Raw genomic sequence first — 455,912 nt, forward strand, 5'->3', positions numbered from 1 at the left:
GCTACCTGTTCGCGCGGCCGCTCTCGCCGCAGGCTTTACTCGAGTGGCTGGGCGGGCAGCTCGATTAGCTTCAATCTTCCGCCGCCTCTTCCGCCGGCCAGTCCCGGATATACGCCTTGAGCATCCGGTTCTCGAAGCTCTGCGCCTCGAGCACGGCGCGGGCCACGTCGTAGAAGGAGATCACGCCCAGCAGGGTCTTGGCGTCCATCACCGGCAGGTAGCGCGCGTGCTTTTCCAGCATCATGCGGCGCACTTCGTTGACTTCGGTTTCGGGCGTGACCGTGATCGGGCTGTCGTCCATGTGCTTGCGCACGGTGCCGGCGCCGAGCGCGCCGCCGTTCGAGTGCAGCACCTTGATCACTTCGCGGAAGGTCAGCATCCCGACCAGGTCGCCGTACTCCATGACCACGAGCGAACCGATGTCCTTCTCGGACATCGTGTTCACCGCGTCGGCCAGCAGCGTTTCCGGGGTGACCGTATAAAGAATGTTGCCTTTCACCTGCAGGATTTCCGAAACTTTCATATTGGCCACCCCGGCGTCAGTTAATGATTTCACTAGTCTTTTCTTTGATTGAATTTTTGCGAATTTTTTTGCGAATTGTTTGCTGAAGGCATAACACGAATGTAGCTTAAGCCTAGCAGAAAAACCAGATTCACAGGGGCAGTTGCATGGTAATGAAACAATGTTACGATGCTGGCCATCGAATTTTCTCCATGAGTTCACCATGAGCGGTCCACGCACCCCCGGCTTCGATACGCTGTCGCTGCACGCAGGCGCCGCCCCCGACCCGGCCACCGGCGCACGCGCCACGCCGATCCATTTCACGTCCTCGTTCGCCTTCAAGGATTCCAGCCACGCCGCCTCGCTGTTCAACATGGAGCGCAGCGGCCACGTGTATTCGCGCATCTCGAACCCGACCAACGCCGTGCTGGAAGAGCGCATTGCCGCGCTCGAGGGCGGCGTGGCCGGCATCGCCACCGCCAGCGGCCAGGCCGCGATGCACCTGGGCTTGAGCACCATCGCCGGCGCCGGCTCGCACATCGTCGCCTCGCGCGCGCTCTACGGCGGCTCGCACAACCTGCTGGCCTATACCCTGAAGCGCTTCGGCATCGAGACGAGCTTCGTCGACCCGCGCGACATCGACGCCTGGCGCGCCGCGATCCGGCCGGAAACCAAGGTGCTGTTCGGCGAAACGCTGGGCAATCCTGGCCTGGACGTGCTCGACATCCCGCGCATCGCCGGACTCGCGCACGAGCACGATTTGCCGCTGATGGTCGACGCCACCTTCACCACGCCCTGGCTGCTGCGTCCCTTCGAGCACGGCGCGGATTTGATCTTCCACTCGGCCACCAAGTTCCTGTGCGGACATGGCACGGCGATTGGCGGCCTGCTGGTCGACGGCGGCAGCTTCGACTGGCAACGCGCGCATGACCGCACCGGCCGCTTCGCCGAACTGTGCACGCCCTACGAGGGCTTCCACGGCATGGTGTTTGCCGAGGAGTCCACCGTCGGCGCTTTTGCCCTGCGCGCGCGGCGCGAAGGCCTGCGCGATTTCGGCGCGGTGATGAGTCCGCACAACGCCTTTGCCGTGCTGCAGGGGATCGAGACGCTCGGCCTGCGCATGGAGCGCCACGTCGCCAACACCCGCCGCATCATCGATTTCCTGCTGTCCAATCCGGCGGTGGAATCGGTGTCCTATCCCGGCCTGGAGAGCCATCCCGATTACGCACTGGCCCAGGCCCTGCTGCCCAAGGGCTGCGGCGCCGTGTTCACCTTTGTCCTGAAGGGCGGGCGCGCGGCCGGCGTGCGCTTCGTCGACAACCTGAAGGTCTTTTCGCACCTGGCCAACGTGGGCGACGCCAAGTCGCTGGTCATCCATCCGGCCTCGACGACGCATTTCCGGGTGCCGCCCGAGCAGCTGGCGGCGTCCGGCATTACCGAGGGCACGATGCGGCTTTCCGTCGGCCTGGAAGACGCCGAAGACCTGATCGACGACCTGGCGCGCGCGCTCAAAATCTCGCAGAAAGGCAGCTAAGTGATCCTCGACATCGATGGCCGGGCGGCCTATTCTTACACCGGCGGCAAACCCTTCGACGCGGCGCTGCCGACCGTGGTGTTCCTGCACGGCGCGCAGAACGACCATTCGGTGTGGGCGCTGCAGTCGCGCTGGTTCGCGCACCACGGATTTGGCGTGCTGGCGGTCGACCTGCCGGGGCATGGGCGCAGCAGCGGGCCGGCCCTGGCCAGCGTGGAAGCGATGGCCAGCTGGCTGCTGGCGGTGCTGGACGCCGCTGGCATCGACCAGGCGATGCTCGTCGGGCACAGCATGGGTTCGCTGATCGCACTCGAAGCCTGTCACCGGGCGCCGCAGCGCGTGCGCGCGCTCGCCTTGCTCGGCACGACTTATCCGATGAAGGTCGCCGACGCCTTGCTCACCACCGCGCGCGACGATGAAGCGACGGCGATCGACATGGTGAACATCTGGTCGCACTCGAGCATCGCCCACAAGCCCTCGAGTCCGGCGCCGGGCTTTTCTGTCATGGGCGGTGCGAAGCAGCTGATGGCGCGCATGTCGGCGATCAATCCGGCGCAGCTGTTCCATACCGATTTCTCGGCCTGCAATGCCTACGCGAATGGCGAGGCGGCAGCAGCGAGCGTGCGCTGCCCGACCCTCTTCATCTTCGGCAAGCAGGACATGATGACGCCGCCGCGTTCCACCAAACTGCTGGTCGGCGCCATCGCCCATGGCAAGGTCGTGCAGGTGGACGCCGGTCACGCGCTGATGAGCGAACAGCCCGATGCGGTGCTCGATGCGCTGGCTGAATTTGCGGTAAGCCTCGATCGCGCTCCAGGCTGAGCGGGCAGCCGGCGCGGGGCTGTCGTTCGAATTCGCGACAGGGGCGTTGGCGCGCGCTTTGCGTTCTATAATACCAACGATGAACCCGACCCTGACCATCCTTGTTTTGTACTACTCGCGCCACGGCGCCACCCGCAAGCTGGCCGAACTGATCGCCCAGGGCGTGGAGAGCGTGCCCGGCATGGAAGCGCGCCTGCGCACTGTGCCGGCGGTCTCGACCGTGACCGAGGCGAGCGAGCCGGCCATTCCGTCCAGCGGCGCGCCCTATGTCGAGTTGTCGGACCTGGCCGAATGCGCGGGATTGGCGATGGGTTCGCCCACGCGTTTCGGCAACATGGCGGCGGCGATGAAATACTTCCTCGACGGCACCGCGGCCGAATGGCTGGCTGGCACCCTGTCCGGCAAGCCCGCGGCCGTGTTCGCCTCCACGGGCAGCCTGCACGGCGGCCAGGAAGCGACCCTGCTGTCGATGATGATTCCGCTGCTGCACCACGGCATGCTGGTGCTGGGCTTGCCCTACACGAATCCGGAACTGATGACCACCTCCAGCGGCGGCAGTCCCTATGGCGCCACGCACTGGTCCGGGATCGACGGCGACAAGGCCGTCACGGAAGACGAAAAGCGCCTGGCGATCGCCCTCGGGCGCCGCCTGGCCGAAGCTGCATCGAAGCTGCAAACACCTTTGCAAACAACATTGCACTCACCTCTGCAGGGACCACGCTGATGCAAACCCCTAAGCTCTTTCTCGGTGGCGCCATCGCCAGCCTGGCGCTGTTGATCTGCTGGCTGGTCGCCTGGGAAATGTGGGTCGCCCCGCTGCGCCCGGGCGGCTCGCTGCTGGCACTGAAAGCCTTGCCGCTGCTCTTGCCCTTGCGCGGCGTCATCAAACGCGACTTGTACACGCTGCAATGGTCGTCGATGGTCATCCTCCTGTATTTCACCGAAGGCGTGGTGCGTGCCTGGAGCGACCTGAACGAAGTGTCGCGCTTCATGGCCATGGGCGAAGCAATCCTGGTGTGTGTCTATTTCGCCTGCGCCCTGCTCTACCTGCATCCCTACAAAAAGGCCGCGAAAAAGCTCGCCAAGGAATTGCTCGACAAGGTAAAAGTGCCGCATGACTGAGGATGCCGCATTGAAAACGGATCACTGAAGCCGCATGACTGACGAATTCGTCGGGCGCTGCCGCGAGATCATCGGCGCGCCCTGGGTACTGGCGGACGAACCCGCGATGGCGCCCTATCTGACCGACTGGCGCGGCCGCTTCACGGGGCGCGCCCGCGCGGTGCTGCTGCCCGCCGACACGGCCCAGGTGGCGCAACTGGTGGCCGAATGCGCGGCGGCGCGCGTGCCGATCGTGCCGCAGGGGGGGCGCACGGGACTGGTGCTGGGCAGCGTGCCCGACGCCAGCGGCGCCGCGGTCGTGCTCTCGCTGCGGCGCATGAACCGCATCCTGGAAGTCGACACGACCAACCGCACCATTTTGGTGCAGGCGGGCGCTGTCCTGCAAGACATCCAGGAAGCGGCGCGCGAGGCCGGCCTGCTGTTTCCGCTGTCGCTGGCCGCCGAAGGCAGCTGCACCATCGGCGGCAACCTGTCGACCAATGCCGGGGGCACGGCGGTGCTTCGGTATGGGAATACCCGCGACCTCTGCCTGGGGCTCGAAGTCGTGACCGCGACGGGCGAGGTCTGGGACGGCCTGCGCGCGCTGCGCAAGGACAACACCGGCTACGCGCTGCGCGAGCTGTTCGTGGGCGCCGAAGGCACGCTGGGCGTGATCACGGCGGCCGTGCTGAAACTCTACCCGCAGCCCAAGGCATCCATGACGGCCCTGGTGGCGATGGATTCGCCCGGGCGCGCGCTGGCACTGCTGTCGCTGATGCAGGACCTGTGCGGCCCGAGCCTGACGGCCTACGAACTGATGTCGGACTTCTGCCTGCGCCTGGTGGCCGCTCACTTCCCGCACCTGCCACGGCCGTTTACCGGGACCCATGCGCAGTATGCCTTGCTGGAAGTGTCGAGCAGCGAATCGGAAGAACACGCGGTCCGGCTGCTCGAATCCGGCATCGAGGCCGCGCTCGAAGCCGGCCTGGCGATCGACGCCGTGGTGGCGATGTCGAGCGCGCAGTCCGGCGGCCTGTGGCAGCTGCGCGAGCACATTCCGCTGGCCCAGGCCAGCGCCGGCAAGAACATCAAGCACGACGTGTCGCTGCCGATCTCGCGCATCGCCGACTTCATCGCCGATACCGACGCCCAGCTCGCCGCCGCCTTTCCCGGCTGCCAGGTGGTGTGCTTCGGGCACCTCGGCGACGGCAACCTGCACTACAACGTGGCGCCGATGCAAGGCGTGACGCACGACGTTTTCCTCGGCAACCAGGCGGCGATCAACCGCATCGTGCATGACAGCGTGAGCGCCTTCGACGGCTCAATCTCGGCCGAGCACGGCATCGGCGCGCTCAAGGTCGACGACCTGAAACGCTACAAGGATCCCGTCGAACTGAACATGATGCGCGCCATCAAGGCCGCGCTCGACCCGCTCGGCATCATGAATCCCGGCAAAATCCTGTGAGCGGCGGCGGCCTGTCCCCCTTGTCCGTGCTGTCGCGCTGGATGCTGTTCGGCGAGTGGCGCGCCCACCCGCTGCGCGCCGTGCTGGCCGTGGTGGCGATTGCGGTCGGCGTGGCGATGGGCTTCGCCATCCACCTGATCAATGCCGCCGCCTTCAACGAATTCTCGGCCGCCATCAAGAGCCTGTCGGGCCAGGCCGACATCCAGGTGCTGGGGCGCGAGCCGACCTTCGACGAAACGGTCTACCCGGTGCTGGCGCAATACCAGGGCGTGGCGCTGGCCTCGCCGGTGCTCGAGCTGCAGGCGGCCGTGCCCGTGGCAAAAGGCTCGCTGCGCCTGGTCGGCATCGACCCGCTGCGGGCGGCCTACATCGCGCCCGACCTGCTCGGCGTGCCGGCCGAGGGGCGCGGGGCCGATGTGCTGGGCGACGCCACGATCTTCCTGTCGCCGGCGGCCCGGGCCTGGCTGACGCCCGGCAAGGATGTGCCAGCGGGTCACAAGCTCACTCTGCGTGCCGGCACCACGGACTTTTCGCTGCGCGTGGCCGGGCCGGTGGCGCGCGCGCGCGCCGGCCAGCGCTTCGGCGTGATGGACATCGGCGCGCTGCAGTGGCGCCTCAAGCAGCTCGGGCGCCTGTCGCGGGTCGACCTGAAACTGCAAGACGGTGTCGATCGGGCGCAGTTCGAGCAGCAGCTCACGCTCGATCTCGAACGCCGGTTTCCCGGGCGCTTCCGGATCCAGCAACCGAACGACAGCGACCAGGAAAGCCGCAACAATAACCTGAGCCGCGCCTACCGCGTCAACCTCACCGTGCTGGCCCTGGTGGCCCTGTTCACCGGCGCCTTCCTGGTCTTCTCGACCCAGGCCCTGTCGGTGATGCGCCGGCGCAGCCAGTTCGCCTTGCTGCGCGTGCTCGGCGTCGAGCGCCGCCAGCTGCTGCGCCAGGTGCTGGTCGAAGGCGCCAGCCTGGGCGTGCTCGGCGCCGCGCTGGGCGTGGCCGCCGGCTATGGCCTGGCCGCGCTGGCCTTGCGCCTGTTCGGCGGCGACCTTGGCGCCGGCTATTTCCCGGGCATCAAGCCGCAGGTCGTGTTCACGCCGGTGGCGGCCCTGGTGTTCTTCGCGCTGGGCCTGGGCGTGGCCCTGCTCGGCTGCCTGGCGCCGGCCTTCGAGGCGGCGCGCGCCAGGCCGGCCGTCGCCCTGAAGTCCGGCAACGACGAGGCGGCGCTGTCGCGCTTGTCGCGCGTCTGGCCGTCGCTGGCCTGCCTGGCGCTGGCCGGAATCTGCGCACTGGCGCCCCCGGTATTCGAGCTGCCGCTGTTCGGCTATTTCGCGATCGCGCTCCTGCTGATCGGCGGGATCGGCCTGATGCCGCGCCTGGCGTCGAGCACCTTCCGGATGCTGAACCGCCCGCTGCTGCGCCATCCGAGGGCGCCGCCGGTACTGGCGCTGACCATGGCGCGCCTGGCGAATGCCCCGGGCCAGGCCTCGATCGCGCTCGGCGGCGTGCTGGCCAGCTTCAGCCTGATGGTTGCGATGGGCATCATGGTGTCGAGTTTCCGGGGCTCGGTGGACGACTGGATGCGCCACATCCTGCCGGCCGACCTGTATGTGCGCAGCGCCGCCGGCGGCAGCTCAAGTTTCTTCGGAAAACCGGAACAGGCGGCGATCCTGGCTGCCGCCGCGGGCAAGCCGGTGCAGTTCCTGCGCACCCGGCCGATTTCGCTGGCATCGAACCGTCCGGACGTGATCCTGATCGCGCGCGACATCGACGCCGCCGATCCTGGCCGCCTGCTGTTCCTGGTCGAGGGGTCGAACCCGTCGCGTCCGGTCCCGCCCGGGGCACGCCCGGCCTGGGTGTCCGAAGCGATGCTCGACCTGTACGGCGCCCGGGTCGGCCAGGTGCTCATGCTGCCGCTGGGCGGCCGGCCGGCGCCCTTCTTTGTCGCCGGCGTCTGGCGCGACTACGCCAACCAGTCCGGCTCGGTCGTGGTGCGCCTGGGCGACTACCGCGCCCTCACCGGCGCCGACGAAGTCACCGACGCCGCCATCTATGCCGGGGACGAAGCGGCTACCGACGAAGTCGAGCGCGCATTGCGCAAGCTCCCCTTCGGCCCGGCCCTGCAACTGGCCCGCCCCGGCGAAATCCGCGCGATGAGCCTGCAGATTTTCGACCGCAGCTTCGCCGTCACCTATCTGCTCGAAGCGATTGCCATCGTCATCGGCCTGTCGGGCGTGGCGGCTACTTTTTCCGCGCAGACGCTGGCGCGCGCCAGGGAATTCGGCATGCTGCGCCATGTCGGCGTCACGCGCAGCCAGGTGCTGGGCATCCTGGCCTGCGAGGGCGGCCTCCTGACCCTGCTCGGCGTGGCCTGCGGCTTCGCGCTCGGGCTGGTGATCAGCCTGATCCTGGTGTTCGTCGTCAATCCGCAGTCCTTCCACTGGACCATGGGGCTGCACCTGCCCTGGGCCCTGCTTGGAACGGTGGCCGCGGTGCTGGTGGCGGCGTCGGTCGCCACCGCCCTGGTCTCGGGGCGCTTTGCATTGTCCGGCGGGCCGGTGCGCGCCGTCAGGGAGGATTGGTAATGCGTGCTCTTTTATTGCTGTTGCTGTTCGCGTGCCAGGCCTGCCTGGCCGCGCCGCCCGCGTTTGCCCCGGTCACACCGACCCGGGGCCTGAACTTCCCGGCGGATTTCGGCGCCCATCCGGAATTTCGAACCGAATGGTGGTATGTCACGGGCTGGCTGAAGACCGCCGGCGGCAAGCCGCTCGGCTTCCAGGTGACCTTCTTCCGCAGCCGTACCGAACACGACCCGGCCAACCCGAGCGCGTTTGCGCCGCACCAGCTGGTGATCGGCCACGCGGCGGTTTCCGACCCGTCCCACGGTCGCCTGGTGCATGCCGAGCGCAGTGCGCGCGAAGGGTTCGGCCTGGCCTGGGCCAAGGCCGGCGACACCGACCTGAAACTCGACGACTGGCGCATGACACGCGCGCCGGACGGCAGCTACCGGGTGCTGGTGCGCTCGAACGAATTGAGGCTGGAACTGGCGCTCACGCCCACCCAGCTGACCCTGGTGCAGGGCCAGAACGGCTACTCGCGCAAGGGCGCTTCACCGCAGCACGCGAGCTATTACTACAGCCAGCCGCACCTGAAAGTATCCGGCACGGCGAGACGCGCCGGCGCTGCCGGGCCTGTTACCGGCAGCGCCTGGCTGGACCACGAATGGTCGAGCGAAGCGCTGCAGCCGGAAGCGAGCGGCTGGGACTGGGTCGGCGCCAACCTCGACGACGGCTCGGCGCTGATGGCTTTCCAGATCCGCAAGAAGGGGAATGGACAGGAGGGTGATAAACTATGGGCGCACGCGACGGTGCGCGCGCCCGACGGCAAGATCACGCGCTACGCACCCGGCGAGGTCAGCTTCACACCGCAGGCGCGGTGGAAGTCGCCGCGCACGAATGCCGATTACCCGGTTGCCACCACGATCGCCACTGGCGGCACGCGCTGGCAGATCGCTCCCCTGCAGAACGACCAGGAGCTCGACTCGCGCCGCTCGACCGGCGCCGTCTACTGGGAAGGCGCGGTGACGGTGGCGCGCGACGGCGTGCCGGCCGGGCGCGGCTACCTCGAGATGACCGGCTATGTGCGGCCGATGAAACTTTGACCTCATTGACAACGATTCCATCCAGAACAACAACAAGCGACACGATGACCAAGCATTCCCCCGGCAGCACCCTGGACTCCACACCGGCAAAAGGCAGCCTCGCGGCCTTCAAGGGCCTGCTGCCCTTCCTCAGACCCTACCGCCGTCAATTCATCCTGGCCGGCATCGCCCTGCTGTTCGCGGCCGGCGCCACGCTGGCCATTCCCGCAGCCTTCAAGCAGATGATCGACCTGGGCTTCGGCAGTGCGGCCGATGGCGCCACCAGCGAGGGCATCCGCCACATCGACAGCGCCTTCCTGGCCCTGTTCGGCGTCGCCACCGTGCTGGGCCTGGCCACGGCCGCGCGCTTCTACATGGTGTCGTGGCTGGGCGAGCGCGTCACGGCCGACATCCGCAGCGCCGTGTACCGCCACGTGGTGCACCAGAGCCCGGAATTCTTCGAGACCACGCAGACCGGGGAGGTGCTCTCGCGCCTGACCACCGACACCACCCTGATCCAGACCGTGGTCGGCACCAGCATCTCGCTGGCGCTGCGCAATACCCTGCTCTTCCTCGGCGGCCTGGCCATGCTGTTCGTGACCAGCGCCAAGCTCACCGCCATCATCCTGGCCCTGCTGGTGGCCGTGATCGTGCCGATCGTGCTGTTCGGACGCCGCGTGCGCAAACTCTCGCGCGATTCGCAGGACCGCATCGCCGACGCCTCGGCCCTGGCCGGCGAAATCCTGAACGCCATGCCGACCGTGCAGGCTTATACCCACGAATCGATCGAGGCCGAGCGCTTCGGCGCCACCGTCGAAGGCGCCTTCGGCGCGGCCATGCGGCGCATCCGCGCCCGTTCCTTCCTGACCATGCTGGCCATCGTGCTGGTGTTCGGCACCATCGTCTTCGTGCTGTGGCTGGGCGCGCATGCGGTACTGCGCGGCGAAATGACCAGCGGCGACCTCGGCCAGTTCATCCTGTACGCCGCCATCGTCGCCGGTTCCATCGGCGCCCTGGCCGAAGTGATGGGCGAAGCCCAGCGCGCCGCCGGCGCCACCGAGCGCCTGCTGGAACTGCTGTCGGCGCGCGCCGACATCCGCAGCCCGGCGCATCCGCGGCCGCTCCCCGCACGCCAATCCACTGGCGCCGCCCTGGCCCTGCAGGACGTCAGCTTCGCCTACCCCTCGCGCCAGGACACGGCGGCGCTGTCGCACGTCACGCTGTCGATCCGCCCCGGCGAGACCGTGGCCGTGGTCGGCCCTTCGGGCGCCGGCAAGACCACCCTGTTCCAGCTGCTGCTGCGCTACTACGACCCGCAGTCCGGGGCGATTACGCTCGACGGCGTCGACATCCGCGACCTCGACCTGCACACCCTGCGCGGCGCGATCGGCATCGTGCCCCAGGACACCGTGATCTTTTCGAACGACGCGATGGAAAACATCCGCTACGGCCGCCCGGAAGCGAGCGACGAGGAAGTCATCCTTGCGGCGAAAATGGCGGCGGCCCACGAATTCATCGAACGCCTGCCGCAGGGCTACCGGTCCTTCCTGGGCGAGCGCGGCGTGCGCCTGTCGGGCGGCCAGCGCCAGCGCATCGCGATCGCGCGCGCCCTGCTGAAAAACCCGCCGCTGCTGCTGCTCGACGAAGCGACCAGCGCCCTCGACGCCGAATCCGAGCGCCTGGTCCAGGGCGCGCTGGAGGCGGCAATGGTCGGCCGCACCACCGTCATCATCGCCCACCGCCTGGCCACCGTGCAGCGCGCCGACCGCATCGTCGTGATGGAAGACGGGCGCGTGGTCGAAACCGGAACCCATGCCTCGCTGGTGGCGATGGGCGGGATTTATGCCAAACTGGCGGCTTTGCAGTTTCACCACATCCATGTCGAACATCCGACGTCGAATGTTGCGGGTTAACACCGTTTCGGGCCTGATTCGGCACAAACTGGCGGTTTCGTATTGATTTAGAGCAATAGGCGAATATGATGGGCAATGTCCTCATCTTATTTTGCCTCCCATGTCAAACAATAAATATCACCTCGCTAACTGGAGTGTCGGCACGAAAATCAGTGCCTTCACCTTCACCCTGGTCGGCGCCATCATCGTTGCGCTGATCCTGACGATCAGCTACACCACCGCCGCGATGCTGGAAGAGCGTGCGACGCAGAACATGCAGAACGAGCTCAATGGCGTCGTCAGCACCGTCGAGCTGTTCAACAAGACGGTGTCGAGCGAGGCGGTCAGCTTCGGGCGCGTCTTCAAGAGCGGCTTCAAGGGCGCTTTCGAGCTCGACGAGGCGACGACCGTCGACATCGGCGGCAAACAGGTTCCCACCCTGAAGCACGACGGCCAGGCGCTGAACCTCGACTTCAGTGCAGCCGACCGTTTCAGCCAGGAGACCGGCGGCAACGCCACCATCTTCGCGGTCACGGGCGACGATTTCGTGCGCGTGAGTACCTCGGTGAAGAAGGAAAACGGCGAACGCGCCGTCGGCACCCAGCTCGACCGCGCCAGCCCGGCCTATGCGGCCATGAAGGACGGCAAGGTCTACGTCGGACTGGTCAAGCTGTTCGGCAAGCAGTTCATCACCCAATACGAGCCGGTGCGCGACGCCGCCGGCAAGGTCGTCGGCGCCCTGTATGTCGGGATCGACATCAGCGCCGACCTGGCCATGTTGAAAGACCGCGTCCGCAAGATCAAGGTGGGCGACACCGGCTATTTCTACGTCCTCAATTCGGCGCCGGGCAAGAGCTACGGCGAGCTGCTGGTGCACCCGGCGCGCGAAGGCGAGAACATCCTCGACAGCCGCTCGGCCGACGGCCGCGCCTTCATCCAGGAGATCCTGGAAAAGAAAAGCGGCACCATCGCCTATGAGTGGCAAAACCCCGGCGAGGCTTCGTCGCGCGAAAAGATCGTCGCATTCGCCCCGTTCAAGGACTGGAACTGGGTCGTCGCCGGCGGCACCTACCGCGACGAAATCACGGCGCAGGCGCGCCAGCTGCGCAACCGCTACTTCCTCTTCGGCCTGGTCGCGCTGGCATGCTTTGCCGCCGCCCTGTATGCGTTCGTCCGCGTCTCGGTCACCCGGCCGCTGGGCGCGGCCCGCGACGCCGCCGTGCGCATCGCCGACGGCGACCTGACGGTGCAGATCGAACGCCGCAACAACGACGAAATCGGCCTGCTGGCCGACGCCATGAACGGCATCAGCAGCAAGCTCTCCACCGTGGTCGGCCAAGTGCGCCTCGGCGCCGAGCAGATCGCAACGGCCTCCAGCGAGATTTCGTCCGGCAACCTCGACCTGTGTTCGCGCACCGAGCAGCAGGCCGGCAACCTCGCCAGCACCGCCACCTCGATGGGCCAACTCACCGGCACCGTGCGCCAGAACGCCGACCACGCGCGCCAGGCCAACGAGCTCGCGGCCAGCGCCTCGGCCATCGCCCAGAAAGGCGGCAGCATGGTCGCCCAGGTGGTCGATACGATGGACTCGATCCAGCAGTCCTCGCGCAAGATTTCGGAGATCACCGGCGTCATCGACGGCATCGCCTTCCAGACCAACATCCTGGCCCTGAACGCGGCCGTGGAAGCGGCGCGCGCCGGCGAGCAGGGGCGCGGCTTCGCGGTCGTGGCCACGGAAGTGCGCAACCTGGCCCAGCGCAGCGCCGCCGCGGCCAAGGAAATCAAGACCCTGATCGCGGCCTCCAGCCTGGATGTCGCGGCCGGCAGCAAGCTGGTCTCCCAGACCGGCGCGACGATGACGGACCTGCTGGCCGGCGTCGGCCGGGTCACCAGCATCATGGCCGACATCACCGCCGCCAGCCTGGAACAAAGCAGCGGCATCGAGCAGGTCAATCGCGCGATCGGCGAGATGGACGAGTCGACCCAGCACAACGCCGCGCTGGTCGAAGAAGCCAGCGCCGCCGCCCAGGCGATGCAGGACCAGGCGGCCGAGCTGGCGCGCGCCGTGCGGCTGTTCAGGCTGGACGAGGCGGCGCCGATGCTGGCCGCGCCGGCGCGACGGGCTGCGCTGACGCACGGCTGATAGGGCGCATCGTTGCGCGTGGGATGGCTGACGATCTGCGTCGTTCCGCGTGGGCACGGGGTCCGAACGCGGTCCGGCCCACCCTGGTTCGGTGTAAAGTGGCAGCCCCACTCCAGGAGCCGACCTTGCTTGATGCCGAACTGATCCGCCGCTGCCACACTGTTTTTCCAGGCCACCGCGCCCGCACCCCGGCCGAGACCTTCGCCGCCATGGCGGCGTGGTGCGAACAGCAGGGCGTCGAGCACGACGTCTACGGCAGCGGCGAGCTGGTGGAAGCGTTCGAAAACAAGGTCGCAGCCCTCCTCGGCTGCGAAGCTGCCGTGTCCTGCATCAGCGGCACCATGGCGCAGGTCACGGCCCTGCGCCTGGCCTGCGCGGACCGCGGCGGCAAGCCGGCCGCCCTGCACCCCACTTCCCACATCTTTGTCCACGAGCGCTCGAACTACCAGCTGCTCGGGCATTTTGCCGCCCTGCGGGTGGGCGCCCCCCATCGCCCCTGGCTGGCAGCCGACCTCGAAGCCGTGCCGGACCGGCTGGGCGCGATCGGCATCGAAATCCCGATGCGCGAGATCGGCGGCCAGGTATCGCGCTGGGATGAACTGGAAGCGATCAAGCTGCACGCGCGTGAGCGCGGCGCGCACCTGCACATGGACGGTGCGCGCCTGTGGGAGGCGGCGGCCGGCTATGGCCGCAGCGTGGCCGAGATCGCCGCCGGTTTCGATTCGGTCTACGTGTCGCTGTACAAGGGCATCGGCGGCCTGGGCGGGGCCATGCTGGCGGGATCGCGCGAATTCGTCGAACGCGCCGCCGAATGGTTCCGGCGCCAGGGCGGCAACGTCGTGCACCGCTCGCCGTATGTGGTGGCCGCCGCCATGCAGTTCGATGCACGCCTCGCGGCCATGCCCGACTACTTCCGGCGCACGCAGTTCCTGTACGAGGCCCTGCGCGCGCACCCGCTCATTCGCGTCAATCCGGCCGCGCCCGCCGCCAACATGCTGCACCTGCACCTGCCGGTAGGCCGCGAGCGCCTGCTGGCGATCCGCGCCGAGCTGGCGGAGAAGCACGGCATCTGGCTGTGCAACCGGGTCTCGAACGGGGTTCTGCCGGACAGCTCTTACTTCGAACTGTACGTGGGCGACAACCTGCTCGCCATGCCGGACGCGCGCCTGCGCGAGGCGCTGGCCATTTTTGCGGAAGCGCTGGTGGCATAAGCTACAATCTTGCCTTTTCCCCGGAAGGTGAGCGATGCGCCAATATCTCGACTTCATGCGCCATGTGAAAGAGCATGGCACGCTCAAGACCGACCGCACCGGCACCGGCACGCGCTCGGTCTTCGGCCACCAGATGCGTTTCAACTTGCAGGACGGCTTTCCGCTGGTGACGACCAAGAAGGTGCACCTGAAATCGATCATCCATGAACTGATCTGGTTCCTGCAAGGCTCGACCAACATCGCCTACCTGAAGGAAAACGGCGTCTCGATCTGGGACGAATGGGCCGACGCGAATGGCGAACTGGGGCCGATCTATGGTTACCAGTGGCGGAACTGGCCGGCGCCGGGTGGCCAGCACATCGACCAGATCAGCCAGGTGCTCGACCAGATCAGGAATACGCCCGACTCGCGCCGCATGATTGTCTCGGCCTGGAATGTGGCCGATGTGCCGCAGATGAAGCTGCCGCCCTGCCACGCGCTGTTCCAGTTCTATGTCGCCGACGGCAAGCTGTCCTGCCAGCTCTACCAGCGCAGCGCCGATATCTTCCTGGGCGTGCCCTTCAATATCGCTTCGTATGCGCTGCTGACCCACATGATGGCGCAGCAGGCGGGCCTGGAGGTGGGCGACTTCGTGTGGACCGGCGGCGACTGCCATTTGTATGCGAACCACATGGAGCAGGTGGACCTGCAGCTCGGGCGCGAGCTGCGCCCGCTGCCGCAGCTGCTCATCAAGCGCACACCCGATTCCCTGTTCGACTACCGCTTCGAGGATTTCGAGGTGCAGGGCTACGATCCGCATCCGGGGATCAAGGCGCCGGTCGCGGTGTAGACGGCAAGCGCGCGTGAATAGCGGGAAAGTGCTGGCGCTGGCCGGCGCCGACAGCCTGCGCCTCGACGGCGCCGGCATCGTCGGCAATCGGCATGCGCATGCGTTCTCGCCGCGGCAGCTGCTGCTGGCAGGCTGGCCGGCTTACGACGCGCTTGCGCTGCCGCCGCAGGCGCTGCGCGAAAACATCCTGATCGATGTCGATACGGCCGGCCTGGTGTCCGGAACCGTCCTGCGTATCGGCAGAGAGTGCGCGATCCGGCTGATGTTCCAGTGCGAAGCCTGCGGCGCGCTCGACAGGCACCGGCCGGGATTGTCACGGGAAGTCGGCGCGCGGCGCGGGATGCTGGCGCGCGTCGTCGCCGGCGGCACGATCCACCGCGGGGACGCGATCCGGGCGCTGCCCGCTCCCCTGCCCGCCTGGCCCGAGGACTGGCGCGCGCGGGTGGCGCTGGTGCTCGATGCCGTGCCGCCCGGCGCGGTGGTCGAGTACAGGCAGCTGGCGCGCCTGGCCGGCATCCAATCGACCTATTGCCGCGCCTTCCCGCGCGTGATCGGCAAGCTGGGACCCGCGTACGCCGCCAGGGCGGTTACCGCGAATTCAAACAGCACCCTGCCCAGGTGGGAAGGCAGCGGCCTGTTCGAGCGCGAGGAGCGCAGCGCAACTTGACAGGAAGAGCAGCCGGCGACACCATCTGGCCCTGACATTCACGAGGACTACCATGAGCCTGACCATCGTCGTGGCGATCGACGCCCAGCGCGGCATCGGCATCGATAACAAGCTGCCCTGGCACCTGCCCGAAGACCTGGCGCATTTCAAGCGCGTCACGCTGGGCCGGCCGATGATCATGGGCCGCAAGACCTTCGACTCGATCGGCCGCCCTTTGCCGGGCCGGCGCAGCATCGTCGTGACCCGCAACCCGGCATGGCGCCACGAAGGTGTCGAAACAGCGGCTTCGCTGGAAGCGGCGATCGCCATGGTGGACGGGCTGGAGGCCAGCATCATCGGCGGCGCGCAGATCTTCGAAGCGGCGCTGCCGCTGGCCGGGCGCATGATCGTGACCGAGATCGCGCACAGCTTCGAGTGCGATACCTTCTTCCCGCCGATCGACCCGGCCGTGTGGGTCGAGACCGCGCGCGAAACGCATCGCTCGGAGGCCAACGGCTACGACTATGCCTACGTGACTTACGTGCGCCATGCCTGAGCGCAACCCGCTACCCTGTTAAAAAATCTACACCGGACAGCGGATTTTCTGCGAAAATCCGCTTCTTATTTTTCGGTGCCGTGCGTGGCGGGCCGCCCAACCCGGGCGCACCCGCTCCCACGGCGCTTCGCATTGGAGCTGTCAATGAAATTTCGTTTCCCCATCATTATTATCGACGAGGACTTCCGGTCCGAGAACACCTCGGGACTGGGCATCCGCGCTCTCGCCGCCGCGATGGAAAAGGAAGGCATGGAAGTGCTCGGCCATACCAGCTATGGCGACCTGTCGCAGTTCGCGCAGCAGCAGTCGCGCGCTTCGGCCTTCGTGCTGTCGATCGACGATGAGGAATTCGGCGGCGGCTCGGACGAAGAGACCGACCATGCACTGATGCGCCTGCGCGCCTTTGTCGAAGAGATCCGCCACAAGAATTCGAACATCCCGATCTATATCTACGGCGAGACGCGCACCTCGCGCCACATCCCGAACGACATCCTGAAGGAGCTGCACGGCTTCATCCACATGTTCGAGGACACGCCGGAATTCGTTGCGCGCCACATCATCCGCGAAGCCAAAGCCTACCTCGACGGCCTGGCGCCGCCCTTCTTCCGCGCGCTGGTGAACTATGCCTACGACGGCTCCTATTCCTGGCATTGCCCCGGCCACTCGGGCGGCGTGGCTTTCCTGAAGTCGCCGGTCGGCCAGATGTTCCACCAGTTTTTTGGCGAGAACATGCTGCGCGCCGACGTCTGCAACGCCGTCGAGGAACTCGGCCAGCTGCTCGACCATACCGGCCCGGTCGCGAAATCGGAGCGTAACGCCGCCCGCATCTACGGCGCCGACCACTGCTATTTCGTCACCAACGGCACCTCGACCTCGAACAAGATGGTCTGGCACAGCACCGTCGCGCCGGGCGACATCGTCGTCGTCGACCGCAACTGCCACAAGTCGATCCTGCACTCGATCATCATGTGCGGCGCGATTCCCGTATTCCTGATGCCGACACGGAACAACCTCGGCATCATCGGCCCGATTCCACTGGAAGAGTTCACGCCCGAATCGATCGCGCGCAAGATCGAAGCGAATCCGTTCGCGCGCGAGGCGAAGGACAAGAAGCCGCGCATCCTGACCATCACCCAGTCGACCTACGACGGCGTGGTGTACAACGTCGAGACCCTGCGCGAAATGCTGGACGGGAAAATCGACACCCTGCACTTCGACGAAGCCTGGCTGCCGCACGCGACCTTCCACGACTTCTACAAGAACATGCATGCGATCGGCCGCGACCGCCCGCGCGCCAAGCAGTCGATGATCTTCTCGACCCAGTCGACGCACAAACTGCTGGCCGGCCTGTCGCAGGCCTCGCAGGTGCTGGTGCGCGAATCGGAAACGGTCAAGCTCGACCAGGATGCCTTCAACGAAGCCTTCCTGATGCACACCTCGACTTCGCCCCAGTATTCGATCATCGCCTCCTGCGACGTCGCCGCGGCCATGATGGAAGCGCCGGGCGGCACCGCCCTGGTCGAGGAATCGATCCTGGAAGCGCTGAACTTCCGCCGCGCGATGAAGAAGGTCGATCGTGAGTTCGGCAACGACTGGTGGTTCAAAGTATGGGGACCGGACGTCGAGTCCGATGAAGGCATCGGCACCCAGGACGACTGGATGATCCGCGCCGAGGACGACTGGCATGGTTTCGGCAATCTGGCCCCGGGCTTCAACATGCTCGACCCGATCAAGTCGACCGTGGTCACGCCAGGCCTGTCGCTGGACGGCAAATTCGGCGATACCGGCATTCCGGCCTCGATCGTGACGAAATACCTGGCAGAGCATGGCGTGATCATCGAGAAGTGCGGCCTGTACTCCTTCTTCATCATGTTCACGATCGGTATCACCAAGGGCCGCTGGAACACGCTGGTCACGGCGCTGCAGCAGTTCAAGGACGATTACGACCGCAACAAGCAGATGTGGCAGGTCATGCCGAAGTTCGCCGCCGCCAACCCGCGTTACGAAAACAGCGGCCTGCGCGACCTGTGCACCTCGATCCACACCTTCTACAAGCAGTACGATGTGGCGCGCCTGACGACCGAAATGTATTTGTCGGACATGGTGCCGGCGATGAAGCCGTCCGATGCCTTTGCCAAGATGGCGAGGAAAGACATCGAGCGCGTGGCGATCGAGGACCTGGAAGGCCGCACCACCGCGATCCTGCTGACGCCTTATCCGCCGGGCATTCCGCTGCTGATTCCGGGCGAGCGCTTCAACAAGATCATCGTCGACTACCTGCGCTTCGCGCGCGACTTCAACGAGCGCTTCCCGGGCTTCGAGACGGATGTACACGGCCTGGTCAAGCGCGAAGTGAACGGCAAGCGCGATTACTTCGTGGACTGCGTGCGCCAGGATTGATGGCCGCACGTACGTAGGGTGGGCGGGTTCCCCGCTCACGCGTTCAACCACCCCGTGGATTGCCCCATCATTCTTTGTTCGGGCTCTGGTTGAACGCGTGCGCGGCATAGCCGCCCACCCTAGCGCCGCTTGAGCTCCACGACCGGCGCCGCCACCAAGGCTGCATTCATCTCCCCCCGCGCCTGCACGATCACGCTGCGCGCCGAGGTCAAGCCGAGCACGCCCATGATAGCGGCCACGAACAGGTCGGGCCAGCCGCTGCCGGTCTGATACACCCCGAGCGCCGCCAGCAGCACCGCCACGTTGCTGATCGCGTCGTTGCGCGTGCACAGCCACACCGAGCGCATGTTGGCGTCGCCCTTGCGGTAGGCGAACAGCAGCACTGCCACCAGCACGTTCGCGGCCAGCGCCGCAAAGCCGATGGCGCCCATGGTGGCCGCTTGCGGCACCGTGCCGGCCGCCAGGTGCCAGAGCGCGGTGCCGATCACGAACACGCCGTAGGCGCCCATCGACGCGCCCTTCACCAGCGCGGTACGCGAGCGCCAGATGGGCGCCAGGCCGAGCACGAACAGGGAAATGCCGTAGTTGGCGGCGTCGCCGAAAAAGTCGATGGCGTCGGCCAGCAGCGAGACCGAGCCAGAGGCCCAGCCGCCGACCAGCTCGACAACGAACATGAGCGCGTTGACGGCCAGCGCGATCCAGAGGACGCGCCTGTAGCCTGGGTCGACCGGCGGCTGCTTCGAAGAACAGCCGCCGCTGCAGCAATCGGCCATGACGGCCTCCCGCTAAAGTCAATGCAGATTCAGGTTTTCGGCAGGGTGACGCCGACCTGGCCCTGGTATTTGCCGTTCCGGTCCTTGTACGAGGTCTCGCACACTTCGTCGCTCTCGAAGAACAGCACCTGGGCGCAGCCTTCGCCGGCGTAGATCTTGGCCGGCAGCGGGGTCGTGTTCGAGAACTCGAGCGTCACATAGCCTTCCCATTCGGGCTCGAATGGCGTGACGTTGACGATGATGCCGCAGCGCGCATAGGTGGACTTGCCGAGGCAGATCGTCAGCACATTGCGCGGGATGCGGAAGTATTCCATCGTGCGCGCCAGGGCGAACGAATTCGGCGGAATGATGCAGACATCGCTTTTCACGTCGACAAAGGACTTCTCGTCGAAATTCTTCGGGTCGACGATGGTGCTGTTGATGTTCGTGAAGATCTTGAACTCGTCGGCGCAGCGGATGTCGTACCCGTACGACGAGGTGCCGTAAGAAATGATGCGCCGCCCCTCTTCTTCGCGCACCTGGCCAGGGGCGAACGGTTCGATCATGCCGGTTTCCTGCGCCATGCGGCGGATCCATTTATCGCTCTTGATGCTCATCGCTGGGTTCTCTCTGATGTAAAGCTGGCAATCCCATGATTTTACGCGATCTTCAAGCCGATGCGGCCTGGCGCTTGCGCGGCAGCGGGCGCTGCACCAGCAGCCGCTGGATCATGTAGTGCGTCAGCTGCGCGGCGCGCGCCGGGTGCTCCATCGGGTACAGGTGCGTGCCTTCGGTCATCACAAAATTGTCGCGCACCAGCTTGCGGGTAGCGCCCAGCCCGGCCTGGCGCAGTTCTTCCGAGCGCGTCGCGCCGATGAAACCGACCGGCACCGGGAAGTTGCGGCGCAGCACTTCGCCCAGGTGGTGCGGCAGCGAGTTGTAGATCAGGGTTTCGACGTCGCGGTCGAAGCGCAGTTGCACGCCGTCCGGATGCGGGCTCAGGCCGACCTCGAGGTAGTCGTCCAGCACGCCCGGCGCCCAGGCCGCGAAAATATCCTTGGACATGAAATGCTGGCGCGCCGTGGCGCGGTCGGCCCACACATTGCGGCGCCGTTCGGAAAAACGCGCGGGCGAAAAGCGCGAGGCCTTGCCCAGCAGCTTGACGAAACGCCAGGCCAGCGCGCGCCAGCCCGCCACCACCGGCGAATCGAGCATCACCACGCAGTGCGCCAGGTCCGGCCGGCGCGCGGCCGCCATGGTGCCAAGCATGCCGCCGAGCGAGTGGCCGACCAGGATCGACGGTTGGCCGTAGGCGTCAAGCTCCGCGATCAGTTCCTCCACCAGCCCATCCCAGCCGTCGCCGACGGGAAAACGCGGGTCGTGCCCGACCATGTCGGTGGCGCGCACCTCGTAGTGCGTGCGCAGGCCGTCGAGCAATTGGCGATAACTTCCGGAGGGGAAGCTGTTGCCGTGGCAAAAGTGAAGCAGGGGTTTGGACATGGTGCGGGGGACGCCGGGCAGAAGGGCTCGATTGTAACGGCGGATTGTCCCGCTTGTGTCCTGATTAGAGGGAAACGCCTACAGGGCGCTAGCGCCCATGCCAGTAGCGCGGGTGCTCGCGGCGGTATTCGCGCACGGCGATGCCGGCGCCGAAGTCGAGGCTGATGGCGCCTGATTCGTCGCTGCGCAGGCGCTGGATGCCGAGGGCGCCGTAGCGCTCGAAGACCTGGCGTTTCGGGTGGCGGAAACGATTCCGGTGGCCGACCTGGAACACGGCGATCGACGGCTTCACGGCGGCAAGAAAGGCCGGCGTCGACGAGGTGCCGCTGCCGTGGTGCGGCGCCAGCAGGACGTCGGCACCCAGGGCCTGCGGCGCGGCCCTCAGCAACTGCGCCTCCTGGGCCGCTTCGATATCGCCGGCCAGCAGGATGGATCGGGCGCCGGCAGATACCCGCAACACGCAGCTGCGCGCATTCGGTTTCAGGCCGGGCTGGAGGTAGCTTGCCGGGGCAGGATGCACCATCTCGAACACGACGCCATCCCACTCCCAGCGCTGGCCGGACTCGCAGCGCCGATGCAGCCTGGCGGCGCCCACCACAGGATGCTCCGGCCCGAGCGAACTGGCGACCCAGTCGACCGGCAGCGCCGCGGTCAGCGCCAGGGCGCCGCCGGCGTGGTCGACATCGCTGTGGCTGACGACCATGGCGTCGAGGCGCCTGATGCCGCGCGCCCGCAAATACGGCAGGATCACGCGCGTGCCGCCGTCCTGCCCGGGCGCGTACTGCGGGCCGGTATCGTAGAGCAGCCGGTGCCGCTCGGTTTCCACCAGCAGCGCCATGCCCTGGCCGACGTCGAAAGCGGTGACCGTGAAGCGGCCTGGCGCGGGATGCGTCGGCAGCAGCAGGAACAGCGGCAGCCAGGCCGCGGCCCCCGTCCAGCGATGCGGCCAGCCGCGCGGCGCCAGCATCCAGGCCGTGCCAATCAGCGCCAGCACGAACAGCCAGGGCGGCGGGGCCGGCGCGCTCCACACGGCAAGCGGCAGCGCAGCCAGCCAGGCAAGCACCGTGGCCAGCGACTCGACCCCGAGATGGGCCGTCCACAGCACCGGGGTCGAGAGCGGCGCCGGCAACAGGCTGCCGAGCAGCGCCAGCGGCGTCACGACGAAGCTCACCACCGGAATCGCGACCGCATTCGCCAGCGGCCCGACGATCGACACCTGCGAAAACAGCAGCAGCGTCAGGGGCACCAGCCCCAGCGTGACCGCGTACTGGGTGCGCGCGGCCAGCGCCAGCGTGCCGCGCAGGCCCTTGCCCTTCCCGCCCCGGCCCAGGCCAGCGTAGAGGATGGTCGCCACCGCACAGAAGGACAGCCAGAAGCCCGGCCAGAGCACGGCCCAGGGATCGATCAGCACCACCAGGCCCAGCGCCAGGCACAGGATGCGCGACACGCTGGCCAGGCGCCCGGTCCACAGCGCCAGCGCCACCACCGCCAGCATGTACAGGGTGCGCTGCGCCGGCACGCCGAAGCCGGCCAGCAGCACGTAGAGCAGCGCCACGCCGGCGCCGGCCAGCGCGGCCACCTTTTGCGCCGGCAGGATCAGCGGCAAGGCGGCGGCGGTGAAAAAGGAGCGGCGCCAGAGCGCGGACGCCACGAAGGCGGACAGTCCGGCGATCATCGTGATGTGCAGCCCGGAAATGGCGACCAGGTGACTGACGCCGGTACGGTTGAACACCTCCCAGTCCGACTGCCCGATGCCGCGCTGGTCGCCGACGACCAGCGCGACGATCACGCCGGCATAGGGTTTGGCATCGAGCGCGGTGGCGATGCGCTCGCGCAGCAGGTCACGTCCGCGCTGGACGACATTGCCGGCGGTCGGCACGAAATCGTCGAGCAGGCGATTCCGGGGTCCCGCGCGCACGTAGCCGGTGGCGCGCACGCCCTGCCCCAGCAGCCAGGCCTCGTAATCGAAACCATGCGGGTTGGCGTTCCCGTGCGGGCGCTGCAGGCGCACCCTCAGGCGCCAGCGCTGGCCGGGATGGATCGACGCGCCGCCGTTCGCGCCGCGGTACCAGGACAGCGCCAGCTTCGGCGGCACACCGGCGCCTGGCGTCAACACCGTCTCGACTGCGAACTGGAAGCGCAGGCCCTGGCCGAAATCGTGGGGCAGCTTGTCGACCGTGCCGACGATGTCGAGATCGCGCCCTTCATCGGCCTTGTCCAGCTGCTGGGCGAGCACGGCGTGGGCGAGGCAGGCCGCCCAGCAGTAGCCGAGCAGCGCCCCGGCGACGGCGGCGCAGAGGGGCTTGCGCGACAGCGTCAGCAACAGCAGCGCTGCGAGTGCACAGGCGACGATTGGCCAGGCGTCCGGCAAGGCGGCGCAGGTTTGCAGGACGGCAGCGCCGAGCACGAAGCCGAGGATGGCGGAGCGCATGGGCGCGTTGGGGCGATACGCGCCGTGTCGTCAGAGCGGGAGGCGGCGCTTCATGCGGGCTCCGCGTCGTCACTCGCGTCCTGCTGCTCCGCGTCTGCCAGCCGCACCAGCCGCCATGCCCCGCGGCGCTCGATCGACTTGGCCGAGTTCGCGGAACGGCTGAAGCCACCTGGCGCAAGAGCGAAGCTTGCCGGAGGCAGCAGGCTGCCCTGGGCAAACCACCGTGTTCCATCCAGCGCGCGCGGGTCGTCGCAGAGCCACCAGCCGCTCGCCGGGCAAGGATGTCCGGTAGAAGCAACGCTGCCGACCGCTACTCCCGCTTGCTCCATCACGCCCGGTCCGGTGCCGGCCGAGGTGATGCTGCCCGCAGCCACCGGCGTCGCCTGGGCGAGCGGCAGTAGCGACGGCACTCTTGCCCGGCCACGCTTGTCGACCAGTTTCCAGGAAGTCCGGGTCTTCGATTCGAAGCTCGGCTGCACGCCGCGCAGCTTTTCCCATACGGATTGCGGCGGCAGCAGCAGGGCTTGCGGCATGCGCGCGCCCTTTTTGATGTACTGGCGCTGCCCGCCCAGCACGCCGATGCCCTTGCCGCCGTCGCTGCATTGCCACCAGCCGCTTTGAGGGCAGCGCTCGCCGGCACTGATGTAGGTGCCGATTGGGATCGGTGGTGGTGCAATGGGGCCGCTTGTTTTCGGCTGCGCGGGCCGCACGCGAATGCTGGACGAAATCCTGTCCCACATGCCCATCGCGGCACCTTCCGACAACGAGGACGGAACCGGTCCGTGGTTGCCCTCGCCGGTATCCATCTGGAAAACGATATGGGGTAGGAAAATGTTGTCGGTCGTGCCAGGCACCTCCCACCAGAAGCTGTAGACGATCGCGTCGTTCAGTTCGTGAACGCGTTCAACCAGTTCCTCCCCAGGAATGCCCCAGATTGTGCGCGGCCCCCCGCGCAGCCTGGAAAAGCGCATCCGCTCCATCAAGGAAAATTGTGATTTTGTCGCAGCGTCCCGTTCAACAAGTCCATCCTTATCGGGCTTGAGGCCGGCGGCAAGAATCAGCAGGAAGCGGATATCGGGCTTGCTCGGCAGTCCCGCGAACATCGTGATCCGTTCGAGTTGATCGGCCCTGAGCGGGTCACGGAGGTAAGCGCCGTCCATACAAAAACCAGGCTCGGTGGGAACTTTATTTTCAGGGTTCGGCACTAGCTTGACCGCAAGTTTTAGAACATCCCCGACCTTGTCCGGAAAGTAGAAATCGGACGCCACGTCGACACTGACACCGTTGCCATGCATGAGGGCCTCGACGGCGACACCTTCGTGGCGGTAGCGCTCGATTTCCAAGCCATTCGATGCGGTGCCTTCCTTTACTTCCCGGCTATGTACCAAAAGCTTACCGGTCATCCCGCTATCGCCTCTGATCTCTTTCGCCACTTCCAAATTCCGGTTGCCGCCCAGCCTATCCGGCTTGGCCTTGAGCTGCGCTTCGCGCTCCGCGAGGCGCGCTTGGAACTCGTGCATCGTTTCGCGGAATGCCACGATGGAAAAGCCGTCAATGCTGGGGTTACTGAACTCAATTCGCGCCTCTTCCGGAAAATCAAGCAAAAATCTTCCGACGCACACCGTTTTCATTTTCTCGGTCATCCGCGCTACCTCGTGTTTATCCTGACGCGCCATTTCGTGTTGGTGCAGGACCGCACCTAAAGCCGAGGCCGCCGCCAGAGCCGCGATAACGATCCCGGCCGGCACTTTTGCCAGCATGTTATGGATCCAGTGTTTCACGACAGCTCCTGGGCGATCTTTACAATCAAGCGAAGCGTGAGCTTGAGCATGTCTTCATTGTTATAGGACCCCTGATGATCGTAGCCTTGAGTAGGGAACACCTGCTTCACATTGCCAGCCAGACCAGCCCCGGATTGACAAGGAACCGTTCCGTCGCCGCGGACATCTTGCGGCTCGGGCTCAAAATGCAGCTCCGCCTTACCCTCGACCAGAACGCGCCTTTGACCATTTGGCGTATGTCCGAGGAAGATCGCCTCCGACACGTTCGCCGTCGTTAAAGCACAAGCTGAACCGGCTCCTTGCCGCGCAACCCATCGAACGTGGCCATATGACAGTTCATGTTGATCGTCGCCGTAAAACGCGTAGGTATTGGGATGGTAATAATCCCCTAATGAGCGGTGAAACTGTTCGGCAGTTGCAATAGCTGACTTGATTTTCAATTCGACGCCTCCGGGTTTCTTTGTGTACTTCCTCGCTGGATCAGCGAGCGCCGGATTGATGAGGCGGTACCACGACGTCAGGTTTCGGTACAAATCATAGGGATTCGGCGCTCCTGCGTTAGGCAAGTGCAGATAATCGGCAGAGGTCTCGCTGTACCGCACAAGGTCATCCTTCGTGCCGTAGCCTGACTTGCGGGGGGCGCCAATCGACTTGACGACACGCACATGCAGCCACGGCTGTGGGTAAAGGTGATTCGGCAATAGTTCAAGCGCCCCGGGCGATGTCGCCAGGACCGGTGTTGTCTTGTCAGCTGTGCGTCCCAGAATCATCGCAGCTCCGGACGCTTTGACATTCTCCGCAGGTCCGTTACCTGGACTCGACGATTCTGTTCCGCAGGCGATCCGGCGGTAGGCAACCGGTGCTCCCAGTGCAGGCATCACGCCGTGAACTACCCCGGCGATTTTGTCGGGGATGCGCTTGGCGCATGCTCGCGCCACTAATCCACCCATGGAATGGGTCACGAGAATAACCTTGTCGCAACGCCGTTTAGCCTTTCGCCAGGATTGCATGATGTCGAGGATGCGCTTTTCCAGCACGATCGACGACGTTTGACAATCTTCGAGCCAGCAATAACCTAGCGAGTAAACCGGAAAATAGTGCTGGGCGTGTTTTTTGAGCTCCTCTTGCGTCAGCGGCGCGAAGTCACGCAGACCCCATTTCTTCGGATCGCAGGCCATTACATCCTGCCAGTGCTGTTTGATAAAGTGCTTCTTCTTTGGAGCGTCGTACCCGAATGTCTGGTTCAAGCGCATCTCCAGGGCGTAAAGCAGGGGACCGTACGATTCGGCATGCACCTCGCCCCAGCCGCGACGGCGCACATGCTCTTCTTTCAAAACATAGTCATCATCGGAGTCGGGGAGGACAACGGGGCCGCTGTCGTCGACCTCCAGGGTTGGAGTGTCCAACAGAAGTTGCCGGTCCTTTGGGAAAAAGCGGTCCCATCTGGCAGCTGCACGCAGACCTTCGGCCTTCCCGTTTGGCGGACGCCAGACCGGGTCGCCAGGCCGTACTTGCTGATTTCTTTCATCGCTTTTTCTTGCCGGCTGTCCTACGCGCCTGGCCCTGAGATTGGTCCCCATGATGCCGGGTACAACAATAACCGGCACGATACTATTCGACGGCATGAGGGCCAGGCCACGCAGGGTGTAATCCTCCGAGGACATAAAGGAATCGATCTCCCAACCCCCATTAGGCAAAGGCAGGGCGGGTGGCAAGGGCCTTGTTTTTTCGCTCATGGGGCTGACAGGTATCGAGCGGCGTTCAAGGCAGCAGCTCGAAACGCACCGGCCCCATCGCGGCGCCCTGGACCAGTGCCGTGCGCCCGTCTTCGTCGCTGACACCGTCGATCGCGCTGCCGTCAGCGAGGTGGGCGATGTAGCGCTGGTTGGGAATCGGTTCGCGGGTTTGCAGGTGGCGCAGCACCAGGCGCTCGTCGGTGCGGATCTTCGAGGAAGCGAAATCGAGCGTCGCCGGGGTGCCGCCGCCACCGCCCGAGCTCTTGACCGCGCTGGCCTTGACGATCTGCTGGCCGGCGCTTTGCTGGGTGATCGTGCCCTCCGCCCATTCGGTTTGCGCGCCTGTCGAGACGATGCGCACCAACGGCGCCTCGATGTAGATGGCTTCCGACGAGATCAGGCTGATCCTCCCCGAGGCCTTGATCTCGACAGTGCCCTGGTGGGCCTCGAGCGCCACGTTGCCGCGCCCGGCGACCAGCTTGATGCCCAGGGTGTGCGCGAAGGCGCTGATCGAACGTGCCGCGCGCACGAACAGGTTGCCACCGGCGGAAATCGCGGCGTCGCCGCCGCTGACGACGTCGACCTGTTTCTCGGAGCCGAGCGCCACGTTGTCCTGGCTGGCCAGCACGATCCCGGCCGGCGCCGTGACGGCGACCATCGGCGCGGCCGCGTTGGCGCCGGCCGCACCTTGCGCCACATTGGACCCGGCATCCCATGCCTTCAGTTTGTCGACCAGCTGCGCCATGCGCGCGCCGCCCTCCTCCTGGCCGGTGTGCTGCGCGGCCAGTGTCGCCATCTCGTCCGCAACGCTCTGCATCAGTTCGGCGAGGCCAACCAAGGCGCCCCTTGCCAGCTGCGCTCCCTCGCCGGCCTTCGATGCCTCGGCGCTCACCAACACGCCTTCGCGCCCGCGGATGGCGACGGCGCGCTCGCTGCGCAGCTCCGCGCCCTCGCCCCGGGGCTCGGCCGCGCCATTCGCGCGCGGGCGCGTCAGCCAGCCGAGGTTCAGCTGGGAGGCGCCATGGTCGCTCGCCAGCTGCGCGCTGATTTCGCCGTGGGTGTCGTCCAGGCGCAGCTGGTTGCCGCGCTGGCCGCCGACTTCGCGGCTGCGCAGGCCGGCCAGGTAGCGGTTGCCCGGCAGTTCGCCATCCGGGCTGAGCGCCGGCGGCGCGGCGCGGCTGTTGAACAGCTGCGACAGGATGATCGGGCGGTCCGGGTCACCACCGAGGAAGGCGACCAGCACCTCGCTGCCGACACGCGGCAGGCCGAGCGCGCCGCATTGCTGGTGGCTGCCCGGCCCATTGCCGGCCCAGTTCGACGCCACGCGTACCCAGGCCGAATCGGCGGGCGCGCCGGACGCTCCGGCGCCGTTCGCATGGCCATGGTCGGCCGGGCGCATGCCGGGAAAACGGATCTTCACGCGCCCCAGCGCGTCGCAATGCACTTCCTCGTTTTGCGGGCCGACGACGATCGCGCTTTGGAGCTGCGGGTGCGGCAGGTCGACCCGCGGATCGTAGGCCGGCACGAAATGCACGCCACGGCGCACCGCCGTGAAGCGCACGTGCACCCGCGCCGCCTTGCCCTCTTCCTGCATCGGGGCCGGCCAGTTCCAGCCGCTCCTGGCCAGCAGGCGCTCGACGCGCGCCGACAGCTCGCCCGGCAGGTTGTTGCAGACGCTGGTCTGCAGCTCGGTGATGACGAACTGGCGCTCGGCGACCGGATGGGTATCGATCTCGGGGTGGCCCGCCAGCGTGAAATACTGGCCGGCGCAGAAGTCGCGCACGCTGCCTTCGCCACGGAAGCATTTCGCTTCGAACTCGTGGCGCGCCATGCGCAGCTGGCCGAGGCGCCAGCCATCCTCGAAGTCGTTGCCGGCGTGCGGCGCTTCGACCAGGTAGTCGTCGAGGCTGGCGGCAAAACCGCTGCCCAGGGCGCCCTGGTCGCTGCCGGCGCGGGTGGTGGCGGCCATGAAATGGGCGCCGCCCGGATTCTTGTAGTCCCAGCTGTGGCGGGTGGTGCTGCCCGGCTGCAGTGAACGCGCGCCGGCCCAGGAGCTCACGGTGTCGCGCTGTTCGCTGGCGTCATCGCGGTGGTAGCGCACCGTGCCGGCGGCGTTTTGCGGCAGGTTGGCGCCATCGGCGAACAGCACCAGGGTGTGCGCCGGAATCCGGTCGCGGGCGGAGTCGATGCGGGCATCGACCGTGCTGCTGCGGCTGCGCCCGGCGCGTACCACCCAGGAGATGCCGCGCCGGCGCAACAGGCGGCGGACAAAGGCGGCGTCCGATTCGTTGTACTGCATGGTCTGCTCGCGCCGCGGGTAACGGTCGACCTCGAGCAGCGGATCGAGTTCGTATTCGAAGGCGCCGGCCAGGGTGGTGTTCGCATGGCGCCACTCGTCGAACAGGATCTGCACGATGTCGACTTCGCTCTGCTGGCGAAAAATGCGGCTGTTGACGCGCTTTTCCATGATCGACAGCGCGTCGCGCAGCACCAGCTGATAGGTGGCCAGGCCGCCATCGCTGTCGCCGGAACGCGCTTCGACGACGATGCCGCAAATGCTGCGCAGGCCGCCGCGATCGGTGACGACCTGCACTTCGGCCGGCAGCGCGATCAGTTCCTTCAGCGGCAGGGTCGGGTCGCTGGCGACGCAGGCGACGCGGTACTCGATGCCGCCGCACACCGCTTCGACGCCTTCGACCCGCTGCGGCAGCAGAATATCGTCGAGATGCCCATCGAGGAGGCCGTCGGCGTGGGCGAGTCGCAAGCGCAGGACACGGTGCGCGGTGCTCAGCGACCGCTCGTGCTGCAGCACGCGGAGGAACTCGCTCGCGCTATCCAATTGCGTCTCCCAGGCCCAAAAACCCATGGTGGCACGAACCCGACAATACCAAGTTGCGTACCATCATCGTGCACAGGGCCAAACGGACTGAACTTTAAGCTGCGCGGGCACATCGGCTGTACGGATACACAGTTGATCCCGTCACGGGCGAAAGGTTCCGCCGGGCGCGCCGGTCAGGCCAGCAAGGGGCCCAGGCGCGGCAGCGCCGCGATCGCGCTGCGCCGGGTGGCGGCGCGCACCTCGGCCGGGTCGATGCCGCGCAAGGCCGCGAGCGCAGCGCCGATTGCCGGCAGCTGTTCCGGGCTGTTGCGTGCCGGGTGGATCCAGGCCGGCGAGATGTCCGGCGCGTCGGTCTCGAGCACGATCCGGTCGAGCGGCAGCGTGCTGGCCAGGCGCCGGATCTGCAGCGCGCGGGTAAACGTCATGGCGCCGCCGAAGCCGAGGTGCATGCCGAGCTTGATGAAGGTAATGGCCTGCTGTTCGCTGCCGTTGAAGGCATGCGCAATGCCCCCTGGCGGGGTCACCTGGCGCAGGTGTTTCAGTACCTGGTCCTGGGAACGGCGCACGTGGGTCAGCACGGGGAGCGAAAAATCGCGCGCGATGCGCAGCTGTTCCTTGAAGAAGCGCTCCTGCTTGACGCGCATCGCCGGTTCGCACAGCTGCGGGATGAAGAAGTCGAGGCCGATCTCGCCGATGGCCACGAACCGCGGGTCGCCCATCGCGTTTTCCACCGCGAGGCGCAGCGCGGCCAGGTCGTCGTCGCTTGCCTGGGGTACGCAGATCGGATGGATGCCGAGCGCATAGCAGACATTGGGCGACCCGTGCGCCAGGCGCGAGACCGCCTCAAAATTGCCGCGCTCGACAGCCGGGATCACGATCATCGACACCCCGAGCCGACCGGCGCGCGCGGCCACCTCCGGCGCCTCGGCGCCGAATTCGGCCGCGTCCAGGTGGCAGTGGGTGTCGATCCACATGGGCTTTACGCCTCCAGCGGCTGCAGTCCGTGCTCGGTCAGGCGCAGCGCGCGGTCGCAGCGGCGCGCCAGTTCCATGTCGTGGGTGACGATGACGAAGGCGGTGCCGAGGGTGCGCGACAGCTCCAGCATCAGGTCGAAAATGACCAGCGCCGTGGTGTGGTCGAGGTTACCGGTCGGCTCGTCGGCCAGCACGCAGGCCGGCTGCGTGACCAGCGCCCGGGCCAGGGCCACGCGCTGGCGCTCGCCGCCGGACAGCTCGCCCGGGCGGTGGATGACGCGCTTGCCCAGGCCCACGCGCTCGAGGATGGCCTGCGCCTTGATGCTTGCCGCCGCGTGCTTTTCGCGCCGGATCATGAGCGGCATGGCGACGTTGTCGAGCGCCGAGAACTCGGGCAGCAGGTGGTGGAACTGGTAGACGAAGCCGAGCGACGCGTTGCGCAGGTCGCCGCGGCGGGTCTCGGACAGGGTCGCGAAGTCTTCACCAAGCAGGGTCACCGCGCCGGTCGTCGGCGTGTCCAGGCCGCCGAGCAGGTGCAGCAGGGTCGACTTGCCCGAACCGGAAGCGCCGACGATGGCGACCCGCTCGCCGCGCGCGATCGAAAAATCGACGCCGTCGAGGACGCGCACCTGGTAGTCGCCCTGGCTGAAGGTCTTGCCGAGGCCGCGGCAGGCCAGTACCGGGGAATTGGCCTGGCCGAGCGCATCGGCGTGCAATGCGTCAGGCTTGAGTTCGTTATTCATAGCGCAGCGCCTCCGCAGGTTTCACGCGCGAGGCCGACCAGCTCGGATAAAGCGTGGCGGCAAAGGCCAGCAGCACGGCCACGCCGCCGATTTTAAACACGTCCGGCCAGCGCAAATCCGAAGGCACGGCGCTGAATTGGTAGATATCCTTGGACAAGAACTGCACTCCCAACAGGTTTTCGATGAATGGAACGATGAGGTCGATGTTCAGGGCGACCAGCACCCCGCCGCCCACGCCAAGCGCGGTGCCGAGCAGGCCGGCCACGGCCCCCTGCACCATGAAGATTTTCATGATCGAACGCGGCGAGGCGCCCAGGGTGCGCAAAATTGCGATGTCGGCCTGCTTGTCGGTCACCGTCATCACCAGCGTCGAGACCAGGTTGAAGGCGGCGACCGTAACGATCAGCGTCAGGATGATGAACATCATCTTCTTTTCGGTCTGTACGGCGCCGAACCAGACGGCGTTGAGCTTGGACCAGTCGCGCATGGTCAAGTCTCCCGACATTGACTGTTCCAGCTCCGCGGCCACCTGGGGCGCGGCATGCATGTCGGCCACGCGCAGGCGCAGGCCGGCCGGCGCCCCCAGGCGCTCCATTTTCTGGGCATCCTCGAGGCCGATGAAGGCCATGCCGGCATCGAACTCCTGGTGGCCGGATTCGAAAATGCCCGACACCGTGAACGAGCGCATACGCGGCAGCATGCCGGCCGGCGTGGTCTGGGCCTGCGCCAGCAGCATCGTCAGCTTGTCGCCGGTCTGCACGCCCAGCGCAGCGGCCAGGCCATAGCCGAGCACGATGTTGAAGCTGCCTGGTGCGAGCGAGTCGAAGCTGCCCTGGCGCATGGTGGAGGCCACGCTCGACACCTTGCTCTCGGCGCTCGGCAGCACGCCGCGGATCGTCACCGGCCGCATGACGCTGTTCTTTTGCAGCAGCCCCTGCGACTCGACAAACGGCGCCACGCCCAGCACCGCCGGATTGCGCAGGGCTTCCTGTGCGGCGGCGCGCCACTGCGGCATGTCGCCGCGCTCGTCGAATACTTCGATATGCGCCAGCACCGACAGCATGCGGTCGGTGACCTGCTTCTGGAAGCCGTTCATCACCGACAGCACGATGATCAGGGCCGCCACCCCCAGGCCGATTCCGGCCACCGAAATAAGGGAGATGAAGGAGATGAAGCCGCTGCGGCCAGTGCCCTTGCCGGCGCGCGTGTAGCGCAGGCCGACCAGCCATTCGTAGGGCAGTGTGTGGACAATGCTCATAAAGGATTATTCGTAACGCAAAGCTTCGGCCGGCCTGGTGCGCGCGGCCGCCCAGCTCGGGTAAAGGGTGGAGAAAAAGGCCAGCAGCACCGCCACGCCGCCGATGGTCGCCACGTCGCGCCAGCGCAGGTCGGAGGGAATCTCGCTGATCAGGTAGATTTCCTTCGACAGGAACTGGGCCCCGGACAAGCGCTCGATGGCCGGCACGATGACGTCGACATTCAGCGCCACCGCCACCCCCAGCGCCACGCCAAGCGCCGCGCCCAGCACCCCGACCAGCGTGCCCTGCACCATGAAGATCTTCATGATCGAGCGCGGCGACGCGCCCAGCGTGCGCAGGATCGCGATGTCGGCCTGCTTGTCCTTCACCGTCATGACCAGGGTCGAGACCAGGTTGAAAGCGGCCACCGCGATAATCAGGGTCAGGATGATGAACATCATGCGTTTTTGCGAGCCGACGGCGGCGAACCAGATCGAGTTCACCTGCGACCAGTCGCGCAGCACGAGTTCGCCCGCGCGGCTGCCCGCCATGCTGGCGCGCAGTTCGGCAGCCACCCGCGGCGCCTGGTGCAGGTCGCGCAGGCGCAGGCGCAGGCCCAGCGGCCCGCCGGTCTGCGCGGCCGCGGCCGCGTCGTCCAGGTGCGCGAACACCAGCGCGGAATCGAATTCGTAATGGCCGGCCTCGAAAATGCCCGAGACGACGAAGGACTGGGTGCGCGGCATGACAGTTTCGCCGGGGCTGGCGGCGGCGCCGGGGTCGCCCCCGGCCATCAGCATGGCCAGGCGGTCGCCGACCTGGACGTCGAGCGCGGCGGCCAGGGCGCTCCCCAGCACGACATTCATCGATCCGGCCGTCAGCGAGTCGAAGCTGCCCTGCTTCATCTGGCCCGCCACGCTCGACACTTTCGCCTCGAGGCCGGGCAGCACGCCGCGCATCAACACCGGCTTCATCACGCCGTCGCGCAGCAGCATGCCCTGGGCTTCCACGAAGGGCGCGCTGGCGGCCACTTGCGGGTTCGTCGCGGCATCGCGTTCGACCGCCTTCCAGTCGGGCATCGTGCCGCGCACGTCGAAAATTTCGACGTGGGCCAGCACCGACAGCATGCGGTCGGTGACTTCTTTCTGGAAGCCGTTCATCACCGACAGCACGACGATCAGCGCCGCCACGCCAAGGGCGATGCCGGCCACGGAAATGAGCGAGATGAAGGAAATGAAACGGTTGCGTCCGCTGCGCTTGCCGGCGCGCGTATAGCGCAGGCCGACCAGCCATTCGAACGGCAAGGTGTGGACAATGCTCATGAAATTCCGGTTGCAAAACGATGAAGCCGTGGCGGCCTTGCGGCGGCCACGATGCGAATTTCCAAAATTCTAACACTTCAGGCGCGCGGGCAAGGGAACGGACGCCTGGCCAGCCCGGATGCCCTACAATCACGCCATGGCCCACATCACGCTCGTCCTGCCCTTCGCCCTGCCGATTCCCGAGTTTGCCCCCGACCTCGTGCGCGCCCTCGCACCGGATGCGCCGGCGCTCGCCGCACTGCTGTCGCGCACCAGCCGCCATGCGCGGGTCGCCGCCGACGATTCGGTGCGGGCGCTGCCGCACGAGCAATGGCTGGCTGCCGCCCTGGGCCTGTTCGATGCGCGCCGCCCGGCCCTTGCCGCGGCCGCCATGCGCGGACGCGGCATCGAGCCGGGCGCCGGCACCTGGTTCATCGTCAACCCGGCGCATATCGAGATTGCCCGCACCCACCTCCTGATGGCCGACCTGCGCGACCTGCGCCTGAAAGAGCATGAAAGCCGCGCCCTGTTCGAGTCGAGCAGGCCGTATTTCGAGGAGGCGGGCCACGACCTGGCCTATGGCGACGCCCAGACCTGGTTCATGCGCGCCGATGACTGGGCCAGCCTCGACACGGCCACGCCGGACGCCGCCGTCGGCATGGACCTGACCGACTGGATGCCGCTCGGCCCCCAGGCCGGCGCTTTCCGGCGCCTGCAGAACGAAGTGCAGATCCTGTGGCATGCGCATCCGGTCAATGCCGAGCGCGAGGCGCGCCGCCTGCCGCCGATCAATGCCTTCTGGGCCTGGGGCGCCGCCGAGGCGGCCCTGAAGCGAGGGCCGGAACCGCGGCTGGCCGCCTTCGACGCCGCGCCCTGGGTCGACGCGCTGGCCGACACCAGGGTCAGCGACCTGGCCGCCTTTGTCGCCGCCCTCGACGCCAAGGCGGGAACCGACACCATCCTGGTCTGCGGCAGCGTGGCCGCGCCCGCCATCGGCGCCGACTGGGGCGGCTGGATTGCGCAGATGGGACAGCTTGAAACGGCCCTGTTCGCCCCCATCCTGGAAGCCTTGAAGCGTGGTCGCCTGCGCTCGGTCAGCCTGGTGCTGAGCCACCGCGAAGCCCACGCCGTCTGCACCACCACCGCCCTGGCGCAACGCGCGTTCTGGCGCCGCCCCACCCTGGACCGACTGCTGTGATGACCCGTATTTCCACCCGCCCCTGCCCGTTCCGCCAATCCGAACTGCTGCGCCAGGGCGGCGTGCATCCCGTGCTGGCCCGCGTCTATGCCTCGCGCGGCCTGGTCGACGCGCGCGAGCTCTCCAGCGAGCTGTCCGCGCTGGTGCCGCCCGGCGGCCTGCGTCACATCGATGCCGCCGCCGTGTTCCTGGCCGATTCGATTGGCGCCGGCAAGAAGATGACCATCGTCGCCGACTATGACTGCGACGGCGCCACCGCCTGCGCAGTCGCCCTGCGCGGCCTGCGCGCGATGGGCGCGCAGGTCGACTACATCGTGCCGAACCGTTTCGAATACGGCTATGGCCTCACGCCCGAGATCGTCGAACTGACGGCGCGCGAAAAGTCCCCTGACATCATCATCACCGTCGACAACGGCATCGCCAGCATCGAGGGCGTGGTCGAGGCCAACCGGCGCGGCATCGAAGTCGTCGTCACCGACCACCACCTGCCCGGCGACGCGCTGCCGTCGGCGCGCGTGATCGTCAACCCGAACCAGCCCGAATGCGGCTTCCCGAGCAAGCACCTGGCCGGCGTCGGCGTGGTGTTCTACGTGCTGCTGGCGCTGCGCGCCGAACTGCGCCGGCGCGGTGTGTTCGATGCCGCCACCCAGCCGAAACTCGACAACCTGCTCGACCTGGTCGCGCTCGGCACCGTGGCCGACGTGGTCAAGCTCGACGCCAACAACCGCATCCTGGTCGCCCAGGGCATCAAGCGCATGCGCGCCGGACGGATGCATGCCGGCGTGGCGGCGCTGTTCCGCGTGGCCGGACGCGAAGCGCGCTGCGCCTCGCCCTTCGACCTCGGCTTTGCGCTCGGCCCGCGCCTGAACGCCGCCGGCCGCCTGCAAGACATGTCGCTCGGGATCGAATGCTTGATCACGGACGACGAAGGCCGCGCCTGGGCCATCGCCCAGCAGCTCAACGAGATCAACCTGAAACGGCGCGAGATCGAAGCCGAGATGCAGGACACGGCGCTCTTGCACCTGGACGCCTTCCAGCCTGCCGACTCGAGCACGATCGCCGTCTTCGACGACAGCTGGCACCAGGGCGTGATCGGCATCGTCGCCTCGCGCCTCAAGGAAAAATTCTTCCGCCCGACGATCACCTTCGCGCCGGGCGGCCCGGGCCTGATCAAGGGCTCGGGACGTTCGATCCCGGGCTTTCACTTGCGCGATGCGCTGGACCTGGTGTCGAAGCGGGTACCGGGACTGATCGACAAGTTCGGCGGCCATGCCATGGCGGCCGGATTGACGATGAAGGCGGACTCCTTCGACGCATTTTCGCAAGCCTTCGAGGCCGTGGGCCGGGCCTGGCTGACCCAGGCCCAGCTGGAACGCGTGATCGAAACTGACGGCCCGCTCGAGGACGAGTTCTACTGCACCACTTTTATTGCGCTGATGGACGGCCAGGTCTGGGGCCAGGGCTTTGCGCCGCCCGTCTTCTGCGACGAATTCCGGGTGCTGAGCCAGCGCATCCTGAAAGAGAAGCACCTGAAACTGCTGCTCGAGAAGAACGGCCGGCGCTATGACGCGATCTGGTTCGGCCACACCGACGCTCTCGGTGAACGGGCCCGGGTCGCCTTCAGGCTCGATGCAAACGAGTACAACGGGGTGACCAAGGTGCAGCTGCTGGTGGAGCACGCCGAGCCGGTGTGACGCATTAGCGTTTGCAATCGCAGCCGCGATCGAACACGACTTTCCAGTTCCCCGGCCCTTCCAGCTGCCACACCGAATTGAAGCGCCCGATCTGCCGGCCCGTCGCATCCTTCACCGGCCCGCTGCTGAAGGCGAGCGTCCCCGACCCCAGCACCTCGACTTCATCGGGCTCCCACGAAAACGGCGCCGCCGGCCCGACGAAATGGCCACGCCACGCCAGGGCCACCGCATCCCTGCCGCGCTGCGCTCCTTCCGGGCTCATGAAAACGGCTTCGCGCGAGAGGAAGTTCGCGAAGGCGTCGAAATCGCGGCGCGCCATGGTGGCGGCGAAACTGCGTTCGGCCTGCATCACCTGCCGCCGCAGTTCCGGCGGCGTCGCACGCGTACCGCGCGCCAGGGCGAAGGCCGCGACGCCAATGACGATTGCTGCTACCAGGACAAGACCCGCCGAGCGCCAACGCATGAACTAACCTTTTCTTTTTAGCAATTTTGTTCGATTCTGGCATGCGCCTGCGCGCTTGACAACCAGCGTGTGGATATCCCTTGCACTGACTCCAAAAACGGAGTATAAAAACTCCATAAACGGAGGAATCCATGCAACCCGCTACCAATCTCGCTTACGCCTACCCGACCAGCCGCTTCGAACCGGCGCGGCTGGTGGACCTGAATTCGCGCGCCGAACGCGAGCGCCTCTCGAAAGCGGCCCTGAGCGGCTTCTTCAAGCTGGCGCTGGCCTGGCAGCTGCGCGACGACGATGCGCGCGAGCTGCTCGGCGGCCTGTCGGCGTCCACTTACTACGACTGGAAAAAGAATCCCGACCGGGTGCTCGAAGTGGACCGCATCACCCGCATTTCCTACCTTCTCGGCATCTACAAGGCGCTGCACATCCTCTACGGCGACAAGCTCGCCGACGAATGGGTGACGCTCCCCAACAGCAACCTGATCTTCGGCGGCCGCACGCCGCTCGCCTGCATGCTGGGAGGGGGCCTGCTGGCCATGCAAACCGTGCGCAAACTGCTCGACGCACGGCGCGGAGGGCTTTGATCTTGGCCAGCGTTCCCGTGACCAGCCTGCGCCAGTTCGATACCTGCCGCCTGATCCCGTCGCGCTTCGCCGACCTCGAGGATTCGGTCCTGGCTCCATTGGCCGATAACGACGCCGTCCTGCGCGACCTGTTCGACCTCGACAACGCCACCAACGAGCGCCTGCGCGGCGAGGCCGGGCAGCTGGCAGGCATCGGCATCGACGAACTGGTCTTCGGCGTTCCGCAGTTTCGCATCATTAACGCCGCCTACACCTATGCCCGCCCCGAAGGCAGCCGCTTCAACGACGGCGAGCGCGGCGCCTGGTATTGCGCCTTCGAAGCCGAGACGGCGCTGGCCGAGGTGTGCTTCCACAAGGCGGTCGAGTACCAGGAAATCGGGCGCTTCGACGACAGCGTCAGCTACCAGGCAATGCTGGCCGACTTCAATGCGGGCTTCCACGACATCCGCGGCAGGCGCGGTTTTGCCAAATGCCTCGATCCGCGCAGCTATGTCGCCTCGCAGCAGCTGGCCGCCGAACTGCTGGAAGGCGGTTCGATGGGCATCATCTATCCCAGCGTGCGGCATGCCGGCGGCACCAACCTTGCCTGCTTCCGTCCCGCCCTGGTGGGTAATGTGCGCAAGGGCCCTGCCTATCGGTTAACATGGGCGGGTTCGCCCGTGCCGACGGTCGAGCTCCTATGAACTACCATGAACAGCATGAAAACCGATCCTGAACGCGATACCGAACTGCACGACAAGATCAACCGCGAAACCGGCCGCATCCGATGGGACGAGCTGGAGCGCCACTTCGCCCAGGACAACGTCATCTACGTCAGCGAAGGACTGGACCTGATCGAGGTCGCCCTGCGCGTGTCGCACGACGACAAGGACAGCATCGCGCGCTGGATGCGCGAGGGCAAGGTGGCCAAGGTGTCGGATTTGCAGGCCGAAACCTGGGCCATTGGCGATGTAGCGCTGTGGGCCTCGGTGGTGCACCCGTTCATCCTGGTCCAGCCGGAAAAGAAACAAGTCCACTGAATTTCGCCTATTTCAAATTGCACATGCTATTGCAAAATCCATAAGACATGGATGTTGCATATTTGCCGCATGGCATTTATTTCCGTGGCTCCACTGTTATACTCCGGGTAAGGCCGTCGGGCAACCAAGCCCGGCGCATCCCTTTGTCCAGCGCGGCAGCGCCGCCACCCGGAAGGAAATCCACGTGAAGAACCTCAAGATCGGTGCCCGACTCGGCATCGGATTCGCCATTGTCCTGTCCCTGCTGCTGGCCGTGACGGTCACCGCCATCGTGCGCATGCAGGCGGTCGGCGACGAAACCCACCGGCTGGTCGATACCAGCATCAAGAACCAGCGCAATGTCGCCGAGTGGGGCAAGCTGATCGAAGTGAACAACGCCATGATCCAGACGGTGTATGTCACGTCCGACAGCGCGGTGATCAGCACCGTCGAAGCGCGCATGAAACAGGTCTCGGCCCGCTCGACCGAACTCCAGAACACGATCGAAGCTTCGCTGCGCAACCCCGCCGTGATCGAGCAGTTCAAGGTCGTCAAGGGCAGGCGCGAGCCTTACCTGAATGCGCGCGCCGCCCTGTTCCAGGCCAAGGATACCGGCGATGTCGAAGGCGCCGACCGGATCTACAAGGAGCAGGTACTGCCGGCGGGCAGCGTCTTCCTGGCCGAGATGAACAAGCTGGCCGCGATGCAGATCCAGGCCGCCGACACCGTCGCCGCCGGCATCATCGCGTCCAACGACAACACGCGCCTGCTCTTGATCGGCCTGGGCGTGGCCGCCCTGTTGCTCGGCGTGGGCTGCGGCTGGTTCATCACGCGCTCGATCACGGTGCCGCTCGGCCACGCCGTCGGCTTTGCCCAGCGCGTCGCGCGCGGCGACCTGACCAGCCGCGCCGCCGCCGAGGCGCGCGACGAGACCGGCGACCTGCTGCGCGCGCTGGCCAGCATGACGGGCGCCCTGGCCGGCATCGTCGGCCACGTACGGGGCGGCACCGGCGCCATCGGCGTGGCGGCGAACGAAATCGCCAGCGGCAACCTGGACTTGTCGAGCCGTACCGAACAGCAGGCCTCCTCGCTCGAGGAGACCGCCTCCTCGATGGAGGAACTGACCTCGACCGTGCGCCAGAACGCCGACAATGCGCGCGAAGCGAACCGCCTCGCCAAGAGCGCCGCCTCGATCGCCGGCCAGGGCGGCGCGGTGGTCGCCGAAGTGGTCACCACGATGGGCTCGATCAACGACTCTTCGCGCAAGATCGTCGACATCATCAGCGTCATCGACGGCATCGCCTTTCAGACGAATATCCTGGCGCTGAACGCGGCAGTGGAAGCGGCGCGCGCGGGCGAACAGGGCCGCGGCTTCGCGGTCGTCGCCGGTGAAGTGCGCAACCTGGCGCAGCGCTCGGCAGCCGCCGCCAAGGAAATCAAGACCCTGATCGACGACTCCGTCAACAATGTCGCCGCCGGAGCCAGGCAGGTCGACCGCGCCGGCGCCACCATGAACGAAATTGTGCGCAGCATCGAGCACGTCACCACGATCATGGCCGACATCGCCCATGCCAGCGAAGAACAGAGCGCCGGCATCGAGCAGGTCAACGCCGCCATCGTCGACATGGACCGGGTGACCCAGCAGAACGCCGCGCTGGTCGAGCAAGCGGCGGCCGCCGCCGAATCGATGCAGGAGCAGGCCGCGCAACTGGCAGAGGTGGTCAGCACCTTCAAGCTCGACGAAGCCGGTGCACCGGCGCGCCGCGCGCCGGCTCCAGCCAGCGACGCCGCAGCCACGCGCCTGGCCCTGGCAGCTGCGTGATCGCATTTCGCATGACACCCTTCTCACGGCCTGTCATGCAACTGTCATGAAACTGTCGTGCATGCGAGTTGCATATAAGCAGCATTTGACGAAAGCAATTGCTAGCACCTCGCAACTCTGCTCTTAATTACAAGTAAAATTGATTGATTTACCGGTAACTGCCTGGAATTCGCTAGGAGAACACAGAATTACGGGTACATTCATCAAATCGGCTATACTCCGAGAAAACGTAGGAATATTGATGAATAGCAATTTAATTGACGAGGACGCGATCCTCACTACCAGCGAAGCCGCGCGCATGCTGGGCGTGGCGACCAGTACCGTCCAGCTGTGGATGGAAAGCGGCGCCATTGAGTCGTGGAAAACGCCGGGCGGCCACCGCCGCACGCGCCAGAGCCATATTCATGCCCTGATGAACAAGGTGAGCGGACAGGCGGCCACCGAAGAGCCGCGCGTGCTGCCGACGCCGACGGATCCCGAATTCCTGCCGTCGGCGGACGCCACGTATCCGATCTCGGCCGACGAGGCGCTGCGCCTGGCCGCGCTGTCGGCCGCGAATCTCGTGGATACGCCCGGCGAAGAGCGTTTCGACCGCATCGTGCGCCTGGCCTCGAAGGTGACCGATTCGCCGATCGCGCTGATATCGCTGCTGACCTCGAAGCGCCAGTGGTTCAAGGCGCGTGTCGGCCTGGGCGCGCAGCAGACGCCGCGCGAGTGGGCCTTCTGCTCCCACGCGATCCTCAACGACGCCCCTTTCGTCGTCGAGGACGCCAGCGCCGACGAACGCTTTTCCGGCAACCCGCTGGTGCTGGCCGACCCGCACATCCGTTTCTATGCCGGCGTGCCGCTGCGCGACCGCTCGGGCCAGGCGATGGGCACCCTGTGTGTGATCGACCGCGAACCGCGCAAACTGCGCGCGGCCGAGCTGCAGGCGCTGATCGACCTGGCGGCGATCGCGGCCGACGAGATGGCGACGACGGCGGCACGCGCCTAAATAATAAGCTTAAGGAGCGCTGTGCTGCAGGGCGTGCGCCGCCTGCCGCATCAGCAGCTCCGCCTTGCGCGGATCGGGTTCCGTCAAGGCCAGCTGCTGCAGCGCGGCCGGATAGCCCAGCGCGGCGGCTTCTTCCAGCCAGCGCCGCGCCGCAGGCTCGTCCTTCGCCACACCCTCCCCCGCAGCGAGCATGTTCGACAGCGTAAACATCGCTGCCGGCAGCTGTCCGCGCGCGGCGATCCCGACCAGGTGGGCGGCGCGCGCGGCATCCTGCGGCACGCCGCTGCCGTGCCGGTGCATCAGCCCGAGCCGGTAGGCCGCCTGCGGGTCAGCTTGCAAAGCGGGCTGCGGAGCGGGCTGCACTGCGGCCATCGGCGACCCGCTCGCCAGGCAGGCCGCCAGCACCAGTGCTGCCCGCCTCATTTCGACAAGTCGACTGCGTACAGGGCAAAGCCCTTGCCCAGGCCATCGTCGGCGCGCACCAGGCTTACATTGTCCAGCCCCGCCTCCTTTGCCAGTCCCAGCATGCCGGGCGCCGAATGGAAGACCACCGGCCCGGCCGTCGCCACTTTCGTGAACCGCCAGCTGCGCGCCGCGCCGTGCTGGGCGCGCTTCAATTGCTGGACCTCGCGGATATACGCGATCAGCACGTCGCGGCTGGTGTCGGGCGACGCCAGCACGGTCTTGCTGCCGTCCAGGCCCGGGAAGTTGCCGCCGCCGCTGGCGCGGTAGTTATTCGTCGCGACGATGAATTCCTGCTCGGGCGTGACCGGCACCCCACGCAGGGCGAGCTGGCGGATGCGCTGGCCAGGCGGCCGGGTCAGGTCGATTTCGTAGCTGATCTCGCCGGAGGTCGGCGTATCGAAGTTATAGCTCGGCACCGTCGCGTTGACCAGCTCCTGCGGCGCCGGATTGGCCGGGTCGATCGTGTTGAAGCGCCGGGCCGAGGTCTCCAGCCAGGCACGCAGGGTGGCGCCGTCCACCTTCACCGCGTACAGCGCGTTCGGATACAGATACAGGTCGGCCGCGTTGTTCAGCGCCAGCTGGCCGGCCGGGACGTCGGTGAAATCGAAAGCGCCGGCCGAACCGCTCTTGAACGGCGCCGACATCGACAGTACAGGGAGCTTGGCGTACTGCGGCAGATTCGCCTCGACGTACTTCTTCACGTAAGCAGTCTGGGCGGCGTTCACCACGGCAATGGCAGAGGTATCGCCCACATCGGCAAAATAGGTCGTCATGCGGAAGTCGCTGGCGCCGACCGGGGTTTTTACGTACCGGATCGTCGCCTCGTGCTCTTCGCGGATCAGCGCCGCTACCCGCGGGTCGGCGGCGACGAAGCTCTTGTCAGGCTGCTGGGCGCTGCGCGCCTCGACGCTCGTCTTGTCCTTGTCGATGCGCCAGCGGCGCCCGTCGGCGCGCAGGTGCAGCGCGATCAGGCCCAGGTGCTTGCCCCACAGGTTGGCCATCACCGTCGGCACCCCATGCACCAGGCCTTTGGTCTTGTCCACGCCGGGCAGTGCGAACTGCGGCGCCGTGCTGGCGGCGTTCGGGAACAGCTGGTGCGAATGCCCGAGCAGCATGGCGTCCACGCCCGGCACTTGCGCCAGGTGCCAGTTGGCGTTTTCCATCTGCGCCGTATAGGGGCTGGCGTCGAGGCCGCCGTGCGAAATGGCCACCACGATGTCGGCCCCTTTCCTGCGCATCTCGGGCAAGTACTTGCGCGCGGCCTCCACCACGCCGGTGGTGTAGACCTTGCCTTCGAGGTGGCGCTTGTCCCAGGACATGATGGCGGGCGGCGTGAAGCCGATGATGCCGACCTTCACCGTCGCCGTGATTGCCCGTCCTGTCGCGTCGCGCGCCTGCACCCGTTTTTCGATGATGCGGTAAGGCTCGAAGAGCGGCTTGCCGGTCTTGACGCTGTAGACGTTGGCCAGTACCTGCGGAAAGGCAGGGCCGGCGCAGCGTTTCGGCTGCTTCACACCCGCCACCCGGAAGCGGCTGCCCGTCACCTGGTTCAGGAAAGCCAGGCCGTAGTTGAATTCGTGGTTGCCGATCGCCGAGCCATCGTAGTTCAGCGCGTTCATCACCTTGTAGATGGCGAGCGTCTGGTCGCAGGGCAGCGGTTTCACCAGCGCCTGGTAGTCGGCCAGCGCATTGCCCTGGATGGTGTCGCCGTTATCGAAGAGCACCGTGTTGGCATATTCGGCACGGGCCTGGGCGATCAGGCTGGCCGTGCGGTCCAGGCCGATGGAGGGCTCGGCGGCGAGCTTGTAGTAGTCGTAACCGACGACGTTCGCGTGCAGGTCGGTCGTTTCCAGCACGGCCAGCACGGCGCTCGCACCTTTCGGCGCATGCGGCGCGCCGAGCGCCGGTGCGGCCAGGACGGAGAGCAGGATGCCAGTCTGGCAAGTAAGTACGGTGCGTGAAATGCGCATGGAAACCCTTCGGATGTCGACCGCGCGATCATACGGCAGCGGCCCGGACGACGACAAGGGCGACTGGGGTATAATCGAAGGTTCGATTCCACCACTCACATTGCCAAAATCATGGAAGCTGAACGCATCAACGCCATCTCCGCCCTGCTGAACGACCTGACCGGTCGTGAGGCCGAACTTCGGAGGTATCTTTGACTTCGATCGGAAGTCAGAGAAACTAGAACAGGTCAACGAAGAACTCGAAGACCCGACCGTCTGGAACGACCAGAAACGCGCCCTCGATCTCGGTAAGGAGAAAAAGGCGCTGGAAGGCGTCGTGCTGACGCTGGAAAAGGCGAAAGCCGACCTGGCTGACGCCGCCGACCTGTTCGAGATGGGCCGCGAAGAAGGCGACGAGGACACCATGGAGGCGGTTGCGAGCGACCTCGATGGCATCCGCGCCATCATCGAGGGCATGGAATTTCGCCGCATGTTCAGCAACCCGATGGACCCTGCGAGCTGCTTCATCGACATCCAGGCCGGCGCCGGCGGTACCGAAGCCCAGGACTGGGCCTCGATGCTGCTGCGCCAGTACCTGCGCTATTGCGAGCGCAAGGGCTTCAAGGCCGAGATCATGGAGCAGTCCGACGGCGAGATCGCAGGCATCAAGACCGCGACCATCAAGGTCGAGGGCGAGTATGCCTATGGCCACCTGCGCACCGAAACCGGCGTTCACCGCCTGGTGCGCAAGTCGCCCTTCGACTCGGCCAACGGCCGCCATACCTCGTTCACCTCGCTGTTCGTGTATCCGGAAGTGGACGAGTCCTTCGAGGTCGAGATCAACCCGGCCGACGTGCGCATCGATACCTACCGCGCGTCCGGCGCTGGCGGCCAGCACATCAACAAGACCGACTCCGCGGTGCGCCTGACGCACGCGCCTTCGGGCATCGTCGTGCAGTGCCAGAACGACCGTTCGCAGCACCGCAACAAGGCCGAGGCCTTCGACATGCTGCGCGCCAAGCTGTTCGAACTGGAAATGCGCAACCGCATGACCGAGCAGCAGAAACTGGAAGACTCGAAGACCGACGTCGGCTGGGGCCACCAGATCCGCTCCTACGTGCTCGACCAGTCGCGCATCAAGGACTTGCGTACCGGTTTCGAGACCGGCAACACGAAAAACGTGCTGGACGGCGACCTCGACGACTTCATTTCGGCCTCGCTCAAGCAGGGCGTGGCGTAATGCAGCGGGCGCTCATCTTCGACATGGACGGCACCATCGTCGACAACATGGCCTTCCACACGCAGTCGTGGGTGACCTTTTTCGAGCGCCGCGGCCAGGACATCGATGCGGAAGAATTTTTCCGCACCACGGCCGGCCGCCAGGGCAAGGAAATCATCCGCTCGCACCTCGGCGAAGATCTCGATGACGACGAAGTCGCGATCCTCAACCATGAGAAGGAATCGGTCTACCGCGAGCTGTACGCACCGCACCTGAAAGCCGTTCCCGGTTTCGGGGAGCTGGTCCGGCAGGCACGGTCCCGGGGATTCGCGCTCGCCGTCGGCACCGCCGCGCCGCCCGCGAACGTCGACTTCACGCTCGACGGCCTCGACCTGCGGCGCCACTTCGATACCGTGGTCGGCGCCACGGACGTTGCGCGCGGCAAGCCGCATCCCGACGTGTTCCTGGAAGCGGCGCGCCGTTGCGGCGCCGCACCGGAAAACTGCATCGTGTTCGAGGACGCGCCGCTGGGCGTGGAAGCGGCGCGCCGTGCCGGCATGCGCACCGTGGTCATCACGACCACCCTGCCGGCCGCCAGCTTCGCCGAATTCGACAACGTGATCGCCATCGTTTCCGACTTCTCGGCATTGTCGCTCGACGCCCTGTTCGCCTGACCAAATCAATAACACTGGATTCACCATGACTACGGAAAACCAAGAGAACCCGGCCGCGCCTGCTGCGGCGGCCGACGAGAACAAGATCATGACCGAGCGCCGCGCCAAGCTGGCGGCGATCCGTGAAAAAGGCGTCGCCTTCCCGAACGATTTCCAGCCGCAGCACAAGGCGGCTGAACTGATCGAGGGCTTCGGCGCACTCACGCGTGAAGCGCTGGAAGAAAAGGCGGTTCCGGTGGTGCTGGCCGGGCGCATGATGCTCAAACGCGAAGCCGGCAAGAAGGCCGCTTTCGCCACGCTGCAGGATGCCTCGGGTCCACGCGCCGATGGCCGCATCCAGATCTACGTCACGCTCGACGCCACCGGCGAAGCGGCGATGGACGCTTTCCGCAGCTACGACCTGGGCGACATCCTGGGCGTGGAAGGCACCCTGTTCAAGACCAAGGTCGACGAACTGACGATCAAGGTGACGAAGCTGCGCCTGATCACCAAGGCGCTGCGCCCGCTGCCGGACAAGTTCCACGGCCTGGCCGACCAGGAAACGAAGTATCGCCAGCGCTACGTCGACCTGATCATGAACGAAGACACGCGCCGCACTTTCAAGGCGCGCACCGCCGCCCTGTCGTCGATGCGCCGCTTCATGGAAAAGAACGAGTTCATGGAAGTCGAAACGCCGATGCTGCACCCGATCCCGGGCGGCGCCGCTGCGAAACCGTTCACGACTCACCATAATGCGCTCGACATGCAGATGTTCCTGCGTATCGCGCCCGAGCTGTATCTGAAGCGTCTGGTGGTCGGCGGCTTCGACCGCGTGTTCGAGGTGAACCGCAACTTCCGCAACGAGGGCGTGTCGATCCGTCACAACCCCGAATTCACGATGATGGAGTTCTACGCGGCCTACACGAATTACACCTGGCTGATGGACTTCACCGAGGCGATCATCCGCCAGGCCGCGGTCGACGCCCAGGGTACGGCGGTGCTTTCCTACGGCGGGCGCGAACTGGACCTGTCCAAGCCCTTCCAGCGCCTGAGCATCGTCGAGGCCATCAACAAGTATGCGCCGGGATATACGCCGGAGCAGCTGGTCGATGCCGAGTTCGTCAAGGCGGAACTCAAGAAGTTCGGCGTGAAGCCCTTCGCCAACGCCGGCCTGGGCGCCCTGCAACTGGCGCTGTTCGAGGAAACCGCGGAAGCGCAGCTGTGGGAGCCGACCTATATCATCGACTACCCGGTCGAGGTGTCGCCGCTGGCGCGGGCGTCGGACACCCGGGCCGGCATCACCGAGCGCTTCGAGCTGTTCATGGTAGGCCGCGAGATCGCCAACGGTTTTTCGGAGCTGAACGATCCGGAAGACCAGGCTGCGCGCTTCCTGTCGCAGGTCGAGGCCAAGGAGGCCGGCGACGATGAGGCGATGTATTACGACGCCGACTATATCCGCGCACTCGAATACGGCATGCCGCCGGCCGGCGGCTGCGGCATCGGAATCGACCGTTTGATCATGATCCTGACCGACTCGCCGAACATTCGCGACGTGCTGCTGTTCCCGCACTTGCGCAAGGAAGACTGACCGGTTTGATTGGATAAAAAAAAGGGGCGCATTCGATGCGCCCCTTATTTTTTCGCGAACGTTTATTGCACGATCGTATAACAAGGCACATACGCCTTGCCCGGCAGCTTCATCCGGCTCTGCTCGACAAACGAGGCCAGCAGCGCATCCATCGGGCCCATGATCTCGCTTTCGCCCTGGATTTCGTACTTGCCGAATTCTTCGATGGCGCGGATGCCCTCTTCCTTCACGTTGCCCGCCACCACGCCCGAAAACGCGCGCCGCAGGTTCGCGGCCAGCAGGTGCGTGTCCTGGTTCTTGTGCAGCTTCAGGTTGCGCATGTTTTCGTGGGTCGGCTTGAACGGCTTCTGGAATTCCGGGTCGATCTTGAGCAGCCAGTTGAAGTAGTAGGCGTCGCTGCGCGCCTTGCGAAATTCGCGTACACCCTTGATCCCGGCCTGCATTTCCTTGGCCACCGCATCCGGATCGTCGATGATGATCTTGTAGCGTGCCTGCGCGCGCGGGCCCAGGGTCTGGGCGATGAAGCCGTCGATCTGCTCGAAGTAGTCGCGCGCCGTGGCGGGACCGGTGAAAATCAGTGGGAAGGGCATGTCGGCATTGTCCGGATGGAGCAGGATGCCGAGGATGTACAGGATCTCTTCGGCGGTGCCGGCGCCGCCCGGGAACACGCAGATGCCGTGGCCGGTGCGCACGAAGGCCTCGAGGCGCTTTTCGATGTCCGGCATGATGACCAGGTCGTTGACGATCGGGTTCGGCGATTCGGCGGCGATGATGCCCGGCTCGGAAATGCCGAGGTAGCGCCCGCGGCCGAGACGCTGCTTCGAGTGACCGATGGCGGCGCCCTTCATCGGTCCCTTCATCGCGCCCGGGCCGCAGCCGGTGCAGATATCGAGCTCGCGCAGGCCGAGCGCATAGCCGACTTCCTTCGAATAGTTGTACTCGACGCGGTTGATCGAGTGTCCGCCCCAGCAGACCACCATGTTCGGACTGATCTGCGGCTGCAGCACGTTGGCATTGCGCAGGATATGGAACACCGCGTCGGTGATGTCATCCGGACTGGCGAGGTTGAACTTCGGGTTCTCGGTCACTTCGAAATGGACATACACGATGTCGCGCAGCACGGCGAACAGGTGCTCGTGGATGCCCTTGATCATCTTGCCGTCGACGAAAGCCATCGCCGGCGCGCCGCGGATGTCGAGCTTGATGCCGCGCTCGCGCTGGATCACCTTGATGTCGAAGCTGCTGTAGCGCTCGAGCAGTTCCTTGCCATCGTCAATCGAGCTGCCGCAGTTGAGCACGGCGAGCGCGCATTTGCGGAAAATGTTGTACAGGCCACCCTGGCTGGTATCGAGCAATTTGGCCACTTCGGCCTTCGACAATATTTCCAGCCGGCCTTCGGGGGAAATGAGGGTATCGACGACTTCGTAATTCATGCAGGTCTTCCTTATTAAATACGCAGGAACTCCGGAAATAGAGTCCTCCGGCAATATCGCTGGCTGTTTCACCAATATACGACAAGTGGCGGCGCCATGCCTGCGCGTCTGCGTGGCTGTGCCCGATAAATAGTGCAATTGAGCAACGCATTGCGACACCTGCGCGCGTGTTTACCACAAGGGCAAATATTTTTCTTGTGGTAAGCAATTTCTACTAAAATGCATCCCGACTGGAAATTCCGGCAAGTCTGGCATTCCAACAAAACAGTTATTCTCAAAACACCATTTCGGGAGGACCCGCATGAGCGGTGCAGCTGCTATACCAGGCAAGGAAGTTGCCATTCCAGAGTTCAAACAGATCATGGGCCATCCGGCTCCCCTGTGGATGCTGTTCATGACCGAATTCTGGGAGCGCTTCGCGTTCTACGGCATTCGTTGGGCCCTCGTGCTCTATATCGTCGCCCAGTTCTACGGTGGCGCCGCCGTCGGCCAGGCCGACGCCAACCTGACCTACGGTTCCTACCTCGCGCTGGTGTATGCCGGCGCCGTCTTCGGCGGCCTGATCGCCGACCGCGTCATCGGCTACCAGCGCTCGATCCTGATCGGCGCCGTCTTCATGGCCGCCGGCCTGTTCATGATCACCCTGCCCGACCCGGACATCTTCAAGATGGGCCTGGCCACCATCATCGTCGGTAACGGCATGTTCAAGCCGAACATTTCGACCATGGTCGGCAAGCTCTACTCGCTGGGCGACACCCGCCGCGATTCGGGCTTCACCATCTTCTACATGGGCATCAACGCCGGCGCCTTCATCGCCCCGATCCTGACCCAGATCCTGGCCCAGGAAATGGGCGACGGCACGACCCCGGCCTACAAGGTCGTGTTCTTCGTGTCCGGCATCGGCATGCTGATCAGCCTGGTGTGGTTCTACATCGGCCGCAAGACCCTGGCCGGCATCGGCGCTCCCGAGCCACAGGCCCAGGGCCGCGGCCGCTCGATCGCCGTCATCATCGGCAGCATTGTCGTCATCCCTGGCGTCTACCTGCTGCTGAAACTCGGCGCCGGCACCCTGCAAATCATCCTGACCGTGCTGTTCCTGGCGCTGGCGGCGATGCTGATGATCGAAGGTATCCGCAACGGCAAGGTCGCGCGCGACAAGACCATCGCCATGATGATCATCTTCGCCTTCAACATCCTGTTCTGGATGTTCTTCGAGCAGGCAGGCAGCTCGTTCACCTTCCTGGCCGACCAGATCGTCGACCGTGACCTGAACGGCTGGGTCTTCCCGGTCGCCTGGTTCCAGAGCGTGAACTCGATCGCGATCATCATCTTCGCCCCGATCATCGCCGCCATCTGGGTCATGCTGGGCCGCCGCAACGCGAACCCGTCGATCCCGCGCAAGTTCGGCCTGGGCCTGATCTTCAACGCCCTCGCCTTCGGCCTCCTGATGTTCGCCCTGGGCAGCCTGGTCGACATGGACAACAAGATCCCGTTCTGGACCCTGTTCACGGTCTACTTCATCCAGTCGGTGGGTGAACTCTGCCTGTCGCCGATCGGCCTGTCGATGGTCACCAAGCTCGCCCCGGTGCGCCTGGTCGGCCTGGGCATGGGCGGCTGGTTCCTGTCGACCGGTATCGGCAACAACCTGTCAGGCATCTTCGCTTCGCACGTCTCGGGCGAGTCGGGCATGTCGATCGCTTCGGCGCTGGACGGCTACACCTTCGGCTTCTGGTCGCTGATGGCCGGCGGCGTGCTGCTGTTCCTGCTGGCTCCGCTGATCCAGAAGCTGATGCACGGCGTGAAGTAATACCTTTCCAGAGTCAAAAGATGAACGGCAGCCTGCGGGCTGCCGTTTTTTTTGGGACGGCGTGGGCGGAGCCCACCCTACGCACGGCGGGTCTTCGTAGGGTGGGCTCCGCCCACGCAATGCATCACCAACAAGCACACAAGCTTACTTCTCAGCCCTCTCGCGCGCCACCCAGTACAGCAGCACGACGATCGCCGCATACGGGATCAGCGACAGCAGGTCCGCGTTCGAGCCCGACACGAAGGGGTTCGAGCCCTCCGCCCATGTTGCCATCATGCTGTCGAAATTCGTCAGCACGCCGGCCGTGATCGCGATCACGATGCCGGCCAGCGCGCCGCCGGCGATATAGCCCGAGGCCAGCAGCGTGCCCGAGCTGCGGTCTCCCGCGGCGACCCGTTCCTCGTGGTTCAGTTTGGCGTACTGCGGCAGCTTGCCGTTGCGGCGGTCGGCCAGCCAGCGCACGGCGCCGCCGACCGCGATCGGCAGCGTCGACACCAGCGGCAGGTAGACCCCCACCGAAAAAGCCAGGGCCGCGATGCCCGCCATTTCCAGCACCACCGAAATCATCACGCCGAACAGCACCAGGGTCCAGGGCAGCTGCTGGTCGAGGATGCCCTTGATGATGTAGGACATCAGCACCGCCTTGGGAGCATCGTACTTCTTGACTTCGGTGCCGTCCGGGCGCTTGTCGTACTTGCCGTTGATGCCGGGGTCGACCAGGTAGGCCAGGCGGCCGTCGTCGGCCACCAGGTATTTGCCGGCCGGCCCGCCGACGCTGTCCGCTTTGCGCCATACCTTGTAGCTGGCCGAGTCGGTCGCGGCCTGCGGTCCTTGCAGGCGCTCGGTCTCGACCAGCTTCGCGGCGTCGACGACCAGGCCTGGCGCCACTTGCGCGGCCGGAACGTACACGGTGCCGGCATCGTTCAGTTTCAGCAGGATCGGCCCGAGGATCAGCGCCGAGGCAAAGGCGCCGCACAGGATTGCGTACTGCTGCAGGCGCGGCGTCGAGCCGACCAGGAAGCCCGTTTTCAGGTCTTGCGAGGTGGTGCCGGCATTGCTGGCGGCGATGCAGACGATGGCGCCGACCGACAAGGCGGTGACGTAATACTGGCCGCCGGTCCAGCCCAGGGCCAGGAAAATCAGGCAGGTGAACAGCAGCGTGGCGACCGCCATGCCGGAAATCGGGTTCGAGGACGAGCCGACTTCGCCGGTCAGGCGCGAGGACACGGTGGCGAACAGGAAGCCGAAGACCAGGATCAAGAGCGCGCCGAGCAGGTTCATGTGCAGGGGCGTGGCGAAAGTGATGATGGCGATGATCGCCAGGCAGCCGATGGCGACCCATTTGAAGGGGATGTCCTGGTCGGTGCGCAAGGGAGCGGCCGTATTTGTGCCCCGGTCCTTGCCCATGCCCGCCAGCCCGCCCTTCAGCCCGCGCCAGATCGAGGGCAGCGAGCGCACCAGCGAAATCAGGCCGCCGGCCGCCACCGCGCCGGCGCCGATGTAGAGCACATAGGCGTCGCGGATGTCGTCCGGCGACATGTCGCGGATCAGCATTGTTCCCGGCGAGACGGGCACCGTCAGCAGCTCGCCGAAAAACTTGATCATCGGGATCAGGAGCAGATAGGACAGCACGCCGCCGGCCGCCATCGTGAAGGCGATGCGCGGGCCGATGATGTAGCCGACGCCGACCAGCTCGGGCGACACTTCAGCGCCGGCCGAACCGGCTTTCAGGGGCGCGCCGAATTCGAAGTTGACGACATCCTTCCAGCCCTTGAGCGAGACATTGGCCACCTTGTACAAGAGGCCGACGCCGAAGCCGGCGAAGATGATGGCGGCGCGCCGCTTGGCATCGCGCGCGGCGTTCGAACCGGCTTCGCGCACCTCGCCCGCGGCGGCGCGCGAGGTATCGGTGGCCGCCGCTTTCAGCACTTCGGCGCAGGCCGTGCCTTCCGGGTATTTCAGCTCGCGGTGCTGCTCGACGATCATCGTGCGCCGCATCGGGATCATCATCAGGATGCCGAGCAGGCCGCCCAGCACGCCGACCAGCATCACGCGCGAGATTTCCAGGTCGAAGCCGAGGATCATAATCGCCGGCATGGTCACGCCCAGGCCGAAGGCGAGCGATTCGCCGGCCGAACCCGCGGTCTGGGTGATGCTGTTTTCCAGGATGGTCGATTCGCGCCCGCCCATCTTCTTGAACACCCCGAACAGGGTGATCGCGATGACCGCCACCGGAATCGAGGCGCTGACCGTCAGCCCGACCTTCAACACCAGGTACAGAGAGGAGGCGCCGAAGACCATGCCCAGCACGACGCCCATCACCATGGCGCGAATGGTCATTTCGGGGAGCTGGGCGTCGGCGGGAATATACGGTTTGACGGCGGCGGGAGGAAGAGCGTCGGGGTCGTAGGGCATCGGGGGTCCTGTGAGAGCGGCTTACGGGGAGCTTAAGGGGGCGCTGCGCCTGACTATGGCATACGCTTGACTGGAAGAAAAGCGGATTATAATGCCCCGCAGGCCTGCCTTTTTGGGTGGACCACAGCAGGAGAATCGCCTTGACCCAGTCCCCCCGAGCCTTGCGGCGGCAGCGCCGCGAAGGCGGCTTCATTTTCTTCATCCTCGCCGCGATCGTCCTTGCCATTGCGGCCGCCGGTGTCTGGTTCCTGTTCGCCGTCCTGCCGAACGTTCCCTCGATCGACGCCGTCACCGACTACAAGCCGAAGATCCCGCTGCGCGTGTACACCAGCGACAATGTCCTGATCGGCGAATTCGGCGAAGAGCACCGCGACTTCGTGCCGATCGCGCAGATTCCGCCCATGATGAAAAACGCCGTGCTGGCCATCGAGGACTCGCGCTTCTACCAGCACAAGGGCGTCGACTGGGCGGGCGCGGCGCGTGCGGTGGTGTCGAACCTGCGCGGCGGTTTCGGCTCGGGCGGCGCTTCGACCATCACGATGCAGGTGGCGCGGAACTTCTTCCTGTCGCGCGAAAAAACGGTGTCCAGGAAATTCAACGAAGTCCTGCTGGCCAAGAAGATCGAGGATGCGCTCACCAAGGACCAGATCCTCGAGCTGTACATGAACCAGATCTACCTCGGCCAGCGTTCCTACGGTTTCGCCAGCGCCGCGCGCAGCTATTTCGGCAAGAAGCTCGACAAGCTGACCCTCGGCGAAAGCGCGATGCTGGCCGGCCTGCCGCAGAACCCTTCGCGCAACAACCCGGCAGTCAACATGAAGCGCGCCAAGGCACGCCAGGAGCTGGTGCTGCGCCGCCTGCGCGACCTCGGCCAGATCGACGAAGCGCAGTACACCCGGGCCGTCGGCGAGACCATGCGCGTGCATGCGCGCCCGAAGGAATTCGGCACCCACGCCCAGTACGTGGCCGAGCTGGCGCGCCAGGCGGTGTTCGCCCAGTACGCCGAAGAGTCGTACACGCGCGGCATCAAGGTCACCACCACCATCGTGGCGCGCGACCAGGAAGCGGCCTACGATTCGGTGCGCCGCAACGTCCTGGCCTACGATGCGCGCCATGGCTACCGCGGCCCGGAAGCCCGCATCGAGCTGCCGGAAGACGCGACCGAGCGCGAGGAAGCCGTCATCGAAGCGCTGCAGAAGCGCCCCTCGAGCGATGGCCTGGTACCGGCCATGGTGCTGGCAAGTTCCAGCAAGTCGGTCAAGGTGTTCACCCTCGACGACGACGAGATCACGATCAGCGGCGCCGGGCTGAAGTTCGCGGCAGCCGGCCTGTCCGGCAAGGGCAAGGAAAGCCAGCGCATCGCGCCGGGCGCCATCGTGCGTATTACCAAACAGGGTAAAGACAGCTGGAGCATCGTCCAGGTGCCGCAGGTGGCCGCCGCTTTCGTGGCGCTCGACGCCGATACCGGCGCCTACCAGGCCCTGGTCGGCGGCTTCGACTACAACCTGCAGAAGTTCAACCACGTCACCCAAGCCTGGCGCCAGCCCGGTTCCGCGATCAAGCCCTTCGTGTATTCGGCGGCGGTGTCGAAAGGCTATTCGCCGGGCGCCCTGATCCTCGATGCGCCGCTCGACATGGAAGGCGAAAACGCGGGCGCGACCTGGTCGCCGCAGAACGACGACAACGTCTTCAGCGGCCCGATCACGATGCGCTACTCGCTGGCGCATTCGAAGAACGTGCCGACCGTGCGCCTGCTGCGCGCGATCGAAGTCCCGTACGCCCACGACTACCTGGCCAAGTTCGGCTTCGACCTGGCGCGCCACCCGCAGAACTACACGATGGCGCTCGGCACCGGCGCCGTCACGCCGGAGCAGATGGCGAGCGCCTATGCCGTGTTCGCAAACGGCGGCTATGCGGTCAAGCCCTATCTGATTGCAAAGATCGAGGACGGCGACGGCACGGTGCTGTTCCGCGCCGAGCCGCCGGCGCCGCGCCAGGAAGGCGCCCGCGTGCTGGACGCGCGCAATGCCTGGATTACGGATTCCATGCTGCGCGACGTGACCCGCTACGGCACCGGCGCCGCCGCCACCAAACGATTGAAACGCGGCGACATCGGCGGCAAGACCGGTACCACCAACGACGCGGTCGACGGCTGGTTCGCCGGCTATGGCGCGAACGTGGTCGGGGTGGCATGGATGGGCTATGACGAACCGCGCTCGCTCGGCGGCAAGGAGTTCGGCGCTACCCTGGCCCTGCCGATCTGGCTCGACTACATGCAGGTGGCCCTGGCCAAGCGCCCGGAAACCGCGCGCGCCGAGCCGGAAGGCATGCTGCGCGAGAACGACGACTGGATCTACGCCGAATTTGCCGAAATGCCGCAGCTGCGCGCGATCGACATCGAGCTGGCGGCGCGGCCGGCGCCCATCGAGCCCGATGACGAAGAGCAATTCGAGCCGGAGGAAGACAGCCACCCGCGCGCCGACAGCCTGCCGCCGCAGCCCCAGCCATCGCTCCCGCCCGGCAATCCGGTCTACGTCCCGACGCAGTAGAAGGCGGCTAGCGCCCTGCGATGACCTCGCCCAGCGACCTGGCCTCGGGCTCCCAGGCCTGCATCCCCCAGCCTGCGCCGGCGACCGCCAGGGTGGTCAGGATGAAGGGGACGATGGTGCGCCGCACGGCACTGCCCATCCAGTAGCGCGGATCGATCAGGCGCAGGCGCCGGTACAGGCCGGCCGCCAGCAAGGCGTCGACCATGATCTCGGCAAAGAGGATGGGCGCCGACCAGATCACGAACAGGGACGACAGCGCAATCGACACGGCCAGCAGGATCACGGCCACGGGAATTGCGCCCTCTTCCGCATGCGCCGCGACCTGCAGCGGCTTGTCGATGATTGCGTCGATGCCGCTCTGCGCCGTGCCGAAATCGGCATTGGCGCTGGCGCCGCCGCCATCGAAAGTCCCGCCGCCGCTGAAGTCCGTGGCGCCACCCCCGCCACCGTCACCGCTTCCGCCACCACCGCTATTCTGCAGCGCCATGTCGGCATAGTCGGCCGCGCTGGTGTGCAGCCACACGAACAGCAGGAGCAGGAAAACGATATACGCCACGCCCATGGCAAGCAGGTAGCGCAGCGCCATCGTCTCGAGCCCGGCGCCGAGCATCGCCACCGAGGCGCCGAATCCGGCCAGCCCGGTGAGCGACACCAGGATGAACATCTGAATCCGCGGAAAGCCTTCGACCAATAGACGCGCGCGCAGTCTTTCCACCGCCATGGCCCGCGTCAGCACGCGGGGGCGGCCAGCCGTATTTCGCATCGTTCGCTTCTCAGTTGTGGATATATTTGGTGAACACGTCGCTGAAATCGCGCTTGGTGTGGGTATCGAACATGGCCGTGTTCAAGGCTGCCAGCAGCTGGGTGTATTGGCTGACCAGCCCGCCGTCGCCCGGTGCCAGATTGAGCTTGTGCACGGAGGCGGTGGCGTCGAGCGTACGCAGCGCATTGTCGCGGCAGACGGCATCGCGCTGCTGCTGCTTGCCGATCGAGATCAAGGCCTTGTAGATGTCCTTGACCTGCTCGATGAAGGTCTTCTTGACGTCGATCGAGAACTGCAGGCTGTCGAGCTTGAACTTGAGTTCGACGTCCATGTCCAGGGTGCCGGCGGTCTCGATGCTGACACTGCTGATCTGGTGCGACGCGTAGTCGTAGCGCTTGATCGAGCGCTTCGACGACATGGCCGAGTCGCCATCGACGTGGATCAGGGCCAGGTTGGTGAAGCAGTACTCGTCCTTCTTGCTCTTGATGAGGAAGAAAATCTGTTCGCCGTCTTCGCTGAACAGGTAATCGTCGGCATCGACCTTGCTGTAATCGGCCGGCCCGACGATGACGCCGATGTCGCTGATGCCGAGTGCTTCCGCCGCCATTCGCTTGAACATGATCGCCTCCGTGTGATGAAGCGGTGACCTTATCACTAATTGGCAGGGATAAATATTCGGCCGGGGTAACCGCCTGGTTTTTTAATCCCAGGCGTCGATGATCCAGTCCGCCGGCTTGCCGTTCGGCTGGCGCGGCAGGGCCGGGCCGAACGAATACGCCGCGGGGCGCTCGGCCGCGGCGAGCCGTTCGCCGATCCAGCCGGCGAGCGCTTCGCGCAGCGGCGCCGGCCCCGGCGCTCCCACTTCCGGTACCACGAAGGCCTTCAGCCGCGCGCCCTCGTCCGCGCGCATCGGGCGCACCACGCATTCCCGCACCGCCGGATGCATGGCCAGCACCTCGGCCACGTAAGCCGGGAAGACGTTGGTGCCGCCCACCTGCACCGCGCTGTCGATGCGCCCGTTTGGCAGGAAGAGCTCGGGTCCGCTCCACAGCAGCCGGTCCTGCAGCGCATGGCGTTCGACTGCGCCGCCCGGGGCATCGCGCTCGAGGACCTCGCCGGCATCGGTGCGGCGCCAGTAAGGCAGGAGCCGGTACGGCGCGCCGGCGGCATCGCGCCAGCCGACGCCGCCGGTCTCGGAACTGCCGTAGACCTGCAGCAGGCGCAGTCCGCCCGCCGCCAGGCTGGCTGCGACGCTGTCCGGGCAGGGCGCGGTCGAGGTGACGCCAATCACGTCGGCCGGAAAGCGCGGATCGAGCGCCGCCACCTGCGACCAGTAGTCGGGGTGGGCCACGACCAGGTCGCCCGGCGCCAGCTGCGCCGCCAGCGCAGCCGGGGAAGCGGCGCGCAGGTCCAGCACCGGGAGCGCCGGACACCCGGCGGCGGCCTGGGGCAATAAGACCGTGAACAGGAATCCATATATATGATGCGCCGGCACTGCGGACAGGATCCGGCGCCGCTGCGGCACCAGCCTGGCAAGCTGGTCGACTTCGCGCCACAGGCTCTCCAGGGAATGGGTGCAGCGCTTGGGCGCGCCCGAACTGCCCGATGTGCGAAAGACCAGTTCGGCGTCATGGCCTGCGAGGCTTGCACGCGCCGCCTCCACCCAGCCGGCCAGCAAGGTGCGCGCCAGCAGCGGGTCGTCCATGCCGGAACGGCCAAAGCCGAGCAGGTCGCCGAGGGCCGTGGCAGCGCCCATCAAGTCAAGCGAGTCGGCGCCAAGGTCGGCAACCAGGTCCAGGCCGGACGGCCACGGCTGCGGCGCCAGCATGCGTCCAGGGCGCGCCTGCGCCAATTCGAAGGCGACAAGGTCGCGCACGACGCGCTCGAGGGCACAAGGGTTGCGCCACCACTGCACACGCGCGAAAGAAGTCATCGGTCCCATTTCATTCAATACTGTGGCCGGATCGTGACAGCGGAGACACAATCCTGTCAACCACGCGATAAAATCGTCAATTCCGGCATTGGCGGAGATTGACACACGCGTTCAGCCATGCCAACATTTAGTTTCCGCAAATCAATTAAAAGTCGATCTGCATAGCCCAAGGCCCACATGACCCACACATCCCCTACCTTCGACGCCCGCGACCTGATCGAGCTGCTCGACACTTTCGACCAGGAACAGATCGACGCACTCGGCTTTGGCGTGATCGGATTCGGCGCAGACACCATCGTGCAGCGCTATAACGCCTTCGAATCGCAGGCGGCCGGCCTGTCGCCGCAGCGGGTGATCGGGGAGCCGATGTTCATCAACGTTGCGCCCTGCCTGAATAACTTCCTGGTGGCGCAGCGCTTCGAAGACGCGACCGAGGCAGGAAGCGAGCTCGACGACACGCTCGACTATGTGCTGACCCTGCGCATGCGCCCGGTCAAGGTCAAGCTGCGCCTGCTGGCCAGCGCGGCCAGCGCCACCCGGTACGTCCTCGTCCAGCGCCGCTGATGGGCACCGACGAGAACCTCGAAGCGCTGCGGGCCGAGCACGAAGCGCTGATGCAGTTCCTTTACCTGGCCCCGGTGGGCCTGGTACAGGCGGGCATGGACGGCGAAATCGTGATGATCAACCCGATATCGGCCCAGCTTCTGATGCCCTTGTCTCCCGACGGCAACCTCGCCAACCTGTTCGACGCCCTGGCCGACGTGGCGCCCGACCTGCGCCTCCATTGCCGGCAGTTTCCCCATCCGCACGGGATGGTCCTGGAAGGCGTGCATATTCATCTGAGCCACCTGGGCGCGGACAATCCTGATTTGAAGAAGCCGCATATCCTGTCGCTGAGCCTCATGAAACTCGACCAGATGCGGCTGATGGCGGTGATCCACGACGTGAGCGCCGAAGTGCGGCGCGAGCGCCAGCTGCGCCAGAGCGACGCGTGGCTCAATGCCATCCTGACCCGCATCAGCGACTATGGCCTGGCCGCCCTCGACCGCCAGGGACGCCTGTGCGACTGGAACGACAGCATCGCGCGCGTCACCGGCTTCGGCGAACACGTGGTTGGCTCGCCCTATTCCGTGTTTTACCCGCCCGACGCCATGACGCCCGAGCACCTGCTCGACCGCCTGCGCGAAGCGGACCACAATGGGTGGAGCATGGACGAGGGTCTGCGCCTGCGCGCCGACGGCAGCCAGTTCTGGGGCAGTGCGCTGATCGCGCCCCTGCCCGAGCGCGACACCTTCGATCTCGACGATCCGCACGCGCCTGCCTATTGCCTGATCCTGCGCGACATCAGCGACAAGCGGGCGGCCAGCGAGACCCGGCGCCAGGCGGCGTTCAGCGACCACCTGACCGGCCTCGCCAACCGCCGCGCCTTCTTCGAAGCGGCCGAGCTGGAACTGGACCGCGCCGTCCATACGCCGCGCCAGCTTGCCATGATCGTATTCGACGCCGACCATTTCAAGCACATCAACGATCGCTACGGCCACCCGGCCGGCGACCGCGTCCTGTGCGACCTGGCCGACGCTCTGCGCGAGACCTTCCGTCCGGTCGACACCGTGGCGCGCATCGGGGGCGAAGAGTTCGCGGTGCTGCTGCCGTCGACTGGCATGGCCCAGGCAGTGGCGCTTGCCGAACGACTGTGCACGCGGGTGGCGGGCCGGCTGGTGGGCGCCGATGGCGGCGAAATCGCGTATACCGTCAGCGCCGGCGTGGCCGCCCTGGAACTTGGGGCCGGAACCCTGCCTGAAACCGTTCCGCGAAGCATCGACGTCCTCATGAAACGCGCCGACCAGGCGCTCTACGTTGCGAAAACCGGGGGCCGCAACCGCGTCTCCGCCTGGACACCGGACCTGCCCCTCGATGAAAACATTCCACAGCGAAGCCGCAATGCAGATTGAACAGATCGATGCCTACGAGGCGTTGGTGCAGTTCCTGTACCGTGCCCCGATCGGGCTGGTGCAGACCGATCTCGCCGGCGTCGTCGACATGCTCAATCCGATGGCATCGAATCTGTTGATGCCACTCGTCAGCGACGGCGGGCTCGACAACCTGTTTGCCGTGCTCGAGGACGTCGCTCCGCGAGTACGGCAGATGGCCGATGCGTTCGACCAGCCATCGGGCGTGATCTGCGACGCCCTGCGTGTACCGATCGAGGGCGTGACCGCACCCGGTGCGCCGCAAGTGCTGTCGATCAGCCTGATGAAACTCGACACCTCGAGGCTGATGGTCGCCATCAGCGACGCCACCTTCGACGCCCAGCGCGAACAGGAGACACTGCGCCGGCGCTTGCGCAGCGCAGCACGTATCGATGCGCTGACACGCCTGCCAAACCGGGAGGCTGCGCGCGACCAGTTGCAGAATCTGCTCAATCGCAGTGGCGCAAAGAACGCCGCAGGGGAATCATTCGCCCTGCTGTTCCTGAACTGCGACCGCTTCCGCCAGATTAACGACACCCTCGGCCAGTCAGCCGGCGACCGCCTGCTCGGTTCGATCAGCGAACGGCTGCTCACTGCGCTGGCCGACCGCATGCGCGCCGGGGGCCTGGCGCCGGGCGCCATCGTCGATCCATCCGCTGGCGGCGCCGGACTCGTGGCACGGGTCGGCGGCGACGAATTCGTTGTCCTGCTCGATGGCCTGCAACATCCGGACGAAGCCGAGCGGCTGGCGGTTCGCTTGCTCGATGCGCTGGCGCGACCGCACGAGCTGGACGGCGCCCAAGTAGCCTGCCGCGCCAGCGTTGGCGTGCTCTGGGGCAGCACCTGGGATGCTGCGGCCGATGAAGGGCCCGACGCCGACGATGCGATCCGCGACGCCAGCATCGCCATGATCGAAGCCAAGCGCGCCGGCGGCGCGCGCCATGTGGTGTTCGAGCGCGCCATGCGCGAGCGCGCCGAGCGCCGCGCCGACATCGAGTCGCAGCTGCGCCTGGCCCTGGCCGAGGAACAGCTGTTCGTGGTCTACCAGCCGGTGGTCGGCCTGCGCCCGGATGGCGGCATCGACCACTCGGCCGGCGTCGAGGCGCTGGTGCGCTGGCAGCATCCGACGCGCGGCCTGGTGCCGCCCTTCGATTTCATCGGCGTGGCCGAGGAATGCGGACTGATCGACCAGATCGGCGACTTCGTGCTCGAACGCGCCTGCCTCGATTTCATGCGCTGGCGGGTGCTGCTGGGCGACGACGCTCCGCGCCTGATGGCGGTCAACCTGTCGCGTGCCCAGCTGGCCCAGCCCGACTGGGCCGGCAAGGTGGCCGCCACCCTGGCGCGTACCGGCATGCCGGCAGCCTGCCTGCAGCTCGAGGTGACCGAAAGCCTGGCCGCCCAGGACGAGCAGATCCAGCTGCGCCTGCACGAGCTGAAGGCGCTCGGCATCAAGCTTGCGCTCGACGATTTCGGGACCGGCTACTCTTCGCTGTCGAGCCTGCACTTGCTGCCGGTCGACACAGTCAAGATCGACCGCTCTTTCGTGTGCAAAGCCGACACCAGCCACCATCACCGGGTGCTGATCGAAGCAACCGTCAAGGTGGCGAGCAGCCTGGGCATGAATACGGTGGCCGAAGGCATCGAAACGGTGGCCCAGCTCGAAACCGTGCGCGCCCAGCAGTGCGCCAAGGGCCAGGGTTACCTGTTCAGCCGGCCGGTGGTATCGGAGGCACTGGTCGACTGGATCCGGGAACGGGGAGCAGGCTTGCAGCAGGCGCGAACCGGCTGAGCTTGCCGTCTGCCCAGTCCTACAAGGCGTCCGGTGGTGTTCCTATAGCGCCGCCGCCAAGGCCGCCGCATCATGGAAACCTGTCATCACCTTGATCGGATAACCATGAAGCTAATCACGACAGCATGCACGCTGGCCGCCTGCGCCGTCCTGGCCGCCTGCGGCACCACTACCAGCAACACGGACTCGATGGCGACCAGCGTGTCGGGCAGCTCCAGCGGCTCGATGACCAGTGGCAGCACTGGTGCACCGGGCGCCAATCCCACCTCGGGCACTACCGGCGGCACCGACCCGAAGGCCGGCAGCGTCGAGGGCGCCAGCGCGGCCACGACGGGCGAAAAACGCTGATTTTCACAAGTGTTGCATGGAAACCGTCCGCGATCTCCTACACCGACTCTCGCCTGCTTCCTATAGTGAACGCAACAGGACGCTTGCATGATGAACACCTCACACAACCAAAGAGGGAGAACAATATGAAACGCACCACTCTGAACGTGATCATGGCCGGCTTGATGGGCCTGGGCCTGGCGGCCTGCAGCTCCACCGGCACCTCGACCGACGGCACCATGGGCAGCGGCGCCTCGGGAACGATGGGCACCAGCAGCGGCAGCAGCATGGGCACGACCGGGACCACCGGCACCACCGGCACCAGCAGCAGCAGCAGTATGGACTCCGGCTCGGGCACCTCGGGCACGAAACCCGCCGGCACCACGGGCACGACCGGTACCTCGGGCACCACCGGAACCACCGGCACGACCACCAACACCGGCACCGGCCGCTAATTTTGCGGCGTTCGTCCGGCGCGCTTCCGGCGTGCTGAAGGGCCGGGTTTCCCGGCCCTTCTCGTTTCCGTCCCCAGTTCGTTGTCGGGTAGAATCGGAGCTCACACCGGCCGAGACTCTCCCACAATGAAAAACTGGTTTGCGCGATGGATCGGCGGCGCCCCGCAGCAGGGCGCGAGCCTGCCGTCCCCACCGTCCCCGCCTTGCGCGCCCGTCGACTCCGCCTCCTCCACGCCTGACACGGCGCCCGCCGGCGGCGACGTCGACCTCGCCTTCTACCGCTGGCTCGCCGGCAGCGCCGCTGCCGACGCGGCCCCGGCCACCGAACGCCGCATCCTCGATGAGCTGGCACGGCTGGCGCTAAGCCCCGGCAAGGCAGCCGAACTGGTGCCCCGGGTACCGGCCGTGATTCCCGAACTCTTGCGTGGCCTGCGCGACGAAAGCGTCGCCGGCGCCGAACTGTCGCGCATGCTGGCCCAGGACGTGGTGCTGGTGGCTGAAGTCATCCGCGAGGCGAACAGTCCCTATTACCGACCGCCCTCGCCCGTGCGCAGCATCGAGGGCGCGGTCATGCTGCTCGGCCAGAACGGGCTGCGCATGCTGCTGGCGCGGGTGGCTTTTCGACCGGTGATCAGCATGCAGTCCGGGCGTTTCGCAAAACTGGTCGCGCCGCAGGTCTGGAGCCAGTCCGAAAAATGCGCCCAGGCCGCCAGTTCGCTGGCCCCGTATTTCGGCGCCAGGCCCTTCGACGCCTACCTGGCCGGGCTGGTGCAGAACGTCGGGCTGATCGTCGCCTTTCGGCTGATCGACCAGCTTCTCGACAAGGCCGGCAGCGAAGACCTGCTGCCGGGCTCGGACGCCTTCGGCCTGGCCCTGCTCGGCCACGCGCGCCGGATCTCGCACCGCATCGCCCTCGAGTGGGGTTTCCCGGACAGCGTGGCCGACGCCATCGACAGCGCCGGGTTGCCCGGCTTGAATCCCGCCGCCCGCGTGCTCGCCGTCTCCGACCGGCTCGCCAAGCTGCGGCTGCTGGTCGACGCCGGCGCACTGGCGCCCGACGACGACCTGATGACTGCGCATATCGGGCCGCGCCTGCGCCCCGTCTTCGACCAATTGCGCCCACAGGAGGATTGAATGCCGTTTCCGATTGAAGAAAAACTGGTCATCGGCGTCGCTTCCAGCGCCCTGTTCGACCTGGCCGAATCGCACCAGGTCTACCTCGACAAGGGACCGGACGAATACCGCGCCTACCAGGAACGGCATCTCGACGCGGTGCTGGGCAAGGGCGTGGCCTTTCCCTTCATCCGGCGCTTTTTGAACATCAACAAATGCTTTCCGGGCGAGTCGCCGGTCGAAGTCGTCCTGTTTTCGCGCAATTCCCCGGAAACCGGCCTGCGCGTGATGCGTTCGATCGCCCACTACGGCCTGGACATCTCGCGCGCCGCCTTCATGGCAGGAAAATCGCCCTATTCCTACCTGCCGGCCTTCAATGCCTCGCTCTTTCTCAGCGCCCACGAGGCCGACGTCAAAAACGCCATCGATGCGAACTATCCGGCCGGTCTGGTGCTGCCCTCGCTGATCGACGACGAGGACGAGGACCTGGAACTGCGCGTCGCCTTCGACTTCGACGGCGTGCTGGCCGACGACGAATCGGAAACGGTGTTCAAGCGCAATAACGACCTGGACGAATTCCACGCCCACGAAACCCTGCATGTGGCGCGTCCGCACGCGCCGGGACCGCTGGCGAACATGTTCCAGAAGCTGTCGATGCTGCAGCGCCTCGAAGAAGAGGCCCAGCGCCGCGATGCCGGCTACCGCCGCATCGTGCGCATCGCCATCATTACCGCGCGCAACGCGCCCTCGCACGAACGCGTCGTGACCACCCTGAAAAGCTGGGGCGTCTCGGCCGACGAAACGTTTTTCCTCGGCGGCATGGACAAGTCGCGCGTGCTGTCGGTGTTCAAGCCGCATATCTTCTTCGACGACCAGATGACCCACCTGCGCGCCTCGCCCGGCGGGACCATCCCGATGGTGCATGTGCCCTTCGGAGTCGCCAACCGGCGCCAGCCGGCTTAAATTTCCAAAACTTTCAAGACCAGCTTCCCATGAAAAAATCCGATGCCAACCCACAGTCCCCCGGCGCCGGCGCCGTGACGGACCTGCCTCCTTCGCTCCTTGCCGAGCTCGACAAATGGGCGGCGCAGCTTGCGGAGAGCGCCAACGCTCCCACCCGCGAGGCCCTGGCCCAGGCCGGGCGTGAGCTCGAGGACCTGGCCGCGGCGCGTGCCCAGGCCGAGGCCCTGGCGGCCGAACACCAGGAGGAAATCGAGCGCCTGAACGCCGAGCTGCGCAACGCGCGCCAGATCGCGATGGACGCCCTGGTCGGCAAGGCCAAGGATCAGCTGGCGATCGAAGGCAAGGATGCCCAGCTGGCGGACCTGCGCTCTCAGCTCGAGCGCAACGTGACGGCGTCGGCCGCACAATCGGATGCCCGCCTCGCCGCCGAGATGGACCTGGTCGGCGCGGCCGTCGCGCGCGACAGCCTGGCAGGCGAACTCAAGGACATGCGCGCCCAGCTCGCCGCCTCGCTGTCGGAACGCACGGCCTTGCGCGCGGAGCTGGAAACCCTGCGCGCTAGGCTCGCGAAGGCATCCTGATTACAGGCTGACCGAGGGCGTGCGCTTCAGGCAGCGCAGCGTGAAGGTCGAGCGCGTGTGGCTGACGCCCGGCAGCTTGTACAGCTTCTGGCGCAGGAAACGCTCGTAGCCTTCGGTGCCGGATACCGCCACCTTGATCAGGTAGTCGAATTCGCCCGACAGCAGATAAGCCTCCATCACCTCGGGCAGCCCGGCCAGCGCATCGGAAAAGCGCTGGAAGATGTCGTCGTCGTGGCGGTCGACCCGCACCTCGATGATCACCGTGTCCGGCAAGCCCAGGGTGCGCTGGTCGAGCACGGCGACATAGCCGCTGATGTGCCCCGACTCCTCGAGTGCGCGCACCCGGTGCCAGCAGGGCGTCGGCGACAGGTTGACCGTCTCGGCCAGCTTCTGGTTGCTGATGCGGCCGTCCTGGCTGAGCGTGCGCAAAATCTTGCGGTCGATCTCGTCGAGCACACCGTCCTTCATATCTGATATTCCTCTTGGTAATAACACGTATCGTAGACAATCCTTCCGCATTTTAGTCTATTCATGGAAGAACCTTCTTCCAAACAAAGGATATGGCCGGGTGAACAAAAGAACATTCCAGTTGCTGCACATTAAAATAATGTTTTGCGCTTGCAGCATTTTGTTCTGGAGTCTTCGTGTCGGAAGCAGTTTCACACGCGGGGCTCGGGCTGAGGACGGGTTCCCCGTCGCCCGAGTTGCCGCTCATGCTGGTCACCCCCCTGTTTTTCGCCGCCAACCTGCTGGTTGCACGCTGGGCCGACAGCGCCGGCATCCCGCCGCTCTTTCTCGCCTTTGGCCGCTGGGCGCTGGCGTTCGCGATCCTGCTCCCGAGCGTCGGGCCGCGCCTGTGGGCGCTGCGCGGCAGCCTGCGCGCCAACTGGCAGCGCATCCTGTTGCTGGGCGCCCTGGGCATGGGCCTCGCGGTCGGGCCGCAATATGTCGGCGCCCGCGCTACCAGCGCGGCCAACATCGCCATCATCTTCGCCGCCTGCCCGGCCCTCGTGAGCCTGCTGGAAACCCTGGTCTGGAAGACGCCGCTGTCGCCGCGCCAGGCCGGCGGCATGCTGCTGGCGATCCTCGGCATCCTGATCGTGCTGGCGCGGGGCGAAGGTGCGCTGGGCGCCCTCGCCTTTGGCGCCGGCGACCTGTGGGTGATGCTGGCCGCCTGCGGCTGGGTGCTGTACACGGTGCTGGGCCGGCGCCTGCCGCTGCCGCCCATGCCGGCCACGGTCAAGCTGGCGGCGCTGATCGGCGGCGGCGCGCTGGTACTGCTTCCGTTCGCGCTGGTCGAAGGCATGCGCGGCGCCGTCCCCGATTTCACGGACCCGCGCCTCTACCTGGCGCTGGCATTCCTGGCGCTGGTGCCCAGCCTCGGCGCCTATTTCTGTTATGACCGGCTGGTGGCCGTGGCGGGCCCGGCGCGCGCCAGCATGTCGGTCTACCTGATTCCACTGTTCGCCACGCTGGCGGCCTGGCCGCTGCTGGGCGAGGCGCCGCAGGCCTACCATGCGCTCGGTTTCGGCCTGATTCTGGCCGGGGTGCTGCTCCCGAACCTGCGGCGGGCTTGAACAGCAGGCGTGCGGGGGGCTCCAGGGTGGCTTCGTCTATAATGGACGACCCTTCGGAACGACTGAACACTGCCTGCCTGCATGCCTTTCGACCTCACCAAGCACCTCCCCAAGCCCGGTAGCCGTTTCGTCCTGCCTGCCCTGTTCGGCTCGTCCGACGCCTATGCCCTGGCAAGCGCCGCCCTCGCCTTCAAGGCCAACAAGCAGATGCTCACCGTGGTCGTGGCCAACGCCAGCGACGGCCAGCGCCTGCTCGACGAGATTCCCTGGTTCGCCGACGGTGAAAACGGCAAGCTGTCCTGCCACCTGCTGCCGGACTGGGAAACCCTGCCCTACGACGCCTTTTCGCCGCACCAGGACCTGGTGTCCGAACGCCTGGCGACCCTGCACGAAATCCGCAACGGCCAGTGCGACGTGCTGGTCGTGCCGGCCACCACCGCCCTGGTGCGCCTGGCGCCGCCTTCCTTCCTGGCAGCCTATACCTTCTTTTTCCGCCAGGGCGAGAAGCTCGACGAGGCCCGGCTCAAGGCGCAGCTGACGCTGGCCGGCTACAGCAATGTGTCGCAGGTGATGTCGCCCGGCGAATATTCGGTGCGCGGCGGCCTGATCGACCTGTTCCCGATGGGCTCAGCGCTGCCCTACCGCCTCGACCTGTTCGGCGAAGAGATCGAAACCATCCGCACCTTCGATGCCGACACCCAGCGCTCGCTGTACCCGGTGCGCGAGGTGCGTTTGCTGCCGGGCCGCGAATTCCCGATGGACGAAGCGGCGCGCACGCGTTTTCGCAGCCGCTGGCGCGAGCGTTTCGAGGGCGACCCGTCCAAGTCCACGGTCTACAAGGACATCGGCAGCGGCATCGCCTCGGCCGGCATCGAATACTACCTGCCCTTGTTTTTCGAAGAGACCGCGACGCTCTTCGATTACCTGCCGGACGACAGTCCGCTGGCCTTTGTCGGCGACATCGATGGCGCCGTCGGGCGCTTCTGGATCGATACCGAATCGCGCTACCGCTTCCTGAAAAGCGACCGCGATCGGCCCTTGCTCGAACCGCGCGAACTGTTCCTCTCGAACGAGCAGTTCTTCACCTGCGCCAAATCGCGCGGGCGCTGGAACATCGCGCGCGGCATGGAAATACGGGACGTGGGGGCCTCCGAACTGTCGGCGCCGATCCCCGACATCGCGGTGAACCGCCGCCTGGAAGACCCGCTGGCGAATTTGCGCTCTTTCCTGTCCCGTACCGGCTGCCGCGTGATGATCTGCGCCGAATCGAACGGCCGCCGCGAAACCCTGCAGCAGTACTTCAACGAGTATCGCCTCGAGGTCGTCCCGGTGGAGGGCTTCGCGGGCATGCTCGCCAGCGACGCGAAGGTGGCGCTCGGCGTGGCGCCGCTGCAGGCCGGCTTCGAGCTGCTGGAAGCATCGAGCGGCTGCATCGCCTTCGTTACCGAGACCGAGCTGTACGCCGGTTCCGGACGGCGTGCCGGCAAGAAGAAGCAGGAAGCGACCAGCCAGGTCGAATCGATGGTGCGCGACCTGTCGGAGCTGAAAATCGGCGACCCGGTGGTGCACATCAACCACGGCATCGGCCGCTACATGGGCCTGACCAGCATGGACCTGGGCGAAGGCGAAACCGAGTTCCTGCACCTGGAATACGCCAAGGACACCAAGCTGTATGTGCCGGTGTCGCAGCTGCACGTCATCTCACGGTATTCCGGCACCTCGCCCGAGGACGCGCCGCTGCATTCGCTCGGTTCAGGCCAGTGGGACAAGGCCAAGCGCAAGGCCGCCGAGCAGGTGCGCGATACCGCCGCCGAGCTCTTGAATCTGTATGCGCGGCGCGCGGCGCGGGTCGGCCATGCCTTCGAATACTCCAGCATCGATTACGAGAACTTCGCCCAGAGTTTCGGCTTCGACGAGACGCCCGACCAGGCCGAGGCGATCACCAACGTCATCAAGGACATGACGTCCGGCCGGCCGATGGACCGCCTGGTCTGCGGCGACGTCGGCTTCGGCAAGACCGAAGTCGCCCTGCGCGCCGCCTTTATCGCCGTCATGGGCGGCAAGCAGGTGGCGATCCTGGCGCCGACCACCCTGCTGGCCGAGCAGCACGCGCAGACCTTCGCCGACCGCTTTGCCGACTGGCCCGTGAAAATCGCCGAGCTGTCGCGCTTCAGGACCGGCAAGGAGATCAACAACGCGATCAAGGGCATGGCCGACGGCACGCTCGACATCGTGATCGGTACCCACAAGCTGCTCTCGCCCGACGTGAAATTCACGCGCCTGGGGCTGGTGATCATCGACGAGGAGCACCGCTTCGGCGTGCGCCAGAAGGAAGCCCTGAAAGCCCTGCGCGCGGAAGTCGACGTGCTGACCCTGACCGCGACCCCGATCCCGCGCACCCTGGGCATGGCGCTGGAGGGCCTGCGCGACTTTTCGATCATCGCCACCGCGCCGCAAAAGCGCCTGGCGATCAAGACGTTTGTGCGCAGCGAAGACGGTTCCATCATTCGCGAAGCCTGCCTGCGCGAACTGAAACGCGGCGGCCAGATCTACTTCCTGCACAACGAAGTCGATACCATCGAAAACCGCCACACGATGCTGCGCGAGCTGCTGCCGGAGGCGCGCATCGGCGTGGCCCACGGCCAGATGCACGAACGGGACCTGGAAAAGGTCATGCGCGACTTCGTGGCCCAGCGCTTCAATATCCTGCTGTGCACGACCATCATCGAGACCGGCATCGACGTGCCGACCGCGAACACGATCATCATGCACCGGGCCGACAAATTCGGCCTGGCCCAGCTGCACCAGCTGCGCGGGCGGGTCGGCCGCTCGCACCACCAGGCCTATGCCTACCTGCTGGTCTCGGACGTGCAGACCCTGACCAAGCAGGCGCAGCGCCGCCTGGATGCGATCCAGGCGATGGAAGAACTGGGCAGCGGCTTCTACCTGGCGATGCACGACCTGGAAATCCGCGGCGCCGGCGAAGTGCTCGGCGAAAACCAGTCCGGCGAAATGCTGGAGATCGGCTTCCAGCTGTATTCGGACATGCTCAACGAGGCGGTGCGCGCGCTGAAAGCCGGCAAGGAACCGGACCTGGCGGCGCCCTTGTCGAGCACCACCGAAATCAACCTGCACGTGCCGGCCCTGCTGCCGGCCGACTTCTGCGGCGACGTCCACGAGCGCCTGTCGATCTACAAGCGCCTGGCCAACTGCGAGAGCCAGGGCAAGGTCGACGACATGCAGGAAGAGTTGATCGACCGATTCGGCAAGCTGCCGGAACAGGTCAAGGCCCTGATCGAGACCCACCGCCTGCGCATCGCGGCAAAAACGGTCGGCATCGTCAAGATCGACGCCCACAGCGAAGCGGCCAGCCTGCAATTCATGGAAAAGCCGCCGATCGACCCGATCCGGATCATCACGCTGATCCAGAAGAACCGCCACATCAAGCTGGCCGGCCAGGACAAGCTGCGCATCACGGCCAGCATGCCGGATCTGGCGGCGCGCGTGCTGCAGGTGAAGCAAACCATCAAGCAACTGCTGGCCTAGGCGAGGACGGAGCGATGACGATGAATCTGGTGGTGCAAGGGCCGCAGGCCACGCAGGCGACCCTGGAAGCGGTGGCCGCCCTGGCGCGGCCGGCGCGCATGCGGGCCCTGGGCGAACATGCGCTGCGCGCCGAGGGCGTCGTTGCCTCAAACGACATCGTCCTTGCGGTGCAGGCGGCGGCGCTAACCGCGCGGGTGGATGCCACCTTCGTGGAGGCCGGGCGCAGCTTGTCGGATTTTGCGCTGGTCGCGATGGACATGGACTCGACCCTGATCACCATCGAATGCATCGACGAGATCGCGGACATGCAGGGCTTGAAGGCCGAGGTGTCCGCGATCACCGAGGCGGCGATGCGCGGCGCACTCGATTTCGCGGCCAGCCTCGCGCGCCGCGTCGCCCTGCTGGCCGGGCTGGAGGCGACCGCGCTGGAGCGCGTCTACGACGAGCGCCTGCGCCTGTCGCCGGGCGCCGAGACGATGCTGGCGGCGGTCAGGGCGGCCGGCCTGAAGACGCTGCTGGTGTCGGGCGGCTTCACCTTCTTCACCGCCCGCCTGCAACAGCGCCTCGGCCTGGATTACGCGCATGCCAACGTGCTCGAGGTCGAAGATGGCCGGCTGACCGGGCGCGTGCTGGGCGGCATTGTCGACGCCGAGGAAAAGCGGCGCACCGTGCAGCGCGTGTGCGCGCAACTGGCGATCGACCCGCGGCAGGCGATCGTCATGGGCGACGGCGCCAACGACCTGAAGATGATGGGCATCGCGGGCCTGTCGGTGGCCTTCCGCGCCAAGCCGGTGGTGCGGGCACAGGCCGACGTGGCGCTGAATTTCAGCGGGCTGGATGGGGTGCTGGCGGTGCTGGCGTAACTTTTGTACATTGTATTAAGCAAACAATTGCTTGGACACAAATAAGCACAAGCAGAATCTCAGCCATTCCTGCGCTGACGCAAAACTCCTGTCGCGCGTCGCTTGAGTCGGCGAAGTCCTCGATTTAGATTGGGTAAAGCGCCCAACCGTTCGAGGAGTCCACCATGAAAGCCGTTCCGTCTGACCAGGCCGAGAACTCTGCCGAACCCGCCCTGCGTGCCGATCAGGCGCGCCTCGGTCCCAGCCGGCGCCGCTTCCTGATCGCCGGCCCTGCTCTCGGCGCGGCGCTCGCCACGCCCTTTCTGCCCGCGCAAGCCCAGACCGGGCCGTCCGCGCGCTGGTGCGCCACCTGGGGCGCCGCGCCGGCCGGGCCGCCGCCGTCAAGCAGTGTGCAAAGCTATACCGGCCAGACGCTGCGCCTGATCGCGCGCGCCAGCATCGGCGGCGCCCGGATACGGATCCGCGTCTCGAATGAAATGGGCAGCACGCCGCTGCACATCGGGCGCGCCACGATCGGCCTGCGTACCGGCGGCGCGTCCGTCGCCAGCCTGCGCCCGCTGAGCTTTGGCGGCGTCGCCTCGATCACGATTCCCGCCGGGGCGCCCGCGCTGTCCGACCCGGTCGAGCTGGCCGTGCCGGCCCAGGCCGACCTTGCCGTCAGCCTCTACCTGCCTGGCACGGTGCAGGCCACCACCATCCACGACGCCGCCCTCCAGACCAATTACGTGTCGAGCGCCGGCGACTACACTTCGACCATCGCCCTGCCCGTGGCGCGCGCGATCTCCTCCTGGCCCTTCCTGACCGAGATCGACGTCGACGCCGCGGCGCCCGCCATCGTCGTGCTGGGCGACTCGATCACCGACGGCGCGCGCAGCACGGCCAATGCCAACCGCCGCTGGCCCGACTACCTGGCGCGCCGCCTGCAGGCAGCGCTCGGCGCGGGCGGGCGCATCGGCGTGGTCAATCGCGGCATCAGCGCCAACCTGCTGCTGGGCGATTATTCGACCGCCCTGCTGGCCGGGCGCGACACGCTCGAGCGCTTCGACCGCGACGTGCTGGCCACCAGCGGCGTGCGCTACCTGATCGCCCTGATCGGCATCAACGACATTTCCTACAGCCCGGGCTCGAACCCGATTCCCGTTGCGGAAATGGTTGCCGGCTGGCGCCAGCTGATCGCGCGGGCCCACGCGCGCGAAATCAAGGTCATTGGCGCCACCCTGCCCCCGTTCGAAGGCTTCGTGTATTACACGGCCGCGCGCGAGGCGGTACGGCGCGCCGCCAACAACTGGATCCGCGCCAGCGGCGAATTCGACGCCCTGTTCGATGTCGAGGCGGCCCTGCGCGACCCGGCCAATCCGGCGCGCATCCTGCCGGCCTATGACAGCGGCGACCACCTGCACCCGAACGACGCCGGCTACCAGGCGATGGCGAATGCCGTCCCCCTGGCGCCCTTTGTTTCGAGCAATGCAACGAGCGAGCAAGGCTAGCGCTTGTAACAAGCTGTAATTCGCGCGGCGCAATGGATATGAGAACACTATGATGGGCATATCAGGAGAACCGTCATGAAAAAACTCATTGTTCTTATCGCCAGCGCCGCCACCCTGGCGGGCTGCGCCGCTCCCGGCCCGGGACCGGGCAATGTCGGCAGCCGTGGCTATGCCCAGGCCGGTGACCCGAACGGCTGGCAAACCGTTTCTGTGACACCGGTGCCGCTCGGTACCGGCGCGCGGGCCGGAGACGCCGGCGTTGTCACCAGCTCGAACGTCGTCGTCAATCCGGGGGCATACCAGGGCGGCTACCGGAGCGCCCCCGTGTATGGGCAGCAGCCGGTGTACGGCTACCCGCCGGTTTATGTCCAGGATCCGTACTGGACGCCGCCAGTGTCGATCGGCCTGGGCTTGAGCTTCGGCCGCAGCTGGAGTAGCGGCCACCATCACCGCCGTCACTACCGCCGCCGCTGATCCAGCGCGAACGGCATGACTGAAAGGCCGCCTTCCCGGGCGGCCTTTTTTCGATGGGTAGCGATTGCGCCATCGCTATAATGGGCGCTTTCATCCCCCACAGGCCCCCATGGACACCTCAAAATTTTCACGCTACCCCGCTTCGCGCGCCTTCTGGTTCCTGTTCGGCATGAGCCTGGGCAGCATGGGTTTGTGGAACGGCATGCAGCGCGACCTGATCGGCGAGACCCTGTGCGGCGCCGGCCTGGTGCTGCTCGGCATCCAGGGCCTGCTGCGCCCGGTCGTGCTCAGCCGCGTCGCCAGGATCAGCAAGGAAGAGATGACGCGCGAGGTATCGATCGGTTCGGACGTGCTGCACGGCGCCCTGTCGCTGGCGATGGCCGCGACCCTGCTGGTCGGTATCGTCCTGAAGTACGTGGTGAAAATTTAACCGAAGAGACCCCTGGCGTTCAGGATGGCCCAGGCGATCTCGGGCCGCTCCTGCAGGCGCTTGCGCAGCGCCGCCGGCACCGATTGCCTCAGCTTTTTGCACAAACCCGGTTTTTCCTCCAGCACGATGAGGATGCCGCGCACCGTGCGCACCTCGTTCGGGCCGGGCTCGATGCGCAATTCGGCGCCGATGTTCCGGCGGATCAGGGCCTGCAGGTGTTGCAGGTCTTCGTAGCTGTCGACGCGCTCGATACGCTCGATCAGCTTCTGTTCCTGGCGGCGGTCGATCGCGAGCGGGCGCAGGTCGGCGCCGGGCTCGGCCAACAGGCGCTCGCGCTCGCAGACACAGGCGCCGGGCGGGCACTCGACGCGGACGGGGAAAGGCAGATTCGGCAGGGATGCGCTCATGCTAGCCCTCCTGCGCCAAGGGCGCAGCCACCGCATCGAGCAGCGCCGCCATGCGCTTGTAGTGCGAGCCCTTCCAGAACACGCGGCCGCAACTGTCGCAGCGCGTGAATTCCCGATGCTCGATGCGCACCGATTCCGGCAGCTGCGCCAGCACCTCCTCCCTGGGCACGGGGCGCAGCGGCCGGTTGCAAGCCAGGCACAGGGTGAAGGGCCGCACCAGCGGCGCCAGGTCCAACCTGTCGCAAAGCTCGCGGAACTGGGACGCCGGCGCGATGGCATGCAGGTAGCAGCCGCGCGTGACGCAGCGGCGCTTGAGCAGGTCGCGGTCGCGCGTCAGCAGCACCCTTTCCTCCTCCAGGGCGATGGCGGCGATCTGCCGGTCCTGGAATGCGTTGTCGTAGAGGGTATCGAAACCGGCCATGCGCAGCAGCCGGGCCAGGCCGCCCAGGTGGGCGTCGGCCACGAAGCGCGGGCGACAGGCTGGCGTCTGCCGGGCCACGCGCGAGGACTGCGGATGGACGTCGACCCGGTCGCCCTCGGCCAGCAGCCGGTCCAGGCCGCACGACTCGCCATTCACCAGGATCAGTTCGACCTCGGTATGCGGCACGCCGAGCGCCTCGATCATGTGCTTGGTGGTCGCGGCGCGCGCGCAGGGCACCGTGAACGCATTCCCGCGCCGCCCGCGCGGCAGGAAATCATTCAGTTCTTCGTGGAAGCGAAACGTCGCCGTGGCCATGCCGCCAGTATCACCCTGAAATGGATGCGCGGGCTAGGGCGGGTTCGCTTTGCCGGCATGCGCGCAAGACCTCGAGGGCATTCGGCACGGCCTCCCCGGCCGCCGTGTTGTCGAAGATGACCCAGGCGGTGCGCCCGGCTTCCTGGCAGGCGTCCAGTTCGCGGCCCAGGGCGGCCAGGTACTCGTCGGTATAGGACGAGTAATAGATGCGCGGCGAGCCGTGCAGGCGCATGTAGACAGCGTCGGTGGTCGGCACGTGCGCACCGGGCTGGCCGGCGGCGGGGTCGGCGATCACACGGGTGACGCCGCGCTCGCGCAGCAGTTCGGTGGCGGTCTCGCTGAACCAGCTGGGGTGGCGCCCCTCGCAGGCGATCATGCAGGCGAAGTGTTCTTGCAGGCGCAGGAAGAAGTCGCGCACGGTTTCGTCGTGGAAGGCGAATTTCGGCGGGAACTGCACCAGCAGGCAGCCGAGTTTGTCTTTCAGTTCGCCGACCTCGCTTGCGAACCGCGCCAGCAGCTCGTCGATATCGCGCAATTGCGCGTCGTGGGTGATCGAGCGCGGCACCTTGACGGCGAAGCGGAAGTCCTGCGGCACGCTCTCGGCCCAGCGCGCATAGGTTTGCGGCCGGTGCGGCTTGTAGAAGGACGAATTAATTTCCACCATTGAAAAGACGGCGGCATAGCGTTCGAGATGACTGCCGGCCTCGGGGAAGGCAGCTGCTGCTTCCTTGGGAATGTTCCAGCCGGCGCAACCGATGAAGTGCGGGCAGCTGTCGGTCGTTTTTTTCATTGGTTCTTTTGCAAGTATGCTCGGACCGATTGTACGCCCGCGCAAGAGGCCACGTCGCATGCTTGAGCCGGGCGTGGCGGCAGCCTGCGCGCGCGCGGCTAAAATAGGTCCTTGTCAAAACCAGCGAGGAGTTACAGTGAGCGACCCGATCCATATCGTCTGCCCCGAATGCGATGCCGTCAACCGCCTGGCGCCGGCGCGCCTGGCCGACCAGCCGGTGTGCGGCAAGTGCGCACAGCCGCTCTTTCCCGGGCGCCCGCTCGATGTGTCCTCCGAGCGCTTCGCGCGCCACATCGGACGCAACGATATTCCGGTGCTGGTCGATTTCTGGGCCGAGTGGTGCGGCCCGTGCAAGGCGATGGCGCCCGCCTACGCCCAGGCAGCAGGCAGGCTGGAACCGCGGGTGCGCCTGCTGAAGGTGAACACGGAACTGGCGCAGGACCTGGCGGCGCGCTTCGCGATCCGCAGCATCCCGACGCTGGCCCTGTTCAAGGGTGGGCGCGAGCTTGCGCGCCAGCCGGGTGCAATGGACGCAGGCAGTATCGTCGCCTGGACAGAGTCCAGGCTGTAGAGTCCAGCTGACGATGCGGGCATGGGGGCGACAAATCGCGTTAGCGAAATCGCCACAAATCGCTGCTACAATCGGGCCAGGCGGGGTCGTCCCGTGCAGAACCACCCGGAGGAATCATTCATGTCGCAGCAACTCGTTCTGGACCGTGGCACGGAAGACGCCAAGCAACTGGCGCGCATCCTCTACCTGGTCCATGCCTGTACCTTCTTCTTTTCGCTGGGCATGCTCTCCTTTTTGCCGCTGATCGTCAACTACGTCAAGCGCCCGGACAGCAACGGCACCCTGGTCTACAGCCACCACACCTGGATGATTCGCTCGTTCTGGTTTTACTTCCTCTGGATGGTGGTCGGCGGCATCCTGTTCGCGACAATCATCGGCATTCCGGTTGCCTGGCTGGTCTGGACTGTGGCCTGGGTGTGGAAGGCATATCGTCTAATCCGTGGTTTTTTGGACCTGAACAGCAACAAACCCATGCCAGTTTGATGGACGCTTGACGTATTTCGCCCTTTTCGCAGCTAGAATACTTTCCTGACGGCACCACTCGCATCACATAACTCAGTTCAGGGCGAAATATGAAATCGGTTCAACAGGAAGTCGACGAGCGCAGCACGCTCGCGGGCACCAACAAATTCGAGTTGCTGTTGTTCCGCCTCGGCGGCGACGACGACGGCAACCATAACGAGCTGTTCGGCATCAATGTCTTCAAGATCCGCGAGATCGTGGCCATGCCCTCGATCACGGCGGTCGCCGGTTCGCCGGCGCACGTGCTCGGCGTCGTGAACCTGCGTGGCCAGATCATCCAGGTGCTCGACCTGCCCGCGATTGCCGGCGTCAAGCCGAAAACCGGGCTCAACATCATGCTGGTCACGGAATTCGCGCGCACCACCCAGGCCTTCGCCGTGGAAAGCGTCGAGGAAATCGTGCGGCTCGACTGGAGCCAGGTGATGTCCGCCGAGAGCAGCGCCGGCAGCGGCATGGTCACCAGCATCGCCCGCCTCGAAGGCGAGAACGGCGAGCCGGGACGCCTGGCCCAGGTGCTCGACGTCGAAACCATCCTTCGCAACATGAACCCGGATGCCGGTCCCCCGATCAACGCGCAGACGGTCGGCGCCAAAATCCAGATCAAGCCCGGCTCGATCATCCTGGCGGCGGACGACTCGGTGGTGGCGCGCGCGCTGATCGAACAGGGCCTGGACGCGATGGGCCTGCCCTTCGTGATGACCAAGAGCGGCAAGGAAGCCTGGGAACAGCTGGCCAGCATCGCCAATGCGGCCGAGGCCGAAGGCAAGACCGTCTATGACAAGGTGGCCCTGGTGCTGACCGACCTCGAAATGCCGGAGATGGACGGCTTCACCCTGACCCGCAACATCAAGAAGAGCGCGCGCCTGGCGAACCTGCCGGTCGTGATCCACTCGTCGCTGTCGGGCACGACGAACGAGGAACATGTCAAGAACATCGGCGCCGACGCCTATGTGGCGAAATTCTCGGCCGAGGACCTCTCAAGCACGCTGCGCCGGGTGCTCAAGCAATAGATCGAAACAAGCAGCGAAGAAAAAGGGGAGCGTCGCAGGTCATGCCTGCCACGCTCCCCTTTCTACGTCCATCGTGCTTCAGCGCTCGCGGGCCGCCTCGTGCCAAGCCTTCTGCATGGGCGAAAGCAGGTATTCGAGCACGGTACGGGTGCCCAGCAGGATCTCGGCATTCGCCTGCATGCCTGCGCTCAGGGGAAAGCGCGTGCCGTTCGCTTCGAGCGAGGCGCTCTTCAAGCTCACCAGCGCCTTGAAGGTCGACGGCTGCGCAGCGCCCGACTTGCCCGGCGCGCCGGCATTCTCGCCGCTCTCGACCGAGTCGGCGCCGATGTGCTCGACCGTTCCCTGCACCATGCCGTATTTCTGGAACGGAAAGGCCGCGAACTTCAGGCGCACGGTCTGGCCCTGCTTCACAAAACCGATGTCGTCGTTCGTGAGCCAGACTTCAGCGCGCAGGGTTTCGTCGTTCGGCACCAGCGTCAGCAACACGGTTCCCGGCTGGACCACGGTGCCGCTGGAGTGGGTGGCAAGTTCCTTGACGACGCTGTCCTGGGTGGCTTTCAGTTCGAGCAGCTGCTTGCGGTGGGTCTGCTTCGCCAGTTCCTGCGACAGCTGATCCACGGCGCGCTGCGCTTCGCCGCGCTCGACGTGCAGCTGGCGGCGGTAGTCCGAATCGATCTGCACCAGCTTCATCTCGGACTGCTGGACGCCGGCCCTGGCCGACTCGATCATGTGGTCCTGGGTCGCCAGCTCCTGCTCCTTCTCGATGCGCTCGCGCCGCTTGTCGCTGACCAGCACGCCGCCGGCGAAACCGTCCTTGCCGAGCTTTTCGAAGGCCTTTTCCTGCTCGCGGTAGTGCGGCAGGATGGCGCTGAACTTGCGCTGGATTTCGAGCGCGGCCGCCAGGTCCTGGCGCGTTTTGGCCAGCCGGCTCTGTTCCTCGGCCAGCGCGGCCTGGAAGGCGGCGCGGTTGGCGCGGTACTGGGACTGGGCGGCGGCCAGAAGATGCGGCGAATCGCCGGCCTGGGCCGGGAACGGCGCATTCGCCAGTTCCGCGTCGACCCGGCGCAGGGCCAGGCGCTTGCCCTGCAAATCGGCCTGGATCGAGTTTGCGTCGGCATCGGTGTTCAGGGTATCCATGCGCATCAGCACCTGCCCGGCGCGCACCAGATCGCCCTCCTTCACCAGGATGTCCTTGACGATGCCCGATTCCGAAGGCTGGACGATCTTCACATAACTCTGCGGGACCAGCTTGCCCTCGGCCACCGCGACGATGTCGAGCCGCCCGAGCACCATCCACACCGCCAGCAGGACCAGCAGGACGAACAGGGCCCAGAGCACTTTTCGCCCGAGCGGATTCGGGCTGGCCGCCTGCAGGCGCAGCAAGGGTGGCGAGAAATCGAGTGCGCTGGACGCTTTGGCCGTGGATTTTTTCACGTTCGGGAATTCTTATGGGTTGTAAAGGGAATGCCCCCGACCAGAGAATTCACTGGCCAGGGGCATCCCGCCTCTATCGATTACGGCGTTTTAGTGACTTACTTGAGCTTCTTGACGCCCTTGCCGAGGCCGTCGAAGCCTTTCAGCTCGGCCCCTTCGCTTCCCGACAGCGACAAGCCAGCGCCGCCGAATCCGCCGGTCGACCCGAGGAAGCCCAGGGTGGCCTTGGCCAGGACGCCGGTATCGGCGCCATTGCGCTCGTCGAGCCAGGTCAGCGACTGCTTTGCCGCCAGCGCTTCCGACACCGCCAGGTCCACTTTCAGCCAGGCACCGAAGCTCTGCGCCGAGGTGGTATTGCCGATGCTGCTGGCTGGCTGGCTGAACTCGACGATCTTGCTGGCGCTGAGCAGGGCCGGCACGCCGAGGGCGTTCGTCTTGGCGGCAGCCGCCGGCTCCGCTTCGCTCGCCTCGGCGCTCGACGCGGCCAGGCCAGCGGCGATGCCGGTCTTCTTGCCCCCCTTGGCGCCTGCATTGCCCGGATTGCCCGGACCGGTGCCGGCGCCGTCATTCTGGTTGACGTCGTGGCCAGGGGGCGGCGCATCCTCGCCGTTGCCGAGGCCTTCGTTGCCGTGGCTGACCGACAGCGTGAACACGTCGGACACCGACAGGCTGCCGGCGGTGCTGCCGCTGGCGGCCACCGCGTCGGTCGCGGTCACGCGCACCTCGATCGCACCGACCTGCTTGGGCGCGGTGCCGGCAAAGCTGCCCGTCGCGGCGTCGAACTTCAGCCAGTCCGGCAGTGCGGAACCGTCGGCCAGGGAAGCGGCGTAGCTCAGCTTGTCGCCCTGGTCGAGGTCCTTGAAGCTGTCGCCCGGCAGCTGGAACGAGAAGGCCTTGTTGAAGTTGAGCTGCTTGTCGGCGAGCGCCTTGACGACGATCGGGGCGTCGTTGGCGCCGCCGACGGTGATGTCGAGCGTCGCGCTGCCCGCCGCAAACCCGTCGGTCGCGCCGTAGCTGAAGCGATCGAAGGCGGAAGCATCGCGGCCGAGCGACTGCACGGCGGCGGCATCGACCTGGTAGACATAGCTGCCGTCGGCATTCAGGGCCAGCGTGCCATGGCTTCCGGCGAGCGTGGCGGCGTCCGCCACCAGCACTGCGCCGGCATCGACGTCGCTGTCGTTGGCCAGGACGTTGCCGCTGACGCTGGCGGCATCTTCCGATACCCGGGCGCTGTCGGCCGCCAGGACCGGCGCGTCGTTGGTGCCGGTGATGCTGATGTCCAGGGTCGACATGCTCAGTGCCTGGCCGTCGGTTGCGGCGTAGCTGAAGCTGTCCACGGCCGACTGGCCTGCGCCAAGCGACTGCACCCGGGCGGCGCCATTATCGAGGCTATAGGTGTAGCTGCCGTCGGCAGCCAGCCGCAGGGTGCCGTAGACCCCGGTGTAGAGGCCTGGCGCTGCCACGGCAAGAGTGGCGCCGCTGTCGGCGTCGCGGTCGTTGGCGAGCACATTGCCGCTGGCGGCCAGCACGTCTTCTTCGGTGACGCCTGCCGCGTCGGCGGTGACGACCGGGGCATCGTTGGTGCCGGCAATCGAGATGTCCAGGGTCGACGCGACGCCTTCGATGCCGTCGGTTGCGATATAGACAAACGAGTCGGTCACGACTTCGCCGGCATTCAGGGCCTGCACCTTGGCAGCGCCGTCGTTCAGGCTATACGTGTAGCTGCCGTCGCGGGCGATCGTCAGGCTGCCGTAGATGCCGGCGATGATGCCTGGCGCGGCGACCTGCAGCACCGTGCCGTTGTCGACATCGCTGTCGTTGGCGAGCACATTGCCGCTGATCGTGGCCCCGCTGTCTTCGGTGACGGCGTTGGCATCGGCTTCGGTCACGGCCGCATCGTTGGTGCCGATGACCTGGACATTGACGGTCGCGGTCGAGGTTTCGCCCATGTCGTCGGTAATCGTATAGCTGAAGCTGTCGTTGACGACTTCGCCCTGCGCCAGTTCCTGGAAGCGCGCGCCGATGTCGTAGCCGACCACGCCATCAGCCAGGCTGAGAGCCGCGCCGATGCTCGACGCACCAAGCGCGATCACGGTCACGACGTCGCCCGCATCCGGATCGGTGTCGTTCGCCAGCAGCTGGGTGACCGGCACGGTGACCAGCCCCCCATCCTCGAATACCACGACGCTGTCGTCGAAGGCCGTGGGCGCCGCGTTGAGCAGCGCCGCCATGCCGCCCCGATCGATGGTGGTGCCGTCGTCGAAGACGATTTCGGTCACGCCTTCGGTCTGCGCGAGCCAGTCGACCAGCACCACCCTGTCGCCGCTGGAGACGATCGTGAGCACCAGGTCATTGCCCGCCTGCTCGGCGTGCAGGTCGGCCGCCGTCAGGCCGCTGCCGATGCTCAGCGTGCCGCCACCCTGCGCATCGACGATGCGGTCGATGCCGTCTCCGATGCCGAAGCGGTAGGTGTCGCTGCCCGCGCCGCCCAGCAGCAGGTCGTTGCCGGCGCCGCCTGCGAGCAGGTCGTCGCCGTCCATGCCGGACAGCAGGTTGTCGCCGCCGTTGCCGCTCATGTCGTTGCCGAGCGCGTTGCCCGCGCCGGTAATGTTGTCGCTGCCGGTCAGGATCAGCTGTTCGACGTTCGCACCCAGTACATGGCTGGCGCTCGCCAGCACGGTGTCGACGCCGTTGCCGGCTGCCTCGACGATCGTATCGCCGGCGTTGTCGACAATATAGGTGTCGTCGCCGAGTCCGCCCTGCATCAGGTCGGCATCGAGGCCGCCGTCCAGCAGGTCCCTGCCCTCGCCGCCGGCCAGGGTGTCGGCGCCGGCGCCGCCCACCAGCGTATCGTCGCCGGCGCCGCCGTCGAGTGTATTGGCGCCGCTGTTGCCGGTGATCGTGTTGTCGCCCGCGTTGCCGGCGCCGCTCAGGCTGGCGTTGCCGGTCAGGACCAGGTTCTCGACATGGGCCGAGAGCGCATGGCTGGCGCTTGCCTGCACGGTGTCGACACCGCTGTCCGCGGCCTCGACCACCACATCGCCGGCATTGTCGACGATATAGGTGTCGTCGCCGGCGCCGCCGGCCAGCGTGTCGGCACCGAGGCCGCCATCGAGCAGGTTGGCGCCGCTCGAGCCGAGGATGCCGTTGGCCAGCGCATTGCCGGTGCCGGCCAGGTTGCCGGCGCCGAGCAGCACCAGGTTTTCCAGTTCCGCGCCCAGGGTATAGCTGAAGTCCGCGCGCACGGTGTCGATGCCGCCGCCCGCATTTTCAGTGACCGTGTCGGCGCCGTCGACGATGTAGGTGTCGTCGCCGGTGCCGCCGCTCAGCTGATCGGCGCCGAGGCCGCCGATCAGGGTATCGTTGCCGGCACCTGCGCCGACGATGTCGTCACCGTCGCCGCCGTCCAGCACGTTGTTGCCGTTGTTGCCGGCAACAACGTTACGGGCCGCGTTGCCGGTACCGCTGAGGTTCGCGTCGCCGGTCAGGTACAGGTATTCCATGTTGGCGCCGAGCGTGTAATCGATGCTCGAATAAACATAATCATTGCCCTCGCCGGCCTGCTCGATCACCTGGTCGGCGGCGCTGTCCACGGTGTACAGGTCGTCGCCCGTGCCGCCGGTCATGGTGTCGGCCCCAAGGCCGCCGTCGAGCTGGTCCCTGCCCGCGCCGCCGACCAGCACGTCGTTGCCTGCCATGCCGTACAGGCTGTTGTTGGCGTCGTTGCCGGTCATGGTGTTGTCGAGCGCATTGCCCCAGCCCAGGATTGCCGCCGAGCCGGTCAGCACCAGGTTCTCGACGTTCGCAGCCAGCGTGTGGGTCGCGCTGGAATACACGATGTCGGTGCCGCCGCTGGCATTCTCCACGACCTTGTCGAAACCGGAATCGACAATATAGGTGTCGTTGCCGGCGCCGCCAGCCATCGTATCGCCGTTGGCGCCACCGTCGATCAGGTTGTCGCCCGCATTGCCCGTGATCGCGTTGTCCAGCGCATTGCCGGTGCCGGCCAGGTCGTCGGCGCCAGTCAGGACGAGGTTCTCGAGGTTCGCGCCCAGCGTGTAGTCGATCGACGAGCGCACGGTATCGAGGCCGTTGCCGGCCGTCTCGGTGACCAGGTCCTGCGCCTCGTCGACCACATAGACATCGTTGCCGACGCCGCCCTGCATGTTGTCGGCGCCGCTGCCGCCGTCGAGCGTGTCGTCGCCGAAACCGCCGATCAGCGTGTCGGCGCCGGCTTCGCCGTTCAGTGCGTTGCTGCCGTTGTTGCCGGTAATAAGGTTATCCAATGCATTGCCGGTGCCGCTGGTGTTGGCGCTGCCGGCCAGCATCAGGTTCTCGACGTTCGCGGCCAGCGTGGTGCTGATCGAGGACTGGACCGTATCGAGACCCTCGTCGCCGTTCTCGATGACCAGGTCGCCCGCGTTGTCGACGACATAGGTGTCGTTGCCAGTGCCGCCAGCCATGTTGTCGCTGCCGGCGCCGCCGTCGAGCATGTCGTTGCCGGCATCGCCCTGCAGGCGGTCATTGCCTGCTTCGCCGTACAAGGCGTCGTTGCCCTCGCCGCCCACCAGCAGGTCGGCACCGATGCCCGCGAAGATGCTGTCGTTGCCGGCAAGGCCGTCGAGTACATTGGCGCCGTTGTTGCCGCGGATCGTATTGTCCAGCGCATTGCCGCTGCCGTCGATGTCGGCCAGGCCGGTCAGCGTCAAGTTGTCGACGTTGTCGGTCAGCGTATAGGTGATGTTCGATTGCACCAGGTCGCTGCCCTCGCCTGCCGCTTCGACCACCAGGTCGCCGTCGTTGTCGACAGTGAAGATGTCGTCGCCCAGGCCGCCGGCCATCCGGTCGGCGCCGGCGCCGCCGTCGATGCTGTCGTTGCCGGCGTCGCCGGCCAGGGTGTCGTCGCCCGCTTCGCCGTTGATCGTGTCGTTGCCGTTGCCGCCGTTGACGGTATCGTTGCCGGCGCCGGCATGGACGATGTCGGCGCCATCGCCGGCGTTCGTCGTGTTGTTGCCGCTGTTGCCGACGATGGTGTTGTTCAGCGCGTTGCCGTCGCCGTTCAGGTCGGCAGTGCCGGTCAGGCTCAGGTTCTCGACGTTCGCGGTCAAGGTGTAGTCGATGTTCGAACGGACGGTATCGAGGCCCTGGTTCACGCTTTCCTCGACGAGGTCGCCTGCGTTGTCGACGACATAAGCATCGTCGCCCGTGCCGCCCTGCATCAGGTCAGCGCCGAGGCCGCCGTCGAGGCTGTCGTGGCCGCCCTGGCCCGCCAGCTTGTCGGCGCCGTCCAGGCCGAACAGGGCATTGCCGGCTTCGTTGCCGGTCACCACGTTGTCGAGTTCGTTGCCGGTACCGCGGCTCGAGGCAAAACCGGTCAGGGTCAGCTTCTCGACCTCAGCAGCCAGGCTGTGGTCGATGCTCGACTGGACCAGGTCGACGCCTTCGGCGCCGTTTTCCGTCACCACGTCGCCGGCGTTGTCGACCACATAGGTGTCGTCGCCCAGGCCGCCGGCCATGGTGTCGAGGCCGGCGCCGCCGTCGAGGATGTCGTTGCCGGTATCTCCCTGCAGGCGGTCATTGCCGGCGTCGCCGTTGAGGCGGTCGTTACCCTCGCCGCCGACCAGCTGGTCGGCGCCGCTGTTGCCGTTGATCGTGTCGTTGCCGGCGCGGCCATCGAGGACGTTGGCGCCGGTGTTGCCGTTGATGACGTTGTCCAGTTCGTTGCCGGTGCCGTCGATGTCGGCGGTGCCGGTCAGCGTCAGGTGATCGACGTTGTCGACCAGCGTGTAGCTGATGCTCGATTTGACCAGGTCGCTGCCGCCGTTGGCCGCTTCGACCACCAGGTCGCCATCGTTGTCGAGGATATAGGTGTCGTCGCCGCTGCCGCCTGCCATGCGGTCGGCGCCCAGGCCGCCGTCGAGCGTGTCGTTGCCGGCGTCGCCGAACAGGCTGTCCTCGCCCGCTTCACCGTTGAGAAGGTCGATGCCGTCGCCGCCATGGACGAGGTCATTGCCCGCGCCCGCATCCACCTGGTCATTGCCGGCAGCGGCAGCGAAGGTATTGTCGCCGGCGTTGCCGGTCATGGTGTTGTTCAAGCCATTGCCGGTGCCGTTGAGGTTGTCGGCGCCGGTGAGGACCAGTTTCTCGACGTTGTCGAGCAGGGTGTAGTCGATGCCTGAACGGACCGTATCGATGCCGGCGCTGATGGCCTCAAACACCTTGTCGCCGGCCTGGTCGACGACATAGGTATCGTCACCGGCGCCGCCGCGCATGTCGTCGGCGCCGCTGCCGCCGTCGAGCGTGTCGTTGCCGAAATTGTCGATCAGGGTGTCGTTTCCGTCCAGGCCGCTCAAGACGTTGTTGCCGCCGTTGCCCGTCACGACGTTGTCGAGTTCGTTGCCCGAACCGCTGACGGCGCCGCCGCTCAGCGTCAGGTTCTCGACGTTGGCGGCCAGCGCGTGGTTGACGCCTGCCACGACCCGGTCGACGCCGTTGCCGTCCAGCTCGACCACCCTGTCCAGCGTGTTGTCGACGATATAGGTATCGTCGCCGCCGTCGCCTTGCAGATAGTCGGCGCCGAGACCGCCATCGAGGGTGTCGTTGCCTTCCAGGCCGAACAGCGCGTTGGCGCCGCTGTTGCCGCTGATGCTGTTGTCGAGTGCATTACCGCGGCCGTCGATGGCAGCGCCTCCTGTCAGCGACAGGTTCTCGACGTTGTCTGTCAAGGTCGTGGAGATGCTGGACTGCACGATGTCGGTGCCGGCGCCGCCTGCTTCGATCACGCTGTCGCCCGCATTGTCGAGCACATAGGTATCGTCGCCGCTGCCGCCGTCCATCTGGTCGGCGCCGAGCCCGCCATTGACCGTATCGTTGCCGGCGTCGCCGAACAGCGCATCGTCGCCGGCATCGCCGTTCAGGATGTCATTGCCGTCGCCGCCATGGACGGTGTCGTCGCCGAGACCCGCGTGTACGGTGTCGACACCTGCGCCGGCCGTGATCGTATTCGCTCCGGCATTGCCGGTGATGATGTTGTTCAACTGATTGCCACTGCCGGCCAGGTCGGCCGCGCCGGTCAGGACGAGGTTTTCGAGGTTCTCGCCGAGCGCATAGTCGATCTCCGAGCGCACCGTGTCCAGGCCGCTGCCTGCCGCCTCGAGCACGACGTCGCCACTGGAGTCGACGACATAGCTGTCGTCGCCGCTGCCGCCCTGCATGTTGTCGTCGCCCGCGCCGCCGTCGAGGGTATCGGCGCCGGACCTGCCGGCCAGCGTGTCGTTGCCGCCCAGGCCGCTCAGGACGTTGCTGGCGTCATTACCCGTGATGACGTTATCGAGCGCATTGCCGATGCCGTTGATGTTGAAAAAGCCCGTCAGCGTCAGGTTCTCGACATTCTCCGCGAGCGTATGCGTATCGCTGGACTGGACGGTGTCGATGCCCTCCCCCGCGTTTTCCAGCACCCGGTCGCCCGCAACGTCGACGACATAGGTATCGTTGCCCTCGCCGCCGACCAGCGTGTCCACGCCGCCGCGCCCGTCCAGTACGTTCGCACCGGTGTTGCCGGTGATCGTATTGTTGAGCGAATTGCCAGTGCCGTTGATGTCGCCGGTGCCGGTCAGGACCAGGTCATTGACGAGTGGAGCGAGCGTGGTGGTGACGGGCGAAGTGGTTGTGGTCATTGCATTTCCTCTTGTGTACGGCGGACGGCGTTGGGGATTGAATCGGGGTTTGACTTAAGGATGGAGCCGTGCGGCCTGGGCCGGTGTCGACGGCGGCACGACCTGCATCTTGGGCGCCGCTTGCGCGGTCTTGTCGAAGCTGAAGACTTCGTCCACCTGGAGGCCGCGCGGGATCTGATGGGTAATGAAGACCATCGTGACCTTGCCCTTGAGCGAGTTCACGGTGCGGGCGAATTGCTCGGCGGTCGCCTGGTCGAGGTTGGAGACGGCTTCGTCGAAAATCAGGATGGCCGGCTTGCGCAGCAGGGCGCGGGCGATCGCCAGGCGCTGGCGCTGGCCGCCGGACAGGCCGGTGCCGCGCTCGCCGATTTCGGTCTGGTAGCCCTGCGGCAGCTTGTCGATGGTCTCGTGGATTTCGGCGGCCTTGCAGGCGGCGATCACGTCCTCGAAACTGGCGTGTGGGTAAGCCATCACCAGATTGTCGTAGATCGTGCCCGAAAACAGCACGGTTTCCTGCGGCACCACGCCGAACACGCCGCGCAGTTCGTTGGCGGCGAGGAAGCGGATGTCGCGCCCGTCGAGCTGGACCTGGCCGTCGCCCGGCTGGTAAAAGCCCAGCATCAGCTTGGCGAGCGTGCTCTTGCCGCAGCCCGACGGACCCATCAGGACGCTGAGGCGGCCCGGCTTGAAAGCGATGTTCAGGTTGCGGTACAGCCAGGGGTGGTGCTCGGAATAGCGGAAGGAGACATTCACCAGGTCCAGGGCGCCCAGGCTCTTGGCTTCGCGGCTGGGGATCAGGGCATACGGCTCGGCCGGCATGTCCATCATGTCGCCCAGGCGCTTCACCGCGATGTTCGCCTGCTGGAATTCCTGCCACAGGCCGGACAAGCGCAGCATCGGCTGGCTCATGCGGCCGGCAAACATCTGGAAGGCCACCAGCATGCCGACCGTGAAGCCGTCGTTGCCCATCACCAGCACGGCGCCGACCAGCAGGATCGACAGCGTCATCACCTGCTCCACCGCATTGGCGGCAACGTTATACGTATTGCCGATTTGCTTGGTGGAGAAACCGGCCGCCAGGTACTGGGCCAGCAGGTCGCTGTACTTGCGGTCGACGTCCGGCTCCATCTGCAGCGACTTGACGGTGCCCATGCCGGCCAGGTATTCGGTCAGGAAAGCCTGGTTGCGCGCGCCCAGCATGAACTGCTGGTTCAGGCGCTCTCGAAACAGCGGCGTCACCAGCACGCTCATCAGCGCGATCACGCCCAGCAGCCCGACCGCGATCAGCGACAGCTGCCAACTGTAGCTGAACATGACGGCCAAGAAGATCAGCAGGAAAGGCAGGTCGAGAATCAGGGTCACGGCGGCGCCGGAAATGAAGTCGCGGATCGTCTCGACGCCCTGCAGGCGCGCGACCAGGGTGCCGGTCGGGCGCTGCTCGAAATACGGCAGCGGCAGGCGCAGCATGTGGCGGAACACTTCGCTCCCCAGCACGGCATCGATGCGGTTACCTGTGTGCAGCACCAGGTATTGGCGCAGCCAGGTCATGACGGAGGTGAAGACCATGAACATCAGCAGGCCGACGCCGAGCACCAGCAGCGTGTTTTTGGTCTGGTGCACCACCACCTTATCGATGATGGCCTGGGTGAACAGCGGCGTAGCCAGGCCGACCAGCTGGATCGCCAGCGAAGCGAGCAGCACATCGCGCCAGATCCCCTTGTGTTTCAGCAGTTCGGGGACGAACCAGCCAAAGCCGAAGGGCTTTTTTTCCTGTGTGAAGCCGGCGATGTCCTCGTCATCCTTGCCGCCGACCTCCGGCTCCTTGCCGAACAGCAGGATGGTCGGGGCGAAGCGCAGGGCGGCGTCCTCGACCATGATCGATTCGGGGGTATCGCTGCCGGCACGGAAGACGCTCAGCACCTTGCCGTCGGTTTTCAGGACCAGGACCGGGGACGGGGTCGCTACTTCTCCTTCGGACCGGAGGAAAGCGATGGCGGGCAGCGGCAAACCCTGCCAGTCGATGCCGGCCAGTTCGCAGCTGCCGCTACGCATGCCGAGGCTGCGCGCCATCTCGTGGACGCTGCCGACACTGTAAGGTGGAGGGAACTGCTGGGCCACCAGGGCGCTGTCGAACGGAATGCGATACAGGCCGCACAGGCTCCCCAGAGCCCACAAGACTTCCTCACGTTGAAGCGTGTCGGTAAGCGACATAAACCGTTTTTTCCAGGTGTGTTTGAAGGGGCGCCGGGATGATCGATTCATCACCAGTATTTCCACATGGAAAAATTTTAGCATGCTTGTTGCCGCAAGGAAATGGAAAAGCGCAAAACTCGACCCGCTTTCAGGCAATCTGCGAGGGAACCGTGTTGTTCTTAATTAATTGTTGGAAGAAATGGACGAAAAAAAACCACCGCAGGGCGGTGGCATGGGTGCCGGTGTCGCGGTGGCGCCGCGCTAAGGCAGCTGGCCCAGGGCTTGCTCGATGTCGGCGATCAGATCATCCGGATCTTCCAGCCCGATATTGAAGCGCACCAGCACGCCCTTGCCCTGCCAGTCGCGGCGGATCGCCGACATCCGGTAAGGCATCACCAGGCTGTTCGCGCCGCCCCAGCTGTAGCCGAGGCCGAACAGCGCCAGGGCATCGACGAAGCGGTCGAGCTGCTCCTCGAGGTAGCGCTGGTCGAAAATCACCGAGAACAGGCCGCCGGCGCCCGAAAAATCGCGGCGCCAGGTGGCGTGGCCAGGGCAATCCTCGAAGGCGGGATGCAGCACCTTGGCGATTTCCGGGCGGCTCTTGAGCCAGGCGGCGACCTTGCGCGCGCCCCGGTCGTGCGCCTCGAAACGCAGTTTCATGGTCGGCAGGCCGCGCATCACCAGATAGGCGTCGTCGGCGCCAACGCCCATGCCGAGGCGCATGTGCGCCATGGCGAGCCGGTCGTGCACCGCACGCTCGCGCGTGATCAGCGCGCCCATCAGTACGTCCGAGCCGCCCGATTGGTATTTGGTCAGCGCATGCATGACGATGTCGACGCCGAGGTCGAAGCCGCGCAAGGCCAGCCCGGCCGACCAGGTATTGTCGAGCGCTACCAGCACCCCGCGCGCATGGGCGGCGGCGCAAATGGCCGGCAGATCCGGCACTTCCATCGAGACCGAACCAGGCGCCTCGGTCCAGATGAGTTTCGTATTCGGCTGGATCAGGTCGGCGATACCGGCCCCGACCAGCGGATCGTAGTAACGCGCGGTGATGCCGAAATCGTTCGTCAGCCAGCGCCCCAGCTCGCGGTTCGGGTTGTAGACATTGTCCGGCAGCAGGACGTCGTCGCCGGTCTTCAGCAGGGCGAAGTCGACCATCGCAATCGCCGCCAGGCCCGAGGGCGCCAGCAGGCAGTGCACGCCCCCTTCGATTTCGGCCAGGCGCGCTTCCAGCGTGAAAGTGGTCGGCGTGCCATGCAGGCCATAGGTATAGGCGGTCTTTTCCTTCCACTGCCCGGAGCGCATCGCCGCCACGTTCTCGAACAGCACGGTCGAGGCGTGGTGGATCGCCGGCGGATAGGCGGCAAAGCCGCCAGGGGCGGTGTAATCGGTGTGGACGATCGTCGTCTGGAGCGACTTCTTTGCCATGACTGTTACGCCAGGGTGGCCCACAGGTCGTGGGCGTCGGCCTTCGTCACGACCACGTCGGCGAACTGGCCCACGGCCAGCTTGCCCTTGCCCTGCACCAGCGAGCGCTTGATGTGGACCACGCCGTCGATTTCGGGCGCATCGGCGCTCGACCTGCCGATGGCTTCGCGCGGGCCGACTTCGTCGACCAGCACGCGGATCGTCTTGCCGACTTTCGCCTGCAGGCGTTTGAGCGAAATTTCTTCCTGGAGCAGCATGACGCGCGCGCGACGCTCTTCGCGCACTGCTTCCGGCACCGGATTGTCGAGCAGGTTGGCGGTCGCGCCCTCCACTGGCGAATAGGCAAAGCAGCCCAGGCGGTCGATCTGCGCTTCGCGCAGGAAGTCGAGCAGGTATTCGAACTCGGCTTCGGTCTCGCCCGGGAAGCCGGCGATGAAGGTGGAGCGGATCGTCAGGTCCGGGTTCATCGCGCGCCAGGCCAGGATGCGGTCGAGGTTCTTTTCGCCGCTGGCCGGGCGCTTCATGCGCTTGAGCACGTCCGGGTGGGCATGCTGCATCGGGATGTCCAGGTAAGGCAGGACGTGGCCGTCGCCCATCAGGGGAATGACCTGGTCGACGTGCGGGTAGGGATAGACATAGTGCAGGCGCACCCAGGCGTCGTACTGGCGCGCCAGCTGGCCCAGCGCTTCGGTCAGCTGGGTCATGTGGGTCTTGATCGGACGGCCGTTCCAGAATCCGACCCGGAATTTGACATCCACGCCGTAGGCGCTGGTGTCCTGCGAAATCACCAGCAATTCCTTGACGCCGGCCTTGAACAGGTTTTCCGCTTCCTTCAGCACGTCGTGGATCGGGCGCGAGACCAAATCGCCGCGCATCGACGGGATGATGCAGAAGCTGCAGCGGTGGTTGCAGCCTTCGGAAATCTTCAGGTAGGCGTAATGCTTGGGCGTGAGCTTCACGCCGTGGTCCGGCATCAGGTCGATGAAGGGGTTGTGCGTCATCGGCAGGTGCAGGTGTACCGACTCCATGACCTCGGCCATCGCATGCGGGCCGGTCACGGCCAGCACCTTCGGATGGACCTTGGTGATGATGTCTTCGCCGTCCGCATTCTTTTTCGCGCCCAGGCAACCGGTGACGATCACCTTGCCGTTCTCGGCCAGCGCCTCGCCGATGGCGTCGAGCGACTCTTGCACCGCAGCATCGATGAAGCCGCAGGTGTTGACGATGACGAGGTCGGCGCCGGCATAGGACTTGGCAGTCTGGTAGCCTTCCGCGCGCAGCTGGGTCAGGATCTGTTCCGAGTCGACCAGCGCCTTCGGACAGCCGAGCGAGACGAATCCGACCTTGGGGGCGGCGGCGATGGCAGCGGCGACTTCAGCAGGGTTGGCGGTAGTGACAGGTGCGGTATTGCGGCGGAGTTCGAGCATGGGCGGCGGGAGGCAAACATTCTGGGCAATCGGAGATTGTACCTGAAGCGGCGCTCGCGGGACACCCGAGGGGCGGTTTTGGCCGGGATGAGGGGCGGATGTACAACGCCCGGCGCGGGGCCGGGCGTGCAGATCGCCGATGGCGATTACTTCTTGTCGCCTGGCGTCGTCGTTCCCGGCGGCGGGAAGGGAAAGGCACTGAACAGCGCCTTGCTCTGGTTCTGCATCTGCTCCTGCATCTGCACGAACAGGTTCTTGCTCTGGTCGATGTAGTTGTTCATCATCCCCTGCATCATCGGTCCCTGCACATTCATGAACTGGGCCCACATTTCAGGGCTGAACGGCTTGCCTTCGACGGCGCCGGCAGCATTGCTGGTGAACTTGTTCTGGATGTCGGTAAACGCCTGCACGTTCTTTTCCAGGTAGGAACCCATCATGCCCTGCATCGCATGGCCGTAGTAACGAATGATCTGGGCCAGCACCACGCTGGTGAACATCGGTGCGCCGTTGGCTTCCTCTTCCAGGATGATCTGCAACAGGATGCTGCGCGTCAGGTCTTCGCTCGTCTTGGCATCGACCACGGTAAACGTGTCCGCTTCGAGGACCAGTTGCTTTACGTCCGTCAAGGTAATATAAGAACTTGTCTGGGTGTCGTAGAGGCGACGGTTCGGGTATTTCTTGATCAGGCGTTCGCTACTGTTTTTTCCACTACTCATCTCAAATTCCATAAAAAAGCCGGCGTTAGTCGCGTCAAGCCAGGCGCACCGCGCCCGACCGGACAAACCAACTAAAAATACCACGTTCGTTGCGCAGGTGCAGCAATTATTACGCTAGCCGGAGCGATCAGCTGCCGTCCGCGCGCACCTTCACATAGCGGCCCGGCGCCGGTTCTGTCGGCTGGTACTGTGCATTTCCGGGCTGGGCCGGGGCCGGCACTTCGGCGCCACCGTTTTCCTGCAGGAAGCGCGCCCATTCCGGCCACCAGCTGCCCTTGCGCTCTTCAGCGCCGGCAATCCAGTCCTCGGCCGACAAGGGCGCGGCCTTGGCAACCTTCTCGCCCTTGCCCTTCTTGCCGCCCTTTTCGTTCCTGTCGTTCTTTTCCACCCCGTCGTTGACCCAGTGGCTGCGCTTGTTTTTCGCGGCCGGATTGATCACCCCGGCAATGTGGCCGGAAGCGCCCAGCACGAACCGGTTCGCACCGGCCTTGCCGGGATTGAGCAGATTCATCGACGCGTAGGCGGCCTGCCAGGGCACGATATGGTCTTCCTTCGAGCCGTAGATGAAGACCGGGGCGTCGATACGGCCGAGGTCGACCGGCACGCCGCACACGGTCAGCGCGCCCGGTACTTTCAGCTTGTCCTCGAGATAGGTATTCCTCAGGTACCAGCAGAACATCGGGCCCGGCAGGTTGGTGCTGTCGGCATTCCAGTACAGCAGGTCGAAGGCTGGCGGCGCCTTGCCCTTCAGGTAATTTTGCTGGACATAGTTCCACACCAGGTCGTTCGGGCGCAGGGCCGAAAACGTCGTCGCCAGGTCGCCGCCCGGCAGGATGCCGCCCTTGGCCAGCTTTTGCTCGCGCTGCGCCACCTGGCTCTCGTCGATGAACACCTCGAGCACGCCGGTGTCGGAGAAATCGAGCAGGGCCGTAAGCAGGGTCAGGCTGGCAGCCGGCTGGCGCTCGCGCGCGGCCAGTACCGACAGCGCGGTGGCGGCGATGGTGCCGCCGACGCAAAAACCGAAGACATGCACTTTGTCCTGGCCGCTGATCGATTTGGCCAAGCCTTGGGCGACGTCGATCGCTTCGATCGCGCCGCGCTCGACGTAGTCATCCCAGGTCACCTGGCCCATCGATGCGTCGGGATTGCGCCACGACACCATGAATACCGTATTGCCCTGCCCGACAACGTAACGCACCAGCGAATTATCCGGCTGCAGGTCGAGGATGTAGAATTTGTTGATGCATGGCGGAATCATCAGCAGCGGCACGGCGCGCACATTCGGCGTTGCCGGGCTGTACTGGATCAGCTGGAACAGCTCGTTTTCGTAAACGACGTGGCCGGGCGCGGTGCCGACGTTCACGCCGACTTCGAAGGCCGATTCGTCGGACTGCGAAATGCGGCCTTTCTGCATGTCGGCCAGCATGTTCTGCAAGCCCTTGCTCAGGCTTTCGCCCTTGGTCTCGATCAGCTTGGCCTGGACTTCCGGGTTCGTTGCGAGGAAGTTGGCAGGCGACATCGCATCGACCATCTGCTGCACCGCGAAACGGATTTTCTGGCGTTCGCGCGGAGCGGCCTCGACCGCATCGGCCAGGGCCAGCATGAATTCGCCGTTCAGCAGGTAGGATGCGGCGGTGAAAGCGGAGAACGGGCTGGCCGTCCACTCGGAACTGGTGAAGCGCTTGTCGTGCAGTTCCGGGGACTTGCCGGACATGAAGTCCTGCCACAGGCGGCCGGCTTTTTGCAGGTAGTCCTGGCGCAATGCGTCGAGCCTGCCCTGGGACACGGTCACCCCAAGTTCCTTGAACACGCCGGCGAGCGGGTTGGCGGCGCCGACATGGACCGCGGCGTCCGAGCCGGGAGCGACGGAAGGCGTCGCCCAGGATTGCCAGGCGGTCGGGTTGGCGAGCTGGTTCATCCAGGTGGCGGCGAAAGCTTGGGGGTCGGGCATGTTCATGTCGGCGTGCCTTGTTAGAATCGGGTTGTCAACCGGAGAAAAGCATGTGGATTGTTGCAATTGGCTGGATTTATGTCGTCGTCCTGATGGCCGCAACGGAAACATCCGTCACGGCAGGTGTGATGACATTTTTAATTTACTGCATGATACCCCTGTCCATACTTTTTTACCTCACCGGTTCGAAGCGGCGCCGTGCAAGGCGCATGGCGGCGCAGCCGGCCGCCACGGCCGGCGAGCACACGCCAATGACGCCTGCCAGCGTGACGCCGTCGAAAAAAGCCTGCGATGGCCCCGGGGGCAATGACGCCGGCTGCGATGGCAGCGACGGTGGCGGCGATGGTGGCGGTGGCGGCGGGGACTAGAAAGTATTGATGACGCCGGGCGGCGTCATTTGAGCCAGATCAAACTTGCCTGGCGCCCCGTCACGCCATCGCGGCGGTACGAGTAAAAGCGGTCGCGCTCGACGGCCGTGCAGCGCAGGCCGCCGGCCACGCTGGCCACGCCATCCTGCGCCAGCATCAGGCGCGCCAGGGCGAACATGTCGGCCGTGTACTTGGCGCCGCGCTCGGGATGGCGGGTAAAAGCGAAACCGACGTCGTGGCCGGGTAGCGCCCGGGCGAAACTGTCGTAGACATCCTGCCCGACTTCGAAGGCGGTCGGCCCGATGGCCGGTCCCATCCAGGCAGTGATCTCGCTGGCGCCGGCGCTGCGCATCGCCGCCACGGTCTGGCCCAGCACGCCGCCGGCCAGGCCGCGCCAGCCGGCATGCGCAGCGCCGACGACCTTGCCGTCCAGGTCGGCAAACAGCACCGGCAAACAGTCGGCCGTCAGGATGGCGCAGACCACGCCGGGGGCGACCGCGATGCTGGCGTCTCCGGTGCGGGTCGGCTGGCCGGGGCCAACCGTGGACGCGTCGACCACGTCCGCGCCGTGTACCTGGGCGATCCAGGCGGGCCGGCCCGGCAAGTGCGCCTGCAGGCGCGCCCGGTTTTCCGCGACGGCGGCCGCGTCGTCGCCGACGTGCAGGCCGAGATTCAAGCCACCCCCGCCCTGCCCGTCGTCCCAGGGCGCGTTCGACACCCCGCCGCGGCGCGTGGTGGCGAGCGCGCCGATGTTGGATGGGGCGTCGGGCCAGTCGGGAAACACCAGCCAGGCGCGGTCCACGCCCTTGTCCATCAGACCGCTTCCGGTTCCGGAATGCCGGCGCGTGCGATCAGCTCGGCGAAATCGTCGGCCAACGGCACCACCCACTCGCAGGCTTCGCCCGTTTCCGGGTGCACCAGGCCAAGCCGGCGCGCCTGCAGCGCCTGGCGGTGGAAGATCGGATTCAGGTGGGTCTTGCCGTAAGTGGCGTCGCCCACCAGGCCGTAGCCGATCGACAGCATGTGCACGCGGATCTGGTGGGTACGGCCGGTCTCCAGGCGGCACTGCACCAGGCTCACCGGACGGCGGTCGATCGAGCCTTCCGCCAGGCGCGTGTAGTGGGTGATCGCCGGCTTGGCGCCCAGGCTGCTCGAGACCGCCATCTTGATGCGGTCCTTCGGGTGCCGTCCCATCGGCGCGTCGATGGTGCCCGACAGCTGGGGCGTGCCCCAGACCAGGCAGAAGTATTCGCGCTTGACCGTGCGCGCCTGCAGCTGGCGCACGAGGTCGGTCTGGGCGGCCAGCGTCTTGCCGACGACCATCAGGCCGCTGGTGTCCTTGTCGAGGCGGTGCACGATGCCCGCGCGCGGCACCGAGGCCAGTTGCGGGGCATGGTGCAGCAGGCCGTTGAGCAGCGTGCCGGTCCAGTTGCCGGCGCCGGGGTGCACCACCAGGCCGGCCGGCTTGTTGACGACCAGGATATGCTCGTCTTCAAAGATAATATTCAGAGCGATGGCTTCGGAAGCGAAGGCGGTATCCTCGGGCGCCGGCTGGGGCGAGACGACGATGGTTTCGTCGCCATAGGCCGTATCCTTGCCGCGCGCCGGCTTGCCGTCGACCAGCACATTGCCCTGGTCGAACCACATCTGCAGGCGGCTGCGCGAAAACTGCGGCACCAGGCCTGCCACGACCTTGTCGAGGCGCTGGCCGCAGGCTTCTTCGCCGAGGCGTAAAGTAATCGGGGAAAGGTCAATGCCCGTGGGCAGGAGGAGGTCCGGAAAATCGGAAGACTCGGCAACGATTTCATCGTCGAAATCGGCATCCAGGGGCAAATCCGCCGAATTCGGCGCGGTTGTTAATATCACGTCAGTCCCATCGGCTATAATCAGCCGTTCGTTGAATCTCGGTAAAACTTTTCTGCAAAAAGCTATGCAAAAAAAACTGTTGGTGGTGGTTGCTACAAGTGTCCTGCTCGGCCTGTCCGGCTGCGGCATCCTGCCGGACCGTGAAGACGAGACCAAGAAGTGGTCAGCGGAGAAATTATACGCTGAGGCACGTGGGGAGATGAGCTCCGGTCAATATGCGCAGGCCATCACGCTCTTCCAGCGCCTCGAATCGAATTATCCGTTCGGCACCTACGCCACCCAGGCGCAGATGGAGATCGCCTACGCCCATTATAAGGCGCAGGACCAGGCCGAGGCGATGGCCGCGGTGGAACGCTTCATCAAGCTGCACCCGAATCATCCCCAGGTGGACTATATGTACTACCTGCGCGGCCTGGTCAACTTCAACGACCAGATCGGTTTCCTGAGCGTGATCTACTCCCAGGACCCGACCGAACGCGACCCGAAAGCCACGCGCGAAGCCTTCGCCGCGTTCAAGGCCCTGGTCGACAAGTTCCCGAACAGCAAATACGCGCCTGACGCCATCGCGCGCATGAATTACCTGATCAATGCGATGGCCGCCTATGAAGTGCACGTGGCGAACTACTACTACCGCCGCGGCGCCTACCTGGCCGCCGTCAACCGTGCGCAGAACGCCGTGGGCGAATACCCGCAGTCGCCGTCGCGCGAAGAGGCGCTGTTCATCATGATCCGCTCCTATGACAAGCTCGGCAACCTCGCGCTGCGCGACGATGCCCAGCGTGTCTTCGCGATGAATTATCCGAACAGCCGCTTCACCAACCCGAATGCCGCCGGCAGCGCTTCGTGGTGGAAGTTCTGGGCGAAAAAATAAGGCTTTCGGGTGGGCGGCTTCGCCGTCTGCCCGGGCTCGTCCGTTCTACAGCGCGACTTTCCGCCTGAATACCCAGCGCCGCTCGCTCGACTCTCCCGCCACGTATCCATAGCCGTCCCCATCGAATTGCTTCAGGGCTTGCGGGTCCGTGATGCCGTTGCGGATGGCGTAGCGCGCCATCATTCCCCGTGCACGCTTGGCAAAGAACGAGATGATCTTGTACTTGCCGCTCTTCCAATCCTCGAACACCGGGGTGACGATTGGCGCCGCCAGCAGCTTGGGCTTGACCGATTTGAAGTATTCTTCCGAGGCCAGGTTGACCAGCGTCGACGCGCCGGCCGCTGCCAGGTCGGTGTTCAATGCCTGGGTAATCGTTTCGCCCCAGAAGCTGTACAAGTCCTTGCCGCCGGGGTTAGCCAGCCGCGTGCCCATCTCCAGGCGGTAAGGATGGATCAGCTCGAACGGGCGCAGCAGGCCGTACAGGCCCGACAGGATGCGCAGGCGGCCGGCCGCGAAATCGAGCGCGGCGGCATCCAGGCTGCGCGCATCGAGCCCGGCATACACGTCGCCATTGAAGGCCATCAGCGCCGGGTGGCCTTCGCCGTGTTCCAGCGTCCAGCTCGCGTAACGGCCGACGTTGAGCACCGCGAGCGGATCGGAAATGCGCATCAGTTCTGCCACCTGGCCGGGCGACAGGTCGCGCAGCACGCCAATCAGTTGCGCGGCGCGCCCGGCGAAGCGCGGCGGCGTATGCTCCATGGCGGGAAACGGGGTGTCGAGGTCGAGCGATTTGGCGGGCGATAAGACAATCAGCATAGATACTTGGAACAGTCAGCGGTATTTAATTCACTTAGCATATTAAAATTTCCCACATGATACTCGCTTCCCCTTCCGCTTGTGCCGGCCCGGTCGTCATCGACACCAATGTCTGCCTCGACCTGTTCGTCTTCCACGACCCGCGCTGGGACAGCCTGTTGCGAGCCCTCGAAAGCGCGCAATTGCGGGCTGTCACGCGAGCCGACTGCCGCGACGAATACCTGGCCGTGCTGCGCTACCCCCACCTGCCGCTCGACGACGAGCGGCGCGCACTGGCGGCGCAGCGTTTCGACGACCTGATCGCGGTCGTGGCGCCGGACAGCAAACCGATCCGGCTGCCCGTCTGCAGCGACCGCGACGACCAGAAATTCCTCGAACTGGCGCGCGACGCCGGCGCCGCAGTCCTGATCACCAAGGACAAGGCCCTGCTGAAACTCGGCCGCAAGACGCTCCAGGGCGGGCTGTTCCGGATCATGCTTCCCGAAGCCTGGGTGAAGGCGGTACCCGCACCATGAGCACTTTTACGTCCCCTGCCCTCCATTCGCGCCTGCCCGCGGTCGGCACCAACGTCTTTTCCGCCATGTCGGCCCTGGCCAGCCAGCACGGGGCCGTCAACCTCGGCCAGGGCTTCCCCGATTTCGGCTGCGAGCCGCGCCTGCTCGACTACGTGAACGAGGCCATGCGCGCCGGCCACAACCAGTATCCCCTGATGACGGGCGTGCCGGCGCTGCGCGCGGCGATCGGCGCCAAGATTGCCCGGCTCTACGGCCACAACTACGACCTCGATCGCGAGATCACCGTCACCGCCGGCGCCACCCAGGCGCTCACCACGGCCATCCTGTGCTGCATGCACCCGGGCGACGAGGCTATCGTCATCGAACCGGCCTACGACAGCTATGCGCCGGCGATCGCGGTGGCCGGCGGCACCATGGTGCCGGTGGCCATGAGCGTGGGCGAGCACGGCTACAGCCTGCCCTGGCAGCAGGTGGCCGCCGCGGTGACGGCGCGCACGCGGCTGATCGTCATCAACTCGCCGCACAACCCGACCGGCTCGATCCTGCGCCGCGCCGACCTCGACCAGCTCGCCGCCATCGTCGACGGTACCGGCATCCTGGTGCTGTCGGACGAGGTGTACGAGCACATGGTCTACGACGGGCAGCAGCACGTGTCAGTCGCCAGCCACCCGCAACTGGTGGAGCGGGCTTTCGTGGTCTCGAGTTTCGGCAAGACTTACCATGTGACGGGCTGGAAAGTCGGCTACGTGACGGCCCCGGCCGCGCTGAGCGCCGAGTTCCGCAAGGTGCACCAGTACAATGTTTTTACCGTCAACACGCCGATGCAACACGGTCTCGCGCGCTACATGGCCGATCCCGCGCCTTACCAGGAGCTGCCGGCCTTCTACCAGAGGAAGCGCGATCTGTTTCGCGCCGGGCTCGCCGTCACCCGCCTGCGCCCGCTGCCCGCGGACGGCACCTATTTCCAGTGCGTTGCATATGAGGGTCTCTCCAGCCTGCCGGAAGCGCAGTTCGCAGAATGGCTGACGACTGAATGCAAGGTTGCGGCGATTCCGGTGTCGGCCTTCTACCGCGACGCCAGGGAGTCGGGGATCGTGCGCTTTTGCTTCGCCAAGGAAGACGCCACCCTGGAGCTGGCGCTCGAGCGCTTGAAGAAACTGTAAAACGAAGTCGTCGTACGCGCCGCTGTCAGCGCGCCAGTTGCGCGATCTTGCGCTCGACAAAGCCTTGCAGCTCGCCCGACAGGGTGCCGAGCGTCCTGGCCTGGCGGAAGGCCTCGAGCGCCTCGGCGTTGCGCTTGTCCGCCTGCAGCGACATTCCCAGCCCCATCCACCACACGGCATTCCCGGGCACGCTGCGCAGCGCCGCCTGGTATTGCTCGACCGCTTCGCCATGGCGTGACTGGCGCGCCAGGGCGCCGGCCAGAAAGGCGTGGTAGTCGCCATTGCCCGTCGCATAAGGCAGGGTGCGCAGCAGCGTCTCGATCCCGCTTCTGCCGCGCTCGATCTGCAGGCGCGCCAGCAGCATCGCCAGCGCCGGCTGGCGCGGATCCAGGCCGAGGGCCTGCTGCAGCTGAAGCACGGCTTCATCGCCCCGGTTGTTTTCGATCAGCAGGCTGACCAGGGTCTGGCGCGCCGCCTCGTGCGCCGGCTGGGCGCGCAAGGTCGCCTGCAGGCCGGCAATCGCCTCGCCGACGCGGCCGTCCTGCAAGGCCGCCAGCGCCGCGCGGTAACTGTTTTCCGCGCCCTGCGCATTGGTTTCGACACGGCCCTGCGCCCTGGCGCCGGCCGGCCTGGCGCTTGCGGCGGAAGTGGAAGCGGGTGCGGCGGCGGCCAGCGGGGCGGCGGCAGCGCCGCCGGCTTCTTCCCTGCGTTTCAAGGCGGCGACGAAGGCCGCGTCGGCTTGCGTGCGCGCGGCTGCGCGTGCCTGCTGTGCGCGCAGGCGTTCGCCGGCGGCGGCGCGCTCGCCGGGCGGCAGCGCCGCGATGCGCGCTTCCTCGGCACGCCAGCGCGCCGCCAGCCGCAATTCCTCGGCACGGGCACGCTCGCTGGCGACGGCCCAGGTCGTCGTCGTCGCCGCCAGCTGCGCCTCGGTCGGTCCGGGCGCCGCTGCGATGGGCAGCGGCGCCCTCGGCGCGACGGCAGCTTGCCGGGCGGCGGGCGCTGGTTTTTCGGGCTGCGCTTCCTCGACAGGCTTGCTGTCGGCGCGCACCGGGGGTGTGGCGACCTCGGCGACGGTGACTGGCTCCGCATCTGGCTGCGGCGGCGTGGCCGGCAAGGCGACCGGCGCCGCTATTGGCGCCACCACAGGCGCCACCACTGGCGCCGCCACTGCCACCGGCGCCGGCACGGCCACTGGCTGCGCATCATAGGTTTTACCCTTGAGCGGCAGCAGCACCCAGGCGCTTGCGCCGAGCGCCAGCACCAGCAGCGCCGCCGTGATGGCCGCGATGCGCCGCACCGGCGGGCGCCGTGTATCGAGCACCACCGGCTTGACCTCGAGCGGCACGCCGCCGTCGCGCGGACCGCCGCGCGCGTCGAGATCCTGCAGCATTTTATTAATCAGGCTCATCGTGCAAATATCCACGCAAGTGCGGCGCTGACCCCCGTCAGGGCGCCCAGGCCGGCCAGCCACGGCCAGATACGCGGCTTGAGCGCCATGGTATCGCGGATGGCGGCGCCGACGTGGTCGGCGCGTACCAGCTGCTTGCCTTCGCCGTAGCACAGCATCAGGGCCTTGTTCGCCAGGATGTTGACCAGGCGCGGGATGCCGCCGCTGGCGCGGTACAGCTGCTTGATGGCGCCGTTCGAAAACAGGCGCGCCCCGCCATAGCCGGCCACCCGCAGCCGATGGGCCACGTAAAAGTCCAGGTCGTCGCGGCTGAGGGGGCCGAGGTGGTAGTGAAAGGTGATGCGCTGGGCGAGCTGGCGGATCGACTCGAGTTCGAGCTTGCGGTTCAGTTCGGGCTGGCCGAAGAGCACGATCTGCAGCAGCTTGCGCTTTTCGGTTTCCAGGTTGGTCAGCAGGCGCAGCGCTTCCAGGGTCTCGACCGGTATCGCCTGGGCCTCGTCCAGGCAGAGCACGACCTGCTTGCCAACGCCTGCCAGCTCGAGCAGGCGCTCGGTCAGCGCTTTGAGCATCTGGTGCTGGGCAACGTACTTGTCGAGCTCCAGTTCGAGTTCGTCGGCCAGCGCCAGCATCAGGGTGCGCGGCTCGAGGAAAGGGTTCGGGATATAGGCCGTGACGAAGCCCTCGCCCAGGGACGCCATGAACTTGCGGCACAACAGTGTTTTACCGGTGCCGACTTCGCCGGTGATCTTGATGAAGCCTTCGCCGCTCCTGGCCGCGATCAGCAGCGTATTGAGCGCTTCCTGCGAGCGCGGACTGCCGAAAAAGAAACTCGTGTCCGGCGTAATGCCGAACGGCAGTTCGCGCAGGCCGAAGTGCTCTGCGTACATTACTTGCGCTCCAGGGTGCGCGGATCGAGCCCCTCGATGCGGCGCGTTGCATCGAGCAGGTCCTGGCTCCAGTTGTTGCTGCTGTCGACAATCGTCGGCTTGATCAGCACCACCAGTTCGCGCTTCTGGTTGACCTTGTTCTTGTTGCGAAACAGCGCGCCCAGCACCGGCAGGCGGCCGGCGCCCGGCAGCCCGCTGGTGTCGTCGGTGGCCGCCTGGCGCATCAGGCCGCCGATCGCCACCACCTGGCCGTCGCGCCCGCGCACGATGCTGTCGAGTTCCGAGGTCGACGAGGCCGCCAGCGGCAGCGTCAGCGAACCGGCCGAACCGAGGTCGATGCCCTTGGTGATGGTTGTCACCTGGCTGACCGAGGGGTGCACGTGCAGCAGGATGTTGCCCTTTTCGTCGATCTGCGGGGTGACGTCGAGCACCACGCCCGAGAAGAAGGGTTGCAGCGTGACGCTGGGGGTCACCACATTGCCGGCGGCGCTGGAACTGGTGGTGGTGGTCACGCCGGTGACGAAGAACTCGTCGGTGCCGATCTTCAGCACGGCCTTCTGGTTGTTGACGGCCGCGATGCGCGGGCTCGACAGCACATGCACGCTGCCCTGCTGCTCGAGCAGGGTGATCAGCGCCGCGAAATTATTCGTCTGGAAGGCAAAGCCGAACAGGGCGCCGGCGGCATTCGCCGCATTCGACAGCGAGAAGCCGGTACTGGCGGCCAGGCCCTTGCCGTTCGCGATCGCGGGCGGCTGGCCGCCGTTGAAGGGCAGCGGCGCCAGGTTCGCGCCCGGTGCGATGAGGCCGGTCGAGACGCGGTTCGAGCTCGAACTGCCGAGCGCCGAGAAGCTGGCCCAGTTGATGCCGCTCTGGAACTGGTCGTTCAGCTCGACTTCGAGGATTTTCGCTTCCAGGATGACCTGGCGGTCGACCGAGAGCTGGGTCGCCTTCAGGTACATGTCGACATTGCGCAGCTCGTCGGGCATGGCGCGGATCACGAGTACGCCCGACTGCGGGCTGACCACGACATTGCGCCCGCCTTCTTTTGAGCCGACGATGGTCTCGATCGAGGCCTTCAGGTCGACCCAGAAATCGTTGCTCGACAAGGTGTTGACGTCGGTGCTGTCGCCCTGGCTGCCGTTGTTGCCGTTGTTGCCGCCGCCGTTGTTTCCATTGTTGCCGTTATTCGGCGAATTTTGATTCTGCTGGCCGGTCTGCTGGCCGCCGCCGCCGTTATTGTTGGCGCCGGCGTTCGCCACCGAGGTCGAGGTCACGCGCAGGTTGGAGGAACCGCGCCGGCTGCCGACCAGGTAATTCACATGGAACATGCGGGTCTGCATCGTCAGCGGCCGGATCGTGATCCGGGTGCCGTCGACCTTGTAATCGTAGCCGTAGAGCTCGCGCACCGCTTCCAGGGTCTCGAGCAGGGTCACGTCCTTCAGGTTGGCGCTGATGTTGCCGCTGACCTCAGGATGGACCAGCATGTTGTAGCGGGTGCCGGCAACGATCGAGCGGAAGAACTGCTGCGCCGGCACGTTGTTGAAGGAGACGTTGAAACGTTCCTCGAGCGCGGGCCGGGCTTTCGGCAATTCGCGCGCCAGGCTGCTCGCTTGCGGCAGCAGCGCATTCGCGACCGCCTCCTCGGCCGGCGCGCCGCGGCCGGCGGCGCTGGCCGTCGCCACCTCGCGCTTGATGGTGTCGTAGGTAGCGTGCGGCGGCGTGTTCTGGCAACCGGCCAGCAGCGCGCAGGCAAGGGCGATTGCAAGAAGAGGGAGTGGTCGCATGGCTGTAGTTTCCGTCAATTTGTATCCGTCAGTGGGATCTGTTGCGCGGACCGTGCGCGTGCGATGCCGCCCGCCTTGCCGGTTGCCGGTCCATCCAGGGTGAGCACCTGGCGCGCCCGTCCGCGCACCAGTTCCACCTCGTTTTGTGCAATGCGCGCGACGCGGGCGCCCTGGTACAGGTCGCCCAGGCGCAGGGTCTCGCCATCGATGACGGCAATATGGCGTCCCCCCGGCTGGCGCGCGATCAGCACCGACTGCAGCTGCGGCCCCCGTTTCTCCGGCGCCGCAGCTGCAGCAGAGCCGCCCTCCAGGCGCGGGCTCAGGCTGGCCGGCGGCCGGGTCGGATCCTGCAGCGGCTGGGCGCCGGCGCCGGCCCACGGCAGCAGGAGCGCCGACAGCAGCGCACACCGCGTGGCAAGGGTCCTCACAGTTTCATCCATTTCGCGTCCAGGCTCAGGGTATGCAGGGTCAGCGTCAGGCGCGAGCTGGGCCAGGTTTCCGCTTCCAGCTGGGCCCGGCCCCAGAAGAGTTGCGTCGGCATCGATTCGAGCCCCGCCATGTACCCGATCATGTCCAGGTAATTGCCGCGCACGGTCACCTCGATGCCGTGGCGATACAGCAGCGGCGCCGGCGCCGGCGCCGCAGCAACAGCCGCGCCCGGGACGGCGCCCGCAGGCGGCGTGGCCGGCGCTGTGCCTGCCGCGACGCCGACCGGCTCGACCGCCAGCGTGCGCATCGACACCAGCTGCAGCCGGCCGTGGGCGCGCAGGATGGTTTCGACAAGCGGCGCCATGCGTTCCGGCGCCACCAGGCCGTTCTGCATCGCGCGCAGGCTGAGGGCCAGCGCCTCGGTCTGGCCGCGCGCCGCGGCCAGCTGCGCGCGCGCCGGGGCGTCGGGGTCGACCTGGGCCGCCTCGACCCGGGCGCGCACTTCGTTGTCGATGCCTTCGATATTGTTTTGCTGCTGCACGATCTGGTTGCGCAAGGCTTGCTGTTTCGCGAACATCGGCTGGAAGCTGAAGAACCAGGCCAGGAACACGATGCCGGCCGCGCAGGCGGCAAACAGCATGACGCGTTCGCGCAAGCTGAGCGCGTCGATGCGGGCCGCCAGCCGGAGGAAGGTGTTTTTCATGGCTTGGGCGCCTCCGCGCCGGACGACAGGCTGAATTCCACCCAGGCGGGGGCCGCACCCGCCGCCGCACCCGCCGGCGCTGTGTTCGCCGCCGGCGCGCCAGTGATGTGCATGCTGCCGAAGCTCTTGCCCTGCATGACAGGCTCGCGCGTCAGGCGGTTCAGGTAGCCGGGCACGCGGCCCGGGTCGAGCGCGCGCCCGCGTACGCCGATCTCGCCGCCGCCGCTGCCGCCGCTATTAGCGATAGTCACGCCGGTCAGCCACAAGCCGTCGACGTGCTGGCGCGCCAGTGCGCGGAAGTATTCGGCATAGCCGCGGGTATTGCCCAGCTCTCCGCGTTCGAGCACGTTCGACACCTGGCGCAGCGCGGCCAGCTGGCGCTGCGCCTCGGCCAGTTCGGCGTCGATCGCCGGATCTTTCTGGCGCGGCGCGAAATCGGTCTTGACGCTGGCCAGGCGCGCCTCGGTTTTGGCCAGCTGGGCCGCGCCGGCCTCGGCCTGGGTTTGCATGGCCGCCACCCGCGTGCCGGCGTACAGCCCGAGCGCCAGCACGCCGAGGCCGATGGCGGCCAGCGAGACGGCCATCGTGCGCGCCGAAAAAATCTTCTTCTGCTGCAGGAAGACCGGGTTGAACAGGTTGATCTGCTGGCTCACAGCGCCGTCTCCTCATGGCGCAAGGCCGCGCCCAGGGGCACCAGGAAACGCTGCTGCTGCAGCGGCGCGAGCAGCTCGGGCGTGCGTTCGAAGTCGAACACGCTCGCCAGGTCGAGGGTATCGACCGGCGTGTACAGGTTGCTCGACAGGTAGGCGTCGAGTCCTTCGATGCTGGAAGGCGCCAGCACCAGCTTCGCGACGCTGATGAAGGAATACTGGCGCTCGAAGTTGTCGAGCGAGCGCTGCAGTTCGAGCGTGATGCGGTCGAAGCTGGCGTTGCGGCGCTCGACGTCCGGGTCCAGCAACTGGTCGAGCCCGAGGTCGATGCGGCGCGCCAGATACAGTTCGCCCTTGAACGACACGGTCAGCAGGCCGCCCTTGCCGCCGAAGGAGAGCATCGCCACGCCACGTCCCGGCGGCTCGACCAGGGCCGAAATATTGCGCTGGGCGATCTCGGGGATATCGATCACGGCCAGCTCGACCTTCGCCGCCGTGAACAGCTTCTGGCGTCCCTCGATGGTGCTGTTGCGTGCGGCGATGGCGAACATCGAATGCTGGGCGCGCACGGCCGCCTGCGGGTCGACCGGCAAGTCGAGCACGTCGATGGTGGCGTCGTCCACATGGAAGTCGAGCATGTCCTTCAGGCGCCAGCGCACTGCCGTCTTGAGTTCGTCGGCGGCGACGTTCGGCGCGTCGACCGACAGGATCTGGTATTCGCCATGCGAGAGCACGGTGATCGAACGGTAGGCATGGGCGTGCAGCTCGCGTCCCGCCTGCGCCAGCAGTTCGGCATGCTTGGTGCCGGGATAGAACACGGCCTGGCGCACCTGGGGACGCATGTCGGGCGCGGTCTGCATGCTGATGGCGGCAAGGCCGTCGCTTTGCAGCGCAATGGCGAGCCAGCCTTCCCTTTTCTTTGCTTTTTTAAAAAAACGCATGCGGACCGATATTCAGTGAAGCGCGAGTGAAGCGACGGGTCAATGTAATGACCATAAAAACTTGATTATATTCAAGATTGACGCAAACATTGAAAAAATCGGAGGCATTCCACGACCAATTTGCGACACCGGCCGCGGCGCGCCGGGAGCGTTCAAAAATACATTTCGCGCACGTAGATGACGGGGCTGCGGTGGCTACCGAAACTTACCCGGCCAAGCGTACTTGGCAGCCAGTCCCAGCCCCGGAACTGCAGGGTCATGAAGCCGCTGCGGCTGGCGCCGTTGGGCAGCTTGCCCGGCGCGCGCAGCCACAACACCCCGGCGCCGCGGTTGATGAGCACCTGCTGCGGCGTCGACGCGCCGACCACGGCCATGTCGCAGGGCGTGGCCTTGCCGGCGAACTTGGGCGAACAGGCCACGAAATGGGCCAGGCTGGCGGAGGCGCCCGCCGCGTCGGCGTATTCCGGCGTGGGCAGCCAGCCGCGCGCCGCGCCGGCCCAGTATTCGGCCCGTAATCCCAGCGGCGTGCGCAGCAGGTCGGTGCCGAGCGCGTTCGGCAGCTTCAGGCGGCCGTTCAAGACCAGCAGGCCGCCCTCCTCCGACGCTTCGCCAAGGCGCAGCGAGCTCACCACCGTGGCGCCCTCGCCCCTGGTTTCGCTCGCCGTGGCGCGCACGAATACCGCCGTCGGGTTGCTGGCATCGGTCGCGCGTGGCTTGTCGGCCGAATAGCCGACCGGGAGCCGGTAGCGCGCCGTGGTCCTCATCACGTCGGCTTGGCTGCCGGTCGCGGCGTCGGTCTCGTTCCGGGTAGCGTCGATGGACACGGCCGTCGCGCCGACGTTCGGCAGCAGGTTGACTGCGAGCGGCGCGCCACCCCGCGTCTGCACGGCCTGCAGGGTGACGGTCCTGAACCAGTCGCCGGTAAAGTTTTTCAGCCGCTCGTTGTTGGCGTTGTAGGCCTCGACCGTGATGTCGAAGGCTTGCAGCGAAAAGACGGCGCCGCGATCGTCGCGCGGGCAGGCGATATCGGCCGGCAGGCTCGCCGGGCAATGGAACGGACCGGTGACGATCGTGTTGAAATAGGCCGGGTAGAAGCGCCCGACCGGCGCCGCCTGGCCGTCGACGGCCACGCCGAGGTAGCGGTTGTTGCGGGCGGCGTCGGCGGGGGCGGCGGGATCGGCCAGGGCGGTCGTGAAGTCGATCGCGCCAACCTCGCTCCACGATGCCTCGGCGCGCATGATGCCGTCCTTCCAGCTGCGGGCAGCGCTGTCGTTTTCGATGAAGACGCCCTGGCTTTTCAGGCTCACCCCCGGGTGCGGGGCGATGCCCAGCACGATCAGCGGCGGCGCCTTCTCGTTGCCGAAGTTCGGCGCATAGCTGGTGTTGTCGGCCAGGAGCGCGCCGATCTCGAGCGTCAGGCGGGCGCCGGCCGGCGCGAAACCGGTGCTGCGCGGCGTCGTGTTGCCGGGATTCGGGACGACGCCGTGGCGGATGCTCTTGAACACGATCTGCTTCGGCGCACTGACGAATTCTTCGGTCAAACTGGTGTTGCCGCGTTCCAGCATCCTGAGCCGGATCTGGCCGATATCCCTGTACATGAACTCCTGCGGCACCGACGCCTTGTTTGGCGGGAACACCACGTTGACGGCGCCTGACCAGGCCGGCGCCTGGCCGGTCGCCGCGCAGGCGGGAATCGTGGCGCCGGCATACGTCGACCCGACCGTGCCGGCCGCCGGGTTGCCGCACTCGAGCGCGAATTGCATCGATGCGCTGGTCGCCGCACTCGTGCTGCGCACGGCCGGCACCCCGGCGGAAGTCGCCGTGATGTGGATGGTCGCGGCGGCGCCGCCGGTCGTCGATGCACTGTAGAGCTTGCACCCCTGCCCGGGTGCGCCGATGGCGATGCCTGGCGTGCACATGCTGTCGGTAAAGATAAACGGGTCGCTCGTCACCGGTGGCGGGTTGCTCGCGTCGTCGCGGCCGGTCGCCGTGGCAGTGTCGAAGGCCGAATTGTTGGCGGCATTGTCGTCGCCCGTGCCGGTCACCGTCGCCTTGCTGGTTTTTTCGCCCTGGCTTGTGACCAGGGCCTTGACCACCAGCGGCGCGGCATTCGTGCCCGGCGCGATCGCTCCCGTGTACGTGCAGGTCCCGTTGGCGCCGTTGGCGGTGCAAGTCCAGCCGCTACCGCTGCCGGACACGTAGCTCATGCCGGCCGGTAGCGTGCTGGTGACGGTGATCGGACCGGCCTCGGTGTAGGGTCCGTTATTCCTGACCGTCAGCGTGTACTCGGTTTGCCTGCCGACCTGGAGCGCGCCTGCGCGCGTCAGCGCGATCGACAGGTCGGACACCGCGATGGTCGGCACCAGCAGGATTTCGGCGTTCAACAGCACCAGATCCTGGCCCGTGCGGTACCTGGTCGTGACGACCGCATCGTCCAGGTAAGACAGCACGACGGTGGTGTCGTAGGCATCGAAGTCGATTCCGTAGGAGGCGCTGTCGTTGTTGATGTTGCTGCGCGAGTTGAACTGGTTGCCCGCGGGGTTCAGCGCATCGCTCAGCTCCTTGCCTTCAAACAGCAGACGCTCGCCGTTTGCCGCCAGCGTCGGGTCGCCTTCCCAGGTGATGAGGCCGATGCGTGCGCGTTCCTCGACCGCAAGCAGGGTCTGGTTCCAGCGGAAATTGTTGGCGTTGACGACCACTTCGCTGTTTTGCAGGAACTGGAAGCCCTCGTAGATGTTCAGCACGCGCTCCGGCTGCGAGGCATGCGAATAGACAACCAGCAGTGAAAAGCCGCCGAGCACACCCTGCGAGGTGCACCACGGGTCCCTGGTATCGACGGTCAGGCCTGAAAAATTGTAGGTGCCGCTGCCCTTGGCCTTCACCACGGCCGTCACGTCGGCGGCGCCGCCGAAATAGTTGTAGCCGCCGCCGACCGTCCCGGACGTATATTTGCGGCTCGCGGTCACGTTGACCTGCTCGAAGCTGACGGTGCTGTCGCTGGCGCCGGAACCGGCCCAGTACAACTGGGCCGAGAGGACGGTGGCGTTCGCCGGCAGCGTCAGCGTCGCGCTGCGGTTGGTGCTCGACGCCGTGACCGTGCAGGGATTGATCTTGTTCTTGTCGTTGCCCTTGCCGTTGTTGCCACGATCGTCGGTATTGCTTCCGGTGCGCAGCGTGACCTGGGTGCCGGTGAAGTTGACCCGGCCGTCGAACGACTTCCACAGCGCGATCGGCGTGTCGGCGCGCGCACCGCAAAGGAAGGCGCAGAACAGGACCAGCATCGACCAGGCCTGCAGCGCGAGGCGCGCCGGCCGGTTCAGGTTCACGGGCCTCAAATCTGCACCTCCATCACGCGCCGCACGTAGTCCGGGCTGGCCGAGCCTTCCGGGCAGGCGCCGGCAGCGGCGGGTGCGCAGGCGACCGAGCGGATGATCCAGCGGTCGAGGTCGACAGTGGGGTCGGTCGATTCCGGGCCGTTGACGCGGGTACAGGTGACGCCGACGGAAAAGCCGCCCAGCACTTCGCCGGACAGGACGACCGGGTGGATCGTCCCGGGCGCGCAGCCGCTCCCGCGCAGGCGCTGGAACAGCCCCCACTCGATGCCGGCCCGCGCCGCCTGGTAGGCGCGCGCGCCCTGCTCGTCGAGCAGCACGCCCTGGCGCTGGGCTGTGAATACGCTCACCAGCGCCGCCGCGAGGCCGGCCAGCACCACCAGCAGGAAGATCGCCGTTACCAGCCCGGCGCCGGCGCTGCGGCGGCCCGGAATAGACAGGCAGCGAGCCGGCCCGCAGCTGTGTGCGACAGGAGAATGCGTCATGGTGTGTTGTCCACGTGAACCTGGTGCACCAGGCGAATGGTGCGCTCGGCCGCATCGCCGCTGCTGCGCGTATGCAGGGCCAGCGCCAGGATGACGAGCGCACTGCGGCGCAATTCGTCTTCGCCGACGCCGTAGCGGAAAATGTCGGCGCAGGCGGCAACGCGGCGCGCCAGCACGGCGTTGGTGCCGCCCACGGGACGCTCCTGCATGTCGAGCGCGACCGGATAGCCGGCATGGCGGCGCAGTACGAAAGCGCCGCCCTCGGCCTCGCAGCGATAGCTGACCGGGCCGTCGACGACCTGGAAGCGGCGCCCCGGCGAGGGCATCGGCTCGTCGCGGTTGCCGAAGGGGTTATCGACCAGCACGATCTCGCCCGCCCCGCGCTCCGCACGCTCGCGCACCTGGGCGATATTGCGTTCCATGCCGGGTGCATTCAAGGCATAGGCGTCGGCCGGCGCCATGCCGGGGCCGAGGTTGTAGACGACGACGAACTGGCCGGGCAGCACGTCCGCCTGCAGGCCGCCCACCACGCTAAAGCTGGTGTTGTTGCCGACGAAGTCGAGCGGCGTGCCGGTCGTCGCCTCGTCTTCCACGGCGAGGTAGCGCCCGCCGGTGGTCGTGAGCAGGAATTCGATGGCGTCGCCGTTCGGGCTGACGCGCACGCTGTTGGGCAGGGCCAGGCGGATTTCGCGCGCCATGCGGCGCAGCGCCAGGTCGGCTTCATCGCTGGCCTCGGCGCGCGCGACGGTGTCGACATAGCCCAGCAGCGGCGCGCGCAGGAAGACGGCGACGATGGCGCCGATGATGCCGAGGATGACGATCGCAATGACCATCTCGACCAGGGTGAAGCCGCGCGCATGGCGCCGCCGCGCGGGCGCTCCGGGCATCGGGCGCGGCATCACTGCCCCCCTGGGACCGGCGCATAGCGCGCGCGGTAACCGTCCAGCACCACCGGATCGCCGCCGTCGAAGCTGACCGTGACGCGGATGCGCAGCGCGTCGGCGTCGGCGTCGGCGCCGGCGCCGGCCGCGGGCGCGATGTCGCCCAGCCGGTCGGGCGTGATCGAGACGGTCGCGCTGTAGCCGGCGACGCCGAGGGGGCGGCCGAGGGCGTCGAGCAAGGCGCCGTTGTTGTCGCTGAAGGGCGAGGCCGGGGTGTTGGCGGCGGCCACGTAATCGTTGACGTTGTCGAAGGGGCGCATCGCGGGCGCTTCGTTGCCGAAGGCTTCGCCGACGGTGCAGGCGGCGCTGCTTTGCGCGCTGTCGGCATTGTCCGAGCGCGGATCGCAGAAGGTGAAGCCGGCCAGCCGCACTTCTTCCAGCAAGCCTTCGGCGATCATCAGGGCCTGCTTGCGGCGCAGCGGGTCGCTGCTGTTGGCGGTGGTAAAACTCATCACCGCGAGAATGCCTCCGAGCGCAATCGCGACGATCACCATGAACAGGATCAGTTCGATCAGGGTCACGCCGGCCTGGCGAGCTCTGTCAATCGACATAACCGGTCTCCGTTTCGATGCCGATCGAGCTTGTCAGCGCGTCGCCCTTGACGCCGATGGTCAACCTGCCCGGCAGGCCAGCGCCGGCACTGGCGCGGCCCAGGCCGTCGAAACGGATGGCGGCGGGCGGAACGCTCATCACGATGCCCGCGGGCGCGCCTTCGCACAGCCAGCCGTCGGCGCCGCAGGCGCTGCGGGTGGCGCTCGACATGCTGTTGGCGCCGCCCGGCGCGGCCACGCGCTGCGCCGGCGGGCAGGCGTTCTGCGCGCTGAAGCACAGCGCAACGCGGTCGGGCGCGAGGAGGACGAAGACGGGACGGTTCTGGGCGACGGCGATTTTCTGCGCCTGGCGCAGCATCGACTTGACCTGGTCGGTCCAGGCGGCGGCATCGAAGCTGGAGCGCTCGAAAAAGCGCGAGACGGCGACCGTCGAGACGATGCCGACGAGGACCAGGACGACGATCAGTTCCACCATGGTGAAGCCGCGGTGGCGAAGGGGAACGGAGACGGGGGCGGACACGCCGCCGTGGCCGGGTGCGCGACAGCTTCGTCGTCGATGCAGGCCGGCCACGGGTATCAAGCTGAAGGGATTACTCGCAGTTGCGCACGCGTGCGGCGTTGTCGGCGCCGGTGCCGACGGTGTAGACCGGTGCGGAGTCACGCGTCATGGCGGCGGTGTACAGTGCGAAGCAGGTGGCGGCGGTCGGGGTTCCCACGATGCTGTTCGGGACAACTGCCATGGCGTCCGCGCCCACGGTCGGACGGTTGGTGCCCGAGCCCTGGGTGAAGACGGTGTAGTCGGCGGCGGTCAGGCCCGACGCTTCGGCCATGGCGGTCGCCTGGGCCTGGGTGGTGACGGCCGGGTAGCCCGAAGCCGCGGTCATGGTGACGTTGACGCCTTCGATTGCGATGCTGGTGCTTGCAGGCGCCATCAGGACTTTACCGTGGGTCATGGCCGAGGTCGCGGAGAGAGCACCTTTGGCAGCATTCAGGCTGGCCAGGCGCGCTTCGCCGCCCAGGGAGGCAAAGCGCGGCAGCGCGGTGGCGGCCAGGATGCCCAGGATGACGATGACGACGATCAGTTCGATCAGGGTGAAACCGCCTTGCTGCCCTTTGATGCTCTTGTTCATTTAATTTTTCTCCGAGAAGTGTAGACGCGGTTTCAAGACCGCAGTGTTGTTAAAGGCCAGGGCTTGACCGTCGATCTGATCGAGCACCAGGCCAATGCCTGCTGCCCTCGATCCGTTTGCTGCGCCCGGATCAAGCCCGCCCAACAATTCTACCTTGAAGATCAGAACTTTTTGTATCCCCGTGGAAAAACTTTTATGTGCCGACGGTAGATAAACAAGTGTCTCGGCGCTGCGGTCAAAATACCAATTTCCCGCCGGTAAACCCTCTCTCGGCGCGGAATAGTACTCACCCAGGTAGTTTTCCGGTGCCTTCTGTAGCCAGCGCATCGGGTTTTGATGTGCAAGTGTCATTAAAAGCTCCTTGCCGCCATGTGCCGCGGCCTCGGCCGAACGCATGGCGAGGGCTGTCCTCAAGGATCCAATCAGTTGTTTTGCAGCAACACGCTCGGTTTCGGCCTGGTAGGTGGTGAGGCGTTCCAACAACATTCCGGCCAGTAGCGCCGTCAGCACGGCGCCGACAGCCAGTTCCAGCCGCGTCGCCCCGCCCTGGCGGCGCCCACCCCGCGCTGCCATGCCAGTCGTGGTCATCGCTGCAGGGCCGCCTTGCCCAGGTCCCAGATCGGCAGGAAGATACCGAGCGCCATGACCAGCACCATCACGCCCAGGAAGACGATCAGGATCGGTTCGATCTGGGCTGATAAGGTCTTGAGTTCGTAGTCGACTTCGCGCTCGTACATCAGGGCGATTTCGTCCATCAGGTCGTCGAGCGAACCGGTTTCTTCGCCGACGGCGATCATCTGCAGCACGATCGGGGTGAAGACGTTGGCCGCGGTCGAGGTCCGCAGGATGCTTTCGCCACGCTCGACGCCGTCGCGCATCTGCTCGATACGTGCCGACAGGTAGGCGTTGTCGGCAGTCTGCGCCACCACCGTCAGCACCTGCACCACCGGCACGCCGCTGCGCATGGAGAGCGCGAAGCTGCGCGCAAAGCGCGCCATCGTCGCCTTCAGGATGATCTTGCCGGCGATCGGGAAGCCCAGCTTGCGCTTGTCCCAGCTGTAGCGGCCGGCCGCGGTGCCGGTCCAGGAGCGGAAGGCGAAAAAGCCGCCGACCGTGGCGCCGAGCAGCAGCGGCCAGTAGTCGACGGTGAAGCGCGAGGTCGCCAGCAGGATGCGCGTCATCAGGGGCAGCGTGGCGTGCATGCTGGCGAAGACCTTGGCAAAGGCCGGGATCACGAACAGGTTGACGACGACCATCGCCGCGACCATCGCGATCATCACGAAGCTCGGGTAGCGCAGCGCGCTTTTCACGCGTCCGCGCATGTCGCGGTCGAACTCCAGGTGGTCGAACAGGCGCAGGAAGACTTCTTCCAGGCGGCCCGTCATTTCGCCGACGCGCACCATCGACAGGTAGAAATTACTGAAGCATTCCGGGTGGCGCCGCATTGCGGCGGACAGTTCGCGGCCGGAATCGAGCGACTCGCGCAGGTCCTTGATCACGCGTCCGAAAGCCGGACTGGTGGCGGACTCCTGCAGGCCGGCCAGGCCGCGCATGATCGGCACGCCCGATTTCAGCAGCGTGTGCATCTGGCGGCTGAACAGCTGTACGTCCATCGACGTCACCTTCTTTTCGCGCAGGCGGCGCCAGAATTCGCCCATGCCGCCGCCGCTGCTGGTCTTGCGCGTGACGACGATCTCGACCGGCGTGACGCCGGTGCCGAACAGCTGGTCGGCGACGGCGCCGGCATCGAGCCCCTCCAGCACGCCCTGCATCAGTTCGCCGCGTGCGTTGCGGGCTTTATAGGCGAAAAATGGCATCGTTCGTGTACTCAGTCGTCAGTCTGGTTACTGATGCGCATCGCTTCGCCGATCGTCGTGCGTCCCTGCACGGCCAGCTGCACGGCGTGGCGGCGCAGCGTCTCGCCGTTCATTTCCGCGTGCGCCACCTTCAGGAAGTGGCTCGGGTCCGGATGGTTCGACGCCTCGGTCACCGCGCGCGTCATCTCCAGCAGTTCGTAGACGCCGGTGCGTCCGCGGTAGCCGGTGCCGTTGCAATGCGAGCAGCCTTTACCGTGGAAGAACTGGGCCTGTTCGACGAAATTGCCCAGTTCCGCGCGCAGCCAGGTCTGTTCGGGCGGGGTTGGCGGATAGGCGGTGCTGCAGCTTTCGCAGATCACCCGCACCAGGCGCTGCGCCAGCACGGCCTGCAGCGAGCCGCCGACCATGTAGCGCGGCACGCCCATGTCCATCAGGCGCAGCGGGGTCGAGGCGGCGTCGTTGGTATGCAAGGTGGATAACACGAGGTGGCCGGTCATGGCGGCGCGCAGGCCGATCTGGGCGGTTTCCTGGTCGCGCATCTCGCCGACGAGCACGATGTCCGGATCCTGGCGCAAGGCCGAGCGCAGCACGCGCGCGAACGACAGCTCGATCTTCTCGTTGACCTGCACCTGGTTGATACCCTGCAGGCGGTACTCGACCGGGTCTTCGACGGTGATCAGCTTCTTTTCCACCGAGTTCAGTTCGGCCAGCGCGCTGTACAGCGTGGTGGTCTTGCCGCTGCCCGTGGGGCCGGTCACCAGCACCAGCCCGTTCGGACGCCCGACGATGGCGCGGAAGCGTTCCAGCAGCTTGCGCGGCATGCCGATCGACTCCAGGCGCAGCGTGTTGCCGGCCTGGTTCAGCAGCCGCATGACGACCGATTCGCCGTACTGTGTCGGCATGGTCGAGATACGCACGTCGATGCGCTGGTTCTTGACCTTCATGGCGAAGCGCCCGTCCTGCGGCAGGCGCTTTTCCGAGATATCCAGGTCGGCCATCAGTTTCAGGCGCAAGGCCAGGGGCGTCGCGATCTTGATGTCGGCCTCGGTCTGCAGGTGCAGCACGCCGTCGATCCGGAAGCGGATCTGCAGGCGCCCTTCCTGCGGCTCGATATGGATGTCCGAGGCGCGCACCTGGGTCGCGTCGTCGAACACCGACTGCAGCAGTTTGACCACCGGCGCTTCTTCCAGGCCAGGGTTGGCCGTCATGGCGCCGAAGTCGACGAAGGCGTCGCCGACGTCGGCCTCGACCTCGCGTGCGAAGTCGGTGATCTCGCCGGTGCGGCGGTAGATGCGGTCGATCGTGTGCAGCACCTCGGTCTCGTTGACGACCGCCAGCTCGACGTTCTTCTTGAGCAGGCGCGCGATCTCGTCGTAGGCGAACAGGTCGGTCGGGTCCGATACGCCCACCAGCAGGCCGTCCCGCCGTTCTTCCAGCACCAGCGCGCGGAAACGGCGCGCGGCCGTTTCCGGCAGCAGGCGCACCAGGGTGTCGCTGATGTTGTAGAACTTCAGATTGATGTAGGGGATGTTCAGCTGGCGCGCCAGCGCACCCGAAATCTGCTCCTCGGTGACGAATCCATTCTCGACGAATACCCGCCCCAGCTTGCGTCCGGTGCGCTTCTGGTCGGCCAGCGCCTGGTTGAGCTGCTCTTCGGACAGCAGCTTCTGCTGGACGAGGATTTCGCCGAGTCGGACTTTTTCTGGCCTTGCCATGACAGCCTTTGCGGATAATCTTTCGAATGGAAAACTATTTTAAGGCAGAACTGCGGAATATTGACTGGTAGAACTGATTTTGTGGCTGAAAGGCCGCGTTAAAGAATGGGCGTGTAAGATAAACAAGGCCGACAAAACGTAGGAATTCCCGACCATGCCCTTGCCAGACCACCCCGCTCCCCGTCGCCGCCTTTACCTGATGCGCCACGGCAGCGTCACTTATTTCGACGCCGCCAGCAAGCCGGTACTGCCCGAGCAGGTGCCACTGAACGAGGCTGGCCGGGCCGAGGCCGACGCCGCCGGCGCCGCCTTTGCCGCTGCCGGCCTGCGCTTCGACCGCGTCATCACGTCGAGCCTGCCGCGCACAAGGGAAACCGCCGCGCGCGTGCTGGCGGTCACGGGGCAGCAGATCGAGCCTGAGCCCTGGCCCGAGCTGGCCGAGATCCGCGGCGGGCGCCTGGCCAGCATCCCGGCGGACGAACTGAAGCGCGCCTTCACCGGCGCCTTCGACGGACTGGTCGACTCTGGCCAGCGCTTCCTCGGCGGCGAGTCGGTCGGCGAACTGATGGACCGGGTACATCCGGCGCTGGCCCGCCTGCGCGCCGATGCCAGCTGGAACACGGCCTTGCTGGTGCTGCATGGCGGCGTCAACTGCGCCATCCTGTCGCTCGCCCTCACCGGCCAGCGCCTGTTCCTCGGTGGCCTGGCCCAGGCCGCCGGCTGCATCAACGCGCTCGATGTCGGCAGCGCGCCGAACGACTGGGTGGTGCGCTTCGTCAACTATGTTCCGCCCGCCCCGCTCCAGGCCGAGGCCCGTAGCACGACCATGGAACAATTGTTCGCGCAATACCGTGGAGTGCGGTAATCCTGGCGGCAAAAAATAAGTACGGTCGTTCGCTTTACCGCTGATTCCTCGGCTACAATCTGTCGACAACCAACACATGGGGAGACGCCAGTGTATGAAGAGATGATGGGAACCAAGCCGGTGTCCGAGCGCCAGCGCTTCGACGTCGAGGCCCTGGCGGCCTGGCTGCGCGCCAACGTAGCCGAGTATGGCGGCGGCCCGCTCGAGGTCGAACAGTTCAAGGGCGGGCAATCGAATCCGACCTTCAAGCTGCGCGCGGGTGAGCAGCAATATGTGCTGCGCACCAAGCCGGGCCCGGCCGCGAAGCTGCTGCCCTCGGCCCACGCCATCGACCGCGAGTTTCGCGTCATGCGCGCCCTGCATGGAGCCGGCTTTCCGGTGCCGCGCCAGGTCGCCCTGTGCCTGGACGAAGCGGTCATCGGCCGCGCGTTTTTCCTGATGGAATACGTCGAAGGCCGCGTGCTGTGGGAGCAATCGCTGCCTGGCATGACGCCAGCTGAGCGCGGCGCCATCTACGACGAGCTGAACCGGGTGATCGCGCAGCTGCATACGACCGATTACGCGGCCATCGGCCTGCAAGACTACGGCAAGCCCGGCAATTATTTCGCGCGCCAGATCGAGCGCTGGACCAAGCAGTACCAGGCCTCGCAAACCGAGCCGATCGAGGCCATGGACCGCCTGATCGAATGGCTGCCGAAAAACATCCCGCCGGGCGAAGATACGTCCATCGCGCACGGCGACTTCCGGCTGGACAACATCATCTTCCACCCGACGGAGCCGCGCATCCTCGCCGTGCTCGACTGGGAACTGTCGACCCTGGGCCATCCGCTGGCGGACTTTTCCTACCACTGCATGAGCTGGCACATCCCGCCGGGCAAGTTCCGCGGCATCGCCGGACTCGACTTGGCCGGCCTCGGCATCCCGGACCAGGAAAGCTATATCCGGCGCTATTCCGAACGCACGGGCAAGACCATCCGCCCGGAAGACTTCAACTTTTATCTTGCCTACAACATGTTCCGGCTGGCCGGCATCATGCAGGGCATCATGAAACGCTATGTCGACGGCACCGCAGCGAGCGCGCAAGCCCTGGAGAACGGCAAGGGGGCCCGTCCGATGGCCGAGATGGCCTGGCAATTCGCGAACCTTTGAGAAGAACGAGGACGACCATGGATTTCGACTATTCCGACCGCTGCAAGGACTTGCGCGGCCGCCTGCTCGCCTTCATGGACGAGCACATCTATCCGAACGAAAAAGCGTTCAAGGAAGAAGTCGACCGGAACGGTGCGCGCGGCAACCGCTGGCAGCCGCTGGAACTGGTCGAGCGCCTGAAACCGCTGGCACGCGATGCGGGCCTGTGGAATTTGTTCCTGCCGAAATCGCCGCGCGCCCCCGAGGGCCTGTCGAACCTCGACTATGCGCCGCTGTGCGAGCTCATGGGCCGTGTAGCCTGGGCGCCCGAAGTCTTCAACTGCTCGGCGCCGGACACCGGCAACATGGAAACCCTGGAACGCTACGGCCTGGAAGAGCACAAGCGGCAATGGCTGGAGCCGCTGCTGCGCGGCGAGATCCGCTCGGCCTTCGCCATGACCGAGCCGGACGTCGCCTCCTCGGACGCGACCAACATCGCCACCCGCATCGAGCGCGACGGGGATGACTATGTCATCAACGGCCACAAATGGTGGATTTCAGGCGCCGGCGACCCGCGCTGCAGCATCTTCATCGTCATGGGCAAGACCGACCCGTCCGCCGCGCGTCATCAGCAGCAATCGATGATCCTGGTCCCGGCCGATACGCCGGGCATCACCAACAAACGTGCGCTGCCCGTATTCGGCTACGACGACGCCCCGCACGGCCACTGCGAGCTCCTGTTCGACAACGTGCGCGTCCCGGCAGCCAACATGCTGCTGGGCGAAGGCCGCGGCTTCGAGATCGCCCAGGGCCGCCTGGGGCCGGGCCGCATCCATCACTGCATGCGCGCCATCGGCGTGGCCGAGCGCGCCCTGGAGCTGATGTGCAGGCGCCTCGACAGCCGGGTAGCGTTCGGACGCAAGATTTCCGAGCAAGGAGTCTGGCGCGAGCGCATCGCCGAAGCACGCATCCGGATCGATACGGCGCGCCTGCTGACACTGAAAGCTGCCTGGATGATGGATACGGTCGGCAACAAGGGCGCCCAGGCCGAGATCGCGATGATCAAGGTGCTGGCGCCGACCGTGGCCCAGGACGTGCTCGACTGGGCGATCCAGGCCCACGGCGCGGCCGGCGTGTCGGACGATTTTCCACTCGCTTACCAGTGGGCCGGGAACCGCACGCTGCGCCTGGCCGATGGCCCGGACGAGGTGCACCGCAATGCCGTGGCGAAGCTGGAATTGGCGAAGTACGCGTAATTCAATTGGTGGGCTTGCGCCGGAACATCGCCATGCCCGCGATCGTGCACACGGTCTCGCCACGCTGGTTGGTGGCGATCCAGGTCGACCAGACCACGCCGCGGTCCGGCTTCGAATGCGACGCCTTTACCTGGGTGGTCCGGTAGCGCAGCGCCAGCGTGTCGCCGCCGCGCACCGGCAGCAGCCAGCGCACGCCGTCCAGGCCGGGCGAACCCATGCTCGATTCGGCGAAGGGCATGCCGTCGACCACCATGCGCATCATCATCGCGCAGGTATGCCAACCGCTGGCGATCACCCCGCCATACATCGACGCCGCCGCGGCTGCCCGGTCGGTGTGGAAGGGCTGCGGATCGAACTGGGTGGCAAAGGCGATGATTTCGTCCTCGGTCACCAACCGCTGGCCGAGCTCGATTTCCTGGCCGGGCGCGAAGTCCTCGAAATACCATGCCTTCTTCACGCCGCCTCCGTCACCGCAAAACCCGGCTGGGCGATGAAGCGCGCCAGGTGGTGGTCGGCATCGCCGAGCGTCAGTTCGATCATGGCCAGGCGCTTGAAATAATGCGAGGCCGGCAGCTCGTCGGTCACGCCCATGCCGCCATGCAGCTGCACCGCCTGCTGGCCGATGAAGCGCGCCGCCATGTTGATGCGGTATTTGGCGGCGGAGACGGCGCGGCGGCGCTCGTGTGCATCGCCTGCGGCCAGCTTCACCGCCGCCAGCAGCGCCATCGAGCGCGCCTGCTCGAGGTGAATAACCATGTCCGCCATGCGATGCTGGAGCGCCTGGAATTTGCCGATCGGCGCGCCGAACTGCTGGCGCGTCTTCAGGTAGTCCAGCGTGGCCTCGAACAGCGCTTCCATGGCGCCCAGCGCCTCGAAGCACAGAAGGCCGGCGCCATAGTCGAGCGCGGCGTCGAGGATCTCGCCGCCCTCGCCCGCCGCGCCGAGCAGGCTGGCGGACGGCGTGCGCACATCGGTCAGGCGGACATCGGCCGCGCGCAGGCCGTCGAGGGTACGGTAGTCGGTGATGGCGATGCCGGGTGACTCCGCCGGCAGCACGAACAGCGACACGCCTGCCTGGTCGCGCGCATCGCCGCTGCTGCGCGCCGATACCACCAGCATGCCGGCCTGGGCGCCGTGGAGCACGACCTTCTTTTCGCCATTCAGGATCCAGCCGTCGCCCTCAGGCTCGGCACGGGTGGCGATGTCGAACATGTCGTGGCGCGACTGGCGCTCGCCCAGGGCGCAGGCCAGCAGCAGATCGCCGCCGGCGACGCGCTCGAGCAGCGCGCCATGGGCGCCGCCCAGGCGCAGGAACTCGGCGCCCAGCATGGTGGCGACATAGGGTTCGACCACCAGGGCCCGCCCCAGCTCCTGCATGACGGCGTACATGTCGACCGCGGTGCCGGCAAAGCCGCCATGGGCTTCCGGCAGCGGCAGCGCCGTCATGCCCAGCTCGGCCAGCGTGGCCCAGGCGGTGCTCGAGACGCCGCTCTCCGAATGAATGATCGCGCGGCGCGCCTCGAAACCGTAGTCGCGCGCGGTCCAGCGCTTCAAGGCGTCGGCAAACTGGCGCTGGTCCTGGTTGAAATTGAAGTCCATGCGCTCTCCTTACAGGCCCAGGATCATCTGGGTGATGATGTTACGTTGGATCTCGTTCGAGCCGCCGTAGATCGAGGTCTTGCGATAGTTGAAGTAATGCCCGGCCAGCGCGGCCGCATCGTTGTCGTCAAATGCACTGTGTTCAGTCTCGCCCTCCAGGTAGGCCGCATCGAAAGGCAGCGCCATCGGGCCGGCCGCTTCCACCATCAATTCGGTGAGCGCCTGCTGGATCTCGGTGCCGCGCACCTTCAGCACCGAGGCCTCCGGGCCGGGCGCCTTGTCGGCGCGCGCCAGCACGCGCAGCACCGTCATCTCGAGCGCCATCAGTTCGATCTCCAGGCTCGCGATCTTGGCGGCAAACGACGGGTCCTGGATCAGCGGCAGGCCGTTCTTGCGCTCGCGCGCGGCGAGGGTTTTCAGGAACACCAGCTCGCGTTTCGAGCGGCCTACCCCGGCGATGCCGGTGCGCTCGTGGCCGAGCAGGTATTTGGCATAGGTCCAGCCGCGGTTTTCCTGGCCGACCAGGTTCTCGACCGGTACCCGCACATTGTCGAAGAAGACTTCGTTCACTTCGTGGTCTTCGTCGAGCATGATGATCGGGCGCACCGTGACGCCGGGCGCATGCATGTCGATCAGGAGGAAGGAAATGCCTTCCTGCTTGCGTACGCCACTGTCGGTGCGCACCAGGCAAAAGATCATGTCGGCATGCTGGGCCAGCGTGGTCCAGGTCTTCTGGCCGTTGACGATGTAATGATCGCCATCCTTGACGGCGGTCGTCTTCAGCGAGGCCAGGTCGGAACCCGCGCCCGGCTCCGAATAGCCCTGGCACCACCAGTCCTCGCAGGACAGGATGCGCGGCAAGAAATAGTCTTTCTGGGCCTGGCTGCCGAAGGCCATGATGACCGGCGCCACCATGTCGACGCCGAAGGGCATGATGCGCGGCGTGCCGGCGCGGCCGCACTCGTCCTCGAAAATGTGACGCTGCACCGGAGTCCAGCCAGGGCCGCCGAATTCGACCGGCCAGCCCGGCGCCACCCAGCCCCGGGCTGCCAGGATCCGGTGCCAGCGGACGTTGTCGTCTTTCGACAGACGCAAATGCTTGCGGACCTTGTGCTGCAGGTCGGCCGGCAAGCTGGCTTCGAGAAAGGCCCGCACTTCGGCGCGAAACGCCAGGTCCTCGGCAGAATAATTCAGGTCCATCCGGTCTCCTTGTCTTGAATGCGCCGCCATAAAAAGCACGATCGTTCACAAGGATTGTACCCGAAAAAAAGCCGGGATTTACCAAATGAAAAAAGGTGGCAAGCCCTTGCGGGCCATGCCACCTTCCTGAACCAGCCGGGCGACTTGCGCCCGGAAATGACAACTGGCTTACGGCCGCGCCGCGCCCATATACGGCATCACGCGCGAGGCCATCCGGGTGTCGGTCTTGAGCATCGCCGCTTCGTCGGCCAGGATGTGTGCGGCTTCCTGCAGCAGCACGTCCTTGGCATCCTTGGCGGCTTTTTCCGCGGCGATTTCCGCCGACAGCGCACGTTCGTCGGCCTGCAGGCCGTCGTCGCGCATCGGGGTGTTGCGCGCGGCGACCACTGCCTTGCTTGGGCGGGTCGGCTCCGGCACCTTGCTGCGCGCTTCCTTGCCGCCTGGCGCTGCGGCCGGCTCGTCGGTGCTGCCGCCCTTGCCTGCGGCCAGGCGCGCTTCGCGCATCTTCGACTTCGCGTCCTGGGCGTCGCGTTCCTTGCGGCGCACCGTTTCGTTCAGCGAAATCGAATTTTCCTTGCGCAGCTTCATCACCTCGGCGATGTCTTCGCGCAGTTCCTGGAAGTCCTTGTCCTTGGCAATGCGCGCTTCGTGACGCTGCTGCAGCGGAGCGACGAGTTCCTTCAGGTCGCCCGAGGGCATGAAGGTGGCCGGCTTGATCGCCACCCATGGCAGGGCATTGTCGAACGAGGACTCGCCGAAGCTCTCGATGTCGGAGGTCACCGGCAGCTTGATGTCGGGCGTGACGCCGCGCAGCTGGGTGGTGCCGCCGTTGACGCGGAAGAACTGGGCGATCGTCATCTTCAGTTCCCCGTAACGCACTTTTTCGGACTGCGAGAAGCGGTCGAGGTCGATCAAGGTCTGGACCGTGCCCTTGCCGAAGCTCGGCTCGCCGATCACGAGGCCGCGGCCGTAATCCTGGATCGCGGCGGCGAAAATTTCCGAGGCCGAGGCCGAGCCGCGGTTGATCAGGACGCCCATCGGGCCATCCCAGGCCAGGCCGGCGGTGGTGTCGTTCTCGACTTCGACGCGGCCTTCGGCGGTGCGCTGCTGCACCACCGGGCCCTTGTCGATGAACAGGCCCGTCAGCTCGACCGCTTCGGTCAGCGAGCCGCCGCCGTTGTTGCGCAGGTCGATCAGGACGTTGTCGACCTTGTCCTTCTTCAGTTCGGCCAGGATGCGCTGGACGTCGCGCGTGGCGCTCTTGAAGTCCTTGTCGCCCTTGCGGCGCGCCTCGAAGTCCTGGTAGAAGGTCGGCAGCGAGATGACGCCGATGCGGCGCGTGACGCCGCCATCCTTGACCTGGATGATCGACTTCTTGGCGGCCTGCTCTTCCATGCTGATCTTCTTGCGCACCATCGAGACCGCGACGTGCTTGGCGTCGACGCCGGCGTCGCCCGGGATCACGTCGAGGCGCACGGTGGTGCCCTTCTCGCCGCGCACCAGCTGCACGACATCGTCGATGCGCCAGCCGAGCACATCGGTGAAGGGCGCCGTGCCCTGGGCCACGCCGACGATGCGGTCGCCGACCTTCAGCTTGCCGGACTTGTCGGCCGGGCTGCCCGGCACGATTTCGCGGATGACCGTGTATTCGTCGCGCGATTGCAGGACGGCGCCGATGCCTTCGAGCGACAGGCGCATGGCGATGTCGAAGTTGTCCGCCGAGCGCGGGCCGAGGTAGTTGGTGTGCGGCTCGATCGCGGTGGCATAGGCGTTCATGAACATCTGGAACACGTCTTCGTTGTTCAGCTTCTGCAGGCGCGTGACATAGCTGGCGTAGCGCTTGTCGAGCGTTTCGCGGATCGCTTTTTCTTCCTTGCCGGCCAGTTTCAGGCGCAGCCAGTCGTTCTTGACGCGCTTCCTCCACAGGTCGCGCACTTCGTCTTCGTTCTTCGCCCAGGGCGCTTTCTCGCGGTCGAGCTGCAGGGTTTCGTCAGCCGTGAAATCGAGTTTCGTCTTGAGCAGGCCGCGCGCGTAGTTCATGCGGTCGGCAAAGCGCTGGTGATACAGGTTGTAGACCGTGAACGGCATCGTCAGGTCTTCGTTGTTGATGGCGTCGTCGAGGCGCGTGCGCATCGGCGCGAAACGGTCGATGTCGGCCTGCGTGAAGTAGAGCTTCTCGCTGTCGAGCGTTTCGAAGTAATTGTCGAAGATTTTCTGCGACATCGCATCGTCGAGCGGAGTCGCCTTGTAGTGGTAGCGGCCGAGCACGCGCGAAGCCCACAGCGCGGCCTGGGTCTGCGCGGCAAGCGGTTTCATCTGCGTGGCCAGCTGGGGCGCGGCGACTTTTTCCGGCTGTGCGGTGACAGCCGGTGCGGATATGGCGCAAGCCAGGGCAACCATCAACATCTGCTTCTTCATTATTCGTTCTCCGAACGTGAACTTATTTGTCTGCCTGCAAGCCTTTTCGATACCGGGGGTATCGCTCACGGCGCTGTGCCAATCCATTCTACAGGATCGCGCGTCCGCGCAGAGGCGGCTTCTACGGGGCGTGCGCGCAAGATTAAGGCTGGCTTAAGGACAGGGCGTCAGCTTTTTACAAACTGAAACAGAAGATCATGCCATTCGACAATTATCACGACGCATGCCGCGATCGCCAGCCAGGGCCAGGAACGCATTGCCAGCCGCCAATCGACGGGCGAGGGCCAGAAGGAAAGGAACTGCGGCGCCAGCAGCGGCGCCAGCGCCAGGTCGATGGGACCGAAGCGCCAGCCGGGGCCGGTACGCCAGGCCGCCACCGCGAGCGGCACCAGCAGCACCAGCAGCGGCGCCAGCGCGGCCGGGGCCGCGTTATACCAGCGCAGGTTGGCGAAGGTGACCGACCCGAGTTCCCAGACCCGGCCGCGGCGGCGCGGGATCAGGTTGATGCCGACCGGCTCGGCGTTGCTGAGCAGGCCGACGCCGAAATGCGCCAGCTCGTGGCACAGGGTGCCGGCGGCAGTCAGCAGGAAAAACGCCGGATGCGCGCGCGACAGCATCCAGAACAGGAAAGCCAGGGCCAGCGAGGGCAGCAGGTAAAGGAGGATATCGGTATGCGCGGTCTGCGCGCACACGAAAGCCGGCGCGCCGGACAAGAGCGCGGCGCAGGCCGGCAGGTTCATCAGGCAGTCTTGGGGGCGTAGAAGCAGCGTCCGCAGGCCTGGCGATAGCTTTCGTTGCCGCCGATGCTGACCTGCTCGCCTTCATGGATGCGCCGTCCTTCGGCGTCGACGCGCACGTTCATCGTCGCCTTCTTGCCGCAGCTGCAGATGTTCTTGATTTCCTCGATGTCGTCGGCCAGCGCCAGCAAATACGCCGAACCGGGAAACGGATCGCCGCGGAAATCGCTGCGCAGGCCATAGCAAATGACCGGCACGCCGCGCACCTGGGCCAGCTGGTGCAGCTGCTGCACCTGGTCCTTGGTGAGGAACTGGGCTTCGTCGACCAGTACGCAGGACACGGCCGGCGCGGCTGCGAGGAAATTCGTGCCGCCGTCGAAGGTATCGACCTGGCGCTGGGGGCCGAGCCGCGAGGTAATGACGCCGACGCCGTAGCGGTTGTCGATCGCGGCGGTGTAGAGCTTGACCTGCTGGCCCTGCTCTTCGTAATTGTGGGCCACCTGCAGCAGCGCCGTGGACTTGCCGGCGTTCATCGCCGAATACCTGAAATAGAGTTTAGCCACTGCCTGCCTTGTGTGCCGGTCTTGCGCCGGTGAAGTGAATCGTGATCGTGATGCGCGAAATTATAGCAAGTGCAAGCGGTCAAGCGCCAGCGGCCGGCCCGCCTTGTTGAGCGACGATCCGGGCGGGGTTGCCAACGACGGTGGCGCCCGGCGCAACGTCGCGCGTGACGACACTGCCGGCGCCGACGATGGCGTCGTCGCCTATCGTCACCCCCGGCAGGATGATGGCGCCGCCGCCGATCCAGACATTGCTGCCGATCGTCACCGGCAGGCCCGACTCCAGGCCGCTGCGCCTGACGGCCGGGTCGCGCGGGTGGTCGGCCGTGTAGATCTGCACCGCCGGGCCGATGCGGGTGTCCTCGCCGATGCTGACCCGTCCGCCGTCGAGGATGACGCAGTTATAGTTGAGGAAGACATTGGCGCCAAGGTGGATGTTGTAGCCGTAGTCGCAATAGAAAGGCGGGCGTACCAGCGCGCCCTCGCCCACCGCGCCCAGCCGCTCCTGCAGCAGTGCATGCCAGGCGGCGGAGCCGTCGCCGAGCGCCGCGTTATAGCGCGCCAGCCAGGCGCCGCAGGCTTCCAGGTCGGCCTGCAGTTCCGGCGCGCTCGGGTGGAACAGCTCGCCCGCCAGCATTTTTTCCTTGTCGCTCATGGTCATGGCAAGCCCCCCGCCGCTTATTGGCCCGGATGGTATTTGCGCTCCAACGCCTTCTCGATGTCGGCCTTGTAGAACAGCACATCCTTGAATTCGCCGCGCGCATACATCGCGGCCTGGTCGGCGAAGTGTTTCGATGCAGGATTGCTGCTCTGGCCGCCCGCCAGGATGCTTTTGGCACGCAGTTTCGGACCGAACTCGACGGCGGCGACGAAACTGTTGCCGCGGTCGCCGTAGATGCGCTTGGTCTTTTGCTTGGCGACCATGCCGAACGAGGCGAGCGAGCCCCAGTTGGCCGAGGTGAAGGCGACCGGATAGCTTGGTTTGCTGTCGTCGTATTGCTGGTCGACGTCGCCGCTGATGCGCTGGAAGCGGTTGATCTCGCCCCAGGGCGTCTGCCAGGTGCCGAAGTCGGCGGTCAGCTTGGCGCTGGCGCGGCTCAAGGCGTCGAGGCGCTCGCTCGCGCCGATCCGGCTGCTGATGAAGTCGACCGTCGGGATGCCGGCAGCACGCGCCTTCGGCGCGGCGGCCGCCACCATTTCCTGGCCCCAGTAGACGGCCAGCGCGGTCGGCACCGAGTCGGCGGCAAAGCGCAGGTTCCAGCCGCGCAGCGCCGCCACTTGCGGGCCGAGGGTGCTGCGACGGGCGTCGCCTGGCGGCAGCGCGTCGAAATCCTTCGCCAGCTGCGGCACCAGCGGCTCGAAGGCGGTGAGATAGCTGTCGTAGGCAGCGGCGATCAGGCTGTCGACGGTGAGCCCTTTGGCGTTTTTCAGCACCCGCTCGGCGTGCAGGCCGCGCGCGTTCTCCGGCAGCGACCACATGTAGGCGGGATAGTCGGCCTGCTTTGGGCTGTTCGCCCCGGAAGCGCTGAACGGCCAGTTATTCGTGTTCGAGATATAGCCGCTCGCGGGATTGAACAGCGTGATCGTGTCCTTGACGGCGTGCAGGCCCTGCCATTCGGTGGCGGGGTTGCTGCCGTCGACCGGTTTGCTCCAGTCGAAACGCGGATCGCGCTTCGGGATGAAGTTGCCGTGGAAATAGGCGATGTTGCCGTCGGCGTCGGCATACACGGTGTTGTTCGACGAATTGGTGCGCAAGGCCATCGTTTTGCTGAAGTCGGCGTAATTGCGCGCCTTGGTGCGGCTGTAGGACTGGGTCAGGGCTTTGACGGGCTCGTCCATCATTTTGACGGCGACCCATTTGCCATCCTGGGCGCGCACGATCGGGCCGTGGTGGCTGAAATACGCCGTCACCGTGCGGCTGGCCATGGCGCCGCTCGCCGTCTTGTACGGCAAGCTCACCGGCACGGCGCGCAGGGCGCGTTCTTGATTGCCGTATTTGTAGAAGAACTTGCCGCCGCGCTCGACCACGGTTTCCAGGTACTCGTCGATGACGTCGCCGCCGCCCGAGGTGTGCATCCAGCCGGTCTTTTCGTTGAAGCCCTGGTAGATGAAGAACTGTCCCCAGGTCACGGCGCCATAAGCGTTCAGGCCCTGCTCGCTGACCATGTGGATTTCGGGGCGGAAGTAGAAGGAGGTGTGCGGGTTGATCAGCAGCAGCGGGCGGCCGGAGGCCGAGAGTTTCGGCGCGATCGCAAAACCGTTCGAGCCACGCGGTTCGGCGTCGAGCACATTCCGGTTGTCGGCGACCTTGTCTGCCTGAAGCGCCGGCGCCAGGGCGGCAGGCTTGCCATACAACGCTTCCAGCGCCTTCAAATCGATCGACTCGATGTCGCCGCCGATGCTGCCTTCGCTGAACGACAGCGCCATCCACGGCTCGAAATGCGTGATCAGCTTCGGTTTGACTTGCGGATGGGTGTGCAGGTAAAAGTTCAGGCCGTCGGCAAAGGCCTTCATCAATTCCTTCAGCCAGGCCGGGCTGGCTGCGTACTTGGCCTGCATGTCGGCCGGCTGGATGTACATCTTCATGCGCAGGTCGCGCCAGATTTCCTTCTCGCCCTCGACTTCGGCCAGGCGCCCCATCGCATTGATGTAGTTCAGCTCGACGCGGTTGAAATCGTCCTCGGCCTGGGCGTAGAGCATGCCGAAGACCGCGTCCGCATCGGTTTTCCCGAACACGTGCGGAATGCCCCATTTGTCGCGCATGATCGTCACCCGCGCCGCCGTTTTTTTCCAGTGCGCCAGCTCGGCGGCGGATGCCGTGCTTGCCGCTTCGATGCCCGGCGTTGCCGGAGCCGCCAGGGTCGGGACGGCGGTCATGGCGAGGAGCGTGCCGGCCAGGGTGCTTACGAAGCTGCGGTGCAGGAACATGCGGTGGTCTCCGGTGTCGTGATGGTGTGGGTGGGTCTGGGCCTCAGCCGCCGGCGTTGGCCAGCTTCTGCTTGAGGATCTCGTTTTCGGTCAGGAGCGTCGCCATGCGGTCCTTCAGGGCGGCGATCTCGGCGCGCAGTGCGGCCTTTTCGTCGATCGGCTCGCCGTCCGGCCCCAGCCTGGGCGGCTTGCCGGCCGCCTTTTTCTCGCGCACCTGGCGCGCAGCTTGCTGGAGTTCCTTGCGCCCGCCGGCGACGGCGGCGTTCTGCTCGGATTCGGTGAGCGAGGCCACGTTCGCCGCGGCATTAATTGAAATCGTGCCCGAGCGAACCGCTTTGACCAGCTGCGGCGTCGCCGCTTTCTGGATCCGTTCGATCTGGCTGATGGTGTTCGACGACACCCGCGCCGCCTTGGCCACGTCTTCGCGCGTGTTCCACGGCGGCGGCGGGCGCGCGTCCATGTCGTCGGGGTCGGGCTCGGGCGGCGCCTCGGCCATCTTCTGGGCCATGCGGGCGGTGACGATGTCTTTCTTACGCAGCGCCAGCAGGCCGCGCTGGAAGTCGGACACGCTGCGGCGCGCCAGGTGATTGTCGATCATCCACAGCATGACATCCTCGAGCGAGTCGAAGCTGTTGTTATGGACGGTGCGAAAGGGAATGCCGTGCTTGCGGCAGATGTCGTAACGGTTGTGGCCGTCGATCAGGGTCTCGCGCCACAGCACGAGGGCGTCGCGGCAGCCCTCGGCCAGCAGGCTGCGTTCCAGCGCGGCGTATTCGATGTCGGCAAGCGGGTCGACGAAGGCCCGCAACTGGTCGTTGATGATGATGTTCAATTCTTGTCCTCGTACTTCTTGCACGCCCTCATGGCGCCGGGGGCATGCTACACCATTCGCCGGCCGGGCTGAAGAGTACGAGGTGGCCGCAGGCCCTGCACAGGCGCCCGCGCGTGTTGAAATGTTGCAATCCTGACCCGAAGCTGCGCGCCTGTGCTACACTCCTGCGCGCTGCCCGGATGGTGAAACTGGTAGACACCCGGGACTTAAAATCCCGTGCTCGCAAGGGCGTGCCGGTTCGATTCCGGCTCCGGGCACCAACAAATTCTCGCGCAGCGTCGCAGCAAGTTCCCCTTCAGCCGTCCTCTCCGCGTGGACAGAATCGCTGAATGTCTCAGTTCCTCTCAATGTGCAAACACCTGCTGCCCAATCAGCTTCAGGGTGCGACGCCTGCCGCTCTCCCCAGTGTCTCGGCATTGCTGATCGTCGTCGACATCGGCAGTGTAAACGCAAGGGGGACCAGAGAGACAAGCGATTGGTATGGCACCGGTTCGCACTGGTTTCCGCCGGCACGGCAGATACGGACCCGTACCAGGCGGATGCAGCCGGCATCGTGGGGATCGCTCATGCACACTTCCTGGTTGCGTGCAGGGTTGGCAGGCAGGGTCGCGAGCGGGATCGGCGTCATTGCCAGAGTGGCCCCATCGCGCGTGATCGCCATATAGTCGATGTTGACCTGAGCATCAGTAATGGGCTCACCGAACATCAGGAATCCCGGGGAGTTCCGGAAGACGGCCCGTTCGCGGACGCGTTGCATGGCTGGCCCGTCGCTGAAGTCGGTATTGGTCGCCAGGGCCGCCGCCCGGCGCGTCACCTCCTGCAACGTATTGCAGATATACATGGCGCGCGCGAGCTCGATCACGCCGAAGATCAGCGTCAGAAAGAACATCAACACCAGGGCGAACTCGACCGCTGCCCCACCCTGCTGCGTTTTCAGTGCCGGGCTGGCGCCCCTGGCTCGTTCAGTTACCCGCATAGCGCATCGTGACGTCTGCCGTCAACAGCAGTCCGTCCTCCCCATAGTAAGCAGACGTAAGAGCGCCGAAAATGTCGTCGCGCATTCGCACCTGGATGACGGTACGGACTGTGGCCGGAACCGCGAATCCGCAGGTCGCAAAGTTGCATTGCACATCGATGGCGATTGCTTCCACGGCGGAATTGAGTACCGCCGTCTCTGCTTGCGCGATCGATCTTGCAACCACTGCCATTGGCGCTCCCGTTGTCCGCATTTCAATCTGGGTGGCCGTGGACAAGAACCGCGTCGTATCGTGTGCTGCCTTCTGGATGACGCTGTAATACCAGAACACCCTCGCGAAAAAGACCAGTCCAGTCACGAACAGGATGAGAATTGGAAGAACGAGCGCCATTTCGATGGCGGCGCCGCCCCGTTCGCGGCGGCGAAAGTAGCTACTCGAGCGTTTTTTCATGGATAGAGCTTCACGTTTGAACCAAGGGATTGTTCGGACGCGAGTCCTGCAAACTCGCCCACCAGCGATGTTGCGTCGGCCTGCACCGTCATGAAGAACTTGCCGATACCGAGCACTGTCGCGCTGTTGCCCGGGACTGGGCACGCAAGCAGCGGGACATTCAATACGCGGCGTCCACGGATGCTTCTGCGGCTTGGCGCGCGGAAGTACTGGCCGCCGGTTTGCGCGTACGGAGTAGACGATGGATACGTTCCCACCTGAGGCTTTCCGGGGTTGTACAGCGTGGCCCAGTCGCCGGTGCCGAAGGTGCTGTATCCGGCGGCAGGTTCGGGAAGGCCGCTGGTATAGGCACTGAATCGCGCCGCCTTGGCGTACGACCATAGCGGCCCGTACTGTGCTGCCGTCGTGCCCGCCGGCGTATCGTCGGGGCCGACTACAGTCCAGCGCTTGCCGTCTGCGAACGATTGCGCTGCTGCCTGGCTGGTCGGCACCGTGGCCATCCAGGGAACACTACCGTTATCGTGCCTGTACTCCCTGATATTCGCGTCCGGGGGTGCGGATTCCGGACTGCAGGGAGCCGCGTACGCATCGAACCGGGAGTTGAAGCTCCGGAATAGCTCGTTCTGCGGAAATGGCGACGATACGACAATGCTCCCACCTGAAACACGTGCCATTGCCATCGTACCCGTGCAGACGAAGGGAGCGACGGAGGTGGCGTTGAACGATGGCGTCGCGCCGACCGTCCCGGGCGGAACCAGTGGGTTGATCAGGAAGGTGCTGGCCGACGCGCTGGAATCCGGATTCAACTGCATCAGGTCATAGGCCGCACCGCGACGAAAGCCGTACTCTTCCAGCTCCCCCTTGTGGTTTCGTGCCTGCTCGGGGCGCATGGCGCAAATGCCGATAGGCGTCACGTTAATCGCAGAGCGTCCCGCTGTTGCAATGGCGGAGGTCGAAACTGTTTGTTGTTCCGGTGCCAGGACATGGATGAACAAGGTGCGGACGTCCCCATACGCCGGGTCAAGGCCAGCGGTATCAACCCGCGCGAACAGCAGCCCGGCGGGACTTGATGCAGCGGTGCCTGCATCTATCCAGGGTCCCGCAGGCGAGCGTGCAAACTGGATAGCCGCATCACGCCACTCCATCGTCTGCGTCGAGTATTGGTAGGAAACGCCACCAACGACCGTTCCCGGCAGGGTAATGAAGCGCTCGGATGCCCGCAACAAGGCCTTTGCCACGCCCGCCGAGGATCCGTTCAGTTCTGCAGCTGCCGCCAGCGCCACCGCGTCGGCCGCGTTCTGCATTTCGACCTTGCGGTTGTAGACCATCGACAGATCGAGCGCGAGGCCGAAGAAACCGAAAATCACCAGAACCGAGGAAATGAACATGATGGCCACGGCACCAGACTCCCGGCGCAATCCCGGTGCGCGGCGTGCGACCGCAGCGCGCGATGCATCATTCATAGCTCAACCCTTTCCCTTGCACTCAGGCGGTTGTCCAGGCGCGGACCCAAAATTAATTCTAACTTTCAATAACTAGAAACAATTGACGTGGCGCAAGCAGTTCAGATCGATCCATTCTGACCGGTCTACCTAGGGGAATTGATAAAGCTCAATAGATATGTTGCTTTGAGGAAGATACTGAGGAGATTCCCGGTGACACCCTACGGAGGCGGCATGGAAATCGATGAGATCAAGGCCATTGTTCAAAGACGCAACAGTGCCTTCGCAGGCCTGCTAAGTGCCACATTCGGTCTTGTTCTCATGGAAAGCGCGAACGTGGTCCTCCAAGCCAGCGCCAGGGCGCATGTCCTCAGCCTCGCCGTCGGCGCCGCGCTGTTGTTGCTCATGGTCCGCTCGCTCTTGAAGAATGGGGCGCAAGCCGCCAAAGCTTCCGCAGGCATCGGAAACGGGAGAGCGGACATTGGCTTGCGTACGGCTAACGCTGTTGCCTGCGTCGTCATGGCGTATGCCAGCTACGCTGCGTCGACGATGCTTTTTGATGCCTTCGTCACGCCCTTCTTTCTTTTTGCCGGGGTGCTTGTTCTCTTGCCCTGGCACAGAATCGCCCGCTCCGCAGCACAGTACCTGGCATGCTGGACGGCCGTTGTCACCGGCCTTGCATGCACCCTGTTGTCAGTTGAAACCGCGGCCCTGCCCTTGCTCCTTCTCGCTGCGGGCTGGCAGTTATGGCTGCTCACGGCCGCATGCTGGGTGCGGGCAAGCTTCCACAAGCCTGCCCGCCGTAGCGGCATGAGCAAGCCGCGCGCCTGACCGGCATCTTCAGCCTGCTGGGTTCGAGGCGTCACGCCAGCTGGGCAAGCTTGCTAGTGCCCCGGCTGCGACGCCAACTCCGCCACGTCGACCCGCCCCGCATGCGGCGCCGGCATTTCCCCACGCGCCGCGATTGCGCGGTCCGCCCTTTCGTAGACCCGCGTGCTGTGACGCCACCAGAGCACGCCCGCCACCACGCCGGCGGCGACGGCGACCGGCGTGGGCGCCGCCGCCAGCACCATCAGGTTGTTGACCGCGGCGCCGCCCCATACCGAGCTCGCGGATTTGATGACCAGGCGCTTCTGCGGCTCGGGCAGGCGCTCGGCGAATTTGACCAGGCCAATCTTGGCGCCGGTAAGTGCGATGAGGCCGATGGGCGACGTCGACACCAGCGGATTCATTTCGACCGCGCCGCTCGAGATCGCCAGGCCGGTGCTGATGCCGTCCGCCACGGCGGCATGCATGGCGTTCTTGTCGAGTCGTTCGATCTGCTTTTCCGGCGCCTGCAGTGGGGGACTGCCGGTGGCGCAGCCGGCGAGCGTGGGAACGACGAGCAGGATGAGGGCAAGTGTCCTGGCCAGGTGAAGTTCGAATGCGGTGCGCAATGCAAGCATGATCCAGCTCCTTCCAATGTCGACTCGGTCGAAATCCGCTGCCAATAGGCAATGTCAGATTGGCAAGCTCAAGGATCAGTAAATACCTTTGGAATAAGTGCGAAATGCGCGGTAACAGCGCGGGAACTGACCGAGATCAGGAAATGGAAGGCTGGGGGCGAGGCGGGCCGACAGGTGGCATTACTCGAGGCGAAACAGGCGTGCGGCACGCTGCAGAACGGTCCTGGTCACGGTGGACAGGCGCAGCAAACGTCACAGCGCCTCGCTCGGCGCTGCGAAGAACAGGTCTCAGCTTCCCTGGTAAATCAGCACCGCGCACACAGCCGCGGCCACGACCAGCAAGCCGTACAGAAAATAGCGCATCGCCGTCGCCAGGCCGGTGACGGCCTTGTTGGCGTCCTCGTTCAGCATGCCGCGCTTGCGGCTGTTATTCATCAGCATCGCGATGAAGACGAAGGTGCTGAACAGGACCAGGACAAATTTCATACCGGGTGCGTCCGGCGCTCAGGTGCGGGTCAGGACGATGGCCAGCGAAATCACCGACAGCAGCCCCGAGAAGGCGGCGACCACGCCGATCGTGCTCAGGCGCTCGCGCGCCGACTGCATGCGGGCCACCAGCTGTGCATTCTGGTCGGCCAGCTCGGTGATCACCTTGGTTGCCTCGCGCACCTGTCCGTGCAGCTGGGCGATGGTGGCCTCCTGCTGCTCGATGCGCGATGCCAGGATCGCAATGTCCTCGTCGATGGGTGCGTTCGCCATCGCTTCGCCCAGGTCGAACCCGGGTTCCGGCACGCCGCGGCGCGCCGCCGTTTCCCAGAGCCTGCGTGCGCTGCCCGCCAGCTGGGGCGCATGCGCGATCACTTCACTCCATGGAACTGCCTTCAACATCTTGAGCCAACTTGCTGCCGCCATTTCGAATCCTCCGTATTTTCCAGTGTGCAGGATAGCATTCTGCTACTCCCTCGCCCGCCGGTGCCGGCCAATCGTGCGCCCGGCGCTTTTGCAGTACCATGTTTTCCATGTGTGGACGATTTGATCAGAGCCAAACGGCACGGTATTACGCGAGCGTCTTCGGCTGGGCCGATGCGCACTTCGACAGCGCATCCGCGCCCGCCTTCAATGTGTCGCCGGGCAGTTACCGGCCCGTCATGCATGTGCAGGACGGCGAGCGGCGCATCGACGATGTGTTCTGGAGCTACCGCGCCAAATGGGCCGAAGGCAAGGTGCCGATCACGATCAACGCCCGCCTCGACAAACTGAGCAATCGCTACTGGAGCCGCTTGCTGAAGAACGGACGCGCCGTCGTCCCGGCCGAAGGCTGGTATGAATGGACCGGCGAAAAAGGCAAGAAGCAACCCTGGCACATCCACCGCAAGGACCGCGCGCCGCTGTTCATGCTGGCCCTGGCGAATTTTGGCAGCTTCACGGAAAACCGCGCCGAAGCCGGCTTCGTGATCGTCACCGACGACGCCGCCGAAGGCATGCTCGACATCCACGACCGGCGCCCGGTGGTGCTCGAAGCCGCCGACGCCGCGCTCTGGCTCGACCCCGACCTGCCGCCTGAGGGCGCGCTCGAACTGGCGCGCCGGGCGGCGCTGCCGCCCGAGGCCTTCGAGTGGTTCAAGGTGACGCCCGAGGTGAACCGGGCCGGCGCCAACAGCCCGCAGATGGCCTTGCCGATCCCGGATTAATTTTCGGCTTATTCCATTACCGTCACCAAGGCGACCACGCCCATCGACACGCCGATCAGCACGCCGATGCGATTGCGCAAGCGGCGGCCACGTTCGAGAATTTCCTTGGCAATGCGGCGGCGCGGCCGGCGCGCGCCGTCCGGGGCGGGTGCTTGCGCGGCTTGTTCCGATCTTGTCTTGACAGTGTCCATCTTTGGCTTTCTGTGAAACAGGCTTGCACCCCGAAAGAATCGATTCTACACGAAGCTCTTGACAGATCAACACGCATTGTGTGCGCCGTGTCAAGACGCCGAACTCGAATTCGCTCGCGATGGCGCGATCGTAAAAAACCCGCGCGCCTTGCGGGCGCGCGGGTCGGCTCACTGGGGAGCAAAGGATGAAGCGGGTGCTGGCCGCCTCTTAGTGCTGATAGGCGCCGATGTCGACACCGACCGTCGCATTGCGTGGAAGGCCGACGATATCGGTGGTCGGTGCGTAGGTTGCGATGCCACGGCGAATCACCGGCGAACTCAGGCTTGGCTTGAAGTTCGGCATCGCGGCGGTACGCGAGTAGCCGACCATCAGCGGATCCGAGGTGATCGTACCGCTGTGGGTCAGGCCGTTGCGCAGTTGCCAGTTGTAGGTCGTGTTCTTGAACACCAGGTTGTTCCTGTAGGTATTGCCGGTGCCGGTCTTGCCCTGCTCCGAGATGCCGTACTTGTTGTCGTACACGATGTTGTTATGCACATGCACGTTGTTGGCGCCAGCCGTGGTGAAGTAGTAATTACCGCCGCCGACGATGATGCCGAAGTTCGACGCGCTCACCGTGTTGTTGATGATCTTCAGGTTGGTCGCATCGTGCCACAGGTGGATCGCGGCCGAACCGACGCGGTAGACGACGTTGTTCTTGATCGTGCCCGAAGTGCTGTGATAAATGCCCTGCACATAGCTGCAGCCGGCCGGGCCGATGTCGTGCACGACGTTGCCGATCACATCGCCCATCACGCCCTTGTAATAGCTGTCGACGCCGATGGCGGAACCGCCGGCGCTGCTGCAGGCGATGGTGTTGGCAGTGTGGTGCACGTGGTTGCCTTCGATCACGTTATACGAACCACCGGTGTAGATGCCGAGCGTCCACTTGGTGCCGCCGGCCAGTTTGCTGCCGTCGACTTCGAAGCCGATGATGCTGACATAGTGGCCGCGGTTGTCCCAGGCGGTCTTGTTGATCGAATTGGTCGGCGGCACAATCTTGGCGCCCCATTTGGTGGTCGAGACCCAGTAGATGCGGCTGGCGGCAGCGCCGTTGGCAACCGTCTTGAAACCGCCGGCATAGGTGCCAGGCGACACGAACACGGTGGTGCCGGCGCGGGTAACGGCGCGGGCGGCGCGGGCCAGGGTCTTGAATGGCGCAGCCTTGGTGCCGGCAGCGGTGTCCGAGCCGGTTGGCGCGACATAGTAATTCACGGCGGTGGCCGGCAGGGTCGCGCTGGAAAGCACGCTCGGGGTGGCGCTCAGGTCGTCATAGCCGGAGAGCTTGACTGTGGTCTGGGCACTGGCGTTCCCACCAATAACAGCACAGGCTGCGAGCAATACGGTGACGGTGTGACGAACGATGACCTTGGTACGAACTGCGGACTGGGCTTGCTTTTTCATGGGGAAATTTCCTGAGGTAAAAAATGAATACGTAAACTTTGAGCGGTGGAAACTGCTTTAGTTCAACTTTTTCCAAAATAAATTTCCTTCGGGTACTATTCTTGCAAGCATTATTTTTACAAGGAAACAGTTATTAGCGAATTGCTTCCCTGATCCGGCCCCAAACCTGTCTGTGTCACCGGCTGTGGACGCAAAAAACCCGCGCGCCTTGCGGCTACGCGGGTTGCGGAAAGCAATGCCAGTCAGGGCTGGTAGAGCCCGGGCCGCTCAGTGCTGATAGGCGCCGATATCGACCCCGGTCGCGCCATTGCGCAGGCGGCCGTTAATATCGGTAGCAGGTGCATGGGTCGCGACGCCGCGCCCGATCGCAGGCGAGCTGGGGCTGGGCCGGAAATTCGCCAGCCAGTAGCTGCGCGAATAGCCGGCCAGCAGCGGATCGGAGGTGATGGTGCCGCTGTGCTCCAGGCCATTACGCAACTGCCAGTCATACGTCGCGTTCTTGAAGACCAGGTTGTTCCGGTAGGTATTGCTGGTGCCGGTCTTCCCCTGCTCCGAAATGCCGTGACGGTTGTCGTACACGATATTGTTGTGTACATGTACGTTACTGGCGACGCCATTCGTAAAGTAGAAGTCGCCGCCGCCGACGATGATGCCGAAGTTCGACGCGCTCACGGTATTGTTTGCGATAACCACGTCTTTCGCGTCATGCCATAGGTGGATGGCCGCGGAACTGACCTGGAAGACCACGTTGTTTTTGATCGTGCCCGAGGTGCTGAAATAGATGCCTTGCACATAAGGGCAGCCCTCCGGCCCGATGTCGTGCACGACATTGCCGACGACCTCGCCCATGACGCCCTTGTAATAACTGTCGACGCCAATGGCCGAGCCACCTGCGCCGCTGCAGGCGATCGTGCGCGCGATGTGATGCACGAGGTTGCCCTCGATGACGCTGTACGCGCCTCCGGTATAGATGCCTACAGTCCACCTTGTGCCGTTGCCGACATTCCTGCCGTCGACTTCGAAACCGATGATGCTGACGTAATTCCCGCGGTTGTCCCAGGCTTTCTTCCTGGTCGAATGGGCTGGCGGCACGATTTTCGCTCCCCACCTGGTGGTCGAGACCCAGCGGATGCGCGCCGACGGGGTACCGCTGGCCGTCGTCCTGAGGCCGCCGGCGTAGGTGCCCGGAGCAACGAAAACGGTCGTACCGGGACGGGTCGCGGCGCGCGCCGCGCGGGCCAGGGTCTTGAAAGGCGCTGCCTCGGTGCCGGCTGCGGTGTCCGAGCCATCCGGCGAGACGTAGTAATCATGGGTCGTGGCGGCGGTGGCGCCGGTACATGCCAGCAGGAAGGTGGCGGCAGCTGCGGTAAGTAAGCTTTTCATCGATAGTCTCCTGACGTAGGTGCGAGCCATGCGTAGAAAAACCCGCGCGCCTTGCGGCTGCGCGGGTTGGCTCGATGCGACCTCAAGCGCCAGTCAGTGTTACGTAGTTCCGACTGGCGCCGCTTGGTCCTGCTCAGTGTTGATAAGCGCCGATGTCGAAGCCGACCGTCGCGTTGCGTGGACGGCCATCGATATCGCTTGCCGGTGCGTAAGTCGCGATGCCGCGGCCGATCACAGGCGAGCTGGCGCTGGGCTTGAAGTTGGGGAAGGCAGCGGTACGCGAGTAGCCGGCCAGCAGCGGGTCCGAGGTGATCGTGCCGCTGTGGGTCAGTCCGTTGCGCAACTGCCAGTTGTAGGTCGTGTTCTTGAACACGAGGTTATTCCTGTAGGTGTTGCCGGTACCGGTCTTGCCCTGCTCCGAAATGCCGTACTTGTTGTCGTACACGATGTTGTTGTGCACGTGAACATTGTTGGCGCCGGCCGAGGTGAAGTAATAGTCGCCACCGCCAACGATGATGCCGAAGTTCGAGGCGCTCACCGTATTGTTGATGATCTTCAGGTTGCTTGCATCGTGCCACAGGTGGATCGCGGCTGAACCGACGCGGTAGACGACGTTGTTCTTGATCGTGCCCGACGTGCTGTGATAAATACCCTGCACATAGCTGCAGCCGGCCGGCCCGATGTCGTGCACGACATTGCCGATCACGTCACCCATGACTCCCTTGAAATAGCTGTCGACGCCGATGGCCGAGCCGCCCGCGCTGCTGCAGGCGATGGTGTTGGCCGTGTGGTGCACGCGGTTGCCTTCGATCACGTTATACGAGCCGCCGGTGTAGAGGCCCAGCGTCCACTTGGTGCCGCTGCGAATCGCGCTGCCGTCGACTTCGAAGCCGATGATGCTGACGTAATTACCGCGGTTATCCCAGGCGGTCTTGTTGGTCGAGTTTGCAGGAGGAACAATCTTTGCGCCCCACTGCACCGTCGAGACCCAGTAAATGCGGCCGCTTGCCGTACCGTTGGCGGTCGTCTTGAAGCCACCGTCATAGGTGCCCGGTGCCACAAACACAGTCGTGCCCGGCTTCACAGCGGCCTTTGCGGCGCGTGCCAGCGTCTTGAATGGAGCGGCCTTGGTACCGGCGGCGGTGTCCGAACCGGTCGGCGCCACATAGAAATTGTTCGGCGTGGCCGGCGTAGCGGTCGGTACCGTCGGCGGCACAGGTTGCGGGGCTGGGGCGGGTGCAGGAACCGGTGCGGGTGCTGGGGCCGGTGCTGGGGCTGGGGCCGGTGCCGGCGCCGGTGCCGGTGCCGGTGCCGGTGCTGGCGTTGGCGCCGGTGCTGGTGCTGGTGCCGGTACGGTGCGGTTGCGGTATTCCGTGGTCTGCTTCAACTCCGCTTCGATCTGTCCGATCGTCGTTCCTCGCGACATCCGCTGCACCCAGTAAGCGAGGCCGGCGGGGTCTGGCTCACGGTTGAGCAGGGTGCGGTACAGGACGGTCACCTGGCTGGCGTAGCGCGCAGAGGTTGAACCAGTACGCGCGGCGTCGTAGCCGGCGACCGTGTAGCGATCCGCGGCTTGCACGGTGGAAGCGGCGCAGAGGATAAACAGGGCGGACGCCGTGGCGCGGGTGATGACATTGAAACGATTGGCATTGAGACGATTCGAGCTTGCTGAGACGGATTGCTTATTCATGCAGAAATTCCCTAACGTTTTAAAGTGAATGCATAACTTTGAGCGTAGGAAACTGCTTAGGTTCAATGTTTCGGGCACATTATTTCCGCGGAGTAGCATTGTCACAAATATTGTTTTCTCCGAGAAACCTATTTTGGGCGTGATAAAGCCCGCGCGCCTTGCGGCTGCGCGGGCTGGCATGACCGGCCGTGGCCGGTGCGATCAGTCTGCCCGGTGCTGGTAAGCGCCGACGTCGATGCCGGTGCCCACGTCGCGTACGCGGCCGTCGATATCGCGCGCCGGTGCATGCGTGCCAATGCCGCGCCCGATCAGCGGTGAACCGGCGCCTGGCCTGAAGTCCGGCATTGCAGCGCCACGCGAATAGCCGGCCAGCAGCGGATCCGAGGTGATCGTGCCGCTGTGGGTCAGGCCCTTGCGCAACTGCCAGTCGTAGCTCGTGTTCTTGAACACGAGGTTGTTCCTGTACGTATTGCCGGTGCCGGTCTTGCCCTGCTCCGAAATGCCGTACCGGTTGTCGTACACGAGGTTGTTGTGGACGTGTACCTTGTCGGCGCCCGCGCTCGTGAAATAAAAGTCGCCGCCGCCGACGATGATGCCGAAGTTCGACGCGCTCACCGTGTTGTTGATGATCTTCACGTCCGCGGCGTCGTGCCACAGGTGAATCGCCGCCGAACCGACGCGGTAGACGACATTGTTCTGGATCGTGCCCGAGGTGCTGACATAGATGCCTTGCACATAGGAGCAGCCGGCCGGGCCGATGTCGTGCACGACGTTGCCGATCACATCCGTCATCACGCCCTTGAAATAGCTGTCGACGCCGATGGCGGAACCGCCGGCGCTGCTGCAGGCGATGGTGTTGGCCGTGTGGTGGACGCGGTTGCCTTCGATGAGGTTGTAGGAGCCGCCGGTATAGATGCCGAGCGTCCACTTGGTGCCGCTGCGAATCGCACTGCCGTCGACCTCGAAGCCGATGATGCTGACGTAATTGCCGCGGTTATCCCAGGCGGTCTTGTTGGTCGAATTTGCTGGCGGCACGATCTTCGCGCCCCACTTGGTGGTCGACACCCAATAGATACGGCTGGCGGCACTGCCGTTGCCAACCGTTTTGAAACCGCCTTCATACGTGCCCGGGGCAACGAAAACGGTGGTGCCTGGCATGGTCGCGGCCTTCGCGGCGCGGGCCAGGGTTTTGAACGGGGCGGCGCTGCTGCCGCCAGCGCTGTCGGAGCCGGTGGGCGACACGTAGTAATTGTTGGGGGTGGCTGGGAGGGCGCTGCTGACCTGGGCGCTGGCGCCATGCATGGCAGCGGCGGCGAGCAGAACGGTGGCGGCGCAACGCAGTTTGGTCGCTGCAGGGAGGGGGAAGTTGACGTGATTCTGCATCTGAAAGTTTCTCCGCAAAAAGTGAATAAGCTTTGAGGGCGGGAAACTTCCTTAGTTCAAACTTTTTGGATATAAATTTTCTCGCAATAACAAAGACGCAAAACCGTTTATTCGTTCGAAATCGAACAGCGTTCTGATCTATATCGTGTTTGGAGTGGCAACTAAGATGCCGAGGCCGGTGTCTTACCTGGTAACCAAATAACGCAAACGCTGCGCGGAGACCCCGATGGGCATTTATATGCAACTGAGAGAAACGCTGAAAGAAGGCGAGCACTACGCCGGCATCATCCTCGGCAAGGACGGCGCGCCCGACCACCATCTGATCCTGCTGCCCGGAGACGCCGCCGACACCAGTTGGCCGGGTGCGATCGACTGGGCCATCGGCCAGGGCGGCGAGTTGCCGAACCGGCGCGAGCTGTCGCTGCTGTTCGCAAACCTGCGCGAACAGTTCTCCCGCGAATGGTACTGGTCTTCCGAACCGCATGAAACGCGGGCCCAGCTGGTGTGGGGCGAGAACTTTGCCAGCGGCATCCAGACGGTCTACGGCCGCCCCTTCCGCGGCCATGCGCGTGCGGTGCGGCGGGTGCCGATCGAATAAGCCGGCGCGCGGCGGTGGCGCCTGCGCGAATGACGATGGTGTGTGCAGGTGCAGGCGCCGGCCCGCTATACCGACGCCGCGCGCGCTTCCGCCTCGGTCATGCCCGCGCCCTCGCGCTTGCGCTTGGCCGCAACCATGCCCACGCCCAGCAGCGCGAGGCCGAGCACGGTGCCGATCGATGAGCGCGGCAGCCCGCGCATGGCGGCGCTCGTGATCGCGGTCGGGCTGTCGCGTTGCGGGTCCGAGCGGCGCCGGCCCTGGGCGCTGCGGTTGCCCGCTTCGCCAGCATACAGTGCGATCATCTCGCGCACGAAGGGCATGATGTCCTGGGGACCGCGACCGGTCACCAGGTTACCGTCGCGCACCGTTTCCTGGTCGAGCCAGGTAGCGCCGGCGTGCACCATGTCGTCGCGCACGCCGGGCCAGGAGGTCAGGGTACGACCGTTCAGCAGGCCGCTCGAGGCCAGCAGCCAGGGGCCGTGGCAGAGGCTTGCGATCGGTTTGCCCAGCAGATCGAAAGCGCGCACGAAGTCGCGCGCTTCAGACGACTGGCGCAGGGTATCCGGGTTCATGAAACCGCCCGGTATCAGGAGCCCGTCGTAGTCGCGCGGGTTGACGTCGTCGACCTTGAAATCGACCGCGACCAATTCCGCCGGCATGTGCAGGTTCATCGCACGGATCTTGCCCGAGTGCAGGGAGACGATATCGATCCCGGCGCCCGCCGCGCGCAGGGCCGCCACCGGCGCCGTCAGTTCCACTTTCTCGAAGCCGTCCGCCACCAGCACGGCGATACGCTGTCCCGTCAGTTTCTTGCGTCCAGTCATGGTGTCCTCCCTGCAGGATGTATGCGGGCAGTCTACCGAAACGCCCCGGACAGGGAGCGTCCGCTTCGGGGCGACAATTATCTGGCCGACAGTTACCTAGCGGGCACGACAGCGCGGCCGATCGGCTCCTCGACATTCGCCAGGAACCAGGCCGTCGCCGTCATCACGGCCACATGGCGGCGCAGGTGGTCGGGATCGATCTTGTCGAGCGTGTCGGCGGCGGTATGGTGGTAGTCGAAATAGGTGGAGGTATCGAGCAGCGGTGCGAAGCTCGGCACGCCGGCGCGCTCAAGTCCCGACAGGTCGCCGGTCGCCAGGGCATCCTCGCGCCGGAACAGGCCGGCGCCGATCGGCTGCAGCGCCGCCTGCAGCGGCGCGAAGATGCGGCTGGAGGTGGCCGGAATGCTGGCGCGCAGGCCGAACGGGCGCCCTGCCCCATTGTCGCTCTCGATCGCGCCGATGTGGTTCGCCGCGTTCGCTTCGTTCGCCGCCAGGTAGGTGCGCGCGCCGCGGGTGCCGTTTTCCTCGTTCATCCAGGCGATCATGCGGATCGTGCGGCGCGGCCGGTAATCGAGTTTCTTCAGCGTCTCGAACACCGCCATGGCGCTGGCCACGCCCGAGGCGTCGTCGTGGGCGCCCGTGGCCAGGTCCCAGGAGTCGAGGTGACCGGACACGATCACGATTTCGCCCGCCTTGTCGCTGCCGGGCCAGTCGGCGATCACGTTGAAGCTGTCGGCGTCCGGCAGGTTTTGCGGCGTGAGCACCAGGCGCATGGTCAGCGGTCCACGCTTGGCCAGGCGGCGCATCAGGAGCGCGTCCTCGACGGTGACGGCGGCGGCGGGAATGCGCGCCCCGTCCTGCAGTCCGGTGTTACCGGTATGCGGCAGGCGGTAGTTGGCGCCGCCGACCGAACGCACCAGCGCGGCTGCCGCGCCCATTTCCGCCGCGATCCGCGGTCCGTTGCTGCGGTAGTTCGAGCCCTGGCCATAGGCCTGGCCGGCCAGGCCGCGATCGGCCATGCCCTGGTCGAAAGGCACGTCGAACAGCACGATGCGCCCTTTCACTTCACCCGCGCGCGCCTTCAGCTCCTCGAAGTTCGAGACCACGACCACCTGCGCGCTCAAGCCTTCGGGCGGGGTGGCGCCGGAGCCGCCGAGGGCGGTCAGCACGACACGCTGGCTGATGCCGGCCGGGCGGCCGCGGTACTCAGTCAGTTCGCCGGTTTCGATGCCGCGCACCCAGTGCGGCACCTTGACTGGCTGCAGCGTCACCTTCGCGCCGAGCTTGCGCATCGCTTCTGCCACCTGGGTCACCGCCGCCGCCGCCCCCGGCGAACCGGACAGGCGCGGGCCGATGAGGTCGGTCATGTCCGCCAGGCGCTCCCAGGCATAGTCGCTCGCCATGGCCGTGTCGCGGATCTTCGCCAGCGCGGCCGGGTCGTTGCCGGGGCTGGCTGCGCCGGCTGTGCCGATGAAGAGCGTGGCGGCAGCCAGGCCGAGGGCGTGCGCGTGGGCGAGTGAGCGGAGGCGATTCATGCGTTCTGACTTTCGATGGTTACGGGAAAGACAAGGTTAGCGCATCCTGCAGGTTTTGGCTGTCTTTACACGCGCCGGTCCCGAACGCCGGATTCAGGCCGGAACCAGCCGCAGTAAGGTGATTTCGGACGGGGCGCCGAAGCGTTTCGGCGGACCCCAGTAGCCGGTGCCGCGGCTGGTGTACACCCACAGCTGCCGTACCCGGTGCAGGCCAGCCACGAAAGGCTGCTGCAGGGGCACGAATAAATTCCAGGGGAAGAACTGGCCGCCGTGGGTGTGCCCCGACAGTTGCAGGTCGAACCCGGCCGCGGCGGCCGCCGGCGCGCTGCGCGGCTGGTGCGCCAGCAGGATTTTCACGGCGTCCGGCGGCGCGCCGGCAATCGCGGCCGCCGGGTCGCTGCGGTGGGCAGGGTTGAAATGCTGGGCCGAATAATCGGTGACACCGGCGATCGCCAGCGTTGCCGCGCCGCGCCGGCGCAGCACGTGGGTGTTGAGCAGCACGGTCAGCCCGAGGCGGCGCACTTCCGCGATCCACTCCTCGGCGCCCGAATAGTATTCGTGGTTGCCGGTCACGAAAAAGACCCCGTCCGGCGCCGCCAGCCGCCCCAGCGGCGCGGTATGCGTGGCCAGGCGCTGCACGCTGCCGTCGACCAGGTCGCCGGTGACGGCGATCGCATCGGCGCCCAGCGCATTGACGCGCTCGACGATGGCGGCCAGGTAGGCGCGCCGGATGGTGGGGCCGACGTGGATATCCGAGATCTGCGCAATCGCATAGCCGTGCAAGGCCGCGGGCAGGCCGGCGATCGGCACATCCACCCGCACCACGCGCGCGACGCGCCGGGCATTGACGAAGCCGATGAAGGTCACCGCCAGCGCCAGCAGCGGCGCCGCCACGGCCGACCAGGAAGCAAGGCCCGGATGGCCGAAGCCGCTCAGGCCTTGCAGCAGCCAGGCCAGCAGCAGCCCGATATCGCGCAGCAAGGTCAGTACGAACAGGGACGAAAACAGGCCCATCGCCAGCAGTCCGGCCCAGGCCAGCCCCTCGGACAGGCGGCCGCGGCGCAGCGACGAGGACATCAGCCCGACGGGCGCCAGCAGCAGCGTCGACAGCAGCATGAGCGTGGTCAGGACCAGCATTCCCGGACGCTCGCCGCCGATGTCGAGCAGCAGGCGCAGGCCGATGTACACGTGCAGCACGAAGTGCAGGGAAAAGACGACGGCGAGGTTGCGGCGCGCGGACATGGGAACTTTGCAGGAAAGGTGACCCGGAGCAGATGGGGCGGCCACGCCGGTCTGCAAGGCTTCCCGGAGAGATTGTTACAGCGCCTGAACCACTTGTAATAATCTGTATTAGATGGTGAACGCGACGGCGGCCTTCGCTATAGTTCACTCATGCCACGGCGTGACAGTGATCATCCCGATCCTCGTTGAGGCAAAAAGGAACAGCCATGTTGAACAAAAAATGCTTTGGTGCGGTGATCCTGGCCGCCGTCGCCGTCTCGCCCTCGGCATTCGCTCAAGACCGTGGCGTGAATACCGCGGTGGGCGCGGTGCTCGGCGCAGCAATCGGCCACAGTGCGGGCGGTAGCCGCGGCGCCATCGTCGGCGGCGTGCTCGGCGCGGCAGTCGGCAACTCGGTCGGCGGCAGTCATTACAATGACCGCGGTTATTACAACAACGGCGGGTATTACAGCAACAACTACAACAACGGCGGCTATTACGACAACCGCGGCTACGGCAACGGTTACGCGCAGACCCAGGTGTACGTCGAATCGCGTCCGGTGTATGTCCAGCCGCGTCCGGTCTACTACGAAGCGCCGCGTTATTATCGCCAGCCTGAAGTCGTGTACGTTGCACCGCGTCATCATCGCCGCCACCACGGCTACCGCGATCATGACCGTGGCTACCGCGACAATTACCGCGACGGCTATCGCCGTTAATTCCCTGCCTCGCGCAAGCGCATGACCCGAAGCCGCGTCCCCGACGCGGCTTTTCCATTTCCTGTCCCCCTTTTTCTCCCACCCTCCGCTAGACCCGGTCGGCGGCGCCTTGCCGCGGCGATCGGAGGAAGCATGGTTCAAAGCGGCGATATCGTGACTTTGTCGGGCGGCCACTACAGGCTGCGCGCGCAGCTCGCCGCTTCCGCCTATGGCGTGGTCTGGCGCGCCGAACCCGAGAATGCCGGGGACGGCAGCGCGGTCGCGCTCAAGCTGGTCAATCGCACGCAGATGGCGCGCGCCGAGCCCGCCCTGCGCGAACACTGGCGCGCCTGCGCCGAGCGTGAAATCGCCTTTCTCTCGCAGCTCGCGCCCTGGGACGCGCGCCATATCGTGCGCATGCTCGACCATGGCCTGCACGAGGGACTGCCGGCGATCGCGCTCGAGCTGCTCGACGGCGACCTCGCCTCCTACATGACGGCGCAGGCCGGACGTGGCGAGCGCATCGGACTGGCCCGGGCGCTGGCCTGGCTGGCGCAAGTCAACGGCGCGCTGGCCAGGGTGCACCAGCATGGCTGGCGCTATCTCGACCTGAAACCGGCAAACCTGCTGGTCGACGGCGCGGGCGGCATCCTAAAACTGGCCGATTTCGGCACCAGCCGCAGCCTGTCCGATACCGCCGCCCATTCCTACGCCGGCACCGCCAGCTGGCAAGCGCCCGAGCAGTTCTTTCCCTACGCCCAGGCGGCCTACCTCACCGACGCCCGTACCGATTATTTCGCCATGGGCGCCTTGTTCTTCTACATGGTGACGAACGGCGCGACGCTGAGCTATTCGGGCGCCTGCGCCGATGCCTGGCGGGTCCACGGCTTGGCTGGCGCCGCCCGCCTGAGGCAGGCCTGCGGTGGTGCATTGCCGCCGATCCTGCTGGAAGCGGAAGCCGCGCAATTCCTGCACTGCGCGGCCGATGGCAAGGGGGGTGGTGACGAGGCTGGCGACCCGTGCGCCGCCCTCGCACTGCTGCGCGCCCTCCTCGCTGCCCGAGCCGAGGACCGTCCGCGCCACGCGCTCGACATCAGCCGGATGATCGCGGCGGCGCAAAACGCTCCCGCGGCAAACCCGCAATGGCGGAGGGCCGCCTGATGCGCGCAGGAGCCGCGCGCCTGGCTGCCGGCGCCATCCTGTTCGGGCTGTGCGCCCTGCAAGGCCTGGCCGTGCTGCGCAGCCCGCCGGCCTGGCTGCCGGCGCACATCGCGATCCGGCTCGCGCCGGGCGCCGCCATCGAACCGGAACGCGCCGCCCTGGCGCTGCCGGGAGCGGGTGGCTCGCTGCGCCTGCGCCGCGATACGGCGGGCCGCTGGTGGGCCGGCAGCACTGGCGGCCCCCTGCGCTTCGAGCGCGCCGGCCGGCTCACGCGCAGCGCCTCGACGGCCCTGCGGCCGGGCGCGCGCTTCCAGCTCGGCGCCCTGCGCTACACGGTCGAGGCCGCCGACGGCAAGACGGTGCGCTTCGGCGACGGCCGCCAAACCTGGCGTTATGACGGCGCCAGCGTCTGGCGCGACGGCGAAGCGCTGGCCGCGTGTCCGGACGCCGGGCCCGGCGCGCGCCTGGCCGGCGTCTGGAACCGCTGGCTGCCGGGCTTGCTGTCGCCGCTCGCGCTTGCGCGCCCGCTTTCCTTCGGCGGCAACCTCAGTTGTGGAACCCGGGTCGGCAACCCGCATGCGGCGCCGGGCAGCGCCATCCTGCGCATGGTCGACGGCGCGCCGCTGCTCATTTCCGCAGCCGGCGACGGCGCCACTCCAAGCCCGCTCATCGTCGAGCAAGGCGGCCTGCCCCAGGAGCTCGCGCTAACGCAGCAGCTACTGGGCGGCGTCGATGCCATCCTGGTCGGCCGCACACGTTTCGACACGCGGATCGAGGACGGCGCGCTGCTGCTGCGGCCGGTCAGCCGGGTCGCCGTGTCGACGCTGCCGCGCGCTGCGCTGCCGGACGGCGTGGCCTGGCAATGGGAAAAGCGCGACCCCTGGGCCTGGCCGTCCTCGGCAACGCTGTGCACGTTCGGCGCGCTGGCCGCAGGCGCCCTGGCCTTCGTCGTGGCCGGGCGTATGCGCGGGCGCGCCGGCATGGCGGACGCCGCGCGCTTTGGCGCGGGCATTGCGCTGTGCCTGGCCGGCCTGGCGCTTCTGCTGGCCCAGCGCGCCGGCGCCGCGCTCGGTGTCGCCTGGTCGCTGCTGGCATGCTGGGCGGCGCTGTGGTACGCGCTGAGCTGGCGCGGCGCCGGCGCCGTGCTCCTGAGCGGCCTGCTGCTGCTGGCGGCCGGCCTGCTGCTCCAGCTCGAACTCGGCCTGGGCGCCCCGGATACGTCCTGGCTGCGCCACTTCCAGAAGACAGCGGCCGCCACGCTGCTCGGCCTCGGCGCCGCCGGCGCCGTCAATGCCCTGCGGCGCGCTCCGGGACGGCCGCCGATGTCCCAGGCCCGGGTCGAGCTGCTGCTGCTCGTACTGGCCGCCTGCGCGCTGGCGGGACTGCTGCTGCAGGTCGGCTGGGGCAACGAAACCGGCGTGTTCGACCTGCAGCCGGTGGAATTCGCGAAACTGGCGCTCACGGTGCTGGCCGCGCACTGCATCGCGCTCGGCCTCGGTCTCGGTTCCGGCACCGGCGCGGGAAGCGCCCTGCTGCGTACGCTGCGCCTGGCCGCGCCAGCCCTGCTGTTCGTCCTCCTGCTCGGCGTCGCGCTGGTCCAGGTCGACGATTATTCGCCCCTGATCCTGCTGCTGGTCTGGGGCGCGGCCATGCTGCTGGCCTGGTCCTTCGGCGCACGCCGTCCAGGCGCCGCGCTGGCGGTGGCGGCGCTCGCCTGCACCTGCCTGGCCGGCGTGTGGCTCGTGCGCACAGCTGGTCTCGATGCGGCCGGCGGCTGGCGCTTCTACGGCGAGCGTTTCGGCGTCTGGCTCGACCCTGCGGCCCACCCGCACACCGGCCAGCAACTGCTGCAGGGGGCCGCCGCGATCGCCGGCGGCGGCTGGCTTGGCGCGGACGGCGTTTTCGGGATCGCGGCGCTGGGCCAGGGCGCCGTCGAAGCGCTCGCAATTCCGGCAGTCCAGGACGATTTCGCGCCTTCCTTCCTGCTGCAGCGGCACGGCCTGGCGGCCGGCCTGGCGCTGTGGGCGCTGCAGGCCGCTTTCCTGTGCGCGCTGCTGCACGGCGCGCTGCGCGCCTGGCAGGGCGCGGTGCTGGCGCGCGATTTCCGCCACGCCTGGGCCGGGCGCTTCCGCTGCTTCGTGCTGTGCGGCGGCGCGGCCTTCCTGTTCGGCCACTTCCTGCTGTCCTGGGGCACCAACCTCGCGTTCTTCCCGATCATGGGGCAGCCGATGAGCTTCCTGTCCGCGGGCGGCTCGCACCTCCTGTTTTTCATCTTCCCCCTGCTAGCCTTTGCCACATCAGGCGCCACCATCATCGAGGAGAAATGAATCATGCCGGTCTACGTCCAACACCAAACCCTGAGCCGCGTCAGCGACGTGTTCAATGCCGAGGCGATCTGGCAGGCGCCGGGCCTGGCGCTGTTCAACCGCCGCCCGCTGCTGCGCGACCTGCTGGAAAGAGCGCCGCGCGAGCAGCGCGGCAGCGCCGTGACCCGCTGCTTCTCCCACGTGACCCTGGTGCTGCCGCAGGACGAGGTCGACGATGACCGCCACCTCACGCGCGGCGCGCGCGTGCGCGACCTGGCGCAGACGCTGCAGGCCCTGCACCAGAAGGATTTCGGCGACCTGCTCGGCAGCGACGACGTGCGCTACCACGTGCTCGGCTCCGAGCGCCTGGAACCCGGCCACGTCGAAGTCAAATTCGGCCACGCCGTCTACCTGCCGGCGCCGGGAGAACAGGTGCAGTACAGCGTCAGCGTCTCGCGCGACAGCGCCATCTGGCAGCCGGTGTGCGCGGTCTATCCGAACCAGCGCCTGACCGTGCTTGGCCGCGATCCGGTGAGCAGCACCCACGCCGTGCCGGCCTGGCCCTTCGGCGCCGATGGCGCCATCCTCCTGATCAACGACGGGATCGAGGCGCCGCTCGAGGTGCAGGTGCGCCCGAAAGACGCTTTCGAGTGCGGCTTCGACGCCGCCGCCGGCTATTACACGATCCGGGCGAAGCGGGACGAGGCCGGCGCGCCCGCGCCGCGACTGCTGCTGAAAGTCACCCAGCACGCCGCGGCGGGCGCACCGAAGGCGCAAAGCGCGCTCGCTCTCCCGGCCGCGCCGGTCGCGCGCACGCCGGCCGTCTGGAAGAGCCGTGAACGCAGCATCGACGACGCCGAACTCACCGCCATGCCGGTCCTGCAGCGTGCGCGCCAGGCAGCGGAGCCCGCGCCGGCGCAGGACGCGACCTACGCGCCGGTCGCGCGCCAATGCGTGGCGCTGGCCGCGATTGCCCTGCCGCGCCTGTCGCGCTACCGCGACACGGGCGCCGCCGCCGTCGAATTCGGGATCGACCGCCAGCTCGCCGCGGGCGCGCTCGATGCGGATTGCCTGATCGGCTTTGCCGTCGACGATGCCGATGAAGTCCACGCGATCGGCAAGGACGGCCGCCAGCGCATCGCGGTGCCGAACCGCTTCGCACCGCTCGACGGCGTCGACCTGCGGGTGCTGGCGCCTGCGCCGGCCATGCTCGACCGTTACTGCGCGATCGTCTGCCTGCCGCAGGTCCAGGGCACGCCGGTCCTGGCCGGCGCCCCGCTCGCCTTTGGCCGCGGCGCCCCCGCCCTGGCCGGCCTGCGCGTGCTCGATGCCGCCACCTGCCTGCGCGGCGCCGATGGCCTCGACCTCGGCGGCGCCGACCGCCTCGGGCTCTCGCGCAACGGGCTCAGTCTCGAGGCGACGGTGGAAGGCTGGCGCGTGAACCGCCTGTCGCCGACGCAGGCGCTCTACCACCTCGACGCGGAGCTCGGCTTCGTCGCCGCGATCGAGACCGCCACGCCGGACGCGCCCTACCTGGTGCCGAACGGCCACCATGTCGTCGCCGGGCACTACGTGCTGCGCGTCGAAGCGTGAACGCCATGCCGGCCTCGATCCTGCCCTTCGCCTGCCTCGCGGCGGCGCTGCTGGCGACGCTGGCGCTGGCGGCGCGCCTGACGCCCGGCGCCTGGTGGCGCCGCCCGAACGCACGGGCCCTGGCGGTGCTGGCAGCCGGTACCTGCGTCATCGGCGGCGCCTTGTGGTGGATCGCCGGTCCGCGGGACGATCCTCCACACAGCGTTGCGGCCGCCGTCCAGGCGCCGCCGCAGGGGCGCAGCTACCGGGTCGCCGAGGCGCTCAACATGCGCGCGGCGAACGGCGTCGGCGCCCGCCGCGTGACGGTGCTGCCGGCCGGCTCGACCGTGACCGCGACCGGCCGCATCGATGGCGACTGGTGGCAGGTGCGGGCCCAGGTCGACGGCCGTCCTATCGAGGGCTGGGCCAGCAGCCTGTGGCTGCGCCGTGGCGACGAAGCGCGCTGATTCAGTCCGGCGCCGCGACGGCAAAGCGCATCGGGTTGACCTTCAGCCCCTTCACGCATTGCAGCGGACCGGTGCGCTCGAAGCCGAAGGCCTCGTACACCGGCACCGCGAAGCTCGATGCGTTCACCGTAAAGGCGCCGCTGCCGCCGCGCGCGATCGCCGCGGCGCGCGCCACCTCCCACAGGCGGCGCGCCAGTCCCTGCCGGTGCCAACGGCGGTCGACGAACAGGTGGTACAGGTGGTCGTGGTTGCGGATGGCGATGAAGCCCGCCAGTTCGGCGCCATCGACGGCCACGTGATAGACATGGCCGCCCTGCACGAAGCCGCGCAGGCCTTGCTCGTCGTTCTCGCGCAGGAAATTGGCGGCGCCTTCGGGCGGCGCGTCGTGCACGATGTACTCGAGGGCGCTGGCGCGAAACAGGCGCGCCATGGCGGCCAGGTCGTGGTCTTCGCAGGGACGGATCAGCATGGAAGAGACAAGCTTTGCCAAAACTGCAAGCTAACATATGATGAATGTCCACATCAAGCGCGTTTCAACACATGTTCGAACACCTGAATTTCGGCGCACGGCTGGACGTGGCGGCGCACAGCGCCGTCGGCGCCGGCCCCGTCATGCGTCCTGAAAACCAGGACAACTGCCTGCTGATCGATGCCGCCGGAAACGCTTGTTTTCTTGCCGGCGGCCAGCCGCAGACAAGCACGGTGGCAGGCTGGCCGCCTGGCCACGTGCGCCTGGCAGTCCTCGACGGCATGGGCGGGCATAGCCACGGGCGCGAAGCGGCGCAGGCGGCGGCCGCCGGCCTGCTGGCGATTCCCGCCTGCCGCAAGGCCGGCGCCCTGTCAGGCCACCTGGAGCGCCTGCACGACACGCTGCAGCGGCGCTTCGACGCCCTCGACGACGGCATGCCCCGCCCCGGAACCACGCTGACGCTGCTGGAACTGCCGCCCGAGGGCCAGGGCGAGGCCCTGCTCTGGCATGTGGGCGACTCGCGCCTGTATGAAATCACGGCGGGCGGCGCCTTGCCATTGACCGTGGACCACGTTCCGGCCACGCTGGCGGCGATGGCCGGGCTGCTGGACGAAGACGCCTGGCGCCGCCAGGTGCACGGCCGCCATGGGCCGCAGATCGCCCAGGCCTTCATCCTCGGGAACACCCTGGCCGACCCGGCGCGCCTGGACGACGGCCTGTTCGCAATGACGCCCGACTCTCTTCCGCCCTGGCTGCGCGCGCTGCCGGACCGGCGCGCCATCACACTGCGTGGCGATGCGCTCTATTTGCTCGCCACCGACGGTTTCTGGTCCTGCTACGACCCCGCCGCCTTCGTCGCCCGCTGGCCGCGGCTGCTGGCGCAGGATGGCGCAGGCGGGGCGGCCGGCGCGATCGCCGCCCTGTTCGCGGAGATGGAAACGCGGCCGCCGGCCGGCCTGCAGCCGGACAACCTGACGGCGATCGCCCTGCGCATGCGCAATCCGGCGCGCGACGAGACGGCATTGCCGCAACACCCTTAGCGCAAGGATGGCGCGCGCCATGGCGGCATGAATACTGCTAAGCTCTGCCGATCCACGAGGTCAGCCATCCATGAACCGTTGCAGCCATCCCGAGCATCCGCACTGCACCGTCTGGGTGATGCCGGGGGAATCCGCCTGTGCACATGGCCACATACAAGCCGTGGCGGCGTCGCCGGCCGGGTTGAACCCGGTTCCCGAGCGGCCTCCCGTGCCCAAGCTGGCGACCGGCCCGATCACGCCGGGCGCCCCTACGCCGGGCGCCCCCGCCAGGCTGCGCCCGCACCTGCGCGTCAGCGGCTTCGACCCGCGCGCGGCCGGCGGACGCCAGGTACTCAAGCTCGAATTGCGCGGCATGCCGGCCGATGCCGCACCGAAGGTCGGCATGTCGGCCAGCTCGCGCCTGCGCCTGGACGGCGGCGCACGCCACAATTTCATGCGCACCGGGCGCGGCGAGTGGCTGCCGGTCTTTCTCGAATTTTCCTCGCGCGGGCTCGAACACGGCCAGTACCGGATCGAGCTCGAATTGCACAGCCGCCCGGTTGAGGCGGGGCCGGGACGCACCTGGGTCGCCACCCTGCTGATCCTGGCGCCGCGCCGCGATGCCAGCCTGCGCGACATCCACCAGACCTTCCTCGCAACGCACAAGAACGTGCGCGTCAGCGCCACCGACGCCTCGATCGCGCGCGTCAAGGCGGGCGTCGGCGGCGGCAGCGTCGATATCGACGTCGAGGCCAGCAATGCCGGCATCGCCCACCTCGACCTCGACACGGGCAGCGGCGGCGGCAAGATCGACCTCGGCTTCTCGAACATCGCCTGGGACGAAGATCTGATGGAGATCGACCAGCCGCCCAGCCAGCCTGCCGTCGGGGCCGCCGGCGAGCCGGCGCCGCGCCATCCCTGCCCGGCCAGCACCGGCTGCCTGGTGTCCGACGCCCAGGCGCCGCTGCGCTACCTGCGCCTGTTCGCGCTCGACGAATGCGTGCTCGGACGCCGCGATGACGGCGCGCCCGAGGCCGACCTGCTGCTGGCGCACCACGGCCCGGACGGGCCGGACCGTGAAGGCCTGACACGCCGCATCTCGGCGCGCCATGCCCTCATCCGGCGCGGGCGCGATGGCTTCGTGATCGAAGACGTGTCGCGCTTCGGGCTGCTGCTCGACGGCGCCTGGCCAGGCAAGCACACGCCGGTGCTGCTGCGCGCCGGCATGCGTATCGAACTGACGGCCAGCATACCCGGGGTGGCCGTGCTGGAAGTCGGCGCGATCCTGCCCAACGGCGTTGTGCTGCGCCGCGTCGACGCCGGTGCGGGCCACGAAGCGTTTGTCCTGCTGGAACCGGAGCGTGCACTGGACGACGTGGGCGGAGGTGTGCGTGGAAATGCACCCAGCCTGCCGCCCCTGTTCCATCAACATGGCGGCTTCTGGCAACAGGACCCGGCAGGCGGCGCTTCAAGGCCGCTCACAGCGGGAGGCGCGCCGCGGTTTGCCGCCCGCGCCTATCCGGAGCGGGACGACGGCGCACGGGCCGGCGCGCTGCCGGGCTCAGTGCCGCATCAGGAAGAAAATCAGCGAGACGCCCGCCAGCAGGGCTGCCTGCAGCGCAAAGACGACGGCGGGGATGCGCAGTTCCTCAGGGATTTTCATGGCGTGTCCTTCCAGGGCCCGTAAAAACACCGTTTGAAAGCCCCAGCCTACGCCGTCCGTACAGGGCGTGCGCACGCTAGCCAGTGAGTAATCGACCTCAGGAAATGTCCTGAACGCCTAGCGGCGCGTCCTCGCCCTCGCGCAATTCGCGCACCACCCGGAAGCCCACGATATCGTTCGACATCACCGCCGAAAAGGCGTTGCGCAGGGCCGAGCGCAGGTAGCGCGGGTTGTACAGCCAGCAGCCGCCGCGCAGGACCCGGCGCGGGCGGTCGCCGCCGCGCTCGCCGCCGCGCCCAGGGCGGGCCCCGCTCTCTTCCCAAGCGCTGCCGTCGAGCGGCGCGCCCTCGTAATTGTCGTGCATGACATCCTGCACCCATTCCCAGACGTTGCCATGCATGTCGTGCAGGCCCCACGGGTTGGCGGGAAACTGCGTGACCGGGGTGGTGCCGCGCCGGTAGTCGCCGTGGGCGCCGCCGTTCCAGCTGAAGTTGCCGTCGTAGTTGGCCCGGCTGGGGTCGATGTTGTCGCCGAAGCTGAACGCGGTCCTGGTGCCGGCGCGGCAGGCGTATTCCCACTCCGCCTCGCTCGGCAGGCGGTAGCGCGCGCCGGTGGCCTCGGACAGCCAGTCCAGGTAGCGCTGGGCATCGCCCCAGGAAACGCCCACCACCGGATGCGAGTCGAGCTGCACGAAGCCGGGCGCAAAAGGGTCGACCTCGCCGCCCGGCTGCCACCCGGTCGCCGCGGCAAAGGCGCGCCATTCGCCCACCGTCACCGGATAGCGGCCCAGCGCGAACGGCCGCTCGATGCCGACCCAGTGCTGCGGCGTTTCGCGCGCCAGCCAGCTTTCCTGGGCGCCGCAGGCCATCGCGATTTTCCGTTCGTGCTCGGGCGAGCCCATCTGGAAGCGGCCCGCCTTGACCACGACCAGCTCCGGCCCCAGGCCGGCGCCGTCCTGGAAGCTGTCGCGCAGCAGCAGCGGCGCGGGCGCCGGCGCCGCATCCGCCGGGGTGGAAGCGGCGGGCGTGGCGGACACGGCCGCGTCTTGGGGCGCCGCGCCCGGCATGGCCTGCACGCGGGCGCGCTCCTGCTCGGCGAGATAGGCCGCGGCGGCGCGCGCCTGCAGGGCCTTGCGCTGCGCCTCTTCCTGCGCCTCGCGGGTTTTCGCCACTTCCTCGGCGCGCCGCGCGATCAGCTGTTCGCGCAGTGCTTCGCGGCGCAGGCGGCGCGCGGCGTCGACCTGGACGCGCTCGCGCTTTTCCTGCTCGCGCACCAGGCGCACGGCGGCCGCCCGCACCGCGGCGCTGGCCTGGGCGCGCGCCGCTTCGCCCGGGTCGGCGGCGGGCGCACGCTCCGGGCCGGCGGAAGGCGGCGCAGCGGCCGGCGCAGCTTCGTCTAGCGGCGCCGGGGCACCGCGCGAGGCGGGTTGCCGCGCCAGTTGCGCCAGCAGTTGCGACACGCTGTGCTGGCGCTCCCCGGGCGCCTCGGCCAGGCCAGAGCGCAGCGCCTCCCACTGCGCATCGAGCAGCCCGTCCGGCCGCAGGAAGGCCGCGCCGGCAGCGGGCGCGGCGCCCGACAGCATCTGGTGGATCATCACCGCCACCGAATACACGTCCAGGCTGGGCGCCGGCAGGCTGCCGGGCGCGCCCGCTTCCGGCGCCCGGTAGCCCGGCGTGCCGGAGCGCGCCGGCGCCTCGATGGCTGCCTGCATGTGCACGCCCGGACCGGCGCGCGCTCTGGCGGCGATGCCGAAGTCGAGCAGCTTGACCTCGCCGTGCGCGGTGACGAACAGGTTGGCCGGCTTGATGTCGCGGTGGACCAGGCGATGCCTGGCCCAGGCATAGTCGAGCGCCTCGCCGATCGGCGCCAGCAGCGCCAGCACGCGCGCCAGCGGCAGCGGCCCTTCGCGCGCCAGCAAGCGGCCCGCGTCTTCGCCCTCCAGGCATTCCATGATCAGGAAGAAGCTGGAGGTGGCCGGGTCCTGCGCCCAGTCGTAGACGCGCACGATGTGTTCATGGGCCAGGCGCCGCGCGCGCGTGGCTTCCTGCACCAGCAGCCTGGCGTGGCTGCTGCTTTCGGTCAGTTCGGGCGACAGGATCTTCAGCGCCACCTGGGCGCTGTGGCCGAGCGAGGCGTGGGTGGCGAGGTCGGTGGCCTGCCAGACCTGGCCCATGCCGCCGGGCGCGATCAGGCGCTCGAGCCGGTAGCGGCGGTTGGCGGGGCCGACGTGCTGGCCCTGCATCAGGCCCAGTTCCGTGTGCGGCGCGCCCGGGGCGCTGCCCTCGCCCGGGGCGTGGGCGGCGTCCAGCAGCGCGTCCCTGCGCTGCTCGAACTCGGCCCCGCTCAGCAGGCCGTCGTCGTGCAGGGCGCGCAGCTCGCGGATCTTGTCGATAGCTGTCTGCATCGGGTCGGCGCTCGGCTGGGTCCGGACTAGGCGTGCAGCGCGGCGCCGCAGGCGCCGCAGAAACGCTCGCCTGGCGCCACCGGATGGCCATGGACGCAGGCACGGACAGCCTGCGCCTGGGCCGCCAGCGCCGCCTTGTTGACGTCGTTCTGCAGCGCCAGCAGGTCGAGCTGGTGGCGCCGGTCCTTGTCGGCCTCGAGTTCGCGGCGCAGGCGCTCGCGCTCGGCCGCTTCCAGCGCCCCCACCGCGCCGCCGGCCGCCACCACCCCGGCCAGCGCCCCCAGCTGGCCGGCATCCATCGTCGCGTGCACCCGGGTTTTCAGGTAGTCCGACAGGATCGCCGCGTTCGGCGCGGCGGCGACCGCCAGCTTGGTGGTGTCGTCCAGCGCATCGAGCGCGCCGGCGCGTTCGATCTCGAGGCGGGCGCGCTGCAGTTCGTGCTGCCAGGCCGCCTCCTGCTCGGCGCGGCGCTGGGCGTGGCGGCGCTCCTCGGCCATCAGCTCGACTTCTTTCGCCTGGCGTGCCTGGCGATGCTCAGCATCGAGGGTGAGCAGCAGTTTTTCGTGCTGGGCGATGGCGTCCTGCTGGGCGCCTGTGCGGCGCAGCGCGTCGACCTGCTGCTTCACCCCTTCGACCTCGAGGTCGGCCGCCTGCAGGGCGGCGCGCGCCCTGGCATCGGCCTGCTGCTCTTCCCATTCCGCTTCGCGTTCGACGGCGCGGCGGCGCGCGCTGTTGGCCAGCACGACCAGCGCGAACTGGGCCTGGTGTTCCTCCTGGTCGAGTTCGGCGGCGCGGCGCGCGGCCACCGTTTGCGCCGCGCGCAGGCGGGCCAGTTCCTCGCGCTGGCGCGAGGCGTCCTCGATCGTTGCCGCCTGCTCGACCTTGTTGCGGATCTGCTGGACCAGCAACTGCTGCGAGAAGCGCTGCTGCGCCAGGCGGCGCGCCTGCAGCGTTTCCTGCTGGGCCAGTTCGAGCGCGCCGCGCATGCGGATGCGCGCCATCGCCTGCAGCTGCGCCCACTCGGCCTGCTCGCCCGCGCGCTGGGCGCGCTTTTGCAGCAAGTCGTGTTCCAGCCCGGCCAGCACTTCGCCGGCCCCGCGCTCGATGGCCTCGCGCCGCGAGCGCGACTCGGTCACGCGCGCATACAGGTCGATCTCGCGCGCGCGCACCGCCTGGGCCCGTTCGCCATTGGCCAGCGACAGTTCGGCGCGTTCGAGCGTTTCAGTCTGGCGCAGCTCGAGCTGGCGCAGGCGCAGGCGCACCGCCTGCTCTTCGCGCCCGATGCGCTTCCATTCGGCTTCGTCGTACAGCTCATCGAGCTGACGCGCGTGCTCCATCTGCACCCGGCGCTCGTCGGCGGCCAGCCACAGCGTCCCGATACGGGCGCGGTTGGCGTCGAATTTATCGTGGCGCAAGGCCAGCGTATCGACCTGCGCCACGCCCAGGCCGAAGCCGGCCAGCAACAGGCGCAGCGCACCCTGCAGGCGTTCGTCGAATTGCAGGCGCAACTCGCGCTCGCCCGCCATCTCGCGCAGCGAGCGGGCGCCGACGAATTCCGCCGCCAGCTGGCGCACACTCGGCGCGAGCAGCTCGCGCAGCTGCTCGCTTGTGACGGTGCCGGGCATGGTCATGAAATGGCGCGCAAAGGCGGGCACGTTCTCGATGCGCAGGCTGACGCTGAAGCGGCTCGACACCACCAGGTGCTCGCTCGTTTCCAGGTCATCAAAAGCGAATTCGACCGGCAGCGCGCCGGTCCTGGTGACCAGGATTTCGGCGTGGCCGTCGCGCAGCAGGTGGTTCAGGCGCGTGAAGAAGCCTTCGATCTCGTACTCGCCCTGCGGCACTTCGGTCGCTTCCCCGCCCTGCAGGATGTAGGCGCGGGCGCCGGCCGGCACGCGCAGGGTCTTGACGAACAGGCCCGAAAGCGCACGCACGCCGAAAAACACGGCCAGTTCGTCGGGGCCGGCGACCCAGCGGTTCTCGACCAGTACCGGGCTCCTGCCTGGCGCGCCGGGCGTGAGGCCGCAGCCGGCGCAGTAAGCCGCGCCATCGACGTTCTTGCGCGCACAGCGCGGGCAAGGGGTACCGCCAAAACCGAACATCTGGAACATGATCCGACTCCATCCTCTGGTGATGCTAATAGCGACTGCTGACTGATTCTATCAGCCGGCAGCCGACAAGCGTCTGACAAAAGCCTCAGGGCAAGAGGCGTCGTCGAAGACAGTACGCGAGTACGGCGAGACGATGCAACGCTGCCATGGGGCTATTGTCAGGCGCGCTAAATGATTCCGATGCGGTCGATGCAAGCCAGGCTGGCGCCTTTGCGCCGCAAGGCTTCGTTGAAGCCCTCCGGCAAATTGGCTTCCCAGGCGCGCGGCAACAGCACCCGGTCGCCGGATTGCACTTCGCGCTCGATCAGCGCGCACTTCGGGTGCAGGCCCTCGACCGCATCGACCTGGCCCGCATGCCAGGCGCCCGAACATCCGCTGGCGATGATGCGGCCGAGCGGGACGAACTCGCGCCCGCGCGCGATGCGGTCGGCCAGCACCAGCGCCAGTTCCCAGGAACTGCCGTGCAAGCCATCCTGGCCGAAGCGCACCGTCGTGCGCCAGCGGGCGCCGGCCTGGCCGTCGAAGTGGCGTGCCCCCAGCAGCGCATGGCGCACCGCCGCCTGGCGCGCGCCGTCCAGGCCGGGCGCGGCGATCGCATCCTCGTCTGCCGGGTCCGATTCAGGCAGCGGATAGACGCTCACTTCGACCCAGCACAGCGCGTCGTTGACGCCGCCGCTGTGCAGCGGGAACCAGGCGCGCGCGCTCGACACCGAGGCTGCCACGTCGGGCTGGCCCGACAGGGCCCCGAGATGCTGCAGATGCCCGGCGCCGCCGAGCAGGGTTCCCGGCGCAGCGCCACGCAGGTCATGGCCCTCGACGCGGCCGCGCTCCCAGGCGTCCGACCAGCCGTTGGCCACCAGGCCCTCGCGCGCCGCCACCAGGCCGCGCACGGTGCGGTCGGCCAGGACGACGGCCAGTTCCCAGTCGCGTTCCCGCGGGCCCGGCGCGCGGTCGATGCTGATGACGACCTGGTCACGGCTGTCGTGGCGCGCCTCGGTCAGCCGCGCCAGGCGCGCCACCTGCGCCATGCGCAGCGCCAGGGCCGGCGCACCGGGTGCGCTGCACTTGAGCTCGGCCCGCCCGCCCCGTGGGCGACGCGTGGCCGTCACCCATGCCAGGCTGCCGTCGGCCAGCAGGCTGGCGACGCGGGCGCTGTCCGGCCATGCGCTCCGGGCCTTCATGCGTCTTCCTCGGCCGGCGCCACCCGCTTGCGCCCGTCCATGGCATGTTCGAGGTTGGCGACGATGCGGTCGGCATCGTCGAGCAAGGCGGCGATTCCCGCATCGTCGGCGGCGCGCTCGAACCTGGCCAATAGCGCCCAGGCTTCGTCGAGGGCGTTCGCGGCCCGCACGCTGTGGCGCGCGCGCCGCAGTTGCTGCGCCGGCGCCAGCGGCTGGCCGGGTGCAGCCAGGCTGAGCGCCGGCATCGTATTCGCCGCCAGGCTGAGCAGGTCGAGGCGGTTCAGCAATGCCTGCTGCTGGCGGAACAAGCCTTTTCCCTCTGGCAGCGCGGCCAGCCGCAGGCCGCACATCAGGCCGGGCAGTTCCAGGAAAAGGCGGCGCAGCGCGCGCGCGTCGTCCCGGGCCGGCTCGAGCTCGGCCGACATCGGGGCCGACATCGTGGCCCCGATGTCGGCGGCTGGCATGGCGTCGGCGCATTGCACCGCCACGCGCGCCTGCAATTCGCGCGCGTAGTCGCGGCTGCCGGCCAGGTCGACCGGCACGCAATCCTCGACGGTCACGCCGAAGCGCGTATACATCAGCTGGTTGAAGCCGCCCCGAAAAGCGTTCCACTCGTCGAGCGTGGCGCAGGGCGGCAAGTGCAGGTTGCCCTGGGCCAGCTCGCGCTGCAGCGCGGCCTCGGCCTGCGCCGCGAAACCGGCCAGGCTGGTTTGCGCCGCCGCTTCGCTCGCCAGGTAAAGATCGAAACGCTGCTGGGCGACGCGCGGATCCGGGCTGTCGACCACAAAACTGGTGGCGAGGCCAATTTCGGGCGCGGCGGCAAACGGCGCCAGCAGGCAGCGATACGGACCGGGATGGAAGCACCATGCGGCCTCGCCTTTGGCCAGCACCATGCGCCCGCCCGCGCTGACGCGGCGCGTGTGGCCGCCGGGGCCGGCGACGACGCCGATGGCGCCCGCCGGCAGAGAGCAGTTCGAGTCGATTGAACGCGCGATGAGCTCCGTCCCGAGCCCGGCGGCGTCCGCAGCCGGGCTGCCTGCGATCCGGCCGAACAGCTCGAACATCATGGCGCGGGCGTCTCTGCAGGCAGCACGCTGAAGCGCGCACCGGCGCCCTGGAAATGGACGGACGGCGCATCCGCGAAAGGCCATGGCGCTTCGCATTCGCCGTCCGGGTCGAGGCGGCCTGCCAGCACCTCGGCGCCGGCGCCGTCGAGCACGCGCACGGGCGCTGTCGCACGCAGCAGGCGCGCGGCGAACGGCGCATCGGGCAGCAGTTGCAGGATCACGCTGCGCGCGCCGGCGGCATCGACGAAATGCAGGCGCCAGTAGCCGTCGTCGGTGCCGAGCACGTCGAGCGCGGCGCCGCTGTCGGCGGCGCGCAGCATGCCGCCGCTGCCCGTCCAGGAAGCTTCGTTCGCAGGCGCAGCCGATGACGCCGCGGCGTGGCGCGCCAAAGCCAGCGTACGCAGGCGCCGCGTCGTCAAGGGCGATGCCTGCAGCGCGGCGCGCTCGCCGCCGGTCAAGGGACGGCTGGCGTCCAGGGCCGCCAACAGCACCGCGTCGGCCAGCACCAGGCGGTCGCCTTCGACCCGCGGGCGCAGCAGCAGGCGCCCGCGCAGCTTGCGCTCCAGGTCCGCCTCGGTAATCGTGTTCGTGCTTCGTGTATTCACTCTGTCCTCCCGTTTGTAGTGCTGCTCCATGCTTCCCCCTGCAGCCTGCCGATGGCCGCATCGCGCCGCTTGCGCAAAGTGGGCAGCGAGACATCCATCAAGGCCGCCAGCTGCGCCATTGTCGGCAGCGCGCCGGTGGCCGGGTCGCACCAGGCATCCGGATAGCTGTCGTCGACGCCGCCGAGCAGCTTCAGGTAGACCGCCAGGCGCACCGGCAGCGCTTCGCGCGCCAGCAGCCGCGCGCTCCAGCTGCCCGCATCCTCGGCCAGGCCCGCCGCACGAACAAAGCCGGGGGGCAGTGAAACCGACTGCGCGCGCGCGAGTTCAAGCGGATCATCCTCCGGCGGCGCCGCGCCGCTCGTGGCGCTTGGTTCCGGTGCCGGAAACGCGTCCAGCTCGTCCTGCGCCGCTTCCAGGATCAGGTCCGGACCGGGCGTGCACGCTTCCTCGGACTCGCTCAGCACGCGCTGAACATCTTCCAGCCAGGCGCCGGCGGCTTCGCGCTCGTGCAGCCAGTCGGCGTCGCGATTGCTCGACAGGGACTCGTATTCGCCGATCTCGGCCAGCATCTCGCGGATCTTGCCGGGATTGTTCTTCAGGCTGTCGAAGCGCTTAGATCGCGTGTGCAGCGGACCGGCGGCGCCACTGAAGCGTTCCAGGGTTTCGGACCAGCGCATGATCCACTCGGGACGGCAGGCGGCGATGGTCTGCAGCTGGCGCACCTCGATCGGCAGGCTGGACTCCAGGGTGCGCCCGAGGATGGCGCCGACTTGCGCGCGGTGCTCGCGCCAGCCGGCGAACAAGCGCGCGAGTTCGCCATAGGCGGTGTCGAGCATGCGGTAGGCATAAATGCGGTTCGGGCTGCAGGGACGGCCGCAGGCGGCCTGGTAGTTGTCGGCGTCGACCTTGTCGCGCAGGACGGCAAACATGTCGTTCACCTTCTTGCGCAGCGACGCTTCACCGCCCGGCTGGCGCCAGAACGCGGGAACGCGCGCGTGCTCCTTGCCCAGCGCGCTGCGAAAGGCTTCCCAGTCGGCTGGCCGCGCCGCCAGTTCGTAAGCGAGCAGCAGGGCCAGTTCTCCGCTCGAATCGCCGTAACTGTTGGCGCTCGCATGAAAGCGCGCGCCGCCGCGCTGGGCGTGCAGCGCCTCGGCCAGAGAATCGACGTACAGCGCCAGCGACGCCTCCAGCGGCGCCGGGGCCAGCAGCTCGAGCGGGTTGCAGCGCGCAAAGGCATCGAGCGAGCAGGCGCCGAGCAGTTTGCGCACGCCTTCCCAGCCAGGCTCCTGGTACCGGGTTCCCGGTAAACGCATACCGTCCTCTCCATCCAATGTTGTTTCGGGCAAACGACTTTTGTCAATCATGCCACAGGAGCTGGAGGGGAAGGCGCGCTGGAGCGCGTCAGTTCGCTTTCGTCCTGGACGCCTCCATCAGCATCGAGCGCAGCAGCGCGGCCACCACCGGCGCCGCATGCTCGCCGCCGGTGGCGCCGGAGCGGCTGACGAAGGCGGCAAACGCGAGCCGGCGGGTCTGGCCGGGGATGCTGCCGGGCTCGAGCCAGCCGGTGAACCAGACCGTCGCCTGGCCATCCTGGCCAATCGGCGCGGTGCCGGTCTTGCCGTACAGGCCGGCGCGCAGGCCATCGAATTCGCGCGCGCGGAAGGCGCTTGCGGCGGTCCCGCGCGTGACGACGCCCTGCAGCCCCGCCCGCACCCGGTCCAGGCGCACGCCGAGCGGCGCGCCAGGCGCGTTTTGCGCAGGCCGCCCGTCGAGGCTCAGGAGCAGGCGCGGCACGATGGCGCGGCCTTCGCCGACCGCCCCGGCGACCATCGCCATGTGCAGCGGGGTTGCCTGCATGCGCAGGCCGATCGCCATCTGGCGCACTTCGTGGCGCGAGCCGATCGGGTCGATCCCGGCGCGGCTGGCCTGCAGCGCATCCCAGTGGCGCCAGTCGTAGTCAGCCGGCAGCAGGCCGCCGTCGAGCGCCAGCGCCCCTCCGAAGCCGAGGCGGCGCGCCATGTCGGCGATCGGACGTATCCCCGCCAGCGGGTGCGGCCCGAGGCCCGGATCGGAATCGGCTTCGAGCGCGCGCAGGCTGGGCGCGCCGCCGCCGGCTTTTCCGAACAGGCTGGCGTCGCCCAGTTCGGCGGTCCAGGCGAACCAGGTATTCAGGCTGTAGGTCAGCGCCTGGGCCAGTCCCAGCTTGCCGTCCTGGACGCGGCGCTCGAGGGTGCCGTCGCGGAAGTTGGTGATGTGCGCCAGCTTGCCGCTGGCTGGATAGCTTGCGGCGCTGCTGCGGAAATCGAAGCCGGCGCCGCGCGCCAGCGCATCGATCGACGCCAGCGGCATGCCCTGCAACAGCGCATCGAGGCGCGGATCGCGCTGCGCCGCCAGCTCCAGGCCGAGCGCGCTGACGATCTTGAAGGTCGAGCCGGGGCTGCGTTCGGCGCCGCCGTCGTGCTGCAGCGCCGCCTGGCGCAGGGGACTGCGCGCCGGATCGACACGGTCGAAGTCGCGCACTTCGATCCAAGGGGTTGCCGGCGCCACGCCGGCGCCGGCGCTGGCGGCGGCCAGGATGTCGCCATTGCCCGTGTCGAGCAGCACCAGGCCGGCCTGGCGCCCCGGCGGTGGCGCGGCGCCACCCTGGCAGCGCACCCCGTCCCAGCGGCCGCCGCGCAGGCCGGCGCACTCCAGGGCATCCTGGCTGGCGCGCTGCAGGCCGAGGTCCAGGCTCAGGCTTGCGGCGTGGGCGCGGCCATTCGGGGACGGCAGCCGCGCCAGCATGCCGGCGATGCTGTTGGCATGCCCGGCGTGCAGGCCCAGCAGCGGCGCCAGGCCAGCCGACCGCGCCGCGGCGCTGGCGGCGCCGGCCTGCCAGAGCGGCGCGCCCGCGCGGTCGGCCAGCAGTACCGGCGCGCCACTCGCGGCGGGCGGCGCGCTGAGGGCCGGCATGGACGGCTGCGCCAGCGGCTTCCAGGCCAGGCGCTGGTGTTCCACCCGCAGGTGACGCCAGGCGGCGTCGCCGCTTCCCGCCATGCCGGCCAGGTCGAGCGGCGCGGCGTCGATCACGATGCGGCGGCTTCCTGCCAGCGGAGTCAGCACCAGCTCGGCCACATCGCCTGGCCCCAGGCAGGCGCGCCCGCCACAGACCGGGCGCAGCGCGGCCACCCGCGCTCCCTCGACGGCGCGCACGCGTCCGGCCAGCAGTACGGCAATGCGCTCGGCGCCGCTGGCTGCCCGGGGAAGCGTCAGGGCCAGCCGCGCGCTGGCGGCGCCGGCCGGCCAGTCGGCCACCCGCTGCCACGGCGCCCAGCCCTCGGGCAGGCGTTCGAACAGGCGCGAGGCCGCCAGCGGCATCGGCGCGCCGCCGGCGAGCGCGACGGCGCCGGCCTCGGCCTGCCAGGCACCCTGTGCATCCGGGCGCACGCGCCAGGCCAGCAGGCGCCGTTCGGCATTGAAGATCCGGATCTGCTCGCGCACATAGGCGCCATCGGCGCGCCCGTGCAGGCGTTCGAGCAGGCGGCGCGCGCTGTCGTCGAGCAGCACGCCATCCCAGGCGCCGAGGTCGGCCGAGCGCTGCGCGGCAGGGGCGGCGCGCCAGGCGGCCAGGTCGCGCGGCGCGGTTTCGATCATGCCGGAGTGCGCCAGGCGCACCAGGCCGCGCGCCTGCAGGCTGTCGAACAGGGCGCCGTCCTCGAGGCGCGCCGGGGCCACGTTCGGCACCCGGTAATCGCCCGGCGCCAGCATGGCGCTGCGCACGGCGCCGTGCCGTGGGAAGGCGGCTACGAGGGCCGTTGCCGCCAGTCCTGGCGCAGGACGGTAACGCGTCAGCACCAGTTCGCCTGCCAGGGGGCAGGCGCCGCTGGCACGGCGCGTTACCCGCAGCGCGTGCCGGCCGGCCCACAGCAGCCAGCCGTCGCGCCCGAGCACGGCCGCGCCGCGCGCGCCGCTCGACACGGCGCCGGCCGCCGCATCGCCGATCCAGCGCGCCTGGGCTCCGTGCCAGGCCAGCTGCAGCGTTTCGCTGGCGGCCGTGCCCGTGATATCGACGCGCGGCATGGCGTCGCCGGCCAGTACCACGTTCCTGAGCGTGACGGGCGCCGCGCCGGACTCGTTGCGCGCGACCCAGCGCGCCACATCGGCGAAGCGATAGCCGATCCGCAGCGGCGCCAGGCGCGCGCCGCTCCCCTCCAGCGTCTGGCTGCACAGGTCGATGACGACCGGCTGCGCCGCGCGCATGCCGGACAGGACCAGCAGCGCCCCGCCCGGCTGGGCTTCAAGCGTGACGCCGGGTTGCACCGGCACGCGAAAGGCCAGGCCGGGCAGCGCCGGCTGAAAGGTGGCGAGCGAACGCAAGCCGGCCTCCTGCGAGCGGCCCGACACCGCCGCGCCGAGGGAGCGCGCGTGGCCGGCGATGACGGCCGCACCGGCAATGGCCAGCACACAGCCGGCCATGCCCAGCCAGAAAACCGGGCCGGCAGGGATGCGAAGGCTGAGCGGCGCTGCCGGCGTCCGCGCCGGCTGCGCCCTGGCGCGCCCGGCACGCAGGTTGCGCGCGCGCCGCCATGCCAGGCGCCGTGCGCGCAAGCCTTCGAATAACGTGGCGATCATTCCTCCATCCCTTCCTCCTGGCGGCCGCGGCCGATGCGTTCCCGGGACTTCCTAGCGGGGGGAGAGGAAAAGCATGCAGATACGGCCGGGTTGACCGGAGTTGGCGGCACGTCGCACCGGGTTTTATGCAGGCCATCCCGCTTTTCATGCGGCTTGTCGCAATCCGGTGGCCCTCCCTCACCGGCGGGACTAGAGTGGACACATTCCCCACCACCCCTGCAAGGAGAAACACCGTGAACCTCGTCAAGCACATGGAAGCCGTTTTCGTCGTTGCCCTCGCAGCAGCCGGGTCGGCAAGCTATTTCACCGACGCCCTGCCGCAAGCCCACGCCAGCCGGGCCGTCATCCAGGATTCGAGCATCGCCACCGAAACCAGGATGGCGGTCGTCGTGGTCAAGGGCAAGCGCCTGAGCCCCGCGGAAAAACAGTTCCTCGTGCTGGCCGAGCGCCGTGCCGGCGGGAGCCGTATTTGATTGCCCGCCGCACCCGGGCCATGTCCTGCACGGACATGGCCTGACCCCCTGCCTGCCCCCGCTTTATCGCTCTCCCAGCCCCGTAGTTGCAACAACTTTCCCCGGTTCTGTATCAGATGTAAGCACTTGCGTCAAAGGCCCCATTGCGTCCTCGCGATTGATAATATGAATCATCCGCTTTGGATTATGGAGACCAAAATGAAACGCAGCCTTCCTCTCGTTACCCTGATCGCACTTGGCGCCGCAGCGTATGCACCGCTGCCATCGATGGCGCAAACCGATGTCCAACTGTATATCGGCACTGCACCGCCGGCGCCCCTGTACGAACGCATGCCAAGCGTGCGCCGGGGCCACGTGTGGGTGCCGGGCTACTGGGCATGGAACGGCCGCCGCCATCACTGGATCCCCGGCAGCTATATCGTCGAGCGTCCGGGCTATGTGTATGCCCCGCCGGCCTGGCAGCAGCGCGGTGGCCGCTGGTACATGCAGCAAGGCGGCTGGTCCTCGCACCGCGGTGACCGCAATTATGCCTACGGTAATGGTGGCTACGGACGCGACGCTTACCACGGCGGCCGCGACGGCTACTATGGCGGCCGCGACCGCGACCGCGACGGTATCCCGGACCGTTACGAGAATCGCCGCCGCGACACCGACCGCGATGGCGTGCCGAACCGGTATGACCGCGACCTCGACAACGATGGCGTGCCCAACCGCCATGACCGCGATCGCGACGGCGATGGCCGCCGCAACGACCGCGATTACAACCCGAACAATCCATACCGCCGTTAATGGATGAAGCGAAATGAAGAAGCGCCCCGAAAGGGGCGCTTTTTTGCTTTATGCTGGCGGGATGACCGATCTCTTCCGCCTGCAAACCGCCGCCAACCGGAGCGAACTTGCCGCCTGCCGCAAGCTCGTCCTGCGCGAGGGGCTGCCTTTCGAGAGCGCGCTGCGCCAGGTGCTGGAGGCAAGTGCCGGCGCGGCCGGCATCGACGCCCTGCTGGCCGAACGCGCCGCACTGCGCCGCGCCGAAGCGGCGCGCGTGCTGGAACGGGCGGCGGCGCGCCGGGCGGAGCGCGCCTTGCGCGAGGCGGGCAAGCTTGGCGCCCCCACCGCCTGGAGCGGCTGGTTCGACGGCTCGGCGCGGCCCAATCCCGGGCGCTGCGGCATTGGCGGCCTGCTGCGCGGGCCGGCGGGCGAACTGATCGAACTGTCGCGCGCGGCCGGCTACGGCAACAGCAGCGAAGCCGAATACCTGGCGCTGATCGCGGTGCTGGAAGCGGCCCTGGAGATCGGCGCCGGCGGCTGCGGCGAGCTGACCGTCTACGGCGACAGCCAGGTCGTGATCGACGACGTCAAGCGGCCGTTCGACAGCAGCGCGCCCGTGCTGCGCCCCTACCACGCCCGGGTCAATGCCCTGCTCGCGCAGCTGCCGGCGGCCAGGCTGCGCTGGGTGCCGCGTCACCGCAACCGGGACGCCGACCGCTTGTCCCAGCATGCCGGCAAGCTGCCGGCCATCGAGGCCGACATCCTCAGCCTGCTGTAACCCGGCTGCCGCCTAGAACTTCAGCTCCAGCGTCGCCCGCAGCGATGGTCCTGCCGGGAAGCTGAAGTTGCGCACCACGGTGCGATTGGCTTCGACGAAGGTCGAGCGGTTCGAGAAATCCTCGCCCAGGATGTTCGACAAGGCCACGCGCAGCTGCTGCTTCGGAGTGAACTTGTAGAGGGCATAGGCTTCCAGGTCGCGCCGTCCCTTGAGGAAGGCGGTCTGGCGCTCGGACACCTGGATCGTCGCGTCCTGGCGCCAGGCCAGGCTGGCGCCGGTGGTCAGGTCGCCCTTCTTGTAGTCGACGCCGAAGTTGCCCGACAGCGGAGCCTGGCCATCGAGGCGGTTGTCCGGGCCCGGCACGCCGTCCACCTTCGACCAGTTGGCGCTGACGCTGGCGCGCAGGTCGATCGCGGGCGCATCCTTCATCAGCGCTTTCAAGGGGAACTTGGTTTCCAGTTCCAGCCCGCGCGTGATGGCCTGGCCGGTATTCGTCGGCATCGCCACCCAGCGCGCACCGTCGAAACTGACCTGGCTGCGCGTATAGCCGTCGATGCGGCGCATCGAGCCGCTGATCGACAGCAGCGCGCCTTCGGCCCAGTAATGCTCGTAGGAGGCGTCGATGCCCAGCGCCAACTCGGGCTTCAGGGCCGGATTGCCGGCGAAATCGGGATCGGTCGAGCGGTTGTCGATCGAGGTCTGGCGGCGCGGCATCAGTTGCGGCAGGTTCGGCGCCTTGTAGGTGCGGGTCAGCGCAAGGCGGACCTGGTCGCCCTTGGTGTCCGGGAGCTTGTACAGGGTTTGCATCACCGGGCTCCAGACGTTCGAGCTCGATCGCGCGCTGGCGAAGGTGTTGCCGGTGGCGCGGGTGCGGATGCCTTCCCAGCGCGCGCCGAGGTACAGCGACCAGCGCGGGGTCAGGTTCCATTCGTCCTGCGCATAGGCCGCAAAGCGCGTCACCTCCGCCTTGAACTGTTCGCCCCCGCCCGGCAGGCCGGGCAGGACAAAGCGGCCCGCTTCGGTCTCGGTGCGGACGTCCTCGCGCACGCCCCAGCCGCCGTCCCAGCCCATGGCCAGCGCGTGGCCGTCGAAAATCGTCCGGCTGTACTTGCCGACCGTGGTCGCGCCCAGCTCGTCGGCTTCGTTGAGGATGGCGGTATCGAGCGGACGGCCGGCGCCGGCCGGGGTCCAGCGCCGCTGGGTGGTTGTGTTCTGGCCGCCGACCACGCCGGCCTTGACGTCGAGCTTGGCGCCGCCGGCCATTTTATGCACCCAGTTCAGCTCGGTACGCAGGACGTCGTTGTCCGAACGCGTGGTCGATTCGGTTTCCGGATACGGCGATGGCGTACCCAGCGTGGTGGTCGTGACTTCGTGGTTCTGGTTACGGAAACGCGCCACGTTCACGAAGGTCTGCGCGCTCAGGGTATCGCCGTTTTCCAGGGTCCAGTTCAGGCGCGGGGCCAGGTTGAACAGGTTCAGGCGCCCTTTTTCGTCGCCCAGCGTCGCCCGAGACAGGGTCTGGCGGCCGCTCGCGTCAAAGGCCTGCTCATCGCTCGGCGGCCTGCGCGCGAAGCCTTCGTACATGGCGCTGCCGGCGATCGCATACGACATCTTGCCTACTTTGTCCGACAGCTGGAAGTTGGCGGTCGGGCCATCGAAGCCGCCGCCGGTGCGCGTGCCGATCTTGAATTCGCGCTGGCCGGTGCGGATGGTTTTCTTCAGCACGATGTTGATGGTGCCGGCCACCGACTGGGTCGAGAACTCGGCGCTGGCCGCGCGCAGCACTTCGATACGCTCGATGACGTCGGGCGAGAGCGAGTCGATCGAAAAGCCGGCGGGCGCGCGTTCGCCATTGACCAGGATCTGGGTATAGCCGGCGCCCAGGCCGCGCATGCGGATCTCGCCGCCGCGCCCGTTCGGGCTGCTGACGGTGATGCCGGGCACGCGCTTGAGCACGTCGGCCACGCTGGTGTCGCCGTATTTCGCGATTTCTTCCTGGCCGACGACGATCTTGGTGGCGGTGTCGTCGCGGCGCGGATCGTAGCCCTCAGCCGTGCCGCGCACTTCGACCTTCTGGATCTTTTCTTCAGGATCGGCGCTCCTGGCCTGCACTGGCTTGGCGGCGGCCGGCGCCGGTGGCGTTTCCTGGGCATGCAGGGGGAAGGCGATGGCCAGCAAGGCGGCCATCACGGTCAGGCGAAGCGAAGAGGAGATATACATATCAGACCAGCAAGTTTATGAGATCGTATTGTCCGTGAGTTTTCTCCGTTTGGGTTACTCTGTAGCACATATTTTCGATATGCATGCCCCGCTGTGGTAGGGATCCTTGCTTTCGCAGCGAGACCATGCGCTACACTTGGCAGATGCGCCGTGCAAACAAAGATATGCACGAGAACGCTGCTTATTTATAATTCGCCATCATCACAAGTAATAAAGGGCTGCCATCGTGTCCGACCGTTTTAAAGTACTGCCGCAATATCTGATGCCGAAACAGGCGATGACGTCGTTCGCGGGCCGCGTCGCCGGCCACCGCGGCGGAGCGATGACGACCCGCCTGATCCGCTGGTTCGTCGGCAAGTACGGCGTCAACATGGACGAGGCGGCCAATTCGGACATCGCCAGCTACGCCAGCTTCAACGAATTCTTCACGCGTCCCTTGAAGGACGGCGTGCGCCCGCTGGCCCAGGCCGATTTCGTCTGCCCGGTCGACGGCGCGATCAGCCAGTTCGGCGCGATCGACGACCACCACATCCTGCAGGCCAAGGGCCACAAGTTCACAACGGCCGAACTGGTCGGCGGCGATGCCTCGCTGGCCGCCCACTTCCAGCACGGCAGCTTCGCCAATCTGTACCTGAGCCCGAAGGATTACCACCGCCTGCACATGCCCTGCGACGGCCGTTTGACGCGCATGATCTACGTGCCGGGCGCCCTGTTCTCGGTCAACCCGACCACGGCGCGCGGCGTGCCCGGCCTGTTCGCGCGCAACGAGCGCGTGGTGTGCGTGTTCGAGTCCGAGGAGTTCGGCACGTTCGTGATGGTGCTGGTCGGCGCCACCATCGTCGGCAGCATGGCCACGCCCTGGCATGGCGTGGTCAACCCGCAGCGCCTGGGGCGGGTCGCCGAATGGACTTACGAGTCACAGCCGGTGCTGCTGAAAAAGGGCGAGGAAATGGGACGCTTCCTGCTCGGGTCGACCGTCGTCATGCTGTTCAGGGAAAAGACGATCGAGTTCAATCCTGACTGGGCGCCGGAGCGCAAGGTGAGGCTGGGCGAGATGATGGGAAACCGGCCGGCTTGAAAATCAGTCGGTAATTTCCACCTCAACGTCAAACCACAGGCTTGGCCTGGCCCTTGATACCGATGCGGGATTCGCATTCAAGCTGAAATTCATCTTTTATGGGGCGCCACTGACCCGAATTTCAGCGCCGGCCGGCCAACTACTCGCCAGCAACGAGATCGCCAACAGGCAGTGTCGATCCAAGCCACTGCTTAGCGTTTTTAATATTCTCATTCCGCTTCTCCGCATGTGACTTCTTCCATCATGTCCAGAAACGCGCGCGTCTTGGCCGGCATCAGGCGCCGCCCCGGAAACACCGCCCAGCCGGTCGCCGCCGGCAAATCCCACTCCGGCAGCACCCGCACCAGTTCCCCTTTTTTCACCAGCGGCAGCGCGAACAGTTCCGAGGTGGCGGCGATGCCCGCGCCGCTGACGGCGATGCGCGCCAACAGATCCGGCGAGTTCGCGGTCAGGCGGGCCGGCAGCGCGCGCTCCCAGCGCACCTTGCCGCGCGTGAGTATCCAGGGCAAGGCGCCGCCGCTGCGGCTGAGCAGACAGAGCACGTCGTGCGCCAGCAGGTCGTCGGGATGCTCGGGCAGGCCGCGCAGCGCCGTGTAGCACGGGGAAGCGTAGAGGCCGAAGCGCTGCAGGGTGATGCGGCGCGCGTTGAGCGAGGCGTCGTCCGGCAGGTCGCCCATGCGGATCGCGATGTCGAAGCTTTCCGTCAGCAGGTCGACCCGGCGCGGCGACAGATCGAGTTCCACGCTCACCGCCGGATAGCGATCCAGGAAGCGCCCGATCATCGTGCTCATGCCGAGGTTGGCGAAGTCCGCCGGCAGGGAGATGCGCAGGCGGCCGCTGGGCGCGCCCTGGCGGTGCTGGGCCAGCGCGCCTGCCGCTTCCGATTCTTCCAGCACGCGGCGCGCGTGTTCGAGCAGGCTGGCGCCGAACTCGGTGACGACGAGTTTGCGCGTCGTGCGCTGCAGCAGGCGCTCGCCCAGGCGCGCCTCCAGCAAGGAGATGCGGCGCGAGACGGTCGATTTCGGTTGCTTGACGCGCTCGGCGGCGCGGCTGAAGCTGCCGGCCTCGACAATGCGGGCAAACAGCAGCAAGTCATTCGGTTCGACATCCATGATTGTTCCACTGGCTGAATAATGTTATCCATTCTAGCGCCTTCCGCATTGTTTTTGGAATGGATACACTGACTTCATTGCCTCACCAACCCCACATGAAGGAAGCCAGATGAACATCCTGCAAATTACCTCCAGCCTGCGCGGCGCCGAATCCGAGTCGAGCCGTGTCGCCGGCAGCATCGTCGCCCGCCTGCTCGCCGCCAACCCGGGCGCGCATGTCGTGACCCGCGACCTGGCGCGCGATCCGCATCCGGTGCTGGACGAAGCGACGCTTGGCGCCCTGTTCACCCCTGCCGAAAACCGCAGCCCCGAACAAGCCGCCCGCGTGGCGCTCGACGACGCCCTGATCGCCCAGGTGCAGGCTGCCGACGTGGTCGTGATCGGCGCACCGATGTACAACTTCGGCATCCCGGTCCAGCTGAAAAGCTGGTTCGACGCGATCGCCCGTGCCGGCGTGACCTTCCGCTATACCGAGAGCGGCCCGGAAGGCCTGCTGAAGAACAAGAAGGTGTTCGTGGCGACCGCCCGCGGCGGCGTCTATCCGGTCGACGCCGACCCGCAGGTGCCCTTCGTGCGCATGCTGCTGAACTTCCTCGGCATGACCGAGCACACTTTCGTGTATTCGGCCGCCCAGGCCATGGGTCCGGAAGCCTCGGCCCAGGGCCGCGCAGAAGCCGACGCCGCCGTCGCCGCACTGGCTTGATCATGGACACCGTGACCAGGGCGCGCGGGGTCGAGCGCGTGATCGCCGGCCAGGCCGTCATGGACGGCGCCGGCGTGAAGATCAACCGCGTGCTGACCGGCGCCTTGCAGCGCCGCCTCGACCCCTTCCTGATGCTCGATGCATTCGGCAGCGACAAGCCGGGCGACTACATCGCCGGCTTTCCCGAGCACCCGCACCGCGGCTTCGAGACCATCACCTACATGCTGGCCGGCAGCATGCGCCACCGCGACAGCGCCGGCAACGTGGGCCTGGTCACCAGCGGCGGCGTGCAGTGGATGACGGCAGGGCGCGGCGTGATCCACTCCGAGATGCCGGCCCAGGACGACGGGCTGATGGAAGGCTTCCAGTTGTGGCTCAACCTGCCGGCGAAAGACAAGATGACTGCGCCCTGGTACCGCGACATTCCGAACGCCGACATCCCGCGCCTTACTCTCGACAATGGCGTGACCGTGCAGGTGATTGCCGGGACCAGCCACGGCGTGGCCGGCGCCGTGCAGCGCCCGGGTACCGAGCCGCTCTACCTCGACGTCGAACTGCCGGCGGGGGCGTCGTTCGAGCAGCCGCTGCCTGAAACGCACAACGCCTTCCTTTACGTGTTCCGCGGCGAGGCGGTGGTGGCCGGACGCGGCGTGGCGCAGTCGCGCATGGCGATCTTCGACAACGCCCCAGGCGCCGACGCCATCGTGGTCAAGGCGGCGGTGCCAACCCGCCTGCTGCTGCTCGCGGGCCGGCCATTAAAAGAGCCGATCGCGCAGCACGGCCCCTTCGTGATGAACACCCAGGCCGAACTGCAGCAGGCGTTCGAGGATTTTCGCGCGGGGCGCTTCGGCGGATAGTCGGGCCTTGCGTTAAACTGCCTGCCATGCCCTTGACTCCGATCCTGCTCGATTGGCTCTCGCGCGCCAGCCACGCGCTGGGCTTCGAGACCATCTACCGCTTCCCCGCCGGCCACCCGTACGCGCGCACGCGCTGGGAGCGGGCCTATTTCGATGTCGCCTCCGACCTCAAGCCCGACGCCATCGAACGCAGCCTGTGCGAATCGATCGCGAACACCCCTTCGGTGCTCGCCTACATCCAGAACCCGACGCCGGCCATGCAACGCACCCTGCTCGGCGTGGTCGAGACCCGCCTGCGCCGCTCGGGCGCGGCGCCCCTCGAACTGGTGGCGCTGCTGGTGGAGGCCTACCGCAGCCCGCACACGCTCGAAGCAAGGCCCGGCCTGCGCGCGGCCATCGAAGCGACCGAGGGCCAGGACATGCGCGAGCGCGTGCATGCGACGCTCGCCTTCCTGGGTGCGATGCCGGCCGCCTTCGATGTCATCGAGGCGCAGGACTGAAAGCGGCGCTGCCCTGCAGATTGCTGGGGAAACGACGCTCGCGCAGCAGCATGAACGGGGTCTCGACCACCCGGTACAGCAGCCAGCCCGACAGCACGGACAGCGCCAGCAGGGCCAGGATCGCCGGCGGCGTCTGCGGCCCGTAGCCCCACTCGGCCAGCAGGGGCGCGGCGATCGCGCACACTCCCCGGTGCGCCAGGTAGATCGCATACGACCAGAGCGCGAGGCTGCCCGCGCCGGGCACGCGCAGCGCGCGCAGGAGCGAACGCTTCGACAGCGCGGCCAGGATCAACAGGCCGAAGCCGAGCGCCAGCAGCGGGTAGCCGAACACGGTCGCGGCGAAGCTGTAGCGATCTTCCAGCAGCAGCCAGAAGGTCATGGCGGTCACCGCGCTGCCGGCAAGCAGCCAGCGGTTGCCGTCCTGTGCGAGGCGTGACCAGATGCGCGCATGCCGGTTTTTCAGCAGCGCCAGCGCCACGCCTGCCACCAGTTCGTCGAGCCTGCACAGGCTCGAGTAATAAATGAGCTTGTAATAAAACCAGGTCCCGTATCGGGCGCCGTCGACATGCTCGCTCCAGAGGCTCCAACGCAACAGCATCCCGCCCGCCACCACCAGCGCGAGCACGGCCCAGGCTCCGGCAATGCGCCAGCGCAACGCGGCGCCGAACAGGGCCAGCGCCGGCAGCAGCAGGTAAAACTGCTCTTCGATGGCGAGCGACCAGCTGTGCGAGAAGGCGGTGCCTGGCGCCAGGGCGAGGTTCTGGGTAAAGCTCAGGTAGCGCCACAGTGGCGCCAGGGGAGCGCCCTCGCGCCAGGCCGGCCACAAAAAATAGATGGCGAGGATCACAACATAATTCGGCAGCGTGCGCAGCAGGCGGCGCGCATAGAAATTCTTCAGCGAGAGGCCGGCATCGGTGCGCATGGCGGCAAAGATCTGGTTGCCGATCAAATAGCCCGACAGGGCGAAGAACAGGTCGACGCCGGTCCAGCCGATCCGCCCGACCCAGCCGAAGGTGGCGTCGTCGTTCGACACGAACAGGGTGTAGTGGTGCAGCACGACCAGCGTGACGGCGAGCGCACGCAAGGTATCGAGGCCGTGCAGGCGCAGGCTGCCCGCTTTTCCCGATAAAATAGCGGCACCGTTATTTCCCTGGATTACCACGCATGCACTCCCTTCCGAACCTGCAATTCAAATTCGTCAACTATACCGGGATGCAGGAAGGCCCGAGCGTGATCATCATGGGCGCGACCCATGGCAACGAAATCTGCGGCACCGAAGCGATCCGGCGTGTCATGGCCGAGCTCGACAGCGGCGCGCTGCGCATCGAGGCCGGCAGCGTCACGTTTGTTCCGATCGTCAACCCGCTCGCCTATGCGAAAAACGAGCGCAACGGCGACCGCAACCTGAACCGCAACCTGTTTCCGAAAGAGGCGCCGCAAGACTTCGAAGACCGCATCGCCAACTGGCTCTGCCCGCTGCTGGCCCAGCACGACGTGCTGCTCGACCTGCACTCGTTCAACGCGGCGCACGGCGAGCCCTTCGTGATGGTCGGCCCGGCCAACAACGACGGCCCGCTCGAGCCCTTCGAGCACGCCGAAAAGGAACGCGCCCTCGCCCGCCGTTTGGGCGTGCGCCGCTTCGTCACCGGCTGGCTGGCGGCCTATGGCGGCGGGGTGCAGCGCCGCGCACGCAGCACCGGGGGCAATGCGGCCGAACTGGAAACCGTGCTGCGCTATGGCGTCGGCACCACCGAGTTCATGCGCACCACGGGCGGCTATGCCCTGACGCTCGAATGCGGCCAGCACACCGATCCACAAGCGCCGCAAGTGGCTTACCTCGCCATCATGAACACCCTGGCCCACCTCGGACTGATCGACGCTCCCCAGCCGGAACCAGTTCCCTTCGAAGAGATGGAGGCGCTGCAAATGGTGGTGGTGCACGACAAGCAGGACGCCCTGGACGCCTTCATCAAGCCCTGGGCCAGTTTCGACGCGGTGGCCGAAGGCGAGCAGATCGGCACCCGCGCCGACGGCACACCGGTGGTGGCGGAATTCAGCGGCCGGATCCTGTTCCCGGACGCGAAAGCCGGGGCCAATTCGGAATGGTATTACCTGACGCGGCCGAATCCGGGCTTCGGCCGCGACTGATGCGGCGGGTGAGGAACTGGATCAGGCGCGGGCGTTGTCTGCGCCGCGGTTCTGAGGGATAATTCGCAGCATGAACGATACCGCAACCCTCCCCCCGCTTCCAGACCGGCTCTCGATCGACCCGAGCAGCCCTTTTCATAACCGCGACGTCTTCCAGCACGACATCGGCATCCGTTTCAACGACAAGGACCGCCACGACGTCGAAGAGTACTGCCTGAGCGAAGGCTGGATCAAGGTCGCCGCCGGCAAGACCCTGGACCGCAAGGGCAAGCCGATGCTCATCAAGCTGAAAGGCAAGGTCGAGGCCTTCTACCGTTAATTGCATGCCGCGACGCGCGCGCCGCGGCTTTTCCGAACGATGCGAACGGCGCCCTGGTGGCGCCGTTTTCGCGTGGCAAGGACGCGTTAAGCCGGGGTCAGCAGTTTCAGCCCGGCGATCCCGAGTGCGATCAGGCCAATCGAGCCGATCCGCAAGGCGCCGGCCGGCTCGCCCAGCATCATCATGCCGAACGCGGCCGTGCCGATGGTGCCGATGCCGGTCCAGACCGCATACGCCGTGCCCAGCGGCAGGTTGCGCAAGGCCAGGCCCAGCATGCCGACGCTCAGCAGCATCGCCAGCAGCGTGAACGCCGTCGGGATCGGACGGGTGAAGCCGGCGGTGTATTTCAGCCCGACTGCCCATGCCACTTCAAGCAGTCCCGCGATTACCAGGTAAATCCAGCTCATCTCGACCTTTCGTGGGACGCGCCCGCTTGTAAAAATGGCGGCGAGTATATCACCGTGGAGCGCAACACTGTTTCGCTGACATGCAAGCGAAGCGCGCGAACCGCTTTACGGGGCATGCATACGTTTTCCAAGCGTTGCAATCATGATATTCTTGCGCGATTCGACATGGCCAACCCGCTTGCGGCCCCCGCCGGCGTCCCCTCCTGAGGAACTACCTTGAACATTTTTGCACCCCGCGTCACCGTCATCGCCCTGGCCATCGCGTCCGCCCTCGCCCTGAATGCGACGGCCAATGCCGCGCCGGCTGCCCGCGCCGAGAACGCCTACCTGTCGCAGCAGGACGCGGCGGCCCGTTCGGCGCGTGTCTCGAACGTCGATTACGCGCTCGAATTCACGCTGACCGGCGAACCGACCTTCAGCGGTGTCACCACCGCGACCTTCGACCTGGCTGACAACGCCGCTCCGCTGACGATCGACCTCGACAAGGCCACCGTGAAATCGGTGACGGTCAACGGCAAGAAGGTCGATGCAAAGTACAACAACTGGTTCATCACGATCGCCGCCGCCGACCTGGTCAAAGGCCGCAACACCGTCGTCATCGCCTACGAGCGCCTGCACAGCACGAATGGCGAAGGCCTGCACCGCATGGTCGACCCGGTCGACAAGCGGGTCTATACCTATTCGCATTTCGAGCCGGCCGCGGCCCACCAGATGTTCGCCGTCTTCGACCAGCCTGACCTGAAGGCCACCTACAAGGTCACCGCGATCGCCCCGGCAGACTGGCACGTGATCTCGACGATGCGCGAGAGCGCGATTGAAAATGCGGGCGCCAGTAACGCCGCGCCAATGCGCCGCTGGGTCTTCCCGGCAAGCAAAAAACTCAGCCCCTACAACTTCTCGCTGCATGCCGGCCCTTACAAGGTGTGGGAAGACAAGACCGGCAAATACCCGATGCGCCTGTTCGCGCGCCAGTCGGTGGCCGCCCAGGTCACGCCGGAAGACTGGTTCCGCTACACCAGGCAGGGATTGGGCTTCTTCGATAATTATTTCGGCATTCCTTACCCGTTCGAAAAATACGACCAGCTGCTGGTGCCGGACTTCCTGTATGGCGCCATGGAAAACGCCGCGGCGATCACCTTTGCCGAGGCGGGCTTCCTGCACAAGGCGAAGATGACCGACGCCCAGCGCCAGTCGCTGGCCTCGGTGATCATGCACGAGATGGCGCACCAGTGGTTCGGCGACCTGGTCACCATGCAATGGTGGAACGGCCTGTGGCTGAACGAGAGCTTCGCTTCCTTCATGGGCACGCTGGCCACCGCCGAGGCGACCGAATTCAAGGATGCCTGGCAGAGCTTCTACTCCGGCGGCAAGCAGGCCGCCTATGTGCAGGACCAGAAGCTGACGACGCACCCGATCGAAGTGCCGGTGCCCTCGACCCTGAACGCGTTCGACAACATCGACGCCATCACTTACTCGAAAGGCGCCTCGACCCTGGTCCAGTTGCGCCACCTGCTGGGCGCGGAAACCTTCCGCAAGGGCGTCCACAACTACCTGACCAAGTATTCGTACAAGAACGCGAAGCTGGACGACTTCATCGGCAGCCTGGGCGAGGCGGCGGGACGCGATTTGTCCGGCTGGACGCGCGAGTGGCTGTACCAGGCGGGCGTAAACACCATCGCCGCCAACTTCAGCTGTGCGAACGGCAAGATCAGCGCCTTCACGCTGCAGCAGAGCGCGCCGAGCAAGGCCTTGCCGACGCTGCGCGAGCAGCGCGTGCAAGTGGCGACGTTCAAGCTCGAGGGCGGCATGCGCTCCCTGCAGACCGTGCCGGTCACCTACAAGGGCGCGACCACCCGTGTGCCGAGCCTGGTCGGCACGGCTTGCCCGGACCTGGTCTACCCGAACTTCCAGGACTGGGGTTTTGTCAAAGTCCAGCTGGACAAGCGCTCCTTCGAGACCGCGCGCGGCAACCTGGCCAAGGTCGACGACGCCCTGTTGCGCACCATGCTGTGGCAGAGCCTGTGGGATGGCGTGCGCGACAGCAAGCTGCCGCTCAACGAATTCATCAAGACCGCGCTCGTCAATGCACCGCTGGAAAAGGATTACACCCTGCTCGGCGATGTGCTCGGCAAGGTGGCCGTCGCCCGCGAATACATGGACCTGATGGGCGCGAAGTCGGCCTGGGCGACGCAGACCGGCGCTGACCTCGAGACGATGGCATGGAATGGCGTGCTGGCGTACAAGGGCAACGACAACTTCCAGCGCCGCTGGTTCGGCAGCTATGTCTACCTGGCCCGCACGCCGGCCGCGCTCGACCGCCTGGCCGCCATCGTCGACGGCAATGCCTCGGTCGAAGGCCTGGCCATCAACCAGGACCTGCGCTGGTCCATCATCCGCCAACTGAACCGCTTCGACCATGCCGGCAGCGCCGCGCGCATCGACGCCGAACTGAAACGCGACAATTCCGACGCCGGCCAGGCCGCGGCGCTGGCCGCCACGGTCGCCCGTCCGGACCCGAAAATCAAGGCGCAGTGGCTGGGCACGGTGGAAGACCTGCAGACCAAACTGCCGTTCTCGAAAGTGCGCACCGCCATCAACAACCTGTATCCAGCCGAGCAGAACGTGCTGGGCGAACAGACCGCGGCCAAGCGCCTGGCGCAATTGCCGGCGCTGGACAAGGCGGCCGGCCCGGTCTACATGCGTGCCTATGCCAATTCGCTGATCCCGACGGGCTGCACCCCGGCCAGCGTCAAGCGCCTGGACACGGCCGTGGCGCAGATGAAGACCTTGTCTGCCGGTACCCGCCGCACCCTGCTCGACGCCCAGCAGGAAGACCAGCGCTGCGTCACCATCAAGGGGGCGATGACGGCGCCGAAGTAAGTTGCGCATGACGGGCACGGCGCCGCCTTTCCGCAGGCGGCCGCTGACGCCGCTCGCGCTCACCCTGGGCCTGCATCTGCTGCTGGTGCTGGCCTGGATGAGCGGCGCCTCGCACGAGGTTCCGCGCGCGGCGCCAGAGACCGCATCGACCTTCGTGTTCGTCAGGGCCGCGACCGAGCTCCGGTCGAGGCCGGCGGCCAGTGCCGCTCCTCCTCGTTCTCCTCCTCTCCGGACGCGTGCCCGTTTGCCCGTCAGGTCGCAGGCGCCATTGCCGACGCCTGCGGCGACGCCGGCTTCGGAACCCCTGCAAGCGGCGCCGCCCGCCGAGGCGCTGGCGCCAGCCCTGCCCGGCGAGCTGCTGGCCACATCGAAACGCATGGCCGGGGGCATTGACCGCGAACTGCGCAAAGGCAGCAGTCCCATTACTGCCGAGCCGGAGCGCAAATGGGAGCGCTTCGCCGCAGCCTTCGCGGCCGCGCGGACAGGTATCTCGCGAGACACGATACTCGAAAGCCATACCGCGGCGGACGGGGTCACCATCTACCGCAAGACCGTCGGCGACCGGGTGGCCTGCTATCGCAGCGGCAGCGTCGGCGGCCTGGGGCCGGCGGACGGCCACTCGGCCGGGAAGACGTCCTGCCCGAGTGGCGCGAGCTGGACACGTCATTAATTGACCGGCGGGCTTGCCGCCACCTGCCCGACCAGCCGTCTGCACCGCCTATGGTTTTTTCCTCCTCGATTGATCAGCTGCACCCGCAGGCACGCACAAGTCCGCCACCCTGCGCCACGCCCCTTCCGCTGCGCAGCCCTCCGGCGGTGACTGCCGTAACAACTGGCCCAAGCCGAGCGGCGCCACATCGTTCACGCGTACGTCGCGCCCGATCGGCAGGCAGACGGCGTCATGCCATGCCGCAGCGTAGCCGCGCGGGGTCGGCAGCGGCCCGCGCAGGCGCAGGGCGGCGTCCTCGCATTCGGCCCGGTTGCGGTAGACGCCGCGCAGGCTGCTGCCCTCGAGCGTGACCTCGAGATGCCACTGCAGGTACAGCAAGAGCACGATCGTGAACATGCTTGTTTGAGCGGCGCACGGCTGATCCGGTTCCGCGAGCGGCTAGAATGGGAGTTTTGCCGGCCGTGCCGCCTGGAAGGACTCGAATTGACCTGGGATTATCAGCATCCTTTCACGCTCGCCCTCGCACCGGGCGCCGACGACATCGACGGCCTCCAGCACACGAACAATGCCGTCTACGTGCGCTGGTGCGAGCAGGCCGGCTGGGCCCATTCCGAGGCGCTCGGGCTGGGCATCGACGACTACCATCGCCTCGACCGCGCGATGGCGATCCGGCGCGGCGAATACGACTATCTGTTGCCGACCTCGCTGGGCGAAGCGCTGATCCTCGGGACCTGGCTGGCCGGCGGCGACGGCAAGCTGTCGCTGGAGCGCCGCTTCCAGCTGCTGCGCGTGAGCGATGGCGCGACCGTCCTGCGCGGGCGCTGGGAGCTGGTCTGCATCGGCGTCACGAGCGGCCGGCCGCGCCGCATGCCGCCCGAATTCATCGCGGCATATTGCCCGCAAGGCCTGCCCGAGTGAGCCATGCATGGGCCGCTGCGAGCCGCCTTGCGTCCGCTCAAAGGCAAACTTGAGCGATTGGGGCCGGGCACCTGGCGCGCCGGGGGACACTTGAATGGTGTCCGCCGTCCACGAGGAGCGCCATGTCCCGCCCAGTCGTCCGAACTCCAGCCCCCTCTGCAGATTTCTTCGCCAGGCTGCTCTTTGCAAGCATGTTCTGCACCGCCCTGCTCGCGCTGTGCGGCTGCCGCATGCGCGATGGCTCGTCCGAACAACTGGTGATCCCGGAGGTCGTGCGCACCAACCTGTACGTCGCCCCCGGCGGTTCCGACGCCAACCCCGGCACGCAGGCCGAGCCCTTCCGCACCATCAAACGCGCGGCCCAAGTGGTCACGCCCGGCACCACGGTGTATGTCGCCGCCGGCCAGTACACGGGGGGGTTTCGCACCACCGTCAGCGGCACCGTGGAAGCGCGCATCATTTTCCAGTCGATGGAGCGCTGGGGCGCAAAAATCGTTCCGCCACTCGACTCGAATACCACCAGCGCCTGGGACAACCGCGGCAGCCATGTCGACATCGTCGGCTTCGAGGTCGACGGCACCCACTACCAGAGCGGCAACAAATGGCTCAGCGGCATCTATAACGGCGGCTCGCACAACAGCATCCGCCAGAACCACGTGCACCATGTCGGCCTGGACGTTCCCTGCGAAAGCGGCGGCGGCTCCGGGATCGGGGTCGACAGCTATTACAAGGGCAAGCATGCCGAGGTCATCGGCAACAATGTGCACGACATCGGCCCGGCCGACTGCCGCTACCACCACGGCATCTATGTCAGCACGCAGGCCAGGGTGCGCAACAATGTCGTGTACCGGGTGTCGGGCGCCGGCATCCACCTGTGGCACGACGCGCACCGGGTCGACATCACGGGCAACACCGTGTCCACCTCGGGCTCGGGCATCGTCGTCGGCGGCGGCGACTTCTATTATTCGAAAGGACCGAACGACTACACCGTTGTGGCAAACAACATCGTGTTCGACAACAAGTACGGCGTCCTCGAGCAAGGCGCGACCGGCGACAACAACCGTTACGAACACAACCTCGTCTTCCAGAACGCGACCGCCGACTGGCGCCTGGCGCCCGGGCGCCAGCACGTCGGCACGATTGCGCAAGCGCCCGCCTTTGTCGAGTACAGCCGTACCGGCACTCCGGATTTCCGCCTGAGCGCCAGGTCCCCCGCGATCGGCAAGGGCGCCGCTCTCGCTCCCGAGCAGGACTTCCAGGGCAAGCCGCGTACCAAAGCCACCGGCTACGACATCGGCGCCTTCCAGCACTGACCGACTGCCCCCTGCCGCGCCGTCCCAACAACCGGGCACGGCGCGGTTGCAGCGCCGGCCGCCGCGCCACGGCGCATCCGCGCTACAACAAATCCGGCTTTTCCTCTTGTCCATGTTGCCGTGCCGCTATAAAATTCTCGGCTTTGTTTTTATACGCCAAGTTTTATTCCCCCACACCGCAGCCGGCGGCAAGCCAGACGGAGAAAACATGAGTCACCACCTGCTGCGCGCCGCGGCCTTGCCCACCCGCAGCCAGCGCACTGCCCTGCGCCTGCTCAACCTGTTCGGCTGGCAGCTGCGCTACAAGCCGCTGCCCGGCCCGCACGGCATCGCCGTGGTCTACCCGCACACCTCGAACTGGGACTTCCCCATCGGCCTGCTCGGCAAATGGGCGCTCGGCCTGCCCTTCCGCTGGCTGGCCAAGGATTCGCTGTTTCGCGGCCCGATGGGGGCGGTCATGCGCTACTGGGGCGGCGTCGCCGTCGACCGCCGCGCGCCGATGGGGGCCACCCGCATGCTGGCCGAGCGCATGCTCGGCGAAAAATGGTTCTGGGTGGCGATTACGCCGGAAGGTACGCGCGGCTACCGGCCGCATTGGAAGAGCGGCTTCTACCACCTGGCGGCGGAGGCGAAGGTGCCGCTGCTGCTGATCGCGCTCGACTACGCGGCCAAGGAACTGAGCCTGGTCGACATCGTCCACCTGAGCGGCGACCAGGACGCCGACATGGCCGCGATCGCCGCCCTGTACCAGGGCAAGCAGGCGCTTTATCCCGAGCACGCGGCCCCGATCCGCCTGGCGCCGCCGCATTCCGGTCCTGACCGCCGCAAGCAGGCCTGAGCGGCTTAGAGCGCCTAACAAAACCTCCATAGCTGCGTTGCAGCTCCTCCCCGTACAGTCGTACTGTCTTCGTCGCCGCGCCGGGTGGCCGTATCCCTTGCTCTGACGGTTTTGTTAGACGCTCTTATTCGCCCGCTGCGCCCTGCCCTTCGCGCAGGAACAGGGTCTTGTACCAGATCGCGGTGGCGCGCCAGGCGCCGCCCGGCGTTGCGCAGTATTCCGGCAGTTCACCGACCCGGGTGTAGCCAAGCCGGGCGTACAGGGCCTCGGCGTTCGATCCGGCTTCGGTGTCGAGGAAGAGCAGGCCGCGCCGCAGCGCCAGCGCCTGCACTTCGGCAGCCGCCATCAGGGCCGTGCCCACCCCCAGGCGCCGCGCGCCGCTGTGCACCAGCAGCTTCTGCACCTCGGCCCGGTTGACGCCGTTCGGCTTGGTGCACAGGTCGAGCTGCACCGTGCCGACCATCACCTGCTCGTGCCAGCCGGCCAGCAGGATGCGGGTGCCGGCCGCGACCGCATCTGCCGCGTGGCGCCAGTAGGCGTCGACCGTCGCCTCGTCGAGCGGCATCAGGAAGCCGACCGATGCGCCGTGGGCGACGGCGTCCAGCAAGAGCGTGCGCAAGCGCGGCGCGTTGGCGGCAACGCCGGCGGCGTCGAGCATCCGAATCTGCATGTGGTTCTCCTGGTTGCAGGGACTTCAGGTTCGGGCCAGGCGGTCCCAGGCCATGGCCGTACTCAAAAATATGTCTCCGTCCAGCGCAGCGAGCAGCTCGCTGCGCTTGAGGCGGTCCATCACCGGCCCCTTGACCTCGGCCAGGTGCAGCGTCACCGCGCGCGCCGCCAGCATCGCGTTCAGTTCGGTCAGCGCGAACAGCGCCGAGGTGTCGATCGCGTTCACGGCCGACAGCACCAGCACCAGGTGGCGCGTGTCGGGGCGGGCGGCCAGTTCGTCCTCGATGCGCTCGTTGACCGCCTCGACGTTGCCGAAGAACAGGCCGGCATCGACCCTCAGCAGCAGCAGGCCCGGCGCGGTATCGGCCGAATAGCGCTCGACATTGCGGAAGTGTTCACTGCCGGGAATGCGGCCCAGCACCGCGATATGGGGCCGGCTGGCGCGCCAGATCAGGGCGCCCATCGAGAGCGCGACGCCGATCACGACGCCCGCCTCGACACCCAGCACCAGCACGCCGCCGGCGGTGGCACCCAGGGCGGCCGCGTCGGCGCGGTCATAGCGCCAGCTGGTGCGCAAGGTCACGGTTTCGAACATGCCGAGCACGGCGACGATGATGGTGGCCGCCAGCGCCGGCAGCGGCAGGAGGGCCAGCCAGCCGGTCGGCGCCCACAAGGCCAGCGCCAGCAGGCCGGCGGCGATCAGGCTGGCGAGCTGGGAGTTGGCGCCGGCCGCGAAATTGACCGCCGAGCGCGACATGCTGCCGGTGACGGGAAAGCCGCCGGTCAGTGCGCTGCCGATGTTGGCGGCGCCCAGGCCGATCAGTTCGTAATTGCTGCGCAGCTTTTCGGCCCGTTTCAGGGCCAGCGTCTGCGCGCCCGACATACTGATCAGGAATACCATGAAGCCGATCAGCAGCGCCGGCTGCAGCAGCGCCTGCCAGTGGCCGCCCGACACGGCCAGGTTCAGGCCCGGCAGCCCGGCCGGCACCGTGCCCACCGTCCGTACGCCCAGCGCCTCGAGGTCCAGCAGCGGCACCAGGGCGGTTGCGCCCAGCACCACGAACATCGGCGCCAGCTTGGCCCCGATCCCGGCGGCGCGCGGCGACAGGCCGGCGCCGCGCAGGCCGCGCGCCAGCCAGCGTTTCGCCAGCAGCAGGAAGGCCAGCGCGCCCAGGCCGAGGATGCTGCCCGCCGGGTGCGGGCCGAAAGGCAGCTGCGCCCAGGGCGTGCCCAGCAGAACCGGCACCTGGCCCAGGGCGATCACGATCGCCGAGCCCATCGTGAAGCCGCTCATCACCGGGCGCGAAAAGAAATTGGCGATGAAGCCGAGGCGCAGCAGGCCGCAGACCAGCAGCACGGCGCCCGACAGCAGGGCCAGCTGAGCCGCCAGCACCGTGTACAGCGCGCCGCCGGCCAGCGCCAGCGGCGCCAGGCTCGAAGCCGTCATCAGCGAGATGATCGCCATCGGCCCCACCGACTGGGTGCTGCTGGTACCGAAAAGCGCGTACAGCACCGGCGGCACGATGCTCGCGTACAGCCCGACCACCGGCGGCAGGCCCGCCACCAGGGCGTAAGCCATGCCTTGCGGGATCATCATCATCGCCACCACCAGCCCGGCGCTGATGTCGCCAGGCAGCATGGCGCGCCGGTACTGCTTTACCCAATGCAGCATTGATTACAGCATCGCCAATTCAACGCAATTGCGACCCGCGCGCTTGGCGCGTGCCAGTGCGGCGTTGGCGCGCACGGTCAGCGAGTCGGCGCTTTCCTGCTCGCCGAGCTGGGCCACGCCGAGGCTGATGGTGACCCGGTCGACGCCGGGCATCTCGGTCGCTTCGATTGCCGTGCGCAGCTTTTCGGCCATCTTCAGGCCGTCGATCGCGCTCGTGTGCGGGGCGATCACCTGGAATTCTTCGCCGCCCGTGCGCACCAGCACATCGCTGGCGCGCACCAGTTTTTGCGCGGCTTCGGCGACGGCGCGCAGCACCATGTCGCCGACCGGATGACCGTAACGGTCGTTGACCATCCGGAAGCGGTCGATGTCGAAGGCGATCAGCGCCAGCGGCACGCTGTAGCGGCGCGCGCGCTTGATCTCCGTGTCCAGCAGCTCTTCGCCGTGACGGCGGTTCGCGACCGCGGTGAGGGCGTCGACCGTCGACAAATGGGTCACGCGCGCCAGCATCGCTTCGCTTTCGCGGTTCATGTCGGCCAGGCGCAGGCCGCCCGCCGCCAGCTCGGCCACTTCGGCCAGGCCATCGAGCTCGATGCGCGAAAAGCTGCGCGCAGCACGGAAGGACAGGCACAGCGAACCGCGCGGCGCGCCCGGCCCGTCCGGCGGAATCGGCAAACCGAGCACCATCCCGATGCCATGCTCGCGCAGCGCCTCGGCCAGTAGCGGCTCGCCCGATTTTTCAGGATCGTCGAGCAAGGCGACCGCATTCGCGCTGGCCGCCAGCAGCCCCGGGAAGGCGTGGCGCAGCGGCGACTGCAGCAGGCGCTCGCCGCGGCCCAGCAAGCGCGCCAGGTTCAGGCCGCGCTCGCCGGCTTGCGCCTGCAGGCGCAGGTCGCCGCCCGGCTGCAGGTTGAACAGCGCGGCATGCACCACGCCCGGCCAGGCGCACAGGGCGCGGGACAGGCGCTCGGCCATGGGATCGAGTTCCTCGCCGCCGCCGATCGCTTCGCGCGCCTGGACACGCAGGGCATCCATACCAGCCTGCTCGCGTTCGCGCGGGGACAAGGGCGCCACCGGCGTAATGCCTGCCAGCAGGCGCGCCGCCACCGCTTCCTGCAAGGCGCCGTCGGGCAAGGGAGCGATTGCGTACTCGACCGGCCCGCAGGCCATCAGCGGCGCCAGCCAGCGGGCGTTCGAGAACGGGCACAGCACGAAGGTCGGCTGCCCTGCCCGCGCCGCCACCAGCGCCGCCAGGCCGGCATGGTCGAGCTCGGGGTCGAAGCGCTCGAGATCGATCACGAGCAGGTCGACCGGACCCTGCCCCAGCAGTTCGAGCGCGGCCTCGGCGCCATCGGCCAGCCGCAGGCTGCCGAACTGCGCGCCGCACAGGGCCTCGAACTCGGCGCGGCGACCGGCTGCCGGGTTGACGAACAACCCGGCGTGGGTGCCTGGCGGCGGGGCCTGCTGGGGCATGGTGCTCTCCTTGACGTGCAGTTGGGTGAAAGGGTTAAAAGCGCTGCCGATTTTGACACACTTACCCCGCCCCGAACAGGCGCAGCGCCCATCCAGTGCAGACGAATTGGTAACTGACTAGCAACTGAGTAGCGCGCTGTGTGTGTAAGCGCACCGTCGCCGGGCTTGCCGCGTCCGATACTGGTCCGATCTCGAACCCATGCAAAGTGAAGGAAGTGCGATGGCCAACCAGGACGATGTCGCCAACGACCAGAAGGCGATCCAGAACCGCCAGGACCAGATCGATGCCGGCAAGAAGGAGCAGCCGGAAGGAAAGCCGGTCCAGATCGGCGCCGGGCAGCCGGTGCCGCCGATGCCGGCGCAGCACCTCGCCAAGCCCGGCATCGAAGCGCAGATGGAGGTCAAGCCGCGCTTCATGGCCGAAAGCTACAAGGGCAGCGGCAAGCTCGAAGGCCAGGTCGCGATCGTCACCGGCGGCGACTCCGGCATCGGCCGCGCCGTCGCGGTGCTGTTCGCGCGCGAAGGCGCCGACGTCGCCGTGCTGTACCTGAACGAAGACGAAGACGCCGCGGAGACCCGGCGCGTGATCGAAGCCGAAGGCCGGCGCTGCATCACCATCGCCGGCGACGTCAAGGACATGGCCTTTTGCCAGCAGGCGGTCGACAAGGTCGTTGCCGAATGGGGCCGCCTGGACGTGCTGGTGAATAACGCCGCCTTCCAGATGCATGCCGAATCGCTGCTCGACATTACCGAAGAGCGCTTCGACGAAACCATGCGCACGAATATCTACGGTTACTTCTTCATGGCGAAAGCGGCCCTGCCCCACCTCAAGCGCGGCGCCGCCATCATCAATACCGGCTCGGTGACGGGCCTCAAGGGCTCGAAGATGCTGCTCGACTATTCGTCGACCAAGGGCGCGATCCACGCCTTTACCATGTCGCTGGCGGCGAACCTGCTCGACAAGGGCATTCGCGTCAATTGCGTGGCCCCGGGCCCGGTCTGGACGCCGCTCAATCCGGCCGACCAGTCGCCCGACAAGATCGTCCATTTCGGCGAGAGCACGACCTACGGCCGTGCGGCGCAGCCGGAAGAACTGTCGCCGGCCTATGTGTTCCTGGCCTCGAACGCGTGTTCGAGCTACATCACGGGCATTGTGCTGCCGGTCACCGGCAGCGTCGGCGAATAAGAATAGAACAAGGAGAATCGGCCATGGCACGCAGCATGTGGAAAGGTGCGATCAGCTTCGGGCTGGTGCACATCCCGGTCGAAATGTACGCCGCGGTCAGCAACAACGGGCTCGACCTGAACATGCTCGACCGCCGCGACTTTTCGCCGATCGGCTTCAAGCGCTACAACAAGAACACCCAGAAGGAAGTCGGCTGGGACGACATCATCAAGGGTTACGAGTATGCCGAGGGCGAATACGTCGTGCTCTCGGACGAAGACCTGCGCCGCGCCAACCCGGAATCGACCCAGACGATCGACATCCTCGCCTTTGTCGACGCCGCCGACGTGCCCCTGATTTACTACGACCAGCCCTATTACCTGGCTCCCGGCAAGGGCGGCGACAAGGTCTATGCGCTGCTGCGCGACGTATTGAAGCGGGTCGGCAAGATCGGCATCGCCCACGTTGTCATCCGCGTCAAGCAGCACCTGGCGGCCCTGGTCTGCGTCGGCGATGTGATCGTGATGAACACTCTGCGCTATGCCGACGAGATCCGCGACCCGGGCGACCTGAAGATCCCCGCCAAGGACGCGAAAAGCGCCGCCGTCACCGACAAGGAACTGAAAATGGCGATGGCCCTGGTCCAGGGCATGAGCGAGGACTGGGCGCCGGAGCAGTACCACGACACCTACCGCGAAGACGTGATGGCCCTGATCGAAAAGAAGATCAAGGCCAAGGAAACCAAGACCATCACCATGCCGGACCCGGACGAAAAACCGGCCAAGGCGACCAATGTGATCGACCTAGTGGCCCTGCTCCAGGCCAGCCTCGGCAAGAAGCCGGGCAAGGCCGCGCAGGCCGACGAGGACGAGGACGACGACGAACCGCCGCCGCCGAAGCGCGCGCCCAAGCCCGCCGCCGCAGCTGCGGACGACGACGCGCCGGCCCCGCGAGCACGCAAGGCAGCCGTGCGCGAGACCGAGGAAGTGGCGGCCAGCGCCAAGCCGAAACGCGTGGCGGCCAAATCGGCCAAAGCGGCGCCGGCAGCCAAGGCGGTCGCCAAGGCGCAGCCGGTGCGCCGCAAGAAGGCGGCCTGACGGATGGAAGGATTTCTCGACTTCCTGCAATGGCCCGCAATGGCCGTCAGCCTGTACGCCGCCTTCATGGTGGGCTCGAAAAAACCCGGCAAGCGCATCTTCGGCTTCTGGATGTTCATCGTCAGCAACATCATGTGGATCGTCTGGGGCTTCCATGACGAAGCCTGGGCCCTGATCTCGCTGCAGGTGGCGCTGATGGCGATGAACGTGCGTGGTATCTTCAAGAACGAATCTTGATTGCGAGGCCTGCGTCACGCCCGCCAGGACGGCGGACGCGGTGCAGGCCATTTAAAACAGCGGCATTGGCTGCTCAATAACGGAGGTAAGTATGCGTAAGATGATCATGATGGCGATTGCCGGCTTTATCTGGAAAAAAATCCAGGCACGGATGTTCACCAGCGGCCATGTGCAGAAGGCGCCGACCCGCCGCTTTTAACAGGGCGCCAACCGGTTCACGCAGTAGACGGGACGTGCTTCGGCGCGTCCCGTCGTGCTTTCAGGGTGCAGCGACATCGATCACGATGTCCCCGATCGGATACTCCCTGCGCACCCTTTTGCGCGCGCCGCCGGCCTCCTTCGTGCTGTACTCCTCCAGCACGAAAGGCAGGGACTCGCTGTCGAGGATATCGGGCGCAGTCGTCAGCTGAAAGTGCAGGTGGGGCCAGCGAGCGTCGCCGGAATTGCCGATCCGGCCCAGCACCTGGCCCTGGCGGACGCGCTGGCCGGTCTTTACCTTGACGCTACCCGGCTGCAGGTGGGAATACGATGCGAAGTGTCCCTTGCCCAAATCGATCACGATCGTGTTCCCGGCAACCGATGCCATCGTGACAGGTACTGCCGGCGCAAAGCCGGCGGCAGTGCGCGGAACATTGTCCGGAAGGCCGTCCCGCGCATCGACGACGACACCGTCTGCAACGGCGACCACGTTTTCGCCATACGCAAAATAGGAGCGCACATCGCGCGCGTCACCAGCGAATTGCTGGCCGTTTTTCCATTTCTTCCAGTCGATGGCGTAGCGCCGTGCAATTTGCGCTCTTCCTTCGGTAACGATCAGGCCCATGCGGTGATGCGACTCCAGGCTGGGTCCATTTCCCGCGGTCCATCCGGCCCCGGCAATCGGCGCTGCAAGCACGCGCGGCGCTGCCCGGCTCACCGATAATGCAGGACCGATCGCAAGCGCACCGTTGACCTGCATCCGGTGATGCAGGGTGTCGGGAAGCGCAAGGTCCTGGTCGAAAACGAGGCAAAGAAAGGCGACGGCGCTATTTCCGGCCGCGAGATGACCGTCGAGCTTGTCCTGGCCGACAGCCACCAGGCGCGCGGCAAGTTCCGGACCGGAAAAGCGGGCCAGCAGCCGGCCGGCCTGGGCGGGGCCGGCGAGCACGTCGAGGCTTTGCAAGACCATCGCTTCATGCGCGAAATTACGCAGGTGTAACTCGTAAAAGAGATACTGCAGGCCACCGGACGGCAGCGCGGTCGGCGCCACCGGTGTTCGCATTTCAAGCTGGACCGGCGGGAACATCGGCGCTGGCCGTGCAAGCAGCGCACCCTCGGCCGGCAACTGGCCAGCCATCGTACACCCGGCCGGCAGTGCCCCCTGGCCGGCTGGCGCCGTCCCCGCCATCCCCGCACCGAGCACAAGGAGAGCGACTCCTGCGTACCGCTTCGCCAAACCACCTGCCATTGATGACCACCTGCCTCGACAAAAGAAGCGGCAATTTTAACCCAGGCATTTGTCAAAAGGGCATCGTCGGCAGGAATGGCGCCGACTTAGAGCGTCTAACAAAACCTTCAGAGCAAGGCGCGGCGACGAAGACAGTACGACTGTACGGCGAGGAGCTGCAACGCAGCTATGGAGGTTTTGTTAGGCGCTCTTACTCTGGCCCTGCATACCCCAGCTGCTTCATCGCCGCCGTCAAGGTCTTGGCCGCCTTGGCAAATCCCTCCCACGGCGCGTTGCCGACGGCCAGCCGCTCGCCGATATTCTTCACATTCCACTGATCGCTCGAGCTCATGCCAGGCAGCTCGTCCCAGCCCACCGGCACCGACACACCCAGGCCTGGACGGGCCCGCACCGACCAGGCGCAGACGGTGGTGGCGCCGCGGCCGTTGCGCAGGTAGTCGACAAAAATCTTGCCGACGCGGTTCTTGGCGCCGCTTTTAAAGGCGATGCGCTCCGGCAGCGTCGTGGCCAGGTGTTTCACGATGGCCTGCGAGAAGCCCTTGACCGTGTCCCAGTCCTTGCCGCCCTTGATCGGCACCACCACGTGCAGGCCCTTGCCGCCGCTCGTCTTGAGGAAAGACGGCAGGCCGAGCTGCTCGAGGAAGGCGCGCATCAGCGTGGCCGCTTCCTGCATCGCCGGCCATTCGACGCCCTCGCCGGGGTCGAGGTCGAACACCATGCGGTCGGGCTTGTCGTAGGACTTGCCGAAAGCGTTCTGGGTGTGAAATTCGATCGCATTCCACTGCGCCGCCGACAGGATGCCGGCGACGTTGCCCACTTCGAGCATCGGCGGGTGCTCCGGGTCGAGGTCTTGCGCCATCTGCTTGATACCCGGCAGCTTCTTGATATCGGCATGCTTCTGGAAGACCAGCTCGCCCTTGATGCCGGCCGGGGCGCGCACCAGCGACACCGGGCGGCCCTTCAGGTGTTCCATCATCAGGTCGCCGACCTGGGCGTAGAAACGCACCAGGTCCATCTTGGTGGCGCCGCTTTTCGGGTCGACGACACGGTCGCCGTTGCTGATTTTTAAAGTGGCCGGCAACGCCACCTCGGGCGCGTCGCCGTCGTCGACCGCCGCGGCCTTGACGCTGGCTTTCTTCGGGGCCGCTTTCTTTGCCGGCTTGGCCGGTGCTTGCGTTTCTGCCTGCATCTCGATGTCCTCCATTGACCGTGCAACCTCGCGCGTGATTCCCTGCGCCGGTTTGTCCGTGCGCAGGCCCTGGAATACCGGGTGGCGCACCGCACCGGCACTCGTCCATTCAGAAAAACTGACCTCGGCGATCAGTTCGGGCTTGACCCAGTGGTGCTTGCGCCCCGGGACCGAACGCGGCGGGAAGGGGCTGGTGTCGGTATCGAGCGCCTTCAGTTTTGCCGTGACGTCGCGCAGGCTCTCGGCATTGAAACCGCTGCCGACGTTGCCGGCGTAACGCAGCACGCCCTCCTTGTCGTAGGTGCCGAGCAGGAGCGAGCCGACGCCGGTACGCGATCCCTTCGGGTCGGTATAGCCGGCGACGACGAATTCCTGGCGCTGGCCGCATTTCAGCTTGATCCAGTCGGGCGAGCGGCGCGATACATAGCGCGAATCGCGCCGCTTGCCGATCACGCCCTCGAGGCCAATCTTGCAGGCAGCCGCGATCAGCCCTTCCGGATCGGTGCCGAACTCGCTCGAGAAGCGCACTTTTTCCGACGCCCTGGCCTGGCCGAGCGCCGCTTCCAGCAGCGCGCGGCGCTCGACCAGCGCCACATTGCGCAAATCATGGCCGCCCAGGTAAGGCGCGTCGAACAGGAAATACAAGATGCTGGCGCCGCCCGTGCCGTCGAACGCCAGCTGCAGCAAGCCGAAGTTCGGCCGGCCGTTGGCGTCGTGGACGACGATCTCGCCGTCGTACCAGCCGTCCGGCAGGCCCATCTTTTCCAGCTCCTGCTGGAGCGGGCGCAGCTTCTCGGTCCAGTCGTTGTTGTTGCGGGTGATCAGGCGCACGGCGCCGTCTTCGATGCGGGTGAGCATGCGGTAGCCGTCGAACTTGACTTCGAATACCCATTCTTCGGGATGCGGTGGCGGAGCGTCGACCAGGGTTGCCAGCTCGGGCGCGAACTCGGCGGGCAAGGCCGCCTCGACCGCGCCTTCGGGCGAGCCTGCGGCCGCGGCCTTTGCTTTCGCCGGCCTGGCCCTGGCTTTGGCTGGCGCTTTGGCCGGCGCCGTCTTTCCTTTTGACGCCGCCTTTGCCGGCGTCACTTTGGCAGGCAGCTTCTCGCTCGTGCCCGGCATCGGCAAGGCCTTGACGCTGTCGGGCAGCGCGTCGACCACCGAGTATTCCTCGGCCGGGCGGACATACTCGTCCTTCTCCTTGATCAGGAGCCAGGCTTCCTGTTTCTCGCCGCGCCCCTTCATGCGCACCAGCACCCAGTTGCCGTGCATTTTGTGCCCGCGCAGCCGGAATTTCAGGTTGCCCTTGCGATAGCCCTCGTCCGGATCGCCGACCGGCTCCCAGGTGCCCTTGTCCCAGATAATGACCTTGCCAGCGCCATACTGCTTCTCGGGAATGGTGCCTTCAAAATCGGAATACGAGATCGGATGGTCTTCGACATGCACGGCCATGCGCTTGTCGTGGCTGTCGTAGCTGGGCCCTTTCGGCACGGCCCAGCTTTTCATGGTGCCGTCGAGTTCGAGCCGCAAATCGTAGTGCAGGCGGCTCGCCCAGTGTTTCTGGATCACGAAAGTCAACGCGTCCGCGCCGGGCTGGCCGCCCTCGGCGGGCTCCGAAGTGATCGAGAAATCGCGCTTGGCTTTGTAGCGTTCGAGTGCGTCGGGCATGGGGACTCCTGCAAATTTCCGATGCAGCCAGTCTAGGTTGTCGAAGCCGACGCGACTGTACGGCAGCTAACGAATCGCCCCGCGATCGCGCCGATTGTAACCGGATGTAAATACGGTCAACGCCCCCGAACGCGCTCGCGTTATCGGCGTGCACCATATAACAAGCACGACGCTCAAGCCCGCCGTATTTTTCGCCGTACTCGCAGAAAGACAGGGTTCGCCCTGTCTTTTTTTCGCCCGAAGGCACATGCCCTACAATGTGCCTTACTCTTTCCGGAGCGCGCCATGCACAACATCGTCTTCCTCGACCGCGACAGCCTGATCGCCAAGGTGCGCCGTCCCAACTTCGCCCACGAATGGACCGACCATCCCGCCACCAGGCCGGAGCAGGTCGTGGAGCGCCTGCGCGGCGCCACGATCGCGATCACCAACAAGGTGCCGCTGCGCGCGCAGGTGCTCGACGCGCTGCCCGACTTGCGCATGGTGGCCGTCGCCGCCACCGGTACCGACAACGTCGATCTCGCGGCCTGCCGCGAGCGCGGCATCGTGGTGGCGAACATCCGCAACTATTCGCTGGTCTCCGTGCCCGAGCACTGCTTCACGCTGATCCTGGCGCTGCGGCGCAACCTGCGCGCCTACGTGACCGACGTCGAAGCGGGCCGCTGGGAGCGTTCCAGCCGCTTCTGCCTGCTCGACCATCCGATCGGCGACCTGGCCGGCAGCCGGCTCGGGATCGTCGGCTTCGGCGCACTCGGGCGGCGCGTGGCGCAGATCGGCCAGGCCTTCGGCATGGAAGTGTGCACGACCTCGCGCTCGCCTGTGGCGGATCCGGGCGTGGCCGGGGTGAGGCCACTGGCGCTCGACGAACTGCTGGCCACCAGCGACGTCATCAGCCTGCACCTGCCCCTGACCGCTGAAACGCGCCACCTGATCGGCGCGCGCGAACTGGGCCTGATGAAGCCGACCGGCCTCCTGATCAATACCGCGCGCGGCGGCCTGGTCGATGAAGCGGCGCTGGCCGAGGCGCTGATGCGGCGCACGATCGGCGGCGCCGGCTTCGACGTGCTCGCAAAGGAGCCACCCGACCAGGACAATCCGCTGCTGGGCCTGCGCCTGCCCAACTTCATCCTGACGCCACACGTGGCCTGGGCCAGCGCCGGCGCCATGCAGACGCTGGCGGACATGCTGGTCGAGAATATCGAGGCCTGGGAAGCGGGACGCCCGACCAACGTGGTCGGCTAGCTCGCGGCTAGCTGCCCGCGGCCAGCGGCAGCTCGAGCACGAAGCGCGTGCCCCCGCCAGGAAGGCTGTCCGGCCCGCTCTCGACTTTGATCGCGCCGCCCAGCAGGGTGGTGACGATCGTATACGCGATGTTCAGCCCGAGGCCGGTGCCGCCCTGCCCCATGCGGGTCGTGAAGAAGGGGTCGAACACGCGTGCCAGGTGCTCCTCCGGAATGCCGCGGCCGTCGTCGACGAATTCGATCCGCACCCGGTCCAGGTCCAGCAGGCGGGCCGACAAACGCATGGCGCCGCCCGGCCCTTCGAAGGCGTGCAGCAAGGCGTTGTCGACTAAATTGATCAGCACCTGCCCGAGCGGGCCGGGATAGCTGTCCATCAGGATCCCGGCCGGCACGTCGACCTCGAGCGTGTGGCCGGCCAGGCGCACCTTGTTCATCATGGTCGCCAGGATTTCATGGCAGGCGCGCGCCAGGGCGAACCGGCGGCGCTGGGCGCTGGCCTGGTCGACCGACACCTGGCGAAAGCTGTTGACCAGCTCGGCCGCCCCATGCAGGCTGCGCATGATCAGTTCCGATGCCTCGCGCGCCGCGTCGACATACCCGGCCAGCTCGGAGCGGCGCAAGGCTCCGCCTTCCAGGCCGTTCGCCAGGTCCAGGGTCTTGTCGTGCAGGGTGCTGGCCATCAGCAGGCTGTTGCCGATCGGGGTGTTGAGTTCGTGGGCGACACCCGCCACCAGCGAGCCGAGCGAGGCCAGTTTTTCCCGCGCCGCCAACTGGGCCTGGGCTTCCTTCAACTGGCGGTAAGCCTCGTCGGCCGCTTCGCGCTGCCGTTCGGCCTCCTGCTTGCGCTCTTCGGCGGCATCCTTTTGCAGCACCAGTTCGGCCGTGCGCGCCCCGACCTCGCGCTCGAGCCGGTCCTTTTGCTGGACCAGCACGCGCACCCGCAGGCGGTAGGCCAGCGCCGCCGTCGACACCACCAGCACCACGGCGAGCAGCCGGAACCAGGGCGTTCTCCACCAGGGCGGCGTGATGGTGATGGCCAGCTGCGCGGGCGCGGCGCTCCAGACGCCGTCCTTGTTGCTGGCGCGCACACGGAACACGTAGTCGCCCGGGTCGAGGTTGGTATAGCTGGCAAAGCGCTTGCCGGCGTCGGTCTCGACCCAGTCCGCGTCAAAACCCTCGAGCCGGTAGGCATAGCGGTTGCTGGCCGGCGCGGCATAGTGCAGCGCGGCGAATTCGAAGCCGAGCACGGCTTCGCGGTGGTTCAGCGTGATGCGCCCGGCGCCCACGCCGCCGTCGGCGTACGGCAGGGCGCGCGACTTGTACGAGACCAGGAAGTCGGTGATGCGCACGCTTGGAGGATACGGGTTGTCGCGGATCGCGTCCGGCAGGAAGGAAGTGATGCCGTTCACGCCGCCGAAATGCATGCGTCCGTCCAGCCCATGCGCGCTCGAACCGACGAAATAGGTGCCGCTCTGCAGGCCGTCCTTGGCCGTGTAATGCTTGTAGCTGCCGCTGCCCGGATCGAGTACGCTGATCCCGTTCGTCATGCTGGCCCAGAGCTTGCCGTGCGCGTCTTCCAGCACGGCGCCGATTGGCAAGGCTTCGCGCGCGCTGGTGAGCGGGAAATGCCGGAATGCGATCTTGCCGGCGGCGTTCTTCTCGAGCCGGTGCAGGCCGCCCGCGGTGCCCACCCAGAGCCGCCCGTTCGCGGCGAGCGTGGTCGTGTAGACGCGCTGGTTGCGCAGGCTGGCGGGGTCGGACGGGTCGTGGCGGAAGTGGGTGAAGCGCCCCGTGCCGCGGTCAAAACGATCGAGCCCGTTGTCGGTACCGATCCAGAGCATGCCGTCGCGGTCTTCGGCCATCGAAAACAGGGTGTCGTTGCCCAGGCTGGCCGGGTTGCGCGGATCATGGCGCCAGGCTTTCTTGAGCGTCAGGTCGGCATTCAACTCGAACAGGCCGCCGCGCGTGACGACCCAGAGCCCGCCGTCGCGCGTGCGCACCACGTCCTGCACCGATGCGGTCCCGATACCGGGCAGCGCGACAGGGTGGAAAGGCCCGCCGTCCACGTCGCACCAGGCCAGCAGGCCGGCCCCGCCCACCCACATGCGCGCGCCGTCGACGCGCAGGCTGTGCACCACATCGAAGGGCAGCACAGCGGGCCGGCCGTCCTTCGTCCAGCCCTGTTCGGTGCGGCCGGTGGCCGGATCGAACAGCACCAGGCCCGCCCCGATGGTGCCCAGCCACAGCTTGCCGTCCGCGCGCACGGCAATGTCGCGCGTCTTTTCGAAGCCGACGCGGTAGCCGCTGTCGGGCCGGAAGCTGAACAGCGAAAAACCGCCGCTGGCCAGGTCAGTGCGGCTGACGCCGGCGAAGCGGCTGCCGACCCAGAGCGTGCCGGTCCGGTCGACCCGCACCGAGGCGACCTGGTTATCGGACAGGCTGTAGGGGTCGCCCGGCGCGCTGCGGTAGGTGACGAAGCGGCCGGTGGCCGGCACGCGCCATTTCAGCCCGTCAAGATCGGTGCCGGCCCAGAGCCTGCCGTCGCTGTCGTGATGCAGCGCCGGCACCCGCACGTCGCCCACGCCCTCGTCGGCGCCGATGCGGCGTCGTTCGGGCGTCGCCGCGGCGATGTTCCAGGCTTCGAGTCCGGCCTCGGTGCCGACCCAGAGCGTGCCGTCCGGGCCGATCGACAGCGCCAGGATGCGGTCGCTGCGCGGATCGCGCCCGGCCGGGGCGGCCTGTTCGAGCGCGCGCGCACCGGGCGCCAGGCGCGCCACGCCACGCGCGGTGCCCGCCCACAGCACGCCGCGGCCGTCGAAGGCCAGCGCGGTGACCGCCGCGCCCTGGGCGAGGCCGCCGATGCTGGCGGCGGCGCCGCTGGCGGGATCGAGGCGCGCCAGGCCCTCGCCGGTGCCGAGCCAGAGCACGCCATGGCGGTCGGCGGCGATCGCATTCACGCTGCGATGGGCGCCGAGCGCGTAGCGCACGAATTTGCCGCTGGCGGCATCGAAGCGGGCCAGGCCGCCCTTGGTGCCGAACCAGAGCCGCCCCTGCGCGTCCTCGAAGGAAACGTTGACGAAGCTGTCGGGCAGCGATCCGGGGTCGAGCGGGTCGGTGCGGTAGCTGGTGATCTTGTAGCCGTCGTAGCGGTTCAGGCCGGCCTGGGTGCCGAACCACATGAAGCCCTGGCGGTCCTGCAGAATGGTGAGGACCGACTCCTGGGACAGGCCCTGCTCGATCGAAACGCGTTCGAAACGCAGGTTGCTCGGTCCGGCAGCCGCGACGGCATCGCACAGCAGCATGGACGATAGCGCCGCGCGCAGCAGATGGCCGCTTGCGCGGCGGAGAGCGCGGCCAAGTGCGCGCCTGGTGGTGCCCAACATAGTTTTTTTCTGGTCCGAAACTGATCAGCTAATCTAACAGAGGAAGCGAAAGTGTTGAAATAAATTAAGACTTCCGCAAACAAGATGGCGCTGCTATAATTTGCCTCACGGGGCGGCTGTAGCTCAGCTGGATAGAGTACTTGGCTACGAACCAAGGGGTCGTGGGTTCGATTCCTGCCAGCCGCACCAACCAATACGAAGGGCCAGATCGGTGATCTGGCCCTTTTTCTTTGTGGCCTGCACTTGTCATTGCTCATGGGCGCTGCTATAATGCGTGCCTCGTGCGGCTGTAGCTCAGCTGGATAGAGTACTTGGCTACGAACCAAGGGGTCGTGGGTTCGATTCCTGCCAGCCGCACCACCGATACAAGAAAATGGCTCAGAAGCGATTCTGGGCCATTTTTCTTTGGGCAACGCCCAAAAGTGGGTCTTTGCCAATTAACAAACCGCTGCTATAATCATGTCTTACGCGGCTGTAGCTCAGCTGGATAGAGTACTTGGCTACGAACCAAGGGGTCGTGGGTTCGATTCCTGCCAGCCGCACCAGCATTAAAGAAATGGCCCAGAAGCGATTCTGGGCCATTTTTCTTTTCGCCTTCCGCAGCATTCCCACACCCGCCAGTCTTAAACGGGACTTATTTCCCCGGCGGCCTCCGCAGAGGATTCGGCCTTCTCTTTTTGTAGGCGAACGCCGACATCAACGAGGCAATACCCAGCAGTTTTCCGCTCAACAATTGCTTTGGTTTCGCGCTCCTATGAGGCGATGCACCGAGCTTTCCATTCAGCGCTTGTTTTCCGCATGAAAGCGGGTGTGGCCGTGGCGTCACACCTCTTGCATAAGGCGCACGTGCGCCCTCCCCTTTGCTAGCATGAAGTCCCCGATTGCCATAACCCGGCCGCAGGACGCGGCTGATTTCTTGCGAGAGGTAGCTATGAAAAAATCATTAATTGCTGCAATGGTGTTGGCAAGTGCAAGCTTCGGATCCTCGGCGCTGGCGCAAACCGACGTCAGCAGCCCACCACAGGCGCTCAACCTGGTCGACAACACGGCATTCTTCGGCGACAGCTTCACGGAAGGAAATAGCGGCAATACCTTTGCCGATCGCTTCACGTTCACGGTCGGCGGTACCGTTCCGCTGAACATGGATGCGATCGTGGCCTCGGTCAGCCGCAGCGCCGACGTCGGGCTCGACATCACCGGCCTGTCCGTGTTCAACGCTGCCGATACCCTGATCGCCACGGGCTCGTCGATCCGCACCGGCGCCACCGACGTCTGGAGCGTCAGGGGCGACGGTCTTGCAGCGGGTTCGTATTACATTCGCGTAAACGGCAACATCGTGTCCGACGACGGCGCCTCATTCGGGGGTGCGGTGATGCTCATGCCGGTGCCGGAACCGGAAGCCTACGGCATGATGCTGGGGGGCCTGGGCATCCTGGGCTTCCTGGCGCGCCGCCGCAAGGCCAAGCGCGACTGAGCTGGAAGCTGAAGGTGCACGACGGAGGCGCTTCGGCGCCTTCGTCGTGCTCTCGCGACCAGCAAGCGCGCCTGAGAACGCCCTCAGAGCAAGGCGCATCGTCGCAGACAGTACGCTAGTACGGCAAGACGAATGCAACGCCGCCATGAGGGCGTTGTCAGGCGCGCTAGGTGCGCAGCTTCTTGATGATGCTGCGATTGCCCAGGATTTCCTCGATCTGCTCGAAGCGTACCGGCTTGACCATGTGGTGGTCGAACCCTGCCTCGAAGGCAAGCTGGCGGTCCTTTTCCTGGCCCCAGCCGGTCACCGCGATCAGGGTCGTCATCGGCCCGCAGGACAGCGTGCGGATGCCGCGCGCCAGGTCGTAGCCCGACATCTGCGGCAGGCCGATGTCGAGGAAGGCGTAGTCCGGGCAGAAGCGCGCGGCGGCAGCCAGCGCGTCCTTGCCGTTGTGGGTGATGACCACGCTGTGGCCCATGGCGGTCAGCAAGGCGCCGATACTGTTGACGAAATCGACGTTGTCGTCGGCCAGCAGGATGCGGTAGGTTTCGGTGCTGATGAAGGCGGCCGGCGTCGGCTTGGCCGGCATTTCGGGCTCGACCACGATCGGCAGGCGCACGGTAAAGCGGCTGCCGCGCCCCAGTCCCTCGCTCTGGGCGGCGATCGTGCCGCCATGCAGCTCGACCAGCTTGCGCGCCAGCGACAGTCCCACGCCCAGGCCCGCATTTGTGCGCTCGAGCGTCGAATCGACTTGCACGAACATGTCGAACACCGAGTCGAGCATGTCGGGCACCAGGCCGATGCCGGTGTCCGAGACTTCCAGCACCAGGGTCTTGTCCTCGACCCGGCTCGACAGGCTCACGCGCCCGCCGCGGTTGGTGTACTTGGCGGCGTTGTTGAGCAGGTTCGACAGGATCTGCGCCAGGCGCGTCGCGTCGCCATGCAGGAACACGGGACGGTCGGGCAGGTCGATCGCCAGTTCGTGGCCGTGCAGTTCGATGTACGAGCGCACCACTTCGAGCGCATCGTTGACCACCGCCTTCAGTTCCACCCGGCCCATCTTGATGGCGAACTTGCCGGTATTGATGCGCGAGACGTCGAGCAGATCGTCCACCAGGCGCACCATCTGGCGCAACTGGCGTTCCATGATGTCGGTGGCGCGCTGGGTGGCCTGGGCGTCGCCGCTGCGGATGCGCAGGATGTCGAGGCCGGTGCGGATCGGCGCCAGCGGATTGCGCAGTTCGTGCGCCAGGGTCGCCAGGAATTCGTCTTTCCTGCGGTCGGCCATGATCAGGGCGTCCTCGGCCTTCTGGCGCACGTCCATTTCGTGTTCGAGCGTGCGGTTGGCCGCCTGCAGCGCCTCGGCGCGGCGCCCGATCTCGGCCAGCATGTCGTTGAAGGCTTCGACCAGCACGCCGATCTCGCCGCTGCCGTGGCCCGGAACGCGCAGCGTGAAGTCGCGCCGCTGCATCACCTGGCGCGCCACGCTGGTCACCGCTTCCAGCGGACGCGTGATCGCCGCCTGCAGGCGCGAGGCGACCAGGGCGGCGATCACCAGTGCGCCCAGCATCACGCCGCCCAGGATCAAACCATAGTTGAGCAGGCGCTCGAGCAGGCCGAAGCGCGAACGCAGGTAGACGGTGCCGATCTGCTCGCCGTTCTCGACGACCTTGTGCCAGACCTCGAGTTCGCCGCGGGCGATGTGGACACCGGGCGGCTGCGGCTTCGGCGGCAAGCGTCCGTCAGTGCCGGGCCGGGCATAGGTGGCGAAGGGCACGCCGGCGCCCGTGTACACGGCGCCGGCCAGGATCTGCGGGCGCGCGCGCAGCACGGCCAGCTGCTGCTGGGCGGTGCCGGCGTCGTTGAACGACAGCGCCGGCCCGGTCACGCTGGCCATGATGTCGGCCTGGGTGGTGAGGTCGTCGACCCAGTAGCGCTGGAAGGTGCGCAGGTCGAGCAGCAGCATCGCGATCGAGGCCGACAGCAGCGCCGCCAGCGTCGTGAACACCGCCATCTTGATCAGTTTGCTGCGGACGGAACCGGCGTCACGCACGCCCTCATGCACGCCCTCATGCGCGCCCTCATGCGTGCCATCACGCACGCCCTCACCCATACTCTCGCGCGCACTCATCAGCTGCTTCCTTTGACGACGCGGTTGGCCACCGTCAGCAGCCGCGAGCTGAGCTTGACGTGGTTCTTCTCGGCCGAATCAAGCGACACGTCGAAACGCACGCGGTCCTCGATGATCCTGAAATTGATGACGCTGCCGTACTGCAGGCCAAGCTCGCATTCGGTGACGGACATCAGGGCCGTCGGAGCGCCGCGCAGGATGCGGGCGGTGCGGGCGTTATCGTTGCCGGCCACGAACAGCAGGTGGACCGGCGCGGCCATCTCGCCTTCGCGCAGGCTGCGCACCTGGATCGGGCGCCCGAGTGCATGGCGGCCGGCCACCACCCGCGCCAGTTCCGCCGCCATCTCGTCGGAACCGATGACGCCGATCGTCACCGGGGCGGCGCTGTCGCCGAAGGCGCTGGCCGGAAACTCGGCATACGCAAGGAATTTGTAGAGGAAGGCGGCTTTGACCCGGCGCTCGAGCACCTGGGTGCTGCCATTCTGGGCGAGCGCCGGAATGGGAAGCAAGGCGGGCAGCAATGCGGGCACCAGGGCCGGCAGCAAGGCAGGCAGAACCCCGGCCGTTCCCGCCAGCGCAAGGCGGACGCCCACGCCGGCCAGCGACCAGCCGGCCGCGCAAGCCTTGAAGGGCCGGCGTACACACAGGTTCAGCATTCGGGAAAAACAGTGTCGAATCATTGGCCGGGTTAATGTGGAATGTCGCGGTTTGCCCGACTCGATCGGATCGTCGCCTGGCGCTCGTGTTGTCAGGCTGGCGCTCAAGACATGTTATGACGCATGTTATGTTTGCCATAGTAAAACATTTTAAAGCGCGCTCCAAGCGCCCGCATTCTCGCGTGCGACCCTGCAACAGCTATTCGCCAAACGCATGACCGTCATTGCCAAAGGAAATTGGCATCTTATATTTCCTTAGGGCATAATTCTTTTGTCTCCTCTATTGTCCTCCTCGGAACATAGATTCAGCCCGCTCTCGAGCGGGCTTTTTTTTGGCCGGCGCGCATGCACGGTCGACCCATTGCTTTTTTCATGCCAGCTGCATACAAAGTGAGGCGCCCGCCGTGGCGCCGTGCTCCAGCGCTGCGCTATTTAGTGTACGATTCGGCCACGTTTTTGAATATACAACAGGTTGTTCCCCATGCTTCCATCCAGTAAATCCGCCCTTGCCAGTTCCGCCTACGACTGGAGCGCCAGCGCTCTTGGCGATCCCGCCGGATGGCCGCAGCCATTGCGCCTGGCGGCCGACCTGATGTTCAACACGCCGCTGCCGATGCTCCTGCAGTGGAGCCCGGGGCAGCCGGACGGGCAGCCGGTCGTACTGTGCAACGAAGCGTACGGCCGGCTGGCCGGCCCCGCTTTTGGCCGCGTTCCCGGCGGCGGCGTGCCCGCGATGCTGCCGCCGCCGGTGGCGGCAGCCGGCGAATCGGCAACCCGCGCCTGGCAGGGCGAGGCAGTCTGCGTCGCCCACTGTGGCATCGACTTCGACGCCCGCGGCCAGGAGCGCTACGACCTGCACCTGACTCCGATTCCTTTCGAGGCCAGGGTTGGCGGCGTTCTGTATGCGCTGGCCCCGGCCAGCGCCAGCGTTCCCCAGGCCGCAGCCGAGCCGGGCACGCTCAGCATCCTCGTGGTCGAGGACAACCTCGACTCCCAGTACCTGGTCTGCGAAATGCTCAAGGCTTTCGGTTACGAAGCCGACGGCGTGGCCCACCCGGACGATGCGCTTGCGCACCTGGCCGCCAGCCCTTACCACGTCCTGTTCACCGACGTCAGCCTGCCGGGCATGTCGGGTGTCGACCTCGCGCGCAAGGCGGTCGCGGCCTATCCGCACCTGAAGGTGATCTTTGCCTCGGGTTATGGCGACACCCTGCTGCGCCACCTCGACTTCCCTTACCAGTCCCTGCAAAAGCCGTATGAACTCGACCAGCTGCAGCACGCGCTGGGCCAGGTCGCGGACCAGTTGCGGGCGCAAGCCTGAGTGCGGCCCGTGCCTATGCTGCGCGCCACGCGAACCATGTGCACCGCCACTAGCGCGTCGTCGGGCGCAATCCGGTCTGCGGGAGGTTTGCCGTGAGCCAGGAGCAGGACGACCTCGAAATGATGCGCGCCGCGGCGCTGCGCAACGCCGGCAACGGCCTGGCGGCGCGCCAGCGCGCTGAAGCCGAGCTGCTGGCGGCCAGGGAAGCCTTGCGCCAGGCCCATGAACGCATGGAGAACATGCTGGAGAGCCTGACCGAAGCGTTTTGCGCGGTTGACTTCGACTGGCGCATCACCTATGTCAACGCGCGCGCGCTCGAACTGCTCGCGCCGCTGGGCAAGACCCGCGAAGGCCTGCTCGGCCACAGCCTGTGGGACGAATTCGAGGAACTCGAGGGCAGTACCCTGGCCGGCGAAATGCGCCGCGCGATGGACTCGCGCCAGACCGGCAGCCGCGAATTCTTCTATCCGCGCCTGGCCAGCTGGATCGAAGCGCGCATGTATCCCTCGCCCGACGGGCTGACCCTGTATTTCCACGACGTGACGCAGCGCCGTATCGACCAGCAGGCCCTGGTCGACGGCAGCAACCGCCTGCAAGTGGCGCTGGCCGCCGGCCGCCTCGGCGACTGGTCCTGGGACGCCGCAAGCGACCGCGTCAACCTCGGCCAGCGCGCCGCCGACATCCTCGGGCTCGAACCGGAAACGCCGCATCCATGGTCGGCACTGCGCGCCCGGCTCGACCAACCGGACCGGGAAGCGGTGCGCCGCGCCGTCCTGCATGCATTCGCCACCCAGTCCGACCTGTCGATCGAATGCAAGCTGCTGCCTGAAGGCGGCCAGGCGCGCTGGATCGCCCTGGTCGGGCGCGCCGATTATGCCAGCCCGGGCGAGCGCGACAGCGTGGTCGGCATGACCGGCGTGGTCCAGGACGTGTCGAACCGCAAGACTGTCGAAGACTCCCTGCGCCAGAGCGAGGAAACCCTGCGCGCGCTGGCCAACACCATCCCGCAGCTGGCCTGGATGGCCCAGGCCGACGGCGCCATCGTCTGGTTCAACGAACGCTGGTACGACTATACCGGCACCACGCTCGAATCGGCTGTCGGCTGGGGCTGGCAAAGCACGGTTGAGCCCGACGCCCTGCCCGCCATGCTCGAACACTGGCGCGAATCGATCCGCACCGGCGAACCCTTCGAGATGGAATACCCGATTCTCGGCTCCGATGGCCAGTACCGCTGGTTCCTGACACGCGTGAACGCCGTGCGCGACCGCCATGGAGTCGTGGTGCGCTGGTTCGGCACGAATACCGACGTCGACCAGGTAAAACGCGCCGAACAGGCGCTGCGCGAAGAATCGAAGGTACTCGAACTGCTCAACAGCACCGGCAGCGCGCTGGCCTCGACGCGCGACCTGCGCTCGCTGCTGCAGGTCGCCGCCGACGCGGCCAGCGGCATCGCCGGCGCCCGCTTCGGCGCCTTCTTCTATCACGGCAAGGAGAGCGACGGACCGAGGTTCTCCTTGTATACGCTCTCGGGCGGCACCGCCAACGAATTCCAGAGTTTCGGCGAGCCGCATGCGACGGCCCTGTTCGGCGCCGGCTTTCGCGGCGCCGGCCTGGTACGTTCGAGCAATATCCGCGACGACCCGCGCTACGGCCAGTCGCCCACCGAGTTCAGCCTGCTGTCGGGCCAGCCGACCGTGCGCAGCTACCTGTCGGTGCCGGTCACGGCCGGCAGCGGCGAAGTGCTCGGCACCATGTTCTTCGGCCACCCGGAACCGGGGGTGTTTACCGAGCGTACCGAGCGCATCGTGCGCGGCATCGCCGCCCAGGCCGCGGTTGCGCTCGACAACACGCGCCTCTACGAAGCGGCCAAGCAGGCTGCCGAAGAGCGCAAGGTGCTGCTCGAGAGCGAGCGCGAAGCGCGCGCCGAAGCGGAGCGCTCGAGCCAGATGAAGGACGAATTCCTGGCCACCCTGTCGCACGAACTGCGCACGCCCCTGTCCGCCATCCTCGGCTGGGCCCAGGTATTGCGCCGCGGCGGCAAGGACGAGGCCGACCTGCAGCGCGGCCTGCAAACCATCGAGCGCAATGCGCGCGCCCAGGCCCAGCTGATCGAGGACTTGCTCGACATGAGCCGCATCACCTCGGGCAAGGTCTTGCTCGACATGCAGACCCTGAGCCCGCTCGGCTTCGTCGATGCCGCCATCGATACCGTGCGCCCGGCGGCCGACGCCAAGGACATCCGCATCGAGAAACACTACGCCGCGGCGCCCGGCATGATCGCCGGCGACCCGGCGCGCCTGCAGCAGGTGGTCTGGAACCTGCTCTCGAACGCGATCAAGTTTACGCCGCGCGGCGGCGTGGTGACGGTGGAAGTGGGCGCCGAACCAGCCACCGCCGCCGGGGCCAGCCCCGGCTCGGTCACGGTGACCGTGCGCGACACCGGCGCCGGCATCGGCCCCGAATTCATCACCCACGTCTTCGAACGCTTCCGCCAGGCCGACGCCTCGATGACCCGCCGCCACGGCGGCCTGGGCCTGGGACTGGCGATCGTCAAGCACCTGGTCGAGCAGCACGGCGGCCTGGTGCGCGCCGAGAGCCCGGGCGAAGGCCAGGGCTCGAGCTTCACGATCGAGCTGCCGCTGGCAAAGGAAACACCGAAAGCCTCGGCGCGCAGCCGCATGATCCGCAGCTCTCCGGCGCCCATGCCGGAAATCACGCTGCGCGACCTGACCGGTGTATCGGTGCTGGTGGTCGACGACGACCGCGATGCGCGCGAACTGATCCTGCGCATCCTGACCGACTGCCATGCGCGGGTACGCATCGCCGGCAGCGCGCGCGAAGCCTTCGAAGCGCTCCAGGCCGACTTGCCCGACTTGCTCATCAGCGACCTGGGCATGCCCGAGGTCGACGGCTTCGAGCTGCTGTCCTGGGTACGCGCCCTGCCGCGCGACCGCGGCGGCCTGCTGCCGGCGGTGGCGCTGACCGCGTTTGCCCGTTCCGAAGACAGGCTGCGCGCCCTGGAAGCCGGCTTCAGTTCCCACATTTCCAAGCCGGTCGAGCCGAGTGAACTGATCGCTGCAGTCGGTTCGCTGGTGCTTCCTGCTGCCACGCGCAAACGATTGTGATCTTCCTACCATCTGACGCGGCGCTGTCCTACAAGAAATTTTTGACCCTTTGCTAGACTACGTGAAGTGGGAAAGTTGGATTGCTTGAATGAAATTTGTTTCCATCCAGTACCTATTCGACGAGAAGAAGCATGCCGAGCAGACAAGAAATATTAAACGCTAAAATCCTGGTCGTAGACGACTCGCCTGACAATATCGAATTGATGGAAGAGATATTGCGCGAGGAAGGCTACGCCAACGTCAGTTCGACCATGGAGCCCGAGCAAGTCTGCCCGCTGCACCGCGAGCACAACTACGACCTGATCCTGCTCGACCTGCAAATGCCTGGGCTGAATGGCTTCCAGGTTATGAAGAGCTTGAAGGAAATTGAAAAAGGCGGTTACCTGCCCGTGCTGGCCCTGACCGCCCAGCCAAGTTTCAAGATCGCGGCGCTCGAAGCCGGCGCCCGCGACTTCATCAGCAAGCCTTTCGACCTGCTGGAAGTCCACAAACGCATCCACAACATGCTGGAAGTGCGCCTGCTCTATAAGGAACTGGCGCAATACAGCCGCGCCCAGCAGGAACTGGCCCTGCATGACGCCCTCACCGGCCTGCCGAACCGGCGCCTGCTGGAAGACCGCATCGAAACGGCCCTCCAGCACGCCAACCGCAGCCACGCCAAGGCGGCGATCATGTACCTCGACCTGGACGGCTTCAAGGCAATCAACGATACCTATGGCCATGCCTATGGCGACGAAATCCTGAAGATGGTGTCGCAGCGCCTGCTGGCATCGTCGCGCAAGGAAGATACGGTCGCGCGCCTCGGCGGCGACGAATTCATGGTCGTGCTGGGCGATATCCACAGCCTGGCCGACGCCCAGGGGCCGGCCGCCAAGCTGGTCGAAGCCCTGTCCGAGCCCTTCTTCATCAACGACCTGACCCTGCGCCTCTCGACCTCGATTGGCATCAGCATCTATCCGGACGACGCCGAATCGGTCGACGCCCTGATCAGCATCGCTGACTACGCTTTGTATGAAGCCAAACGCGCCGGCAAGAACCGCTTCTGCTCGACCGCGGGTTCGCGCGCCGTAGCGGTCAAGCCGGTGGCCAAGCCAGCGGAAGAGCTGGTGCCGCACCGCTGATCGGACGGGGGCCTGTCCATGGACGACGCCCCTGCGCGATTGTCTTGGGGTGGCCCGGCCCACACTACAAATGCAAGAGCCCTGTGACCCGCATTGAATGCAGGCACAGGGCCGTTTTCACGCCATTCCCGACTATTTACGCCGAACCAACATCCTTCGGCTCGCTATCCTTGGTGCCGACGTTGTTCTGTCCGCACGCCGCCTGGTTGTGCGCGGCGATGGCGCCGGCGTTCTGGTGGTCGCGTGCGGCCTCGACCTTGTCCGGCGCCACTTCAATGCGGGTGATGCCGGAATCGACCGAAATCGGGTCGCTCGCGGGGAAGGTCATTTCCACCGCTTCGTCGAGCAAGGTTTCCTTTGGACCGTGGCCCGATGGATGCTCGACACTCGCCATCATCTCGATCGCCACCGCATGGGTGATGAACTTGAGCTGGGAGAGCTGGCGGATCGTGGTAACGCCGAAACCTTCCTCCAGCGCGCGCGCCTCTTTTTCGCCAATGCCCCTCAGGGCCGTCAGTGGGCTATCCACCAACTCGCGCAGCGACTTCCCGTGGAACTGTTCGTTAACAATTTCGTTGATATTCATTTTTATCCTCTTAAGTGAGCGGCCTGTCCTCCATCATTGACACAATGGAACCGGACACAGTTCCACTATCGCATAGGGCATGAGGGGCGTATGTGCGGTGTCGAACACGCCAAACAACAGCTCGCCCGATTGCTCGAAGACATTAGAAATTGCCATGGTAGAATTTGCGGCACCAAAGTTCGTCTTTACTTTGGAAAACAAGGGCCTGTCTGCTATCCTTTTGATCCGGCAGAAACCAGCCATCCCGACGAACGCAGGAACGACGTGTCCACTACCGACAAACCCAAGATTCTAGTCGTCAACGACGATGCAGCCAGCCTGTTGGCCCTCTCGAGCCTGCTCGACCAATGGGCGAACGAGACCGGCTATGAGGTGATGACTGCACGCTCGGGCCAGGAAGCGCTGCGCCAGGTGCTGTTGCACGACTTCGCTGTGATCATCCTCGACGTCAACATGCCCGGCATGGACGGCTTCGAGACGGCCGAGGCGATCCACCAGCGCGCCCGCTCCGCCGACATCCCGATCATCTTCGTCACCGCCTTCCTGGCCGACGAGATCGACCGCCTGAAGGCTTACCAGCGCGGCGCGGCCGACTTCCTGTTCACCCCGGTGATTCCGCAAATCCTGCACGCCAAGGTATCGGTCTTCGTGGCCCTGGCCAACAAGAACGAGCAACTGCGCCGCCAGGCCGACAAGCTGTCGCAGCGCACGCTCGAACTGACGGCCACCAACGAGCGCCTGATGAGCGAGATCGAGGAGCGCCAGGCCGCCGAGCGCAAGAGCCACGCCAAGGACGAGTTCCTGGCCATGCTCGGCCACGAGCTGCGCAATCCGCTGTCGGCCATTTCCAGCGCCGCCGCGCTGATCGACATGCCGGGTGCGCCGGCCGAGATGGGTTCCAGGGCGCGCCAGATCATCCAGCGCCAGAGCCAGCACCTGTCGCGCATCGTCGACGACCTGCTCGACCTGTCGCGTGCGATGTCGGGCAAGATTCTGCTGTCCCGTAAACCGGTCGACCTGGCCAGCCTGGTCGGCGCCTGCCTCGATACCTTCCGCGCCACCGGCCGCACCGGCGGCTACCGCATCAATGTCGACCTCGAGCAGAACTGGGTGGACGGCGACCCGACGCGCCTGGAACAGATCGCGACCAACCTGATCGACAATGCGATCAAGTACACGCCGGCCGGCGGCACGATCGACATCACGATCGGGCTCGATGGCGACGAAGTCCTGCTCACCGTGCGCGACACCGGCGTCGGCATCTCGGCCGACCTCTTGCCGCACGTGTTCGACGTGTTCGTGCAGGGCGCCATCAGCCTCGACCGCGCCCAGGGCGGCCTCGGCATCGGCCTGTCGCTGGTGCGGCGCCTGGTGGAACTGCACGGCGGCACCGTCAACGTGACCAGCGGCGGCGCCAGCGAGGGCAGCGCCTTCAGCATCCGGCTGCCGCGCGCGCAGGCGCCGCAACTCGAAGCGCCAAGCGTCGAGCGGTTCGAGGAGTCGGGCGCAAGGCCGGCCGTGCTCCTGATCGAGGACAACGAGGACGGCCGCGAAATGATGGCGACCATGCTGGAAGTCTATGGCTACCCGGTGCTGCAGTCGGGCGATGGCCTCGACGGCGTGGCCCTGGCCACCAGCCACCTGCCGACGGTGGCCCTGGTCGACATCGGCCTGCCGGGCATCGACGGTTACGAAGTCGCGCGCCGCCTGCGCGCCAACGCCGCCACCGGCGCCATGCGCCTGATCGCGCTGACCGGTTACGGCCTGGCCGAAGACCAGCGCCGGGTGCTGGAAGCGGGTTTCGACATGCATTTGGTGAAACCGGTGGACATTACCCAGCTTCTCGGCGCGCTGGGCGAACCGGCGGCCGTGCCAAGCACCGCGGCCTGAATCTCGCTGCCACATGAAAAAGGCCGCACGGCGCATGATGCGCCGTGCGGCCTTTCTTTATTCAATGAAGCTTACTGCGACGCTTCGATTTCCTTCTGGCGCGCCTGCATTTCCGCGCCGAGGGCGGCCAGGTCGAGACCCAGCTCGCGCGTCTTCGGGAACATCTCTTCTTCTTCTTCCTCGACGTGGTGCTCGACCAGTTCCGACAGCACTTTCACCTTGGCGTCGTACAGGTCATCGCCCGGATCCATTTCCATGATCTGCGCGATCAGGTCCTTGGCCGAGGCGTGCTCGACGACGGCTTCGTCGACCATGTCTTCGTCTTCCTTGTCCGAGCTGGCCTCGCGGGTGGCCGGATAGAAGATTTCTTCCTCGATCGTGGTGTGCATGATCAGCGCGTTGCAGATTTCGTCGGCCAGCTTTTTCTTGCTGACGGTGGCGCGGTCGGTCATGTTTTCGAAACGCTCGAACATGGCTTCGACTTCGCGGTGCTGCTTTTCGAGCAATGCAATGGCGTCGATCTTGGCGGCGGTATTTGGCATGGGAACTCCCTCAAAGTTTACAATTTTAATAAGACATCCAGGGCTCCAGCATCGCCGCAAACCTGCCCGTCTACTGTTCGGGAACGCACGTTGGGACGCCTGTGTGCGCACTTCGGCGCCCAAGCTGTTGTATGATTTGGGAAACTTTCATCCGAGCCCACAATGAGCGCACCAGAACCGCAGCACCACCAACCGGAACTGGAACAGCTGGTTGCCGAACGCACCGCCGAGCTGACCGAGCTCGTCGCCCACCTGCAACGCTGCTGGGACGACGACCGGCGCCTGCTGGCGCGCCAGCTGCACGACACCCTGGGCTCGTCGATGACCGCCCTGACGATGCACCTGGGCCTGCTGTCGAAAGGGCTGAGCGACGCCAAGTCGCTCGACCGTGCAGCCCAGATGAAGAACCTGCTGAACGGCATCATCGAGACCAACCGCAAAGTGCAGTTGACGCTCTGGAACGACAAACTCGAATTCCTGGGCATCAAGGCGGCGCTGTCCGAACTGGTCACCGAATTCAGCCAGGAGCACGGGATCGAAGCGAGCGCCAGCCTGCCGGACGACGACGACGCCTATTCGCGGGTCCAGAACGTGGCCCTGCTGCGCTGCGCCGAGGAAGGCTTGCAGAATGCACTCAAGCATGCCGGCGCCAACAAGGTGGAAGTGATCCTCGACGACGATGGCGAGCAGCTGATGCTGACCGTGCGCGACAACGGCGCCGGCACCCCGCATCCCCATGCGCTGTCGCTGCGCTGCCACGGCCTGCGCCTGCTGCGCGAACGCGCGCGCGACCTCGGCGGCTCGCTCAACTTCGCGCCGGGCGCCAATGGCGGCATGGTGCTGACGATGACGCTGCCGCGCAACGCTGGCAGCGACGCGTAGGGTGGGCGGCTACGCCGCTCACGCGTTCAGCAGACGCCGGATCGCTCGTGAAGAAGTAGTAGTTATCTAATGCAGCTTGACCAGCGGCGTCGTCCGCCGGATCAGGAAGCGCGCCAGCGCCAGCACCCCGGTACGAACCGATCCGAGCACGGCCTGGTGATGCATCAGGTGCAGGCTGGTGTACATCAGGCGCCCGATCATGCCTTCGACAAACCAGCTGGCCCCCTTCAGTGAACCCATCAGGCTGCCGACGCTGGTGGTCTTGCCCAGCGAAACGAGCGAACCGTAATCCTTGTAGACATAGGGCTTGCCGGACGGCGCCTTGCCCGCGGTGCGGCGCAGGAAGCCTTTAAGCAGGAAATCGGCCTGCTGGTGCGCCGCCTGGGCGCGCGGCGGCACCGGCTGGCCCGAACCGTCGATGCAGGCCGCGCAGTCGCCCAGCGCATACACGTCCGCCACGCCGGGCACGCGCAGGTGGGCGTCGACGTCGATCTGGCCGCCCTTGTTGGTCGGCAGTCCCAGGGTGCCGAGGAATTCCGGCGCGCGGATGCCGGCCGCCCAGACGCACATGCTTGCCGGGTAGACGTTGCCCTTGTTATCCAGGACACGGTCCGCCTCGATTTGCGTGACGCGGCAGTCGGTGACGACCCGGATGCCGCGCTCGTCGAGGAGCTTGAGCGCGGCGCTGGACACCCGTTCGGGCAGCGGCGCCAGGATGCGCGGCGCGCCTTCGAGCAGCGTGATGCGCACGTCGCGCTTGACCTGCAGGCGCGAAAAACCGTAGGTGGCGTAGACACCCGAAGCTTCACGCAGCTCGGCCGCCAGTTCGACGCCGGTGGCGCCGCCGCCAATGATGACCACGTCCAGCGCGGCATTCGCGTCGGCGCCTTCGGCCCTGGCCTGCTCGGCGGTGGCCATCAGGCGCAGCAGGCGCAGGCGAAAGCGCTCGGCGTCTTCAGTGACGTTCAGGGAAATGGTGTTTTCGCGTGCGCCCGGCACGCCGAAATAGTTAGCGGTGCTGCCCACTGCAATGACGAGCGAGGTGTAAGCGATGCGCCGCTCGTGCAGCACGTCTTCGCCGTCGGAAGCGCGCACCGCGCCGACCGTCAGCTGGCGCGCGCCGGCGTCGAGCGCCGTCATCGGGCCGTAGACGAATGTAAAGCCGTTGTCGTGGGCCAGCATCTGGTAGGACAGGCCCTCCTGGTGGATGTCGAGGGTGCCGGCCGCGACTTCGTGCAGCGAGGGTTTCCAGATATGGTAAAGCCGGGAGTCGACCAGCATCACCTTCGAGGGCCCGAGCTTGCGCCCGAGTTTGCAGGCCAGCTCCAGGCCGCCTGCCCCGCCACCAACGATCACGAATTCGCTCTGCAAACCTGCCTCCCGGGTTGTCATTGGCTACCTGACAAGTGTACACCCGGAGCAAGTTCGGCGTTGGCAAACCGGCATTTACCGGTCAGTGACCCTTGTCGTGGCCCTTGCCGCCGCCATGCTTGTCGTGCTTGCGATCGTGCTTGGCTTCGTGCTTGTCGCGCTTATCGTGCTTATCGTGCTTGCCATGGCCGTCGTCGCGATAGACCTCGCGATACTCGACCTGCTGGCGCTCGGCGCGGTAGCCGTCGTGACGGTCGCGGTAACGCGGCGCATAGGTATTCGTATACCAGTCGTCGCGCACGAACATGACCGGACGCGAGCAGGCGTTGTAACGGCCGCAGTGTTTCGACCAGTTCTTGCGATGGCCGGGCGGTACGCGCAGGTAGACTGGCTCGGCCCGGTAGCGTGCTTCGCGCACGATGATCGGTTGGGCGTACAGCACCGGCGGCGGGCCGAAATCGCCAATGTCGATGCGGCCGTAGAAGCCGGGCTGGCCGATGTTGATGCTGACGTTCTGCGCCGCGGCCGGCACAAGCGCCGACAGCAGGGCGACGCCGGCTGCAAGGGATGCGATCAGGGATTTCATGGAAGGTCCTCTCATTGTGATGATGCAGGGACTTTAACAGTGACTGGGCGAAAACTTTGTTCGCTGCGACACACAGTTACAACTTATTCATGGGCGCTGGCGTGCGCCCTCGCTTTCCGCATTCGCTATCATGGACACAAAAGGAGGGATCGCCATGTCTACCCTGCGCTGGAGCATCGTCGCCCTTGCCTGCCTGCTGGCGAGCGGCTGCAAGGATCGCCAGGAACCGGTCAAGCCGATCGCCCCGACACCTGTCCTCATCTTCATCGATTACTGAGGACCGCATGGCCAGGCGGGCGGCCTGGAGCGCGGCACGTTAAACTGTCGCCTGTTTCCAACTGCCCCGAAGGTAAGCCATGTCGTTCCAATCGCTCGGTCTCATCGACCAGCTCGTCCGCACCCTCGAGACGCTCGCCTACACGCAACCGACCCCGGTCCAGTCGCAGGCGATTCCCGCAGTGCTGGCCGGGCGCGACGTCATGGCCGCGGCTCAGACCGGCACCGGCAAGACCGCCGGCTTCGCCCTGCCCCTGCTGCAGCGGCTCGCCATGGAAGGCGGCCAGGCGGCGCCGAATTCGGCGCGGGCGCTGGTGCTGGTGCCCACGCGCGAGCTGGCCGAACAGGTGCATGCCAGTTTCAAGGCCTATGGCCTCGGGCTGCCGCTGCGCACCATGGTGGCTTACGGCGGCGTCAGCATCAATCCGCAGATGATGCGCCTGCGCAAGGGCGTCGACCTGCTGGTGGCCACGCCGGGGCGCCTGCTCGACCTGCAGCGCCAGAACGCCTTGAAACTGAACGGCGTCCAGATGCTGGTGCTCGACGAAGCGGACCGCATGCTCGACCTCGGTTTTTCGCGCGAACTCGACCAGGTCTTCGCGGCGCTGCCGAAGCTGCGCCAGACGCTGTTGTTCTCGGCCACGTTTTCCGAACCGATCCGGACGCTGGCCGCCAAGCTGCTGCGCGACCCGGTCAGCATCGAAACCGCGCCACGCAACACGACGGTAAAAGCGATCCGCCAGTGGGCGGTTCCGGTCGACAAAAAGCGCAAACCCGAACTCTTCATGCACCTGCTCAAAAAACATGGCTGGGGCCAGGTGCTGGCGTTTGTGAAGACGCGCCGCGGCGTGGACGAACTGGTCGAACTGCTGCTGGCGAAGGGCATCGACGCCGATTCGATCCATGGCGACAAGCCGCAGCCGGCGCGCCTGCGCGCACTCGACCGCTTCAAGGCGGGCGAGGTGAAAGTGCTGGTGGCAACCGACGTCGCCGCGCGCGGCCTCGATATCGACGATTTGCCGGTGGTGGTGAACGTCGACCTGCCGATCGTGGCCGAAGATTACGTGCACCGCACCGGCCGCACCGGCCGCGCCGGCGCCTCCGGGGACGCGGTCTCGCTGCTCTGCGCCGACGAAGTGCAGCAACTGGCCGCGATCGAACTGCTGACCGGGCAGGTGCTGGAGCGCATCGTCGAGGCCGGCTTCGATCCCGACCACCGCGTGCCGGAAACGGGGATGGGCGGCCAGGTCGTCAAGAAGCCCAAGAAGCCGAAAAAGCCGAAGGGCGAGGCCAAGGTGGTGACGGAGGATGTGCGTTTCCGGCGCTGAAATATTATTTCACCTGCAGCCTTCCATGAAATTTTATTTCAGTCCAGCGTCAAGCGGAATGTGCGCACGCCCTCTTCCCCCGCCGGGAATACCTCGAAGCCCAGCTTCTTCACCAGTCCGATGATGCGGTTGTTTTGCGGCAGCGCCTCGCCGACGATTTCGCGCGTGCCGCGCGAACGGCAATAAGCGATCAGTTTCTCTATCATCAGCCTGCCCAGGCCAAGACCCTTGAGGTCGGAGCGCACCGTGACCGCGAACTCGGCGCTGATGTTGTCCGGGTCGGCGACCACGCGCCCGACGGCCAGCGTTTCCGGCGCACCGTCCGGTCCCGGCCGGGTGGCGATGAAGGCCATTTCGCGGTCGTAGTCGATCTGGGTGAAACGGGCCAGTTGCGAGGGCTGCAGTTCGCGCACGCGCACGAACATGCGGTAGCGCACGTCGTCCGGCGTCAGCGCGTCGAAAAATTTCAGATGCGCCGGGCCGTCTTCCGGCCGCACCGGGCGCAGCAGCAAGGGAGCGCCCTGCCAGGCGATGGTTTCTTCCAGCTCGCGCGGATAGGGACGGATCGCCAAGCGGTCGAGCGTGCTGCCGGAACGGTCGGCCAGGGCCAGGCGCATGCGCGCGTCCAGCACCAGCGCGCCGCTGGCGTCGGCCAGTAGCGGGTTGATGTCGAGCTCGACGATTTCCGGAATGTCGCACACCAGGCGCGAGACCTGCACCAGGGTCGCCAGGATCGCGTCCATGTCGGCCGGCGGATGGTTGCGGTAGCCGGCCAGCAGGCGCGCGACGCGGGTGCGCCCGACCATGTCGCGCGCCAGCACGAGGTTCAGCGGCGGCAAGGCCAGCGCATGGTCGTTCGCCACCGCCACCGCCATGCCGCCCTGGCCGAACACGATCACCGGGCCGAACACCGGGTCGGTCGCCGCGCCCAGGATCAGTTCGTGGGCATCGAGCCGGCGCGCCATCGCCTGGACCGAAAAGCCCTCGAAGCGGGCGTCTGGACGTAATTCGCTGAAGCGCTTGCGTACGCGCTCGGCCGCCGAGCGCACGGCGCGCTCCGAGTCCAGATCGAGCGCCACGCCGCCGACATCGGACTTGTGCATCACATCGGGCGAGACGATCTTTACCGCCACCGGAAAGCCGATGTTGCGGGCCGCGACGACGGCCTCCTCGACCGTGGCGGCGCCGCGCGTCTCGACGATCGCCATGCCGTAGGCGCGCAGGATCGCTTTCGCCTCGGGATCGGTGAGCAGGTAGCGCCCGGTCGCGAAGGCTTCGCGCACCAGCGCGCGCGCCGTGCCGCGCCCGCCCGCGCCGATGCTCGAGACCGAAGGCGGCACCTGCATGAGGAGGTGCTGGTTCTGGCGGTAGTGGACGATTTGCAGGAAGCCGGCGACCGCGTCTTCGGGGGTATCGAAAGTCGGCATGCCGGCGTTCGAGGCGGTCTCGCGCGCCGCTGCCAGCGAATCCCCGCCCAGCCAGCACGAGAGCACGTTGCGCGACGCGCCGCGCGCAAGCGGCGCGATGGCGGCGGCGACGGCGGCGCTGTCGACGCCGGCGACAGGGGCGTGGATGAGGAGGATCGCATCGAGGCCGGGATCCTGCAGCAGGAGCTCGAGCGTTTCCCGGTAGCGTTCCGGCGCTGCGTCGGCGGCCAGCGTCAGCGGGTTGGCAAGCGCCATGCGTGCCAGCGTGCCGCCGCCCAGCAGCAGCGCGTCGCAGGCCAGCATGGCGGGGCCGGCGCCGTTGGCGAGGATGGCCAGGCGCTCGCCGTGCAGCGCCCTGGCATGCGCCAGCGTTTCGACCGCCGCGAACAGTTGCTCGGTGGTGTCCACGCGCAGCATGCCGGCGCGCCTGATCGCGGCATCGAAGACCGTGTCCATGCTCGCCAGGGCGCCGCTTTCGCTGGCCGCAGCGGGCGCGGCCTCCCTGGTGCGCCCGGCTTTCAGCACCAGGGTCGGTTTGCTGCGCGCCGCCGCCCGCGCCGCCGACATGAACTTGCGCGCGTAGCGCAGCTCCTCGACATACAGCAGGATCGAGCCGGTGGCGCCATCGTTGGCCAGGTAGTCGAGCACGTCGCCGAGGTCGACGTCGGCCGAGTCGCCCAGGGCCACCACATGCGAAAAGCCGATACCGCGCGAACGCGCCCGGTCGAGCACGCCCGTCATCAGGGCGCCGGACTGCGACACGAAGGCGATCCTGCCGGGCAGTGCGCCCCCCTGCGCCAGGCTCGCGTCCAGGCCGATGCCCGGCACCAGCAGGCCGGCGCTGTCCGGACCGAGGATGCGCAGCAGGTAGGGGTGGGCCGCGTCCAGCATCGCCTGCTTGAGTGCGCGTGCGCGCTCCTGCGTCACGCCCGCCGGGTCGCTCCCGAACACGAGCGCCGCGCGCGTACCCTTCTCGCCGAGCTGGCGGATGATCGCCGGCACCGTCTCGAGCGGCGTGCAGATCACGGCCAGGTCCGGCGCAATGGCCAGTTCGGCGACGCTGGCGACGACGTCCAGGCCGTTCAGGACGGTGTACTTCGGGTTCACCGGATGGACCGTGCCGCGAAAGCCGCCGGCTGTGAGCTGGTGCAGCAGCCTCGCCCCGAGGCTGCCGGGGCGCTCCGAGGCGCCGACCAGCGCCACCGAGCGCGGCGCGAACAGGCGGCCGAGGTTGCGGATGCTCATGCAGTCCTCTGTGCAGCAGCGGAACCGGGTTTCAATGGACCTCCATGAGCACACACCTTCCACGCGGCCGCCTCGCGGGCCTTGTCGAAGGATACCCCTACAGCGCATCCCGGCGCGCACCCGACAGGGGCCGCGCCAGCGGGGCCAAGGGCGCCATCGGCATGAGCAGGTAGCGCATGTCGGTGCGGTCGGCGCGCCGGGCAGCCGCTCCCGGCGCCGCACCGGGGTCGATCAGAAAGCCGTCGCGCCCGAGCCTGGCCCCGGGCGCTTGCCTGCCTGCCAGCCGCCCGGCAGCCACATCGCGGCCGCGCAACACCAGCTGCACCTCGAAGCCGACGCCGGGTTCGGCGACCGCCCGCAGGATCGCGTGCAATGTGCGGGCGGCTGGTCCGCCGGGCAGGAAGCGCGCGAAGGCATCGGCGCCGAGCGGACCGATGCGCAACCCGGCGCGCAGGTCGGGCCGCCAGCTGCGCTCGCCCAGCAAGGTGTTTTCGCCGAGCCGGGCGTTCAGGCCCAGCGCCGGCTGTTCGCCAGGCGCGAGCAGGTTCCAGTGGCCGACGGCTTCCTCGATTCGCATGGGCTCGCCGAAATAGCTGGCCAGCAGGCGCTCGAGCACGGCGGCCGACTTCGGGCGCTGCTGCAGCATGCCGGCGAAGTGGGCAAACAGGGCGTCGGGCGGGCCCTGTGTGCCCTGTTTTCCGACTTCGCCGCCGTCCACGCCGGCCAGCGCCGTCAGCCGCGCCAGGCCGGCGCCGGCCGGCCCGGTGCCGGCCTGGGCAAGCCCGGCCAGTTCGATGCGGTTCTTGTGCCAGGCCTCGACATACAGCGCCAGCATGCGCCCGGACAGCAGGTCGAGAAAGGCGCGCGGCGCCTGGTCGTCGCGTTCGAGCTGCCAGGCGGCGATCCGCTCGGTGAAATGCAGAGGCAGCGCGCCGTGCACGCCGAGCAGGCCCATGAAGCCGGGGGTCAGCGCGAAGCCGCCGATACCGGAATCGTCCGCGGGCGTCGGCGCCAGGCCTTCGATCTCCCCCGCCGGAAAGCCCAGGCGCAGGCTGTTCTCGAAACGCAGATGGCTGCGCAGGGCGTGCGCGGGCGCGACTCCCTGCCCTGCCAGCCAGGCCAGCAGGATGCGCACGGCCTGTACGAATTCGAAGTCCTGCGGCGCCGCCAGCAGCCGGTCGATCAGGCGCGCAGTTTCTCGGCCGTGCGGGGCGCGCATGCGAGGATCTCCTCTCCGGACTGCTGCGATACGAGCTCGAGCCGGGTAAAGCAGTTGAGCTGGCTGTTGAGGGCAAAGTAACGGTCCATCACCTGCGCAAAAGCGTACAGGCTGCTGCCCTCGAAAGCTTCCTCGTCGACCGTCATGCGGATGCCCACGCCCGGCATCAGCGACGAGACCGGCCGGGTCTTGAGCCAGGCGCGCACGGTGCCGTGCTCGAGGCCGACGATGCCGGCGATCTGGCGCCGCGAAACGGGTGAGGCCGGCAGGTCGTAGAGCGCGAGCATTTTCTGCAGGTCGCCCAGGGCGGCGGTGGTCAGCCCGGCATAATTCAGGGCCAGGTGCGACACCAGGCGCCAGTGGGCGCCGTGGCCGCCCTGGATGCGCTGCGCCGCGCTCGGGCGGCGCAACAGGCGAAACGACGCCGTCCCCGCCTGCGACTCGGCCACCAGGTCGCCGTCCGGATCGCCGTAGCGCAGCCTGGCCGGGAGGTCGCGGTTGGTGCAGGTCAGTTCGGTCGAGATGGTGGCGCCGGGGGCGTCCAGCGGGCTGAATCCGGGGTCGAGCAGCAGCAGCTTCACTTCGTGCCCGGGGCTGGCCTGGGCCAGGGCCTCGTCGCGCCGCGCGGCCCAGTAATGCTGCGGCAGTGTCGAATGACCGGCATCCTGGCCGGCGCCCCGGCCGACGGCGAACAAGGGCGCGAACTCGGTCACGCTGCGCGCGCCATGCGCTTCGCGTACGACGCATACCCGGTCGACGCTGTGGATCTCGTAGGCGGCCGCATGCGCCGCATCGGCGGCCAGCGGGTACTCGGCGCGGGTGTGCGACAGCGCGATCGGGTCGCCGCCCTTGCGAAACAGGTTGACCACCGGCGTGCAGCCGAGCAGCAGGTTGCGCGCGGACAGAGGCGCCAGCAGGCGCGCCGCGCTCGAATCCGGCGCCACCCGGACCAGGCCCAGGTGCAGCGTGAAGCGCGCGCAGCCCGCCGGCAAGCACTGCGCCGCCGCTTCCAGGTCGAGGTCGATGAAACCGAATTTGTCGGGGTAGGTGAAATATTCGGTCAGCAGGCGAAACGCGGGGTGCGAACGCGCCGGCGCCGGCAGCACCGCTTCCTCGTCGCCGAAGCCGGCCAGGCTCAGGGGTGAAGCCGCCAGCGCGGCCCACTCGCCGCTGCCCTCGGCCTGCACGCAGGCCAGCGCCGGACGCAGCAACAGCGCGTCGATGAGCGCGGCGCGCAGCGATGCCTCGCCATCGACGAAGATGCGCACGCGCGCCAGGCCGCGCCGGCACAGTTCGGAGACCGGGGCAGCTGCCTCGAACCGGATGGCGATGCCGGCCGTGGTGCGCAGCGCGTGCAGCACGCGCGGCACGGCGCTGGCCTGGGAGAAGCCGGCATGCGTGATGCGCAGCTGCCCGGACGCCACAGGGTAGACGGTCCGGAACTGGCACACGGTGCCCTCGACCTGGGCGCTGCGCAGCACCGTGCCGCGCGGGATCATGGCATGTTCCGCGGCGGATGCGCCCTGCCCCGGCGCCACCACCTGGGCGATGGAATACGACGGCATTGGCCGCAGGTAATGGGGATACAGGCTCTCGAGCAGCGACTCGGTGAACTTCGGGTAGTCGTCGTCGAGCCGCTTGTGGATGCGCGCGCTGAGCAGGGCGACCGACTGGATCAGCCGCGCCACGCTCGGGTCGTCGTAGCTGTCGCCGGCGATATGCAGGTCGCTTGCCGGCTTGGGAAAGCGCTCGCGAAACGCCCGTGCGTACTGCCCGAACACGGCCAGCTCTTCTTCGAAATAGCGCAGCATCTCATCCATACGTTCTCCGAAACCGCTCCAAAAATTGCTGAAGACCAAGATGCATGCTGGCATGTCGATTGCGCAGGATATTGATGGGGGCTAAACTATTTTCCGTAAGGAAAAACTTGTGCGCGAGTAGATGTGCTACTGTGCGTTGCCGGGATGCGCAATGCCCCGGAAAATGTTCTACGCGGCTTCGCCGTCCCTTCTTTGAGCCGAGGCTGGCGCTCAGTTTCATCCGCCTCAGGTTCTCCAAATGCCAAAACGCAACACCAAGTCCCTCGACCGCCTGTCTCTGGCCGGCTTGACGGTATCGAGCGCCGCCGCGCTTGTTTTCATCGCGATCGCCGCCCTCGGCGGGTCGACCGGGCTGGTACTCCCCGGCAGCGCCATGCTGTTCATGGCGCTGGCAGTCCTGTTCGGGTTCAGCTTGCGGAGGCACGGCGCCGCCACCCCTGCCCTCGACAGTGCCTTGCCCTTGCTGAAAGCGGGCGCGCTCCAGGACGCGATCTTCAACAGCGCGAATTTCTCCAGCATTGCGACCGATGCCCAGGGCGTCATCCAGATTTTCAACGTCGGCGCCGAGCGCATGCTGGGCTATACGGCGGCGGACGTGGTGGACAGGATCACGCCGGCGGACATCTCGGACCCCCAGGAAGTGATCGCGCGCGCCAGGACCCTGACGGCGGAACTCGACACGCCGATCTCGCCCGGCTTCGAGGCGCTCGTCTTCAAGGCTTCGCGCGGGATCGAGGACATCTATGAACTGACGTATATCCGCAAGGATGGCAGCCGCTTCCCCGCGGTGGTATCGGTCACGGCGCTGCGCGATGCGACGGGAACGATCATCGGCTACCTCCTGATCGGCACCGACAACACCGCGCGCAAGCAAGCCGAGGCGGCGCTGATCCGGGCCGGCGCCCTGCAGCTGGCGATCTTCAACAGCGCGAACTTCTCGAGCATCGCCACCGACGCCCAGGGCGTCATCCAGATTTTCAATGTGGGCGCCGAACGCATGCTCGGCTACGCGGCAACCGACGTCGTCAACAAGATCACCCCGGCCGATATCTCGGACCCCGACGAAGTCATCGAACGCGCCGATTCGCTCAGCATGGAATTCAATGCCTCGATTTCGCCGGGCTTCGAGGCCCTGGTGTTCAAGGCCTCGCGCGAGATCGAGGATATCTACGAACTGACCTATATCCGCCAGGATGGCAGCCGTTTCCCGGCGATCGTGTCGGTGACGGCGCTGCGCGACGCCCAGGACGCCATCATCGGCTACCTGCTGATCGGCACCGACAATACCGCCCGCAAGCAGGTCGAGGAAGAGCAGGAGCTGCTCGACCAGAGCCTGCGCGACCAGCAGTTCTATACGCGCTCGCTGATCGAATCGAACATCGACGCCCTGATGACGACCGATCCACGCGGGATCATCAGCGACGTCAACCACCAGATGGAGTCGCTGACCGGCTGCACCCGCGATGAACTGATCGGCGCACCCTTCAAGGACTATTTCACCGATCCCAAGCGCGCCGAGGCAGGCATCAAGCGCGTCCTGCGCGAAGGCAAAGTCACGAATTACGAACTGACCGTGCTGGCGCGCGACGGCAAGGAAACCGTCGTCTCGTACAACGCCACGACCTTCTATGACCGTGGCCGCAACCTGAAAGGCGTGTTCGCCTCCGCGCGCGACGTCACCGACCGCAAGCAGTTCGAGGACAAACTCCAGGAAAACAACATCGAGCTGGAACTGGCGAAAGGCGCGGCGGAAAAAGCCAACCTGGCCAAATCCGATTTCCTGTCGAGCATGAGCCACGAACTGCGCACGCCGCTGAACGGCGTGCTGGGCTTCGCCCAGCTGATGGAATCGGCGACCCCGCCGCCCTCGCCTTCGCAGCAACGCTCGATCCAGCACATCCTCAAGGGCGGCTGGTACCTGCTACGGCTGATCAACGAGATTCTCGACCTGGCGATGATCGAGTCGGGCAAGGTCACGGTCTCGGCCGAGCCGATGTGCATGGCCGAGGTGCTGCGCGACTGCGGCGTGCTGGTCGGCCCGCAAGCCATCCGCCGTTCGGTCGAGGTCAGGCTGCCCGACTTCGAGGAGGCCTGCTATATCCATGCCGATCTCACGCGCGTCAAGCAGGTCATCATCAACCTGCTGTCGAATGCGATCAAGTACAACCGCCCCGGCGGCACGGTCACTGCGCGTTGCGAGACCCTCGCGGGAGAGCGCGTGCGCCTGTATATCAAGGACACCGGTATCGGCTTGTCGAAAGAGCAGATCGCCCAGCTGTTCCAGCCATTTAACCGGCTCGGCCAGGAGCGCAGCACCGAGGAAGGCACGGGTATCGGGCTGGTCGTGACCAAGCAGCTGGTCGAACTGATGGGCGGCCAGATTGGCGTGGACAGCGCACTTGGCGTCGGTACCGAATTCTGGGTCGAGTTCCCTGCCTCGCAGCGGCCGGAACTGGCCGACATCAGCGACTTGCTTCCCCTCAGGCGTTCTGGAGAGCGCAACGGCTCGGCGCCGGCACAGCGCACTGTCCTGTATGTCGAAGACAATCCGGCGAATCTCGCCCTCGTTGACGAGCTGATTGCGCGGCGCGGCGACCTCCAGCTGCTCAGCGCGGTCGACGCCCACCTCGGCATCAACCTGGCGCGCACCTGCCAGCCCGACCTGATCCTGATGGACATCAATCTGCCCGGCTTGAGCGGCTACGGCGCCTTGAAGATCTTGCGGAGCGATCCCGTCACCGCACGCATCCCGGTCATCGCGCTCTCCGCCAACGCGGTGCCGCGCGACGTGGAACGCGGCATCGAGGCAGGCTTTCTGCGCTACCTGACCAAACCGATCCAGATTGTCGAATTCATGGACGCGCTCGACGTGGCGCTGCATTTCGCCGAAGAGCACGGACTTGGCGAGGACCTCGAGCCGGCCTTGTAGCGGCAAGCCGGCGCGTGAAAAGAATCTGTTTCCGCCCCGGCAGGTGCTAAGATGAATTTCCCCGCAGTCGACTCCCGACGAAGTACGAAAGTCACATTGAAAAACGTTTTCTCCGGATGAACGCTGAACCTACGCTCGACCAACATCCCGTCAATCTTGCCAATTGCGCGGACGAGCCGATTCATGTGCCCGGCACCATCCAGGCGCATGGCGCGATGATGGTGCTGGACGGCGCGGGCATGCTCGAAGCATGGAGCGCCAACGTCCCGGCCCTCCTCGGCATCGAGGTGCGCGCCGGCATGGCGCTGGAGGCGCTCGGGCTGCCTGAAGAGGTCGCATCCATGGTCGCGCAGTGCCTGGCCCTCTCAGGCGGAGAAACATTCCCGCTGGTGATGCCCGTGCATATCGGCGACCGCGATTTCGATTGCGTGAGCCATGCGTATCTCGACCGGGTCATGGTCGAGTTCGAGCTGCGCGATGTGTCCCTCGACACGGTCGGCATGTTCGCCCTGCGGGCCCATGGCGCGCTCGACCGTCTGAAGCGCCAGACCAGCATGTCTTCCCTGTTGCAGATGGCAACCGACCAGGTCAGGGACATCACCGGCTTCGACCGCGTGATGGGCTACCGTTTCGGCCAGGACGGCAGCGGCGACGTCATCGCCGAGTCGCGCATCGCGACGCTCGCGCCCCTGCTGGGAATGCGTTATCCGGCCTCCGACATTCCGGCGCAGGCAAGGCGGCTGTACGTCATGAATACCTTGCGCCTGATTCCCGACCTGAACAGCCAGGCGGTCCCGATCCTGGGCCGCGCGGGCGCCGCCCCGGTCGACATGAGCCACTGCGTGCTGCGCAGCGTGTCGCCCGTGCATATCGAGTACCTGCGCAACATGGGTGTCGGCGCCTCGATGAGCGTCTCGATCATCGTCGACGGCCGCCTGTGGGGCATGATCGCCTGCCATCACCTGCTCCCGCGGCGCGTGCCGTATGCGATCCGCATGACGGCCGACGTGATCGCCCAGGTGCTGGCGGCCACCGTGCAGACGCTGGAAGCACAGCAGCGTGCGGCGGCGATCGAGCGGGCCGCGCGCGTGCGAACCGACCTGATGCAGGTCCTGTTGCGCGACGAGGACGCCTTGCGCGAAGTCGGCCTCCAGGCCGAGGCCATCTGCGCAGCGCTCGATTGCCCGGCGCTGATCGTGACCCAGTCGGGCCGCCACATCGTGCACGGCGATATCGAGGCCGGTACGGCGGCGGCCGTGGTCAGGGCGCATCCCGCGGCCGGCGCAGGCCTGATCGAGCGCCTCGGCATCGAAGACTGGCCCGCGAGCGCGCGCGGGGAGATCGGCCAGTGGCCGGGGATGCTGGCGATCTGTTTTGATCCCGCCACGGATGGCTGGGTCATTGCGATGCGGCCAGAGCAGGTCGTCTCGATCCGCTGGGCCGGAAAACCCGAGAAAATCATCGAGGTAGGTCCACTGGGCGCACGCCTGACGCCACGCGGCTCCTTCGAGGAATGGCTGGAGACCGTGCGCGGCCGGGCCGAGGCATGGTCGCCGACCGTCCTCATGATTGCGCGCGACATGCAGGAGGAACTTCACCGGGCCAGCATTTCGCGCCAGGCCGAAATCGACCTGGCGCGTGCGCGCCTGATGGCGATGCTGGGCCACGACCTGCGTGAACCCCTGAACGCCATCCAGATGGCGGCCTCGCTGCTGCAAAAAGGCGGTCCGGCGGCGCCGATGGGTGTGCGCATCCAGGCCTCCGGCAACCGTATGAGCCGCCTGATCAGCCAGGTGCTGGATGTGAGCAAGATTGAAACGGGGATCGGCTTCGGGCTGCGGATGGGGGCCATCGATCTGGGCCCCGTGCTGCGCGACCTGGTCGACGAGGCGGCGGTCGGCTACCCTGATGTGAACTACCGCTTGAGCGGTATCGGCAGCGCAATCGTCATGGCCGACGCCGATCGGCTGGCCCAGGTGGCGTCGAATTTGCTGAGCAATGCGCGCAGCCACGGACGACGTGCCGAAGCGATCGACATCGTGGTGTCGATCAAGCCGGGATATGCGTCTTTTTCGGTGAGTAACGTCGCCGATCCGCTTGCCGGCTCCGTCGTCCAGACCCTCTTCGCGCCGTTCAAGGCGGCGTCCTTGCACAACCCGCAAAACCGCGGCGGCATGGGGCTGGGACTCTACATCACCGAGCGCATCGTGACGGCCCACAACGGCACCATCGCTTACGCCCACGTCAACGGGCGCGTCGTGTTCACCGTGGCGATCCCGCTGGCTTAGTTGCCTGCTTGCTGGGCGTGCCCGGCAATTGCCGCGAGCACCGAGGACACGTTCACCGGCTTGACCAGGTAGTGATCGAATCCTGCGGCCCTGGCCAGGTCGCGCTTCGCATCTTCGCTGTAGCCGGTCGTGGCGATCATCAGCGGAGCGTTCTGCCCGTGCTGCGCCTTGATGGCGGCGACCACCTCGAGCCCGGTCAGGCCGGGAAGGCCGAGATCGCACAGGACGATATCGAAGCGCTTGCCGAGCGCCAGGCCCAGTCCCTCGGCGCCGTCGAAACTGTTGGTGACCCGGTGGCCCTCGATTTCGAGCAACATGCCCATGATCTCGTTGGCATCCACATTGTCTTCGATGATGAGGATATCGAAGGCGCCGTCCAGAGGCGCGGCCGGTGCCGGCGGGGGAGGCGCCAGGACGGTCCCGAGCGGCAAGCTGATTGTGAAACTGCTGCCCGCGCCGGCCCCGGCACTGAACAGTGCCGTCCTGCCCCCGTGCATGCTGACAATCGTCTTCACCAGCGCCAATCCGATCCCGAGTCCGCCTGACGCGCGTTCGAGGGTGCGCTTGCCTTGCGTGAACAAATCGAAGACATGCGGCTGGAGCTCGTGCGCAATGCCCGCGCCATTGTCGCTGACGCTCACCTCGACCATCGCATCGCGGCGCACCGCGCTGATGGCGATCGCGCCATCCATGTCGGTGAACTGGCTGGCGTTGTTGAGCAAGTTGGTGAATACCTGCACCAGCCTGACCAGGTCGCCGTCGACGACTATCCCGTCGTCCAGCAGGTCGACCGTCAGTCGCTGACGGCGCCGCAGGATGCCTGGATGACTGGCTTCGACCGCCGCGTGGATGATCTCGCCCAGGGATACCGGAGCTAGCTGCAAGACAATTTTCCCGCTCACCGCCCGCGAGGCATCGAGCAGCTCGTCGAGCAGGCGCGACATGTGCGTGATCTGCCGCTCCAGCACCCGATGGGCCTGCGCCACTACTAGATCGGTTTGCGCGGCGTTGGCCAGCAACTGGCTGGCCATCGTCATCGACTGGAGGGGATTGCGCAGCTCGTGGGACAGCATGGCGACGAATTCGGTTTGCGGCGCGTCGTCGGTGCGCGCGGGCGCTATCCCGGGAAGCTCGGCATGCGCCGCCTCGCGCGGGTTTTGGCGGATTTCTTCGAGCAGACCGGCCACTGTGGCACGCAAGCCGATCAATTCGATTTCATCGCGGACATGGCGTTCGTCGGAGGACAGGGGCGGAGGTAATTCCGCTTCCGGGAAAGCGGCAAAATCAGGAGGCATGGCGTAGTCCATTGAATAGTACTTTACGCCCTGCCATCACCTCCAGGTGCGACACGTACGCCAGCTAGCTTGCTGCTTACAGAAGCCCGTACCATACTCCCTATCGAGGGTGAGCGGGGTAAAACAATCGGGACAGGACTCCCCTTGGTCCAGGCTGTGGCCAGAATCGCGCCCTCGACTTCCAGAAACGAAAAAAAGCAGGCTTGCTGTGACTTCCAGGCGTCCAATCCGGCACGGATTGTGTCAAAATAAACTGTCCACGTGACAATTGGCCTGACGGGCAGGCAGGTAAATCAACGAAAGCAGGGCAAGCATGGAATCGTTCGGCAAAAACATTCTTGTAATTGACGATAATTGCGACGCCGCCGACATGACGGCCCAGATGTTGCAGCTCTACGGTTTGAAGACCGAAGTTGCCTATGGGGGAATGGAAGGTCTGGCGCTGGCCCGGTCCAGGCATCCCTATCTGATTTTCCTCGACATCGGCATGCCTGTGATGGACGGCTACCAGGTGGCCGAGGCGATTCGCGCCGATAGCAATCTCGATGGCGTCAGGCTGGTCGCCCTGACGGCATGGGGCGACGAAGCATCCCGGGTAAAAGCGCGCGCTGCCGGCTTCGACGCGCATCTGACCAAGCCTGCGAACATCGGTCAGCTGGTTGAACTGGCAGGCGGTAAATTTTCGGGCTGACTCGTCATGCCCCTGAATGGGGCGCGCGCTTTTATTGGCGCGATGGTTCGTCAGCGAACATCGACCCTTGGGTGAGTTCCGCATAATCGGCTCTTCTTCATGGAGACCTTATGACAGAAGTACGCACAGGGCAGGCGCCGCAAAGGCTGGAGCGCGAGGAATTCCGGACCCGGTTCATGGATGGGTTTTTCGATCCGGCCTACCGCGAAGTAGCAAGCGAGCTGGCCGCGGTCGAGGAAATCGCCTGGCTGGCCTACCGCGACAAGAGAAAAGCGCCGATCACGGTCAAAGCCGGCGCCGGCTTCGCCGATCCCGCGTACGACTTGTCGATCGAATGGAAAACCACGCGCGACCGGCTGCTGGCGGCGGAGGTCCACCAGAAAAAGCCGGACACGCAGAGTCGCATCCTGTTGATCAACGCGTCGGCGCGCAACGACGGCAGCTGCCCGGGCGAGATCTCGAAGTCCTGGCGCTTGTCGAAGATCGCACGCGATGCGCTCGCCGAATTCGGCGTCGAGACCGACCTGCTCGACCTGTCGCGCCTGACATCCGACTACGACCGCCACATCCATCCCTGCAAAGCCTGCGTGTCGACCGCCATGCCGCTGTGCCACTGGCCGTGCAGCTGCTATCCGAACCACGCCGAGCGCCAGACCGGCGACTGGATGAACGAGATCTACGAACGCTGGGTCGCCGCGCACGGGGTCGTCATCCTGACGCCGGTCTACTGGTACCAGACGCCCTCCCCCCTGAAACTGATGATCGACCGCCTGGTATGCGCCGATGGCGGCAATCCCGACCCGAGTTCGACGCAAGGCAAGGATGCGCACCGGGCCAAGGAGATCGAGCTTGCCGGATGGGACTATCCGAAGCACCTGGCGGGACGCGCATTCGGACTGGTCGTGCATGGCGACGTCGCCGGCATCGAAGGCACGCGCCGCTCGCTGTCGGACTGGATGGGCTGGATGGGACTGGTCGACTCGGGCCGGCTTGGCGAGCTTGATCGCTTCATCGGCTACTACGAATCGTATGCCGAGAGTCACCAGACGCTCGACCGCGATACCGATGTGCAGGAGGAAGTGCGCAACGTGGCGCGCGCCGTGGCGCTGACCGTGCAGGGGCTGCGTTCTGGGCAATTGGTGCCGCCGGAAGCGAAGTTGAAGGCGCCGCGGGTGAAGTAACTGCGTTCGCCATCGCTCCTACAAAGAATGGCGATTTTTCTTATATCCCCCCCGGCCACCCACACCGCGTTAGCGAAACACTGCCTGGGCGACAGAGAGGGAGGTCACCAACCAGGGGCCGACGTCGTAGGTATATAGCGATCATTCGACCATCACCAGCGAACAGAACACCCGGAGCACGCACGGTTAAGTCAAAACAAGCATGCTGCCTCCGGATCGATCGCATCCGGAATGCACGCTGGCCGGTGTTTTGCAAAGCGCTCGATTCAAAAGTAAACGGTAGCTGTAATAGTCGATTTATAGCTGTCGGGCGCCGGCGTGCTTTGCGGCGGAATTTCGCCATGAACCGTGTGAGTGACCTGGGCGCCGCTGCCGACATTGGCGACGGTATCCGTACCCTGGGTGTTGCCCCACAGCATAGCGCCGGCGGTTTGATACAGATTCACGCGCACGGTACCCGCATTCCCGCCTGTACCGCTCAGATAGCGGGTCGTGCCGCTTGATCCCGTCCCGCTGCCGGCGTTGAGCCCGAGGTTGTACGGCGTCGTATCGGTACAGGTGACGTTAATATTCGACGTCGCATTTACCGAAGCGGAAATCATGCCTTGGTTCTGTCCAAAATCCATATTCCCGGCGGTGGACACCGTGCAATCAGCGACAATCCTAAGCGTGACATCGAAGTTCGCAGCATTACTGCCATTGCTGTAGACCGCGGCGTTGGTTGCGACGGGTAGTGCAGTTGTAATGGCAGCGCCGAAGAGGGCGATACGAAAAATTTTGCGTGGGGTCATGGCGTTTCCTAAGTGGCAGTGGTCGGAGTGTTCGTGCGTTGCAACAGTTAACTTCGTCTATTTGAATAAGATGGCATTTTTGGTGATACTTCTTGGCTTGGTTGCCTGGTCCTTTTCGATGTCTAGAAATAGATTGTTGCAGTAACCGTATCGCTGTAATCCCCTGGCGATGGCGTCATTTGAGCTGGCACTTTGCCGTAGACGGTGAGAGATTGAACGCTGCCATTTCCAACTCCCCCAAGCAGCGCGGATCCACCGCTGCCATCTCCCCAGCTTGCACCGTCGTAAGTTGCGGACAACTCATACGATATGGTTTCGGGTGCCGCAGCCTTTCGCATGCGGCGTGCTCCGACGTTGCCACTTACCGTCCCCCCATTCAAAGCAATCTGGTAAGCGGTCCCATTCGTACATTCCACTAACATTGTCGCGGTACCCCGGACCAGTCCGCGCAACATGCCGTTGCTGCCAAATTTCAGCGCGCCTACGTTGATGAGGCAATTATTGCTGACTGTCGCTTGCGCTTCGAAGGCAAATGAAGAACTGCCGCCAGTCATGCATGAAGCAGGACTGGATCCGGAATAAAAGGAATAGTTAAGCGTGCCGTATCCAGAAAAGTTGTTTGTGTAGACGGTGTCTGCGTTGCCCACCGTGGACGCGCCCTTCAGGGCAGCGGCGGGCAGCTTGCCGTAAATAGTGAAGGCACGTTTGATCTGTCCTAAACTCAATAGCCCACCCAGGTTGCTATTTATTGGCTGCGTTCCCCCTGAGCTGACGTTATCGCCCCATATGGTCGCCTCTCCGTAGCTTCCATCTCGGTAAAGATTAAAAGCAATTGTTGCACCATCCCTGTTCATCGTGCGTGACCCAGGACTGCTGCCACTGCTGCCAGCCCCCAGACCGACGCAGACTGCGACATTCGGAAAAAGCGGCAAGGCAGGAATACCGGCCATCAAGCTCCAGTTGCATGTGATCGTTAACGTACCGTTCGCGTAATAGTCAGTGCCTGCAAGCGGCGCAACGACGCCGAAGGCGACATCTGTCATTGACGCCGTGCAGTTATCGGCGCAAGCGTTACCGGAGACGGAAAGCAACAACACCAAAAGAAACGCTCTCATATGCTTCATTGGACGCCACCGACTGAGCGGCACGCAAAGGGTCCGAGCACGGGCAACTGTCCAGTTACCGGTGTAAATTGGAGCGTCACTTCGCAGCGGTCATCGCCCTCACCGACTACCAAGCGGTTTTCTTTTCCCATACCATCAAGAAAGACAATGCCGTCGTACCCGACGACGGACTTGTACGCGCTTCCGACCAACGTAACCGAAGCGCCGGCCCTCAAGGGCTTGCCGCTGCTGTCGTGCAAAATCAAGCTCGCCGCCGAGTAGCGGCCGATAGGGAAGCGTGCCACGACGCCTGCACCACGCCGTGGCGTCACGGCTAACTGATTCACGTCAATGCGCGCATCAGCGGGCAATTCGGAAGCATCGATCGACACCGCATTAGCAGCATAAGGAACCAAATCAGGTATCAGGAGATGGCCACGCACGTCGGTTCGCCCCATCGCGCGGTTCTCCAGCGTTACCGGAATATCGGCCATCCCAGTGGATACCAGAACGAACCCTTCTCCAAGATGGCGGGCGGTATGGAGCGCGCCGTCCAGCCAAACCAGCGCGCCGCTCAACGTCGCTGAGCTATTGCTGCCAGTTTTGTTACGCTGGGCGAGGATATCTAGCTGACTCACCTTGCCGGCATATTGAAGCTGTGCTTTGGCATAGCCGCTTCCATCGATATGGCCTGCCTGCGCCGCCCAGCCGAGGCCATTACCGGCATCCGGTGCGCGTTGCAGGCTGACATGACGGCTTCGAGCTCCGGCGTTGGTGCCCGAGCTGACACTGCCGCCGATACGCCCGCCAAAGTTCATGCTCAAAGTCGCGTGCAAGCCACGAGCGTCCCTTTCATCAATGTGTCTATAACCGCTGAGGGTGAAATAGACCGTGCGGCGCATCGTCACCGAATACGTCAGCGCAGCGATGCGGGCGCGCGGCTGTAATGGCACCGCATAGTGGACAAAACTGATGCTCGCGCTCTGGCGCTGTGGTAAGGACAAGCTAAAATTAAAACGGTCGTTACGCAGTGGCGTGGGCGAGCCCTCGTCATTCGCCAAATCTGCATAGCCGCGGCTTGCGCGCAACGACTGCAGGTCGATGCTGAAGTCCGGAGAGACGTACCGATAGCCGACGCTTCCCTGGCCGCCCCGTCGCTGGCCGACGCTGGCCGCAACCGAGGTATTGATGACCCCTGCTTGCCCAAGCCGCGCTACCACTCCCGCGCCAAGATTGAGCAGGTGGTGCCCTGCTTCGATGTGACTCTCCAGGGTCAAGGCACTGTTCGCGCCATGTCGAAGCGAAGCACTGATGGCAGGACTGGAGGCATAAGAAAAAGAGCGCACACCATAGTTACGGCGCAATGTGCCAAGTTCCATGGCATAGTCATTGAGCCCTTCCGCCATTAACCGCGTATCGACGTACAGAGGCAAGGATGTTTCGACGGTGCGTCCGAGGACGTCGCGGGTCACGATAGTTGCATTGCCGGCGCCGTTGAAACCAGTAATGCGGCGGACAATGAAAGGACCGACCGGAACCTGCGTATTCAATTGCTGACTGCCGTTGACATAAAGTGACACCGCACTTGGCACGACAGCCGAGCCAAGTGCCACCTCCAGCGGGTACGGCAGCAAGTCAGGACGTAAGTCGAAATTCTTGCGTAACTGTATGCCACCCATGCGAAGCGAGCGGCTCCATGGCAGCGAGGTGGTGATGACATCTCCCACCTGGACAGTTCGCAGTGTTACGGGATCGGACAGACTCCAGAATGTATCGTAACGGACATAGCGATTATCTCCGCTCAGATAGGCGTGTCCGTTGGTGCTGAAGACTCCTGCTGGTCCGAAATAACGCAACTCATGTAGAGCAGCAGCGTGCGCCCCTCTGTTAAGCTGGCGAAAGAGATCATAGTTAAGCAACAATCCAGGCGACACCACCCCAGTTGAGAATGCGCGTTCACTGCGCGCGTTGAGAATGGTAGGCTCCCGTATCGCGTCAGCCACGCTTATCGCAATCGTCTGGCTGGATGGATCATATCGGTAACTGAGGCCGGCTACGCTGTCCAGATCAACATCCTCAGCGCGTACAATTCCCAGTAGGCCAGGTCGCAAGCCCAGCTCGCGAAAATTGTCGACACTGCTGTGCAAGCGCTTGTCCTTTGTTGTGAAACGCAAAATCATGCCGGTTGCTTGTCCATTCAGGCTTACTTCAAGAAAAAGTTCACTACGGCTGTCCTGTGCATAAGCGCGACCACCGACAAGCAGAAACAAGATGCACATGCACACCCGTACCGTAAGCATGGTTTGCTAACGCAGCGGAACGACGGTAATTGCTGCCGCATTCACAATCGCGCGGATTGTGACCGCATTATCGAACTGAATGGATGCGTCAATCGGTAGCGACCACTCCCTCTCCTCCCCACTCAGCACATAGCCAAGCAAACCTTTACTGATAAAAATGTCATCGCCCTTATTGGAAGCCAATATGGTTGGGCCGAGCTGAGCGTGGAGGCCGCCTGTATTCAGGACACGCAACATCCACTTTTCTCGCTTGCGCAAGAGTGTCCATTGCAGTTTAGGAGCAGCTGCGATCGCCACTGGCGTGACGAAGACAGGCACTGAATATCGGAGGCGAATCTCCACACCTCTGGTGCTCGCGTGATCACCAGGAATTTCGTCAATTAACATCCGAAAGCTTTGCTCGGCAGGAATGTTTGAGGGGGAACGACGAATCAGCCTGACTTTCTGACTACTGTGCGGCGCTATTGCAACAAGCGGCGGGCTAGCGACCAGCTCATCCGTGCGAGTCAATACATCTTCGCCTCCTTTTTGCGACCATTGGAAGACACGTACCTGACCATGAACAGCGTTATCGCCAAGGTTTTGCAGGGTAATGCTTGCTGCAACCTGTCCGCGTTCGAACCGAACGCTGACAGGCGAAATCTGCAAATTGGCGGAGCTGGCTGGCAGTCCAATGATCAGGCCGAAAGAAACAGCCAAGCCCAAGATTGCGGTTGCAATGACGCGCGTCATCGCGATCCTCCATTGCGCTGCGGTTCGGCTCGCAACTTTCCCAACTTCGCTATTGGCAAGGAACGCATGCCGGAATTGTGCGTGCCTGTGACGGTCCTCGTGCACGGTTCGCGAGATTTCACTACAAAGTTTGTATGTTCTGCGCTTTTCATGCTCGTTAGTGAAACGAGGAGAAGTACGGTAAGCCCGGCGAAACTACCCAACACAATACCTACGCTAAGGTTCAGGTCTGAACTATTCATTGATGTTGCATTGCCCTGTTAAAAAGACTAGTTCAGCCTGGCCACGGGGCCCAAGCTGAAATCTCGACGCATGTCGTAGTCATTCTTGAAGGATACTGGCCTGTCCTAATCACTCATCCGAGTGTTTCGCCTAGTTGCCACGGGAAAATTCCGTGCTCTTAGAAAACAATTATTGTATTAGGAACAAGGCAAATCATCGACTGGCTAGCCCTGAAAGTGATGCACAATAAGTGATGCAAAAAATTTATGACGGGATCGGTCTGGCGCCGCTAGTGCATGCTCGCGGCCTCCACGTTGGCCGCACAGTCGCAGTCTTGACAATTGGCGACGGGACAGCGGATCTTGACGATCTTTTGTGCAGGGAAGGCTACGTGGTCACAAATCGCGCTGATCTCATTGCGGCATCGGTGGCAATTTCAACTTGCCTACCGAGTTTGGTGATCTTGGCGTTTCAGACATCATCCGACGATCGCAAGGCCAATGCATGGTTGCGATCGCTTAAGGCAGATTTAACAACTGCCCAGCTACCAGTGCTGGTAGTCGGCTCAGACGCTCGACCGTGTGCGCGGATGGCGTCACTCGAAACAGGCGCCGACGGTTGGTTGCTACAAGCGCAAGTTGAAAGTGAATTATGTCTTCAGATTCGCAATCTATTGCTGTTATTGAATGCAGCGGATCACCGTGCTAGCGGATATGGAGAATGCCAGTTGCAGTCAGCCGCCCTGGACGCGTTACCCGCTACTATTGCGGTGCTTGACCGCAACGCAACGCTGGTGGCCGTAAACAAAGCCTGGCGCGACTTTTCGGAGCAAAATGGGCTTGATCCAGCATACAACTATGGAATCGGCAGCAACTATCTTGAAGTATGTGAACGCGCTTCCCTATGCCCGGAGGACGATAGCTACACCGTACCTGACGGTATACGAGCGGTACTCAGCGGCGCTTTACGTCATTTTTCGATCGAATACCCTTGCCATGCGGGCCACCAACTGCGGTGGTTTTTAATGACAGTAACGCCGCTAGGCAATGAGCTCGCAAGCGCAGTTGTCATGCACATGGACGTGACGGAGAAATACATCGCCGCCGAATCGCTGCGCGACAGTGAGACACAGTTTCGGCAGATGGCAGACAATATCCGAGAGGTCTTTTTCCTCGTCGACGGCCCAGGCGGGCGCCTGTTGTACGTCAGCCCCGCTTATGAAGAAATTATCGGCAGGAGCTGTGCAAGCTTGTACGTTGATCCTGATTCATGGATGCTTGCTATGCCTCCCGCAGAACGGGCCCGCTTTGTCGCTGCGTACGCTAGGCATCGCGCGACTGCGAACGAGCACTTTAACTACGTCTTCCAGATCGTGCGCCCAGACCAGCAAGTACGCTGGATATCCATGAAAGTTTTCAGGATTAGTGGCGCCGATGGATTGCCGACGCGATTCGCGGGCGTGGCTCAGGATATTACGGAAGAAAAAAATGCAATTCGCGACTTGCGCGAAAGTCAGCGCCGCTTTTCGGAATTGCTAAACAACACCAGCTTGCTGTCAGTAATGCTCGACCTTCAAGGGAACGTAACGTTCTGCAATGACGCCTTGTTACGCCTTGCTGGCTTGTCCCTTACTGAGCTCATTGGCGGCAATTGGTTTTCAACCTGCATGGCAACCGAACACGGTGAGGCAATGGGGCATTTTCGCGATCTGCTTTCGGATCCGAAACAGCTACGCTACGAAGATGAAATCCTTACCGCGAATGGCGAACGCCGGCTCGTCTGTTGGAATAGCTCGGTTTTGCACGACCGCAGCGGTAAAGTGATTGGTGTCGCCAGTATCGGCGAAGACATCACTGAACAAAAAAAATCAGCACTTAAAATTCTCAAGCTCAACGCCAACCTGGAAAAAATTTCGACACAACTCTTGCATGCTCAAGAACAGGAGCGCATCAATCTGGCGCGTGAATTGCACGACGACCTAGGCCAGCAATTAGCACTGCTTAAGATAGACCTGCATCATTTGCAGCGCTTTCTTACCGAGTTAGCTGCGCACGAGGCATGGGCCAACATCGACTCCGCAGTGTCGGGTCTAATCGCGCAGATTCGAGTCATCTCAGTGTCGCTGCGTCCACTCTCACTGGACTACCTTGGCCTCGAATCGGCGCTGCGTCAGTTACTGGAGCGCCAATTTGCTACCGGAACATGCCGCTGCATCTTCGAATACGCGGGCTTGCCGGAGAGGCTAGCCGCGCCAATTGAAATCGCCGTGTATCGCATCGTGCAAGAAAGCATTACCAACATAGTTCGCCATGCAGATGCGACCAGCGTCGTCGTGGAGGTCAATGGAGGCGAATCTGGTCATGAACTTGAGTTGATCATCCGTGACGACGGCATTGGCTTCGTCGATCTGGTCAGCACCATGCGCACTGACGGCAGCGGAGGCGGGCTGCTCGGAATGAAAGAGCGAACCGAGCTGCTTGGTGGCACATTTAATGTTAAATCGTCCGCAACCGCAGGCACCCGCATTGAGGTTGCCTTCAACTTAGAATCGACATGACGCCCAAAAAAACAATTCTTCTGGTGGACGACCATGTGTTGGTGCGGGCAGGCATCCGTAGTTTGATTGAGCGGCTTGGCGAATTTACTGTAATTGCCGAAGCGTCTGATCCGGACGCAGCAATGCGTGAGGTAGCCCGGCACGCTCCGGACATTGTCATAACCGACATCACGATGGGCAAAGAAAACGGTCTTGACTTAGTGCGGCTGCTAAAAGACAAGTTTCCACAGACTGCGACAGTAATTTTAAGCATGCATGCTTCTGAAGAAATGGTTACCGAGGCGCTCCAGCAAGGCGCGTCTGGTTACTTGTTGAAGGAGTCGGCACCTGCCGAGTTGGAGATCGCACTGAACGCTATAGCACGTCGGGAAATCTACCTCAGTCCCGCAGTCTCTACCAAAATGATCCACCGTTTCGTACGCGCGCCGTCACCCGAGCAAAAACAGTTTCAATCGCTAACTGCCCGACAATTGCAGATCCTGACCATGATCGTCAACCGCAAAGGCACGAAGGAGATCGCGTTTGAACTCGACCTGAGCGAAAAAACAGTCGCAGCACACAGGTCACAACTGATGGAGCGGCTTGGCGTGCGCGACGTCGTTAGCCTAGTGTTGCTAGCGGTTAAGCGCGGGCTGGTCCCCGCAGAAAATTAGTCCCATCGCCGGCTGAGGCTGCACCGAACAAACACGCGTACACCAAGCAAGAAATCCGCTCGTTACATCCAAGTTTATTTCCCGGACCATCAGGCCACCCCCAACCCATACTGAAAACATCGCCTGATGGTGCGTGAGCAGCGCGCCTTGCTCTCACATTCACGAAAGACATTCTTGGATACATTCTGCAGATTTAGCTATGACGATTGTCTCCGACTTTGCCGCGATCGAGATTCAAGCATGGGAACGACTGACCACGAGCTGCGGCCTTCCGGAAGAGCGAGAGAGGTGCAACGGCAAATCAGGTTGCTGCAGGTAGGGGACTCGGATCAAGATGCGGTGTTAGTCAAACTGGCGCTGAACAAGAGCGGCTTTCACGTAACGTCAGCCCGCGTTCGAGACGGTCTTACGCTTACCGAAGCATTGAAGCAGCATTGGGATGCGGTGCTCTCTGATTTTTCCATGGCTGACTTTAGCGGAATGGACGCGCTGACGCTGTGCCGATCACTGGCAGGTGACATACCGTTCATCCTGATCGCTGAAAGCAATGAAGAAGATGCCGTAGTTGCCGTAATGACAGCAGGAGCCAACGACTACGTGATGAAGCACAATTTAACACGGCTCGCTCCTGCTCTAACGAGAGAACTACGTGGAACTGTTAGCCGCTCCAGTGTGTATCGCGCTGAATTAACGCTGCACGACACCCTTAGCCCTGACAGTGTGTTGCTTCCTGCCGGGCCGGCTTCAGCCTTGATCACTGATTTTCACCGCCAAAATCTTTCGTTGAACGAGGAATTTAATGCTGAATCAGGATGGGTCGATGTGTCACGGATAGAACTGGAAGGTGATCTACAGGCGACATTAGCTTCAACCGATCCCAAGCAGATCGATTCCATCATCGATGGGCTTATCGCCAAGGACTGCCGGACTGGCGCGACCGGTACGGAGCTGAAAAAAACACGTTTGAGCCTGGTGTATAGCGCCTGCGCTCCTTCACCGCGCAATCTTTTCACGGCCGGTTGCGCTACGAAGAGGCCGGATCAATCGCTCGGAAAACCCGCTCAGTTCAATCCCCTGAAGGAACTGGCAAATCGGCGCTTAATGCATGACCGGGTCAAGCAAGCGCTCGCACTAGCAGAGCGCAGCGAGCAGCATGGCGCTCTTCTATACGTCAACTTGGATAATTTCAAGTGGATCAACCATACCTACGGTAAAGAAGCCGGAGACCACATGCTGAAGCAGGCCGACGCACGCCTGTCCGCTGCCATACGTCCGCAAGATACCGTTGCACGCACAGGGGGCGATGAGTTCACCATCATTCTTGAGCAACTCGACGGCCTTTCAGACGTGGTGGCCAGCAGAGTCGACGCCATGGCGCGCAAAATCATCAGCGAATTGAACGCGCCGTACACGCTAAACGGTGCCGCTTACCGGATAGCGGCGAGTATCGGCATTGCGATTTTTCATGGAAGCGAGCACAAACCGGATCAATTGATGAAACAAGCCGAAACTGCACTGTACGCGGCCAAAACAAACGGCCGTAACAGGCAAATGACATTCAACCCCATCATGCAGGCACGTATTGACGAGCGCAACGCAATGGAGGGCTATGTGCGACTGGGGCTGGAAGATAACCACTTCGAACTCCATTATCAACCGCAAGTCGATAACGCCGGCCGGCTTGTCGAAGTCGAAGCATTGATACGCTTACGGCATCCTGAAAGGGGGTTGATCATGCCAGCTGACTTTATCGGCGTGGCAGAAGACACGGGTTTGATCTTGGAGATGGGCTACTGGACGCTCCAGGTGGCCTGCAACCAATTGCGCAGTTGGTCATTTAATCTGGCATCGGCTCATCTCACCGTTGCAGTAAACATAAGCACGCGGCAATTCAACGATGTCGATTTCGTCGCTCACGTGCTCGACATCGTTAAACGTAGCGGTGCAAACCCGGATCGATTAATTTTCGAAATCACTGAGAGCTTGCTGCTAGACGATATCGACCTTACTGTTAGTAAGATGAACGCCCTGCGTTTGTGCGGCATTAAGTTTTCACTTGACGATTTCGGCACAGGCTTTTCTTCATTGTTGTATTTAAAACATCTACCTCTGCACGAAATTAAGATTGACCGCTTATTTGTGAAGGATGTCGTTAAAGAGAGTAGCGACGCTGTCATCGTGCGAGCAGTGATAGCGCTGGCGCATAATTTCGGTTTATCGGTCGTCGCAGAAGGCGTGGAAACGTGGGAGCAACGTGAATTCCTTGCTAACAGCGGTTGTTCCCTCTTCCAGGGCTACCTGTTCGGCCGACCTGACCGTATTGAAAAACTTGATAGATACGTCACCTACCGTGCCTACTGGCCTCAATAGGGAAAACGTTATGAAATTAAAAGAACAGCCGATGGGCGGCTTGATTAAACAGGCATATCTCCAATTGATAGACGCCGTTTATAACGAAACTGCTCGCCGATCTCGTTCACCTCATAGCTGATGAATTGACTACCTTGATGAGAACGCAATCTAAGACAGGTACCTTGATCAGGTCGCATAGATCGGTCACTCGTGACTGGATTGACACGATCAGATCGTTTTACCAGCCGGCTCAAGTTGCCCACGATTCTGACATCGGGTCCGCCAGCATTGCAACGAACGCGTCGTACGTAAGCGGCCGGGAAATCAAATACCCCTGAAGATAATCGCAACCAAAACCCGTCAGTATGTCACGTTGCGCCTGGGTTTCGACGCCTTCCGCGATCGTCTCGATCCCCAGTTGATGGGCCATATTGATGATTGCCTGCGTTAATGCCATGTCCCGGGCATCGTGCTCCAGATTCTTTACGAACGACTTATCGATTTTCAAGTAATCAAAAGCGAAACTTTTTAGATATGCGAGCGCCGAATAGCCCGTCCCAAAGTCATCCAGCGACACTTTCGAGCCGCTTTGCTGCAATCGCTTCAGACATTCTCTGACATGTTCGAAATCGCTGATCAGCATGCCTTCCGTAACTTCGATCGTAATGCTCCCCGGCGCCAGGCCCGAGCCAGCCAGCCGGTCGATCCAACTATTCGCCACGTCCTGCTCGAACTGGACAGGTGAGCTATTCACGCTCAATTCAATGACCGTGCCATACTCCTCCTGCCAGCGCCCCACGCTGGCGATCGCCTGATCGATGACCCAGTTCCCGATCTCGACGATCAGGCCGGACTGTTCGGCCAGGGGAATGAACTGGGCAGGTCCGACAGCGCCGAACACAGGGTGCGACCAGCGCAGCAAGGCTTCGGCCTTTGCGATCCGCCCGCTCGCCACGTGAATGATCGGCTGGAAAAAAATGTGCAGTTGATTACGTTCCAGCGCGTGGCGCAATTCATTCACCATCCTCATTTTTTCCAGTGCCGCTTCCTGCTGTGAGGGAGCGAAATACTGGAGGCGCTTGCCACCGCTGCGTTTTGCCTGCACCATCGCCAGCTCCGCTGCCTTTACCAGCGCTTCCGCGTGAGAAGCATCGTCCGGAAAGACGGCAATGCCGATACTTGCAGAAAGATACATGCCCCCGTTCCCGTCCATCCCTGATGCGTGCTGCGCATCCTTGGCAAGCGGTACAGCAATGGCGTTCATGACTGCCTGGGCTGTCATTTCAAGCTGAGCGCGCGGGCAGTCCGCCAGAATCACGCCGAAGCGATCGCCGCCCAGACGGGCCAGTGTCGACGTCCCCGACAGGCAGGCTTTTATCCGGTCCGACATTTCTACGAGAACGCGGTCGCCTCCGGCGTTTCCAGCCATCTCGTTAATTTCGTTGAACCGGTCCAGGTCCAGGCATAGCAGGCCGACACAATCCGGATCGGCGCCGATCTTCTTCAGCTCCTGTTCGAGGCGATCCAGGAAGAGGCCCCTGTTTGGGAGGCCCGTCAGCTGATCGAAATTTTCCCGAACCCAAAGTTGCCGATCCTTGCGCTTGTGCTCGGTCACGTCCGTGAAGTGAATAGCACGTCTGAACGCGTTTTCGTCGCCTGCCCGCAATATATTGATGTCAACAGAGACGTCGATCATCGTGCCGTCGCTTCGACTGCACCGTAGCTCGCCTTCCCACTGGCAGGGTTCGTCGAACGCGGCATGCAGCGTCGCGGGCAGTTGCGCAGGGGATACAGCAAGCAAGCTGCTTGCCGTCCTCCCGATCACTTCGCCGGATGTGTATTTGAACAGAAGCAGGAATGCGGGATTGGCGTCAACTACGACATTGAGACGGTCGGTGATCAGGATTGCGTCGGATGTGGTGCGGTAAATCAGGTCCGCCATCTGCATCGACTCGCTCAGCTTGCGCCGTGCCGTCGTGTCCTGGACCATTCCCCATATCCGCGTCACTTCATCGCCCGTTTTCGTCGCCCGCCAATGCGCCCGCATCCATTTGCGCGAACCGCTGGGCAGGACCATCTCCGCATCCATGTCCTCAGGCGCCCCGGTGTCGAGCGTATGCCCGAGTGCCTGCTTGATCCGGCGTCGCTGACCGTCGTCGTAGTGCGACAGGAACATCGCCAGGCTGAGTTGACGATCCGGTTCGAATTCGTGCAGCCGCGCAAGCTCGGCCGTAAAGGAAAATCGATTTTCCACCACGTCGATTTCCCAGCCGCCGATATGGGCCAGGGAACTCATTTCGTGCAACAGATTCTCCTGTTCCCTAAGCTTTTGCTCTTCGCGGCGCTTTGCAGAGACGTCGCGCCCGACGCCCAGCACACCCATTATCGTGCCGTCGCCACGCTCGACGGGTGTCTTGAGCAGATCGAACGTTCTAGTCTCGCCTGAACTACTTCCGAGCACGAGCTGTTCGTAAACAAGGCTCTGACATGTCTTAATGACTTCTTCATCACGGATTTGGTGCTGCCGCGCTACTTCCAGCGGGAACAAATCGTAATCTGACTTTCCTAGGATTTCATGCTGGGCACGACCAAGCAAGGTTGCAGCCGCTCGGTTGCAGGCAAGGTAGATGCCATGGGTATCCTTGAGGAAGATGGCGTCCGGGCAGCTTCGTACGATTGCATCCAGCAATGCCTTGTCGTCCCCACAATTCGATTTTTGCCTACTACTCACGCGCCGCGATCCCTCCCATAAAGCAAGGGTTACAAGTACGGACGTCAGCAGCGTCGGGCCAATCCGTTCAGCGTGCGCGGCCCGATGTAGTGGCCTGCTGGCCATGTTCGGGGCTGTCGTGGCAATTGCCCGAGCGTTCGATCTCAGGAAAGCGGCAGAAAGGGCAAGTGCTCCGAAAAGAATTCCACGCATTGATCACCCATGAAGCAATTGGTTGTCTACTAACGCCGTCTGTGTCCAGCCACGATAATAAACAGTTTTTATCGAATCCTGACGAACCGTGGAGCATCCACCAGGGGCGAACAGCACGAATGTCGTATTCCAGGCGGGTGTTTTTCCGTTGCCTGTGCCCGCGCCTCCTCCTACCAGCACGAAAGCTGCTGGACGTGTCCAACGTTATCAAAGTTGTCAAGCTCGGCACTGGCGTATCGGCAGGCTAAGGTACTGGTTGCGGGCCGGTTGAATACATTCGTCGATCACGCATTACGCGTGCATGCGCCTGGCACGGTCCCAGCTAAACTTGTCGTGCCCGGCGAGGAACTGCCCCGCGCCCTCATCGCGGCTGCGCCTTCGTGGCCCGTTTCTTGCATGGTTCGATGCATGAAACGAATCGATCGACCCCTCAGCCTGCGCATTGTCGTCGTCACCAGTGGCGACGCGCTGGCTGGCGATGCCGCCCTCGCTGCCCAGGCCTGCCGTAGCGCGGCGCTGCGCATCGGCTTGCTCGAGTCCGGTTATGACATTGTCGCCTCGCTCCCGCCAGACATCTTCCTGCCCGAGCGGATCGCCCAGTTGCAGCCTGACCTGATCATTGTCGACAGCGAGTCCGATGCGCGCGATGTGCTCGAGCACATCGTCATCGCCACGCGCGAGGAACGGCGGCCGATCGTGCTGTTCACGGAAAATGACAGCACGGCGACGATGGAAGCGGCGGTGGCCGCGGGAGTCTCGGCCTATATCGTGGCCGGCCTGCGCGCCGAAAGGGTGCGTCCGGTACTCGACGTGGCGCTGGCGCGCTTCAGGCGCGAACAGAAGCTGCTGGGCGAACTGGCGGACACGCGCCAGAAGCTCGCCGAACGCAAGGTCATCGAACGCGCCAAGGGCACGCTGATGGCGCGCCACCGCTTGACCGAACAGGAAGCCTATGGCCGCTTGCGCAGCGTGGCGATGAACAAGAACATGAGACTGGCCGAGATCGCGCAGCGCATCCTCGACGTCGAGGACTTGCTGGGTTAGACCCGGCGAAAGGAACCGCATGACAGGCTTGGCAAGCAAGGGCGCCACCGTTGGCGCTAAATTCGGCGACCAGGGCGCGGGATCGGACCGGCCGGAAAAGGAAGTGCTCAGGATAGGCTTCATGCCGCTGGCCGACTGCGCGCCGCTGGTGATGGCGTCCATCCTCGGCTTCGACGAAAAATACGGCGTTCGGCTGGTGCTGGAAAAGCAGCACTCGTGGTCCGGCATGCGCGACCGCCTGACGAACGGCGAGCTCGATGCGGCGCAGGCTCTGTACGGCTTGCTGTATGGCCTGCAGATGGGCATCGGCAGCGCGGCGCGCGACATGGCGGTGCTGATGAACCTGAACCAGAACGGCCAGGCTATCGTGCTCTCCCGCGCCATCGCGGCAGCCGGCGTCAGGGATGGCGACGGGCTGGCACAGCTGATGCGCGGACAGCCGCGCCGCTACACCTTCGCCCATACCTTCCCCACCGGGAACCACGCGATGTTCCTGTGCTACTGGCTGGCCGCCTCCGGGATCGATCCACTGACGCAGACCCGGCTCGTCACCCTGCCCCCAAGCCAGATGGCGCCCAACCTGGAAGCCGGCCACATGGATGGCTTCTGCGCGGGCGAGCCCTGGAGCAGGCGCGCAGTGATCGAGGCGAGCGGCGTACTGGCCGCGCCCAGCAGCCAGGTCTGGCCCGACCATCCCGGCAAGGCGCTCGGGGCCCGCGCCGATTTCGTCGCCCGCCATCCGAACACCTGCCGCGCCCTGGTCGCCGCCATGCTCGACACGGCGCGCTGGCTCGACGCCTCGCCGACGAACCGCGAAGCGGCCGCCGAAGTGCTGGCCAGCCCCGCCTATGTCCATGCCGATATCGATCTGCTGCGCGCAAGCCTGGTTCCGCGACCGAGCGATTTCCCGGGCCTGCGCTTCTTCGGCGACGGCGAGGCCACTTACCCGTGGCTGTCGGACGGGATGTGGTTCCTGACCCAGCAGCGGCGCTGGGGACTGCTGCGCGAGGACCCGGATTTCGCCGCTGTGGCGCGTGCGGTCAATCATCTGGATATCTACCGCGAGGCGGCGTTGCAGGCGGGCGTGGACCTGCCGGCTGGCGACATGCGCAGCAGCAGGCTGATCGATGGCAGGGTCTGGGATGGGAGCGATCCAGCCGGCTATGCCGCGTGGCCGGGAATTCCCGGTGCGGCGCAGCCTGTCATCGCTTGAATTGAATTCCAGACCAGCGCGGTGCGGCGTCCCGCATCATTTCAGCGCATGGTGCACTGCAATGTAGCGCCTCCACGAATCTGCAAGGCTGTGCGCCCCGCCCGGGGCCTGGCACGGCTCTTGCACTTACCCTGACAGGATCAACGACGATCCTTCGGCACCACAACAGTTGGTCCAATGCTGGACCGGCCTTTCGGACAACGGCGTCCGCCTCCCTGGAAACTACCACGGGATGCGGACGCCTTTTTGTTTCATGAACGAGGGATACCATGACCAGCAAAGCAAACAGCATCACGCTCACCGACTTCCATACGCCCCAGATGCGGGCCTTCCACCTGACCTGGGTCGCATTTTTCATCTGCTTTTTTGCCTGGTTCGCCTGCGCGCCGCTGATGCCGGTCATTAAAGGCGAGTTCGGCCTGTCGGTGGCGCAGATCGCCAACATCAACATCGCCGCCGTCGCCATTACCATCCTGGTGCGCCTTATCGTCGGCCCGATGTGCGACCGCTACGGTCCGCGCAAGACCTATACCGCCCTGCTGGCCCTGGGCGCGATTCCCGTGCTCGGCGTTGCCTTCGCGCAGAGCTACGAAAGCTTTCTCCTGTTCCGCCTCGGTATCGGGGCGGTCGGCGCCAGCTTCGTCATTACCCAGTACCACACCTCGGTGATGTTCTCGTCCAGGGTCGTCGGCACTGCCAACGCGGCCGCTGCCGGCTGGGGAAATGCCGGCGGCGGCGCGGCGCAGGCCGCCATGCCGCTGCTGCTGGGCGCACTCGTCATGGCGGGCGTCAGCGAAACGCTGGGCTGGCGCCTGGCGCTGGTGGTGCCGGGCGTGGCGATGCTGCTCATGTCCGTCGTCTACTGGCGCTATACGCAGGATTGCCCGGCGGGCAACTTCAGCGAGCTGCGCGCGGCCGGTATCCCGTTCGAGGGCGGCGGCAAGGGCGGCCTGGCGAGTTTCAAGGCAGCCTGCCGCAATCACCGCGCCTGGCTCCTGTTCGTCACCTACGGCGCCTGCTTCGGCATCGAGATCTTCATCCACAACATCGCCGCCATCTATTACGTCGACCACTACGGTCTCTCGCTGGGCGCGGCCGGCATGGCGGCCGGGAGCTTCGGCCTGCTGGCGCTGTTTGCCCGTGCCCTGGGCGGCTGGCTGTCGGACCGCAGCGCAGGAAGAGCGGGCGGTGACCTCAACAGCCGTGTCACGGTCCTGTTCGTACTGATGATCGGCGAAGGCCTGGGCCTGCTCTGGTTCGCGAACGCCGAAGGCGTCGCCTTTGCCCTGCTGGCGATGCTGATCTTCGGCCTGTTCACCCACATGGCTTGCGGGGCGACCTACGCGCTGGTGCCCTTCGTCGCACCCAAGGCGCTCGGCGGCGTGGCAGGCATCGTCGGCGCCGGCGGCAATGTCGGCGCGGTGCTGGCGGGCTTTCTCATGAAAGGTACCGGCGACGTGCGCCAGACCCTGACGATCCTCGGCGGCCTCGTGGTCGTCGCCAGCCTGTGCGCACTCGGCGCCCGTTTCAGCAGTACCGCCGTCAATGCTGGCGCCGCCGATCCCGCAGCGGCCAGCGCGTAAGGAGAACAGCATGGACATCATCGTCATCGGCCACGGCATGGTTGGCCACAAATTTGTCGAGTCGCTCGCCGCGGTGGCGCCGCACGTGCACATCACGGTGCTCGGCGAAGAGCCGCGTCCGGCTTACGACCGCGTGCACCTGTCCGACTTCTTCGCCGGGAAGACGGCCGACGACCTGTCGCTGGTCGCACCCGGCTTCTTCGACCGCGCCAACCTGGCGCTGAAACTGAACGCGAAAGTGGTCGCCATCGACCGCGCCGCCCGTGCCGTCACCCTGGCCGGCGGTGAAGTACTGTTCTACGACAAGCTGGTCCTGGCCACCGGTTCCGCGCCCTTCGTGCCGCCAGTTCCGGGCCGCGAGCGCGCCGACTGCTTCGTGTACCGCACCATCGAAGACCTGGAAGCGATGCGCGAATGCGGCGCCCGTTCGCGCACCGGTGTCGTCATCGGCGGCGGCCTGCTTGGCCTGGAATGCGCCAAAGCGCTGCGCGACCTGGGCCTGGAAGCCCACGTCGTCGAGTTCGCGCCGCGCCTGATGGCGGTCCAGGTCGACGATCCGGGCGCCGGCGTGCTGCGCCGCCGTATCGAGGAGCTTGGCGTCACGGTCCACACCGGCAAGAACACGCTGGCGATCGTCGACGGGCAAAACGCCAGGCACCGGATGGAATTTGCCGACGGCACCCATCTCGATACCGACATGATCGTTTTTTCGGCCGGCATCCGCCCACGCGACGAGCTGGCCCGCGCCAGCGCACTGGCGCTCGGCCCGCGCGGGGGCGTCGCCATCGACGACGATTGCCTCACCTCCGACCCCCACATCTATGCTGTCGGCGAGTGTGCCGCATGGAAGGGCCAGCTGTTCGGCCTGGTGGCGCCGGGCTACGACATGGCGCGCACCGCTGCGCGCCACCTGCTGGGCGCACCGGGCGGCTTTGCCGGCGCGGACCTGAGCACCAAGCTCAAACTGATGGGCGTGGACGTGGCCAGCATCGGCGACGCCCATGGGGCGACGTCCGGCAGCCGCAGCGTCCAGTACCTGGACGAGCGTCGCCAGACCTATAAAAAGCTGGTCGTCAGCGATTGTGGCAAGCGGCTGCTGGGCGCGGTGCTGGTCGGTGACGCCGCCGAGTACGGAACCCTGCTGCAGATGGCCCTGAACGGCATCGAACTGCCGGAATTCCCGGAAAGCCTGATCCTGCCGCAAGCAGGCGCCCTGCCCAGGCGCGGCCTGGGCGTCGACGCGCTGCCCGATTCGGCCCAGATCTGCTCCTGCAACGACATCTCGAAAGCCACCCTGTGCGCGGCCGTGCAGGATGGGGCGACCAGCATCGGCGCCCTGAAAAAATGCACCAGCGCTGGCACCGCCTGTGGCGGCTGCGTCCCGTTGGTCACGCAAGTGCTCACGGCCGAACTGGCCAGGCAGGGTATCGCCGTCAGCCGCGCACTGTGCGAACACTTCAATCATACGCGCCAGGAGCTGCATCACCTCGTGCGCATCGGCCGCATCAAGAGTTTCGGCGAACTGCTTTCGCGCCACGGCACGGGCCTGGGCTGCGACATCTGCAAGCCGGTCGCCGCGAATATCCTGGCCTCGACCTGGAATGATTTCGTGCTCAAGCCGGAACACGCGAGCCTGCAGGATTCGAACGACTACTTCCTCGGCAATATCCAGAAGGACGGCACCTACTCGGTGGTGCCGCGCATGCCGGGCGGTGAAGTCACGGCCGACGGTTTGATCGCGGTCGGCACGATCGCCAAGAAGTACGGCCTGTACACCAAGATCACCGGTGGCCAGCGCGTCGACCTGTTCGGCGCCCGCGTCGACCAGCTGCCGCCGATCTGGGAAGAGCTGATCGCGGCCGGCTTCGAGTCCGGCCACGCTTACGGCAAGTCGCTGCGGACAGTGAAATCCTGCGTCGGCTCGACCTGGTGCCGCTACGGTGTCGGCGACAGCGCTGCCTTTGCGATTGCACTGGAACACCGCTACAAGGGCCTGCGCACGCCGCACAAGGTGAAATTCGGCGTGTCCGGCTGCACGCGCGAATGCGCCGAGGCCCAGGGCAAGGACGTCGGCCTGATCGCCACCGACAAGGGCTGGAACCTGTACGTGTGCGGCAACGGCGGCATGAAGCCGCGCCACGCGGAACTGCTGGCCTCGAACCTGGACGAAGCGACGGTGGTGACACTAGTCGACCGCTTCCTGATGTTCTATGTCCGCACCGGCGACCGCCTGCAGCGCACCAGCACCTGGCGCGAGCACCTCGAGGGCGGCCTGGACTACCTGAAGCAGGTCGTGGTCGAGGACAAACTCGGCATCGGCGCCGAACTCGAAGCCGACATGCAGGCCGTGGTCGACACCTATGCCTGCGAGTGGAAGAACGCGGTGGAGGATCCGGAGGTGCGCAAGCGTTTCCGCCATTTCATCAATAGCGAAGCGAAGGACGACAACGTCGTCTTCATGCCGGAACGCGGCCAGGTCCGTCCCGCCACCATCGAAGAACGCCGCCGCACGATTCCCATCGTCGTGGCGCATTGAGGAGCCGACCATGCACCGGGATTCGCAAGCAAGCCAATTGCACCACTGGAGCGCAGTCTGCGCGTTCGACGAGATCGTTCCCGACACCGGCGTGTGCGCCCTGCTCAACGGGCGCCAGGTAGCCGTGTTCCGCGTCGGCCTTGAAACGCTCTTCGCCATCGATAACTACGATCCGAATTCGAACGCGGCCGTGCTCTCGCGTGGGCTGGTCGGCAGCCTGGGCGAACGGATTGTGGTTGCCTCGCCCATCTACAAGCACCACTTCGATCTTGCAACCGGCGAATGCCTGGAAGCGCCGGCGCACTCGGTGAACAGTTACCCGGTGCGGGTCGACCAGGGCACTGTCTGGGTTGCAGCATGAAGCCGCGCCTGGTCGTCATCGGCAACGGCATGGCAGGCATGCGCACGGTCGAAGAGCTGTTGAAACTCGACGCCGGCCTCTACGACATCACCGTCTTCGGCGCCGAGCCGCACGGGAACTACAACCGTGTGCTGCTCTCCCCGCTGCTGGCGGGCGACAAGAACGTCGACGAGATCATGCTCCATCCGCGTCCCTGGTATGTCGAAAACGGCATTACCCTGCACGCGGGCGACCCGGTGCTGCGCATCGACCGCAAGCGCCGCGTCGTCATTGCCCGTTCTGGCATGCAAGCGCCGTATGACCGCCTGCTGCTGGCAACCGGTTCGACACCCTTCGTACTGCCGATTCCCGGCAACACCTTGCCGGGCGTGGTCGGCTTTCGCGACCTGCACGATGTCGACATCATGCTCGCCGCTGCCCGCCAGGGTGGACGCGCGATCGTCATCGGCGGCGGCTTGCTCGGCCTCGAAGGGGCGCACGCCCTGATGCGGCGCGGGATGGACGTCACCGTCGTGCATCTGGCCGCGAGCCTGATGAACCAGCAGCTCGACGGCGAAGCCGGTCGCCTGCTGAAGGACTCGCTCGAGCGCGCAGGCCTGCGCATCCTGTTGGGCGCCCAGACCAGTGCAATCGCGGGCGAGGGCAAGGTCGAGAGCGTGCGTTTCGCCGACGGCAGCGAATTGAAGGCCGACCTGGTCGTGATGGCCGCCGGCGTACGTCCGAACGTGGCCCTGGGCCGCGAAGCCGGCCTGCATTGCGAGCGCGCCATCGTGGTCGACGATACGCTGCAAACCTATGACCCGCGCATCTACGCGGTCGGCGAGTGCGTCCAGCACCGGCGCGCCACCTTCGGCCTGGTCGCACCGGTATGGGAACAGGCCCGCGTCTGCGCCGCCCACCTGGCCGGCGCCGGCCACCGCCGCTATGTGCAGGCAGCCACCGCGACCAAACTGAAAGTGACCGGTATCGACCTGTACTCGGCCGGGGACATCGCCGGCGGCGCCGGCAGCGAAGAGCTGGTGCTGCGCGACCGTCACAGCGGTGTCTACAAACGCCTGGTGCTCGAGGGACCACGCGTCACCGGCGCGGTGCTGGTGGGCGACGTCGGCGACGGCCCCTGGTATTTCGATCTGATCCAGCGCGCCGCCGACGTAACGGCTTTTCGTGACCGCCTGCTGTTTGGCGAAGCACTCTGCGGGCCCGCCACATGAAAGAAGGAAGACCATGGACATGACCCTGCCCGTGCCAACCGTGCGCACCACCTGTCCCTATTGCGGCGTCGGCTGCGGCGTGACCGCCACCGTGCGCCCCGGTACGATCCCGATCATCGCCGGCGACGCCGCGCACTCGGCGAACCAGGGCCGCCTGTGCGTCAAGGGCGCAGCGCTCGGCGAGACGCTGGACCTCGACGGCCGCCTGCTGCATCCGCTCGTGCGCGAGAACGGCGCCATGCGCCCGGCCGGCTGGGACGAAGCCCTGACCCGCGTTGCCCGCGGCTTTGCTTCGATCATCGCCGAGCACGGACCGGATGCGGTGGCCCTGTACGTCTCCGGCCAGCTGCTGACCGAAGATTACTACGTCGCGAACAAGTTCATGAAGGGCTATGTTGGCAGCGCGAACATCGACACCAATTCGCGCCTGTGCATGTCGTCCAGCGTGGCCGGCCACAAGCGCGCCTTCGGTGAAGACCTGGTGCCCGGCTGCTACGAGGACTTCGGGCTGGCCGACATGATCGTGCTGGTGGGCTCGAACACGGCCTGGTGCCATCCGATCCTGTTCCAGCGCATCCTGCAGGCGAAAGACGCGCGGCCGGCGCTCCAGGTCGTGGTGGTCGACCCTCGCCGCACCGCAAGCGCCGAGTCGGCCGACCTGCACTTGCCGATCAAGCCGGGCACCGACGTCTGGCTGTTCAATGGCCTGCTCAGCTACCTGGCCAGGCACGGCCACGGAAATGCCGCCTACGTCGCGGCGCATACCGAAGGCTTCGATGCCGCGCTGGCCACCGCCGACGTCGATTGCAGCGATCCGGCCCAGGTCGCCCGCGCCTGCCGCATCGACCTGCCCACGCTGCTCGCTTTCTACCAGGGCTTTGCCGCTACAAATAAGGTGGTCACCGCGTTCTCGCAAGGCGTGAACCAGTCCTCCAGCGGCACCGACAAGGTCAACGCGATCATCAACTGCCACCTGCTCACGGGCCGCATCGGGCACCCCGGGATGGGCCCGTTCTCGCTGACCGGCCAACCCAACGCGATGGGCGGCCGCGAAGTTGGCGGCCTCGCCAACATGCTGGCCGCCCACATGGACCTCGACAAGCCGCTGCAGCGCGAGGCCGTGCGCAGCTTCTGGGAGTCGCCGCGCATTGCATCCAGACCCGGCCTGAAAGCGGTCGACCTGTTCCGCGCACTGGAAGCGGGCACCGTGAAGGCTGTGTGGATCATCGCGACCAATCCGCTGGTCAGCCTGCCCGACGCCGACCAGGTGCGGCGCGCGCTCGACAGATGCGAACTGGTCGTGGTCAGCGACATCGTCGGCGCCACCGACACCACCGCCTACGCCGATGTGCTGCTGCCGGCGCTGGGCTGGGGCGAAAAGGATGGCACGGTGACCAACTCCGAGCGCTGCATCTCGCGCCAGCGCGCCTTCCTGCCGGCGCCGGGCGAAGCGCGTGCCGACTGGTGGGCATTGTGCGAAGTCGCGCGGCGCATGGGTTTTGCCGGTTTCGACTACGACGGCGCCCACGCGATTTTCGACGAGCACGCGCGGCTTTCCAGCTGGCGCAAGCTGGAGGACGAGGCCGGACGCCGCGTGTTCGACCTCTCGGGCATGGCCGGCATGAGCCGCCAGGCCTATGACGCGCTCGAGCCGATCCAGTGGCCGGTGCTGCGCGACGCGGAAGGCGCGATGACAGGGACGAAGCGCCTGTTCGCCGACGACCGCTTCGCGCACGAGAGCGGCCGCGCACGCTTCATTGCGACCGCCCCGCGGGTCCCGGTGCATGCGGTCGACGAGGAATTTCCGCTGGCGCTCAACACCGGCCGCCTGCGCGACCAGTGGCACACGATGACGCGCACCGGCAAGTCGCCGCGTCTGGCCGGCCACACGCCGGAACCCTTCATCGACTTGCACCCGAACGATGCCCTGCTGTGCGGCGTGCGCGAAGGGGAACTGGCGCGCGTCACCAGCCGCTGGGGCGCGATGGTCGCGCGCGTCACGCACAGCGGCGGTATCGCACGCGGCAGCGTGTTTGCGCCGATCCACTGGAGCGGCCAGACTGCGTCGGACGCGCGCGTCGGCGCCGTGGTCAACCCGGTCGTCGATCCGGTCTCGGGCGAGCCGGAATTCAAGCACACGCCGGTGCGGGTCGAACCCTTCGTGGTGGAGTGGCAGGCATTCGTGCTGAGCCGCACCGCGCTGGCGGTGGACGGCGTCGCCAACTGGACGCGCGTTCAAGGCGATGGCTTCGTGCGCTATGAGCTCGGCGGCCGGGGCCCGGCGCATGCCGGCTGGGCGCGAGAGCTGATGGGCGTGCGCGAGGACGCCGACTGGATCGAGTACGACGACGCCGGCGCCGGCGCCTACCGCGCTGCGCATGTTGTCGACGGCAGACTGGAAGCCTGCGTGTTCGTCGCGCGCCGCGGAGCCAGACTGCCGCCGCGCCAGTGGCTGGCCGGCCTGTTCACACAGGGGACGCTGGCGCCGGCCGAGCGCGCCACGCTGCTGGCCGGCCGCGGGCCGCAAGGCGGACCGGATCCGGGGCCGACGGTCTGCTCTTGCTTCGGTGTCGGACGCAACACAATCTGCACCGCGATCCGCGAACGCAAGCTCGAGACGACCGCGCAGGTAACGGCTTGCCTCAAGGCAGGCGGCAACTGCGGGTCATGCCTGCCGGAGATCGCCAAGCTGCTTGGTGTAAAAGATCCCACGCCTGAGCTGGATTGAACCGGCTTTTCGCAGAGCTCACCGGAGGACGTTTCAGCCGCTTTCTGCTATGAAGACGGACGAAAAAAAGCCACCTTGCGGTGGCTTTTTCTCTCAAACTTGGCGGAGACGGTGTCTGCCATTTACTCATCCAGCAACGCACCGCTCTGCCTCGTTTCAGGTGCGCACATGTGGAATGATCGACCTGTTCCAAATTTACTTGCAACAAACCGTCTCAAACGTTAGCATTCAATCACAAACCCTTTGGGGGGTTGAATGGGGGGCTTTCGTGCCGCGTCTTGCCAAGGAACTCGGACCGCTCGACATCAAGCGCTTGACGAAGCCCGGATACCACTCTGTCGGCGGGGTGCCTGGCCTATTGCTGCAAATTTCCAAAACGGGCGCGCGCTCGTGGTTATTGCGCGTGATGGTCGGAACCAAACGCCGCGAGATTGGACTGGGACCATATCCTGCAATTGGCCTCGCTCTTGCCCGACAGAAGGCTCAGGAACACCGAGACAATATCGTGAGTGGCATCGACCCGGTTGCCGCTCGTGCCGCTGCGCGTGCGTTGTTGATTCAACAGCAGCGCGAGGAGTTGGCGCTGTCGTGGACCTTCCGGTGTTGTGCGGAAGAATACATCCGCTCAATGGCACCAGGTTGGCGCAGTGCCAAGCACGCCCAACAGTGGCCAAGTACACTCGAAAAGTACGTGTACCCGCTTATAGGCGAGCTTCCTGTCAGCGCCATCGGAATTGACCATGTCCTCAGTGTTATCAAGCCGTATTGGCTGACGAAGAACGAAACTATCAACCGTGTACGTAGCCGCATCGAACTGGTTCTCGACTGGGCAACTGCAATGAAATACCGCCAAAGCGAAAACCCTGCACGATGGAAGGGCAACCTCGACAAGCTACTAGCCAAGCGCTCGACGGTAGCGCCGGTAAAGAACCACCGCGCACTCGACGAGGCAGCTCTTCCAGCTTTCATGACAGAGTTGCGTCAGATCGAAGGGATCAGTGCGCGTTGCTTGGAGTTTGTGATACTGACGGCCACAAGATCTGGTGAGGCCCGGCTGGCTAAGTGGACCGAAATCGACAGAATCACAAACACCTGGCACATCCCTGGGCCGCGCATGAAGTCCGGTCGGCCGCACCGAGTACCCTTGTCGATGCCCACGCTCGAGCTATTGGACATGCTGCCCCGCATCAACGAGGAAGCATTCATCTTCCCTGGTCGTATCGCTGGCAAGCCCCTGTCTGACATGTCGCTATCTGCTGTAGTTCGACGAATAGGGGTGGATGCAGTTCCGCATGGCTTTCGCGCATCGTTCTCTTCGTGGTGCGCAGCGTCGACAAGCTATCCGGCTGATGTGCGGGAAATGGCCTTGGCACATGCCATCGGCAATGAAACCGAAGCAGCCTACCAGCGTTCGGATCTGTTCGACAAACGCCGGCGCCTGATGGCTGATTGGGCGTCATTTTTGAGTGCCGTACCTAAAAACTAAGACCTGAACTGGAACGATGAACAACGAGACGGATAACGATAAGAACAAAATCGACGAGTGGGCTGAATGGCGTGTCGACGAACTGGATCCTGACAACTACTTGCTTATTCCAGAGTTTGGTGTCAAACCGGAGTCGGTGCAATTCAAGGGCTTCCGCTGTCCATTGGTCTATCCCGGCGTACCTCACCGCGAGGTAAAGAAAGCGGTCCGCGAAATGCTAGCAGCCGCAAGATTGAGGCTCAGGACACATTTTAATTCGCTGGCGGAGGTTTATCGTCTCTTCGATGAAGTTCTCGACATCGACGATCCGGCAGAAATGAACGAGCGACAGCGTGAAGCGAACTTCTACATGCTGATCGTTATTCGTCTCAATCACGCTGTAGCACCTCAGTCGCCCGACGAAGAGCGAATGGGATACCTCGCTGATGCGTCGTCGCTTCTCGCCGGCTGGCAGATGATCGGCCTCCACGAGCTGCCGCAAATGCTGACGAAGCGCCGCGGCAGCAATGGCGGGAAAAAGAGCGGCGAAACGCGGGCAGAGACGGCGATTGACAAAAAGGCTGTCGTAGCCGCTGCGAAAGAACTCGGCTGGCCAAACAAGATCTGGGGAGTGCAAAAGAAGCTCTCAGCAAAATTCGATTGCGACCCCAGCTACATTCGCAAGATCTTAGCCGCCGCAAAAAAAATTCGGGACTGAACTGGCTTCAGTCCTGTTTTTTTGATCAAAGTCAGGACTGAAGCCAGTTCAGTCCCGAATTTTAGATGCAGGAAAAAGTCGATTGCTGCAGGAAAATTCTCTCAGCGCGTCACGTCACGACGCAGAGAGGGTCAAACGATGGCAAAGGTCTATTCCCGCATCACTCAAGTTGCATCCACCCGCGGCCGCCCGGGCCGTTATCCAGTATCTCGGGCCACGATCTGGCGCTGGGTCGCTGCCGGTCATTTTCCCAAGCCCATCAAACTGAGCGCTGGCGTTACTGCTTGGGATAACGCCGACCTCGACGCCTTCGACGCAAAGCGCGCCATGGAGGGCTCGCTCTAATGTACGCGGCCTATCCTGACCTTTACCCAGCCCAGCTCCGCGTGGCGATCCTGCAAACCGTCGGCGCGGCACCCGAGCATATTGATCCTGATGGCTTCACCCGCTTCTCCACAAACAGCAGGCCATCCGACACGAGCGGCTGGGTGTATGCCGCAGGCAACGGGGTTTACTATTTCGGCTGCTGGCGCCAGGGCGTCCAGGGCTGCTGGCCGGAGCGACACACCATCTTGGGAACGCGGTACATCACGCCGCGTACCTCGCGCAGCAATGGTGTTGCCGTCGAAGAAGAATTGCAGGAGCGTGCGCATATCAATGCTCGCACCTGGGACCGTGCGGCTTCCATCAAAGCACAGTCGCCCGTCGGAACCTACCTGCAGAACCGCGGACTGGGTCTGACCGACTACCCGTGCTCGCTGCGCATGTCCGTCCTGCCCTACTACGACGGAGATGTCGAGCGCGGGCGCTTCCCGGTCATGCTGGGTGCAGTGACCGACAAGGACGGCCAGCTGCTCGCCCTGCACCGGACATTCATTACGGGGGACGGCCACAAGGCAGCGGTCGAGACCCCGAAAAAGCTGACTCGCGCGAGCGCGACCATCGCTGGCGCGTCCATCAAGCTGCGCCCGCCGGAAGTCATCGCGGGCAAGCTGACTGTGGGTGTCGCCGAAGGCATTGAAACGGCCCTGGCCTGTTGGCTCGGGGCGCAGGTGCCGACCTGGAGCTGCGTGAGCGCCAACGGCATCAAGACGTTCAACTGGCCGCCCAAGCTCGAGCACTTGGTGATCTTCGCAGACAACGATCTGTCTGGTGTCGGCCAGGCTGCCGCCAACGCGCTGGCAGCACGGGCCGCAGCGGCCGGGCTGGAAGTCCGCATTCTCGTCCCCACTAACGCCGGCGCAGACTGGCTCAATGTCTATCAAGGAGAAGCTGAATGACCCTATCACTGATGAATGTCCTCGGGACGCCGCCCACCGATGGCTGGCCGGACGAACCGTTGCCGCTGGTCGTCGAACTGCCGCCCGCAGCACCCTTCCCTATGGATGCGCTGCCGGCCGTGATGGCAGACTACGGTCACGTGATCCAGCGCTGCACCCAGGCACCCGATGCCCTCGTCGGTAACTCTCTGCTGGCTGCCGCCAGCCTCGCCGTGCAGCCGTATGCGAACGTCCAGCTGCCGCACGGTGCGATCGTGCCCACCAGCCTGTACGTGATCAGCGTCGCGGAATCGGGCGAGCGCAAGTCGGCAGTCGACCGCCTCGCGTTGCACCCGCACGCACTCTTCGAGAAGGCCAGAAGCGACGAACAGCGCGAAGCTGTCGAAGAGCGTAAACGCCTGCCAAAAGCCGAGATGGAAAAGACCGAGGTTCCACGCGAAGCCGTTTTCTTGGCTTCGGATCCGACCGTTGAAGGATTGTGCAAGCTGTTGTACAACGGCCTGCCCAGCATCGGCGTCTTCAGCGCCGAGGGTGGGCGCTTTTTGGGCGGTTACGGCATGAGCGACGACGCTTCGCTGCGCACTGCTGCAGGCTTGTCGCTGTTCTGGGACGGCGCGCCGGTTGATCGGGTGCGCGCTGGCGACGGTGCCTCGAAGCTGTACGGTCGCCGTGTCGCACTGCATCTGATGGCGCAGCCGCGCGCGGCCTTCCAGTGGCTTCAGAACCCGATCCTGAAGGACCAAGGGCTGTTCTCGCGCTGCCTGATCTCGTACCCGCAGAGTACGGCTGGCACTCGCCTATTCCGCGAAGAGCGTGCTGATGAGACGCCGGCTGCGGCAAACTATGTGGCGCGCATGACGCAGCTGCTGGGCGGCACTTGGCCGATCAACGAATTTCACGAACTGCAGCCTCAGACGATGCGCATCGTTGGTGCGGCACGCGGCCTGTGGATCGACCAGCACAACCAGATCGAGCAGGCAATCACTGGTGAACTGCGCGAGATCCGAGGACTGGCGAGCAAAGCGGCCGAGCACCTCGCCCGCATCGCCACTGTCCTCACGGTGATGAACGATCCCGCAGCAACCACCGTGACCGAAGACGCGATGCAGCGCGCCGCAATCCTGATGGAGTTCTACTTGGGTGAAGCCCTGCGCCTGTCCAACGTGCAGCCCCAGCATGAACAGGCCGAACTGGCGAAGGTCCTGTGGACCTGGCTGATCCAACGCGGCAAGCGCTACATCACCCTGCCGGAAATGGCGCAGTACGGCCCCAGCAAGCTGCGCAAGGCTAAAACGCTGCGCATGCTGATGAACGTGCTCGGTGAGCATTACCTGGTGCGCCCCGCACTGGAAGGCACCGTGGAATACAACGGCAAAAAGCGCCATGAGGCTTGGGAGGTCCGGCTGTGACCTTCCGCCTGCACATCCCGGGACGAGACAATGCAGGCACCACGGGCGGTGCTAATCCTGCGAATCCGCTAACCGGCGACGCTCCGGTTAGCAGATCAGCAGAATTAGCAACGCAGGCAATCACCACGCCGCCGAACCAACTGGTTGTGATTAGCGAAATAGCACGATTAGCGGACGTCGATGGTTCTGTCATCACAGCCGGCGCTGACCCGATGCACCTGCCGCCTTCGCTGCGCAGGTACACGCAGACCACGATCATGCTGCCGCCCGATGTAGCAGCAGCTGTCGAGAGCCACCGCTTTATTAAGCGCCGGGCTCGCATCATCTGGCTGGGCTATGAAGCGGTTGCCGATGAGTTGACCGAAATAATGGTCCAGCGCGACCGTCGACTGGACGATCGTCGACTCTGCGTCGAGTGCGCACATGCGGGTCCCGGCTGGCGCTGCAACGAGAAGCAGGCCTTCCTGACCAACGTTCTGCAGCGCTGCAGATACTTCGACGCGGCTGGTTGACCGGACTGATCGGGCCATAGCTGACTTTGGTCGTCGCGGCGCCGGAGGCGAACATCGACTGCATCATGCCTACCAACCTGGCCGAACTGCTGTTCTTAATGTATTGAAGTTTTTTGGAGGGAGCATGAAAAATGAATTGATGCGCGTGGTCTTGCTGCAGCAGGAAGCACAGGGCGCACAGAAAGCGGCTGTCGCCGCCGAAGCCGCTGGCAACCTGGAACAAGCATCAATATTTCAGGTGGAAGCTACTTATCATGAGGCCGCAGCCTTGGCACAGCTGCAACCGACAGTGCTGCCGCCGATCGTCACGGGCGAGGTAGTGCCGAATGAAGCGGACCTGCCTCACGACCGCGGTGGCTGGGTGGTGCGCGATACGCTCGCGACACCGGACACGCCCGCCTTGGCTGCCTCGCTGGCACGCACCGAGATGCTGGCGCAAAGCCGCCTCGATGTCCTGGCTCTTGGTATCGACGCTGCTGCCGCAACAGCTTCCAGCGATCCGCTGACAAAGATGCTGGCCCACCAAGCTGGCCTCGCGCATGCTGCTGCCTTCAAGCTGATGGACCGTGCAATGGAGCAGGACAATCCGGTCGAGACGGCGCGACTGGTGAACTCCGCTGCTCGCATGATGAGTGTTTTTCAGCAGGCACTGCTAACCCTGCACAGGTTGCAGAACGGCGGCCAGCAAACGGTGACGGTGCAGCACATTAACGTGAACGCCGACCAGGCCGTCGTGGCCGGCTCGGTACAAGCCGGGGGCCAACCTGCATCGACAGGGAGCAAAAGTGAAAAGTGAAATCAACCCCATGCAACCGGATCAAGCACCTCGCTGCGACGCGAAAACGCGATCCGGTGCACCATGCCAGTCACCGCCCATCCAAGGAAAGAAGCGCTGCCGCATGCATGGCGGAAGAAGTCCAGGTGCGCCTCGTGGCAATCAGAATGCTCTAAAAACCGGCGCATACACCCGCGATGCCTTAGCGCTACGACGGAAAGCAAAGGCAACCTTGAAAACGTTAAAAGAGTTGATCAGGCAGTTAGAATCTAGCTAAGGACAGGGGTTGAAAAACTTTCACTCTCACTACTCTGCCGGTGCAGAACGGACAAAGCAACGAGGCTGCCTAGCGATATGCCTTCATACAGCCGCGATAACCAAGGCACATTAAATCTCCCGTAGGCACCTCGAACCGTTCGCTGAGAAAGGTGTTGGATGGTGTCGTACTGATTTGGGAAGCTGACACAGCGGGCTCTCGAAAAGTAGGCCATGAGAATACGTCAAGATGACGAGGAAAATCACAAATTTCCATTAGGAATTATTTTTGGCAGTATGATAAAGCTACGACCCTAGCTACGCACTCCCGGCAAGCAACCCATCATACAGTCTGCGTAGTGTGGGCTTGCTCTGAATGATATGATCAAAGCATTGTCGCTAATGTCCCGTGCGTGGTGTGCGGGTGCATGTAGAGGCAAAGTACAGGCAACCGGATGGACAAGAACGAATGGATCAATCAATTTCAGGACGGATTGCGGCGGAAGGGGCCGGACAATCCATTGAAGAATTACGTCCATACTCGTGAGGGTCCATTCAACGCCAAACTGAGTGCTTCCGTGTCACCATGCGTGTGGCTGTACAACTCGCCGTTCCAGATTTCCGTGAATCTTGTCGGTGGTGGTCTCACGATCGTGATCGACAACGAACTACAGTTCAACCAAGCCAGCGAAGCCGATGTCCGCCGCCTTCTCGACAGCGTCCGGATAGTCAAATGCCAAACACGCGGATGCAATAACCCAGCGTTCGATCCTGACACATCATTGAAACATCGCGATGGAAAATGCGAACAGTGCGCCCTGAAAGCGTTCGACAAGGAATGGCAGAAAGCGCAACTGGCCGAGCAGAAAAAGCTAGCGGCACTCGACAGGAAACATAGAGCGCGCGGTTTCACGCACAGGGTCGATGCATGGGTGCATGCAGATGACGGGGATCAGCAGATCAGCATGTGGATGTGCGATCCGACGGAAGCTACTATACGGAGCGGGCTGCTTCGCGAAGGCGTGTCGGACTTGCAGAACTACACCCTGCATCAGCTGTAATTTCCGCCTGATCCGCAGTACCCTTGTGCCGACCCCTGAGGCATGGCGTGTGCACGACGCATTGCCATGAATGCCCGGCTATGATCAAGTCCGGCCCGAGGAGGCCTGACCACCAGAATCAGGCGTTAAAACGAGTCTGGGGTTCATGAAAACCCTCCTTGATCAGTTTCGACCTGATCGTCCAGATGCGCTCGCATTCCTTCACTGATGGAACGAACTTCGGAATGCGGGTGGCAGACCTGAGCAGTTCTGCCTCGCGCGCGTCGAGCATGGCGTTCGTGGTGCCCCACTGCCGCAGCTCCTCCCACTGCGCAGGCCGGATGCCCAACACGGCTGTTCGCGCGAAGACTCCGTAACCAACCTGTTGCACCCCGCTCCCCTCGGCGTACTTGCGCGCGATCGGATCAACCAGGTCGTCAAAGACCTGCTGACTCAGCGGCACCGCGGCAGCCCGGGCACGCTCCCAGCAGGCTTCCTGCTTCGCCCATTCGGTCACGTTCGCGCGCGGACGTGTCGAGTCGGTCAGGACGCCGAGCATGGCCTTGGCAATGGCTGCGATCTGGTTACTGAGCGCTTCGGGAACACGCTGCGTGCACCAGATTTCGTCCAGATCGAGCTGACGCCCCTTGCCGCTCTTCAGTACCGTGAACTGGAGCACGGCCAAGGCGTAGGTGACGAGGTTGGCGCGGTATGCGCCCGCATACCAGGGCTGCTCGCTGACCAGGCGTTCGGTATGGCGGAACAGAATCGCCATCGCAACCAAGTTCCTGAAATAGAGCTCGTCGAATGCGCTGTCGTTCTCGGTCCACCGCTTCGCTAGCCAGCCGGCGAAAGAGATGAAATTCTTCTGCGCGCCGTAGCTGACCTTGTGAGGCAGTCCCTTCCAAGTATTCTCGTATCTTGCGACATCGATCTTTGTCAGCAGCTGCAGTTTCGGGTTCAGTGCGAGGAAGCGTTTCTTGCCATTGCTGTCGAGATTCTTTTGTTCGTTCACATACTGGCCACGTGACCGCTCATAGTACCAGCGGGTCGGCTCGCCTCCGTCCACCGCAGGGGCCATGACGCGTTGCGAAAGCTGCTCGATCCGGTGGTGATATGGGTGGTTCGAGAAAAAGTCCGACTCGTTGACCTTGTTCTGGCTGTTGGCGAACCGCGCGATCAGCGGTATGAGTTCGCCCGCACGCGTCGGCGACAGCACCGACAGCTTCATCTGCACGTAGACCTTGGACAGATCCTGTCCGTCACGCCATGCGGCCGCTAGCGATGCGGTGGTCTGACCGCCATTGACGATCTGAAGGTTGACCGCCCTGATGATCCGAGAAGTGCCCGGATCGAATTCGACGGCCTCGGCAGTTGCTGCAATGCCGTTGTTAAACGCGAAGAACATTATTGGTTTCTCGGCAATGGTTACTTGGATGGCCGAGTTGATCTTGCCCTTGGTGCTGAGGAAGGACCGGACGTTCCCTTCGAGAAGACGGCTTCCATGGCGCTCGTAAATCGCGGCCAAGACCGGACCGGCGATTGTACAGAGGTAGCCCTCGTAGTCGTCGCCGGCTGACCCGGCATGCAATGCCGCAATGCCAGTGTCACCGTCGACGCGGAAGTCCACTTCCAAGTCGTCGCGTCCGCTGACGGATTCCGAAGCGCGGTGAAAGCGCGCAGCATCCCATACGTGCCGTTCTAGCGCAATGCCCGACAGCGTGTCGCTGCCGGGCAGTTCGCTGCCGAAGTCCGAGAGCCGGTCCGTCACCAGGTACATCCGAATACGCAGGATTACAGGTCGCATGCGAACAAGGTCTGACGCTAGGCCGGCGACCGGGGTCCCTGCCAGGCTGTCGTCAATCGATAGTTCTCCGCAGAGCGAAGCCGCGGCGAAACGTTCCAGCATGTCGAATCGGACGCGGGCCTCATCGGCCGCGAGATGCTCGACATCGGCAGCCCCCGAGAAATCGGCGATCATAAGCGCCAAGGTGCCATCCGCATCGTCGAATGCATGGCCGTCCACACGCACGGGACCATGCCCCACAAGAGTTCCGTCAAACGCACAACGCTGAAAGTCCGCGAACTCCTCGGCATCCGTCAGGCGGGCGGCGGCATCGTCGGCGAACATGGCGCTCGCGCTTTCTCCGCTGGCCTGCACATCGGCCTGTATCGATGTCATCCATTCTTCGCGAAACGCAGACAGCGCCCGAAAGCAGGCCTGCAGTTCGACGCCCTGCTGCTGATCGAAGACGCGTTCGATGTCCACGACCTCGACGGCCACGGTCCTTCCTGCGATGTCGATCGATGGAAGGATCATCGCACCGGCACACATGTCGGTCAGCACGTGGATGCGCACTTGCGACATCCCGGACCATGCGCCCGCGATGGTCGAGATCAGCGGAAATGCGTCGTGCGACGCGTCGACGTGTGCCGCCAGCGTGCCGTCGGCGGACCCTTCGAGAAAACGGCCGCACTGCGCGGCAGCATCGAGCGCATCCTGCTCGCTGATCGAGCATGGCTCACCATCGCCGTTGTACAGGCTGACGAAGGCATCGAGTCTGTGGAGATCATCGGACAGGGCATATCCGCTGAGCCGAAGCTCCCGGTTGTCGACAGAAGCGAAATAGCGGCATGGCTGCGGATCGTAGGTGATGCCCCGCTCGGCCATATGTCGAGCGAACACCGCGGTGAACGCGAGTTCGGCGAACTGGGGCATGCCCCCCGTCGATGCGGCATCGGCCGCCATCCGGTCTCGCACTTCGTCGTGCACGGCCGAGAGAAAATCCTTCAATACCATTGTTGCTCCTGGAACTGCGTTGTGAGGCAATTAGAGAACGGGACGCGCGCCTGCGGCCACCACTTCGGGAATGCTCTCGTCCGGCGCGGACCACTCATGCGCCGACAGAATGTCCCAGCATTCCTTCTTCTTGGCCCATTCGGACAGCATCCGGCCGTTCGCCGTGCGGTGCAGTCTGTCGTTCACCTCGTCCGACCATGCGACGATCTGGTTGGACAGTTCGGTCGAGATGCTCTGCTTCTGCCAGATGGCGTCGAGACTGATCCGGCCGCCCAGCACCAGCGAGACGACCGCGACGGTATAGGCAGTCACGTTTGCCTTGAATGCCGGGAAGCGATTCCTCAGCAGGCGTGTCGCTGCCTTGAAGATGATCACTTTCGCGATCATCTGTTTGTACTCTGCAACGTCGGGAAGAATCGGCGTCTCGTCATCGGCCTGCGTCATCTGCCGCATGAAGATCGGGAAGGCCTTCTGGCTACCAAGACTGACCAGGTCGGGCCGTTGCATCCAAGCGCAAAGATACTTGGCGAAATCGGTCTTCGTTAGCTTGCGGCTCGGTGGCATCGAGTCCTGCAGACGCCGCAGATCGGCAGCCGATTTTGCTTCGCGATCGAGCATGACCTTGTAGCTGCCGGCCGCGCGCTCGTAGTACCAGCGTCCGGTGCCGTCCGGGCAATAGGTTGTCATGGCCAGCTTTTCCATCTGAACGTGAAAGGGCTTGTTCGCGAAAAGATCCGACCCCTTGACGGCGCTCTGCGAGTTCGCGAAACGGGAAATGTCCGCGATCAGCGCATCCTCCGAGAGTTCGTCCGAACGGCGCAGCACAATGACCTTCGCGGGCACACGTACCTTCCGCAGGTCGATCCCGGGCGACTTCTTCTTGGTGAAGAAGATCGACGCCATGGTCTGCCCGCCGTTGACTACCTGCATCCCCTTGAGCCACGCTATGCCGGGACTGCCGTCTGCTGCACGCTCGAGATGTGCCTCGTCCGCGACAATGACCACGCCATTGTTGTAGGCCATGAACCGCTCGGGCTGATCGCGCAGCGTGTCCCGAATTCCCTTGTTAACGGTGTTCGTCTGGCTGAGGAAGGAACGCACGTTTGCCTCTAAGATGCGCGGGCCATATTTCTCGTACAGGAAGCGCAGCGCCTCGCCCGGGAACACGGTCATCGCGTAGTCGTACTCCGCTTCGCTGTCCGACACCCACACGCAGGGCAGCGAACCGCCACAGACTTCGCCGAAATTCACGACGAGTTCGTCACGCGGCTTGCCGCTCTGCCAGTGATTGAACAATCGTTCGATGTCCATCACTTCCAGCTTGATGGTCTTGCCTTGGATCTGGCGCGTCTGGAAGTTGCGGGTCTTTGCCTTGCGGTCCGTGATGACGTAGATGCGGATCTGCTCGAGGTCCGTGTATGCCTTCTCGATGGTCCGGACGAGCGCGAACGCGTCGTGCGATTCGTCCATTCTGGCGGAGAGCGCGCCCTCCACGCACTGTTTTAGAAAGCGGGAACACTGTTCCGCTGCGCGGGTGGTCTCGGAATCGGGAATGCCGACCAGTTCGTCGCAACCATCGTAGAGGCTGACGTAGAGGTCGAGCTGATCGACGTCCTCGGACAACGCATAGCCGCTCAGCCGCAGCATGCCCTCTCCAACGCGGGCCGAGTAGTGACAGATTTCGGGCTCGAACGTCATGCCGATGTCGGCCATGTGGCGGGTGACCACCTCGGTGAATACAAGCTCGGCGAACGGCGTTTCACCTCCGGGTTCGGCAGCGCGCGCGGACATTTCCTCCCTCACGTCGTGCTGCGTCTTGTGCAAAAAATCGATGAGTTCCATTCTCAGATGGCTCCGGTGAGATTGAGGACATGCTCGATCGTGGCCTCAGCCACATCGGCCTGGTCCAGATCGATTTCATAGCAAACGTGGCGGATGGCGACGGGCACGTTCGCCGCGACAAGGCGCGGGAAGCGCTCGTCGACATAGAGGAATCGTCCCTCGGCCACCGCCAAGTAGCGAGTGTAGTGTTCGGCGTGCGCGTCGACGAAACCGGCATGAAGCAGCGCGCTCTCGAACAGCGCCGCCGCTGCGGGGTCGCCAGTAAGCGCACTACGCATCGTTTCGATCCTGGCGGGAAGCGTCAGACCGTCCGGTGCGAGAGCGAAACGGCAACCGTACAGGAACAGCGGCTGACGAATCGCATCGTCGAGCTGCTCGAGCGACATGATGGTGACCGGGAAGCCGTTATGAGCCAGGGTGCTCTTCACCTCGATCGCCCCGGTGCCGATCTCGAAATCCTGAAGGCCATCGAGCGGGCCGCGCCAGCCTTCGACTGCGGCATACGAGTCCAGGCCTGCGGCCATCATGCGTTCGAGGCAGACCAGCTCGCCACTCAGCCCCAGCTCGGCTTCGGCGCTCAGCGCTCCCGAACTTCTGCTCATGAACTGCTGCCATGCGCGGATGCGGCCCAAGAAGACCTGCACCTGGCGCTGGTGCGCTAGCATGTCGCTCGCCGCCATCGCAGCCACGACGTCGGTCACCATTCTCGCAAATAGTTCGTGACCTCCTTCTTCCTGACGGACCAGCCCGAGCCATTCGCCCGGAAGTCCCGGCGTAACGCGCTCGACGCGAAAGCCCGCTCCTGCCGGAAGCAGCGACGGCGCCGGTAGCGCGACCGAGCTGAAGCCGACGAGGAGCGCTTCGCAGTTTTCCGGGAATCTGCGCGCTGCCTGAAGGCGTGCTCCGGAGAGTCCCGAAACGGCGATGCTGCGCCAGCCCTCGCCGGCTCTGGCTTCGCTTGCAAGCGCGCGCCAGGCAGTTGCGATCTCTTCGTTAATCAGCGGCGCCATATTCCTGTTCCCACAGCACGTTGTTGACCTTGTACTCGACCCTAGCGCCGGAACTGCTTCCTGGGAAGCTGATACCGAACGCGACGACCGGCGCCGCACGCGCGGCCGGTTCGCCTTCGATTCCTTCGACGTCAAGCAGATAGACGAGCAGCACGCCGCGCTCGGGGTGGGCCGGCACGCCAAGAGCGCCTTGGCCGCGCACTCGCCGCAGGAGAGGACCGCTCGGCACTTCGGGTTCCGTCTGGTTCTTGAGCCGGGCCGGATCCTCCTTCCATATCCTGCGCGTCTCGGCCAAGGCGGCTTCCCAGTCCTCGATGCCGAGATCGATGCCCTCGTCCTTCGGCGACAGCAGCCGTCCGATCGACTGACGGTCCACGGTATGCGACTTCGCTGAGCGCTTCGCCCTCTGAACAGGGACACCGGCGACGCTGACAGGGTTTTCCGTCTTCCCGCCGCCAATTACCGCCACGGTCCATTCGGTCAGCTCGTTCTCTCTAACCATCCGGACGATGAAATCGCGCAGCAGGAGGCTGTTGGCCTTCATGGCCTCCGGATGCGTGGCATAGGCGCCGAGGAAGTCGGTGACGTATTCATGCCGCACCTTCTCCCAAATGACGCCGTTCCAGCGGTCGGGAGTGCCTGGGCGTGGCTGTACGGGATCCTGCCTGCCCTCACCCATTGCGGCGACCAATTCGTTGAACGCCTCGAAATTCGCTTCGAGCTGTCGCTGCTGCCGATGCAGCGCCACAGTTTCGATGACGTGGCCGCTGAAGGACAGGAACAGGCTTTTGGCCGAGCGCATCTTCAGGCGCGAGGTAACCATCAGCACCGGGTGCGACACCACCTTCAGGCCGTAGTCGCGCGGCGTGCCGCCACTCTCCACCATCATGTCGAACTCGTCGCGCAATTCCTCGGATGCGTCGGCAATGTGCTCGAACCATTCAATCAGGTCGGGCGTCGTGTAGAGCCGGCACAGATCGAGGTAGCCCGGTCGGTAGCCGAACCAGCGCCCCATCTGCATGAGGGTGTCGTACATCCGCGAGGCACGCAGGAAGTAGCTCGTGCACAGCCCTTCCAGTGTCAAACCCCGTGCGAGCTTGTCGCCGCCGATCGCAATAACCTTGAGGCCATCCGCAGTATCAGCGTAGTCCAGCACGTCGCCGGCCGTGCCGTTGATGACCCGGACACTGATCTCGCTGACCACGAACGGCAATACCTCCGCGATTTCCCCCCAGGAGGCCGATGAGAACGGCCCCAGGTCGGGCACTTTTTCCGCCAACTCTGCCGTGGTTGGCTCGAAGTCGGCTGTCCACAGTTCGGCAAGCCGGTCGAGAATCTGCTGATGGCCGATTCGTCGTGACAGGCGCTGGTCGATCGAGCGCACATAATGTTCGACGCGCGCGTGCACTTCGAGCTGTACTGCATTGAAGCGCGTGACGTGAATCAGCATCGAGCTGTGCTGTGCCTTCTGTCCGCGCACGTGACGCGCGGCGCACGACAGTACGAACGCGTCGATGGCCTCGCGCAGGGAGGCTGGCAGCGCGCTGTCGTCCGCATGGTGCGGCACATGGGTACTCTTGTGCCCTGCCGGCATCCAGCCCGACCGTCCGTCTCCGCTGCAATGGTCGCTGACCTCGCGCACCAGCGGCAGGCTGCCATGGCGCTTCTCTCCGTTGTGGAGGCCGAACACACGCGCCGGGCCGACGTAGTTGGAAGGCGAGCCGAGGTTGTGAATGAAGGCGGCCGGGAACAGGTCGGGACCCGCCTCCGCAGTTTCTGCGCGTTCGTGAATGAAAATGTTGGCAAACGGCGTCGCGGTGTAACCGACATAGGCCTTGCGTTGGAAGGCGTGCAGTATCCGCCGGATGAGTCCATTGATGGCGGTCGGCTGGTGGTCCTCGTCGGCCTTGCCGTCGGCATCGAAAAATTGTTCGCCCGTATCGACCGAGGCATGATCTGCCTCGTCGTCGATGATCAGGAGCGGAAGATGCGTGACGACCTTCCGTCCGGTTTCCGGCTCGACCGCGTCGGCAACATGCGTCTGGATCCAGCGCAGGAGCCTCGCCAGCACTGTCTTGTTCTTCTTGACGACGAACAGCCATGGAAGCGCCTCGGGCGTGACGCCGAGGTTCTTTATGTTGCTGGCAATGAAGTCGCCGCGTTCAGTCCGGTTGGTGGCGTAGTTCGGCCGGATCGAAGGATCTTGGTCGATGATGCCCACACCGATCTGCCGCATGCCTTCCGCCGACGGGTTGGTCTCGAATCCGAGAAAGCCCTCGTCGAGCCGCATCTGCGTCTGCGTGCGCAGATTGTTGTGCATGCCAGCGAGGACGATGACGATCTTGTAGCCGGCATCCGCTGCCTTGCAGATGAGACCCGTGTAATTCCCTGTCTTCCCCGACTGGACGTGACCGACGACGAGGCCACGGCGGTCCCAAGGCCCCTTGCGTTTCGGGTCTTCCAGCATCGCCAAGATGCGATCCGATGACTTGTCTAGACCGTCAATGGCCGTCCATGGCATGCGGGGTTCCTGCAACTCGCGATAACGCTGCCAATAGCGCCAGTCCTTCTTGCGCTCGGGCGTCAGCCAGGCCACGTGCCCTACCGTGTTCTCGAGCGAGCTGTCCTGGCTGCGCCACACGCTGAACCGGCGGATCAGCTCGTCGGACACTGCGTCGCGATCGAGGTCCTGGCTCCAGGCCGGTTTCAGCATGAGCGCCAGCGCGATTTTCTCGGCAATGAGCGCGGGCGTGATTGCCCCCTTGTCGGGTTCGTCGAACAGCAACTCCTGCACGATCTTGATAACGCTTGCCTTGTTGGCTTCGCCTTGTGACGTCATTGTTTCTTTTCCGGTTCGGGAGGCTGGTCGGGCAACGAGGCCACCAGTTCGGGATAATTATGAAATGGCTCGGACAACAGAAGACGGCTGCGGGCCAAGGCCGGCGACATCCCCTTGAGCACTACCATGTTGCGGTACATGACCATCAGCACGTCGGTGACAGCTGCCGGTGGCTCACCGGAGAAGCTCGTGCGCGGTGTCTCGCGGTTTTCGGCCGTATCGAGCCAGATGCGCTGAACCGGAACGGTTTCCTCAATCACGCGCAACATCGCCCTCACCTGAGGCGCCCAGGCACGTGCATCGTCGAGCACAGCGCGCACGGCCGGGTGCTCGATGTCGATTCGGTAGCGCATGCCGCCGGTGAAGTGCTGCGATCGCCACACCTGGCTGACCTCCTCGCCGTTTCGCGCGCGTGGCGCCTGGCCGCGCAGGGCAAAGGCCTTGCGCGCGCGGCTGCGCGTTTCGTCCGCCAGTCTGGCCAGCCAGGCGCGCACCTCCACCGGCGGCCTTGCGGTCGACTTGCGAATGTCAATCTTCCACGCCGCATCGGCCGAGTTGGGGATGTCGAGACGGATACGGGCGAGTCGGTGCGCTTCGTCCTTGGTCCAGCCGCGACCCTGTCCCAGTCCGAGCCAGCTTCCGGCGACGAGCAGACGCTCATTGCGGTAGACATAGAATCCCTGCTGCGCCGTCCAGCCGTCCGGCCCTTGGGCGGATTCGTATTCTTTCGGCGTAAGCCGGTCCTTGTGGGGCAGGACGTGACACTCCACTTCCACTCCCTGCATGCCAGGGCAGGATGCTGGCGGCGAATGCCAAGGCTTGGCCGGATGCCCCGCTAGGAAGGGGTCCCATGGCGCAATGCCCTTGCCGGCGATGCGCAATCGCAGACGTAGGCGCGTGCCCTCGAGGTAACGGTGAAACACCATCGCCAGGTGCCGCTCGACGCGATCGATCAGGTCGAGGAAGTCTTGCTCTCCAAAGCTGTCGGTTACGATGCGGTCCAGAATTTCCCACAGCACCAGAGTTCCATGCGCACGGCTGCCGAACTCGTCCACAAGCTTGACTGCGCTGTCATCGGGTCCTTCCAGCAGATGCCAGCCGTCGCCCTCGCTGGCTGCCAGCACGTCGAGATCCCAGCGCAGGCACTGTAGTCCGTCCGAGCCGACCGATGCGACGGTGAGGCGGCGGCACTGGGAAAAGGAAGCCGTCTTCAGCCCCAATCCGAACCTGCCCAGATCGTTCTCGTCTCGGCGATCAAGCGGATTCTTTTCGCCAAGCCGCATGGCGCGATCCAGTTCCGCAGCACTCATGCCGCGGCCGTCGTCCTCGATGCGGATCGTGCTCGCCCGTCCGTTCCAGTCGAAGCTCAGATCGACGTTGCGGGCTCCCGCAGCGATGCTGTTGTCAATGATGTCGGCCAGCGCAGTAGCGGTGCTGTAGCCGAGTCCGCGCAGCGCTTCGATCATGGCGACCGCGCGCGGCGGCGCATGCCGGAATCCAGTGTTCTTCATTCTTTTTCCTGTGACTTCGCCATCCGGATATGGATGGGCGCGTAGGGGGCGAGCACTTGGGTGCGTGACGTGTGCCGGAACTTGGTCATGATTTTTGCCTCGATCTGCCGGATCCGCTCACGCGTGACATCGAACTGCTGCCCGACCTCCTCGAGGGTCTTTCCGTCGCCGCCATCGAAGCCGAAGCGCGCCATGATCACGTCACGCCCTCGCTCGTCGAGTTCGGCGAGCATGCGATCGATGGCACTTCTCAGACTGCGGTCACAGGATGTGCGCACCGGATCGGCAACCGGATCGATAATGTTCAAGGCATCCGTGCCTGGTTGCAGACCTTGTCCGCACTCTTCCAGCGAAATCACTTCGGTGTCGAAACGCATGACCTGCACTACCTGTCGCAGCGACATGGAAAGGTGGCTGGCAATCTCTTCAGGGCGAACTTCATCCGTGCGGCCGTATTCGAGTTCGCGGCGGGCACGATTGATCTGATTGAGCTTCTCGCCGTGGTGAACCGGCACGCGAATCGTGCGCGAGGTGTCCTGTACACTCCGGCTGATCCCTTGGCGTATCCACCAAGTCGCGTAAGTGGAAAACTTGAAGCCGCGCCGAAAATCGTAGCGCTCGGCCGCACGCATGAGACCAATGTTCGCTTCCTGTATCAGGTCCGCCAATGGCAGACCGCTGTAGCGATACTTGTGTGCCAGCGACATCGCAAGGCGCAGATTGGCGGTCACCAAGCGATCGCGTGCTGCCTCGTAATCGGCAATCGATGATGCCACGAGTCGGACTAGCGCCTCGTCGAGCTGCGTAGCGGTATCGAGAACGCTCGTCAGATCCGCAGAGGCCGGCCGTGGCACGGCAGCATCACGGCCATTTTCCGGTGCCCCTTCACGAAGGAGCTGCACGTAAGAGAAGAAGTCGCCCAGCACTGCGTCGGCGTCCACGATTTGTACGTCATCTTCCGCCGACTCCTCGCTTTCGGCGGGCTCATCGCCCTTCTCCGGTCCCTTGACTGCGCCATCTTCCTCGGCTGCAGCCTGAGAAGAAAATCGGAGCCAGTCGCCTTCCGGAAGCGAAGCAAGAGCGCGGGCCAGCGTACCCAGGGCACTGTCCATCTGCCGACCCAAGCGCTCCTCGTCCTCGCGCTTGATGAGATCGTAGGTGCGCGCGTCGGCGATGTATGCATGAAGCGGCTCTAACGGTTCGGCCAGAGATGCATGCAGAACATCGAGTGCTTCGGCAAGCTCGTCGCCGTCATGGTCCGGACGTGCCGGAGCGAGCACTATGCTTTCGGTTTCAATCAGGATGCCCAGATCGTCGAGTATTCGCTCGACGATCTCACGTGCGCGCTCGATTTCGGGGCCGAAGTCGGTTTCGATCGCTCGCCATATATTGCCGTCCGCGACATAGCCGTCCCGCAGCCCCGAGGCGATGATGCTTCCAACGACAGCCAGATCATCGCGCTCGGGCGGGGGCTGGGCGGCGCGGACTTCGGGCAAGTCGAATTCGATGGCCGACCAGTCAGTCTCGCTGCTGATCCTGCGATGTTCGGAAATCCGCCGCTGCACTTCCCTAGCCGCGGACACGCAGCTTGCGTCGTGAGCAGGCGGGCTGAGGGATTCTTCAGCAGCCCATCCGTGCAGATCTTCGGCGGATTCGAGCTGGTCGATGCCCACTTCGGCCGGGGCAGCCGGCGCGAGGAACGCAGCAAGCGTGAGGTGACCATGATCTCGCGCCAGTTCGATCACAGTTCTGCCGCCTGCACTGAGCAGCGACGGGTTCGCACCTAGAGCGAGGAGCCTGGCGCATGATTCATGGTGATCGTGAATCGCCGAGATCATGAGCGGCGTGAGTCCGGAGGCGTCGCGACCATCGAGCGACTCGCCTCGCTGGACGTGAAGTGAAATCGCTTCTATCGCTCCCGACTTGAGTGCAAGCCGGAAAAGCGGACTGAGCTTTTTTTCGGCCGGCATCACTGCAGCAGGGCTTTCAACGGCAGGAACAGGGGACAGAGACGAATCCCTCGGTGGTGATGGCAGGCCATGATTCGTTTCAAGTGAACAGTAATCTATTTCCTTTTATTATCACTTATTTTTAGCCATCAAAACTCACCAATGGTCACGGAAGTATCTTTGCAGCAAAAAATTTCTACCTGCCCCGTCTGCTTTTCTATTCAGGTGCCTGGGCCCAGAAATCCTGCTGCGCCGGCGCACTGATCCCTGCATCCGCACCTCGCAACAGGGCAATTACGATATCTCCGATTTTTTTCGCGAGTAGCGGAGGCACAGCATTTCCAACTTGATGAAACTGCTCGGTTCTGTTCCCTTGGAAAAAGTAATTGTCCGGGAAGGTCTGCAACCTGGCTGCCTCTCGCACGGTGAGGCTTCGGCATTGTTTCGGGTCGTAATGGATGAAGTAGTGGCCGTCCTTGGATATGTGACTAGTCACTGTCGTCGCGGGCCGGCCTCGCAGCTGCACCCGGAAACGGTCAGAGAACTTCCCTGTCTCCCAGTTTTCATGGTTGGGCCTCAAGCCCTGCAGGGAAAACTCCCCATGCCCCTTGGGCGACCAGCCGAAGGCGTCGGCAAATGCCGCCGCGTATGCATAACGACGCAGGTCAGCCCGCATATGACCCCGCGTATCATGGTTCAGCCAGACCGCAAGGCGCGGATCGTGGTACCAGCCATCGAGCAACGCCGGATCGTCCTCGTCAGGCCCCAGCTTGCGAAGCTGATTGCTGCCTGTGCCGAGCCCCCGCGGAACGCTGGCGGATACCTCTTGGAGCACCTCCCGCAACCGGACCTGAGACTGATTCGCCCTCACCTCGTGCGCCATCTCGCCAAAATGATTCGCCACGAGATCGCCCCACGCTTCGCTCGAGTCGGGTTCCTTGCTGAGCCGGCTGCGCAGTTTCGGCAATGAACCGATGACCCGCTCGACAGTGATCTCGCTCTGCTTCTTGATCTGCCCGGGACTCCCGAGACCGATGTCGTCGCGAACACCAATGAGAATCACACGATGACGCGCCTGCGGAATCCCGTGCTGCTCGGCCTTGATGACGAAATCGTGTACGTCGATCTTGCGCGGCCCGTCCTTGGCAGAAAAACTGGTGGCGCACGTGAGCGAATGAATGCGGTACCCGCTTCCCGACGCCGCCATGTGCATTGCCTTGTCCGGGTCCGAGAGATCTTCAAGGATTGTCTGGAAAATTTTTTTCCCGCCAACTGTGGCCGTCAGAATCCCTTTCACATTCTCCATCACGAATACTGCGGGACGATATTTCTGAATGATCCGCAGGTATTCCTTGTAGAGAAAATGACGGTGATCGTCCTCAGCCCGATACTCGATCTTCCCCTTGTTGCGTGCGCGCCCAACGAGTGAATACGCTTGGCAAGGTGGCCCTCCGATCAGTACCCAGTGAGTATCGGGGCCCAGCCCGTGCGCGGAAATCCGCTTGTCCAGCTCTTCGTTGTCGGCTGCCTTTCCGAGTTCGAGCTGGCGCGCTTCGTCCCCTGACTCCTCCCATGCGTCCCGGTTCGTGTCATCGTAGGGCACGCTGGAGTCGCCGTTACAGAAACGATAGTAGGAATCGAGCGCATTTCCACCCCGTCGCTTGAGCAGGCGATAGAAAGCTCTCAGGCGCAGCGTATTGCGCGCAGAGGAAGTCATTTCTGCCGATACAATTATCCTGAAGGGATCATCCTCTACCGACGAAAACCCCTCGCCGAGACCGCCTGGCCCGGCGAACAGGTCAACGATGGGAATATGATCCGTGAAAATAGACTGCGGTTCGATGAGCAACTTGACCTAACGTAAAAACTTGCGTGGGGGCATAGGATACCAGGAAAAATGGATGTAGTCGATTCCGCCACCCGGTCGAGAATGATGTCAGGGATCCGATCCAAGAATACGAAACCCGAAATGACGGTTAGAAAATACCTTCATGCGGAGGGTTTTCGCTATCGACTGCATACTCGTGCTCTGCCCGGATCCCCTGATATTGTCCTGCCGAAGTATCGAACCGCGATTTTCGTCCATGGTTGTTTCTGGCATCGGCACCCGGGTTGCCGATATGCCACAACGCCAGCATCGAACGTCCAACGCTGGGACCAGAAATTTAGAGCCAACATGGAAAGAGACGCCCGCAAGCAGGCAGAACTGGAAACGGCAGGCTGGCGCGTGATCGTGGTTTGGGAGTGCGAACTGCGCGGAGCTGCACAGGAAAGGTTGGAGCGGTTGCACGACGAGATTGTCTTGTCGAAGATGCGGAACGGCGTGCCAGCACCGACGTTGACCGGATGAGAACATAGCGCCAACGGACACGAAAAGGCCAACTTATCGAAGCTGCCATCGTCCTGTTGCTTGAGCAGTTGAAGCAGATCGGTCCAGCTGCGCTCAGGCTGCTCACTGTACTCATGGATTTCGTGCTGAGGAACATGGCGACGGCATTACTAGCTCCGCCTTCCATCGCTTTGCGCATCCGCACATGGGTACTGCGGAATACCCCGCCTTGCCGAAGCGATGTCGTGCGTCCCAGAGGAACAGCTGAAGGCGCATGGGAGGCTCGGCACACGCTTCCTTCACGCTTCCTGATTGGGATATTGCAGGATCCGAACAACGTCCACCAGCCCAACAGGCCAACAGGCCAACAGGCCAACAGGCCATCAGAATTGAAGCTGTTCGTATGCTGGGTGCCGACCAGGTGGACACTTTGTCGAAGCTATGCCCCGCCTTCGGTTGCGCCTAAACGAAGGACCAGCACCTACCGTAATGCACAGTCTTCACGGCAAATCCTTCTTTGAAGGGTGTTTTGGGGGGTATACCTTCTAAGGACAAAAAAAAGCCCCAATTACGGGGCTTTTTCTCTAAAACTTGGCGGAGACGGTGGGATTCGAACCCACGATACAGGTATAAGCCGTATGCATCCTTAGCAGGGATGTGCCTTCGGCCACTCGGCCACGTCTCCAGTCAACTCCAGCAAGTCTCGCTAGCGATGAGTGCAAGCATCTTAATGGCCGGTGCCGGATTGGTCAAGGCGGGACGGCCAAAAAGTTCGAAAAAGTTATGCCTTTTCCAAGTCAAAAGCTTTATGGAGGGCACGAACAGCCAGCTCCATGTATTTCTCGTCGATCAAGACGGAAATCTTGATTTCGGAAGTCGAGATCATCATGATGTTGATGCCTTCTTCGGCCAGGGTGCGGAACATCTGCGAGGCGACGCCGACGTGGCTGCGCATGCCGACGCCCACGGCGGAGACCTTCGAGACCTTGGCGTCGCCCAGCAGGCGGGTATAGCCGAGCTCGTCGCGCCGGCCTTCGAGCACGGAGAAGGCGCGCTGGTAATCGTTGCGCGACACGGTGAAGGTGAAGTCGGTGCGGCCATCGACCGACTGGTTCTGGATGATCATGTCGACTTCGATGTTGGCATCCGACACCGGTCCCAGGATGTGGAAAGCGACGCCCGGCTTGTCCGGCACGCCGATGACGGTAATCTTGGCTTCATCACGGGTGAATGCGATACCGGAGATGACGGCTTGTTCCATGTTGGTTTCTTCCTCAAACGAAATCAGGGTGCCGGAGTTGGCTTCTTCTTCAAGGGGCATGCGCGGGTCGGTCAGCGACGACAGCACGCGCGTCGGCACCTGGTAATTGCCGGCAAACTCGACCGAGCGGGTCTGCAGCACCTTCGAGCCGAGCGATGCCAGCTCCAGCATTTCTTCAAAAGTAATCTTTTCCAGGCGGCGTGCTTCGTCGACCACCCGCGGGTCGGTCGTGTAGACGCCGTCGACGTCGGTGTAGATCAGGCATTCGTCGGCCTTGAGCGCGGCGGCAATCGCCACGGCCGAGGTATCCGAGCCGCCACGGCCCAGGGTCGAGATGTTGCCCTGCTCGTCGACGCCCTGGAAGCCCGTGATGATGACGATCTTACCCGCGTCGAGGTCGGCGCGCACGCGCGAGTCGTCGATCGACTGGATGCGCGCCTTGGTGAACGAGGAATCGGTGCGGATGCCGACTTGCCAGCCGGTGTAGGAGACGGCGTCCTTGCCGATGGCCAGCAGCGCCATGGCCAGCAGGCCGACCGAGACCTGCTCGCCGGTCGAGGCGATCATGTCCAGTTCGCGCGGGTCGGGCTGGGCCATGATCTCCTTGGCCAGGCCGATCAGGCGGTTGGTCTCGCCCGACATGGCCGAGGGCACCACCACGATCTTGTAGCCTGCATCGTGCCACTTGGCGACGCGGGCCGCGACATTCTTGATACGGTCCGTCGAGCCCATCGACGTACCACCGTATTTGTGGACAATTAAAGCCATAACAGGAAGGATTCCAGCTCGTAGAGGATCAGAAGGGAATACCTACTCTAGCATGTTGCAGTGCAAAATCACAAGGGAGGCAGTCCAAAAAGCTATACGGAATACAAATAAAGTAATACGTTTTATTGGTGGAAACTTGCCGGATTCAGACTGCCTGCGACTCCCAGCGCAGGGCAACCAGCGCTGCCGGGGCGGCGCCGAGATGCTGGCAATCCATGCCGAGGCCGGCGGCGAACAGCAAGTCGCGCCCGGCGCTGACGGTCGGCAGGCGCCCGCGTTCCCAGGCCGGAACCCCGGCCGCCTGGTAATGCGCCTTCAGCCCGCGCGTGGGCCGGTTCGGCGCCAGCTTCAGGCGCTCGCCGCCCTTGCGAAAGTCGATTACCAGCGGCCGGCCCGCCAGCCAGGCGGCGTCGAAGCCGGTTTCGGCGGGCTCGAAGTGCAGGACGCCGCCATAGGCCGGGAAAGCCAGTTGCGCCTCGCCGCGCCAGACGAACGATTCGCCGGGCTTGTCGAATATGCCTTCGTCATCGGGGTCGCGCATGCCGGCGAGCTCCGCCAGCTTCGGCGTGAGGTGCAGGCGGTCGCGGTAGCGGCGCAGGTGGCAGGCCGGATGCGTCACCAGCAGCTGGGCGTCGTGCTTCGCTTCGACCAGCTGGGTATGCAATTCGGTCAGCCAGGCCGTCGACGGCATCGCCAGGCCCTGCACGGCGAACCAGTGGCGCAGCAGGTTGCAGGCGCGGTCATAGCCCAGCTGGCGCAGGCGCGCGCAATCGATGGCGCCGTCGGCCAGGCTGGCCGCGAGGTCGGTTTCCGCGAGTTCGGTCAACAGCCGCTGAGCCGACTGCGCATGCGCCGCGCTGCGCGCGAAGCGCTCCTGGAAACCGGGAAAGGCTTGCGCCAGCGCCGGCATCACGCTGTGGCGCAAGGCGTTGCGGGCAAAGCGCAGGTCGCTGTTCGATTCGTCTTCGACCCAGGCCAGGCCGGCGCCAAGCGCATGGGCTTCGAGCGCGGCGCGCCCCAGGCTGAGCAAGGGGCGCGCGACGACGAGGTCGGGATTGCCGAGCAGTTCGGGGGCGGCGTTCGCAGCGTCCATGCCGGACAGGCCGGCCGGCCCCGAGCCGCGCAGCAATTGCAGCAGCACGGTTTCGGCCTGGTCGTCGAGGTGATGGGCGGTCAGCAGGACGCTGGCGCCATGCACCGCGCATAGCTCGCCCAGCGCCCGGTAGCGCAGCTTGCGCGCGCTCGCCTCGATGCTTGAACCGGACTTGTCGAGCACGACCCGGCGCGCCGCGAAGGGCAGTCCGAGCGCCCCTGCCGCCGCCTGCACATGGCCGAGCCAGGCATCGGCGTTGGGACTCAGCCCGTGGTGGACATGCAGGACCTGCAGCGCCACGCCGTGGGTGCGGCACCAGTGTGAGGCGAGATCGAGCAGGACCATCGAATCGAGGCCGCCGCTGCAGGCAAGCGCGATCGTCGATGGGGAATAGCGCGCGTGCAGCGCATCGAGCGCGCGCGCAACAGTAGCCGGAACGGGTCCGGCATCAGGACGGCTCACGGACGGGACTCGCTTACTCTTCGCTTGGCGTCATTTCCTTGAACTTACCGTAGGACATCAGCTTCTGGTGACGCGCTTCGAGCAGGTCCTTGGTCTTCATGCCGTGGAACTGGCGCAGCGTGTCGGCCAATGCGCGCTTGAGCATTTGCGCCATGCCTTTCGGGTCGCGGTGGGCGCCGCCGAGCGGCTCGGTGATGATCTTGTCGATCACGCCCATGGCCTTCAGGCGGTGCGCTGTCAGACCAAGGGCGTCGGCGGCGTCGGCCGCGCGTTCCGAGGTCTTCCACAAGATCGAGGCGCAGCCTTCCGGCGAGATCACCGAATAGGTCGCGTACTGCAGCATCAGCACCGCATCGCCCACCGCAATGGCCAGTGCGCCGCCCGAACCGCCCTCGCCGATGATGGTGGCGATCAGCGGCACCTTCAGCTCGGCCATGACGTACAGGTTGTGGCCGATCGCTTCGGACTGGCCGCGCTCTTCGGCATCGATGCCGGGGAAGGCGCCCGGGGTGTCGACAAAGGTGAAGATCGGCAGGTTGAACTTCTCGGCCACCTTCATCAGGCGCATGGCCTTGCGGTAGCCTTCAGGCCGTGGCATGCCGAAGTTGCGCATCGCGCGCTCTTTCGTGTCGCGGCCCTTCTGGTGGCCGATGACCATGCAGGCCTGGCCATTGAAACGCGCCAGGCCGCCGACGATCGACTGGTCGTCGGCGAAGGAACGGTCGCCGCGCAGCTCATGAAAGTCGGTGAAGATCGCGTTCACGTAGTCCATGGTGTAGGGACGCTGGGGGTGGCGCGCGATCTGCGACACCTGCCAGGGCGTGAGCTTGGCGTAGATGTCCTTGGTCAGTTGCTGGCTCTTCTTGTCCAGGCGATCGATCTCTTCGGAAATGTCGACGGCGGAGTCGTCCTGGACGAAGCGCAGCTCTTCGATTTTCTGATCGAGTTCGGCAATGGATTGCTCGAAACTGAGGAAAGTTGTTTTAGTCATTGTACCTCCGGAGTTGTTCTGTAGCCTGGGCGCAAGGCGGCCACGCGGCGTGAAGTGGCTTATTCTACCGTAGCCGGCGTCGTGCCGGAGGGGGAAACGGGGTCGAGACTGCGCCACAAATACCATGTGGCGACGGTGCGCCAGGGTTCCCAGTTGGCCGCCACTTCGCGTGCGTCGCTGCGCGAAACAGGTTCACCAGAGAAATAATTCTGACTGATGCCCTGGATCAGGCCGGGATCGTCGAGCGGCAGGACGTTGGGCCTGAGCAGGTTGAAGATCAGGAACATCTCCGCCGTCCAGCGGCTGATGCCGCGGATCTGGACCAGCTCGGCAATGACGGCCTCGTCGTCCATTTCGGACCACAGGTTGGCATGCACGCGCTTGGCCTTGAAATGGTCGGCCAGGTCGAGGATGTATTCGGTCTTGCGCTTGGACAGGCCGCAGGCGCCGAGCTGCTCGGCGCCCAGCTTGATGACCTGGCTCGGGGTCATTTTCGGACAGGCCTGGCAAAGCTTGGTCCAGGCCGCGTCGGCCGCCTTGGCCGTGACTTGCTGGCCGACGATCGAGCGCGCCAGCGTCGTGAACGGGTCTGGATGGCCTTTCAGGAAAAGGTCGCCGAATTGCGGGATGAGGCGCTTCATGATGCGGTCGCGCCGCATCAGCTCTTCCTTCGCTTCGGCCCAGTAGGCGGGCACCTCGATATCGGGCGCCGCTGCGCCCATGCTGTCCTGTTCCGCTGCCATTATGCGCGACGCCAGTTCGTCGTTCCGTCCGGTTTGTCTTCCAGAACGATCCCCGCGGCGACGAGTTCGCCACGGATGCGGTCGGCCTCGGCGAAATTGCGGGCTTTCTTGGCAGCGACGCGTTCGGCGATCAGGCCGTCGATGGCAGCCTCGTCCATGCCGCCCTCGCCCGCGCCTGCCTGCAGGAAGTCCTGGGGCGCGCGCTGCAGCAGTCCCAGCACGCCGGCCAGGGCTTTGAGCTGACGCGCGCTCGCGACCGACTTCGTGCGGTTGACTTCGCTTGCCAGGTCGAACAGTTCGGCCACCGCCAGCGGGGTGTTGAAATCGTCGTCCATCGCTTCGCGCAAACGCAGGGCATGCGCTTCGTCCCAGTCGACGGCAAGCGGGTCGGCGCCGAGGTCGAGGCCGGCCAGCGCCGTGTACAGGCGCGTGAGCGCACCCTTGGCGTCGTCGATATGGACGTCGGAGTAATTCAGCGGGCTGCGGTAGTGGGCGCGCAGGATAAAGAAGCGCACCACTTCGGCATCGTATTTCTTGAGGACGTCGCGGATCGTGAAGAAATTGCCCAGGGACTTGGACATCTTTTCGTTATCGACGCGCACGAACCCGTTGTGGATCCAGTAGTTGACCATGGGCCCGCCGAACGCGCCTTCGCTCTGGGCGATCTCGTTTTCGTGGTGCGGGAATTGCAGGTCCTGGCCGCCGCCGTGGATGTCGAAGTGTTCGCCCAGCAGCGCGCACGACATGGCCGAGCATTCGATGTGCCAGCCGGGACGGCCGCGGCCCCAGCGTGAGTCCCATTTCGCCTCGTCGGGCTCGGATTCCTTGGCTGCTTTCCAGAGCACGAAGTCGAGCGGATCGCGCTTGCCGGTGTTGACATCGACGCGCTCGCCGGCGCGCAGGTCGTCGAGCGACTTGCCGGACAGCTTGCCGTAATTCGGGAAGTCGCGGACGGCGAAATTCACGTCGCCGTCATCGCTGCGGTAGGCCAGGCCCTTTTGCTCGAGCCGCTCGATGATCGACAGCATGCCCGGCACGTGTTCGGTCGCGCGCGGCACGAAACTGGCCGGCAGGATGCCGAGGGCCGCCGTGTCTTCGTCCATGAATGTCGTGAAACGCGTTACCAGCGAGGACAGCGTTTCGCCGTTTTCGACCGCGCGCTTGATGATCTTGTCGTCGATGTCCGTGATGTTGCGCACGTACTTGACCTCGTAACCGGATTCCAGGAGCCAACGGTAGATGAGGTCGAATGCCATCATCATGCGCGCGTGGCCGATGTGGCAGTAGTCGTACACGGTCATGCCGCAGACATACATGCCGACCTTGCCGGCCTCGATCGGGACGAAAACCTGCTTTTCGCGCGCCAGCGTGTTATAGATCTTTAATTGGCTCATTGGTGGTGATGAATCGAGAGGGAGGATCGATGCCCGGACAGGCCTTGCGTCGGGATCGCCTGCCGCTCTGTATTGTTCTTATTTGATAGAATGGGACGTTCTGCGCAAAGTATAGCATTGATAAAATCCGGGCTGGCCGCATATGGCTCAGGTTTATTTTTCTGCAAAAGCCTTGACACGGCATTGCGCCACGTCCACCAAGGAGACGCTCCATGCACACACAAAAACAATCCCGACGGTCCATGTTTGCCGCTCTCGGCGCAGCCTTGCTGGCGCTCGGTCTGTCGAATACCGCCCTCGCCTTCCAGAATCCGCAGGTGGCGATGAAGACGAGCATGGGCGAGATCGTCGTCGAACTCGACCAGGAAAAAGCGCCCAAGAGCACGGCCAATTTCCTCCAGTACGTCAAGTCCGGTTTCTACAAGGGCACCGTGTTCCACCGCGTGATCGACGGCTTCATGATCCAGGGCGGCGGCTATACCGAAAAACTGGTCGATAAACCCGGCGTGCGCAAGGCGATCCCGAGCGAATCGAAGAACGGCCTGTCGAACAAGCCGTACACGCTGGCGATGGCGCGCACCAGCGACCCGGATTCGGCCTCGTCGCAGTTCTTCATCAACGTCAACGACAATGTCGGCCTCGACTACCCCGGCCAGGACGGCCACGGCTATACCGTGTTCGGGCGCGTGGTCAAGGGCCAGGAGACGGTCGACAAGATCCGTGCGGTGGTGGTCGACGACATGCGCGGCATGCAGAATGTGCCGGTGACGCCGATCGTGATTCAGTCCGCGACGCTGCTCAAGGGCGAGAAGCTAGTAAAATAACGGTCTGACAATTCTTCAACTAACGAACAGGACACCTATGACCTCCGTACTGCTGACCACCAACAAGGGCAACATCACCATCGAACTCGACGCCGAAAAAGCGCCGAAGACCGTTGCCAACTTCCTGGACTACGTGAACAAGGGTCATTTCTCGAACACGATCTTCCATCGCGTGATCAAGGACTTCATGATCCAGGGCGGCGGTTTCGAGCAGGGCATGAAGCAGAAGGCCACTGAGACGACCGTCGAGAACGAAGGCAATAACGGCCTGAAGAACGACAAGTACACCGTCGCCATGGCCCGTACCTCGGCGCCGCACTCGGCATCGGCCCAGTTCTTCATCAACACCAAGAACAATGACTTCCTGAACTATCCTGGCCAGGACGGCTGGGGCTATGCCGTGTTCGGCAAGGTCACGCAAGGCACCGAGCTCGTCGACGAACTCAACAACGTGAAGACCGCGCGTTCCGGCATGCACTCCGATGTGCCGGCCGAGCCGATCATCATCGAAAAAGCCGAAGTCATTTAATTTACCGACAAAGCGCGCGGGACAGCAGACCACGACCAGCTCCATGTCCAGCCCCGCGCGCCCGCTCGCGCTCTTCATTTCCGACCTGCACCTGCAGGAGTCCCATCCGCGTACCGCCGAGGCTTTTTTCCGCTTCCTGGCCGAGCACGCGGCGCATGCCGAGCAGCTGTATCTGCTTGGCGATATCTTCGAATACTGGGCGGGCGACGACGACATCGATGCGCCCTTCCCCGCCCGCGTCATCACGGCGCTGCGCCGGCTGTCCGACAGCGGTGTCGCCGTATTCTGGATGGCGGGCAACCGCGACTTCCTCGCCGGCGCCGGTTTTGCCCACGCCGCCGGCTTGCGCCTGCTGGCCGAGCCGCACGTGCTCCGGATTGCCGGCCGCGGTATCGCCCTCGTGCATGGCGACGCCGAATGCACGCTCGACACCAACTACATGACATTTCGCACTATGGTGCGCGAGCCAGGCTGGCAGGCGCAGTTCTTGGCGCTGCCGCTGGTGCAGCGCAAGCAGATCATTGCCGGGCTGCGTGAAGGCAGCCGCGAAGCGCACACCGACAAGAGCTGCGAGATCATGGATGTCACCCCGAGCGCCATCGAGGCGGTATTTGCCGCCACCGGCGCCGAGCTGCTGATCCATGGCCACACCCATCGCCCCGCCCTGCACCGCCATGGCGACAAGACCCGCTACGTGCTGCCCGACTGGGAGCTCGATGCCGAACCGGCGCGCGGTGGCTGGATCGCCATCGACGAGCGCGGCGAGCCGACGCGCCACGCACTCGACGGCAGCCCGGTCCGGGACTGACCGCAGGCCAAAAAAAACGCCGGGTGGAGATGGCGCTTTCACGCGCCATCTCCACCCGGCGGAACGGCACCTGGATCACTCCAGGTGTGCCGCATGAAACTTACTTCGGATCGGTCTGCACGATGGCGTAGCGGGTCATGCCGTAGAGGCGGCCCTTGGCATACGCGACAGCACCGATCGATGGCGTGCCCCAGTCAAAGGCCGGCGACGACACCACACCTGCCGGACTGATCTTGCGCACGCCGCCCTGGCCGCTGAGGTAGAGGTTGCCGGCTTCATCGATGGTCATGTACTCGACTTCATAGAAGCCGAGCGTTGCCGTGCCTCGCGCACCGTCGACATCGCCGGTTTCTTTCAGCGGGGTGCCGGCGAAGACGCTCAGTTCGCCCGCCTTGGTCAGTTTGTAGACGGCCACGGTGCCCGTATCGGAGATGTACAGGTCACCGGCGGCATCGGCCACCACCGACTGCGGGGCGAAGCGGGCAACGCTCGCGCCGAGCAGGGCCTCGATCCTGGCCTTGTTCACCAGGTCGGTTTTGGCGCCAGCCGGGGTCACGCGCTGCACCAGGCCGTTGGAGGTGGTGACGATGGCATTGCCGTCGGCCTCCACGAACAGGTTGACTGCCGCCATCTGGGCATCGACGGTGCTGACGCTGCCGTTCAGGATGCGGCGCAGGCCGGCGGTCTGGGCTACCCAGATCGAGCCGTCGCGTCCCGCCGCCACCGAGCGTGGCTCGTTGAACAGCGCCACGCCCACGGCGCCGTCGGTCGTACCGGCCGTGCCTGCCTTGCCGGCAATGGTCGTCACGACGCCGTCCGCCGTCGTCTTGCGCACGATACTGGCAATGGAATCGACAACGTACAGCGAACCGTCGGCATCGGCAGCCAGCGAGCTGCTCCAGTTGAAGCGCGCCGCGGCGCCGCTGCCATCGACATTGCCGCGCAGGGCAGGCGTGGCCGACAGCGTGGTGACCGTGCCGTCCATGCTGACCCGGCGCAGCACGCCCTGGTCGTTATCGAGGACGATCACGTTGGTGCCGTCGAATCCGATCGAACGCACCGAACTGAACCTTGCCGCAGCACCCTGGCCATCGGCGAAGCCGCGCGTCAAACTGCCGGCGATCGTGGTAACGACGCCTGCAGTCGTGACCCGGCGCACCAGCGAAGCGTCGCCCACGAACAGGTCGCCATTGGTGCCCACGACCATGTCGGTCAGGGCGCCGAAGCGTGCCGCGGAGCCCGTGCCGTCGAGCGGAGAGCCGGACGGACCACCCGCGTGCAGCACCAGCGTACCGCCCGCGTCTTTCCAGATGCGGCTTTCGAAGTCGGAGAAGTACAGGGTGCCGTCGTTACCGCGGGCGATGCCGTAGAACGACGGGGACACAGTCAGGCCTGCCGGGGTGGCATAGGTGGTCGTCGTGACGACGCCGGTGGCGCTGACGCGGCGCACCGTGGCGCGCGCGGCGGCGTCGAGCACGATCACCCCGCCTGCGCCATCGAAGACCATGCGCTGCGGACGCTCGAAGCGGGCGGCGCTGCCGGTACCATCGGCGCCGACCGTCGGCGTCGCGGGTGCGACGTTGTTGCAGACCGTGGAACCATTGCCGGCCAGCGTCGTGACCAGTCCGCCTGGCGTCACCTTGCGAATCGCGCCATTGCAGTCGTCCGAGACGAACAGGTTACCTTGCGGGTCGACCAGGACATCGCTGGCGAAACCGAAGCGGAAGCGCGCAGCGGCGCCCTGTCCGTCGACCAGGCCTGGCCTGCCCGAACCGCCGGCCAGGGTGCTGATGGCGCCCGAAGGAGCAATCTTCAGGATGGCATGCGGGCCGCCATCGAGCACGTACAGGTTGCCGGCGGCGTCGGCCGCGACACCCTGCGGTTCCTGCAAGGCGGTGATCGAGCCCGCCAGCAGCACGGGTGCGCAGGCGACTGCCGTCTTGGTGCTGTCGGCGGTGCCGATCGCGCCGGTGCCTTCAGTGACCCGGCAGGTGTAGCCGCCCGATGGCGTTGCCTTGATATTGAAAGCGGTGCCTGCGTTGAGCTTGCTGCCAAAGGTAAACGTGCCGTTATTAGCGACCTGAACGGTTTCAGTGCCGTTCGCGAGCGTCACGGTCGTGCCCTGCGCGAGTCCGCTGACCGTGCCGCCCAGGCCGAACTGGATTGCCGGCGGCGGGGTGACCGGGCCCGGTGGCGGGGCAACTCCACCTGGCGGTGGGGTCGGCGCTGGCGAGCCACTGTCGCCGCCACCGCCACCGCCGCCGCAGCCTGCCAGGAGCACAGCCAGCGCTGCGGCAAGTGCATAGTCCATCGGCTTCATCATTCGCTTCGTATTCATTTTTTCTCCAGGGTCCACGGCGCGACAGCGCTGTTTTCTAACTACGTTCAGGTGCTAAGAATATAAAAATTACAATATATTCTCGACAACTATACATGAAGCAAGAAAGAACCGGCGCACTGCTGCCGCTGAGCCCGCGATGAAGATTGCCAGATGCAATCCTTGGTGAGTTTTCTGGCAAGAAAATCCTCTATGATTCGCCTCGGCATCGGATTTTTGCTGTTCATGGCCGATTTCTTGCAGTTCGTCGCCTTCTGGCTGCCTGTAAAAGTATCGCTGTTATAGTTCACTACAACACCACAGCAATACTTCACCACAAGGAGCCAGACATGCAACACCGTGCTGCAGCACCGCTACGACAGGAGGGCCACCCATGAATATCGGCTGGAACGACAACGCACCGATTTACCGCCAGCTCAAGGACAGGGTGATCGACATGATGCTCGACGGCGTCCTGAAAGCCGGCGACGCCCTGCCCTCGGTCCGCCAGATTGCGGCCGAATACCAGCTCAACCCGATCACCGTGTCCAAGGCTTACCAGGAACTGGTCGACGAAAACCTAGTAGAAAAACGAAGGGGGATTGGCATGTACGTCACTGAAGGAGCAAGCGAGAAACTGCTCGCAAGCGAGCGCGAACGTTTCCTGCGCGAGGAATGGCCGGCCATGGTGGAGCGTATCCGCCTGCTGGGCTTGAACATCGAACAATTGCTGCGCAGCCCGCAGCCAGGAGGTACAGCATGAGCGCCGTCATCTCGGCCCGCGGCCTGTCCAAGCATTACGGCAAGCGTACCGCCATCGATGGCATCGACTTCGAGATCCCGGCCGGACGCATCGTCGGCCTGATCGGGCCGAATGGCTCGGGCAAGACCACCACGCTGAAAGCGGCGCTGGGCCTGGTGCCTTTTGACGGCGACCTGCGCGTGATGGGCCTCGACCCGCGTACCCAGCGCGATGCCCTGATGCAGGACGTGTGCTTCATCGCCGACGTGGCGATCCTGCCGCGCTGGCTGCGCGTGATGGACGCCATCGACTTCGTGGCTGGCGTGCATCCGCGCTTCGACCGCAAGCGCGCCGAGCGCTACATCGCCAATACCCGTTTGAGCCCGACCATGAAGGTCAAGGAAATGTCGAAAGGCATGGTCGTCCAGCTGCACCTGGCGCTGGTGATGGCGATCGACGCCAAGCTGCTGGTGCTCGACGAGCCGACCCTGGGTCTCGACATCATCTACCGCAAGCAGTTCTACCAGAACCTGCTGGAAGATTATTTTGACGAGAACAAGACGATCATCATCACGACCCACCAGGTCGAGGAAGTCGAGCACATCCTGACCGACCTGCTGTTCATCCGCGACGGGCGCATCGTGCTGGCCGCGACGATGGATGAGGTCGGCGAGCGCTATGTCGAAGTCATGGTCGCGGCCGATAAAGTGGTCGCCGCCAATGCCCTGCAGCCGCTCGACCAGCGCACCGTGTTCGGCAAGTCGGTGATGCTGTTCGACTCGGCACGCGCCGGCGGCGTCTCGCGCGCCCAATTGTCCGCACTCGGAGAAACGCGCAACCCGAGCGTTGCCGACCTGTTCGTGGCAACCATGAAAGGAACCTACGCATGAATACGATGAAATGGCTGCTCCGCCGTGAATTCTGGGAGCACAAGGGAGGCTTTGTGTGGGCGCCGCTGATCGCGGCCGCGATCATGGTCGTGTTGATCGGGGGCGTGCTCGGTTACGGGGTCGCCAGCGGCAAGATGGGCCCGAACGACAACATCAGCATCCGCGTCGATGGCAAGGAAGTGCACCACACCTCGATCGTCGATGTCGTTACACCTGAAAAACGCGTCGAGATCGCCGAAGCGGCGGCCAACAACTACATCCTGGCCGGCGCCCCGATCTTCGCGGTGCTGCCGATCGTGGCCTTCTTCTACTGCCTGGGAGCGCTGTACGACGACCGGCGCGACCGCAGCATCCTGTTCTGGAAGTCGCTGCCCATCTCGGACACTTCGACGGTGATGTCGAAGCTGGCGACGGTGCTGCTGGCGGCGCCCCTGATCAGCATCGCTATCGCCAGCGGCGTAGCGCTCATCATGCTGCTGCTGACCGGCATCGGCGCCAGCGCCAAGGGCGTCAACCTGTTCGGCGCCGTGCTGAGCAACGCCAATCTCTACCTGGCGCCGCTCTATCTGCTGGCGATGCTGCCGGTGTATGTGCTGTGGGCGCTGCCCACCGCCGGCTGGCTGTTGCTGGTGTCGAGCTGGGCCAAGTCGAAAGTGTTCCTGTGGGCCGTCGGCGTGCCGCTGATCGCCGCGGTGCTGCTGAAATGGCTCGACTTCCTGCTGGGCATGACGAGCGGCCTGACGATCAACGCCGACTGGGTCATCAACAACGTGCTCGAAGCCATCCTGCTCGGCCTGGTTCCCGGCACCTGGCTGATGGATGCTGGCGCCGACCTGCCGGCACGCGGCAAGTATGGCCTCGAGATGCTGCCGATGGTGAGCTACTCGTGGTCGACCCTGGCCAAGCCGGCACTCTGGGCGGGCGTGGCGGCCGGCGTGGCGATGATCGCCGGGGCCATCCGCATGCGCCGCTGGCGTGATGAGGGCTAATTAGCCAGGGTTCGGGGCTTACTGGAATTGCTGCCGGAAAGCCTCGAACTGCCCCTTGAGATCCTCCAGTTCGCCGCGCAATGCGGCGACTTCCGCTTCCAGCTGGCCGATGCGGCTGGCGGGAGCCGAGCTTGCGACGGCGCCGAAGGCCGAGTCGTCGCGTGCAACCGAGATTTCCCCGCCGAGCAGCTGGCCGTAGCGCGGCTCCTTGGTGCCGGGTGCACGCTCGAGGCGCGCCACCAGCGGCGGGTATTTATCGACCAGGAACTGCAGCGCCGCTTCGACATCGCCCACCGACTTAAATTCGTGCAGGCGGCCGCTGCGGGTGCGGATTTCGCCCGCCGTCTGCAGGCCGCGCAGCATCAGCACGGCGAGCACGGCGACCTTGTCCTGCTCGAGCGTCCACTTGATGCGCATGCGGTGTTCGTATTTGGTCACGCGCGCGCCGGCGGCGCTGACGCCGCTCACCAGGCGTTGTTCAGTCAGGCGCCCCAGCGTGTCCTGCACTGCCTCTTCCGACAACTGCATCACCGGATCGCGGCTGGAGAGCTGGTTGCAGCCGTTGACGATGGCGTTCAGCGACATCGGGTAATTGTCGGGCGTGAGCGCTTCTTTTTCGGCCAGCACGGCCAGCACGCGGATCTCGAAAGGGTCGAGCACGGCGGCGCCGCTTGATTCTTCAGTCATGGATTCCTCAGTCAACCAGCCGGTTCAGTTCGGCGGAGTCGAGTTTATCACCGGCGCGCAGGTTCGGGCAGGCGATGCCGGCGGCCTGGATGGTGGCGCTCAGGCGTTCGAGCTGCTCGTCCTGTCGCGCCACGTGGTCGATCAGGCCGCGCAGGGCTTTCGACAGCGGGTCGTCGCCGTTCGGCACCACGCCGTAGGCGGCGAACAGGCGCGCGCTCCTCGACTGGTCTTCCTTGAGGATGATGTGGGCCGGATTGCCGACCGCGGTCGCCCCGGCCGGCACCGGTTTCACGACGACGGCGTTGGAGCCGACCTTGGCGAATTCGCCCACCGTGAACGCGCCCAGCACCTGGGCGCCGGCGCCGACGATCACGCCGCGCTCGAGCGTGGGGTGGCGCTTGGTGCCGGCCACCAGGGTCGTGCCGCCGAGGGTGACGCCCTGATAGATGGTGCAGCCGTCGCCGACGACGGCGGTTTCGCCGATCACGACGCCGAAGCCGTGGTCGATGAAGACGCGCCGGCCGATGCTTGCGCCCGGGTGGATTTCAATGCCGGTGATGACGCGTGCAAGATAGGACAGGAAGCGCCCGAGCCACTTCAGATTGACGCGCCAGCAGGCGTGCGCCCAGCGGTGCATGACGATCGCATGCAGGCCCGGATAGCAGGTGAGCACCTCCCAGCCGTTACGGGCGGCCGGGTCGCGTTCGATGATGCTCTTGATATCTTCGCGCAACGAGGAAAACATAATGGACACAGGAGGAAAAACAGCCGCAATGGTAGCTTATCCGGGGGGCCGCTGCTTGGGACGGGGTCAATTCGGAAGGGGTATTGCGGGGACGGGCCTTGCAACCCCGGCGAAGGATGAGACGCCGGGGTTGTGTACTGTGCTTACGCCTGGATACCGCGCTGGCGGCGCGCTTCGTAGAGGCAGACGCCCGAAGCGACCGAGACGTTCAGGCTCTCGACCGAACCGAACATCGGGATGTTCACCAGTAGATCGCAGGTCTCGCGGGTCAGGCGGCGCATGCCCTCGCCTTCGGAACCCATCACCAGCGCGGTCGGGCCGGTGAAGTCAGCTTCGTAGAGGCCCTTTTCGGCGTCGTCGGAGGTGCCGATCAGCCAGATGCCGCGCTCTTTCAGTTCACGCATGGTGCGCGCCAGGTTCGTGACCGTGATGTAGGGCACGGTTTCGGCGGCGCCGCTGGCAACCTTGGCGGCGGTGGCGTTCAGGCCGACCGCGCGGTCCTTCGGTACGATGACCGCGTGCGCACCGACACCGTCGGCCACGCGCAGGCAGGCGCCCAGGTTGTGCGGGTCGGTGATGCCGTCGAGGATCAGGATCAGCGGTGGACCCTCGATGGCGTCGAGCAGCTCGTCGAGATTGCGGGCCAGCGCCAGCTGGCTGGCAAAGGCGATCACGCCCTGGTGGCGGCGGGTGCCGACGATCTTGTCGAGCCGCCCGGCTTCCACCGGCATGACGCGCACGCCGGCCGCCTTGGCATTCGCGATCAGGTCCTTCATGCGGCCATCGTTACGCTCGGCGTCGACGAAGATTTCCTCGACCGATTGCGCCTCGTGGCGCAGTCGCGAGGTCACCGCGTGGAAACCGAAAATCATTTTATTCTTCATGCGTTACTTTTCACTTGCTTTGCTTTTTTTGCTGCTGGTTTGGAGGTGGTGCTGGCGGCCTTGGCTGCGGGCTTCTTCGCTGCGGCGCTCTTGGCTGCGCTCTTGGCTGCGGTCTTGACCGCAGCTGCCTTTGCCGCAGGCTTTGCAGCGCTCTTTTTTGCCGCCGGTATCGGCTCGACGATGCTCTCGGCCGGCACGGCCTCGGCCTTGACAGCCCGGCTGCGGCGCGGTTTGGCCTCGGCCAGCGGCGCAGGCGCCGCTGTTTCGGCCACGACGGCGGCCACGACGGCAGCCGGTTCGGCCGCCTTCGGACGGCGTGCGCGCTTTGCTGCCGGCGGCGCTTCGGCCAGCGGCGCCTCGGCAATCGCTTGCGGCTCGGCCGCGGGCGCCGCGGCTTTTTTGGCGCGGCCCGGACGCTTGGCCTGCGGGGCATCGGCGTCGGCTGCTTGCACGGCCACGACGGCGGGCTGGGCTGACGGGACTGGCGCCGGCGCCGGCGCGGCGCTTACTGCCTCGGCTGCCTCGGCTGCCTGCTGGCGTGCTTGCGCATTGGCTGCCTTGGCGTTGGCCGATTGACGCGCGCGGCGTGCGCTTTCCGAGCTGTCCGGTTCGTTGCCGGCATCAAGCTGGGGAGCGGCAGCGGCAGCCGGAACCGGGGCCGGAACTGGCAGACTTGCCGGCAAATTCGCCGCTTCGTCGCGTGCCTGCGCAGCCGCGGCGCGGTCCTTGCGGGAACGGCGCGAGCGCTTGGAGCGGCCGCCCTTCTCTTCTTCGGCCGGCGCATTCGCTTCCTGGCGCGGCGCCGCTGCGGCCGGCTGGCCGCCCTTGCCGTCGCGCTGGCGTGCGGATTTGCCGCCTTCGCCGGCGCGGCCACCCTGCTGGGCGCCGCCAGAGGCCGGCTCGACGCTGGACTCGTCAGCCAGCACCAGGTCGATCTTGCGTGCTTCCAGGTCGACCTTGGCTACCTGCACGACCACGCGGTCGGTCAGGCCGAAGGTCTTGCCGGTACGCTCGCCGCGCAGCAGGTGGCGCCCTTCGTCGTACTGGAAATAGTCCTGGCCCAGGCCCGTCACGTGCACCAGGCCTTCGACATACAGCTCGTCGAGCTGCACGAAGATGCCGAAGGTCGTGACGCCGGCGACGGTGCCGGTGAACGACTCGCCCAGCTTGTCCTGCATGAAGAAGCACTTGAGCCAGTTCTCGACGTCGCGCGAGGCTTCGTCGGCACGGCGCTCGTTGGCCGAGCAGTGCACGCCGAGGGCGTCCCAGATGGTCAGGTCCTTTTCGTCCTTTTTCGCCTTGCCGTCCGCCTTGTCTTTGGCCGCCTGCTTGCGCGAGGCATTCGAGACGGTGGTATTGAGCTTGGCGAGGTCGATGCCTTTCGGCTCGTACTTCCGGCCCAGCAGGACCGCCTTGATCGCGCGGTGCGTGAGCAGGTCGGGATAGCGGCGGATCGGGCTGGTGAAGTGGGCATAGGCCTCGTAGGCCAGGCCGAAGTGGCCGACGTTGTCCGGGCTGTAGACCGCCTGCTGCATCGAGCGCAGCAGCATGGTTTGCAGCAGGGACGCGTCCGGGCGCTCCTTGATCTCGCGCATCAGCGCGGCGTAATCGCCGGCGGTCGGCTTGGTGCCGCCGCCGAGGTTCAGGCCCGTCATCTTGAGGAAGGTGCGCAGCTGGTTCAGCTTTTCCTCGGTCGGCGTGGCGTGGATGCGGAAGGTGCCCGGGTGCTTGTTGCGGATCAGGAGGTCGGCGGCGCAAACGTTCGCGGCCAGCATGCATTCCTCGATCAGGCGGTGGGCGTCGTTGCGGGTGCGCGGGATGATCTTTTCGATCTTGCCCATCGCATTGCAGACGATATAGGTTTCGGTGGTTTCGAAGTCGATTGCACCGCGCAGCTGGCGCGCCTTCAAGAGCGCCTGGAACACGCCGTTCAGGTTCTGCAGGTGCGGCACGATGGCCGGGCGGCGAGCGCCTTCCTCGCCTTGCGGATCGAGCAGGATCTCGGCGACCTGGTTATAGGTCAGGCGCGCGGCCGAGTGGATCACGGCCGGATAGAACTGGTAGGCCTGGACTTCGCCGTCGCTGGAGACGACCATATCGCACACCAGGCTCAGGCGATCGACGGCCGGGTTCAGCGAGCACAGGCCGTTCGACAGCTTCTCGGGCAGCATCGGGATCACGCGGCGCGGGAAATACACCGAGGTGCTGCGTTCGATCGCATCGACATCGAGACCGTCGTTGGGTTTCACGTAATGGCTGACGTCGGCAATCGCGACAAGCAGGCGGAAACCGTTCTCGCTACCGATTTTCACGGGCTCGCAGTACACGGCGTCGTCGAAGTCGCGCGCGTCTTCGCCGTCGATCGTCACCAAAGGCACGTCGCGCAGGTCGACACGATCGAGCAGGTCGGTGGCGACAACTTCATTCGGCAGCTTGTTGGCCTGCTTGAGCGCGTCTGCCGAAAACACGTGCGGCACGCCGAACTTGCGCACGGCGATTTCGATTTCCATGCCGGGATCGTCGAGTTCGCCCAGCACTTCGACGATACGGCCCGTCGGCTGCTGGAAGCGCGCCGGCTGCTCGATCAGTTCGACGCTGACCACCTGGCCGGACTTGGCCTTGCCAGGGGAACCGGCGATCAGGATGTCCTGGTTCATGCGCTGGTCTTCGGGCGAGACGATCCAGACGCCGCCTTCATTAAGCAGGCGCCCGATGACGTGCGTGTTGGCGCGTTCGACGACTTCGACGATCGTGCCCTCAGGACGGCCGCGGCGGTCGGTGCCGGTGACGCGCGCGCGAACGCGGTCGCCATGCAGCACTTTCTGCATTTCTTTATCATTCAGAAACAGGTCCGGGCCCGGCTCGTCGGGAACGACGAAACCGAAACCGTCGCGGTGGGCGGCGACCTTGCCGGAAACGAAATCGGAATTATTTGCGAGTGCGTAGACGCCTTCGCCATCGGCGCGGATCTGTCCGTCGCGCTCCATTGCATTCAGGCGGCGGCTGAGGACTTCCTCGGCGGCAGGCTTGACGCGCAAGGCGCGGGCGAGCATGGCTGCATCAAGTGGTGCGCCCGCATCGCGGAAAACGGCGAGGATTTCCTCGCGGCTAGGAATAGTATGAGTAGGTTGCTTCAAATCGTTTTCTTGATTCTTATCGAGGGGCGCCGACGCGGCCGGCACCGTGGTTAGATTGACACCTTTAACAGGCGTAGTGTAACGGAGGACAGCAAAATCCGCCTAACGAAGCGTGCACCGGGAGCGGTCTTTGACTTTTGTAATCGTTCCGCTATAATCTCGGCTCTTTCGCAAGGACAGCATGTCAGGGCGAAAGAAAATGCGGTCAGTATTCGGGAAGTCTGGCGCTGGAGCAGCTAAAGTTGATCTAGCGAAAAACAGCAAAGCCTGATATTGTATCAGCTTCGGTAAATTGCAGTAACCGAGCAGCAAGAATGCCCACGTGGCGGAATTGGTAGACGCGCACGGTTCAGGTCCGTGTGCCGCAAGGTGTGGGGGTTCGAGTCCCTCCGTGGGCACCACTACCGGATGATTATCCGCAGTCGTTCGTAACATCGTAGGGTGGACTCTTGAGTCCAGGCGTCAGGCAGCACAGCAATAGCAGCAAACATGCCCACGTGGCGGAATTGGTAGACGCGCACGGTTCAGGTCCGTGTGCCGCAAGGTGTGGGGGTTCGAGTCCCTCCGTGGGCACCACTACCGGATGTAAATCCGCAGCAGCACCGTAACATCGCAATATCGCAGCACCGTAATGCCCACGTGGCGGAATTGGTAGACGCGCACGGTTCAGGTCCGTGTGCCGCAAGGTGTGGGGGTTCGAGTCCCTCCGTGGGCACCAACAGCTTTTCCGGTCTGACCGGCGCAAAACGCCGCAATCTTTGCAAAAGGATTGCGGCGTTTTGCGTTTACCGACTTCCTCCAAGACAGGCGTTGCGAAAAGCTCATCGTTGCTAAATAATAGGATGGTTAGCCCGCAAGTCGTCCATCGCAGTTATTTGTACCAACTGAGCAGAATTCTGATCAGAAAACCGAGGAGACATTGATGTTCACGAGTCCGGAACAATTCGCATCCGCTACCAAAACCCTGTTCGACCTGCAAATGCAGACCTTCGACATGCTCGCCAACAAGACGGTCAAGGGCCTCGAACAGGTGATGGCGCTCAACATGGCCACCGCCCGCAGCACGATGGATAAAACGCTCGCCGCCAGCCGCGACGTGTCCCAGGCCCAGGACGCCCGCGCCGCCTTCGACGCGCTGTCGGCGCGCATGACGCCGGACATGTCCGGGGGCGTCGAGTACCGCGACCAGATGAAGGTGATTATCGAGGAGATGCAAAGCGAGTTTCGCCGCGCGGCCGACGTCCACGTGGCCGAGGCCAAGAGCACGCTGTCGGCCCTGATCTACGACGTGACGCAGAACGTCAAGCCGGGGTCGGAGAACGCAGTCGAAATCATCAAGTCGGCGATCGACAACGCCTTCAAGGGTTACGAGCAGGTGACGGCCGCCACCCGCCAGGCCGTGCAGAACGTCGAGGAGCAGATCGCCAAGGCGGCATCGACCATCGCGCCCGGCGCGGCCAAGCCCGAGGGCGGCGACAAGCCGGCCGCGTAAAACGCAGGCGGCAGCAAGGAACAAGGGCGGCCTCGGCCGCCCTTTGCACGTCGCCTCACCCCATCTTCACTCCGCGGCGCCCTCCCCGGCGATCCCCAGCAGTTCCTCGACATGGGCCAGCGCGCCCGCATCCTTGACCACCGTCCTCAGCCAGAGGTGCAGCGGCTGCTCGCCCCAGGCCGCCGCTTTGTCGGCCAGGTAGGCGACCGGGCTGTGCGGCTCGGTATGGCGAAAGAAATCGGCCACCGCGCGCAACTGGCCGAGGGCCTGGGCGCGCGTCTGGATGGCGCCGGCCAGGGCCGGCTGCAACTCGGCCGGCCCTGGCATGGCGACGAGCGCACCCGTGGCCGCGCCTGCCGTTGCCGCAGCGGGCGCCGGCGCGACGAAATGGGCCAGGTTCTGCAAGGCGCCGCGGGCGCCCGAGAAACTCGGTCCGTCCACGCCCAAGCGGGCGTCGACCGACTGTTCGAGTTCGCCGAGCGCCGCGAGGCAGGCATTGCAGTCGTCCAGCAAGGCCGCTTGCCAGGCTGCCGAGCTGCGGCTGCGCGCCGCTTCGACCTCGGCAATCCGGCCGGCGCCGGCGGCACGCGCCGCTTCGATGTCGCGCATCGACAAGGCGGCGCCTTCGGTGACCGGGCATTCCAGCACCAGTTGCGGCGCGCGCGCGGCAAGCCAGGCCAGGTTGCCGATGCGCTGCTCGAAGCCGCCCTCGTCGGGCAGCGGATACAGGCCGTTCCAGTAACGCTCGCAAAGACCGGCCAGCACCCGCAGCGCGTTGCCCAAACCGCGCAGGCCGGCCGTTTTTGCGCTCGCTTCGGCCAGCCACACGGCCAGCTGCAAGTCCTTGCTGCGCGTCTCGACCAGGATCGCGCAGCGTTTGCCCACAAAACGCCAGTCCGCTTCCTTGAGCGTGGTGACCCAGGCGCCCTGCTCGAGCGACGGGTCGTCCGCCTTGCGCGCCTGGGCGATCGCGTCGATCTCGGAAGAAAACGCGAGGTCCTCGCCGCAGGGCGCGGCTTGGCTGACGGGCCTGAGTAACTGTTCGACCGTGAACATGGTGTGTCCTTTCAGGATGCGGGGTCGATCGTGTACCTGAACTTGCCCGCTTTCGTCGCGCCGGCCTTGATCCGGGCGATGGCGCCGCCCTCGGCCATCCGCGCCAGCACCGCGTCGGCGATCTCCGGCAGCAGCCTGCCGTTCAGGATCGTGTCGACATTGCGTGCCCCCGAATCGACTTCGGTACAGCGCGCCAGCACCGCGTCGACCAGCGCGTCGTCGTATTCGAAGACGGCGCCGTGGTTGGCCAGCACACGCTGGCCGATGCGGTTCAGTTTCAGGCGGATGATGTTGGCCAGCACCTCGTCGCCGATCGGGTAGAAGGGCACGGTACACAAGCGCCCGAGGAAGGCCGGCTTGAATTGCTTCATCAGCTGCGGGCGGATCATGTCGAGCAGGGCGTCCGGTTTCGGCAGCTCGCTTGCGCTCTTGTTCAGGCAGGCGGCCATCATCGTGCTCGATGCCGTGTTCGAGGTCAGGATGATGATGGTATTGCGAAAATCGATCTGGCGCCCTTCGGCGTCGTCGAGCACGCCCTTGTCGAACACCTGGAAGATCAGCATGGCTTTTTCCAGATTGTTTCTAATCGAAGCAGAAACGTCCATCTTAGGAGGTATGCCGTGCGCCCTACAGACGAAAATCAAGCAGGCTCGACAAGACCAAACCTGATGTCGTCGCGCCGCGCTGTGGGAGAAGACAACATCCTCGCCATGCTCGAACGCGATTCAGCACGACGCACTGGCACGCGCACCTCGAACCTGCGCCTGGCCTGTTACGGCGCCGCCGCCGCCTTCGCCGGCATCCTGATCGGCGGCGTCGCCTGGCTGGCCTACGACAACCACAAGACTGCCGAGCGGCTCCAGGCCGGGCACGATGCAATTGTCGCCGTGCCGCAGGTGGTGGCCGGCGCCGAACCGCTGCCGCCGCCCATGCTGACCGCACCGGCGGCGGCGCCGAGTGCAGCGCCAGCCGACACCGCGCAGGCGGCCGTGATCGTCGACGAGCCCGCACCGCCCCTGCGCACCGCCAGCGACAGCTTGCCGCCACTGGTCATGCTGCCGCCGGAGGAAGCGCCGGCCCGCGCGGCATCGAAGCCGGCGCCGCGTCCGCCGAAGGAAACCACGAAACCGCCGGCGCAGGCCACGAAAGCGGCGCCAGCCAAACCGCGCGGCGCGTCCGGCACTGCCTCGGCCAGCAACGGGCGCAAGGCCGACAAGAAAGCAGACAAGAAAGTCGACAAAGCACAGCGTGCTGCCCTGCGCACCGCGAAACCCGCGCCGCAACGCGCTGCCGCCAAAGCCGCCGTGAGTCCCGCCCGCCAGCGCAAGAGCGCATCCGCACCGCCCCAGGTCGACACCGACGTCGCGCTGATTTCGGCCATCATTTCGCAATCCGAACGCCACCGCGGCGAACGCGAGGCGCAAACGGCCTGCCAGGGTGCGAAATGCCCGCCAAAGGCAGCCCAGCCTTGAATGTGGGAAAAAACCACGGCGCGCTTGCCTGAGCATTGAATCCGCTGGGAGTTCATCCTCCCAGGCGCTATACTGTACATAAGCACAGTAGCGCGTCAAGAGATGAACAGGGTTCTGGAAAACGAGTTTTATTATCTGGATAATTTCCAGGCCGTCCTGGACTGGATCGGTCAGCGTTACAACGATTTGCTGACCGACGAAGAACAGGCGTTCATCGGTGCGTTTTCCGCGCTGCCCCAGCCGGCGCGCGCCCTGTTCGTGCGCATGGTCATGCGCAAGGGCGACCTCTTCCGCGCCAGCAAACTGCGTTATGCCGAAATCGGCTGCCCGGTCGAAGCCGCGCAGCACCTGCTGCCCACCGGCTGGATCCAGGTCGACCCGCGGCTCTCCCTCGACGAGCTGTTCGACCTGCTGTCCAAGCCCGAGATCGCCATCGCTTTCGCATCGACCTTGCAGCACACGAATGCGCGCAAGGCCGAGCAGCTCGAAGCGCTGCGCGCCGCAGCCGGCGATGGCGAGGGGCGCGCCTTATCGGATTGGTACCGCGACTGCACCGACGTCGCCTTGCGCATCCTCGCCAAACCCCTGTGCGACCGCCTGCGCCTGATCTTCTTCGGCAACCTGCGTCAGGACTGGACCGAATTCGTGCTGGCCGACCTGGGCCTGTTCCGCTACGAGCAGGTGGAGTTTTCGGCAGCCTCGCGCGGATTTCGCAAGCGCAGCGACATCGACGATTACCTCGCCCTGCATGCCTGCCGCGAACGCTTTGCCGCCGGACTGGAGCCGGGCGACGATATCCTGCGCGACCTGCCCATGCACGCGTTCGAGAACGACTGGCTCGACAGCCGGCGCGAGAAGTTCCTGTTCCACGTCGGCCAGCATATCGAGAAGCAAAAGGACTGGATGGGCGCGCATGCGGTCTATGCGCGCTGCCGCTTTCCCGGAGCGCGCGGACGCGCGATCCGGGTGCTGGAAAAGGCCGAACGCTATGGCGAGGCCTGGCAAGCGCTGGAAGAAGCGCAGCGCGCACCCGAAAGCGACGCCGAACGCCAGCACTTCGCACGCATCGGCCCGCGCCTGGCGCGCAAACTCGGCCACCCGAAGCGCCCGAAAGGCAAGGCCGCGGCGATTGCGCAATTCGCGGTATCCCTGCCCCACCCCGGCCCCGACCCATGGGTCGAAGGCGCCGTGCGCGACCACCTGGCCGAAGAGTGCGCACCCGTGTTCTATGTCGAGAACATGCTCGCCAATGCCCTGTTCGGCCTGCTGTGCTGGCGCGCGATCTTCGCGGCCATTCCGGGCGCCTTTTTCCACCCCTTTCACCGCGCGCCGGCCGACCTGTACAGCCTCGATTTCCACCGGCGCCGCGCGCGCGAGTTCGACGACTGCCTGGCCCAGCTCGACGATGGCCGCTACAGGGCCACCATCCTGGCCAACTTCGACGAAAAGGCCGGCATCTCGGCGCCCTTCGTGTCCTGGGAATACCTGGAGCGGGGCCTGCTCGAACTCGCCCTCGACTGCATCCCGGCCGCCCACCTGAAGCGCTGGTGCGAGCGCATCCTGGCCGACATCAAGCTCAATCGCAACGGCTTTCCCGACCTGATCCAGTTCTGGCCGGCTGAACGCCGCTATCACATGATCGAAGTGAAGGGCCCGGGCGACCGCCTGCAGGACAACCAGCTGCGCTGGATCGACTACTGCGCCCAGCACGACATGCCGGTCTCGGTGTGCTACCTGGAATGGGAAGCACGCCCGTGAGCTATGTCGTCGCCGTGCGCGCCCTGTGCGAATTCACCGCCAAGGCGGGCGACCTCGACCTGCGCTTCACGCCCTCCCCGACCGCCCAGGAAGGCATCGCCGGCCACACGGTGGTCACCGGCAGGCGCGGGGACGGCTACCAGGCCGAGGTTTCGCTCTCCGGCGACCATGGGCCGCTCCATGTGCGCGGCCGCGCCGACGGCTACGACCCGGCGCTCAACCTGCTCGAGGAAATCAAGTCCTATCGCGGCCAGCTGTCCTCGATGCCGGACAACCATCGCCACCTGCACTGGGCCCAGGTGCGCGTCTACGGCCACCTCCTGTGCGCCCAGCGCGGACTCGATGAAGTCAACCTGGCCCTGGTGTATTACGAGATCGGCAGCGGCCTGGAAACCTCGCTGCACGAGACCCGCAGCGCGCTGGACCTGCGCGCCATGTTCGAGGATCAATGCCGGCGCTTCACGGCCTGGGCCGAGGCCGAATTGCGCCACCGCGAGGCGCGCGACGCCGGCCTGGCCGCGCTGCGTTTTCCCCACCCCTCGTTTCGCCCGGGCCAGCGCCAGCTCGCCGAAAACGTCTTCAAGGCCAACGCCTCCGGGCGCTGCCTGCTGGCCCAGGCGCCGACCGGCATCGGCAAGACCGTCGGCAGCCTGTTCCCGGTCCTGAAAGCGGCGCCCGCGCAGCGCATCGACAAGGTTTTTTTCCTGGCCGCCAAAACCCCGGGACGCCAGCTGGCGCTGGACGCCGTCGAAGCGATCCGCGCCGCCAGTCCGGCGCTGCCGCTGCGCGTGCTCGAACTGACCGCGCGCGACAAGGCCTGCGAGCACCCGGACAAGGCCTGCCACGGCGAATCCTGCCCGCTGGCGCAGGGCTTCTACGACCGCCTGCCCGCCGCACGCCAGGCGGCGGCAAACCTGGCGGTGCTGGACCGCCCCGCGCTGCGCGAAGTCGGCCTCGCACACGGCGTCTGCCCCTACTACCTGGGGGGCGAAATGGCGCGCTGGAGCGATGTCGTGGTCGGCGACTACAACTATTATTTCGACGGCAGCGCGATGCTGTTCGCGCTGGCCCAGGCCAATGGCTGGCGCGCCAGCGTGCTGGTCGACGAAGCCCACAACATGGTCTCGCGCACGCGTGCGATGTATTCGGCCCAGCTCGACCGCGGCGCCCTGCGCCTGGCGCGCGCCGGGGCGCCGGAACCCGTCAAGAAGGCGCTGACCAAAGTCGCGCGCGCCTGGGGCGACATCGAGGCAAGCGCACCCGCGCCTTACCAAGGCTTGAGCGCCCCGCCCGAAAAACTGCTCACCGCGCTGACCAACGCCGCCGGCGCCATCAGCGACTTCCTCCTCGAGGCCGCAGCGGGCGGCCCCTTCGATCCGGACCTGCAGCGTTTTTACTTCGACGCCCTGCAGTTTACGCGCCTGGCCGAATCCTTCGGCGAGCATTCGGTCTGCGACCTCGCGCGCGCCGGCAAGGACACCACGCTCTCGATCCGCAACGTGGTGCCGGCGCCTTTTCTGAAGGCCAGGTTCGCGGGGGCGCATTCGGTGACCCTGTTTTCCGCCACCCTCAGCCCCTGGCATTATTTCGCCGACCTGCTCGGCCTGCCGCAGAACGCCGGCTGGATCGATGTCGAATCGCCCTTCACCAGCGGCCAGCTGGCGGTGCACATCGCGCGCGACATCTCCACGCGCTACGCGCACCGCGGCGCCTCCTTGCTGCCGATCGCGCGCCTGATGGCCGCCCAGTATGCGCAAAAGCCCGGCAACTACCTCGCCTTTTTCAGCAGCTTCGACTACCTGGACCAGGTAGCCACCTTGTTCGCCGAACGCTATCCCGAGCTGCCGATCTGGCGCCAGGAGCGCAGGATGAGCGAGGGCGAACGCGGCGGTTTCCTGGAACGCTTCCACGCCGACGGGCGCGGCATCGGTTTCGCGGTGCTGGGCGGCTCCTTCGGCGAAGGCATCGACCTGCCCGGCGCGCGCCTGATCGGCGCTTTTGTGGCCACGCTCGGCCTGCCCCAGCTCAATCCCGTCAACGAAGCGCTGCGTACGCGCATGGCGGCGATGTTCGGCGCCGGCTACGACTACACCTATCTATATCCGGGCCTGCAGAAGGTGGTGCAGGCGGCGGGCCGCGTCATCCGCACGGAGCAGGACCAGGGCGTGGTCTACCTGATCGACGACCGCTTCGACGATCCGGCGGTACGCGCGCTGCTGCCGCGCTGGTGGCAGGTGGACGCCGTCAGCGCATCGCTTCCCTGAGCTTCGCGTAGCCGCTGCGGCTGACCGGCACCCGCTTGCCGTCCTTCAGCACCGCGCACCAGCTGTCCTTGGTCGGCGCCTCGATCCGCTCGATCGCGCCGACGTTGACGATGTAGGAGCGGTGCACGCGCAGGAACATACCGGGATCGAGCCCCTCCTCGAGTTCGGCCATGCGCCCGTTTTTCAAGTGCGCGCGGCCGGCGGCGCTGATCTGCACATAATCGTCCTGGGCCTCGATCCAGTCGATGCTGGCCGCCGGCACCACGTGGACGCGGGCGCCGTCGCGCACCAGGATGCGCTCGAGCGGACCATGGCGGCGCGCGGCCTTCGCCGCCAGCGCGCCCACGTCCTGGCTTGGCGCCGCAGGGACTGCAAACCGCGCCGCCACGTTCGCCAGCGCCTGCGCCAGCCGCTCGCGGCTGAAGGGTTTGAGCAGGTAATCGAGCGCGCGCACCTCGAAGGCCTTGAGCGCATACTGGTCGTAGGCCGTCACGAAGACATAGTGCGTCGTGGTCCCGGCCAGCTCGACGACCTCGAAGCCATCGAGTTTCGGCATCTGGATGTCGAGGAAGACCAGGTCGGGCTGCAGCTCTCCGATCGCTTTCACCGCCTCGAAACCGTTCGCGCATTCGGCGACGATCTCGATGCCGGCATGCGCGGCCAGGTATTCGCGCAGTACCGCGCGCGCCAAAAATTCATCGTCGACAATCACGACACGCATGCTCAAGCCTCCATCAATGCCGCGGTTTCAACCGGCAGCGCCAGTTCGACCCGGAAGCGCTCGCTGCTGTGGGTCCAGTGCACGCTGGCCTCGTGCGCATAGGTAGCGGCCAGGCGCTGGCGCACGTTGGCCAGGCCAATGCCGCAGCCGGCGGTGCGCACCGGCGCTGCTTCCTCGTCGGCGTCGTTCTCGACCCGGATGCGCAGCAGCGAGCCCGCCCGCTCGGCGGCAATGCGCACCGTGCCGCCATCGAGCCGGTTGCCGATGCCGTGCTTGACGGCGTTCTCCACCAGCGGCTGCAGCAGCATCGGCGGCAGCAGGCAGGCCGCCGCCTCCGGCGTTACCGCTTCTTCGAACGACAGGCGCGCGCCGAAGCGCACCTGTTCGATGGCGAGGAAAGCGCGCACCAGCGCCAGTTCCTCGGACAGGGAAACTTTTCGCTGCGCGTCCATGCCGAGGCTGCGGCGAAAGAAATCCGACAGCTGCAGGGTCATGGCGCGCGCCGCCGCCGGGTCGAACGAGGTCAGTGCGCTGATCGAATTGAGGCTGTTGAACAGGAAGTGGGGATCGATCTGGGTGCGCAGCATGCGCAGCTCGGCGTCCTGGGCGGCCAGCTGCATCTCCAGCTCGCGCCGCTCGAACAGGCGCGCCCGTTCGAATTCCAGTCCCAGGTAGTGCGCCACCGCGCTCAGGCCGTACAGGATCACGCCGAGGCCGAACATCAGGGCGGCGAAGGGCCGCGTCACGAAGGGAACATGCGACGCGGGCATGCCGGGCCAGGCTCCGCGCAGCAGTTCGCCCCAGCCGTTCCCTGCCACGGTCCACAGGCTGCTGGCGCACACCGCGCTGCAGGCGAACACACCGAGGACCGCGAACAGGGGCTTGCCGGCCAGTGGATAGGCGCGGCACAGGTAATACGAAGAAAAGCCGCTGGCGCAGCCATACAGCAGCGTGAGCGGCACGGCGAACAGCAGGCTGGCGCCCCAGGGCGCCTCCAGGGCGACGGTCATCAGTCCCGCCAGCAGCACCCCCAGCAACAGCCAGGCCGCCAGGTACAGGGCCGTGCCGCGCCGCGAGCCGAGTGCGCCGTGCAGTACGCCTTGCATCAATTACGGACTTCCACGCCGCCCATGATCGCGTAGCCGCGAATGACCAGGCGCTTGCTGTTGTCCGGCGGGGCCACCGTCTTTTCGTCGAAGCCGCCCATGATCGGCGTGCCCTGCAGGACAATCGTCCAGTCGGGCGGGCACTTGATCGTCACGCCGCCCCAGAAGGCGAACACGTTGATGGTGGCCTCGCCCTGGATCGAGGCGCCGCGCATGTCGAGGGTGCAGCCGCCCATCACCGCCGTGACTTCGCCGCCGCGAAAGTCCTGGGTATGCACGCGCCGCTCGAAGCCGCCCAGCACCGCCGTCACGTCGACGCTCTGCGCGGTCTCGCTCGGCGCGCCTGGTGCACCCGGCGTTCCATCCACCATGCCATGCACCGGGGTGCTGCCGGCGCGCATGGCGCGGTACACCACCATCGCACCGACCGCGATCAAGACCAGCGGCCAGGCCTGGCGAAAGGAAAAATAGATGATGCCGAGGCGGTTCAGGATCATCGCGCCGCCGATGGCGATGCCGGCGATGCCGATCAGGTAGCCGTTCGGCGAGGAGGTGTCGAGCAGCTTGGCGACGCCGGCGAAGATGAAGACCAGGGGCCAGAAGGCCAGCGCATTGTGCAGCTCGATGATGTCCAGGTTATCGAGTAGGAACAGCAGCCCGATGCCGATCACCAGCACGCCCATCAGCACCTGGCTGGTGACGCCGCGCTTGCGGTGGTCCAGGGCGCGGCCCTCGATCGTGTCCTTATGCATGGTCCTTCTCCTTCGAAAAGCGGCGCTCGATCACGGGGCTCAATACCATCTGCAGGCCCCACATCAGCAGGAACAGCGGCCAGCTGTTGCGGAAAGTCAGGCCAAGGAAACCTTCGAACACGGCAAACAGCCAGAGGCCGATGAAGACGGTCCAGAGGCCCTTGCTGAATTCGCGCGCGCTCGTGTAGCCGATGGTCTGGTTGATGCCGACCGCAACGATCGCGAGCGGCCAATAATGCCACAGCTCGCGCAGGTCCACGAGATCGACCAGGTCCATGCGGTCGAGCAGGAAAATGAAGCCGACTGCGATCAGGACCAGGCCCCACAAGACCTGTTTGCGCGCCGCGTAATTGTTTTCGAGATTCATTGCGCCCTCCGTGTTGTGATGTAAACACGATAGCGGGCCGGCTACCGGCTGGAAAGCGTCTTTCGGCGAACGGCGGCGCTGGATCGGCGAACGGCAAAGGATTCGGCGAGCAACGAAAACCCGGACGAAAAAAAGCCCGCTCGTGAGCGGGCTTTTTTTACCAATCCGGGATCAGGCAGCTGCGGACAGGTTCATCGCAGGCTGGTTCTTGACCTGGTTGCGGTATTTGGCGCGGGCCGTAGCCTGCTTGATCGCTTCGCGGGCGATGTTGGTGCGGCGGATGTCGAGACGTTCTTCGATGCCGCGGTGTTGGGCTTCGTGTTTGTTACCGATACGCTTGGTCATGTACTTCTCCTCTGTTGAAACGATTTGTCAGGATATCCCGAAACCACAGGTTGCGATGCGCGATTTTACGCTGCTTCGCTGGCCAGCTTCAGCTCGGCCGGCACGGTGATCCCCCAGCCAAGCTGGCGCCGGATTTCCTCGGGCGCAGGCGGTGGTTGCGGATCGCGCGCGCGCCGTGCGAGATATTCGCGAACCAGGTGTTTCGGTGGATTCGTGGTGGTGGTGGCAGCCATGTGGCCTCCGCTTGCGACTGAAATTGGTGCCGATCCTCGAGGCGACCGGCTAACCTGTTGAGATATTTGGCAGGCCAGCAGAACGAATTCGCCGGCTCCTCACTCACACGGCCTCATCATATCGAATGCATAACATTGCGACCGTTAGATGACGCACACTGGGGGCCTGGATGAGCTACCGAAGCGGCCCGTCGCACTGTAGGACTGGACATACGATGAAAAGGGGAGCCGAAGCTCCCCTTCTCCTTGTTGCCTGGCTACCCGATCAGAACTTGTACTTCAGGTTCAGGTAGAACTGGCGGCCGCTGACGTCGAGCTTCTGCTGCTCTTCTTCGCTGTAGCGATAGTAGGCACGCTTGACGTTGGTCAGGTTGGTCGCGTCGAACGAGACGATCAGGTTCGGCGTCAGGTTGTAGCTGGCGTTGAAGGCCAGCGTCGTCACCGATGCGGCCATGGTCGGCGCGGTCGGCATCGTCACGCCATTGATCACCGACAAACCCTGGCTGTTCGCGGTCGGCGACGGTGCGGTCGTCGAGTTCACGTATTCGCCGCGGTAGTTCGACACCAGGCGGGCCGAGGCCTTGTCGTTTTCGAAGTAGAGGCCCAGGTTGCCGGCCCATTCCGAAGCGCCGACCATCGGACGGCCGTCGTCGACCTTGGTCTTGGCGCGGCTGACGTTCGAGGTGAAGCCGAATGGCGACGAACCGAAAGGCTGCTCGTACGACACTTCGAGACCGGTGATCTTCGCGCCCTGCTGCGACGAAGTGTTGATGAAGAACGGCTTGACGACCAGGTCACGCGGGTCGGTCAGGTCGATGGTCGAGGTGCCGACGGTGCCGGTCTTGACGTAGCCGTCGATCTTCGAGTGGAAGGCGTTGACGACGACGGCCGAACGGCGGCCGAAATACCAGGCCCATGACAGGTCGGCGTTATCCGAAGTCAGCGGACGCAGGTCCGGATTCGGGCCCGTGACGCGGCAGCCGCCGGCGTCGCAGCCAGGCGTACCGAAGCCGCTGCCGATGACGTTGTAGTTCTGGCGGCCGATGGTGCGGCTGGCGCCGAAGCGCACGATCATGTCCTTCGTCAGCTCGTAACGCAGGTTCAGGCTCGGCAAGGCGTTCTTGAACACCTTGTGGGTCGGCGTCTTGTAATACATCGTGCCCGACAGCGGGTTGAACGCCGCGTTGTCATAGAAGGCAACGGCGTCGCCGGCATCGGTGATCGCGCCTGGATAGGCGGCGCAGACCGTGGCCGGCTGGTTCGGCGCGCTGCGCAGGCAGGTACGCGGATTCGGGATCGGGGTGGCGATCTGCGCATCGACGATAGTGCGCACGTAGCGTACGCCGACATTGCCGGACCAGCGTTCGCCTTCCATGTTCGCCATCAGGTAGGCCGAGGTCTGGCGCTCGCGCATGTCGATCTCGGAGCTGACCCGGCGTTCCCAGGCGGTGCTGGTTTCCTTGGTATTGGCCGCGATATACGCCTTCAGCGCTTCCGGCGAATACGTGAAGCCGGTGTTGTCCCAGTTGCCGCCACCCAGGCCATCGCCGAAGTTGGATGGATATGGCTGCCAACCTTCGGTCGGAGTCGGGGTCGGCTGGATGATGGCGCCGGTCGTCGGGTTGAAGCTGTAGCTCAGGGCGGTGCGGAAGGCCGGGCCGAAACGGCCGCTGAAGCGCTTGTGGTCGGCATGGCGCACGCCTGCCTCGAGCGACTGCACGAAGCCGGCATTGAGTTTGTATTCGGCGTCGAACTGTCCGCTCGCTTCCTTGTCGGTGGTCTTGATGCCGGACGCGGTGCGGCCGACGATCATGTAGCCGCTGCCGTCGGGATTGATGCCTGGACGGTTTTCACCGGCGCCGTAATATTGCACGAACGGTGCTTCGCGCAGGCCGCGCAAGGCATACGAGACGCCGGTGCCATAGCGGGCGAAGGTGGTGCCCTGGTCGAGGTCGGTCTTGCCGACGCCGCGCGTGGCCGAGAACAGGGTCTTGACGGTCAGGTCCTGGCTGACGCGGTACTTGCCGTCGAGGTCGATGAACGAGCTGGTTGCCTGCGCGCCGTCGCGGTAGAAGCCTTCCGAGTTGCCGACGTACTGGGGCACGGTGCCGGCCGGGTAGACGATGTCAGCCGACTTCAATACCTTCAGCTCGTGACCGTACATCGTGCGCTCGGTAACGATCACCGGGTTCTTGATCTGCGCATACACGCGCTGGCCGTTCGAGAAGGTGTTCACCGACGTCGCCGCGGTGCCGCCCAGCGGCTCGTTCTTGCCGAGCAGCATCGAGTACATCGCGCCCGAAGTCAGGCGGCCGTTGTTGTTCGCGTTCATCTGCGAATGGAAGCCCGTCAGGGTCACGTCGAGGTCCTGGTTCGGCTTGAACTGCATCGAAACCATGCCGCCCTTGCGGTCGCGCACGGATTCGACGAATTCCGAGCTCATCGAGCCCGGCAGGCGCACGCCGTTCAGGTCGGCGGCCTTGTAGCCGGTGCCGGCCAGCGAAGCATCGGTAATGCCCAGCATGGTGGAGGTGTTGATCACGTCCCAGCCGCTGCTGGTGCCGTAGGCAAAGCGCGACACCGAATCGCGGCGCACGAAGCGCTTTTCGGCGAAGCCCTGGGCGATGACGCCGAAGGTGCCCGCTTCGTTCTTCCAGTTGATCGAGGCGGACAGGTCGGGTGCAGCCTTGCCAGCCAGTTCGGCATAGCTGGCGCCGGCGCTGATGCGGCCCGACAGGCGTTCTTTCTGGGCCAGCGGCTTGCGGGTGGTGACGTTGATGGTGCCAGCCAGGCCGCCGTCGACGATGTTGGCCTGCGAGGTCTTGTATACCAGTGCCTGGTTCAGGACCGAGGACGGCATCAGCGACAGGCTGGTCGAGCGCGAGCTCGAACCCTGGTCGGCGACATACCAGTCGCCGCCGGACACCGTGTGGCCGTTGAACAGGATCAGGGCCATGTCCGGGTTGGTGCCGCGCATCGACACTTTTTCCGCTTCGTCGTAGTCGGTACGCACGGCCACGCCGGCCAGGCGCTGCAGCGAGTCGGCCAGGTTCTTGTCCGGCATCTTGCCCACGTCTTCGGCCGTGATGACCTCGACGTTGGCGGTCGCGTTCTTCTTGACGTCGAGCGACTTGGCCATCGACGCGCGGATACCGGTTACCTCGACGGTCTGCATCGGCGTCGCGCCGTCGCGGGTCTGGGCCATGGCCGGCAAGGCGGCCAGGCTCCACAACGCCATCGAAACGGCAGCGGCCAGTGGCTTTTGCTTGAACATTATTTCTCTCCTGGATATAGGTATGGGGTGATGCGGTCGGCAGGCGGTCCCTGCCATCCTCATAGTATTAGTGAAAAGCAAATATCTGGAAAATTACTTGTGATCCCTCGCCCATAACTTGAAGGAATGTTTTAGAGCTACAACAAGCTTCGTTGGTTATGGCCCGGCCACAAATATTCATTGTCAAAAGCGTGCTGCACGCGTTAGCGTCTCGCAACTGTATAAAGGAGACTCATCCATGCGCCACCTTCCCCTGGCATTCCTGCTGGCCGCCCTCGCCGGCTGCGCAAGCCAGCCTCCGGCCCCCGCCGTCCCCGCGCCTGCGCCCGTTGCGATCATGGCTGCGCCCGCCGCTCCCGCCACGGTCGCTCCAGCCTCCGCCCCGGCCAGCATCGAGGCCATCCTGCAAAAGCCGATCTACCAGATGACACCGGTCGAGGCGGGCCGCTACGTCGCCTGGGTGCATGGCGCCGAACCCGACCTGCGCAAGCGCATCGCCGCGATCGGCCGCAAGAACCTGGGCCAGCCCTACCTGCTGAACCTGCTGGGCGAGTTTCCCTTCGAGCTGCACGACAATTTGCCGATGTTCAGCCTGGAACGCAGCGACTGCGTCGTCTTCGCGGAACACACCTATGCGATGGCCTTGTCGCGCTCGTGGGAAGAGTTTTTCTGGATGCTGCAGCGCATCCGCTACCGCGACGGCGTGATCGGCGTGGCTACCCGCAATCACTACACCGAAATGGACTGGAACGTGGCCAACCGCTGGCTCGTCACCGACGTCAGCGCGGAACTGGCAGGCCCGGGCGGACCCGGCTACAACATGCGGGTCGACCGTGCGCGCTTCCTGAAGACGCGCCACAACACCGAGACCAGCATCCCGGTCGAAACCAGCCGCCAGGCCTTTGTGCCGAAAGAAGGCGTGGCGGCGATTGCCGCGCGCTTGCAGGAAGGCGACTTCGTCAACGTGATCTCGACCCGCGACGGCGAACACTGGGCCTCGCACGTCGGCCTGGTGGTGCTCGGCCCGAACGGCGAACGCCGTTTCCTGCATTCGCAGGAGCCGCAGGTGCGCGAAGAAAGCTTCGACTCGTTCATCGCGCGTGCCGTCGAACGCGAAGCGCGCAACGCCAGGGCAGGCAGGAAGGTCCAGCAGCTGGCCGGCTTCAAATTCCTGCGCCTGAACGAGAACATCGTGGTCCCGCCGATGGCCCCGCAGCCGCGTCCGGGAACGTAAACAGCTTGGCCGGCGCGCGCAGCCCTGCGCGCGCCGATTTTCTCTTCTAAAGAAGAGGCCGCCGCGGCCCTTCAGCCTCGCTTTCCCCTGGTCCTGTCCACCGCCCGCGGCGCCCCTTGGCGCGCCTGTACCGGCCTCGTGGGCGAACGCCTTCGTTCCTTTCCATTTCCTTCGGTCGCATTTGCCGGCCCGCTCTCCATTTCTGCGCCGGCACAACATTTTTTATATTCCAACCGGAAATATAATACCCTTCGCTCGCCGATTTATTTCCTATTACCATTTCCAAAAATAAATAAAATGGCAACTTTGTTTTAATTCGGAATTCGCGGTTGAGCAGGGTCAAACTCATCATTCAGTAGCCCAACGATAATAAACTTACTCAGCAACACCAAGTTGCATCGCTCAGCGGCTCTTATTAAATAAGTAAATATTTTTAACGGAATTTATTTACCGCATTTTTTTAATTCCGTGCTGTGCGCATCGTCGTTTCTGCTGTTCCTGCTACCTACTTGACGAGTCACGCGATCACCATGCCCACTTTATCCGCCCGAGTATTAAGCCAGTTTTGCGCAGGAATGGTATCGATGCACCGCACTGCCAAAATCGCGCTCATGGTTGCGATTGATCTCGTCGCCCTGCCTATGTGTTTTCTCATCGCCATGTTATTGCGTTTCGGCGATATGAAACTGATCGCCAATTATGGGCCTGCCTCTTATATCATCGTGACCCTGGTCACGATTGCCGCGCTGTCGATGTCCGATTTATACCGCGCCGTGATTCGCTTTATCGATGGACGCCTGCTAAGCGCCACCGGTTTTGCACTCGGCATCGCCGTATTATGTGCCTACGTCGTATTGTTCGCGATTAACGACGCAATGTTTCCGCGCAGTGCGCTGGCGATTTACTGGTTTATCGTTTTCTCGTATGTCGTTACTTCGCGTATCGGCATGCGTAATTTCCTGCGCAGCCACAGCGCGCGCCGCCCGACTTCCGATGCCGTCGCCATCTATGGCGCCGGCGAGGCCGGCGCCCGGCTGGCGCAAACGATGCGCAACAGCGATGAATACCGCCCGGTATGCTTTTTCGACGACAAGCGCGCACTGAACGACCGTACGATCGCCGGCCTGCGCGTATTCGATACCGGCCGCCTGGCCGACCTGGTGGCGGCGCACGGCATCCGCACCGTCATCATCGCCGTTCCCGGCATGCCTGCCGAACGCCTGCGCGACATCATGCAGCGCCTGGCCGGCGCCGGCGTGACGACCAAGATCCTGAGCCGGCTGGTCGACCTCGCCGACGACCGGGCCACGCCGCGCGACTCGATCCGAGAGCTGAAGTTCGAGGACCTGCTCGGCCGTCCCCCGGTGCCGCCCCGGCTCGACCTGTTCGCCCGTTGCGTCCGCGGCAAGACCGTGCTCGTGACCGGCGCCGGCGGCTCCATCGGCAGCGAACTGTGCCGCCAGATCGTCACCCTCGGACCAGGCAGGCTGCAGCTGCTGGACCACTCCGAATACGCGCTCTACACGATCCGCCAGGAACTCGTCACCCGTTTTCCCGACCTGCGCATCGACGCCCACCTTGGTTCGGTCTGCAATGCCGACCTGCTCGAGCGCATCCTGTCGGACGGCCATGTCGACACCGTCTACCACGCCGCCGCCTACAAGCATGTGCCGCTGGTCGAATCGAATATCGTCGAGGGCCTGCGCAACAACGTGCTCGGCGCCCAGGTCGTGGCAACGGCCTGCGCCGCCCACCAGGTTGAAACCTGCGTGCTCATTTCCAGCGACAAGGCCGTACGCCCGACCAACATCATGGGCGCCAGCAAGCGCATCGCCGAGCTGATCTTCCAGGCCGCGGCAAGCCGGCCAGGCCACAGGACCACCTTCTGCATGGTCCGCTTCGGCAATGTGCTGGGCTCTTCCGGCTCGGTGATCCCCCTGTTCCAGCGCCAGATCGCACGCGGCGGGCCACTCACCATCACCCATCCGGAAGTGACGCGCTATTTCATGCTCATTCCCGAGGCCGCCCAACTCGTGATCCAGGCCGGCGCCATGGCCAAGGGCGGCGACGTGTTCGTGCTCGACATGGGCGAGCCGGTACGCATCGTCGAACTGGCCCGCACGCTGCTGGCCATGTCGGGCCTGACCGAAAAAACGGCGCAGCACCCGGAGGGCGAGATCGAGGTTAAGTTCGTCGGCCTGTTCCCGGGCGAAAAACTGCACGAGGAATTGCTGACCGACGGCACGGTGTTCCCCAGCGAGCATCCCCGCATCATGCGCATGAAGGAAAACGCACTGCGCCCGAGCGTGCTGGAGACCTGCATCACCTGCCTGATGATGGCCTGTGAAACCCACGAGCGCGCCATGATCGAATCGATGGTCAAAGCCATCGTCAGCGAGTACACGCCCCAGCTCCCGGCCGCGGCGCCTCCACAGGTGCCCGAGCCCCTGCCCGAGCCCGCCCGAATCAGTCTCATCAATAAATTCGTGCCGTTCCGAATCTAAGCGGCCACCGTAGCACCTGCCCTTCAGCACCACTCCACCTACCCCACTGTTGGCGAGGATACACATGCGCGACGAACACCAATCGGCCCACCTGCAGCAGCTTGCTGCCAAATTTCGCGACCGCACGGCGGTCATCGGTATCATCGGACTCGGCTACAGGGTATTGAAATGCCCCTTCAGGTCGACCGTGGGCTCGTCGGAATTCGTGAACGACGGGCGCGGGTCGAACGGCACACTCAAGACCGGCGGGCTGTGCACCACATGGGTCAACTGATGGTGGTCGGCGGGTGTGGTCATGGTGGCTCCGGTGGTTCAGGGGCGCTCGGGGTCGCTCAGGGACGCTCAGGGACGCTCAAGGACGCTCAGGGTCGGTTGGTGACGCCGACCGCCGAAGTAAGCGCACCGGGGAACAGCAGGCTCAAATGCCGGTTCCAGTTCGCCAGCGGCGATGCGGCGACATAGACGACGTCCTTGGGCCGCAGCTCGAATGCCTCGGCCATTGCCAGCGAACCGGTCAGCCGCGCGTCGAGCTGGAACACGCGGGTACGCTCGGGTGTCTTGCGCACGACATAGATCTGGCGCGCGTCACCGCTCAGGGGGCTGATGCCGCCGGTTTCGCCAAGCGCTTCGTTGAGCGTGAGGCGGCCGTTATGCATGGTGAGTGCTTTGGGCGTCACGACTTCGCCGGAGACGAAGACCTTGCTTTCGTCGCGCGAGTGGATACGTACCACGTCGCCGGGGGCGAGCATGATATTGCCGGGATTGATGCCCTTCTGGACGAGGTCGCGCAGGTTGATGCGGTAGCGCATGTCGCCGCGTTCGAGGGCGATGCGGCTCTGGTCGGCCGTTGGCAGCAGGCCACCGGCGCGGTTGAGCGCCTCGACCAGGGTCATCGGGATGTCGTTGATCGCCTGCAGGCCGGGTTGCTTCACTTCGCCGTCGATGTAGACACGTTTGCTGCGGTAGGACTGCACGCGCAGGGTGATGTTCGGGTTCTGGATGTACCGCGCCAGCTTTTGCGTCAACAGCGTGCGCGCGCCTTCCTCGGTCAGCCCTTCGACCGACAGCAGCCCGGCGAACGGGAACTGGATGCGGCCCTGGTGGTCGACGGCAAAGCCTGGCGGCGGTGTATTCGCCGAGGCCGCCGCGCTGCTGCCGGCCGCATCGGCCGCGGCGGTGGCTGCCGTCATGCCGCCGCCGGCGAGCTCGGGGTGGTCCCAGACCACGATCGAGAGCACGTCGCCGCGGCCGATCGTGTACGGCGCCGGATCGGCCACGAACAGCTTGGACAAGTCCTGCTCTCCCTGCTGCGCCATTGCCTGCCGTTCGGCCGCGATGAGGCGCTCGGTAATGAGTTCGGTGGGCGGCGCCGGCTCGGCGATGCCGCTGCTGTCCTGCGAACGGAACTGCAGGCCGGTCGTGCAGCCGGCGACGAGGAGCACGCATGCTGCGGTTACCAGGCCGCGGCGCAAAATTTCTGTAGGAGAATTCATGATCTTGCCTGTGAAATGGGTTGCCGTTATACGGCTGACCAGATCAGCGTACGGTGTCCGTCGAGTGCGGCTTTGCTGAAGATCAAACGGCAGGCTCAGGCAAATTGCGCGCCCCCTATGGGCCGCCGTACTCCGCGTTATTCATTTCCCAAGGTAAAAGAAGCGCCCGACCTGGCCTGGACATCGCCAGCGCGGGCTGGCAATCCGGGCCTGCGTGGACAATACTGATGGTGCCATGACAGGCGATCGCGTCCGCTGGAGGTAGGCATGCAGCCAGGTTTTATTTTTGCAACCGGCATCGAGAACAGCAATCCGACCATCGAAGGTGGCCGGATTCGCATGGATGAGCTGGAAAAATGCGGTCATTACCGCCACTGGCAGCGCGATTTCGACCTGGTACAGGAAATCGGCCTGCGCGTGCTGCGCTACGGGCCGCCCTTGCACCGCACGCTGCTCGGGCCGGAACGCTACGATTGGGAGTTTGCCGACCTGGCATTCCACGACCTGCGCCGCCGCAATATTGCGCCGATCGTGGACCTGTGCCACTTCGGCGTACCGGACTGGATCGGCAATTTCCAGAACCCGGACTTCCCGAGCCTGTTCGCAGCGTATGCGGCCGCGTTTGCCCGGCGCTATCCCTGGGTGCAGATGTACACGCCGATCAACGAAATGTGGATCTGCGCCGTTTTTTCGACGCTCTACGGTTGGTGGAATGAACAGTTGCGTAGCGATGCCGCGTTCGTAACTGCCATTAATCACTTAGTAAAAGCAAATATCCTGGCGATGCATGCGATCCTCGCCGTGCGTCCCGACGCCCTGTTCATCCAGAGCGAATCGACCGAATATTTCCACGCGGAGTCACCCGACGCCATCGGCCCGGCGGAATTCAACAACGCGCGCCGCTTCCTCGCGCTCGATCTGAATTACGGGCGCCGCGTCGATTCCGACATGTACGAATACCTGCTCGACAACGGGATGTCGCGCGAGGACTACCATTTTTTCCTCCAGCACAACCTGAAGCACCACTGCATCATGGGCAATGACTACTATCAGACCAACGAGCATTACGTTGCGGCCGATGGCATGACGCGCGCCGCCGGCGAGATATTTGGCTATGCGGTCATTACCCACCAGTACTACAACCGCTACCGCCTGCCGGTGATGCACACGGAAACCAACCTGTGCCAGGGTGTGATGGGTGACGAGGCCGTTTACTGGTTGAAGAAGGAGTGGGCGAACGTGCTGCGGGTGCGCAACAACGGCGTGCCCCTGATCGGATTCACCTGGTATTCGCTGACCGACCAGGTCGACTGGGACAGCGCCCTGCGCGTGAATAAGGGCAACGTCAATGCGCTGGGCCTGTTCGACCTCGACCGCAAGATCCGCCCGGTTGGCCTTGCCTACAGGGAGCTTGTCAGGGATTGGGAAGCGGTACTGCCAACCAAGAGCATGTGCCTGCAGGTGCCGGTCGTGATGCCGCATGAATTCGGCGGCGAAGTGACGTCGATCGATCCGGAGTCCCCGGCCAGCGGCGCCATCCAAGGCTAGGGTTGCTGCGCCTTGCGCGGCATGAACTTGTAGGTATCGCCGTGCGCCAGGTAGACCACGCCGTCCTCGAGGCCGGCCGCCTTGACTTCGCGTGCGAAATCAGCCAGCGGCGACTTGAACACGTCGTAGTCGTTGTAGTGAATCGGGATGGTCTTCTTTGGCTTGATGATCTGCATCATCTGGACGCCATCCTTTCCATCCATCGTGACTTTGAACACGCCCAGAATACGGGTGCCGCCAAGGTGCAGCAGGGCCAGATCGATGCCGGGGAAGCGTTGCGGGATGCTGCGGATGTCATCGTAGACGAGGGTGTCGCCGCTGATATACATCCGGTAATCCGGCGTATCGGCATTCGCGCCGAAGTCGAGCACGCTGCCCATCACTTTCGGCAACAGTACCGATACGCCCGCCGCACCATGGCGCCCCGGCACGGAGGTCACGCGCAGCCGGGTGCTGCCCTTGGACACTTCCAGCCGGTCCCATTCGCTCAGGACAAAACGCTGCCGGAAGCCCAGGCGCTTGAGCGCCTCGCCAGCCTCGCGCGTCGAGACGATCGGTGTGTTGCGGTTCAGGCGCTCCTGCACCAGCTTGTCGAAATGGTCGTCATGCATGTGCGAGAGGATGACCAGGTCGATCGGTGGCAGCTTGTCGAATGGGATGGCGGGATCCGTCTGGCGTTGCGAAGTCAGGCCGTAACCGAGGTGGACGTGGTCCCCCTTGTGCAGAAAATTCGGGTCGGTGAGGATGGTCAGGCCCGCATAGCGGATCAGGACGGTGGCGGTGCCGATGAACTGCACCGTGCCGGAGTCGCCATTCACGGAGGGCCCCGCACCAGCCGTCTCACCGCCCGCCAGCTTGAGCGTGAAGGTGTCGCCCTGCCGGGCCGTCTGGGCCTGGGCATTTGCAAGCGCCGACAATCCGAGCGCCACAGACAGCACCGCGCCTCCCAGCCAACGATAAAATCGCATACACGCTCCCGAATGGTCGACCCCGCGCAAACGGGATCATGTTTGATATCAGAAGATTATCAGGCACATGCGGCGGCCGTCGCTCGTTTGCAGACAAACAACAGACAGGCGTTGCCGCGCTCGATCGGCCAGCCCCGCCGCTCCTGCAGCGATATACTTGCTGCGGTTTGCCAATTCATCAACTTCGGAACGCGAAAGCCCATGCCCCTGACTCGACGCCCCCTTCCCCGCGCCATCCACGCCCTGCTCGGCATTTCCCTGGCCCTGCCCCTCGCCTGCAGCGCCGCCCCGGTGCCGCCCGAGGTCGCCCCCGTGCTCGAGCGGATCTCGGCCGCCTCGATGCGCGGCAACCTCTCGTTTCTAGCCTCGGATGCGCTCGAAGGCCGCGGCACGCCTTCGCGCGGGCTCGACATCGCCGCCGAATTCATCGCATCGCAATTTCGCGGCGCCGGCCTGGAACCGCTCGGGGACGATGGCTATTTCCAGACGGCCGACTGGAACCTGATCGATCCCAAGCGCAACAAGAAAGACGCCAGGAACGCAGCGCCGGCGCCGGTTCCAGCGCAGGTTCCCGTCAAGGTACGCAACGTCGTGGGCATCCTGCGCGGCTCCGACCCGGTACTGAAGGACACGTATATCCTGGTCACGGCGCACTACGACCACGTCGGGCTGAAACCCGGCCAGGGCGACGGCATCTTCAACGGCGCGAACGACGACGGCAGCGGCACCGTGTCCGTGATCGAACTGGCGAAAGCCTTCGCCGCCCATAACGTTCGTCCGAAGCGCAGCATCGTCTTCATGACCGTCTTTGGCGAGGAACACGGCCTGGTCGGCTCGCGCTATTACGGCGCCAATCCCCTGGTCCCGATCGAGAAAACGATCGCCGGCATCAACCTCGAACAGGTCGGCCGCACCGACGACAACGAAGGACCGCAACAGCGCGCCTTCGGCGTCACCGGTTTCGATTTTTCGGATGTGGGCGCGATCCTGAAAGCGGCGGGCGAGGACACCGGGATCCGCGTCTGGAAGCACCCGGTCAATAGCGACAAGTATTTTGCCCAGAGCGACAACCAGGCGCTGGCCGACCAGGGCATCCCGTCGCACACCGTCAGCGTGGCCTATGCCTATCCGGACTACCATGGCGCCGGCGACCATTGGGACAAGATCGACTACGACAACATGGCGCTTGTCGACCGTACCGTCGCGCTGGCGATCTGGAAAATCGCCAACGATACGGCCACACCCAAATGGAATGCGAAAAACCCGAAGGCGGCGAAATACCTGGGCATCTGGCAGGGACGCGGCATGAAGTAAGCAATTGTTACGAATGCGTGCTGGCGAACGGAACAAATTGGCGCGGGCGTTGAAAATACAATAAATATTCAACGCGAGGCCCCGGATGACGACAGTACGACTTTCCTTTACGACCGAGGTACCGGCATCTGTCGAGGATGTCTGGACCTGGTCGACTTCGATCCGCGGCATCAAGCTGGAAATGTGGCCCATCCTGAAGATCACCTTTCCCAAGGGAATGACGGGAATCGACAAGGACACCACCCTGTCGAAACCGCTCTGCCGCTGCCAGTTCCTGCTGCTGGGCCTGGTGCCGATCGACATGTCGAAGCTGACCTTCGTGGAATTCGATCCCGGCCACCGCTTCGTCGAGCAGTCGCCGCTGCTGTCGATGCGCTCCTGGCGCCATGAACGTGTCGTGACGGCCTCGAACGATGGCACGCCTGGCACGGTCGTGACCGATAACCTGGAGTTCTCGCCCCGCTTCGGCGCGCCGATGGTGCGCTTCTTCGTGAAAAAGTTTTTCGAGCACAGGCACGCGGTGCTGGCACGCACCTTCGCCCGGCGGGCCCTGCGGTCCGGGCGCGCCGACAGATAACGTGTAGTTCGCTGACGCGCGTGAGATAGCTGCTGCTGGCCTCATGGCACTCTGAGCATCTGCATTCGTCGGGCTCGCACTGACTGTAAGCAAAAAAATTATCGACGCTCGCTGACGGTAAGCGGGACGATTTCCTCCAGTCGATTGAGTAAAACCTCCTTTTGCTGAACCGGTAGCTCGACCAGACTCGGATACAAATTGATCAACTCGAGCCGCTGCGAGGGCGTTTTGGAAGGCAACAACATAAATAAGCCTGCCTTTTCGCGATCGGACAGCGATGAGAGGTGAGGTAGTGCGCTCAATTGCGCGAAACTCGCCGACTCTTTGCCAGGTATGGCGGTTTCATCTTGCGCGGCCGGCGGTAATGCTTTCGTCCATTCCAATCTCTTCCTTGTTCCGGACGAAAGACTTGATTCCGCCGAAGCTTGTTGTGATACCTCAAGCAATGCCTGCGAAGAGCTGGCGTGGCTCGCCTCCTTTTCGCCTCCACTACATCCGATAAGCAAGATACCGGATAGGAGCTTCCAGTACGCATATCCGATGTGGCGCGGAGAACCATACCGAGAATCGAATGTGAATTCTATTCGCATGACTGAGCGCTCAACAATTTGAGAAAATGTCAGCGGGACACCAGTGATAACCTGGTGTCCGCAGCTGACAATGTAAAATGAACCGCGTCACACTGACCTACCATTGTTGTATACGCTTGTATTCGCCTGGTTCTCTGGAATTCGGCGAATAAGCGCAAGTCTGGCAGACTTCTCACGGCCCCACTTTACTAATGAATGGCTGATTGAAGCCGACGAAGGTCAGCGTATATATATAACGTATCATCGTTACGCCTCCCAGCAGCTCTTTGGTCCAGTTTCCGTTAGGGCAAACAGCTTTTGCCTCTAACTCATCCTCGCCTGGCGCAGTGGTGGTAAGCGGGGGCACCATTAACTGCCCGTTTCGGGATGGTCTCAAAGTCCCCGACGACGTGCCTTCCGTTGTTTGCGTCTTTACTTCCACGATCTGTCCGCCACGGTTTCGGCACTGCACAGTACCCGAATAGGTCGCTGAAAGAACGGCTACCGCATTGGTATTTCCTACTCCACCGATGGTAGTCCCGGTACAGGTGACGTCCTGTGTAGTCGTGCTTAAAGTGCAGTTTGGTTCGGCAGAGCCGTTTGCGTAATGCGCTCCTCTGGGACCATTTGCCGAGTCAGTTTCGGCCCAGGCGGCTGGAGCGGCTAATGCAACAGCGAGTGTGATCAGAGTCAGGTCTTTCATGTCTTCCCCCTTACATTTCTTATGGTTAAAACATTTTTTGCCGTTTATTTTTCCCGTTGCTTGCGCATAAGAATGCGGCACGATTTATTGGTCAGATAACACCTCCCTCCAAAGAAAAAACTCGAAGAGTGTTTTTCCCTTGTAATTTTTCATTTAATAAAGTTGACGGATAAAAAGCTGTCTTCCAGGCGGCCTCATGTAAAATCAGTATAATCAACGCGTGGCTGATTTCAACAAAACTTGAACGTGCCAAAAAGATGTCGCGTCGCTGGCGTTTGTATTGCAGTGAGTTTGCAGCAGCTCGGATAGCAAAGTTCGATATATATTCTCGAGAAATTCATCATGAGATATCTGGTTTATCGCTAATTCTTCTGTTGCCGTCTTTTTAAAAGATTGGATAGTACGGTCCAGTTCCGCGCACATCCCATCCGACCAAAGCGGGCTGAAACTCTTCCTAGGGTATCTACGCCTGCGGGCGTAAGATCGATTCGTCTGCCAGCTTGCTGCTGGAGTTCTCAAAAGGGAGAAAAATCATGACCCAGTATGTTTTGCATGTGTACCGTACGCCTTCGGGGAAGATGTCTGGCCGCCTGTTCGCTGGCGAGGAGGAGATCTACGCCGTGACGGGTTGCGCTACGGCGAATGAGGTCAGGGAAGCCATCGAAGACACTGGCCACCGGGTTGACTTTGTATTGGATGGTGTTACAGGTAAAGAAATTTAACGCACGAACTAGAGGGAATTTACTGGCCTGCCCAGCAGGAATCGAACCTGCGACCCTCAGCTTAGAAGGCTGATGCTCTATCCAACTGAGCTATGGGCAGTATTTGCCGGCAGAATTGCCGGCGGAAATGAAAACGGGCCGTCGAAGACGGCCCGTTTATAAAACTGGTCGGAGTACAAGGATTCGAACCTTGGACCCCCTGGTCCCAAACCAGGTGCGCTACCGGGCTGCGCTACACTCCGAATACCTTCATCATACTCTCCGGAGGTAGCCGCGTCAATGCGCGCGGCCCCGGGTTCAGGCCGCGAGCTTGTCGGCGATGCGGCGCGCCATGCTGTCGGCGAGCTCGGCGCTCTTGGCCTCGACCATCACCCGGATCAGCGGTTCGGTGCCCGAAGCACGGATCAGGACGCGGCCGGTGTCGCCGAGTTCGCGCTCGACCGCTTCTTTCTCGGCCACCATGCCCGCATCGCGGGTCCAGTCGAAGCCTGGCGCGACGCGCTTGTTGATCAGGGTTTGCGGATACAGGGTCAGCTCGCTGCAGCAGGCTTCCAGCGACTTGCCGCTGCGCTTGAGCGCGGACAGCACCTGCAGCGACGAGACGATGCCGTCGCCGGTGGTGTGCTTGTCGAGCGCCAGCAGGTGGCCGGAACCCTCGCCGCCGAACAGCCAGCCGCGTTCCTGCATCACTTCGAGCACATAGCGGTCGCCGACCTTGGCGCGCGCGAAGCCGATGCCGAGTTCCTTGAACTTCACCTCCAGCGCCATGTTCGTCATCAGGGTGCCGACGGCGCCGGCCACCGGGCCGGTCGACATGCGGTCGCGCACCATGATGTAGAGCAATTCGTCGCCGTTGTAGACGCGGCCGGTGGCGTCGACCATGATCAGGCGGTCGGCATCGCCGTCGAGCGCGATGCCGAGGTCGGCCTTGTGCTCGACCACCGCTGCCGACAGCGCTTTCGGCGCGGTGGCGCCGAAGCCGGCGTTGATGTTGAAACCGTCCGGCGAGGCGCCGATCGAGATCACTTCAGCGCCGAGTTCGTGGAACACGTGCGGTGCGATGTTGTAGGCGGCGCCGTGGGCGCTGTCGACGACAATTTTCAGGCCGCGCAGGTCGAGTTCGTTCGGGAAGGTGCTCTTGCAGAACTCGATGTAGCGGCCCTGGGCGTCGCGCAGGCGTGTTGCACGGCCGAGCTTGTCGGAAGAGACGCATTCCATCGGCTGGTCGATCGCCGCTTCGATCGACAGTTCCACGCTGTCCGGCAGCTTGGTGCCGAGCTCGGAGAAGAACTTGATGCCGTTATCCTGGAACGGATTGTGCGATGCCGAAATGACGACGCCGGCCTGCAGGCGCAGCGCGCGCGTCAGGTAGGCGATTGCCGGGGTCGGCATCGGGCCGGCCAGCATCACGTCGACGCCGGCTGCGGAAAAGCCCGCTTCCAGCGCCGCTTCCAGCATGTAGCCGGAAATACGCGTGTCCTTGCCAATCAGGACCGTCGGCCGGGTGCCGGTGACGTTGTCCTTGGCCAGCACCCTGCCGGCCGCGTAGCCCAGGCGCATCACGAAGTCCGGTGTAATCGGCGACATGCCAACCTGACCGCGAATGCCATCCGTACCGAAATATTTGCGTGCCATGCTTCTTCTCTTTTATTGGGGGGTTTAATCGATGGTGGCCGCGCGCCAGACCTTCAGCGCGTCGACCGTCTCTGCAATATCATGCACTCGTACAATTCTAGCGCCCTGCGCTACAGCAGCCAAGGCGCCCGCGATGCTTCCAATCAAGCGTTCTCCGACCGGACGCCCGGTGACCGCCCCGATCATGGATTTGCGCGACAAGCCGGTCAATACCGGCAAGCCGAGTTCATCGCGAATACGGCCCGTCGCACGCAACAGCGCGTAGTTCTGTTCGACGGTCTTGCCAAAGCCAAGCCCGGGATCGACGCAGATGCGCTCGCGCTCGATGCCGGCCGCCGTCAATGCCTCCACCCGCCCCAGCAGATACGCGATGACCTCGGCCACCACGTCCGTATAAGTCGCATCGGCCTGCATGTCCTGGGGCGTGCCCTGCATGTGCATCACGCACAGGCCGCAGTCGCTGCCCTGCACCGCGTCGACCGCCCCCGGTGCACGAAAGCCGTTGATGTCGTTGATCATGTCGGCGCCGGCAATGATTGCCTCGCGCATCACGGCCGGCTTGCAGGTATCGACCGACAGCGCGACGCCCAGGCCCTGCAGCGCATACAGCGCCGGCATCACGCGGCGCAGCTCTTCCTCCACTGCCACGCCGGGCGCACCCGGACGCGTCGATTCGCCGCCGATGTCGATCAGGTCGACGCCGGCGGCCACCATCTCCTCGGCGTGCGAGACGGCAAATTCAAGCGCGTTGTAGCGCCCGCCATCGGCAAACGAATCAGGCGTGACGTTCAGGATGCCCATCACGAGCGCGCGCTGCTCCAGCCTGAAGCTGAAGCGTCCGCATTGGAGGAGTTGACGCATAAGGAAAGAAAAGAAGTGTTAACAAGCAAAAGGCATCCACAGGGATGCCTTTTGACTTGATTTTACTGAAAGATCAAGCCGGTGCGGGCGCGTTGGTGGCGACACCGCCCGAGCCGCTGTCGCCGGGCGGCTGGCGCTTGGTCAGCATGCCCGCTTTTGGCGGACGCGGTTCCTTGCCGGCCATGATGTCGTTGATCTGCTCGGCATCGATGGTTTCCCAGTCGAGCAGCGCGCGCGTCATCATTTCGACCTTGTCGCGGTTTTCCTCCAGCAGGCGGCGCGCCAGGGCGTACTGCGTGTCGAGGATGGCGCGGATTTCGGCGTCGACCTTCTGCTGCGTCGCTTCCGAGATGGTCTTGGTGGCGCCGCCGAAGAAGCCTTCGTTCTCGCTGTCTTCGTAGACCATCACGCCCATGCTCTCGGACATGCCGAAACGGGTCACCATCGAGCGTGCCAGCTTGGTCGCACGCGAGAAGTCGTTCGAGGCGCCGGTCGACATCTGGCCGACGAAAATCTCTTCGGCGATACGGCCACCGAACAGGATCGAGATTTCTTCCAGCATCTTGTCCTTGTAACCGGACAGAGCGTCGTGCTCGGGCAGCTGCCAGGTCAGGCCCAGCGCATAGCCGCGCGGCATGATCGTGACCTTGTGCACCGGGTCGGCCTTTGGCAGGAGCTTGGCGATGACGGCGTGGCCGGACTCGTGATAAGCCGTATTGCGGCGCTCTTCCTCGCGCATGACCATCGACTTGCGCTCGGGACCCATGAAGATCTTGTCCTTGGCATCCTCGAAATCGTTCATCTCGACCAGGCGCTTGTTGCGACGCGCAGCGAACAGCGCCGCTTCATTCACCAGATTGGCCAGGTCGGCGCCCGAGAAGCCAGGCGTACCGCGGGCAATGATGTCGGCTTTCACGTCGGCGCCGATCGGCACCTTGCGCATGTGCACATTCAGGATCTGCTCGCGGCCACGGATGTCCGGCAGGCCCACCATCACCTGGCGGTCGAAACGGCCCGGACGCAACAGTGCTTTATCGAGCACGTCGGCGCGGTTGGTGGCGGCGATCACGATAACGCCCGACGTCGCTTCGAAACCGTCCATCTCGACCAGCAGCTGGTTCAGGGTCTGTTCGCGTTCGTCGTTACCGCCGCCCATGCCGGCGCCACGATGACGGCCGACCGCGTCGATCTCGTCGATGAAGATGATGCAAGGGGAATGCTTCTTCGCGTTCTCGAACATGTCGCGCACGCGGGATGCGCCGACGCCGACGAACATCTCGACGAAGTCGGAACCGGAGATCGAGAAGAACGGCACTTTCGCTTCGCCGGCAATGGCGCGCGCCAGCAGGGTCTTGCCGGTGCCTGGAGGACCGACCATCAGGACGCCGCGCGGGATGCGACCGCCGAGCTTCTGGAACTTGGTCGGATCCCTCAGGAAGTCGACGATTTCGCTGACTTCTTCTTTCGCTTCGTCGCAACCGGCGACGTCGGCGAAGGTGACGCTGTTGTTGGTTTCATCGAGCATGCGCGCTTTGGACTTGCCGAACGAGAAAGCCCCGCCCTTGCCGCCGCCTTGCATCTGGCGCATGAAGAAGACCCAGACGCCGATCAGGAGCAGCATCGGGAACCAGGAGATGAACACTTGCTGCAGGAATGATGGCTCTTCCGGCGGCTTGACGTCGAAGCGCACGCCGTTTTCGCGCAGGTCGCCGATCAGGCCGCGGTCGAGCCCGGTCGCGGTAGCACGTACCTTGGTGTCGTCCGAACGGGTGGCCGTGATGTTCTGGCCCTCGATCACGACATCCTTGATGCGGCGCGCCTTCACATCGTCGAGCAGCTCGGAATAAGCGATGGTCTTGCTGCCACCCACAGGGCTGGTGTTGTCGAACTGCTTGAACAGCATGAACAACAGCAGTGCGACGACCACCCAGATGGCAGATTTGGAAAACATATTATTCACGAAAACTCCTCCGATGCGCATCGCACCAATACTGATTTGAGACTGCCGATTTTACTCGCGATTCTACTCGCAACGAGCGGACCGTGCTACGCACAGGCCGACATGATGCCATATTGCCACTCGCTGCATCCGTTCTGGAGACCTGGACGGGCGCGCCGGCGACGACAGATATCGCCGGGCATCACGCGAGAGCATGTGCGGCTGCGATCTCAAATATCAAGTGCCGCATCGCGGCCGGCCCCGGATTTATACTCCACCGGATTCTTCAGACCACGCCCGAGCAGAAAAATTTCCGATGATTTGTCGCGGCTTGCTTTCGGCTTGATTTGCTTGACCGTCTTGAACTCGGTGCGGAAGCGCTCGACAACCTGCGTAAAGCCCATATCCTTGAAACACTTGACCAACAATGCCCCTGGCGCCTTGAGGTGCATTTGAGAAAACTCAATCGCGAGGTCGATCAAATGTTCCATGCGCGCAGCGTCGGCGGTCGGAATGCCCGACAGGTTGGGCGCCATGTCCGACAACACCAGGTCCAGCTTGCGGCCGTCGAGCACCGTCGCCAGTTGGTCTAATACAACATCTTCGCGGAAGTCGCCCTGGATGAACATGACGTCGGCAATCGGCTCCATCGGCAGCAAATCGAGGCCGATGATGGTGCCGTTGATGCCGCCGCCTTCCTTGCCCGACAGTTTGCGGCGCACGTACTGGGCCCAGCTGCCAGGCGTGCAGCCGAGGTCGACAATGACCTGGCCTGGCTTGATGAGTTTTTCCGCTTCGTCGATTTCTTTCAGCTTATAGGCGGCACGTGCGCGGAAGCCGTCTTTCTGCGCCAGCTTCACGTACGGGTCGTTAATATGGTCGTGTAACCAGTTTTGGTTGGATTTGTTCTTGGCCATTCGCGTAGAATACTGCTTTCTATAGGTACATCAAAAAAATTATTATGCTTACACTTACACCCGTCGAGCGCAGCGCACTGCGCGCGGAAGCCCATGGTTTGAAGCCGGTCGTCATGATCGGCGAATCGGGGCTGACTGAATCCGTGATGAAGGAAATCGCGGCCAGCCTCGACGCGCACGGCCTGCTCAAGGTCCGTGTCTTCGGCGACGATCGCGAAGCGCGCGTCGCCATGTACGCAAAAATCTGCGAAGAACTCGATGCCGCCCCGATCCAGCACATCGGCAAGCTGCTGGTCCTGTACCGCCCGAAGGTCGAGGTAGTCAAGGAACGCAGCAGCAAGGCCGGCAAGGGCATGCGCGAAGTCACCATCGTCAAGGCCAGCGCCAGCGGCACCAAGAAGCCGAGCGTCACCAAGGTCATGATCAAGGGAAACGAGCGGGTCACCGCCGGAGGCAACATCAAGCGCGCCAAGCCGCGCCAGGCCAGCACCAAGAAAAACTCGTTGAACAAGTAACTCAACAAGTCACTGAACAGGTCACTGAAACCGGAGCTTGCCTCCGGTTTTTTTTCGTCAGCGGCTTTTCACGATCAATACCAGCGCCAGCACGCTCTCGATCACGTGGAACAGCTGCGACACGCCATGCAGCACGGCAAATTGCGTCCATTGGGGCGAATGTCGCACCCCGCCCGGCCCCGCCGCTTCGCGCAGCGCCGCCATCGCCGGCTGCAGGCCGACGAACATCACCAGCGCGCAGGCCAGCATGGCCAGCACCAGCAAATTCAGGTAACGCCGGCGTCCGGGCGCCAGGTCCGGCGACAGCCGCACCAGCACCAGCATCAGCGCGGCGCAGGCAAAGCTGATCCACGCCAGGCGCCGCAGGAAAGTCCCCACGATCTCGCCGGCCAGCGGACCGCTCACCACACTGAACACGGCCGGTGCGGCGATATAGCCCAGCACCCAGAGAGCGCCGGCCCAGAATGCCGCCACCAGCAGCCTGGCAGCACTCAGGCGACCCTGCAAGCGCCCCCCGGGAGGCGCCATCAAATGTAGCGTACTTCCAGGATTTCGTATTCGCGCGGGCCGGATGGCGCCTGCACTTCGACCACGTCGCCGGCGTACTTGCCGATCAGGGCGCGCGCGATCGGCGAGGTCACCGACACCTTGTTCACCTTCAGGTCCGCTTCGTCGAGGCCGACGATCTGGTAGCTGACCTTCTGGCCCGAGTCGAGGTCCTCGAGGTCGACGGTCGAGGCGAAGACCACGCGGCCTTCGGCGTCGAGCGTGGCCGGATCGATGATCTGCGCCGTCGAGAGCTTGCTTTCGAGTTCGGCGATGCGGCCTTCGACGAAGGCCTGGCGTTCCTTGGCGGCGTCGTATTCGGCGTTCTCGGAGAGGTCGCCGTGCGAACGCGCTTCGGAGATGGCGTCGATGACGCTGCGGCGCTCCTTGGTCTTGAGCTGATGCAGTTCCGCCTTCAGGAGCTCGGAACCGTATTTGGTGAGTGGGACGGTATTGTTCATGTGTCTCTACTTCTGCTTTCCGATGTGTGTGGACGTACCAAGCGAAAACCACAGAGGCGCACGACGCAAGCCGCGCGAGCTCTGTGGTTTGACGGGTACTGCTTGGGTTCTAGTTTAAGGTTTTATGCAGGCCTTGTAAATCATAGACCCGAATCGCGTCGACATGGCGCATGCCCTGGATCGCCGCTTCGGCGCCGGCGATGGTCGTGTAGGTCACCACGCGCGAGGCCAGGGCCGAGGTGCGGATGGTACGCGAGTCGACGATCGCACTGCGCTTTTCCTCGACCGTATTGATGACCATCTCGATTTCGTGGTTCTTGATCATGTCGACCACGTGCGGACGGCCCTCGATCACCTTGTTCACGGCCAGCACCGGCAGGCCGGCGGCGGAGATGACGGCGGCGGTGCCCTTGGTAGCGGCCAGCGTGAAGCCCATCGCCACCAGGTCGCGCGCCACCTGCACCGCGCGCGGCTTGTCGGACGCCTTTACCGACAGGAAGACGCGGCCCGAGGTCGGCAGCTTGATGCCGGCGCCGATCTGCGATTTCACGAAGGCTTCGCCGAAGGTCTCGCCCACGCCCATCACTTCGCCGGTGGATTTCATTTCCGGTCCGAGGATGGTGTCGACGCCGGGGAATTTCACGAACGGGAACACGGCTTCCTTGACGCTGTAGAACGGCGGCGTCACTTCCTTCGTGATGCCCTGGCTGGCCAAGCTCTGGCCGACCATGCAGCGCGCCGCCACTTTGGCCAGCTGGATGCCCGTCGCCTTCGACACGAAGGGTACGGTGCGCGATGCACGCGGGTTCACTTCCAGCACGAACACGGTGTCGACGATCTTGCCGCCCTCTTCCTTCTGCTGGATCGCGAACTGCACGTTCATCAGGCCGACCACATTCAGGCCCTTGGCCATCAGCGCGGTCTGGCGCTTGAGTTCATCGATCGTCTCTTGCGTCAGCGAATAAGGCGGCAGCGAGCAGGCCGAATCGCCCGAGTGCACGCCGGCCTGTTCGATGTGCTCCATCACGCCGCCGATGAAGGTGGTCTCGCCGTCCGAAATGCAGTCGACGTCGACTTCGATGGCGTCGTTCAGGAAGCGGTCGAGCAGCACCGGCGAATCGTGCGATACCTTGACCGCTTCGCGCATGTAGCGCTCGAGGTCGCGCTGTTCATGCACGATTTCCATCGCGCGGCCACCCAGCACATAGGACGGGCGCACCACCAGCGGATAGCCGATTTCCTTTGCCAGTTCGAGCGCTTCGGGCTCGGTGCGGGCGGTACGGTTCGGCGGCTGGCGCAGGCCCAGCTGCTGCAGCAATTGCTGGAAGCGCTCGCGGTCTTCGGCGGCGTCGATCATGTCGGGCGAGGTGCCGACGATCGGCACGCCGTTCGCCTCCAGGTCGAGCGCCAGCTTCAGCGGCGTCTGGCCGCCGTACTGCACGATCACGCCCACCGGCTTTTCCAGGTCGACGATTTCCAGCACGTCTTCCAGCGTCAGCGACTCGAAATACAGGCGGTCCGAGGTGTCGTAGTCGGTCGACACGGTCTCCGGATTGCAGTTGACCATGATGGTCTCGTAGCCGTCTTCGCGCATGGCCAGGGCCGCGTGCACGCAGCAGTAGTCGAACTCGATGCCCTGGCCGATGCGGTTCGGACCACCGCCCAGCACCATGATCTTCTTGCGGTCGGTCGGCTTGGCCTCGCACTCCTCGTCGTAGGTCGAGTACATGTAGGCGGTATCGGTCGCGAACTCGGCGGCGCAGGTGTCGACCCGCTTGTAGACCGGGCGGATGCCCAGGGCGTGGCGGCGCTCGCGCACCGCGGCCTGGGTGGTGTGCATCAGGAAGGCCATGCGCGCGTCGGAGAAGCCCTTTTGCTTGAGCTTGTAGAGCGTCGGCTTGTCCAGGCTTTCAAGCTTCTGGTGATCCAGCCAGAGTTCGATGTCGACGATTTCCTTGATCTGGATGAGAAACCACGGATCGATTTTCGTCAGCTGGTGCACTTCTTCCAGCGTGAAGCCCTGGGCAAACGCATCGCCCACGTACCAGATGCGCTCCGGACCCGGCTCGCCGAGTTCTTCTTCGATGACTTCGCGGTCGCGCGTCATTTCATTGAGGCCGTCGACGCCCACTTCCAGCCCGCGCAAGGCCTTCTGGAACGATTCCTGGAAGGTGCGGCCCATCGCCATCACCTCGCCCACCGATTTCATCTGCGTGGTCAGGTGGTTGTCGGCGGCCGGGAATTTTTCGAAGGCGAAGCGCGGGATCTTGACGACCACGTAATCGATCGATGGCTCGAAGGAGGCCGGGGTCGCGCCGCCGGTGATTTCGTTGCGCAGTTCGTCCAGGGTGAACCCGACGGCCAGCTTGGCCGCGACTTTCGCGATCGGGAAGCCGGTCGCTTTCGAGGCCAGGGCCGAGGAGCGCGAGACGCGCGGGTTCATCTCGATGACGATCATGCGCCCATCCTGCGGGTTGATCGCGAACTGCACGTTCGAGCCGCCGGTGTCGACGCCGATTTCGCGCAGCACCGCGATCGACGCATTGCGCATGATCTGGTATTCCTTGTCGGTCAGCGTCTGCGCCGGCGCCACCGTGATCGAGTCGCCGGTGTGCACACCCATCGGGTCGAGGTTCTCGATCGAGCAGATGATGATGCAGTTGTCCGCCTTGTCGCGCACGACTTCCATCTCGTACTCTTTCCAGCCCAGCAGCGACTCTTCGATGAGCAGCTCCGAGGTCGGCGAGGCTTCCAGGCCGCGCTTGCAGATGCTGTCGAATTCTTCCGCGTTGTAGGCAATGCCGCCGCCGCTGCCGCCCATCGTGAACGAAGGACGGATGACGGTCGGGAAGCCCAGTTCGCGCTGCACGACGCGCGCTTCTTCCATGCTGTGCGCCACGCCGGAACGCGCCGAACCCAGGCCGATCTTCGTCATCGCGTCCTTGAACTTCAGGCGGTCCTCGGCCTTGTCGATCGCTTCCGGCGAAGCGCCGATCAGTTCGACATTGTATTTTTTCAGTACGCCATTGTGGTGCAGGTCGAGCGCGCAGTTGAGCGCGGTCTGGCCGCCCATGGTCGGCAGGATCGCGTCCGGGCGCTCTTTTTCGATGATGCTTTCGACGACCTTCCAGGTGATCGGCTCGATATAGGTCACGTCGGCCATTTCCGGGTCGGTCATGATCGTGGCCGGATTGCTGTTGACGAGGACGACCTTGTAGCCTTCGTCGCGCAGGGCCTTGCAGGCCTGGGCGCCGGAATAGTCGAACTCGGCGGCCTGGCCGATGATGATCGGACCCGCGCCGATGATCAGGATGGTCTTGATATCACTACGCTTAGGCATTTAGTTATTCTCCTGCACTTGCTTTTTTCCATCCGTTTGCATCAGGCTGATGAAGCGGTCAAACAGGTAGGCTACGTCGGTCGGGCCGGGCGAGGCTTCCGGGTGGCCCTGGAAGCAGAAGGCCGGTTTGTCGGTACGGGCGAAACCCTGCAGCGAACCGTCGAACAGCGACACGTGCGTCACGCGGCAGTTCGCGGGCAGCGTCTCCGGATCGACCGCAAAACCGTGGTTCTGCGAGGTGATCAACACCTTCTTCGTGTCCAGGTCCTGCACCGGGTGGTTCGCGCCGTGGTGGCCGAACTTCATCTTCATCGTCTTGGCGCCGGAGGCGAGCGCCATGATCTGGTGCCCGAGGCAGATGCCGAAGGTCGGGATGCCCTGCTCGATCAGTTCCGCGGTGGCCTTGATGGCGTAGTCGCAGGGTTCCGGGTCGCCCGGGCCGTTGGCCAGGAAGATCCCGTCCGGGTTCAGGGCCATGGCGTCGGCGGCGGTCGACTGCGCCGGCAGCACCGTGACCTTGCAGCCGCGCTCGGCCAGCATGCGCAGGATGTTGCGCTTGACGCCGTAGTCGAAAGCGACGACGTGGTAGCGCGGGTTGTCCTGCTTGCCGAAGCCCGTGCCCAGCTTCCATTCGGTCTCGGTGAACACATACGGTTCCTTGACCGACACCACCTTGGCCAGGTCCATGCCGGCCAGGCCCGGGAAGGAGCGCGCCAGTTCCAGCGCCTGCGCTTCCGAGGGCTGGTTGCCCTGGGTGCCGGTCAGGATGGCGCCGGCCTGGGCGCCCTTCTCGCGCAGCAAACGGGTCAGCTTGCGGGTGTCGATGTTCGAGATGGCGACGACGTTTTCCGCCTTCAGGTAGTCGCCGAGCGACTGGGTGGAGCGGAAGTTCGATGCCATGAGCGGCAGGTCGCGGATGATCAGGCCTGCGGCGTGGACCTTGCTCGCCTCGACGTCGGCGGCGTTGACGCCGTAGTTGCCGATGTGCGGGTAGGTCAGGGTGACGATCTGGCGCGAGTAGCTGGGGTCGGTCAGGATTTCCTGGTAACCAGTAATGGCCGTATTGAACACCACTTCACCGGTCGTGTGGCCGGCGGCACCGATGGAAACACCTCGAAAAATCGTTCCGTCCGCAAGAGCCAGGATGGCCGGGACGGCAGGGCCAGAAAAAAATGGCGGCAAGGGTAACTCCCAATAAAGTTACCGTAGCAGCGCCACGTCAGACCGGCATCCAGGAGCCTGCGGACGATGTGGCATGTCCGTGCTGTGGAAGGAGTGTGAATGAGGAATGAAGGGTAGGCGCTACGGCAAGTAAGTGAATGGCTAAACCCCCAAATTATAGCGCGAATCCAGGGTTCCAGCAATGCGGCCCAGGAAATGCGGCCCCGGAAATCACGATGTTTGCCTACAGATGAGCCGTGTTTTTTCGGGTTTCAATTCATTTGAGCGCAGCGATCCCCGCCCTGGCGATCTGCGCGTCCTCGTTCGACTTCACGCCCGAGACGCCGACCGCGCCGACCACCTGGCCGCCAACGATGATCGGAACGCCGCCCTCGAGCATGCCTTCCAGCCCCGGCGCGGACAGGAAAGACACGCGCCCGCCATTGATCACATCCTCGTAGGACTTCGACTCGCGCCGTCCCAGCGCGGCGGTGCGCGCCTTGCCAGGCGCGATCTGCGCCGAGATCGGCGGCGCTTCGTCCAGGCGCTGCAGCCACAGCAGGTGGCCGCCGTCGTCGACGATGGCAATCGTGACGGCCCAGCCGTTGGCGCGCGCTTCGGCTTCGGCGGCGGCCGCGATGGTCTTGACGTCGTCCAGGGTCAGCATCGGTTTGGTTTTCATGTTTTTCCTCGTGCGTTAAGTGGCTGTCGTTGAAGTCAGGGTTGCTGTCGGGCGCGGAGCTTGGCTTTAATCTGCGGCATGGCCTGGGCCGCCGCCTGTTCTCCGGCAAGAATTGCGAGGTTGCGGCCAGTGAAATCGGCGCTGCCCATCTTGCCCAGCGCCGGCGTGATGACGATGTCCGCGTCCTTCAGTTCGTAGTGGTTGATGCGCTGGCCCATGATACTGAAGGTCTGCATCAGCACGTCGAGCGAACTGGTTGTGGCCTGGGTATCGGCCTGGGTGGAGATATTAACCGCGATGATGAAATCGGCGCCCATGTCGCGCACGAACCTGACCGGCACCGGGGCCACCAGGCCGCCGTCGACAAAGGTCTTGGCGCCGATTTTCACGGGCTGGAACACGCTCGGCACGCTGGACGAGGCGCGCACCGCCAGGCCTGCGTTACCTTTGTTGAACAGTACCGCTTCACCGGTCTTGATGTCGGTGGCGACGGCGCCGAAGCGGATCTTGAAGCGCTCCATCGGCACGTTGTTCACCGCCTTGTTGACGTAGTTCTGCAGCGCCTCGCCCTTGAGCACGCCGGACGAGCGCGAAAACAGCGGCAGCGCCCAGTCGGAGATCGTCGCCTCGTCCATCTCCATCGCCGTGCGCTGCAGCCGGAAGCCGTTATAGCCCGACGCGTACAGCGCGCCCACCACCGAACCGGCGCTGGTGCCGACCACGATCTCGGGGAAGATGCCCTGGGCTTCCAGGGCCTTGATCACGCCGATGTGGGCAAAGCCGCGCGCCGCGCCGCCGCCGAGGGCGAGGCCGATCCTGATTTTCTTGGGTGGTGCCGAAGGGGGCTGAACTGCGGCCTGGACGGCGACCGGCACTGGCGCCGGCGGAGGCGTGCTGCCGCAGGCGGTCAGGAAAAGCGCGCCGAGCGCGATGATGGAAATACGTCGAGAGAACATGGCAGGGTCGAAGGGGGCAATCCCCGATTGTACCGCGCACACGAAGCGTTTGGATGAGGCGGCGTTCCATACCGCGTGGGCGGAGCCCACCCTACGAAAACCGGCCCGCCCTACCCCGGCAGCGACGTATTCGGCAAGGACGCCGTGAACGTACTCCCCTTCCCCGCCGTCGAACTGATCTTCAGGCGCCCGCCATGGCGCAGCAGCACGTGCTTGACGATCGCCAGTCCGAGCCCCGTGCCCTGGGTCTCGCGCGAGCGGCTTTTATCGACGCGGTAGAAGCGCTCGGTCAGGCGTGCGATGTGCTGGGGCTCGATGCCGATGCCGCAATCCTGCACCGAAAACTCCAGGTCGGCCCCGGAGCGGCGCCAGGCCAGCGCGATCGTGCCGCCATCCGGGGAATAACGCACCGCGTTCGACGCCAGGTTGGCAAAAGCGCTGCGCAGTTCCTCGCTGCTGCCCATCACATCCGGCCCGTCGACCGTCACCTCGATCTGGTGCCTGCCACTGGAGAGCGCACGCGCTTCCGAAGCGACCGAGTCGACCAGCGCCTTGATGTCGACGCGCTCGCGCCGCAGCGGCACTTCGTCGGACTCCAGGCGCGACAGCGTCAGCATGTCGCCGATCAGGCGCTGCATGCGCTGGCCCTGCTCCGTCATCAGCGTCAGGTGGGCTTCGCGGGTGGCGGCGTCCATGCCGGGATCGGACAGCGCGATCTCGAGGAAGCCGACGATGACGGTCAGCGGCGTGCGCAGTTCGTGCGAGGCGTTGGCGATGAAGTCGCGCCGCATCGCCTCGACCCGCTCGGTGTCGGTGGCGTCGTGCGTGACCAGGATCTGGCGCCGGTTTTCAAAGGGGATGATGCGGCATTCGATCTTGCGCCCGCGTAGCGACAGGCTCAGGGGCTGTTCGTAGCGCCCGAGGATGATGTAGTCGATGAAGTCCGGATGGCGCACCAGGTTGGTCACGCGCAGGCCCTTGTCGCGCTCGAGCGTCAGGCCCAGGTGGCGCTCGACGGCCGGGTTGCACCATTCGAGGAAGAGCACGTCGTCCATGATGGCCACGCCTTCCGGCAGCAGCGCCATCGCCTGGCGAAAACGCGCCAGCCATTCGGCCAGTTCCTTCTGGTTGCGCTCGTCCTCGCGGCGCAGGCGGTACAGGCGCGCGAAGACATCGGTCCAGGCGCCCCAGCCGTCGGGCAGGCGCCCGGACTGCGGGTCGTTCAGCCATTCCCCCAGCTGGTGCAGGTAGGACAGCTGCACGAACAGGGCAATGACGGCGCCAGCCAGCGCCAGCCCGAGGCCGGCGACCGGCCCGGCCAGCCACCAGACGATGGCGCCCACCACGAAGACGGTGGCCAGGCGCAGCAGCGCCGGCACCCAGAACAGCAGTTTTGGATTCATCGGACCTTCGGCTTGATCACTGAGTTATTTTTCGGACAGCATGTAGCCGACGCTGCGCACGGTGCGGATGAGTCCCTCGGCGCCTTTCAACGCTTTGCGCAGGCGCAGCACATGCACGTCCACGGTACGCTCTTCGATGACGGCGTGGTCGCCCCATACCTTGTCGAGCAGCTGGGCGCGCGAAAACACGCGTTCGCGGTGCGCCAGCAGGAATTTCAGCAGCTTGTATTCGGCATTGCCGATATCGACCGCCTTGTCGTCGATGGTCACCGTGCAGCTGGCCGGGTCGAGCGCCACGGCGCCGGCGCGCAGCACGCTTTCGGCCAGGTGCGGGCTTTTACGGCGCAGCAGCGCGCGGGATCTGGCCAGCAGTTCGCGCGGCGAAAACGGCTTGGTGACGTAGTCGTCGGCGCCGGTATTCAAGCCCGCCAGCTTGTCCTCTTCCATGCTCTTGGCGGTCAGCATGATGACCGGGATGTCCTGGAAATCGCGGTCGGCGCGCAGGCGCGACAGCAGGCGCAGGCCGCTCTGGTCGGGCAGCATCCAGTCGAGCAGCAGCAGGTCCGGCTTGCCGTGGCGGATGCTGTCCCAGGCGGCGGCGGTGGTGCCGACCGAGGTCACGCCCCAGCCGGCGTCGCGCAACGAATAGGTCACCAGTTCGACGATCGCCGGCTCGTCCTCGACCACCAGTACGCGCGTCGTGTGCATGGGGAATCAGCCTTCCTGCACCGCGGGTTTGCTGTGGCGGATGTCCCGCCCTTCGACCACGTAGATCACATATTCGGCGATGTTCTTCGCATGGTCGCCGATGCGCTCGATGGCTTTGGCCACCCACAGCGTGTCGAGCGCCGACGAAATCGTGCGCGGGTCTTCCATCATGAAGGTGATCAGGTTGCGCAGGATGGTGCGGAACTCGTGGTCGATGACTTCGTCGCCGGCGATGATCGACAGCGCCTGCTTGCCGTCGAGGCGGGCAAAGGCGTCGAGCGAGTCGTGCAGCAGGTCGGTGGTGCCCTTGCCGATCGAGCGGATCATGTCATAGTGGGCGAAGCTGGTGGCGCCGCGCTCATGCAGGCTCTTGGCGGTGCGCGCGATCTTGCTGGCCTCGTCGCCGATGCGCTCGAGGTCGGTGATGACCTTGATCGTGGCCATCACGGTGCGCAGGTCGTTCGCGGTCGGCTGGCGCTTGACGATCAGGTGGCTGCAGGCGTCGTCGAGCTGCACTTCGAGCTGGTTGACCGCATGGTCGTCGGCCATGACCTTGTCGGCCTTGACGGAATCGTCCACGCGAAAACAGTTCAGCGCCTCTTCGAACTGGGTTTCCACCATGCCGCCCATCAGCAGCACCTTCGAACGGATCGCTTCGAGTTCCTGGTCGTACTGTTTGCTTGAGTGTTCGCCAATCATTACCGCTCTCCCTAATTTTTTTTATCGATCAACCGAAACGGCCGGTGATGTAATCTTGCGTTTCTTTTTTCGCCGGATTCATGAACAGCGAATCGGTCTCGCCGAATTCCACCAGCTCGCCAAGGTACATGTAGGCAGTGTAATCCGAGCAGCGGGCTGCTTGCTGCATGTTGTGGGTCACGATGGTGATCGTGTAATCCTGCTTCAGTTCGCTGATCAGCTCTTCGATCTTGGCCGTCGAGATCGGGTCCAGCGCCGAGGTCGGCTCGTCGAGCAGCAGCACGTCCGGCTTGACCGCCACGCCGCGCGCGATGCACAGGCGCTGCTGCTGGCCGCCCGACAGCGACAGGCCGCTCTTGTTGAGCTTGTCCTTCGCTTCTTCCCACAGCGCCGCCTTTTTCAGGGCCCATTCGACGCGCTCGTCCATCTCGCCCTTCGACAGGTTTTCGTAGAGGCGCACGCCAAAAGCGATGTTGTCGTAGATCGACATCGGGAAGGGCGTCGGCTTCTGGAACACCATGCCGATTTTCGCGCGTAGCATGTTCACGTCCACGCCCGGCTCCAGGATGTTGCGGCCGCGGTAGATGATCGAGCCTTCCGCGCGCTGCCCCGGATACAGGTCGTACATGCGGTTCAGGGTGCGCAGCAGCGTCGACTTGCCGCAGCCCGAAGGACCGATAAAGGCCGTCACCTGCTTTTCGTGGATGTCGAGCGAGACGTTCTTCAGGCTCTGCGTCTTGCCGTAGTAAAAATCAAGGCCCGAAATCTCGATGGTCTTGTTTTTCTGCGCGCTGGCCGTCGGGCCCGGGGTTGGCGTCATTGGGGTCATGGTCATCATAGTAATTAACGGGGGGCCTTCTGGCTGAAGACGGTGCGCGACAGGATGTTCAGGAACAGCACGGTGAAGGTCACCAGCAGCGCACCGCCCCAGGCCAGCGAGCGCCAGTCGTCATACGGGCTCATCGCATATAGGTAGATCACGACCGGCAGGTTGGCGATCGGCTCGCTCATGTCGTGGCTGTAGAACTGGTTGTTCAGGGCGGTGAACAGCAGCGGCGCGGTTTCGCCGGAAATACGGGCCAGCGCCAGCAGCACGCCGGTGACCACGCCGGCTTTCACGGCGCGCAGGCGCACCATCAGCGCGACTTTCCAGCGCGGAGCACCGAGCGCGAACGCGGCTTCGAGCAGGCTGGTCGGAACCAGTCCCAGCATGTTGTCGGTCGAGCGCACCACCACCGGCACCGCGATCAGCGACAGCGCGATCGTCCCGGCCCAGCCGGCGAAGTTGCCGACGTTGGCGACATACAGGGCATACACGAACAGGCCGATGACGATCGACGGGGCCGACAGCATGATGTCGGTGACAAAACGCGTCACCTGGGCAAACTTGTTCACCTGGCCATACTCGGCCAGGTAGATGCCGGCCAGGATGCCGATCGGGGTACTGATCAGGGTCGACAGGCCGACGATCAGGACGCTGCCGACGATCGCATTGCGCAGGCCGCCGGGACTGCCCGGGGCCGGGGTGTCGAGCGTGAACATCGTGCCGGATAAGGCGCCGAAACCATTGATGAGCAAGGTGGACAGGATCCATGCCAGCATCGCCAGGCCGATCGCCATCGCGACGACGGACAGCGCGATGCCGATGCGGTGCGCCAGCAGGCGCCTGCGGTAGACGGGGTTTCTCACGACGTCTTTCATTTCGTACCTTCCGCGCGGGACATGCCCATCAACATCAACTTGGCGCCGGCCAGCACCACCAGCGTGATCGCGAACAGGATCAGGCCGAGGGCGAACAATGAGGACGAATGCAGGCCCGGGGTCGCTTCCGCGAATTCGTTGGCCAAAGTCGAGGAAATCGAATTGCCCGGCATGAATAGCGAGGAGGACAACTGGTGCGCATTACCGATGACGAAGGTGACGGCCATCGTTTCGCCCAGGGCCCGGCCCAGGCCCAGCATCACGCCGCCGACCACGCCGTTGCGGGTGTAGGGCAGCACGACCTTGCGCACGACTTCCCACTTGGTGCAGCCGAGGCCATACGCCGATTCCTTGAGCACGGCCGGCACGATCTCGAACACGTCGCGCATCACCGAGGAAATGAAGGGAATGATCATCACCGCCAGGATCAGGCCGGCGGTCAGGATGCCCATGCCCATCATCGGGCCCTGGAACAGCTGGCCGATGACCGGCACTTCGCCGAGCGTGCTTTGCAGGAAAGGCTGGACGTGGTCGGCGAACAGCGGCGCGAACACGAACAGGCCCCACATGCCGTAGATGATCGACGGCACGCCGGCCAGCAGCTCGACCGCGGTGCCCATCGGGCGGCGCAGCCAGGCCGGGCAGATTTCGGTGAGGAACAGGGCGATGCCGAAGCTGATCGGGAAAGCGACCAGCAGCGCGATGACCGAGGTGGCGACCGTGCCCCAGATGGCGATCAGGGCGCCGTAGCGGTCTTCGACCGGGTCCCATTCGGAGCTGGTGAGGAAGCCCGGGCCGAATTCCGCAAAGGCGGGCGCGGCGCCGATGGCGAGCGACACGATGATGCCGACCAGCGCCAGCAGCACGGTGATCGCGAACAGCATCGTAATCTTGTGGAAGAGGAAGTCCTGGATGCGCTGGTTGCGCATCGTCTTGCGCAGGGCGGCTTGGCTGTCGTCAGGCAGGGCCGCGCCGGACGGCTCCTTGATGACGACGGAAGGATGTGCGCTCATGGGGTGTTCTTATAGTTTATGCAGCATGGGTAGTTCAAGGCAGCCCCGGACCGGAGTCTCGGGGCTGCCCGCTTGCTGTCGGTGCTGATTTCCTGCTTACCAGAGGGCTTTGCCGGCGCCGTCCTTCAGGTTTGCGCGCCAGGCGTCCTGCACCAGCTTCACGACCGGGTCGGGCATCGGCACGTAGTCCAGCTCGGCCGCGGCGGCGTCGCCGTTCCTGTAGGCCCAGTCGAAGAACTTCAGCACTTCCTTGCCCTTGGCGGCGTCGGCCTGGCCCTTGTGCACGATGATGTAGGACGCGCCCGTGATCGGCCAGCTGGCCTTGCCCGGCTGGTCGGTCAGCACCACGGCGAAGCCCGGGGCCTTGGCCCAGTCGGCGCTGGCGGCGGCGGCCTTGAAGGCGGAATCGTCAGGCTGCAGGAAGACGCCTTCGCGGTTCTGCAGCTGGGTGTGCGCCATGCGGTTCTTCTTGGCATACGCCCACTCGACATAGCCGATCGAACCCTTGATGCGCTGCACGTTCGCCGCCACGCCTTCGTTGCCCTTGCCGCCGATGCCGACGGCCCACTTGACCGAGGTGCCGGCGCCGATCTTCAGCTTCCAGTCCGGGCTGGCCTTCGACAGGTAGTCGGTGAACAGGAAGCTGGTGCCCGAGCTGTCGGCGCGGCGCACGATGGTGATGTTGTCGGCCGGGAGTTTCACGCCCGGGTTCAGCGCGGCGATCGGCTGCGCATTCCACTTGGTGATCTTGCCCATGAAGATATCGGCCAGCACGGCGCCGGTCAGCTTGATCTGGCCCGGGGCGATGCCCGCCAGGTTCACCACCGGCACCACGCCGCCCATGATGGCCGGGAACTGGAACAGCCCGGCCTGGGCCAGCTCATTGGCAGGCAGCGGCATGTCGGAGGCGCCGAAATCGACGGTCTTGGCCTTGATCTGCTTGATGCCGGCGCCCGAGCCCACCGACTGGTAATTCATGCCATGGCCGCTGGCGGCCTTGTACATTTCCGCCCACTTGGCGTAGATCGGATACGGGAAGGTGGCGCCGGCGCCGGTGAGGTTCACGGCCTGGACGTTGGCGGCAAAGGCGGCAGATGCAACGGCTATCGAAACGAACAAGTGCTTTAAACGCATTTTGGATCCTTTCAAGGTGGTCGCAGCGGGTAAGCTCGCGGCGTTCCGGGCTTCCCGGTGAATGAGGCGCAGTCTAGCGGCCGAATATGACAAGTTGATGACATCGCAAATGCGCATGTCATCGAATCGATGACACCCCGTATCGAGCAGTGGCGCCATAGTGCCGTGATGCGTTGAAGTCCGGCACACGATTGCTGACAACATGTTTAGTTGCCGCTCGGCACTTCACTGCGCATGAGCACCCGTCCCTGGAAACCGCTTTCAACAACGTGTCAATTTGCTTGTAAATACGCTTGTAATGGCATGCGCCGCTGCTATGCTGAAAGCATGTCTACTAGATGGAGGGAATGCTGAAGAGCGTTTTAATATTATGTGGAATGTGTTTGTATTTGCCATCCTGAGCGGCATGGTTGGCCTGATTGCCTATGAAATCTTCCAGGAAGTCGGCGGCAGTTCAGAGCCCCTGCACGACCGCTATCACGAATAGCGACTAGCCCGCTTCCCGGGCCCATGTGAAAAGCGGCGAGGCCCACAAGGCACTCGCCGCTTCGTTTTTTGCGCGCCGCTTATTTCTATTAGAGCTAGCTTTTCTCGAATCGAGACGGTTTCGTACGGGCGCGATCTTCGCCTTGTAGTTGGCGGACCGGGCGCTAGACTGGACTCCATGCACTGCGCATTGCCTGCGGTGCGGAACCCCGACGGCCCTGACACCACGCCAACACTGCGCGACGCCTGCCCCGTAGGCCACTTCGCTTACTCAAGGAATCATCATGCGTGCCTTTTCCCTGCTCCTCCCCACATCCCTGCTTCTGGTCGCTTCAAGCGCCGGCGCCCAGACCACCCCCTATCCGCAGGCCGATCTGTCTGCGGCCTCCACCGTCGAAGTGGTCGCGCCCGCCAAGCGTGTCTGGATCCGGCCCGCACAGGCCCGGCTGATCGGCGGCGCCTACGACATGTCGAACGGCTGGTACCTGAGAGTGAATACGGCCGCCCACCATATCGACGCCACCATCGACAAGCAGGCACCGATGCGCCTGATTCCCGTATCGCGCTACAAATTCGTTACCGGGGATGGCAACGTGATCATGGAGTTTGCCAAAGGAAGCTCGGGCGACGACATGGTGATGAGCTACAGGCCATCACCGCGCATGGCCTGGATCGTGGTCGGGTCCGCCCCGCTGGCGCAGCGTTGAGACCGGCAGCAACATGCCCGCCTTGAGGGCGGGCATGTTGCCGCTCAATCGAGCTCGCGCAGCTTCGTAAACGCCTGGTCGATGCGCTCGACCGTGATGATGGTCATGCCTTCGATCTTTTGTTTCGGCGCATTGCCTTTCGGGATCAGGGCGATCGAGAAGCCGAGCTTGGCCGCTTCCTTGAGGCGCTCCTGGCCGCGCGGCGCCGGGCGGATTTCGCCGGCCAGGCCGACTTCCCCGAACACCACCAGTCCGCGCGGCAGCGGCTTGTTCTTCATCGACGAATTGATCGCCAGCAGCACCGCCAGGTCGGCGGCCGGCTCGGCGATCTTGACCCCGCCCACGGCGTTGATGAAAACGTCCTGGTCGAAAGCCGCGATCCCCGCATGACGGTGCAGCACGGCCAGCAGCATCGCCAGCCGGTTCTGCTCCAGGCCCACGGACAGGCGGCGCGCATTCGGCAGGTGGCTGGCATCGACCAGGGCCTGGATCTCGACCAGCAAGGGCCGCGTGCCTTCCTGCGTCACCATCACGCAGGAACCGGGTACCTGGTTGTCGTGCTGCGACAGGAACAGCGCCGACGGGTTCGAGACGCCCTTCAAGCCCTTTTCCGTCATCGCGAACACACCCAGTTCGTTGACGGCGCCGAAGCGGTTTTTAATGGCGCGCACCAGGCGGAAGCTCGACTGCGGGTCGCCCTCGAAGTACAGCACCGTGTCGACGATGTGTTCCAGCACGCGCGGGCCGGCCAGCGCGCCCTCTTTCGTGACGTGGCCGACCAGGATGATGGTGACGCCGGTCTGCTTGGCCACGCGGGTCAGTTGCGCCGCGCATTCGCGCACCTGGGACACCGAGCCGGGTGCGGCGGTAAGCGCGTCGGAGTACAGGGTCTGGATCGAATCGATCACCGCCACTTCCGGCTTCAGGTCGGCCAGGGTGCCGAGGATGCGCTCGAGCTGGATCTCGGCCTGCAGCTTCAGGTCCTTGGCTTCCACCTGGAGGCGGCGCGCGCGCAGCGCGATCTGGGCGCCGGATTCCTCGCCACTGACATATAGAGTACTGCGCGTGGCGGCCAGGTTGGCCAGGGCCTGCAGCAACAGGGTCGACTTGCCGATACCCGGGTCGCCGCCGATCAGCACCACGCCGCCCGCCACCAGGCCGCCGCCCAGCACGCGGTCGAATTCCTCGATGCCGGTGCCGAAACGCGGCACGTCGACCGCTTCGATGTCGCTCAGCGACAGCACCGGCGCCGTCTGCGCCAGCGCCTTGTAGTTCACCGTCTGCGACATCCGGTTCACGCCGGCCGTCTCGGGCACCGTCTCGACCATCGTGTTCCAGGCCTTGCAGTCGGCGCACTGGCCGGTCCAGCGGGTCGATACGCCGCCGCACTCGCTGCAGACGAAACTTGTTTTTGCTTTAGCCATGGGTTCCCAGACGTCCTTCCGTGGTTCGCACGCGGCTGGCGAGTGCGCACATCAATTCATAGCCGATGGTGCCCGAGGCGCTGGCCACCTCGTCGATCGGCAAGCCGTCGCCCCAGAGCGTGACCTTGCTGCCGACACGCGCATTGCGGATCGGCGTCAAGTCCACCGTCATCATGTCCATCGACACGCGCCCGACCACCGTGGTGCGCACGCCGTCGACGATGACCGGGGTGCCGTGCGGCGCGCTGCGCGGGTAGCCGTCGGCGTAACCGCAGGCGACCACGCCCACCGCCATCCGGCCACTGGCCTCGAACCGGCTGCCGTAGCCGACCGTGTCGCCGGCCACCAGGTCCTGGATGGCGATGATTTCCGAGGACAGGGTCATGGTCGGGCGCAGGCCGAAGTCGTGCGCCGTGCGCCCGCCGCCAGGGGTGCCGCCGTAGAGCATGATGCCGGGGCGCACCCAGTCGTTGTGGAGCTGGGCCTGGAGGACGGCCTGGTGCAGCACGCCGCCGGAATTCGACAGGCTGCGCTCGCCATCGAGTCCTTCGGCGCCCTCCCGGAAGCGCTCGACCTGGTCGGCCACGCCCAGGCGCGGGTGCTCGAGTTCGTCGGCGTTGGCGAAGTGGGTCATCAGGGTGATGTTGCGCACGCCCTTGATGGCCCGCAGGCGCTTGTAGGCCGCGGCATACTCGGCCGGCTTGAAGCCGAGCCGGTTCATGCCGGTGTTCATCTTCAGGTGGACGTCGATCGGGCGGTAGAGCTGGGTGTACTCCAGCATCTTGATCTGCTCGATGGAGTGCACGGTGCTGTTGATGTTGTGCTCGGCCAGCAGCGGCACGTCGCTGGCGTCGAAAATGCCCTCCAGCAGCAGGACCGGTTTCATCCAGCCGAGTTCGCGCAGACGCAGCGCATTCTCCGTTTCGATCAGGGCCAGGCCGTCGGCTCCCATGAAACCGCGCATGCCGCGCTCCAGGCCGTGGCCATAGGCATTGGCCTTGACGACGGCCCAGACCCGGGCCTCGGGCGCGCAGCTGCGGGCCCGTGCGAGGTTATGCTGCATCGAATCGAGGTGAATGGTGGCGCGAAGCGGGCGTGGCATGGGCAGGTGGAATACGGTTGGGGTGAAAGGCTTCATTTTACCGGACAGGCCCTCCGCGCGCGCGGCCGTTTGTTTGGGACTACCCTCCTTTCATGGTATAAAGCAACCCACACTAGTTTCCAGACTCTTCGAATGAACCGTGGTTTCTACACCATCATGGCGGCGCAGTTTTTCTCGTCGCTGGCAGACAATGCGCTGCTTTTTGTAGCCATTGACGTGTTGGTGAGGATGAACGCCCCTGCTTCGCTCACGCCCCTGCTGAAGCTGTCATTCGTCGTGTTCTACGTGCTGCTGGCCGCATTCGTCGGCGCCTTCGCCGATTCGCTGCCCAAGGGCCGCGTCATGTTCATCGCCAACCTGGTCAAGATCCTCGGTTGCGCCCTGATGTTCCTCACCGTGCACCCGCTGCTGGCCTATGCCGTGGTGGGTTTTGGCGCGGCCGTGTATTCGCCCGCCAAATACGGCATCCTGACCGAACTGCTGCCGCCGGAAAAACTCGTTCCCGCCAACGGCTGGATCGAAGGCCTGACCGTGATGTCGATCATTTTCGGCACCGTGCTCGGCGGCGCGCTGGTCAGCGTACCCGGTTCGGCCCTGCTGCTCGGCATCGATGTTCCGCTGCTCGAAACCGGCATCGACACCACCAGCGAAGCGGCAATGGCCGTGGTGGCATTCATCTACGTGCTGGCGACCCTGTTCAACCTGCGCATTCCCGATACCGGCGCCCGCTACGAACACCAGGAGCGCAACCCGTTCAAGCTGGTCGCGGACTTCGCCAATTGCTCGGCCACACTGTGGAAAGACAAGCTGGGCCAGATTTCGCTGGCCGTCACCACCCTGTTCTGGGGCGCCGGTGCGACCTTGCAACTGATCGTGCTGAAGTGGGCCGAACGCTCCCTGGGCATGACGCTCGACAAGGCGACCGGCCTGATCGGCGTCGTCGCCATCGGCGTGGCGATTGGCGCCGTGCTGGCGGCACGCATCATCCCGCTGCGCAAGTCGCTTAGCGTGATTCCGATGGGCATCTTCATGGGCCTGGTCGTCACCAGCATGGTGTTCGTGCACGACGTGATCGTCGCCTACCCGCTGCTGGCCCTGATCGGCTTCCTGTCGGGCTTTTTCGTGGTGCCGATGAACGCGCTGCTGCAGCACCGCGGCCACGTGCTCATGAGCGCCGGCCACTCGATCGCGGTGCAGAACTTCAACGAAAACCTGTCGATCCTGACCATGCTGGCGCTGTACGCGATCATGATCACGCTGAACCTCGACCTCAACATCATCATCGTCATGTTCGGCCTGACGATCGCCGGCATCACTTACCTCATCCTGCGCCTGCACCAGCGCAACCAGAAAGAGCATGATTCGCTGGCGCTGATTGGCGAGCACAAGCACTGATACCTTCCGTGCGAATCACCAGACGATAGCGCTGCCCATGTCGGCGCTGCGTTTCGCCTGCGCCCGCTCGCGCCAGTCGTTCGGCACGATGAAGCCGCGCTCCACTTCTTCGACCAAGCCCGGCGTCTCGCGCACCATGGCCACCAGCACCGGCGCCGGCGCCGTCTCGAATTGCGCCTCCAGCTCGGCATGCAACTGCGCGCAATTCATCAGGCGCGTGGCCTGGGCGGCCCGGAACGGCGCCAGCCACTGGAGTTTCGGAAGAATCAAAAAAGCGTCCGCCCCGAGCGTATCGAGTTCGCCCAGCGCGCACCAGAAGCCGCGGCAGTGGCCGGCCGTGATCCCGCTCATTGCCGGCCAGCTGCCGGCCGGGTAGAACAGCCAGCCCTTGACCAGGGCGCGCGCCGCCGCCACCGGGCGTGGCAGAAGCAGTTGCGCCGCCGGGTGGGCGCCCAGTTCCAGCTGGCGCTCGAAGATCTTGCGCATCTTGGCGCCCAGGCTGTCGGCCAGGTTCGGACCGACCAGGGTATCGAACTGCTGGCCGTCGGACTGCCCGGCGGCCCCATCCTGCAGCAGATAGAACTTGGTGGCGAATTCGATGTGTTCGACGAAATCCGGGCCGGCATCGAGCAGGAAGTCGAATTCGCCGACGGTGTCGTTGCGGCTGGCGCGGATCTGCAAGCCGTGCGCGACCAGGCGGCCCTGCTGCTGGTAATAGAAGGCCATCAGCTTTTCGGCGTACAGGCCGAGGCGCGTGTAGACGCGCGGGCCGAGGGCGGCGTCGAGCGCGGCCGGATCGCGGTCGAGGTCGGCCAGCCAGCGTGCGACGTCCAGCGTGACCGGCCCGACCGAGGCGACGCGGCCATGCCAGTGCGGCGCGGCGGCGTCCAGCAGATCGGGCGAGTCGAGCAGCCAGGCCAGTGCGCGCACCCGCGGGCGCCGCAGGTGGCCCCAGCGGCGGTGGAAGGCCAGCTGGTAGCTAGCGGTCCCGTCGCGCATCGCGCTCCGGCCCACCTTGCGCGCGCGCCCGGCACAGGTCAGCCCATGCCAGCGCCTTGTCGAGGCCGCGCCGCAGCAGTTCGCCCGGATGCAGGGTGGCCACCAATGAAGCCTCGCGATAGGCGTGCACGGCCCCGCGGCTGCCGGCCAGCGGCGCCGACAGCGGCTTGCCGAGCAGGCCGTTGGCGGCGATCTGGCCCAGGGTCAGCACGGTTGTCGCGCCCGTCAGGGCCAGCTCGCGCTCGAGGAAGGGACGGCAGGCGGCCGCTTCGTCGCTGGTGGGCGCGCGGTCGCCGCCATTGGCGCTGGCCGGGCGGCACTTGACCAGCTGCGTGACCCAGACATCCCGCTCGCGCGCCATGCCAACGGCAGCCAGCATGTTGTCGAACAGCTTGCCGGGGTCGCCGGCCAGCGGCTGGCCGGCCTGTTCGTCGGCGGCGCTCGCCGCGCCGGCGGCCACGAACCAGCGCGCCTGGCGGCTGCCGGCGCCATACACCGGTTTGCGGCCGGCGCAGGAGCCGCAGCGCTCGCAGCGCGCGATCGCCGCGTGCAGTTCGTCCCAGTCCATGGCGGCGATCGCCTCCAGGCTGTCGGCCGGTTCGGGCGCTTCGACCGGCGCCATGACGGGCGGCGCCCAGGGGGCGGGCGCTTCCGCCGTGGTGCGCGGGATCTCGCCCCAGGCCGGATCGCGCGGCGGCGGCGGGATGAGTCCCGGCGCAGCCGGAACCGAAGCCGCAGCATCCCCGGCACCGACCGCCTTGACGCTCCCCTCCACGCTCGCCTCGGGATCGGCGTCGATCGACGGCCGGCGCAGGCGCCAGAGCGGTGCAATGCCCATCTCGGCGAGGAACACCTCGTCGCGCTCGCTCCTGTTCATAATATGTGCCTCATCACGATGGCATCCTCGCGCTTGCCCTCATGGGCCGGATAATACCCCCTGCGGCGGCCGATCTCGTCGAAACCGAAACGCTGGTAGACGGCCACTGCCCGTTCGTTGGTCGGACGTACTTCGAGCAGCACCGATCCGGCGCCCATCCCGCGCGCCCGCGCGCACAGGGTCTCGAGCAGGTGGCGCCCCAGGCCCGTGCCCTGGCGCTCGGCGGCGACCGCGACGTCGAGCAGGTGCGCCTCGTCGAGCGCATACATCAGCAGGAAGTAAGCGGCGAGCTTGCCCTGCGGGTCGCGCAGCAGCCAGGCGTCGTAGCCGGCCGCCAGCGAGTCGGCAAAGTTGGCGCGGCTCCAGGGGTGCGGGAACACGCTGCATTCGAGGGCGAACACCTCGTCGACGTCGGCGGGCAGCATCGGCAGCAGCTGCAGGCCGGCGCTGGCGGACGCGTTCATCATGCCCTCGCCCCTGCCTCTGTTCCCGCCGCTTTCGCGATCGCCTTTTCAGCGTTGATCACCTGGCGCTCGGCGCTGGTGAAGGCAATCTTGTTGCGCAGGTAAAGCGGCTGGGCCTGAACCGCCGGCACGCCCTGCCCGGCTGCCAGCGCCGCCGCGCCCAGCGGCGCCATGTCGCTCGCATGCGGCACGATTGTGGTGTCGGCATCCTGCGCGAAGGCCTTGCCGGCAAAGGCGTCGGGATAGGCGGCAAAGCCGTTGCCGCAAGCGGCCAGGCCGTCGGCCAGACCCTCCGTGAAAATCGGCTGCACGGCGTCCGGGCTGGACAGGGTCGGCGCCACCACGACCTGCCAGGCGCCGCCCGCACGGCGGTACTGCGCCCAATACACCTCGCCCATGCGGGCATCGAGCACGGCCAGCACCTCAAGTGCGCCGCAACGCGCGTGGCAGGCCTCGGCCATCGCCTCGAGCGTGACGATCGGCACGACCGGCAGGCCGGCCCCGAAGGCCAGCCCCTGCACCACGCCGCAGGCGGTGCGCACGCCGGTAAACGAACCGGGGCCGGCGCCGAAGGCAATCGCATCGACCTGCGCCAGCGTGATCCCCGCCTCGCGCAGCAAGTCCTGCACCATCGGCAGCACGGACTGGGAATGGGTGCGTACGCCGCCCGCTTCGCGCGCGAGGACGGCGGCGCCCGACATCAGGGCGCAGGAGGCGAGTTCGGACGAGGTTTCGATGGCAAGGATGATAGGCATACCCGTATTTTAACCCGCCACGGCTACTCCTATCCATGGCGCCAAGAGTAGAATGCGCCCATGCATAGCCTAACGCTCGAGCCAACCAACCGTGACGAGGTCACCACCGCCGTGGACAGCGGCCGCTGGATCGTCGCCTGCCTGTGCGCCGCCTGGTGCGGCACCTGCACTTCCTACCGCGCCGCTTTCGAAAGCCTGGCGGCGCGCCATCCGGACAAGACTTTTGTCTGGATCGACGTCGAAGACCAGGCCGACGTGGTCGGCGACCTCGATGTCGACAACTTCCCCACCCTGCTGCTCCAGCGCGGCGATACCGTGGCTTTTTTTGGCCCCATGCTGCCCGACGCGCTCGTGGCCGACCGGCTGGTGCAGGCCCAGGCCGACATGGCGCCGGAAGAGCTGGCGCGCCTGGCTGATTCAAATGAGGAACGGCGCGACTGGCAGCGCGATTGCAACCTGCGCACGCTGTTGCGTGACGCTGCCTGATTATCTGCGCCCGCCGCCATATAGAATAGTTTCCATGTAAAGATAATGCCGGGTCGCCTGTATTATCAGGCGGCCCGGCATTATCTTTCGAACTGCGCAGCTTGTATCCAGACGCGTGCGAGCGCGGCTGGATACAGCATTATCTCTGCGGCACCTCTGCGATATTAACGCTGGGTGGTCGTGGTGGTGCGGTGGGTGTGATCTTCTTTCTTGCGGCGCAGGCCGAGCAGGCCGGCCAGACCCAGCAAGCCGATCCAGCCCATGTCCTTGTCGTCGTCGACTGGCACGGTCTGGGTGGTGGTGGTGGCGCCGGTCGAAGGATCGGTGGTGGTCTGTGCGGACGCAGGCAGTGCGACAGCTGCGGTCAGCGAAACGGCGAGAAGGGCACGTGCGGCGATAGCATTTACTTTTTTCATATTCCACTCCTGGGTTATGTGAACAATTATTTTATTAAGCGGCGAGCGAGAATATCTTGCGACTCATGTTCGCAGGATCTACTGCGTCACTTGCAGGGCTAGTATAGACAATATGCTAATGGGGTCGCGTTCGTTAGCCTTGCGGAAATATTAATAATATTTGGACATCCAGGGAATATGTGGCATCACATCAGTAATAATCAAATTCGGCAATTTGAATAGAAAATCAAGCCAGCCGTAGCGGCAAACTGCGTAATCTTTGCCCGGTCAAGGCAAACACGGCGGCGGCCACGGCCGGGGCCAGCGGCGGCACGCCCGGTTCGCCCACGCCCTCGGGCGGCTCGGCGCTGGCGAGGATGATGGTCTCGACCAGCGGCGCGCGGTCGATCCGCAGCAGCGGATAGTCGCCGAAGTTCGACTGCTGCACCCGGCCGTCCTTGACGGTGATCTCGCCGGCCAGCGCCGCCGACAGGGCGAACACCACCGACGACTCCATCTGCTGGGCGACGATGTTCGGGTTGACCACGATGCCGCAGTCGATCGCGCACCAGACCCGGTGCACGCGGATCTCCCCGCCCTCGACCGACACTTGCGCCACCTGGGCGACGATGCTGCCGAAGGACTGGTGCAGCGCCACGCCATGGGCGCGGCCCTCCGGCACGGCGCCTGCCGCTTGCGCCGCCTCGACGGCGGCATCGAGCACCGCCAGGTGGCGCGGATGGCGCGCCAGCAGCGCGCGCCGGTAAACCACCCCGCCCTGGCCGGCCGCGTGCGCGACTTCGTCGAGGAAGGCTTCCTTGAAAAAGGCATTGTGCGAATGGCCTACCGAGCGCCAGTAGCCGAGCGGCACCGCGCTGTCGACCGTCACGTGGGCGATGCGCTGGTTGGGGATCTCGTACTGCATGTCGTAGGCGCCTTCGGCCGTGGTCTTGTCGGGCCCCATGCCGGGCAGGCCCAGGTTGCGCGGGAAGTACTGGTGGCCGATGGCGCCGCTGGCCGACTTGTTGTCCCAGGCCAGGAGGCGCCCGCGGGCGTCCAGGCTGGCCCGCAGGCGCGCCAGCGCGGCCGGCCGGTAGACATCGTGCCGGGTATCGTCCTCGCGCGTCCAGATCAGCTGCACCGGTTTGCCGCCGGTGCGCAGGGCCACCGCCACCGCCTGCGCCACCATGTCGCTTTCCAGGCGGCGCCCGAAGCCGCCCCCGAGCAGCGTGACCTCGATAGCGACATCCTCGCGCGCCACGCCGGCCACCCTGGCCGCGACTTCGACGGCGATGCTCGGCACCTGGGTCGAGACCCACAGCCGCACTTTTCCGTCCGCGACCTGGGCCGTGCAATTGATCGGCTCGAGCGCCGCGTGCGCAAGGAAAGGCGCGCGGTACTCGGCGCTGATGGTTGTTGCGGCGCCGGGGGCGTCCTGGCTGCCGGATTCGAAATAGGTGCGGCCGTCCTCCTTGTCGAGCGCCGCGGCAAAGCCGGCGAAGATCGCCTCGCTCGACAGGCCGGCGCCCTCCTGCTCGTGCCAGCGCACCAGCAGCGCGGCGGCGGCGCTTTTGGCCTGCCACCAGCTGCGCGCCACCACCGCGAGACCGGCGCCGGCGCCGGAATACGGCCCCAGCGAGGACGAAAAGTCGACCACGCCGGTCACCCCGGGCATCGCTTTCGCCGCGGCGGCATCCACATACGCCACCGTGCCGCCGATCACGGGCGACATCCTGACGGCCGCGTACAGCAGGCCGGGCGGGCGGGCGTCAATGCCGAACAAGGCGCTGCCGTCGACCTTGGCGGGGGTGTCGCGGCGCGCCACGGGTTTGCCGATCAGGCGAAACTCGCGTGGTTCTTTCAGGCGCACCTCATTCACGTCAATTGCGACGCCGATCCCGGCGCCGACTGTCGCCGCGCGCGCGGCCAGGCTGCCGTAGGAAGCGCGCCGGCCGTCGCGGTGGATCACGAAACCGTCCTCGGTGCGGCAATCCGCCACGGGCGACTTCCACCCTTCTGCGGCCGCCTTCACCAGCATCGCGCGCGCCACGGCGCCGGCTTCGCGCATCGGTTCCCAGGCATCCTTCACGCTGGTCGAGCCGCCGGTGAACATGATGCCCAGTTCGCGCCCGATCTTCCCCATGACCCACTGGGTGCCGTCCTTCACGTTGCCGCGCTCGTCCGGGTGGAAGGGCAGGTTATCGCGCACCACGGCGAGGTTGCCGAAGATCTTGTCGATCGGCGCGCCCATGATGGCCACGCTGGCCAGCGGCGCGTCGAGTTCCTCGGCCACCAGCATCGGCAGCGCGGTGTGCACGCCCTGCCCCATTTCGCTGCGCGGCACCACCACCGATACCGTGCCGTCGGGCGCGATCGCCACCCAGCCGTTGAGGGCGATCACGCCCTCGCCCACCATCAGGGGCAGGCCCGTGTGCAGGCGCTGGCGCAAGGGTCGCATACCCCAGCCGACGATCAGCGCGCCGCCCGCGAGCAGGCCGCCGAGCAGGAAGCGGCGCCGCTTGCGCGAGCGCGGGAGGGCATCAAGCGGGGCTGTCGTGTCTCGCATCCTGTCCCCATGTGCGCAGCAGTTCCTCCGGCGCCACCGGCCGGCCGTACAGGTAACCCTGCGCGCGCGTGCAGCCGTGGCGCAGCAGGAAAGCCGCCTGTTCTTCGGTTTCGACCCCTTCGGCGATCACCGACAGGTTCATGCTCTTGCCCAGCTGGATGATGGCGATCGCAATCGCTTCGTCGTTCGAGTCGAGCGCGATGTCCTTGATGAAGCTGCGGTCGATCTTGAGCACGTCCACCGGCAGCTGCTTCAGGTAGGCCAGCGACGAGTAGCCGGTGCCGAAGTCGTCGATCGCCAGCCCCACGCCCATCGCGTGCAGCTCGTGGACAAAAGCGAGCGCGTCGCCCGTGTTCATGATGACCGACTCGGTTACCTCGAGCTGCAGGCGGCGCGGCGCCAGCCCGGTTTCGGCCAGCACCTGCGCCACCTGCGGCGCCATCGTCCCGCGCTCGACCTGGCGCACCGACAGGTTCACCGCCATCTTCGGCACGGCCAGGCCGGCCTCGTCCCAGCGTCCCATCTGGCGGCAGGCTTCCAGCAGCACCCATTCGCCGATCTGGTTGATGAAGCCGGTCTCCTCGGCCATCGGGATGAAGCGCACCGGGCTGACCGAGCCCAGTTCCGGGTTGGTCCAGCGCACCAGCGCCTCGACGCCGATCAGGCGCGCGCTTTCGATGTCGACCTGGGGCTGGTAGTGCAGGAAAATCTCCTGGCGCTCGATGGCGCGCCGCAGCAGCGCCTCCATGCGCAGGCGTTCGATGCCTTCGCCATCCATCTGGCGCGCGTAGAACTGGTAACCGTTGCGCCCGCGCGACTTGGCCTGGTACATCGCGACGTCGGCATTCCTCACCAGCAGGTTGGCGTCGACCCCGTCTTCCGGGAACATGCTGATGCCGAGGCTGCCGGTGACGTAGAGCTCGTGGCTGGCCACCACGAAGGGCTGCTCGAACATGCCCATCAGCTTGTCGGCCACCTGGCGCGCGCCGGAACTGCCGCCGACGTTCTCGAGCAGCACGACGAATTCGTCGCCGCCCAGGCGCGCCAGGGTGTCGCCCTCGCGCAGGCGGGCCCCCAGCAGCCCCGCGACCAGTTTCAGCAGCTCGTCGCCGACGTGGTGGCCGAGGGTGTCGTTGACGTTCTTGAAGCGGTCGAGGTCGATGAACACGACCGCCAGTTGCTGGTTTTCGCGGGTGGCGCGCCCGATCGCATGCAGCAGGCGGTCCTGGAACAGCAGGCGATTCGGCAGGCTGGTGAGCGGGTCGTGGTGGGCCAGGTAGTCGAGCTTTTCCTGCGATTGTTTCAGGCGCGTGATGTCGCTGAAGACGCCGACGTAATGGGCGACCTGGCCGGCGTCGTTGCGCACGGTGGAGACGGTCAGCCATTCGAGCCAGGTCTCGCCGTCCTTGCGCGTGCTGCGCAGTTCGCCGCGCCAGAAGCCGGTCTCGTTGAGCTGGCGCCACATGGTCCAGAACAGCTCCTGGTCGTGGCGGGTGCTGCGCGTGACGCTCCAGGGGCAGCCGATGACTTCGTCGGCGGCCCAGCCGGTGATATGGGTAAAGGCCGGATTGACCGTGACGATGATGCCATGGGCGTCGACCACCATCACGCCGTCGGCGATGTGCTCGAGCACGGTGCTCGACAGGCGCAGCTTTTCCTCGGTCGCCTTGCGTACGGCGATGTCGGCGCCCTGCTCGGCCAGCAGCGCGGCAATCCGCATTTCGTTGTGCTTGCGTTCGCTGATGTCGGAAATGATGCCATCGACCCAGAAGCCCTCCTCGCCAGGCACCCGCTGCGGCTGGCCGCTCTCCTGCACCCAGCGTTCGGCGCCGCCGGGGCCGACGATGCGGTATTCGACTTCGTAGCTGCTGCCGGACTGGATCGCCTCGCGCGTCACCTGGCGCTGCAGGCGGCGGTCCTCGGGCACGACCAGGTTCGACCAGTCCTCGGTCGTGCCGCGCATGAGCTGCGCGGCCGGCATGCCGGATATGCCCTCGATGGCCTCGCTGACGAAATCGATACCGCCGCCCGGGCGCGCCCGGAACACGGCGCCCGGCACCTGGGTGACGATGGTGCGGAACTGCTCCTCGCGCCGCGCGACGTCGACGAACAGGTCGCGGATCGCCACGCGCATGCGCTCCATCTGGGTCCCGAGCCGGCCCAGTTCGCCGGGGGCCTCGAGCACCAGCGGGGCGTCGAAATCGCCGCGCGAGAGGCGGTCGGAAAAGCCGGTGAGCGTGCGCAGGGGAACGCGCAGGCGGCGCCGCAGGAAGGCCAGGATCAGGGCCAGCGAGACCAGCACCTGCACCGCCAGCACCAGCGCGTAATTGCGCTGCTTGCGGTTCAGGGCCTGCACCCGCAGCAGGTCGTCCATCTCGATCCGTACCTGTCCGATGCGTTCGCCCTCGACCCTGACTTCGCGCGTGGCCTGCACCACCCTGCCGAGCGGTCGCGCGGCTGCGCGCTCGTCGATCAGGCCAGTCTCCTGTGCGCCAACGACCCGAACGCGCACGACCGACGGGTCGCGCATGACGGCCCCGACGAGCGAACGCGCGGCCTCGGTATTCATGTCCCACAGCGACTCGCGCATGCCGCGCGCGAGGATGTCGGCGTTGCGCTGCAGCGTTTCGTCGAGTTCGGCGACGGTGGCCTCGCGCTCCTGCACCACCAGCAGGACGTAGCCGGCCACCAGCACCGGGATCACCAGCCCGCCGACGACGACGAACAGCATGGCGCCATAAATGGACCGCGTCGACCGGCCGTAGAACCGGGTCAGTCGCGACGTCAAGCCGCGCAGGAAGCCGTGGACCTCAGGCCAGCCCATGGCCGCTCATGTATTCCTGCGGGGGTAGCCCTGCGCCAGGATGCGCCGCCAGACGATTTCCTTCTGCTCCGGCGCCATCGAAACCCAGTGCGCGACTTCGGCGACGGTGCGCCCGCAGCCACGGCAGACATCGTCGAAGGTGGTCGAGCAGACGGCGACACAGGGCGTGTCCGCTCGCGGCGGCAGCGCCGCGGAATTATCGGGCTGGTCCGACATCGAGCTTGTCCCAGCCTTCATGGCCCAGCTGTTCCATGGTTTCGATGTTCTTCTCGAAGATTTCCTCGGCTTCCGGGAAAGCCTCGACCGCGCGCTCGATGCTGTCTTCGCGCAGCAATTGCAGGATCGGATAGGGTGCGCGGTTGGTGAAGTTCGAGATATCGTTCTTGTCGGTGTCGGCGAACTGGTAGTCCGGATGAAAACTCGCCACCTGCAGCTCGCCGTCGAGATGCATGTCTTCCACCGCGGCGTCGGCCACGTCGAGAAATTCGTTATAGTCGAGGAAGTCGTCCAGCACGAAGGGGTGGATCAGGAGCGTCGTGTCGATCTTGTCGGCCGGCGTGTCGGACAGGCGTTGCAGCTCGTCCATCAGCTGCTCGAGCAGCGCCTCGGGCGTGCGCGCCGGCGACACCACATAGCGCACCTGCTCTTTTACATACACGGCCTTGGCGAACGGACACAGGTTCAGGCCGATCACGGCCTTTTCGAGCCAGCGGCGGGTGGCGGCGACAATCGCATCGTCGTCGGCATTGGGGTTGGAGTTCATGGGCTGCTTTCGATAGGGGACCGCTTATTACCAAGCCGGATTGTACGCAAGGTTTGCGTGGCCTCATAGGTCATCGATGCATCGCGGGTAAGTTAAAAGCGGGTCGGCATACATGGCACAGCCTGTTTTATTGATGACCTGACAAGTTTATCGACAGCTTAAAATATTGCCTCAAAGAAGGTGTATTTGGTGGAATGCGTCGCATACTCCGGGAGGGTATGCTCTTTTATAGGTACACTTCTCCCTATGGAACGACGGCGCTCCGCTCCCCATACCCCAACAGCGTGTTGGCAAAATAATTATTTATTAGCAAAAAGGATAGACAAGAAAATTTGTAACCGCTTGGGATTATTGCTTGACTGCCTCTACAGGGTCTCCTTACACTCGCCTTGCTCACCAGTCCCGTAGTTCCTGGACGCAACACTGGAAGGACAAGTACGACATGACCATCAGCCGTTCTACCTCTCGCTCTGCTCCGATCCTTGCCGCGCTGGCATTGCTGCTCTCGGCCCCGCTTGCCCACGCCATCGACACCGCGCCAGGCGGCGCGCTGCAAGGCGCCGCCGCTGCCCGTGCCGCCGTCAATGCCGGCACCGTGTCCTTGAAAGTCGACGACTACAAGGAAACCGACGTCTGGGGCCGTATCCGCAGCGGCTACGCCATTCCCGACATCAGCAACGTCCTGGTCGAACGTCATACCAAGTCCTACAGTCTCAAGCCCGACTACATGGCGCGCATTTCGGGCCGTGCCTCGCCCTACCTGTTCCACGTGGTGCAGGAACTCGAAAAGCGCGGCATGCCGACCGAACTGGCGCTGCTGCCGGTGATCGAATCGGCCTTCAACCCGCAGGCGCTCTCAACCGCCAGCGCAGCCGGCCTCTGGCAGTTCGTGCCTGGCACGGGCAAGGACTACAACCTGAAGCAGAACATGTTCAAGGACGAGCGCCGCGGCGTGCTGGCCTCGACCGACGCTGCTCTTACTTACCTGCAGCGCCTGTACACCATGTTCGGCGACTGGCAGCTGGCCCTGGCCGCCTATAACTGGGGCGAAGGCAATGTCCAGAAGGCGATCAAGAAAAACCAGGCGCTCGGCAAGCCGACTGATTTCGAAAGCCTGGCCGACCTGATGCCGGCCGAGACGCGCAACTACGTGCCGAAACTGCAGGCCGTGAAAAACATCGTCGGCAATCCAGGCCAGTACAACGTCGTGCTGCCGGTGATCGACAACCAGCCTTACTTCACGACGGTCGACAAGACCAGCGACATCGACCTGGCCATCGCCGCCCAGCTGGCCGAAATGTCGGTCGACGAGTTCAAGGCGCTGAACCCGCAGTTCAACCGCCCGGTCATCACCGGCGACGAAAAAACCAAGATCCTGCTGCCGCAAAAGAACGCCGAAAAATTCCACGTCAACCTGGCATCCTGGGGCAAGACACTGTCTACCTGGACTACCCACAAGATCACGGGCGCCAAGGAAAGCATCGCCTCGCTGGCCTCGAAGTTCGGCACCACGCCGGAAATCATCCGCCAGGCCAATAACATTCCGGCGCAGACCCGCCTGAAGGCCGGCTCGACCATCCTGGTGCCGCGCACCTCGGCGTCGATCCATTCCGACATCGCCGAGAACATCGTCGACAGCGCGGTGATGGCGCTCGAAGCGGACCGCGGCGAAAAACGTGGCGGCGCCCGCACCCAGCGCTTCAAGACCAAGGCCGTGGCTTCGTCTTCGAAGTCGCGTGTATCGCGCGCCACCAACAGCCGCCGCAAGCACCGTTGATTCCCCGGCCGCCGGTCCCCTTGCGGGGCCGGTGGTATCGTTTTTCCCCCAGCGCTATCCCCTGTGTACCCGGCCTCGCCGCAAATCGACGGCCGCGTGCAAGCATGTTCAAACTAGGGTATAGTGTCGTTTGTGCGCTGCAATAAACGGCTCCAGGTCGCTCCCGCAGCAAGCACACAGGTAGTAAAACAAGCAGCATCGCAGCCCAGGCCTGCCGTTTCCGGCAGCCCTCCATAAGCCCTCCCGCCCTGTGTGTCGACCTTTTGACACCGTCCCGGCGCAAAGCTTTTGTGCCGAAATTTCTTTCAGTTTTGAGTCATTTCGTTCTGTTGGTTCGCGTTGCTATTTCGCGCTCGTTGACGTTCATGCGTTCGAGCGCCGATCACCATCGAAAGAAAAGCACACAATGAGTTTTGAAGCACTAGGCCTCCACGCCACGATCGTCAAAGCAGTCAACGAAGCCGGTTACACCGTCCCGACCCCGGTCCAGGAACAAGCCGTTCCAGCCGCTATCGAAGGACGCGACCTGCTGGTCTCGTCGCAAACCGGTTCCGGCAAGACCGCGGCCTTCATGCTGCCTGCCCTCCACAAGCTGGTCAGCGCCGAGCCGGTTGCCGCCCCTGCGCAGTCCGCCGGTGCACGCGGCGAGCGCGTGCGCTTCAGCGCCGCCAAGCCGAAAATGCTGGTGTTGACCCCGACCCGCGAACTGGCCCTGCAAGTGACCAGCGCAACCGAAAAATACGGCAGCCACATGCGCCGCATCCGCGCCGTCTCGATCCTGGGCGGCATGCCTTATCCGAAGCAGATGCAACTGCTGTCGAAGAATCCTGAAATCCTGGTGGCGACGCCAGGCCGCCTGATCGACCATATGGACTCGGGCAAGATCGACTTCTCGGAACTGGAAATCCTGGTCCTGGACGAAGCCGACCGCATGCTGGACATGGGTTTCATCGAAGACATCGAGAAGATCGTCGCAGCAACGCCGGCCAGCCGCCAGACCATGCTGTTCTCGGCCACGCTCGACGGCGTCGTCGGCAACATGGCGCGCCGCATCACGAAGAACCCGATGACGATCCAGATCGCCAGCGGCACCCAGCGTCACGAGAACATCGTGCAGCGCGTGCACTTCGTGGACGACCTGTCGCACAAGAATCGCCTGCTCGACCACCTGCTGCGCGACGAAACGATGGACCAGGCAGTGGTGTTCACCGCCACCAAGCGTGACGCCGACACCATCGCCGACCGCCTGAACATCGCCGGCTTCGCAGCCGCCGCGCTGCACGGCGACATGCACCAGGGCGCGCGTAACCGCACGCTCGACAGCATGCGCCGTGGCCAGGTGCGCGTGCTGGTCGCCACCGACGTCGCCGCCCGCGGCATCGACGTGCCGACCATCACTCACGTGGTGAACTACGACCTGCCGAAGTTCCCTGAGGACTACGTGCACCGTATCGGCCGTACCGGCCGTGCCGGCCGCAATGGTCTCGCCATTTCGCTGGTGAACCATGCTGAAGGCATGAACGTCAAGCGCATCGAGCGTTTCACCAAGCAGTTGATCCCGGTCGATGTGGTGGTCGGTTTCGAGCCGAAGCGTTCGGCTTCGCCGGCACGCAGCGGCGCCCGTCCAGGCGGCTGGAAGCCGGGCGACGGCCGCAGCGCCGCCGCCAAGCCGGGCCAGCGCAGCTTCAGCAAACCTGCAGCGGCGCCGCGCGAAGGTGGCTACAGCCGCGACGCAGCGCCACGCGAAGGTTTCCGCACCGGTCCTGCAGCGCCACGCCGCGAAGCCGGCAGCGGCGGTTACCGCGGCAGCAACCCGCGCTCGGCCGACACCGCACGCCGCAGCTTCGGCGACAACTGATCGCTGACGTAAAAAGTACAAGGACGGCTGCCTCGGCAGCCGTTTTTTTTCGCCCGTATAATCGTCGTCAACCGACACATCCATCACCGCATGACACTCCCCCGCATCACCATCGTCAGCCCGGCCAGCGCGCGCGACAACAACGGCAACTGGCAAACCGCCAGCCGCTGGGCGCAGTTCCTGGGCAGCCGCCATGCGGTCGAGGTGTGCGGGCAGTGGCCGGCGGACGATGGCGCCACGGACGCGCCCGACCTGCTGATCGCCCTGCATGCGCGCAGGTCGAGCGCCTCGCTGGCCGCGTTCACGGACGCCTTTCCCGCGCGCCCGACGATCCTGGTCCTGACCGGCACCGACCTGTACCGCGACATCGACACCTCGAGCGAAGCGCGCGCCTCGCTCGAGCGCGCTCAAGCCCTGGTGGTGCTGCAGGAGGCGGGACTGGCGCGCCTGGGCGCGCCCCTGCGCGCCAAGGCGCGCGTCATCCACCAGTCGGCGCCGGTGCTGGACCTGGCCGCGGGCAGCCGCGATCCGCAGCACTTCGACATCTGCATGATCGGCCACCTGCGCCCCGAAAAAGACCCCTTGACCTTCATGCGCGCCGCTGCGCAGGTGCTTGCGCCGCGCGTGCGCCTGCTGCACGTCGGCGGCGCGCTCGATCCGGTGCTGGAGGAGGCGGCGCGCGCCACCGCCGCCGAGAACAGCCGCTACGAATGGCTGGGCGCCCTGCCGCACGCCGCAACCCGCGCCCTGCTGGCCGGCTGCCACGCGATGGTGATCGCCTCCACCATGGAAGGCGGCGCCAACGTCATCATCGAAGCCGTTACCTGCGGCGTGCCGGTGCTGGCCTCGAACATCGACGGCAACCGCGGCATGCTCGGGCAGGATTACGCCGGCTACTTCCCGCCTGGCGACGTGGCAGCCCTGGCGCGACTGATCGACCGCTGCGCCGGCGACGCCGCTTTCCATGGGCAGCTGGCGCGCCAGTGCGCGGCGCGCGCTCCCCTGTTCGCGCCGGCTGCCGAGCAAGCGGCACTCCTCGACTTGGTGGATAATCTGCTGCGCATGCCGCCCGGCACACCTACACTATGAATGTGAAACCAAACATGAACGCCCCTGATTCGTCGATCAAGCTCACTTCCTTCTCGCACGGCGGTGGCTGCGGCTGCAAGATCGCACCCGGCGTGCTGGCCGAAATCCTGAAGAACTCGACCGGCTTCCCCGTGCCGCCGCAACTGATGGTCGGCATCGAGACCGCCGACGATGCCGCCGTCTACAAGCTCAACGACGAGCAGGCGCTGATCGCCACCACCGACTTCTTCATGCCGATCGTCGACGATGCCTTCGACTTCGGCCGGATTGCCGCGACCAATGCCATTTCCGACGTCTACGCCATGGGTGGCACCCCGATCATGGCCCTGGCCCTGGTCGGCATGCCGATCAACAAGCTGCCGCTCGAGACCATCGGCGACATCATCCGCGGCGGCGAATCGATCTGCGCCGAAGCCGGCATCCCGATCGCCGGCGGCCACACGATCGATTCGGTCGAGCCGATCTACGGCCTGGTCGTGCTGGGCCTGGTCCATCCGAGCAAGGTCAAGCGCAACGCGGACGCCAAGGCCGGCGACGTCCTGATCCTCGGCAAACCGCTGGGCGTGGGCGTGCTGTCGGCCGCGCTGAAGAAGGATGTGCTCGGTCCGGACGGCTACGCCGCCATGATCGCCAACACCACCAAGCTCAACAAACCGGGCAAGGCATTGGCCGAAATGGATGCGGTGCATGCGCTGACCGACGTCACCGGCTTTGGCCTGCTCGGCCACCTGCTGGAACTGGCGCGCGGCGCCGGCCTCACCGCCGAACTCGACATGGCATCGATCCCCCTGCTGCCGGGCGTGCTGCAGCTGGCCCAGGACGGCTATGTCACCGGTGCCTCCGGGCGCAATTGGGATGCTTACGGCAGCGATGTGGTGCTGGCCGAGGGCGTGACGCCGGCCCAGCAAGCGCTGCTGACCGACCCGCAAACCTCGGGCGGCCTGCTGGTGTCGGTCGATGCCGCCAGCGCCGACGAAGTACTGGCATTGTTCAGCCGCGGCGGCTTCGGAGAGGCGGCCGTGATTGGTCGCATGGCGGCGGGTGCGGCGCGCGTCGTGGTTCAGGCCTGACCTGGGGCGACGCATAGAAACCACGGATCGATGCGATTTCATGCGCCCTGCATGGAATCGCTTTTTTATGAGTCCTTGTGGCAACAACTTGTTTTTTTGAGAATTGTCGGTTGTATAATGACCGGATGCTGGCGCAGACCGGCTTCCATACACAACAGATGATCCTGAGACAATGCATACGCTACAAGCCCCCCAGGCGGCTGCCCATGCCGTTCCACGTCCCGACCTGCCAACCCGGCTGAGCGAACTGCTCCTCGGCCGCGACAGCCACCAGCGACTGATCCTGACACTGCTGGGCCTGGCCGCGCTGGTCAGCGCCACCGTCGTGGTGCTGCTGATCTATGCCGCCGCCATCGGCGTGGCCGACGTGCGCCAGGTAAGCGTCCTGTCCTGCTCGTTTTTTGTGTTCATCGGCGGCTTCTATATCACGATTCGCAGCGGCCACAACCGCCGTTTTTCCGATCCGACGCTGGCCATGCCGCAGGCGATCATGGCGCAGACCCTGATTGCCTGCGCTTATGCCATGACCGGCCCCGTACATGGCGCCACCGTCATCATGCTGGCCCTGGTGATGGTATTCGGCATGTTCAGCCTGCGGGCGGCGGCCGTGCGCATCGTCAGCGCCTACACCGTCGTGATCGTCGGCGCGACCATGTACTGGTGCACGCTGTACCAGCCCGAGTACTACCAGCCGCAGCGCGAACTGTTCAACTTTGCCTTGACCGCAGTGGTGATGCTGGCCATCTCCCAGCTGTCGAGCCAGTTGATGTCGATGCGCACCCGCCTCAAGACCCAGAAGATCGCGCTCGAGCAGGCGCTGGGACACATCAAGGAAATGGCCGCGCGCGACGAGTTGACCGGGCTGCCGAACCGGCGCCGCATGATGACGCTGCTGCAGGAACACGCGACGCGCCATGCCCGGGGCGGACCGCGCTTCTACGTGTGCATCATCGACCTCGACCACTTCAAGCAGATCAACGACACCTACGGCCACGCCGCCGGCGACGCCGTGCTGCGCTCCTTCGCGGCCCAGGCCCAGGTGGTCTTGCGCACCACCGACGTCATCGGCCGCTGGGGCGGCGAGGAATTCCTGGTGCTCTTGCAGGAAACCCCGCCGGGCGAGCCGGCCATCGGGGTAGCGCGCTTGCGCGAGTCCCTGGCCGCCCTGCCTGCAAGCAAGGCCTTGCCGGACGTGCGCGTGCGCTTTTCAGCGGGACTGGCAAGGTATGAGGAAGGCGAGCCGATCGACCAGGCCATCGAACGCGCCGACCGCGCCCTGTATGCGGCGAAGTCGGCGGGACGCAATTGCAGCGTCGTGCTGTAAAACCTCAGTAAGGCCTTGGCTGGCGGCGCACGACGGCGGGCTTGCACAGCCGGTGCAGCTGGCGCGCCACCAGCGCCAGCCCGCACAGCAAGAAGATAAAAGCCACTATCACCGGCAAGGGCAACCCGAACACGCCTGTCTCCATGACACCTCCCGTTCTCACGTTAACTGCCCAGCGTTGTGCCGGCGCAAGAACTAACTGTGCCATCGGTTTTGGCGGCGAAGTTGCGTTAGCGCAAGAAGCGGGACGGGAGACTTAAACCGACGCAGTCGTCATCGGCAAATGCTTCTCCGGCTTGCCCTTCCCCACGCGCTCATACTCGGCAATGACCTGGGCGCCGAACAGCAGCAACGTGGCGCCAATCTCCAGGCTGAACATGACCACGATCGCGGTCGTCATCGAGCCATACACGATGTTCACCTGGGACAGGGTCGAGAAATACCAGACCAGGATGTGGCGCGCCGCTTCCCACAGCAGCGCGGCGGTGATGCCGCCGACCAGCGCATGCGAGGTCGACAGGCGGCCGACCGGCATCACCAGGTAGATCGAGGTCAGTACCAGGATCTCGCCGGCCAGCCCCAGCAGGTAGAGCAAGGCGCCCGACACGCCGCCGAGCGACCAGGTGGTGCCCAGCAATTCGACGCTTTCCGTGCCCATCACCTGCAAGGTGCCGGCCACGATCGTCACCAGCATCACGCCCACCCCCAGCGCCAGCATGTAGCAATATGGCAATAAGGCCGACACCAGGAAGTGGCGGCGCCGGATTGCGACCCGGTGCACGAAGATCACGCTCATCGCGTTTTCCAGGACCGTGAATGCGAAGGAGCTGAAGAACAGCATGGTCCCCCCCAGCACCCAGGTGATGAGCTCGCGGTTGTCGAGGAAGTTGGCCACTTCCGTCACGATCGAGGCCGACTGCCCCGGCATCAGCAATTCCAGGTAGCGGCGCAGCGTGACGAGCAACTCGGCCTCGTTCATGAAGTGCGACAGGGCGACGACCACCAGCATCAGGAAGGGCACGATCGACAGCAGTGCATAGTAGGCGACGGCGCCGGCCAGCAGCATGCCCTGGTTGGCCCGGAAGCCCTTGAGCACGCTGATCGTGAAGGCCAGCGGATGCTGCAGGATGTAGGCGTTGGCGCGCCGGTTCAGGATGCGCACGCGCAGGCGCCGTTTGCGCAGGCGGCGCAAGCGCAGGCGGGATAGCTTGAGCTGACCCATCATTGCGCCAACCTGATTCCGCTGAATTGCCAGCGCGCGCCGGCGGGGAAGAAATTGCGGTAACTGGCGCGTGCGTGGCCGGCAGGCGTGGCGCAGGAGGCCCCGCGCAGCACATACTGGTTGACCATGAATTTGCCGTTGTATTCGCCGATCGCACCCGGCGCCGGAGCGTAGCCGGGATAAGGCGAGTAGCTGCTGCTGGTCCATTGCCAGCAGGCGCCGAACATTTGCGACAAGGCTTCGCCATCGGCGCTGGCCGCGGCCGGATGCAGCTGCCCCGCTTCGATGCTGGCATGGCGCGCGGCGAATTCCCATTCGGCCTCGGTGGGAATCCGAGCCCCGCGCCAGCGTGCGTAGGCATCGGCCTCGTACAGCGACACGTGCGTCACGGGGCGGCCGGGGTCGAGCGGCAGCTCGCCGTGCAGCGTGAATTCATGCCATTGCCCGTCATCGCCCTGGCGCCAGTACAGCGGCGCGGCCAGTTCGCCCGCTGCGACCAGGTCCCAGCCCTCGGCCAGCCACAGCGCCGGATCGCGGTAGCCGCCGGCGTCGATGAAGTCGCGGTATTCTCCGTTCGTCACCAGGCGCGAGGCCAGCGCAAACGGCGCCACATAGGCGCGGTGGCGCGGCAACTCGTTGTCGAAGCAAAAGCCGCGGTCCATGTGGCCGATCTCGGCCAGGCCGCCCTCGAAAGGCAGGAAGCCGAGCGCGGGCGCGCTGGCCGGGGCCGTGAGCGGGTCGCTTGCATAGGCCGGCAGCAAGGGATTTTGCGCCAGCAAGTGTTTTACATCGGTGAGCATCAATTCCTGGTGTTGTTGTTCATGCTGCAGGCCCAGTTCAATCAGCGCTGCCAGCTCGGCATTGCCCGCCTGCCCCGCAAGCAAGGCCATGACGCGGCGGTCGACGTCGGACCGGTAAGCGCGCACCTCGTCGAGCGAGGGACGCGTCAGCAGTCCACGGCTGGCGCGCGGGTGTTTCGCGCCGACGCCGTTGTAATAGGAATTGAACAGGACCCGGAAGGCGTGATGAAACGGGGCGAATCCCGCCTCGCGCGGCTCCAGCACGAAGGTCTCGAAGAACCAGGTCGTGTGCGCCAGGTGCCACTTGACCGGGCTGGCGTCCGGCATCGACTGGGCGCCGCAGTCCTCGGGCGACAGCGGCGCGGCCAGCTGCAGCGAGCGTGCGCGGACCTCGGAAAACTGTTGCAGCCAGGTTTTTGCTTGAGCCTGTGCCTCCATGGTGCGCCCTGTCAGCTGATCGCCTGCGCGTGGATGACGGCGAAGGGACAGTGCGGATCGACCCAGATGGCGCTGGTCTGGAAGCCCGCTTCCTCGAGCAGGGCGATGGCGTCGGCCTGGCGATATTTATAGCTGTTTTCGGTGTGTATGCGCTCGCCGGCGGCGAAGTCGCGGCCGCCGCCCGGCCAGCGCACGGCTTGCGCGCTGCGCGCTTCCAGGTGCATTTCGATGCGGCCCATGGCCTCGTTGAAAAACGCGACGTGGCGCCAGGCGCGCACGTCGAAGTCGGCGCCGAGCAGGCTGTTCACATGCCGCAGGATGTTCAGGTTGAAGGCGGCGGTGACGCCGAGCGCGTCGTCGTAGGCGGCGTCGAGCGTGGCCTTGTCCTTGACCAGGTCGATACCGATGAGCAAGGCCCCGTCCGCGTTGCTTTGCTCGCGCAGGTTCGACAGAAAAGCGCGGGCCTCGGCCGGCGTGAAATTGCCGAGCGAAGAGCCGGGATAAAAGAACAGGCGGCCCTCATGCGGAACCGAGCCCGGCAGCGCCAGGCCGTTCGAGAAATCGAGACCGAGCGCCTCCATCGCGATGTCGGGAAAGCGCGCGCGCAAGCGCACCAGGGCGTCGGTGACGAAGTCGGCCGAGATGTCAACGGCGACATACCTGGCCGGACGCAAGCGTGGAAACAGGGATGCGGCTTTGGCGCAATTGCCGGCGCCCAGGTCGATCAGGGTCATGCCGACGCCGCAGGCATGCGCGATCTCGGCGCCGAAGCGCTCGAACAGCGCCGCTTCGGTGCGTGTCGGATAATATTCCGGCAGTGCGCAGATGGCCTCGAACAGCGTCGAACCAAGTGCGTCGTACAGGTATTTGGGCGAAATCCAGGCTTGCTGCGCGCAAAGTGAGTCGGCCAGCCCTGCGGGATTGGCGGTCGCGGCCTGGACCGGAGCGGGGTGCGCAGGCGCATCCGGAATGCCGGCTTCGGCACCCCATGCTGCAGAGCGCCTCTCGATTGTGCATGACGTCAGCATAAGGTTTATCATTCGTGCCGCCGGAGCGCAGATGCGCCCAGGACCGGGATGTTGCTGTTTTTGCTATGATAGCGGAAACCCCGATTTCCCCGCGCCTGCCAGCCGTCCAAGCGTGCCGCCGCCCTTTCCCCCTGTCATGAAGATGATCGCCAATATGTTGCCAATGTCCCGTAGAAAAATACTGCTCGGCGCCAGCGCCGCCCTTGCGCTGTCGCTTGCCATGTCGACGGCCGCCGCGCAGAACACGCCGGGCGTGCTGCGCGTGTCCGCCATTCCGGACGAGGCCCCGACCGAGCTGCAGCGCAAGTTCAAGCCGCTGGGCGACTACCTGGCCAAGGCCACGGGACTGAAGGTCGAGTTCACCCCGGTCACCGATTACGCGGCCTCGGTCGAGGGACTGGTCAACAACAAGCTCGACATGGTCTGGTTCGGCGGCTTTACCTTCGTGCAGGCCAAGGTACGCAGCAAGGGCCAGGTGATTCCACTGGTGCAGCGCGCCGAAGATGAAAAGTTCCGCTCGGTCTTCATCACCACCTCGCCAACGATCAACAGCCTGGCCGACCTGCGCGGCAAGACGCTCTCTTTCGGTTCGGAATCCTCGACCTCGGGCCACCTGATGCCGCGCTCCTACCTGCTGGCCGCGAAGATCAACCCTGACACCGACCTCAAGCGCATCGCCTTTTCCGGCGCACATGATGCGACCGTCGCGGCAGTGGCCGGCGGCAAGGTCGATGCCGGCGCGCTGAACATCTCGGTCTGGGAAAAACTGGTCGAAGCCGGCAAGGCCGACCCGAAAGTCACGCGCGTGTTCTACACCACGCCGGGCTATGCCGACTACAACTGGTCGGTGCACAGCAAGATGAGCCCGGCGCTGCAAAAGAAGATCCGCGACGCCTTCCTGGCGCTGGATGCATCGACCCCAGAGGGCAAGGAAATCCTCGACCTGCAACGCGCCACGAAGTTCATTCCGACCAGCGCCGCCAACTACAGCCAGATCGAGGCGGCCGCACGCGGCGCGGGTCTGCTGAAGTAAAAAAGGCATCGCCATGAGCTTCAGGCTGGATAACGTCAGCGTGCGCCATTTCACCGGTGGCGCCGCGCCTGTCCTCCACGAACTCGCGCTGCGCGTCGAACAGGGCGAGCAGCTTGCGCTGATCGGCCCTTCCGGCGCCGGCAAGACCACCCTGCTCGCCACCCTGGCCTGCGCGCACCGGCCTGCGGCGGGCGCCTTCACGGTCTTCGGCGAAGATCCATGGGCGCTGTCGCAAGCGGCGCGCCACCGCCTGCGCGCGCGCCTGTTCCTGGCGCCGCAGACGCCGCCGCTGCCGCCGCGCCAGCGCGTGGTGACCGCGGTGCTGGCCGCGCGCCTGCCGCACTGGACCCTGTGGCAGGCGCTGGTGTCGCTGTTTCGCCCGGCCGACCCGGAAGCCGCCCATGCCGCCCTGGCGCGCTTCGGCCTGGGCGACAAGCTGTACGCGCGCGTCGACCGCCTCTCGGGCGGCGAGCGCCAGCGCTGTTCGCTGGCGCGCCTGCTGCTCTCTTCAAGCGACGCCTTCCTGGTCGACGAGCCGATATCCGCGCTCGACCCGGCGCTGGCGCGCCTGACCCTGGCCACCCTGCAGGCCGAAGCGGCCGCGCGCAACGCCACCCTGGTCTGCAGCCTGCACCAGGTGGAAATGGCGCGCGCCCATTTCGACCGGCTGGTCGGCCTGCGCGACGGGCGCATCGTGTTCGACCTGCCGCGCGCGCGCGTGACCGACGCCATGATCGCCGCGCTCTACGAAAACGAAACGGCGCTGCCGCCGCTGCACCCGCCGCACGAGCCGCCCGAACGGCTCGCCGTCGGCGCCTGCTTCTAAGCCTGCTTTCAACGATGTCCGCGAAAAGCCTGCATCCCGACCCGGCCTGGCGCGGCCGCCTGCTCGCCTGCGCTGCCTGCCTGCTGCTGCTCTGGCCGATGCTGGTGTTCAGCGAATTCAAACCCTGGCTGCTGTTCGACCCGCAAAGCCTGAAGGCTGCGGGGGGCTTCCTGTCGGACTTCCTGCGCCCCGCGCATTCCGCCGAATTCCTGCTGATGGTCTTGCGCGACACCTGGGTCACGGTCGCGATCGCCACCGCCGGCCTGGCGCTAGCCCTGCTCGGCGCGATTCCCGCCACGCTCCTGGTGAGCGAACGCCTGTCGATCTCGCGCCTGGGCACCGGGCGCATGCGCGCACCGGCCGCGCTGCTGCGCCAGCTGGTGCGCTGGGTGCTGGTGCTGCTGAGAAGCGTGCCGGAACTGGTCTGGGCGCTGCTGTTTGTGCGCGTGGTGGGCCTCGGACCGACCGCCGGGGTGCTGGCGATCGCCCTCACCTATTCCGGCATGCTGGCCAAGGTGTATGCCGAAATCCTCGAATCGGGCGACGCCCACGCCACCGACGCCCTGCTTGCCGGCGGCAGCCCGCGCCTGGCCGCCCTGCTCTACGGCGCGCTGCCGGACGCCGCCGCCGAGCTGGTGTCGTACACGGTGTACCGCTGGGAATGCGCGATCCGCGGTTCGGCCGTGATGGGTTTCGTGGGCGCAGGCGGCCTGGGCCAGCGGATGGACGAATCGACCAAGATGATGGCCGGCGGCGAAGTGGCGACCATGCTGATCATGTTCGTGCTGCTGGTGGCGGGCGCCGACCTGGTATCGAAACTCTTGCGCCGCAGGCTCGCATGACGACGCGCCCGACACCTCCCGACCTCCCCGCCCTCCCCACGCCTCCCGCGCGCTCCTGGAGCACGCCGCTGCTGCTGGCCGGCCTGGCGGCGCTGGTGGCCGCCAGCTTCGCCACCCTGCGCCTGGACCTGAGCGGCTTTTTCACGCCCGAGGCGCTCGGCACGACGCTCGAATTCCTGTCCGGCTTCGCCCCGCCCGAGCTGGCCCCGGCTTTTCTCGACAAGACCCTGATGGCGGCGCTGGAAACGCTGTCGATGTCGGGGCTGGGCACCTTGCTGGCGGTGGCCGCCGGCCTGCTGCTGGCGCTGCCGGCGTCGGGGCGCTGGGGCGCGCCGGCGCGTGCAGCGGTGCGCCTGCTGCTCAACGTGCTGCGCTCGATCCCGGAACTGGTGTGGGCCGCGCTGCTCCTGGTCGCCGCCGGCCTCGGCCCCTTCGCCGGCACACTGGCGCTGGCGGCCCACACCTCCGGCGTGCTCGGCCGGCTGTTCGCCGACGCCCTGGAGAACGCCGAGCCGCAGCCCGAGGCCGCCCTGCGCAACAATGGCGCGCCGCCGCTGGCCGCCTTTTTCTATGCCACACTGCCGCAGACCCTGCCGCAGATGCTGTCCTACACGCTGTACCGCTGGGAGAACAACATCCGCGCCGCCGCCGTGCTGGGCGTGGTCGGCGCCGGCGGCCTCGGGCAGATGCTGAAATACCATTTGTCGCTGTTCCAGATGCAGAGCGCGGCCACCGTGGTGCTGGCGATGCTGCTGCTGGTCGCCCTGGTCGATGCGGCCAGTTTTGCGCTGCGGCGCGCCCTTACACGCTAACCCTTCAATAAACTACAGCGCCCACTATGCTCGAACTCTCCGGCCTGACCAAAACCTATGGCGGACGCGCCGTGCTGTCAAACCTGTCGCACCGCTTCGCGCCAGGGCGCTTCGTCGCCATCATGGGGGAATCGGGCGTGGGCAAATCGACCCTGCTGAACCTCATCGCGGGACTCGACACGGCCGACAGCGGCGAGGTGCTGGTCAACGGCAAAGCGATGTCGGCGCTCGACGACGATGCCGCCACCGGCTTGCGCCGCACGCGCATGGGCTTCATCTTCCAGGCCTTCCACGTACTGCCGCACCTGACCCTGCACCAGAACGTGGCGCTGCCGCTGCTGTTGAACCGCTCAGGCACGGAGCGGGCCGACGCGATGCTGGCGGCGGTCGGCCTGGGCGGGCGCGGCGCCGACTTCCCGCGCCAGCTGTCGGGCGGCGAACTGCAGCGCGTGGCGATCGCGCGCGCCCTCGTGCACCAGCCGGCCCTGCTGCTGGCGGACGAACCGACCGGCAACCTCGATCCGGAAACCGCCGGCGGCATCCTGCGCCTGCTGCGCGCGGAAATTCGCGCCACCGGGGCCGGCGCCATCATGGTCACCCACTCGCATGCGGCGGCGGCGATGGCCGACGACATCCTGTTATTGACGCGAGAGGGATTGCAGCCGGCGTGAAGATGCACGTATGTTCCGCGAAGAAACATGCATGTTACGTTCAGTTACAGTGAATAGTGCGGCGCGGCCAGCAGAGTCGTAGTAATATCACAACGACCCGCACAGTTAAGCTAACAAAATCCCGGGCGTATCCAGAACGGTCCTGTCCCTCAAACCAAAGTGTGTAATTTGGAGGAGTACATGAACGTACGCCAAAAAAAACAGGAAATGCTGGCCGCGATGCACCGTGCGCGCGCCCTCGAACCATCGAGCTTTGTGCCGAACAAACTGCTCGACACCTTGATTGAAAAACTCCACCTCAAGAACGACGCCGAGCTATGCCGCGTGCTCGAGGTGCAGCCGCCGATCATCAGCAAGATCCGCCACCGCAAGCTCAACGTCGGCGCCACGATCCTGCTGCGCATGCACGAGAAATCGAACATCCCGATACGCGAACTCAAGGAGCTCACGAGCGCGGCGCTGCACTAGGGCGCGACCGGTGTCAGTACAGGGAGTCGCGCTGGCGCTGCGGGAGCGCGCGATCGTAGGTCTCGCGGTCGATGCCGCCTTGCGTGAGTGCGGCCAGCATCGTTCCGGGCGTCGGTACGCCCGAGCTATCGTGCTCTTGCGGATGCCAGAGGCGGGAACGCAGGATCGACCGCGCACATTGAAAAAAGACCTTGTCGACCGCTATGCGCAGCACGCATACCGGCGTCTTCCCATCGACAGCGAACGATGCCAGCAATTCAGGGGCGACGCATATCTCCGCACGCCCCCGCACGCGCAGGGTTTCGCCCACGCCCGGGATCATGAACAGCAGGCTCATCTGCGGATTTGCGATCAGGTTGCGCAGGCTGTCTATCCGGTTATTCCCGCGCCGCTCGGGCAGCAGCAAGGTCTGCTCATCGAGGATACGCACCAGCGGTCCGGCATCTCCACGCGGCGATACATCGACCCCGTTCGGACCGCTGGTCGCCAGCAGGCCGAAGCGCGCATTCTCGATCCAGCGCGCATACAGAGGATGCAGGAAGCCGGTCTCCTTGGCGATGGACGGCGGCGCCACGGGACCGAACAGGGCCTCGAGCGAAGCGAGCGTGGTGATGAGATGGTCGGACATGGCGGCCTCGCTCTCAACCCGCGGGCGGACGACCTGTTTTCAGCTGCGGCAGGCTATCGAGCACCTGGCGCAGGGTCGTCATGTCGAGGCGGCCGACGAGCGCGACGCCAATGCGCAGCAATTCGCTTTTCTTGACCTCGACGCCGGCTTTCAGGCAGGCCTGTTTCACCGCCGCCAGCACCGCGTATTCCCCCTCGGGCATGGTGAAGCTGTCGCGCACCAGCGCCGGACGCGCCGCCGTGCCGGCTGGCGCCGCGGCCCTGGCCGACTTGACCATCGCCCTGGCGGCGTTCTTCAATGCGGTGGCGGGCTTGGTGGCGCCGGCGCGCGGCGTGCTGCTCGCGGCGCTCTTGGGCACGGCCTGCTTGACCGATGCAGCACGCTTTGCGGCATTCTTTGCAGGCGGTTTGACGGCCGGCTTGGCCGCCGACTTGGCCGCAGCTTTGCGCGCAGGTTGAACTGCCGCTTTGGCCGCCGGCTTCACGGGCGCCGCGGCGCGCTTGGCGACAGGCTTGGCGACGGGCTTTGCTGCGGACTTCGCCGGCACTTTCGCAGCGACCGCGCGCGCGGGTGCTACTGCCGGGGAAGATGCTGATTTCGGTGCGCGCTTTGCCGCTCCAGGCGCCGATTTTCTGGTCATTGACTATTCCGCTGCTTAACAAGATAAACAATATAGTCGATCACGCGCGTTCCGGATAGGGCGTCCCGTTAGGGCGTCCCGACAGGACGCGCGCCTGTTTATCCGGCTCAGTCGATCCCGGGCGCGACCGGGCGCGGGGCCAGCTGCACGGCATTGCGCCCGCCCTCTTTCGCGGCGCGCAGCGCGCCGGCGACGCGCTGGAACAGGGTCAGGTTGCTGTCGTCGGGGCGGATCGTCGTCACGCCGAAGCTGGCCGTCATCGAAATCAGCGCGCGCTCGGTCTTGACCGGCGTGCGTTCGATCGCGGAGCGCATGCGTTCGGCTACCAGCATCGCCTCTTCGCCGCCGGTACGCGGCAGCAGCAGCGCGAATTCGCCGCCGACCAGGCGCCCGAGCAGGTCGCTGTCGCGCAGCTGGCGGCGGCACAGGTCGGCGACGTGACGCAGCACCACGTCCCCGGCGGCGTGGCCGTAACCGTCGTTCACGCGCGTGAAGCTGTCCAGGTCGAGCACGATGATCGAGGTCGGCGAACCCGGCCGGCGCGCCAGCGACATCCATGGCGCCAGGGCGCTGTAGAAGCCGCGCCGGTTCGCGGTCTCGGTGACCAGGTCGATCACTTCCAGGCGCTTGACGTCGCGCTGCAGCCGTTCGCGCGCCAGCAGCAGCCAGCCGAAGCCGGATACCAGCATCAGCAGGTAATACGCGGCGGTCGAGAACTGGCGCAGCAGGTCGTGCGAGAGCCAGCGCCAGCCGCCGGGCATGACCAGCACCAGGATGGCGCGTGCGGCCACCACCAACGCCAGCAGGGCAATCGCCACGGCCAGGACACGCTGCAGCATGCTCGCCTCGCGCCAGCCGCGTGCCAGCGCCACGGCCCCGAACAGGTAGAAGGCGCCCAGCAGCAAGGCGGCGGCCAGCGTGCGCAGGCCGAGCGGGTCGATCCAGTACGAGACGAGGAAGGCAAACACGGCGACGAGCGCGAGCGGCACCATCGCCCGCCGCCAGCGCGCGCCGTTGCTGCTGCCGGAGGCTTCCCAGAAGGCGCCGGTCTCGAGGGCGACGCCGCCGATCAGGAGCGCCCAGCCGGCGGGCAGCGCCAGCGGCTCGGGCACCACTTGCGCGCCGCCCAGGCCCAGCAGGATCCAGGCCGCGGCCTGCACCTGTTTCGACAGGCCCCAGGTGGCGGCGGCGGGGTTGGCGTGGGCGAGCGGACTCGAAGACGCTTCGGAGAAAAACAACACGCTGCACAGGACCATGTTGCCCAGGGCGAGCACCAGTACCATCGTGGCCGGATCCATCGTCATCATCGCTTCAGACCTCGTGCTCGACGCAGGCGGTGCCGGCGCCGGCATGGCTGGCCCAGGCGCGCGCGAAAATGGCGCGTTCGGCTTCGTCCGGCGCCTCGTTCCAGAACACGATCAGGGTTCCCTTGTGATCGTGCAGCTGGCTGAGTTTGTCGATGAATTGCCCGCTGTCCGAATCGCCGCCGGCGCCATCGGCCAGGGCCAATGCGTAACCGTAGGCGCGGTTGAGCCGCTCGATGCGCTCGGGCTCGCTCTGGCTGTCGGTGGCGGTGATCGATGGGTGATCGGGGAACATGGAGAACTCCGTGAGGCGGCAAGGGCCAGCTTAGCAGAGTTTCATGCCTGTGGACAAGGTTGAAGGCGCTCCGCAAGAGCTCGGCCAGGGCTGATCACACGGCGCGCCGCTCATCGCTATACTGGCGCCATGCCACCCCGCTCCGAGCCGCCCGAACCCTCCCCTCCCGCGCTGCTGGTACGCACCAGCGGCGACCGGCGCACGCTGGAATTCCGGGATGGCGATATCCAGAGCGAAATGCTGTTATCCAGCCCCGACGCGCTGGTGCTCGAGTATGCACGTGCGATGATGTGCTTCGCCCTGTTCGTGCCGAACCCGCGCCATATCCTGATGGTCGGCCTGGGCGGCGGCTCGCTGGCCAAGTTCTGCTACCGCCACTTCCCCCGGGCGCGCATCACGGTGCTCGAGATCAGCGCCGAGGTGATCGCCCTGCGCCAACAGTTCTGCGTGCCGCCGGACGACGCGCGCCTGCGCATCGTCCACACCGACGCCGCCGACTACATCCGCGGCGCCCCGGGCAGCGTCGACGTGATCCTGGTCGACGGCTTCGACGCCGGCGGCATGCCCGAGGCACTCGGCAGCGCCGGCTTCTATGGCGACTGCCGGCGCGCCCTGCGCGCAAACGGCGTGCTGGTGGCGAACCTGCTGGCCTACGATCCGCTGCGCGACACGCTCGAAGCGCGGGTGCGCGCGGCCTTTGGCGGGCGCGTCTGCGACTTGCACGGAATCGCCGGCAACAACCACCTGCTGTTCGCTGTCAAGGCAGCGCCCCAGGGGCAGGCGGCTGCCGTCGGCGCCGCGGCGCGGCTGCGCGACGTCCTGATGCGCTACCGCGGCCTGCGTTTTGCCTTCCTCAACCGCCTGCTCGTGTACGCCCTGCTGGCCTGGTTGACAAGACGCCGTGTCTGATTGCAGCGACAGTCGTGTCCACACAACTGCGACGACACGACAATAGTTTGCGAAAAGGGTGGAAGATATGACAAACTCCCTCGTTTGATGCTTACAGGCAATCTGTCGGCGAATTTGTTGGCTATCAGCCAGGACGAATCATGTTGCGTCGCCTACCGTTTTCTCCCACCCGCGCAGCTGCCCTGACTTTCGGCGCCGGCCTGGCCGCGTCGGTCGCGCTGTTCCTGGGAGTGAGCCACCTTGAATACGATAACCTCGCCCTGTCCTTCGCCCAGCGCGCCGACCAGCGCGTGGCGTCGGTACGCCAGGGCCTGCACGACGCGGTCGAAGTGATCACGGTAACGAACCGCCTGTTCGCCCTCGGCACGCCGGTCACGCGCGCCCAGTTCCACGATTTCACGGCGCCGCTGCTGCAGCGCCATCCGTTCATCAAGGCCTTCAACTACCACCGGATCGTGGCCGAATCCGATCGCGCGGCGGTGGAGGCCGAGCTGCAGGCCGTGCTGCCCGGCACCGTCATCCGCGAGGACGGGAAGGGCAACGGAGGCAAGGTAGCGGCCGCGCGGCGCGCCACTTACACCATCGTGCACTACCTGGAACCGATGGCCGGCAACGAAGCCGCTTTCGGCTTCGACTCGGGCACGCGCAAGCAGGTGATGGACGCGCTGGCGCGGGCCCAGGTGGAAGGGCGCGCCGCGGCCACCCCGCTGTTCCCGCTGGTGCAGGATCCGCAGCCGCAGCCGAGCTTCCAGATCCTGCTGCCGGTGTACGACCGCGAAGGCAAGCTGGTCGGGGACACGGCGCTGGTCGTGCGCGCACGCGAGCTGGTGCAGAAATCCCTGGCCGGCGCCGGCCTGCTGGGCGACGAGCGGGTCGCGATGTCGGTGTATGCGGGCGCGCGCGCCCTGCCGGCCGACCTGGTCTTCACGACCAGGGGCAAGGGCGCCACGCCCGCGGACGACCCGCTCGCGCACTGGATCGCCCCGCAGCACGCCAGCCGCATGACGCGCACCCTGGACGTGGCCGGCCGCCCCTGGCTGGTGGAAGTGGCTGCCACCCCGCGCCCGTTCGCGGCCGACCACCTGGCCTCGCTGGCCATCCTTGCCGGCGGCATCCTGGTCAGCCTGCTGACGGCGGCCTGGGTGCAGACCTCGGGTGAACGCACGCGCCGTGTGCAGCAGCTGGTGCGCACCCGCACCGCAGACCTGAAGCGCACCAACCGGCGCCTGGTCGACGACATGGTGGCGCGCGAGCGCACCGAAAAAGCCTTGCAACAGAGCGAACAGCGCTTCCGCCAGCTGGTGTCGATGTCCTCGGACTGGTACTGGGAGCAGGACGCCCAGCTGCGCTTCACGATGGTCACCGGCGGCTTCTCCGAAAAGGCCGGCGTGCTGGTCGAGCACGTGCTTGGCAAGACACGCTGGGAATACGTCGAGTCGCTCGGGACCAGCGAGGAAGGACGCCAGCACATCGCCCGCGTCAAGGACTACCTGCCCTTCAACGACTTCGAATACCAGATCGTCGACGACCATGGCCAGACCCGCTGGTTCTGCGTCAACGGCCAGCCCGTGTTCGACGAGCGCGGCGACTTCACCGGCTACCGCGGTACCGGCAGCGACATCACCGAACGCAAACTGACCGAGCAGCGCGTGCACCACGTGGCCCAGCACGACGTGCTGACCGGCCTGCCGAACCGTTCGCTGCTGCAGGACCGCCTCGGCCAGGCCGTCGCCTATGCCAACCGCAGCGGCAATCCGGTATGGGTCATGCTGATCGACCTCGACCGCTTCAAGTTCGTCAACGACAGCATGGGCCACAAGGCCGGCGACGTGCTCCTGATGACGGTGGCGGCGCGCCTGCGCACTGCCCTGCGCGACCTCGACACGGTGGCGCGCCTGTCGGGCGACGAATTCGTCGTGATCGTGTCGGAGCACGGCGAGCAAAAACTCACGCCGGAAATCGTCGCGCGCGTGATGGCCGCCGTGGCCCAGCCGGTCATGCTCGGCACCAAGGAATTTTTCGTTACCTGCAGCATCGGCGTTGCGGTGTACCCAAGCGAAGCGACCGACGCCGACGTCCTGATCGAGCACGCCGACATCGCCATGTACCGCGCGAAAAAACTGGGCCGCAACAACTTCCAGTTCTACACGCCGGCGATGAACGAGGAATCGCTGGAGCGGGTGCGCATCGAAGGCGCCCTGAGGAATGCCCTCGAGCGCGACGAATTCGTGCTGTATTACCAGCCGCAACTCGACATCAAGACCGGCAAGATCGTCGGCATGGAGGCGCTGCTGCGCTGGCAGCATCCGGAACTGGGCATGGTGCCGCCTGGCCGCTTCATCAGCATCGCCGAAGAAACCGGCCTGATCGTGCCGATCGGCGCCTGGGTGATGCGCACGGCCTGCGCCCAGAACAAGGCCTGGCAGGACGCCGGTTTCGACAAGCTGCGGGTGGCGGTCAACCTGTCGGCGCGCCAGTTCGGCGCACCCGACCTGCTGGCCGGCCTGGAAGCGGTGCTGAAGGATACCGGGATGGAGCCGAAATACCTCGAGATCGAGCTTACCGAGAGCTTGTTCATGAGCGACATCACGCCCGCCGTCGACCTGCTGCACCGCATGAAGGCGCTGGGCGTGAACCTGTCGATCGACGACTTCGGCACCGGCTATTCAAGCCTGTCCTACCTGTCGCGCTTCCCGATCGACGTGCTGAAGATCGACCGCAGTTTTGTCGCCGACATCACGCGCGACGCCAACGACGAAGCCATCGTCACCTCGATCATCGCGCTGGCGCACAACCTGAAGCTGGCGGTGATTGCGGAAGGCGTGGAGACGGCGGAACAACTCGACTACCTGCGGCGCCATGGCTGCGACGAGATGCAGGGCTATTATTTCAGCCCGCCGGTGGCAGGCGACGCCTTCGAACAATTGCTGCGCGAAGGCCGCTGCTTGCACCTCGAAGAGAGCCCGGAGGCGCCGCTCGAACCCGAGGCGGCAGGCGCCTGAGGCAGCCTTCATTGACATATAGTAATTTCGACATCCTTGCTCTACAATAGTCGTGTCTCTATTGCAATTTCAGGAACCGATGATGGAAGAAGTTCAAGTACGCCCAATGCAGTCGGCTCAGGCACGTGTCATGCGGACCGACCTGCGTACCCGCGACCTGGTCAACCAGGCGGTGGCTTCGGTCCCGACGCTGGGCCTGCAGCGCGCCGCGGAGTTCCTGGCGGCGATGAATGTTCCGGCCGAAATCGCCGTGCGCACGCTGGTGTATCCGCAGCGCCGCCGGCGTTACTGATCTCTACTTCAGCTGCTCCTGGGCGCGGATGTCGGCCAGCGACTCCAGGCCCCTGGCAGTGACTTCGAAGCTGCCGTCCTCGCGCTGCGCGATATGCGACTTGCGGATCAGGAACTGGGCGACGTCGCCCGCCACGTTTGCCGCCGGGTCCGCCTCGAGCGCCGTGAGCGCTTCGATGCAGGCACGCAGGAACAGCACCTGCTGGCCTTTTTCCGTCAGGTCGACCCGCCCGTCACGGGCATAGGAAATCATTTTCAGGCCCGACAGGCGTTTTGCATTGCGTCCCACGCAGGCATTGACCCGGTCGGTACGCGCACCACGCCGGATGAATTCAAGCGCGTTATATTCGTCTGTCGTCAGTTTTTCGTTCTTCATTGCCGCTTTCTGGTTCGTTTGCGGCGGTCATGGTAACCGGCGCAAGGCCTAGCGGCAACCTAAACCGCTTAGCGCAGGGTGCGCAGGGCAATCCAGACCAGTCCGGCCACCACGATGCCGCTGACGGCAAGCACGCCCTGGAAGCGGCGCGAAGCAAAGCCGGTGCTCCGGCCCAGGTAAATTTTGTTATGCAGCGAAGTGCCCATCTGTTTCTCCGTCATCGTTTAACAAGACCATGAACAGATAGTATAAAAAAACCATAAGAAAAGAATGTTCGACACCGAACATTATTGTAACTTTGTGTGTAATACGGCAACAAAACAACACTGGCGTACTGCGCGCCGGCGGCAAAAGGCGGCTGTTAGGATTGTTCCAACATTGACCAGCCCCCGGAGTGCACCATGACCCCCTCGAAACACCCGCACGACCCTGCCGCATCAGGCCGCCCCATGATGGACGAAGGCGATATCGGCAGCGGCGAAAAGACGCCGGCCCAGCGCGAAACCGAAGAGATGATCAAGGAGATCCCGCCGCTCCAGCCTGGTAGCGAGCGCGACAACAGCAAGCGCGGCGACGAAGCCCAGCCGAAAGGGCAATAGTCAGCGCAAGCTTAGCTTGCCCGGATCGGCGGCACCGGCAGGGTCGGTTCTTCGACCGGCGCATGGGCGGGATCGGGCACGTCGTCGGGGACCGGAACGGTGGGCGGAGTAGGAATAGTGTCCGGCTCCGGCGTCGAATGGACGTGCAACACGCTCCTGCGCTCGCCCGCCTGCGGATCGATCATATCCATCATCAATCATTCTCCAAAGTCTGAAATGGAAAGGCGGCACAGCCGGGAGGACTGCACCGCCCAATGGAAGAACATCCGCACCCGCCGCCGCAAGGCCTCGGGCAGGGAGTACTCCTGGCGACTGCTTAGTGGTTCTGCTTCTGCTTGGCGCCGCCGCCGGCACCTTCGTGGTCCTTGGCGCGCTCGCGCGACATGTGCTCGTGGCTGCTCTTGTCCTGCACGCCGGCGCGCTGCTTGGCCAGTTCTTCTTCCGACAGATTCCCGCTTGGCTTGCCTTCTGCGTCTTTGGTGTTCGATTCGGTCATGGTGATTTCTCCCGTGGTTGTTAAAAATATTGACGTTTTGTGAAGCCTAGCATGGAAGAACGGGAAGGGTTTTCAATCGTGCGCATCGGCTAAACTTGCGTATAGTTCAATTTTCGTCTTCCTGGCCTCCCATGAAAATTCGTCGCGTCCTGCCACTGCTGTTCGCCGCCCTGGCCTCCAGCCTGTCGCCTGCCCTTGCCACTTCCGCACCCATGAAACTTGCCGATTACATGGCCCTGACCGGCCCCGCCCCCGCCGAGCGCATCGCCTACGGACCTGCCGCCTCGCAATACGCCGAGCTGTTCTTGCCCGAAGGCGCCGGCCCCTTCCCGGTCGCGGTGCTGGTGCACGGCGGCTGCTGGACGGCGAAGTTTGGCGGCATCAACCAGCTGCGCAACATGGCCGGGGCGCTGCGCGAGCGCGGCATCGCCGTCTGGAACGTCGAATACCGCCGTGTGGACGAAGCCGGTGGCGGTTATCCGGGCATGTACCAGGACATGCATGCCGCCCTCGAGGCCCTGGCCGCACGGGGCGGCAACGGCCGGCTCGACCTGGACCGCGTGGTTGCGGTCGGACACTCGGCCGGCGGCCAGCTGGTGCAGTGGATCGCAGGCCGCAGCCGCATTCCGGCCGGCAGCCCCCTGCACCGCGCGAGCATGCTGCCGGTGCGCGCGGTCGTGAGCCTCGGCGGCCTGGCCGACCTGCGCCGCGAACGCGAACTCATCAAGACAAGCTGCGGGCGCGATACGCCGGAGCTTGCCGGACAGCCGAGCGCCGCGCGGCCGGACGTGTATGTCGATACGAATGCCGCCGAGCTGCTGCCCAATGGCAGCCACACGATCCTGGTAACTGGCGAACTCGACACGATTTCACCGCCGCGCGTGGCGCACGACTACGCGGCGCGCGCCCGGGCTGCCGGCGACGGCGCGGAAGTGGTCATCCTGCCCGGCGCGAGCCATTACGACGAGGTGGCCGCCAGCTCGGCCTCCTGGCCGCTGGTGCTGGCGGCGATCGAACGCGCGCTGGCGAAGACGGCGCCGCAGCCGCAAGCCCCAAAGCGCGCTGCGCCGGCGACGCCCTGAGCGAAAGAGGGGCATGTGCCTCGGTTCGTTTGCGCACAGACCGATGAGGTCGGCGAGCCTAGGCTGGAGTTTCCCTAAGTCAGCATTGCAGGTGCCAAATGAATAAACTGATCACTCCCGCTCTCCTCGCCGCCCTTGCAGGCGCCCTCTCCTTTACGCCGGTGAGCGCCCAGCAGCGCCCGGCAGCTGCACCGATGGCGGCGCCGGCACCGATGGCAGCGCCGGCGGCCGCGCCCGGCATGCCGGCACAGCCCGGCCAGGCCATGGAGCCGGCCAATGCCAAGCGCACCCAGTTCGATCGGCTGCTGCGCGCCCAGGTCCTGCTCGACCGCATGCATTTCTCGCCTGGCGAAATCGATGGCGCCTATGGTTCGAATATGCGCCAGGCCCTGAGCGCTTTCCAGAAGTCGCGCAACCTGCCGGCCAGCGGCAAGCTCGACGAGGCCACCTGGAATGCATTGAACCAGGACACGACCGCCACCCTGGTCCAATACGTGCTCGCCGACGAAGACGTGGCAGGTCCCTTCGTCGAAGTTCCGGAAGACATGATGGAAAAGTCCAAGCTGGAAAAGCTTGGCTATGCCAACTCGCTGGAAGGCCTGGGCGAAAAATTCCACGCCAGCCCTGCCCTGCTGCAGCGCCTGAATCCGGGCAAGGATTTTTCACGCGCCGGCGAGCAGATCCTCGTGCCCAGCGTGCACGGCGGCGCGCCGCTGCCAGCGGCGGCCAAGGTCGTCGTCAGCGACAGCCGCAAGGTGCTGATGCTGTTCGATGCATCGGATCGCCTGATCGCGCAATACCCGGCCTCGACCGGCAGCTCGAACGATCCACTGCCGATCGGTACCTGGAAAATCAATGGCGTGAGCGCGAACCCGACCTACCATTACAACCCGAAGCTGTTCTGGGATGCAGAACCGGGCGACAAGAAGGCGAAGATTCCGCCTGGCCCGAACAATCCGGTGGGCGTGGCGTGGATCGATTTGTCCAAGCCGCACTACGGCATCCACGGCACCCCGGTGCCGAAGACGATCGGCAAGACCGAGTCGCACGGCTGCATCCGCCTGACCAACTGGAGCGCGGCTGAAGTGTCCGGTGTCGTCAAGACCGGCGTCCAGGTCGTACTGGAATCCTAAGAAATGCAATTTTTATCAGGAGATAAGCAATGAAATGGCTGGTTTCGTTCCTGCTCGGCGCCGTGGTCGGCGCCACGGTCCTGTTCCTCTACCTGCGCGAAATCAATGACGCGCCGGACCCGATCGTGACCGAGGCCACTGCCGCGGCGCCGCTTGCAGTACCGCCTCCGGCGCCGGCCGCCGCACCGGTGGCGCCCCCCGTCGGGGCAGCAACGGACAACAGCGGCATTCCTTCCGACCTGGCCGACGCCGCGCTGCCGATTCGCCCGGCCAACGCCAGCGGCGCAGTGCCGGAGCTGACGGCGGGCGGTGCGATCCCGTCCAAGCTGCTGGTACCGGTCGAAGGCATTGCCTACAGCAAGATGACCGATACCTTCGATCAGCCGCGCGGCCAGGAACGCCACCACGAAGCGCTCGACATCATGGCGCCGAAAGGCACGCCGGTACGCGCCGTCGCCGATGGCAAGGTCGCCAAGCTGTTCGACAGCAAGGCTGGCGGCACGACCCTGTATCAGTTCAACCCGAGCGAGAAGTACGCTTACTACTATGCCCACCTCGAACGCTACGCCGATGGCATCAAGGAAGGCAGCGTGCTGAAACGCGGCGACGTGCTCGGTTATGTCGGCGTGACCGGCAACTCCGACCCGAACGCGCCGCACCTGCATTTCGCGGTCGTGGCCTTGACGCCGGAGAAGCAATGGTGGAAAGGCACGCCGATCAATCCCTACCCGCTGCTGGGCGAATGATCGTCTACGGCGCGGTCGTCATCTCATCGACATCCGCGCCGACATTGATCGCGGCATAGGCGCGCTCAACGGCAATCGCCTCGCGGCTGGCGCCGCCGAAGAGTTCCTTCGCCGCTTCGATCATTCTGGCGCGCGCGTCGGCGTAATTCGTGCTGGACGTGAATTTGGTCGTGTTTGCCTTGAACCAGATCCGAAAGGCTTTATCCAGGCCGATTCCAGTCATGGCTTGCGGCGATTTGACCAGGTATTTGCTGTAATGGTCGCCTTCCTTGTCCGCCTTCGATCCCTGCGCTAGAAAGTAGAACATCCGGTTGTTCGGCCCGCTGCTGTAGTGCACGTCGAGGCGCTTCAGCGCCGTGCTCCAGGCGTCCGGGCTGTTGCCGTCCTTGCTTGGACGATACATCCAGCGCAGCGGCTCCCCGCGCGGGCTGATTTCGGTGCCGAGCATCCAGTCGTTGCCCCCCGCCGGAATCAGCTCGCCCTTGCCGCCGGCGCGGGCATAGGCCTCGACGACTTCGCCCTTGATGTCCGAACTCGACTCGTTGAGCCCGCCCGATTCCCCCGAATACACCAGGTTCGAGGTCGCCGCCGTCACCCCGTGGCCCATTTCATGCCCGATCACGTCGATCGATCCCAGGCTGGTGAAGCTGGAGCCGTCGCCGATGAACATGCAGCGGCAGGTATCGCTGTAATACGCATTGTCGTAGGCGGTGTTGACGTGCACGGCGATGTAAGTGGCCGTGTTCTGGCCGTCGAGCGACTGCCAGCCAAGCACGTTCTTCATCGTATCGTAGGTGTTCATCAGGCCCCACATCGCGTTCACGGCGGCAGTCTGGCCGTTGGCGCCGGTGGTGCTGCCGCCGGGGATGTATTGCTTGCCGTCGCCCCAGGTGTTGCTGGTGTTGGTATACATCTTGCCGGCTTTGCTGCCGCCGTCGGCATTCGTGATCGCCATCGCGCCGAAGGCGCCGCCGGTGCCGCGCTCCGGGTCGAGCATCTGGAAGCTGTTGCCCGCCTGGGTGGTGCTGATCGGCACCTCGCCGTTGTACTGGCTTTTTCCCACGCCGACCACAGTCTGCAGGGCGCTCCAGCGCTCGATCACGCGCCCGTCCATGGCGCTGACGACCGTGTCGTAATAGACCGGCATGCCGCCGCGGCGCATGCGCGTGCGCACCAGCCAGGCCAGCTCGTAATGGTCGACGACCTCTTCCACGTCGAGCGCGTTGAGTTCGGCGTCGAGCTTGTTGGCCGCGCCGGGCAGGCGCTCGGTCTTCATCACGGGAAAGATCAGGAGTTCGGCGCTGGGCGCGACGATATGGGTGGCGCCGCTTCCTGCGCCGGCCGCGGCCACGGCCTTCTCGATCGCCGCTTTGGCGGGCAATGCCGGCTTGACCTTGAAGTCGGCAGTGGCCGCGCCCAGCCGGTTCGAGGATCCCTGCCCGAGCGACAGGCGCCGGTTCGAGGCCGCCTCGGAAACGATGGCGCCGGCGCCGTCCAGCACCACTACCGACTCGGACCCGAACACGCGCAAACCCTTGTAGGTGTGGGCGGCGCGCACCACCTGGGTGCCCTGTACGCCGGGATGCTGGACGGCGACCCTGAAGCCGTGGTTGTTGTCGAGCCCCCAGTTGGCACGCGCCGCCGCCAATGTCGACACCAATGCCGCGCCGGTCTCGGGCGACGCCGCTTTCGGCGCGCTCATCATCGGCGCGGCGGCCGCGTCGATGCAGGAACTGGCGATCAGGACGCCGAGCGGCGCCGCCAGCAGGCAAGTGCGTAGTTTCATCTCGTCTCCATTCGAAAAGGTCCGGCCGCAAAAATGCGACGGACTTCATCGAGTGTGGACGAGCCTCAAAAACGGTACTTGCTTAAACGCAAGAAGCCCCGCCCGCTGCGTGGAAACGCGGCGGCGGGGCCACAGGGGCTGATGGATCAGTAGTTGCGGTCGTAGCGGTCGTCGTCATACCGATCATCGTCGTTGCCGCCGCGCTTGAGCAGGTAATAGGCGGCGCCGGCCAGCACACCGGCAATGGCAACCTTCTTCACCAGTCCGGACTTGTTGTGCTGCCACTCGGACTTGATACCCATCTCGGCCAGGATGTTCGGCACATGGCCCTGGGTCAGGTCTTCGACCACGCCCTCGACCACGTTGATTCGGTCGGCACCAAGCAGGATCAGCCAGTGACGGATATCGCTTTCGGAGTATTTGAAGGCGGCCCGGCGCAGCATGCCCGACAGGCCGGACGGCGGCTGCACCGTGCCGTGCAGCTGGGTGATGCCCGGACGTTCGTTGGAGACCAGCACCTCGACGTGCTGTTCCTGCGCCGGCGGCGTGTTCATGTTGGCCGGCGTGTAGCGCGGCGGCGTGCGCTCCATCGGCACGGCGGGACGGTTCTTGTGGTCGAGATCGGCGCCCCAGCCCTTGATGTGCGTCAGCTCTTCGCGCGTGCGGCGGGTCTGCTTCAGCTCCGGCTGCACCGGGTGGCGATAACCGTGCTCGTGGTCATGGGCATGGTCCTGCCCCAGGCGCTCGAGGCTCGCCTCTTGCTGCTTGTCCTTGGTCGTGGCAATTGTGCTTTCCATGCGCCCTCCTTATGGCTTGACACTGGCCGCGACGGCGCGCACTTCATGGGCGCGTGGCGGGATCAGGATCGGTTTGATGCAGTTGTCGAGTTTGCTCGAGAAGATGTGGTAGGCGTCCGCCACGTCTTCCAGCGGGATGCGGTGCGTGATGATCGCCTTTGGATCGATGTGCCCGGCGCGGATGTGTTCGATCAGGCGCGGAAGGTGGCGCCGTACGCTGGCCTGGTTCATGCGCATCGTCAGGCCCTTGTTCAGCGCATTGCCGATCGGGACGGCATTAAAGGTCGGGCCATACACGCCGACGATCGAGATATTGCCGCCCTTGCGCGCCGAGTTGATGCACCAGTGCAGCACAGTGGCCGCGCCCGCCTGCATTTTCATGAGGCGGCCGGTGACGGTCTGCGCCACACTGCCTGCCGCGTCGCCGCCGACGGCGTCGATGCAGACATCGGCCCCGAGCCCGTCGGTCATTTTCTTGATGTGGATCGCCATGTCGCTGACGTCCTTGAAGTTGACCACTTCGCACTGGGCATAGTGCTGGACGAATTCCAGGCGGTATTCGACTTCGTCGACCACGATCACGCGCCCTGCGCCGAACAGCCAGGCACACTTGGCGGCGAAGATGCCGACCGGGCCAGCGCCGAACACGACGACCGTATCGCCTTCCTTGATGTCGCCCATCTCGGCGGCCTGGTAGCCGGTCGGCAGCGCATCGGTCAGGAGCACGGCGTCGTCGTCGACGATGTCCTCGGGGATCTTGATCGGACCAACATCGGCCATCGGCACGCGCACATATTCCGCCTGGCCGCCGTCGAAGCCGCCGGCCGTGTGCGAATAACCGTAGATCGCACCGACCGCCGTCGACATCGCGTTCACGTTGTGGCAGTTACCGTAGAGTTCTTTCTGGCAGAAGAAGCAGGAGCCGCAGAAGATATTGAACGGCACCAGCACGCGGTCGCCCACTTCCAGCTTGGTCACCATCGATCCGACTTCCTCGACGATGCCGATGAATTCGTGCCCAAAGGTATGGCCGACACGGGTGTCGGGGACCATGCCGTGGTACAGGTGCAGGTCGGAACCGCAGATGCACGAGCGTGTCACGCGGATGATCGCGTCTCCCGGATGCTCGATCACGGGATCCGACTTGTGTTGGGCGCGAACACGGTAAGGGCCCCGGTAATTCATTGCCAGCATAAATTCCTCCTCGAAAGTTTTCGCAAGCCCGCTGATCGGTGCGGGCGCATAAGTATTAAACTTATGTCAAAACGCTATGAATTACGATAGGCGCACGGAAATAGATGCAAGTTTTTTAACCGATTTTTACGTATATTTAGCCACTGTTCGCCACAGGAAAGCGAAACTTCCCTGTGGCATCATGTTTCAGTCGGTCAGAGTTGCGCAGCTTCGAAGGTATTGCACTGCTCGACTTCGCCGGTTTCCATGCCGCGCTTGAACCAGCGCACGCGCTGGGCCGAGCTGCCGTGGGTGAACGAGTCCGGCACTACGCTGCCCTGCGATTTGCGCTGGATGGCATCGTCGCCAATGGCGGTTGCGGTGGCCAGCGCCTGTTCGATGTCGCCGGTTTCCAGGAAGGCTTCCTTCTTTTGCGTGTGGAAAGCCCAGACGCCGGCAAAGCAATCCGCCTGCAGCTCGAGCTTGACCGACAGCAGGTTGCCCTGCTTCTCGGACATCGAACGCTGGGCGGTCTGCACTTTTTCCGACACGCCAATCAGGTTCTGCACGTGGTGGCCGACTTCGTGGGCGATCACATAGGCCTGGGCAAACTCTCCGCCGACATTGAAACGCTGCTGCATCATGCGGAAGAAATTCAGGTCGATGTAGATATCGCTGTCGCCCGGGCAATAAAAGGGGCCGCTGGCGCTGCTGCCGGTACCGCAGGCGGTTGCGATCCGTCCCTCGAACAGCTTGAGCTTGGGCGGCTGGTAAGTCGCGCCCTGCGCTGCGAACAGCGGCGTCCAGGCGTCTTCCGTATAGGCCAGCACGGTGCGCACGAAGCGCGTTTCCGGGTCGTTGGCGGGAGCTGCCGCCGGCCCGCCCGGCGCCTGCTGTGTCTGCACCGGGCCGCCCTCGCCGCCCATCATGCCGATCACGGTACCGGGGTCGACGCCGAAGAACAGCGAGGCCACCAGGGCAATCGCGATCGTACCCAGGCCGACCGACTTGCCGCCGATGCCGAAGCCGCCCCTGCCGCCGCCCCCACCGCCGCCGCGGTGGTCTTCGACATTGCTGCTCTCGCGGTCACCTTCCCATTTCATCGCGACCTCCGCAGGTGGCTGGAATTGGTGCTTTCGCGCGCGTCCTTCATGCGGAACTCGTCGTCCGCGGCGAGGCCCGTCCTGGCGTCATCGTTGAGCGTGCGCTCGTGGTGTTCGCGTTCGACTTCACGGTCGACGCGGCGGTGTTCCTGATCCGGCAGCAATGGCTTCATGATTATCCTTGACTTGTTTTCGCGCCTGGCCGGCATCGGTGCCGGCCCTGGCTTTGTTGTCAGTATGGACTCCCCCTGCGCCGAGGTATGTTCGGGTATTCACATAACAACCCTGTCAGCTCTGCAACTCGGTACGCCAGCGAACAGAGAAGCCGGGGCGCCTTGCCGCATGCTCGCAGCATGACCTCCACCATCGACACCGACGCCCTGCTCGTGCTGGGCCAGGCCCTGCAGCGCGCAGGCTACCAGTTCACTACCGTGACTCCGGCCACGCACCGGCGCGTCAACGGCCGGCTTGAGAATGCCTGGGCGCGCGACCTGCGCGGGGTGTTCGGCTGGAGCCGGCCATTTCACGACGACGCCGTGCCGCCGGACATCCTGGCGCTGATGCGCGATGCCGGCGTGCTGGAGCAAAAGAATGGCGGCTGGTGCGCCAGCGTGCGCGCCTCCACCATCGGCGAGCGCCTGTATTTTCACTCGGCCTTCCCGACCAAGGACGACGACGCCGTCTTCTTCGGCCCGGACACCTACCGCTATATCGCCGCGGCCAAGCGGGCCATGGAGACCCTGGCGCCGCCGCGGCGGGCAGTCGACATCGGCGCCGGCGGCGGACCGGGCGCGATCGAAGTGGCGGCGCGCTTTCCCGAGGTCGTGTCGGTTGCGGCCGACATCAACGACCGCGCCCTGGCGCTGGCCGGGGTCAACGCGCGCCTGGCGGGATTGACGAACGTGGAACTGCGCCATAGCGACCTGCTGGACGGCCTGGAAGGCGGCTTCGACCTCGTGATGTCGAATCCGCCCTATATCCTCGACCCGGACCAATTGCGCTACCGCCACGGCGGCGACATGCGCGGGGCCGGTATCTCGCTGTCCATCGTCGAGGCGGCGCTGGCGCGCCTGAATCCGGGCGGGACCTTGTTGCTCTACACCGGGATTGCGATTGTCGACGGGCGCGACGAATTCCTCGACGCGATCCGCCCGAAACTGATGGCAGCCTGCGCCAGTTGGACCTATGAAGAACTGGACCCGGACATCTTCGGCGGCCAGCTCGATTGCCAGGGTTACGAGGAAACCGACCGGATCGCGGCCGTCTGGCTGCGCGCCCTGAAGAGCTAGGCGCCTGCAGGCCGTGCGGCCGGGGCAGCCCGCGCCGCGAGCGCCGCCAGTAGCGATGAAACCAGCAGCAGGCCGGCGCCCATGCCGAAGCTGGCCTGGTAGCCGCTTGCGTCGAAAACGATGCCGCCGACGCCCGCGCCTACCATGATCGCGAGCTGGACCACCGCTACCATCAAGCCGCCGCCGGCTTCCGCATCGCGCGGCAGGGTGCGCGCCAGCCAGGTCCACCAGCCGACCGGCGCGGCGGTGCCGACCAGGCCCCAGATGCCGAGCAGGACGGCGGTGATTGGCAGCGAATCGCCGAAAAAGATCAGCGCCACCGCAATCGCCGCCATCAGCGCCGGGATCACCACCAGGGTGCGATACAGGCCCGCCTTCAGGAAGCGGCCGATGGCGATCGTCCCGGCAAAGCCTGCCAGGCCGAGGACGAGCAACAGCAGCGACAGCGTCGTCACATCGACCCGTGTCACGCGCTCGAGGAAGGGGCGCAGATAGGTAAACAGCGCGAACTGGCCCATGAAGAAGAAGCTGGTCGCCGCCATCCCGTAAGCCACCCCCGGACGCTTCAGGAGCCGGAACACGTTTTTCGACGCGCCGGTAGCGGCGGCGGGCATGGCCGGCAGGCTGACGAACTTCCACGCCAGGGCGATCGCAGCGATCGGCACCAGGCAAAAGAAGGCGCCGCGCCAGCCGACGATGGCGCCCAGGAAGCTCCCCAGGGGCGCCGCCACCACCGTCGCCAGGGCATTGCCGCCGTTGACAATGGCCAGCGCGCGCGGCACTTTATGCAGCGGCACCAGGCGCATCGCCACCGCCGCCGACATCGACCAGAAGCCGCCGATCGCCACGCCGATCAGCGCGCGCCCGGCCATGAACAGGCTGTAGTTCGGTGCAAACGCCGCCAGCGTGCTCGACGCGATCATCAGCAGCGTCAGCCCGAGCAGCAGGGTCTTGCGGTCGAGCCGGCCGGCCAGCAGGGGAATGCACAGGCTGGTCAGCAAGGCAAAGGCGCCCGACACGCCGACCGATTGGCCGGCCTGCCCTTCGCTGATGGCCAGATCGGTGGCAATCGGCGTGAGCAGGCTGACCGGCATGAATTCGGAAGCGACCAGCACAAAGGCGCCAAGCGACAGGGCGAAGACGGCGCCCCAGGCTGCGGGCTTGCCGGTGATTTCCGCCGGTGCAGGAGGAATTTCGAGTTTCATTTCTTATTTCACTGCGCGCCACCAGGCGCTGCCGGCATGCGGCTGTTTCAGGTTCAGGGGTTCGCCGATGACCGGCGTCGTGATCGCCACCCCGCCCTCCCTGGCGAGCGTGGTGATGCGCTCGAACGGGTCTTGCCAGCGGTGCCGGGCCAGGTCGAAGGTGCCGTTATGGACCGGCAGCAGCCAGGCGCCCTGCAGGTCGCGGAAGGCCTGCAGCGTCTGTTCCGGCTGCATGTGGACGTCGGGCCACTGCCTGTCGTAGGCGCCGGTCTCGACCAGGGCGACATCGAAGGGCCCGTACTTGTCGCCGATGGCCTTGAAGCCGTCAAAATAGCCGGTGTCGCCGCTGTAGAACAGGCGCAGATCGCCCGTCATGATCACCCAGGATCCCCACAGGGTCGAATTGCGGTCGCCCAGGCCGCGTCCGGAGAAATGCTGGGCCGGCGTCAGCGCAATGCGCAGGCCGTCGAGTTCGATCTCCTGCCACCAGTCGAGCTGGCGCACCTTGGCCGCATCGACGCCCCAGGCGAGCAGCCGGTCGCCGACGCCGAGCGGGGCCAGGAAATGCGCCGTTTTGCCGGCCAGGGCCAGGATGGTTGCGTGGTCGAGATGGTCGTAATGGTCGTGCGACAGGATCACCGCTTTGAGCGGCGGCAGGTCCGCCAGGCTGATCGGCGGGGCATGGAAACGCTCCGGCCCGGCCCATTGCACTGGCGACGCGCGTTGCGAAAACACCGGATCGAGCAGGTAGAACTCGCCCTTCAATTTGAGCAGGCTCGACGAGTGGCCGAGGCGGTACATCGTATTGTCGGGCGCCGCTATCAGGGCGGCGCGGGTGATGGCCTGCAGGGGAATGGCCTGGGTCGGGAGGGTGCCGGCCGGCTTGTCGAACATGAACGTCCACCAGATCTTCGCCATCTCGCCGAAGCCGAGTTCATGCATCCGTACCGGGTTGGCGAACTTGCCATCCTTGAACTGGGGCGACTGGTGCGCCGGTGTCTTTGCCGACGCCAGCGCGGAATAGCCGACGAAGGCGATGAGCACGAGGGATAGCGTGCCGAGGAGGAAGCGGGTCATGGTGATGCGGGCTTTCAGGGATGGGCGCGAGAAGCTTACGCGGCAAAGGATGTAACTATGTCCTGCGGGAAACTTGTTGGCAAGGGGATGGTGGCAGGTGTTGCCATGGGGCCACTATTTGAAACTCAAATCAGAAAAGGGTGAGATTCGCCCACGTTCCGCGGGCCGCCCCCGCCCAAGTATGGGCGGGTCTTCGAATCCCACACGCAAGGCCCTCAGGGCCTTGCTCCTCTCCGCCAGCAAATAAAAAAAGCTCCTTAAGGGGAGCATTTTTTATTTACTGGCGGAGAGGGTGGGATTCGAACCCACGGTACGATTTAACGTACGCCTGATTTCGAGTCAGGTACATTCGACCACTCTGCCACCTCTCCTGATTCGGTGCCCGCGGTCGTTGCGAGAGGCCCGCATTATAGCGAGGGTTTTGAGTTTGTGGCAAGGAAAAACCATCCTTTGACGAGGCATGCCATGTATACGAGAACGCTGGTTGCCGGCTGGGCCGACATGGATTTCAATGCGCACATGCGCAACACGGCTTACCTGGACAAGTCCGCCGACGTGCGGATGATGTATTTCGCGGACAAGGGCTTTCCGATGTCCGAGTTCGTGCGGCTGCAACTGGGGCCAGTCGTCATGCGCGACGAGCTCGAGTATTTTCGGGAATGCCGTCTGCTCGATGCGATCACGGCCACCTTCGGCATTGCGGGACTGTCGGACGATGGGAGCAGGATGATGCTCAGGAACGAGTTCTTCAGAGAAGGCAGCTTGTGCGCAAGAGTGACATCGACCGCGGGTTGGTTCGACCTGGCGGCGCGCAAGTTGACCGTGCCGCCGGCGAACCTGGCGGAGCCTTTGCGGGCACTCGAGCGGACGGGGGACTTTCAGGTCTTGCCGGGGAGTGTGCGGTGACGAATAGAGGCGAAATAAAAAAAGCTCCCGAAGAAGCTTTTCTCATTTACTGGCGGAGAGGGTGGGATTCGAACCCACGGTACGATTTAACGTACGCCTGATTTCGAGTCAGGTACATTCGACCACTCTGCCACCTCTCCAAAATCGGTGTCACGGTCGCTGCAAGAGACCAGCATTATAGCCAGCCTCTACTGAAAACGGAAGAGCAAACGTAAAAAAACCGGAATTGCCCTTCCCTGCCTCAGGCAGCATTGGGTGTCAGTCGCTCGAGACCACCCATGTACGGCCGCAGCACCTCCGGAACGATGACGCTGCCGTCAGCCTGCTGGAAGTTTTCCAGCACCGCCACCAGGGTGCGGCCCACGGCCAGGCCCGAACCGTTCAGCGTGTGCAGCAGTTCCGGCTTGTTCTGGGCGTTGCGGAAGCGGGCGCCCATGCCGCGTGCCTGGAACGCTTCGCAATTCGACAGCGACGAGATCTCGCGGTAGGTATTCTGGGCCGGGAGCCAAACCTCGAGGTCATAGGTCTTTGAGGAGCCAAAGCCCATATCGCCGGTGCACAGCAGCATGACGCGATAAGGCAGGCCCAGGGTTTGCAGGATGGTCTCGGCGTGGCCGACCATCTCTTCCAGGGTCTCGTACGACTTTTCCGGATGCACGACCTGCACCATTTCGACCTTGTCGAACTGGTGTTGGCGGATCATGCCGCGCGTGTCGCGGCCATAGCTGCCGGCCTCCGAACGGAAGCATGGCGTGTGCGCCGTCATCTTGATCGGCAACGCGTCGAGCGCCACGATCTCGTCGCGCACGATGTTCGTCAAAGACACTTCCGAGGTCGGGATCAGGTAGAAGGTCTCGCCTTCCCCCTCGACGCCGCCCTTTTTCACCGAGAACAAGTCAGCCTCAAACTTCGGCAGGTGACCGGTCCCGCGCAGCGAATCGGCATTCACCATGTAGGGGGTATAGCACTCGGTATAGCCGTGCTTTTCCGTATGGGTGTCGAGCATGTACTGGGCCAGCGCGCGATGCAGACGGGCGATGCCGCCCTTCATGACCGAAAAGCGCGAGCCCGTCAGCTTGGTCGCGGTGTCGAAGTCCAGACCCAGCTTTTCGCCGATGTCGACGTGGTCTTTCACGGTGAAATCGAAGCTCGGGGGCGCACCAATCCTGCGCACTTCAACGTTCCCCGTTTCGTCGTTCCCCGCCGGCACCGATTCGTGCGGCAGGTTCGGCACCGTTTCAAGGAAACGCGCCATCTTTGCCTGCACGTCGCTCAGGGCCGCTTCGTTACTTTTCAGCTCATCGCCCAGGCCCGCCACTTCCGCCATCACGCCGGCAGTGTCCTCACCCTTGCTTTTCAACATGCCGATCTGCTTCGACAGGCTGTTGCGCTTGCCCTGAAGCTCTTCGGTGCGGGTCTGGATCGCCTTGCGCTCGGCTTCGAGGGCGTTGAAGCCGGCCACGTCGAGCTGGAACTTGCGCGCAGCCAGGCGCGTGGCGACGCTGTCGATGTCTTTGCGGAGAAGTTGGATGTCTATCATGTGGGTTCAGGGCAGCAGTATGTCAAAAACGCAATTGTACCAAGGGGACAGCGGTTTCTGGCAGGGATTCAGCCCTCCCCCGCGTCCTCGTCGAGTTGACGCAGGAAAGCCAGCTTCTCGCCGATCTTCGCCTCCACCCCGCGCGGGACCGGCTGGTACCAGCCCGGCTCGGGCATGCCGTCGGGCAGGTAGGTTTCGCCGGCCGCATAGGCGTGCGGCTCGTCATGCGCGTAGCGATAGGCGTGGCCATAGCCGAGTTCCTTCATGAGCTTGGTCGGCGCGTTGCGCAGGTGGACCGGCACCTCGCGCGACTTGTCCTTGCGCACGAACGCCATTGCCGCGTTGAAGGCGTTGTAGCCGGCGTTGCTCTTGGCGGCAATCGCCAGATAGACCACGGCCTGGCCCAGCGCCAGTTCGCCTTCCGGGGAACCAAGGCGCTCGTAGGTGGTGGCGGCGTCGTTGGCGACTTGCAGCGCGCGTGGGTCGGCCAGGCCGATGTCTTCCCAGGCCATGCGCACGATGCGGCGCGACAGGTACTTGGCGTCGGCGCCGCCATCGAGCATGCGGCACAGCCAGTACAGGGCAGCATCCGGGTGCGAGCCGCGCACCGACTTGTGCAGGGCCGAGATCTGGTCGTAGAAATTGTCGCCGCCTTTGTCGAAGCGGCGCGAATTAAGCGTCAGCGCGTTGTCGACGAACTCCGCGGTGATGGTGGTGATGCCGGAGGTCTCGGCCGAGGTCTTGGTCTGTTCCAGCAGGTTCAGAAAGCGGCGCGCGTCGCCGTCGGCGTAACCGATCAGGGTGCCGATCGCCACTTCGTCGAACTTCAGGTGCTGCAGCACCCGTTCCTGGGCGCGTTTCAGCATCAGGCGCAGCTCGTCGTCCGTCAGCGCTTTCAGCACATACACCTGCGAGCGCGACAGCAGTGCGGAATTGACTTCGAAGGAAGGATTTTCGGTGGTGGCGCCGATCAGCGTCACCAGGCCCGATTCGACGAAGGGCAACAAGGCGTCCTGCTGCGACTTGTTGAAGCGGTGGATCTCGTCGATGAACAGGATCGTGTGCCTGCCGCGCGCCAGATATTGCTCGGCCTGCTCGACGGAGGCGCGGATATCCTTCACGCCCGACAGCACGGCCGACAGGGCGATGAATTCGCATTCGAAGGCATGCGCCGTCAGGCGCGCCAGCGTGGTCTTGCCGACGCCGGGCGGGCCCCACAGGATCATCGAATGGGGTTTGCCGGATTTGAACACCAGGTTCAGCGGCTTGCCGGGGCCGAGCAGGTGGCTCTGGCCGATGACTTCGTCGATGGTGCGCGGGCGCAGCGCTTCGGCCAGCGGCGCGGCCGGCTCGTGCTTGAAGAGGTCATCCACGGCGGCCTCCGGTGGCGCTTGGAAATATCATGGGGCGTAAGCAGGTGTTGTGCATGTGGCTAGTGTAGCCGATGCACCCATTGAGGGCGCCGGGCACCGCTCGGAAGCTTGCGCCAGATGTCATCGTGTGGTGAACTGGCTGCCGCATACCAATTCAATATGGAAACGATCAGAATGCATCAAGGGCGACTTCTCCTTCTTCTCGTGTCATCAGTGCTGGCTGCGACTGCGTCTTGCCCGTCACGGGCGACACCGCCACCCCCGCCACCGCCTTGCGCGCCCGTCAGCGCCGCCGTGACGAACGACGCCCTTGGCCGCATCGTCGCGGGCAAGGGCACGCAACGCCAGGCCGATTGCGCGGCAAAGGAACTGGGGGCGCGCGGCGCCGCCGCGCTCCCGGTCGTGCTTGGCCTGCTGCGCGATCGGGATGACTACGTGGCCTGGACGGCGATGACGATCGTGGCTGAGATCGGTCCGCCCGCGCAAGCGGCCTTGCCGGTCCTGATGGAGCGCCTGAAGCGGCCACGTGCTTTGGGGGACCAGTATTTGTACGATGCGGTCGTCGCGCTCGGCCCGGCGGCCAAACCGGCGATTCCCCTGCTGATCGCGCGCTCGCGCGTGCCCGCCGATCCTTACTACCCGCTGCACGCGCTCGGGCCGCTGGAGGCGCTGGGGCGCCTGGCAAAACACGACCCGGGCCGCGTCATACCGCACCTGGTGTCGCTGCTGCCGGACCGGGAGAAAGAGCACATGGTGCTCGGCGCCCTGGCCGACATGGGCAGGGATGCGCGGGTGGTGCTGCCGGAAATCATGGCCGCGCTCGAACGGGCAAAGCTGGCTGGCGACAGCAGGAGTGGCAACGCAGCCTTGTCTGCGCTCGCCGCCATCGGCGAGACGGACGAGAGCATACCGGTCATCACCGGCCTCCTCGATCATCCGGTCATGGCGCCCCATGCGGTCCTGGCGCTGTTCCCGCTCGGCCCTGCGGCGGGCAGCGCGGTGCCCGCCCTGATCGCGCGGCTCGGCAGTAGCCGGCACGACGATGTCCTGTCGGGCAACATTGCCTCGGCACTCGCCACGATTGCGCCGGGCTCGCCTGAAGTCCAGCGCCAGTTACTGATCGAGGCAACCGAACACCGGAACGACATGGCGGCCCTCGCGCTCGGCGGGATTTCGCCTCTGCCGCCCGACTTCGCCCCGGCGCTGGTGGCCGCGCTGGCGCGCACGCCCGGCAACTACTTTCTGCTCAAGGCGCTCGACAACACACGTGGGATGAAATAGTCCACGCCGCCGAGCGACCCAGCGGTTTGCTTATTGACGGTTGACGTCCGCACCCTTCGGGATATTAAAGGTGAACTGCTGCGCGCCGAGCGTCGGGTTGCGCTGGAAGCTGGTGAACTTCAATACCGAGGTCTGGCCGAAGTTGTCCTTCAGCTCCATCGCTTCCGGCACGCCGTTGCGCATGCCGATGCTGATCTGTTCGAAACTTGTGTCGCGCGCCTTGGGCACGGCGTTCAGCCATTCCAGGCCGCCGCGGGTGCCGGCTTCGGACAGGGTGAAGTTCTTTTCCAGGTCGTTGCTGCCGAACAGGATGGCGGCCGGGGAGGAGCCGAGCGCGTTGCCGAGCTTCTTGATCGTGACCTGGTTCAGGTCCTTGTCGTAGACGTAGAGCTGGTCGCCGTCGGCCTGCAGCAGCTGGTCGTAGGGTTTCTGGTAGTTCCAGATGAACTTGCCGGGACGGGCGAACACGAAGGAGCCGCTCGAGATCGGGGCGACCTTGCTGGTGGCGGACTTGCGCTGTTGCTGCTGGGTAAACTCGCCTTTTGCGGCCTTGGTGTTGGCCACGAAGGATTTGAACTGGTCGAGGGCAGCGGCGTGGGCGCTGCCGGACAGGACCAAAGTGGCGATCAATACGGCGATGTTGGTTTTCATGGTCATCGGTTATCCTTTTAGTGTGCGGCGTGCATCGGTACGACCGCGTGGGCTCAAGAGCGGTTCGCCGCCCGGCCCTCCCTACGAATTACTCGGCTTGCGTGGCCGGCACGAGGATGTCGCGGTTGCCGTTGCTCTGCATCGGCGAGACGACGCCGCTTTGCTCCATCTGCTCGAGCAGGCGCGCGGCGCGGTTGTAGCCGATGCGCAGGTGGCGCTGGACCAGCGAGATCGAGGCGCGGCGGTTTTTCAGCACCACGGCCACGGCCTGGTCGTACAGGGCGTCGGACTCGCCGCCACCCTCGCCGGCCGGCATGCCGTCGCCGCCCGTTGCGCCCTCTTCCAGCGTGCCGCCTTCGAGAATGCCTTCAATGTAATTCGGTTCGCCCGTGGACTGCAGGTGTTTTACAACTCGATGCACTTCTTCGTCCGAGACAAAGGCGCCGTGCACCCGCACCGGCAGGCCGGTACCCGGCGGCATGTAGAGCATGTCGCCCATGCCGAGCAGCGCTTCGGCGCCCATCTGGTCGAGAATGGTGCGCGAGTCGATCTTCGACGATACCTGGAACGCGATGCGGGTCGGGATGTTCGCCTTGATCAGGCCCGTGATGACGTCCACCGACGGGCGCTGGGTCGCCAGGATCAGGTGAATGCCGGCGGCGCGCGCCTTCTGGGCGATACGGGCGATCAGCTCTTCCACCTTTTTACCCACGACCATCATCAGGTCGGCCAATTCGTCGATGATGATGACGATGGTCGGCAGCTTTTCGAGCGGCTCCGGATTGTCCGGCATGATCGAGAACGGGTTCGGAATGTGCTCTTCGCGCTTCTGGGCGTCGAGGATCTTGGCGTTGTAGCCGGCCAGGTTACGCACGCCGAGTTTCGACATCAGCTTGTAGCGGCGCTCCATCTCGTTCACGGCCCAGTTCAGGGCGTGGCCGGCCTGGCGCATGTCGGTCACGACCGGCGCCAGCAGGTGCGGAATGCCTTCGTAGACCGACATCTCCAGCATCTTCGGGTCGATCAGGATCAGGCGTACGTCGGCCGGATCGGATTTATACAGCAAGGACAGGATGGTGGCGTTGATGCCGACCGACTTGCCGGAACCGGTGGTGCCGGCCACCAGCAGGTGCGGCATCTTGGCCAGGTCGGCCACCACCGGCTTGCCGGCGATGTCCTTGCCGAGCGCCACGGTCAGGCTCGAGGGGCTGTCGTTATAGACCTTGGAACCGACGATTTCCGTCAGGCGCACGATCTGGCGCTTCGGGTTCGGCAGCTCCAGCGCCATGTAGTTCTTGCCGGGGATGGTTTCCACCACGCGGATCGAGGTCAGCGACAGCGAACGCGCCAGGTCGCGCGCCAGGTTGACGATCTGGCTGCCCTTGACGCCGGTGGCCGGCTCGATTTCATAGCGCGTGACGACCGGGCCCGGGAAGGCGGCGACGACCTTCGCTTCGACGCCGAAGTCGGACAGCTTCTTTTCGATCAGGCGGCTGGTGAATTCGAGCGTCTCGACGGCGACCGTTTCCTGCACCGGCGGTGGATCGTCGAGCAGGGACAGCGGCGGCAGCGGCGAGTCGCCGGGCAAGTCGCGGAAGAGCGGCGTCTGCTGCTCTTTCTGGGCGCGCTCGCCTTTTGGCACCGACATCATCTGCAGTTCGATCTTGATCGGGCTTGGGGCCAGGTCGACGTCGGCGCCGGACGGCATCGACGCCGGCAAAGCCGGGGCGGCCAGCGACGGCACGCTCTTCGGCGCCGAAGCGGGAGCGGCATCGAACTGCGCAAGCTGCGGCTCGGCACGGCCGGGCGCCGCCGGCTTGTCATGGCGAACGCGCTCGGACACCAGCGCTTCGTCGCGCCGCACGGCGGCCTCTTCACCCTGGCGCCGGTCTTCGCGGTCTTCATGACGCAGGCGGAACCAGTCCATCGCCGACTCGACCTTTTCGCCGATGCGCTCGGCCACGGCCAGCCAGGACACCTGGAAGAACAGCGAAAAACCGAGGCCGAACAGCAGCAGCAGCAACAAGGTGGCGCCGGTCGAACCAAATGCCGTCTGCGCCGCGTGGCCCAGCAGCTGGCCAAGCACGCCGCCCGGGGCCCGCGGCAGCTCCACCTGCCACGACCACATGCGCAGGTATTCGAGGCCGACGCTGCCGGCAAACATCAGGCCGAAGCCGATCCAGCGGATGATGAATTCGTCCTGGTGCTCGGCTTCGGCGGGAGGGTCGAGCTTGTCGGTCAGGCGCCGCCAGCCACGCCAGACGGCGCGCAGGAACAGCACGCCCCACCACCAGGCGGAGAAGCCGAAAATGAACAGCAGCAGGTCGGCCATCCAGGCGCCGGCGCGGCCGCCCAGGTTCGAGATCGACGCGACAGTATTCGCGTGCGACCAGCCGGGATCGGCCTTGTTATAGCTTAACAAGATCATCACGAAATACAGGAAGACGACGGCCAGGGCGATCCAGCGCGCCTCCATCAGGAGACGGGCAAGACGGCGCGGCATCGGCGACCTGGGGGCGGGATGACGGGGTGGTGTCGGGGACTGTGCGGGACTCTTCTTGCTCATGCTGCTAGCTGCTGATGTGATCGCCATATGGAATCCGCCCATTCTAAGGCATATGGCGGCGCGAAGCCCGTGATTCATGCTGTTGCGCATCATCGTCTATAATCGACATCGCACCCGGAGACCTTGATTCTCGTCGTCCCGTCCCCAGTTTCCCATCTCATATTGACTACATCGCCTCCCATGACCACTAAGAAACACGCCAAAGTCCTGATCCTCGGTTCCGGTCCCGCCGGCTACAGCGCCGCCGTGTACGCCGCGCGCGCCAACTTGAGCCCGATGCTGGTCACCGGCGTCGAACAGGGCGGGCAGCTGATGACCACGACCGATGTCGAAAACTGGCCGGGCGATCCGCTGGGCGTGCAGGGTCCGGAACTGATGGCGCGCCTGCTGCAACACGCCGAGCGCTTCAACACCGAGATCGTGTTCGACCATATCCACACGACCTATCTGAACGAGAAGCCGATCCGCCTGGTCGGCGATTCGCATGAATTCACCTGCGACGCCCTGATCATCGCCACCGGCGCCTCGGCCCAGTACCTCGGCCTGGAATCGGAACAGGCCTTCATGGGCCGCGGCGTGTCCGCCTGCGCCACCTGCGACGGCTTCTTCTACCGTAACCAGGAAGTGGCGGTCATCGGCGGCGGCAATACCGCGGTCGAGGAAGCCCTGTACCTGGCCGGCATCGCCTCGAAAGTCACCCTGATCCACCGCCGCGAGAAATTCCGCGCCGAGCCGATCCTGGTCGACCGCATGATGCACAAGGTCTCCGAAGGCAAGATTGTGCTGGAACTGAAACAGACGCTCGAGGAAGTCCTGGGCGACACCAGCGGCGTGACCGGCCTGCGCCTGAAGTCCACCGGCGACGGTTCGACCAAGGACCTGACCGTGCACGGCCTGTTCGTGGCGATCGGCCACAAGCCGAACACGATGATCTTCGACGGCCAACTGGAAATGAAGAACGGCTATATCCGGACCAAGAGCGGCCTGGACGGCATGGCGACCGCCACCACCGTGCCGGGCGTGTTCGCGGCCGGCGACGTCCAGGACCATATCTATCGCCAGGCGATCACGAGCTCGGGCACCGGCTGCATGGCCGCGCTCGACGCCCAGCGTTACCTCGAGGCCCTCGAAGATTCGTAACAGGAATGGCGGTGCATGAAAGACTTCGCTGATCTCAAATCCTTCCGCGACCGTCTGCAGGAAGAAGAGCGCCTGCGCGCCATCGAACAGGCCGCGCGCGAAAAGCGCGAACGCATCGCCCGCGAACGCGCCCTCGAGTTTCGCGGTGCGATGGAAGGCGTGCGCAAGATGCCCGAGTCGAACCGGTACGTGTACCGGCCGGTGCAGGAAGCCATGTTACGCGAGCAGCCCGGCAAACGGATCCTGAGCCAGGAGGAAGACGACGCCCTGGTGCTGCAGCAGTCGCTGTCCGACGGTTTCGATGTCGAAGGCCTGCTGGACGACGACCCGACGCTCTCGTATGCAAAAGAAGGCGTCGGCAACGACGTCGTGAAAAAACTGCGCAAGCGCCATTGGCCTGTGCAGGATGAACTCGACCTGCATGGCATGACAGTCGACGCCGCGCGCGGCCCGCTCGGCGATTTCGTGCGCCGCTCGGTACGGCGCGGCGTGCGCTGCGTGCGCATCATCCACGGCGTCGGCTACGGTTCGCCCGGCGGCCAGCCGGTGCTGCGCTCGGTCGTGCACAGCTGGCTGGTGCAGCTCGACGACGTCGTCGCGTTTTGCGCGGCCGGCCGTGCCGAAGGCGGCCAGGGTGCGCTGATTGTGCTGCTCAAACCTGTGCTCGATCTCTGACAAGGCATTGTAAAATCCTGCACTACCGTATCCCGCGTCCATTTTTCAAAAGGTACATCGTTGAATCCAGTTCTGGCCGAGCCAATGCCCGCCCCCTGCCAGGTCGATCTGGCATCCTGCGCCGATGAACCGATTCATACGCCCGGATCCATCCAGCCGCACGGCTTCGTCCTGTTCATGAAAGGCGACGGCATGCTTGCCGGCTGGAGCGCCAATATTCCACCGTTCCTGGCATCTTCGCTGACCCTCGGGCAACCCGTCGGCGACCTGCCCCTGCCCGCTGCCAGTCTTGAGCTGATCGCCGACTGCGCCGCGCTGCTGGAGAATGGAGAATTTCCGCCGGCGATGGCCGCGGTCACATTCGAAGGCCTCGATTACGACTGCATCGTGCATGCCATAAACGGGCGCATCGTCGCCGAATTCGAAACGCGCGCCGTGCCCGCCGACGAGGTCGCCCTGTTCGCGGTCAAGGCCCACAGCTCGATCGAACGCGTGCGCCGCCAGCGCAGCATCGAAGGCCTGCTGGAAACGGCGGTGCAGCAGGCGCGCGCCTTCACCGGCTTCGACCGTGTGATGGCCTACCGTTTTCGTCCCGACGACAGCGGCGACGTCGTGGCCGAGGCGCGCCGCGACGATCTGCTTCCCTTCCTCGGCCAGCGCTATCCAGCCGGCGACATTCCGGCGCAGGCGCGCCGCCTGTACGTGCTCAATACCCTGCGCAACATCGCCGACATCGGCTACACGCCGGTGCCGCTGCTTGGGGCACCGGGCGCAATGCCGCTCGACATGAGCTTCGCCGTGCTGCGCAGCGTCTCGCCGATCCATGTGGAGTACCTGCGCAACATGGGCGTGTGCGCTTCGATGAGCGTATCGATCGTCATCAACGGCCGCCTGTGGGGTCTGATCGCCTGTCACCATATGGCGCCCAAAACAGTGCCTTATGCCATCCGCATGGCCGCCGACGTGCTGGCCCAGGTCATGGCATCGACCATCCAGAGCATCGAAGCGCGGCTCGACGCTGAACTGGTGGAGCGCGCGGCGCACGTGCGAACCGACCTGGTCGAGTCGCTGCTGACCGATGAAGAGCCGCTCGACGCCCTGGCGCGCCATGGCGAAGCACTGTTGGAGGCCACCGGCTCGCAGGCGCTGGTGTGCATCCACAACGGTAAAGTCCTGCGCCAGGGCCCGATCGAGCGCCATGCCGCCGAGGCGATCGTCCGCGCACTGCCGGGCGACGCCAGCAATCTGCTGGTGCGCGAGCATATTGGCGAATGGCCGCAGGAAGTGCAGGCCCAACTCGGCAAATGGGCCGGCCTGCTGGCCTTGCCCTTCGACCCGCCCGGCGGCGGCTGGTGCCTGCTGCTGCGCACCGAACAGATCGAACACGTTTCCTGGGCCGGGCGCCCGGAAAAAACAGTCGAAGCAGGCCCCCTCGGGGCGCGCCTGACGCCGCGCGGCTCGTTTGATGCCTGGCAGGAGACTGTCGTCGGCCGGGCCTACCCCTGGGAACCGGCCGTGCTGGCCAACGCCCGGCTGATGCTGTCGGAACTGCTGCGCGCCTCGAACGCACGCCGCGCGCAAACCGAAACCACCCGCGCCCAGCTGCTGGCCATGCTGGGACATGACCTGCGTGATCCGCTCCACTCGATCAACATGGCCGGCTCCATGCTCGAGCGCGGCGCCACCCAGCCGACCCTCGGCAAACGCATCCAGTCGTCCACCAACCGCATGGAGCGCATGATCGGGCAGGTGCTCGACATGAGCCGGATCGACGGCGGCCTCGGGCTGGGCATGGCGCTCGAGCCGCTCGACCTGGCGGCGCTTGCCGACGACCTGGCCGAGGAGATGCGCCTGGCGTATCCGGCCGTTCGCTACGACTACGTCAATCCCGGGCCGGTCATGGTGCGCGCCGATGGCGGCAGGATCGCCCAGGTGTTGTCCAATTTGCTGAGCAATGCACGCCACCACGGCCACGTCGACACTCCGATCGTGGTCATGCTCGCCGCCGGGCACGGCTGGGCCATGCTCGACGTGACGAACGCAGGCGATCCGATCCCCGAAGACGTGGCGGCCTCGCTGTTCAATCCTTTCAAGCGCGGCTCGCTGCATAATCCGCGCAACCGCACCGGCATGGGACTAGGCCTGTACATCGTGGCGACCATCGTGCGTGAGCATGAGGGCGAAATCGCCTACCGGTATGAGGGTGGACAGGTCGTCTTCAGCGTACGCCTGCCGCTGTGCCTGACAACAAGCGGCTGAGGTGGCCGAAGTCCACCTGTCGCTGATGCAGCGCGCATGTTAATCTAGCAACATGCTAACAGCGCGGTTCCCTGCATGACCCTCATCAAGTTCATTGAAATCATGGCCATCCTGGTCGGGGCGTTTTCCGGCTTCATCGAAGCGCGCCGCAAGCGCATGGACCTGGTAGGGGTGTTTACCGTCGCCTTCATCGCCGCCTTTGGCGGCGGCACCCTGCGCGACATCCTGCTCGACCGCCGCCCTCTGTTCTGGGTCACGCATCAGGAATACGCGATCCTGATTTTTGTCCTGGCCCTGATTGCCTCGCCCGTGATCCGCACCCTGCGCCACATCGTCTCCGAGCGCCTGATCGTGATTGCCGACGCTGTCGGCCTGGGACTGTTTTCGATTGCCGGTGTCGCTGCGGCGCTGGACGCGGGCATGCCGCTGTTTATCGCCTCGATGATGGGCGTGATCACGGGAATCTTCGGTGGCGTGCTGCGCGACATCGTCTGCAACGAAGTGCCGATGGTGTTCAGGGACGGCAAACCCTACGCCCTGTGCGCCTTTCTCGGCAACTGGATGTTCCTGCTGATGGGTCTATATACCAACGCGTCGCACGATTTTGCGCTGTGGAGCAGTGCGCTGTTCATCAGCGTACTCCGCCTGGTGACCTGGAAATTCGATATCCAGATGGGGCGCTGAGCGCCCCATCCGCAATCACACCGCGTCCGGCCCGGTCTCCCCGGTACGGATCCGGATCACCTGCTGCACGTCCTGCACGAAAATCTTGCCGTCGCCGATCTTGCCGGTGCGTGCCGCCTTGATGATGGCGTCGACGACCTGGTCGACGATGGCGTCGTCCACCACCACCTCGATCTTCACTTTCGGCAGGAAGTCGACCACGTATTCGGCGCCGCGATAGAGTTCGGTGTGGCCCTTCTGGCGGCCGAAGCCCTTGACTTCGGTAACCGTCAGGCCGGTGACGTTGACGTCGGCCAGGGCCTCGCGCACTTCGTCGAGTTTGAACGGTTTGATCACGCAGGTAATCTGCTTCATGCTTGCTCCTAGTGTGGAATGTTCTTAGTCCGGGATGTTCTTCAGGTCGTCCAGCCAGACGATTGCTTCCGAATCGCTCGGCGCGCGCCAGTCGCCGCGCGGGGACAGCGAGCCGCCGTTGCCGACCTTCGGGCCGTTCGGCACGCAGCTGCGCTTGAACTGGCTGGTCTTGAAAAAGCGCCACAGGAAGATCTGCAGGTTGCGCTTGATCGCCGCCAGGTCGTACTCGTTCCGCGAGCCGTGCGCGTCGGGCCAGCGGCCCTCTTCCTTCGCATGCCAGGCCGAATACGACAGGAAAGCCACTTTCGCGGGCTTCATGCCAAAGCGCAGGATGTAGTAGAGATTAAAATCCTGCAGCTCGTAGGGTCCGATCACGTTTTCGGTGATTTGCGCCGGCTTATCGTCGCCTTCCTTGCCGGGCACTAGCTCGGGACTGATCTCGGTGCCGAGGATGTTCAGCAGCACTTCCGCACCACCCTTGACGACGCTGCCGGTGTCCGCCACCCAGCGCACCAGGTGCGTGATGAGCGTTTTCGGCACGCTGGCGTTGACGTTGTAGTGCGACATGTGGTCGCCCACGCCATAGGTGCACCAGCCCAGCGCCAGCTCGGACAGGTCGCCGGTGCCGATCACGATCGCGCCCAGGTGGTTGGCAAGCCTGAACAGGTGGTTCGTGCGCTCGCCGGCCTGCACGTTTTCGAAGGTGACGTCGTACTGCTCCTTGCCTTCGGCGAAGGGGTGGTCGAGGTCGCGCAGCATTTGCAGGCAGCTCGGGCGGATGTCGATTTCGCGCGCCGTGCAGCCGACCACTTCCATCAGGGCGTGCGCCTGCTGCAAGGTGCGTCCGCTGGTGGCGAAGCCCGGCATCGTGAAGGCGAGGATGTTGGTGCGCGGCAGGCCGAGGCGGTCCATGGCGGCGGCGCAGACCAGCAAGGCATGGGTCGAATCGAGCCCGCCCGAGACCCCGATCACCACTTTCTGGATGCTGCTGGCGGACAGGCGCTGGATCAGGGCCTGCACCTGGATGTTGTAGACCTCGGTGCAGCGCTCGTCGCGCAATGCGCGCTCGGCCGGCACATAGGGGAAGCGCTCGACTTCGCGCATCAAGGGCAGCCGGCCCTCGAGGGGCAGCGCCAGCATGCAGCGCTGGACCCGGAACTTCGCGACTTCCTCGGCATGGCGGCGCGCCGACTGGGCGAAGGTGGTGGCGCGCATGCGTTCCTGCGACATGCGCTCGAGGTCGACGTCGGCGAAGATGATGTGCGACTCGTCCAGGAAGCGCGCCGACTCGGCCAGCAGTTCGCCCTTTTCGTAGATCAGCGCCTGGCCGTCCCAGGCCATGTCGGTGCTCGACTCGCCGCGCCCGGCCGAGGTGTACAGGTAGGCGGCCATGCAGCGCGCCGACTGCTGGCTGACCAGCTGGTGGCGGTAGGTGCTTTTCCCGACCAGCACATTCGAGGCCGACAGGTTCACCAGCACCGTCGCCCCGGCCATCGCCGCGAACGAGGATGGCGGCACCGGCACCCAGACGTCTTCGCAGATCTCGACGTGGAAGCGCAGCAGCGGACAATTCTCGACCTCGAACAATTGGTGCGGGCCGAAGGGTACGTCTTCGCCGAACAGGCGTACGCTGTCGACGGCGGCGCATTCGGCCGCCGAGAACTGGCGCGACTCGTAGAATTCGCCGTAGTTGGGCAGATAACTTTTCGGCACCAGGCCGAGCACGCGCCCGCCCGCCACCACCGCCGCACAATTGAACAGCTGGTGATTGACCCGCAGGGGCAGGCCCACTACCATCGCCAGGGGCAGCTCGGTGGACGCCTCGACGATGGCCAGCAGCGCGGCTTCGCAGGCATCGAGCAAGGCGCGCTGGTGGAACAGGTCTTCGCAGCTGTAGGCGGACAGACCGAGTTCCGGGAACGCGACCAGTGCCGCGCCCTGCTCCGCAGCCTGGCGCGCGAGAGTCAAGGTCTGCTCAAGGTTATAGGTCGGATCGGCGATGCGGCAGCGCGGGATCGCCACGGCCACACGCGCGAAGCCATGCGAATACAGGTTGAAAAATCGGTCGTTCATCATGGCCTTTCGCACTTCTTTTCAAGGTAAGAAAGCAATTTTGAATTATCGCACGCATATCGTTTCCTCCCTGTCCGAGATCGGCCAGCCAGCCTGGGATGGCCTGCTTGCGCTGCAGGGAGAAGCCAACCCGTTTTTGTCGTATGCCTTCCTGCACGCGCTGCACGAATCGGGCAGCGCCGCGCCCGCGACCGGGTGGCAGCCGCAATACATCGCGATCTACGACGGCGACACATTGGCGGCCGCGCTGCCGCTCTACGTCAAGGAGCATTCCTACGGCGAATATGTGTTCGACTGGGCCTGGGCCGACGCCTACCAGCGCCATGGACTGGACTATTACCCGAAGCTGCTGGCGGCGATTCCGTTCACGCCGGTTGCGGGGCCGCGCCTGCTGGCGCGTGACGCCGCGGCGCGCGCGGCGCTGATCGAGGTGCTGGTGGCGACGCAAGCGGCGACCGAGGTCTCCTCGACCCACATCCTGTTCCCGCCCGAAGAGCATGCGCAGCAGCTGCGCGAGGCCGGCTTCATGCTCAGGTGCGGGGTGCAGTTCCACTGGCTGAACGCGGGCTATGCGAGTTTCGACGACTTCCTCGCCACGCTCGAGCAGAAAAAACGCAAGAACATCCGGGCCGAGCGGCGCAAGGTTCGTGAAGCCGGGGTCACCCTGCGCCGCGTGCGCGGGGCCGACGCGACGCAGGCCGACTGGGTCTTCTTCAACCGCTGCTACCGCCACACCTATGCGGACCACCACTCGACCCCCTACCTGAACCTGGACTTCTTCCGCCGCATCGGCGCGACCATGCCGGAAAATATCCTGCTCGTGATCGCCGAGCGCGCCGGCCGCCCGATCGCCGCCTCGCTCGTGATCCACAGCGCCGACACCCTGTACGGGCGCTACTGGGGCGAACTCGAACACGTGCCCTGCCTGCATTTCGAAGCGGCCTACTACCAGCCGCTCGAATTCTGCATCGAGCAGGGCATCGCCACCTTCGAGGGCGGCGCCCAGGGCGAACACAAGATGGCGCGCGGCTTCCTGCCGACCCGCACCTGGTCGGCCCACTGGCTGGCCCACCCTGCCTTCGCGGACGCGATCGAACGCTTCCTCGAGCGTGAAGCGGGCGGGATCGACGAGTACATGAGTGAGCTGAACGAGCGGAATCCGTTCAAGACGTAGGGTGGACTCCCGAGTCCACGCTGTCGCAACTTGGCGTTCCGCGAACACAGCGCTGAGCGCTCCACTGATCAGCCGCCGTAGCGCGTGGACTCAGGAGTCCACCCTACGCCCGCCTCGGCCACGCCCAGCCGTGCGATGGCCGCATCAACGTCCGCGGCCGGCAGCATATACCGCCCATAAGGGACGCCCCTTATAGGAGGCAAGTCGATGTCGTGCCGGAAGCCGATCGTCGTGTACAGCCGCAACGCCGACGCCATCAGGCGAGTCGTGTGCAGCCCGACCACGGGCGCGCGGTCGCGGCGGGCGCATGCCAGGCAGGCGCCAACCAGCCGCCTGCCGATGCCAAGTCCCCGCGCATCGGGCGCCACGACCAGCATCCGGATCACCGACCACGCGTCGGGAAAGATCGGGCTGCGCGGCCGGCCGGGACCGACGTGCACCACCGCGCCCAGCACCTCGCCGCCGCGTTCGGCCACCAGCAAGTCGCCCCCGGCGGCCAGCTCGGCCATCCGGCCGATGCCGTCAATGAACGAGGGCCAGTCGGCATAATGCCCCTCGTATTCGGCAAAGGCGGCGCGGGCCAGCGCGTTGACGGCGTCGGCGTCGGCGTCGTCAAGCCGGAAGCCACGCACGACGACGTTCCGATGTTCCAACGTCATTACACGAACAGCGACGGCTGGCTGTCCGCATAATCTCGCAGCAGATTCCACACCACCTTCACCCGCCGCAGCCGGTACAGATCGGTCGGCGCGGCCAGCCAGAACGAGCGCTCGGCGAAGAAGTCGGGCAGCACCTGCACCAGCTTGCCGTCGTCCGGCACCGCGTAGGGCGGCGCCATCACCAGTCCCATGCCCAAGGTCGCTGCTTCGATCTGGCCGGTCATGCCCGAGCAGCACAGGCGGCGCTTCGGGGTGAAGCCGAATTCGTTCAGGTAGGACAGCTCGCGGCTGGCCAGCCGGTCCTGGACATAGTCGACGAAATAGTGCTGCGACAGGTCGGACTGGTGGCGGATCGGCGGGTGTTTTTCCAGGTAGGCGGGCGAGGCGTACAGGTAGAAGCGGAACGAGGCCAGGCGCGTCACCATGTAGCGGCCCGTCGTGGGCGGGTCGAGCATCACGCCGAGGTCGGCCTCGCGGTTGGCGAGGTTGGCAAAGCGCGGCAGCGCCAGCAGGTCGATCGTCAGGTCGGGATTCGCTTCGAGCAGCCCGACCAGCAGCGGCGCCACCACTTTCACCCCGAAGACTTCCGGTACGCCCAGGCGCACGACGCCGTGCACCCCGGTACCGTCGCCGCTGAGCTGCTCGGATGCCGCCAGCGCCGCCCCTTCCATCGCTTCGGCATGCGGCAGCAGCGCCATGCCCATCTCGGTCAGCTCATAGCCTTCACGGGAACGGTCGAACAGGGTCGAGCCGAGTTCCTTCTCGAGGCGGTCGATGCGCCGCGCCACCGTCGTGTGCTCGACTTCGAGGCGGCGCGAGGCCCCCGACAAGGTGCCGGCGCGCGCCAGCTCGAGGAAGAAACGGAGGTCGGTCCACTCAGGCAAGGTATTCATCAGCGCACTTGTTTGATATCAAGACGTCATATTGTGCACTAGTGCACATTCCTCCCGCAATCAATTCCCATATGCATGAATAGCAGCACGTAAATTGTGCATATACATCATTCCCCCTGCATGGGTGCTTCACCACGGTGGTGCAACGGACTGTGCATTAATGCACAAGCGGTGGGCGCGCTGTTATCTTTTCAGCCAGACCGAACCGGAGCACACTGCTCGGCGTGCGAATCCAATGCATGAGCCATTCCAAAAATTAGGAGACAAAGATGCGCCTGACCAACAACAAAATGAAGCTGCTCAATCGTACTGCCATTGCTACCGCCGCCCTGCTCGCCCTGTCGAGCGGTGCGATGGGCGTGGCCCATGCACAGGACACGTCCGGCGCGCCGGCGGCGTCCGGCGACAGCGCTTCCGACATCCAGCGTGTGGTCGTCACCGCGCGCCGCCGCGAAGAGACCCTGCAGGACGTGCCGGTCTCCGTCACCGCCTTCAGCGCCGACCAGCTCTCGAAACAGGGCGTGCCCGATGTCACCGCGCTGGCCCTGGCCCTGCCGAACACCACCCTCAAGGCCTCGCGCGCCACCAACTCCACGCTGACCGCCTTCATCCGCGGCGTCGGCCAGGCCGACCCGCTGGCCGGTTTCGAATCCGGCGTCGGCATCTATATCGACGACATCTACCTGGCCCGCCCGCAGGCGGCCGTGGCCGACATCTACGACGTCGAGCGCATCGAAGTGCTGCGCGGCCCGCAGGGCACGCTGTACGGCCGCAACACCATCGGCGGCGCCGTCAAGTACGTGACCCGCAAGCTGGCTTCGACGCCGGATGTGCGCCTGCGCACGACCGTCGGCACCTATGGCCAGCTTGAAGGCGTGGCCACCGCCAGCACCCCGATTTCGGACACCCTGCGCGTCGGCGGCACTGTCGCCCGCTTCAAGCGCGACGGCTTCGGCAAGAACCTCACCACCGGCGCCGAGAACTACGACAAGGACGTCACGGCGCTGCGCCTGTCGGCCGAATTCACCCCGACCCCCGACCTCTTCATCCGCATTGCGGGCGACGCTACCCAGGACGATTCGAGCCCGAAGAACGGCCACCGCCTGATCGTCGGCCGCACCAGCGGTGCGCCGATCCTGTCGAACGAATTCGACACCCGCGCCAACCTGACGCAAGCGATGGGCAACGACCAGGAAGTCACCGCGCACGGCGTCTCGGCCCTGGTCGAGTACCGCCTGAGCAACGAGTTCACCGTCAAGTCGATCACCGCCAGCCGCAAGGACAAATCGTGGGCGCCGATCGACTTCGATTCGCTGGCGGCGACCGACTTCCACGTGCCGGCCCTGTACAAGAACCAGCAGTTTAGCCAGGAATTCAACCTGACCTACACCGGTGACCGCATCGCCGGCGTGGCCGGCGTGTACTACATCGATGCCGAAGCCTACAACAAGTTCGACACCATCCTGGCCGGCGCTGCCCCGACCTCGACCTTCACCAGCGGCGACATCGGCACCAAGGCCTGGGCCGCCTACATCGACGGCAGCTACAACTTCACCGACGCGCTGTCGCTGTCGCTGGGCGGCCGCTACACGGTCGACAAGCGCACCGGCTCGATCTATCGCCAGATCTACCTGGGCGCCAACGGCACCCCGGAAATGGGCAACCCGGGCGCGGTCCTGTTCCGCACCGACACCGACCTGCGCAGCGGCCTCGAGCGCGAAGACAAGAAGTTCACGCCGCGCGTCGCCGTCAACTACAAGTTCAATGCCGACCATAACCTGTACGCGTCGTACTCGGAAGGCTTCAAGGGCGGCGGTTTCGATCCGCGCCTGAACATCGTCGGCACCCGCATCCCGCTGGCCGAGGCGCGCCGCGGCTACAACCCGGAAACCATCGAGACGGTCGAACTGGGCCTGAAGTCGGCCTTCAACGGCGGGCGCATCACCACCAACACCGCCTTCTTCGCCAGCGATTACAACGACGTGCAGATCCCGGGCTCGATCGCGATCGACACCAACGGCGACGGCCGCGACGACAGCTTCGCCGGCGTGACGACGAATGCCGGCAAGGCCAAGATCCGCGGCTTCGAGTTCGAAACGGTGGCCAACCTGACGCGCGACTTCACCCTGTCCGGCATGTACAGCTACATCGACGCCGAGTACAAGGAATACATCGTCGCCGGCGCCAACGTCGCCGCCAACCGCGTGTTCCAGAACACGCCGCGCAACTCGGCCAACTTGCGCGCCAGCTACGACATCGCGCTGCCGGTCATGGGCTACAACGGCAAGATCTCGCTGCTTGCCAGTGCCTCCTACAAGGGCGACACCGCCCAGTTCGAAACCCGCTCGATCCTCGACCAGGAATCGTACAAGCTGTATGACGCGAGCATCATCTGGACCCGCGCCGACGGCAAGATCCGCGCCGGCATCCACGGCAAGAACCTGGGCGACGAGCGCTACAAGACCGCCGGCTACCTGTTCCCGACCCTGGGCAACGAAGGCACGCTGACGGCCTTCTACGGCAACCCGCGCACGGTATCGGCCACGCTCGAGTACCGCTTCTGATCCTTCGGAAGCGCTGAGAAATCAGCACGGTGTGACATGACGCTGCCCGGCGCAGCGTGATGTCACACGCCCTTCCCTTCTTCGCTTCCCTCCGAAATCGAGAACAACAGGATCTGCCAGCGTGTCCACCTTCACACCCATCCGCTTCCAGAGTACCGACGGCCTGGCGCTGTACGCACGCGATTACCCGGCGGCTCCGGGACCTGCGCGCCTGCCAGTCGTCTGCATCCACGGACTGACCCGCAACTCCGCCGATTTCGACGAGCTTGCGCCCGCGATCGCGGCCATGGGACGGCGCGTGCTGGCGCTCGATGTGCGCGGCCGCGGCCATTCGGCGCGCGACCCGAACCCGGACAACTACAACCCCGTCGTGTACGCCGGCGACGTCGCCAAGCTGATGCAGGACCTGGGCGTCAACCGCGCCGTGTTTGTCGGCACCTCGATGGGCGGCCTGATCACGATGACGCTGGCCGTGCTGGACCTCGACCTGATCGCCGGCGCCGTCCTGAACGACGTCGGCCCGATCCTGTCGACCAGGGGCCTGGCGCGCATCGCCGGCTACGCGGGCCGCTGCAATACCTTGTCCTCCTGGGATGAAGCGGCCAGCTACATCAAGGACATCAATGCCTGCGCCTTCCCCGACAACTCGGACCAGGAATGGGGCAAATGGGCCCAGCGCGCATTTGCACCCGACGCGGCAGGCAAGCTGGCACTGCGCTATGACCCGAATATTGCGCTAGGATTACAGACAGGTAAGCTCAAGCCGACCTCGATGGCGGCGCGCCTCGCCTTCAAGCGCCTGGCGAAGGAGCGCCCCGTGCTGCTGGTGCGCGGCGCCCTGTCGGACCTGGTGGAGACCAACCAGGTCGCGTGGATGCGGCGCGCCGCTCCCACGATGCAGTACACCGAAGTGCCGAACGTCGGCCATGCGCCGATGCTCACCGAACCGGAAGCCCTGGAGGCCATCGGCCAGTTCCTGGCGCGGCTTCCCTAGAACCAGAATCACAGGAGACAGCATGAACCATCTGATCAAACCCCTGAGCAGCGCCATCCTGGCCGCTTTCGCCCTTGGCGCCGCGCCGCTCGCGCTGGCCGCCGGTCCCGACCTGAAAATCGCCCTCATCGCCGGCAAGACCGGACCGCTCGAGACCTATGCCAAGGAAACCGAGACCGGCTTCATGATGGGGCTCGAATACCTCACCGGCGGCAAGATGGAGATCGGCGGGCGCAAGCTGAAGGTGATCGTCAAGGACGACCAGAACAAGCCCGACCTCGGCCGCACCCTGCTGGCCGAAGCCTATGGCGACGACAAGGTGGCGATTGCCGTCGGCACCACCTCGTCCGGCTCCGCGATCGCGATGCTGCCGGTGGCGAAGGAATACAAGAAGGTGCTGATCATCGAGCCGGCTGTGGCCGACGCGATCACCGGCGACAAGTGGAACAAGTACATCTTCCGCACCGCGCGCAGCTCGATGCAGGACGCGATGGCCGCCGCCACCACTCTGAAGGGGGGCAGCGTCGCCTTCCTGGCGCAGGATTACGCCTTCGGCCGCGACGCCATCAAGGCCGGCAAGGAAGCGCTGGCGGCCACCGGCAGCAAGACCCGCGTCGTGCACGAGGAATACGCGCCCGCCACCTCGACCGACTTCACCGCCCCGACCCAGCGCCTGTTCAACGCCCTGAAGGACAAGCCGCAGCCGCGCGTGCTCGGCATCGTCTGGGCCGGCCCGAACCCGATGAACAAGATCGCCGACATGAAGCCTGAGCGCTACGGCATTTCGCTGGCCCCGGGCGGCAACATCCTGCCGGTGATGAAGACCTGGAAGAATTACGGAGGCACCGAAGGCACGATCTATTATTACTATGCCTTCCCGAAGAACAAGATGAACGACTGGCTGGTGGCGGAACACACCAAGCGCTACAAGGCGCCGCCCGACATGTTCACCGCCGGCGGCTTTGCCGCGGCCAGCGCCGTGTTCAATGCGCTGTCGAAGGTCCCGAGCGGCAGCAATGGCCAGGTCAACAGCGAGCAGCTGGTGGCGGCCATGGAAGGCATGAGCTTCGAGACCCCGAAAGGCCCGATGAGCTTCCGCAAGGAGGACCACCAGGCGATCCAGTCGATGTACCACTTCCGCATCAAGAAAGCGCAGAAGAGCGAATGGGACCTGCTGGAACTGGTGCGCGAGATTCCGGCCGCCGAGATGCCGCTGCCGATCAGGAACAAGCGCTGACATGGTCGCAGCGAATACACAGCAGCCTTCGCCGCATCCCTCGTTATCGACGCGCGACCTGACGATCCGCTTCGGCGGCCACGTCGCGGTCAACGCGGTGACGGCGGATTTCTATCCGGGCACGCTGACCGTGATCGTCGGTCCCAACGGGGCCGGCAAGACCACCTATTTCAACCTGGTCTCGGGCCAGTTGCCGGCCACCTCGGGCAGCGTGTTCCTGAATGGCGCCGACATCACGCACCACGGCGCGGCGCGCCGCACCCGCCTGGGCATCGGGCGCGCGTTCCAGCTGACGAACCTGTTCCCGAACCTGACGGTAATGGAAAACGTGCGCCTGGCCGTGCAAAGCCGCGCCGGGGTCGGCATGAACATGTTCTCGGTCTGGTTCGGCCACAAGGAACTGATCGAGCGCGCCGGGCATTACCTGGAGCGGGTATCGATGATGGGCAAGCGCGAAGCGCTGGTCGGCTCGCTGTCGCACGGCGACCAGCGCAAGCTGGAAGTGGCGATCCTGCTGGCGCTGGAACCGGACATCCTGATGTTCGACGAGCCGACCGCCGGCATGAGCGTGGACGAGGTGCCGGTCGTGCTCGACCTGATCCACGCCGTCAAGAAGGAAGCCAACAAGACCGTCCTGCTGGTCGAGCACAAGATGGACGTGGTGCGCCAGCTGGCCGACCGCATCATCGTGCTGCACAACGGCACCCTGGTCGCGGACGGCATGCCGGCCGAAGTAATGCAATCGAAGATCGTACAGGAAGCCTATCTTGGAACACCGGAAACCGAACATGCATGAACCCTTGTTGACGCTCTCCGGCGTGCACACCCACATCGGCCAGTACCACATCCTGCACGGCGTCGACCTGGTCGTGCCGCGCGGCGGGCTGTCGGTGCTGCTGGGCCGTAACGGCGCCGGCAAGACCACCACGCTGCGCACCATCATGGGATTGTGGAAGGCCAGCGCCGGCAGCATCGTCTTCGACGGGCGCGACATCACGAAACTGGCCACACCCGACATCGCCCGCCTCGGGATCGCCTATGTCCCCGAGAGCATGGCCGTCTTTTCCAGCTTGACGGTGCGCGAGAACCTGCACCTGGCTGCCGTGCAAGGACCGATGGACGCGGCGCGCCTGGAGTGGATCTTCGGCTTCTTCCCGGCCCTCAAAAAATTCTGGAATTACCCGGCCGGAAACCTGTCCGGCGGCCAGAAGCAGATGGTGGCGATCGCCCGCGCCATCGTCGAGCCAAAGAAGCTGCTGCTGGTGGACGAGCCGACCAAGGGCCTGGCGCCCGCGATCATCCAGAGCCTGATCGCCGCTTTCCGCGAACTGAAAGAGACCGATACCACCATCGTGCTGGTCGAACAGAACTTCAATTTCGTGCGCTCGCTCGGCGACACCGTCAGCGTAATGGACGATGGCCGCGTGGCCCATGCCGGCAGCATGGCGGCGCTGGCCGGCGACGACGCGCTTCAGCAACGCCTGCTCGGCCTGTCGCTCGACTCCCACCAATAGGATCTACGATGAGTGCAAGCCTTCCCCCCGTTGTCGCCACTCCCCTGGCCACTTCCCTGGCCGCCCCGGCAGACGCGCCGCTGCCGAGCGCCCCGCGCGACCTGGCGCCGCTGCTGCTGGTGCCCGCGCTGATGCTGCTGATGCTGCCGCTGGTGGGCGACTTTCCCACCTGGGTCACCTTGAGCGTCGCCGGCCTGGCGATGGGCATGATGATTTTCATCATGGCCAGCGGCCTGACGCTGATCTTCGGCCTGATGGACGTGCTGAACTTCGGCCATGGCGCCTTTGTCTCGGTCGGCGCCTTCGCCGCCACCCTGGTCCTGCTGCCGATGCAGGGGGCGATGGAGGCCGATTCGCTGCTGCTCAACCTCGGCGTACTGGGCCTGGCGGTGCTGGTGGCGATGCTGGTGACCGGTTTGCTGGGCTGGGCCTTCGAGCGCGTCATCATCATGCCGGTGTACGGCCAGCACCTGAAGCAGATCCTGATCACGATGGGCGGCATGATCGTCGCCGAGCAGCTGATCCACGTGATCTGGGGCGCGGAAACGATTCCGCTGCCGCTGCCGACGTCCCTGCGCGGCGCGATCTTCCTGGGCGACGCCGCCATCGAAAAATACCGGCTGGTGGCGGTCCTGGTCGGCCTGGTGGTGTTCGCCGCCATGTTCCTGACCCTGAACCGCACCAAGATCGGTTTGCTCATCCGCGCCGGCGTCGAGAACGGCGAGATGGTGGAAAGCCTCGGCTACCGCATCCGCCGCCTGTTCGTGGCGGTGTTCGCGGCCGGCTCGGCGCTGGCCGGGCTGGGCGGCGTGATGTGGGGACTGTACCGGGAAACGCTGACGGCGGCGATGGGCGGCGAAGTCATGGTGATGATCTTCATCGTCATCATCATCGGCGGCCTGGGCTCCGTGGGCGGCTGCTTCATCGGCGCCCTGCTGATGGCGCTGATCGCCAACTACGCGGGTTTTCTGGCGCCGAAATTCGCATTGGTCTCGAACGTCGCGCTGATGATCGCGATCCTGATGTGGCGTCCGGCCGGGCTGTATTCGAAATCGCGGGGCTAATATGATGAGCACATTGTTATCCGGCGACCTGCCGCGCAGCCGCGCACTGGGCGCCCTGCTGTTACTGATTTTCCTGGGACTGGCCTTCGCTCCCTTCATCATTTCCGGCGAGCGGGCGCTCGGCACCGCGGCCACCATCTGCGTCTACATCGTGCTGGTTGCGTCCTATGACCTGCTGCTCGGGTATACCGGCATCGTGTCGTTCGCGCACACGATGTTCTACGGAATCGGCGCCTACGGCATCGGGCTCGGGCTGGCCAGGGTCGACGAGCCGACCTGGAGCGTCATGATCGTCGGCCTGGGCCTGGCGCTCCTGCTGGCGCTGGCCCTGGCGCTGGTGATCGGCCTGTTCGCACTGCGCGTGCGCGCCATCTTCTACTCCATGATCACGCTGGCGGTGGCCTCGTCGTTCGCGGTACTGGCTTCGCAGCTGTCGGAATTCACCGGCGGCGAGGACGGCAAGACCTTCAGCGTGCCCGAGGTGCTTACGCCCGGCTACACCTTCATGGACACCGAAGTGTTCGGGCGCACGATCGACGGCAAGCTGCTGACCTATTACGTCGTATTCCTGGGCTGCCTGGCGCTGTTCCTGTTCCTGCTGCGCCTCGTCAATTCGCCTTTCGGGCGGGTGCTGCAGGCCATCCGCGAGAACGAGTTCCGCGCCGAGGCGCTCGGCTACCGCACGGTCGTCTACCGGGTCTGGGCCAACGTCGTGGCCGCGCTGGTGGCGACGCTGGCCGGCGCACTGATGGCGCTCTGGGTACGCTACGTCGGGCCCGACAACACGCTCGGTTTCAAGGTCATGACGGACATTCTGCTGATCGTCGTGATCGGCGGCATGGGCACCATGTACGGCGCAGTGATCGGCGCCACCCTGTTCATCCTGGCCCAGAACTACCTGGTGGGGCTCATGGAGCGCGGCCAGGGCGCACTGGAAAGCGTGCCGATCCTGGCGGCCGCCCTGCATCCGGACCGCTGGATGCTGTGGCTGGGCGTGCTGTTCATCCTGTCGATCTATTTCTTCCCGATCGGGATTGTCGGCAAGCTGCGCCTGCGCGGCACGCTGGCCAAGCGCTGACCGGCGCGGCGCGCGGCGGCTTGCTCCCGCCCGCGCGCCTTGTAATCCTGCTTCACTCCTGCTTCACTCCTGCCTCTTTCCTGCTTGTTTCCCGCTCTTGCCGGGCCCGCCTCCAGCGCGCGGGCCCGCGCTCATCTTAGACACCTCTCCATACCGCCGAGTTGCCGCGCACATTGAATCGATATCAATGTTCGTTACCGTTCAGCTCATATGATGAACTCAACCATGGCCTCGTGAAAGCCAGCGCGAGTGGAATGCCATCCATCTGGCTCCGCATGAAAGCTCATCCATGAAAACTCTCACGTCGTTTGCATCGGCCGGCGCACTCGCGCTGGCCTTCCTTGCACCCGGTCCCGCCAACGCGGTCGCCAAGCCGGTCGGCAAGCCGGCAGTGGAAGTGCTGGACGAAGGCTTCGACAATCTCACCTCCCTGCCGGGCTGGACTTTCACGAACAACAGCGTCCCACCCGGAAACACCTGGTTCCAGGGCAATGCCGCCATCTTCGAATCGCAGTCGGGCCCAGCCAACTCCTACGCGGCCGCCAACTTCCTCGGCAGCGCCGGCGGCCTCGGCGTGGTCGACAACTGGCTGATCACGCCCGTGCTGGCCCTCACCGGCATCACCAACCTGTCCTTCTGGACCCGTCACGACGCCGCCGCCGGCTTCAACGATAGCCTCGAGGTGCGCTTCGCCTCCGGCAGCGCGGGCGGCACGGCCGGCTTCACGACCCTGCTCGGCACCATCGGCGGCGCCGCCGGCTACCCGGCCGACTGGACCCAATGGAGCGCCAACCTGAATGTCGAAGGCGAAGGCCGTTTCGCCTTCCGCTACGTCGGTTATGCCGACACCCTGAACTACATCGGCCTCGATACGGTCAGAGTCATCACCGCGGTACCCGAACCTTCGCTGTTCGCCATGCTGGCCCTCGGCCTGGGCGCGCTGGGCGTCATGCGCCGCAAGTCGTCGATCTGAAGCCTTACCGGAGAACCCACCATGTCATATAAAAAATTACTCACCGTCTTGCCCTGCGCCGCACTCTGGGCCGCCATGCCGCCGAAGGCGGGGGCCCAGACGCCCTTGCAAGCCGATCAGCAGGCGCAGCAGGGTCAGCCGGCGCAACCGGCTCAGCAGGGCATGGTCGTCGTGCGCGACGCCCAGACGGGTCAGCTGCGCGCCCCGACCGCGGCGGAAATGCGGGCGCTGGCGCCGGCGCCGGCGCCCGCATCGGCACGCCTGAGCGCGCCGCCGCAGCCGGCAATGGTCACCCATCCGGGCGGCAGCCGCCACGTACGGCTCGGCGAACGCGGCCTGGTGTATTCGGTCGTCAAGCGCGGCGCCGACGGCAAGCTCGACGAGCAATGCGTCCATGGCGCGGCAGCGGCCGAAAAGGCGCTCCACGCTTCCACCAGCGCCAACGCCGCCTCGCACAAGGAAGGACACCGCCATGACTAAAGCACCACTGCGCGCCCTCGCCTCCCTTCTCTCCCTCAGCTGCGCCCTCCTCTGCGCAGCCGCCTCGCATGCCGCGACCATCGTCATCGTCAACCAGAACGCGCCCGGCATCGGATTCAACGACCCGACCCCGGTCACCCCGGTCGGCGGCAACCCCGGCACTACCCTCGGCCAGCAGCGCCTGAACGCCTTCCAGCACGCGGCCGAGATCTGGGGCGCAACCCTCACCAGCAGCGTGCCGATCCGCATCGGCGCCTCCTTCGTGCCGCTGTCATGCACCGAAAGCAGCGCCGTGCTCGGTTCTGCCGGCGCCAACGAAATCTGGTCCGACTTCACCAACGCGCCGCGCCAGGCCACCTGGTATCCGTCGGCACTGGCGAGCAAACTGGCGGGCGTCGACGTGGCCTCGCCGGGCGAACCGCATATCATCTCGCGCTTCAATTCGCGCCTCGGCCTGTTCCCCGACTGCCTGCCCGGCCCCGGCTTCTACCTCGGGCTGGACAACAACGCCGGCGCCGGCATCGACCTGGTCACCGTGCTGCTGCACGAAATGGCGCATGGCCTGGGTTTCCAGACCTTCACCGACGACGAAACCGGCGCCGAGATCCAGGACCTTCCTTCGATCTGGGACCATTTCCTGGTCGACAACCGCACCGAACAGCTCTGGGTCAACATGACCAACGCCGAGCGCGTCGCCTCGGCGATCAGCATTGACCGCCTGTCGTGGAACGGCCCGGCCGTCACCGCCGCCGTGCCCCAGGTGCTCGACCCGCGCTCGCGCCTGTCCGTGAGCGGCAGCGCCGCCGGCAGCGCAGCGGGCAATTACGAGGTCGGCGACGCTTCCTTCGGACCGCCGCTCGGCCCCACGCCGGTCGTCGGCCAGCTGATGCCGGTCGTCGAGCAGCCCGACGGCACCGGCCTGGCCTGCACCCCGCTCAACACCACCAATGCACTCGCGGTGCGCGGCAACATCGCCCTGGTGGCGCGCGGTACCTGCGCCTTCGTCGACAAGGCGCGGAACGTCCAGGCGGCCGGCGCGATCGGCATGGTGGTGTCCGATAATGCCCCGGGAGAACCGACCGGCATGAGCGGCAGCGACCCGAGCATCACGATCCCCTCGGTACGCGTGACCCAGGCTGCGGGCCTGAGCCTGCGCGCCGCGCTGCAGGCGCGCTCGCGCACCAAATCCGGTGTCGTCGCCAGCCTCGGCATCGACCCGACGCGCCTGTCTGGCACTGACGCCCGCCGCCGCATCCTGATGTACACGCCCGATCCCAACCAGCCGGGCTCCTCGGTGTCGCACTTCACCACCGAAGCCAAACCGAACCAGTTGATGGAGCCGTCGATCAACTCCGACCTGTCGCATACGGTAACGCCGCCGCGCGACCTGACTTATCCGCTGCTGCAGGATATTGGCTGGTAAGAGCGTCTGACAACAGCTTCATAGCTGCGTTGCAGCTCCTCGCCGTACAGTCGTACTGTCCTCGCCCTTGGGCTTCGTCGCCGCGCCTTGCTCTGAAGCTGTTGTCAGACGCTCTGGGGCGATGAGTGACACAAAAAAGGCCCGGCCACCCCAAGGGTGCCGGGCCTTTCTCTTGCGAGCGAGAATTACTGCTTCTGGCTTGCGGCCTTGTAGGCTGCGACGCCGTTGACGATTTCCGCCTTGGCTTCGTCCGGACCGGCCCAGCCTTCGATCTTGACCCACTTGCCTTTTTCGAGGTCCTTGTAGTGCTCGAAGAAGTGCTGGATCTGCTGCAGGCGCAGGTCCTGCAGGTCTTCCGGCTTTTGCCAGTGGCTGTAGATCGGCAGGATCTTGTCGACAGGGACGGCCAGGATCTTGGCATCGCCGCCGGCTTCGTCGGTCATTTTCAGCACGCCGATGGCGCGGCAACGCACGACCACGCCCGGGAACAGCGGGAACGGGGTGATGACGAGGACGTCGCACGGGTCGCCGTCGTCCGACAGGGTCTGCGGCACATAACCATAGTTGCACGGGTAGTGCATCGCGGTGCCCATGAAGCGGTCGACGAAGATCGCACCGGTGTCCTTGTCCACTTCGTACTTGATCGGATCGGCGTTCATCGGGATTTCAATGATGACGTTGAAATCGTTCGGCACATCGCGGCCGGCTGGGACGTGGTTCAAGCTCATGGGTTAGTCCTTGGTTGCTGAAAAATCAATAAAGGCTAGCATTATATCGAATAGGCATAGGATTGTGCGGCGTGGCGGGGTGGCGTGCGCAGGGGCGTCAGCGGTGTTTTCAGGCGGCGAACGCCGCCTTGCGAAAAGGATTACAAGATGTTCGCGAGCGCACTCTGCCGATAATGCCCCGCCGCCTGCTCGTCCTGTCCCAGCGCCTCGTGCAACTGGGCCAGCTTCAGGTGGATGTCGCGCACCATGCGTGAGTCGAGGGCGTCGGACAGCGCCTGTTCCAGGTAACGCTGGGCCTTGCCCCACAGCTTCTGGCGCAGGCAGAGGGAACCGAGCGTGAGCGCCAGTTCCGGGTCGTTCGGCCGCTCGCGCAGCCAGGTTTCGCAATGTTCGATCTGCGCCAGCAGCGTCGGCGAGCCGGCAGGTCCGGCCGCATCGCGGTAGGCGCGCACCACGCGTTCGTCCCAGCTGCCGCGCAGCGCCGCTTCGGCAATCACGCGCGCCTCGTCCTGCAAGCCGCTGGCATTGAAGGCGGCCGCCGCGCGCGCCGCGATATACGGCTGGGTGCGGTCGGCTGGCGGCACCTCGGCCCAGACCCGCCGCAGCGCCTCGGCGTCGCGTCCCTCTTCCGACAGCAGCGCGTCGTAGGCCAGTTCGCGCAGGCGGCTCGCCAGCGCCGGGTGCAGCGCCTTGCGTTTGTCCAGGATGCGCACCAGGCGCAGCACTTCCGGCCAGTTGCGCGCCTGCTGGTGGGCCTTCATCGACCATTGCAGTGCGTGGATGTGGCGCTGGCCGCTGGCGTTCAGTTCGGCCACGGCCGCCAGCGCCTCTTCCGGCTGGTGGTCGTCGACGAGCAGTTCGATCACGGTCATCAGGCGTGCGACCTTCATGCCGTTGTCGTGGGAGACCCCGGCCAGCCAGGCGTCGCGCCGCGCCGGTTCGCGCATGCGGTGCGCGGCGCGTGCGCCGATCAGGGCGGCCAGGCCCGCGTTTTCCGGCAGTTCGGCGGCGCGCATCGCGGCCTTTTCCGCATGCCCGAAGCGGCCTTCGAACAGGGCTTTCAAGGCGTCGCGCAAACCCTTGTTGCCGTCGCGCTCGCGCTTGCGTCCGCGGTAGGCGGCTACCCGGTCCGGCATGCGCAGGGTCGCCCTGACCGCGCGCACCAGGCCGTAAAGCATCAGGAACAGCAGCGCCAGCAGCACCACGAACAGGTTCAGCGACATGTCGATCCGGTGCGGCGGATAGAACAGCACCACGTTGCCCGGATTGAAGCGCGCCGTCACGGCGATGCCGATGGCGGCGGCCATCAGGGCGACTAGCCAGAGAAGTAGACGCATGCTGTATTAAGCTTTACTCAAGGTTTCTTGTAGTTGCGGACAGCCGCCAGGCTGTCGGCCAGCGTCGGCATCTCGATCGCCAGGTTGTTGGCCCGGACCTGGCGCAGCACCGCCAGCGCCTGCTGGGTCGTGCGGGCACGGGTGTCGAAATACTTGTCCAGCGTTTCCTGGGCAGCGGCCAGGTCGCCGGCGAAGGTGGTCTCGTCGCGCGAGAGCAGCGCCAGGCGTGCGTTGAGCAGGCGAAGTTTCAGGTTTTCGCGCACGAAATAATTCTGGTCGGGCGAGAGCATCAGCGCTTCCGGCGTATTCACGCTGCGTACGCGGATCAGCTGGCGCACGTCGTCCCACATTTCGCCGCTCCAGTTGCGCCAGGTGGCCAGCATGCGCTCGCCAAGGCCGAGCGGCGCTGCGCTGGCCTGGGCCTGGCCGCGCCCGGCACGCACTGGCGCCGCCGGCAACAGGGGCTTTTCGTCCGACAGCAAGGGCAAGGTATCGACCTGGCCGATCACGCTGTCGAGGCGCAGGGCGACGCCGGCCAGGTCCAGCGCCGGCATGGCTTTCAGCTTTTCCATATCGGCCGCGATGGCCCGGCGCACCGAAATGAATTGCGGCGTGTCCGAGCGCGACAGCGAGCGGTCGGCGTTCGCAAGCGCGATCAGGGCGCCCTGCACATTGCCTGCCAACTGCAATTGCTGGCTGGCGGTCGAGAGCACCTGTTCGACTTCCGACAGCGCCCACTCGTCGCGGCTCTTCGACAAATCCTGGTAGAGCTGTTCCAGCGCCATTTGCTGGCTCTGGTTTTCGAGCTGGCGGCTTTCCAGCACGCCGACCTTCAGCTGCAGCACCTTCGACTGCTCGGCCACGTCGCGCGCCAGCGAAGCGGTTTCGGCATTGATCTGGTTACCTTTTTGCAGGCTGCGCGCCATTTCCTGGCGCAGCGTATTGATGCGGCTATGGCTCGACCAGGTTTGCATGGCCAGCAGCAGGGCCAGCGCCATCACGGCCAGCGGCAGCGGCCGCGTGAGCTGTTCGGACAGGGGCGGTCCCGCCCTGCGCTCGGGCGCGCGCGGACGATACTGTTCGAAATCCGGCGCAGCAGGTGCAGAATGCGCGGCAGGCGGCAGCGGCGGTGACGGCGGTGGCTGGTGTGGAGTCAGCTCTGGATTGTTCGGCAATTCGTTCATTCTTGTGATTGTAACGCGGCAAGCAAACGGTCGTCGCCCGAGCCGGTAAGGGTCACGCGCGCGATCCCGAGTTCCGCCGCAGTGGCGGCAATCCGGGCATGCGGCACGATCAGGTGCTGGGCCCGCATTTGGCTGACACAGCCCGGATCGAGCTGCGCCAACAAGGCGAACAGGCCGCGCAGCGCTTCCGAACTCGTGATTATCCAGTCGTTCGGCCGGTCGAGCAAGCTGCGCAGCAGCGCCGCCAGTGGCGCGCTTAACGCCGGCACGCTGCGGCGGTAGGCCGGCACCACGTCCACCTGCGCCCCGGCCGCGCGAAATGCGTCGGCCATCAGCTCGCGCCCCGATTCGCCGCGCACGATCAGCACCCGCTTGCCGGCCAGCGCCGCCAGGTCGAGCGCCGCCAGCAGGTGTTCCGAGTCGCTGTGGGCCGGGTCGAGCGGCCCGAGGATGGTGGCATTGCTGTCAACCAGGCCATACCGCGCCAGTGCGGCGCGGCTGCCCTCGCCGAGCACGGCCAGCGCAACCGCCCTGGGCCAGGTCCGCGTCGCGGCGGCCAGTTCGGCGAACGCCGCGTCGACCGCATTCGGCGACACAAAGGCGGCCAGCGCATAGCCGTCGAGGGCGGCCAGCGCCGCCCGCAGCGCCGCGGTGTCGGGGAGCGCCGAGATCTCCAGCAGCGGCAGCACCACCGGCGTGTGGCCGATGGCGGCGACGGCGCGCGCCAGGCTCTCGGCCTGGGCGCGCGGCCGCGTGATGACGACGCTCTCAGCCTTCAAGCGCCGCTTCCTGCTTGCATACGGCCAGGATTGCCTGCGCATCCTGCTGCTCCAGCAAGCGCGAGACCTGCTCGCCGAGAAGTTCAGGCTGGCCGGCCGGGCCGCTCAGTTCGGCGAACGCGCTACGCTTGCCGTCGGGGGTGGCGACCATCGCGCGCAGGTGCATGGCGGCGCCGTTCACGACCGCGTGCGCGGCCAGCGGAATCTGGCAACTGCCGCCGAACACCTTCGACACCTTGCGCTCGGCCAGCACGGCCTGTTCGGTCTCGATGTGGTTCAGGGGCGCCAGCAGGGCCAGCAGGTCGACGCCATCGCTGCGCGCGCCGCTGGCCACTTCGATGGCCATCGCGCCCTGCCCGGCTGCCGGCAGCGACACGTCCGGATCGAGCGCGCTGCGGATGCGCCCCGGCAGGCCGAGGCGGATCAAGCCGGCGGCGGCCAGGATGATGGCGGCGTACTCGCCGCGGTCGAGCTTACCGAGGCGGGTGTCGAGGTTGCCGCGCAGCGGCTTGACGACCAGCTGCGGGTAGCGCGCCGCCACCAGCGCCTGGCGGCGCAGGCTGCTGGTGCCGACCACGGCGCCCGGCGGCAAGTCGGCCAGCGAGGCGTAATCGTTCGAGACAAAGGCATCGCGCGGGTCTTCGCGCTCGAGCACGGCGGCCAGCATGAAGCCTTCCGGCAGGTCCATCGGCACGTCCTTCAGCGAATGCACGGCGAGGTCGGCGCGGCCTTCGGCCATGGCCACCTCGAGCTCCTTGACGAACAGGCCCTTGCCGCCGACTTTCGACAGCGTACGGTCGAGGATCTGGTCGCCGCGCGTGGTCATCCCGAGAATGCTGATTTGACACTGTGGATATAATGCGGCGAGACGATCGCGCACATGCTCGGCCTGCCACATGGCCAGGCGGCTCTCGCGCGATGCGATAATCAATGATGCTGGCACCCGAACTGGCGCCTCCGCCTGCTGCGTCATGTCTTTTGCTTTCAAAACGGTTTCATTTAAGATGCAAATTTTAGCATGCGGGCCTGTTGCAGAACGGTGCCGATGGCCACTTCCACCCTGGTGTACCCGACAAGCGAGAACCTATGGCCGACATGGACAAACCTGTTGAATCCGCTTCCCCCGCCGGCGTTCCCGCGCCCGACAAGGACGCGCCGCTGAAAGAAGACATTCGCCTGCTCGGCCGCCTGCTCGGCGACGTGCTGCGCGACCAGGAAGGCGACGCCGTGTTCGACGTCGTCGAGACGATCCGCCAGACGGCCGTGCGCTTTCGCCGCGACGCCGATCCGCAGGCCGGCGAAGAACTCACGGCGCTCCTGCACAAGCTCACGCGTAACCAGACCATTTCGGTGGTGCGCGCCTTTTCCTATTTTTCGCACCTGGCCAACATCGCCGAAGACCAGCACCACAACCGCCGCCGCCGCGCCCACCTGCTGGCAGGTTCCCGGCCGCGCGAAGGCAGCGTCGGGCATGCCCTGAGCAAGCTGCGCGCGGCCGGCGTCGACCGCAACACGGTCGAGACCTTCCTGCGCAACGCGCTGATCGCACCGGTGCTGACCGCACACCCGACCGAGGTGCAGCGTAAAAGCATCCTCGACGCCGAGCACGACATCGCGCGCCTGCTGGCCGAGCGCGATCTGCCGCTCACGCCCAAGGAACAGGTGCGCAACCTGCAGCTGCTGCATGCGCGCGTGGCGACGCTCTGGCAGACGCGCATGCTGCGCTATACCAAGCTGACGGTCGCCGACGAGATCGAAAACGCCCTGTCCTACTACCGCATCACTTTTCTGCGCGAGTTGCCGGCCCTGTACGACGACATCGAAGACGAGATCGGCTTTCATTACCACGGCGCGCCGCCGCTGCTGGGCGACAGCGCCTACGTGCAGATGGGCAGCTGGATCGGCGGCGACCGCGACGGCAACCCGAACGTCAACGGCGACACCATGCGCCACGCCGTGATGCGCCACGCGACCACCATCCTCGACTGGTATCTCGACGAAACCCATGCCCTCGGCGCCGAGCTGTCGACCTCGACCCTGATGGTCGACATCACGCCTGCCCTGCAGGCGCTGGCCGACCGCTCCACCGACGCGTCCGACCACCGCGCTGACGAGCCCTACCGGCGCGCCCTGATCGGCATGTATGCGCGCCTGGCGAGCACCGCCCGTGTGCTGGGCGCGACCAACATCCTCCGCAAGGAAGTCGGCCACGCCGCGCCCTACCTTGACGCCGCCGAATTCACGGCCGACCTCGACGTGCTGGCCGAGTCGCTGAGGCTGAACCACGGCGCCATGCTGGTCACGCCGCGCCTGGCCGGCCTGATGCGCGCCGCGCGCATCTTCGGCTTCCACCTGGCCTCGCTCGACATGCGCCAGACCTCGGACGTGCACGAGCGCGCGCTGGCCGAGCTGTTCGAAAAGGCCCGTGTCGAAGCCGACTACGCGGCGCTCTCCGAGGACGGCAAGGTGGCGCTCCTGCTCGCCGAACTGGCCCAGCCGCGCCTGCTGTTTTCGCCTTTCCAGTCGTATTCCGACGAAACGCAGTCGGAGCTGGGCGTGGTGCGCGCCGCGCGCGAGATCCGCGAGCGTTACGGCGTGCGCGCCATCCGCAACTACATCATCTCGCATACCGAGGCGGTGTCGGACCTGCTCGAAGTGCTGCTGCTGCAAAAGGAAGCGGGCCTGCTGCACCCGGCCAAGGGCGTCTCCGACGTGATGGTGGTTCCGCTGTTCGAGACCATCCCCGACCTGCAGCGCGCCAGCGCCATCATGGAAGCCTGGATGGCCCTGCCCCTGGTCAGCCGCGTGATCCACAACCAGGGCCGGCTGCAGGAAGTCATGCTCGGTTACTCGGACTCGAACAAGGACGGGGGTTTTCTCACGTCGAACTGGGAGCTGTACCAGGCCGAGCTGAAACTGGTCGACGTCTTCGAGCGCGCCGGCGTGCGCCTGCGCCTGTTCCATGGCCGCGGCGGTACGGTCGGCCGTGGCGGCGGTCCCAGCTACCAGGCGATCCTGGCGCAGCCGCCGGGCACCGTCAACGGCCAGATCCGCCTGACCGAACAGGGCGAAATCATCGCCTCGAAGTTCTCGAATCCGGAAATCGGCCGGCGCAACCTGGAGCTGCTGGTCGCGGCCACCCTGGAGGCGAGCCTGACCCCGCATGCGGCCGAAGGCGCCAGGGCCGACGAGCTGGCCCGCTTCGAGCAGGTCATGGCCGACCTGTCCAGGCGCGCCTATGGCGCCTACCGCGACCTGGTCTACGAGACGCCGGGCTTTACGGATTACTTCTTTGCCGCCACCCCGATTGCCGAGATCGCGGAACTGAACCTCGGCTCGCGCCCCGCCTCGCGCAAGAAGACCCGCCGCATCGAAGACCTGCGCGCGATTCCCTGGGGCTTTTCCTGGGGCCAGTGCCGCCTGCTGCTGCCGGGCTGGTATGGCTTCGGCTCGGCCGTCGCGGGCTGGCTGGAAGAGGATGCGGACGGCCAGAAACTGCAGACGCTGCAGCGCATGTTCCGCGAATGGCCCTTCTTCGCGACCCTGCTGTCGAACATGGACATGGTGCTGGCCAAGACCGATCTCGCCATCGCTTCGCGCTATGCCGGCCTGGTGCCGGATGTGGCGCTGCGCGAACGCATCTTCAAGCGCATCGCCGCCGAGCATGGCGAAACCCTGCGCCGGCTGGAAGCGATCACCGGCGCCAGCGAGCGCCTGGCGGGCAACCCGCTGCTGGCCAGGTCGATCCAGAACCGCTTCGCCTACCTCGACCCGCTGAACCACTTGCAGGTCGAGCTGATCCACCGCCACCGGGCCATGTCGCGCCAGGAAGGCGGCGAGATGGACCCGCGCGTGCACCGCGGGATCCACCTGTCGATCAACGGGGTGGCCGCGGGATTGCGCAATACGGGGTGAAACTACCTAGGGTGCGCAGCTGCCCAGCGTATCGCCCTTGCGCAGGAAAGCCGGCACCGCGTCCGGCGCCACGCACATGGCGCCGCCGTTGCCACTGCCCTTGCCCGGCTTGTGGCAGACCGTCACCTTGCCGTCGCCGCAGCGCGCGTCGATCACCGGCACCGTCACGCTGGCCACGGCCGGACAGCCGTTGATGCTCATCGCTTGCGCAGTGAGCGTGAAGGTTCCGGCGCCGCTCGGCGCGAAGTTTGCCAGCGCGCCGGTCGACGACAGGCCGGGCGCGGGGTTCCATGCGAAGCTGGTTGCGGAATCGGCATCCGACGCCGCCAGGTTCAGGCTCTGCGCGCCATAGCCCAGCACGATGGTATTGGCCGCGGCGCCGGTCGGCGTGGCGTCGCTTCGGCTGACCGCGATCGCCGGCTGCGGGATGCGGCCCAGCACCGTCACGGTGGCGGTGGCGGTGGCGCTGAGGCCCGCTTTGTCGAGCGCGCTCAAGGTCACTTGCCTGGCGCCGATGTCGGCGCAGCTGAAGCTCGCCGGCGAGGCCGTCAGCGATTCGATGCCCCAGTTGTCGCTGCTGCCGCCGTCGATGTCGGCAGCCTGGATGCTGGCCGTGCCGCCCGCCAGCGTCACCGAGACGTCGCGGGTGCGCACGGTAGGCGCCTCGAAATCGTTGCTGACCAGGTTCGACCTGGCGCTTTCGGTGCTTAGGCGGTTCAGGGCGGTGACGGCATAGTAGTAATACTTTCCGGCCGCCGCTTTGGCATCGGTGAACGCAGGGCTGGCCGCTTCGGTCACGCCGATCATGTTTTCGGCCGCTTCGAGATCGAACTCGCGCGCTTCCGACCGGTAGACGGCGAAGCGCCGTACCTTTTCCAACTCCTCGCGCGTCTCCGGCGCGCCGGCCCACGACAGCACGACAGCGTTGCTGCCCGCGGTGGCGGCCAAGGCAGTCGGCGCCGCCGGCGCCAGCATGTTCTTCCACGGCATCGTCGGCAGCAGCGCCGGACGGTTGTACACGTTCTGCATCAGGTCGGTGCGGTAGCCGAGTGGGTTCGTGTTCAGGAAGGCATGGCGAAAGTGGATCTGGCCGCCGATATTCCCATTGGCGCGGTTCAGCACAATCTGTCTCGCGATCTGCTTCGGATCGAGCCAGCCGGCCGTGTTCATCTTGTAGTCGGCGAGGCCGATGTACATGTGGCGCCCGTAAGCATTCTGGTTCCACCATGGCACCAGCAGTTTGTAGTCCGAGCCGCCCTGGTCGATATGCCAGTAGACCTGGGGCGCCAGGTAATCGACCCAGCCCTGCTGCAGCCACTTGCGGCTGTCCGCGAAGTTGCTGGCGTAATGCTGGTTGGCGCCGCTCGAGGTCGGCGAACCGACGCTTGGATCGGTACTGCTGCGGTAGATTCCGGATGGCGAGATGCCGAACTTGACCCAGGGTTTGACCGCGCCGATGCGCTCGTTGACGCCCGCGATCAGGAGGTTGATGTTGTCGCGCCGCCAGTCGGCGCGGCCCGCGGCCGTCGCCGGAAACCCGCGCGGGTCGGCTGCATAGGCGGCGTCGTCGTTGATGGTGCCCGGCGTCGGGTAGAAATAATCGTCGAAGTGGATGCCGTCGACATCGTAGCGATTGACGATGTCCATGATCACGCTGGTGACGTACTCGCGCACCGCAGGCAGGCCGGGATTCAGGATCATCACGGTGCCGACGGTGAGCATCCATTCCGGATGGGTGCGCGACACGTGGGTCGCCGCGTACTGGGCGGCATTGCCTGCGCTCGAAGCGGTCGCCACCGCGCGGTAAGGATTGATCCAGGCATGGAATTCCAGGCCACGCTTTCTCGACTCGTCGATCGCGAACTGCAGCGGGTCCCAGCTCGGCGCCGGCGCGCTGCCCTGGGTGCCGGTAAGGTAATACGACCACGGTTCGAGCGCGCTCGGATACATGGCGTCGGACTGGCTGCGCACCTGCAGGAAGGCGGCGTTCATGCCGGTCGCCTTGTTATGGTCGAGGATCTTGATCAGTTCGGTGCGCTGGACTGCCTGCGTTTGCAGGCGGTTCGGCCAGTCCAGGCTCAGGTGGGTACTGATCCAGACGCCGCGCATTTCGCGCTTGGGCGCCACTGTCGGCGCGGTTTGCGCCTGCGCCAGGGTGGAAACGGTGAAGATCGATGCGATTGCAGCCAGCAGGAGTGTGTTTTTCATTGTTGTGTGCGTGGAGGTCTGCATACCGACGGCCCGTATGCATCGTCTCGTGTTTCCCCTCGTCCCGTTTCTGCGAACGGTGCCGCGGCATTGTCGTCTTCGCACGAGATTACGCGGGGAAAATTCGCCACTCCAATGAATTTTAGGGAGAGCTGCATAACTGCCGGGAATGCCCGGCGCTCATGCGCTCATGCGCTCCCTCAGGCCAGGGCCAGGGTCGGCGCTGCCTTACGGCGGGCGGTGGCATGCACGGGCGCGCCGCCATCCCTGCTCTCGCCGCCAAGCTGGAAGGTGCCGACCAGCCGGATCAGGGTATCCGCCTGCTCCTGCATGGCGCCTGCCGCGGCCGCTGCCTGCTCCACCAGCGCAGCGTTCTGCTGGGTCGCGCCGTCGATCTCGACGATCGCGCGGTTGACCTGGTCGATGCCGGTTTCCTGTTCGCGCGTCGCCGCGCCGATCTCGGCCATGATGTCGGAGACGCGGCGTACCCCGCTGACGATGTCCGTCATCGTGGCGCCGGCCTGGCCGACGAGCTTCGAGCCCTGGTCGACTTCGAGCACCGAAGCGTCGATCAGGCCCTTGATTTCCTTGGCGGCGGTATTCGAGCGCTGCGCCAGGTTGCGCACTTCGGAGGCGACGACGGCAAAGCCGCGGCCCTGCTCGCCGGCGCGGGCCGCTTCCACCGCCGCGTTCAGGGCCAGGATGTTGGTCTGGAAGGCGATGCTCTCGATCACGTCGATGATGTCGACGATGCGGCGCGAAGCGCCTTCGATATTACGCATCGTCAGCACGACATCGGCCACCACGGCGCCGCCCTGCTGCGCGACTTCGGAGGCTGAGGCGGCGAACGCATTGGCCTGGTGGGCGTTCTGGGCGTTCTGCTTCACCGTCGAGTTCAGTTCTTCCATCGAGGCCGCGGTTTCCTCGAGTGCGCTGGCCTGGGTTTCGGTGCGCTGCGACAGGTCCATGTTGCCGGCGGCGATCTCGCGCGCCGCGGTATGGATCGACTCGGTACTGTCGCGCACCTCGCTGACGATGGCGTGCAGGCTCACGCGCATGGCTTCGAGCGAGCGTTTCAGCTGGCCGGTTTCGGTCTTGTCCTGCGGCGCGACGGCGATGCTGGTGTCGAGCCGGCCCTGGGCGATGCCGGCCGCAAACACGATGGCTTCGTCCAGCGGCTTGACAATCGAGCGCGACAGAAAGTGGGCGATCGTAAAAATGATCAGCAGGGTCGCCAGCACCACGCCGATGATATTGCGCCTGGCCGCAACGACGACGGCGTCGCCGCCATCGCGGGTGGCGTTCGAATGCGCTTCGATCTGTTCGCTCAGCACCCCCATGCTGGTCTCGAGCGCGCGAAAGCGTTCCATGAACTGCGGGTGCGCGGCCTGGGCGGCAGCGGCGTCAACGGCGGCCAGCGCCACGATGTCGGCCGCGCTTTTCAGGTAGGCGCTGGCGTCGGGACGCACCTGCGCCATCGCCGCCCGCAAGGCGGCGTCGCTCGTGTTGCGCTCCATGTCGGACAGCAATTTGTTGAACAGCGTGACACGCTCGGCGACTTCGGCCGCGGCCACCTTCACCTCGGCGGCATTGCCCTGGGCGGCGGCCATCATGGCCGAGATGACGTCGGCGCGCAGGGCGTCGTGCGCCATGTCCGCTTGCAGCTGGTCCTTGATGACGGCGCCATTGAGCGTGATGCTGTCCATCGCGGCGTCGAGCGATTGCACGGCGACATAGCCGATCCACCCGACCAGGGAGACGAACAGGAGCGTGGCCAGGCTCGACAGCAGGAGGCGCAGTTTAATGGTGGCTTGCATGAAGGTTCCGGACACGGTGGTCAGAGTTTGAACGACAGGCCGATCGTCAGGCTCAGGTCGGGCGTACGGCTGTTGAGGCCGCGTGCAAGCATGGCGTCGACCTGGAGCGTGTCGGTGATCAGGTAAGCGCCGCCGACATCGAAGCTTGCCTCGGTGCCGCCGTGATTGCTGCGCGCCACATGGGGGGCGGCGATCTCGACGAAGCCGCGCAGCTTCGCGGTCAGCTGCTTGCCGACGACGGCGCCGAAGATGCCGTGGGTGTAGCGCTGCCCCATGGCATCGGTATTGCTGCCGGCGCCAGGCATCAGGCCGAGCGACATATCGTTGGGCAATTCCCACTCCGCCACGACCCGCAGCGAAGGCCGGTATTTTTCGCCGCGCAGCGCGCGCGAGCCGCTCGGCGCGTCGACATGCAGCAGCACGCCCAGCGACGGGCTGGTTTCAAGCGCATCGGCAACATGCCATTTCAGGCCGAAGGAGGCATCGGCAGTGCCCGAATCGCTGCTGCTCTCGCCGGCCGCCGGGCCATGCGACCGCGCCCTGATGCGGCCGTCGGTTTCCAGGCGCAATTCAAGCGTGTCGCTGATGCCGTAGCGCAGCAGCGTGGGTGTGGAGACGATGTTTTCGCGATAGCCGGCGCTGCGGCTGCGGTCGATGGCGACGCTGGTTTCGACCTGGAAGCGTCCCAGGCCAACCACATTGCTCGACTCGACGAAGTCGGGACGGTCGGTGACGATGCCGTCGTCGGCCTGAGCGGACGTGGCGCAGGCGGCCAGCAGGAGCGCCAGGGCAGCGGCGTGGACGGGGTGATGTGGCATGTTTTTCCTTGGAGGCGAAGCGGCGCAGGCGCACCATCAACAAGATCAGAACACAGAACATTCTGTTCCACATCATTGCCCAGTGGAAATCATCGCGGCGCTGCGCATTATGTCGGCTGCATACGACACCTGTTAACAATCCCCTACCGACCAATATAAAAAAAGCCACGCGATCCCGAGGGACGGCGTGGCTTCCGGTGGCGCGGGCGCCAGCCTGGCTTACTTGTCGTGCAAGAAGGTCTTCAGCTTGTCCGAGCGCGACGGCTGGCGCAGCTTGCTCATCGCCTTCGCTTCGATCTGGCGGATACGCTCGCGTGTCACGTCGAACTGCTTGCCCACTTCTTCCAGCGTGTGGTCGTTCGACATTTCGACGCCGTAGCGCATGCGCAGCACTTTCGCTTCGCGCGGGGTCAGGGAATCGAGCACTTCCTTGATCACGTTGCGCATCGAGGCATGCAGCGCGGCGTCCAGAGGAGCCAGCGTGGTGTTGTCCTCGATGAAGTCGCCCAGCTGGGAATCACCGTCCTCGCCCATCGGGGTTTCCATCGAAATCGGTTCCTTGGCGATCTTCATGATCTCGCGAACCTTGTTCTCCGGCATTTCCATTTTGAGGGCCAGGGTCGCCAGGTCCGGCTCGCTGCCGGTTTCCTGCATGATCTGGCGCGAGATGCGGTTCATCTTGTTGATCGTCTCGATCATGTGCACCGGCACCCGGATGGTGCGCGCCATGTCGGCGATCGAACGCGTGATCGCCTGGCGGATCCACCAGGTCGCGTAGGTCGAGAATTTATAACCGCGGCGGTATTCGAACTTGTCGACCGCCTTCAGCAAGCCGATGTTGCCTTCCTGGATCAGGTCGAGGAATTGCAGGCCGCGGTTGATGTATTTCTTCGCGATCGAAATCACCAGGCGCAGGTTGGCCACGGTCATTTCGCGCTTCGCGGTGCGCGCACGCTTTTCGCCGGCAGCCATCTGCTTGTTGATCTTGCGCAAGTCGGCCAGCGGCAGCGCCACGCGCGCCTGCAGGTCGATCATGCGCTGCTGCAGTTCGCGGATCGCCGGCAGGTTACGGCCCAGCACGGCGCTGTAAGGATAGGCGCAGTCGACTTCGCGCTTGCCCCATTCCAGGTCCGTCTCGTTGCCCGGGAAGACCTTGATGAAGTGGGCGCGCGGCATGCCGCAGCGGTTCACGCAGATGTCGAGCACGGAACGCTCGATGGCGCGCACTTCGTCCATCTGGTGGCGCAGGGTGTCGCACAGCTTTTCCACCACTTTCGCGGTGAAACGGATGCCCAGCAGCTCGTTGGTGATGACTTCCTGCGCCCTGGTATAGGCGGCCGAACCGTAGCCGCTGGTCTTGAAGGCGTGGCCCATGCGGTCGAACTGGTCTTCGATCAGGGCAAATTTTTCCAGCGCGCCGCGGCGCAGCTGGGCCAGCTGTTCGGTCGAGTAACCGGCCGCGCCGCCGGCGGCGTCGCCGTCGATTTCCTCGACTTCTTCCTCTTCTTCCTCGTCGTCGCTGGCCGCGCGCGGGGCGGCCACGGGCGCGGCCGGGGCCGGCGTGCCGCTGTCGTTATGATCGACGAAGCCGTCCACCACTTCGTCGATCTTGGTTTCGTCGGCGGCGATCTTGTGCGACAGCGCGATGATTTCCGAAATCGTGGTTGGGCAGGCCGAGATCGCCTGGACCATGTCTTTCAGGCCCTGCTCGATGCGCTTGGCGATTTCGATTTCGCCTTCGCGGGTCAGCAGCGACACGGCGCCCATTTCGCGCATGTACATGCGGACCGGGTCGGTCGTGCGGCCGAAGTCCGAATCGACGGTCGACAAGGCGGTGGCGGCGGCCGCTTCCACTTCGTCTTCGCTGGTCGGCGTCACGGCGTTGTCCGACAACAGCATCATTTCCGCTTCCGGTGCGCGCTCGTAGACGGCGATGCCCATGTCGTTGAAGGTCGCGATGATGCCTTCGATCGCTTCCGGATCGATGATGTTTTCCGGCAGCTGGTCGTTGATCTCCGCGTGGGTCAGGTAGCCGCGCTCCTTGCCCATGTTGATCAGGTTCTTGAACTGGGTGCGGCGCTTTTCGATTTCGGTTTCCGAGAAGCCCTGCTCGGTGCCCAGCGTCGGCATGCCCTTGGCCTTGCGCTCGCGCGCTTTCGAGACGGCCTTCAGTTCGGCGCGCTCGACGGCGTTCAGCGCCGCCACTTCGTCGTTCTCGGGCGTGAACTCGCTTGGCTTACGGCCACGGCGGCCCGGCACCTTTACTTGCGGCAGCAGGTAACCGGTGGTGTCGACGGCGGCCAGGGTGGCGGCGTCGGTGGTCTGGCTGACCGAGCTGCCGCCGGTCTGGATCACGGTCGGGGCCGGCTCGACGCGGCGCACGGCGCGGGCACGGGCGGCTTTCGGCGCGTCTTCCGCCATCGATGCCGCGCCGGCAGGCAGCTCGGCGATCGCTTCGGCCGGCGCAGCAGACGGGGCCTCGGCCACTTCGGGCGCCGCGGCTTGTTCAGCCAGGTCCGGTGCGGCCGGCTTCAGGGCGGCCAGCTTCGAGCCGCGTTTCTTCACGACCACGGCCGCAGCCGCAGGCGCGGCGGCCGGCGCCAGGTAGTCGGTGAACTCGGCGTCGCTCGCCGCTGCGGCCTGGGCATGCGCCGCGATCGCTTCGGCCGGCACGGCCTCGACTGGAGAAGAAGCCTCGGCCACTGCCGCCTCGTCGGCTTGCGCCTTCATCGTTGCCAGGCGCGAACGGGTTTTCACCACCGTCACCTTGGCCGCCGCTTCCGTTTCGAGGAAATAGGAGGTCGCAGTTTTCGGCACCGCCAGCTGCGCCGCGGCGCTCTTGGCCGGGGCTTTCTTTGCTGTCAGTGTCAGTGTCTTGGCGGTGTTCGTCATGAAAAAACTCTCCTGTCGAGGCGGTACGCGCCTGCGAGGTCAAAATTACGCATGGCCCGCATGGGCCGGGGAAACGAAACGGGGATAGCCCTAGTTAAGGGCAGACAGGCCGGAAATCAAGCACGCCTTCCCCTGCGGCGGCGGCATCCGGCGCGGCCGGGTCGGTCCATGGCAAGGGTACGGAAAGGGATGGTCAAAATCGTGCTGTGCATGTCGGAATGAAAAAAAGCCCGTCGGCTGAAAACGGGCTTGCATCTGTCTCTCGAACCGCAGAAACGGGACAGCAGGCATTATGCATCAAAGCAAGAATTGGTGATAATTGATATATCAAATATGAGATATCACGAAACCGCATAGTGTTGCTTTCCACTGCGCCGACAACTAGCCCATCTCTCTGCGTGCACGCAAGCCGCACGCAGGACAAGAGGCGGATCATACACGATTTCGCGACTGGCGGCGCACGCGACCAAACTGCGCGGGCCGCCTCGCAGGCCGCCGCGCCGCTCACCAAGGACCCGCCCACCTTGGCAAAGGCACACGATTGCCAACGCCACTAGTGCGAGCCAGCATGCTATCCTTCGGATTCCTGTTATTACCATGAAGTCAATGAACTCCATCAGTCCTGCCGCCGAGCCTGTCGACGCAACCTCCCCTACCCCAGCCGAAAACCCGAATACCGAGATAGTGAAGCTTCCCGAAGCTGCTCCGGAATCGGCTTCCGAAGCGGCTCCCGAAGCGGTGTCCGACTCTGCTGCCGGGTCCGACCCTGTATCCGACACGCAACCGGTCGCAGCCGCCGATGCCCCAGTGGCGGGGCAGCAGCCGGCCAAGCCGAACCCGGGACCGTCCGCGCGCACGCTGCTCAAGCAGTTGCAGCAGCAGTTCCCGGCTTTCCGCGACTGCCTGCCGCTGGCCATCGGGATCGACAAGCAACTCCTTGCGCGCCTGCCTGGCCTGGACCGCAAGACCATGCGCGCCGCGCTGGGCATCCATACCGGCTCGATGCGTTACCTGCGTTCGATGGAAAAAGCCACGGTGCGCTACGACCTCGACGGCGTCGCCGGCGCCGAAGTGACGGACACCCACCGCAGCCATGCCAAGGAACAGCTGCAGGAGCGCTTCAAGAAGGAAGCCGAGCGCAAGAAGGCCGAAAGAGCGGCCGAAGTGGAAGCGGAAGCGGCTCGCCAGCGCCAGGAAAAGCTGCAGCAGCTGGCCTCGAAATTCTCGCGCAACTGAGCCACTGCGCGATGAGTGCATTGAGCCCGGTGCCCGAGGAAGACCTGCCGCCCTACCAGGGCATCGGGCTTGAAGATGTGCGCCTGGTAAAGACGGAACTCGATGCCGCCGAGGCGCTGGCCGCGCTCTCGAACGCCGACGTCATCGGCTTCGACACCGAATCGAAACCCACCTTCGCCAAGGGCGAGGAATCGACCGGGCCGCACCTGGTGCAGCTGGCAACCGACGATACCGCCTGGCTGTTCCAGATCGGATCAAGCCGCGACGGCAGCGCCATCGCGGTGCTGCGCACGATCCTCGAGGCGCCCCATATCGTGAAAGCCGGCTTCGGCCTGGGCGACGACCTGCGGCGCCTGCGCAGTAAACTCGGCATCGAAACGAATAACGTGATCGACCTGTCCACCGCCCTGCGCCGCGGCGAGCGCAATGCGCTGGGCGCGAAAACGGCGGTGGCGCGCTTTTTCGGCCAGCGCCTGCAAAAATCGAAACGCATCACCACCACCAACTGGGCGCAGCCGCGCCTGTCGGAAAAACAGATCCTCTACGCCGCCGACGACGCCCATGTCGCCCTGCGCATCTACCGCCACTGGCGGGCGAACAGCCCGGCACACAGCGCACCCTGACCGGGGCCCGTCATTCAGGCAGCGTCGAGGCTGGCTGCCACCACTTCTCCGGATTCATCACGACCTGCACATAATTGCCGGTGTCGAAGTAGCGCTGCGCGGCGGCCTTGATGTCCTCGACGGTCAGCGCGCCGATCCTGCTGTCCTCGGCCAGCCGCGCGGCGGGATCGGTTTCGGTGAGCAGCGCTCCCTCGAGCAGGGCGGCCCAGGCATTGTTGTCCTTGAGCGAGCGCTGGATCGACTGCATGGCGGTCTGCTGCACCGTCCGCAACTCCAACGCCTGCGGCCCCCTGGTCTTGAGCAGCTCGATTTCGGCGAACAGCACTGCCAGCAGTTGGTCCACCTTGTCCGGGGAGGTCGGCAGCGTTGCCGCCACCTGGTAGTGGCCATATGGAACATGCGTCAGGGTGCCGTTGAGGCCGACGCTGTAGACCAGCGACTTCGCGCGCAGCAGCGCGGTGAGCCGAAGCCTGGCGATCTCGACCAGGGCGCGAAACCGTGTCCGCTCCGCATCCGAATAGGTGGCCGGGCCGGTAAAGTTCAGCGAGATCACGCTCTGGTCCTGCTTTCCGCGCCGCACTTCCTTCTTGATCACTCCCGTAACAGGGCGAATGCCCAGGTCCTTGAAGCCGACTGGAATATCCGCGGCCGGCAGGCTTCCCAGGTAAGTGGCCAGCAGCGGCTTGAACGTGACGACATCGAAATTGCCGACAAAAATGAACGTCATGCCTCGGGCGCTGGAAAACCGTTCCTTGTAGAGCGCAATCGAGCGCTCCAAGGTGAGCTTCCCGAGTACTTCCTGGCTCGGCATTCCGGGTACGAGCGGGTGCCTGTCATACAGTGTCGTGCGAATCGCCTCGTCCAGCACGGCGGCCGGACGCGCCATGGCGTCGCGGGTGCCGTCGAGCTGCTTGTTGATGAAGGACTTGAACAGGTCCTCGTCACGCCGCACGCTGCCAAAGCGCAGGTAGATTGCTTGCAGTAGGGTTTCGAGGTCGGTCGGCGCGGCGCCGCCGGCCACGTGCTCACTGTGCTCACCCATGCGGATGCTCAAGCCCAGGGACTTGCCCGCCAAAATATGGTTCAGCGCCGCAGGTGAATGGGCGCCCCAGCCCATGGCCGATACGACCGCACCCGACAAACGCGCATCGATGGCGTCCTCCGGCTTGTAGAGCGAAGTGCCGCCGAAGCGGGCCGCGCGCATCACGACCTGTTCGTTGCGAAAGTCGGTCTTCTTCAGGATCACCTTGACGCCGTTGGATAAGCTCAGGCGCGTGATGCCCAGCGCCGTGTCCTGCGTTTCAGAAGTGATCGCGCCGCCGGCCGGCGGCGATTCGAGCAGCTTGTCGGCAAACCGTTTTTCCTCACGCGTTGTGACCGGCGCCAGGTCGGCCGCGGCCAGGGCGGCAAGCAGCTCGCGCTTGCCTGGCGCGGGCGCCTCCGGCTTGTCCTTGCCCGTGAAGGTCACAATCCGCGGGGCATTGGCCGGCAGCGCTGTGCGCGCATAGTGCTGGATGTCGGCCAGGGTAATTTCCGGCAGCAGCTGACGTGCGTAGCGGTAATGCTCTTCGGGGCCAGGCGCGGCCTCGTCATGGAGGAAGCTGCCGAGGTAGGTGGCGACAAAGCTGGCCGAATTGATCTTGTCGCGCTCGGCATATTGCAACTCCACGCTGCGCAAGATGTTTTTCCTGGCTGTGTCCAGTTCATCCTGGCTGAAGCCGAGTTCGCGTGCCCGCGCGCTTTCCTGGGTCAATGCAGCGATTGCCGGGACGGCGCCGCCCTTGGCCAGCATCGCCTCGAGCGAATAGGCCTGATAGCCTTTCCCCATGGGCGCGTAGGCGGTCTGCGCACGCAGGAAGGGAGGTTCGGGCAGCTGCGCCAGTTGCGTGAGGCGCTGGTTCAGCATGGCATTGAACAGGTTGCGCACCTGGAATGCGCGATAGTCGCCCACGGTGCGCCGCGCCGGCCGTTCCGCCAGCGGATAGCGCAGGCTCAGGCTGCTGGTGGTCGCTTCCGGGTCGGTGGCGACCATCGCGGCCGTGCTGCCGTGCGGGCGCATCCTTGAATATATACGCGGGCGCGGCGTGGCAGGCATGACCATCTTGCTGAAATGGGTGTCGATCATCTTCTCGGCAAGCGCCGGGTCGATGTCGCCCACCACGATCACCGCCATCAGATCGGGACGGTACCAATCCTTGTAGAAGCGGCGCAGCGCTTCGGGGGGCGCATTCCTGATGATGTCTTCCTGGCCGATCGGCGGCCGCTTGGTATACAGCGACTCGCCCAATCCAAGCCAGTTGGTCGACAGCGAGCGATGCATGCGGTAGGCAGGGCTGTTGCGCAGCCGTGCTTCCTCCAGGATGACGCCGCGCTCGGCGTCGATGGCGCCGGCCTCGAGCGTCATCCCCTGGGCCCAATCGGACAAAACCAGGAAGGCCTTGTCCACCTGCTCCTGCCTGCCTGTCGGGACCGATAACTTGTAGATCGTTTCGTCATGGCCGGTATAAGCGTTCAGGTCGGCTCCCAAGGCGACGCCAATCGACTGCAAGTAGGCGACGAGTTCGTTCTTCTTGAAGTTCGCCGATCCGCTGAAGCCCATGTGTTCGACGAAATGCGCCAGTCCCCGCTGGTCATCGTCTTCGACGATGGAGCCGGCCTTCACGACCAACTGCAATTCCAGCTGCTTTTCCGGCATGGCATTGCGTTTGACGTAATAGCGCAGGCCATTGGCCAGTTTGCCGACCTTCAGCCCGCCTTCGTCGCGAAGCGCTTCGTTCAGGTCGGTGGCCGCATTGGCGCCACCTACACACAACAACAGGACGGCGATCGAACAGCCCTTGCGCAGGACAGGAAATAGCATCGGAAACTTTGCAGAATTGAAGTCGACCGATTCTAAAGCTTTTTAGTTTCTTTTCGTCATTAATTTAATGCGGACGGGATGGGTTATCATCCTGAGCATTAATTATGTGGACTTTGCGTATGCTGTCGCCCGTACTATCCGGTCTGGCCTTAGCCCTGCTTGTGTCCCTGCTCGCCTGCGCGACAGGTTCGAGCGCGGCTCCCGCCCCGGCTCCCGCCTCTGCGCAGCGCGTACCTGATACCCTCGAGCAGCGCCTGGCACCCTGCATCGCCTGCCATGCACCGAAGGCGAGCGCCGGCACCAGCGTCGGCGGCGTGTATTTCCCGCGCATCGCCGGCAAACCGGCCGGCTACCTGTACAACCAGCTCGTCAACTTCCGCGAAGGCCGGCGCGGCTATCCCCTGATGACCTGGATGGTGAACCACCTGCCCGACCCCTACCTGCTCGAAATGGCGCAGTATTTCGCGGCCCAGCATCCGCCGCTGCCCTCCCCTGCGCCCTCGAAGCTGGCGCCGGCGGTGCTGGCGCGCGGCGAGCAACTGGTGCGGCGCGGCGACCCCACATTGAAAGTACCGGCCTGTATCGCCTGCCATGGCCAGCAACTGGCCGGCGTCGCACCCGCCATTCCGGGCCTGCTGAACCTGCCGCGCGATTATGTCAACGCCCAGTTCGGCGCCTGGCGCAACAAGGCAAGGCGCGCCCATGCGCCCGACTGCATGGCGAGCATCGCCGAGCGCCTGGGACCGGGCGACGTCGCGGCGATATCGGGCTGGCTCGCGGCCCAGCCGACGCCGCCCGGCGCGCGGCCCGCCGAGCGTTTGACCGAAGCCTTGCCGATGCCCTGCGGGAGCGCGCCATGAAGCGCCGCGCCCTCTACCTGCTGCTCGCCGTCCTGGCGGCCCTGGCGCTGGCCGCCGCGCTGGCCTGGCCGCGCGAAGACTTCATTCCCTCCCGTGCGCCAGGCGACCATGCACCGACTGCCGCCAACATCGCACGCGGCGCCTATCTGGCCCGCGCCGGCGACTGCATGGCCTGCCATACCGCGCGCGGCGGCGTGCCCTATGCCGGCGGACGCGTCCTCGATACGCCGTTCGGGCGCTTCCGTGCGCCGAACATCACGCCCGAAGCCACCACCGGCATCGGCGCCTGGTCGGCCGACGACTTCTGGCGCGCCCTGCACAATGGCAAATCGCGCGACGGGCGCCTGCTGTATCCGGCCTTCCCCTACACCAATTACACGAAAGTCACGCGCGCCGACTCGGACGCCCTGTTCTCCTACTTGCGCAGCCTGCCCCCGGTGCGCCAGGCGAATCTCCCGCACAGCCTGAACTTCCCCTACAACCAGCAAGCCCTGCTGGCCGGCTGGCGCCTGCTGTATTTCAAGCCGGGCGTGCAGGTGACCAGCACCGCGCGCGACGCCGCCTGGAACCGCGGCGCCTACCTGGTCGAAGGCCTGGGACATTGCAGCGCCTGCCACAGCACGCGCAACCGCTTCGGGGCCAGCGAGGGCACGCTCGGCGGCGGCCTGATCGCGAGCCTGGGCTGGTACGCGCCCGCGCTCACCTCGAACGATGAGGCCGGGCTGGGCACGTGGAGTGAGGATCAGGTTGTGCAGTTGCTGGGGACGGGCGTAGCGCCCGGCGCCAGCGTGACCGGGCCGATGGCCGAAGTGGTGGCGCAAAGCCTGCAGCACATGACGAAGGCCGACCTGGCGGCCATGGCGCGCTACCTGAAGTCGCTGCCCGGCACGCCGGCGCCGGCGCGCGAACCCGGTCCGCCACCGCCACGGGAAATCATGCAGGCCGGGGCCAGGCTCTATGGCCAGCACTGCGCCGCCTGCCATGGCGAACGGGGCGAAGGCAAAGGTCCCTACCCCCTGTTGGCGGGGAACCGCGCCCTGACCATGATGGAACCGGTGAACGCGACCCGGGTCGTGCTCAATGGCGGCTACCCGCCGGGAACGCAGGGCAATCCGCGCCCCTACGGCATGCCGCCCTTCAGCCACGTGCTGGACGACGCCCAGGTGGCGAACCTGGTCACTTACCTGCGCGCCAGCTGGGGCAATGCGGCCGCCCCGGTGTCGGCGGTGCAGGTCAACCGCCTTCGTAATGTACCCTTGGACTGAGGTACCCTTTGACTGACTAAACCAGTTCAGCGAAGCCGACGCGGTCGGTGGTGGCGGCGCGCGCGTCCTCGACGCTGATCTTGTGGCTGGACAGCAGGTGCTCGAGCGAGGTGTTCATCGTGTGGCAGCCGGGGTCGCGCCCGCTGTTCATGTGGGCGCGCAGCGAGCCCAGGTCGCCCGCTTCGATCAGGCGCGCCACGTCCGCGCTCGGGGTCAGGCATTCGGTGGCGAGGTAATAGCGGTTGCCTTCGGAAGAAGGCAGCAGCGCCTGGCACAGCACGCCGCGCAGCGCGTGCGCCAGCGCCTGCGCCTGGGCGTCGGAATTGCCGAGCAGGCGCAGCATCTTCTGCAAGCCCATCTCGGTCGAGCGCGCATGCAGCGTGGCCAGCACCAGCGGGCCCGATTCGGCCAGCGCCAGCGCTTCCTGCGCGGTCTGGGCGTCGCGGATTTCGCCGATCACGATCACGTCCGGGCGCTCGCGCAACGCGTCGAGGGCGCCCAGGTAATAACTTTCGACGTCGCCGTCGATGCCCACTTCGCGCTGGGTGATGATGCACTTGCGCTGCGGGATCAGGGTCTCGACCGGGTCTTCGATGGTGATGATGTGGCCCGAGCGGCGCTTGTTGATCTCATCGAGCATCGAGGCGATGGTGGTCGACTTGCCCTGGCAGGTGTCGCCGATGATCAGCACCAGCCCGCTGGTGAGGCGCGCGAACTCCTGCGCATCCTCGCCCAGGCCCAGGCTGGCCAGCGCCAGCGGCTCCTTCGGGAAACGCCGGATCACGCAGCCGAGGCGCTTCTTGCCCTGGAAGGTGAAGCAGTTGGCGCGGATGCGCGCCGTGTGCAGGTCGATCGAGCGGTCGAAGGCGCGGTCGGCGATGCGCTCGGCCCAGTTCGGCTCGATCACCTCGAAGAATTCTTCCAGCTCCTCGCGCGTGATCGGCGAGTCCGTCACCGCGACCAGGCCCTTGGGCTGGCGCAGCATCAGCGGGCTGTTCTGGTGAATGATGACGTCGGAAAACACCAGGCGCGAATTGAGCAGGTGCAGGATCTGCTCGACCAGGGTGCCGAAGACCGGATGGTCTTCGTTTTCGACATACGACAGCGTGGGGATTTGCGAAGACTGGTGGAATTCCATCGGGCGTGGCGGCTCTTAAAGGTGTCGTATAAACAGAGGGTGTCGTTCAGACAATACCGACCATTATAGAACCATGCTCGTCAGAAATTGCAGCTGCTGATAAGAAATTGTTTACCGTTCCAATGCCGCAACAATCCGGTCGCCGAACAGGGTCAGCGCGACACCTGCCACCACCACCAGCGCCCCAAGCATGCGCACCGTCGACACCTTGCGCGCCACCATGTTGACCAGGCCGAAATTGTCGATCGCCATCGACATGATCAACTGCCCGGCGATCACCAGCACCACCAGGTTCAGGAGGCCGATGCGTGGCGCCAGGAACACGGTGCCGAACACAAAGGCCGCGCCGAGCAGGCCGCCGCTCAGTTTCCAGAGCGGCTGGCCGGCCAGGGCGCCGAAAGCCTCGCCCACGCCGCCGCGCGCGAACGCAGCGATGCCGAGCACGACCGTGCCGACCGTGAACGAGATCAGCGCGGCGACCACGGAATTGGCATGCAGGGCGCCGGCCAGCTGGCTGTTGACGGCCGCCTGCACTGAAATGAAGACACCGACGCAAAAGGCCAGGAACAACAGGGCCACATTCATACAATTATCCTTACCGGAGCACCGGAATCAAAAAGGGCAAGATTGTACATCGCGCCGGGCTGCATCCTGGTCGCGTTTGCCTGCATCCTGTCGCAAAAGCGGCGCGTGCGCAGGCGCTTGTCCTTACAGTGATGACATCGATCACCGTGAGGACAACATCATGACCAAAACGCTTTCCACCCGCACTTCCACCTTCGTCCGCCGCACCCTGCTGGCGGCCTGCATCGCCGCCGGCCTGGGCGCCACCGCCGCGCATACCTTCGCCGCACCCTGGTCCTTCGGAGGCGAGCAGGTGCAGGGCAGCGGCCGCATCCTCAAGCAGGAGCGCCAGGTCGGCAATTTCAACGGTCTGTCGCTGGAAGTGCCGGCGCATGTCGAATTGCGCATCGGCCGCACCGAAGGCGTCACCATCGAAGCCGACGACAACCTGCTGCCGCTGCTGGAAACCGTGGTCGAAGACGGCACGCTGGAGATCCGCCCCTCGCGCCGCAACCTGAATTTCCGTTCGAAGTCGATCCGCGTCGTGGTCCATGCCCGCTCGATCGAGCGCCTGGCGCTGGGCGGCTCGGGCAGCATCGCTTCCGATGCGCTGCGCGCACCGCGCCTGCAGGTCGATATCGGCGGCTCCGGCTCGATCGACCTGAAAGGCGTCGACAGCGAGAGCCTGGCGGTGGCGATCGGCGGCAGCGGCGATCTGAAGGCCGGGGGCGGCACGGTGGGCAAGCTGTCGGTGTCGATCGGCGGCTCGGGCGACGTCGACCTCGGCCGCGTGCAGGCCGGCAGCGCCAAGGCTTCGGTGGCCGGTTCCGGCGAAGCGACGGTCTGGGTGCGCGATGCGCTGTCGGTCAGCATCGCCGGTTCGGGCGACGTGAATTATTATGGCGACCCGAAAATCAGCAAGTCGACCATAGGTTCGGGCGACGTGCGCCGCATCGGGGCCTCGCCGCAATAAGGGTGGGCGCGGCCGGCGTAGGCACTCCGTGCCCACGCGGACAGCGGCGCAGCGATAACCTCAATGCCCGTGATGACCCGCCGCTTTCGGCGCCACATACGTCAGCGGCCGCACCTGCGCCTCCACCGTCACGCTGCTGCGCTTTTTCGCGCCGTCCTGCACCACCAGGGTCAGCGGGACGGTCTCGCCGGCCTTCAACTGGCGCTTCAGGTCGAAGATCATGACGTGATAGCCGCCCGACGCCAGGTTGACGCTCTTCCCGGCCGGCAGGTCGATGGTGTCGACCTGGCGCATGCGCATCGTGTTGTTCTCCACCGCCATCTCATGCAGCTCGGCGCGGCCGGCCACCGGCGTGCTGACGCCGACCAGGCGCGCATCCGCCGCCGCCCGCACACTCAGGAACGCCCCGGTGCTCTTTTGCTGGCCCACGGTGGCGCGCACCCAGGGTTCGGTGACCGTCACTTGCGCCAGCGCGCCGGTGGAAAACAGGCCGGCGGCCAGCAGGACAAAGAGGTTGCGCATTATGGTGGACTCGGTGGACTCGATGGACTCGGTGAACTCGAAAGAAGAACGATTATAGCCCCAGGCGGGCGGATGCCATTCAAGCGCCGGCCTTGAAGGTCTCGCGCTCGACCAGCACGGTATCGACGCTGTCGGTCAGCCAGATCTGCGCATCCTGGATCGTGCATTGCAAGAGCATCGAGCGCTTGGCCAGCTTTTCCAGCGCGGCGCTGGCATCGCCCGGAATATTGATAACGGTAAGGTTGCGCGCCCGGTCGACCTTGTTGGCGATGCCCTTCCACCAGATGCTGCTGGTGGCGCTGTAGCTGTAGACGATCACGTGCTCGGCGCGGCCGCAGGCTTTCATGAGGCGCTTCTCGTCGGGCTGGCCGATCTCGATCCAGGTGTGGATGGCGCCGGTCAGGTCTTTCTGCCACAGGTCCGGCTCGTCGGTATCGAACAGGCCCTTGGTAAAGGCCAGCGATTCGCTCGCATGCAGCGCAAAGGCGAGCACGCGGATCATCAGGCGCTCGTCGGTTTCGGACGGATGGCGGGCCAGGGTCAAGCCATGCTCCGCATAATAATTGCGGTCCATGTCCGCGATCTGCAGGTCTGCCTTGTAGATGGTTGCTTTGAGTGCCATTGATGCTTCGATACCTTCGTTTTTATTTGAAAACGACCGTCCGGTCGCCGTTCTGCAAAATGCGGTGTTCCACGAACCACTTGACCGCGCGCGCCAGCACCACGCATTCGACGTCGCGGCCGATCGCCGTCAGCTCGTCGACCGTCATCGCATGGTCGACCCGCTCAACGTCCTGCTCGATGATCGGGCCTTCGTCGAGGTCGCCCGTCACGAAATGCGCCGTCGCGCCGATCAGCTTCACGCCGCGCAGGTGGGCCTGCGCATACGGGCGCGCGCCCTTGAAACTCGGCAGGAAGGAATGGTGGATGTTGATCGCCCTTCCCTCCAGGGCCGCGCACAGCCCTGGCGACAGGATCTGCATGTAGCGCGCCAGCACCACCAGGTCGATCCGGTGCAGGTCGAGCAGCTCGACGATCCGTGCTTCCTGCGCCAGCCTGGCCGCCTCGCTGCCGCCCGCGGCCAATGGCAAGTGGTGAAACGGGATATTGTAACTTGCCGCGAGCTGGTAGAAGTCCATGTGGTTCGAGACGATCGCCGGAATCTCCACCGGCAGCAGGCCGCTGCGGTAGCGAAACAGCAGGTCGTTCAGACAGTGCCCGATCTTCGAGACCATGATCAGGACCCGCGGGCGTGCGCGCGCATCGTGCAGCTGGCCGCGCATGCCGGAGCCTTCACAGAGCGCGGCGAAGGCCCCGCGCAGGTCGGCATCGAGCACGCCCGCGTCTTCCAGCGCGAAGTGAACGCGCATGAAGAACAGGCGCGAATCCGGGTCGCCGAACTGGGCCGAATCGATGATGTTGCAGCCGTGTTCGGCCAGGAAACCGGCAACCCGCAGCACGATGCCGCGCTCGTCGATGCAGGACAGTGTCAGGATGTATTCCGGATGCGTCGTCATGGCGGCCTGCGTTTAATGGGGGCTCGGCCATTGTCGCATGCGGCTTGCGGGAACGGCAGCCCTTGGCGCGCCCGGACGCCGCTTTCGGTATAGTTGTTGTTTCGATCAAACCCATATGGAGCGACCATGACCCAAGGCACCAACGACCAGTTCCTGCTTGCCGCCCGCCCGCTCGGCCTGCCGAAAGACACCGACTGGCAGCGCGCCGCCCCGCCCCTGCAGGACCTGCGCGAGGGCGAAGTGCGCATCAAGCTGCTCTACCTGTCGCTCGACCCGGCCATGCGCGGCTGGATGAACGAAGGAAAATCCTATGTGCGCCCGGTCGCCATCGGCGAAGTCATGCGCGCCGGCGGCGTCGGCATCGTGGTCGAGTCGAAGTCGCCGCGCTTTGCCGTCGGCGAGCATGTGATGGGCGTGATGGGCGTGCAGCGCTACTGGACCGGCGAGGCCGGCGACAAGGGCGCAATGCTGGCCAAAGTCGATCCCGCCATGGCGCCGCTGCCGACCTGGCTCAATGCGCTCGGCATGCCCGGCATGACGGCCTATTTCGGCCTGATCGAGGTGGGGCAGCCGCAGGCCGGGCAGACGGTGGTGGTCTCGGGCGCGGCGGGCGCGGTCGGGATGACGGTCGGCCAGGTCGCGAAACACCTGGGCTGCCGGGTGGTCGGTATCGCCGGCGGCAGCGACAAATGCCGCTTCGTGGTCGAGCAGCTCGGCTTCGACGCCTGCATCGACTACAAGGCGGGACCGGTCCATGCCGGCCTGAAGGAACATTGCCCGCAGGGTGTGGACGTGTATTTCGATAACGTCGGCGGCGACATCCTCGACGCCGTCCTCACGCGCATCAACATGAAGGCGCGCATCGTCATCTGCGGCGCCATCTCGCAGTACAACGCGACCGCGCCGGTAAAAGGGCCGGCCAACTACCTGTCGCTGCTGGTCAACCGCGCGCGCATGGAAGGCATGCTGGTCACCGACTACGCGCCGCGCTATGCTGAAGGCGTGGCGACGCTGGCGCGCTGGATGGCCGAGGGCAGTTTCAAGAGCCACGAACACGTGGTCGAGGGCTTCGAGCAGTTTCCGTCCGCCCTGCTCATGCTTTTCGAGGGCAAGAATCTCGGCAAGCTGGTGTTGAAGCTCGCCGACGCATAAATAAAACTGCGCGCCTATTGAGCGGATCGATAGTGCGCGCTTTCTGCCCGAACTTGAGCCGGCTGGCGGCGTCTATCCCGACGCCCTGTTGAATGCGCACGTCCCGTGCGCGGCCGACTGCCTTCATCCACCGTTCATTTCGAGGAATCCATGCAAGCCTTCCCTCCCAACAGTCCAAGCGGCAGCGGCCACGACGCGCCCCTCGACGCACTCGATCTGCTGCGCCACGATCACGAACGGGTTCGCCTGCTGTTGGGCGAACTCGACGGCCTGCGCGGCATCGAGGACGAAGAAGAACGCCAGGCCGAACTGGTCGACGATATCTGCTACGAGCTGACCGTGCACAGCATGCTCGAGGAAGAGATTTTCTATCCGGCCCTGCGCGCCGCGCTGGGCGAGAACGAGATGCTCGATGAAGCAGAGCTGGACCACGCCGGCACGCGCGAACTGATCACCCAGCTCGAAGTCATGTACCCGGGCGACGAGCATTTCGACGCCACCGTCGCCGTGCTGGCCGAGGAAGTCGGGCACCACGTGGCGATGGAGGAAAGCGAGATCTTCGAGGCGGCGCGCGCCTGCGGCCTCGACCTCGTGCTGCTGGCCAGGCAACTGGCCCTGCGGCGCACCGAGCTCGACGACCTGGGCGCACCCGACGACATCGACGCCCCGGACACGCATGCCGCCCCCCACGAAGGCCGGCGCACGCCGCCGCGCGCGCCGGACTAGGCGCCTGCTGCGCAACCCGGGCCGATTCCGCTACCGGGAGCGGCAAGCTCAGGGAACTATCAAACAGGCGGTCTCTCTAACCGCACGAGCGCAGCAATTCTGCACTTACTTAATCCCTTCACTGCAGGGCAACCAGGAGAGCGACATGGCGACAAGCAAGGAGAGCGGCAAGGGCGCGGGCAGCTCCAGCGGCAGCGCGCAAAAGAGTGGTGGCGGCAGCGGTAGCGGACCGGCCAAACGCGGTTTCGCGGCGATGGATCAGAACCAGCAGCGCGAAATCGCCAGCAAGGGCGGCCAGGCGGCACACCAGAAAGGCACGGCGCATGAATTCGATTCCGAAGAAGCGCGCCGCGCGGGGCAGAAAGGCGGGGAGGCCGTGAGCCGCAACCGCGCACACATGGCCGACATCGGCCGCAAGGGCGGGGAAAGCCGGCAGTCGGCGAGCCGGGCGGCGGCAGCGGCCGGTGGCGCTGCAGGCGCCTCCAGCGCGGCCAAGGGCGGCAGCCGCCAGGGGAGCAAGGAAGGCTGACAGGCAAGCACGCGCATCGATGTCCGGTGCGCCCTGCCGGCGCGGGCCGCATGGATTGCTTGCGGCCCGCGCCGGTTTTCATACCGACTGCAAGGACAAGGGCGCTGTGATACATTCGCGCCCCTATGCAAGAACTTCGCTACCTCACCTCCTATCCCGAAGGCCTGCGCCAGCAGGCCGCCAGCCTGCTGGCCGACGGACGCCTGGGCGCCGTGCTGCGCTCGCGCTATCCGCGCGCCCACGGCCTGCGCACCGACCGTGCGCTCTACGACTACGTGCAGGAACTCAAGCTCGATTACCTGCGCAACGCCGATCCGGTCGCCAAGGTGGCCTACGACAGCAAGATCCACGTGGTCCAGCATGCGCTCGGCCTGCACACCTCGATTTCCCGCGTCCAGGGCAACAAGCTCAAGGCCAAGCATGAGATCCGGATCGCCAGCGTGTTCCGCGACACGCCCATCGAATTCCTGCGCATGATCGCGGTCCACGAACTGGCGCACCTGAAGGAAAAACAGCACGACAAGGCTTTCTACAAGCTGTGCTGCTGGATGGAACCGCTGTACCACCAGTTCGAATTCGACCTGCGCCTGTATCTCACCCATATGGAACATGGCGGCGAGAGGCTCTGGCTGGCCGATGCCTGAGTCGCAATAGACGTTGCCGCTTCACAACGCCGAAAGCCGGCAAATCGTTTCCATAAGTAAATATATTCGACTTTCGACAGGGCGTTCGCTACAGTCGCTAGCGTAATGTAACTGCCCCGCATCGCATCCCTGGTGCGCGGCGCGCACGCCGACGGACGAAAGCCACGAATGTATCCCACCCATCCCATCCCACGTTTCCTGCCCGGCGCCTTGTGCAGCGGCTGCATCCTGTTTTCCCTGGGCGCGGCCGCCCATGCCGAGCAGGCCACTCCCGGCTGGACCTTCTCGGGTTTCGGTACCGTCGGCGTGGTGCACTCGAACGGCAGCGACGCGGACTTCGCCGGCTCGGCACTGAAGGCCGCGGGCGCCGGCCGCAGCGGCGCCTGGAGCCGTCACGTCGACAGCACGCTCGGCGCCCAGCTCGACCTGCGCCTGAGCGGGCGCTGGTCGGCGGTGGTGCAGGTGGTCAGCGAACAGCGGCTCGACCGCAGTTACGCGCCGCGCGTCGAATGGGCCAACATCAAATACCAGGCGACCCCGGAACTGGCGCTGCGCCTGGGACGCATCGCGCTTCCGATGTTCGTCGCCGCCGACTACCGCAAGGTGGGCTATGCCTATCCCTGGGCGCGCATGCCGCTCGAAGTGTACGGCGCGCTCCCGATCAGTAACAGCGATGGCGCCGACCTGACCTGGCACTGGGAAGGCGAGCAGCTGCGCAGCACCACCCAGGCCTTCTACGGCTACACCGACACCCCGCTGACGGACGGCGCGCGCCTGCGTGGCAATGCCATTACCGGCCTGTCGCACACGGTCGAGCGCGGCGCCTTCACGGCGCGCGCGTCCGTGCTCAGCACGCGCGTGACGCTGACACTGTTTCCCGAGCTGTTCGGGGCCCTGAATGCCTTCGGGCCGCAGGGACGCGAGATCGCGGGCCGCCTGGCGGTTCAGGACAAGCGCGCCACGGCGGCGAGCATCGGCCTGGGTTATGACCCGGGGCAATGGTTCGTGACGGGCGAAGCCGGCCACACGCGTACCAGGTCCTACCTCGGCAGCACCAAGTCGATGTATGCCAGCACCGGTTACCGCCACGG

The 455,912-nt window shown here is 65.3% G+C and carries 385 protein-coding genes, 12 tRNA genes and 2 pseudogenes (2 of these 399 running past the window's edge); 186 read left to right on the forward strand and 213 right to left on the reverse strand.

Annotated features, from left to right (window positions below; all coding sequences use genetic code 11):
* Positions 1-68, forward strand: the 3' portion of a protein-coding gene (locus AC56KZ_RS01550) for a GGDEF/EAL domain-containing response regulator (protein ID WP_497160371.1). Its footprint begins 2,197 nt before the window's first position; the window shows 68 of its 2,265 coding nt (coding positions 2,198-2,265); the start codon falls outside the window, past its left edge; the stop codon is at positions 66-68.
* A gap of 2 nt (positions 69-70) precedes the next feature.
* Here AC56KZ_RS01550 and AC56KZ_RS01555 read toward each other — a convergent pair whose 3' ends face one another.
* Positions 71-523, reverse strand: a complete 453-nt coding sequence (locus tag AC56KZ_RS01555) for a CBS domain-containing protein (RefSeq protein ID WP_497160372.1) — start codon at positions 521-523, stop codon at positions 71-73.
* A gap of 202 nt (positions 524-725) precedes the next feature.
* Here AC56KZ_RS01555 and AC56KZ_RS01560 point away from each other — a divergent pair, with 202 nt between their 5' ends.
* The 14 genes from AC56KZ_RS01560 (at position 726) to AC56KZ_RS01625 (ending at position 18,738) form a co-directional block, all read left to right on the forward strand.
* Positions 726-2,036, forward strand: a complete 1,311-nt coding sequence (locus AC56KZ_RS01560; RefSeq protein WP_497160373.1) for an O-acetylhomoserine aminocarboxypropyltransferase — start codon at positions 726-728, stop codon at positions 2,034-2,036.
* On the forward strand, positions 2,037-2,858 hold the full coding sequence (locus AC56KZ_RS01565; protein WP_497160374.1) for an alpha/beta fold hydrolase: 822 nt from the start codon (positions 2,037-2,039) through the stop codon (positions 2,856-2,858).
* A 79-nt stretch (positions 2,859-2,937) separates the two neighbouring features.
* On the forward strand, positions 2,938-3,582 hold the full coding sequence (wrbA, locus tag AC56KZ_RS01570) for an NAD(P)H:quinone oxidoreductase (protein WP_497160375.1): 645 nt from the start codon (positions 2,938-2,940) through the stop codon (positions 3,580-3,582).
* The gene (locus AC56KZ_RS01575; RefSeq protein ID WP_497160376.1) at positions 3,582-3,980 is read left to right on the forward strand and encodes a DUF2069 domain-containing protein; all 399 of its coding nucleotides are present in this window, start codon (positions 3,582-3,584) and stop codon (positions 3,978-3,980) included. The genes wrbA and AC56KZ_RS01575 overlap by 1 nt, the downstream gene beginning before the upstream one ends.
* A gap of 34 nt (positions 3,981-4,014) precedes the next feature.
* Complete coding sequence (locus AC56KZ_RS01580) at positions 4,015-5,424, forward strand: FAD-binding oxidoreductase (RefSeq protein ID WP_497160377.1); 1,410 nt, start codon at positions 4,015-4,017, stop codon at positions 5,422-5,424.
* 41 nt (positions 5,425-5,465) lie between these two features.
* Positions 5,466-8,006 (forward strand): FtsX-like permease family protein, encoded by a 2,541-nt coding sequence (locus AC56KZ_RS01585; RefSeq protein ID WP_497161197.1) that lies wholly within the window; start codon positions 5,466-5,468, stop codon positions 8,004-8,006.
* Complete coding sequence (locus AC56KZ_RS01590) at positions 8,006-9,082, forward strand: lipocalin-like domain-containing protein (protein WP_497160378.1); 1,077 nt, start codon at positions 8,006-8,008, stop codon at positions 9,080-9,082. Before AC56KZ_RS01585 ends, AC56KZ_RS01590 begins: the two co-directional genes overlap by 1 nt.
* A 44-nt stretch (positions 9,083-9,126) precedes the next feature.
* Complete coding sequence (locus AC56KZ_RS01595; RefSeq protein ID WP_497160379.1) at positions 9,127-10,974, forward strand: ABC transporter transmembrane domain-containing protein; 1,848 nt, start codon at positions 9,127-9,129, stop codon at positions 10,972-10,974.
* A gap of 100 nt (positions 10,975-11,074) precedes the next feature.
* Positions 11,075-13,096: a methyl-accepting chemotaxis protein gene (locus AC56KZ_RS01600; protein WP_497160380.1), complete on the forward strand. Its 2,022-nt coding sequence runs from the start codon at positions 11,075-11,077 to the stop codon at positions 13,094-13,096.
* Positions 13,097-13,221: 125 nt separating this feature from the next.
* On the forward strand, positions 13,222-14,307 hold the full coding sequence (locus tag AC56KZ_RS01605; RefSeq protein ID WP_497161198.1) for a threonine aldolase family protein: 1,086 nt from the start codon (positions 13,222-13,224) through the stop codon (positions 14,305-14,307).
* A 34-nt stretch (positions 14,308-14,341) separates the two neighbouring features.
* Positions 14,342-15,136 (forward strand): thymidylate synthase, encoded by a 795-nt coding sequence (locus AC56KZ_RS01610; RefSeq protein ID WP_497160381.1) that lies wholly within the window; start codon positions 14,342-14,344, stop codon positions 15,134-15,136.
* Positions 15,137-15,149: 13 nt separating this feature from the next.
* Complete coding sequence (locus AC56KZ_RS01615) at positions 15,150-15,803, forward strand: MOSC domain-containing protein (protein ID WP_497160382.1); 654 nt, start codon at positions 15,150-15,152, stop codon at positions 15,801-15,803.
* Between the two features lie 52 nt (positions 15,804-15,855).
* Positions 15,856-16,338 (forward strand): dihydrofolate reductase, encoded by a 483-nt coding sequence (locus tag AC56KZ_RS01620; protein ID WP_497160383.1) that lies wholly within the window; start codon positions 15,856-15,858, stop codon positions 16,336-16,338.
* 144 nt (positions 16,339-16,482) lie between these two features.
* Positions 16,483-18,738 carry an Orn/Lys/Arg family decarboxylase gene (locus AC56KZ_RS01625; RefSeq protein ID WP_497160384.1) on the forward strand — a complete coding sequence of 752 codons (2,256 nt, stop codon included), beginning with the start codon at positions 16,483-16,485 and terminating at the stop codon, positions 18,736-18,738.
* 119 nt (positions 18,739-18,857) lie between these two features.
* Here AC56KZ_RS01625 and AC56KZ_RS01630 read toward each other — a convergent pair whose 3' ends face one another.
* From AC56KZ_RS01630 to AC56KZ_RS01680, 11 genes are all read right to left on the reverse strand, one after another.
* Positions 18,858-19,511 carry a cation efflux transmembrane domain-containing protein gene (locus AC56KZ_RS01630; RefSeq protein ID WP_497160385.1) on the reverse strand — a complete coding sequence of 218 codons (654 nt, stop codon included), beginning with the start codon at positions 19,509-19,511 and terminating at the stop codon, positions 18,858-18,860.
* Between the two features lie 29 nt (positions 19,512-19,540).
* Entirely contained in the window at positions 19,541-20,107 is a 567-nt protein-coding gene (gene dcd, locus AC56KZ_RS01635) for a dCTP deaminase (protein WP_497160386.1), read from the reverse strand.
* A 52-nt stretch (positions 20,108-20,159) separates the two neighbouring features.
* Positions 20,160-20,990, reverse strand: coding sequence for an alpha/beta fold hydrolase (locus AC56KZ_RS01640; RefSeq protein WP_497160387.1), 831 nt, complete (start codon positions 20,988-20,990; stop codon positions 20,160-20,162).
* A gap of 88 nt (positions 20,991-21,078) precedes the next feature.
* Complete coding sequence (locus AC56KZ_RS01645; RefSeq protein ID WP_497160388.1) at positions 21,079-23,421, reverse strand: DNA internalization-related competence protein ComEC/Rec2; 2,343 nt, start codon at positions 23,419-23,421, stop codon at positions 21,079-21,081.
* 50 nt (positions 23,422-23,471) lie between these two features.
* Complete coding sequence (locus AC56KZ_RS01650) at positions 23,472-25,202, reverse strand: T6SS immunity protein Tli4 family protein (RefSeq protein ID WP_497160389.1); 1,731 nt, start codon at positions 25,200-25,202, stop codon at positions 23,472-23,474.
* Positions 25,199-26,938: an esterase/lipase family protein gene (locus AC56KZ_RS01655; RefSeq protein ID WP_497160390.1), complete on the reverse strand. Its 1,740-nt coding sequence runs from the start codon at positions 26,936-26,938 to the stop codon at positions 25,199-25,201. The genes AC56KZ_RS01650 and AC56KZ_RS01655 overlap by 4 nt, the downstream gene beginning before the upstream one ends.
* Positions 26,939-26,963: 25 nt before the next feature.
* On the reverse strand, positions 26,964-29,777 hold the full coding sequence (locus AC56KZ_RS01660; protein ID WP_497160391.1) for a type VI secretion system Vgr family protein: 2,814 nt from the start codon (positions 29,775-29,777) through the stop codon (positions 26,964-26,966).
* Positions 29,778-29,950: 173 nt separating this feature from the next.
* Complete coding sequence (locus AC56KZ_RS01665) at positions 29,951-30,751, reverse strand: TatD family hydrolase (RefSeq protein ID WP_497160392.1); 801 nt, start codon at positions 30,749-30,751, stop codon at positions 29,951-29,953.
* A gap of 5 nt (positions 30,752-30,756) precedes the next feature.
* Positions 30,757-31,494, reverse strand: coding sequence for a lipoprotein-releasing ABC transporter ATP-binding protein LolD (lolD, locus tag AC56KZ_RS01670; RefSeq protein WP_497160393.1), 738 nt, complete (start codon positions 31,492-31,494; stop codon positions 30,757-30,759).
* Positions 31,487-32,752, reverse strand: a complete 1,266-nt coding sequence (locus AC56KZ_RS01675; protein ID WP_497160394.1) for a lipoprotein-releasing ABC transporter permease subunit — start codon at positions 32,750-32,752, stop codon at positions 31,487-31,489. Before AC56KZ_RS01675 ends, lolD begins: the two co-directional genes overlap by 8 nt.
* 6 nt (positions 32,753-32,758) lie before the next feature.
* Entirely contained in the window at positions 32,759-34,051 is a 1,293-nt protein-coding gene (locus AC56KZ_RS01680; protein WP_497160395.1) for a lipoprotein-releasing ABC transporter permease subunit, read from the reverse strand.
* Between the two features lie 118 nt (positions 34,052-34,169).
* Between AC56KZ_RS01680 and AC56KZ_RS01685 the strand changes: the two genes are divergently transcribed.
* Both AC56KZ_RS01685 and recJ read left to right on the forward strand, forming a co-directional pair.
* Positions 34,170-35,228 carry a hypothetical protein gene (locus AC56KZ_RS01685; RefSeq protein ID WP_497160396.1) on the forward strand — a complete coding sequence of 353 codons (1,059 nt, stop codon included), beginning with the start codon at positions 34,170-34,172 and terminating at the stop codon, positions 35,226-35,228.
* Positions 35,228-36,922 carry a single-stranded-DNA-specific exonuclease RecJ gene (gene recJ, locus AC56KZ_RS01690; RefSeq protein ID WP_497160397.1) on the forward strand — a complete coding sequence of 565 codons (1,695 nt, stop codon included), beginning with the start codon at positions 35,228-35,230 and terminating at the stop codon, positions 36,920-36,922. The genes AC56KZ_RS01685 and recJ overlap by 1 nt, the downstream gene beginning before the upstream one ends.
* Before the next feature lie 4 nt (positions 36,923-36,926).
* Here recJ and AC56KZ_RS01695 read toward each other — a convergent pair whose 3' ends face one another.
* A complete protein-coding gene (locus tag AC56KZ_RS01695) occupies positions 36,927-37,385 on the reverse strand; it encodes a YybH family protein (RefSeq protein ID WP_497160398.1) in 459 nt (152 codons plus the stop codon).
* Positions 37,386-37,516: 131 nt separating this feature from the next.
* Between AC56KZ_RS01695 and AC56KZ_RS01700 the strand changes: the two genes are divergently transcribed.
* The 5 genes from AC56KZ_RS01700 to AC56KZ_RS01720 all read left to right on the forward strand — a co-directional run bounded on the left by AC56KZ_RS01700 (position 37,517) and on the right by AC56KZ_RS01720 (position 41,780).
* Positions 37,517-37,966 carry an antitoxin Xre/MbcA/ParS toxin-binding domain-containing protein gene (locus tag AC56KZ_RS01700; protein WP_497160399.1) on the forward strand — a complete coding sequence of 150 codons (450 nt, stop codon included), beginning with the start codon at positions 37,517-37,519 and terminating at the stop codon, positions 37,964-37,966.
* Positions 37,967-37,968: 2 nt separating this feature from the next.
* On the forward strand, positions 37,969-38,649 hold the full coding sequence (locus AC56KZ_RS01705) for an RES family NAD+ phosphorylase (RefSeq protein ID WP_497160400.1): 681 nt from the start codon (positions 37,969-37,971) through the stop codon (positions 38,647-38,649).
* 6 nt (positions 38,650-38,655) lie between these two features.
* A complete protein-coding gene (locus tag AC56KZ_RS01710; protein ID WP_497160401.1) occupies positions 38,656-38,985 on the forward strand; it encodes a DUF2288 domain-containing protein in 330 nt (109 codons plus the stop codon).
* Positions 38,986-39,169: 184 nt separating this feature from the next.
* Entirely contained in the window at positions 39,170-40,786 is a 1,617-nt protein-coding gene (locus AC56KZ_RS01715) for a methyl-accepting chemotaxis protein (RefSeq protein WP_497160402.1), read from the forward strand.
* A gap of 241 nt (positions 40,787-41,027) precedes the next feature.
* Complete coding sequence (locus tag AC56KZ_RS01720) at positions 41,028-41,780, forward strand: GAF domain-containing protein (RefSeq protein ID WP_497160403.1); 753 nt, start codon at positions 41,028-41,030, stop codon at positions 41,778-41,780.
* A 9-nt stretch (positions 41,781-41,789) separates the two neighbouring features.
* Here the strand turns inward: AC56KZ_RS01720 and AC56KZ_RS01725 are convergent, their stop codons facing one another.
* Together AC56KZ_RS01725 and AC56KZ_RS01730 are read right to left on the reverse strand one after the other, a co-directional pair.
* Positions 41,790-42,203 (reverse strand): tetratricopeptide repeat protein, encoded by a 414-nt coding sequence (locus AC56KZ_RS01725; RefSeq protein ID WP_497160404.1) that lies wholly within the window; start codon positions 42,201-42,203, stop codon positions 41,790-41,792.
* Positions 42,200-44,215 carry a bifunctional 2',3'-cyclic-nucleotide 2'-phosphodiesterase/3'-nucleotidase gene (locus AC56KZ_RS01730; protein WP_497160405.1) on the reverse strand — a complete coding sequence of 672 codons (2,016 nt, stop codon included), beginning with the start codon at positions 44,213-44,215 and terminating at the stop codon, positions 42,200-42,202. Before AC56KZ_RS01730 ends, AC56KZ_RS01725 begins: the two co-directional genes overlap by 4 nt.
* 111 nt (positions 44,216-44,326) lie before the next feature.
* On the opposite strand from AC56KZ_RS01730, the gene prfB reads away from it, so the two are divergent.
* The 3 genes from prfB (at position 44,327) to lysS (ending at position 47,654) form a co-directional block, all read left to right on the forward strand.
* Positions 44,327-45,434 (forward strand): peptide chain release factor 2 gene (gene prfB, locus AC56KZ_RS01735; RefSeq protein ID WP_497160406.1). Its coding sequence is split into 2 segments (ribosomal slippage): positions 44,327-44,407 and positions 44,409-45,434, totalling 1,107 coding nucleotides; the frame shifts between segments, so codons are not numbered across the junction.
* The gene (locus AC56KZ_RS01740) at positions 45,434-46,087 is read left to right on the forward strand and encodes an HAD family hydrolase (RefSeq protein ID WP_497160407.1); all 654 of its coding nucleotides are present in this window, start codon (positions 45,434-45,436) and stop codon (positions 46,085-46,087) included. Before prfB ends, AC56KZ_RS01740 begins: the two co-directional genes overlap by 1 nt.
* A 25-nt stretch (positions 46,088-46,112) precedes the next feature.
* On the forward strand, positions 46,113-47,654 hold the full coding sequence (gene lysS, locus AC56KZ_RS01745) for a lysine--tRNA ligase (RefSeq protein ID WP_497160408.1): 1,542 nt from the start codon (positions 46,113-46,115) through the stop codon (positions 47,652-47,654).
* A gap of 62 nt (positions 47,655-47,716) precedes the next feature.
* On the opposite strand, the gene ppnN is transcribed toward lysS, so the two are convergent.
* Positions 47,717-49,087, reverse strand: a complete 1,371-nt coding sequence (gene ppnN / locus AC56KZ_RS01750) for a nucleotide 5'-monophosphate nucleosidase PpnN (protein ID WP_497160409.1) — start codon at positions 49,085-49,087, stop codon at positions 47,717-47,719.
* A gap of 301 nt (positions 49,088-49,388) precedes the next feature.
* On the opposite strand from ppnN, the gene AC56KZ_RS01755 reads away from it, so the two are divergent.
* Positions 49,389-50,894, forward strand: a complete 1,506-nt coding sequence (locus AC56KZ_RS01755) for a peptide MFS transporter (RefSeq protein ID WP_497160410.1) — start codon at positions 49,389-49,391, stop codon at positions 50,892-50,894.
* Between the two features lie 144 nt (positions 50,895-51,038).
* Here AC56KZ_RS01755 and AC56KZ_RS01760 read toward each other — a convergent pair whose 3' ends face one another.
* Positions 51,039-53,309 (reverse strand): OPT family oligopeptide transporter, encoded by a 2,271-nt coding sequence (locus tag AC56KZ_RS01760; protein ID WP_497160411.1) that lies wholly within the window; start codon positions 53,307-53,309, stop codon positions 51,039-51,041.
* A gap of 140 nt (positions 53,310-53,449) precedes the next feature.
* Between AC56KZ_RS01760 and AC56KZ_RS01765 the strand changes: the two genes are divergently transcribed.
* On the forward strand, positions 53,450-55,858 hold the full coding sequence (locus AC56KZ_RS01765; protein ID WP_497160412.1) for a penicillin-binding protein 1A: 2,409 nt from the start codon (positions 53,450-53,452) through the stop codon (positions 55,856-55,858).
* A gap of 7 nt (positions 55,859-55,865) precedes the next feature.
* On the opposite strand, the gene AC56KZ_RS01770 is transcribed toward AC56KZ_RS01765, so the two are convergent.
* From AC56KZ_RS01770 to AC56KZ_RS01780, 3 genes are all read right to left on the reverse strand, one after another.
* A complete protein-coding gene (locus AC56KZ_RS01770) occupies positions 55,866-56,621 on the reverse strand; it encodes a hypothetical protein (RefSeq protein WP_497160413.1) in 756 nt (251 codons plus the stop codon).
* Between the two features lie 10 nt (positions 56,622-56,631).
* Positions 56,632-57,240 carry a PH domain-containing protein gene (locus tag AC56KZ_RS01775; protein ID WP_497160414.1) on the reverse strand — a complete coding sequence of 203 codons (609 nt, stop codon included), beginning with the start codon at positions 57,238-57,240 and terminating at the stop codon, positions 56,632-56,634.
* Between the two features lie 81 nt (positions 57,241-57,321).
* Positions 57,322-58,554 (reverse strand): AMP-binding enzyme, encoded by a 1,233-nt coding sequence (locus AC56KZ_RS01780; RefSeq protein ID WP_497160415.1) that lies wholly within the window; start codon positions 58,552-58,554, stop codon positions 57,322-57,324.
* Between the two features lie 177 nt (positions 58,555-58,731).
* Here AC56KZ_RS01780 and AC56KZ_RS01785 point away from each other — a divergent pair, with 177 nt between their 5' ends.
* From AC56KZ_RS01785 to AC56KZ_RS01820, 8 genes are all read left to right on the forward strand, one after another.
* Positions 58,732-59,118 carry a phosphonate transporter gene (locus AC56KZ_RS01785; protein ID WP_497160416.1) on the forward strand — a complete coding sequence of 129 codons (387 nt, stop codon included), beginning with the start codon at positions 58,732-58,734 and terminating at the stop codon, positions 59,116-59,118.
* Positions 59,118-60,506, forward strand: coding sequence for a sensor domain-containing diguanylate cyclase (locus AC56KZ_RS01790; RefSeq protein WP_497160417.1), 1,389 nt, complete (start codon positions 59,118-59,120; stop codon positions 60,504-60,506). Before AC56KZ_RS01785 ends, AC56KZ_RS01790 begins: the two co-directional genes overlap by 1 nt.
* On the forward strand, positions 60,496-62,316 hold the full coding sequence (locus AC56KZ_RS01795) for a putative bifunctional diguanylate cyclase/phosphodiesterase (protein WP_497160418.1): 1,821 nt from the start codon (positions 60,496-60,498) through the stop codon (positions 62,314-62,316). Before AC56KZ_RS01790 ends, AC56KZ_RS01795 begins: the two co-directional genes overlap by 11 nt.
* Positions 62,317-62,421: 105 nt before the next feature.
* Entirely contained in the window at positions 62,422-62,664 is a 243-nt protein-coding gene (locus AC56KZ_RS01800; protein ID WP_497160419.1) for a hypothetical protein, read from the forward strand.
* Positions 62,665-62,789: 125 nt separating this feature from the next.
* Complete coding sequence (locus tag AC56KZ_RS01805; RefSeq protein WP_497160420.1) at positions 62,790-63,098, forward strand: hypothetical protein; 309 nt, start codon at positions 62,790-62,792, stop codon at positions 63,096-63,098.
* Positions 63,099-63,224: 126 nt separating this feature from the next.
* Positions 63,225-64,232: an HDOD domain-containing protein gene (locus AC56KZ_RS01810; RefSeq protein WP_497160421.1), complete on the forward strand. Its 1,008-nt coding sequence runs from the start codon at positions 63,225-63,227 to the stop codon at positions 64,230-64,232.
* Complete coding sequence (locus AC56KZ_RS01815; RefSeq protein ID WP_497160422.1) at positions 64,233-65,174, forward strand: 5'-nucleotidase; 942 nt, start codon at positions 64,233-64,235, stop codon at positions 65,172-65,174. It begins immediately after the preceding gene.
* 29 nt (positions 65,175-65,203) lie between these two features.
* On the forward strand, positions 65,204-65,755 hold the full coding sequence (locus AC56KZ_RS01820) for a hypothetical protein (RefSeq protein ID WP_497160423.1): 552 nt from the start codon (positions 65,204-65,206) through the stop codon (positions 65,753-65,755).
* On the opposite strand, the gene AC56KZ_RS01825 is transcribed toward AC56KZ_RS01820, so the two are convergent.
* On the reverse strand, positions 65,756-66,223 hold the full coding sequence (locus AC56KZ_RS01825) for an Lrp/AsnC family transcriptional regulator (protein WP_497160424.1): 468 nt from the start codon (positions 66,221-66,223) through the stop codon (positions 65,756-65,758). It lies immediately after the preceding gene.
* A gap of 245 nt (positions 66,224-66,468) precedes the next feature.
* Here AC56KZ_RS01825 and AC56KZ_RS01830 point away from each other — a divergent pair, with 245 nt between their 5' ends.
* The 6 genes from AC56KZ_RS01830 (at position 66,469) to AC56KZ_RS01855 (ending at position 74,132) form a co-directional block, all read left to right on the forward strand.
* Entirely contained in the window at positions 66,469-67,332 is an 864-nt protein-coding gene (locus AC56KZ_RS01830; protein ID WP_497160425.1) for a DMT family transporter, read from the forward strand.
* Positions 67,333-67,413: 81 nt separating this feature from the next.
* On the forward strand, positions 67,414-70,878 hold the full coding sequence (gene mfd / locus AC56KZ_RS01835) for a transcription-repair coupling factor (RefSeq protein WP_497160426.1): 3,465 nt from the start codon (positions 67,414-67,416) through the stop codon (positions 70,876-70,878).
* A gap of 14 nt (positions 70,879-70,892) precedes the next feature.
* A complete protein-coding gene (serB, locus tag AC56KZ_RS01840) occupies positions 70,893-71,741 on the forward strand; it encodes a phosphoserine phosphatase SerB (protein WP_497160427.1) in 849 nt (282 codons plus the stop codon).
* A 164-nt stretch (positions 71,742-71,905) separates the two neighbouring features.
* A complete protein-coding gene (locus AC56KZ_RS01845; protein WP_497160428.1) occupies positions 71,906-73,228 on the forward strand; it encodes an SGNH/GDSL hydrolase family protein in 1,323 nt (440 codons plus the stop codon).
* Positions 73,229-73,303: 75 nt separating this feature from the next.
* On the forward strand, positions 73,304-73,702 hold the full coding sequence (locus tag AC56KZ_RS01850) for a hypothetical protein (protein ID WP_497160429.1): 399 nt from the start codon (positions 73,304-73,306) through the stop codon (positions 73,700-73,702).
* Between the two features lie 109 nt (positions 73,703-73,811).
* Positions 73,812-74,132: a hypothetical protein gene (locus AC56KZ_RS01855; protein WP_497160430.1), complete on the forward strand. Its 321-nt coding sequence runs from the start codon at positions 73,812-73,814 to the stop codon at positions 74,130-74,132.
* Here the strand turns inward: AC56KZ_RS01855 and AC56KZ_RS01860 are convergent.
* From AC56KZ_RS01860 to AC56KZ_RS01870, 3 genes are read right to left on the reverse strand one after another with little or no spacing between them, the layout of a single operon-like run.
* Positions 74,129-74,539, reverse strand: coding sequence for a hypothetical protein (locus tag AC56KZ_RS01860; RefSeq protein WP_497160431.1), 411 nt, complete (start codon positions 74,537-74,539; stop codon positions 74,129-74,131). The genes AC56KZ_RS01855 and AC56KZ_RS01860 overlap by 4 nt on opposite strands.
* Before the next feature lies 1 nt (position 74,540).
* Positions 74,541-75,275 carry a Mut7-C RNAse domain-containing protein gene (locus AC56KZ_RS01865; protein WP_497160432.1) on the reverse strand — a complete coding sequence of 245 codons (735 nt, stop codon included), beginning with the start codon at positions 75,273-75,275 and terminating at the stop codon, positions 74,541-74,543.
* A gap of 10 nt (positions 75,276-75,285) precedes the next feature.
* Positions 75,286-76,065, reverse strand: a complete 780-nt coding sequence (locus tag AC56KZ_RS01870; RefSeq protein ID WP_497160433.1) for a DUF72 domain-containing protein — start codon at positions 76,063-76,065, stop codon at positions 75,286-75,288.
* Between the two features lie 136 nt (positions 76,066-76,201).
* Here AC56KZ_RS01870 and trxC point away from each other — a divergent pair, with 136 nt between their 5' ends.
* The 3 genes from trxC to AC56KZ_RS01885 all read left to right on the forward strand — a co-directional run bounded on the left by trxC (position 76,202) and on the right by AC56KZ_RS01885 (position 78,168).
* Positions 76,202-76,636, forward strand: coding sequence for a thioredoxin TrxC (gene trxC, locus AC56KZ_RS01875; protein WP_497160434.1), 435 nt, complete (start codon positions 76,202-76,204; stop codon positions 76,634-76,636).
* 120 nt (positions 76,637-76,756) lie between these two features.
* Positions 76,757-77,119: a DUF4870 family protein gene (locus AC56KZ_RS01880; RefSeq protein WP_497160435.1), complete on the forward strand. Its 363-nt coding sequence runs from the start codon at positions 76,757-76,759 to the stop codon at positions 77,117-77,119.
* Positions 77,120-77,208: 89 nt separating this feature from the next.
* Positions 77,209-78,168 (forward strand): chemotaxis protein, encoded by a 960-nt coding sequence (locus AC56KZ_RS01885; protein ID WP_497160436.1) that lies wholly within the window; start codon positions 77,209-77,211, stop codon positions 78,166-78,168.
* 78 nt (positions 78,169-78,246) lie between these two features.
* Here the strand turns inward: AC56KZ_RS01885 and AC56KZ_RS01890 are convergent, their stop codons facing one another.
* The 7 genes from AC56KZ_RS01890 to phaC all read right to left on the reverse strand — a co-directional run bounded on the left by AC56KZ_RS01890 (position 78,247) and on the right by phaC (position 94,999).
* Positions 78,247-79,602, reverse strand: coding sequence for an HlyD family type I secretion periplasmic adaptor subunit (locus AC56KZ_RS01890; protein WP_497160437.1), 1,356 nt, complete (start codon positions 79,600-79,602; stop codon positions 78,247-78,249).
* 98 nt (positions 79,603-79,700) lie between these two features.
* Positions 79,701-87,278 (reverse strand): cadherin-like domain-containing protein, encoded by a 7,578-nt coding sequence (locus AC56KZ_RS01895; RefSeq protein ID WP_497160438.1) that lies wholly within the window; start codon positions 87,276-87,278, stop codon positions 79,701-79,703.
* 54 nt (positions 87,279-87,332) lie between these two features.
* Entirely contained in the window at positions 87,333-89,489 is a 2,157-nt protein-coding gene (locus AC56KZ_RS01900) for a peptidase domain-containing ABC transporter (protein WP_497160439.1), read from the reverse strand.
* 243 nt (positions 89,490-89,732) lie between these two features.
* Positions 89,733-90,899 (reverse strand): cystathionine beta-lyase, encoded by a 1,167-nt coding sequence (locus AC56KZ_RS01905; protein WP_497160440.1) that lies wholly within the window; start codon positions 90,897-90,899, stop codon positions 89,733-89,735.
* Positions 90,900-90,904: 5 nt separating this feature from the next.
* Positions 90,905-92,326, reverse strand: coding sequence for a 30S ribosomal protein S12 methylthiotransferase RimO (gene rimO, locus AC56KZ_RS01910; RefSeq protein WP_497160441.1), 1,422 nt, complete (start codon positions 92,324-92,326; stop codon positions 90,905-90,907).
* 146 nt (positions 92,327-92,472) lie between these two features.
* On the reverse strand, positions 92,473-93,042 hold the full coding sequence (phaR, locus tag AC56KZ_RS01915; RefSeq protein WP_497160442.1) for a polyhydroxyalkanoate synthesis repressor PhaR: 570 nt from the start codon (positions 93,040-93,042) through the stop codon (positions 92,473-92,475).
* A gap of 127 nt (positions 93,043-93,169) precedes the next feature.
* Complete coding sequence (phaC, locus tag AC56KZ_RS01920) at positions 93,170-94,999, reverse strand: class I poly(R)-hydroxyalkanoic acid synthase (protein ID WP_497160443.1); 1,830 nt, start codon at positions 94,997-94,999, stop codon at positions 93,170-93,172.
* 44 nt (positions 95,000-95,043) lie between these two features.
* Between phaC and AC56KZ_RS01925 the strand changes: the two genes are divergently transcribed.
* Positions 95,044-95,361 (forward strand): hypothetical protein, encoded by a 318-nt coding sequence (locus AC56KZ_RS01925; protein ID WP_497160444.1) that lies wholly within the window; start codon positions 95,044-95,046, stop codon positions 95,359-95,361.
* A gap of 25 nt (positions 95,362-95,386) precedes the next feature.
* On the opposite strand, the gene pgeF is transcribed toward AC56KZ_RS01925, so the two are convergent.
* Positions 95,387-96,175 (reverse strand): peptidoglycan editing factor PgeF, encoded by a 789-nt coding sequence (gene pgeF / locus AC56KZ_RS01930; protein WP_497160445.1) that lies wholly within the window; start codon positions 96,173-96,175, stop codon positions 95,387-95,389.
* Positions 96,175-97,227 (reverse strand): RluA family pseudouridine synthase, encoded by a 1,053-nt coding sequence (locus tag AC56KZ_RS01935; protein ID WP_497160446.1) that lies wholly within the window; start codon positions 97,225-97,227, stop codon positions 96,175-96,177. The genes pgeF and AC56KZ_RS01935 overlap by 1 nt, the downstream gene beginning before the upstream one ends.
* A 64-nt stretch (positions 97,228-97,291) precedes the next feature.
* On the opposite strand from AC56KZ_RS01935, the gene AC56KZ_RS01940 reads away from it, so the two are divergent.
* The gene (locus AC56KZ_RS01940) at positions 97,292-98,098 is read left to right on the forward strand and encodes an outer membrane protein assembly factor BamD (protein ID WP_497160447.1); all 807 of its coding nucleotides are present in this window, start codon (positions 97,292-97,294) and stop codon (positions 98,096-98,098) included.
* A gap of 45 nt (positions 98,099-98,143) precedes the next feature.
* Here the strand turns inward: AC56KZ_RS01940 and yaaA are convergent, their stop codons facing one another.
* Positions 98,144-98,914, reverse strand: a complete 771-nt coding sequence (gene yaaA, locus AC56KZ_RS01945; RefSeq protein ID WP_497160448.1) for a peroxide stress protein YaaA — start codon at positions 98,912-98,914, stop codon at positions 98,144-98,146.
* Positions 98,915-98,970: 56 nt separating this feature from the next.
* Here yaaA and AC56KZ_RS01950 point away from each other — a divergent pair, with 56 nt between their 5' ends.
* Positions 98,971-99,429, forward strand: coding sequence for a putative toxin-antitoxin system toxin component, PIN family (locus AC56KZ_RS01950; RefSeq protein ID WP_497160449.1), 459 nt, complete (start codon positions 98,971-98,973; stop codon positions 99,427-99,429).
* Entirely contained in the window at positions 99,426-100,592 is a 1,167-nt protein-coding gene (locus tag AC56KZ_RS01955) for a pyridoxal phosphate-dependent aminotransferase (protein WP_497160450.1), read from the forward strand. The genes AC56KZ_RS01950 and AC56KZ_RS01955 overlap by 4 nt, the downstream gene beginning before the upstream one ends.
* A gap of 25 nt (positions 100,593-100,617) precedes the next feature.
* On the opposite strand, the gene AC56KZ_RS01960 is transcribed toward AC56KZ_RS01955, so the two are convergent.
* From AC56KZ_RS01960 to AC56KZ_RS02035, 16 genes are all read right to left on the reverse strand, one after another.
* Positions 100,618-102,000: a tetratricopeptide repeat protein gene (locus tag AC56KZ_RS01960; RefSeq protein WP_497160451.1), complete on the reverse strand. Its 1,383-nt coding sequence runs from the start codon at positions 101,998-102,000 to the stop codon at positions 100,618-100,620.
* Positions 101,997-102,887 (reverse strand): ExeA family protein, encoded by an 891-nt coding sequence (locus AC56KZ_RS01965; protein WP_497160452.1) that lies wholly within the window; start codon positions 102,885-102,887, stop codon positions 101,997-101,999. Before AC56KZ_RS01965 ends, AC56KZ_RS01960 begins: the two co-directional genes overlap by 4 nt.
* Positions 102,887-104,671, reverse strand: a complete 1,785-nt coding sequence (mshL, locus tag AC56KZ_RS01970) for a pilus (MSHA type) biogenesis protein MshL (protein ID WP_497160453.1) — start codon at positions 104,669-104,671, stop codon at positions 102,887-102,889. The genes AC56KZ_RS01965 and mshL overlap by 1 nt, the downstream gene beginning before the upstream one ends.
* A 14-nt stretch (positions 104,672-104,685) precedes the next feature.
* Positions 104,686-105,099 (reverse strand): hypothetical protein, encoded by a 414-nt coding sequence (locus AC56KZ_RS01975; RefSeq protein ID WP_497160454.1) that lies wholly within the window; start codon positions 105,097-105,099, stop codon positions 104,686-104,688.
* Positions 105,096-105,803 carry a hypothetical protein gene (locus tag AC56KZ_RS01980; RefSeq protein ID WP_497160455.1) on the reverse strand — a complete coding sequence of 236 codons (708 nt, stop codon included), beginning with the start codon at positions 105,801-105,803 and terminating at the stop codon, positions 105,096-105,098. The genes AC56KZ_RS01975 and AC56KZ_RS01980 overlap by 4 nt, the downstream gene beginning before the upstream one ends.
* Entirely contained in the window at positions 105,800-106,456 is a 657-nt protein-coding gene (locus AC56KZ_RS01985; RefSeq protein ID WP_497160456.1) for a hypothetical protein, read from the reverse strand. Before AC56KZ_RS01985 ends, AC56KZ_RS01980 begins: the two co-directional genes overlap by 4 nt.
* Positions 106,453-107,394, reverse strand: a complete 942-nt coding sequence (gene pilM, locus AC56KZ_RS01990) for a type IV pilus biogenesis protein PilM (RefSeq protein WP_497160457.1) — start codon at positions 107,392-107,394, stop codon at positions 106,453-106,455. Before pilM ends, AC56KZ_RS01985 begins: the two co-directional genes overlap by 4 nt.
* 152 nt (positions 107,395-107,546) lie before the next feature.
* Positions 107,547-110,720, reverse strand: a complete 3,174-nt coding sequence (locus AC56KZ_RS01995; RefSeq protein ID WP_497161199.1) for a DUF3344 domain-containing protein — start codon at positions 110,718-110,720, stop codon at positions 107,547-107,549.
* 5 nt (positions 110,721-110,725) lie between these two features.
* Positions 110,726-111,211 carry an agglutinin biogenesis protein MshP gene (locus tag AC56KZ_RS02000; RefSeq protein ID WP_497160458.1) on the reverse strand — a complete coding sequence of 162 codons (486 nt, stop codon included), beginning with the start codon at positions 111,209-111,211 and terminating at the stop codon, positions 110,726-110,728.
* Entirely contained in the window at positions 111,208-112,110 is a 903-nt protein-coding gene (locus AC56KZ_RS02005; protein ID WP_497160459.1) for a PulJ/GspJ family protein, read from the reverse strand. The genes AC56KZ_RS02000 and AC56KZ_RS02005 overlap by 4 nt, the downstream gene beginning before the upstream one ends.
* Complete coding sequence (locus AC56KZ_RS02010) at positions 112,110-112,703, reverse strand: prepilin-type N-terminal cleavage/methylation domain-containing protein (protein WP_497160460.1); 594 nt, start codon at positions 112,701-112,703, stop codon at positions 112,110-112,112. Before AC56KZ_RS02010 ends, AC56KZ_RS02005 begins: the two co-directional genes overlap by 1 nt.
* Positions 112,693-113,223 (reverse strand): prepilin-type N-terminal cleavage/methylation domain-containing protein, encoded by a 531-nt coding sequence (locus AC56KZ_RS02015; protein WP_497160461.1) that lies wholly within the window; start codon positions 113,221-113,223, stop codon positions 112,693-112,695. The genes AC56KZ_RS02010 and AC56KZ_RS02015 overlap by 11 nt, the downstream gene beginning before the upstream one ends.
* Positions 113,224-113,293: 70 nt before the next feature.
* On the reverse strand, positions 113,294-113,833 hold the full coding sequence (locus tag AC56KZ_RS02020; RefSeq protein ID WP_497160462.1) for a type II secretion system protein: 540 nt from the start codon (positions 113,831-113,833) through the stop codon (positions 113,294-113,296).
* Positions 113,834-114,421 (reverse strand): type II secretion system protein, encoded by a 588-nt coding sequence (locus AC56KZ_RS02025; protein WP_497160463.1) that lies wholly within the window; start codon positions 114,419-114,421, stop codon positions 113,834-113,836.
* Positions 114,418-115,650 carry a type II secretion system F family protein gene (locus AC56KZ_RS02030; protein ID WP_497160464.1) on the reverse strand — a complete coding sequence of 411 codons (1,233 nt, stop codon included), beginning with the start codon at positions 115,648-115,650 and terminating at the stop codon, positions 114,418-114,420. The genes AC56KZ_RS02025 and AC56KZ_RS02030 overlap by 4 nt, the downstream gene beginning before the upstream one ends.
* Before the next feature lie 11 nt (positions 115,651-115,661).
* Complete coding sequence (locus tag AC56KZ_RS02035) at positions 115,662-117,365, reverse strand: GspE/PulE family protein (protein ID WP_497160465.1); 1,704 nt, start codon at positions 117,363-117,365, stop codon at positions 115,662-115,664.
* Between the two features lie 160 nt (positions 117,366-117,525).
* Here AC56KZ_RS02035 and AC56KZ_RS02040 point away from each other — a divergent pair, with 160 nt between their 5' ends.
* The 3 genes from AC56KZ_RS02040 (at position 117,526) to AC56KZ_RS02050 (ending at position 120,614) form a co-directional block, all read left to right on the forward strand.
* Positions 117,526-118,230: a histidine phosphatase family protein gene (locus tag AC56KZ_RS02040; protein WP_497161200.1), complete on the forward strand. Its 705-nt coding sequence runs from the start codon at positions 117,526-117,528 to the stop codon at positions 118,228-118,230.
* Positions 118,231-118,335: 105 nt separating this feature from the next.
* Positions 118,336-119,379, forward strand: coding sequence for a phosphotransferase family protein (locus AC56KZ_RS02045; RefSeq protein ID WP_497161201.1), 1,044 nt, complete (start codon positions 118,336-118,338; stop codon positions 119,377-119,379).
* A 17-nt stretch (positions 119,380-119,396) separates the two neighbouring features.
* The gene (locus AC56KZ_RS02050; RefSeq protein WP_497160466.1) at positions 119,397-120,614 is read left to right on the forward strand and encodes an acyl-CoA dehydrogenase family protein; all 1,218 of its coding nucleotides are present in this window, start codon (positions 119,397-119,399) and stop codon (positions 120,612-120,614) included.
* A gap of 1 nt (position 120,615) precedes the next feature.
* Here AC56KZ_RS02050 and AC56KZ_RS02055 read toward each other — a convergent pair whose 3' ends face one another.
* From AC56KZ_RS02055 to AC56KZ_RS02095, 9 genes are all read right to left on the reverse strand, one after another.
* On the reverse strand, positions 120,616-121,071 hold the full coding sequence (locus AC56KZ_RS02055) for a MaoC family dehydratase (RefSeq protein WP_497160467.1): 456 nt from the start codon (positions 121,069-121,071) through the stop codon (positions 120,616-120,618).
* On the reverse strand, positions 121,068-122,213 hold the full coding sequence (locus tag AC56KZ_RS02060; RefSeq protein WP_497160468.1) for an acyl-CoA dehydrogenase family protein: 1,146 nt from the start codon (positions 122,211-122,213) through the stop codon (positions 121,068-121,070). The genes AC56KZ_RS02055 and AC56KZ_RS02060 overlap by 4 nt, the downstream gene beginning before the upstream one ends.
* A gap of 9 nt (positions 122,214-122,222) precedes the next feature.
* Positions 122,223-123,413: an acyl-CoA dehydrogenase family protein gene (locus AC56KZ_RS02065; RefSeq protein WP_497160469.1), complete on the reverse strand. Its 1,191-nt coding sequence runs from the start codon at positions 123,411-123,413 to the stop codon at positions 122,223-122,225.
* 168 nt (positions 123,414-123,581) lie between these two features.
* The gene (locus AC56KZ_RS02070; protein WP_497160470.1) at positions 123,582-125,831 is read right to left on the reverse strand and encodes a carboxy terminal-processing peptidase; all 2,250 of its coding nucleotides are present in this window, start codon (positions 125,829-125,831) and stop codon (positions 123,582-123,584) included.
* 167 nt (positions 125,832-125,998) lie between these two features.
* A complete protein-coding gene (locus AC56KZ_RS02075) occupies positions 125,999-126,571 on the reverse strand; it encodes a hypothetical protein (RefSeq protein ID WP_497160471.1) in 573 nt (190 codons plus the stop codon).
* On the reverse strand, positions 126,571-127,131 hold the full coding sequence (locus AC56KZ_RS02080) for a thymidine kinase (RefSeq protein WP_497160472.1): 561 nt from the start codon (positions 127,129-127,131) through the stop codon (positions 126,571-126,573). The genes AC56KZ_RS02075 and AC56KZ_RS02080 overlap by 1 nt, the downstream gene beginning before the upstream one ends.
* 79 nt (positions 127,132-127,210) lie before the next feature.
* The gene (locus AC56KZ_RS02085; RefSeq protein WP_497160473.1) at positions 127,211-127,789 is read right to left on the reverse strand and encodes a sugar O-acetyltransferase; all 579 of its coding nucleotides are present in this window, start codon (positions 127,787-127,789) and stop codon (positions 127,211-127,213) included.
* A 17-nt stretch (positions 127,790-127,806) separates the two neighbouring features.
* The gene (locus AC56KZ_RS02090) at positions 127,807-130,056 is read right to left on the reverse strand and encodes a penicillin acylase family protein (protein WP_497160474.1); all 2,250 of its coding nucleotides are present in this window, start codon (positions 130,054-130,056) and stop codon (positions 127,807-127,809) included.
* A 43-nt stretch (positions 130,057-130,099) separates the two neighbouring features.
* A complete protein-coding gene (locus tag AC56KZ_RS02095) occupies positions 130,100-130,888 on the reverse strand; it encodes a hypothetical protein (RefSeq protein WP_497160475.1) in 789 nt (262 codons plus the stop codon).
* Between the two features lie 173 nt (positions 130,889-131,061).
* On the opposite strand from AC56KZ_RS02095, the gene AC56KZ_RS02100 reads away from it, so the two are divergent.
* Positions 131,062-131,148: transfer RNA gene (locus tag AC56KZ_RS02100), tRNA-Leu, on the forward strand.
* A 116-nt stretch (positions 131,149-131,264) separates the two neighbouring features.
* Here AC56KZ_RS02100 and AC56KZ_RS02105 read toward each other — a convergent pair.
* The 3 genes from AC56KZ_RS02105 to AC56KZ_RS02115 are packed head-to-tail and all read right to left on the reverse strand — an operon-like array spanning position 131,265 to position 133,778.
* The gene (locus tag AC56KZ_RS02105) at positions 131,265-131,864 is read right to left on the reverse strand and encodes a TadE/TadG family type IV pilus assembly protein (protein ID WP_497160476.1); all 600 of its coding nucleotides are present in this window, start codon (positions 131,862-131,864) and stop codon (positions 131,265-131,267) included.
* Positions 131,851-132,315 (reverse strand): TadE/TadG family type IV pilus assembly protein, encoded by a 465-nt coding sequence (locus tag AC56KZ_RS02110; protein WP_497160477.1) that lies wholly within the window; start codon positions 132,313-132,315, stop codon positions 131,851-131,853. Before AC56KZ_RS02110 ends, AC56KZ_RS02105 begins: the two co-directional genes overlap by 14 nt.
* Positions 132,312-133,778 (reverse strand): pilus assembly protein TadG-related protein, encoded by a 1,467-nt coding sequence (locus AC56KZ_RS02115; protein ID WP_497160478.1) that lies wholly within the window; start codon positions 133,776-133,778, stop codon positions 132,312-132,314. The genes AC56KZ_RS02110 and AC56KZ_RS02115 overlap by 4 nt, the downstream gene beginning before the upstream one ends.
* Before the next feature lie 213 nt (positions 133,779-133,991).
* On the opposite strand from AC56KZ_RS02115, the gene AC56KZ_RS02120 reads away from it, so the two are divergent.
* Positions 133,992-134,588, forward strand: coding sequence for a hypothetical protein (locus tag AC56KZ_RS02120; protein WP_497160479.1), 597 nt, complete (start codon positions 133,992-133,994; stop codon positions 134,586-134,588).
* A 53-nt stretch (positions 134,589-134,641) separates the two neighbouring features.
* On the opposite strand, the gene AC56KZ_RS02125 is transcribed toward AC56KZ_RS02120, so the two are convergent.
* The 3 genes from AC56KZ_RS02125 to AC56KZ_RS02135 all read right to left on the reverse strand — a co-directional run bounded on the left by AC56KZ_RS02125 (position 134,642) and on the right by AC56KZ_RS02135 (position 136,114).
* Positions 134,642-135,202 carry a hypothetical protein gene (locus AC56KZ_RS02125; protein WP_497160480.1) on the reverse strand — a complete coding sequence of 187 codons (561 nt, stop codon included), beginning with the start codon at positions 135,200-135,202 and terminating at the stop codon, positions 134,642-134,644.
* A gap of 288 nt (positions 135,203-135,490) precedes the next feature.
* Complete coding sequence (locus AC56KZ_RS02130; protein ID WP_497160481.1) at positions 135,491-135,688, reverse strand: hypothetical protein; 198 nt, start codon at positions 135,686-135,688, stop codon at positions 135,491-135,493.
* 18 nt (positions 135,689-135,706) lie between these two features.
* Positions 135,707-136,114: a hypothetical protein gene (locus AC56KZ_RS02135; protein ID WP_497160482.1), complete on the reverse strand. Its 408-nt coding sequence runs from the start codon at positions 136,112-136,114 to the stop codon at positions 135,707-135,709.
* A gap of 98 nt (positions 136,115-136,212) precedes the next feature.
* Here AC56KZ_RS02135 and AC56KZ_RS02140 point away from each other — a divergent pair, with 98 nt between their 5' ends.
* A complete protein-coding gene (locus AC56KZ_RS02140) occupies positions 136,213-136,893 on the forward strand; it encodes an SOS response-associated peptidase (protein ID WP_497160483.1) in 681 nt (226 codons plus the stop codon).
* 8 nt (positions 136,894-136,901) lie between these two features.
* Here AC56KZ_RS02140 and AC56KZ_RS02145 read toward each other — a convergent pair whose 3' ends face one another.
* From AC56KZ_RS02145 to AC56KZ_RS02165, 5 genes are all read right to left on the reverse strand, one after another.
* Entirely contained in the window at positions 136,902-137,084 is a 183-nt protein-coding gene (locus tag AC56KZ_RS02145; RefSeq protein ID WP_497160484.1) for a hypothetical protein, read from the reverse strand.
* 208 nt (positions 137,085-137,292) lie between these two features.
* Positions 137,293-138,525 (reverse strand): right-handed parallel beta-helix repeat-containing protein, encoded by a 1,233-nt coding sequence (locus AC56KZ_RS02150; protein ID WP_497160485.1) that lies wholly within the window; start codon positions 138,523-138,525, stop codon positions 137,293-137,295.
* A 267-nt stretch (positions 138,526-138,792) separates the two neighbouring features.
* Complete coding sequence (locus AC56KZ_RS02155) at positions 138,793-139,908, reverse strand: DUF1565 domain-containing protein (protein WP_497160486.1); 1,116 nt, start codon at positions 139,906-139,908, stop codon at positions 138,793-138,795.
* 133 nt (positions 139,909-140,041) lie between these two features.
* A complete protein-coding gene (locus AC56KZ_RS02160) occupies positions 140,042-141,598 on the reverse strand; it encodes a right-handed parallel beta-helix repeat-containing protein (protein ID WP_497160487.1) in 1,557 nt (518 codons plus the stop codon).
* 201 nt (positions 141,599-141,799) lie between these two features.
* Positions 141,800-142,981 carry a right-handed parallel beta-helix repeat-containing protein gene (locus AC56KZ_RS02165; protein ID WP_497160488.1) on the reverse strand — a complete coding sequence of 394 codons (1,182 nt, stop codon included), beginning with the start codon at positions 142,979-142,981 and terminating at the stop codon, positions 141,800-141,802.
* A gap of 226 nt (positions 142,982-143,207) precedes the next feature.
* On the opposite strand from AC56KZ_RS02165, the gene AC56KZ_RS02170 reads away from it, so the two are divergent.
* Positions 143,208-143,579, forward strand: coding sequence for an Lcl C-terminal domain-containing protein (locus AC56KZ_RS02170; RefSeq protein WP_497160489.1), 372 nt, complete (start codon positions 143,208-143,210; stop codon positions 143,577-143,579).
* A gap of 65 nt (positions 143,580-143,644) precedes the next feature.
* On the opposite strand, the gene AC56KZ_RS02175 is transcribed toward AC56KZ_RS02170, so the two are convergent.
* From AC56KZ_RS02175 to AC56KZ_RS02185, 3 genes are all read right to left on the reverse strand, one after another.
* Entirely contained in the window at positions 143,645-144,403 is a 759-nt protein-coding gene (locus AC56KZ_RS02175; RefSeq protein WP_497160490.1) for a type 1 glutamine amidotransferase domain-containing protein, read from the reverse strand.
* Positions 144,404-144,495: 92 nt separating this feature from the next.
* Complete coding sequence (locus tag AC56KZ_RS02180; protein ID WP_497160491.1) at positions 144,496-145,938, reverse strand: M20/M25/M40 family metallo-hydrolase; 1,443 nt, start codon at positions 145,936-145,938, stop codon at positions 144,496-144,498.
* Between the two features lie 93 nt (positions 145,939-146,031).
* Entirely contained in the window at positions 146,032-147,180 is a 1,149-nt protein-coding gene (locus tag AC56KZ_RS02185) for a metallophosphoesterase (protein ID WP_497160492.1), read from the reverse strand.
* A gap of 206 nt (positions 147,181-147,386) precedes the next feature.
* On the opposite strand from AC56KZ_RS02185, the gene AC56KZ_RS02190 reads away from it, so the two are divergent.
* From AC56KZ_RS02190 to AC56KZ_RS02210, 5 genes are all read left to right on the forward strand, one after another.
* Positions 147,387-147,878: a glycine zipper domain-containing protein gene (locus AC56KZ_RS02190; RefSeq protein ID WP_497160493.1), complete on the forward strand. Its 492-nt coding sequence runs from the start codon at positions 147,387-147,389 to the stop codon at positions 147,876-147,878.
* Positions 147,879-148,010: 132 nt separating this feature from the next.
* Positions 148,011-149,018, forward strand: a complete 1,008-nt coding sequence (locus tag AC56KZ_RS02195) for a protein kinase domain-containing protein (RefSeq protein ID WP_497160494.1) — start codon at positions 148,011-148,013, stop codon at positions 149,016-149,018.
* Positions 149,018-151,345, forward strand: coding sequence for an FtsW/RodA/SpoVE family cell cycle protein (locus AC56KZ_RS02200; RefSeq protein ID WP_497160495.1), 2,328 nt, complete (start codon positions 149,018-149,020; stop codon positions 151,343-151,345). Before AC56KZ_RS02195 ends, AC56KZ_RS02200 begins: the two co-directional genes overlap by 1 nt.
* A gap of 3 nt (positions 151,346-151,348) precedes the next feature.
* Positions 151,349-152,917 (forward strand): hypothetical protein, encoded by a 1,569-nt coding sequence (locus AC56KZ_RS02205; protein WP_497160496.1) that lies wholly within the window; start codon positions 151,349-151,351, stop codon positions 152,915-152,917.
* A gap of 5 nt (positions 152,918-152,922) precedes the next feature.
* The gene (locus tag AC56KZ_RS02210; RefSeq protein ID WP_497161202.1) at positions 152,923-153,363 is read left to right on the forward strand and encodes an SH3 domain-containing protein; all 441 of its coding nucleotides are present in this window, start codon (positions 152,923-152,925) and stop codon (positions 153,361-153,363) included.
* A gap of 1 nt (position 153,364) precedes the next feature.
* Here the strand turns inward: AC56KZ_RS02210 and AC56KZ_RS02215 are convergent, their stop codons facing one another.
* A complete protein-coding gene (locus AC56KZ_RS02215; RefSeq protein ID WP_497160497.1) occupies positions 153,365-153,832 on the reverse strand; it encodes a GNAT family N-acetyltransferase in 468 nt (155 codons plus the stop codon).
* A 71-nt stretch (positions 153,833-153,903) separates the two neighbouring features.
* Here AC56KZ_RS02215 and AC56KZ_RS02220 point away from each other — a divergent pair, with 71 nt between their 5' ends.
* Together AC56KZ_RS02220 and AC56KZ_RS02225 are read left to right on the forward strand one after the other, a co-directional pair.
* The gene (locus tag AC56KZ_RS02220; RefSeq protein ID WP_497160498.1) at positions 153,904-154,872 is read left to right on the forward strand and encodes a PP2C family protein-serine/threonine phosphatase; all 969 of its coding nucleotides are present in this window, start codon (positions 153,904-153,906) and stop codon (positions 154,870-154,872) included.
* Between the two features lie 70 nt (positions 154,873-154,942).
* Entirely contained in the window at positions 154,943-156,538 is a 1,596-nt protein-coding gene (locus AC56KZ_RS02225) for an FHA domain-containing protein (RefSeq protein WP_497160499.1), read from the forward strand.
* Between the two features lie 73 nt (positions 156,539-156,611).
* Here AC56KZ_RS02225 and AC56KZ_RS02230 read toward each other — a convergent pair whose 3' ends face one another.
* The 7 genes from AC56KZ_RS02230 to AC56KZ_RS02260 form a co-directional block, all read right to left on the reverse strand.
* Positions 156,612-158,918, reverse strand: a complete 2,307-nt coding sequence (locus tag AC56KZ_RS02230) for a bifunctional serine/threonine-protein kinase/formylglycine-generating enzyme family protein (RefSeq protein WP_497160500.1) — start codon at positions 158,916-158,918, stop codon at positions 156,612-156,614.
* Between the two features lie 26 nt (positions 158,919-158,944).
* Positions 158,945-161,029 carry a coiled-coil domain-containing protein gene (locus tag AC56KZ_RS02235; protein WP_497160501.1) on the reverse strand — a complete coding sequence of 695 codons (2,085 nt, stop codon included), beginning with the start codon at positions 161,027-161,029 and terminating at the stop codon, positions 158,945-158,947.
* Between the two features lie 167 nt (positions 161,030-161,196).
* Positions 161,197-162,210 (reverse strand): hypothetical protein, encoded by a 1,014-nt coding sequence (locus AC56KZ_RS02240; RefSeq protein WP_497160502.1) that lies wholly within the window; start codon positions 162,208-162,210, stop codon positions 161,197-161,199.
* Positions 162,207-163,277, reverse strand: coding sequence for a hypothetical protein (locus AC56KZ_RS02245; RefSeq protein ID WP_497160503.1), 1,071 nt, complete (start codon positions 163,275-163,277; stop codon positions 162,207-162,209). The genes AC56KZ_RS02240 and AC56KZ_RS02245 overlap by 4 nt, the downstream gene beginning before the upstream one ends.
* Positions 163,274-163,882: a hypothetical protein gene (locus AC56KZ_RS02250; RefSeq protein ID WP_497160504.1), complete on the reverse strand. Its 609-nt coding sequence runs from the start codon at positions 163,880-163,882 to the stop codon at positions 163,274-163,276. The genes AC56KZ_RS02245 and AC56KZ_RS02250 overlap by 4 nt, the downstream gene beginning before the upstream one ends.
* A complete protein-coding gene (locus tag AC56KZ_RS02255; RefSeq protein WP_497160505.1) occupies positions 163,879-165,195 on the reverse strand; it encodes a hypothetical protein in 1,317 nt (438 codons plus the stop codon). Before AC56KZ_RS02255 ends, AC56KZ_RS02250 begins: the two co-directional genes overlap by 4 nt.
* 88 nt (positions 165,196-165,283) lie before the next feature.
* Positions 165,284-168,493: a penicillin-binding transpeptidase domain-containing protein gene (locus tag AC56KZ_RS02260; protein WP_497160506.1), complete on the reverse strand. Its 3,210-nt coding sequence runs from the start codon at positions 168,491-168,493 to the stop codon at positions 165,284-165,286.
* 233 nt (positions 168,494-168,726) lie between these two features.
* Between AC56KZ_RS02260 and AC56KZ_RS02265 the strand changes: the two genes are divergently transcribed.
* The 3 genes from AC56KZ_RS02265 to AC56KZ_RS02275 all read left to right on the forward strand — a co-directional run bounded on the left by AC56KZ_RS02265 (position 168,727) and on the right by AC56KZ_RS02275 (position 170,512).
* Complete coding sequence (locus AC56KZ_RS02265) at positions 168,727-168,966, forward strand: hypothetical protein (protein WP_497160507.1); 240 nt, start codon at positions 168,727-168,729, stop codon at positions 168,964-168,966.
* Between the two features lie 198 nt (positions 168,967-169,164).
* Positions 169,165-169,755, forward strand: a complete 591-nt coding sequence (locus AC56KZ_RS02270; RefSeq protein WP_497160508.1) for a YXWGXW repeat-containing protein — start codon at positions 169,165-169,167, stop codon at positions 169,753-169,755.
* Positions 169,756-169,816: 61 nt separating this feature from the next.
* Complete coding sequence (locus tag AC56KZ_RS02275; RefSeq protein ID WP_497160509.1) at positions 169,817-170,512, forward strand: ribonuclease HI family protein; 696 nt, start codon at positions 169,817-169,819, stop codon at positions 170,510-170,512.
* Positions 170,513-170,524: 12 nt separating this feature from the next.
* Here the strand turns inward: AC56KZ_RS02275 and AC56KZ_RS02280 are convergent, their stop codons facing one another.
* Positions 170,525-172,732, reverse strand: a complete 2,208-nt coding sequence (locus AC56KZ_RS02280) for a TonB-dependent receptor plug domain-containing protein (protein ID WP_497160510.1) — start codon at positions 172,730-172,732, stop codon at positions 170,525-170,527.
* A gap of 226 nt (positions 172,733-172,958) precedes the next feature.
* On the opposite strand from AC56KZ_RS02280, the gene asd reads away from it, so the two are divergent.
* Positions 172,959-173,810, forward strand: a complete 852-nt coding sequence (gene asd / locus AC56KZ_RS02285) for an archaetidylserine decarboxylase (RefSeq protein WP_497160511.1) — start codon at positions 172,959-172,961, stop codon at positions 173,808-173,810.
* A 209-nt stretch (positions 173,811-174,019) separates the two neighbouring features.
* Here the strand turns inward: asd and AC56KZ_RS02290 are convergent, their stop codons facing one another.
* Positions 174,020-174,922 (reverse strand): LysR family transcriptional regulator, encoded by a 903-nt coding sequence (locus AC56KZ_RS02290; RefSeq protein ID WP_497160512.1) that lies wholly within the window; start codon positions 174,920-174,922, stop codon positions 174,020-174,022.
* Between the two features lie 109 nt (positions 174,923-175,031).
* Between AC56KZ_RS02290 and AC56KZ_RS02295 the strand changes: the two genes are divergently transcribed.
* The 3 genes from AC56KZ_RS02295 to AC56KZ_RS02305 are packed head-to-tail and all read left to right on the forward strand — an operon-like array spanning position 175,032 to position 176,982.
* Complete coding sequence (locus AC56KZ_RS02295) at positions 175,032-175,625, forward strand: FMN-dependent NADH-azoreductase (protein WP_497160513.1); 594 nt, start codon at positions 175,032-175,034, stop codon at positions 175,623-175,625.
* Positions 175,626-175,627: 2 nt separating this feature from the next.
* Positions 175,628-176,482 (forward strand): pirin family protein, encoded by an 855-nt coding sequence (locus AC56KZ_RS02300; protein WP_497160514.1) that lies wholly within the window; start codon positions 175,628-175,630, stop codon positions 176,480-176,482.
* A gap of 26 nt (positions 176,483-176,508) precedes the next feature.
* Complete coding sequence (locus AC56KZ_RS02305; RefSeq protein ID WP_497160515.1) at positions 176,509-176,982, forward strand: hypothetical protein; 474 nt, start codon at positions 176,509-176,511, stop codon at positions 176,980-176,982.
* Here AC56KZ_RS02305 and AC56KZ_RS02310 read toward each other — a convergent pair.
* The gene (locus AC56KZ_RS02310) at positions 176,963-178,144 is read right to left on the reverse strand and encodes an acyltransferase family protein (RefSeq protein ID WP_497160516.1); all 1,182 of its coding nucleotides are present in this window, start codon (positions 178,142-178,144) and stop codon (positions 176,963-176,965) included. The genes AC56KZ_RS02305 and AC56KZ_RS02310 overlap by 20 nt on opposite strands.
* 2 nt (positions 178,145-178,146) lie before the next feature.
* Here AC56KZ_RS02310 and AC56KZ_RS02315 point away from each other — a divergent pair, with 2 nt between their 5' ends.
* Positions 178,147-179,130 carry a succinylglutamate desuccinylase/aspartoacylase family protein gene (locus AC56KZ_RS02315; protein ID WP_497160517.1) on the forward strand — a complete coding sequence of 328 codons (984 nt, stop codon included), beginning with the start codon at positions 178,147-178,149 and terminating at the stop codon, positions 179,128-179,130.
* Positions 179,131-179,200: 70 nt separating this feature from the next.
* Positions 179,201-179,449, forward strand: a complete 249-nt coding sequence (locus tag AC56KZ_RS02320; RefSeq protein WP_497160518.1) for a DUF3297 family protein — start codon at positions 179,201-179,203, stop codon at positions 179,447-179,449.
* 86 nt (positions 179,450-179,535) lie between these two features.
* Here the strand turns inward: AC56KZ_RS02320 and sugE are convergent, their stop codons facing one another.
* The gene (gene sugE, locus AC56KZ_RS02325) at positions 179,536-179,856 is read right to left on the reverse strand and encodes a quaternary ammonium compound efflux SMR transporter SugE (protein WP_497160519.1); all 321 of its coding nucleotides are present in this window, start codon (positions 179,854-179,856) and stop codon (positions 179,536-179,538) included.
* Between the two features lie 216 nt (positions 179,857-180,072).
* On the opposite strand from sugE, the gene pepN reads away from it, so the two are divergent.
* Both pepN and AC56KZ_RS02335 read left to right on the forward strand, forming a co-directional pair.
* A complete protein-coding gene (pepN, locus tag AC56KZ_RS02330; protein ID WP_497160520.1) occupies positions 180,073-182,736 on the forward strand; it encodes an aminopeptidase N in 2,664 nt (887 codons plus the stop codon).
* Between the two features lie 244 nt (positions 182,737-182,980).
* Positions 182,981-183,406, forward strand: coding sequence for a hypothetical protein (locus AC56KZ_RS02335; RefSeq protein ID WP_497160521.1), 426 nt, complete (start codon positions 182,981-182,983; stop codon positions 183,404-183,406).
* Positions 183,407-183,454: 48 nt separating this feature from the next.
* On the opposite strand, the gene AC56KZ_RS02340 is transcribed toward AC56KZ_RS02335, so the two are convergent.
* On the reverse strand, positions 183,455-183,802 hold the full coding sequence (locus tag AC56KZ_RS02340; protein ID WP_497160522.1) for a hypothetical protein: 348 nt from the start codon (positions 183,800-183,802) through the stop codon (positions 183,455-183,457).
* 87 nt (positions 183,803-183,889) lie between these two features.
* On the opposite strand from AC56KZ_RS02340, the gene AC56KZ_RS02345 reads away from it, so the two are divergent.
* The 3 genes from AC56KZ_RS02345 (at position 183,890) to AC56KZ_RS02355 (ending at position 186,475) form a co-directional block, all read left to right on the forward strand.
* On the forward strand, positions 183,890-184,324 hold the full coding sequence (locus AC56KZ_RS02345; protein WP_497160523.1) for an acyl-CoA thioesterase: 435 nt from the start codon (positions 183,890-183,892) through the stop codon (positions 184,322-184,324).
* A gap of 122 nt (positions 184,325-184,446) precedes the next feature.
* A complete protein-coding gene (locus AC56KZ_RS02350; protein WP_497160524.1) occupies positions 184,447-185,637 on the forward strand; it encodes a right-handed parallel beta-helix repeat-containing protein in 1,191 nt (396 codons plus the stop codon).
* Positions 185,638-185,845: 208 nt separating this feature from the next.
* Positions 185,846-186,475: a 1-acyl-sn-glycerol-3-phosphate acyltransferase gene (locus AC56KZ_RS02355; RefSeq protein ID WP_497160525.1), complete on the forward strand. Its 630-nt coding sequence runs from the start codon at positions 185,846-185,848 to the stop codon at positions 186,473-186,475.
* Between the two features lie 124 nt (positions 186,476-186,599).
* Here the strand turns inward: AC56KZ_RS02355 and AC56KZ_RS02360 are convergent, their stop codons facing one another.
* Genes AC56KZ_RS02360 through AC56KZ_RS02370 form a run of 3 tightly spaced genes read right to left on the reverse strand, consistent with a single transcriptional unit; the run spans position 186,600 to position 190,289 of the window.
* Positions 186,600-187,145, reverse strand: a complete 546-nt coding sequence (locus AC56KZ_RS02360; RefSeq protein WP_497160526.1) for a GNAT family N-acetyltransferase — start codon at positions 187,143-187,145, stop codon at positions 186,600-186,602.
* Between the two features lie 24 nt (positions 187,146-187,169).
* Positions 187,170-188,816: a SulP family inorganic anion transporter gene (locus tag AC56KZ_RS02365; protein ID WP_497160527.1), complete on the reverse strand. Its 1,647-nt coding sequence runs from the start codon at positions 188,814-188,816 to the stop codon at positions 187,170-187,172.
* Positions 188,817-188,819: 3 nt separating this feature from the next.
* Positions 188,820-190,289: a GGDEF domain-containing protein gene (locus AC56KZ_RS02370; RefSeq protein WP_497160528.1), complete on the reverse strand. Its 1,470-nt coding sequence runs from the start codon at positions 190,287-190,289 to the stop codon at positions 188,820-188,822.
* A 220-nt stretch (positions 190,290-190,509) separates the two neighbouring features.
* Here AC56KZ_RS02370 and AC56KZ_RS02375 point away from each other — a divergent pair, with 220 nt between their 5' ends.
* The 3 genes from AC56KZ_RS02375 to AC56KZ_RS02385 are packed head-to-tail and all read left to right on the forward strand — an operon-like array spanning position 190,510 to position 192,788.
* Positions 190,510-191,475, forward strand: a complete 966-nt coding sequence (locus tag AC56KZ_RS02375) for an SDR family oxidoreductase (protein WP_497160529.1) — start codon at positions 190,510-190,512, stop codon at positions 191,473-191,475.
* A 23-nt stretch (positions 191,476-191,498) separates the two neighbouring features.
* Complete coding sequence (gene ku / locus AC56KZ_RS02380) at positions 191,499-192,551, forward strand: non-homologous end joining protein Ku (protein WP_497160530.1); 1,053 nt, start codon at positions 191,499-191,501, stop codon at positions 192,549-192,551.
* A gap of 3 nt (positions 192,552-192,554) precedes the next feature.
* A complete protein-coding gene (locus AC56KZ_RS02385) occupies positions 192,555-192,788 on the forward strand; it encodes a hypothetical protein (protein WP_497160531.1) in 234 nt (77 codons plus the stop codon).
* A gap of 259 nt (positions 192,789-193,047) precedes the next feature.
* Here AC56KZ_RS02385 and AC56KZ_RS02390 read toward each other — a convergent pair whose 3' ends face one another.
* Complete coding sequence (locus AC56KZ_RS02390; RefSeq protein WP_497160532.1) at positions 193,048-194,073, reverse strand: M23 family metallopeptidase; 1,026 nt, start codon at positions 194,071-194,073, stop codon at positions 193,048-193,050.
* 352 nt (positions 194,074-194,425) lie between these two features.
* A complete protein-coding gene (gene ligD, locus AC56KZ_RS02395) occupies positions 194,426-197,089 on the reverse strand; it encodes a DNA ligase D (RefSeq protein WP_497160533.1) in 2,664 nt (887 codons plus the stop codon).
* Between the two features lie 285 nt (positions 197,090-197,374).
* On the opposite strand from ligD, the gene AC56KZ_RS02400 reads away from it, so the two are divergent.
* Positions 197,375-198,331: a D-2-hydroxyacid dehydrogenase gene (locus AC56KZ_RS02400; RefSeq protein WP_497160534.1), complete on the forward strand. Its 957-nt coding sequence runs from the start codon at positions 197,375-197,377 to the stop codon at positions 198,329-198,331.
* A gap of 7 nt (positions 198,332-198,338) precedes the next feature.
* On the opposite strand, the gene AC56KZ_RS02405 is transcribed toward AC56KZ_RS02400, so the two are convergent.
* Positions 198,339-201,713, reverse strand: coding sequence for a two-component regulator propeller domain-containing protein (locus AC56KZ_RS02405; protein WP_497160535.1), 3,375 nt, complete (start codon positions 201,711-201,713; stop codon positions 198,339-198,341).
* Between the two features lie 112 nt (positions 201,714-201,825).
* Between AC56KZ_RS02405 and AC56KZ_RS02410 the strand changes: the two genes are divergently transcribed.
* The 4 genes from AC56KZ_RS02410 (at position 201,826) to AC56KZ_RS02425 (ending at position 203,187) form a co-directional block, all read left to right on the forward strand.
* Positions 201,826-201,902, forward strand: a tRNA-Arg gene (locus AC56KZ_RS02410).
* Positions 201,903-201,996: 94 nt separating this feature from the next.
* A tRNA-Arg gene (locus AC56KZ_RS02415) sits at positions 201,997-202,073 on the forward strand.
* 108 nt (positions 202,074-202,181) lie between these two features.
* Positions 202,182-202,258, forward strand: a tRNA-Arg gene (locus AC56KZ_RS02420).
* A gap of 386 nt (positions 202,259-202,644) precedes the next feature.
* Positions 202,645-203,187 (forward strand): FxDxF family PEP-CTERM protein, encoded by a 543-nt coding sequence (locus tag AC56KZ_RS02425; RefSeq protein ID WP_497160536.1) that lies wholly within the window; start codon positions 202,645-202,647, stop codon positions 203,185-203,187.
* A gap of 166 nt (positions 203,188-203,353) precedes the next feature.
* Here AC56KZ_RS02425 and AC56KZ_RS02430 read toward each other — a convergent pair whose 3' ends face one another.
* Complete coding sequence (locus AC56KZ_RS02430; RefSeq protein WP_497160537.1) at positions 203,354-205,318, reverse strand: sensor histidine kinase, YfiR-like protein-associated; 1,965 nt, start codon at positions 205,316-205,318, stop codon at positions 203,354-203,356.
* On the reverse strand, positions 205,318-205,974 hold the full coding sequence (locus AC56KZ_RS02435; protein ID WP_497160538.1) for a TOL_0243 family YfiR-like periplasmic protein: 657 nt from the start codon (positions 205,972-205,974) through the stop codon (positions 205,318-205,320). The genes AC56KZ_RS02430 and AC56KZ_RS02435 overlap by 1 nt, the downstream gene beginning before the upstream one ends.
* Before the next feature lie 481 nt (positions 205,975-206,455).
* Here AC56KZ_RS02435 and AC56KZ_RS02440 point away from each other — a divergent pair, with 481 nt between their 5' ends.
* The 3 genes from AC56KZ_RS02440 to AC56KZ_RS02450 all read left to right on the forward strand — a co-directional run bounded on the left by AC56KZ_RS02440 (position 206,456) and on the right by AC56KZ_RS02450 (position 211,541).
* Positions 206,456-207,295, forward strand: coding sequence for a response regulator (locus AC56KZ_RS02440; RefSeq protein ID WP_497160539.1), 840 nt, complete (start codon positions 206,456-206,458; stop codon positions 207,293-207,295).
* Between the two features lie 92 nt (positions 207,296-207,387).
* Positions 207,388-210,420, forward strand: a complete 3,033-nt coding sequence (locus AC56KZ_RS02445) for an ATP-binding protein (protein ID WP_497160540.1) — start codon at positions 207,388-207,390, stop codon at positions 210,418-210,420.
* Positions 210,421-210,551: 131 nt separating this feature from the next.
* A complete protein-coding gene (locus AC56KZ_RS02450; protein ID WP_497160541.1) occupies positions 210,552-211,541 on the forward strand; it encodes a response regulator in 990 nt (329 codons plus the stop codon).
* Between the two features lie 136 nt (positions 211,542-211,677).
* Here AC56KZ_RS02450 and AC56KZ_RS02455 read toward each other — a convergent pair whose 3' ends face one another.
* On the reverse strand, positions 211,678-212,127 hold the full coding sequence (locus tag AC56KZ_RS02455; RefSeq protein WP_497160542.1) for a hypothetical protein: 450 nt from the start codon (positions 212,125-212,127) through the stop codon (positions 211,678-211,680).
* 264 nt (positions 212,128-212,391) lie between these two features.
* Here AC56KZ_RS02455 and AC56KZ_RS02460 point away from each other — a divergent pair, with 264 nt between their 5' ends.
* The gene (locus tag AC56KZ_RS02460; RefSeq protein ID WP_497160543.1) at positions 212,392-214,017 is read left to right on the forward strand and encodes a response regulator; all 1,626 of its coding nucleotides are present in this window, start codon (positions 212,392-212,394) and stop codon (positions 214,015-214,017) included.
* Between the two features lie 71 nt (positions 214,018-214,088).
* Here AC56KZ_RS02460 and AC56KZ_RS02465 read toward each other — a convergent pair whose 3' ends face one another.
* Complete coding sequence (locus tag AC56KZ_RS02465) at positions 214,089-214,559, reverse strand: hemerythrin domain-containing protein (protein ID WP_497160544.1); 471 nt, start codon at positions 214,557-214,559, stop codon at positions 214,089-214,091.
* 162 nt (positions 214,560-214,721) lie between these two features.
* Between AC56KZ_RS02465 and AC56KZ_RS02470 the strand changes: the two genes are divergently transcribed.
* Entirely contained in the window at positions 214,722-215,441 is a 720-nt protein-coding gene (locus AC56KZ_RS02470; RefSeq protein WP_497160545.1) for a sensor histidine kinase, read from the forward strand.
* Between the two features lie 66 nt (positions 215,442-215,507).
* On the opposite strand, the gene AC56KZ_RS02475 is transcribed toward AC56KZ_RS02470, so the two are convergent.
* On the reverse strand, positions 215,508-216,833 hold the full coding sequence (locus tag AC56KZ_RS02475) for an NAD(P)/FAD-dependent oxidoreductase (RefSeq protein WP_497160546.1): 1,326 nt from the start codon (positions 216,831-216,833) through the stop codon (positions 215,508-215,510).
* A 61-nt stretch (positions 216,834-216,894) separates the two neighbouring features.
* A complete protein-coding gene (locus AC56KZ_RS02480; RefSeq protein ID WP_497160547.1) occupies positions 216,895-217,398 on the reverse strand; it encodes a hypothetical protein in 504 nt (167 codons plus the stop codon).
* A 154-nt stretch (positions 217,399-217,552) separates the two neighbouring features.
* Between AC56KZ_RS02480 and AC56KZ_RS02485 the strand changes: the two genes are divergently transcribed.
* Entirely contained in the window at positions 217,553-217,675 is a 123-nt protein-coding gene (locus AC56KZ_RS02485; protein WP_497160548.1) for a hypothetical protein, read from the forward strand.
* Between the two features lie 79 nt (positions 217,676-217,754).
* Positions 217,755-219,002, forward strand: a complete 1,248-nt coding sequence (locus AC56KZ_RS02490) for a DEAD/DEAH box helicase (protein ID WP_497160549.1) — start codon at positions 217,755-217,757, stop codon at positions 219,000-219,002.
* Positions 219,003-219,040: 38 nt separating this feature from the next.
* Here AC56KZ_RS02490 and AC56KZ_RS02495 read toward each other — a convergent pair whose 3' ends face one another.
* From AC56KZ_RS02495 to tssF, 3 genes are all read right to left on the reverse strand, one after another.
* On the reverse strand, positions 219,041-221,674 hold the full coding sequence (locus AC56KZ_RS02495) for a bifunctional acetate--CoA ligase family protein/GNAT family N-acetyltransferase (RefSeq protein WP_497160550.1): 2,634 nt from the start codon (positions 221,672-221,674) through the stop codon (positions 219,041-219,043).
* 97 nt (positions 221,675-221,771) lie between these two features.
* Positions 221,772-222,893: a type VI secretion system baseplate subunit TssG gene (gene tssG / locus AC56KZ_RS02500; protein WP_497160551.1), complete on the reverse strand. Its 1,122-nt coding sequence runs from the start codon at positions 222,891-222,893 to the stop codon at positions 221,772-221,774.
* Complete coding sequence (tssF, locus tag AC56KZ_RS02505; protein WP_497160552.1) at positions 222,857-224,713, reverse strand: type VI secretion system baseplate subunit TssF; 1,857 nt, start codon at positions 224,711-224,713, stop codon at positions 222,857-222,859. Before tssF ends, tssG begins: the two co-directional genes overlap by 37 nt.
* A gap of 238 nt (positions 224,714-224,951) precedes the next feature.
* Between tssF and AC56KZ_RS02510 the strand changes: the two genes are divergently transcribed.
* Together AC56KZ_RS02510 and AC56KZ_RS02515 are read left to right on the forward strand one after the other, a co-directional pair.
* Entirely contained in the window at positions 224,952-227,642 is a 2,691-nt protein-coding gene (locus tag AC56KZ_RS02510; protein ID WP_497160553.1) for a PAS domain S-box protein, read from the forward strand.
* Positions 227,643-227,758: 116 nt separating this feature from the next.
* Positions 227,759-229,930, forward strand: a complete 2,172-nt coding sequence (locus tag AC56KZ_RS02515) for a histidine kinase dimerization/phospho-acceptor domain-containing protein (protein ID WP_497160554.1) — start codon at positions 227,759-227,761, stop codon at positions 229,928-229,930.
* Here the strand turns inward: AC56KZ_RS02515 and AC56KZ_RS02520 are convergent.
* A complete protein-coding gene (locus AC56KZ_RS02520) occupies positions 229,927-231,225 on the reverse strand; it encodes a hybrid sensor histidine kinase/response regulator (RefSeq protein WP_497160555.1) in 1,299 nt (432 codons plus the stop codon). The two genes, AC56KZ_RS02515 and AC56KZ_RS02520, sit on opposite strands and share 4 nt — an antisense overlap.
* 313 nt (positions 231,226-231,538) lie before the next feature.
* Here AC56KZ_RS02520 and AC56KZ_RS02525 point away from each other — a divergent pair, with 313 nt between their 5' ends.
* Positions 231,539-231,916 carry a response regulator gene (locus AC56KZ_RS02525; RefSeq protein ID WP_497160556.1) on the forward strand — a complete coding sequence of 126 codons (378 nt, stop codon included), beginning with the start codon at positions 231,539-231,541 and terminating at the stop codon, positions 231,914-231,916.
* Between the two features lie 110 nt (positions 231,917-232,026).
* Positions 232,027-233,097: a flavodoxin family protein gene (locus AC56KZ_RS02530; RefSeq protein ID WP_497160557.1), complete on the forward strand. Its 1,071-nt coding sequence runs from the start codon at positions 232,027-232,029 to the stop codon at positions 233,095-233,097.
* 266 nt (positions 233,098-233,363) lie between these two features.
* On the opposite strand, the gene AC56KZ_RS02535 is transcribed toward AC56KZ_RS02530, so the two are convergent.
* The 4 genes from AC56KZ_RS02535 to AC56KZ_RS02550 all read right to left on the reverse strand — a co-directional run bounded on the left by AC56KZ_RS02535 (position 233,364) and on the right by AC56KZ_RS02550 (position 238,023).
* On the reverse strand, positions 233,364-233,888 hold the full coding sequence (locus tag AC56KZ_RS02535) for a Csu type fimbrial protein (protein ID WP_497160558.1): 525 nt from the start codon (positions 233,886-233,888) through the stop codon (positions 233,364-233,366).
* Between the two features lie 122 nt (positions 233,889-234,010).
* Positions 234,011-235,012: a Csu type fimbrial protein gene (locus tag AC56KZ_RS02540; RefSeq protein WP_497160559.1), complete on the reverse strand. Its 1,002-nt coding sequence runs from the start codon at positions 235,010-235,012 to the stop codon at positions 234,011-234,013.
* On the reverse strand, positions 235,009-237,261 hold the full coding sequence (locus AC56KZ_RS02545) for a fimbria/pilus outer membrane usher protein (protein WP_497160560.1): 2,253 nt from the start codon (positions 237,259-237,261) through the stop codon (positions 235,009-235,011). The genes AC56KZ_RS02540 and AC56KZ_RS02545 overlap by 4 nt, the downstream gene beginning before the upstream one ends.
* 36 nt (positions 237,262-237,297) lie before the next feature.
* Positions 237,298-238,023 carry a fimbrial biogenesis chaperone gene (locus AC56KZ_RS02550; protein WP_497160561.1) on the reverse strand — a complete coding sequence of 242 codons (726 nt, stop codon included), beginning with the start codon at positions 238,021-238,023 and terminating at the stop codon, positions 237,298-237,300.
* A 475-nt stretch (positions 238,024-238,498) separates the two neighbouring features.
* Here AC56KZ_RS02550 and AC56KZ_RS02555 point away from each other — a divergent pair, with 475 nt between their 5' ends.
* The 3 genes from AC56KZ_RS02555 to AC56KZ_RS02565 all read left to right on the forward strand — a co-directional run bounded on the left by AC56KZ_RS02555 (position 238,499) and on the right by AC56KZ_RS02565 (position 243,825).
* Entirely contained in the window at positions 238,499-240,802 is a 2,304-nt protein-coding gene (locus tag AC56KZ_RS02555; RefSeq protein WP_497160562.1) for a sensor histidine kinase, read from the forward strand.
* Positions 240,799-241,455, forward strand: a complete 657-nt coding sequence (locus tag AC56KZ_RS02560; RefSeq protein ID WP_497160563.1) for a response regulator — start codon at positions 240,799-240,801, stop codon at positions 241,453-241,455. The genes AC56KZ_RS02555 and AC56KZ_RS02560 overlap by 4 nt, the downstream gene beginning before the upstream one ends.
* A 240-nt stretch (positions 241,456-241,695) precedes the next feature.
* Entirely contained in the window at positions 241,696-243,825 is a 2,130-nt protein-coding gene (locus AC56KZ_RS02565) for an EAL domain-containing protein (protein WP_497160564.1), read from the forward strand.
* A gap of 232 nt (positions 243,826-244,057) precedes the next feature.
* Here AC56KZ_RS02565 and AC56KZ_RS02570 read toward each other — a convergent pair whose 3' ends face one another.
* Positions 244,058-246,496 (reverse strand): sensor domain-containing protein, encoded by a 2,439-nt coding sequence (locus AC56KZ_RS02570; RefSeq protein WP_497160565.1) that lies wholly within the window; start codon positions 246,494-246,496, stop codon positions 244,058-244,060.
* A gap of 642 nt (positions 246,497-247,138) precedes the next feature.
* Between AC56KZ_RS02570 and AC56KZ_RS02575 the strand changes: the two genes are divergently transcribed.
* The 16 genes from AC56KZ_RS02575 (at position 247,139) to AC56KZ_RS02650 (ending at position 264,881) form a co-directional block, all read left to right on the forward strand.
* A complete protein-coding gene (locus AC56KZ_RS02575; protein ID WP_497160566.1) occupies positions 247,139-247,774 on the forward strand; it encodes an ANTAR domain-containing response regulator in 636 nt (211 codons plus the stop codon).
* Positions 247,775-247,793: 19 nt separating this feature from the next.
* Positions 247,794-248,987, forward strand: a complete 1,194-nt coding sequence (locus AC56KZ_RS02580) for a CmpA/NrtA family ABC transporter substrate-binding protein (RefSeq protein ID WP_497160567.1) — start codon at positions 247,794-247,796, stop codon at positions 248,985-248,987.
* Between the two features lie 269 nt (positions 248,988-249,256).
* Complete coding sequence (locus AC56KZ_RS02585; RefSeq protein WP_497160568.1) at positions 249,257-250,570, forward strand: MFS transporter; 1,314 nt, start codon at positions 249,257-249,259, stop codon at positions 250,568-250,570.
* Between the two features lie 10 nt (positions 250,571-250,580).
* On the forward strand, positions 250,581-253,106 hold the full coding sequence (gene nirB / locus AC56KZ_RS02590) for a nitrite reductase large subunit NirB (RefSeq protein WP_497160569.1): 2,526 nt from the start codon (positions 250,581-250,583) through the stop codon (positions 253,104-253,106).
* 10 nt (positions 253,107-253,116) lie between these two features.
* The gene (gene nirD / locus AC56KZ_RS02595; RefSeq protein ID WP_497160570.1) at positions 253,117-253,467 is read left to right on the forward strand and encodes a nitrite reductase small subunit NirD; all 351 of its coding nucleotides are present in this window, start codon (positions 253,117-253,119) and stop codon (positions 253,465-253,467) included.
* Positions 253,464-254,678 (forward strand): NAD(P)/FAD-dependent oxidoreductase, encoded by a 1,215-nt coding sequence (locus AC56KZ_RS02600; protein ID WP_497160571.1) that lies wholly within the window; start codon positions 253,464-253,466, stop codon positions 254,676-254,678. Before nirD ends, AC56KZ_RS02600 begins: the two co-directional genes overlap by 4 nt.
* Positions 254,679-254,691: 13 nt before the next feature.
* The gene (locus AC56KZ_RS02605; RefSeq protein WP_497160572.1) at positions 254,692-257,406 is read left to right on the forward strand and encodes a molybdopterin-dependent oxidoreductase; all 2,715 of its coding nucleotides are present in this window, start codon (positions 254,692-254,694) and stop codon (positions 257,404-257,406) included.
* A 175-nt stretch (positions 257,407-257,581) separates the two neighbouring features.
* Positions 257,582-258,892: a tyrosine-type recombinase/integrase gene (locus AC56KZ_RS02610; RefSeq protein WP_497160573.1), complete on the forward strand. Its 1,311-nt coding sequence runs from the start codon at positions 257,582-257,584 to the stop codon at positions 258,890-258,892.
* Between the two features lie 16 nt (positions 258,893-258,908).
* Complete coding sequence (locus tag AC56KZ_RS02615) at positions 258,909-259,589, forward strand: hypothetical protein (RefSeq protein WP_497160574.1); 681 nt, start codon at positions 258,909-258,911, stop codon at positions 259,587-259,589.
* A gap of 138 nt (positions 259,590-259,727) precedes the next feature.
* Positions 259,728-259,934 carry a helix-turn-helix transcriptional regulator gene (locus tag AC56KZ_RS02620; protein WP_497160575.1) on the forward strand — a complete coding sequence of 69 codons (207 nt, stop codon included), beginning with the start codon at positions 259,728-259,730 and terminating at the stop codon, positions 259,932-259,934.
* Between the two features lie 41 nt (positions 259,935-259,975).
* Positions 259,976-260,869, forward strand: a complete 894-nt coding sequence (locus tag AC56KZ_RS02625; RefSeq protein WP_497160576.1) for a DUF7146 domain-containing protein — start codon at positions 259,976-259,978, stop codon at positions 260,867-260,869.
* Positions 260,866-262,278 (forward strand): YfjI family protein, encoded by a 1,413-nt coding sequence (locus AC56KZ_RS02630; RefSeq protein ID WP_497160577.1) that lies wholly within the window; start codon positions 260,866-260,868, stop codon positions 262,276-262,278. Before AC56KZ_RS02625 ends, AC56KZ_RS02630 begins: the two co-directional genes overlap by 4 nt.
* Positions 262,275-262,790, forward strand: coding sequence for a hypothetical protein (locus tag AC56KZ_RS02635; protein ID WP_497160578.1), 516 nt, complete (start codon positions 262,275-262,277; stop codon positions 262,788-262,790). Before AC56KZ_RS02630 ends, AC56KZ_RS02635 begins: the two co-directional genes overlap by 4 nt.
* Positions 262,791-262,914: 124 nt before the next feature.
* On the forward strand, positions 262,915-263,586 hold the full coding sequence (locus AC56KZ_RS02640) for a hypothetical protein (RefSeq protein WP_497160579.1): 672 nt from the start codon (positions 262,915-262,917) through the stop codon (positions 263,584-263,586).
* A 10-nt stretch (positions 263,587-263,596) separates the two neighbouring features.
* Entirely contained in the window at positions 263,597-263,842 is a 246-nt protein-coding gene (locus tag AC56KZ_RS02645) for an HGGxSTG domain-containing protein (RefSeq protein ID WP_497161203.1), read from the forward strand.
* Positions 263,843-264,275: 433 nt separating this feature from the next.
* The gene (locus tag AC56KZ_RS02650; protein ID WP_497160580.1) at positions 264,276-264,881 is read left to right on the forward strand and encodes a hypothetical protein; all 606 of its coding nucleotides are present in this window, start codon (positions 264,276-264,278) and stop codon (positions 264,879-264,881) included.
* A gap of 118 nt (positions 264,882-264,999) precedes the next feature.
* On the opposite strand, the gene AC56KZ_RS02655 is transcribed toward AC56KZ_RS02650, so the two are convergent.
* From AC56KZ_RS02655 to AC56KZ_RS02685, 7 genes are all read right to left on the reverse strand, one after another.
* Positions 265,000-267,660: an AIPR family protein gene (locus AC56KZ_RS02655; protein ID WP_497160581.1), complete on the reverse strand. Its 2,661-nt coding sequence runs from the start codon at positions 267,658-267,660 to the stop codon at positions 265,000-265,002.
* 30 nt (positions 267,661-267,690) lie between these two features.
* Complete coding sequence (gene mzaE / locus AC56KZ_RS02660; protein ID WP_497160582.1) at positions 267,691-269,502, reverse strand: MZA anti-phage system associated AIPR family protein MzaE; 1,812 nt, start codon at positions 269,500-269,502, stop codon at positions 267,691-267,693.
* A gap of 2 nt (positions 269,503-269,504) precedes the next feature.
* Positions 269,505-270,512: an MZA anti-phage system associated PD-(D/E)XK motif protein MzaD gene (gene mzaD, locus AC56KZ_RS02665; protein ID WP_497160583.1), complete on the reverse strand. Its 1,008-nt coding sequence runs from the start codon at positions 270,510-270,512 to the stop codon at positions 269,505-269,507.
* The gene (locus tag AC56KZ_RS02670; RefSeq protein ID WP_497160584.1) at positions 270,496-273,351 is read right to left on the reverse strand and encodes a Z1 domain-containing protein; all 2,856 of its coding nucleotides are present in this window, start codon (positions 273,349-273,351) and stop codon (positions 270,496-270,498) included. The genes mzaD and AC56KZ_RS02670 overlap by 17 nt, the downstream gene beginning before the upstream one ends.
* On the reverse strand, positions 273,348-274,862 hold the full coding sequence (mzaB, locus tag AC56KZ_RS02675; RefSeq protein WP_497160585.1) for an MZA anti-phage system associated ATPase MzaB: 1,515 nt from the start codon (positions 274,860-274,862) through the stop codon (positions 273,348-273,350). Before mzaB ends, AC56KZ_RS02670 begins: the two co-directional genes overlap by 4 nt.
* On the reverse strand, positions 274,859-276,832 hold the full coding sequence (locus AC56KZ_RS02680; RefSeq protein ID WP_497160586.1) for a sigma-70 family RNA polymerase sigma factor: 1,974 nt from the start codon (positions 276,830-276,832) through the stop codon (positions 274,859-274,861). Before AC56KZ_RS02680 ends, mzaB begins: the two co-directional genes overlap by 4 nt.
* A gap of 196 nt (positions 276,833-277,028) precedes the next feature.
* Positions 277,029-278,660, reverse strand: a complete 1,632-nt coding sequence (locus AC56KZ_RS02685; RefSeq protein WP_497160587.1) for a DNA cytosine methyltransferase — start codon at positions 278,658-278,660, stop codon at positions 277,029-277,031.
* A gap of 48 nt (positions 278,661-278,708) precedes the next feature.
* On the opposite strand from AC56KZ_RS02685, the gene AC56KZ_RS02690 reads away from it, so the two are divergent.
* Positions 278,709-279,161, forward strand: a complete 453-nt coding sequence (locus AC56KZ_RS02690) for a very short patch repair endonuclease (RefSeq protein ID WP_497160588.1) — start codon at positions 278,709-278,711, stop codon at positions 279,159-279,161.
* A gap of 571 nt (positions 279,162-279,732) precedes the next feature.
* Here AC56KZ_RS02690 and AC56KZ_RS02695 read toward each other — a convergent pair.
* From AC56KZ_RS02695 to cysS, 6 genes are all read right to left on the reverse strand, one after another.
* A tRNA-Ser gene (locus tag AC56KZ_RS02695) sits at positions 279,733-279,825 on the reverse strand.
* 96 nt (positions 279,826-279,921) lie between these two features.
* Positions 279,922-281,169, reverse strand: coding sequence for an aspartate kinase (locus AC56KZ_RS02700; RefSeq protein ID WP_497160589.1), 1,248 nt, complete (start codon positions 281,167-281,169; stop codon positions 279,922-279,924).
* 145 nt (positions 281,170-281,314) lie between these two features.
* The gene (tilS, locus tag AC56KZ_RS02705) at positions 281,315-282,724 is read right to left on the reverse strand and encodes a tRNA lysidine(34) synthetase TilS (protein ID WP_497160590.1); all 1,410 of its coding nucleotides are present in this window, start codon (positions 282,722-282,724) and stop codon (positions 281,315-281,317) included.
* Between the two features lie 13 nt (positions 282,725-282,737).
* Positions 282,738-283,715 carry an acetyl-CoA carboxylase carboxyltransferase subunit alpha gene (locus AC56KZ_RS02710; RefSeq protein ID WP_497160591.1) on the reverse strand — a complete coding sequence of 326 codons (978 nt, stop codon included), beginning with the start codon at positions 283,713-283,715 and terminating at the stop codon, positions 282,738-282,740.
* A gap of 59 nt (positions 283,716-283,774) precedes the next feature.
* The gene (locus AC56KZ_RS02715; protein ID WP_497160592.1) at positions 283,775-284,458 is read right to left on the reverse strand and encodes a DNA-3-methyladenine glycosylase family protein; all 684 of its coding nucleotides are present in this window, start codon (positions 284,456-284,458) and stop codon (positions 283,775-283,777) included.
* Positions 284,458-285,852: a cysteine--tRNA ligase gene (gene cysS / locus AC56KZ_RS02720; RefSeq protein WP_497160593.1), complete on the reverse strand. Its 1,395-nt coding sequence runs from the start codon at positions 285,850-285,852 to the stop codon at positions 284,458-284,460. The genes AC56KZ_RS02715 and cysS overlap by 1 nt, the downstream gene beginning before the upstream one ends.
* 242 nt (positions 285,853-286,094) lie before the next feature.
* Here cysS and AC56KZ_RS02725 point away from each other — a divergent pair, with 242 nt between their 5' ends.
* Genes AC56KZ_RS02725 through AC56KZ_RS02735 form a run of 3 tightly spaced genes read left to right on the forward strand, consistent with a single transcriptional unit; the run spans position 286,095 to position 288,013 of the window.
* On the forward strand, positions 286,095-286,676 hold the full coding sequence (locus AC56KZ_RS02725) for a peptidylprolyl isomerase (protein ID WP_497160594.1): 582 nt from the start codon (positions 286,095-286,097) through the stop codon (positions 286,674-286,676).
* A 37-nt stretch (positions 286,677-286,713) separates the two neighbouring features.
* Positions 286,714-287,205, forward strand: a complete 492-nt coding sequence (locus AC56KZ_RS02730; RefSeq protein WP_497160595.1) for a peptidylprolyl isomerase — start codon at positions 286,714-286,716, stop codon at positions 287,203-287,205.
* A 43-nt stretch (positions 287,206-287,248) separates the two neighbouring features.
* Positions 287,249-288,013, forward strand: a complete 765-nt coding sequence (locus AC56KZ_RS02735; protein ID WP_497160596.1) for a UDP-2,3-diacylglucosamine diphosphatase — start codon at positions 287,249-287,251, stop codon at positions 288,011-288,013.
* A 100-nt stretch (positions 288,014-288,113) separates the two neighbouring features.
* Here the strand turns inward: AC56KZ_RS02735 and AC56KZ_RS02740 are convergent, their stop codons facing one another.
* Positions 288,114-290,351: an NHL repeat-containing protein gene (locus AC56KZ_RS02740; RefSeq protein ID WP_497160597.1), complete on the reverse strand. Its 2,238-nt coding sequence runs from the start codon at positions 290,349-290,351 to the stop codon at positions 288,114-288,116.
* 373 nt (positions 290,352-290,724) lie between these two features.
* Here AC56KZ_RS02740 and AC56KZ_RS02745 point away from each other — a divergent pair, with 373 nt between their 5' ends.
* From AC56KZ_RS02745 to AC56KZ_RS02755, 3 genes are read left to right on the forward strand one after another with little or no spacing between them, the layout of a single operon-like run.
* Positions 290,725-291,093 carry a GntR family transcriptional regulator gene (locus AC56KZ_RS02745; RefSeq protein ID WP_497160598.1) on the forward strand — a complete coding sequence of 123 codons (369 nt, stop codon included), beginning with the start codon at positions 290,725-290,727 and terminating at the stop codon, positions 291,091-291,093.
* A complete protein-coding gene (locus AC56KZ_RS02750) occupies positions 291,090-291,962 on the forward strand; it encodes an ABC transporter ATP-binding protein (protein WP_497160599.1) in 873 nt (290 codons plus the stop codon). Before AC56KZ_RS02745 ends, AC56KZ_RS02750 begins: the two co-directional genes overlap by 4 nt.
* Positions 291,959-292,951 (forward strand): hypothetical protein, encoded by a 993-nt coding sequence (locus AC56KZ_RS02755; RefSeq protein WP_497160600.1) that lies wholly within the window; start codon positions 291,959-291,961, stop codon positions 292,949-292,951. Before AC56KZ_RS02750 ends, AC56KZ_RS02755 begins: the two co-directional genes overlap by 4 nt.
* An 18-nt stretch (positions 292,952-292,969) precedes the next feature.
* Here AC56KZ_RS02755 and AC56KZ_RS02760 read toward each other — a convergent pair whose 3' ends face one another.
* The 4 genes and pseudogenes from AC56KZ_RS02760 to rnr form a co-directional block, all read right to left on the reverse strand.
* Entirely contained in the window at positions 292,970-293,638 is a 669-nt protein-coding gene (locus tag AC56KZ_RS02760) for a YceH family protein (protein WP_497160601.1), read from the reverse strand.
* Positions 293,639-293,645: 7 nt separating this feature from the next.
* The gene (cysE, locus tag AC56KZ_RS02765; RefSeq protein ID WP_497160602.1) at positions 293,646-294,383 is read right to left on the reverse strand and encodes a serine O-acetyltransferase; all 738 of its coding nucleotides are present in this window, start codon (positions 294,381-294,383) and stop codon (positions 293,646-293,648) included.
* 143 nt (positions 294,384-294,526) lie between these two features.
* Positions 294,527-295,267, reverse strand: a complete 741-nt coding sequence (gene rlmB / locus AC56KZ_RS02770) for a 23S rRNA (guanosine(2251)-2'-O)-methyltransferase RlmB (RefSeq protein ID WP_497160603.1) — start codon at positions 295,265-295,267, stop codon at positions 294,527-294,529.
* 707 nt (positions 295,268-295,974) lie between these two features.
* Positions 295,975-298,404: pseudogene (gene rnr, locus AC56KZ_RS02775) on the reverse strand (ribonuclease R); the annotation flags it as partial.
* Between the two features lie 316 nt (positions 298,405-298,720).
* Between rnr and AC56KZ_RS02780 the strand changes: the two are divergent.
* The 4 genes from AC56KZ_RS02780 (at position 298,721) to AC56KZ_RS02795 (ending at position 299,896) form a co-directional block, all read left to right on the forward strand.
* Positions 298,721-298,805: transfer RNA gene (locus AC56KZ_RS02780), tRNA-Leu, on the forward strand.
* A gap of 90 nt (positions 298,806-298,895) precedes the next feature.
* Positions 298,896-298,980: transfer RNA gene (locus AC56KZ_RS02785), tRNA-Leu, on the forward strand.
* 57 nt (positions 298,981-299,037) lie between these two features.
* Positions 299,038-299,122: transfer RNA gene (locus tag AC56KZ_RS02790), tRNA-Leu, on the forward strand.
* 204 nt (positions 299,123-299,326) lie between these two features.
* Entirely contained in the window at positions 299,327-299,896 is a 570-nt protein-coding gene (locus AC56KZ_RS02795) for a phasin family protein (RefSeq protein WP_497160604.1), read from the forward strand.
* Positions 299,897-299,962: 66 nt separating this feature from the next.
* On the opposite strand, the gene tssA is transcribed toward AC56KZ_RS02795, so the two are convergent.
* A complete protein-coding gene (gene tssA, locus AC56KZ_RS02800; RefSeq protein WP_497160605.1) occupies positions 299,963-300,952 on the reverse strand; it encodes a type VI secretion system protein TssA in 990 nt (329 codons plus the stop codon).
* Positions 300,953-300,963: 11 nt separating this feature from the next.
* Positions 300,964-301,512, reverse strand: a pseudogene (locus AC56KZ_RS02805) (AAA family ATPase); the annotation flags it as partial.
* 60 nt (positions 301,513-301,572) lie between these two features.
* Here AC56KZ_RS02805 and AC56KZ_RS02810 point away from each other — a divergent pair.
* The 3 genes from AC56KZ_RS02810 to AC56KZ_RS02820 all read left to right on the forward strand — a co-directional run bounded on the left by AC56KZ_RS02810 (position 301,573) and on the right by AC56KZ_RS02820 (position 306,446).
* A complete protein-coding gene (locus tag AC56KZ_RS02810; protein WP_497160606.1) occupies positions 301,573-302,424 on the forward strand; it encodes a hypothetical protein in 852 nt (283 codons plus the stop codon).
* 102 nt (positions 302,425-302,526) lie between these two features.
* A complete protein-coding gene (locus AC56KZ_RS02815; RefSeq protein ID WP_497160607.1) occupies positions 302,527-304,182 on the forward strand; it encodes a VRR-NUC domain-containing protein in 1,656 nt (551 codons plus the stop codon).
* Positions 304,164-306,446, forward strand: coding sequence for an ATP-dependent DNA helicase (locus AC56KZ_RS02820; RefSeq protein WP_497160608.1), 2,283 nt, complete (start codon positions 304,164-304,166; stop codon positions 306,444-306,446). The genes AC56KZ_RS02815 and AC56KZ_RS02820 overlap by 19 nt, the downstream gene beginning before the upstream one ends.
* Here AC56KZ_RS02820 and AC56KZ_RS02825 read toward each other — a convergent pair.
* The 7 genes from AC56KZ_RS02825 to AC56KZ_RS02855 form a co-directional block, all read right to left on the reverse strand.
* The gene (locus AC56KZ_RS02825) at positions 306,427-307,167 is read right to left on the reverse strand and encodes a LytR/AlgR family response regulator transcription factor (RefSeq protein WP_497160609.1); all 741 of its coding nucleotides are present in this window, start codon (positions 307,165-307,167) and stop codon (positions 306,427-306,429) included. The genes AC56KZ_RS02820 and AC56KZ_RS02825 overlap by 20 nt on opposite strands.
* A gap of 2 nt (positions 307,168-307,169) precedes the next feature.
* Positions 307,170-308,273, reverse strand: a complete 1,104-nt coding sequence (locus tag AC56KZ_RS02830) for a sensor histidine kinase (protein WP_497161204.1) — start codon at positions 308,271-308,273, stop codon at positions 307,170-307,172.
* Positions 308,273-309,025 (reverse strand): LiaI-LiaF-like domain-containing protein, encoded by a 753-nt coding sequence (locus AC56KZ_RS02835; protein WP_497160610.1) that lies wholly within the window; start codon positions 309,023-309,025, stop codon positions 308,273-308,275. Before AC56KZ_RS02835 ends, AC56KZ_RS02830 begins: the two co-directional genes overlap by 1 nt.
* Positions 309,018-309,392 (reverse strand): LiaF transmembrane domain-containing protein, encoded by a 375-nt coding sequence (locus tag AC56KZ_RS02840; protein ID WP_497160611.1) that lies wholly within the window; start codon positions 309,390-309,392, stop codon positions 309,018-309,020. The genes AC56KZ_RS02835 and AC56KZ_RS02840 overlap by 8 nt, the downstream gene beginning before the upstream one ends.
* 171 nt (positions 309,393-309,563) lie before the next feature.
* Entirely contained in the window at positions 309,564-309,737 is a 174-nt protein-coding gene (locus AC56KZ_RS02845) for a hypothetical protein (protein ID WP_497160612.1), read from the reverse strand.
* Between the two features lie 65 nt (positions 309,738-309,802).
* Positions 309,803-309,970: a hypothetical protein gene (locus AC56KZ_RS02850; protein ID WP_497160613.1), complete on the reverse strand. Its 168-nt coding sequence runs from the start codon at positions 309,968-309,970 to the stop codon at positions 309,803-309,805.
* 265 nt (positions 309,971-310,235) lie between these two features.
* Entirely contained in the window at positions 310,236-313,244 is a 3,009-nt protein-coding gene (locus AC56KZ_RS02855) for a TonB-dependent receptor (RefSeq protein ID WP_497160614.1), read from the reverse strand.
* A 238-nt stretch (positions 313,245-313,482) separates the two neighbouring features.
* Between AC56KZ_RS02855 and AC56KZ_RS02860 the strand changes: the two genes are divergently transcribed.
* Positions 313,483-314,478, forward strand: a complete 996-nt coding sequence (locus AC56KZ_RS02860) for an N-acetylmuramoyl-L-alanine amidase-like domain-containing protein (protein WP_497160615.1) — start codon at positions 313,483-313,485, stop codon at positions 314,476-314,478.
* A gap of 584 nt (positions 314,479-315,062) precedes the next feature.
* Positions 315,063-316,982 carry a polysaccharide biosynthesis protein gene (locus tag AC56KZ_RS02865; RefSeq protein ID WP_497160616.1) on the forward strand — a complete coding sequence of 640 codons (1,920 nt, stop codon included), beginning with the start codon at positions 315,063-315,065 and terminating at the stop codon, positions 316,980-316,982.
* Between the two features lie 153 nt (positions 316,983-317,135).
* Here AC56KZ_RS02865 and AC56KZ_RS02870 read toward each other — a convergent pair whose 3' ends face one another.
* Both AC56KZ_RS02870 and AC56KZ_RS02875 read right to left on the reverse strand, forming a co-directional pair.
* Positions 317,136-317,279 (reverse strand): hypothetical protein, encoded by a 144-nt coding sequence (locus AC56KZ_RS02870; RefSeq protein ID WP_497160617.1) that lies wholly within the window; start codon positions 317,277-317,279, stop codon positions 317,136-317,138.
* Between the two features lie 65 nt (positions 317,280-317,344).
* Entirely contained in the window at positions 317,345-318,475 is a 1,131-nt protein-coding gene (locus tag AC56KZ_RS02875; RefSeq protein WP_497160618.1) for a polysaccharide biosynthesis/export family protein, read from the reverse strand.
* Positions 318,476-318,742: 267 nt separating this feature from the next.
* Here AC56KZ_RS02875 and AC56KZ_RS02880 point away from each other — a divergent pair, with 267 nt between their 5' ends.
* Positions 318,743-320,023, forward strand: coding sequence for a family 1 glycosylhydrolase (locus tag AC56KZ_RS02880; protein WP_497160619.1), 1,281 nt, complete (start codon positions 318,743-318,745; stop codon positions 320,021-320,023).
* Here AC56KZ_RS02880 and AC56KZ_RS02885 read toward each other — a convergent pair.
* Positions 320,020-320,991 carry an MBL fold metallo-hydrolase gene (locus AC56KZ_RS02885; protein ID WP_497160620.1) on the reverse strand — a complete coding sequence of 324 codons (972 nt, stop codon included), beginning with the start codon at positions 320,989-320,991 and terminating at the stop codon, positions 320,020-320,022. The genes AC56KZ_RS02880 and AC56KZ_RS02885 overlap by 4 nt on opposite strands.
* Before the next feature lie 201 nt (positions 320,992-321,192).
* Between AC56KZ_RS02885 and AC56KZ_RS02890 the strand changes: the two genes are divergently transcribed.
* Positions 321,193-322,305 carry a M28 family peptidase gene (locus AC56KZ_RS02890; protein WP_497160621.1) on the forward strand — a complete coding sequence of 371 codons (1,113 nt, stop codon included), beginning with the start codon at positions 321,193-321,195 and terminating at the stop codon, positions 322,303-322,305.
* Positions 322,306-322,390: 85 nt separating this feature from the next.
* On the forward strand, positions 322,391-322,882 hold the full coding sequence (locus tag AC56KZ_RS02895) for an Rv1443c family protein (RefSeq protein ID WP_497160622.1): 492 nt from the start codon (positions 322,391-322,393) through the stop codon (positions 322,880-322,882).
* 98 nt (positions 322,883-322,980) lie between these two features.
* Here the strand turns inward: AC56KZ_RS02895 and AC56KZ_RS02900 are convergent, their stop codons facing one another.
* Positions 322,981-323,265 (reverse strand): hypothetical protein, encoded by a 285-nt coding sequence (locus tag AC56KZ_RS02900; RefSeq protein ID WP_497160623.1) that lies wholly within the window; start codon positions 323,263-323,265, stop codon positions 322,981-322,983.
* Between the two features lie 379 nt (positions 323,266-323,644).
* Complete coding sequence (locus AC56KZ_RS02905) at positions 323,645-324,154, reverse strand: hypothetical protein (protein ID WP_497160624.1); 510 nt, start codon at positions 324,152-324,154, stop codon at positions 323,645-323,647.
* A gap of 533 nt (positions 324,155-324,687) precedes the next feature.
* On the opposite strand from AC56KZ_RS02905, the gene AC56KZ_RS02910 reads away from it, so the two are divergent.
* Complete coding sequence (locus AC56KZ_RS02910; RefSeq protein ID WP_497160625.1) at positions 324,688-324,876, forward strand: hypothetical protein; 189 nt, start codon at positions 324,688-324,690, stop codon at positions 324,874-324,876.
* Positions 324,877-324,899: 23 nt separating this feature from the next.
* Here the strand turns inward: AC56KZ_RS02910 and AC56KZ_RS02915 are convergent.
* The 6 genes from AC56KZ_RS02915 to AC56KZ_RS02940 form a co-directional block, all read right to left on the reverse strand.
* A tRNA-Arg gene (locus AC56KZ_RS02915) sits at positions 324,900-324,976 on the reverse strand.
* Positions 324,977-325,041: 65 nt separating this feature from the next.
* Positions 325,042-325,118: transfer RNA gene (locus AC56KZ_RS02920), tRNA-Pro, on the reverse strand.
* Between the two features lie 55 nt (positions 325,119-325,173).
* Positions 325,174-326,511 (reverse strand): phosphoglucosamine mutase, encoded by a 1,338-nt coding sequence (glmM, locus tag AC56KZ_RS02925; protein ID WP_497160626.1) that lies wholly within the window; start codon positions 326,509-326,511, stop codon positions 325,174-325,176.
* A gap of 24 nt (positions 326,512-326,535) precedes the next feature.
* The gene (gene folP / locus AC56KZ_RS02930) at positions 326,536-327,372 is read right to left on the reverse strand and encodes a dihydropteroate synthase (protein WP_497160627.1); all 837 of its coding nucleotides are present in this window, start codon (positions 327,370-327,372) and stop codon (positions 326,536-326,538) included.
* 73 nt (positions 327,373-327,445) lie between these two features.
* Entirely contained in the window at positions 327,446-329,332 is a 1,887-nt protein-coding gene (gene ftsH, locus AC56KZ_RS02935; protein ID WP_497160628.1) for an ATP-dependent zinc metalloprotease FtsH, read from the reverse strand.
* Between the two features lie 209 nt (positions 329,333-329,541).
* Positions 329,542-330,228 (reverse strand): RlmE family RNA methyltransferase, encoded by a 687-nt coding sequence (locus AC56KZ_RS02940; RefSeq protein ID WP_497160629.1) that lies wholly within the window; start codon positions 330,226-330,228, stop codon positions 329,542-329,544.
* Between the two features lie 44 nt (positions 330,229-330,272).
* Here AC56KZ_RS02940 and AC56KZ_RS02945 point away from each other — a divergent pair, with 44 nt between their 5' ends.
* Positions 330,273-330,743, forward strand: a complete 471-nt coding sequence (locus AC56KZ_RS02945) for a YhbY family RNA-binding protein (protein WP_497160630.1) — start codon at positions 330,273-330,275, stop codon at positions 330,741-330,743.
* A 57-nt stretch (positions 330,744-330,800) separates the two neighbouring features.
* Here AC56KZ_RS02945 and AC56KZ_RS02950 read toward each other — a convergent pair whose 3' ends face one another.
* The 13 genes from AC56KZ_RS02950 to pstS all read right to left on the reverse strand — a co-directional run bounded on the left by AC56KZ_RS02950 (position 330,801) and on the right by pstS (position 344,547).
* Positions 330,801-331,250, reverse strand: coding sequence for a DUF4149 domain-containing protein (locus tag AC56KZ_RS02950; RefSeq protein ID WP_497160631.1), 450 nt, complete (start codon positions 331,248-331,250; stop codon positions 330,801-330,803).
* A gap of 20 nt (positions 331,251-331,270) precedes the next feature.
* The gene (gene greA / locus AC56KZ_RS02955) at positions 331,271-331,750 is read right to left on the reverse strand and encodes a transcription elongation factor GreA (RefSeq protein WP_497160632.1); all 480 of its coding nucleotides are present in this window, start codon (positions 331,748-331,750) and stop codon (positions 331,271-331,273) included.
* Positions 331,751-331,859: 109 nt separating this feature from the next.
* Positions 331,860-335,090, reverse strand: a complete 3,231-nt coding sequence (carB, locus tag AC56KZ_RS02960) for a carbamoyl-phosphate synthase large subunit (RefSeq protein ID WP_497160633.1) — start codon at positions 335,088-335,090, stop codon at positions 331,860-331,862.
* Positions 335,091-336,272: a glutamine-hydrolyzing carbamoyl-phosphate synthase small subunit gene (gene carA / locus AC56KZ_RS02965; RefSeq protein WP_497160634.1), complete on the reverse strand. Its 1,182-nt coding sequence runs from the start codon at positions 336,270-336,272 to the stop codon at positions 335,091-335,093.
* Positions 336,273-336,528: 256 nt separating this feature from the next.
* Positions 336,529-336,933: a heme-binding protein gene (locus tag AC56KZ_RS02970; RefSeq protein ID WP_497160635.1), complete on the reverse strand. Its 405-nt coding sequence runs from the start codon at positions 336,931-336,933 to the stop codon at positions 336,529-336,531.
* Positions 336,934-336,968: 35 nt separating this feature from the next.
* A complete protein-coding gene (locus AC56KZ_RS02975; RefSeq protein WP_497160636.1) occupies positions 336,969-337,889 on the reverse strand; it encodes a patatin-like phospholipase family protein in 921 nt (306 codons plus the stop codon).
* Between the two features lie 110 nt (positions 337,890-337,999).
* Entirely contained in the window at positions 338,000-339,292 is a 1,293-nt protein-coding gene (gene phoR, locus AC56KZ_RS02980) for a phosphate regulon sensor histidine kinase PhoR (RefSeq protein ID WP_497160637.1), read from the reverse strand.
* Positions 339,293-339,316: 24 nt separating this feature from the next.
* A complete protein-coding gene (locus tag AC56KZ_RS02985) occupies positions 339,317-340,000 on the reverse strand; it encodes a response regulator (RefSeq protein WP_497160638.1) in 684 nt (227 codons plus the stop codon).
* 6 nt (positions 340,001-340,006) lie between these two features.
* Positions 340,007-340,699, reverse strand: a complete 693-nt coding sequence (gene phoU, locus AC56KZ_RS02990; RefSeq protein WP_497160639.1) for a phosphate signaling complex protein PhoU — start codon at positions 340,697-340,699, stop codon at positions 340,007-340,009.
* 28 nt (positions 340,700-340,727) lie between these two features.
* Positions 340,728-341,519: a phosphate ABC transporter ATP-binding protein PstB gene (gene pstB, locus AC56KZ_RS02995; protein WP_497160640.1), complete on the reverse strand. Its 792-nt coding sequence runs from the start codon at positions 341,517-341,519 to the stop codon at positions 340,728-340,730.
* Positions 341,520-341,542: 23 nt separating this feature from the next.
* Positions 341,543-342,400: a phosphate ABC transporter permease PstA gene (pstA, locus tag AC56KZ_RS03000; protein ID WP_497160641.1), complete on the reverse strand. Its 858-nt coding sequence runs from the start codon at positions 342,398-342,400 to the stop codon at positions 341,543-341,545.
* On the reverse strand, positions 342,397-343,413 hold the full coding sequence (gene pstC, locus AC56KZ_RS03005) for a phosphate ABC transporter permease subunit PstC (protein ID WP_497160642.1): 1,017 nt from the start codon (positions 343,411-343,413) through the stop codon (positions 342,397-342,399). The genes pstA and pstC overlap by 4 nt, the downstream gene beginning before the upstream one ends.
* 96 nt (positions 343,414-343,509) lie before the next feature.
* The gene (pstS, locus tag AC56KZ_RS03010) at positions 343,510-344,547 is read right to left on the reverse strand and encodes a phosphate ABC transporter substrate-binding protein PstS (RefSeq protein WP_497160643.1); all 1,038 of its coding nucleotides are present in this window, start codon (positions 344,545-344,547) and stop codon (positions 343,510-343,512) included.
* 298 nt (positions 344,548-344,845) lie between these two features.
* Between pstS and AC56KZ_RS03015 the strand changes: the two genes are divergently transcribed.
* Together AC56KZ_RS03015 and AC56KZ_RS03020 are read left to right on the forward strand one after the other, a co-directional pair.
* The gene (locus AC56KZ_RS03015) at positions 344,846-345,034 is read left to right on the forward strand and encodes a hypothetical protein (RefSeq protein WP_497160644.1); all 189 of its coding nucleotides are present in this window, start codon (positions 344,846-344,848) and stop codon (positions 345,032-345,034) included.
* A 283-nt stretch (positions 345,035-345,317) separates the two neighbouring features.
* Complete coding sequence (locus tag AC56KZ_RS03020) at positions 345,318-345,740, forward strand: hypothetical protein (RefSeq protein WP_497160645.1); 423 nt, start codon at positions 345,318-345,320, stop codon at positions 345,738-345,740.
* 44 nt (positions 345,741-345,784) lie between these two features.
* Here the strand turns inward: AC56KZ_RS03020 and radA are convergent, their stop codons facing one another.
* Entirely contained in the window at positions 345,785-347,164 is a 1,380-nt protein-coding gene (gene radA, locus AC56KZ_RS03025; protein WP_497160646.1) for a DNA repair protein RadA, read from the reverse strand.
* Positions 347,157-348,266, reverse strand: a complete 1,110-nt coding sequence (alr, locus tag AC56KZ_RS03030) for an alanine racemase (protein ID WP_497160647.1) — start codon at positions 348,264-348,266, stop codon at positions 347,157-347,159. The genes radA and alr overlap by 8 nt, the downstream gene beginning before the upstream one ends.
* A 132-nt stretch (positions 348,267-348,398) precedes the next feature.
* On the opposite strand from alr, the gene lplT reads away from it, so the two are divergent.
* Positions 348,399-349,661 carry a lysophospholipid transporter LplT gene (gene lplT, locus AC56KZ_RS03035; protein WP_497160648.1) on the forward strand — a complete coding sequence of 421 codons (1,263 nt, stop codon included), beginning with the start codon at positions 348,399-348,401 and terminating at the stop codon, positions 349,659-349,661.
* A gap of 15 nt (positions 349,662-349,676) precedes the next feature.
* On the opposite strand, the gene AC56KZ_RS03040 is transcribed toward lplT, so the two are convergent.
* Genes AC56KZ_RS03040 through tsaB form a run of 4 tightly spaced genes read right to left on the reverse strand, consistent with a single transcriptional unit; the run spans position 349,677 to position 352,756 of the window.
* Positions 349,677-350,660 carry a DUF1853 family protein gene (locus AC56KZ_RS03040; RefSeq protein ID WP_497160649.1) on the reverse strand — a complete coding sequence of 328 codons (984 nt, stop codon included), beginning with the start codon at positions 350,658-350,660 and terminating at the stop codon, positions 349,677-349,679.
* Positions 350,641-351,537 (reverse strand): uracil-DNA glycosylase, encoded by an 897-nt coding sequence (locus AC56KZ_RS03045; RefSeq protein ID WP_497160650.1) that lies wholly within the window; start codon positions 351,535-351,537, stop codon positions 350,641-350,643. The genes AC56KZ_RS03040 and AC56KZ_RS03045 overlap by 20 nt, the downstream gene beginning before the upstream one ends.
* Entirely contained in the window at positions 351,534-352,001 is a 468-nt protein-coding gene (rimI, locus tag AC56KZ_RS03050) for a ribosomal protein S18-alanine N-acetyltransferase (RefSeq protein ID WP_497161205.1), read from the reverse strand. Before rimI ends, AC56KZ_RS03045 begins: the two co-directional genes overlap by 4 nt.
* On the reverse strand, positions 352,001-352,756 hold the full coding sequence (gene tsaB, locus AC56KZ_RS03055) for a tRNA (adenosine(37)-N6)-threonylcarbamoyltransferase complex dimerization subunit type 1 TsaB (protein ID WP_497160651.1): 756 nt from the start codon (positions 352,754-352,756) through the stop codon (positions 352,001-352,003). Before tsaB ends, rimI begins: the two co-directional genes overlap by 1 nt.
* Before the next feature lie 60 nt (positions 352,757-352,816).
* Here tsaB and AC56KZ_RS03060 point away from each other — a divergent pair, with 60 nt between their 5' ends.
* The gene (locus tag AC56KZ_RS03060; protein ID WP_497160652.1) at positions 352,817-353,242 is read left to right on the forward strand and encodes a thioredoxin family protein; all 426 of its coding nucleotides are present in this window, start codon (positions 352,817-352,819) and stop codon (positions 353,240-353,242) included.
* Positions 353,243-353,406: 164 nt separating this feature from the next.
* Here AC56KZ_RS03060 and AC56KZ_RS03065 read toward each other — a convergent pair whose 3' ends face one another.
* The 5 genes from AC56KZ_RS03065 to AC56KZ_RS03085 all read right to left on the reverse strand — a co-directional run bounded on the left by AC56KZ_RS03065 (position 353,407) and on the right by AC56KZ_RS03085 (position 359,790).
* Complete coding sequence (locus AC56KZ_RS03065; RefSeq protein ID WP_497160653.1) at positions 353,407-353,658, reverse strand: WGxxGxxG family protein; 252 nt, start codon at positions 353,656-353,658, stop codon at positions 353,407-353,409.
* 226 nt (positions 353,659-353,884) lie between these two features.
* Positions 353,885-356,203, reverse strand: a complete 2,319-nt coding sequence (locus AC56KZ_RS03070) for a xanthine dehydrogenase family protein molybdopterin-binding subunit (protein ID WP_497160654.1) — start codon at positions 356,201-356,203, stop codon at positions 353,885-353,887.
* Positions 356,178-359,027, reverse strand: a complete 2,850-nt coding sequence (locus AC56KZ_RS03075; protein WP_497160655.1) for a bifunctional diguanylate cyclase/phosphodiesterase — start codon at positions 359,025-359,027, stop codon at positions 356,178-356,180. Before AC56KZ_RS03075 ends, AC56KZ_RS03070 begins: the two co-directional genes overlap by 26 nt.
* A gap of 6 nt (positions 359,028-359,033) precedes the next feature.
* Complete coding sequence (locus tag AC56KZ_RS03080; protein ID WP_497160656.1) at positions 359,034-359,243, reverse strand: DUF1289 domain-containing protein; 210 nt, start codon at positions 359,241-359,243, stop codon at positions 359,034-359,036.
* Positions 359,224-359,790 (reverse strand): DUF1415 domain-containing protein, encoded by a 567-nt coding sequence (locus tag AC56KZ_RS03085; RefSeq protein ID WP_497160657.1) that lies wholly within the window; start codon positions 359,788-359,790, stop codon positions 359,224-359,226. The genes AC56KZ_RS03080 and AC56KZ_RS03085 overlap by 20 nt, the downstream gene beginning before the upstream one ends.
* Before the next feature lie 442 nt (positions 359,791-360,232).
* Between AC56KZ_RS03085 and AC56KZ_RS03090 the strand changes: the two genes are divergently transcribed.
* The 5 genes from AC56KZ_RS03090 (at position 360,233) to AC56KZ_RS03110 (ending at position 366,908) form a co-directional block, all read left to right on the forward strand.
* Complete coding sequence (locus AC56KZ_RS03090; protein WP_497160658.1) at positions 360,233-361,567, forward strand: transglycosylase SLT domain-containing protein; 1,335 nt, start codon at positions 360,233-360,235, stop codon at positions 361,565-361,567.
* Between the two features lie 406 nt (positions 361,568-361,973).
* Positions 361,974-363,425, forward strand: a complete 1,452-nt coding sequence (locus tag AC56KZ_RS03095; RefSeq protein WP_497160659.1) for a DEAD/DEAH box helicase — start codon at positions 361,974-361,976, stop codon at positions 363,423-363,425.
* A gap of 90 nt (positions 363,426-363,515) precedes the next feature.
* Entirely contained in the window at positions 363,516-364,514 is a 999-nt protein-coding gene (senB, locus tag AC56KZ_RS03100; protein WP_497160660.1) for a selenoneine biosynthesis selenosugar synthase SenB, read from the forward strand.
* A 14-nt stretch (positions 364,515-364,528) separates the two neighbouring features.
* Entirely contained in the window at positions 364,529-365,584 is a 1,056-nt protein-coding gene (selD, locus tag AC56KZ_RS03105; RefSeq protein ID WP_497160661.1) for a selenide, water dikinase SelD, read from the forward strand.
* Positions 365,585-365,756: 172 nt separating this feature from the next.
* On the forward strand, positions 365,757-366,908 hold the full coding sequence (locus AC56KZ_RS03110) for a GGDEF domain-containing protein (protein ID WP_497160662.1): 1,152 nt from the start codon (positions 365,757-365,759) through the stop codon (positions 366,906-366,908).
* A 4-nt stretch (positions 366,909-366,912) separates the two neighbouring features.
* Here AC56KZ_RS03110 and AC56KZ_RS03115 read toward each other — a convergent pair whose 3' ends face one another.
* The 4 genes from AC56KZ_RS03115 to egtD all read right to left on the reverse strand — a co-directional run bounded on the left by AC56KZ_RS03115 (position 366,913) and on the right by egtD (position 370,408).
* Complete coding sequence (locus tag AC56KZ_RS03115) at positions 366,913-367,053, reverse strand: hypothetical protein (protein WP_497160663.1); 141 nt, start codon at positions 367,051-367,053, stop codon at positions 366,913-366,915.
* Positions 367,054-367,164: 111 nt separating this feature from the next.
* Positions 367,165-368,130: a YihY/virulence factor BrkB family protein gene (locus tag AC56KZ_RS03120; RefSeq protein ID WP_497161206.1), complete on the reverse strand. Its 966-nt coding sequence runs from the start codon at positions 368,128-368,130 to the stop codon at positions 367,165-367,167.
* A complete protein-coding gene (gene egtB / locus AC56KZ_RS03125) occupies positions 368,130-369,368 on the reverse strand; it encodes an ergothioneine biosynthesis protein EgtB (RefSeq protein ID WP_497160664.1) in 1,239 nt (412 codons plus the stop codon). Before egtB ends, AC56KZ_RS03120 begins: the two co-directional genes overlap by 1 nt.
* Before the next feature lie 11 nt (positions 369,369-369,379).
* Entirely contained in the window at positions 369,380-370,408 is a 1,029-nt protein-coding gene (egtD, locus tag AC56KZ_RS03130) for an L-histidine N(alpha)-methyltransferase (RefSeq protein WP_497160665.1), read from the reverse strand.
* Positions 370,409-370,550: 142 nt separating this feature from the next.
* Between egtD and AC56KZ_RS03135 the strand changes: the two genes are divergently transcribed.
* From AC56KZ_RS03135 to AC56KZ_RS03160, 6 genes are all read left to right on the forward strand, one after another.
* Positions 370,551-371,429 (forward strand): putative selenate ABC transporter substrate-binding protein, encoded by an 879-nt coding sequence (locus tag AC56KZ_RS03135; RefSeq protein ID WP_497160666.1) that lies wholly within the window; start codon positions 370,551-370,553, stop codon positions 371,427-371,429.
* Between the two features lie 13 nt (positions 371,430-371,442).
* Positions 371,443-372,255 carry a phosphonate ABC transporter ATP-binding protein gene (locus AC56KZ_RS03140; RefSeq protein ID WP_497160667.1) on the forward strand — a complete coding sequence of 271 codons (813 nt, stop codon included), beginning with the start codon at positions 371,443-371,445 and terminating at the stop codon, positions 372,253-372,255.
* 14 nt (positions 372,256-372,269) lie between these two features.
* A complete protein-coding gene (locus AC56KZ_RS03145; RefSeq protein WP_497160668.1) occupies positions 372,270-373,097 on the forward strand; it encodes a PhnE/PtxC family ABC transporter permease in 828 nt (275 codons plus the stop codon).
* Positions 373,094-373,909 carry a phosphonate ABC transporter, permease protein PhnE gene (gene phnE / locus AC56KZ_RS03150; protein ID WP_497160669.1) on the forward strand — a complete coding sequence of 272 codons (816 nt, stop codon included), beginning with the start codon at positions 373,094-373,096 and terminating at the stop codon, positions 373,907-373,909. Before AC56KZ_RS03145 ends, phnE begins: the two co-directional genes overlap by 4 nt.
* Before the next feature lie 26 nt (positions 373,910-373,935).
* A complete protein-coding gene (locus AC56KZ_RS03155; RefSeq protein WP_497160670.1) occupies positions 373,936-374,580 on the forward strand; it encodes an ABC transporter ATP-binding protein in 645 nt (214 codons plus the stop codon).
* 180 nt (positions 374,581-374,760) lie between these two features.
* The gene (locus AC56KZ_RS03160; RefSeq protein ID WP_192054864.1) at positions 374,761-375,048 is read left to right on the forward strand and encodes a hypothetical protein; all 288 of its coding nucleotides are present in this window, start codon (positions 374,761-374,763) and stop codon (positions 375,046-375,048) included.
* 13 nt (positions 375,049-375,061) lie between these two features.
* Here AC56KZ_RS03160 and AC56KZ_RS03165 read toward each other — a convergent pair whose 3' ends face one another.
* From AC56KZ_RS03165 to AC56KZ_RS03180, 4 genes are all read right to left on the reverse strand, one after another.
* On the reverse strand, positions 375,062-375,676 hold the full coding sequence (locus AC56KZ_RS03165; RefSeq protein WP_497160671.1) for a pyridoxamine 5'-phosphate oxidase family protein: 615 nt from the start codon (positions 375,674-375,676) through the stop codon (positions 375,062-375,064).
* A gap of 13 nt (positions 375,677-375,689) precedes the next feature.
* Positions 375,690-376,316 carry a hypothetical protein gene (locus AC56KZ_RS03170; protein WP_497160672.1) on the reverse strand — a complete coding sequence of 209 codons (627 nt, stop codon included), beginning with the start codon at positions 376,314-376,316 and terminating at the stop codon, positions 375,690-375,692.
* Positions 376,317-376,423: 107 nt separating this feature from the next.
* The gene (locus tag AC56KZ_RS03175) at positions 376,424-377,623 is read right to left on the reverse strand and encodes a GGDEF domain-containing protein (RefSeq protein WP_497160673.1); all 1,200 of its coding nucleotides are present in this window, start codon (positions 377,621-377,623) and stop codon (positions 376,424-376,426) included.
* Positions 377,624-377,627: 4 nt separating this feature from the next.
* The gene (locus tag AC56KZ_RS03180; RefSeq protein ID WP_497160674.1) at positions 377,628-377,915 is read right to left on the reverse strand and encodes a hypothetical protein; all 288 of its coding nucleotides are present in this window, start codon (positions 377,913-377,915) and stop codon (positions 377,628-377,630) included.
* A 129-nt stretch (positions 377,916-378,044) separates the two neighbouring features.
* On the opposite strand from AC56KZ_RS03180, the gene AC56KZ_RS03185 reads away from it, so the two are divergent.
* The 3 genes from AC56KZ_RS03185 (at position 378,045) to AC56KZ_RS03195 (ending at position 382,118) form a co-directional block, all read left to right on the forward strand.
* Complete coding sequence (locus tag AC56KZ_RS03185; protein ID WP_497160675.1) at positions 378,045-378,824, forward strand: spermine/spermidine synthase domain-containing protein; 780 nt, start codon at positions 378,045-378,047, stop codon at positions 378,822-378,824.
* A 140-nt stretch (positions 378,825-378,964) separates the two neighbouring features.
* Positions 378,965-381,826: a bifunctional diguanylate cyclase/phosphodiesterase gene (locus tag AC56KZ_RS03190; protein ID WP_497160676.1), complete on the forward strand. Its 2,862-nt coding sequence runs from the start codon at positions 378,965-378,967 to the stop codon at positions 381,824-381,826.
* 130 nt (positions 381,827-381,956) lie between these two features.
* Positions 381,957-382,118: a hypothetical protein gene (locus tag AC56KZ_RS03195; protein ID WP_497160677.1), complete on the forward strand. Its 162-nt coding sequence runs from the start codon at positions 381,957-381,959 to the stop codon at positions 382,116-382,118.
* 3 nt (positions 382,119-382,121) lie between these two features.
* On the opposite strand, the gene AC56KZ_RS03200 is transcribed toward AC56KZ_RS03195, so the two are convergent.
* Both AC56KZ_RS03200 and AC56KZ_RS03205 read right to left on the reverse strand, forming a co-directional pair.
* Complete coding sequence (locus AC56KZ_RS03200) at positions 382,122-382,493, reverse strand: hypothetical protein (RefSeq protein ID WP_497160678.1); 372 nt, start codon at positions 382,491-382,493, stop codon at positions 382,122-382,124.
* A gap of 68 nt (positions 382,494-382,561) precedes the next feature.
* Positions 382,562-382,699, reverse strand: coding sequence for a hypothetical protein (locus tag AC56KZ_RS03205; RefSeq protein WP_497160679.1), 138 nt, complete (start codon positions 382,697-382,699; stop codon positions 382,562-382,564).
* A 195-nt stretch (positions 382,700-382,894) separates the two neighbouring features.
* On the opposite strand from AC56KZ_RS03205, the gene AC56KZ_RS03210 reads away from it, so the two are divergent.
* Positions 382,895-383,092 (forward strand): hypothetical protein, encoded by a 198-nt coding sequence (locus AC56KZ_RS03210; RefSeq protein WP_497160680.1) that lies wholly within the window; start codon positions 382,895-382,897, stop codon positions 383,090-383,092.
* 11 nt (positions 383,093-383,103) lie between these two features.
* On the opposite strand, the gene AC56KZ_RS03215 is transcribed toward AC56KZ_RS03210, so the two are convergent.
* Both AC56KZ_RS03215 and AC56KZ_RS03220 read right to left on the reverse strand, forming a co-directional pair.
* Positions 383,104-383,286 carry a hypothetical protein gene (locus AC56KZ_RS03215; protein ID WP_497160681.1) on the reverse strand — a complete coding sequence of 61 codons (183 nt, stop codon included), beginning with the start codon at positions 383,284-383,286 and terminating at the stop codon, positions 383,104-383,106.
* Positions 383,287-383,408: 122 nt separating this feature from the next.
* Positions 383,409-383,588, reverse strand: a complete 180-nt coding sequence (locus tag AC56KZ_RS03220) for a hypothetical protein (protein ID WP_497160682.1) — start codon at positions 383,586-383,588, stop codon at positions 383,409-383,411.
* 131 nt (positions 383,589-383,719) lie between these two features.
* Here AC56KZ_RS03220 and AC56KZ_RS03225 point away from each other — a divergent pair, with 131 nt between their 5' ends.
* From AC56KZ_RS03225 to AC56KZ_RS03235, 3 genes are all read left to right on the forward strand, one after another.
* Complete coding sequence (locus AC56KZ_RS03225) at positions 383,720-384,670, forward strand: alpha/beta hydrolase family protein (protein WP_497160683.1); 951 nt, start codon at positions 383,720-383,722, stop codon at positions 384,668-384,670.
* Between the two features lie 98 nt (positions 384,671-384,768).
* Positions 384,769-385,803: a L,D-transpeptidase family protein gene (locus AC56KZ_RS03230; RefSeq protein WP_497160684.1), complete on the forward strand. Its 1,035-nt coding sequence runs from the start codon at positions 384,769-384,771 to the stop codon at positions 385,801-385,803.
* Positions 385,804-385,832: 29 nt separating this feature from the next.
* Positions 385,833-386,549, forward strand: a complete 717-nt coding sequence (locus tag AC56KZ_RS03235; protein WP_497160685.1) for a M23 family metallopeptidase — start codon at positions 385,833-385,835, stop codon at positions 386,547-386,549.
* 4 nt (positions 386,550-386,553) lie between these two features.
* Here AC56KZ_RS03235 and AC56KZ_RS03240 read toward each other — a convergent pair whose 3' ends face one another.
* The 5 genes from AC56KZ_RS03240 to AC56KZ_RS03260 form a co-directional block, all read right to left on the reverse strand.
* Positions 386,554-388,335: a M4 family metallopeptidase gene (locus AC56KZ_RS03240; RefSeq protein WP_497160686.1), complete on the reverse strand. Its 1,782-nt coding sequence runs from the start codon at positions 388,333-388,335 to the stop codon at positions 386,554-386,556.
* 146 nt (positions 388,336-388,481) lie between these two features.
* Positions 388,482-389,132, reverse strand: a complete 651-nt coding sequence (locus AC56KZ_RS03245; protein ID WP_497160687.1) for a hypothetical protein — start codon at positions 389,130-389,132, stop codon at positions 388,482-388,484.
* 9 nt (positions 389,133-389,141) lie between these two features.
* Positions 389,142-390,326, reverse strand: a complete 1,185-nt coding sequence (locus AC56KZ_RS03250; protein WP_497160688.1) for a zinc-dependent alcohol dehydrogenase — start codon at positions 390,324-390,326, stop codon at positions 389,142-389,144.
* A 194-nt stretch (positions 390,327-390,520) separates the two neighbouring features.
* Positions 390,521-391,408, reverse strand: coding sequence for a KPN_02809 family neutral zinc metallopeptidase (ypfJ, locus tag AC56KZ_RS03255; protein ID WP_497160689.1), 888 nt, complete (start codon positions 391,406-391,408; stop codon positions 390,521-390,523).
* A complete protein-coding gene (locus AC56KZ_RS03260; RefSeq protein ID WP_497160690.1) occupies positions 391,405-391,581 on the reverse strand; it encodes a hypothetical protein in 177 nt (58 codons plus the stop codon). The genes ypfJ and AC56KZ_RS03260 overlap by 4 nt, the downstream gene beginning before the upstream one ends.
* A gap of 180 nt (positions 391,582-391,761) precedes the next feature.
* Here AC56KZ_RS03260 and AC56KZ_RS03265 point away from each other — a divergent pair, with 180 nt between their 5' ends.
* A complete protein-coding gene (locus AC56KZ_RS03265; protein ID WP_497160691.1) occupies positions 391,762-392,697 on the forward strand; it encodes a methyltransferase in 936 nt (311 codons plus the stop codon).
* Here the strand turns inward: AC56KZ_RS03265 and AC56KZ_RS03270 are convergent.
* The 3 genes from AC56KZ_RS03270 to AC56KZ_RS03280 form a co-directional block, all read right to left on the reverse strand.
* A complete protein-coding gene (locus tag AC56KZ_RS03270) occupies positions 392,694-393,902 on the reverse strand; it encodes an MFS transporter (protein ID WP_497160692.1) in 1,209 nt (402 codons plus the stop codon). The genes AC56KZ_RS03265 and AC56KZ_RS03270 overlap by 4 nt on opposite strands.
* A gap of 3 nt (positions 393,903-393,905) precedes the next feature.
* Complete coding sequence (locus AC56KZ_RS03275) at positions 393,906-394,979, reverse strand: MBL fold metallo-hydrolase (protein ID WP_497160693.1); 1,074 nt, start codon at positions 394,977-394,979, stop codon at positions 393,906-393,908.
* Between the two features lie 281 nt (positions 394,980-395,260).
* Positions 395,261-395,350, reverse strand: a tRNA-Ser gene (locus tag AC56KZ_RS03280).
* 94 nt (positions 395,351-395,444) lie between these two features.
* Here AC56KZ_RS03280 and AC56KZ_RS03285 point away from each other — a divergent pair.
* A complete protein-coding gene (locus AC56KZ_RS03285) occupies positions 395,445-395,885 on the forward strand; it encodes an acyl-CoA thioesterase (RefSeq protein WP_497160694.1) in 441 nt (146 codons plus the stop codon).
* Between the two features lie 50 nt (positions 395,886-395,935).
* Here AC56KZ_RS03285 and AC56KZ_RS03290 read toward each other — a convergent pair.
* From AC56KZ_RS03290 to AC56KZ_RS03300, 3 genes are all read right to left on the reverse strand, one after another.
* Positions 395,936-396,025: transfer RNA gene (locus AC56KZ_RS03290), tRNA-Ser, on the reverse strand.
* 101 nt (positions 396,026-396,126) lie between these two features.
* A complete protein-coding gene (serS, locus tag AC56KZ_RS03295) occupies positions 396,127-397,425 on the reverse strand; it encodes a serine--tRNA ligase (protein ID WP_497160695.1) in 1,299 nt (432 codons plus the stop codon).
* Between the two features lie 68 nt (positions 397,426-397,493).
* Positions 397,494-398,798 (reverse strand): replication-associated recombination protein A, encoded by a 1,305-nt coding sequence (locus AC56KZ_RS03300; RefSeq protein ID WP_497160696.1) that lies wholly within the window; start codon positions 398,796-398,798, stop codon positions 397,494-397,496.
* A gap of 294 nt (positions 398,799-399,092) precedes the next feature.
* Between AC56KZ_RS03300 and AC56KZ_RS03305 the strand changes: the two genes are divergently transcribed.
* On the forward strand, positions 399,093-400,079 hold the full coding sequence (locus AC56KZ_RS03305; protein ID WP_497160697.1) for a hypothetical protein: 987 nt from the start codon (positions 399,093-399,095) through the stop codon (positions 400,077-400,079).
* A 30-nt stretch (positions 400,080-400,109) separates the two neighbouring features.
* On the opposite strand, the gene lolA is transcribed toward AC56KZ_RS03305, so the two are convergent.
* Together lolA and AC56KZ_RS03315 are read right to left on the reverse strand one after the other, a co-directional pair.
* The gene (gene lolA / locus AC56KZ_RS03310; RefSeq protein WP_497160698.1) at positions 400,110-400,736 is read right to left on the reverse strand and encodes an outer membrane lipoprotein chaperone LolA; all 627 of its coding nucleotides are present in this window, start codon (positions 400,734-400,736) and stop codon (positions 400,110-400,112) included.
* Positions 400,737-400,818: 82 nt separating this feature from the next.
* Positions 400,819-403,296 carry a DNA translocase FtsK gene (locus tag AC56KZ_RS03315; protein WP_497160699.1) on the reverse strand — a complete coding sequence of 826 codons (2,478 nt, stop codon included), beginning with the start codon at positions 403,294-403,296 and terminating at the stop codon, positions 400,819-400,821.
* A 180-nt stretch (positions 403,297-403,476) separates the two neighbouring features.
* Here AC56KZ_RS03315 and trxB point away from each other — a divergent pair, with 180 nt between their 5' ends.
* The 4 genes from trxB (at position 403,477) to AC56KZ_RS03335 (ending at position 408,054) form a co-directional block, all read left to right on the forward strand.
* Complete coding sequence (gene trxB / locus AC56KZ_RS03320; protein WP_497160700.1) at positions 403,477-404,436, forward strand: thioredoxin-disulfide reductase; 960 nt, start codon at positions 403,477-403,479, stop codon at positions 404,434-404,436.
* Positions 404,437-404,451: 15 nt separating this feature from the next.
* Complete coding sequence (locus AC56KZ_RS03325) at positions 404,452-405,111, forward strand: Smr/MutS family protein (protein WP_497160701.1); 660 nt, start codon at positions 404,452-404,454, stop codon at positions 405,109-405,111.
* Positions 405,112-405,171: 60 nt separating this feature from the next.
* Entirely contained in the window at positions 405,172-407,370 is a 2,199-nt protein-coding gene (locus AC56KZ_RS03330; RefSeq protein ID WP_497160702.1) for an ATP-binding protein, read from the forward strand.
* Between the two features lie 75 nt (positions 407,371-407,445).
* Positions 407,446-408,054, forward strand: coding sequence for a trimeric intracellular cation channel family protein (locus tag AC56KZ_RS03335; protein ID WP_497160703.1), 609 nt, complete (start codon positions 407,446-407,448; stop codon positions 408,052-408,054).
* 15 nt (positions 408,055-408,069) lie between these two features.
* Here the strand turns inward: AC56KZ_RS03335 and AC56KZ_RS03340 are convergent, their stop codons facing one another.
* Both AC56KZ_RS03340 and AC56KZ_RS03345 read right to left on the reverse strand, forming a co-directional pair.
* Positions 408,070-408,408 (reverse strand): P-II family nitrogen regulator, encoded by a 339-nt coding sequence (locus tag AC56KZ_RS03340; protein WP_305824866.1) that lies wholly within the window; start codon positions 408,406-408,408, stop codon positions 408,070-408,072.
* A 24-nt stretch (positions 408,409-408,432) separates the two neighbouring features.
* A complete protein-coding gene (locus AC56KZ_RS03345) occupies positions 408,433-410,481 on the reverse strand; it encodes an NAD(+) synthase (protein ID WP_497161207.1) in 2,049 nt (682 codons plus the stop codon).
* A 40-nt stretch (positions 410,482-410,521) separates the two neighbouring features.
* Here AC56KZ_RS03345 and AC56KZ_RS03350 point away from each other — a divergent pair, with 40 nt between their 5' ends.
* A complete protein-coding gene (locus AC56KZ_RS03350; protein WP_497160704.1) occupies positions 410,522-411,655 on the forward strand; it encodes a GNAT family N-acetyltransferase in 1,134 nt (377 codons plus the stop codon).
* Between the two features lie 68 nt (positions 411,656-411,723).
* On the opposite strand, the gene AC56KZ_RS03355 is transcribed toward AC56KZ_RS03350, so the two are convergent.
* Together AC56KZ_RS03355 and AC56KZ_RS03360 are read right to left on the reverse strand one after the other, a co-directional pair.
* Complete coding sequence (locus AC56KZ_RS03355; protein ID WP_497160705.1) at positions 411,724-412,314, reverse strand: GNAT family N-acetyltransferase; 591 nt, start codon at positions 412,312-412,314, stop codon at positions 411,724-411,726.
* Positions 412,314-413,207 (reverse strand): LysR family transcriptional regulator, encoded by an 894-nt coding sequence (locus AC56KZ_RS03360; protein ID WP_497160706.1) that lies wholly within the window; start codon positions 413,205-413,207, stop codon positions 412,314-412,316. Before AC56KZ_RS03360 ends, AC56KZ_RS03355 begins: the two co-directional genes overlap by 1 nt.
* 269 nt (positions 413,208-413,476) lie before the next feature.
* Between AC56KZ_RS03360 and AC56KZ_RS03365 the strand changes: the two genes are divergently transcribed.
* From AC56KZ_RS03365 to AC56KZ_RS03410, 10 genes are all read left to right on the forward strand, one after another.
* Positions 413,477-415,771, forward strand: a complete 2,295-nt coding sequence (locus AC56KZ_RS03365; protein ID WP_497160707.1) for a TonB-dependent receptor — start codon at positions 413,477-413,479, stop codon at positions 415,769-415,771.
* Between the two features lie 121 nt (positions 415,772-415,892).
* The gene (locus AC56KZ_RS03370) at positions 415,893-416,765 is read left to right on the forward strand and encodes an alpha/beta fold hydrolase (RefSeq protein WP_497160708.1); all 873 of its coding nucleotides are present in this window, start codon (positions 415,893-415,895) and stop codon (positions 416,763-416,765) included.
* A 22-nt stretch (positions 416,766-416,787) separates the two neighbouring features.
* Positions 416,788-418,002 carry a substrate-binding domain-containing protein gene (locus AC56KZ_RS03375; RefSeq protein WP_497160709.1) on the forward strand — a complete coding sequence of 405 codons (1,215 nt, stop codon included), beginning with the start codon at positions 416,788-416,790 and terminating at the stop codon, positions 418,000-418,002.
* A 1-nt stretch (position 418,003) separates the two neighbouring features.
* Positions 418,004-418,798, forward strand: coding sequence for an ABC transporter ATP-binding protein (locus tag AC56KZ_RS03380; protein WP_497160710.1), 795 nt, complete (start codon positions 418,004-418,006; stop codon positions 418,796-418,798).
* Positions 418,791-419,516, forward strand: a complete 726-nt coding sequence (locus AC56KZ_RS03385) for an ABC transporter ATP-binding protein (RefSeq protein WP_497160711.1) — start codon at positions 418,791-418,793, stop codon at positions 419,514-419,516. Before AC56KZ_RS03380 ends, AC56KZ_RS03385 begins: the two co-directional genes overlap by 8 nt.
* Positions 419,517-419,524: 8 nt before the next feature.
* Positions 419,525-420,580: a branched-chain amino acid ABC transporter permease gene (locus AC56KZ_RS03390; RefSeq protein ID WP_497160712.1), complete on the forward strand. Its 1,056-nt coding sequence runs from the start codon at positions 419,525-419,527 to the stop codon at positions 420,578-420,580.
* Positions 420,581-420,584: 4 nt separating this feature from the next.
* Positions 420,585-421,658 carry a branched-chain amino acid ABC transporter permease gene (locus tag AC56KZ_RS03395; RefSeq protein WP_497160713.1) on the forward strand — a complete coding sequence of 358 codons (1,074 nt, stop codon included), beginning with the start codon at positions 420,585-420,587 and terminating at the stop codon, positions 421,656-421,658.
* A 289-nt stretch (positions 421,659-421,947) separates the two neighbouring features.
* A complete protein-coding gene (locus AC56KZ_RS03400; RefSeq protein WP_497160714.1) occupies positions 421,948-422,631 on the forward strand; it encodes a choice-of-anchor J domain-containing protein in 684 nt (227 codons plus the stop codon).
* Positions 422,632-422,652: 21 nt separating this feature from the next.
* Positions 422,653-423,111, forward strand: a complete 459-nt coding sequence (locus AC56KZ_RS03405; RefSeq protein WP_497160715.1) for a post-PEP-CTERM-1 domain-containing protein — start codon at positions 422,653-422,655, stop codon at positions 423,109-423,111.
* Entirely contained in the window at positions 423,104-424,534 is a 1,431-nt protein-coding gene (locus AC56KZ_RS03410) for a PA domain-containing protein (RefSeq protein WP_497160716.1), read from the forward strand. The genes AC56KZ_RS03405 and AC56KZ_RS03410 overlap by 8 nt, the downstream gene beginning before the upstream one ends.
* A gap of 185 nt (positions 424,535-424,719) precedes the next feature.
* Here the strand turns inward: AC56KZ_RS03410 and ppa are convergent, their stop codons facing one another.
* From ppa to hemC, 5 genes are all read right to left on the reverse strand, one after another.
* Positions 424,720-425,262: an inorganic diphosphatase gene (gene ppa / locus AC56KZ_RS03415; protein ID WP_497160717.1), complete on the reverse strand. Its 543-nt coding sequence runs from the start codon at positions 425,260-425,262 to the stop codon at positions 424,720-424,722.
* A 140-nt stretch (positions 425,263-425,402) separates the two neighbouring features.
* A complete protein-coding gene (locus tag AC56KZ_RS03420) occupies positions 425,403-426,599 on the reverse strand; it encodes a heme biosynthesis protein HemY (protein ID WP_497160718.1) in 1,197 nt (398 codons plus the stop codon).
* 17 nt (positions 426,600-426,616) lie between these two features.
* Positions 426,617-427,783 (reverse strand): uroporphyrinogen-III C-methyltransferase, encoded by a 1,167-nt coding sequence (locus AC56KZ_RS03425; protein WP_497160719.1) that lies wholly within the window; start codon positions 427,781-427,783, stop codon positions 426,617-426,619.
* Entirely contained in the window at positions 427,780-428,604 is an 825-nt protein-coding gene (locus AC56KZ_RS03430; RefSeq protein WP_497160720.1) for a uroporphyrinogen-III synthase, read from the reverse strand. Before AC56KZ_RS03430 ends, AC56KZ_RS03425 begins: the two co-directional genes overlap by 4 nt.
* Positions 428,552-429,535, reverse strand: a complete 984-nt coding sequence (gene hemC / locus AC56KZ_RS03435) for a hydroxymethylbilane synthase (protein ID WP_497160721.1) — start codon at positions 429,533-429,535, stop codon at positions 428,552-428,554. The genes AC56KZ_RS03430 and hemC overlap by 53 nt, the downstream gene beginning before the upstream one ends.
* Positions 429,536-429,657: 122 nt before the next feature.
* Between hemC and ppc the strand changes: the two genes are divergently transcribed.
* On the forward strand, positions 429,658-432,477 hold the full coding sequence (gene ppc / locus AC56KZ_RS03440) for a phosphoenolpyruvate carboxylase (RefSeq protein ID WP_497160722.1): 2,820 nt from the start codon (positions 429,658-429,660) through the stop codon (positions 432,475-432,477).
* A 6-nt stretch (positions 432,478-432,483) separates the two neighbouring features.
* Here ppc and AC56KZ_RS03445 read toward each other — a convergent pair whose 3' ends face one another.
* The 4 genes from AC56KZ_RS03445 to rpoD all read right to left on the reverse strand — a co-directional run bounded on the left by AC56KZ_RS03445 (position 432,484) and on the right by rpoD (position 440,050).
* A complete protein-coding gene (locus tag AC56KZ_RS03445; protein ID WP_497160723.1) occupies positions 432,484-434,685 on the reverse strand; it encodes a family 10 glycosylhydrolase in 2,202 nt (733 codons plus the stop codon).
* A gap of 200 nt (positions 434,686-434,885) precedes the next feature.
* Positions 434,886-436,502, reverse strand: a complete 1,617-nt coding sequence (locus AC56KZ_RS03450; RefSeq protein ID WP_497160724.1) for a methyl-accepting chemotaxis protein — start codon at positions 436,500-436,502, stop codon at positions 434,886-434,888.
* 20 nt (positions 436,503-436,522) lie between these two features.
* The gene (locus AC56KZ_RS03455; protein ID WP_497160725.1) at positions 436,523-437,320 is read right to left on the reverse strand and encodes a transporter; all 798 of its coding nucleotides are present in this window, start codon (positions 437,318-437,320) and stop codon (positions 436,523-436,525) included.
* A gap of 219 nt (positions 437,321-437,539) precedes the next feature.
* On the reverse strand, positions 437,540-440,050 hold the full coding sequence (gene rpoD / locus AC56KZ_RS03460) for an RNA polymerase sigma factor RpoD (protein ID WP_497161208.1): 2,511 nt from the start codon (positions 440,048-440,050) through the stop codon (positions 437,540-437,542).
* Positions 440,051-441,019: 969 nt separating this feature from the next.
* On the opposite strand from rpoD, the gene AC56KZ_RS03465 reads away from it, so the two are divergent.
* The gene (locus AC56KZ_RS03465; RefSeq protein ID WP_497161209.1) at positions 441,020-441,448 is read left to right on the forward strand and encodes a ProQ/FINO family protein; all 429 of its coding nucleotides are present in this window, start codon (positions 441,020-441,022) and stop codon (positions 441,446-441,448) included.
* A gap of 11 nt (positions 441,449-441,459) precedes the next feature.
* On the forward strand, positions 441,460-442,071 hold the full coding sequence (locus AC56KZ_RS03470) for a 3'-5' exonuclease (RefSeq protein WP_497160726.1): 612 nt from the start codon (positions 441,460-441,462) through the stop codon (positions 442,069-442,071).
* A gap of 10 nt (positions 442,072-442,081) precedes the next feature.
* On the opposite strand, the gene AC56KZ_RS03475 is transcribed toward AC56KZ_RS03470, so the two are convergent.
* The gene (locus AC56KZ_RS03475) at positions 442,082-444,931 is read right to left on the reverse strand and encodes a M16 family metallopeptidase (protein WP_497160727.1); all 2,850 of its coding nucleotides are present in this window, start codon (positions 444,929-444,931) and stop codon (positions 442,082-442,084) included.
* Between the two features lie 119 nt (positions 444,932-445,050).
* Here AC56KZ_RS03475 and AC56KZ_RS03480 point away from each other — a divergent pair, with 119 nt between their 5' ends.
* Both AC56KZ_RS03480 and AC56KZ_RS03485 read left to right on the forward strand, forming a co-directional pair.
* Positions 445,051-445,791, forward strand: coding sequence for a c-type cytochrome (locus AC56KZ_RS03480; RefSeq protein WP_497160728.1), 741 nt, complete (start codon positions 445,051-445,053; stop codon positions 445,789-445,791).
* Positions 445,788-447,056, forward strand: coding sequence for a c-type cytochrome (locus AC56KZ_RS03485; RefSeq protein WP_497160729.1), 1,269 nt, complete (start codon positions 445,788-445,790; stop codon positions 447,054-447,056). The genes AC56KZ_RS03480 and AC56KZ_RS03485 overlap by 4 nt, the downstream gene beginning before the upstream one ends.
* A 16-nt stretch (positions 447,057-447,072) precedes the next feature.
* Here AC56KZ_RS03485 and AC56KZ_RS03490 read toward each other — a convergent pair whose 3' ends face one another.
* Both AC56KZ_RS03490 and AC56KZ_RS03495 read right to left on the reverse strand, forming a co-directional pair.
* Entirely contained in the window at positions 447,073-448,194 is a 1,122-nt protein-coding gene (locus AC56KZ_RS03490; RefSeq protein ID WP_497160730.1) for a type IV pilus twitching motility protein PilT, read from the reverse strand.
* A gap of 111 nt (positions 448,195-448,305) precedes the next feature.
* Positions 448,306-448,779, reverse strand: a complete 474-nt coding sequence (locus AC56KZ_RS03495; RefSeq protein WP_497160731.1) for a DMT family transporter — start codon at positions 448,777-448,779, stop codon at positions 448,306-448,308.
* Positions 448,780-448,939: 160 nt separating this feature from the next.
* Between AC56KZ_RS03495 and AC56KZ_RS03500 the strand changes: the two genes are divergently transcribed.
* A complete protein-coding gene (locus AC56KZ_RS03500; RefSeq protein WP_497160732.1) occupies positions 448,940-449,731 on the forward strand; it encodes a head GIN domain-containing protein in 792 nt (263 codons plus the stop codon).
* 60 nt (positions 449,732-449,791) lie between these two features.
* Here AC56KZ_RS03500 and AC56KZ_RS03505 read toward each other — a convergent pair whose 3' ends face one another.
* The 3 genes from AC56KZ_RS03505 to purU form a co-directional block, all read right to left on the reverse strand.
* Complete coding sequence (locus tag AC56KZ_RS03505) at positions 449,792-450,253, reverse strand: copper chaperone PCu(A)C (RefSeq protein ID WP_497160733.1); 462 nt, start codon at positions 450,251-450,253, stop codon at positions 449,792-449,794.
* A gap of 79 nt (positions 450,254-450,332) precedes the next feature.
* A complete protein-coding gene (locus AC56KZ_RS03510) occupies positions 450,333-450,875 on the reverse strand; it encodes a YaeQ family protein (protein WP_497160734.1) in 543 nt (180 codons plus the stop codon).
* Between the two features lie 22 nt (positions 450,876-450,897).
* Complete coding sequence (gene purU / locus AC56KZ_RS03515) at positions 450,898-451,770, reverse strand: formyltetrahydrofolate deformylase (RefSeq protein WP_497160735.1); 873 nt, start codon at positions 451,768-451,770, stop codon at positions 450,898-450,900.
* A gap of 126 nt (positions 451,771-451,896) precedes the next feature.
* On the opposite strand from purU, the gene AC56KZ_RS03520 reads away from it, so the two are divergent.
* The 5 genes from AC56KZ_RS03520 to AC56KZ_RS03540 form a co-directional block, all read left to right on the forward strand.
* Positions 451,897-452,922, forward strand: a complete 1,026-nt coding sequence (locus tag AC56KZ_RS03520) for an NADP-dependent oxidoreductase (RefSeq protein ID WP_497160736.1) — start codon at positions 451,897-451,899, stop codon at positions 452,920-452,922.
* Between the two features lie 150 nt (positions 452,923-453,072).
* Positions 453,073-453,648, forward strand: coding sequence for a hemerythrin domain-containing protein (locus AC56KZ_RS03525; RefSeq protein ID WP_497160737.1), 576 nt, complete (start codon positions 453,073-453,075; stop codon positions 453,646-453,648).
* Between the two features lie 145 nt (positions 453,649-453,793).
* Positions 453,794-454,177, forward strand: coding sequence for a KGG domain-containing protein (locus AC56KZ_RS03530; protein WP_497160738.1), 384 nt, complete (start codon positions 453,794-453,796; stop codon positions 454,175-454,177).
* Positions 454,178-454,302: 125 nt separating this feature from the next.
* Positions 454,303-454,821 carry a YgjP-like metallopeptidase domain-containing protein gene (locus AC56KZ_RS03535; RefSeq protein ID WP_497160739.1) on the forward strand — a complete coding sequence of 173 codons (519 nt, stop codon included), beginning with the start codon at positions 454,303-454,305 and terminating at the stop codon, positions 454,819-454,821.
* 168 nt (positions 454,822-454,989) lie between these two features.
* Positions 454,990-455,912 carry the 5' portion of a hypothetical protein gene (locus tag AC56KZ_RS03540; protein WP_497160740.1) on the forward strand. Its footprint extends 340 nt past the window's final position, so 923 of the gene's 1,263 nt are visible here — the first part of the coding sequence; the start codon lies at positions 454,990-454,992; its stop codon lies off the right edge, out of view.

The sequence above is a fragment of the Telluria sp. LT2P34 genome, assembly GCF_059685915.1.

What these genes read in the sequence shown, in the direction of transcription:
- AC56KZ_RS02600 (WP_497160571.1), top strand. Translation starts at nt 253,464, where the DNA reads ATGAAGCCGCGCCTGGTCGTCATCGGCAACGGCATGGCAGGCATGCGC.
- AC56KZ_RS02145 (WP_497160484.1), bottom strand. Translation starts at nt 137,084, where the DNA reads ATGGACACTGTCAAGACAAGATCGGAACAAGCCGCGCAAGCACCCGCC.
- AC56KZ_RS02670 (WP_497160584.1), bottom strand. Translation starts at nt 273,351, where the DNA reads ATGACGTCACAAGGCGAAGCCAACAAGGCAAGCGTTATCAAGATCGTG.
- AC56KZ_RS02130 (WP_497160481.1), bottom strand. Translation starts at nt 135,688, where the DNA reads ATGAAATTTGTCCTGGTCCTGTTCAGCACCTTCGTCTTCATCGCGATG.
- AC56KZ_RS03495 (WP_497160731.1), bottom strand. Translation starts at nt 448,779, where the DNA reads ATGAATGTGGCCCTGTTGTTCCTGGCCTTTTGCGTCGGTGTCTTCATT.
- AC56KZ_RS02510 (WP_497160553.1), top strand. Translation starts at nt 224,952, where the DNA reads ATGCCAAAACGCAACACCAAGTCCCTCGACCGCCTGTCTCTGGCCGGC.
- AC56KZ_RS01580 (WP_497160377.1), top strand. Translation starts at nt 4,015, where the DNA reads ATGACTGACGAATTCGTCGGGCGCTGCCGCGAGATCATCGGCGCGCCC.
- AC56KZ_RS02235 (WP_497160501.1), bottom strand. Translation starts at nt 161,029, where the DNA reads ATGTTCCAGATGTTCGGTTTTGGCGGTACCCCTTGCCCGCGCTGTGCG.
- AC56KZ_RS02275 (WP_497160509.1), top strand. Translation starts at nt 169,817, where the DNA reads ATGACCGATCTCTTCCGCCTGCAAACCGCCGCCAACCGGAGCGAACTT.
- AC56KZ_RS01865 (WP_497160432.1), bottom strand. Translation starts at nt 75,275, where the DNA reads ATGGCCACGGCGACGTTTCGCTTCCACGAAGAACTGAATGATTTCCTG.
- AC56KZ_RS02910 (WP_497160625.1), top strand. Translation starts at nt 324,688, where the DNA reads ATGACCCAGTATGTTTTGCATGTGTACCGTACGCCTTCGGGGAAGATG.
- AC56KZ_RS03345 (WP_497161207.1), bottom strand. Translation starts at nt 410,481, where the DNA reads ATGAACGACCGATTTTTCAACCTGTATTCGCATGGCTTCGCGCGTGTG.
- egtB (WP_497160664.1), bottom strand. Translation starts at nt 369,368, where the DNA reads ATGGAGGCACAGGCTCAAGCAAAAACCTGGCTGCAACAGTTTTCCGAG.
- AC56KZ_RS02045 (WP_497161201.1), top strand. Translation starts at nt 118,336, where the DNA reads ATGGGAACCAAGCCGGTGTCCGAGCGCCAGCGCTTCGACGTCGAGGCC.
- AC56KZ_RS02220 (WP_497160498.1), top strand. Translation starts at nt 153,904, where the DNA reads ATGTTCGAACACCTGAATTTCGGCGCACGGCTGGACGTGGCGGCGCAC.
- AC56KZ_RS02885 (WP_497160620.1), bottom strand. Translation starts at nt 320,991, where the DNA reads ATGCGATTTTATCGTTGGCTGGGAGGCGCGGTGCTGTCTGTGGCGCTC.
- AC56KZ_RS03530 (WP_497160738.1), top strand. Translation starts at nt 453,794, where the DNA reads ATGGCGACAAGCAAGGAGAGCGGCAAGGGCGCGGGCAGCTCCAGCGGC.
- AC56KZ_RS02740 (WP_497160597.1), bottom strand. Translation starts at nt 290,351, where the DNA reads ATGAATACGAAGCGAATGATGAAGCCGATGGACTATGCACTTGCCGCA.
- tsaB (WP_497160651.1), bottom strand. Translation starts at nt 352,756, where the DNA reads ATGCCTATCATCCTTGCCATCGAAACCTCGTCCGAACTCGCCTCCTGC.
- AC56KZ_RS02050 (WP_497160466.1), top strand. Translation starts at nt 119,397, where the DNA reads ATGGATTTCGACTATTCCGACCGCTGCAAGGACTTGCGCGGCCGCCTG.
- lolD (WP_497160393.1), bottom strand. Translation starts at nt 31,494, where the DNA reads ATGAATAACGAACTCAAGCCTGACGCATTGCACGCCGATGCGCTCGGC.
- pstC (WP_497160642.1), bottom strand. Translation starts at nt 343,413, where the DNA reads ATGAGCGCACATCCTTCCGTCGTCATCAAGGAGCCGTCCGGCGCGGCC.
- trxB (WP_497160700.1), top strand. Translation starts at nt 403,477, where the DNA reads ATGACCACTAAGAAACACGCCAAAGTCCTGATCCTCGGTTCCGGTCCC.
- AC56KZ_RS01855 (WP_497160430.1), top strand. Translation starts at nt 73,812, where the DNA reads ATGGACACCTCAAAATTTTCACGCTACCCCGCTTCGCGCGCCTTCTGG.
- AC56KZ_RS03265 (WP_497160691.1), top strand. Translation starts at nt 391,762, where the DNA reads ATGACCTCCACCATCGACACCGACGCCCTGCTCGTGCTGGGCCAGGCC.
- AC56KZ_RS01645 (WP_497160388.1), bottom strand. Translation starts at nt 23,421, where the DNA reads ATGCGCTCCGCCATCCTCGGCTTCGTGCTCGGCGCTGCCGTCCTGCAA.
- AC56KZ_RS01795 (WP_497160418.1), top strand. Translation starts at nt 60,496, where the DNA reads ATGCAGATTGAACAGATCGATGCCTACGAGGCGTTGGTGCAGTTCCTG.
- AC56KZ_RS03115 (WP_497160663.1), bottom strand. Translation starts at nt 367,053, where the DNA reads ATGGAGACAGGCGTGTTCGGGTTGCCCTTGCCGGTGATAGTGGCTTTT.
- lolA (WP_497160698.1), bottom strand. Translation starts at nt 400,736, where the DNA reads ATGACCATGAAAACCAACATCGCCGTATTGATCGCCACTTTGGTCCTG.
- AC56KZ_RS01780 (WP_497160415.1), bottom strand. Translation starts at nt 58,554, where the DNA reads ATGACTTCTTTCGCGCGTGTGCAGTGGTGGCGCAACCCTTGTGCCCTC.
- cysE (WP_497160602.1), bottom strand. Translation starts at nt 294,383, where the DNA reads ATGTTTTCCTCGTTGCGCGAAGATATCAAGAGCATCATCGAACGCGAC.
- pilM (WP_497160457.1), bottom strand. Translation starts at nt 107,394, where the DNA reads ATGCGTTTTTTTAAAAAAGCAAAGAAAAGGGAAGGCTGGCTCGCCATT.
- AC56KZ_RS01800 (WP_497160419.1), top strand. Translation starts at nt 62,422, where the DNA reads ATGAAGCTAATCACGACAGCATGCACGCTGGCCGCCTGCGCCGTCCTG.
- AC56KZ_RS03335 (WP_497160703.1), top strand. Translation starts at nt 407,446, where the DNA reads ATGACCCTCATCAAGTTCATTGAAATCATGGCCATCCTGGTCGGGGCG.
- AC56KZ_RS02370 (WP_497160528.1), bottom strand. Translation starts at nt 190,289, where the DNA reads ATGCCCCAGCAGGCCCCGCCGCCAGGCACCCACGCCGGGTTGTTCGTC.
- AC56KZ_RS02435 (WP_497160538.1), bottom strand. Translation starts at nt 205,974, where the DNA reads ATGCTGAACCTGTGTGTACGCCGGCCCTTCAAGGCTTGCGCGGCCGGC.
- AC56KZ_RS03080 (WP_497160656.1), bottom strand. Translation starts at nt 359,243, where the DNA reads ATGTCGGACCAGCCCGATAATTCCGCGGCGCTGCCGCCGCGAGCGGAC.
- AC56KZ_RS01680 (WP_497160395.1), bottom strand. Translation starts at nt 34,051, where the DNA reads ATGAGCATTGTCCACACCTTGCCGTTCGAATGGCTGGTCGGCCTGCGC.
- AC56KZ_RS02940 (WP_497160629.1), bottom strand. Translation starts at nt 330,228, where the DNA reads ATGGCCAAGAACAAATCCAACCAAAACTGGTTACACGACCATATTAAC.
- AC56KZ_RS02480 (WP_497160547.1), bottom strand. Translation starts at nt 217,398, where the DNA reads ATGAAATCCCTGATCGCATCCCTTGCAGCCGGCGTCGCCCTGCTGTCG.
- AC56KZ_RS03210 (WP_497160680.1), top strand. Translation starts at nt 382,895, where the DNA reads ATGACCCCCTCGAAACACCCGCACGACCCTGCCGCATCAGGCCGCCCC.
- AC56KZ_RS03230 (WP_497160684.1), top strand. Translation starts at nt 384,769, where the DNA reads ATGAATAAACTGATCACTCCCGCTCTCCTCGCCGCCCTTGCAGGCGCC.
- AC56KZ_RS03430 (WP_497160720.1), bottom strand. Translation starts at nt 428,604, where the DNA reads ATGCGCAGGCAATCCTGGCCGTATGCAAGCAGGAAGCGGCGCTTGAAG.
- AC56KZ_RS02690 (WP_497160588.1), top strand. Translation starts at nt 278,709, where the DNA reads ATGGATGTAGTCGATTCCGCCACCCGGTCGAGAATGATGTCAGGGATC.
- AC56KZ_RS02860 (WP_497160615.1), top strand. Translation starts at nt 313,483, where the DNA reads ATGCGCCACCTTCCCCTGGCATTCCTGCTGGCCGCCCTCGCCGGCTGC.
- AC56KZ_RS03365 (WP_497160707.1), top strand. Translation starts at nt 413,477, where the DNA reads ATGCGCCTGACCAACAACAAAATGAAGCTGCTCAATCGTACTGCCATT.
- AC56KZ_RS01980 (WP_497160455.1), bottom strand. Translation starts at nt 105,803, where the DNA reads ATGAAAAACACCTTCCTCCGGCTGGCGGCCCGCATCGACGCGCTCAGC.
- AC56KZ_RS02005 (WP_497160459.1), bottom strand. Translation starts at nt 112,110, where the DNA reads ATGCCGCGCCCGATGCCCGGAGCGCCCGCGCGGCGGCGCCATGCGCGC.
- AC56KZ_RS02295 (WP_497160513.1), top strand. Translation starts at nt 175,032, where the DNA reads ATGAACATCCTGCAAATTACCTCCAGCCTGCGCGGCGCCGAATCCGAG.
- AC56KZ_RS02240 (WP_497160502.1), bottom strand. Translation starts at nt 162,210, where the DNA reads ATGAAGGCCCGGAGCGCATGGCCGGACAGCGCCCGCGTCGCCAGCCTG.
- AC56KZ_RS01700 (WP_497160399.1), top strand. Translation starts at nt 37,517, where the DNA reads ATGCAACCCGCTACCAATCTCGCTTACGCCTACCCGACCAGCCGCTTC.
- AC56KZ_RS02430 (WP_497160537.1), bottom strand. Translation starts at nt 205,318, where the DNA reads ATGAGTGCGCGCGAGAGTATGGGTGAGGGCGTGCGTGATGGCACGCAT.
- AC56KZ_RS01870 (WP_497160433.1), bottom strand. Translation starts at nt 76,065, where the DNA reads ATGAAAAAAACGACCGACAGCTGCCCGCACTTCATCGGTTGCGCCGGC.
- mzaB (WP_497160585.1), bottom strand. Translation starts at nt 274,862, where the DNA reads ATGAAGAACACTGGATTCCGGCATGCGCCGCCGCGCGCGGTCGCCATG.
- AC56KZ_RS03075 (WP_497160655.1), bottom strand. Translation starts at nt 359,027, where the DNA reads ATGGGCTGGCCTGAGGTCCACGGCTTCCTGCGCGGCTTGACGTCGCGA.
- AC56KZ_RS01730 (WP_497160405.1), bottom strand. Translation starts at nt 44,215, where the DNA reads ATGCGCATTTCACGCACCGTACTTACTTGCCAGACTGGCATCCTGCTC.
- AC56KZ_RS03170 (WP_497160672.1), bottom strand. Translation starts at nt 376,316, where the DNA reads ATGACCAGAAAATCGGCGCCTGGAGCGGCAAAGCGCGCACCGAAATCA.
- recJ (WP_497160397.1), top strand. Translation starts at nt 35,228, where the DNA reads ATGACCCGTATTTCCACCCGCCCCTGCCCGTTCCGCCAATCCGAACTG.
- AC56KZ_RS03195 (WP_497160677.1), top strand. Translation starts at nt 381,957, where the DNA reads ATGCGGACCGACCTGCGTACCCGCGACCTGGTCAACCAGGCGGTGGCT.
- AC56KZ_RS02640 (WP_497160579.1), top strand. Translation starts at nt 262,915, where the DNA reads ATGAAAAATGAATTGATGCGCGTGGTCTTGCTGCAGCAGGAAGCACAG.
- AC56KZ_RS01560 (WP_497160373.1), top strand. Translation starts at nt 726, where the DNA reads ATGAGCGGTCCACGCACCCCCGGCTTCGATACGCTGTCGCTGCACGCA.
- AC56KZ_RS01630 (WP_497160385.1), bottom strand. Translation starts at nt 19,511, where the DNA reads ATGGCCGATTGCTGCAGCGGCGGCTGTTCTTCGAAGCAGCCGCCGGTC.
- AC56KZ_RS01900 (WP_497160439.1), bottom strand. Translation starts at nt 89,489, where the DNA reads ATGTCGCTTACCGACACGCTTCAACGTGAGGAAGTCTTGTGGGCTCTG.
- AC56KZ_RS02680 (WP_497160586.1), bottom strand. Translation starts at nt 276,832, where the DNA reads ATGCCGGCCGAAAAAAAGCTCAGTCCGCTTTTCCGGCTTGCACTCAAG.
- AC56KZ_RS01590 (WP_497160378.1), top strand. Translation starts at nt 8,006, where the DNA reads ATGCGTGCTCTTTTATTGCTGTTGCTGTTCGCGTGCCAGGCCTGCCTG.
- AC56KZ_RS02155 (WP_497160486.1), bottom strand. Translation starts at nt 139,908, where the DNA reads ATGAAAAGCTTACTTACCGCAGCTGCCGCCACCTTCCTGCTGGCATGT.
- AC56KZ_RS03270 (WP_497160692.1), bottom strand. Translation starts at nt 393,902, where the DNA reads ATGAAACTCGAAATTCCTCCTGCACCGGCGGAAATCACCGGCAAGCCC.
- AC56KZ_RS01810 (WP_497160421.1), top strand. Translation starts at nt 63,225, where the DNA reads ATGAAAAACTGGTTTGCGCGATGGATCGGCGGCGCCCCGCAGCAGGGC.
- AC56KZ_RS03285 (WP_497160694.1), top strand. Translation starts at nt 395,445, where the DNA reads ATGTATACGAGAACGCTGGTTGCCGGCTGGGCCGACATGGATTTCAAT.
- AC56KZ_RS02225 (WP_497160499.1), top strand. Translation starts at nt 154,943, where the DNA reads ATGAACCGTTGCAGCCATCCCGAGCATCCGCACTGCACCGTCTGGGTG.
- AC56KZ_RS03375 (WP_497160709.1), top strand. Translation starts at nt 416,788, where the DNA reads ATGAACCATCTGATCAAACCCCTGAGCAGCGCCATCCTGGCCGCTTTC.
- AC56KZ_RS02260 (WP_497160506.1), bottom strand. Translation starts at nt 168,493, where the DNA reads ATGATCGCCACGTTATTCGAAGGCTTGCGCGCACGGCGCCTGGCATGG.
- AC56KZ_RS03220 (WP_497160682.1), bottom strand. Translation starts at nt 383,588, where the DNA reads ATGACCGAATCGAACACCAAAGACGCAGAAGGCAAGCCAAGCGGGAAT.
- AC56KZ_RS02615 (WP_497160574.1), top strand. Translation starts at nt 258,909, where the DNA reads ATGAACAACGAGACGGATAACGATAAGAACAAAATCGACGAGTGGGCT.
- AC56KZ_RS02215 (WP_497160497.1), bottom strand. Translation starts at nt 153,832, where the DNA reads ATGCTGATCCGTCCCTGCGAAGACCACGACCTGGCCGCCATGGCGCGC.
- AC56KZ_RS02820 (WP_497160608.1), top strand. Translation starts at nt 304,164, where the DNA reads ATGGGAAGCACGCCCGTGAGCTATGTCGTCGCCGTGCGCGCCCTGTGC.
- mzaE (WP_497160582.1), bottom strand. Translation starts at nt 269,502, where the DNA reads ATGGAACTCATCGATTTTTTGCACAAGACGCAGCACGACGTGAGGGAG.
- AC56KZ_RS02340 (WP_497160522.1), bottom strand. Translation starts at nt 183,802, where the DNA reads ATGTTCACGATCGTGCTCTTGCTGTACCTGCAGTGGCATCTCGAGGTC.
- AC56KZ_RS03420 (WP_497160718.1), bottom strand. Translation starts at nt 426,599, where the DNA reads ATGCGTCTACTTCTCTGGCTAGTCGCCCTGATGGCCGCCGCCATCGGC.
- AC56KZ_RS02725 (WP_497160594.1), top strand. Translation starts at nt 286,095, where the DNA reads ATGTTTGCCGCTCTCGGCGCAGCCTTGCTGGCGCTCGGTCTGTCGAAT.
- AC56KZ_RS02560 (WP_497160563.1), top strand. Translation starts at nt 240,799, where the DNA reads ATGACGCCCAAAAAAACAATTCTTCTGGTGGACGACCATGTGTTGGTG.
- yaaA (WP_497160448.1), bottom strand. Translation starts at nt 98,914, where the DNA reads ATGCTGATTGTCTTATCGCCCGCCAAATCGCTCGACCTCGACACCCCG.
- rlmB (WP_497160603.1), bottom strand. Translation starts at nt 295,267, where the DNA reads ATGAAGAATAAAATGATTTTCGGTTTCCACGCGGTGACCTCGCGACTG.
- pstS (WP_497160643.1), bottom strand. Translation starts at nt 344,547, where the DNA reads ATGCGTTTAAAGCACTTGTTCGTTTCGATAGCCGTTGCATCTGCCGCC.
- nirD (WP_497160570.1), top strand. Translation starts at nt 253,117, where the DNA reads ATGCACCGGGATTCGCAAGCAAGCCAATTGCACCACTGGAGCGCAGTC.
- AC56KZ_RS03085 (WP_497160657.1), bottom strand. Translation starts at nt 359,790, where the DNA reads ATGAACTCCAACCCCAATGCCGACGACGATGCGATTGTCGCCGCCACC.
- AC56KZ_RS02010 (WP_497160460.1), bottom strand. Translation starts at nt 112,703, where the DNA reads ATGTCGATTGACAGAGCTCGCCAGGCCGGCGTGACCCTGATCGAACTG.
- AC56KZ_RS02520 (WP_497160555.1), bottom strand. Translation starts at nt 231,225, where the DNA reads ATGCCTCCTGATTTTGCCGCTTTCCCGGAAGCGGAATTACCTCCGCCC.
- AC56KZ_RS03245 (WP_497160687.1), bottom strand. Translation starts at nt 389,132, where the DNA reads ATGGAAAGCACAATTGCCACGACCAAGGACAAGCAGCAAGAGGCGAGC.
- AC56KZ_RS02195 (WP_497160494.1), top strand. Translation starts at nt 148,011, where the DNA reads ATGGTTCAAAGCGGCGATATCGTGACTTTGTCGGGCGGCCACTACAGG.
- AC56KZ_RS01740 (WP_497160407.1), top strand. Translation starts at nt 45,434, where the DNA reads ATGCAGCGGGCGCTCATCTTCGACATGGACGGCACCATCGTCGACAAC.
- AC56KZ_RS02350 (WP_497160524.1), top strand. Translation starts at nt 184,447, where the DNA reads ATGTCCCGCCCAGTCGTCCGAACTCCAGCCCCCTCTGCAGATTTCTTC.
- AC56KZ_RS02390 (WP_497160532.1), bottom strand. Translation starts at nt 194,073, where the DNA reads ATGTTCCCGCCGGTCCAGCTTGAAATGCGAACACCGGTGGCGCCGACC.
- AC56KZ_RS02850 (WP_497160613.1), bottom strand. Translation starts at nt 309,970, where the DNA reads ATGGCTGCCACCACCACCACGAATCCACCGAAACACCTGGTTCGCGAA.
- AC56KZ_RS01725 (WP_497160404.1), bottom strand. Translation starts at nt 42,203, where the DNA reads ATGAGGCGGGCAGCACTGGTGCTGGCGGCCTGCCTGGCGAGCGGGTCG.
- AC56KZ_RS02200 (WP_497160495.1), top strand. Translation starts at nt 149,018, where the DNA reads ATGCGCGCAGGAGCCGCGCGCCTGGCTGCCGGCGCCATCCTGTTCGGG.
- AC56KZ_RS01785 (WP_497160416.1), top strand. Translation starts at nt 58,732, where the DNA reads ATGACCCACACATCCCCTACCTTCGACGCCCGCGACCTGATCGAGCTG.
- AC56KZ_RS03260 (WP_497160690.1), bottom strand. Translation starts at nt 391,581, where the DNA reads ATGAAGCCATTGCTGCCGGATCAGGAACACCGCCGCGTCGACCGTGAA.
- cysS (WP_497160593.1), bottom strand. Translation starts at nt 285,852, where the DNA reads ATGAGCCAATTAAAGATCTATAACACGCTGGCGCGCGAAAAGCAGGTT.
- AC56KZ_RS02280 (WP_497160510.1), bottom strand. Translation starts at nt 172,732, where the DNA reads ATGTATATCTCCTCTTCGCTTCGCCTGACCGTGATGGCCGCCTTGCTG.
- AC56KZ_RS02290 (WP_497160512.1), bottom strand. Translation starts at nt 174,922, where the DNA reads ATGGATGTCGAACCGAATGACTTGCTGCTGTTTGCCCGCATTGTCGAG.
- AC56KZ_RS02365 (WP_497160527.1), bottom strand. Translation starts at nt 188,816, where the DNA reads ATGCTGCATTGGGTAAAGCAGTACCGGCGCGCCATGCTGCCTGGCGAC.
- AC56KZ_RS02880 (WP_497160619.1), top strand. Translation starts at nt 318,743, where the DNA reads ATGCAGCCAGGTTTTATTTTTGCAACCGGCATCGAGAACAGCAATCCG.
- AC56KZ_RS02830 (WP_497161204.1), bottom strand. Translation starts at nt 308,273, where the DNA reads ATGCAAGGCGTACTGCACGGCGCACTCGGCTCGCGGCGCGGCACGGCC.
- AC56KZ_RS02455 (WP_497160542.1), bottom strand. Translation starts at nt 212,127, where the DNA reads ATGAATATCAACGAAATTGTTAACGAACAGTTCCACGGGAAGTCGCTG.
- AC56KZ_RS03180 (WP_497160674.1), bottom strand. Translation starts at nt 377,915, where the DNA reads ATGTTCCCCGATCACCCATCGATCACCGCCACCGACAGCCAGAGCGAG.
- sugE (WP_497160519.1), bottom strand. Translation starts at nt 179,856, where the DNA reads ATGAGCTGGATTTACCTGGTAATCGCGGGACTGCTTGAAGTGGCATGG.
- AC56KZ_RS03160 (WP_192054864.1), top strand. Translation starts at nt 374,761, where the DNA reads ATGAACGTACGCCAAAAAAAACAGGAAATGCTGGCCGCGATGCACCGT.
- AC56KZ_RS03360 (WP_497160706.1), bottom strand. Translation starts at nt 413,207, where the DNA reads ATGAATACCTTGCCTGAGTGGACCGACCTCCGTTTCTTCCTCGAGCTG.
- AC56KZ_RS03205 (WP_497160679.1), bottom strand. Translation starts at nt 382,699, where the DNA reads ATGGGCACTTCGCTGCATAACAAAATTTACCTGGGCCGGAGCACCGGC.
- AC56KZ_RS01585 (WP_497161197.1), top strand. Translation starts at nt 5,466, where the DNA reads ATGCTGTTCGGCGAGTGGCGCGCCCACCCGCTGCGCGCCGTGCTGGCC.
- AC56KZ_RS02610 (WP_497160573.1), top strand. Translation starts at nt 257,582, where the DNA reads ATGATCGACCTGTTCCAAATTTACTTGCAACAAACCGTCTCAAACGTT.
- pstB (WP_497160640.1), bottom strand. Translation starts at nt 341,519, where the DNA reads ATGACGCCAACCCCGGGCCCGACGGCCAGCGCGCAGAAAAACAAGACC.
- AC56KZ_RS02160 (WP_497160487.1), bottom strand. Translation starts at nt 141,598, where the DNA reads ATGAATAAGCAATCCGTCTCAGCAAGCTCGAATCGTCTCAATGCCAAT.
- AC56KZ_RS02105 (WP_497160476.1), bottom strand. Translation starts at nt 131,864, where the DNA reads ATGCGGGTAACTGAACGAGCCAGGGGCGCCAGCCCGGCACTGAAAACG.
- AC56KZ_RS03070 (WP_497160654.1), bottom strand. Translation starts at nt 356,203, where the DNA reads ATGCGAGACACGACAGCCCCGCTTGATGCCCTCCCGCGCTCGCGCAAG.
- AC56KZ_RS01770 (WP_497160413.1), bottom strand. Translation starts at nt 56,621, where the DNA reads ATGCGAAATACGGCTGGCCGCCCCCGCGTGCTGACGCGGGCCATGGCG.
- ku (WP_497160530.1), top strand. Translation starts at nt 191,499, where the DNA reads ATGGCACGCAGCATGTGGAAAGGTGCGATCAGCTTCGGGCTGGTGCAC.
- AC56KZ_RS02715 (WP_497160592.1), bottom strand. Translation starts at nt 284,458, where the DNA reads ATGGCAGCGGAACAGGACAGCATGGGCGCAGCGGCGCCCGATATCGAG.
- AC56KZ_RS02115 (WP_497160478.1), bottom strand. Translation starts at nt 133,778, where the DNA reads ATGAATGATGCATCGCGCGCTGCGGTCGCACGCCGCGCACCGGGATTG.
- AC56KZ_RS03275 (WP_497160693.1), bottom strand. Translation starts at nt 394,979, where the DNA reads ATGACCCGCTTCCTCCTCGGCACGCTATCCCTCGTGCTCATCGCCTTC.
- AC56KZ_RS02835 (WP_497160610.1), bottom strand. Translation starts at nt 309,025, where the DNA reads ATGCATAAGGACACGATCGAGGGCCGCGCCCTGGACCACCGCAAGCGC.
- AC56KZ_RS02175 (WP_497160490.1), bottom strand. Translation starts at nt 144,403, where the DNA reads ATGACTGGACGCAAGAAACTGACGGGACAGCGTATCGCCGTGCTGGTG.
- pstA (WP_497160641.1), bottom strand. Translation starts at nt 342,400, where the DNA reads ATGAAAGACGTCGTGAGAAACCCCGTCTACCGCAGGCGCCTGCTGGCG.
- AC56KZ_RS02315 (WP_497160517.1), top strand. Translation starts at nt 178,147, where the DNA reads ATGCACTCCCTTCCGAACCTGCAATTCAAATTCGTCAACTATACCGGG.
- AC56KZ_RS01655 (WP_497160390.1), bottom strand. Translation starts at nt 26,938, where the DNA reads ATGAGCGAAAAAACAAGGCCCTTGCCACCCGCCCTGCCTTTGCCTAAT.
- AC56KZ_RS02205 (WP_497160496.1), top strand. Translation starts at nt 151,349, where the DNA reads ATGCCGGTCTACGTCCAACACCAAACCCTGAGCCGCGTCAGCGACGTG.
- AC56KZ_RS03240 (WP_497160686.1), bottom strand. Translation starts at nt 388,335, where the DNA reads ATGAAACTACGCACTTGCCTGCTGGCGGCGCCGCTCGGCGTCCTGATC.
- AC56KZ_RS02180 (WP_497160491.1), bottom strand. Translation starts at nt 145,938, where the DNA reads ATGAATCGCCTCCGCTCACTCGCCCACGCGCACGCCCTCGGCCTGGCT.
- AC56KZ_RS01775 (WP_497160414.1), bottom strand. Translation starts at nt 57,240, where the DNA reads ATGTTCAAGCGAATGGCGGCGGAAGCACTCGGCATCAGCGACATCGGC.
- AC56KZ_RS03045 (WP_497160650.1), bottom strand. Translation starts at nt 351,537, where the DNA reads ATGAACAGGAGCGAGCGCGACGAGGTGTTCCTCGCCGAGATGGGCATT.
- AC56KZ_RS03385 (WP_497160711.1), top strand. Translation starts at nt 418,791, where the DNA reads ATGCATGAACCCTTGTTGACGCTCTCCGGCGTGCACACCCACATCGGC.
- AC56KZ_RS02085 (WP_497160473.1), bottom strand. Translation starts at nt 127,789, where the DNA reads ATGACCATGAGCGACAAGGAAAAAATGCTGGCGGGCGAGCTGTTCCAC.
- AC56KZ_RS02735 (WP_497160596.1), top strand. Translation starts at nt 287,249, where the DNA reads ATGTCCAGCCCCGCGCGCCCGCTCGCGCTCTTCATTTCCGACCTGCAC.
- AC56KZ_RS02890 (WP_497160621.1), top strand. Translation starts at nt 321,193, where the DNA reads ATGCCCCTGACTCGACGCCCCCTTCCCCGCGCCATCCACGCCCTGCTC.
- AC56KZ_RS02630 (WP_497160577.1), top strand. Translation starts at nt 260,866, where the DNA reads ATGACCCTATCACTGATGAATGTCCTCGGGACGCCGCCCACCGATGGC.
- AC56KZ_RS02875 (WP_497160618.1), bottom strand. Translation starts at nt 318,475, where the DNA reads ATGAATTCTCCTACAGAAATTTTGCGCCGCGGCCTGGTAACCGCAGCA.
- hemC (WP_497160721.1), bottom strand. Translation starts at nt 429,535, where the DNA reads ATGACGCAGCAGGCGGAGGCGCCAGTTCGGGTGCCAGCATCATTGATT.
- rpoD (WP_497161208.1), bottom strand. Translation starts at nt 440,050, where the DNA reads ATGAAGGCGCAAGCCGACGAGGCGGCAGTGGCCGAGGCTTCTTCTCCA.
- AC56KZ_RS02270 (WP_497160508.1), top strand. Translation starts at nt 169,165, where the DNA reads ATGAAACGCAGCCTTCCTCTCGTTACCCTGATCGCACTTGGCGCCGCA.
- senB (WP_497160660.1), top strand. Translation starts at nt 363,516, where the DNA reads ATGACACTCCCCCGCATCACCATCGTCAGCCCGGCCAGCGCGCGCGAC.
- AC56KZ_RS02020 (WP_497160462.1), bottom strand. Translation starts at nt 113,833, where the DNA reads ATGAACAAGAGCATCAAAGGGCAGCAAGGCGGTTTCACCCTGATCGAA.
- AC56KZ_RS02515 (WP_497160554.1), top strand. Translation starts at nt 227,759, where the DNA reads ATGAACGCTGAACCTACGCTCGACCAACATCCCGTCAATCTTGCCAAT.
- AC56KZ_RS03380 (WP_497160710.1), top strand. Translation starts at nt 418,004, where the DNA reads ATGGTCGCAGCGAATACACAGCAGCCTTCGCCGCATCCCTCGTTATCG.
- greA (WP_497160632.1), bottom strand. Translation starts at nt 331,750, where the DNA reads ATGAACAATACCGTCCCACTCACCAAATACGGTTCCGAGCTCCTGAAG.
- AC56KZ_RS02655 (WP_497160581.1), bottom strand. Translation starts at nt 267,660, where the DNA reads ATGGTATTGAAGGATTTTCTCTCGGCCGTGCACGACGAAGTGCGAGAC.
- AC56KZ_RS02440 (WP_497160539.1), top strand. Translation starts at nt 206,456, where the DNA reads ATGCTTCCATCCAGTAAATCCGCCCTTGCCAGTTCCGCCTACGACTGG.
- wrbA (WP_497160375.1), top strand. Translation starts at nt 2,938, where the DNA reads ATGAACCCGACCCTGACCATCCTTGTTTTGTACTACTCGCGCCACGGC.
- AC56KZ_RS03110 (WP_497160662.1), top strand. Translation starts at nt 365,757, where the DNA reads ATGCATACGCTACAAGCCCCCCAGGCGGCTGCCCATGCCGTTCCACGT.
- AC56KZ_RS02490 (WP_497160549.1), top strand. Translation starts at nt 217,755, where the DNA reads ATGTCGTTCCAATCGCTCGGTCTCATCGACCAGCTCGTCCGCACCCTC.
- AC56KZ_RS03490 (WP_497160730.1), bottom strand. Translation starts at nt 448,194, where the DNA reads ATGGAATTCCACCAGTCTTCGCAAATCCCCACGCTGTCGTATGTCGAA.
- glmM (WP_497160626.1), bottom strand. Translation starts at nt 326,511, where the DNA reads ATGGCACGCAAATATTTCGGTACGGATGGCATTCGCGGTCAGGTTGGC.
- AC56KZ_RS02035 (WP_497160465.1), bottom strand. Translation starts at nt 117,365, where the DNA reads ATGGCAAGGCCAGAAAAAGTCCGACTCGGCGAAATCCTCGTCCAGCAG.
- lplT (WP_497160648.1), top strand. Translation starts at nt 348,399, where the DNA reads ATGAACCGTGGTTTCTACACCATCATGGCGGCGCAGTTTTTCTCGTCG.
- AC56KZ_RS02730 (WP_497160595.1), top strand. Translation starts at nt 286,714, where the DNA reads ATGACCTCCGTACTGCTGACCACCAACAAGGGCAACATCACCATCGAA.
- AC56KZ_RS02305 (WP_497160515.1), top strand. Translation starts at nt 176,509, where the DNA reads ATGCCCTTGACTCCGATCCTGCTCGATTGGCTCTCGCGCGCCAGCCAC.
- AC56KZ_RS02760 (WP_497160601.1), bottom strand. Translation starts at nt 293,638, where the DNA reads ATGACTGAAGAATCAAGCGGCGCCGCCGTGCTCGACCCTTTCGAGATC.
- AC56KZ_RS01695 (WP_497160398.1), bottom strand. Translation starts at nt 37,385, where the DNA reads ATGCGTTGGCGCTCGGCGGGTCTTGTCCTGGTAGCAGCAATCGTCATT.
- AC56KZ_RS03120 (WP_497161206.1), bottom strand. Translation starts at nt 368,130, where the DNA reads ATGGGTCAGCTCAAGCTATCCCGCCTGCGCTTGCGCCGCCTGCGCAAA.
- AC56KZ_RS03165 (WP_497160671.1), bottom strand. Translation starts at nt 375,676, where the DNA reads ATGTCCGACCATCTCATCACCACGCTCGCTTCGCTCGAGGCCCTGTTC.
- AC56KZ_RS01885 (WP_497160436.1), top strand. Translation starts at nt 77,209, where the DNA reads ATGAAATCGGTTCAACAGGAAGTCGACGAGCGCAGCACGCTCGCGGGC.
- AC56KZ_RS02585 (WP_497160568.1), top strand. Translation starts at nt 249,257, where the DNA reads ATGACCAGCAAAGCAAACAGCATCACGCTCACCGACTTCCATACGCCC.
- ligD (WP_497160533.1), bottom strand. Translation starts at nt 197,089, where the DNA reads ATGCCCGACGCACTCGAACGCTACAAAGCCAAGCGCGATTTCTCGATC.
- AC56KZ_RS01675 (WP_497160394.1), bottom strand. Translation starts at nt 32,752, where the DNA reads ATGAGCATTGTCCACACACTGCCCTACGAATGGCTGGTCGGCCTGCGC.
- AC56KZ_RS02300 (WP_497160514.1), top strand. Translation starts at nt 175,628, where the DNA reads ATGGACACCGTGACCAGGGCGCGCGGGGTCGAGCGCGTGATCGCCGGC.
- AC56KZ_RS02320 (WP_497160518.1), top strand. Translation starts at nt 179,201, where the DNA reads ATGAACGATACCGCAACCCTCCCCCCGCTTCCAGACCGGCTCTCGATC.
- ppa (WP_497160717.1), bottom strand. Translation starts at nt 425,262, where the DNA reads ATGAGCTTGAACCACGTCCCAGCCGGCCGCGATGTGCCGAACGATTTC.
- AC56KZ_RS03190 (WP_497160676.1), top strand. Translation starts at nt 378,965, where the DNA reads ATGTTGCGTCGCCTACCGTTTTCTCCCACCCGCGCAGCTGCCCTGACT.
- AC56KZ_RS02620 (WP_497160575.1), top strand. Translation starts at nt 259,728, where the DNA reads ATGGCAAAGGTCTATTCCCGCATCACTCAAGTTGCATCCACCCGCGGC.
- AC56KZ_RS01860 (WP_497160431.1), bottom strand. Translation starts at nt 74,539, where the DNA reads ATGAGCGCATCCCTGCCGAATCTGCCTTTCCCCGTCCGCGTCGAGTGC.
- AC56KZ_RS02895 (WP_497160622.1), top strand. Translation starts at nt 322,391, where the DNA reads ATGACGACAGTACGACTTTCCTTTACGACCGAGGTACCGGCATCTGTC.
- AC56KZ_RS03525 (WP_497160737.1), top strand. Translation starts at nt 453,073, where the DNA reads ATGCAAGCCTTCCCTCCCAACAGTCCAAGCGGCAGCGGCCACGACGCG.
- AC56KZ_RS02120 (WP_497160479.1), top strand. Translation starts at nt 133,992, where the DNA reads ATGGAAATCGATGAGATCAAGGCCATTGTTCAAAGACGCAACAGTGCC.
- AC56KZ_RS01955 (WP_497160450.1), top strand. Translation starts at nt 99,426, where the DNA reads ATGAGCACTTTTACGTCCCCTGCCCTCCATTCGCGCCTGCCCGCGGTC.
- AC56KZ_RS02580 (WP_497160567.1), top strand. Translation starts at nt 247,794, where the DNA reads ATGACAGGCTTGGCAAGCAAGGGCGCCACCGTTGGCGCTAAATTCGGC.
- AC56KZ_RS02755 (WP_497160600.1), top strand. Translation starts at nt 291,959, where the DNA reads ATGAATACGATGAAATGGCTGCTCCGCCGTGAATTCTGGGAGCACAAG.
- AC56KZ_RS03480 (WP_497160728.1), top strand. Translation starts at nt 445,051, where the DNA reads ATGCTGTCGCCCGTACTATCCGGTCTGGCCTTAGCCCTGCTTGTGTCC.
- AC56KZ_RS01595 (WP_497160379.1), top strand. Translation starts at nt 9,127, where the DNA reads ATGACCAAGCATTCCCCCGGCAGCACCCTGGACTCCACACCGGCAAAA.
- AC56KZ_RS02070 (WP_497160470.1), bottom strand. Translation starts at nt 125,831, where the DNA reads ATGAAGAAGCAGATGTTGATGGTTGCCCTGGCTTGCGCCATATCCGCA.
- AC56KZ_RS02065 (WP_497160469.1), bottom strand. Translation starts at nt 123,413, where the DNA reads ATGGACCTGAATTATTCTGCCGAGGACCTGGCGTTTCGCGCCGAAGTG.
- AC56KZ_RS02450 (WP_497160541.1), top strand. Translation starts at nt 210,552, where the DNA reads ATGCCGAGCAGACAAGAAATATTAAACGCTAAAATCCTGGTCGTAGAC.
- AC56KZ_RS03445 (WP_497160723.1), bottom strand. Translation starts at nt 434,685, where the DNA reads ATGAAAAACACACTCCTGCTGGCTGCAATCGCATCGATCTTCACCGTT.
- AC56KZ_RS02985 (WP_497160638.1), bottom strand. Translation starts at nt 340,000, where the DNA reads ATGCACACGACGCGCGTACTGGTGGTCGAGGACGAGCCGGCGATCGTC.
- AC56KZ_RS03235 (WP_497160685.1), top strand. Translation starts at nt 385,833, where the DNA reads ATGAAATGGCTGGTTTCGTTCCTGCTCGGCGCCGTGGTCGGCGCCACG.
- AC56KZ_RS02745 (WP_497160598.1), top strand. Translation starts at nt 290,725, where the DNA reads ATGAATATCGGCTGGAACGACAACGCACCGATTTACCGCCAGCTCAAG.
- AC56KZ_RS01895 (WP_497160438.1), bottom strand. Translation starts at nt 87,278, where the DNA reads ATGACCACAACCACTTCGCCCGTCACCACCACGCTCGCTCCACTCGTC.
- AC56KZ_RS03065 (WP_497160653.1), bottom strand. Translation starts at nt 353,658, where the DNA reads ATGAAAAAAGTAAATGCTATCGCCGCACGTGCCCTTCTCGCCGTTTCG.
- AC56KZ_RS02540 (WP_497160559.1), bottom strand. Translation starts at nt 235,012, where the DNA reads ATGAAGCATATGAGAGCGTTTCTTTTGGTGTTGTTGCTTTCCGTCTCC.
- AC56KZ_RS02000 (WP_497160458.1), bottom strand. Translation starts at nt 111,211, where the DNA reads ATGACGCATTCTCCTGTCGCACACAGCTGCGGGCCGGCTCGCTGCCTG.
- AC56KZ_RS02710 (WP_497160591.1), bottom strand. Translation starts at nt 283,715, where the DNA reads ATGACTAAAACAACTTTCCTCAGTTTCGAGCAATCCATTGCCGAACTC.
- AC56KZ_RS01950 (WP_497160449.1), top strand. Translation starts at nt 98,971, where the DNA reads ATGATACTCGCTTCCCCTTCCGCTTGTGCCGGCCCGGTCGTCATCGAC.
- AC56KZ_RS03475 (WP_497160727.1), bottom strand. Translation starts at nt 444,931, where the DNA reads ATGCTATTTCCTGTCCTGCGCAAGGGCTGTTCGATCGCCGTCCTGTTG.
- AC56KZ_RS02650 (WP_497160580.1), top strand. Translation starts at nt 264,276, where the DNA reads ATGGACAAGAACGAATGGATCAATCAATTTCAGGACGGATTGCGGCGG.
- phaR (WP_497160442.1), bottom strand. Translation starts at nt 93,042, where the DNA reads ATGAGTAGTGGAAAAAACAGTAGCGAACGCCTGATCAAGAAATACCCG.
- AC56KZ_RS02700 (WP_497160589.1), bottom strand. Translation starts at nt 281,169, where the DNA reads ATGGCTTTAATTGTCCACAAATACGGTGGTACGTCGATGGGCTCGACG.
- AC56KZ_RS02090 (WP_497160474.1), bottom strand. Translation starts at nt 130,056, where the DNA reads ATGTTCCTGCACCGCAGCTTCGTAAGCACCCTGGCCGGCACGCTCCTC.
- AC56KZ_RS01640 (WP_497160387.1), bottom strand. Translation starts at nt 20,990, where the DNA reads ATGTCCAAACCCCTGCTTCACTTTTGCCACGGCAACAGCTTCCCCTCC.
- AC56KZ_RS03325 (WP_497160701.1), top strand. Translation starts at nt 404,452, where the DNA reads ATGAAAGACTTCGCTGATCTCAAATCCTTCCGCGACCGTCTGCAGGAA.
- lysS (WP_497160408.1), top strand. Translation starts at nt 46,113, where the DNA reads ATGACTACGGAAAACCAAGAGAACCCGGCCGCGCCTGCTGCGGCGGCC.
- AC56KZ_RS02565 (WP_497160564.1), top strand. Translation starts at nt 241,696, where the DNA reads ATGGGAACGACTGACCACGAGCTGCGGCCTTCCGGAAGAGCGAGAGAG.
- AC56KZ_RS02535 (WP_497160558.1), bottom strand. Translation starts at nt 233,888, where the DNA reads ATGACCCCACGCAAAATTTTTCGTATCGCCCTCTTCGGCGCTGCCATT.
- AC56KZ_RS02405 (WP_497160535.1), bottom strand. Translation starts at nt 201,713, where the DNA reads ATGTTGGGCACCACCAGGCGCGCACTTGGCCGCGCTCTCCGCCGCGCA.
- AC56KZ_RS02575 (WP_497160566.1), top strand. Translation starts at nt 247,139, where the DNA reads ATGAAACGAATCGATCGACCCCTCAGCCTGCGCATTGTCGTCGTCACC.
- AC56KZ_RS03200 (WP_497160678.1), bottom strand. Translation starts at nt 382,493, where the DNA reads ATGAAGAACGAAAAACTGACGACAGACGAATATAACGCGCTTGAATTC.
- AC56KZ_RS03140 (WP_497160667.1), top strand. Translation starts at nt 371,443, where the DNA reads ATGAGCTTCAGGCTGGATAACGTCAGCGTGCGCCATTTCACCGGTGGC.
- AC56KZ_RS02110 (WP_497160477.1), bottom strand. Translation starts at nt 132,315, where the DNA reads ATGAAAAAACGCTCGAGTAGCTACTTTCGCCGCCGCGAACGGGGCGGC.
- AC56KZ_RS01575 (WP_497160376.1), top strand. Translation starts at nt 3,582, where the DNA reads ATGCAAACCCCTAAGCTCTTTCTCGGTGGCGCCATCGCCAGCCTGGCG.
- AC56KZ_RS02870 (WP_497160617.1), bottom strand. Translation starts at nt 317,279, where the DNA reads ATGACCACACCCGCCGACCACCATCAGTTGACCCATGTGGTGCACAGC.
- AC56KZ_RS01685 (WP_497160396.1), top strand. Translation starts at nt 34,170, where the DNA reads ATGCCCTACAATCACGCCATGGCCCACATCACGCTCGTCCTGCCCTTC.
- AC56KZ_RS02555 (WP_497160562.1), top strand. Translation starts at nt 238,499, where the DNA reads ATGCAAAAAATTTATGACGGGATCGGTCTGGCGCCGCTAGTGCATGCT.
- AC56KZ_RS02550 (WP_497160561.1), bottom strand. Translation starts at nt 238,023, where the DNA reads ATGACGCGCGTCATTGCAACCGCAATCTTGGGCTTGGCTGTTTCTTTC.
- AC56KZ_RS03410 (WP_497160716.1), top strand. Translation starts at nt 423,104, where the DNA reads ATGACTAAAGCACCACTGCGCGCCCTCGCCTCCCTTCTCTCCCTCAGC.
- AC56KZ_RS02425 (WP_497160536.1), top strand. Translation starts at nt 202,645, where the DNA reads ATGAAAAAATCATTAATTGCTGCAATGGTGTTGGCAAGTGCAAGCTTC.
- phnE (WP_497160669.1), top strand. Translation starts at nt 373,094, where the DNA reads ATGACGACGCGCCCGACACCTCCCGACCTCCCCGCCCTCCCCACGCCT.
- tssA (WP_497160605.1), bottom strand. Translation starts at nt 300,952, where the DNA reads ATGTTCACGGTCGAACAGTTACTCAGGCCCGTCAGCCAAGCCGCGCCC.
- rimO (WP_497160441.1), bottom strand. Translation starts at nt 92,326, where the DNA reads ATGCTCGAACTCCGCCGCAATACCGCACCTGTCACTACCGCCAACCCT.
- tssF (WP_497160552.1), bottom strand. Translation starts at nt 224,713, where the DNA reads ATGGATGAGATGCTGCGCTATTTCGAAGAAGAGCTGGCCGTGTTCGGG.
- AC56KZ_RS02210 (WP_497161202.1), top strand. Translation starts at nt 152,923, where the DNA reads ATGCCGGCCTCGATCCTGCCCTTCGCCTGCCTCGCGGCGGCGCTGCTG.
- nirB (WP_497160569.1), top strand. Translation starts at nt 250,581, where the DNA reads ATGGACATCATCGTCATCGGCCACGGCATGGTTGGCCACAAATTTGTC.
- AC56KZ_RS01555 (WP_497160372.1), bottom strand. Translation starts at nt 523, where the DNA reads ATGAAAGTTTCGGAAATCCTGCAGGTGAAAGGCAACATTCTTTATACG.
- AC56KZ_RS02905 (WP_497160624.1), bottom strand. Translation starts at nt 324,154, where the DNA reads ATGAAAGACCTGACTCTGATCACACTCGCTGTTGCATTAGCCGCTCCA.
- AC56KZ_RS03400 (WP_497160714.1), top strand. Translation starts at nt 421,948, where the DNA reads ATGAAAACTCTCACGTCGTTTGCATCGGCCGGCGCACTCGCGCTGGCC.
- AC56KZ_RS02825 (WP_497160609.1), bottom strand. Translation starts at nt 307,167, where the DNA reads ATGCGTGTCGTGATTGTCGACGATGAATTTTTGGCGCGCGCGGTACTG.
- AC56KZ_RS01610 (WP_497160381.1), top strand. Translation starts at nt 14,342, where the DNA reads ATGCGCCAATATCTCGACTTCATGCGCCATGTGAAAGAGCATGGCACG.
- AC56KZ_RS02170 (WP_497160489.1), top strand. Translation starts at nt 143,208, where the DNA reads ATGGGCATTTATATGCAACTGAGAGAAACGCTGAAAGAAGGCGAGCAC.
- AC56KZ_RS01845 (WP_497160428.1), top strand. Translation starts at nt 71,906, where the DNA reads ATGAAAGCCGTTCCGTCTGACCAGGCCGAGAACTCTGCCGAACCCGCC.
- AC56KZ_RS01665 (WP_497160392.1), bottom strand. Translation starts at nt 30,751, where the DNA reads ATGTGGATCGACACCCACTGCCACCTGGACGCGGCCGAATTCGGCGCC.
- AC56KZ_RS01820 (WP_497160423.1), top strand. Translation starts at nt 65,204, where the DNA reads ATGAAAAAATCCGATGCCAACCCACAGTCCCCCGGCGCCGGCGCCGTG.
- AC56KZ_RS03510 (WP_497160734.1), bottom strand. Translation starts at nt 450,875, where the DNA reads ATGGCACTCAAAGCAACCATCTACAAGGCAGACCTGCAGATCGCGGAC.
- AC56KZ_RS03185 (WP_497160675.1), top strand. Translation starts at nt 378,045, where the DNA reads ATGCCACCCCGCTCCGAGCCGCCCGAACCCTCCCCTCCCGCGCTGCTG.
- AC56KZ_RS02865 (WP_497160616.1), top strand. Translation starts at nt 315,063, where the DNA reads ATGCACCGCACTGCCAAAATCGCGCTCATGGTTGCGATTGATCTCGTC.
- AC56KZ_RS03485 (WP_497160729.1), top strand. Translation starts at nt 445,788, where the DNA reads ATGAAGCGCCGCGCCCTCTACCTGCTGCTCGCCGTCCTGGCGGCCCTG.
- AC56KZ_RS01815 (WP_497160422.1), top strand. Translation starts at nt 64,233, where the DNA reads ATGCCGTTTCCGATTGAAGAAAAACTGGTCATCGGCGTCGCTTCCAGC.
- AC56KZ_RS01720 (WP_497160403.1), top strand. Translation starts at nt 41,028, where the DNA reads ATGAATAGCAATTTAATTGACGAGGACGCGATCCTCACTACCAGCGAA.
- AC56KZ_RS03535 (WP_497160739.1), top strand. Translation starts at nt 454,303, where the DNA reads ATGCAAGAACTTCGCTACCTCACCTCCTATCCCGAAGGCCTGCGCCAG.
- AC56KZ_RS02975 (WP_497160636.1), bottom strand. Translation starts at nt 337,889, where the DNA reads ATGTTCTCTCGACGTATTTCCATCATCGCGCTCGGCGCGCTTTTCCTG.
- ppnN (WP_497160409.1), bottom strand. Translation starts at nt 49,087, where the DNA reads ATGAATTACGAAGTCGTCGATACCCTCATTTCCCCCGAAGGCCGGCTG.
- AC56KZ_RS02465 (WP_497160544.1), bottom strand. Translation starts at nt 214,559, where the DNA reads ATGCCAAATACCGCCGCCAAGATCGACGCCATTGCATTGCTCGAAAAG.
- AC56KZ_RS03250 (WP_497160688.1), bottom strand. Translation starts at nt 390,326, where the DNA reads ATGCTGGCAATGAATTACCGGGGCCCTTACCGTGTTCGCGCCCAACAC.
- AC56KZ_RS01925 (WP_497160444.1), top strand. Translation starts at nt 95,044, where the DNA reads ATGTGGATTGTTGCAATTGGCTGGATTTATGTCGTCGTCCTGATGGCC.
- AC56KZ_RS03405 (WP_497160715.1), top strand. Translation starts at nt 422,653, where the DNA reads ATGTCATATAAAAAATTACTCACCGTCTTGCCCTGCGCCGCACTCTGG.
- AC56KZ_RS03060 (WP_497160652.1), top strand. Translation starts at nt 352,817, where the DNA reads ATGCATAGCCTAACGCTCGAGCCAACCAACCGTGACGAGGTCACCACC.
- AC56KZ_RS02400 (WP_497160534.1), top strand. Translation starts at nt 197,375, where the DNA reads ATGCACAACATCGTCTTCCTCGACCGCGACAGCCTGATCGCCAAGGTG.
- AC56KZ_RS03215 (WP_497160681.1), bottom strand. Translation starts at nt 383,286, where the DNA reads ATGATGGATATGATCGATCCGCAGGCGGGCGAGCGCAGGAGCGTGTTG.
- AC56KZ_RS02185 (WP_497160492.1), bottom strand. Translation starts at nt 147,180, where the DNA reads ATGTCCGCGCGCCGCAACCTCGCCGTCGTCTTTTCCCTGCACTTCGTG.
- phoU (WP_497160639.1), bottom strand. Translation starts at nt 340,699, where the DNA reads ATGATTGGCGAACACTCAAGCAAACAGTACGACCAGGAACTCGAAGCG.
- egtD (WP_497160665.1), bottom strand. Translation starts at nt 370,408, where the DNA reads ATGATAAACCTTATGCTGACGTCATGCACAATCGAGAGGCGCTCTGCA.
- AC56KZ_RS03500 (WP_497160732.1), top strand. Translation starts at nt 448,940, where the DNA reads ATGACCAAAACGCTTTCCACCCGCACTTCCACCTTCGTCCGCCGCACC.
- AC56KZ_RS02815 (WP_497160607.1), top strand. Translation starts at nt 302,527, where the DNA reads ATGAACAGGGTTCTGGAAAACGAGTTTTATTATCTGGATAATTTCCAG.
- AC56KZ_RS02495 (WP_497160550.1), bottom strand. Translation starts at nt 221,674, where the DNA reads ATGAGCATCCGCAACCTCGGCCGCCTGTTCGCGCCGCGCTCGGTGGCG.
- AC56KZ_RS01905 (WP_497160440.1), bottom strand. Translation starts at nt 90,899, where the DNA reads ATGGCAAAGAAGTCGCTCCAGACGACGATCGTCCACACCGATTACACC.
- AC56KZ_RS03470 (WP_497160726.1), top strand. Translation starts at nt 441,460, where the DNA reads ATGAGTGCATTGAGCCCGGTGCCCGAGGAAGACCTGCCGCCCTACCAG.
- AC56KZ_RS03090 (WP_497160658.1), top strand. Translation starts at nt 360,233, where the DNA reads ATGACCATCAGCCGTTCTACCTCTCGCTCTGCTCCGATCCTTGCCGCG.
- mzaD (WP_497160583.1), bottom strand. Translation starts at nt 270,512, where the DNA reads ATGGCGCCGCTGATTAACGAAGAGATCGCAACTGCCTGGCGCGCGCTT.
- selD (WP_497160661.1), top strand. Translation starts at nt 364,529, where the DNA reads ATGAACGCCCCTGATTCGTCGATCAAGCTCACTTCCTTCTCGCACGGC.
- dcd (WP_497160386.1), bottom strand. Translation starts at nt 20,107, where the DNA reads ATGAGCATCAAGAGCGATAAATGGATCCGCCGCATGGCGCAGGAAACC.
- radA (WP_497160646.1), bottom strand. Translation starts at nt 347,164, where the DNA reads ATGGCTAAAGCAAAAACAAGTTTCGTCTGCAGCGAGTGCGGCGGCGTA.
- AC56KZ_RS02375 (WP_497160529.1), top strand. Translation starts at nt 190,510, where the DNA reads ATGGCCAACCAGGACGATGTCGCCAACGACCAGAAGGCGATCCAGAAC.
- AC56KZ_RS03455 (WP_497160725.1), bottom strand. Translation starts at nt 437,320, where the DNA reads ATGCCACATCACCCCGTCCACGCCGCTGCCCTGGCGCTCCTGCTGGCC.
- AC56KZ_RS02750 (WP_497160599.1), top strand. Translation starts at nt 291,090, where the DNA reads ATGAGCGCCGTCATCTCGGCCCGCGGCCTGTCCAAGCATTACGGCAAG.
- AC56KZ_RS02845 (WP_497160612.1), bottom strand. Translation starts at nt 309,737, where the DNA reads ATGACCAAGCGTATCGGTAACAAACACGAAGCCCAACACCGCGGCATC.
- AC56KZ_RS02360 (WP_497160526.1), bottom strand. Translation starts at nt 187,145, where the DNA reads ATGCAGATTCGGATGCTCGACGCCGCCGGCGTTGCCGCCAACGCGCCG.
- serS (WP_497160695.1), bottom strand. Translation starts at nt 397,425, where the DNA reads ATGATAGACATCCAACTTCTCCGCAAAGACATCGACAGCGTCGCCACG.
- AC56KZ_RS02025 (WP_497160463.1), bottom strand. Translation starts at nt 114,421, where the DNA reads ATGACCACGACTGGCATGGCAGCGCGGGGTGGGCGCCGCCAGGGCGGG.
- AC56KZ_RS03095 (WP_497160659.1), top strand. Translation starts at nt 361,974, where the DNA reads ATGAGTTTTGAAGCACTAGGCCTCCACGCCACGATCGTCAAAGCAGTC.
- AC56KZ_RS01880 (WP_497160435.1), top strand. Translation starts at nt 76,757, where the DNA reads ATGTCGCAGCAACTCGTTCTGGACCGTGGCACGGAAGACGCCAAGCAA.
- AC56KZ_RS02945 (WP_497160630.1), top strand. Translation starts at nt 330,273, where the DNA reads ATGCTTACACTTACACCCGTCGAGCGCAGCGCACTGCGCGCGGAAGCC.
- AC56KZ_RS02475 (WP_497160546.1), bottom strand. Translation starts at nt 216,833, where the DNA reads ATGACAACCCGGGAGGCAGGTTTGCAGAGCGAATTCGTGATCGTTGGT.
- AC56KZ_RS01830 (WP_497160425.1), top strand. Translation starts at nt 66,469, where the DNA reads ATGCTGGTCACCCCCCTGTTTTTCGCCGCCAACCTGCTGGTTGCACGC.
- AC56KZ_RS02125 (WP_497160480.1), bottom strand. Translation starts at nt 135,202, where the DNA reads ATGCTTGCATTGCGCACCGCATTCGAACTTCACCTGGCCAGGACACTT.
- serB (WP_497160427.1), top strand. Translation starts at nt 70,893, where the DNA reads ATGACGATGAATCTGGTGGTGCAAGGGCCGCAGGCCACGCAGGCGACC.
- AC56KZ_RS03355 (WP_497160705.1), bottom strand. Translation starts at nt 412,314, where the DNA reads ATGACGTTGGAACATCGGAACGTCGTCGTGCGTGGCTTCCGGCTTGAC.
- AC56KZ_RS01965 (WP_497160452.1), bottom strand. Translation starts at nt 102,887, where the DNA reads ATGTACGCAGAGCACTTCGGCCTGCGCGAACTGCCGTTCGGCATTACG.
- AC56KZ_RS01600 (WP_497160380.1), top strand. Translation starts at nt 11,075, where the DNA reads ATGTCAAACAATAAATATCACCTCGCTAACTGGAGTGTCGGCACGAAA.
- AC56KZ_RS01940 (WP_497160447.1), top strand. Translation starts at nt 97,292, where the DNA reads ATGCAAAAAAAACTGTTGGTGGTGGTTGCTACAAGTGTCCTGCTCGGC.
- AC56KZ_RS03450 (WP_497160724.1), bottom strand. Translation starts at nt 436,502, where the DNA reads ATGCAAGCCACCATTAAACTGCGCCTCCTGCTGTCGAGCCTGGCCACG.
- AC56KZ_RS02530 (WP_497160557.1), top strand. Translation starts at nt 232,027, where the DNA reads ATGACAGAAGTACGCACAGGGCAGGCGCCGCAAAGGCTGGAGCGCGAG.
- AC56KZ_RS01825 (WP_497160424.1), bottom strand. Translation starts at nt 66,223, where the DNA reads ATGAAGGACGGTGTGCTCGACGAGATCGACCGCAAGATTTTGCGCACG.
- ppc (WP_497160722.1), top strand. Translation starts at nt 429,658, where the DNA reads ATGGACAAACCTGTTGAATCCGCTTCCCCCGCCGGCGTTCCCGCGCCC.
- mshL (WP_497160453.1), bottom strand. Translation starts at nt 104,671, where the DNA reads ATGCGACCACTCCCTCTTCTTGCAATCGCCCTTGCCTGCGCGCTGCTG.
- tssG (WP_497160551.1), bottom strand. Translation starts at nt 222,893, where the DNA reads ATGCGCGCCCCGCACGGCCGAGAAACTGCGCGCCTGATCGACCGGCTG.
- AC56KZ_RS01620 (WP_497160383.1), top strand. Translation starts at nt 15,856, where the DNA reads ATGAGCCTGACCATCGTCGTGGCGATCGACGCCCAGCGCGGCATCGGC.
- AC56KZ_RS03340 (WP_305824866.1), bottom strand. Translation starts at nt 408,408, where the DNA reads ATGAAGCAGATTACCTGCGTGATCAAACCGTTCAAACTCGACGAAGTG.
- AC56KZ_RS02030 (WP_497160464.1), bottom strand. Translation starts at nt 115,650, where the DNA reads ATGCCATTTTTCGCCTATAAAGCCCGCAACGCACGCGGCGAACTGATG.
- AC56KZ_RS01710 (WP_497160401.1), top strand. Translation starts at nt 38,656, where the DNA reads ATGAACAGCATGAAAACCGATCCTGAACGCGATACCGAACTGCACGAC.
- AC56KZ_RS02135 (WP_497160482.1), bottom strand. Translation starts at nt 136,114, where the DNA reads ATGGCGGCAGCAAGTTGGCTCAAGATGTTGAAGGCAGTTCCATGGAGT.
- AC56KZ_RS01960 (WP_497160451.1), bottom strand. Translation starts at nt 102,000, where the DNA reads ATGAGCCTGATTAATAAAATGCTGCAGGATCTCGACGCGCGCGGCGGT.
- AC56KZ_RS02470 (WP_497160545.1), top strand. Translation starts at nt 214,722, where the DNA reads ATGAGCGCACCAGAACCGCAGCACCACCAACCGGAACTGGAACAGCTG.
- carB (WP_497160633.1), bottom strand. Translation starts at nt 335,090, where the DNA reads ATGCCTAAGCGTAGTGATATCAAGACCATCCTGATCATCGGCGCGGGT.
- AC56KZ_RS02255 (WP_497160505.1), bottom strand. Translation starts at nt 165,195, where the DNA reads ATGCGTTTACCGGGAACCCGGTACCAGGAGCCTGGCTGGGAAGGCGTG.
- AC56KZ_RS03145 (WP_497160668.1), top strand. Translation starts at nt 372,270, where the DNA reads ATGTCCGCGAAAAGCCTGCATCCCGACCCGGCCTGGCGCGGCCGCCTG.
- rimI (WP_497161205.1), bottom strand. Translation starts at nt 352,001, where the DNA reads ATGAACGCGTCCGCCAGCGCCGGCCTGCAGCTGCTGCCGATGCTGCCC.
- AC56KZ_RS02140 (WP_497160483.1), top strand. Translation starts at nt 136,213, where the DNA reads ATGTTTTCCATGTGTGGACGATTTGATCAGAGCCAAACGGCACGGTAT.
- AC56KZ_RS02355 (WP_497160525.1), top strand. Translation starts at nt 185,846, where the DNA reads ATGAGTCACCACCTGCTGCGCGCCGCGGCCTTGCCCACCCGCAGCCAG.
- AC56KZ_RS01850 (WP_497160429.1), top strand. Translation starts at nt 73,304, where the DNA reads ATGAAAAAACTCATTGTTCTTATCGCCAGCGCCGCCACCCTGGCGGGC.
- AC56KZ_RS02150 (WP_497160485.1), bottom strand. Translation starts at nt 138,525, where the DNA reads ATGAAAAAGCAAGCCCAGTCCGCAGTTCGTACCAAGGTCATCGTTCGT.
- AC56KZ_RS03155 (WP_497160670.1), top strand. Translation starts at nt 373,936, where the DNA reads ATGCTCGAACTCTCCGGCCTGACCAAAACCTATGGCGGACGCGCCGTG.
- AC56KZ_RS02605 (WP_497160572.1), top strand. Translation starts at nt 254,692, where the DNA reads ATGGACATGACCCTGCCCGTGCCAACCGTGCGCACCACCTGTCCCTAT.
- pgeF (WP_497160445.1), bottom strand. Translation starts at nt 96,175, where the DNA reads ATGGACAAGGGCGTGGACCGCGCCTGGCTGGTGTTTCCCGACTGGCCC.
- phoR (WP_497160637.1), bottom strand. Translation starts at nt 339,292, where the DNA reads ATGAATCCAAAACTGCTGTTCTGGGTGCCGGCGCTGCTGCGCCTGGCC.
- AC56KZ_RS02385 (WP_497160531.1), top strand. Translation starts at nt 192,555, where the DNA reads ATGGAAGGATTTCTCGACTTCCTGCAATGGCCCGCAATGGCCGTCAGC.
- purU (WP_497160735.1), bottom strand. Translation starts at nt 451,770, where the DNA reads ATGACGACGCATCCGGAATACATCCTGACACTGTCCTGCATCGACGAG.
- AC56KZ_RS02230 (WP_497160500.1), bottom strand. Translation starts at nt 158,918, where the DNA reads ATGCAGACAGCTATCGACAAGATCCGCGAGCTGCGCGCCCTGCACGAC.
- AC56KZ_RS02165 (WP_497160488.1), bottom strand. Translation starts at nt 142,981, where the DNA reads ATGCAGAATCACGTCAACTTCCCCCTCCCTGCAGCGACCAAACTGCGT.
- AC56KZ_RS02645 (WP_497161203.1), top strand. Translation starts at nt 263,597, where the DNA reads ATGCAACCGGATCAAGCACCTCGCTGCGACGCGAAAACGCGATCCGGT.
- AC56KZ_RS02855 (WP_497160614.1), bottom strand. Translation starts at nt 313,244, where the DNA reads ATGTTCAAGCAAAAGCCACTGGCCGCTGCCGTTTCGATGGCGTTGTGG.
- phaC (WP_497160443.1), bottom strand. Translation starts at nt 94,999, where the DNA reads ATGAACATGCCCGACCCCCAAGCTTTCGCCGCCACCTGGATGAACCAG.
- AC56KZ_RS03040 (WP_497160649.1), bottom strand. Translation starts at nt 350,660, where the DNA reads ATGCGCGACGGGACCGCTAGCTACCAGCTGGCCTTCCACCGCCGCTGG.
- AC56KZ_RS01805 (WP_497160420.1), top strand. Translation starts at nt 62,790, where the DNA reads ATGAAACGCACCACTCTGAACGTGATCATGGCCGGCTTGATGGGCCTG.
- AC56KZ_RS03015 (WP_497160644.1), top strand. Translation starts at nt 344,846, where the DNA reads ATGGCATGCGCCGCTGCTATGCTGAAAGCATGTCTACTAGATGGAGGG.
- AC56KZ_RS03135 (WP_497160666.1), top strand. Translation starts at nt 370,551, where the DNA reads ATGTTGCCAATGTCCCGTAGAAAAATACTGCTCGGCGCCAGCGCCGCC.
- AC56KZ_RS02190 (WP_497160493.1), top strand. Translation starts at nt 147,387, where the DNA reads ATGTTGAACAAAAAATGCTTTGGTGCGGTGATCCTGGCCGCCGTCGCC.
- AC56KZ_RS03225 (WP_497160683.1), top strand. Translation starts at nt 383,720, where the DNA reads ATGAAAATTCGTCGCGTCCTGCCACTGCTGTTCGCCGCCCTGGCCTCC.
- AC56KZ_RS01625 (WP_497160384.1), top strand. Translation starts at nt 16,483, where the DNA reads ATGAAATTTCGTTTCCCCATCATTATTATCGACGAGGACTTCCGGTCC.
- mfd (WP_497160426.1), top strand. Translation starts at nt 67,414, where the DNA reads ATGCCTTTCGACCTCACCAAGCACCTCCCCAAGCCCGGTAGCCGTTTC.
- AC56KZ_RS03395 (WP_497160713.1), top strand. Translation starts at nt 420,585, where the DNA reads ATGAGCACATTGTTATCCGGCGACCTGCCGCGCAGCCGCGCACTGGGC.
- ypfJ (WP_497160689.1), bottom strand. Translation starts at nt 391,408, where the DNA reads ATGAAATGGGAAGGTGACCGCGAGAGCAGCAATGTCGAAGACCACCGC.
- AC56KZ_RS02795 (WP_497160604.1), top strand. Translation starts at nt 299,327, where the DNA reads ATGTTCACGAGTCCGGAACAATTCGCATCCGCTACCAAAACCCTGTTC.
- AC56KZ_RS02075 (WP_497160471.1), bottom strand. Translation starts at nt 126,571, where the DNA reads ATGAACCTGCCGGCCTGCGCCGCGCTCTTGTCCGGCGCGCCGGCTTTC.
- AC56KZ_RS02245 (WP_497160503.1), bottom strand. Translation starts at nt 163,277, where the DNA reads ATGATGTTCGAGCTGTTCGGCCGGATCGCAGGCAGCCCGGCTGCGGAC.
- AC56KZ_RS03425 (WP_497160719.1), bottom strand. Translation starts at nt 427,783, where the DNA reads ATGAACGAATTGCCGAACAATCCAGAGCTGACTCCACACCAGCCACCG.
- AC56KZ_RS01790 (WP_497160417.1), top strand. Translation starts at nt 59,118, where the DNA reads ATGGGCACCGACGAGAACCTCGAAGCGCTGCGGGCCGAGCACGAAGCG.
- AC56KZ_RS02970 (WP_497160635.1), bottom strand. Translation starts at nt 336,933, where the DNA reads ATGAAAACCAAACCGATGCTGACCCTGGACGACGTCAAGACCATCGCG.
- AC56KZ_RS03520 (WP_497160736.1), top strand. Translation starts at nt 451,897, where the DNA reads ATGACCCAAGGCACCAACGACCAGTTCCTGCTTGCCGCCCGCCCGCTC.
- AC56KZ_RS03390 (WP_497160712.1), top strand. Translation starts at nt 419,525, where the DNA reads ATGAGTGCAAGCCTTCCCCCCGTTGTCGCCACTCCCCTGGCCACTTCC.
- AC56KZ_RS03315 (WP_497160699.1), bottom strand. Translation starts at nt 403,296, where the DNA reads ATGAGCAAGAAGAGTCCCGCACAGTCCCCGACACCACCCCGTCATCCC.
- AC56KZ_RS02060 (WP_497160468.1), bottom strand. Translation starts at nt 122,213, where the DNA reads ATGGACTTCAATTTCAACCAGGACCAGCGCCAGTTTGCCGACGCCTTG.
- AC56KZ_RS01755 (WP_497160410.1), top strand. Translation starts at nt 49,389, where the DNA reads ATGAGCGGTGCAGCTGCTATACCAGGCAAGGAAGTTGCCATTCCAGAG.
- AC56KZ_RS03020 (WP_497160645.1), top strand. Translation starts at nt 345,318, where the DNA reads ATGCGTGCCTTTTCCCTGCTCCTCCCCACATCCCTGCTTCTGGTCGCT.
- AC56KZ_RS02840 (WP_497160611.1), bottom strand. Translation starts at nt 309,392, where the DNA reads ATGAATCTCGAAAACAATTACGCGGCGCGCAAACAGGTCTTGTGGGGC.
- AC56KZ_RS01760 (WP_497160411.1), bottom strand. Translation starts at nt 53,309, where the DNA reads ATGCCCTACGACCCCGACGCTCTTCCTCCCGCCGCCGTCAAACCGTAT.
- AC56KZ_RS02485 (WP_497160548.1), top strand. Translation starts at nt 217,553, where the DNA reads ATGTCTACCCTGCGCTGGAGCATCGTCGCCCTTGCCTGCCTGCTGGCG.
- AC56KZ_RS03505 (WP_497160733.1), bottom strand. Translation starts at nt 450,253, where the DNA reads ATGCGCAACCTCTTTGTCCTGCTGGCCGCCGGCCTGTTTTCCACCGGC.
- AC56KZ_RS03175 (WP_497160673.1), bottom strand. Translation starts at nt 377,623, where the DNA reads ATGATGACGATGGATCCGGCCACGATGGTACTGGTGCTCGCCCTGGGC.
- alr (WP_497160647.1), bottom strand. Translation starts at nt 348,266, where the DNA reads ATGCCACGCCCGCTTCGCGCCACCATTCACCTCGATTCGATGCAGCAT.
- AC56KZ_RS02525 (WP_497160556.1), top strand. Translation starts at nt 231,539, where the DNA reads ATGGAATCGTTCGGCAAAAACATTCTTGTAATTGACGATAATTGCGAC.
- folP (WP_497160627.1), bottom strand. Translation starts at nt 327,372, where the DNA reads ATGCGTCAACTCCTCCAATGCGGACGCTTCAGCTTCAGGCTGGAGCAG.